The sequence below is a fragment of the Paenibacillus sp. GP183 genome, from assembly GCF_900104695.1.
Classification (GTDB): domain Bacteria; phylum Bacillota; class Bacilli; order Paenibacillales; family NBRC-103111; genus Paenibacillus_AI.
Map to the genome: position 1 here is coordinate 4,258,086 of NZ_FNSW01000001.1, position 371,915 is coordinate 4,630,000.

Below are 371,915 nucleotides of genomic sequence, written 5' to 3' on the forward strand. Positions count from 1 at the left end.
AGCGTCGAAGCATGCGATTGCAGGAATAACGAAGGCGCTTGCCAACGAATGGGCAGGCAAAGGAATTAATGTGAATGCAATAGCTCCGGGCTATATGGCTACAGATAATACGGCGGCTATACGGGCAGACGAAGAACGCAGTGCGTCTATTCTTGCTCGAATTCCCGCAGCACGATGGGGAACAACAGAGGATTTACAGGGAGCGGCCATTTATCTGGCATCGAAGGCTTCTGACTACATGAACGGCCACGTTCTTTGTGTGGACGGCGGATGGATGGCGAGATAATGGAAAACGTGCATAATCAACCAGACCAGCAAAATGTGGAAGCTAGCCAAGCCACACAGGCCAACCAAGCCGTCCAAACCAAGCAAGAGACCCAAGCTATACAACCGCAAATGCTTCAGCCTGAGCTGTTAACATTTGGTGAAACGATGGCATTGATGATGCCCGCGAGCGGTAAAGGGCTGGAGTACTCCTCTCAACTGCATCAGTTGTTTGGCGGAGCGGAAAGCAATGTTGCCATCGGTGTGGCCCGACTCGGTCGACGTGCCGGTTGGTTTGGGCTTCTTGGCCATGATCCGCTGGGGAGAAGGATCCTCAAAACAATACGCGGTGAAGGCGTCGATGTTTCGCGAGCTGCCCTGACACCTGAAGCGCCAACAGGACTCATGATGCGTGAAGTGCTAATGGGCAAAACATCGGTTTATTATTATCGCAAAAACTCGGCAGCAAGCCGAATGGCACCGAAGCATCTGGACGAAAGCTATATTGCGCAAGCGAAAATTTTGCATGTTACCGGAATAACGGCTGCGCTTAGCGAAACCTGCAGAGCGACAGTGATTGAGGCCATGCATCTGGCACGCCGCCATGGCGTGAAAGTGAGCTTTGACCCGAACCTTCGTCTCAAGCTCTGGAGCATCGAGGAAGCGCGTCCCGTGCTTTTGGCAATGGCGAAAGAAGCGGATATTTTCCTGCCGGGCCTGGATGAGCTGAAGCTTTTATATCAAACGGAGGATTGGAATGAGATCGTAGCCAAGCTCCGCAACCTGACGGCGGTTTCAATTGTTAAAGGCGGAGACGATGAAACATACGTTATAGATAAAGATAGTGTAACGGCGGTTCCTTACTTCCGCGTGGAGCATGTTGTAGATACGGTAGGGGCAGGCGATGGCTTTTGTGCCGGTTTTCTTGTTGGCTTGCTGAGAGGATACCCTTATCCGGAGGCCGTTCGCATCGGCAATCTGGTTGGCTCGATGGTCATCCAGATGGAAGGCGATTGGGAAGGAATTCCCACATGGGAGCAAGTGGAAGCGGTTCTTAATGACGTTAATCATATTGAACGTTAAATTTGTATAAAAAGGCAGATGACCTATGAAAAAAATCAAGCTAATCCAGCAAATCAGTAATGAAGGAGTCGTCGCCGTATTGCGCGGCGAGACGCCTGAGGAAGTCGTGGCCATGGCGGAGCAGGCCATCGCCGGGGGCATTAAGGTCATCGAAGTGACGATGACCGTTCCTTTTGCGCTGCGCGCAATCGAGGAGCTTGCGAAGCGCTACTCGAGCACAGCGCAGGACGCGGCGAAGTATGCGATCATCGGCGTCGGCACGGCGCTCGATCCGGAGACGGCACGCGCCGCGATTCTCAGTGGGGCCGAGTTCGTCGTCGGCCCGTCTTTGAACCCGGCAACGGTTGCGCTGTGCAACCGTTATCGAGTCCCCGTCATGCCGGGGTGCATGACGATTCAAGAGATCCAGACCGCGCTGGAGCTGGGCGTGGATATCGTAAAGCTGTTCCCGGGGAATCTGTACTCCCCGGCCATGATCAAAGCGATCAAAGGCCCGCTGCCGCAAGCGAACATTATGCCGACAGGCGGCGTATCGCTCAGCAATCTGGCCGAATGGATTCAAGCGGGAGTTGTAGCCGTAGGAATTGGCTCGGATTTGACCAGCGAGGCTGCCCGAACAGGCGATTACAGTTTGGTAGCCAAGAAAGCTGCACAGTATATAGAGGCTTATCGCGCTGCCAAAAAGTAGGAGGCGATGAATTTCTCTATGCCGAACAAAGCAAAGCTTCATTTGCAAGTAAAAACAATTAGCGAATCTGTTGCTTATTTTACCCGAAACTTGGGGTGGACGTTAGTAGAAGAGATGGATCATGCCGTTTTGATGTCCATACAGCCGGGATATTTGGTCGCATTGTCGGAATCAAACTTCAACATCCCCAGCCAGACAAAAAAATGGCTCGACACTGTTGTGCATAGTCCTAATTCCGGCGACTCTTTTTACATCGGAGTTCATTCTGTCCAACAAACATTGTCATCTTTAATCCAGCGCGGCATCCATAATTACAGGATTAAAGAGGACCCGGGCTTTATTTGTAATCTCATTGTTCCTGTGATTGATGGGTATACAGTGGTGTATTGGGAAGAGCTTTTCCTCACAAATGATGAGATTCTTCAACTGTACGCTCAAGGTCCAAGTGAATTGGAGAATGCGATAAAGGGTTTGTCTGAAGAAGATCTCGATGCGTCTTTGTCAGCGGGCAAGTGGAGCATTCGTCAGAACGTCCTTCACCTGGTCGACATGGAGCTGATTACGATGCATAAGCTCAAATTTGCCCTGTCGGAGAGCGGTCGAAGTTATATCGGGAATTCCTTTTCACAGGATGCATGGTCTGATGGACTGGATTACAAGATCAGATCGATTGGAGCCGAAGTTGAACTGTTTAAAGCGGTAAGGAATCACATCGTTCAAATGTGCAAACAGCTGCCCGATGCGATGAATCGATTTGTAGTTGTCTCAGGAAAGCATGAAACAGCAGGACGACTTATGAAAATGATGCACAGTCACGTCCGGCACCACTTAAGGACCATCACCAAAATCCGCCATATGCATGATAACGTCTGAGTTGTATCTGAAAAAAAGTTCCTGGTGCGGGAACTTTTTTTGCGCTTAGAGTTTGTATAGGATAGGAGAGTGATCGTTTGGAAGAGGACTATTGTGCAATACTTCGATAATGCAGGTCTGCTTTCATAGCTGGAAATTTCTTCGGCAATATTTTTGTTGTTGATTCCAAATAATAATTTTTTAGATAGCTGGGAGGTTTGAAGTTATGACAAATCCATCAAGCAAGAAAAGAACTGACTCTGGTTCGAGAGTCATCAAGGCATCACCGCAAACGATCTATAAGGCATTCGTGGACCCGGAGGCTCTGGTTTCGTGGCTTCCACCGAAGGGTATGAAAGGACATATCTACGAGTTCGATGCTCAAGCCGGCGGAGCCTATCGAATGTCCCTAACTTATGTCGGAAAGGACCATTCAACGCAAGGCAAAACTTCGGAGCATGCTGACGTTGTCAAAGGGAGATTCTTGGAGTTCGCTCCAAACGAGCGGATTGTACAGTTAGTAGAATTCGATTCCGAGGATCCCGTTTTCGCGGGAGAGATGATCATGACATGGACCTTAGCTGCCGTTCCGGAAGGCACCGAGGTTACCATTGTTTGTGAGAACGTACCCGAAGGAATACGGAAGGAAGATCACGATGTTGGTTTGAGGTCCACTCTGGAGAATCTGGCTGATTATACCGAATAATCTGATAATCCGAGATAGGACCCAATAAAGTTGTGATAGAATGTGATATATGAAGAGGGGAGAGATGATGTGTATGAATTCAAAAGGTTTGTTAAACGGTTCTTTGGTTATTGCTGGCGGGGGGCGCTTACATTCGGATGTGATTGAGCGGTTTATAGAATTGGCAGGCGGTACGCAAGCTTCGATCATTGTGATTCCTACGGCTCAAGAAGAGAACCTTGTAGCCAATAAAGGGAAGGATTTAATCGCTTTTGAACAAGCTGGAGCAACCAATATCACCATCCTTCACACTTACGATCGAAATTTGGCAGATACGGAGGAGTTCGCCGCCCCAATAAAATTGGCTCATGCAGTATGGTTTTCGGGTGGAAGACAATGGAGGCTTGCTGACGCCTACCTGCATACGAAAGTTCATCAGGAATTGAACGCTCTTCTTGGCCGAGGAGGTGTTATTGGCGGAACTTCTGCGGGTGCGACAATCCAAGGATCCTATATGGTAAGGGGAGATACTCAAACAAACACCATTCTAATGGGGGACCATGTGGAGGGCCTGGGTTTCTTGGAAAACGTCACGATTGATCAACATTTAATACGGCGAAACCGTCATTTTGATCTTGTTGAAGTTATCTCCGCTCAACCGGAGCTGCTGGGTATTGGAATTGACGAAGGAACGGCCATCGTGGTTCAGGGAACAAACTTTGAAGTAATAGGGAACAGTTATGTGGCCATTTATGACAACGAATATATGAATACTACAGGCGGCAAATTTTATTTTCTATCCCCTGGAGATACATTTAACTTGGACACAAGAGAAGCAAATTTATCATACAGTATGAATCAGGCATCCAACCAGGCGTCAAACTAGCGTTTTACAGTGAAATGTTGTCGTAATGGTCGATGATTTAAATGTGGGGTCCACTTGGACTTTATTCGATAAAACCACTCGCTCGTTAAAACGGCTATTTGCGTGTATAATGTCAAACAGGAACCACTATTTTACTGGAAAAGGAAGTGCTCCATCTGGACCAATACAACGCTTTATTACAGACTTTGTTACAGCAAGAAGCTGATCTCCAGTTTTCCGTTTTCACGAATGAGACCGCCTACAAAGTTGGGAACAGGATTATTGAAAAAGCGATGCGTGAGGACAAATCAATCGTCGTCGACATTCGAAGAAACGGCGAGTTGTTATTTTACAGCAGAATGGACGGCAAATCTTCTCATAACGATGAATGGGTGTCATGGAAAAATAACGTCGCCCATCATTTCGGCCATAGCTCCTATTATATGCACGTATTTCTGAAATCGACCGGTTCAACGGTAGAAGTCTCCGGCCTCAACCCGAATGATTATAAGGCAGAAGGCGGCGCTTTTCCGTTACTTTTGGAAAATGAAGGCATTGTAGGTACCATCACGGTATCGGGACTGCCGGGTGAGGAAGATCACGACATGGTTGTTTCTGTGTTAAGGGAATTACTATGGGGGTAAAGGGAAATGAATATGATTGAAGTTGTCCAAGTAAAAAGTGTCTGACATGGATAAAAATGGGAGAAAGGCTATTGAGTTTACTCAATAGCCTTTCTCCGTTCACTGTTGATCCCCGTAAGTCAATCCATCATTATGGATTTATAAAGGATCGATGCCACTTCGGATCTTTTGGCTGGTCTGTTTGGAGCAAAACTTCCGTCCTCATACCCATCCACCAAACCTTTGGTGGCAGCGGATCGCACATAGTTCACCGCCCAATTAGGAATGGCATTCTGATCGGTATATGTTAAGGAATAATTAGAGGTGACAGGAAGATGAAATCCTTTTGCCAAAATAGCGACGATCTCGGTACGAGAAATCGGCTGGTTTGGACGAAGTGAGCCATCTTCATAACCATCGATCAGACCGGCCTGCACAGCTGTCTGAACGGATTGGGTGGCCCAATTGGGAATTTGATTATTATCCTTGAAGGAGGAAAGATTGGCAGAGACAGGCTTTAAACCCAAGGCGTTCGCTGCCATATTAATAAATTCCGCACGGGTAATATTGCGATCTGGTTTAAACTCGTTATTTTCATAACCATTAATAATGTTCATTTGGTGTAACATGGTCACTGGCTCAAAAGCCCAGTCAAAACTGGGAACGTCGGCAAAAGGTGCGGCTTGCATCAACAATTCATCCTTGGCCAGGAAACGAATTGGGCTGGATTTATCGTAAGAATTCAAAAGCTTGATATCCTTTTTAATGTTTTCCGAATTTACTATGATTCCTTCGGATGGGTACTGGATATCAAGATTCTTGTTCTGATTCCAGATTTGATTCCGTATGGTCAGGTTTAAATCTGCTTGATTGGAACTGCCGCTTTGCTGCGTAGTTTCGTTCGGTAGTTTGAAATAGATGTTGGTCTCGTTTTGGGAGATTTGGTTATCTTTATCTATCCATAAATCTAGCGAAAGCTTAGCGTCAAATCCGCTTGCTTTCAAATCCGCTACATTCGAAGCTTTGATTTGCTTTGCCATATCGGATAGATTATTTTTGATCCCGGCCAAATCCACTGCTCCCTGAGCTCCTCCAAGGGTCGGAAGCAATGACGGAAGGTCTTTCAATCCTTCAAATCGGCTTAAATTATCAAGCGTATATGCGGCCATATCCATTGCTTCCTGCATGTCAAGGCTAATCCGGATGTGGGTTGTATCCAAGACGCTTCCATTGGGGAGTGTAACCTTTTCTGAACCTATTTTTTCAAGATGCTGTGCATTATAATCATATTGATTTATGAAAGCTTTCAGTATTTGTTTTATTTTCTCGCTTGCCATGCTGTCTGGAGCATTTGCGGCTTGGGAGGGAAGAGCCAAAAATTTCTTATCCACGGAAGACTTCAGATATAGCCCATTTCCTTTCATGTATAAATCAAATGAAGGAGCTGTTTGGTAAGGCCATAATTCGCTGCCAAGAATAGAAGCAGGGTTGTTTGCTGAAATGACCGTGTGTGATTCCTGTGCATTTTTTTGGAGAGTATCGATGACGATCCCCTCTTTTAAAATATCTAAAACTGGCTTGATTTTTTCATCCATTGGAACAGCCGGAAAATGACCGGATAATGAAATGTTCGTTTTGGACTCATAAGAAGACAAATCCATCGTTTTCTTAAACGATTCGGCAACAAGTAACGCGTTTGGTGAACATCCTGTGAGAACAAGAAGAACAGCCAATAGAATAAAACTTAATTTTTTCATTTTTTCCCCTTCAATCAAATATATTATCTTGTCCATACGATTTATATCATATGACCATTTTAAAATCTATTTGTAAATGTTGGGCAAAAATAATTTTTTTGCCGTTTGCACCCTGACATAATGTTGTCAGGGTGCATGGTCTAATATAAGTAGTGTAAGCAAGATAAACATCACCCACCATTCGAGGAGGAAAATCAAATGACTACTTCAAATCAAATTTCAAACGCGGTAATAGCAGAAATTCAACCGTTTCGTATCGCCGTCGCGCAAGCAGAACTGGATGATCTCCAATATCGTCTGTCCAAGACGAGGTGGCCGGATGCATTAAGGGGAGCAGGCTGGAAATACGGCGTTTCGCTGGATTATGTGAAAGAATTGGCATCCTACTGGCAGAACGAGTACGATTGGCGTAAACACGAAGCACGTCTGAACGAATTCCCTCAGTTCACTACAATAGTTGATGGTGCCCAAGTACATTTCCTGCATGTCCGCTCGCCCGAACCAGACGCATTTCCTCTGCTGCTGACTCACGCCTGGCCTAGTTCGATCGTCGAGTTCATGGAGTTAATCGGTCCGCTCAGCGATCCGCGCAATCATGGCGGCGATCCGGCTAACGCATTCCATCTCATCATCCCTTCCGTGCCAGGGTTCGGATTCTCCGGCTCAGCCCTTGAACCCGGATGGAATATTGCTCGTATTGCGAAAGCATGGGATACATTAATGAAACGTTTGGGATATGAAGAATACGGTGCACACGGCAGCGACTGCGGTGCGCTTGTGTCCCGGGAGCTGGGCATACAGAAGCCGGAGGGCCTTCGCGGCGTCCACGTACTGCAGCTATTCTCCTTTCCTTCCGGCGATCCGGCAGAGATGGCAGACCTATCTGAAGATGATCAAAAGCGCCTTCAATTCCTTGCAAACTTCCATGAACGGGCAGGCTTCAATTCGATCCAGTCGACCCGGCCACAGACGCTCTCATATGGTCTTGCGGACTCTCCTGTGGGGCAGCTCGCTTGGATTGCCGAGTTGTTTAACGGCTTCGGTGACCATGTGGATTTCATTGACCGGGATGCATTGTTGACGAACGTTACCCTGTATTGGTTGACCAATACGGCAGAATCCTCCGCCCTCCTGTATTACGAGAATGCTCATAACCACGAACAAGCACCGCAAGGACCGAATACGATCCCGACAGGTCTGGCAGTGTTCGGACATGATTTCAAATCGATGAAGCGCTTTGCACAGCGCGATAACACGAACATTGTGCAATGGTCGGAGTTTGAACGGGGTACCCATTTTGCTGCGATGGATGCGCCGGATCTTCTGGCTCCGGACATTCAAGCTTTCTTCCGCAGTTTCCGCTAAGCTAAGTAAAGAAGATCGATAAAAAGGATGGGGGGCTGTAAGCATGAATGCAGTAAAAAAGACGCGAAACAAAGGATCTGCAACCGGAGAAGAACCAGCCACAGTACTAAGTTCTCGCGTCTTGAATCGTGCACTGCTTGCAAGGCAAATGCTGCTGAGCCGTGTGAAGCTTCCGGTCTTGGAGGTCATCGAGAATCTGGTCGGTATGCAGGCGCAAGCCCCGAACGCCCCTTACTTCGGTATGTGGTCTCGGCTGGAAGGCTTTCAGCAAGAAGAACTGTCCCGGCTTGTCCGGGAAAGGAAGGTTGTGCGTATGGCTCTGATGCGTTCGACCCTCCACTTGGTCTCTGCCCGCGATGCTCTGCAGCTGCGCCCGTGGCTGCAGGCCGTCATGGACCGCAGCCTGAACGGCACCTATGGAAAGCACCTCAAGGGGGTAGACCTTGAGGCGCTTGCTGCTGCCGGCCGGGAACTGGTTGAAAGCGAGCCTCTGACTTTCAGCGAATTAGGCAAGCGTCTACGCGAACAATGGCCCGATCTTAGTTCGGAGGCTATTGCGGCTGCGATTCGGAATTTGGTACCGCTTGTGCAAGTACCGCCGCGGGGGATGTGGGGAGAAAGCGGCCAGGCTGCACATACATCGGTGGAAGCATGGCTCGGTAAGCCTCTGTGCTCCCAGCCTGAAGCGAAGAGCATTATCAGGCGTTATTTGGCCGCATTCGGTCCGGCAACTGTCAAGGACATTCAGACGTGGTCAGGACTTTCGCGCGTGAGCGAAGTCATCGAGTCACTTCGTCCACAGCTAGTTACATTCCTGGACGAACGGGGCTCGGAATTATTCGACCTTCCCGAAGCTCCGCGGCCGGATGCCGACACGCCGTCTGCGCCTCGATTCCTTGGTGAGTTCGACAATATGCTCTTATCTTATGCGGACCGCAGTCGAATCATTGATGAGACATACCGCAGTCGGGTATTCACCGCGAACGGGATCATCCGATCGACTATACTCATCGACGGCTTCGTCGCTGGAACCTGGAAGCTGAAGCGTGAACGGGGGAGAGTAACTTTGTACATAGAGCCCTTCATTAGACTCTCCAAACAAGAAATCAACGCCCTAACGGCGGAAGGAGCCCGACTGCTTCATTTTGCTGAAGCAGAGGCTCATTCCCATGACGTTATTGTTAATTCACCAGAGGGGTAAAGAAGGCTCCAGCCATTTGAGTGTAGAATATAATAAAGTCTAATTATGCACAATCGCAGGATTCTCGGTTTGGAGGACCTCCCCATGAAGCTGGATCGCTTGCTCGCAATTACGATGACACTGTTAAATCAACCGCGCGTCAGCGCTACAGAACTAGCCAAGCGCTTTGAGGTTTCTTTGCGAACTATCTATCGCGACATGGAAGCTATCAATCAAGCTGGAATTCCTATTGTTTCATTCGCTGGATCGGATGGAGGGTATGAAATCATGTCAGGCTATCGCTTGGACAAACAAGTCTTATCCCTGGAAGACTTTTCGTCGATCATCTCAGCCTTGCGCGGTGTGCGCTCCGCGACGGATCATTCCGAAATCGACGGATTATTAGAAAGAATAGGCGCCTTGATGCCTGCTCAAGCGAAAGCTGTAGATCAAGTTTATGTGGATCTCGATTTCCAACCGACACCTAATGATAAAGAACATATCGGGCCCATGCATCAGGCGATCAAAGATTTGCAATTAGTTCGATTTACTTATTTAGACAACAAAGGAATTGAAGCCGAACGCACGATGGAACCGATGAGCCTTTTCCTGAAAGGCTTTGTCTGGTATGTATACGGTTACTGCCTGACCCGAATGGATATTCGTGTGTTTCGGCTGTCCCGGATGAGTCGGCTGAAGATTTTGCCGGAAACATTTGTCCGTCGGGATTATACGCTGCAAGATGTCGAACAACAATTCATGAGCAAAGCCGATTTTATGAAAGTGAAGGCGGTTCTACAGTTTCAACCGGAAGTGAAAACCCGGGTTCGCGATGAGTTCGGTTTCGACCAAGTCATCGTGAACCCGAACGGAACCTTATCGTTGACCACGCATTTTTCATCTACGGAACGAGCGATCCAGAAAATTCTGAGCTACGGCAGTCAGGTGACGGTGACTGAACCTCCCGAATTGATAAAAGAGCTGCAACGTCACATTCTGAATATGGCTGAGCTCTATAAGCTTTGATTTTATGTCTTACCTCTGACCAGATTGGTGAAAAGCCCCTAATTTATGAATGACATGACAGGTGCTTTTAATGCCGTTTAAGAAATAATCGACACCGATGTTTTCATTCGGAGAATGATTGGCTTCGTCAAAATTGGCATAAGGGACGACGATGGATGGTAATCCCAACGTTTTGGTCCACATATAATCGGGCAAGCTTCCTCCCATACTGGGTTGAACAATCGGAATTTGCTCATGGGCTTCACCTACCGCTTTAATTACAACCTGCACAAGCTCATGTTCGGCAGATGTTCTTGACGGACTTACCGCGCCCATAAACTTCACTTCGATATCCGGAGCAACTTTCTTCACATGATTGCAAAATTTTTCAAAAATATCTTGAGGGTCCTGATCCGCCACCAACCGAATATCCATTTTGACTGTTGCTTTGGAAGGGATGATGGTTTTGGTTCCTTCTCCCGTGTAGCCGCTGTGTATCCCGCAAATATTGAATGTAGGCTCCATGGTTAGTTTGCGGTAATAGGTGCCTCCATCCATATTCAAACCCTCATAACCGATCAGCTTGGCAACTTGATCCCGATCAAAGGGCATTTCGTTCAGCAGTTGGGTATCTTTTTCTGAGATAGGCAGTATATGGTCGTAGAAGCCTTCGATCAGCACCCGGCCATGCTCATCCCTCATCGTTCGAAACAGATCCATCAGCTTCCAAACCGGGTTAGGCACAATGTTGCCTTTATTGCCGGAATGGTTATCCCAGTCTGCGCCTTTAGCTATCAGCTCCAACTTGAGCACCCCGCGAACACCCAATAAAATCAAAGGTCTGCCGCTATCATGGGATGGTCCGTCGGACGTATAGACAAGGTCGGTTTTAAGAAGCTCACTGTTTTCCTGAATGAAAGCCGGAAGATTGGCGCTGCTCTGCTCTTCCTCGCCTTCGAAAATAAATTTAATATTAATCGGAAGCTCTCCGAAAGCGTCCAGGTACGTCTTGACGGCAAGAAGCTGCGCCATCAGCTGCCCTTTGTTATCTCCCGCACCCCGTGCATATATTTTGTTGTTACGGATTGTCGGTTCAAAAGGTGGAGACAGCCACTCATCCAAAGGGTCTGGAGGCTGCACATCATAGTGCCCGTAAATGAGAACGGAAAATGCGTCCTTGTCTTTTATCATTTCGCCGTAAATGACTGGATGGCCTTTTGTTTCCATCAACCGTGTTTTAATTCCGATACCTTCCATCATTTCTCGCAATAAGTCTGCGCATTCCCGGATCCCGATATTTTGCGTGCTGATGCTTTTTTGCCGCAGAATGGTAAACAATTGTTCCAAATACTGTTCTTTTCGTTCCGCGATTAGTTCATTCACTTTGGCTAAGCTCATAAGTTACACTTCCTTATTAAGATTGGTATGAGTGGGGGTTTCAACCCTGTCCATACTAATCTTAACACGGAAGTGCATCCTCAACCATTATAAAACCTCTATAATATAGATTTACGTTTAGCTTCGTTTGAACGATGTCAAATCACGATGGCCATGGGGAACCCGCGCCGGTTTCACAGAAACTGGCGAGGCTGGTCAGAAAGTGACCCCAGCCGCGTGAACAATCTCCAAAACACTTGGCGTGACGCACTTAAGATACAGCGTTCGGAAATAAATGACTGCACCATGACCTATTCAGGGAGTTGTAGTTGACTGATAGTTAATGACTAGCTGCCTTCTTCAGTTCAGGTTGAATACCACCCTTCAACTTTAACAGCGGAACGAGAATCGCCACGGCCGCGAGGATGAATAAACCTGCGATCACGTACACCGGAACAAGCGAGAACGTGTTCTTAATCAAGCCTGAAAGCATCATCGTAACAACCATTGAACCCGTAAACAGCGGAGTCAGAATGCCGTTTACCCGGCCGATGAACGATTGCTCTGTATTTTGCAGCATCAACGTATTGATTCCGATATTTATACATGGAAAAACGAGCCCGCTGATGAACTGTAGCCCAAGCGTCACCAAGTAATCTGTAGAAATCCCCATGGCGATTACCGTCAAGCTGATAACTGCCATGCTGAACGTCAGATGCTTCGGTGATACTTTACTCGAGAAGCTCATAGCCAGCACACCGCCAATAATCATCCCTACGCCATTGATCAATGCGAACCACTGCAAATAATCCTCCGGCTTCCCAAGCCGCTCCGTAATGAGGAAGATGCCCATCGGCTGAATAAGACCAAGCCTAGCCCTACAGCAATGTATCCGCCGCCGAGTTTACGGAGTATAGAGCTGTTCTGTATATAGCGGAACCCCGCCTTAATGTCTTCCAGCACATGCAACAGTTGTCGCTCCCCTTTGTCTCGACGATCACGTGGAAGGAAGGCCAGCGAAGCAGCCGAGAACAGAAAGGCAACGCCCATAATGCCGATTGCCGTCTTGATGCCGTAGCTCTGGTAAACGAACATGCCGACGATCGGTCCGAAAATCATAAATACCGCGAACAACGTCTGATACACCGACATACCCTTTTGTACTAGATGTTCAGGCACATGCAGCTTGAACAGCTTCAAGCCCGCGGGTTGCGAGAACTGAGATAATATTGTCGACACTAGCGTCGCGAAAAATACGACTTTCCACGAACCGTACATCATTGCAAAAAGAATCGCGAGAATGGAAACCGCACTTAACAGGTCGCAGCTCACCATTGTCCTTTTCGGCCGGAAAATACGAAGATCGGCGCATACTCCGCGACGGAGATCAGCGAAACGGCGAACGCGTCGTCATTTGTCATTTTTTTGACGAAAAGTAGAATGGCGATATTTCGCACCCAAATACCGATTTGCAAAAACAACGTGGACATCAAAATCGCTTGCACGAACCGGTTGCTTAGCAGTGAAGATGCCGAAGCAGGTTGATTGTCTGTCATGAATCTCACCCTTTCTATTACTATTCCCTATAAACTTTACAAGACAATCCGCTCTTCAGAAAGGTTCGCCAGCATGAAAGATCCCTCCATCCTGAGACTGATTCCCCTTATTCCGGTTGCAAAAATACACTTTACTCATAAAACAGCAAAAAAACCATTGTGACAGTTCATCACAATGGTTTTTTGACTGTAATTGTACAACTATTCAGTAGCTACCGATTGATCGGCTTGTAGTCCAACCGGAGCTATACGCACAAAGTTGGTTTCCAGGTCGCCGAGCAATGCTTCAATCTTCGCCGCTGCTTCAGCTTGACCGGATTCTACCAGCTCAGCATGATATGCGGTTAGCAGCTCGTTCAGATCTTTCTTGCTTTGAGCCCCGATAGGCTCAATCTTAACTTTGGCGCCTTTGGCGATACGGCGTTCGATGGCTCCCTGATCGAGCCCCATCTCAGGCACCAGGCGTTGATAGATCACGCCTCCTGTCATACCTGCGCAGATCCAGGGACCTGGATCCCCGAGGACAACGGCACGGCCGTTCGTCATGTACTCAAAGGCGAAGCCTTTGAGATTAGCGCGTGCGGCCAAGCCGCCAAGCTCATCCTTAAGCGGCGTAGTGATTTCGCCGCCAAATACGACATCCGCACCGGAGAAGCGGATGCAGGCCCGGGTATCGGCGTTCCCCTGGATCAGGAACAAGCCCTTCTGCGCGCCGTAACCGAAGGATTTGCCGACGCTTCCGTTGATGTAGGCATTGTTTTTGCCAGGAGATTTCAGGATCGCAACCTTGCCGCCAAGTGACATTTTGGCCACTCCGTCTTCTGCGCCACCGTGAACGGTAATGTTAACTCCACGGGCGTTAAACGCGCCTAATCCGATACCAGGCACTGAGCCATCCAGCAGCTGCAAGGATACAGGAGGAAGCTCATCGTAGCTGCCGTCAAAACGATCTCTTACACGATGGCTCGAATAACGACTGCCGAGAATACGAGTTTCGGCGTCAACTCTGGACCAACGGCGGTCGATGGCAGCATGCATAGACAAAGTATCAGGGAAGAATTCTTGCCCTTCTGCGCCTGCTGCAATTCTGATATCCGAAGAGGCGACCCCAATTGCTTTTGCATAATCAGAAGGAACAATAAACTGCAAGGGAGCCGGACGTAAAATATCGCTTAAGTCGATTCGATCCAAATGGCTGACTTGCTGCAGCAGATCCGAGCGGCCAACCAGCTCTTGTGCGCTTTTGAATCCAAGCTCAGCAACAATCTCACAAATTTCTTCACCCATTGCGCTGAATAAACGAACCAGGCTGTCGACAGCCAGATCAAATTCGCGCGGTACAAAGCGTCGAAGACCTTTTTCCTCGGCTTCTTCCATGGAATCGATTTGGGTTGCAATCCCAACATGGCATGTATCCAGATGGCAGCCGCGGCAAGTTGTACAACCGATCGCTTGCATCGAAATACTGCCGAAACCGCAGCGGTTTGCCCCAAGCATGATCATTTTCACGACATCTGCGCCGGACTTCAAACCGCCGTCAGACCACAGCTCTACTTGGTGGCGAAGCCCAGCTTCAATCAATGCTACGTGTGCAAGCTTCGTACCAATTTCGGTGGGAAGACCAACGTGAGTCAAGGAGTGGACACGTGCAGCTCCCGTACCGCCATCAAAACCGGATAAAGTTATGATATCCGCCCCTGCTTTGGCAACACCGACGGCAATGGTCCCTATTCCAGGTACAACAGGTACTTTCACGATGATTTGCGCTTTGCGGCCGCTGGCCTCTTTGAGCTCGGAAATGATTTGCGCCAAATCCTCAATGGAATAAATATCATGATTATTCGAAGGAGAAATCAAATCTGAACCAATAGTTGCATTACGGGCAGCAGCGATCTTGGCTGTGACCTTTGATCCTGGCAGATGTCCGCCTTCGCCCGGCTTTGCGCCTTGCCCGATTTTGATCTCAAGGAAAGCTACGGCATTAGCCAGCTCCACGTTGATACCAAATCGTCCGGAAGCGACCTGCGCTCCGCGAGTTCTTTTGTATCGGCCAAGCATATCTTTAATCTCTCCGCCTTCACCGTTCATGGTTACCATGTTCAGGCGTTCGCCTGCTTCGGCATAAGCGCGGAAAGCTGTTTCGTTTTGCGAACCAAACGACATCGAGGAAATCAGCATCGGCAAATCGTGCTTGCCGACAGTAATATCTACCTCTGAAGGTTGCAGGGGACCGCGTCCTTCCGTATGGGCCTTCTCATAATTGAAATCGGCGACGTGACGGATCGAGACCGGATTTTTCTTCTCTTCCTCACGCAGCTTGTCACGATAATCGTTGTAAGGAGCCGTTCCTGCAGCTGCCTCGGTAAGAGACTTCCATATACGCTGAAAGAATCGGAAGTTGCGGGCTGCTTTTGCTTTTGGGTTCGCATAGTCAACATAACGAGCTTCCGCATCCGCCTCAAGATTGGCAAAGCCTGTTCCTGCTTTTTCGCTGCCCAAGTAATTGACGATATCCAGAACCTCGGCCACTTCCGGATGGAAGCCGATTGAGGAGAAGAAGCGTGTATATCCGCGCAGTTCATGTGTACCGATGGTGGAGATGACTTTTTCCAGACCCTTGGTCAGCGCCATATAAACTTTACGAGCCGCTGCAGGGGAGCCTTCTTTGTCTGAAGCTGTTGCAAACAGAAGGTAGGGGGAAATCACATCCGCACCCAGGCCGCAGGCAACTGCGATATCATGCAGACTGCGAATCGCAGCGGAACGAAGCACTAAAGTAACTTGACGGCGAAGGTTATCGCCAAAGCCTAATTTTTCAGCACGAAGGGCTATGTCGATTTTGGAAACAGCCAGATGCGGATCGATCCACAGTCTGTCATTTTGGTGGGCTTCCGCATCATCCAGCACCAGCAGGGAAGCTCCGCCACGAACAGCAGAAACAGCGGCTGCAGCTAAGGCATCAAGTCCTTGACGAAGTGAGGTGCCTCTGGTAAAAGTAGCCGACAAAGTAACCACATGACCTTCGCCCTCAGCCTTGAATCTCAAAAGCAGCTGCTCAAGAGAAGGTTGTGAAAGATGCTCTTCACTATCTGTTCCTTCGGATCCTTCCAATACTAATGGAGTAAGCAGCTCCAAACGAAGCTTGGCATCCACTTGTCCGTATACGGCTGGACGAGGTCCGACAATGACACGTGTTGAGAAATGCTCCATCTCACGGTCTCGGTCAATCGCAGGATTGGTGACAACAGCTACGCTTTCTTTAATAAAATCAGGCACATTCTGACGTTCTCCATTCAGCGCTGCGTGCGGACCGTCATGACCAAGGGAACGGATAGGCTCAGCGCCAGTCTCAGACATGGTTTCGATCATTTGAATGCCTTCCCGATCCCATCCGAATGCACTGTACAATGGATCTGTAACAGCTATAGTCTCATTTTTAAAGTCGGCTTCACCCAGGGAAGCTGGATTCAAGAAGCGGCGTAAGCCAACAAAATTAATGCGCCCTTTGGTACGTTCCAGCACGGTGTTTTGAACGGCATGGTAAGGAATGACTTGAACATGCTCACCGGGAGTCAGCACGACACCGATTTTCTCACCCGGAGCTATGGACTTGGGATCAGCTACCATTTCATCGACCGTAATGACGCCTTGCTCGGAAGAGAAGTAAAGCGATGATTCGCTTTCAACCATCCAAAGCGGACGAAGTCCGAGTGCGTCGACGCTGAATATACATTCATTGCCGTATCGCGACACGAGTCCTGCAGGACCCTGCGCGTAATGGCCCCATACCTGACGATAGTATACATATAAGTCCTGCAGCTCCGGACGGAACTGCTTCATTTCATTAATGATGGGAGGGAACACCATTTCCATCGCTTCAAACAAGCTAAGTCCAAAACGGTGAATAAATGTCTCGATCGTCCGGTTCATATCCTGCGAGTCACTGCCGCCGTCAACCAGCGGAACGCCGACCATATCGGCTTCGATACGCATTTTTTTAACCGTATTGATTTCACCGTTGTGACCGAGCAAGGAAAAAGGCTGTACACGAAAAAAGCTAGATAGTGTGTTAGTGGAGTAACGGTTATGTCCGATCGTAACCTGAGCCGCAAATAACGGATCGCGTGTATCGTTAAAATACTTCGGCAAAATGCTGGCAGCACCCATCACTTTATAAGCCGCAGTTACGTTGCTGAGTGAGGCTACATGTACATGGTATCTGGCCTCGATGGAAACATGCAGCTCAAAAAGATGATCTGCCGTATTCACTTCCTGCTTATCGCAAAGAGCGGCAATCTGCCAGAAGGTAGGCTCGTCATTCAGCCCGTTCAGACCGAGCACACGATTATCGACTTGGTTTTCTTGCTCCATAAGAATAGAAACCCCGAAGTTTTGGAAAAGACCGCGGATTCCCTCCTGCATCTGCCCAGCTGTAAGGTCGAGCTTGCGCGGAACAAAAATATGGGCAACCGAGAAACGCGGGTCATAAGCAAGCTTGCTGTCTAACCCTGCTTCCGTAAGCTTCTTTGCCCAAAGAGCTCTGGGAATGTCAGTTAAAATCCCGCAGCCATCGCCTTCTCCATTAATAAAGCCTGAACGATGCTCCATTTTAACAAGGGCATTTATCGTTTTCTGAATATTATCACGGGATGGATGGCCATCTTTTTCAATAATACAAATTATGCCGCAGCTATCGTGTTCGGTTTCCAGCAAATTCTGAAAACGGCCTTCATTACGCATCACATTATTCATTACCGGGTCAGTAGACTGACCGTTCACCTCCATTACAAAGTCGATTTTAAAGTATTGTCCCATATCCGAATGAAGACAAACAAGAGCAAAACCGAATTATACAAATAATATGCATAAAAATGCAAAGACGATGAATAATTGAATCATACGTCCAGCTTTACTCTCTCGGAAACGCCAACTTTCCACCTTTGATAGTTTAGGGGCAAAGCGGATAGGAAGGCGGGGAATGGAACAAAATCACCCCAAATATTTATGAAAAAAGCTGAATAAATAACAGAAAAATTAAAAAGGGTAAAAGTAACTTTAGGATAACATGAAAAGATGCCCCCTACAATAGACCATAGCTAAAAAGAATAATGTAAGCGTTGCCTAATTGCATATTGGTGAATAAAACCAATTTCTTCAAGGAATGTCAAGCATGAAAACGCGAACAAACTATCATCCCTACGAGGAGATAGTTCGTTTATGGCACTTTAAATGATAGAGAAAAGCTGAAAAGTTCAAATGTTAAAAAGTTAAAAATTAAAAAACCCTAACGGACATTGCTTTAAATGATCGGTCTACGGCATCGAGTGTTTGCGCAATGTCGTCCTCGGTGTGGGCGATGGTGAGGAACCACGCCTCGTACTTGGAAGGCGCCAGGCAGATGCCTTCCTCCAGCATGAGACGGAAGAACTGCGCGAAGCGCTCGCCGTCCGTGTCCTGGGCTTCTGCGTAATCCGTCACCGGATGGCCGCAGAAGTGGGTCGAGAAGGCACCGCCAATGCGGTTCACCGTCAGGCTGATGCCATGACGGGCCGCCGCGTCGGCGACGCCTTCGGCCAGGGCCCCGCCAAGCCGTTCCAGCTTGGCGTAAACCTCAGCCTGCTGCAGCACCTGCAGGCAGGCGATGCCGGCACTGATCGAGGCGGGATTCCCCGCCATCGTGCCGGCTTGATAAGCAGGTCCCAGCGGGGCGACCTGCTCCATCACGGCCTTGCGGCCCCCGTAGGCCCCAATCGGCAGTCCACCGCCGATGATTTTGCCCAGGGCCGTAAGGTCCGGCTCGATCGCGGCGAAGCGCGCCGCCGCGATCTGCCCAGCTGGCGCACCCGCGCCAGAGTGATCTCCCTCCGCCAGAGGGAGACCGGCATAGGTCTGTGCCGCTCCGTAATGGAAGCGGAACGCCGTAATGACCTCGTCGTAGATGACGAGGGCTCCGTGCTGATGAGCAGCCGCGCACAACTGCTCAAGGTAGCCGGTATGGGGCATGACCATGCCGAAGTTGCCGACGATGGGCTCGACCATCACAGCGGCGATCTCTTCGCCATAGCGGGTAAGCGCGGCTTTCAGTGCCAGAATGTCGTTGAACGGCACGGTAATGACCTCTTGCGCGATGCTGACCGGCACGCCGGCGCTGTCCGGCGTGCCCAGTGTCGACGGGCCGGAGCCTGCGGCGACGAGCACCAGATCCGAGTGGCCGTGGTAGCAACCGGCAAACTTAATGATCTTCGTGCGTCCCGTGAACGCGCGGGCGACGCGGATCGTCGTCATCACGGCCTCCGTGCCGGAGTTGACGAAGCGGACCTTGTCGAGCGAAGGGATCGCTCCCTTAAGCATCTTGGCGAACTCGATCTCGAGTTCGGTGGGGGTGCCGTACAATGTGCCGTTCTGTGCGGCACGGCAAATGGCTTCAGTCACGTGGGGGTGAGCGTGACCTGTAATGACAGGGCCGTATGCCGCCAAATAATCAATGAAGCGATTGCCGTCCGCATCCCAGATATAGGCGCCATTCGCTCGTTTCATAAAGACGGGAGCTCCGCCGCCAACGGCTTTAAAAGAGCGGGAGGGGCTGTTAACCCCCCCGACTATATGCCGCAAGGCTTCTTCATATAACTGTTCCGATGTCTTACGCTTCATGTGTATGTTCTTCCTTCTTGAGTTAGGGGTATAGGTCCCGATTTAATTTTTCACAGCTTTCGGAATAGCGCGAGGAGTTGGAGACGGGCTGGCTCCAGAATCGGCAATATTACCTTCCAGCAGATTCTTCACATAGAGCTGAAGCTTGTTCTTATTGGTTGTGATGACCTCAGCCCCGCGGATCGTTTTGACATCCAGCAGCTCGGTAGGAGGCATCTGGGCGCTTACAATTCCGTCGGATTTGGCCTCAAAGCCAAGCGAGACGAGCTTCAGCATGTTATTAATGCTCAAATTGGTTTCAATATAAGGATCGATCGCATTCAAAATTCTCGGCAGCTTTACGATAGAGGACGTGGTTTGCAGCTTGGACGCTACAGCTTTAAGAAAATTACGCTGGCGCTCTGTCCTTGTAAAATCGGACATGGCATCGTGACGAAACCTTACATATTGAAGTGCTGTTTTCCCATCGAGATGCTGCATGCCTTTTTTGAGATTGATATCATACAGGTGATTGTCTTCAGAATCGCTCCATTTCATATCCTTTTCAACTTCAAAATCAATACCGCCAATTGAATCAACAAGGGCCATAAAGCCCTTGAAATCGGTATAAACGTAATATTGAATCGGTATACCTAACAGATCACTGACGGTTTTCATCGCTAAATTAGGACCGCCTGTGGTGATAGCGGCATTGATTCGATCCTCACCATTATCGGGAATCTTTACATATGTATCTCTTAAAATAGAAAATAAATGTGCTTTTTTACTGACGGGATCCATGGAAGCGACCATGATGCTGTCCGAGCGGGGAAGTTCACTGGGATCAAGTCCTCGCGAATCTCCGCCGAGAAGCAGGACATTGACACGCTGCTGGCCTTCCCATTTGGGAGGGATATAGGACTTACCCACTTCACTGACAGCCTTGTTGGTTAAAACACGACCTCCGCCTTTGTCGGAAATATGAGCTGCAAAATTATAAAAAGAATAGGTATAATAGCCGCCTACACCAAGTATTAAAACCCCGAAGACAAGCAAAATCCATTTTAACTTTGTCATTGCCTGTGCTCCTTCCGGTCGGGTATCATATAGATTAACGTTTACTTCATAAGTATAATTGCAGGGAAAGCGCTATAGCAAGTTAATGGTCGAATCATGGCCCATTCTGTAGGAGGATACTATGCTTGCAATCGATGTGAAACAACTCCGCAAGGAATTCAAGGTGCAGCAAAGCCGCGGCGGCTTGAAGGGCGCTATTCAAGATTTATTTCGCCGGGAATATAAGGAAATAAGAGCCGTCAAGGACATCAGCTTTCAAATTCCCAAAGGGGAAATATGCGGTTATATCGGAGAAAATGGGGCAGGCAAGTCGACGACGATCAAAATGCTTACAGGCATTCTCGTCCCCACCTCCGGAGAAATTCACGTGAACGGCTTCGTCCCATATAAAGACAGGGAAAACTTCGTTTCCGGGATCGGCGTCGTTTTTGGACAGCGCAGCCAGCTTTGGTGGGATATCGGTGTGATTGAATCGTTTCAGCTGCTGAAAAAGGTGTACCGCGTTTCGGAAAAGGATTTTAAAGAGCGTTTGGATGAACTTGTGGAGCGGCTTCAGCTGCAAGATCTGCTTGCAAGTCCGGTACGCAAACTGAGTCTAGGTCAACGGATGCGCTGTGAGCTGGCGGCATCGCTGCTGCATAACCCGTCCATCCTGTTCCTCGACGAGCCGACGATTGGATTGGATATTATGTTAAAACGGAAATTCGCGAATTCCTCAAATCGCTTAACCGTCGCTATGAAACAACCATTTTGCTTACGACCCATGATCTTCAGGATATTGAGGCGCTATGCTCGCGGGTCATTATGCTAGACGATGGACGCATCATTTACGACGGAAGCCTGGAAGAGCTCAAAACAAAATGGGGCAAGGGCAAGGAAGTGTTCCTTCAATTTGAGCAAGCCGTCACCTTGTTCCGTCTTCAGGAGCTTACCACTGGTCTAGAGGTGGCATGGGAGTTGGAAAATGAGCTTACTGCTAAAGTTTTCATTCCGCAAAATCGGGCGAACGTTTCTGAAGTTCTAAGCCGTGTCGTCGGCGTTTTGGACATTCAGGATATCAAGATTGTAGAAACTCAAACGGATGATATCGTTCGCGAGATTTATAAATCCGGTTCAGCTGAAGCTCGGCAGTCACTGGATGATTTGGAAACGGAGGCAGCGGCCGCTCATGCTTAGCGCTTATCTGGAACTAATCCGTATGAGATTTCTTATGATGCTCGCTTATCGTGTGAATTATTACAGCGGAATTCTTATCTATGCTTTGAATATTGGCTCGTACTACTTTTTGTGGAAAGCTATTTTCGGAGCTCAAGAATCCATCGGCGGTTTGTCTTTAGCCCAAATGACAACGTATATCGTCGTCTCTTGGATGAGCAGAGCTTTTTACTTTAACAACCTGGATCGCGAGATCGCCAATGAAATTCGGGATGGGAGCGTAGCTATTCAATTCATCCGACCCTACAACTATGTGATAGTGAAGATCATGCAAGGTCTCGGGGAAGGCTTGTTCCGCTTGCTGCTCTTCATGGCACCTGGAATGGTTGTTGTGTCGCTGCTGTTTCCGGTTCAGCTCCCAATGGAGCCTTCCAGATGGCTGGTTTATCTCGTCATGCTGCTGTTTAGCTTTTTGATCAACTCTCAGATCAATATCATCACAGGCCTTTTTGCCTTCTTTCTTGAAAATAACGAGGGCCTCATGCGCATGAAACGCGTGGCAGTCGACCTTTTTTCCGGGCTGATTATCCCGATTTCTTTATTCCCGGGCTGGTCGGCCAAGGTGCTTGAGTTTCTGCCGTTTCAAGCTATTACTTTTTTGCCGGGTTCTGTATTCACCGGACAAGTAACCGGTTCTGCAGTCTATTCGGTGATGGGGATTCAAGCGGCCTGGTTTGCTGCGTTGATCATTCCAATCTACTGGCTTTGGACCAAAGCCCGGACACGATTATTCGTGCAGGGAGGGTAATGAATGTTCTATCTGTCACTAATGATCGATTACCTGAAAAACTATTTCAAAACGCGCCTCACCTACCGTTCTGATTTTTGGATAGAGGTATTTTCCGATTTAATGTTCAGCGGACTCAATCTGTTCTTTATTCTCGTTGTTTTTGAACAAACTCCGCTGCTGGGCGATTGGAATAGGGCCCAAATTTTATTCATCTATGGCTACTTTATGATTCCGTATGGCTTGTTTAATACTTTTTTTAATTTGTGGGCATTTAGCGAACGTTACATTATAAAAGGGGAAATGGACCGGATTTTAACGCGTCCGGCTTATAATCTTTGGCAGTTGATCCTGGAAAATATGGACCCGGCTTCCTTATTCAGTTCCTTGGCTGGAGCCATCGTGATGGTCTATTCTTGGTTAAGCCTCGATTTAACCTTGCATTGGTATGATCCATTCATGTTTATCCTGTTTGTGATAGGATCTATCCTGGTCTATGCCGGTTTAAATATTGCCATTACAGCCTTGTCTTTTTTCACGGACGCACCAACTGGTATTTCATCTATGCTGTTCAACATTCAGAACTACGGGCGTTATCCGGTTACAATCTATAATAAACTGCTTAGAGGTATCTTAACGTGGATTCTGCCCTTTGCTTTTGTTGGATTTTATCCATCAGCTTACTTCCTTGACCCGAAGAATTGGACGGGCTTCGCGCTATTAACACCCGTGATTGGCGTTGTATTTACAGCCATTGGCTTAACGGTCTGGAATGTCGGTGTCAAGCGTTACCGCGGCGCGGGCTCCTGAATGACACAATGAACTAAGGAGGGCAACGAATGGTTCAAACCTTATTAGGGCAAGCGGCCCCCAAATTTACATTGCCAGCTTCCAATGGGAACCAGGTTTCCCTTAAGGATTACCGCGGCAAGAAGCTGGTGATCTACTTTTACCCTACGGATATGACCCCAACCTGCACGCAGCAATCCTGCGATTTTCGGGATTTCAATGGCCAATTTGCCTCGAACGGCACCGAAGTGATTGGAATCAGCCCCGATGGACTGCAATCCCATGACAAATTTATCGCTATGTACGAGCTGCCATTCTTGCTGCTTTCCGATCCTGAACATAAAGTCGCAGAGAAGTACGGTGTATGGACGCTGAAAAAATTGTACGGCAGAGAGTATATGGGTATCGAACGTTCTACCTTTCTAATCGATGAAAAAGGCCGGATTGCCAAAGAATGGCGAAAAGTGAGGCTTAAGAATCATGTTCAACAAGTATTGAATGCCGTGAAGGAACTTGGCTGAAGAGATTGAAATCTTTGAGATTGAATTGTTGGTCTATAACTCCATATCTCCCCCATATATTCTATTAGCAGTCAAACTGATAGAACAGGCGGGGAGATCCGGTATGGATAGTTTTGGAATTGCTTCTTTGATCATGTGCTTAAGCTTTTGTCTAACTTTTATTCCGCCTCAGCAAACACTAGCTGAACTATCTCCCTCCAGTTTGACCAACTCCATTATTACCGATCCCAATCTTTCCAAACCGGAAGAAAAAACGAAACAGGAAGAGGCTTCCAAGCAAGAAGAGATATCCAAGCAAAAAGAAAGATCCAAGCAAGAAGAGATCTATCAGCTGCTACTTAAAGGGAAAATACCCCATTCCATCGTTACTAATTATCAAACACCTGAAGAACCTACCGTGTATCTGACCTTTGATGACGGTCCAAGCAAGCTGACATGGAGTGTTCTCGATATTTTAAAAGATGAAGAGGTCAAAGGGACTTTCTTTATGGTCGGCGAACAGGCGCAATCTTACCCGGATTTAGTAAAAAGAGTTGTGAGAGAAGGCCATGCCATTGGAAACCACTCTTACAATCATGTTTATAAGGAACTTTATGAGGACTATGACGGCTTTTGGAAGCAAATCAAGCAAAACGAGCAAATCCTATTTCATTTGTCAGGCTCTTATTCGCGATTGCTCCGCGCCCCTGGCGGCACTTCAACTAATTTCGATGCTTTTTATTTTTATTACCTGGAGCAGGCCGGTTATATCGTGATGGACTGGAATGTGGACTGTGGAGATTCCGCACGAAGAAATGTGCCTGCGAGTGAGATCATTCAAAACGTCAAGAAAGCGCCCCTCCGCCACGAAATGAACGTTCTCATCCATGACGGAAGCGGGCATCATTCATCCGTTCAGGCGTTGAAGGAGATTATTCGGTATTTTAAAAACAATGGATATACGTTTGCACCGCTTTCCTCAGAGGTTAAACCCATGCAATTTCCGGTGGCTGCAACCAAATGGAAACGAGATGTGAGCTTTGCCCGTTTTTTGGAATTTGACACGGATACTCGTGCTTATGCATCGGTTTTTAGCCAAACCCATATTCTATCGGAATAAGGTGCAGGCTCAATGTCTAAAATACTAGACGGCTGGAAAAACTAGAAGCAAACCTATTAAAGGAGGCTTCCCGACCATGCAGCCGTTTAGCGGATTATTTGATAAACCCGAATCTATTATGGAAAGAATGTTCCATCAAGTAGAGAAGGTTATTTTGGGCAAAAGAGAGACCATTGTACATGTTTTTGCGGCTATGCTCTGTGGGGGGCATGTATTGTTAGAGGATGTTCCCGGTGTCGGTAAAACAATGCTGGTTCGCGCAGTCGCAAGAACGCTGGGCTGTGAATGCAAGCGAATTCAATGTACGCCCGACCTTTTGCCTTCGGATATTACCGGAGTATCGATCTACAATCCTAAAACGATGGAATTTGAGTTTCGACCCGGACCCTTGTTCTCTTCTATCGTTCTAGTAGATGAATTAAATCGGACATCACCTAAAACTCAGTCCGCACTGCTGGAAGCCATGGAAGAAAAACGGGTAACAGTAGACGGGGTCAGCTACGTGCTGCCGGATCCGTTCATCCTTCTGGCCACCCAAAATCCGCTTGAATGCGAGGGAACATTTGCTTTGCCGGAAGCTCAATTGGATCGTTTCATGATGAAGCTTACCCTAGGTTATCCGAATGTGCAGCAGGAAAAGAAGATGCTGGACGGGCTTTTGGACAAGCCGCCGCTTCCACAGCTTAAGCCTGTTATTGTTCAAGACGAATTTATCGAGCTGCAAAAGGCGGCAAGTCATATCCATGTGGATGATACGCTCAAAGATTACATCGTAAGAATTACAGCTGCCACCAGACAGCACAAAGAGCTTTACTTGGGGGCAAGCCCTCGAGCCTCCTATGCACTCATGCGAGCCGCACAGGCGATAGCTTTCATTGAAGGAAGAAGCTACATGGTTCCTGACGATATCAGAGGCCTTATCCTGCCGGTGCTTTCGCATCGCTTGCTGCTGACTTCAGAGGCGAGGATAGCCGGAAAAACCGCAGCCGATATTTTGGAGGACATTCTAACCAGCCTGCCGCTTCCATTACTTCGATTCGTGTCGAGAAAGCAGGGCGGTTATGAAAACTTGGTTTAATTGGCTAATCCTGCTCGTAGGATGCGGTTTGGCAGGCTTTTTGGCCGAAAATCGCGGAGGGTTTATTTCTTACTATTTGTTTTTTTGTTCACTTACTTTTTTGCTTTATGCCGCTCTTTTGCAAGTTTTTGCATGGAGGGGGATTCAAGTTCAGCATCATCTGTCTAACACTATTTGCCTATCCGGTGAAGAGCTGCTCGTTTCGGTACAGCTCTCTTTTCACATGCTGTTTCCGCTCCTGTGGCTCGTCCTGCACGATACATGGATGCATTCGGGAAGCGGAGAAAAGCTCCATGCTCACAAGCTGATTTTTCCCTGGCTTCGCCGATCCTTCCGGATCCATTACCGGATAATCGGTCTGCAGCGCGGACAATACGTGCTCACGGGCAGTGAATTGATCACCGGGGATCCCTTTGGATTCACGATTAAAAAGAAAGCGGTGCACGCCTCACAGTCCTGCAAAGTGTACCCTAAACCGGCGGATCTGCTCCAAATCCGCCAGCCCCTCCTGTCTGAGCCGCAAGAGCTCGGCTTAGTTCGAAAATACGTCAGCGGCGACCCCCTGCGCCGCATCCACTGGAAGTCATCCGCCCGTCTGGGGCAGCTGATGACCAAAGAGACCGAGCAGACCGCATCCGCCTCGCGGATGCTCCTGCTCGACGCGGCGCCCGCCGCTCGAGCAGAGACTTCGCATTCTCTGCTCGAGCACGGCGTCGCGCTGGCGGCGGCCTTCTTCGAAGCCGCCGCCTCGGACCGGGAGAGCTGCGGCTTCGCCTGCAGCTCCACCCGGCGAATCGCGCCTGCGATTCGCCAAGATCTTACGCTCGCGTATGAGGTCCTCGCGAGCGTAGGCGGCAAGAGCGCCATGTCCTTTCCTGACCTCGTCAGGAAAGAAACCGCGCTCTTGGCGCCGGATACGTCGATGCTGTGCATCACATCGACGGTCGATTCGGCCCTGCTGCGCGCGCTGATGGAGGCGCGCGGCAGGGCGAGGCGCGTGCACGTGATATGCGTGCACGACGAAGCTGGCCTCTCGGCTGCGCAGCGAGAAGCGGCTTTGCAGCTACAGGCCTTAGGCTGCAGCTTCTCGGCTGTGCCGCAGCCGCGCAGCGTGTGGCCGGGGCCGGGGGTGATCGCGGATGCCAGCGCATAATCCGCCGCAGCACTCCGCTGCTCCCGCAGGCAGCCGCGTTTTTCGCGCGAGCGCGGGCTCCGCTCGTCTGCGCTTGAGCTCAGCCGATGCCCGTACAACGCAGGCTCGTGGTGTATCTGCTCGCGGCAGCGCTGCATCCGTCCGCGCCAGTTACCATAAAGCCGCCGCCCATACGAAGCTTGCCAATGGCGTACCTGCTTCCCCGGAGAAATTTCTTCTCAGGGACGGCGTTTTCTTGCTGCTATTGTTTTTGCTGCTGTGGGAGTGGGTGCGCCCTCTGCCGCAGCTGTCCCATGCTTCGGAATCCAGCATCGTGCCTATATTGCTAGTATTCGGCTTAAGTATCTTCCTAGACTGGCTCCAGATCTCTTATTTGCATGGGTGGCTGATCAGGTTCACTGCGCTTTTGGGCTTGATAGGTTATCTGTTTTATCCAGATATCTTCACGGAATTTACATGGCTGCAGGAGTACGCGCTTTTACTGAGTCAAGATGGGTTACATATCGTTCACGGCAATCTGGATAGTGTTAGTCAGCAAAGCCGATTGGTCCTGTTTATGATGGGGTGGATGCTGATGATAACCGTAATCGGGTTCATCTTACTGCAGAAACAGTACGCATTGTGGTTGGTGGCCGGCACCTTGCTTTATTTAATTGCGCTCCAGCTTTTTCAAAATATGGACACGGACATACCCATCTTTCGCACTGTGGGCATAGGAATTTTATTGCTGGCTTTACTAAACATCCCCAAACTCGAGAGAATATATGGGAGTAAGCCCCTGAATTCCGTCTGGCCTGGACGCTGGCTAGCCGCTAGCCTTTTTATAGCTGCAGTTATCTCAGGAATAGGGTGGATAGGCCATCAATCTCTAACTGTAAAGCAATTGAAACCCATCGATACGGCTGCGATTTTACATCAATGGGAAAGTTATCTGAGGCAGCAGCCACAGCTATTAAATAAGACAACAGCCACTCGGTCGAAATCAGGATATGGTGAGGATGACTCATCTTTGGGCGGTCGGATGACCCTGGATAACAGCCTGATTTTCACAGCACAAGTTTCAGAATTAGCGAATTGGCGCGGAGAGTCAAAAAGCTTGTACACCGGAAAAGGGTGGACTGGTACAGAACCCAATTGGAGCGCTGCTCAGCGGGATTCGGCTTATTTGAATACAGCTGCGCCTGCTTATACACAAGAGGTGACTTGGAATAGCGCTGAACCCAACAGACAAATTTTTTACAGCGGCAAGCTGGATTATGTAAATATTATGCTAACGAAAGAAGGGAAGCCAACTCCATTTGATTTTCTTCTGTGGGATAAAGACAGCGGTAAAGTGAGTCTTCCTCTGATTTCAGATCCTATTAACTATTATCGAATCACCGCTCATCCAATCCAAAAGGATCCTGTTCTATTAATGAAGGATACGGCGGCTTATCCTTTGGAAATCACTGAAGCTTATCTTCAATTGCCGCCAAACCTTCCGCCTAAAATCAAGCAGCTGGCGGAACGGATTGCCGATGGGTTGGATAGTCCCTTTGCAAAAGCAGCGGCCATTGAGAATTACTTGCGCTCGACATACACCTATAGCTTGGATAAACCAACACTTCCTGCAGCGAATGAGGATTTTGTAAATCACTTTCTGTTTGTTGATCAAACCGGCTACTGTGATCATTTCTCTACAGCAATGGTAATCATGCTGCGTTCCGCGGGAATTCCGGCAAGGTGGGTCAAAGGATTTGCACCTGGTGAAGTTATAACACCGAGCCAGTCCATCCAGTCCATCCAGACGACCCGGACGGTAGAGGTACGCGCCAAGGATGCTCACTCATGGGCTGAGGTTTATTTTCCCTCTGCGGGCTGGATACCTTTTGAGCCGACACCCGGCTTTACGGACCAAAGCTTGAAATCGTTGGATACGGTCGTGCCCGCCAAAGTTAAATTGCCCGCTATACATACAGTTTGGCAGCTGCCGAATTTTCATTCTGTTGATGATTGGGTTCTGCAACATTGGAGCTTGCTGGCCTTTACTGCCGGAGGCCTATTGATAGTGGCAATTGCTTTGTTATTCATGACCGCAAGAAGAAGGCGGCATTCCGCTATTAATGAAAGAATCCGTCAAATGGACCGGATATGGCTGAAAATCTTTCGCCACCTCGCCGCCAAACCTGCTGAGCAAACCCTCAGGGAGTACATCGCTGCCTTGAAGCTGCCTAATGGAGAGAAGAAACGTGCGCTGCTCGAATTTCTGCGGCTTTATGAAAACCTCAGCTTCAACGGGGAGGAACGTCGCCTTCTATCTCGGAATCAAATCATGGAGGCCTGGAATTCGATCAAAAAAGGCTAACCGAATGAAAAGTAAATGCTCCCCTGCCTTGACCCCATTGACGTGATATAGATATAATATTCACTATGAAATTAGGAGGTCGGATGATGAATAAACCGAATGAGTTAATCGTGGTCTTGGATTTTGGGGGGCAATACAATCAATTGATTGCGAGGAGAATTCGTGATTTAGGCGTTTACAGTGAGCTTATGCCTTTTAATACCACTATGGATAAAATTCGCAGCCTTCAGCCCAAAGGGATCATTTTCTCGGGCGGTCCAGCCAGTGTATACGGGGAGGGTGCACCGCATGTGGATCCTGCTATTTATGATCTCGGGATTCCGATACTGGGGATTTGCTACGGAATGCAGCTGATCGCTCATCAATTGAACGGCAAGGTAGAAGCCTCGAAAACGCGGGAGTATGGAAAAGCGGAGATAGATTTTGTGGAAGGCAGCGCGCTTGTGCAAGGCCTTGGTGTGAAGCAAGTCGTCTGGATGAGTCATGGGGATCATGTTTCCCAGCTTCCTGAAGGCTTTGTTCTGGATGCAAGTACAGAGTCTGCCCCCATAGCGGCTATGAGCCATCGTGGGAAAAATGTGCATGCCGTGCAGTTTCATCCTGAGGTACGTCACTCCGCACAAGGCAATGAAATGATTCATAACTTTATTTATGGCGTTTGCGGCTGCCATGGTGATTGGAGTATGGAAAGCTTTATTGAAGACACAATTAAAGATATCCGGGCGGAGGTTGGCGATAAAAAAGTGCTCTGCGCGCTTAGCGGAGGAGTAGACTCATCCGTAGTTGCCATTCTGATCCATAAAGCAATAGGCAGCCAACTGACCTGCATGTTCATCGATCATGGACTGCTGCGCAAAGGTGAAGCAGAAAGCGTTATGGACACCTTTGTCGGCAAGTTCGACATGAAGGTTGTTAAAATCGATGCCCGCGACCGCTTTATGGGTAAACTATCGGGTGTAGATGATCCTGAGCAAAAGCGTAAAATTATCGGAACTGAATTTATCCGTGTTTTTGAAGAAGAATCCGGACAATTTGATGATTTTTCATTTCTGGCTCAAGGAACGCTGTACACGGATATTGTAGAAAGCGGAACGGCTACCGCGCAAACGATCAAATCGCATCACAACGTGGGTGGTCTTCCCAAAGATATGAAGTTCAAGCTGGTTGAGCCTTTAAAAGCTTTGTTTAAAGACGAAGTGCGCAAGGTCGGAGAAGAATGTGGCCTGCCCCCAGAAATCGTTTGGAGACAGCCTTTCCCAGGGCCGGGTCTCGCGATTCGTGTTCTGGGTGAAGTGACAGAGGACAAGCTGCACATTGTTCGGGAATCCGATGCGATTCTTCGAGATGAAATTGCCAAGGCCGGACTCGATCGCGAGATCTGGCAGTACTTTACGGCGCTCCCTAATATGAAGAGTGTTGGGGTCATGGGCGATGCCCGGACTTATTCCTATACAGTTGGGATTCGCGCAGTTACTTCTATAGACGGAATGACGGCCGACTGGGCCCGTATACCTTATGATGTTCTTGAGAAGATTTCCAATCGGATTGTAAATGAAGTCGAGAATGTGAATCGTGTTGTGTATGATGTCACTTCCAAACCGCCAGCCACTATCGAATGGGAATAATCCCCATTTATAATCCGAACGAAAGAGTATAAAAATTTGTCGAATGTACGGAAAAATTATTGACAAGCAGGAATCCGATTCTTAGAATAATGATGAAGGCAAACAACATTTCTTTCGTATAATCTCAAGAATAAGGCTTGAGAGTCTCTACAAGATCACCGCAAATGATCTGGCTACGATGGGAACATTGCTTGTATCTGCTCATTTTCTATGGAGCGGTATCAGCTTGATTTCCATTAGCCGGGATCCATAGGGATTTCCGGTTTTTTATGTTTTCAAATTATTTAAAGGGGAGTTTAAGAAGATGGATCGTTTTTTTAAGTTAAAGCAGCACGGAACAACAGTAAGGATAGAAATCATGGCCGGCCTGACGACATTTATGACGATGGCCTACATTCTTGCTGTAAATCCTAATACGCTCAACGCGTTTGGACGTACGGGCATGGATTGGTATGCTGTATTTCTGGCAACAGCTTTGGCAGCAGGGATTTTTACCGTTGCGATGGGCCTATTCGTTAATTTTCCCGTAGCTCTTGCTCCGGGGATGGGTCTCAATGCATATTTTGCATCCGTCATTTTGGCTTCAGCTGCGACCGGGCAGCCGTTTACCTGGCAGATGGGTTTAACCGCTGTTTTCGTCTCAGGTTTAATATTTATCCTCTTAACGATCACCCAAATACGGCAAATGCTGGTCGATGCCGTTCCCGATGGTCTCAAGCATGCGATAACAGTAGGAATTGGGTTATTTATTGCTATTATCGGCTTGAAAAACAGCGGTCTTCTAACCGTTGGCATTGAGTCTCTGAATGTTATCCCTAAAGGTACCTTTACAGATGTTCTTTTCTTTGAGACCGTATTTCATATGGGAAGCTTGCAAAATCCGGGTGTTCAGATTGCTATCATTGGTCTTGTTCTAATCTCGGTACTTATGGTGCTCAAGGTTCGCGGAGCTATTTTATTTGGAATTCTAGGGACGACCTTGATTGCCGCTTGTATGGGAGAAGTGAATTGGGGTGCGCTTAACAACAACCAGACTCCATGGCTGCCGCATTTCGATAAGCTTCAGTTTATGTCTTTTGATTGGAATGGAATCATGCATACCGGGATTATCTCGGTCATCGCAACATTTACATTTGTTGAACTGTTCGACACTTTCGGAACCTTAGTTGGAACTGCAAACCGTGCCGGAATTAAGACAAACACCGAAGAAGGCAAGAAGCAGATTGGCAAAGCCATGTTGGTAGACGCCATTGGAGTGAGCGGTGGTGCCATGCTCGGAACCTCTACCACGACTGTTTACATTGAAAGTGCGGCAGGTGTTGCTGAAGGCGGACGTACGGGACTAACTGCTGTAACTACGGGTGTTTGTTTCTTGCTTGCTTTATTCCTTGCTCCTGTCGTTGCGCTTATTCCTGGCTCTGCAACGGCCGCCGCGTTAATCATCGTTGGTGTATTAATGATGCAATCCATTCGTGAAATTGACTTTCAGGAATTCGTTATCGGTATTCCGGCATTTATGACCATCGCCTTTATGCCATTCACTTATAACATAGCTAATGGAATATCCTTCGGGATCTTCTTCTATGTAATATTGGCCACAATCGCTAATTTGGGCGGCAAAGGAAAGTACAAGGTTCATTGGCTGATGTGGGTTTTGGCTGTCTTGATTCTTGCGCGTTACATCTTTATTGGAAGTCAAGGATAAGCATATACGGAGAGGACCCCGGCGCTGATGTGCCGGGGTCCTTTTGTTTCCATATTTTTCAATGAATATAAAACTTGCAATCTGTTTTTGAATTTGTTATATTATCTCTTGTCGCTTCTGAAGCCTATATCCAAATAGCGAACTTCATAAAAGAAGTTCTTGCAATTAGGTAGGCAGATGTGATACAATAATCAAGTCGCCTTTGAGAGGGCGATGCGATAAATGATCAAAAATTGCTCTTTGAAAACTGAACAACGAGTGAAGAAGCGATCGGCCTTAGGCTGATCAAAAACGAGGGAAATCTCAGCGATGAGATCAACTCAAAACGAGAGAAATCTCGCCAGTTTACAATTTTGAGCTGTTTAAGCTTGAGAATAAAAGCCGTTGTTACTTCGGTAATGATGCAACTTTATTGGAGAGTTTGATCCTGGCTCAGGACGAACGCTGGCGGCGTGCCTAATACATGCAAGTCGAGCGGATTTATTCCTTCGGGGATGAGTCAGCGGCGGACGGGTGAGTAACACGTAGGCAACCTGCCTGAAGGATCGGGATAACTATCGGAAACGATAGCTAAGACCGAATAATTGGCACTTTCGCATGAAGGTGCCATGAAACACGGAGCAATCTGTGGCCTTTGGATGGGCCTGCGGCGCATTAGCTAGTAGGTGAGGTAACGGCTCACCTAGGCGACGATGCGTAGCCGACCTGAGAGGGTGAACGGCCACACTGGGACTGAGACACGGCCCAGACTCCTACGGGAGGCAGCAGTAGGGAATCTTCCGCAATGGACGCAAGTCTGACGGAGCAACGCCGCGTGAGTGATGAAGGTTTTCGGATCGTAAAGCTCTGTTGCCCTAGACGAACGAGTCAGAGAGTAACTGCTCTGGCTGTGACGGTATAGGAGAAGAAAGCCCCGGCTAACTACGTGCCAGCAGCCGCGGTAATACGTAGGGGGCAAGCGTTGTCCGGAATTATTGGGCGTAAAGCGCGCGCAGGCGGTTCAGTAAGTTGGATGTTTAAAGCCGGGGCTCAACCCCGGTGCGCATCCAAAACTGGTGGACTTGAGTGTAGGAGAGGAAAGTGGAATTCCACGTGTAGCGGTGAAATGCGTAGAGATGTGGAGGAACACCAGTGGCGAAGGCGACTTTCTGGCCTATAACTGACGCTGAGGCGCGAAAGCGTGGGGAGCAAACAGGATTAGATACCCTGGTAGTCCACGCCGTAAACGATGAGTGCTAGGTGTTAGGGGTTTCGATGCCCTTGGTGCCGAAGTTAACACAGTAAGCACTCCGCCTGGGGAGTACGCTCGCAAGAGTGAAACTCAAAGGAATTGACGGGGACCCGCACAAGCAGTGGAGTATGTGGTTTAATTCGAAGCAACGCGAAGAACCTTACCAGGTCTTGACATCCCCCTGAATAGTTTAGAGATAAGCTAGGCCTTCGGGACAGGGGAGACAGGTGGTGCATGGTTGTCGTCAGCTCGTGTCGTGAGATGTTGGGTTAAGTCCCGCAACGAGCGCAACCCTTGATGTTAGTTGCCAGCGAGTAAGGTCGGGCACTCTAACGTGACTGCCGGTGACAAACCGGAGGAAGGTGGGGATGACGTCAAATCATCATGCCCCTTATGACCTGGGCTACACACGTACTACAATGGCCGGTACAACGGGAAGCGAAAGAGCGATCTGGAGCGAATCCTTAGAAGCCGGTCTCAGTTCGGATTGCAGGCTGCAACTCGCCTGCATGAAGTCGGAATTGCTAGTAATCGCGGATCAGCATGCCGCGGTGAATACGTTCCCGGGTCTTGTACACACCGCCCGTCACACCACGAGAGTTTACAACACCCGAAGTCGGTGGGGTAACCCGCAAGGGAGCCAGCCGCCGAAGGTGGGGTAGATGATTGGGGTGAAGTCGTAACAAGGTAGCCGTATCGGAAGGTGCGGCTGGATCACCTCCTTTCTATGGAGACTTGAGCGCTGCGATGCGCTCAGTCAAGAAGGCTTAGCCTTCACAAACTTCTTCTTCACTCGTTGTCAGTTTTGAGAGGGTAATGCCTTTCAACCTTTGTTCCTTGAAAACTAGATAGCGAAACGAACAAAAAGCGTGAAACTTAGAGCGTGACAACCTAACGGTTGCACGTAAATCCTTTAAGCATCATTTGTGTCACAACAAATGAATGTTTCTAGATACCCGCTGAGCAATCAGCACTGGTTAAGCTAGAAAGAGCACACGGAGGATGCCTAGGCACTAGGAGCCGAAGAAGGACGTGGCGAACGACGAAATGCCTCGGGGAGCCGTAAGCAGGCTTTGATCCGGGGATGTCCGAATGGGGGAACCCGGCTGTGGTAATGCACAGTCACCACTATCTGAATTCATAGGATAGTTGGAGGCATACCCAGGGAACTGAAACATCTAAGTACCTGGAGGAAAAGAAAACAAAAGTGATTCCGTCAGTAGCGGCGAGCGAACGCGGAGAAGCCCAAACCAGGGAGCTTGCTCCCTGGGGTTGTAGGACGTCAACATGGGGTTAGCTTGGTAGGTGAAGAGGTCTGGAAAGGCCCGGCAAAGAAGGTAAAAGCCCTGTAGCCCAAACCAAGCGAAACCCCTAGACGGATCCTGAGTACGGCGGGACACGTGAAACCCCGTCGGAATCCGGCAGGACCATCTGCCAAGGCTAAATACTCCCTAGTGACCGATAGTGAAGCAGTACCGTGAGGGAAAGGTGAAAAGCACCGCGGAAGCGGAGTGAAAAAGAACCTGAAACCGTGTGCTTACAAAAAGTCAGAGCACTTTCTATGTGTGATGGCGTGCCTTTTGTAGAATGAACCGGCGAGTTACGTTTGCATGCGAGGTTAAGTTGAAAAGACGGAGCCGCAGCGAAAGCGAGTCTGAATAGGGCGCATGAGTATGCAGGCGTAGACCCGAAACCGTGTGATCTACCCCTGTCCAGGGTGAAGGTGAGGTAACACTCACTGGAGGCCCGAACCCACGAATGTTGAAAAATTCGGGGATGAGGTGGGGGTAGCGGAGAAATTCCAATCGAACTCGGAGATAGCTGGTTCTCCCCGAAATAGCTTTAGGGCTAGCCTCGGAAAACGAGTTGTGGAGGTAAAGCACTGATTGGGTGCGGGGCCCGCCAAGGGTTACCAAGTCCAGTCAAACTCTGAATGCCACAAACTTAGATCCGGGAGTCAGACAGTGAGTGCTAAGATCCATTGTCAAGAGGGAAACAGCCCAGACCATCAGCTAAGGTCCCCAAGTACGTGTTAAGTGGGAAAGGATGTGGAGTTGCCCAGACAACCAGGATGTTGGCTTAGAAGCAGCCACCATTGAAAGAGTGCGTAATAGCTCACTGGTCGAGTGACTCTGCGCCGAAAATGTAACGGGGCTAAACACGCCACCGAAGCTATGGCTCGAACATTAATGTTCTTGGGTAGGGGAGCGTTGTATGTACGTAGAATTCTGACCGTGAGGACAGGTGGAGCGCATACAAGTGAGAATGCCGGTATAAGTAACGAAAAGATCAGTGAGAATCTGATCCGCCGAAAGCCTAAGGTTTCCTGAGGAAGGCTCGTCCGCTCAGGGTAAGTCGGGACCTAAGGCGAGGCCGAAAGGCGTAGTCGATGGACAACAGGTGGAAATTCCTGTACCACCGCAGCCGTTATGAGTGATGGAGTGACGCAGAAGGGGAAAGACGCGAGCGGATGGAAGAGCTCGTCCAAGCAGTGAGGCTGGTGTGCAGGTAAATCCGCACATCGTAAGGCTGGGCTGTGATGGGGAGGGAAAATTACAGTACCGAAGGTCATGTACTCAAGCTGCCAAGAAAAGCTTCTAGCCAGGCGAAGGTGCCCGTACCGCAAACCGACACAGGTGGGCGAGAAGAGAATTCTAAGGCGCGCGGAAGAACTCTCGTTAAGGAACTCGGCAAAATGACCCCGTAACTTCGGGAGAAGGGGTGCCTCGGTAGGGTGAATAGCCCGAGGGGGCCGCAGTGAAAAGGCCCAAGCGACTGTTTAGCAAAAACACAGGTCTGTGCGAAGCCGCAAGGCGAAGTATACGGGCTGACGCCTGCCCGGTGCTGGAAGGTTAAGAGGAGTGGTCAGCCGCAAGGTGAAGCTATGAATTGAAGCCCCAGTAAACGGCGGCCGTAACTATAACGGTCCTAAGGTAGCGAAATTCCTTGTCAGGTAAATTCTGACCCGCACGAATGGCGTAACGACTTGGGCGCTGTCTCAACGAGAGATCCGGTGAAATTTTAATACCTGTGAAGATGCAGGTTACCCGCGACAAGACGGAAAGACCCCATGGAGCTTTACTGCAGCTTGATATTGGACTTGGGTACGATCTGTACAGGATAGGTGGGAGCCGTAGATCCTCGCGCGCCAGCGTGGGAGGAGGCGCCGTTGGGATACCACCCTGATCGTACCTAGGTTCTAACCTGGTACCGTGAACCGGTATGGGGACAGTGTCAGGTGGGCAGTTTGACTGGGGCGGTCGCCTCCTAAAATGTAACGGAGGCGTTTAAAGGTTCCCTCAGAATGGTTGGAAATCATTCGCAGAGTGCAAAGGCATAAGGGAGCTTGACTGCGAGACAAACAGGTCGAGCAGGGACGAAAGTCGGACTTAGTGATCCGGTGGTACCGAATGGAAGGGCCATCGCTCAACGGATAAAAGCTACCCTGGGGATAACAGGCTTATCTCCCCCAAGAGTCCACATCGACGGGGAGGTTTGGCACCTCGATGTCGGCTCATCGCATCCTGGGGCTGAAGTAGGTCCCAAGGGTTGGGCTGTTCGCCCATTAAAGCGGTACGCGAGCTGGGTTCAGAACGTCGTGAGACAGTTCGGTCCCTATCTGTCGCGGGCGCAGGAAATTTGAGAGGAGCTGTCCTTAGTACGAGAGGACCGGGATGGACGTACCGCTGGTGTACCAGTTGTCTCGCCAGAGGCATAGCTGGGTAGCTATGTACGGAGGGGATAAGCGCTGAAAGCATCTAAGCGCGAAGCCCCCCTCAAGATGAGATTTCCCAATTCAGTAAGACCCCTTGTAGACGACGAGGTAGATAGGTTCGAGGTGGAAGTGGGGTAACCCATGCAGCTGACGAATACTAATCGGTCGAGGGCTTAACCTAAGAGCTTTCCGGAGGAAAGCTGGCTTCGGAAGCATAACTAATTTCACGCCAATGTTCGTTTCGCTGCTAGTTTTCAGGGAATAACTTTTCCTGTACACGTTTTTCCGTTTGGTGACGATGGCGGAGGGGAACCACGCGTTCCCATCTCGAACACGACCGTTAAGCCCTCCAGCGTCGATGGTACTTGAACCGCAGGGTTCTGGAAGAGTAGAACGTTGCCAAGCCCACAACAAAAAGAACTCATTTGATGAAAAATCAGATGGGTTCTTTTTTTGATGTTTATTCGAGAGAAGGGATTGTATTGGCGTATTTATTTCTTAATTCTCGAGCCGCATCCATTAACTTTTGCCCGATGTAACTCGCATTGCTTTGATAAACGGGTTCCAGGGTGCGCATCCACTCTGAGCGTTCATCGTTTGAAAGTTGATGGATTTGCATATTTCCGATCTTTTGCAAGTCCTTCCATTGCTTGAGATTTAACAAACCTGCATTCTGATTAGCCCATATAGTTGCCTCTTGCATAGATTCTTGGATAGCCCTTTTGCTGCCTTCGGGCAGAGAATCCCAGAACTCTTTATTCATCAGAACCCCATAACCGAGATAGGCGTGATTGCTTATTGTCAGATATTTTTGAACTTGATATAACTTTTTGGAGTAAATATTAGAGATTGAATTCTCGCCACCATCCACTACACCCGTTTCCATGCTCTTATAGACCTGATTAAAGGGGATAGGGACTGCAGTGGCATTAAATTGTCTGAATTGTGATTCAATAACCTTGCTCGGCAAAATGCGGAAACGTAAATCGCGAAAATCTGAGGGATGTACAAGAGGCCCCTGATTCGAGGTCATTTGTTGAAATCCGTTCTTCCAAAAGCCGAGGCCGATCATTTTTTTAGATTCAAGTGTTTGAAACAGTAACTTTCCAATCTGGCCATTAAACGCCTCATCTACCGCTTCTTCATTTGCAAGTACAAACGGTAAGTCCATCACCATCCATTCGGGGATGACCTCAGAAATATTGGAAAAGCTGGGCGCAATCATTTGAACACTGCCGCGCTGCAAGGCTTGTACTTCTTCCGATTCCGTATAAAGAGTAGAGTTTGGAAAAAGCTCAACCTTGAGATGGTCGTTCGTTTTTGCTTGAACCAAACGGGCAAACTCTCGAGCAGCCATTCCCTTTGGGGTGTTTTCAGCAACGGAAAAGCTAAATTTGATTACTGGTTCCTGCCCAAGGCCCTTTTGTTCATCATCATAAGCAGGAGGACTGCTTGAGAACTGAGAGGAAAACCCAAATCCGACTGCCGTTACCAGTCCGATCAAGACAAACAAGCAAATTCCCCAAAGTGCTCTCATCTTCATTCTCCTTCCTCATGATGAATTGCTATAAAAATGAGTGTAACATATTGTATGATGGTTAGTACAAGCCGATTGGAGGATACGCGATGCTTAAAGGAATGCGAATGAACTGGAAAATAACCATGCTCTCATTTGGCATTGTACTGTTTTCCATATGTATCGGCGGCATCATCCTGATTGGAAGGCATATTCATTTGCAAAATGAAGAGCTTGGACAAAGGCTTCAAGTAACAGCGAGTACGGTTGCGCAGCTGCCGTCTGTGATCAACGGCTTAACTGATCCCAATCATAGAGCAGACATCAATAACATTGTAGAGCGGTTGCGAATTATTCACAATGTGGATTATATTGTCGTTATGGATATGAATGGGGTTCGGTGGTCACACCCGGCTTCATCTCAGATCGGTCTGCCTTCCAAAGGAACAGATGAAGCGTCCGCCTTCGCCGAGCATACGTATATATCGAGAGCCAAAGGTGAGCAAGGTATGGCTCTTCGTGCTTTTGTTCCTATTATGAATGATCAGCATGAACAGGTTGGAGTTGCTCTAGTTGGAAAGCTGCTTCCGAGGTTAATCGGCATTATTGGGGATATGCGCGGTCAAATATACATAACTTTGCTGTTAACCTTGCTTTTTGGTGTGTGGGGGTCATGGATGCTTTCCCGTCATATAAAACAGCAAATGTTTGAGCTTGAACCTCAGGAAATTGCGCAGCTGTTAGTAGAGAGAACTGCAACTTTCAATGCGATGCACGAGGGAGTCATTGCGATTGATAGTAAGGAACAAATTACAGTATTTAATGACAAGGCCAAGCAGATGCTTCATATCGACGGGGATGTGATTGGCCGCCCGATTCAAGAGGTGCTGCCTGATACAAGGCTGGTGGAAACTTTGAAATTAAATGAACCTGTAGATAATCAAGATTTGCAAGTGGGTCAGGGGTTAATCTTAAGCAATCGGGTACCTATTCGAGTTGCGAACAAGACGGTAGGAGCCTTGGCGATTTTTCAAGATCGCACTGAGGTGACTAAAATCGCTGAGGAGCTTACAGGGGTAAAAGAATTCGTGAATGCGCTTCGTGTACAAAATCACGAATATATGAACAAGCTGCATACGATCGGTGGATTGATTCAGCTTGATCATAAGGAGAAGGCACTTGACTATCTCTTTCAAACCATGGAATCGCAAAAGGAAATCAGCAGCTTTTTGTCGCGCAGCATTATGAATGAGAATGTGGCAGGGCTGCTCCTGGGCAAAATTACCCGAGGCAAAGAGCTGGGCATAGACGTTCGGATTGATCGGCAAAGCCGTTTAAGGGAATTCCCTCAACATTTGGATCAGCATGATGTCGTGGTGCTCGTTGGTAATTTAATTGAAAATGCATTTGATGCGCTAGCCAATAAGAAGGGCGATAAAGAGATCTTCGTCAGTTTCGAACAGGATCATGAAGTGTTTTCTTTGCTTGTTGAGGATAATGGCAGCGGGATGGATGAAAGGACGAAACAGCAATTATTTGAACGCGGCTTTTCAACAAAATCGGGAGAAAGTAGAGGCATTGGTCTCTATCTGGTGTTTAGCATTGTTCAAAACAGCGGCGGCCATATTAAAGTGGATTCGGTACCTGGAGAAGGAACAAGCTTTATGCTGACCTTTCCCATGAAGGATAAAGGGGGAGAAATTTAATGAGTAAGCCGTTGATAAGAGTTGTTCTCATTGAGGATGATCTGATGGTTCAGGAGGTGAACAAGCAGTTTGTCGAAAGAGTGCCGGGCTTTAAGATTGTAGGGATTGCATCGAACGGATTGGAAGGACTCGAGAAGCTGCGGGAACTGGGGCCGGATCTGGTGTTGCTTGATATTTTTATGCCGGGTCAAAATGGGATGGAAACCTTAAAGCAAATCCGCCAGGAGCAGCTGGCAGTCGATGTGATCGTGATCACGGCCGCCAATGATATTCAAACGATTCAAACGATGCTGCAAAATGGTGCAGTCGATTATATAATGAAACCGTTTAAATTCAATCGGGTTCGGCAAGCGTTGGAGCAATATCGTTCCCTTAAAAGTAAGCTGGAGCAGGATGGCACGATAACCCAATCCGAGCTGGATCGATTGCTGCATAAGAAAAGCGAGTCGGTAGGCGATCCGCGGGAGCTGGAGAATGAACATGAATTGCCAAAGGGGCTTCAAGAGCTGACCATGAAGCAGGTACTTTCTTTTCTTGTCAATCAGTCATCATCACTATCAGCCGAGGAAGTTGCGGAAGGTGTCGGTCTTGCAAGGGTTACGGCGCGAAGATATCTCGACTATCTGGAAAAGAAAAAGCAAGTAAAGATCGATATGCAGTATGGCACTGTGGGGAGACCGATCAATCGCTATTTGTTAGTTGCTGGAAACCCAAATAAAGACCAAAAAGACCATAAGTAACAATATGGTCTAATTATTCACGCCTTTTTATGAAAGCGGTATCATAATAATATAAGTTTAATTGAAAATGAGGGATATCCAATGAAATTAATGAAAAATTTGACGTTTCAAGTGTTGTTTGCAATTGCGATAGGCATAGTGGTGGGGATTATTTTTCCGGCACAAGCAGATAATCTTAAAATTCTTGGTGATCTTTTTATTAAAATGATTAAAATGGTTATTGCTCCTATCGTATTCTTCACCATTGTTATCGGCTTTGCAAATATGGGCGATATGAAAAAAATTGGACGCATTGGCGGTAAAGCTCTGCTTTATTTTGAAATCGTCACGACTTTCGCTATGGCAATTGGAATTGCTGTGATGTATATTATTCAACCGGGGGCCGGGATGAACACATCAGCGGTCAAGGCTGCTGATGTGGCCAAATACACCAAGCAAGCAGCTGAAACCAGCCACGGATTCTTGGATTTTCTTGTAAGCATTGTTCCTGACAATGTGATGGGTGCCTTCGCGAAAGGAGAAATGCTACCAGTTCTTTTCTTCTCCGTATTGTTCGGCTTGTCTCTCGCGGCGCTTGGTGAGAAGTCCAGACCGGTTACGGATTTGTTTCAAAAACTTAATGATATCTTCTTCAGACTGGTTGCCCTGATCATGCGCTTTTCTCCGGTTGCAGCTTTTGGTGCTATGGCATATACCATCGGGAAATTTGGTGTTCACTCTTTGTTCTCACTGGGTAAAATGATGGGCTCTGTTTATATCACCATGGCTTTATTCATCTTTATTGTACTCGGCGTGATCTGTAGAATGTATGGCTTCCGCATTACAAAGCTGCTGGGTTTCATAAAAGAAGAGCTGCTGCTTGTGCTGGGTACTTCTTCTTCAGAATCCGCTCTTCCGAGAGTCATGGAGAAGCTGGAGAAATTTGGGGCGTCGAAACCGGTAGTCGGGTTGGTAGTACCTACGGGGTATTCATTTAATCTGGATGGCACTTCGATCTATCTATCCATGGCGGCGATGTTCATCGCAGAAGCATACGGTGTTCATCTAAGTGTTTTGCAGGTTTTGACTCTCTTGGGCGTTTTGATGCTCACCTCCAAAGGTGCAGCCGGTATCACAGGTTCTGGTTTCGTTACTCTGGCAGCGACATTGGCAGCAATTCCAAATAATGTGATTCCTATTGAGGGGATGGCGCTTCTGCTTGGCGTGGATCGTTTTATGTCAGAGGCGAGAGCGATTACCAATATTATCGGTAACAGCGTGGCAACGATCGTCATCGCTAAAAGTGAAAATCAGTTTAATGAGAATGCGCTAACCGCAAGCAAAGAGAATAAGGATGACAATGAGACTGTGGGCAAAGTATTTTACCAGTCCTAAATAAAAGCTGGCGCGGGTGGTAATCCGTGTCAGCTTTTTTAATTGTTTGTATTTATCTCAGGAAGGGTAATTTATAGAGGTATTTACATACTAAGGAGCGATGAGATATGGAGCTATCCGCGCAGGAAATCTGCAATTGGTTTGAATCGAATATGGACAAAACAGTGCTGATCCGAAAGGAAGAACAAACCGACTTGGATCGTATAGAGTTGGACGTTCAGGAAGTTGGCATTCTGGATCAGTCCAAATCAGAGGATGCGTACATCACGAATCAAGCCGTCGTCCTCCGCGGATTGGGAACGATTCAAAACGAGGATGGACAGAAGCAGCGTCTTCCCGGCGATTATTATGAAATCCCACTGGAAGGAAGCATCCAAGGGTCCGAGAAAGCAAATGGTCTTGAAATTTTTACCGAGCGCGCGCATTATTTGATCAATTTAAAATAATAATCAAGTTCATGTCAAAAAAAGCCGAGAGAAATCAATTCCTTGGCTTATCTTTTGCTCAATTTTCCACCAAAAAACGAACTTTATTAAACCTATGTCCTTAAAATGTTCGCTTTTTAAAATTGACATGGGACGTAAATTGCTGTTAAACTAGTAGAGTGGAAGAGCATTCCGCATCAATTAAAAATGTCGAATTGACTCGTATAACGTCAGGGATATGGCCTGAAAGTATCTACCCAAAAACCATAAATTTTTGGACTACGAGGAACGAATGAGGAGAACCATAGGATAACGATGGTCTTTTTCATTCGCTTCTTTTGCTGTCCTGCTTATGGAATCGTGATTCTATGACTGGGACATTTTTTCATTTTTCAAGGAAGAAAGTGGGTTTGTGATGACTGCGCGAGTTGGTGTTATTATGGGAAGCCAATCGGACTGGGAAACAATGAAACACGCATGCGATATCCTGGATGAGTTGGGAGTGCCGTATGAGAAGAAAGTGGTCTCGGCACACCGTACGCCGGATTTGATGTTCGACTACGCTTCATCCGCCATAGAGCGCGGGATACAAGTGATTATTGCCGGAGCTGGAGGAGCGGCGCATCTTCCTGGGATGGTAGCAGCCAAAACGGAGCTTCCGGTTATTGGCGTTCCTGTGAAGACATCCACGCTGAATGGATTGGATTCTCTGCTTTCTATTGTTCAAATGCCTGCTGGCATTCCAGTTGCAACGGTTGCGATTGGGCAGGCTGGTGCTGCCAATGCCGGACTTTTGGCCGCGCAGATTCTTGGCGCTTTCGAACCGGAGCTGCAGGCTAAGATTAGGAGTCGTCGCGAACGGATTAGCCAGACTGTGATTGCAAGCAATGAACTTCTATGACGGAAGCCGGTGCAAAGACTTTGAATTCAGATAAAGTGATTAAGCCGGGAGCAACCATTGGAATCTTAGGCGGAGGACAATTGGGCCGTATGCTGACGCTGGCTGGACGCAATATGGGATACCGCTTTGCGACGCTTGATCCAACAGAAGATTCGCCTTGCGGTCAAGTGGCTGACACCCAGATTGTGGCGAATTATGATGATGTCGAGGCTGCTCGAAAGCTGGCGGATCGTTCGGATGTCATCACCTATGAGTTTGAAAATGTAAACGCGAAGGTCACCGAATTATTGATGAAGGAAGCTTACGTGCCGCAAGGCAGCCAGCTTTTATATACAACACAGCACCGTTTTCGCGAAAAAAAAGCGATTGAAGCATCAGGAGTGCCAGTAGCTCCATATGAGGAAATTAAGAGTGTCGATCAACTGAGAGAAGCTGTACTGCGGTTTGGAGCGCCGTGTGTGCTCAAGACAGCAACCGGAGGATATGACGGGAAAGGCCAATGGGTTATCCGGTCTCTGGATGAAGTACAAGAGGCTTTTGAAACTCTCAGTCGAGCTCATACCGAGCTGGTGCTGGAGCAATTTATTCATTTTGACAAGGAATTATCCGTTATTGCGGCCAGGAGTCCTAGAGGAGAAGTAAAAGCCTTTCCTGTTGCGGAGAATATACATGTAGATAATATTTTACATCTATCGATAATTCCAGCAAGAATTCCGCAAGCTGTACAAAAAGAAGCGGAAAAGCTGGCGATTCGAATTGCATCGTCCCTTGGAGTCATCGGACTTATTGCAGTAGAAATGTTCCTGACCAAGGATGGACAGTTATTCGTCAATGAGTTGGCGCCAAGGCCGCACAATTCCGGACATTATACGATGGAAGCGTGCAGATCATCTCAGTTTGAGCAGCATATTCGCGCCATTTGCAACCTGCCGCTGGGCTCTACAGAGCTGATGTCTCCGGTGGTCATGGTGAATGTGCTCGGTGAGCATGTAGAACCCTTAATTGAGTTGATGGATCAAGGTCTGTTTGCGGAGGACGGGGAGTCGCCAGTCAGCCCCAAGCTTCACTTATACGGCAAGCATGAAGCCAAGGAAAAAAGAAAAATGGGACACATCAATCTGCTTGCTTCCCATGTGGATACAGCGTTGGATTGGGTGGACCGTGCAGGTATTTGGAAGGCAAGTAAACGCTAATTATGGAGGAACGGTAATGATCGAACGTTATAGTCGGCCGGAAATGGCTCGGATTTGGACAGAGGAAAATAAATTCAATGCTTGGCTCGAAGTGGAGATTCTCTCCTGCGAAGCATGGTCGGAACTTGGCGTTATTCCAAAGCAAGATGTACAGGTGCTGCGTGAGAATGCCAGCTTCAACATCGACCGCATATATGAGATCGAGCTTGAAACTCGCCATGACGTGATCGCTTTTACAAGAGCTGTATCGGAAACTCTAGGTCCTGAGCGTAAATGGGTACATTATGGCTTGACCTCCACAGATGTTGTGGACACAGCGTTAGGTTATTTACTTAAGCAAGCTAATGAAATTATTGAAAAAGATATCGTGAATTTTATTGCGATTCTTAAGGACAAGGCTGTTGCCTACAAGCACACTCCGATGATGGGTAGAACGCATGGAGTTCATGCCGAACCAACGACTTTTGGCTTAAAAATGGCTTTGTGGCATGAGGAAATGAAGCGCAACCTGGAACGTTTTCGTGCAGCGGCGGACGGTGTTCAATTCGGTAAAATCTCTGGGGCGGTAGGCACATATGCCAATATTGATCCTTTTGTCGAGGAGTATGTTTGCAGCAAATTGGGAACGAAGCCTGCTCCAATCTCGACACAAACCTTGCAGCGTGACCGACACGCTGATTACATGGCGACTTTGGCACTTATTGGCTCATCTTTGGATAAATTCGCGACCGAAATTCGGGCCCTGCAAAAGAGTGAGTTCCGCGAGGTGGAAGAGCCTTTCGCCAAGGGCCAAAAGGGCTCATCAGCTATGCCGCATAAACGCAATCCAATCGGTTGCGAAAGCATTTCCGGCCTTTCCCGCGTGATTCGTGGACATATGATTACCGCTTACGAGAACGTGCCGCTTTGGCATGAACGCGATATTTCCCACTCCTCGGTGGAACGGATTATTTTACCGGATGCCACAACGTTGCTGAATTATATGTTGAACCGTTTCGGCAATATTGTGAAGAATTTGACCGTGTTCCCCGAGAATATGAAGCGCAACATGCAAAGAACCTACGATGTACCGTTTTCGGGACGTGTTTTGACGAAGCTGATCGACAAGGGCTTTGCTCGGGAGCAGGCTTATGATACCGTGCAGCCAAGAGCTATGCAGGCTTGGGAAGAGCAGAGATCGTTTAGGGATATCGTTGAAAATACTGCGGTGATTACGGATGTGTTGACTGCTGAAGAGATCGCGGATTGCTTTGATCCGACCTGGCATTTGAAGCATGTGGATACCATTTTTGACAGGCTTGGATTGAAATAGAGAGGAAGTGAAGCTGTTGACTGGCACGGTATTGGATACGGCAACAAGCTTGGTGAAGGCACCGCTCCTGCATAAGGGAAAAGTGAGGGAGCTGTATGATCTCGGCGAGCACTTATTAATTGTGGTCACGGATCGGATTTCGGCTTTTGATTACATTCTGAAGCCGGGTGTTCCCGACAAAGGCTATGTATTAAATACACTCAGCAAGTTCTGGTTTGAGCAAATGGCTTTCTTCATGCCGAATCATGTGGTGCATACGGATGTTGAGCTCCTTAAGGAAGCCATTCCAGATGCGGCTGCGCGCGAGCTGCTTAAAGACCGCATCATGGTCGCCAAAAAAGCAACCCGCATTCCGGTTGAGTGCGTCGTGCGAGGCTACATTACAGGCGGCGGTTGGCGCCAATACCAGCAAACGGGGTTCGTTAATGGTAGACGATTGCCGGAGGGCTTGCGTAAAAATCAAGAGCTGGACCACCCCATCTTTACGCCGGCAGCAAAAAATGACGTCGGCCACGACGAGGACATTTCCATTGATCGCATGATGGAGATTGTAGGCGAAAAGGTTACTTTGCTGCTTCAAGAAAAGAGCATCATGCTCTACACGCTGGCTCACACGTATTGCGAACAACGCGGTATTATTTTGGCCGATACGAAGTTCGAGTTCGGCTTCATCGGCGATGAACTTATCATCATCGATGAGCTGTTCACTCCGGATTCCTCCCGCTACTGGGAGCAGGATAAATACGCACTCGACATCGACATCGATTCGATGGATAAACAACCCGTTCGAGACTACTTGTCCAATTCCGATTGGGATATGAACAGTGAACCTGACGAACTGCCTGCTTCTGTCGTGGAAGAAACGGCTCGCAGGTACAAAGAGATTGTACATCTTTTGATGGATTAGGCAATTAGAGCGAAAAGTTGCCTCCAAACTCATAAATAGTTAACGAAGTTAATGTTTAAAAATCCGAAGGAGGAACGTTTCCATATGAAAGCCACCGTCTATGTGACGATTAAGCAAAGTGTATTAGACCCTCAGGGAAATGCGGTGCAGGGAGCCCTGCATTCAATGGGCTTCGAAGAAGTCGAGAAAGTCCGTATCGGTAAATACATGGAGTTAGAGCTTAACACGGAGAATAAAGATGAAGCTGAAGCGCGCGTGAAGTCCATGTGTGAGAAGCTGCTGGCTAATACGGTCATTGAAGATTACCGCTACGAACTATCTTAAAAGGAGGGTCAGCGTCATGAAATTTGCGGTTCTCGTATTTCCGGGATCAAACTGCGATATCGATTGTTATAAAGCGGTAGAAGATACCATTGGACAGCCTGTTGATTATGTATGGCATACGGCTGATGATTTGTCGGGCTATGACTGTATCCTCGTACCGGGAGGTTTCTCGTACGGGGATTACCTGCGCTGCGGTGCTATTGCCCAGTTCACCAATGTGATGAAGGCACTCAGCCGTGCAGCCGAACAAGGCAAATACATCCTCGGCGTTTGCAACGGATTTCAAGTGCTGACCGAAGCCAGACTGCTTCCGGGTGCTCTGCTTCGCAACAAGGAGATGAAGTTCCGCTGCCATCCCGCGCTTTTGCGAGTGGAAAACAATCAGACTCCATTTACGATGGATTATCAAAAAGGCGAGCTCATCAACATCCCTATCGCGCACGGTGAAGGAAATTATTACTGTGATGAAGCAACACTCAGAGAGCTGCAAGTCAACAATCAAATCGTGTTCCGTTACGAGGCTGGCAACAATCCGAACGGTTCCATAGATGATATAGCGGGAATTAGCAATAAGGCTGGCAATATAGTGGGGATGATGCCGCATCCGGAGAGAGCGGTCAGCGACTTGCTTGGATCATCGGACGGCAAACGAATGTTTACATCGATCCTGAATGCTTGGAGGGAGAAACATGACGCAGCAGCTATCCGTTAAGGAGCCAACGGCTCAGCAAATAGCGGAACAGAAGATATATAAGCAAATGGGCGTCACTGACGAGGAGTTTGCCAAGATCTGCGGCTTCCTCGGCCGCAACCCGAACTATGTCGAGATCGGTGTGTTTAGCGTCATGTGGTCGGAGCATTGCTCCTATAAAAATTCCAAGCCCGTGCTCCGCAAGTTTCCGGTGACGGGTCCGCGTGTTTTGATGGGTCCAGGCGAAGGGGCAGGTATCGTAGATATCGGAGACAACCAAGCCGTTGTGTTTAAAATAGAAAGCCACAATCACCCTTCGGCGATTGAGCCATTCCAAGGCGCAGCGACGGGTGTGGGCGGGATCATCCGCGATATTTTTTCGATGGGCGCGCGTCCGATTGCGGTGCTGAACTCGCTGCGCTTCGGCAAGCTTCAAAACGACCGCGTGAAGTACTTGTTCGAGCACGTCGTGTCGGGCATTGCCGGCTACGGCAACTGCATCGGCATCCCGACGGTCGGCGGGGAAGTCATGTTCGACGAGAGCTACGAGGGGAACCCGCTTGTGAATGCCATGTGTGTGGGCATCATTGACCACGACAAGATCCAACGCGGAGTTGCCAAGGGTGTCGGCAACCCGGTGTTTTACGTCGGTCCGGCCACAGGCCGCGACGGCATTCACGGCGCCACCTTTGCGTCGGAAGAGCTGACGGCGGAGTCGGAAGCGAAACGGCCTGCGGTGCAGGTGGGCGATCCCTTCATGGAAAAGCTCGTGCTGGAAGCGTGCTTAGAGCTGATCAATTCCGGCATCGTGCTCGGAATTCAGGATATGGGTGCCGCTGGACTCACTTGCTCCAGCGCGGAAATGGCAAGTAAAGCGGGCAACGGCATGGAGCTTTACCTCGATGAGGTGCCGCAGCGCGAAGAAGGCATGACCGCCTATGAAATGATGCTGTCGGAGTCGCAGGAGCGCATGCTGTTCGTCGTTGAGCCCAAGCATGAGGCTCAAGCCAAGGGCATTTTCGAGCGCTGGGGGCTCCACTGCGCCAAGGTCGGCAAGGTGACCGATGACGGTCGCCTCCGCTTAATCCACCACGGCGAAACCGTGGCGGACATGCCCGTAGGGGCACTCGTTGACGAGTGCCCGGTGTACAATAAGCCGAGCGCGGAGCCGGCTTATTACGAAGAGCATGGGCGCATCGACACTACCCGTTACCCGGAGGTAACGAAGCTGACGGATGCGCTTAAGCAAGTGCTCGCCTCGCCGACGGTGGCGAGCAAAGAATGGGTATACTCCCAGTATGACTACATGGTTCGTACCGATACCGTCGTGCGCCCGGGCTCGGATGCAGCCGTCGTCATGCTTCGCGGCACGCGCAAGGCGCTCGCCATGACGACCGACTGCAACGGGCGCTACGTATACCTCGATCCGGAGGTAGGCGGCCGGATCGCGGTCAGTGAAGCGGCACGCAATGTCGTCTGCTCAGGTGCCGAGCCGCTTGCGGTGACGGACAACCTGAACTTCGGCAGTCCAGAGAAGCCGGAAATCTTCTGGCAGCTGGAGAGAGCGACCGACGGCATGGCCGAAGCCTGCCGCGAGCTGAGCACTCCGGTGATCGGCGGCAATGTCTCGCTGTACAACGAGAATGCCAAAGGAGCCATTTACCCGACACCGGTTATCGGAATGGTGGGTCTCGTGCATGATCTCGATCATATCACCACACAAGGCTTCAAAAACGAAGGCGACACCATCATCCTGCTGGGTGAGACGAAAGCGGAGCTCGGTGGCAGCGAATTTCAATATGTGATTCACGGAGTAACCGAAGGACGTCCGCCGGAACTCCAGCTTGAAGTTGAAAAACGCCTGCAGGCAACAGTGCTCAAAGCGATCCAGGAAGGCCTGGTGGCTTCAGCGCATGACTTGTCCGAAGGCGGACTTGCGGTAGCTTTAGCGGAAAGCTGCATAAGCGGTCGTGTAGGTGCTGAAGTTTCCGTTAATTCCGACATCCGCAAGGATTTCACATTGTTCAGCGAGAGCCAGTCCCGTATCGTGCTCAGCGCCTCCCCGGAAAAAGCGGATGCGCTGCAGCACTGGATAGCTTCACAAGGAGTCCCCTATCAAGTCATTGGGACCGTTACAGGAAATGAGCTTAAAATAAAAGTGAATGCAGAGCACGGCATCCAGTCTCCCATAAGCGAGCTGGAAAAGGTCTGGAAGGATGCGATTCCATGTCTGATGCAGTGAAAAACTCGCTGCCAGAAAACCCAATCAAGCTTTGGACAGGCGAGTATTACAACGAAGGCATAAGCGGCCATGGCGGCTTGTTGGATAAATTAAACGAGGAGTGCGGCGTATTCGGCGTGTTTGGACATGCAGATGCGGCTTCCGTTACGTTTTACGGGCTTCATGCTCTGCAGCATCGAGGCCAAGAGAGCGCGGGCATCTGCACAACGGACTCAAATAACTTTAACTATCATCGCGGTATGGGGCTGGCGAAGGAAGTTTTTACAAGTGAAACATTGGCCCCTCTCGTCGGCAATTCCGGAATAGGGCATGTGCGTTACTCTACGGCGGGTGAGAGCAAGCTGCAAAATGCGCAGCCGCTTGTTTTTAAATACCGCGAGGGCGATCTGGCGATTGCCACGAACGGGAACCTCGACAATGCCTTGTTGATCAAGCGCAATCTCGAGAAAATGGGCTCTATCTTTCAAACAACCAGCGACACTGAGGTTTTGGCTCACTTGATTGCACGCTCTACGCATGACGACATCGTTGATGCCGTTAAGGATGCACTGAAGCAAGTGATCGGCGGCTATGCCTTTGTCATTTTGACCAAGGAAAAAATGATTGCCGCTCTTGATCCCAACGGCTTGCGACCCTTGGTCATGGGACGATTGGGCGATGCGTATTTATTTGCTTCGGAAACCTGCGCCTTTGATGCGGTCGGAGGCACTTATCTACGCGATTTGAATCCGGGCGAGCTGATCGTTTTAGATCGTAATGGCATTCATGAGGATCGCTTCACTGAAGGCGGCAAGCGTGCTGTATGCGCGATGGAATATATTTATTTTGCCAGACCGGACAGCGATATTGATACTGTGAATATTCACGCAGCCCGTAAGCGTATGGGTAAAAAATTGGCGATGGAAGCGTTCATGGACGCGGATCTGGTTACAGGTGTTCCCGATTCAAGTATTTCCGCCGCAATCGGTTTTGCCGAACAGACAGGCATTCCTTACGAGCTCGGCTTGATCAAAAACCGCTACACCGGCAGAACCTTCATTCAACCAAGCCAAGAGCTGCGCGAGCAGGGTGTAAAAATGAAGCTCAGCGCCGTCCGTAAAGTGGTTGAGGGCAAACGCGTGATCATGATCGATGATTCGATTGTGCGCGGAACCACCAGTCTTCGTATCGTCAATTTGCTTCGCGAAGCGGGCGCAACTGAGGTGCATGTCCGCATTACTTCACCGCCTTTCATGAATCCTTGCTACTACGGGATCAATACGCCAGACCGCAAGGAGTTAATTGCCGCGCAGCATTCCGTTGAGGAAATACGCAAGGCCATCAACGCGGATTCGCTCCACTTTTTGACCAAGGAAGGGCTTGTTGAAGCCATCGGAGAAGGTGCGCATGGCACCAACAGCGGTTATTGTATGGGCTGCTTCACCAATGAATATCCAACGGAAATTGTGGATGAAAGCAAACTCGGCTGCGGCTGTGACTAATGAGATCATTTTGAAGGAGTGAAGCGAAGTGTCGGATGCGTATAAAAAAGCCGGAGTCGATATCTCGGCGGGGAATGAAGCTGTTGAGCGAATGAAAAAACACGTGAAGCGGACGTTTCGCCCTGAAGTGATGACGGATCTGGGCGGCTTTGGCAGCCTGTTTGGATTGAACAAGGATAAGTACGAGGAGCCTGTGCTCGTATCCGGAACCGACGGCGTAGGTACGAAGCTGAAGATCGCTTTTGCCATGGATAAACATGATTCGATTGGGATCGATGCTGTGGCTATGTGCGTGAACGACATTATCGTCCAAGGTGCGGAGCCGCTTTTTTTCCTGGATTACTTGGCTTGTGATAAGGTTATTCCCGAGAAAATCGAGGCTATTGTAAAAGGAATTGCCGATGGCTGCGAGCAGTCCGGCTGTGCCTTGATCGGTGGGGAAACCGCGGAAATGCCTGGTGTGTATGCGCAAGGAGAGTATGACATCGCCGGCTTTACCGTGGGTATCGTGGACAAAAAGAAAATCATAGACGGTACCTCGATTTCACCCGGCGATATCATTTTGGGTCTGGCATCCAGCGGTGTGCACAGCAACGGGTTCTCTTTGGTGCGCAAGCTTTTGCTGGAGGAAAAAGGCTACAAGCTGCAAGACCGGGTGGAAGAGTTGGGCGACTTGCTGGGCAATATCCTCCTCACACCAACGAAGCTGTATGTGAAGCCGATTCTCTCGATTTTGGAAAAAGTAAAAATCAAAGGGATGGCCCACATTACAGGCGGCGGTTTTATCGAAAATATACCTCGTGTTTTGCCTGCGGGCGTGAATGCCCATATCGAATATGGCTCTTGGCCCATTTTGCCGATTTTTGAGCTGATGCAGCGTGAAGGTAAGATCAGCAACAACGATATGTTCCGCACCTTTAATATGGGCATCGGAATGGTCCTTGTCGTCAGCGCGGATCAAGCCGACCTTACTCTACAGCTGGCCGAACAACAGGGCGAAAAAATGTACCACATTGGCGAAATAACGAATGGCGAGAGAGTAGTTACCTTTGGCGGAGCGGTGGTCTAAATGCAGCCTTATCGGATTGCTGTCTTCGCTTCGGGCAGCGGATCGAATTTTCAGGCCATTGTGGATCAGGTTCAGTGCGGGAAGCTTGATGTCAGCATCGAGCTTCTTGTCTGTGACCGTCCGCAGGCACTGGTGGTGGAGCGGGCCAAACAGGCGCAAGTGCCCGTTTTCACATTTAAGCCAAAGCAATATGAGAGTCGTGAAGCTTACGAGTCCTTAATCCTGCAAGAGCTTTTGGAACGGAAAGTCGATTTGGTCGTTATGGCTGGCTACATGCGGATTATAACAAATACATTGGTTGAACCATTTTACGGGCGCATGATCAACGTGCATCCCTCTTTGCTGCCTTCATTCCCGGGGATCAAAGCAATCTCTCAGGCTTATGAATACGGCGTCAAAGTCACTGGTGTAACTGTACATTTTGTCGATGGAGGGCTGGATTCCGGTCCTATTATTGCGCAGCATGCAATTGATGTATGGGAAGGCGAAAGCGAGGAAGCTCTCACCAATCGTATTCAGGCCGTTGAGCATCAGCTGCTGCCGACGGTTATCGGCAGTTTTCGCAGCGGCAAGGTGAAGCTGGAAGGTCGAAAGGTCATTTTTGTTAATTAGAAACCAAGGAGGAACATAAAGTGGCAATCAAAAGAGCACTGATCAGCGTGTCCGACAAAACGGGTATCGTGGAATTTGCAGGCGAGCTTGCGAAGCTGGGTGTGGAGATTATTTCGACGGGCGGGACACAAAGCCTCTTAAAGGAAAAGGGCGTACCGGTTATCGGGATTTCAGAGGTAACGGGTTTTCCGGAAATTATGGACGGCAGGGTCAAAACGCTTCATCCAGCGGTACATAGCGGACTATTGGCCGTACGCGACAACGAGGAACATCGGGAATCCATGAAGAAGCTGGGACTGGATTATATCGATCTGGTCGTCGTGAATTTGTATCCTTTTGCCCAAACAATTGCAAAACCCGATGTCTCTTACGAGGAAGCGATTGAGAATATCGATATCGGCGGACCAACCATGCTTCGCTCGGCTGCAAAGAATCACGCTTTCGTTACGGTTGTTGTCGACGCTGCCGATTATGGACAAGTGCTTGATGAGGTGCGCAGCGGTGAAGATACTACGCTTGAGACCCGTAAACGTCTCGCTGCGAAGGTTTTTCGTCACACCGGCGCCTATGATGCACTAATTGCCGATTACCTGTCGAAACAAATGGGTGAGCCCTTCCCAGAGCGTTATACCGTGACTTATGAAAAAGTGCAGGAGCTTCGTTATGGAGAAAATCCTCATCAGAAGGCAGCTTTTTACAAGAAGCCGTTAGCCGCTGCCGGTATTACCAACGCTGAACAGCTTCATGGTAAAGAACTTTCCTACAACAATATCAACGATGCCAATACAGCACTGCAAATGATTAAAGAGTTCAGTGAGCCTGCTGTGGTCGCAGTTAAGCACATGAATCCATGTGGTGTAGGGATTGGGGCCAATGTGCTGAATGCTTATCAAAAAGCCTATGCGGCGGACCCAATTTCGATCTTCGGAGGCATCATCGCTGCGAATCGCATGATTGACGCAGCGACAGCGACATTGCTGGGTGACGTGTTCTTGGAAATCGTGCTTGCGCCGGATTTTAGTCCAGAAGCGCTTCAGATTCTCTCGCAAAAGAAAAACATCCGCCTCTTGAAGATCAGCGGGTTGGATACCGCGGCGGCCGCTGAGCGCCGTGCAGAGCATGTAATTACTTCGGTTGAAGGCGGGATGCTCGTTCAGGACAGCGACGCTTATCAACTCAGTGAAGCTGATATCAAGGTCGTCACAGAGCGGAAGCCTACGGAAGATGAGCTTAAACAGCTGCTTTTTGCCTGGAAGGTCGTGAAGCATGTGAAGTCCAATGCGATTGTGCTTGCTGCCAATGACATGACAGTCGGTGTTGGAGCGGGACAGATGAATCGAGTGGGCGCAGCCAAAATTGCCATTGAGCAAGCTAGGGGTAAGGCGCAGGGCGCTGTGCTGGCTTCCGATGCGTTCTTCCCGATGGGCGACACGCTGGAGCTGGCGGCTGGTGCTGGAATTACGGCTGTCATTCAGCCAGGCGGTTCGATCAAGGATGAAGAATCCATTCGAGTGGCAAATGATAACGGTATGGCCATGATCATGACGGGTGTGCGTCATTTTAAACATTAATAGAGTGAATGATTCGTATCATTAGTAATGAGAGGGGAAAGATCCATGCGCATCCTTGTAATAGGGCGTGGCGGGAGAGAGCACGCCATCGTTTGGGCGCTCTGCAAAAGCCCGAAGGTCAGCAAGCTTTACTGCGCACCCGGTAACGGTGGGATTGCAGCTTTGGCCGAGTGCGTGCCGATTCAGGAGCTGCAGTTCGAGGAAATCAGCGTGTTCGCGAAGCAGCAGCAAATAGATCTTGTTATGGTGGCGCCGGATGACCCGCTCGCTGCCGGTTTGGTTGATTACCTCGAGGATCGGGATATCGTGGCTTTTGGACCTAGGGCCAATGCTGCGATTATTGAAGGCAGCAAGGTCTTTACGAAGGATTTGCTGAAAAAATACAAGATCCCGACAGCGGCTTACGAGAGTTTTGACGCTTATGAGCCCGCTCTTGCTTATCTTCGCAGCCAGTCGATTCCGATTGTTTTGAAAGCTGATGGTTTGGCTGCCGGCAAAGGGGTTACCGTAGCCCATTCGCTCGAGGAAGCAGAAGAAGCACTGCGTGATATCATGGTGGATCAAATATTCGGCGATTCAGGTGCAAAGGTAGTCATCGAGGAATTCCTGCAAGGGCAAGAGATGTCATTGCTCGCTTTTGTCGATGGTACTACTGTTCGCCCTATGGTTCCCTCACAGGACCATAAGCCGGTTTATGATAACGACGAAGGACCCAATACAGGCGGGATGGGCACCTACTCTCCACTTCCGCATATTCCGGAAGCTGTGGTATTGGAGGCCATTGAGACCATTGTTCGGCCGACGGCCGAAGCCATGGTTAAAGAGGGGCGACCTTTCAAAGGCGTGCTCTATGCCGGTTTGATTTTGACTCCGCAAGGAACCAAGACGATTGAGTTTAACGCTCGTTTTGGCGATCCGGAAACGCAGGTGATTTTGCCGCTGCTCAAAACGGATCTGCTCGACATTTTCCTCGCCGTGTTAAACGGAACGTTGGCGGAGCAGCCGATTGAATGGCGCGAGGAAGCCGCGGTATGCGTCATTGTGGCATCTGGAGGTTACCCTGGGTCGTATGCTAAGGGACTGCCGATCGCTGGTCTGGACCAAGTGAAGGATTCACTCGTGTTTCATGCGGGTACCGCTTTGAATGACGGTCAAATCGTAACAAACGGCGGCCGAGTGCTGGGGATTACCGGTCTGGGCAAAGATATTGTCGAAGCCCGCAATAAGGCTTATGCCGATGCGGAACGGATCAGCTTTGAAGGCAAGCATTACCGCAAAGACATCGCCATGAAGGCCCTGAGGTAAACATCATAGCTTAGACATCGTGAACAACTTCATTTTGCGTTCCAGCCTGCCTCCTAAATATTTTTTAGGAGGCTTTTTTTTGTGCCATTACGGCAAATAGCTGCGTAACACTGTCATTGAGCCCTCCAACGAGTAGTTTCCCAAATTGGCAGACAGCAAAAAGCAGTCCCCCGGCTTGGCTTCGAGGCTTCCATCCTCCCAGCCAAGGATACCTGAGCCTTCCATGATCATAAGGACTACGAAACTATCCAGCGTGGTTTGCAGCTCCCATTTGGATCCAACCAGCCCTTTTTCCACTATGAATAAGGGAGATTCTGCCAAAGTAAGCCATTTGCCAGTCTCCTCTATATTGGTTTTCATGAAGCTTGAGCCGGAGCCATTATAGGCGATGACATTCAATGAATCTTCAATATGAAGCTCACGCAGCTTTCCATCCAGTCCTGGGCGGTTATAATCGTATAATCGGTATGTCGTATCGGAGTTTTGCTGAATCTCGGCTACAAGTACTCCTGCACCGAGAGCGTGCACTGTACCGGCAGGTATGTAGAAGGAGTCGCCGGCTTCAACAGGCACTTCCTGCAGGCAATCCATGATTCGATTCTCTGCTATGGCCTCAGTAAGCATTTCTCTAGTCACGCCATAATGCATGCCATAAATGATCTTGGCTCCCGGCTTCGCGGCCATGATGTACCACATTTCCGTTTTGCCCAGCTCGCCAGATGCCAGATTCGAATAGCTGTCATCGGGATGAACTTGAACCGACAAATCATCCTCGCAGTCCAGAAGCTTAATGAGCAGCGGGAATCTGCCGGTTTTTTGCGAAAACCCTTTTGAACCAAACATCGATACTCCGTATTCTTGGCGAACCTCATCAAGCCCCCGGCCGGCTAATACTCCATTCATCACCTTGGTGGTCCCATTGGGGTGGTCTCCGATCATCCAGCCTTCACCGATGGCTCCTTCCGGAAGCGAGAAACCGAATTTTTCTAATGCCCTGCCTCCCCAGACTCTTTCTTTCATTTCCGGTTGAAATTGAAGCGGATATGGTTTCACTATGATTTCCTGCTTTCTTTTGCAATTACGTCCATATACGGAAAATTATATACTAGATCCTCATCTTTTTTCTACTGCCAGAAGATAGGGCGCATGTTTGGCGCGATTTGCGAACTGATATCGAAGTACTTGATAGTCAGCGGCAGAGAGCTGCATGGCCCACGATTCCACTGCTTGAGCCTCTTCGAAACCGCCTTTGTGGCCCGTATATAACACAATTGTCGTAATGCCTCCTTTGCGAAGCATGCGTAAAGAGGCTTCCAGCGCTGAGATGGTAGAAGCCTCTTGCGTGATTGTATCTTGCTCTGCACCCGGCAAATAACCAAGATTAAAAGCAACCGCTGCTATGGTACCTTGATCGGCTGCAGGAATGACAGCCTCCATGCTGGCGTGGGTGCATAAATGCAGCTGGACAAAAGAAGAAGCGTCCGGGATTTCATTCCTCAGACGCATCCAGGACTGATCCAGGGCTTGCTGCTGGATATCGAAGCCGTAAACTCGGCCTCGATTCCCAGTAAGCTTCGCCAGCAGTAATACATCATTCCCATTGCCTAATGTTGCATCAATGGCCTTGTCACCGAAATGAACTCTTTGTGACAGCAATTGATGCGCAAAGCTTAATACAGAAACAAAACCCATGCCGATAACCTCTCTTTATTTTAAGCCGGCCAGCCATGCAGCCAGTATTTCTATGTCAGCCGCAGCAACTTTCTTGCCTTGAGCCGGCATGTCGCCTCCGCCGTTAGTGATTTGCGCGGCAATTTGATCCTTACTTAGTCGAGAACCGATTTTAGTTAAATTCGGTCCAAATCCTCCTTCCATATTGGCGCCGTGGCATGACATGCAGTTTGCTTTAAATAATGCCTCGGCCTTCGCATTGCCTTCTGGCGCCTTAACACTTGGTGCGGGCGTTGCCGAAGGTTTTGGCGTCGCTGTAGCTGCAACCGTCGGAGCCGTGGTTGGAGCCACAGTTGGTGCAGTTGTAGGCTTGACCGTGGCTGCTGCGGAAGGCTCCTTGGATGCCGAGGGAGCGGGTGTTGGTGCAATGCTGGCAGATGGCTGAGCCGAGGGGCTGGCAGCTGAAGGTGCAGCAGTTGCTGCTGTCGAAGTAGGCGCAGGCGTTAAACTTGCTTCTGTCGCTGCGGGTTTGCTGCTGCAAGCTGAACACATTAGAAGCAGCAAGCCTGCTGCGGTAACCGTCATGACTGTTCTCACTAAATCATCTCCCAATTATATAAATCCATATATAAGGGAACGCATGAAAGAACAAATCGGTTTAGGCTTTTTTCCACTTTTTACTCTGCCAGCTGTCTCGGGCCGAAAATTCGGCGTCAAAAGCATTCAATACTTCCCATTTCTTGAGGCTCCACATCGGGCCAATCAAAAGATCTCGCGGGGCATCCCCGGTTAAACGATGTACAATCATATCTGGCGGCAAGCCTTCAAGTGTATCCACGACGAGCTTTATATACTCATCTTTTTCCAAAAACTGCAGCAGTCCGGCTTCATATTGCTTCACCATTGGCGTTTTGCGCATCAGGTGGAGCAAGTGGATCTTGATGCCTTGAACATCCATCTGTGCGACTGCACGTCCTGTTTCAAGCATCATTGCGTGAGTTTCTCCTGGTAATCCGTAAATAATATGAGCACAGGTGCGAATGTTATGTTTTCTAAGCTTTGCTACTGCGTCAAGATAGCACTGAGTGTCATGCGCTCTATTAATGAGAGCAGACGTTTCATCATGCACAGTTTGCAGTCCCATTTCGACCCACAAATAAGTGCGCTCATTCAGCTCCGCCAAGTATTCAACCACATCGTCCGGGAGGCAATCCGGTCTAGTCGCAATCGAAAGTCCGACGACACCGGGCTGTGCCAAAATGAGTTCATAGTATTCACGAAGCTCTTGGACGGGAGCATAAGTATTGGTATAAGCTTGAAAATACCCGATATATTTAGCTTCCGGCCATTTTTGATGCTGCAGATCGCGGATTTTGTTGAACTGTGTAACCAGGTCGTCGCGGCGGCTCCCGGCAAAATCACCGGATCCCCTGGCACTGCAGAACGTACAGCCGCCGGTGGCAATGCTTCCATCCCGGTTGGGACAAGTAAAGCCAGCATCTAGCATGACTTTAAAAACCTTCTCGCCGAAGACTTCGCGCATTTCATAATTCCATGTATGGAAACGTTTATCCCCCCAGGTGAGAGGGGCTCGATTCATCATTGTTTGCATAAAACAAAACTCCTTCAGTTATTGCTGACAATCTCATGTCCTAATTGTACCGAAAATCCGCCGTGAAAGCGACCCCTCACTTTCCAGCAAGTACCCCGATAAAAGAAGCCCTGCTGGTAAAACATAAGCATGCACCACCATTTTATCGAAAGGGGATTAACTATGAAGAAGCTTCGCTATATGACTCTTACTGCAGTACTTGCTTCTACTTTGTCGCTCGGTGCTTCGGCGGCATATGCAACTACAACAAGCACTACAGGGGTCACCTCGGGAGTTACAGGCGGAACGGGAACTGGGTATACGGCAACAGGCACAGGAACGTCAACTGGCATCTGCACATGTCCTCCGGGCTCAACTACCGGCACTTTGAGTTCATCGGGTATTTATGGTACTGGCGGTACATCCGGTACAGGAACGACGACTTCTTCCAGCTATACAGGAAGCAATTATGATGCGACAACTGGTACCGGAACAGGCACTGGGACTGGAACTGGCACCACAACCGGAACCGGGACAAGGTCATTGGATACCGCCCGAGGATATGGCAGCAATATGCTAAACCGGATGAGCACAACAGGCACAGGAGCTTCCGTTGCTCCGTCGCCTACCCCTAACACTATTGGAAACCGAACGAGCACTTCCGGCAATTATGATACTACTTCCTATAGAACTCAGGCAACGGACACTTCCGGCACCAAAATGGACTGGGGCTGGCTGGGACTTATTGGCTTACTCGGTCTGGCAGGCTTACGAGGTAGAAGTCGTGACGACGTTGAGGGCAGGTAAATTAATCCTTATTAAGGATCAACGTTTCCTTTGATTTTTTCCTCGGAATCGTCTATGATTTGTATTCGAATAGCATGGATGGTTGTAGGAGGATACAAATGCGTTTACGGGGAAGAAAAGGAATCAGGGAAGAAATCGAGCGACAGCAGGAGCTTATTATTTTAGATCCGAGAGAATTAAAAGGAAAATGGTCCGAAGTGTTCGGCAACGCTCAGCCTATTCACGCCGAGCTGGGAATGGGCAAAGGGCGTTTTATCAGCGAAATGAGCCTTAAACATCCGGATATCAACTTTATAGGCATCGATATGTATGATGAACTTATTCGTAAATCCAGCGAGAAAGCAAGAGCTGCCCACGGGAAAGAAAGCGAGCAGGGGGCTATTGCCAATCTCAGGCTTCTTCTATTTAATATCGAGCATATTGAGGATGCTTTTGCAGAAGGTGAGCTGGAGCGGATTTATTTAAATTTCAGCGATCCATGGCCCAAAAAAAAGCACGCACGAAGAAGGCTGACTCATCGAGGATTTGTCGAGAAGTACATCCAAATATTGAATGACAAGGGTGAAATTCATCTCAAAACGGATTCTCAAATTTTGTTCGAGTTTTCACTCAATTCGTTCGCCGATATGGGGCTTCGCATGCGGAACATTTCGCTTCATCTGCATGCCGAAGGTATTCATCCTGACTACGTGATGACCGAATATGAGACCAAATTCGCTGATAAAGGCATGAACATTCACCGCTGTGAAGTCGTCATAGGCAGCCAAGCACTGGAAGAGCATCTGGCCGCGTTAAAAAAACAGCAGTCCCTGTAGGGATTGCTGTTTTTCATCTCAATGCTAGAGTATCTAAAATGGGAATGTTGTCGAATAATATACATTATATACAATGTAATTAAGGTTATGTAAGTAATATCTCAAATACATTGTTCGCTCTCAGCCGAGCAGCCCCATAATCACGCTGGAGTAATCCACATTGTGTGAAGCGCGGTACTGGCTGCTGAATTGGGCTCTGCTTTGCTGAACGTCCAAGTAGCTTTCCGACAGCCTGCGAAACCAATGCTCAAAGGTTGCGGAGGATTCAATGGACTCACCGAACCCGCTTGCCGTGAAATATTGCAGGTTCTCTTCCTCCTGACCCGGGATCGCCTGGTAAAACAGCATCGGAATTGATTTGGCCAGCCCCTCCGAGCAGGTCATGCCGCCTGGCTTCGTAATGAGCAGGTCCGACACTTCCATGAGCTTGCCGATCTCCCGCGTGAATCCGATCAGCCGGATATTCGGATGCTGAAAGCGCGGATCGCCCGACAGCTTGGCCAAAGCCTTGGTATTGCTGCCGAGGCAAAACAAGAATTGAATGCTGTCCTTCCATTTCGCCATATTATCATAAAGAGCATCACTGTTGATCATACCCCATCCGCCGCCCATCACCATCACCGTAGGGAGGGGCTTAAGGTTAAATTCCTGGCGAATGGCTTCCCTGTCCTGAGGCTCGCGAAAGCTGGGATGAACCGGGATGCCGGTAATTTCAATTTGATGAGAAGGAATCCCGTGGCCCAATAGCTTATTTTTAACATTTTCCGTGGATACGAGGTATTTGTTGACTTCCGGGCTGATCCACGTACCATGAGCGTCGTAATCGGTTATAACGGTACATAAGGGAATCGACAACCCGGCTCGCTTCAGCCGAGAAATAACCGCGTTAGGAAAAGGATGCGTACACACGATGATATCCGGTTTAAATTTATTAATAATCTCAGCTGTCTGTGCATAAAAAATACGGTGCAGCGCCAGCTGGGTCAGCTTGTTTAATGACTTTTCATACTTGTAGCGGTAAAATCTCCCGTAAAGCTTTGGCTGGGAGGTGACTGTTTTCCGAAATGCGGTAAAAATCCAAGGAGCAAGGGTAGGATGCAAAAAAGAGCCTAACTCCAAAACCCGCGTTTGGATCCCTCCGTTTGTTTGCTTCAAAATGACAGACAATGCTTTTGCGGCTTGTGTATGGCCGGCACCAAATCCTTCGGATAATAGCAAGACCCTCTTTTTTCGCAAAACTGTCACCTATCCCCTTAAAATTTTACATGAGCAACGAATTTTTTTACAAGAGAGTGTTAAGCCCAGAGAGCTACAGTCCCTAATGCAGTCATGGTACCGATTAAGCTGCCAACCAGACAATCCGAAGGATAATGAAGACCGTTATAGATCCGGGACAGCCCTACAATGACAGCCAAAGGGATCAGACCTATCGAAAGCATCGGCATCGCCATTATGACCGGAACTGTAATCGAAAAAATGGCGGTTGTATGACCGGATGGAAACGAATGATCTGTAAGCGGATTTTTGCCGATTTTGGTTTGCGGCAGCACAAGGTAGGGACGAAGTCTGGGATACTTCTTTTTGATAAGAGCCACCGGCAGATGACTTATGGTTAAAGCGATCAGGCTTTGAAGACCAGCGATTCTGAAAACGCCATTACCGAATATGGAAAGGAGAAGTGAAATGCCTATAGTGGCAGTTGCCCCGCCTAAATGTGTGATTTTCGAAAAAAAGATATCCAGAAAAGAATGTTGAATCCTTTGATTGACCCAATAGAACATTCGAGTTTCACGATTTTGAAGCCAATGGACTACCTTCCCCATATCTTGATCCTCCTTTGGCTTGCAAGAATAAATTGGTTAAAGCCTTTACCTTTGGGGTATATCTTAATTGTATAAGACGATTGTTAAAAGAACATTAAATTTATATACAATAATTATTAAACGAATTTATTTATCTATAACCGTATGAGCAGAATTTCATGTGAAAGTTGCCAGATTTTACAGCGACGATTTTTTGCTGTATCCTGAATGGAAACTCGTCTATCCAATCGGCCTGCAGCTGCAAGTCAAATACTTCCAAAAATCCAGTGATTGGAGCCTCAGAAGTCGGGGTAAAAAGATAGTGGAAGCTGGGAAGAGGCTGTACAGGAATCGGTATTTAAAGCCAAACGGGCTGCCTAATTTTAGGAAGAAAACAAGACCTTGAACATACGGGTTCAACCTCAGGTTATGATCCGTTAATCAAGTGCATGATAATAGATGCCCCAAACATGTGGGTCGAAATGGTGAACATTTAAGGCTGAATCTCATGAAAACGATGAAAATAAGCTGAAATTGGACCGATTGAGCGTTCTGCCAAGCTGAATTCATCCGATTCCCCGTATTTTACAAGGAAATGGCGATTTTCGATCTTCATGACCTTTGACAAATCGGCGGAAAGGGAGGAAAATCAAAAACGGTTGCGCCATGAGATTAAAATATCAACTTCAGCTAGCTGTCCTACAAAAAAGATACATACAAAGAGAGACATAAAAAACTTTGGTGTACATACAAAAAGGGGGATTTTGTTCCATGCTGAACCAAATCATGATTGTCATGCAGGTATTGCTGGGTTTAATTGGTGCATATCAGTTGTTCCTAACATTCTTTGGTTGGTATCGTAAAAAAAAGAAACAGCACTTTGCGCCGCAAAAAACTTTTGCCGTGCTGGTTGCAGCCCACAATGAAGAACAGGTCGTTGGTGCGCTGATTGAGAACCTTAAAAAGTTGGACTACCCAAAAGAGCTCTATGATATCTTTGTGATTTGTGACAATTGTACGGATCTTACTGCTGACATAGCTCGTGACCACGGGGTTTTTGCTTGCGAACGCCGCAACCTGAACCTTAGAGGCAAGGGTTATGCGATCGAATGGATGTTAAAAGAGCTTTGGAAACGTGAACGCCAATATGATGCAGTCGTCATGTTTGATGCGGATAACCTGGTCGGAAGCGATTATCTGATTCACATGAATAACGACCTTTGTTCGGGTTCCCGAGTCATTCAAGCCTATTTGGATACCAAGAATCCCAGCGATTCCTGGATCACAGCATCCTATGCGATTTCTTATTACTTCAGCAATCGTTTCTGGCAGCTTCCCCGCACCAACTTGAATCTGGCCAATTTTTTGGGCGGAACCGGGATGTGCTTTGAAGTTGGACTGCTTAAGCAGATTGGCTGGGGTGCAACAAGCCTAGTTGAAGACCTGGAATTTTCCATGCGCTGCGTGAAGCTTGGCATCAAGCCCTCTTTCAATTACGAGGCACGCGTGTATGATGAAAAGCCGCTTACGTTCAAAACATCCGCCAAGCAAAGACTACGCTGGATGCAGGGGCATTTTGACGTAGCGAAGCGTTATTTCTTTCCGTTGCTTTGGCAGGGGATCAAGGAGCGCAGCTGGACCAAAATTGATGCCGCGATTTACTCGGCGAATGTATATAACTTCTTCTTCGGATCCCTTCTGAGCGTTGCGCTCTGGATCAAAGGAATTACACCGGGCTGGGCCGAAATGCCAGGTGTCAATGAGATGTTTCCAGGTGTGCTCAATTCGATAGCCATTTCCATTTATGTCTTGCTTCCGGTGTCGATGCTGATGGAAAAAGCCCCATGGAAAATATACGTCTACCTGATTGTCTATCCGATCTTTATGCTTTCCTGGTGGCCGATTACGATTTACGCATTTTTCACCCAGAACAACAAGCAATGGAGCCACACACAGCATACCCGGGTTATTCGTTTGGAGGAAGTGCAGAGCAAACAGGTCAGTTAATCTATAGTTGACTTCCAAGTATCGCGGTGATATAGTTAACAAGTATTGACTTTCATAAGTATTAAACAAGCAGAAGCGCCCGCTTCTCACCTGACTGACATTTTGTTGGCTGGTTAATGAATTGATCGGCTATAACTAGGTTGAATGAACCTTTGATCGATGAAGATGTGGGCCTTAAGCGCTCACATCTTTTTTTATTGGAAGCCAGTCGCAAGAAACCTACTTTCGGAGGTGGAAGATTATTAGTAAAGATCACATGGTTAATGATGAGATTCGCGTGAAAGAAGTGCGACTCATTGGGGTAGACGGAGAACAGCTTGGGATCAAGCTGACTCGTGAAGCTCTGCAAATGGCAATGGATGCTAATTTGGATTTAGTCAACGTGGCTCCTACGGCGAAACCGCCGGTTTGCCGCATCATGGATTATGGAAAGTACCGTTACGAGCTGCAAAAGAAGGAAAAAGAAGCGCGTAAGAATCAGAAGATCGTCGATATTAAAGAAATTCGCTTAAGCGCGACCATCGATGAGCACGATTTTCAAACGAAACTGCGCAATGCTGTTAAATTCCTGAGTGATGGCGATAAAGTAAAAGCAAGCGTACGATTCCGCGGACGTGAGATCGCACATGCCGAGAACGGCAAAAAGGTGCTGGACCGTCTGGCTGTTGAGGTAGCGGATATTTCTTCGATGGAACGCGCTCCCAAGCTTGAAGGACGCAGCATGATTATGATTTTAACGCCTAAAGTAACAACTTGAGGCAAGCTTATTAAATAGGAGGAACATTCCATGCCAAAAATGAAAACACACAGCAGCTTGAAAGATCGCTTCAAGGTTACCGGCACAGGTAAAATAATGAGATATAAAGCTCACAAGAATCATTTGTTGTCGCACAAATCGGCTCGCCAAAAGCGCGTACTTGCAGGCAACCCGGTTATGGCAACAGGCGATGTAAAGCGTCTGAAGCAGCAATTAGCTAACATCAAGTAACAGTAAAACTTATATATACTTTCGGGAGGTAGTTTACAATGGCAAGAGTCAAGGGCGGATTTGTACGCGCTCATCGTCGCAAGAAAATTATGAAGCTGGCAAAAGGTTATTTCGGTTCCAAACATAGATTATTTAAAACAGCTAAAGAACAAGTCATGAAATCCCTGATGTATGCTTACCGTGACCGCCGTAATGTGAAACGCGATTTCCGTAAATTGTGGATCGCGCGTATCAACGCAGGCGCTCGTCAAAACGGCATAAGCTACAGCAAATTTATGTACGGCCTTAAGCTGTCCGGGATCGATATCAACCGTAAGATCCTGGCTGATCTTGCAGTGAATGATTCCAAAGGTTTTTCAGATCTGGCGACAGCCGCAAAATCCAAAATCAACGCGTAAGTGTTTCTTATGCACCCCGACATCGCCGCTTTTGCATCAAAAAGGGCGATGTTTTTTTTCGTAAGTCTTGACTATTGTCCAAGGGATGCATATAATAAATTCTAAATCATATTCTATTACAGTGATTGAACAACAGATCATCGGCTGTGAAAAGGAAGAAGTTGTGGGGGCACTTATGCTCAGAGAGTGATGGGATTGCTGAAACCATCGCCTTAATCCCTTGCTTACGAGTCACCTTGGAGCTGTTTTCCTGAAATGCAATTGAAATCGCAGCAGGTACTGTGAATTCTTTGCCGGAGTAAGGGAAATCGGAATAGCACACGTTACCGTGCTGAGGGTATGCATCCTTTGGATGATACCTGCTAAGGTTATACGCTGTGAGGCGTATGACAAATTTGGGTGGTACCACGGAAGATCTAACCCCTTTCGTCCCGTTACACGTGTATACGCGTTGGGATGAGAGGGGTTTTTTGATTTTAATACAGTCTAAACCATGTAAGGACTGACTTTTCGAGAGGAGGATCACTATGAATGTCGAAACAAAGCCACAAAGATCTAAAGAAGAATTAATGGAGAAGCTGAGTCAGCCCGACCTGATTACAGGCTCGGAAATCCTGCTTCGAAGTTTGCTGCTGGAGGGAGTGGACTGCGTCTTTGGTTATCCGGGCGGGGCAGTTCTCTATATCTACGATGCCATGCACGACTTTACAGATTTCAACCACTTGCTCACTCGCCATGAACAAGGAGCCATTCACGCTGCAGACGGATATGCCCGCTCAACAGGTAAAGTAGGAGTATGTATCGCAACTTCCGGACCGGGGGCTACGAATTTGGTCACCGGCATTGCCACAGCCTATATGGATTCCGTTCCGTTGGTGGTTATCACAGGGAATGTCGCTACGAACTTTATCGGCACGGATGCATTCCAGGAGGCTGACATTACCGGCATTACCATGCCGATTACAAAGCACAGCTACCTGGTGCGGGATGTCAATGACCTGCCGCGAATTATTCACGAAGCCTTCCATATCGCTTCCACGGGCCGTAAAGGTCCTGTGCTGATTGACATACCCAAGGATGTATCCGCTCAAAAGACAGTTTATCATCCGGTGAACCAAGTAAATATTCGCGGTTATAATCCGACTGTGCATCCGAATAAGCAACAAGTGGATAAGCTCATCAAAGCGATTGAAGAAGCGGAGCGTCCCGTTATTCTGGCGGGCGGAGGAGTCGTATACTCCGGGGCTTCACAAGAAATAATCGAATTTGTCAATAAGACACGAATTCCGATAACAACCACCTTGCTCGGTCTAGGCGGTTTTCCAAGCGCACATGAGCTATGGATGGGAATGCCGGGCATGCATGGTACCTTTGCAGCGAACTTCGCGCTGCAACATGCAGATTTGATCATTTCCATCGGATCACGTTTTGATGATCGGGTGACGATGAAGCTCGACGGTTTCGCGCCCATGGCCAAGAAGATCGCGCACATCGATGTGGATCCTGCGGAAATCGGCAAAAATATTAAAACGGATATTCCTGTAGTGGGGGATATCAAGGCCGTGTTGGAATATGCCAATACGAAAGCCAAACCTGCCCAAAGCGCGGCATGGCTGGTAGAAATCGATAAGCAAAAAACGGCACATCCATTGCGTTATAAGGATTCTGAAACAGAGCTCAAGCCGCAGTACGTCATCGAAATGATCAATGAGACCACAGGCGGCGAGGCTATTGTTACGACGGATGTGGGACAGCATCAAATGTGGACGGCCCAGTATTACAAGTTCAAAAATCCGCGTTCCATGGTAACATCCGGCGGTCTCGGCACAATGGGCTTCGGTTTTCCTTCCGCGATTGGCGCACAGATGGGGAATCCGGATAAGCTGGTCGTTTCGATTAACGGTGACGGCGGCATTCAGATGTGCTCGCAGGAGCTTGCCATTTGTGCAATTAATAATATTCCTGTGAAAATTGTCATTATCAACAATCAAGTGTTGGGTATGGTAAGACAGTGGCAGGAAATTATTCATGATCAACGTTTCAGCCATATTGACTTGGCTGGAAGTCCTGATTTCGTCAAGCTTGCGGAAGCTTACGGCGTAAAAGGGCTGCGAGCCTCGAACAAGGAGGAAGCGAGGAAGGTTTGGCAGGAAGCATTGGATACGCCTGGTCCTGTCATGATCGATTTCGTTGTTCGAAGAGACGAGAATGTATTCCCAATGGTAAGAGCAGGCGATACCATCAGCGATATAATCTTGGGGGACTCCGAATGATCACCAAACATACGATTTCGATTTTAGTTAACAATCAACCTGGAGTTTTGCAGCGGGTGTCCGGCTTGTTCGGTCGAAGAGGCTTTAATATTGAAAGCATCACTGTCGGAGAGTCCGAAGAACTCGGGCTCTCCAGAATGGTTATTGTGACAACCGGAGATAACACGACTTTGGAGCAGATCTCCAAACAGCTTTATAAGCTGATTGATGTCATCAAAGTTATCGATTTGAGCTCCAATCCAATGGTAGCGAGAGAAGTTGCTTTAATCAAGGTAAATGCGGAGCCGGGCGTGCGTCCCGAGATCTTGGGAGTTGTCGAAACGTTCCGCGCAGCCGTGGTAGATATTAGTCCAAATTCTTTAATCGTGCAAGTTGTGGGCGATTCGGATAAAATAGATGCAATGGTAGAATTACTTATCCCTTATGGAATCAGAGAGCTTTCCCGCACCGGCGTTACGGCCATGATTCGCGGCTCGAGATAAGGCAGAATCAAAAAAATGGAATGAAAAGCCTGCTTGAATGGGGCTTTCAGCGATTTATCCTTTAACACGCCAATTGGTTAAATCATTGAAATGCCCATTCAACGGGTCAATAAAAAGGTCTTATCATATCAAAGGAGGATTCATTCACAATGGCAGTAACAACGTTTTACGAAAAGGATGCAGATTTAAGCGTACTTAAAGGCAAGACAATTGCGGTGATCGGTTATGGCTCCCAAGGCCATGCTCAAGCCCAGAATCTGCGTGACAGCGGATTACAGGTGATTATAGGTCTTCGTCAAGGACGTTCTTTCAAATCCGCACAAAACGATGGCTTTGAGGTTGTGTCGGTTCAAGAAGCAGCCATGCGCGCAGATGTGATTCAAATCTTGATGCCGGATGAAACTCAAGCAAGAGTATATAGAGAAGAAATCCAGCCTAATATGAAAAAAGGCGCAGCGATCATGTTCTCCCATGGGTTTAATGTTCATTTTGGACAAATTGTAGCACCCGAAGGCACGGACGTGCTTCTTGTCGCTCCCAAGTCCCCTGGACACATGGTACGCCGTACTTATGTAGAAGGCTTCGGAGTTCCTGGATTGATTGCTATTGAGCAGGATGCAACAGGCAATGCTAAAGCTATTGGTCTGGCCTATGCAAAAGGGATTGGCTGTACACGTGCGGGCGTTATCGAAACCTCATTCCGTGAAGAGACCGAAACGGATCTGTTCGGTGAGCAAGCCGTACTCTGCGGCGGAACAACCGCGCTGGTTAAAGCAGGCTTCGAGACTTTGGTTGAAGCCGGGTATGCGCCTGAAATGGCTTACTTCGAGTGCTTGCATGAGCTAAAGCTGATTGTGGATATGATGTATGAAGGCGGAATTTCTTCCATGCGCAGCTCCATCAGTAATACAGCTGAATATGGTGATTATATCACTGGACCTAAAATCATTACGGACGAAACCAAGAAAGCGATGAAGGCTGTGTTAACGGATATCCAGCAAGGTAAATTCGCCCGCGATTTCATCCTTGAAAATCAATCCAACAATGCGTTCATGTCGGCTGCCCGCCGCAATGAAGCCCAGCACCCCATTGAAGTCGTTGGTGGTCAGCTTCGTGAAATGATGCACTGGATCAAAAAATAACAAAACACATTTTCCGGATTATTAGCAGGAATCACACAGGGAGTGAATGGACCTCAGGGTTTTATTCACTCCTTGCTCTAAATAGGAGTAACCTTTTCAAATGTGTTTTAGGAGGCCCGCGATGAGAAAAATATACATCTTCGATACCACCCTCCGGGACGGAGAACAGTCGCCTGGTGTGAACCTCAACACGCAGGAGAAAGTGGAGATCGGCCTGCAGCTCGAGAAGCTCGGGGTGGACCGCATCGAGGCCGGCTTTCCCGCTGCGTCTCCGGGAGATCTGGCCGGTGTCCATGCCGTGGCCAAAGCGATCAAGAATGCAAGCGTGATCGGACTCGCTCGTTCACGGGAGCAGGATATCGATGCAGTGAGAGAAGCGCTCAAGGGAGCGCAGGATCCTTGCCTGCATGTGTTTTTGGCGACCTCGCCGATTCATCGCAAGCATAAGCTGCGGATGGAGAAGCATCAGGTGCTGGAAACAGCTGAAGCGGCTATCAAATATGCCAAAAAATACTTTGATAAGATCGAATTCTCGCCTGAAGATGCTGGACGCACCGAGCTGGATTTCCTGATCGAGGTAACGGCTATGGCCATTCGTGCGGGTGCTACAGTCGTCAACATTCCAGATACGGTAGGGTTTATGTCGCCGAGCGAATTCGGGAACATCTTTAAGACCCTGAAGCAGCAGGTGCCTGGGATTGAGAAAATCCAGCTTAGCGCGCACTGCCACGACGATCTCGGATTGGCTACCGCCAACGCGCTGGCTGCAGTGCAAAATGGTGCCGATCAGATCGAGGGTACCATCAATGGCATCGGCGAGCGCGCCGGCAACACCTCGCTCGAAGAGGTCGCGATGGCGCTGGAAACTCGCCAGGAGTTCTACCAAGCGAAGACCTCGCTGGTGCTGGGTGAGATCTACCGCACGAGTCGTTTGGTCAGCAAGCTGACCGGTATGGTCGTACCGGGGAATAAAGCGATCGTGGGCGCGAATGCGTTCGCCCACGAATCGGGCATCCATCAAGATGGGATGCTGAAGGAGAAGACGACGTACGAGATCATGTCTCCCGAGACCATTGGTCTCAAGGAAAGCAAGCTCGTACTGGGCAAGCACTCCGGCCGCCATGCGTTCCGGGAAAAGCTCATTGACCTGGGCTATATGCTCAGCGATGAACAGGTCAACGAAGCTTTTGCCAAGTTTAAGGATTTGGCGGACCGCAAAAAACAGGTCGCGGATGAAGATATCCGCGTCATCATCGAGGAGAAGCTGATCGAGACTCCTCAGATGTATGTACTGGGAGCGATTCAGGTCGCTTACGGCAATCAAACGACTCCAACAGCTACGGTCAGCATCAAAACGCAGGACGGCGCGCTGATGGAAGAGCATGCGGAAGGTAACGGATCAGTCGATGCCATCTACAATGCCATTGATTTTGTGACCAAAGAAGAGGTCGAGCTGGAGGACTACTCGATCAAATCGGTTTCGCACGGCAAGGATGCGCTCGGGGAGGTCCACGTTGTACTTCGCCAAAAAGACATTTCCGTGCAGGGCAGAGGAGTCAGCACGGACATCCTTGAAGCCAGCGCCAAGGCTTACCTCGACGCCGTAAACCGGCTTGTGGAAAGACGCAATACGGGAATCGGCAACAGAAGCAATGTAACATTAATTTGACAGGCGAGTGCTATCATTCAGAGCTTAAAAGGAGCGTTCTACTATGAACTATCAATTCTCCAAATCCTTGAACGGTTTCTCCACATCGGCCGTAAGGGAAATTCTCAAATTGACTCAGGGCAATTCGGTCATTTCCTTCGCTGGCGGCTTGCCGGCAGAACAATATTTTCCGCTCGCCGAAGTGGGTGAAGCTTTTCAAAGGGTTATGCAGCAGGGTAAATCTGCTCTCCAATACGGACTGACGGAGGGGTATACGCCTCTTCGTGAAGCGATTTGCCACCGTATGGCGAAGAAGGGCATGCATGTTACACCAAATGAGATGCTTTTGACTACAGGCTCTCAGCAGGCCATTGATTTATTGACTCGCGTCTACATTGACCCCGGCGATACCATTTTAGTAGAGAAGCCGACTTATCTGTCTGCTATTCAGGTTTTCAAAGCGAAGGAAGCTAAGCTGTATTCCGTAGAGGGTGATCAAGATGGCATGGATCTGGAAGATCTTGCGATGAAAATTCAAAAGTATAAACCGAAGATGGTTTATGTCATTCCAACTTTTTCCAATCCAACCGGCAAAGCATGGAGTCTGGAAAGACGTAAAGGATTGCTCGAGATATGCCGCAAGGCGAACGTCTTGATTCTTGAAGATGACCCGTACGGAGAAATTCAGTTTAACGCAGATGAGAAATACCCGTCGATCTTTTCCCTGGATGAGCATCCTGAAGGCAGCTGTGTGGTATATACGAGCACTTTTTCCAAAACCGTAGCTCCGGCTTTTCGTACGGGTTGGGTGATCGGCGATCCGGCGGTTATTCGCAATATGACCAGAGCCAAGCAAGCGGCGGACCTGCATTCCAGCTCATTGGACCAGCAGACGCTGTATCAGCTTTTGAAGCATTTTGATTTGGATGCGCATATTGTTTTGATCCGCCGCCAATATGAAGAGCGCATGAGATTCATGGCCAGCTTACTGCAAGAGCATAATTGGCCGGGCGCCAAATGGAACGAGCCGAAAGGCGGCATGTTCTTCTGGGTGGAGCTGCCTGAGCCCATCAAGGCAGAGGAACTGCTGAAGCTGGCAGTTCAAGAGGGAGTGGCCTTTGTACCGGGGTCATCCTTTTATGCAGAAGAACCCATGTACAACACCATGCGATTAAACTACACCCATACGGATCGGGAGACCACCATTTTGGGCATGCAAAAGCTGACTGCTGCCCTGCAGTCGAGTTTATCAAAAGCTTAGGATGGGCAGCTATAGCAGGAAATTACCCCGCTACCCTAGAGGAAGCGGGCTTACTTTTCATTGATTATAGGTTCAGCCTATTAAAGCCATAGATTTTATATCTTTGTATCTCTAGTAAAAGTGTGATACAAAAGACATAGCACATTTCGATAGGGAGTGAATGACTGTAATGGCAGAAGTAAAAAAAATCGCAGTGATCGCCGGTGACGGGATTGGTCCGGAAGTAATCGCTGAAGCGGAAAAAGTATTAAAGCGTACGGAAGAACTGTTTGGCTATAAGTTTGAAACCGAGCATGCCTTGTTTGGCGGAATTGCTATTGATAAGAAAGGCACGCCGCTGCCTGATGAGACCTTGGCTGTCTGCCAAGCCGCAGATGCTGTATTGTTAGGCGCTGTTGGCGGACCGAAATGGGATAACAACCCTAAGGAAACTCGTCCTGAGACGGGCCTGCTGGGTATCCGCAAAGCGCTTGGATTATTTTCGAATATTCGCCCTGCCGTTATTTTCGATTGCTTGAAGGAAGCTTCCACTTTGAAACCAGAGGTTCTGGATGGCACCGATTTGATCGTTGTTCGTGAGCTGACAGGCGGTATCTATTTCGGTGATAAATTCCGTCGTGAATCGCCTGACGGCTTGGAAGCCGTGGACACTTGCACTTATAATGTGAAAGAAATCGAGCGTATTGCGCGCCAAGCGTTCGAGATCGCCCGTACCCGCCGCAAGAAGCTGACTTCGGTTGACAAAGCGAATGTTCTGGAAACCTCCCGATTATGGAGAGAGACCGTCAATCGCATTTCTGCTGATTATCCGGATGTAGAATTGGATCATGTACTTGTCGACAACTGCGCCATGCAGCTGCTGCGACGTCCTTCAAGCTTCGACGTCATCGTGACGGAGAACATGTTCGGAGACATTCTGAGCGACGAAGCGGCTATGTTGACTGGCTCGATCGGTATGCTATCCTCTGCATCACTGGGAGAGGGAAGCTTCGGTTTGTATGAGCCTGTGCATGGCTCTGCCCCTGATATTGCAGGACAGGGGATCTCGAATCCGATTGCAACCATTCTGTCTGTTGCACTCATGTTCCGTTTGACCTTCGGCTATCATGATGCCGCTGACTCCATCGAGCGCGCTGTGAAGAATGTGCTTGATGCAGGTCACCGCACTGGAGATATTGCCGTTGACAAAAGTAAAGCGATCGGCACCACAGCTATGGGCGGTCTGATTCTGGCAGCGATGAGCAAGTAAGGGTTCAATTGAATGCTTGTCGGCTGCTTAGCCGACAAGCATTTTACACGTTTTTACAGCATTATAATGATTATTACCTAGTATAGGTTCTAGCCAATTTGACAATCATTTTGTCGAATGTTACGATTTTAATGGAGAAACTATAATAGAGAAAAAAATAGGAGGAATCGAATATGGCAGATCGTTTAGTTGGTAAGAAAGCCCCGTTTTTTTCAATGGAAACAGCTTTAGGCAACGGGCAGGACTTTGGACATGCATCCCTAACGGATTATGAAGGAAAATGGTTGGTGCTGTTCTTCTATCCTTTGGACTTCACATTTATTTGTCCTACAGAAATTACAGCGCTTAGCTATGCAGCCGATCAGTTCAAGGCACTCGACACTGAGATCCTTGGAGTATCCACAGACAGCAAGCATTCCCACCGCGCTTGGATCAATACACCTGTAAATGACAACGGCCTTGGTAAGCTGAATTTCCCGCTTGCTGCTGATGTGACCAAATCCGTAGCTCGTGATTATGACGTCCTAATTGAAGAAGAAGGCATTGCGCTTCGCGGACTTTTCATCATTGATCCAAAAGGCGAACTTAAATATCAAGTCGTTAACCACAACGATGTAGGACGCAGTGTTGAAGAAACACTCCGTGTGCTTCAAGCGCTTCAATCCGGCGGATTGTGCCCAATGAACTGGAAGCCGGGCGAAAAAACGCTTGTAGCGAAGTAAGCTCGAATCCATGCCAAATAAGCTCCCCTTGTCCGTTTTCAAGCGGTTTGGGGAGCTTTTGCTATGAAAGAGAGGTCAAATTGAAATGATGGATACTCCAGATGATCTGCTTTATTCTCCTGGACATCTCTGGGTGCGTATAGAAGGAAATCGCGCAACATTAGGGATTACGGATTACGCCCAAATGAGCTTGGGGATGATTCTATTCATAGAACTGCCGGAACTCAACAGCTTCATTCATGCCGACGAAATCTTTGGCAGTATTGAGCACATCGAAGAGACAGAAGATCTAATCTCTCCGCTTTCAGGCAAAATTACAGCTGTACATTCTGCTTTAGAGAAGAAACCCGCCATTCTCAATACTTCACCCTATCATCAAGGATGGATCATTGTTATCGAGATGTCCCAACCTGAGCAAGTAAAGCTGTTATGGGATGCCAGGAAATATATGGAACATTATGATATAAACAAATTTTGATGGCTTAAGAACCGGATAACTGTTTGTACTTCTTCAGGTATTTCACAACGGAAAGCACATAGGTCGCGTGCGACCAGGTTAGAGGCGCCACCGATACAGGGTCGCCATTAAATGGATCAAGCTGCTCCGGCAGGATACCACTCTCGAGTGAATGCTCAACGACCCATTCCAACGTCTTGCGCGGGGACTCGAGCTCAGCCAACGATTTGGCGTACTCGATTTCCCACTCGGCGATCCAGAGTGTACAGATGATCCAAGGATTGCCGGGAATATTATCGATGTCCGAGGAGCGCTGGAAATAATAATCATGGTGATAACGGGCGGAGCCGCCTACGTCGGTCTTGACGGTAAGGCCGGCTTTGTTGGCCAGCATCGTCTTCACGACACGTTCATCATCAGCGGGCAGGACGCCGAATTCAAAAATTCCATACACCGAGCTCTCCAGTGTCATATCCTTGACCCATTTTCCGTCCTCCATATATAGGCCGCGCACGAATCTGCCTTCATTTTCATCCCAAAGTTGATCGAGGATGCCTGCCTTGATTCTTTCTGCCGTATGCCTATAGCGGCTGCTGCGTTCTTCATCGCCGAACAGGTTGCTGAAGTTAGAGGCAGCAATCAACCCTCCATAAACTGCAGAAGCGGTAAAGGTGAAAATACCGTAACGCTCTTCCCAAAGATCATAGCTAGGTTTGGGAAGATTCAAGTCCTGATCGATGTAAGTGGACATGAAACGTGCTGCGCTGCGTACCAGTGTGCGATACAGGGATTGAACGAATTCCAGACTGCCATGCTTCTGGAAATCCTCCCACAAGGCAAAGAGCACAAGGGCCGTCTCATCCTCTTGAATGGGAAGCTGGACCTTTCCGGCATGAATGTAAGGATGCCAGCTCGAGCCGACGGTTCCGTCAGGGTTGTATTTGTGATGCAAATATCCTTCGGAGGAGAGGACATTCGCGCAAAATTTAAAGAAGGGAGTGATCATCCCTTGATAGCCTGCCATTGACATGGAATAGGCAATCAAAGCGCCGTCTCTGGGCCACATGTAGCTATAGTGGTCGCGGTTGCTTTGCATGATATCGGAGTCATTGGCGGCAATAATTGCGCCGTTGTCGTCCGTTTGTGTGCGTACAATCAGCAGACTCTGCTTGTACAAACGTATAACCTCAGGGCTTAGGTCGCAATAATCGCGTTCTACCTTGTTGGACCAACGCTGCCAATAGACCTTGACGCGATCGAGCAGCTTGCCGGGATGGCTGTCTTTTACATAGGTATCGAGCTTCTTGACTTCCTCGAGTGTTTTGCCGGCTGACATCCAGTAATACATCGTTTGGTTTGCGTCCGGCGGTACAAACAGCTTGAAGCTGATGGTGCTGTCAACGGAGCCTTGAGCAATCGCATTGCCCATCAGATGGCCGTCTTCCGCATCGCGCCATGTACCCTCCGCATTGTAAAATCTTTTGACCCCGGTCGAATACTGAAAAATGCCCTCATTGCCGGTGCTGCCATTAAACATGAAGTAGCGGTCTTTTTTATAGTGAAAAACCGTATTGGTCGCCGGATAATATGCCGCGGTATCGCCCACCTCGGTTTCATTGATCAGCAGATCCTGATTAAAGAACATGCGGACTTCCCGCACTGTGTTTTTGAGGTTTGTGATTTGAACTCTTTTGAGATAAATATCTTCGCGTTGATGGACAGCATCATTCATCAGCAGGGTAATACCCAGTCCTGGATGGGTAGCTGTCACTTCAGTAACAAGTGAGTCCTTAACATAGGAAAGGTGAACTTGCCATTCCGGGGCATTGAGCCAAGCGAACGCTCCGTCAACCCACACACCGACCCGGCAATGATAGCCGCCGATATGATTAAGCTGACCCACATAGGGATAATAAAGATCGCGCATATAAGAATGTTGATCGAGGTTTATTAGAAATTTCCCATTTCCGATAACTAAATGTCTAGGCAAAAAATCACTTCCCTCTATCGTTTGTTGAGCGTAGTCACAAATTCATGGCGATGTCGGTATCGAACACCTGCAAATAGGTTACCTAATTCTTGAAAAGGAATCAATGGTTAGAGGAAAATAAAGTGAGAATGGGCATTAGGTAACGCTTACAGAATTCAAATATTTATAAAGATTAACAATATATAACTTTAATGGCATTAATTTATTTATGCCATCAGGGTTAGATAACATTTTACGGTTGCATCAGCAATGTGTGACAAGTTAAAGTCAATTGCGACATTTGCCCTTGCGGTTTCACCGAGCTGGATTCCGTATTCAGGGGCTTGCAGTAATTCCATGATCTGAAAAGCCAAAGCCCTCGCGTCATTGGGAGGGACTATACAGCCATTCACCTCATGCTTAACGATTTCCGTTAAACCTCCGACTTCTGACACAATGACAGGGGTGCCGCTTGCCATAGCTTCCAGAAGGGAGATGCCAAATGGCTCATACAAGCTCGGAGCAACAAATAGCACTGATTGCTTCAGGAGATAATGCTTGTCTATATCAGCTAAAAATCCGAGAAATTGGACATGCTCAGCATGCGAAGAAGCTAACTCCTCCAACCATTCCTGTGCAGGTCCTATTCCTGCAATAAGGAGTTTTACCTGAGGAATTTGGGCCGCAACCAAGCCTATTGCTTCAATTAGAATATGCACACCTTTTTCATATACAAGCCTGCCCAAATAACAGACCAATAGTTCGTCTTTCAGCGGGTTGATGATTTCCAGCAAAAATGGACTGACAAGGTCGCTGTCCAGTCCGCTTTCAAGATAAGGCTCGACGCCGTTGGGAATTCGCGCTATTTGGTCAGACGGCAGGGAAAACAATTGACTGACCTCTTTGACCATGGCATGACTGCAAACTATAATTTGATCCGCTTCCAGCACCAGCTTGCCTTCCAACCTGTTAATCCGTTTCTGGAGCTCGGTTTCGAGCAGTCCTTGGTTGCGACCGAACTCAGTTGCATGTATGGTGGCTATTAGCGGAAGCTTGTAAGTTTTCTTACAAGCCCTTGCAGCATAATAAACCAGCCAGTCATGAGCATGAACGAGATCAAAATCGACTCCTTGTGCGGTAAGATTATGTATCGCATCGACGAAAGCCAAGTTCATTTGAAAAACCCAATCGATGAAATCCAGGCGTTCCAACGAGTGGAGTCCCTGAGCCCGATGAATATGAACACCTTCCATGGTTTCAAACAGCGGGGAAACCGCGGATTGGCCGGTAATGACATGAACTTGATGTCCCTTTGCAGTCAGATGTCTCGAAAGATCGCATACAGCGCGAGCCAGTCCGCCTATCATGTGCGGTGGATATTCCCATGCCAGCATGAGGATGCGAAGTTTAGCCGGAGTTTTTTCAGGAGATTCGCCTATGATCATACGCTTTTAGTCCTCTTTGCTTGGATTCTGCTGTTTCTTGGAGCGATATATAGGTGAATATACGGTATATGCGCTAAAATCAATATAATCAGGTGGAAGTAATCGTCCATTTGGAAAAATAGATGTGCTGCAGAAACCTTCTTGAGAAATTAGGTCTTCGTCCATACCCATGACAGAGGGAATTGTTATCCGATTGGACCGGATCAGCGGTAAAAAACGATCCTCTCGATTCCAAATACCCAGATCGGCCAAATACGTACGCCCAAGCTTCAAGTTCTGAATCCAACAGGAGGAAAGACCCTTCACAGATAATTGCCTCAGTTCATGAGCCTGGCCGCCATCAAAGGACAATCCCGTGATATCGTAAAGCCGCAAAAAAGGACGCAAATACTGCCAGTCCGTGCCATAATGCTCATGGATTAAATCGATCTTCGCCGGAGATAACTGCCAAACTGCAAAAAGTGCATTTGGTTCCCGGAGCTGCAGATTCAGCTTATTCTTAAGGATGTTAACGTTGGAGGAAGGATTATGGTTAATGGTCTCACCTTTTCTTCAAGACTCATTGAATCTCCTATGAATGGTTAATTAATTGTAGCATGTTTTGGGGAACCGAATCCAAAAACTTCTTGTCCCTATAAAAAAGGAATTTCCGAAGTGATTGACGAATACATTGTGATACAGCCATACCGTTAGGAGGGATTTTCCATGAGCTTTTGTTGTGGAGCCAGCATGATAGGTACGAAGGGGACTTTAAAGCATATCCGAACTCAGATTCATAATGTGCCCATCTTGTTTTGTCCGGTTTGTCACCGCATTCAAGTACATTATCTCGTGGAGAATGAATATGACATTTTAGCCGAATATGCGCATGGTGATGGCGCCAGTGAAGTGGATTTCATGGAATATGCGGAAAACAAGGATTCATTGCTGCACGAAAATTGTGTCAATCATGAAGGTGAAGACCCCATGGAAATCGTGAACAGTCAAATTGATATGGCGCTAGATCTTTTAAGCGTAGCTAAATCACTGGACGACGCCCAATGGGAGCAACAATTAAAAAAGCGCCTGCAGACCTTGGGAGCCAGACAATTCAAGCTGCAAAACAAAAAAGCCGCAAACGGCTCAAAATAAGCTCGATTCAAAAGGGTACCGGATCAGCATCCGGTATCCTTTTTTATTGAGAAGCCATTTCAAAATCCAACGGTTCATGCATTTCAATCATTTTTTTTGCAACCTGATAGCATTCATTCACATGGGCATTTCCCAAATATTTCATGGCACTAAAGCTCAAGATTCCGGCAGTTGCTGTACCCAGCAAAGGGACATATTTGACACCCAGCTTGGCCGAATAACGGATGCCCATTTTTTTCAATACGTGCATGATTAATCGATGAGTTACCGATCTTCCAATAAACCTGCTGCCGACCGAAGAGATCGCACTGTACAGGAACGTCTTTTTCTCAGTACTGAAATTCGATATTTCCTGCTCAGACAAGCCAAAGCGTTTATTAATCTTGGGAATTAATTTGGACAACATGTTGATATCGGCGAGGAAGTCGGCTCCCGGAATCGGGATTGCGGCTATTGTGCCTGAAAGAGCTGCTCTTTTGGTTACCATAGCCCTGCATTCATCGGCGACCTGATCCAATTCATTCAAGGTAGACGGCAGCATTGGCGAATCCTCCTTGTACATACGAAAGCTCTCGATTTTGGTTTGTCATTAATCCTATAATATCCTTTTGGAGGTTTGTCTAATCCGGGTAGGTGCCGGAATAAGAATAATTAACTTTTTGCTGGATTTTTGAAACTTATTCACCAATTATCGGTCAAATATAATGGATTCTGATATAATAGAGCGATGGTTTACCCCCTTAAGTACTGATCAACTAACGAAATTGTATATTGTGAGGTGGAGCAGTGTTACTCGTACTATTTAAGAAATTTCTCGGGAAGCGATCTTCGAGAGAGCTGAAAATGGATACCCCCTCTGTTCCTGAAGAGATGGTGCAGCACATTCAAGATGGTGATTTGCGGCTTCGCAATCAATTTATTGCTGATTACCAACCGTTTGTAGCCAAAGTGACAAGCCGGTTTTGTAAAAGATATATAGATCCTGCTAGAGATGATGAATTCAGCATTGCTCTTGCTGCCTTTAATGAAGCTATCAATCAATTCTCCGCTCCTATGGGCAAATCTTTTCTGGGCTTCGCTGAAACCGTAATTCGCCGCAGATTGATCGATTATTTGCGCAAGGAGCAGCGCTTTCGCGGACAAATACCTTACAGCTCGTTTGATCAGGAAGATGAAGAAAATAATATCATCAACCCGATTGAAATTCATCAGGCCATTGAGCATTTTGAAAAACAAAAAGGTCTTGAGGAAAGACGAAGTGAGATCGCCGAGTTCAGCCGCTCTTTGGCAGAGTTCGAAATTTCGTTTGTCGAGCTGACGGAGCACTCTCCCAAACACGATGATTCTAGGCAGATGTTGTTTCACATCGGGAAGCAGTTTTCCCAGGATGCTGATCTTATGAGTACCTTGCTCGTTAAAAAACAGCTACCCATCAAAGAACTGCTCGAACGTGTAGAGGTATCCAGAAAAACATTAGAGCGCAACCGCAAATTTTTGATTGCCATCGCTTTAATTTATCAAGGACCTTATCCCTATTTGCGAGATTACTTACAGATCAGGGAAGATTGACATATAGACTGAGAAAGGGAGATCGGCATGAATAAGGGAATCGTAATGGAAATTAACGAATCCAACATCATAGTGATGACGTCAAGCGGACGTTTTGATAAGCTGCCTAGAGCGGACCGATCTTGTGAGGTCGGTGAAGAAATTGTCTATGCTGATGCAGTGGCACCGCGGCGTAAGGTTCCTCCATTAGCTATAGTTTCAGGCTTGGTTGCTGCCGCTGTGCTTTGCTTAGTTCTGATTACAGGACTTCAAGCGAAAACAGCTAATGGTCAAGTTGTCGCTTACGTCTCCATTGATATAAATCCCAGCATTGAAATCGGGATCGACAGCCAAGAGATTGTACGTGATCTGCGTGGAGTAAATGCAGATGGCATCGCATTGATTGCCAATCTGACGTTTAAAGGCAAGAATCTTGAAGATGTGACGGCGGCCATTCTTGATAAAGCCGAGCAGGGCGCCCTTGCCAAAGGGGAAGGCGATATCGTGATCAGCAGCACCATCGTACAGGACAAAACAACACTGAATGATGAGGCAATCGCCGATAAACTCAGAATTCAAGTCGCTAAACATATTGAATCGGCCCATCCCACGCAAGTAAAAAATTACGAAGTAACCGCTTTTGCTGCACCCATAGAGATTAGGAATGAAGCGAAGGTAAGCGGGGTTACTGCCGGTAAATATGCCGTTTATCTAAACGCGCTGAACAATGGAACTCAAATAACGATTGATGAAATCCAAAATAAATCCATTCATCAATTGGCTAAAGGTAACGGCGGAATGAATAATCTGATTGATTCGGCAAAGCCAATTACCAAAACAGTTCTTAAAGAGCTTCTGGATGAAGAAAAGAGTGGAAAGCTCACAGAAAAGGCTCAAGTTAATGACAAAAACAACAACAATAATAAAGGCAACAATAATAATAAAAATAATGACAATAGCAGCAAGAACAATCAAGACAACAAAACCAATCAAGACAACAAAACCAATCAAAATAGTAAGCCGAACCCAACGAGCAATAAGAATTCCTCTTGGAGCGACTTCCTATTGAATCACGGCAATATTAATTCGAACAACGATACAAAGAATGGCATTACCAATAATGATAATAGTAAGAATGATAATAGTAAGAATGATAATAACAAGAATGACAATAACAAGAATAGCAACAGGATCATTGATCCTAATGGCAATACCAACAAGAGTACCGATAATAGCGGCAATACTAACAAGAATAACGACAACAATGGCAATACCAACAAGAACAATGACCCTAATAAGGATAACAACAAGAGCGATGGTAACAAAAATGGAGATAACCAGAAGGGGGGCTCCTCATCGGATAATCCGGGGGCCTCTCTTAAACCGTCACCTACAAAAACGCCTTCTCCCAAACCTAAACCAAAGGATGGGAACAACTCGAATTCGGACGGAACTAATAAAGACCAACAAGCTGATAAGAAGCAAGGGGACAGTAATCGAGGAGATAACAAAGGCAGTGGTAATTAGTCTGCTGTGTACGGCTTGATTGCAAGCAAGTGCCAAAGCGAAGGTACAAATGCCAAAGTCCAAACCAAAGTCCAAACCAAAGTCCAAACCAAAGTCCAAACCAAAGTCCAAACCAAAGTCCAAACCAAAGTCCAAACCAAAGTCCAAACCAAAGTCCAAACCAAAGTCCAAACCAAAGTCCAAACCAAAGTCCAAACCAAAGTCCAAACCAAAGTCCAAACCAAAGTCCAAACCAAAGTCCAAACCAAAGTCCAAACCAAAGTCCAAACCAAAGTCCAAACCATTAACATACATAAGACACTACTGCTGCCTTAAACAAATAAATCCTGTCGGGAGCCGGAAGGCTTCCTTTTTCTTGTTGTTGATTGTTTCCAGATGCTCGAAGATACTCAACAATTGAATAACAGATGCAAACAGTGTAAAACGTACATTGTTTAATCTTGCTAGACTCTGAGAATGAGACAACAGTGTAAAACGTACACTCAAATTTTAAGATTTACTCGTGCAGGGGCTGATTGAAAAATAACAATGTACTGGGTACACTGTTCTTAGTAATATGAGTTTCCAGACCAAATCCGTAGTGTACAAAATGCAGTGTTTGGGAACGTTGCCTGTGTGCTGCGAGTTAAATGAACAAAAGAATCTCACAAAAGCTCGCAAACACCAGTACGATTAAAGTTGAAGTTGTCGAATTGGGTTACAGCAGCTGTTCCAGTGGAACTTCTTTAAGCTCATAATATCGGACATCCCCGCCACGTGTGATTGGAGAAAGATATGCTTTTTCCACCAAAGAATGAAGCCATTTACGAGCTGTGCGATAATTGACCTTAAAATAGTTGGATACGTCCATAGGACGGATAGGCTTCCCTAATTTCCAAGCTAATCGAAGCACGTCTCTTTCTTCAGACATCACGGGAGCAGCGGGTTTGTTACGGATAAGATAAGGACCGATATCCAATTGCAGCAGCATACGGCAAACCTCGGGACGATTTTGTACATCGTCAAAGGAGAAATGAATCATTCTCCACCCCATGCCCGTCAGAAAGGTATCGCGATTCAAGGCGTAGCTAAACCCTTCCCGGTCCATATCCCTCACATGGCTCTGAAAGCCATCGCATTCAATTCCGAAACGGCCAAATGGAGGAAGGAAGGCAAAGTCGAGAAATTGCGATTTGCGGTTCCAGTCATACACCTCATATTCCGGATGCAAATGTTCCAGAGAACCGAATAGCGGCATCCATACATTTTGGAGCAGCAGCTTCTCGGCGTGATTATGCCCCCTGAGCAATCGGCCTTTTCTCTCGCCATTCCTCTTGGACAAATGGAAATCGATAAATTCTTTGTGCAGATGGTCAAAATTCAAATAGATCATTCCTCCTTAAAATAAAAAGAACGCCCTTGCGCCGGTAAAGGCGTATAGGACGTTCTTCGTCTGAGTTCATTATACAACATTTAGGCGATTGGTTGGTATATATTTAAGCTCCTCTAGTAACTGAAACAGGGTTGTATTAAAATAAAAGAAAAAAAGATATATATGGGTGAAACACACGGAAAAGGAGAAGAGGAGATAAGCATGAGATATACAATGTTAGGCAAAACTGATTTTAACGTATCCTCACTCGGTTTCGGTGCTATGAACTTGCCTGGAGTTCCCTTCGAACAAGCCCGGGATGCGCTTAATTTTGCTCTGGATCAAGGCATAAACTATATAGATACAGCTGCCGGCTATAGGAACAGTGAAGAGATCATTGGAGCTTCGATTTCCCATCGGAGAGATGAGTTTTTTCTGGCAACTAAAACAAACAAGCGCGATTATGCGGCCGCGAAGGAAGAAATTAATCGCAGCTTAGAGCGGTTACAGACGGAGCAAGTGGATTTATTGCAAATTCATTACGTGAATTATGTGCACGAATTTAAAGCGGTGATGGCTGAAGGCGGCGCTTATGAAGCTGCTTTGGAGGCGCAACGCGAGGGCAAGGTCAAATATATTGGGATCACAGGGCACCGCCCGGAGCTTTTGGCTAAATGGATCAGCAAGGGGCAATTTGATCAAGTGCTGTTTCATCTCAATTTAGCGCAGCCCTTTGCTTTGAATGAATTAATTCCCGAGGCAACGGGTCAAAATATGATGAAGATCGCCATGAAGCCTTTATCCGGCGGGTTTATCCAGCCCGTGGAAACCGCAATACGCTATCCTTACAGCCAGGATGTGCACGTCATCATTTCGGGGATGACCAGCAGGCAAGAGGTCCAGGAAAATATGGCCGCGATGGAACAAGAGGTCGGCGATGGAGAGCGCGTTGAGCTGGAGCAGCTGGCTGATGAGCTTGGCGAGCATAATTGCAGACGTTGCAATTATTGCTCCTGTCCGCTCGAGATCAGGATTCCGGATGTGATGATATCGAGTAAGATCCGTGAAAAATTTGGGCTTTTGCCTAAAGGAGAAGAATTCTATCAAATGCAAAAGGATCAGTTTCTGTCCTGCGCTGATTATGAGCCCTGTAAAGATAAGCCGCTGTGTGAGCAAAAATGCCCTTATCACCTGCCGATGAGGAAGGTTATTATGGAATCGGTATCTTATTTGACTAGATCTGTAAGCAAATGACGGGAATAAAGATGATAGCAGACTGAGCTGAGGAGAAATAAGATGTTTGAGAAAATGACCCGATTTGCGGTGAAGCCCTTCACCTCGCTTCACCACCGCGACGTCGAGGCAGACGCCATACTCGTCTGCCTCACGGAAACCGAGCTGCGCCAGGACGCCCTGCTGGGCCAGCCGCAGCTAGACCAAGCCCTTCTGCGCCTGCACGAGAAGGGCCTCTTCACGTCCGCCTCCGGGGACCTGGAGGCGCTGCCCACCCACGGGCTGCTGCCGTACGCGTACGTGCTCGTGGCGGGGCTCGGCCCCGCGACCACTCGCGATACGCTGCGCGCAGCCGCAGTGCATGCAGCGCGCAAGGCGCTCGCGCTGGGCATCGAAAGCTTGGCGCTGAAGCTGCCAAGCTCCATAAATCCGCGGTCAGCCGCACACGCGCTGACCGAAGGGCTCCTGCTCGGTACGTATCGCATCGCGACGTTCCAGCGGGATAAGCCTGAGCGAGCGGAGCTCCGTCAGGCTTGGATCTTGACCGAGGCAGCTGCGCAGGCAGCGCCTCTGGAGGAGGCCATCCGCATCGCGGAGGCATATGCGGATGGCACGAACTATGCCCGGGATCTGACGAACCTCCCGGGCAATGTCCTGGTCCCGGCTTCTCTCGCGAAGGAAGCCGAGAAGCTGGCACAGCACTACGGCTTCGCGTGCGAGGTGCTGGATGAGCACGAGATCGCCGCCCACGGGATGGGCGGTCTCCACGCGGTGGGCAAAGGCAGCGCCAACCCACCCAGAATGATCACCCTGAGGTATCAGGGGGATCCGGCTTCCGCCGATGTGCTGGGCCTCGTCGGCAAGGGCGTGACCTTTGACACCGGCGGAGTCTCGATGAAAAGGCCGGAGGGCATGGAAGAGATGATCAGCGATATGGGCGGAGCCGCAACGCTGCTTGGGGCCATGCATGTGGTGGGCCAGCTCCGGCCGAAGGTCAACCTGATCGCAGTCATCCCTTCAGCGGAGAATATGACGTCCGGCGCAGCCTTCAAGCCGGGTGATGTGATTACACTGCTCGGGGGCAGGACGGTAGAAGTACTTAATACCGATGCGGAAGGGCGTATTGTCCTTGCAGACGGAGTGACATATGCGAAACAACTGGGAGCTAACCATTTGATAGATGTAGCCACATTAACAGGCGCCATTCTCATCAGTCTGGCGGATGTCGCGACCGGAGCGTTAACGAACGATGATGCTTTCTTGAGACCGTTCCTCCAGGCCGCAGAGCAGGCGGGAGAGAAGGTTTGGCAGCTGCCCAACTACCCGGAATACCGAGCCATGTTGAAAAGCGACGTTGCCGATATCAAGAATGCGACCTCGAATCGATGGGCAGGAGCCATCACGGGGGGACTGTTCATTGGCGCATTTGCTGAGGACACCCCATGGATTCATCTGGACACCGGCGGGACAGCCTGGTTATGGAGCCAAAAAGGCATAGAGCCCAAAGGCGGAACCGGAGCTATGGTGCGCACGGTGGCCGAATATATTTGCCGGCCGTACTCCATTTGAAAAAAGTCACCTCATGGCCGACCTTGATTACAAGGAAACCGTTGAGGTGACTTTTTTGAGTATATAACTTGATTAGCACACATGTCATTTAGGTTGGTTAGCCGCTTATCCTTTTGAGTTTCACATGACTTTTATGGCTTATGCCTGCACACCATGATCCACGGATGAGCTGCTTATCGCCGAAAGCTCGAGGACTTCATTCAAATCCTCCAATTGAATGACCAAGCGATTGACTTCCTTGGTTGTATACGAGAGCTGCTTAATGCGCTGTTTAAGCTGGGGCAGCGAGATGCCTACCCAATTCTTTTTGCGCGGATGACGATTCAGATCATATTTTAAAACAGGCATGGACACGATATCGTCTTCCGGCAGGAGCGCTTCATAAGTGACCGCGTCCCCGAAGTTGAAGTAGAGCCGGTTTTTACGCCAATTTACAAACCCTGGCGCAAATGCGATGACTAACAGGGCACCTGTCGATCCTTCTGAGCTGCGAAGCTTGATCAGCCTGACCGATTGACGGGGTTTGTCTGTTCTTATATATTGGCTGGAACGGAGATCTGGAAGGAAGGGGACAATGACGATCGGAAGTATACTCGCGATATACAAATAAGCAGTTGACTCTAACATAATTGCTAGTACAATAAAGATCAAAAAGAGCAAGACGCTGATGATAAGTCCAAAGGTGCTTCTTTTCATTGTAATTCTTAATACCTCACAGACTTATAGAATAGTAGAACAGTCCTATTTTAACATAAGCAGGCAAAGGTTTGTAGTTGAAAGATTCGGTCGAGAAGCCAAGATAAGGTTAAAAAGGAGCTTGCAATATGTTTTCGTTTGACAAATTTCGCAAATCACGGAGGAAGGTATCGGAAGGCCGCCGTTCTTTAATTGCCGCTGTTATTGAAGGATTTCCCGCAGTAATTATCATGCAGCTGTTGGGAGGACCCTTTTTAACGGGTTATTTATTGGTTTTGGGGGCAAATAGCCAGCAAATTGGCTTTGTACTGGCCATTACGACACTCGTAAATGTGGCCCAGGTTTTTATGGCAGTGGTGATGCAAAAATTTAGAAACCGCAAAGCCATGCTGATCCTGTTTGGGTCCTTGCACCGGATTCTATGGAGCAGCGTAGGACTCATTCCTCTTTTATTTGAAAAAAGCGGATGGGTTACGATGTATATTGTTTTGTTTACGTTGGCCCACCTGAGCAATGCGCTTGGAAGTGTAGTCTGGACATCACTGATTAGTGATATGGTGCCTGCTGCAGTGAGAGGCCGTTATTTTGGCATACGGAATACGATTCTTGGCGCTGTCAGCAGTTTGGCCCTGTATGTTGGCGGTCAAATTTTGGAGCACCATCCCGGCATCGAGGGCTTTAACTATCTATTTCTCATTTGCGCTGTTTGTGCGGTTCTGAATGTGACAGCTTATTTCTTTTATCCGAATCTTCCGTTTGAGACCTCTACAGAATCCAATCCTCTGAGCATGGTGGGAAAGCCGTTGAAGGATAAAGAATTCCGGAAAGCTATCCTTTTTTTATCGATGTTTTTGTTCTTGCAAGGGATATCGGTACCATTTTTTTCGTATGTGATGCTCAAGCTTTTGAATATCGGCTATAACTGGATCTCGATCATCACGATTGTTCATACGATGGTCATGATGGCAAGCTACTATGTTTGGGGAAACCTCAATTCCAGGCATAGCGCCAAAAAGCTGCTGCTCTGGTCGCTTCCTTTTATCGCAGCTTCCTGCTTAGTTTGGGGTACGCTGCCGTTTCTACCGACGATACTCGTCCTGCTCATTGTGCACATCTTGCTTGGTATTGGTCTGGGCGGCTTCAATCAAATGGTGTTCACCTATACCATAGGGGACACGCCTAAAAGCGAGCGTCCTATGTATGTAGCTACCTATTCAGCGCTGACGGGTATTGCTGGTTTTTTGGGACCTGTATTGGGAGGTAAACTATACGAAATCGCTGCAGTTCTGCCCGCATGGGTGCAAACGTTTGGGATCTCAGTTGTCATTGGATTTATACTTTTGGTATTGGGAGCAGCTATGGGGCGTAAGGTTTTAGGGGAAGCCCGTGTCATTCAATAGCAATAAAGCCATTCATGTAAAGAGGAAAGGAAGATCCGTATGGGTGTTAAAAGAATCGGCTTAGTCGGCCTGGGTGACATTGCCCAAAAAGTATATTTGCCGCTGCTGTCGGCCAACGAAAATGTCCAAATCGCAGGCATGATGAGCAGATCGGCTTTAACGGTGGAGCAGATGAAAGCCAAGTACAGGATTCCTTTTGGGACCACGAAGCTCAAAGAGCTGCTGGATCTCAATTTGGACGCAGTCTTTCTCCACAGTCCAACCGAAACGCATTATGCTCTGGCAATGGAATGTCTGACTCAAGGTGTTGCAGTATATGTGGATAAACCCTTGTCCTATGATTGGAAGGAGTCTGTGGAAATGGCAGCCTTCGCAGAGCGTAAGGGAGTTTTGCTGGGGGTGGGCTTTAACCGACGTTTTGCCCCGATGTATGTGGGAGCAAAGCAATGGCTTACAGAAGCAGGAGGCTTCGATTGGTGCTCTGCGGTAAAGCATCGAACGAAGCAGCAAAACCACAGTGCTCCCAAATCTTATTACGATGATTTAATCCATATGCTGGATTTGCTGGTTTGGCTGGGTGATGAGGACTATGAAATCAGCTCTCATTCACAGCATGTGGATCACGATGGAAGACTGCTACATGCCTCAGGCAGCCTATCCTTTGGAACTTCTGTCGGAAGCTTCAGCATGGTCCGGCTGGCCGGAGTGGATCATGAGAAGCTGGAGCTTCATGGAAATGGGCGATCAGCTGAGGTGAACAACCTGGAGAAAGCTGTTTTCTATGAAAAAGGTTCCATGCCGAAGGTTTGCTCATTTGGCAGCTGGGACACCATCTTGGCACGCCGCGGGTTTGCCGGAGCGGTGGACCACTTTCTGCAGAGCCTGGATTCTCCCGATGCTTGCAGCATACGCGCCGATCTGGTTTTGCCGACGCATCAATTAGTAGAAAAGCTGATCCGTTAGCGAAAATGAGCTTATCAGCCATGCCAATCGGCATATGGCCATACTGATCGGGATGTATGCTTTGGTAAAAGTTCTGACTATCGGCGACTATAAGAAACCAATCGCATTGGAAATGATGCCTGATTTCATGCAGCAAGGTTATTTTGCTTATTTGATCCTTGTCTTGGTGCTATTACTCAGCTATGGTTGGATGGTAGTGTGGCGGCGGAGATTGGATGAACGAAGTCCTCTCAAGGAGTTCACCTATCAGGCTGTTGTCGACATTTATTTTACGACCTTATGGTATTCTTACTTTTTGTCTCCGGCACATCTGTAAAATAAAAATAAGGAGAATGAAGATGATCAGGATAAAAAGAACTACTTCAGAAAACCCTGATTTTAGCAGTCTAATAGAATTACTGGATAAAGATTTGTGGAATCGATATCCTGAAACACAACAAAATTTTATTGCTTTTAACTTAATCAAACTAGATGCAAATGTAGTTGTTGCTTATGATGATGACGATCCTGTGGGTTGTGGTTGTTTTAGAGTCACCGAAAATGAAAGGATAGTCGAAATTAAAAGAATGTATGTAAAAGCAGAAAAAAGGGGAAAGGGCATTGCCAAAGCCATACTCATGGAGCTTGAAGCATGGGCATTGGAAGAAGGGAAAATTGGTGCAGAATTGGAAACTGGGATAAATAGCCCGGAAGCCATAGCTTTATACAAGAAATTAGGATATGAACAAATTGCAAATTATGGGCCCTATGTAAATAATAAAGATAGTATTTGTATGAGGAAGGACTTATCAAAGAAATCTTCATGAAAGGAGAAAGCCTATGTGCCGAAACATCAAGACACTATATAACTTCGACCCCCCAGCTACCAACGATGAGATTCAGGCGGCCTCGCTCCAATTCGTGAGAAAGCTTACAGGCTTCAACGAGCCTTCGAAAGCGAACGAGGAGGCGTTTAATCGTGCTGTCAAGGACGTGGCCTTGGTCGCCCGGAATCTGTTGGACTCGATGGTAACCAATGCCGAACCCCGCAATCGCGATGTCGAAATCGCTCGCGCTCGCGCTAGAGCTGCGAAAAGGTTCGGAACGGGAATGAATTAAAACCCGGTTAAAGATAGCAATCCATAAGAAATCAGATCATAAGTTACATGCTAAACTAGTAATTGTGGAAGGCAAAAAAATACTAATTTAATGAGGTGTAATGTATGGGAGTGCAATCGGAGAAAATTTTTGTTAATTTACCAGTTAAGGACCTCAATAAATCTGTCGAATTTTTTACTGAAATTGGCTTTGAATTTAACGCTCAATTTACCGATGAAAATGCAACAAGTATGATTATCAGTGAGAACATCTTCGTCATGCTGTTGGTCGAAAATTTCTTTAAAACTTTCATCAAAAAAGAAATTGCCGATGCAACAAAAAGTACGGAAGTTATTGTGGCGTTATCTGCTGCAAGCAGGGAACAAGTTGATGAGATTGTAAATAAGGCGCTGGCAGCGGGCGGAAAAACTTCAAATGAACCGATGGATCAGGGGTTTATGTATCAACGGAGCTTTCAGGATATTGACGGTCATCAGTGGGAGATCATTTATATGGATCAAAGTGCATTTACTCAAGGATAGTCGAAATTGGGTAGGCAAAAAAGGGGCTTTCCACAATTAAGTGGAAGGCCCTTTTGATTTTCTATGAATTATTCAGTTATCAGCAGCTGCAGTTTAATACAGGCTTACGAGCGGCGAGCGCTTCGTCCATGCGGCTTACAACTGTGGTGTAGGGTGCATTTTTTACGAGATCCGGATTTTCTTCCGCTTCTTGGGCGACCTGGATCATCGTATCGATGAATTGATCAAGTGTTTCCTTGCTCTCGGTCTCCGTCGGCTCGATCATGATGCATTCTTCGACGTTAAGCGGGAAGTAAATGGTCGGCGGATGATAACCGAAATCGAGCAGGCGCTTGGCAATGTCAAGAGTGCGGACACCATGCTTCTTCTGGCGATTGCCGGAAAGCACGAATTCATGCTTGCAAAAACGCGGATGCGGCACATCGAAATAAGGCGTGAGCCGGGCCAGCATGTAGTTGGCATTAAGCACCGCATATTCGGAAACCTTGCGAAGGCCTTCTGGGCCTAAGGTGCGAATGTAGGTATAGGCGCGAACGAGAATGCCGAAGTTGCCATAAAAAGATTTGACACGTCCGATGGAGTGCGGAATGTTGTACTCAAAGAAGAAGCTGCCGTCTTCCTTCTTGGCTACAAGCGGAGCGGGAAGGAAGGGGATGAGCTTTTCTTTTACACCTACCGGACCAGCTCCAGGGCCTCCGCCGCCGTGAGGGGTGCTCATGGTTTTGTGCAAGTTCAGATGGACGACGTCGAAGCCCATATCTCCAGGACGAGTAATCCCCATGATAGCGTTGGCGTTAGCACCATCGTAATAGAGGAGTCCCCCTGCAGCATGCACAATCTCGGCGATTTCGACGATTTGCTCCTCAAAGAGACCGAGTGTGTTCGGATTCGTCAGCATCAGGGCGGCAGTATCCTGACCGACAGCAGCTCTCAGCTCATCGAGGTTGACGAGACCGCGTTCGTTGGATTTGATCGTCACGGTTTGAAAGCCGGCAACGGTAGCACTGGCTGGATTGGTGCCGTGAGCGGAATCAGGCACGATGACCTTCGTTCTGTGGTCGCCGCGGCTTTCGTGATAGGAGCGGATCATCATCAGTCCAGTCCATTCCCCATGGGCACCAGCAGCGGGCTGCAGCGTTACTTGATCCATCCCCGTGATGGCTTCAAGATCATTCTGCAGGTTATACAGAAGCTCCATGGCACCCTGAAGGGACTCTTCCGGTTGGTAAGGATGGATCTTGGCGAAGCCCGGGAAGCGGGCTACATCTTCGTTAATCTTGGGATTGTATTTCATCGTACAGGAGCCGAGAGGATAAAAACCGTTATCGATACCGAAATTTCTGCGTGACAACGCTGTGTAATGGCGAATGACGTCCACCTCATAAACTTCGGGCAGCTCAGCAGGATTTTTGCGTTGGAATTTCTCAGGTATAAGGTCACTAAACCCGATCTCCGGCACATCACTTTCCGGTAATGCGTAGGCGACACGGCCCGGATGGCTCATTTCAAAAATTAGCGATTTCCCGTTCTGATTGATGTCGATCATAGCAGTCCCTCCAATACGGTAGCGAAGTTGTCGATATCTTCGCGAGTTCTTTGTTCAGTGACGGCGATCAGCATATGGCCGGCAAACTCGGGGTAATCGTGGCCGAGGTCATAGCCGCCGATGATGCCCTGAGCAAGCAGCTTGCTGCCGAGCTCCGCGATGTTGGTGCCGGCCGGCAGCTTGACGGCAAATTCATTGAAGAAGCTTCCGCTGAAGGCGAGCGACAGTTTTCCGGACGCGGTGAGTCGATTCGCCGCGTAGTGGGCTTTTTGCACATTCAGCGTTGCGACGTCCTGAATGCCTTGTTTACCCATCGTCGACAGGTACACGGAAGCGCATAGCGCGAGCAAGGCTTGGTTGGAGCAAATGTTCGACGTCGCTTTCTCGCGTCGAATGTGCTGCTCCCTTGCCTGCAGCGTGAGCACGAATCCGCGCTTCCCGTCGCGGTCGACGGTTTGCCCGACGATGCGCCCCGGCATGCGGCGCATCCACTGCTCTGCGACGGCGAAGTAGCCGCACGTGGGGCCTCCCAGCGCAGCAGGGATGCCCAGCGGCTGGCAGTCGCCGACGACGATGTCGGCGCCCAGGCGGCCGGGCGCCTCGAGCAGCCCCAGCGTGAGCGGGTTCGCGCTCACGACGAGCAGTGCGCCCGTGCTGTGCGCGAGGGGCTCCACGGCTGCGAGATCTTCCATGACGCCGAAGAAGTTCGGCGACTGGACAATCACGGCAGCTGTGCTGTCGCCGAGCTTGGAAGCGAGGTCGCCTAGATCGGTGGCGCCCTCCGGCGTCAATCCGATCTCGACCACTTCGAGGTTCAGCCCGCGTGCGGTCGTGCCCAGAATCTGGCGCGCTTCGGGATGAACCGCGCGCGAGACGAGCAGACGGCTGCGCTTCGTCGCGCCGCTGGCCAAGGCGCCGGCTTCGGCCAGCGCCGTCGCGCCATCGTACATCGAGGCGTTCGCAACGGCCATGCCGGTGAGCTCACAGATGTACGATTGAAACTCGAAAATCGCCTGCAGCTCGCCTTGGCTGATTTCCGGTTGGTAGGGCGTGTACGCTGTGTAGAACTCCGAGCGTGAAATAACATGATTGATCACCACAGGCAGGTGGTGATCATAGATGCCCGCGCCGAGAAAGCAGGCATAACGGTCAAAATCGGCATTCTTTCCAGCGAGTCCCCTCATGTATCGGAGCAGGCCTTGCTCGTCCAAAGCTTTGGAAACCTGCAGCTCCCCTTGGTAGCGAACCTTGGCGGGAATGTCGCCAAAAAGTTCGTCGATCGACTTGATGCCGATCGTCTCCAGCATTTCGGCCTCATCCTTCTCTGTGATCGGTAAATAGCGATGCTTCATGTTGCCGATTGCTCCTCTCAAAGGGAGGGCTGAGCCTCCCTGTGGTGTTTAATTTGTTGGATCTTTATACGATCTTTATTTAATCTTTGTTGATCACCGTCCGCGTTTATAAAAAGGCGTAGCGACAACCTTGGCTTTTACCTGGGCTCCGCGAATCTCCACATACACTTCGGTATTCAGAGCTGTATAGGCTTTATCCAGCAATGCCAGCCCCACATTGGTTTTAAAGGAAGGAGATTGAGTGCCGGTTGTGACTTCACCGATTTGTTTGCCATCGGCATAGACAGGGTAATGGCTGCGTGGAATGCCGCGGTCAATCATTTCGATGCCGACAAGCTTTCGAGGGATGCCACTTACTTTTTGCTCGGCAAGCGCTTCGCGCCCGTTAAAATCCCCTTTGTCCAGCTTCACAAAGTAAGACAATCCGGCTTCCAGCGGTGTAATGCTTGATGAAAGCTCTTGCCCGTATAGCGGCAACCGTGCCTCAAACCGCAGCGTATCTCTCGCGCCAAGACCTGCGGGAAGCAAACCTTCCTCTTTGCCCATATCGAGCAAGACATTCCACAGCCTCACAGCATCGTCTTTGTCGATATAAAGCTCAAAGCCGTCTTCACCTGTATACCCGGTGCGTGATATCAGGGCGGTGATGCCCGATACTTTTACATTTGTGAGAAAATGAAACGACTTCAAATCAGCAATTGGAGCTTCTGTAAGCTTCCAGAGAATTTTTTCAGCATGGGGTCCTTGAAGGGCCAGCATGGAGGTATCTTCGGAAATGTTTCTGATCTGGGCGTCACCCACCACATTTTGCCGCATCCAATCGATATCTTTCTCGATATTAGATGCATTGATCACCAGCATGTATTCAGACTCAGCAAGCTTGTAGACGAGCAGGTCGTCAACAACACCGCCATTCGGATAGCACATGAGACTGTATTGGCATTGTCCCGGCTCCAGCATGGAGACGTCATTCGTAGTTAGTGTCTGCAAAAAAGCCTGAGAATCCGCTCCGGTGACCAACACTTCACCCATGTGGGAAACATCGAAAAGGCCTGCCTGCTGTCTTACAGCTTCATGCTCTTTTTGAATGCCCGCGAATTGCACGGGGAGCTCCCATCCGCCAAAATCGATCACTCTCGCTCCATGCTCGGCATACACCGGGAAGAGCGGGGTTCTTTTTAACATTGCATCATCCTCCACATTCACTTTTCATAATTGCATGCAAAAAAGAGCAAAAAATATGCATCGCAAATACATACTTTTTGCCCTGTCCTTTGTACCTGAGAGTTACCTTGCAAATGCTATCCATTCATCAAGTTTCCCCTTGGGTGTCCGAATCCGCTTAAAGCGAACCGAAGCTCTCCAGAGTTGCGTCCAATACAGGTCCTCGGTACCTGAGAGATTCACCCGTCCGGGCTTACTCCTTCGGCGCTGCTCGTCTTTCACAGTCTCTCCCTGCATTATCATTCGCTCATATTTAATTAAAGCTTTACTTTATTATTCAAAATGTTGTCGTACTTTGTCAACCTGAATTTCTTAGGATGCGCTTGACTTTCATGTTTCCGGTAGATTAAGCTAAAAGCAAAATTGGCAGGAAAAGTGAGGCGTGAGCGATGAGTGAAGTACAAGCAGAATTATTTTATACCAAAGAGCATGAATGGGTGAAAAAGCTTTCAGATACGCGGGTGCGCATAGGGATCACCGATTTTGCACAAGATCAATTGGGAGATATCGTCTTTGTCGAGCTCCCGGAAACCGGTACGGACATAACTGCGGAAGAGAGCATTGGAAGCGTTGAATCCGTGAAAACGGTATCTGATATTTTCTCGCCGGTTACCGGTAAAGTAACTGCAGTAAACAGCGCCTTGGAGGACTCGCCGGAACTAGTAAACACCAGTCCTTACGGCGATGGCTGGATGGTAGAGGTAGAGGTATCCGGCTCTGGAGCATTTGAAGGACTGCTTTCCGCGGCAGAATATGAAGAATTTGTTGGTAGCGAGCATTAGTCTGAATTGGAGGAAGCCCATGTTATCCGACAATAAAACCAAGGAATCCAATGATCGTGTGCCGCCAGGACAGACGCTGACTCAGGGTTTTCCAGTACTGCATTATGGTACTGTACCTTATTATAATGATATGAGCAAGTGGGATTTGAAGATTTTTGGACTTGTGGAGGGAGATGTTTCGATCTCCTATAAAGATTTTATGAAGCTGCCGCGCAAAGAGTTCAATAATGATATTCATTGCGTGACCACCTGGTCCAAGCTGGATAATGTATGGGAAGGAATTGCCGTATCCGAGATTATGAAATTCGTGAAGGTAAAGCCGGAAGCCCGGTATGTGATGCTGCATGCGGAAGAAGGCTGGAATACGAACCTGCCGGTCGCTGATTTTTTGCAAGAGACTTCATTTCTTGGAATTAAGCACAATGGCCAGCTTCTCACACCAGAGCATGGTGCACCGGTACGTATGGTTGTGCCTCACCTGTATTTTTGGAAAAGCGCCAAGTGGCTCCGCGGTATTGAGTTTATGGCCAAGGATAAGCCTGGCTTCTGGGAACGAAACGGCTACAACATGTATGGCGATCCCTGGAAGGAACAACGTTACGATTTTGATTGATCGATTTAACATGGAATACAAGGTTTCACATTGGCTATCAAAGGCACAGTTGAAAACAACCTGTACCTTCGATAGCCAATTTCTTTTTTAGACTCCTTAGAAGCCTCGGTTGTCTGACATTTTTATACTTGTTATGATAAGGGAAATTCTTTTCGTATCCTGAAAAATAGGGAGTGACAATGATCCATGCAATCATTCATTAACCATATGTCAGGCGTTTTTCCGTCCGTATGCTCACTTGATTGTCCTGATCAATGCGGGTTGTTGATTCATAAGGAAGACGGGAAAATCACAAAGATAGAGGGGGATCCTGAGCATCCCATCACCCAAGGGGCTATTTGTAACAAGGTTCGACATATGACAGAGCGCATTTATGACCCTAAACGCCTCCAATATCCAATGAAGCGTACCGGCAAAAAGGGAGAAAATCGATTTGAACGGATTAGCTGGGAAGAGGCTGTCAGTACCATTACTTTAAATTGGAAAGAGCTGATCGCTGCAAAAGGCTCTGAGTCCATTTTGCCTTACAGCTTTTATGGGAATATGGGGAGAATCGGCACGGAAGGAATGGATCGCAGATTTTTTCATCGATTAGGCGCAAGCCGATTGATGTACACGATTTGTGAAGCGGCGGGAACAGAAGGGTACCAATACACCATGGGCGGAAGCTACGGCATCGATCCTGAGGACACCCTGCATTCAAAGCTGATCATCATGTGGGGAATCAATGCAGTCAGTACCAATATGCATCAGGTTATGCTTGCGGAAAAGGCGAGAAAGAATGGGGCGCAAATTGTTGTTATTGACGTTCATAAGAACCAGACCGGTCGATGGGCAGATTGGTTTATACCGATAAAGCCGGGCACGGATGCGGCTCTTGCCCTAGGCATCATGCATATCTTGTTTGATGAAAAGATGGTTGATGAGGATTTTCTTCAGGATTATACCATTGGGTATGATGAGCTTCGCCAGCATGTCATTCAGTATAACCCAGCTGTCATTTCAACGATCACGGGAGTTCCGGTGGAGGATATTTACCGGCTTGCACGCATGTATGGCCAAACCTCTCCTTCCTTCATCCGAATTGGCAATGGGCCGCAGCATCATGACAATGGCGGGATGTGCATAAGGACGATTTCCTGTCTTCCGGCGCTGACGGGACAATGGCTTAAGAGAGGCGGCGGAGCGATCAAAGGAAACGGCGCATACCTGGATCATAATGCGTCAGCCCTTCAACGCCCGGATTTATTAACGAAGAGTACCCGACGGATTAACATGAATTTGATAGGCAGCGCTTTGCTTGAATTGGACCCTCCCATCCAGTCTTTATATGTGTATAATTCGAATCCGGCGCTCGTGGCCCCACATGCAAATAAAGTGAGACAAGGATTGGAACGGGAAGATTTATTTACGGTTGTACATGATCTTTTTCTGACAGAAACGGCCTTATATGCGGATATTGTTCTGCCTGCAACATCATCTTTTGAAAATACGGATTTCTATCGTTCTTACTGGCATCATTATGTGCAGATTCAGCAGCCGGTTATAGAGGCATATGAGGAAAGCAAATCCAATGTTGAAGTGTTTCGCTTGTTGGCTAAGGCAATGGGATTCGAGGAACAGGCGTTTCTGGATACAGAAGAAGACATGATACGTCAGGCTTTAGACCATCCGAGAAATCCTTCACTGACTGGAATTACTTATGAAGCTTTAGTAGAAAAGCAGTTTATGAAAGGTAATGTAAAGCATGTTTTGGAAGGTAAAATGTGGACCCCCAGCGGGAAGATTGAGCTGTATTCCAAGACTATGGAGCGCAAAGGATATCCTCCCTTACCTACTTACATACCTTTGGTCGAAGAGGGGGACCTGCCCTTTTTGTTTATCCCGGCCCCCAATCATAACTTTTTGAACTCTACTTTCTCTAATAACGACAAGCATATCCGCATGGAGAAAAAAAACAAATTGCACATGCACGAGGCGGATGCTCTAGTCCTTGGGATTAAGAGCGGAGATGGTATCAGAATATGGAACGAGCGAGGGGAATGTAAGCTGTCTGTTACAATCGGAAAAGATGTCCTGCAGGGTGTAGTTGTAAGTCAAGGACTATGGGCAGATTCCTCAGAGGGTAAAGCGTTAGTTAATGCACTTACGCCAGACCGTGTGGCGGATATGGGGGGAGGAGCAACCTTTTTCTCGGGAAGGGTGCATGTGGAAAAGTGCTGATGAAATTTCGTTCTGATGCGGCTGTTTGGCCGGAAGCTCGGAATCAATAAAAGATCACTTATCAAATGGCTTAGACTTTGATAAGTGACCTTTTGACAAGCTGATAGAAAAATGATTATTTACTTGCAGCAAAAGGCTTCTTGGAAGAATCGAAGTTGTTCATATCGACATTTTTCCAAATATTATTGACCTGTACCTGTTCAGGCTTGTCAAATACAAGAAAGGCTGTAGGCAAGTAGCGCATGCCATAACTGCTGGAAGGATGATTGACAACCTGATTATCTTTGACCAATACAGTAGAGGAACCGCCGTCCAGATTAGCTGCAGTAACCGCTCCTTTTTCCAGCAATAATTGCTGGACATCATAGAGGGTAGCACCTATGGAATACCCGGGCTGACGGCCGTCAATGACGACAAACATGATGGTGCCGTCTTCTTTTTGTGCCATGCAGGTGCGTGGAGCAATTCCCCAGCCGTCTGCTTGATTTTTGATTAAACCTTTGCCATTTACAATGAATTTGGGCTGAAAGGTGACAGCTTCCTGCACGCCCATATCTAGCAATTCGGAAGGCTTGTAGCGGCCGGCTACCATAAGGCCTTTTTTATCGATACCTACGGCATTTACAGGTTCATTCATTCCGACATCATGATAGAGCAATTTTCCGCCGGACATTACAATACCTGCAGGTTTAAAACCGTTGCCGTCCCAGTTCGGATCATCAAAAGCCCCTCCGTTCACGCCGGCGATAGCTCCTGTTCTTTTTACCATGCTTAAAATTTGTTCTCCTTGTCCCATAATGCTTGTGGTCACGACGCGAATTTGTTTGGGATCATGAACATATAGAATGTGTCCTTTATATTTGGAGGTGGAGATAGACTCTGTCTCAACTGCCGGATTGCTTTTTGTGGATAAATGGATATTGTGGTTATCTTTCACTGTACCCATTTGATCAAATCTTGCAAAATAGTCGTTAACGCGACGGTCTAATTCGGCTTGTCCTATCAAATATTTGGCATAATCGCGATGCTGGGTCGTAATCAACGTATCAGCCAGCATATAGCGCAGACTGGTTCCTGATGGTGTCAAGTAAAACCAAGCCATAGAAGCGAGAAATATCAATATGAATATTGCAGCAACAATCCGAAAAAAACGAAAGCGTCGACGCGGTTTTAGCGGTGGTCTATGGTTTGTTTCGTTGAGCACGTATGATGGATTCAAGACGTTCCCCACTTTCAGTAACATTTTCAAGCCATAACCGACTATAAAGCAAAAAGATTAAAATAAGATGAAAATTGTCAGAATTTGAAGGGGATATACAGGATTTTCCAATGGATAACGGCAAAAAAAGAGCCTTCCAAATGAATGGGAGGCTCATTTTGTATGATCTATTTTTTAATCAGCGCATATTGCAATTGAAGATCTTCTGCAGGCTCAGCCAATTGTTTCTTGCGGCGGGGGTCCTGGTAAGGCAGCAATTCCGCTGTCATCAATTGCGGATCAAAGGAGTGCAGCAGTGATGCAAGCACTTCTTTATTATGGATGGTTGGATCCAGCCATTTATCGAGTGAGTAATCATCCAGAATGACAGGCATCGACTCATGATAGTCGCTGATGAGTCGGTTTGCCCTCGTCGTAAGCAGGGTGAACGTGCGAAATTCGCTGCCTCGCGGGTTTCTCCAGACGTCATAGAGACCGGCCAGCCCGAAGATCCGCTGTTCGCGAAGAGCAAAACGAATCGTGCGCGTTTTCTTTTTTTCCGCTTTTGCCGCAAAAAAGCTGTCGCATGGAATGACACAGCGGTTTCTGACGAACATTTTCCGATAAGCTTCTTTCTCATGAATGGTTTCGCTTCGGGCATTGATGGCATCCTTCGCCCAGTGTGGGAAAATACCCCAGGTATACTGCACCAGACTTCTTTCATCGCCATCGGATACGATGACGGATCCATTCTGATTCGGTTCAACACTGGCTTGAGGTTGGTAATTAAACAGGACATGTTTAAGTTGAAATTGATCCTTCAGCTCGGCCAAATCCGTTGAAAGGGATATCTGTTTATACATAGGGATCACCTCTTTTTCCCTTCAGTATCCTCTCTATTCTTGAAAAATATTCTAAAATCCATTCAATATTTCTCATATTTGATGTAAAGTGATAAAATAAGGTTATCATTAAAGGATCGGATTAAAACTAATTGGCTCAACGTGATGCATCAAGGGGGAAATTTGGTGGAATTTTCTTGGAAACGCAATCTGATTACACTTTGGATCGGTGTTTTTTTCTGCGGGATGGCTTATACGATTTCTATTCCTTTTTTACCGATTTTTTTGCATAATGACCTCGGTATCAACAACGGATTGGAAGCATGGTCGGGGATCACATTTGGGATTACTTTTTTGGCAAGCGCGTTAATCTCTCCGTTTTGGGGTTCGCTTGCAGATAAGTATGGCCGTAAGCCGATGCTGATTCGCTCGGGATTTAGCTTGAGCGTGCTCTATTTTGTGAGTTTTTTCGTTCATGATCCTTACGTGTTTTTGTTCGTGCGCATTCTTCAAGGACTCCTGGCCGGTTATGTTCCGGCATCCATTGCATTGATAGCCACGAACACCCCGGAAAAGCAAGTGGGATATGCACTGGGTGTCATGTCTACGGCTAGTGCTGCCGGCAGCGTTATCGGCCCTTTGATCGGCGGCTTTGTGAGCCATTTGGCAGGGAACCGGGAAGCCTTTTTGGTTTCCGGCTTTGTGGTGTTGATCGCTGCGTTTATCGGCTTGTTTGGAGCCAAAGAAAAGAATTTCAATCGTGCTGCAGTTCGATCAGGCGTCCTGGATGATTTGAAATCCGCTGCGCACAATAGGCCATTCATGATTCTTCTTGTCATCACTATGTTGGTTGCGACATCCGTGATGATTTTGGAACCACTGATCACCATTTATGTGCTGCAATTGGGCGGCAGTCGAAGCAACGCTACATTGAATTCGGGGATCATATTTTCAGCAGTTGGGATTGCTACAGTTATAGCAGCGCCCCTATGGGGCAAGCTTGGACAAAAAATCCGCTACTCCAAAACGTTGTATATTGGCTTGCTGGGCGGTGGAATTGGCAGCCTTCTGCAATTAGTTACGCCTCATTTGCTGGGATTTGGGATTATGCGGTTCAGCTATGGATTATTTTTTGCTGCGGTTTATCCGGCACTCAGCGCGTTGATTGTCAAATATACCGAACCCAGCTTCAGGGGAAGAGCATTTAGCTTGAATCAATCGGCTACCCAGCTGGGCACCATGGGCGGGCCTATTATCGGTGGTTTTTTGGGCGGATGGATCGGAATTCCCCTGGTTTTTGTTATTAATGGTTTGATGTTAGTAGGGTTGGCTTTCATTTATAAACTGCGTGGACCGCAAGAGGTTGTTGTTCAACAAGAGGAGAAGCTTTCCACATAAGATTTCATGCTTTACATATTTTTTAAATATAATCCATTGATTATATAAGTACATTAATATATATTTATTAAAATAACTCTTTAGAAATGAGGTGAATAAATGGATAAGCCGCTTCGCATGTATTTCCTATGTGTTCATAATCGATGCAGAAGCCAAATGGCTGAAGCATTCGCCAAACATTATGCAGGAGATAAAGTGATCGCTGGCAGCGCGGGTGTGGAAGAAAGTGAGATTCATCCCTTAACGATTGAAGTCATGAAGGAAATAGGTATTGATATATCGGATCAACAATCGAAGCGAATTGATATGATAACTTTTATCAGTTCCCAAATCGTCATCAAGCTTTGCGAGCAAGTGAATGAAAAATGTCCTATTGTTCCTTTTGGCATAATGAATGTGCAGTGGGACAACCCTGATCCAACACCAAAGCACGGTGAGGGAAGCGTTGAAGAATTTCGGGCTGCACGGGATTTGATTCAAGAAAAAGTGCTGCAGCTGCTAAAAGAGCAAAAGGTCATAACGTAAAAGGGGAGGGTTGATATGGAACAAATCAATGAGATGGCAGAAAACTTTAAACTGCTCGGTGACAAAACGCGACTTACAATGATGGCCTTATTGAAAGAACGAGCCCTTTGCGTTTGTGACATCGTGGATTTGTTAGAAACGTCACAGCCCAACGCCAGCCAGCATTTACGTAAACTAAAATCGGCTGGACTTGTGAACGAAACACGCAAAGGACAATGGATTTATTATTCCTTAAATATTGAAGACAAGCCCTATATTCAGGCGATTTTGGGTTACATCCCCTCATTAAAAGAAAAAATTGATCAATTAAAAAACGACTGCTAATCGTATGGAGGATCAAAATGGCTATCACTGCATTTCTTATTTTTTTAGTAACCTTAACTTTTGTCATCTGGCAACCCAAAGGATTGAATATCGGTTGGTCGGCTAGCGCTGGAGCCATCCTCGCTTTAATTTTCGGTGTGGTCAAATTCTCGGATGTTGGCACCGTAACAGGTATTGTGTGGAATGCTACCTTGGCGTTTGTGGCCATTATTTTAATCTCGTTGGTGCTTGATGAAATTGGTTTTTTTGAGTGGGCGGCCTTACATATGGCGCGGCTCGCACGCGGAAACGGGTTACTGATGTTTGTGTTTATCATCCTGCTTGGATCGGCAGTGGCAGCCCTGTTTGCCAATGATGGAGCTGCTTTGATCATCACACCCATTGTACTTGCCATGGTGCGGGCGCTTAAATTTGATGACAAGATGATCCTGCCGTTTATTATGGCGAGTGGATTCATTGCCGATACGGCTTCCCTCCCTCTTGTGGTAAGTAATTTGGTGAACATCGTATCTGCCGATTATTTCAAAATCGGTTTTGCCGAATACGCAAGTCGCATGATGGTTCCGAATTTCTTTTCCATCATCGCGAGCCTCATTGTATTGTATCTGTATTTTCGTAAAAGCATCCCGAACAGCTACAATCTCACCCAGCTAAAAAGCCCGAAAGAAGCCATTAAAGATATGAGGCTGTTTAAATTATCTTGGGTCATTTTAGCTGCGCTGCTTGTCGCCTATTTCGTAAGTGAATTATTCTCCATCCCTGTATCCATTATTGCCGGGATCGCTGCCATAGCCTTTCTTTTTGCCGCGAGAAAAAGTCCCGCGATTCATACATGGAAACTGGTGAAAGGTGCTCCCTGGGCAGTGGTTATTTTCTCCATCGGCATGTATGTGGTGGTTTATGGCTTAAGAAATGCCGGGCTTACTAATGCGTTAGGCAACGTCATTCAAGCGGTTGCAGATAATGGACTATTCGCGGCAACAATCGGTATGGGCTATATCGCAGCCATCCTGTCCTCCATCATGAATAACATGCCGACAGTCATGATCGATGCACTGGCCATCAAAGGAACATCGACGCAAGGATTCATTCGTGAGGCGCTGATCTATGCCAATGTGATCGGTTCAGATTTAGGACCTAAAATTACCCCGATCGGGTCCCTGGCAACCCTGCTTTGGCTGCATGTGCTTTCCACGAAAAATGTGAAAATCAGCTGGGGCTATTATTTTAAAATCGGCATTTTGTTAACCATTTCCACTTTATTTATTACCCTCACCGGTCTTTATTTATGGCTGTATGTCATCCAAACTTGGAACATGAATGTATGGGTAGGGATTGCGACGATTGTTGTTGTGCTTGTCGTTATTGCAATGATCATCAAGAGCATGATGGCAAGCAAACAAACCAAAAGAGGACATCAAGGTGTGTAACATTTTATAATTTGATACAAAAAAAGGAGATTTTTAACCATGGAGAAAAAACCGCTCGTTTACTTTTTGTGCACCGGAAATTCCTGCAGAAGCCAAATGGCCGATGGATTTCTAAATGCAATTGGCAGTGATAAATATGAGGTAAAAAGTGCCGGGCTTGAAGCACATGGATTAAATCCGCGTGCGGTTCAAGTCATGAACGAAGCTGGTGTGGATATTAGCAAAAACACTTCGAATGTCATTGATTCGGAAATTTTAAATCGTGCTGATTATGTGATTACGCTTTGTGGGCACGCGGATGAACACTGTCCTGCGATCTCCAACAAGAACGTAACCAAATGGCATTGGGGCTTTGATGATCCTGCCAAAGCAACAGGAACGGAAGAAGAAATTATGGCTCAATTCCGCAGCGTTCGGGACTCGATTAAGAGCCGGATTGAACAGTTCGAAAAAGAAGGGAAATAATTTTTTATAACAAAAGGCCGGTCTGCATCAGCAAACTGATGCCATATATCCAGTGTGTCCATCCTAAAACCCCCTATAAATTTATCTTAAAATAATTAATTTCAATTATCAACTATTGTATGTTATAAATATATCAGGTGATCAATAATGAATGAAATACTACAGTACGTAAACGTACGTGAAGTCCTGCAGCAGCTTGTGAGACGATTCGGCTTACTTCAAAAAGATGGTGCCCAGTGCTGCGGAGTTTCTGTTGTGCAAAGCCACATTATTTACGAGCTCTTCAATCGTCCCCAAATATCACTAAATGAGCTTTCTGATGTCCTTGGTATCGACACAAGTACGTTGAGTCGGCAGGTTCACCAGCTCGTTGAGAACGGTTTGTTAAACCGTCTGCCCGATTCCAAGGATCGGAGATACGTGGTACTCTCTTTAACAGAGCAGGGGGAAGCACAATATCTAGAAATTGCGAAAACGATGGAAGACTACATTCAAGGGATTTTTAATAATGTTCCGTCAGATAAGAAGGATCAAGTGCTTGAGAGTTTACAAATATTAAGTCATGCAATGAGCCAAAGCTCTTACTGCTGCACGCCTCCTCTCTAAGAGGAGCTTATTTTTAGCATATAGTTGCAAATGTAAATTATTGATATTCGAAAGGATGATTTTCTATGAATCAAGTTAGTAACGATCAAATTCGTCAAAATGTTCGCAGTCGGTACAAAGAAATTGCCTTGCTGCCGGTAGAGACGGAATCATGCTGTGCTCCAAGTGCCGGCTGCTGCGATACGTCGGTGAATTCCGTGGATATTTCCGCCAAGCTCGGTTATTCCGATGAGGAATTGACAGCCGTTCCGGACGGAGCGAATCTTGGCCTTGGCTGCGGCAATCCCCAAGCCATAGCCGAACTCCAGTCAGGAGAAGTGGTGCTGGATCTCGGCAGCGGCGGCGGTTTCGACTGCTTCCTGGCTTCTCGTCAGGTCGGAGAAGCCGGCCGTGTGATTGGAGTGGATATGACTCCGGAAATGATCAGCCGTGCCCGGGGTAACGCAACCAAAGGCAAGTTTACAAACACGGATTTCCGGTTGGGGGAAATTGAACATTTACCGGTTGCGGATCAAACGGTGGACGTCATTATTTCCAACTGTGTGATCAATCTTTCACCGGCGAAAGAGCAAGTTTTTGACGAAGCCTTCCGGGTTCTGCGATCCGGCGGCCGCCTGGCCATCTCAGATATTGTCACAACTGCCGAGCTTCCTCCGGAAATCAAAAATGACTTGAATCTTATGTATGCAGGGTGTATCTCCGGGGCATCGTCTGTTGATGAGGTCAAAGCCATGTTAACTCAAAGCGGATTTACAGATGTGGTCGTGGAGCCGAAGGATGAGTCCAAGGCATTTATCAAAGATTGGGTACCGGGCGCTAATGTAGAAAATTACATCGTTTCAGCTGTTATCAAAGGGATCAAACCATAAAAAATGAAGTAAAGAAAAAAATGATCGTCGCAGATGCGATGGTCATTTTTTTCTTTTACACGGATTGTTTTAAATGCGGTTCACTTACACTAAATTTAACTCATGCAACAAAAAAGTCTTAACTTCTGATGGACCGATCAAGTTCAGTCTCAATTGTCCGCCTTCAATAAATGTTAGTGTAAATTGCAGAAAAGGGCAGCATTTTTGCTCGAGAGGAATCCAATCCGCAAGATTATGAAGTAAATGGCTTTCTTGCTTCAGCACGAAAGAATATCCCAATTCAAGCTCTTCAATCCGAAGAAGTGAAATAAAAATTTTTTCTCTTAGATTTTCATATTGCAGTTTTTCTTCGTTTGTAAATGACATTCTTTGACACGCGATTTCGCAGTTATGCATTGACAATCACCTCCTCACGTTATTATCATAAAAGTTAAAGTTAACTTTAAGTCAAGGAGTGATTTTTAAATATGTTATCGATTGGTCAAGTGGCAAGCGCCGCAGGGATTTCGGCATCAGCACTGCGTTTTTATGAAAGCGCGGGATTACTTCCGAAGATGAATCGTATTGGCGGTCAAAGGAGATATTCGCCCGATATTCTTAAACGTATACGCGTTATCAAGATAGCTCAGCAGGCTGGGTTTCAAGTTCAGGAAATTCATACATTGCTCGAAGGATTCGATGCAAGTGTGCCTGCTTCTGAAAGATGGAGGGAGCTTGCGAAACAAAAAAGAAAAGAACTTGAGGAAAAGGCCCGACTCATTGAGCAAATGAAACAGGTCTTGGATAGCGGGCTCAGTTGTACTTGTCTGTCCTGGGATGAATGCTTCATAAACATGGATCTGACTGATGAGGTAAAAAACTAATGGCGATATTGCTATTTATTATGGCTGGTTTAGCTGAAATCGGAGGGGGATACCTCGTTTGGCTTTGGCTTCGCGAAGCTAAACCGATCGGTTATGGAATTATCGGCAGCTTGGTTTTGATTGCCTACGGAATAATCCCAACTCTTCAACCTTTTCCGAGCTTTGGCCGAGTCTATGCTGCTTATGGCGGCGTTTTTGTTGTACTTGCCGTTCTGTGGGGATGGCTCGTTGATCGAAAAACTCCCGATTTGTATGACTGGATCGGTGCAGTCATTTGTTTGATCGGGGTATCCGTTATGCTTTGGGCGCCCCGACATTAAGAAAAAAATGTTTTGGTTTAAATTGACACACATATTAGGAAGCGTTAATATGATAATCATATTAGTGATTACTAATTCATACGGAGGTCTTTGCCATGAGTCAAGATAACTTCGAGCTTAAAGCCAAATTCATCCGTGGATTCAGTGACAAGACTCGACTGCAAATACTGGAGTGTATTAAGGATAAAGAAAAAACCGTTTCTCAAATTGTTGAAGAAGTCCAAGGGAATCAATCCAATATATCTCAGCACCTTGCTTGTTTAAAAGGATGTGGAATTATATTTGGACGTCAAGAAGGCAAATATGTGCTTTATAGTCTGAACAGTGAAAAAATTAAGGATATGTTAACTATGTTTGATGCGATTCTCCCTCTTGTACACGACGGTGTTGCCAGATGTGATACGGATCTTTACTAAACGGAGGGATTAGCTTTGTCAGGACAACAACATAAGCATATATTCAACATTGAAGGAATGGATTGCAGCTCCTGCGCCTTAACCATAGAAAATCACATGAAGAATCTCCCATCCGTTAAGAGAGTCAGCGTCAATTTTTCAACAGGAAAAATGAATGTAGATTATGATAATTCTATTGAAGAGATTATCAGAGAAGTATCCAAATCTGGTTATAAAGCTTCCTTGGTTTCAGACAGAATGCAGCGCATTGAAATAAAAAAAGACCATTCAGGAACCAACCTGATGATACTGTCAGGTGCCTTGCTGCTATTTGGTTTTCTTGGTTCCTTTGCAAATGTCTCATCAAGCTTTATTACCTTGCTTTATGCCATTTCCATATTCTTCGGTGGATACAAACCAGCCAAAAGTGCTTTTTATGCAGCTAAAAATCGCTCGCTAGATATGAATGTACTTATGACAGCAGCTGTGATTGGCGCCGTGGTCATAGGTCAATGGCTCGAAGGGGCAACCGTTGTTTGGCTGTTTGCGCTGGGGAATGTACTGCAGAGACGTTCCATTGAGACAACCCGCAACTCGATTCGAAGTCTTATTGACCTAGCGCCTCCTGATGCGTTCGTAAAGAAGGGGCAGGAGCTTGTTAAAAAAGCGGTGGATGAGGTATCGGTTGGAGAAGTTATTGTTGTTAAACCAGGTGATAAAATCCCATTAGACGGTGAAGTCATCAGTGGAGAATCCAGCGTAAATCAAGCGCCAATTACAGGAGAATCCATTCCGGTTGATAAATATGCAGGTGATGCCGTGTATGCCGGAACCATTAATGAGCAAGGTTCCTTGGAAATTAAGGTTACAAAATTAGTGAAAGACACGACTATTTCCCAAATCATTCACCTTGTCGAAGAAGCTCAGGAACAAAAAGCTCCAACAGAAGCATTTATAGACAGATTCGCCCGCATTTATACGCCAATTGTATTCATACTGGCACTGGTAGTTATGATCTTTCCTCCTTTAATGGGTTTTGGAACCTGGGGAGCCTGGTTCTATAAAGGATTAGAATTATTAGTGGTAGCATGCCCTTGTGCGCTGGTTATTTCAACTCCTGTTGCTATAGTTTCTGCAATAGGAAATGCGGCCAAAAACGGGGTTCTTATCAAAGGGGGAGCCTTTTTAGAAATAGCAGGCGGGATTACTGCGATCGCTTTTGATAAAACAGGTACTTTAACCGAAGGAAAGCCAAAAGTTGTCCAGGTTGTTCAATCGCACTCCAATGAAGCAGAATTGTTGTCTATAGCCCGAACGTTAGAAGAATACTCAACACACCCGATTGCAAAAGCAGTTGCAGGATATGCCAATGAAAAAAATGTATCTGCAAGGCAAGGCGAGAAGTTCAGAAGCATTGTCGGTAAGGGTGTTGGAGCGATTATTGGCGGTACCGAATATTTTGCTGGAAATCTTAAGTTGTTTCGAGAACTAAACACGGAGCTAGATGAATGGGAAACACCTATCGCTTCGTTGCAAAAGGATGGAAATACCATTGTCATTGTGGGGACGAAAGAAAAAGTAATCGGTGTTATTGCCGTTGCAGATGCTATTCGTGGTACCTCAGTAAAAGCTCTTAAAGGTCTAAGAGCTGCTGGGGTCCACCACATCGTGCTGCTTACGGGTGACAATGAAGGAACAGCCCAAAAAGCTGCTTATCTAACTGGGGTGAACCGATATTTTGCGGAGCTTTTGCCTGAAGATAAAGTGAAAGCCATCAAACAACTGCAAGGAGAGGGCAATCTTGTAGCTATGGTCGGTGATGGGATTAACGATGCTCCCGCTCTTGCTGCGGCCGATCTAGGTATTGCAATGGGTGGGGCTGGAACCGATATGGCGATGGAAACTGCAGACATTGTGTTAATGGCTGACAACCTGGAACAACTGCCACATTCGGTAAAATTAAGCCGACAAGCGATGCAAATCATAAAGCAAAACATTTGGTTTTCGTTAATCGTTAAGTTTGCAGCTTTAATTTTGATTTTTCCCGGATTGCTTACTCTACCGATTGCTATCTTTAGCGACACGGGAGCAGCCTTGATTGTCATTTTAAACAGTATGAGATTGTTGAAAGTTAAGGATTAAGACGAGCTTAGAAAAACTTGATATATAAATATCTGCTCACCAAAATAGAAAGAACAATCCAAATCAAAATGAATATTGTTCCAGTAACCCAGTTTTTTGGCTTCGGTTCACTCATTCTTTCCTGTGCTTTAAATCTGCTCTCATCAAGAATGGATTCAGGAATCAATTTAAGTGCGATTGTAATACCTAACGGTACAATAATTAAGTCGTCCAGATAGCCCAAAACAGGAATAAAGTCGGGGATCAAATCAATTGGGCTGAAGGCATAAGCAACAACACAACCGGTAAATATTTTAGCTAACAACGGTGATTGTGGATGCTTGTAAGCAAAATAAAGAGTATAGAGCTGCGATTTTAATTTTTTTGCCAATGATTTCAATCGTAAAAGCACGTTTTCACCTCACGATCCTTTTCCGCAAACTCCCTAAACTATACCCGCAATCCTTATGGTAAATGGTTGAATTTTCAATTTGAATGGTTGGATGGTGAATTTCATAGTGGTGTTCAACCATATGGATGGCTTCTTGCAAGATTTTAAAGCAATCCTTGGAATCGTTGATCAGCAAATGGCAGCTTAACGAATCCAATCCAGATGTAATCGTCCAAATATGAAGGTCGTGAACTTCGATAACACCATCAATCTTTTCCAAAGCCTCTTTAATTTCTTTATGATTCACGGAGGAAGGTGTGCCTTCCATCAGAATATGAACCGTGCTCGCTATAATACCCCAAGCACTTTTTAAAATAAGGACTGATACGAAAACGGATATGATGGGATCAGCCATATACCACTTGAAAATAAACATGAACAAACCGGCGATAATCGCTCCGAGTGAACCCAGTACGTCTCCAATGATGTGAGTGTACGCACTCTTTAAATTGACGTTCTTATTCACATCACCTTTTCGCATTAAGGACCAGGCACTGGCCAGGTTTGCTGCAAGACCAATTACAGCGATCAGCATCATGATCCCACTTGATACTGCTGGGGGTTCAAAGAAACGAAGATACGCCTCCCAAATAATAGTTCCGGCAATCAGGAACAAAGCAATACCGTTAAATAAAGCTGCTAGAATTTCAAAGCGGTGAAACCCATATGTCCGTTTGGCAGAAGCGGGTTTCGATGCAAACCAAAAAGCGAGTAAACTCAGAGCAAGAGCGGCTGTGTCACTTAACATATGGCCACTATCGGACAGCAGGGCAAGACTGTTAGTGAAAAGACCTCCCGCAAACTCTACTACCATAATGCCTAATGTAATGAATAGGGCGATAGTTAGTCCCTTTTTATTTCCTTCCGTAACTTCGTTATGGTGGGAATGCCCGTGGTCGTGTAAATGTCCGTTGGAATGATGATGGCTATCTTTCATATGAATCCCTCCTAATTGTGTTGGGAGTGGCTTACAGCTTGCTTTAATAATGAAATAACGTGTTGATCATCGCAGGAGTAAATAAAAGAATTTCCTTCACGCCTATTTTTCACGAGTCTCAAATTTCGCAAAAAGCCTAATTGATGCGATACTGCGGATTGAGATAAATTGAGCACTTCCGCGATGTGCCCAACCGCACATTCTTCCTCTGCAAGCAGATAAAGAATTCTGATTCGAGTAGGATCAGCTAATGTTTTAAAGATTTGGGATACATTTTCAACGATGTCCTCTGACAAATAGGAATGGTTGCAATCGTTCATCATTGATCTCCTCGTTTCTATATTATTCACTATATGAACATATGCTCATATATATTATTATAAAGAATTGCAAAACAAAAAGACAGCTGTTTCGCTGTCTCAGACTGTTGAGAAAAGCGGTTATTTTGCTTTTCGATACAAAAGATACGTGGCGAGTGTCCCTTTCTGAGTACGACTCACCTACTCGAACAACAATCGCCCTCTACTTTGCCTTCTTGGCAAGGTGGAGGGCGATCTTTTTTATGTTCTGTACGGTTGCGGTCATCAGCGCTTGTTCCTGGACGTTATCCCTGCCACGCAAACGGCAATAGCGAAGTCCGTGGAGCTCTTTTGCATCCGCGAAACTTCGCTCAATGGTTTGGTATCGCAGGCGATACAGGTATTTGCCGGACTTTGCTTAGCCGATTTAGCCGCACCCATTCCTTGCTGTCTTCCCATACGTGCCGGGTGATCACTTTCTGCTTGTTCTTGGCTCGCGTGCACGCCTCCAGCAACGGGCAATCCTTGCAATGTTTCGGGTTCGATTTGTATTCCCGATAGCCTTCGCGGTTCGTTGTAGAATACTTTAGTTCATGTTTGGCCGGACAAACATACACGTTTTTCTCAGCGTCGAACTTAAACTGCCATTTCTTCATAAGTCCTTTGACCGGTGTAAATGAACGTCCTCCGATGACGGCGAACACTTTCATCTGCTGCAGTTCTTTGCAAATGTGAGGAGTTAGGTAACCGGAGTCGACAGCCACTGCTTCAAGGGATTCGGTAAAACCAAATTTTTCGATCTGATACTTGAGCCGCTCGACATAGGGAACCGAGTCGTGTACATTTCCGGGCGTAACGTGAACGTCGGTGATGATGTTGAATTTGTGGTCGACGGTACGGTGATCCAGATAGAAGAAACCTTTCGGCTTGCCGTCACGGACCATATACCCGCTCTCAGGATCTGTGGTGCTAACCTTGATTTCCTTGGTCTCGACCACCTCCTCCCGGACTTTCAGCGACTTTTTTCCGAGGGTCCGCCGATCTTCTTCAATTGCTTTCTCCAGTTCTTCTATGTATTCCTGTGGCGAGCGCTCTACTACTTGAACGTTGTGTTTCCGTTTATTCGCGTTCGCTTTCAGGTGAGTAGAATCGGTGACGAGCACGCGGCCGGCCACCATCCGATTTTCGATTGCCAGGCGGACGACCTCGTCGAAGATGTCTTGGAATACCGTCGTATCTTTGAAGCGCTTCTTCCGGTTCCAACTGATGGTGGAATGGTCCGGCGCCTTCTTGGACAGGCCAATGCCCAGAAACCAACGGTAGCCGACATTCAGGTTGATCTCCTGTTCGAGCTGACGCTCTGACCGGATTCCGTACAAGTAACCGATAAACAGCATTTTGAAGAGCATAACTGGATCGATGGACGTCCGTCCGTGTGTTTCGCTGTAGTAAGGACGTACTTTTTCCGTGATAAATGAGAAGTCCATGTATTTAGAAATATGACGTAGGAGATGATCGTCCGGAACCAAATGCTCAATGCAAACCAGTTCGAAGTCCAATTGAGGGTCGGGCTGATGAGAATACAACATGAATAACACCGCACTTTCTGGTAAATGAGTTACCTATATTATACCATATTAACGCGGTGCTGTGTTAAATTAATTGATTAAAAGAAAGACTGTCGAGACTTTCTCGACAGTCTGAAGACAGCTGTTTCGCTGTCTATTTACTGTTTATGAAGAGTGTATTTATAGCTTTACAGATTTCTTTTTGACCATCGAAATGATCAATAATAAAAGGGGTAGCACGATACCACAAACTGGAATTATTCCAAATTCCCAAAACTTGGGGTATATACTAAGAAACGTCTCATTCGGAACCAAGATAGCCATAATAAAAATCGCCGGTGCGCCGAACCAAATGATTCTTCGCCAATCCTTCACATTGAGCCAATTAGCCGCTTCATAGCTTGTAATAAACAAATATAAGGATAATTTAGCAAACATTCCATAAATCCAAACGAAAATGACGAATAAATCGACGTTTTGGATGAAATTTAAAATATCAATGGATCTTATCAGCATAAAATAAGGAAACCTTAGATTGACTGAGAAATTCGGTCCAAAAACCAATATCACCATGATCGTGGTTATAAGAATTATAAAAGCGGTAAGTCCTACGCCTATCATGGATCTCAAAGGCGCTTTTTGAGGGTTATGCATAAATGAGACAATAGCTAATAAAAAGAATGATTCTCCGAGATAAGAAGCAGCGGGAATTGATCCTTTTAAAATATTCAACCATCCGGAATCGGCATAGACTGGCAGTAGATGATGCCATCTCACGTTGCCTATGCTTAAAATAAAACTGACAAATAAAGTTAAAAAAAGAATAGGTCCCACTATTTGACTAAACCGGCCGATTCCCGTTATACCACCGGAATAGGTCAAATAAATCATTAAACCTACGATGAGTATCATAATTATCCACACAGGTGTTCTGTCAAGGGCAACAAGATGGATAAAGTCTCCAAATGAACGCAGCACAACAGCAGATAGTGTATACCAGGCAATGAAATAGGGAAGGACAATCATTCTCCCAAACCATTTGCCCAGCAGAGCTTGGCTAAATTCGACCAATGTTTGATTGGGGTGGATAACGCTCAGATGAACAACAAGATAGGTTATGGCTAGTCCTATGACGCTCCCAATCAGTACCGAAAGCCATGCATCCTGTTTCGATATTTCGATCACTGGCATAATGCATAACCAGATTGACATAACGACTTCAACCGTTGCAACTATCCAAAAAATTTGCGATCCTGATATTTTCAATTTAAGGCATTCTCCTTGTAGACGAATTGGTTTGGCCCATATCCTTGCATTGAAGTTCTACTTTGATCGAAATAGGAACCTGAGGAAAGGTTTCGTTCCACTTTTGATTCAAGGTGGTTTTCCATTGACGAGGGTATTGCTCGTGCACTCTTTCACCAAACCCGAAGAAGTCTAACTTGTACTGATTTTGCGCTTTTTTGATCAGCTGTTGTATCGATTTCTGAGCCGTTTGACTGAGTTCATCTTGTATAATCTGCAGATCTTTTGGTTTGGATGGATCCAAGCTTGCATTATTTTCGATAATGAATCCTTGTCCAGTGAGACGTACGTCAATCTGTGGTTGGTTATCAACCATTTTCACACGGATACGTTTACCTAATGATTGCAGATTTAAGCTAACGTATCCATTCCCTTGGGTAACGAAAGAATGTACGGCAAATCCGGTTTGTCTACCCGTAATCCAATTGGCATAAGCTGTTTCTTCAACATTCAGGAATCCCACCAGCTTCAAGCCGTTGTCTTTATTAAAAATGCCCGTTCCGGCATAAACATATTTCTTTGAGGCATTTAAGCGAACCGCCGGCATTAAAGGTTGTGTTCCTTGACTCATAGCATCAGCAAAAAAATCTCGGTGATAATAGTGTTTCAATCCCAGAGTCGATATTTCACGCACGAGCGCATCAGTTACATAGGGGTCAAAAATCGTGTTTACAGAAAGGACGTCTTTTGCTAAACCGTCTTTCACAACATATTTCCTTGAGCGCATCTCCGAATCAGGATTACGAACAAATTCGTCGAGCAAATTACCTAATCCATGCTCGGCCATTCGTTGTCCGACAACGATAATCTGGCGATGCCCAAGAAACAATTTTCGCGATAGGAGTCTCTGTAAGTTTTGATTCGCATCGTAAATGTCCCTTCCAGTAGCTTTTATCACAATGGAGCTTTTTTTCTTAGGTCCACCGCCGCCGCCATCACTGCTTCCGCCGACACCTGCCGGAATCGCGATTAGTGTACTTAATTCCATCTTTCCGTCTTTGGTTAAATCCATCCCGGTCCCAAGGTCAAATGCTATATGATCCGGTTCCCTAAGGTTCCAGCAGCCGGTAATGCTGAGTACCATCAGGAGCAATATGAAACAAAGTATGCCTGCTCTCTTCATGGATGATCCGCCTCATTTGCAGGTTCAGTATATTTCGTCTGCCTTCGAGGCCAGCGAAGCAGCAAGTCCATAAGGCTGCGAGTGTTCAGCGGAGCTAACGGGGTGAGATAAGGGACTCCAAATGGACTTAGGTGAATCAGATGAATGATAATCGCAATCATCCCGATGGCAACACCAAATAAGCCCAATACCCCGGAAAGGATCAACAAAGGGAATCTTATCATCCGCAAGGGGAATCCGAATCTATACCTCGGAATGACAAATGATGAGATTCCTGCTGCCGATACGACAATGACAATTGGCGCGGAGATGATCCCGGCGCGGACAGCCGCCTCCCCAATAACCAAGGCCCCGACAATGCTTACGAGTGGACCTATTTGTTTGGGCAAGCGAATTCCCGCTTCCCGTAAACCTTCAAACATGAACTCCATTATAAAGACTTCAATCACTGTCGGAAAGGGTGCCTTCTCTCGCAGCGAGGCAATACTCATCATCAGCTTTGGAGGAACCATCTCCGGATGAAAATTGGTTAACGCAATAAAAACAGAAGGAAAAGTAACGGAAAAGACGGCAAATACATAGCGTATCCACCGATTCAGGGAAACAAACATAAATCGTTCATAATAATCGTCGGGCGCCTGTAATCCATCCCAGAATGTCATTGGAACTATAAGAGCAAATGGAGTTCCGTTGGTTAATATGGCCACTTTTCCCTCAAGCAATCCGGCGGCAACAACATCAGGGCGCTCACTGGTCAGCATTTGCGGAAAAGGAGAAAAATGAGTATCTTCAATGGCTTCTTCAATATAGCCCGATTCAAGAATTCCATCGATTTGGATTCGATCTATTCTTTTACGAACTTCTTTCAGAACGGACATCGAAACTATTCCTTCAATATAAGTAACGACTACATCTGTCTTCGTCAGTTTTCCGACTTTAAAAGTTTCCATCTTCAGCTTCGGTGTTGCAATTATCCTGCGCAGCAGCGTAGTATTCGTCCGCAGGTGCTCCGTAAAACTTTCTCTGGATCCCCGAAGTACCGCCTCATTGGTAGGCTCATCAATGGCTCGGGTCTCAAACTTGGAGACATCGGCAAGCAGGGCTGTATTTTCCCCATCGATCAATACGGCCACACTTCCCTTTAAAATGTGTTCAGATATATCTCCAAAGCTGGAAAGCTTCTTGGTTTGTAAAACGGATAAGAGCTCTTGCTCGAACATTTGGGTGACACTGTCGATTGTCCCAAGTCCTTGAGGCAGCCCATCGTACAATAATGGTTTTAGAACGTTTGTGGTAATGATATTTGTATCGATCATATCTTCAGCGTAGATCAATAACAGCTTGGTTTGGCCGTGAATCGTAACTTCACGAAATATAATGTCCGTACAATTATGAAACATATTTTTTAGTATTTGTTCATTCTCCATGATGGATTTGCCCATATTTTGACTCGGATTTTCATTGGAAGGGTTGTTATCGGAGGTAAGTTTGTTTCTCCATACATTTAATTTTCCAAACCAGCCCATGATGGTACTCCTACTTTCGTGCTGAAGATTTGTAGGTAATATACCCAAAATTATGAAAATAATACTTTTTGTTTGCACTTCAACTTCTTAGTGACACGCCCAAAAATTCATATTAAAATGAAAATAACGAACTTATGTTCTAATTTTTACTAAGGAGTGATAGAGTGCCAAATCGAACGAATGTATCACAGATACGGATTGAGCCTTGGGCAGATGCCGACCTTGATCTATTGTATCGCTTGAATGTGCCAGAGATGCTGGAACACTTGGGAGGTCCAGAGACCGAGGAGCAAATTCTCGCGCGCCACAAGCGGTATATGGAGATCGGCGGGAAGGGAACTGGCCGTATGTTCAGCATTTTCCTGCTGCCGGAGCTCGAAAAAGTAGGTAACATAGGATACTGGGAACGCGTCTGGCAGGAAGAGACCATGTATGAGATGGGTTGGGGCGTACTGCCGCCATTCCAAGGCAAGGGCATTGCTGCAGCGGCTGCTGCGGCCGCCATTGCAAGAGCCGGAGCAGAGCAGAAGATCAGGCACATTCACGCGTACCCGTCCGTTGACAACCCTGCGTCAAACGCGATTTGCCGGAAGCTCGGCTTCTTGCTTGTCGCCGAGTGCGAATTCGAATATCCGCCAGGGAGCATGATGCGATGCAACGACTGGCGCCTGGAACTCAACGCGACAACTTAAGACGGGGCTGGCAAATTAAAAACCAGTCCAAAACACGAAAATAAGTGTTAGACTGGTTTTTGTTTATTAGTTTTTATGTATAGTAAGGGGTTATCTTCTTGTCCGGATCCTTGATCAAATCTCTGCTTGCTCAGGTGTGCTGGTCCCTTTTCTCCAGTAGATCACGATGATCAACAAGCAAGGCACCAAACATAGCAGGCCTAACCAGAGATAAGCTCCATTAGCACCCAACCGATCCGCTGTATAACCGGCAAAGAGATTACCGATAGGCGTAGACCCCGCAAAAACCAAAGAATGTACACTCATCACTCTCGCGCGGTACTCATCCTTGGAATGAAATTGCAATGTGGAATTTGAATTCGTGGCAAATAAGATACTGCAAATGCCGGTTGCGATCAAAATTATCGCAGCTAGCAAGGGAGAACTCACAAGGCCATTCAAGCCAAGCATCAGGGAAACCAGTAAACTGAAGATAATGGTTGTGGATAACTTAGGGCCCATGCGGCTGCGAAATGAAACGGTTATGGCACCTATCAATGAGCCTAATCCGAGGCATGACATTAAAAACCCGTAGGTTTTTTCGCCCATGTGGAGAATATCTTTTGTGAAAACGGGGATCAGTACATTAAAGTTATATCCCAATGTACCGATGATAGTCACCAAAAGCAGGGTTTGAGCCAGCAATTTATCATTGGCAATGTAGATAATGCCATCTTTGATTTCTTTTAAAATACCGTCATTGTTTCGATTGGGTCTAACATAGGATGGGGTTTTAACTAACAGCAGTCCATAAATAACGGCCAGAAAGCTTAATCCATTCAGCAAAAAGCACCAGCCAGCCCCGAGATAGGCCATGAGCATCGCCCCGATCCCAGGACCGACAATTCTCGCCAAGTTAAATGTGGTAGAATTTAAAGCAACAGCGCTCATCAAATCCTCTTTGCCGACAATTTCAATATTAAGTGCTTGGCGGGTTGGTATATCAAATGTATTGCACAGCCCGAGCAGGAGGGCGAGTACGAGAATGTAGCCAAATTTGACCGTATCCGTGAAGACCAGAATGGTTAAAGTGAAGGCTAAAATCATTGAAATCGTCTGAGTGAGCAGAAGAATCGATTTTTTGGGAAATTTATCAATGAATACACCGGCGAACAAGGAAAAGAAGGTGATCGGCAAAAATTGGCACGCACCTACTAGACCAAGTAAAAAGGGTGACCCTGTCAAGGTCAGCACAAGCCAGGCTTGCCCAATGTTTTGCGTCCAGGTTCCGATTAAGGAAATGCATTGTCCAAACCACAAATAGCGAAAATTGGCATGAGTCAAAGCATGGAAATGCTGATCGATAAAGCCGTCTCCCGCATGTCGCAGATTCATAAGCTCTTGCCTTCTTTCATATTATGTTTGATAAAATCAGCTGCGTTGGCTCCCATTTTCTCCAGGATAACAAAAGCAACCTGCTGTTCCTCCTCCGTTAAACCGGCAGTTAGCGCTTCTCTCCAATTTCCCAATACTTGTTTCATTTCACTTTTTATCGCTAGAGCTTTATCCGTCAGAAAAACCCGGTTGGCTCTCTTGTCCTTGTTGCAGACCTTCCTTTTCACATATCCGAGCGCTTCGAGCCTCTTCAAGGCTTTGGCTGTGGTGCCCTTATCTATTTTCAAATAATGGGACAGTTCCTCTTGGGTCAGACCATCCTCATGATAAAGGGCATTCAAAAAAATATGCTGGCCCTTGCCAATCTCGGTGTGCTTCAATTGATCACCAATGTAGATTTGTCCGTAGCGGTAGAGAAGCGAAACCCATCTGGGTATGGAATTCCTTTGATCGAGCATCGACTTCACCCTCAGCCTATAATTGGTTGCATTTGCCACTATTATATAAAGGTTTAGGAACTGTTGCAATTGCAATCTTTTATTGCCCAATGATTTAGCGGTATGGCTGTTGGTTAATAATGAATAGTAGCTCTGCTTGCCAAGTATCGATAATTGGAGGGATCTACATGCAAACGATATGGAAAGGCGCCGTGAATTTCGGACTCGTGAATGTGCCGGTGAAGATGTATACGGCTACTCAGGATAACGATATTCCGATGAAAATGCTGCACAAGGACTTCAATGTTCCGATTCACTATAACCGCACCTGCCCCAAATGTGAGAAGGAAGTCAAGTGGAGCGATATCATAAAGGGCTATGAATATGAACCCGGTCATTATGTTACGTTTGATAAAAAAGAGCTGGAAGCTCTCGCATCGGAGACCTCGCGGGAAATTTGCATCCTCGACTTTGTCGATTTGCATGAGATTGACCCGATCTATTTTCAAAAAACGTATTATTTGGCTCCCGACGAGTCCGGTACGCATGCCTATAATTTGCTGGTTGAAGCCCTGAGATCCTCACAAAAAATAGGTATTGCCAATGTGACGATCCGTAACAAAAGCAGTCTTGCTGCGATTCGTGTAGTCGACGGAGTTCTGTTGATGGTGACGATGTTTTACGCGGAAGAGATTCGTCCCAAAGAGGAAATTCCCAAGCTGCCGAAGATGTCCAAAATAGATGGCCGGGAGCTTGAAATGGCAACAATGCTGATCGAGCAGCTGTCCTCAAAGTTCGAGCCTGATAAATATGAAGACGAGTATCGGGAGCGGCTGATGAGTGCCATCGAGAGCAAAGTGGAAGGCAAGGAAGTGAAATTTGCTCCCGAAGAGAAGAAAACGAATGTGATCGATCTGATGAGTGCCCTGAAGGCAAGCGTGCAACAGTCGAAGAAAGCGAATTCCGGGGATTCCAAAGGAGACTCCGCGGGTAATTCGGCAGGAAACAAAACGAAGTCTGCAAGCGCTGGCAAATCCACAAGCAGAGCGAAGTCGGCTGCCAAAGAAGCGCAGGGGAAAGCTAGTCCCAAATCAAGCGCCAAGGCGAGCTCCAAGCCGGCAGGCAAATCTCGCGCGAAAAAAACGGGGGCGTAAGGGATGAAGCCTTTTACCCCGATGTCGCCTATTCTTACTGATGAGCTTCCGCATGTGGAGGGTTGGGGCTATCAGCTGAAATGGGATGGTTATCGAACAATTGCCATGGTGGATCAGGGACAGGTGGAGCTGTATTCGAAGCGGATGCTGTTTAAGAATGCGAAATATCCTGACCTGGTCGAGGCGCTTTCCCAGCTTAAGGGAACCTTCCTCCTGGATGGGGAACTGGTTGTAATGGATGCCGAAACGAATCGCCCGAGCTTTCAGAAAATGCAGCAACGGGATAAACTGACGGACCCGCGGTTGATCACCCGAGGTGCCGAACGAGCGCCTGTCCAATACATCATCTTTGACCTATTGCAGCTGGGTCAGGAGGATTTGCGCAAGCGCCCCTTTGGGGAACGGCATGAGAGACTTAAAGCGCTGGCGGCTGATTGGGGGCCACCCTTTTTTCTGACAGACCTGTTCGAAGACGGGGAAACCCTCTGGGCGTGGGTAAATGCCAACGGCTGGGAGGGTGTAGTCAGCAAGAAGCTGTCCAGCCCTTACCGGGAAGGCAAAGAGCATCACGATTGGCTGAAAAAGAAAACGATGCTTCGACTGGAGATCGAAGCCGTTGGCATCCTGATGAAGGAAGGCCGGGTATCGAGCTTGGTCATGCGGAGGGATGGCGAATATTTAGGCAGGGTATCTTCCGGTCTGAATGATAAATGGCGACGCTGGTTGTTCGACTTGCCGGCGGATCGAGCATTTACGGATTATTTTACGTCGCTGCCGGAGGATTTAAAAGGCATGAAAGTGCGCTGGCTGAACAAGACATTCACCTGCGAAGTGAGCGGGCAGGAAATCACCGAGGGCGGTGCGGTCCGTCATCCAAAACTGCTTTCTTTGGGAGGGAACCTGTTATGAGGACTGCTGATAAAGGGGTAGTTGAAGTAGAAGGAAACGAGATTACGGTAAGCCATCCGGGCAAGCTGCTCTGGCCGGAGGCGGGAATAACCAAGCTGCTGTATTTGCAAAAGCTGATTGCGTTAGCGCCGTATCTGCTTCCGTACTGCAGGGATCGTTATTTGACCACGATTCGCTTTCCTGGCGGTATTCATGGTAAGTCCTTTTACCAGAAGAACGTCCCTAATTCGATGCCGGCATTTGTGCACACTGCCAAGAATTCTGATGTGAATTACATAAATCTGGATTCTCTGTCCACACTGATTTGGCTGGGAAATTTGGCAGCGCTGGAGTTTCATCCGTCTTTTGAATATATCGGCGGAGAAGAACCGGCAGAGTGGGTGCTCGATATCGACCCCAGCCTGGAACAAGAGCCGAGGCTGATGGAAGCTGTCGCAGCAATAGGCGAGACACTGGAAGCGATGGGGATAAGATCGGTACCGAAAACCTCCGGAGCGACCGGCGTGCAAATAATTATCCCGATTCAAAAGGGATATACGTTTGATCAGCTGCGGAAAATCGGCCATTTTGTTGGAAAATACTTGACTGAAAAGTATCCCCGATTATTTACCATCGAAAGGCTGATTAAAAATCGCGGTGATAAAATTTACATCGACTATGTGCAGCATGCGGCAGGCAAAAGCTTGTCCGCTCCCTACACACCGCGCGCCAGAGAGCATGCAACTGTATCAACGCCGCTTACGTGGGATGAAGTCAGGCGGGGCGTTGATCCTAAAGCATTTACTTTGCTGACGATTGAACAACGATTGGCTGAGCAGGGGGATCTGATCGCCAAGACAAGCAGGCAGTCGCTGAAACCGATTCTGGAGTTTATCAAATGAATTGACAATTTCATCTGTAACTATTACAATAACAGTACTAACTGCTGCATTTTATTTTAGTCCATGAAGAAAGGGTGAGCAGGATGACAGAAGTGAAGCAAACGCAAATTCAGCCAGGAGATTGGGTAAGTGGAACGACGGTACATGATGAAAGAATACGCGGCTATGTGGAGACCATAAGCAAGAACCTGGAATCTGCATTGGTTCGAGTGACACAGAGTGACAGGGAGCGAATCGTCGGCAGAGTTTCCGAAAGTTTGGTAAGCAAGCTTGAGCTGTTGAAGGTGGATGCCGGCTTGGATGAAAGAAGCTTGTATAATCTTATAGATATTGCGCTATCGGCTAGAGACAAGCAATGGTTCACAGAGCTGACATCTTCACTCGAAGCCCTTCATGCCAAGAAAGATAAGAGTGACCAACAACAAACGCAATCTTATACGACAATACCTCATCGCCGATTTTGGATGGGCTGAATAGAGAAATGAGCGCAATCCGCGTTCATTTTTTTTGTGCGTTGATAAGAAAGTATAAGTTTTCCCAAACTTATCTTGCTTCGCATCAACCTTGACAAACGCGCTCGTCATATAGGACGGCGCAACCGTTTATCCTTGTAATCCATATCGCCTCTGCTATAATACTAATTAATTATGTTAAATACGAGGTGGCGAATGAAAACTTATTTGGAACTGCTGCAGGATGTTATGGAGCACGGTGTGCAAAAAGAGGATCGGACGGGTACCGGAACCCTTTCTGTTTTCGGCAGGCAAATTCGTATCGATTTATCGAAAGGGTTCCCCCTGATGACTACGAAAAGACTGCATATCAAATCGATCGTTCATGAGCTTCTATGGTTTTTGAGTGGAAGCACCAATGTGACATATTTGCGTGAAAATGGTGTTACTATATGGGATGAGTGGGCTGATGAGGAAGGCAATCTGGGTCGCGTATATGGATCTCAGTGGAGAACCTGGCCAGCTGTGGATGGACAAGCCATCGATCAGATTTCCAATCTGATTCAGCAAATCAAATCCAATCCGAATTCCCGCAGACACCTGGTCAGCGCATGGAATGTTGCCGAGATTGAAACGATGGCCTTGCCCCCTTGTCATTATGCCTTTCAGTTTTATGTAGCTAACGGCCGATTGTCCTGTATGTTTCATATGCGCTCCATTGACACTTTTCTGGGTCTTCCCTTTAATTTGGCCTCCTATGCTTTGCTCACCCACATGGTAGCTCAGCAGTGCGGACTAGGGATTGGTGACTTGATTTGGACCGGTGGGGACGTGCATATTTACTTGAATCACCTGGAGCAAGTAAAGCTTCAATTAACAAGAGAGCCTTACCCATTACCAACACTCACCATCAAACGCCAGCCGGATTCGATATTTGATTATCAATTTGGCGATTTTGAGTTTGTTGGCTATGAGTTTCATCCGGGCATCAAGGCGCCTATTGCTATTTAATCGATTAGGAGCTGATGCGGATGAGTATTTCTTTTATATTTGCGATGGATCGCAATCGAGCTATTGGAAAAGATAATCAGCTTCCCTGGCATTTGCCTGCCGATTTGAAATTTTTTAAAAGAATTACAACTGGCCATCCAATTCTCATGGGCCGTAAAACCTATCAATCCATCGGCAAACCGCTTCCCGGAAGGCGAAATGTTGTCATTACTCAAGATCCTAATTTCACGGCAGAAGGCTGTGAGATCGTTCATAGTGCTCGGGAAGCAGCCGCTCAATTTCAACAGGAAGAGCTGTTTGTTATTGGCGGTTCGGAAATATTTCGTTTATTTTTACCCCAAGTGGATCGGATGTACATCACCCGAATCGAGCATGAATTTGCAGCTGATACTCACTTTCCGGAAGTGGACATGCAAGAGTGGACAATTGTTTCCAATGACCAAGGCATTCAGGATGAGAAGAATCCATATGAGTATTATTTTCAAATCTATGAAAAAAAGAGCAAATAATCCGCACATGCAAAAAGCCTCAACTGAAGGATTGAATCCTTCTATTGAGGCTTTTTTGTAGAGGTTTTCTTTTACTGCTATAGGGAGGGAAACCTCATTATTAGTAAGTCAATCGTGATTAAATGTCCGAGGTTTTTCATGTAAAGTATCAACAGTGATCCAAAGCTCATTAATAATGATCCCAATTTCATGAATAGTGACTTCACACTTATTGTTTCTGTTCAAGTCAATAATTCATTGGGAAATTAGTAAGCATAGACTCGTTAATTATGACCTTTAGCTCATTATTATTCAGAACAGCTTTTCCCAAGAGCATACGCTCTAAGATGCTGCCCCCCGTTTACGCATGGCCATAATCAAGGCCAAAGCGGCCAGCACCACAGCGGCAATGGAAAGGTAAAGCGCCGTATTTGAGGTTCCACTGCTTGCAGCGGCAGTATGACCCGCTGTTGCACCGTGGTTATCTGCTGCTGCTCCGGCAGGCTTGGCCTTAACTGTCGTCACGGAAGCCGGAGTTTTAGAGTCTGCTGCTCCGGTCCATTCAACCACGCTTCCGTCCTTATAGGTTTGATAAGCCTTCCAGGTAATGGCTGTGGCTGTATCCCCAACCTTGCCTTGCATGCCGAAATCACCAAACTCGGTAGCTGATAAGCCCTCACCGGTTGCTGTCCAAACCACTCCGGTTACTTTCCCGTCGGCATCCTTGGAAATTTGATAATTCCAGCCTGCTTTCGGTTCGAAGCGGGATACAGCGACCGCATCCACCGGGAATTTAACTTCCACCTTAACGGTAGGGACATCCTTCTCCGAAGGTACTCGAACCGTGAACTTCTCATAAGATCCTTGAGTGCTTTCCTGTGGATAAACAACGACGTGTGCACTCGCGATTCCCGCAAGTAACAAAGAGCAAACCAGCAATACAGCACAGTTTAACATGAATTTTTTAAACAATTAGTTTCGGCCCCTATCTGAATAAAATGATTTACAAACATTGTAGTCCTGTTTCATTCAGATTAGTATGACTCATGTGGGCTATTTTTGGGCATTAATTTTGTCTCTTTATTGTCAATCCATATTTAATGATATAGGCGGTGAGCTGTACCCTGTTTTCGAAGCCCAGTTTTTCCAAAATATTTTTCATATGATTTTTTACGGTGTGTTCCGAAATCAACAGCTTCTCGGCAATTTGCCTGTTGTTGTCTCCTTCGGCAACAAAAGCAGCAATTTGCCGTTCCCGTGAGGTCAGCATACTTGGATCAGGGTCGCCGCCGTGAAAAGCTCCTTGGCCAGGATAAAATCGTAAAAAAAGGCGATCCGCCATCTCCCGGGCAACCTCTGAATTATCATCGAGCAGGGCATGCAGATACATAAGCCATTCATCGGGATCCATATTCTTGAGCAAATATCCCTGTGCACCGAATTGAAGTGCGGTAAACAAATCCGCGACGTCATCTGAAACGGTTAAAACAACAATACGAATATGAGGATAAAGCTGCTTAATTCGGCGTGTTGCTTCAAGTCCGCTAATCGGGGCCATATGGATATCCATGATCACAAGATCAGGTTCGACTTCCCCGCAAAGAAGAATAGCTTCTTCGCCATTATAAGCTTCGCCCACGACGAAAAAGGCGTTGTCCATATCCAAGATGCTGCGTACGGCTTTGCGGGCCAAAGGATGATCATCCGCTATAAGCACTCGGTAAGTCTGCTTGTCCATCATCCGTTCCCCCTTTTTGCTTCGGCCCATAATTGAGTTCCATTGTCTCCTGGTTTGGATACGATTTCGAATGAAGCTCCCATCTCAGAGGCTCTTTTACGCATCATATCCATTCCATAGCACTTGGTTTGGACTGCTTCATGCCGCAAGCCGCAGCCATTATCGGAGATGAGCATCCGCCATCCTCCTTCTTCCGTATGAATCCTGATTTCTGCATGAGTCGCTTTGGAATGCTTGCGGATATTTGTGAAAGCTTCCTGCACAATGCCAAACAATTGAACTTCTTCAGCAGGATTGAAGATATAGTGAGCAAGGTCTAAATGCTCGATTAGCTCGATTCCGGCGATCTTTTGCCAATCGCCCAGCCATTTGTGCAGTCTCAATTCGAAATCAGCACCTTCTTCGGGAGGCGTCCGAAGATTGAAGATAGCTTGTCGGAGTGAATTGTCAATTTCCAGCACAGCGCCTTTAGCTTCCTCCAGATGACCTTGCTTTAATTTCACGTTGAGAAAAAATAACGTCTGCGCCAAATCGTCGTGGAGCTCTCTGGCCAATCGTTCACGATCCTCATACACAGCCCGTCGTGCTTTTTCCTCGGCCAGCTTCATATTATTGGTTTCAATACTCCTGAACATCCAGGAAGCAAAAAAATAAGAAAGGATCAATGTAATTACAGTGATGTACAAATTGCCGGCTTCCATCGACAAATAACCGAGCATAAAATCATGGCGAAAATACTCAAACCCGCCGATAATAAAGGGCGGGAGCACAATCGTAAGGAACTTCAGCATGCGAAGCGACATTCCGTAATCATCCTTTTTCCTAAAATACAACCATCTCTAAGTATATCAAACTTTCTTGAACATGTTCATCTGTGATACATTAGTAACAATTATGATTGGAAAAGTGAATGGCAGGAGGAAATGTTGTAGTGTGGAATGAAATGTTTGAACAAAAAAGCAAATGGATCGGCTATGTGATTGTCGTCCTTGCGCTGCATATTGCAGGCATCCTGGGTTTATACAGCGTAGTTCGCGGGGTTCCGTCATTTTTGGGGATAGGGCTGCTCGCTTATACTCTGGGACTTCGCCATGCCTTTGATGTCGATCATATCGCTGCTATTGATAATACGGTGCGCAAGCTTATTCAGCAAAAAAAGAATCCCTTGGGTGTCGGATTTTATTTTTCCTTGGGGCACTCCTCCGTTGTGTTTGTAATGACTGCCGTTACAGCGCTTTCCGTACAATGGGCACAAAGAGAGATGCCTTGGATGCAAGAGATTGGCGGGATCATCGGAGCCGCTGTATCTGGAAGCTTCCTGGTCATCATTGGCTTGATTAACCTGCTTATCCTTCTTAACCTTTCTCGGCTGTTCCGCAAATATCGCAAAGGCCTGCATGATGAGGATGAATTTGAGAAGCTGCTGAACTCGAGAGGCTTTGTTGCAAGAATGATCGGTCCGTTTTACAACTATATCAATAAAAGCTGGCATGTGTATCCTCTCGGTTTTTTGTTCGGACTTGGTTTTGATACGGCCAGCGAGGTAGCTCTGCTTGCCATCTCTGCGGGGGCCGTTCAGCAATCCATCCCAGTTGTCGGCATTCTCTCACTGCCGATATTATTCGCAGCCGGGATGAGCCTGATGGATACGGCAGACGGCATGTTTATGACCAAAGCCTATAAATGGGCATTTTCGACACCGCTCCGCAAGCTGTATTACAACTTGACCGTAACCGCTATAGCCGTTTCAGCTGCACTCATTATCGGAATGATCGAGCTGGGACAAGTACTTGCTCAAGAGATCGGGCTTGATGGCACCTTCTGGCGCTGGCTGCAGAAGATTGATTTCTCCATGATGGGGTATTTACTGGTTGGTTTATTCGTATTGGCTTGGGTAATTTCATTCGGGATTTGGAAATGGCTTAGACTCGAAGAACGTTGGCAAGCCAAGGCACAAGGATAAACTAAAAAAGCGATGCCGCAGATTTTATTTGCAGGCTATCGCTTTTTTAGTTGAGAACGTCGTAGGACTGTCTAATGTTTATGTTTGTTCGGCTATAATGAACTTACTGATCAATTCGTCTAATTCACTCGCCAGTTTGCTTAGAACTGCGGATGAATTGCGGACTTCTTCCATGGAAGCCAACGTTTCTTCCGTAGTTGCCGAGATGTTCTCGGTATTGCTTGCTGAGGCTTGCGCAATTCCCAGCAATGAGTGAGAAGTAGCAAGAATTTGCTGTGAACCTGCTGATAATTGTTCCACTGTTGCAGAAACACTAACGATTTGCTGAGAAACAATCTCGACTTCGTTTGCGATTCCTTCAAAGGCTTTCCCTGCTTGATGTGCTGCCTCAAGCCCTTGCTCGGCTTGCTGGACGCTTGAGCTAATTTGATTAACTAATTCCATCGTTTCCTGCTGAATTTCTTCCACAATCTCCGATACTTTGTAGGCGGACAATCTGGATTGCTCGGCAAGCTTCTTGACTTCACCGGCGACCACTCCAAAACCGCGGCCATGTTCGCCCGCTCTCGCCGCTTCGATCGCGGCGTTAAGGGACAATAAGTTGGTTTGTGAGGCTAAATCTGAGATAAGTTTAATGACTTCTGTGATCTCATTTGTTTTTTCACCTAACAAAGAGATACGTGCCGAGGAATCATGCACGGCAGAAGCCAAATGCTCGATGGTAGCAACCGCGTTGGAGATGACAGTTCGGCCGTTATTGGCTTTTTCATAAGCTGAACTGGAAGCACCTGCAGCATCTTCGCTCCCGCTGGCAATTTGTTGAATGCCTGAAGTCATGTCCTCCATAGCGCGGGAAGTTTCATGTATACTATGCAGCTGTTTTTGGAAGCCTTCATGAATATCTTGAACGGCAGTTGCGGCAGCTTCGCTGGCCTTGCTGGTATGCTCCGAACCAATCATCAGCTCATTGGCAGATTCAGCAACCTGCCCGGCTGATTTATGGACATCCGTGATCAGTTCTTTCAAATGGGCTACCATTTCATCAATAGAAGCAGCAAGCTGACCGATTTCACTCTTGCCTGTCATATTCAACTGCTTAACGCGCAGATCTCCCTGAGCTACTTGTTTGGCAATGTGAACGACCTTGCGAATCGGATTCACAATGTTATTCGAGATTAACAAGCCCATTGTAAGGGAAAGAAGGATACAAATAATCAAGCTGCCGAGCAAATAAGCATAGGCGGTCTGAGCTTCTTTTCTGTTATTGGCGTTGGATTCTTCCGCAAGAGCAGCATTGCGATCGGCAAGCTTACTGAGGTCATCATTGACCGTGTTAAGCATACTGCTGAATGTATGGAGAATGGATATCGCAGCTTGTACCTTGCCAGTGCTGGCATTATAAATAATCGATCCACGCTGGTCAGAGAATTTAACCATATCTTCCTGCAGCTTTTTATAATCTCCTTCAGGAATCCTATCTTTGAGCTGCTTCAAAATCGTTTGAACCTCTTGGTCAAGGCTCTCAATATTTTTGATGATTTCGGCAGATTTTGCTTTGTCGGTCTCGACCATCAGCTGAAACATGTTGGATTCAATAGTTTTATTATGAATGCGCACAACGTTCAAGTCTTTTACTGGGATCAATCTGTATGTATACATTTCGTCCATTCTCGCCGTGGATTCCTGCAAATATTTGGACCCGATCAAGCCTACAATTCCGATGAATAACGATGTAAAAACAATTAGAATCAACAGCTTTTGTCTAATCGACAAGTTGTGCATGAACTGCATGTACCAAGCTCCCCCCAAAGGTTTAAATCCTGTTAACCAACGTTCAATAAATATAGCAATATATGGGTCACAACCATCATACAACAGTAACTAATTTGCTGTAAATTAAAATTATCCATTGGCCAATAGAAATCTCTTTTCCTATAGATTCCATTTCGATATGATATTCATGGAATACATAATCGATAAAGGGGAAATCAGATGAACGTTTCACTTTGGACCCATGAAGAAATGAACACCATTGGACAAGCCAATCAAGGCTGTCCGAGCATGACTTTATATCCCGTATCCAGCGGCAAACCAGCACCCGTTGTTGTTGTATGTCCTGGAGGGGGATATAGGGAAAGAGCTTCTCACGAGGGAGAACCTATTGCCAGGTGGCTAAATGGCATTGGGATCGCGGCTGTTGTTCTGGATTACAGGGTTGCTCCATATAAGCACCCGGTTCCGCTTGGGGATGCTCAGCGAGCTATTCGTAAAGTGAGGCTTCATGCAGAGGAATGGGGCTTTGATGCGAATCGGGTAGGCATTCTCGGCTTTTCCGCAGGAGGTCATCTGGCATCTTCTGTGGGAACTCATTATGATAAGGGTAAGGAGGATTCCGATGATCCGATAGACCGACATAGCTGTCGCCCTGATTTGATGGTACTGTGCTACCCGGTTATTACATTGGGTTCCTTTACGCATTCAGGCTCATTGCTCAACCTGCTGGGGGAAAATCCGGCTCCGGCCCTATTGTACATGCTGTCGAATGAAACCCAGATTACCAAGGATACCCCGCCGACTTTTCTTTGGCATACTGCAGACGATCCGGTTGTACCGGTTGAAAACAGCTTGATGTTTGCATCTCAGCTTAGCTTGAACAAGATTCCGTTTGAGCTTCATGTATTTGAAAGCGGTGCACATGGATTGGGCCTTGCTGAAGGCAGTCCGGAAGTTAGAGCATGGTCCGAGGTCTGCGGCCGCTGGCTTAAAAAGCAAGGCTTTTGATCGATTTGAGGAGAAATGGCTGCCCCGGGTTGGTAATAAATTAGTATAACCAATCTTTCACTTGAGAAAGACCTTCCGAATATGCGTAAATTAAAGTGAGCCGGCCGGCTGATTTCTAAGGAAAGGAGTGATCGATTTGGTTGCAAACAGTGAGGTGGTCTCTGCTTAGCAGAGACCGGTCATTTACGGAGGCTGCAAAGCCTCCGCATACATTTTCCAGAGCAAGGTAGACAGACAAGAGCTTTTTCCATATAATTAACATAGAGTTACCAATAAATATCCAAAAATAATTCAAGTGAAGGGAGTGCAGGTATATGAACACAATGAATATGACAATGATTGCAGCAACCGTTGAGGTGCTCGTCTCTTAACTGAATATCATTCGTGGAATAACCGTTCTCCTGATTTGTATGAATTACATATACAAGCCGCAGGCACGATACTGTTATCGTGTTTTTTTATTCCATTTTTGAAGAATGGTATAGGGTTAAAGGGATGAGACCACTCGTGCATGTAAAAGCAGGCATTTACAGCGTTAGTGAAAATTTGAGGAGGTTCTCATCCATGAGTTACAAGAACGGGAAAGATATACTTCCCCCTAATTTATTGAAACAATTGCAAGAGTATATCCAAGGCGAAATTATCTATATCCCCAAAAACGGGCAAAAGCGTGCTGGCTGGGGAGAAAATAATGGAACACGAGTTATCATCGAGCGTAGGAACAGGGAGATTTTTCGGATGTATGAGAGCGGTATCAGCGTGATGGAGCTTATCGAAACCTTCCATCTTTCTGAAGACAGCATACGCAAAATAATTGTTAAAACGCGTGAATTGACCCTGAGTCAAGTTTAAGAACAGCAACTTTACGTTGCTGTTCTTCAGACTGTTGAGAAAAGCGGTTATTTTGCTTTTCGATACAAAAGATACGTGGCGAGTGTCCCTTTCTGAGTACGACTCACCTACTCGAACAACAATCGCCCTCTACTTTGCCTTCTTGGCAAGGTGGAGGGCGATCTTTTTTATGTTCTGTACGGTTGCGGTCATCAGCGCTTGTTCCTGGACGTTATCCCTGCCACGCAAACGGCAATAGCGAAGTCCGTGGAGCTCTTTTGCATCCGCGAAACTTCGCTCAATGGTTTGGTATCGCAGGCGATACAGGTATTTGCCGGACTTGCTTAGCCGATTTAGCCGCACCCATTCCTTGCTGTCTTCCCATACGTGCCGGGTGATCACTTTCTGCTTGTTCTTGGCTCGCGTGCACGCCTCCAGCAACGGGCAATCCTTGCAATGTTTCGGGTTCGATTTGTATTCCCGATAGCCTTCGCGGTTCGTTGTAGAATACTTTAGTTCATGTTTGGCCGGACAAACATACACGTTTTTCTCAGCGTCGAACTTAAACTGCCATTTCTTCATAAGTCCTTTGACCGGTGTAAATGAACGTCCTCCGATGACGGCGAACACTTTCATCTGCTGCAGTTCTTTGCAAATGTGAGGAGTTAGGTAACCGGAGTCGACAGCCACTGCTTCAAGGGATTCGGTAAAACCAAATTTTTCGATCTGATACTTGAGCCGCTCGACATAGGGAACCGAGTCGTGTACATTTCCGGGCGTAACGTGAACGTCGGTGATGATGTTGAATTTGTGGTCGACGGTACGGTGATCCAGATAGAAGAAACCTTCCGGCTTGCCGTCACGGACCATATACCCGCTCTCAGGATCTGTGGTGCTAACCTTGATTTCCTTGGTCTCGACCACCTCCTCCCGGACTTTCAGCGACTTTTTTCCGAGGGTCCGCCGATCTTCTTCAATTGCTTTCTCCAGTTCTTCTATGTATTCCTGTGGCGAGCGCTCTACTACTTGAACGTTGTGTTTCCGTTTATTCGCGTTCGCTTTCAGGTGAGTAGAATCGGTGACGAGCACGCGGCCGGCCACCATCCGATTTTCGATTGCCAGGCGGACGACCTCGTCGAAGATGTCTTGGAATACCGTCGTATCTTTGAAGCGCTTCTTCCGGTTCCAACTGATGGTGGAATGGTCCGGCGCCTTCTTGGACAGGCCAATGCCCAGAAACCAACGGTAGCCGACATTCAGGTTGATCTCCTGTTCGAGCTGACGCTCTGACCGGATTCCGTACAAGTAACCGATAAACAGCATTTTGAAGAGCATAACTGGATCGATGGACGGACGTCCGTGTGTTTCGCTGTAGTAAGGACGTACTTTTTCCGTGATAAATGAGAAGTCCATGTATTTTGAAATATGACGTAGGAGATGATCGTCCGGAACCAAATGCTCAATGCAAACCAGTTCGAAGTCCAATTGAGGGTCGGGCTGATGAGAATACAACATGGAAAACTGCGGATCAAACAACGGTGTAAGTACCTGTGCGATTGCTTGTTGGAGCAGTCGATCTGTCACGGTTGGACGTGAGTACAACTTCTTCGAACTGGAGAAAACCGGAAAACTCACACAATCGATCATTAACGTCTTTCGAGTGGTCAGAATGCTTGGGGATTTCCAGCAACACGGCTGTATCCTTCGCAGGTAGTACAAGCAAAAGAAACTTCTACAGAGCAAGATATTTGAAGAAAGGATCCATCATTACGTAATACACTGCGAAATGAAAGAATATTCAAAGGTGACGCAGATTCATTACAAGAAGATCGCCGAGAAATTTTTGAGCTTTTTTGATGTAGTCATTCAGGCTGCGAGCGGAGATATCTTCACAATTTTGGACGCTTTTGGACTTTATGTGTAGTAACTCGTTATGCAAAGTAAACCCCACGACCCTAGACAGAAAAGGAATTTGATCCAGATTACTTTGCATAATATTCCGAAATGTTTAGTAGGAGAAGCAGATTCTCACTATACAATTCGGAGGTAGCATCATGGAAGTACCATTTTCGGAATTAACTGCTCGTCTCGAGAAAGAGCTTTACCGTCTGCACTACAACGAGCAATCGATCAAGTATTACAGGTCGATGTGGCGACGAATCGCCGTATTTTTGGAGTCGGAAAAATCAGCTAAATTCACTGAGGAAGCCGGGCTTCATTTTCTTGACCCTGCTCGGATACAGCTACAAAACGGTAGAGCAGCAACTTTGTGCGCTGCGGTCATTTCTACGCTACCTTCACAGCAACCAGCTTCATCCGCAAGATCTGGCCGAAACCATTCCATCCATAAAGGCTAGGAAGCAGAACCGCATTCCTTCTGTATGGACACAAGACCATGTCACCAAATTGCTTGGGGCGATCGACAGAGGTAACCCGGCTGGAAAAAGGGATTACGCCATGATCCTCTTAGTTGCTCGCTTAGGTCTACGAACAATCGACCTCAAACGCTTGAAACTGGAGAATCTGAAATGGCAAGAGAATCGCATTACGCTTATGCAGTCGAAGACTTCGAGGGAGCTGAACTTGCCTCTTTTGCCAGATGTCGGCTGGGCGATCATTGACTATCTCAAAAATGGGCGTCCGAAAGTAGAATCCCCTTATGTATTCTTGCGACATCTTGCGCCGTTGGAACCTTTCGCGGATGAGGACAGATTACACCAGATCATCGTTAAATACATGAAATTGGCGAAAATCCCGATCTCCCCTCAGAAGAAGAAAGGTATGCATTCTTTGCGGCACACATTGGCAAGCAAGCTTCTCCAAGAGAATACGCCCTTATCCGTCATTTCGGACATACTGGGGCATGTCAGTTCGGATTCGACAGCTGTTTATCTTAAGGTGGACGTAGACATGCTGCGCGAATGCGCGTTGAACCCTGAGGGGGTGTTTCTTCATGTCTGAATTCTTCTTCCGCAGCCCCTTACAAGAGCACATCCAAGCAATGATCCACCAAAAACAATCGCTTGGCTACAAGTATGACATCAGTGCAAGGTCACTCTTTAAGTTTGACCAGTTCTGTGTGGCATATGGCTGCACAGAACCACATATATCCAAAGAACTGGTCCAAGCATGGATTCAGAAGCGACCGAATGAAGCCCAGGCGACCCTGCAGAACCGGATTATTGTCGTACGGCAACTGGCTATGTATATGAACCGTCTTGGCGTTCAAGCTTATCTAGTGCCGAAGAACATCATGCCAAAGGGGCCCCGATACATCCCGTACATTTTCAGTAATGAAGAGCTCGCGGCGCTTTTTAAGCAGGCTAACGCTTGTCACTACCGTCCTGAGGTTCCAGATAGACAATGGATCATGCCGTTGTTGTTCCGTTTGCTCTACGGTTGCGGTTTACGAATCTCTGAAGCACTACATCTGAAATTGCGGGATGTGGACCTAGAAAGCGGCGTACTAACCATTCTGGATGGGAAATTCAATAAGGACAGACTGGTCCCACTTTCTGCGGAACTGCTTCAACGATGCCATGCCTATATGAAACAGGTTCATCCTTTTTCAGATGTAAATGCGTATTTTTTTCCGGCTCCAAATGGACGAGCTGTCACCCACAATAATGTGTACAAGAACTTCCGAAATTTCCTCTGGAAGGCTCGAATTTCTCACGGCGGATGGGGAAAAGGACCTCGCATTCACGACTTCCGCCATACCTTTGCCGTCCATTGCCTTCGACGTTGGGTTCTGGAAGGTAAAGATCTAACAGCTTATCTACCTATTCTAAAAACATATTTAGGACACCATTCGTTTAGTGATACATCCCAATACCTGAGACTTACTGCGGAACTTTACCCGGATATTACGGCAAAAGTGGAGCAGGCTTTCGGTCACGTCATCCCCGCTATGGGAGGAGATGGCCTTGAAACCAACTGACCTTGCCAAGGCGTTATCCCAATATTTATCTGCTTACCTTCCAGGACAGCGCAACGTTAGTCCCAACACCATTTCATCCTACCGAGACACTTTTAAACTGTTCCTTACTTACTGCAAACAAGAAAAAGGTCTGACTATTGAGAGGCTCGGGCTTTCGCAGATAGATGAATCACTGGTACTCGCCTTTTTGAAGTGGCTTGAAGAGGTTAGAAACAACGGCATATCTACGCGGAACCAGCGCTTGGCATGCATTCATGCATTTTTCCGTTATGTGCAGACGGAACATCCTGTCGGTTTGCTCAACTACCAGAAAATCCTTGCCATTCCAATGAAAAAGGCGCCAAAGCCGACGGTGAACCATCTTACTCCCGATTCGTTACAACTAATACTCGCACAGCCCGATCTTTCTACATCTGGAGGGCGCCGTGATGCGACGTTGTTATCCGTCTTGTACGATACTGGGGCCAGGGTGCAAGAATTAGTTGATCTACGTGTCCGTGACGTTCGCTTAGACCCGCCTCCGGTTCTAAGCCTTACTGGTAAAGGTCGAAAAACTAGACATGTCCCACTCATGTCTAACACGGAGGCCGTACTCAGGCAGTTTATGACAGAGGCCCGCTTGCTTCAAATTGGCATGCAAGATCGGCCTCTTTTTTGTAACCGACAGCATGGGAAGATGACACGGGAAGGCGTTGCATTTATCTTGGATAAATATGTTGCCCGTGCTCGTGCTGTTTCTTCAGCCATTCCGGACAAAGTAACTCCACATGTACTGAGACATACAAAAGCAATGCATTTATTACAGGCCGGTGTTAATTTGATCTACATACGGGATCTGTTAGGGCATGTTGACATTACCACGACGGAGGTTTACGCTCGGGCGGATACAGAGTTGAAACGAAAAGCGTTGGAGCAGGCCTACCCTAACATGGTTTCAGAAGGACTGCCGCAATGGAACCAAGATGAAGATCTCATTGCGTGGCTGACCAGTCTCTAACTTGAACAGATATTATGCAAAGTAAAACTAGCTACAATCCTGATGAATATTGGGTTTGTAGCGATTTACTTTGCATAATACTTTACTTCTCATAAGGTGGTCCGTTAAGTCCGCTGTTTTCCAACATTGTGCTGGATGAACTAGACCAAGAACTAGAGAAGCGTGGACTCCGCTTCGTCCGCTATGCGGACGACTGCAACATCTACGTAAAGACCCAAAGAGCAGGCGAACGAGTGAAGGCGACTGTGACCAAATTCATTGAGAGCAAGCTCAAACTTAAGGTAAACCAAGCGAAAAGTGCGATAGACCGTCCGTGGAAACGAAAGTTTCTTGGATTTAGTTTTAGCGTGAACGAACAGCCAAAAGTAAGAATTGCCAAGCAATCCTTACAGAAAGCTAAGGCCAAAATCCGAGAGATTACCTCTCGGAAGAAGCCAATGAAGATGGAGGAGCGGATTAAAGAGCTGAACCAATACCTTATCGGATGGTGCGGCTATTTCTCGCTCGCAGATACGCCAAGTATTTTTATGGATATGGACAAGTGGATTCGAAGAAGGCTACGTATGTGTCTTTGGAAGCAATGGAAGTTACCTAAGACCAAAGTAAAAAGGCTTGTATCCTTGGGGATTCCTAAGGACAAAGCCTTTGAATGGGGAAATACCCGTAAAGGGTATTGGCGCGTTGCAGGAAGTCCGATTTTAAGCCGAGCGTTGGACAACTATTATTGGAAATCCAATGGTCTGAAGAGCTTGACGGACAGATACAACTACTTACGGAATATTTCATGAACCGCCGTATACCGAACGGTACGTACGGTGGTGTGAGAGGTCGGGGGTTAGTCACCCCCTCCTACTCGATTTGATTTGAAAGTATAAGTTTTTCTAATTTTTGCGCAATGTATCCACATATTCTTATTTCCTGCCCCCTGCCGGAATGTTATAATAATCAAAATGGAATGTGAAGCGGGAGTAGCTATGAATACATTCAATGACGATGATTTATCGCCAGTGGAATCAGATAAAGATGGACTTACGGAACTGGATATGGATGAACATAATCAGCAAGGCTTGGCAGTGATGCTGGGCAGTATGCAGTGTCGACTGCTGATTGTCGACGACGATCATGTGCTTCGTTCTTATTTGAAGCGACGCTTGCAGCTGGATGGTTGTATGGTGGACGACGCTCCCGATATAGAAACAGCCAAGCGAAGGCTCCATGAGCAGACCTATGATCTGATCATGCTTGATTTAAAGCTGTATCCGCAACCGGGATACGACCTGTTTGAATATTTAAAGGAAGACCCTACCTTGAAATGGATTCCCTTGATCGTGCTTTCGGGCAGTAAAGATTTGAACGATAAGGTTCGCTGCTTCAAACTGGGTGCCGACGATTATGTAACCAAACCTTTTCAATATGAAGAGCTTGCCGCTCGTATTTACAGTCTGTTGAAGAGAAGCCGTAACTTCGAGCAATTGGCTTTTCGAGACCCGCTTACAGGAGCTAATAACAGAAGGTATTTCGATCATCAAATCGGCTTGGAGCTTCAGCGAATTGAACGCTCCTCGGTACCCATTTCACTTGTGTTTATTGATATTGACATGTTTAAGTACATTAATGATACTTATGGCCATCATGTTGGTGATTTGGTGCTGCAAGGGCTCTCGCATATGCTGCAGATGAACATTCGCACAACGGATCTCTTGGCCCGTTTTGGAGGAGAAGAATTCATTATTGTTCTGCCAGGCAGCACGGAGGAACAGGGGGTGCGTTCGATCCAAATGATTCTGGATCAAGCGAAAAGCCAGCCTGTTGCCCAATATGATGGACAGGCCTTTTCCGTAACATTTTCCGCCGGTGTTGCCCAGTGGCAGCCTGGTATGCCAATCAAGGAGTGGCTTCGTCTCGCGGATACCGCCATGTACCAAGCCAAGCAGCAGGGCCGAAACAGAGTGCTTGGAGCGCATAATAGCAATGCCCAAAAAGGCAATAAAGATATATATATCATACCCGTACAAGATCAGAAGAAAAAGCTGCTCCTGGTAGATGACGATTTAATATTAAGATCTATTGTTGTTTCACAGCTTGAGCATTTGCCAATCGAAATTATTCAGGCTTCAGATGGTGAGGAAGCCTTCCAAATCTTAAGGGAAGTTCAGATTGATATATGCATTCTCGACAGCGTCATGCCGAAGATGAATGGACTCAGCTTGATGGCCATATTGAAATCGGATCCACAGTACTCACAGCAGGGAATGAAGATCCTTATGCTATCCGGCAAACAGAGAGAGGATGACATCGTAAGGGGCTTCAAGCTTGGAGCTGATGATTACATGACCAAACCCTTCTCATTGGTCGAGCTGGAGATGAGGGTACAAAAAATGCTGAAATAGAGAAAAGGGGTGGGCTTATGTCCATCCCTCTTTTGCTTTAAGTAAGGTTAGTTTGCTAAAATCAGATGTGAACCTAATTGGAATTATGATCCGTTGTTACATATAGGAGGTACTAATTTTATGGCTGCGAAATATTTTACTTTAGCGGAAGCGAATGAGCTGATACCTGTCGTTGATCAAATCTTGCGAGCTCTGCAGTTATTGAAACGCAAATTTGAGGTCAAGCATCTCGAGCTGAAGAAACTTAAGGAGTTCAGCTATACGACAGAAAGCGGGCTCGATAGCGACCATTTTTTCACTTTGGAGGCAGAGCTGGAATTTTTACAAATTGAAGCCAAAAATCATATACAAAGCTTTCAGATGAAAGGTATTGAGCTGAAAGATATCGATATTGGACTCGTCGATTTTCCTGCTGTGCTTGAGGATCAAGAGGTGCTTCTGTGCTGGCGGCAGGGGGAAGCCAAAATCGAGTATTACCATACCCGTTACGATGGCTTTGCCGGGCGAAAACCGATTTCAGAATAAGTGCCTCTTGAGGAGCAAACTAATGTCCATGTATAGATACAAAAAGCTGATGCCCCTGATTATCATGCTTGTTTTACTTACAGCGGCTTCAGGCCTGTTCGCTCAAACGGTTTCGGCACATGCATCCTTGATTCATGCTAATCCGCCTGCGAACAGTCATTTAAAGGAATCTCCGAGCCTGATCTCCTTTACGTTCAATGAACGCTTGGATGAGGGGCTTTTTTACATCAAGCTGTTTGACCAAAAGGGATCTGAAATCGCCAAGCAAAAAGCGGTCATGAATCCGGATCATACGGGAATCGAGCTTCAGATACCGAAGCTGCCTGATGGCATCTACGTCATCAGCTATCACGTCATCTCGGCAGACGGCCATCCCGTCGGCGGCAGTTATCCCATGACGATCGGCAACCCGCCATTGTCGGACACTTCTCCCAATCTCTCCGCTCCTTCGGTGCACAATCACGGGGATCTGTCCTCAGCCAATGCCACCATCGTTGTGCAGTATGTTTCCAGGGGCTTTTGGTATTTCTCCGTTCTTGCTTTGGCAGGCTGGATTCTTTGGCTGAGGCTCCCTGGTTCGGGCGGCGCAGCAGCAAGGCTAGCACTTTCTTCGTGGACAAGGAATTTACAGCGAGTACATTTTATTGCTCTGCTCATTTTTATTTTCACCCACATGGAAGATTTGCTCGGGCATGATGGAGCAGTAGGAGGCTCCCAGATCGCTCAGCTCTTTACCTCAACAGGCGTTGGACTAAGCTGGACAGGACTTCTCGTACTTTCGCTCGCTGGTTTTGCATTGCTGCAAAGATGGCTGTGGGCTGATGCACTATGGGTCATCGCTTTATTGGCTGTGAAAAGTGGCACCGGCCATGCCGCAGCTTTCCCTCCTCAAAGCCTAACCGTGGCGCTGGACTTTATTCATTTGGCAGCCGCTGCGCTTTGGGTAGGGGGACTCGTGCTGCTGGCGGCACTTCTCCTGCAAAAAAAGGAAGAGGGAATCGGCACCTTCCTTCAAGCCTTTTCCAAAATGGCGCTGATCTCTATTGTCGTGCTGACGCTTACCGGTTCTGCGACCATCCTGCTCTTTCTGCCCAATCTGCAATATTTGTTATATACCCTCTGGGGCCAATTATTGCTCGTGAAAATAGGGCTGGTGGTCTTGATCATCCTCACAGGCATTTTCTTGCGCAGCGCGATGAGGCATAAGCGGGAACAACAATTCCAACGCTTGTTCAAGCTTGATTTCAGCTTGATGCTGATCATTATCGGGATTGTCGGTTTTATCACATACTTGGCGCCAATTCCGGCTAATGAGCCGTTAAATTGGCATGTGATGGGAGAAACCGTCCACATGTCAGCCGACATTACCCCTAATATACAAGGCGTTAACAGCTTCACTGTAAAGGTCTGGATGCCGGAAAAAACAGGGAAGCCGAAGCAGGTACAAATGATTTTACATTATGAAAATGATAAAAAAATAGCTCCTATTGAGGTTCCGCTGGCACCCTATTCCGACCAGACCGTAGAAGAATCGTACGGATTTGTCAAGACCAGCTATAAGGCGGAAGGAGCTTATCTGCCATTTAAAGGGGCATGGTTGCTGGAAGTAAGGGTAATGGACCCTGAAGATAATGAGAAGGTATATAGAAAGGATTTTATGGTGTATTGAGCTGCTCTTGACCGACAAAACAGGGCGGATATCCGCCCTGTTCGATATGTTGTTTGCTCTATCTCAAGTTGTTTGGCATGCTTCACTCTGTCTTCACTTGGGGTTCAACGTGCACGTGAACGTAGTTGATTTTATGCTTTTTCTGCATTCTATCCTCCACTTTGTCGCTGATCTCATGGCCTTCGGCAATACTGAGCTCATCATTCACATGGATCGTGACATCAATCAATACTTGATTGCCGTGCACCCTCGCTTTAATGTCTCCGATGGATTCCACACCCTGTATTTTCTCGATGGTCGATTTGAAAACATCCAGCTTACCTTCATCAAAGCCATCCGTCAGGGCATGGGTTGAATCCCAAAATATGCCCCAAGCCGTCTTGCAAATGAGTACTCCCACCAATAATGCAGCGAGCGGGTCGAGCCATGGCAAACCCCAGCCTGCGCCAAGAATTCCAGCACATGCGCCTATGCTGACCCAAGCATCAGAGCGATTGTCTTTAGCTGCAGCCAGAATGGACGGGCTGTTTACCTCCTTGGAAAGCCTGACGTTATAGCGATACACGACCAGCATGATCGCAGCAGAAAATAGTGCTGTCCAAGCAGCAATTTGGTCTGGGACGACGATATCTTGGTGCAGAATTTTTGTTCCCGCTGCAAACAAAACTTGAATACCCACAGCGGCCATGATAAAAGCGGCTATTAACGATGCAATAGTTTCAGCGCGAAAATGTCCATAAGGATGATCGCGATCAGGCGGTTTGCGAGAAATTCGCAGACCTATCAGAACCGCAATGTTTGCCAAGATATCTGTCATATTGTTAAAACCGTCGGCGGTGAGTGCGTCGGAATGGTAGGCATAGCCGATCATAATCTTTGCCGCGGATAAAATGACATAAACGGATATACTGAGCCAGGCTCCTTTTTCCGCATGCTTTAAATTCTCGTAAACTTCCAAAGCGGAAACCCCCATCCGTTTTATGACCCTATAGGAACAGTGTAACGGATGGAGTTTGTGTGGGTCTAGAGAAACAGTTTTGTCCCTTCCCCTAAAAATGGCGGGTAGAAAACTAAGTTGGATGCGTTAAACTTTTTCTCAATCTTTCCAATCCTGCGGATGGTTAGTACTTACGAGATCTACGGAGCTGGCATTAATGGTCACCTGATCTGCATTTTTACAGCCTGGAATAACGGCAGTTACCGCAGGATGCTTGAGGCACCATGCCAGCGCCCATTTGGCCATATCCATACCTTGTGGAACCTCTTGCTGCTCGATACGCTCGACCTCTTGCAGCTTCTGCAAGGTGGCTTCACGATCATGTCTATGGCGTACATCCGTTTCGTCGAAAACAGCCCCCGGTTTGTATTTGCCGCTTAAGTACCCGCTGGCTAGAGGCACACGGGCAAGCACGCCCAGATCCTGCTCTATGCAGGTAGGAAATACACGCTCCTCAGGAGCTCGGTCAAGACGGTTGTATACCACTTGAATCGCTTGTGAGTTGACTTTAGAGGAAGCTTCCGTCTGATGAATATTATCGTTCTTGCCGATAGACGTGCCCAGATGGCGAATTTTGCCCGCCTCCACCTGCTTGTTCAATACGTTCCACATTTCATCGTTGTCGAAGGCTTCATCTGGACCTGAATGGAATTGATATAGATCGATATAGTCGGTTTTGAGCGCCAGAAGCGATGCTTCCAGCTGTTTTACTACCTCTTGCGGGGTCCATTCTTCCGTGCGCTTAAAACGCTCATGAAAGTGATGCCCGAACTTGGTGGCCAGCACCCAATCCTGACGGTTGTTTCTTTGCATATAGCTGCCAATGAAGGACTCGGAGAGGTGATCTCCATAGCATTCTGCTGTGTCAATGAGGTTGATGCCCAGGTCTTTCGCTTTATCGAGAATGGCATCCGCTTCTTTCTGTGAATAATCCAATCCCCACTCGCCCCCGAACTGCCAGGTGCCAATGCCAATGATGGATACTTTCAGTTCTGTTTTGCCTAATCTGCGGTATTTCAAAGTCATCACTCCTCAATTTTTGGGTACATCTTAATTAAACAGCTAATTCCATAGGCTTGTCAAAAGGTAAGGCAACCAGTTTTTATCTAGGATTAAGGTTCTCTGAAGTCAATTCGATTAAGATAAAAGCATGCTGGAGTACCGCGATGCAACCAAGATAAAGGAGATCAAAATAATGAAAAAAATAATGGCAATTCTTAAAGAATGGGGACCCAGTCTCCTGATTGCCTTTGTCGTGACTTTCTTGTTCAACACATATGTAGCCCAAGCAATGATAGTTCCCACTGATTCGATGGTCCCGACCATCCAAATCAATGACAGGCTTATCGTGGAAAAAGTAAAAGGTCTCAGCGATTTCAAATTCGGCGATATTGTCGTCTTCTGGCCGCCAATTGAAGGAAATACCGATCGTTATGTCAAACGGCTTATCGGGCTGCCAGGCGACACGATTGAAATCAAGGATGGCGCCTTATTCCGAAACGGGCAAAAAGTTAACGAGCCTTATGTTAAGGATAAAATGACCTATACTTTCGCGAAAGTCACCGTTCCCGAGGGACACTATTTCTTCTTGGGCGATAACCGTAATATCAGTTATGATTCCCATATGTGGAAGCAAACACCATTTGTTGCTGAAAAAGATATTATCGGTAAAGCCGTTCTGCGCTTCTTTCCATTTAACCATTTGGGAACCATGAATTAAGGGCAGCGACTTCTAGCTCCAACATCTTCAGTCTGTAGAAAAGAGTCCAATTTGAAGTTGCAATTTCGTGTTCATCGTGATATATTAATTTTTGTCGCTGTTAGAGGACGAAGGTTTTACAGCCTTTCCGGGACGTAGCTCAGCTTGGTAGAGCACCTGCTTTGGGAGCAGGGGGTCGCATGTTCAAATCGTGTCGTCCCGACCACTAAACGACAATTCTGTTCATATGCGGGTGTAGTTCAATGGTAGAACTTCAGCCTTCCAAGCTGATAGCGTGGGTTCGATTCCCATCACCCGCTTAAACAAAGAAAATCCACCTTAATGGTGGTTTTTCTTTGTTGCAAGTAAGGGAAGCGAACCCTAGGGTTCGACCGTCCGTGAAAGCATCCCGAATCATCCAAGTAGGACGAGCGTCTAAATTTACCGCTGCTTTGTTTCCATAGGAAACTGTTCAATCAGAATTTAGAGTATTCCCATCACCCGCTTAAACAAAGAAAATCCACCTCAATGGTGGTTTTTCTTTGTTGCAAGAGTTTTGAATGGTGTTAGGGATTATATAAGGAGTGATTAAAGTGGGATTTTCAGCGAATGAAGTTGCTGAATGGATGCTTAATGAAGTAAAATCGGCTGGGATTTTGTATCAAGCTGATGCGGTTAACTATATAATAAATAACTTTGGCGAAACGTTTATTTATGTTAATGAAAATGGAAATCAGGCAATTTCAAAGAATGTAAAGAAAGCATTTAAAAAACTGCATGCCGGAAAAGCGGCGTGGGATCGAGACGGTTTCTTTTGGGGTTGGACTTGATTATCATTCGTAAGAGGTTTTTTCGTATTTGATTTGAGTTGACGGACATAAGGTTCTAAAGACCTTCGAATTATGTATTGTATTATATGGAAATTCATTTAGTTTTTGTGATATAGTTTTCCTATAGCATGAATCGGTACGATAAGGGCAAAACCATTGAAAAATGGTGACGCAAAGCTATAGGGGCTAATTTGGGTAATCATACACCAAAATGCCAGCCAGCTGCCGAAAAAGCCTCCGTCCGATTCAATGTAGATTTAATAAAAGGAGGAGATTTAATGTTATGGACAAAATAAGCTTAAATTTGGAAGTACAAAAATTAATTGAAAACTTGCATCTTCCTGAAGATGATATTTTGGAAATGTTCAACTTTAAGAGTAATAACAATGATTTAACGCGAGAAGAGGCTTTTAAGTTTATCCATTTTCTTAGAAGTGAACTAGACAATCGCAGTCATTAAGAAGACTCTCGCTCCGAGCTGATCGGGGCTATTTTTATGCCTACAATCGGGGAAAGGGTCTGGAACATATCGAAAAAACTTTATTGACACGACACGTAAAGTGTCATATTCTATTTTCAGATACAAAATGTATCAGTTTGGAGAGGAGAAGCAGATAATGATCCTGCATCTGATACAAGCATTGTATGATCCACGAATTCCGCTTCCCCGAAATCCGGGTTTTTATGAGAAGACGTTAGAGGATATTGAATATTTTTCGGTATCTTCCCAAATATATTTTTTATTGAAGCAGCAAGCAAAATTGGAGCAAACACCATCTTTTTTTCAGAAGCGTTTGGAACAAAAATACAATGAGATCTTATACCCCAATATCCTGATCAAAAGTCAAACAGAACGATTGCTAAAAAAATTTGAAGATGCAGGTATATCGGTCATCCCGCTCAAAGGCATAAGCTTTGCTGAAAAGTATTTTGGTCATGTTGGGGCCAGAGGTACTTCCGATATTGACCTATTAATAAACCCGTTGGATTTGGAGAAAGCAATTAACTGTGTGAAATCAATGGGCTTTACAATTGAGCAAGAGCATATCCCTTCCCATTTTCATTGGAGCTTCAGCAAACCATTACCACATTCATCTATTCCGTTGACAGTGGAATTGCATTGGCATTTGTTGAAAGACAACACGTCCGATTTAAATATAAATGAGTTTTGGAATCAGGCGAAGCCTATAAATTCGTTCACATATGTCATGGAATTGTCAGAGTTTCATACCTTTTATATGATTTGTCTTCATGGTTGGAGGCATAATTTGGACTCTTTGAAGTATTTTATAGACATCATACAAATGATTCATAGTGTAAACAAACAATTTGATTATAACGATTTGTTTAAGCAGGCGGCTGAGCATAACACACGGAGAAGAATAACCAGGACGTTAGCGATTGTATATCATCACTTTCCACACCTCGAACAGATCAAAGAACTGCCTTATCAAAAAAGTACCCGGCTGTGGTGGGACTATAAGGCAATTAGAGATTCTAGCTACAAGCCCATTGAGGTTTATTTGAATTTTTTTTACTATGAATTTTTTGACTTCGATACATTAAAACATTGTATCACAGCTCTGTTTAGGTTCCTGTTTCCCAAAGGGAGTACAACAAGATGATATATCCGAGCCGGAGAAATCCACTTACGTTAATTTGGCGGGTGGTTTTATTCGTTTGAGCCTTAAATACATACGAATGACTTTGGAGAAGGCCGGTATTGTAAGGACGATTTCACCCCAAGCTTGCATCAAAAATGAATCGGAACGAAGCCATCTCCCGTATTTTTGCATCGATTCCATAGCACCGACGATTTGATCTGAGTTGATCGGCAGGTCGATGTCGGGATTGGAATCGCCTTTGCAAATATATTGGACGATTCCGGCTTCCAAATCTACCCGCTTGATGAAGCGATGTCCGACCAAGTTGCCCGTACGAGCTACGAACAAAAGAATGTCGCCTCTCTTCACCCTGTCCGGATCGAAGGCAACGAAGCGGCAAATCGTACCCGTCTGGAGCAGCGGAAACATGCTGAGCCCATGCGACGGAATCTCGAGGTAACCCCTATTCGCGATGATTTGCTTGAAACCCCGAATCATTTCCAAGTTAGCCTTCATATTCGACCAATCCGAGGATCTTCATCCTCTGATTTCCTCCCAAACGAATTGTTTTTTTTCATTTTAGATACATATTGTATCATATTTATTACTACTCTATTATACAAAAGGAGCTGCGTCAATGATTTTATTTAGTCCAATACATCAAACCATATAGGAGATTTATCTTTGGGGTCGCCATTGTAATTTACTGTGATTTCCTCACCCTCCCTAATGTCTGCCATAGCATAAAAGTCAATCGTTTGATTATCTATGTTAGTAAAATACCTCGCATTTGGGGTGTAGGAGTGATTAAATATCGATCCATACCCTAAAGCAATCGCTAAATCCCCATCCCAACGGAAGAAGTAATTATGGAGTACGGTTTTCTTCAGATGCTCCCGTTCGGATTTAGGCGATATAATCACAGGTGCTTCATCAAGCATTTCTCCATTCTTAATATCACGTGCAGCGTAAATCCCTCGACCATACTTGCCAGTATCTTTCATATATATGGGTCTCACAGCAGCAACTCCTTTCTCTCCTAACAATTTATAGATCTTTTAAATGATTTCGGAGATAGCTGTTCCGATCAGCGATGAAACGAAGAATAAATTCGGGTTCTTTATCAAATTTAGGGATCGAATTTCTCATATAAGGATCTAGTGTTAAATAGGGTCGCAATTGTGTATGTAGACTGGTAATTTTAGGCTCCAAAGCTGCAGCAGTAAATGAGGTTTCCAAAATTTCTTCAAGTAAAAGACGATATTGATCGCGGAAATCCTTAACATCAAGAAGGCGCGCAGTCAGTGTATTATAACCTTCAATAGGAACATAATCGTGTTCCATCATACCCCCGTGCACATCCCTTCCCCATGTGGCATCATAATCCCATGGAATGATTTCATATAATCCGGTTTCTTCATTACGATAAAGTGAATAATTGTGTATAAAACCATCATAATTCTGAGTACATATTACTCCACATAACCACAGCAAATATTTTTTTACATCCAAGTATTTTATGATTTCTCCACCAAAATCACTTCTTGGGATCGTATTAATTTTATAAATCAGCATTTCTAAATCAAGGGCATCTTTATCGTTACCGATTTTTCTCCTATATCCTGAAAGCAGGGATTTTTTAGGCTCACTCTTCGGGTTCAGCAATGAAAAATTGGCATGATAATTAGTTGCATAAAATATGGGGCCATTTGGAAGCTTTCTCTTTTGCAAAAAAAGATCATCAACAGATTCAAGCTGCAAATAAATTCCTTTAGACTTTCCGTTCAGTTCGAGTAAAACATGCTTGCAATCGGGAGAAAAGGTCCCGGTTGTTTGAAAAAAATCAAAGGATAGCTTGCTTCTCATAATAGAGGGGTCACGATACTCGGCGTTAAGATGAATTTCACGACCTTCAAAATAATCGCTGCATGTTCCAAGGTCGATTCGAAACGATTTTTTGCGGAATTTGCGTATGTGATCCCCACGATAAGAAATGCCTATTTCGTAAGGGCGTTTATCCACTTCCATTATTGAAGGAACCGGTTTCTCATCCCATATGTTCTTTTGCAGTTCTTTAAGCCTTTTGGGCTCAATAGAAACTCTGTAGGTCGGAAAAATATGATGGTTCATGACATCATTCCTTCCAATATTATTCTGCCTATTATTGTATGAGGAAATCTAAGGATTTGATAACAAATTCAATATATACCCAGTACGTCCGACATTATCTTCACATAAGCTAAAGCAACCTTAAATTTAAGGAATCTGATTTTGAAGGAGGATCTATATGGGAGATGATCAAATAAATGAGTTCATTGAGCAAGCAAAAGAATTGGGACTAGATGAGTTCTTGGTTCGAAATCCCGTTGCAATAAAAGGAACCGGCAAAGGAACCGGCAAAGGAACTGGTAACAAAGGAACTGGTAACAATGGAAATGATGAAAAAGGAAATGATGAAAAAGGAAATGATGACAAAGGAAAAAATGACAAAGGAAATAATGACAAAGGAAATGGTAACAAAGGAAATGGTAATAATGGAAATGGTAACAAAGGTTAGGGCAGAGGGTAACTAATTTGCGGATTTTGATCCAGACGCACAACTATAGGGCATGTTTGTGTAGCTGTGTGCGACATAAACATGCCCTATAATTTGTTTGCGACACAAACATACTAAATGATTTGGCTATCAAATTTATTAGCTTAGGCGTAATGTAACAGGAAAACAAGAATCTAACCTCACTTTTGCAGCAGTTCCTTCCCGGGACTGTTTTTTCCTTGTTTGGGTATAATAACCTGAAAGGTGGAAGGAGGGGCTGCAGCAATGAGTGAACAGCTAGACAGTTTGCGCGAAGAGTTAGTCGACCGAATATCGTCTACGGATGACAACCAAATCCTGCAGCTTCAAAAAGAGGACGGCACCCTGCATCTGATGTATAATGTTTCCCTTTGCGATCCGAATAAACTGTACAAGTTCATCCGTGTCCCTTTTGCCGAAAAACCGAGTCTTGCCGAGTTTGCGCAATATATTCAGGATATGGCCGAAACATTCGAAGCCTCCGATACAGGAAGCCTGCAGCAAAAGCTTTACGCGGGATATGCGTTGATATTCATGGATGATCAGATCCTGGCGTTTAAAGCAGTCAAAGATTTCGGTAACCAGCAAAGTCCGTCCACTGTGGAAGGAACGTTGTACGGCCCCCAGAATGCGTTTTCTGAAGATAATGAAACCAATGTCAGCATCATCCGCCAAAGATATCCGTCCGCCGATTTGATCATGGAGAACCTTACCGCGGGAACAACAACCCAATCAAAGGTCTCCTTGTTGTATGACTCGGCTGTAGTGAACATGACCGCGCTTGGTCATGTGAAAGAAAGAATGAAGGAATTGGATGCCGCTGTAGTCCAGGCCCCCATCCAGTTGTACTTGCTCCTGAATCGTCAAAAGTACTCCCTGTTCCCAACCATGCTCCATACCGATAGGCCGGATCGCGCCGTTCTCAATCTGTCTCAGGGGAAGATCGTGTTATTTGTTCAAGGAACCCCGTTCGCCGTGATCGGTCCTGTCGTTTTTTACGATTTCGTATCGTCCATGGACGATGGTTACATGAACTACTGGTTTTCCCGGTTTACCGTTATTTTGAGATACCTGTCCATTTTTTTCACTCTGTTTCTGCCTGCGATTTACATTGCTGCCGTATCCTTCAGTCCGGAAATATTCCGTGTGCAGCTTACTTTTTCCCTTGCTGGAAGCCGGGCTGCCGTCCCGTATCCTTCCTATGTAGAAGTCTTGATTATGTTATTCATGATAGAGGCTTTAACGGAAGCCAGTATCCGTCTGCCCCGACTTATCGGTTCAACCGCCGCAACTGTAGGAGGGTTAATTCTCGGACAAGCCGCACAGCAGGCGGGGCTGGTCAGCAGTATCTTGATTATCGTGATCTCGCTCGTCGCGATTTCCAGTTTTGTGATTCCCGTGAATCCCATTTTTAATGCTATAAGGGTAATCCGTATCCCTTTGATTCTTATGGCAACCTTGCTCGGGGTGACGGGTTTGGCTGCCGGTTTTTTTGTCCTTGTGTTCTGGCTGGCAAACGTGCGCAGCTTCGGGCAGCCCTATTTTCGCATTTTCGCTGATGAACGCTCTCCCAGCGGGATGAAGAAAGGGGGGAAAGCATCATAAACCGCTATTTTTACTATAACGTGGTGATAAGCATGTTGATGAACCTGTTCTTTTTTGCGCCCCATTACCTGATAGAAGATCGGTTCAAAGGGGCAGTTATGGCTTTGATACTAGGAGGGGCGATTGGATCTTTGCTTGCCTTTCTCTTCTCTGCAGCGATCCGCAAGTTTCCCGGGATGGGATTGCCTGAAATTTTTCGGGAGTCGCTGCCCGCGTGGATTTGGAAACCCGTGCTGTTGTATTACGTACTGTATTGGTTTAGCCTTGGGACCATGTTCACGAATAATATTGCGATCATTATCGTCCGCTTCTTTAATACGGAGATCAAACTGACTTACCTCGTAGTCTTTTTTTCTCTGATTTGTATTTGGGCCGCAACCCGCCCCACCCGTACTGTGTTGTTTGGCCAAGAGACCGCCATAGTACTGGCTCTACCAACGTTGATCTTTATATTTGTCAAAGCATATAGCAGCAAGCTGCTCGACTGGGACGCCATTCGAACCGTTGCGAATTATGTTGGTCACCCGCCGTCCCTCACAGCATTATCTTCCGCTTCAATCGTATTAATCGGCTACCTCAACTTTTGCATTTTCAATCGGAATTTCAAGCAGGAAGAGAAGTTTCGTTATCGGTGGATATTACCGATTATGGGCTATTTAACATTGGCCACTTCTTTCTTTATTCCGATCGGCCTCCACGGAACCATTGGGGTGAATAATTACACCCATGTTTGGGTTTCCACTGCGGATTCCTTGCGCATGAAGTATGGCTTCTTCGAGAGGGTTGTGTTTTTTTTCGTCATGGCGTATATACTGATTTCGTTTGTTTACGTGTCTGTGTTATGGCATGTTGGGGCCGAGCTGTTCAAAGGCTTGTTTTCTTCCAAAAAGCCGAATCTCGATCGGGTGGAAACACCGGTTTTGAGCTGGTGCCTATGCGTCGTCTTCGGTTTGTTGACGGTCGTCTACCAGATTATGGTCAAAGAAAAAATGCAGAGTGTTTTTGCAGGTTATTTTCTAAACATCCGGTGTTGGAGTGAGGTCGGGCTGGTCATCCTCTTATGCTTTGCCGCATTAAAAAAAGGAAGGAAGGGAAAGGCATGAAAAAGACTGCCATTCTTGCACTGTTGGTGCTTTTCTTGACCGGATGCGGCTTCAAGGATATCGATAAACGGTTTTTCGTTACGGCGATCGGAATCGATGATAGCGGGAATCCGGATAAACGTTACCGGGTTTCGCTCAAGTTAGCCATTCCCTCCCAAACCATAGTACCCGGTAAGTCCAAGTTCGAAATCGTTCAAGAGGACGCTAATACTCTGACGGAAGCGGTTCGCCTGATCAAATCTAAGGTGGATAAAGACCTGGAATTCGGTCATGCCAAAATATGCATATTGGGAAAATCGCTTGCTGAGCAAAGCATTGCCGAACCGCTCGACTGGCTGGTGCGGCGAGGTGACATTCAATTGATCGGGTATGTGGCTGTGGGAGAACCTACGGCGAGAGCGGTGCTGAATATCAAGCCAAAATCCGAGCAGCTGGCGGGCAATGCTCTCTTTCTCAGCTTCGACCAGGAAGGGACGGAATCGTCTTACACCATAACGGAGTATCTATTCGATTTCTATCGACGCGTCAAAGAAAAAGGCAAGGATCCTTTCCTCCCCGTCATCCAGGCGAATAAGGATTCCTATACCATTAATCGGGTGATGCTTCTGAATAAAGATCGGGGAGTGCATACCCTGTCGCCCGAGCAGACACGCATATTCATCACGTATGTCCGAACATTTACCAGACTCGAGCTTACAACGAAATCGAGTATGGCCGACTTCATGCTTTCCGTCAGAGACCTCATTTGGAAATACAATATTCAGGACGGGGAGGGAAGTCAGCCCCCGACTGTCCATTTGAAAGTGAAAATAGAGGGAACAATCGAAGAGACAAACAAAGTATTTTATAATGAAAATTGGAGGGACTACGAGCAGGAAGCGGAAAAAGACGGGGAGGAACGAATTCAAAAATTATTAGTGCTGCTTCAGCAAAAAGGGGTCGATCCCGTCGGCTTCGGTCTCCGCTTCCAGGCCACTCATCCAGCTGGGGACAAGACTTGGAGCGATTGGCAAACGTTGTATCCAAACGTCCGTTTCGATGTTAAGCTTCATGTGAAAATAGCCGGTACAGGGTCTATCAAGTAATCCCCAAGAGCTTATTTGGCTCCGGGGATTTGTTGGTTAATGAAAAAAATGTCGATATATTTAATTGAACCAGAACCACATTATGACAAACTTTTTAGCTGTATTCGTTTACTATCATTTACATATAGCTGCTTAATTACGACATTTTGGCAATAGGATGTCGAGATTATAAGATAAGAGGCGATTAAGATGAGTAATGAGAACAAGCATATACCCATTCCCGCTTCAAAAGAAGAATTTGCACTAGCCTTGGTTGAACAAATTCAAGCTATGTTATCTTACTGGGATAGAAATCAAGTATGTAAGTTTGCCAACCATGCCTATCAAGACTGGTTTGGAAAATCGAAAGATGAAATGATAGGAATAACGATGAAAAAATTGCTCGGGCCCCAGTATTCAGAGGAGCTCCCCTGCATAAAGGGAGTCCTGGAAGGACACGTACAGGTTATTGAAAGAGAGGTTCCATTCCCCCATGCAGGGATTTGGCATATCCTTACAACTTACACACCCGATATTTATGACGGTTATGTCCGCGGATTTTATGTGCACATCGCAGATATAACCTCGATGAAAATGATGGAAAGTGAGCTGCAAGCTGCAAAAGAAAAGGTTGAAGAGTATAGGGTGTTGAAAGAAAAATTGATGAAAGAGCAGGATGTCATCATCGATAAATTGCATGAAGACCGGTTAAATTTAATCGGCAAAATGGCTTCCAGCATGGCCCATGAAATCCGTAATCCGTTGACTTCAATTGCCGGATTTTTAAAACTGATTCGTCAGAATATTCTCAACCGAGGCCAGGCACAATTACTTAAATACATCGATGTGATCGATGATGAATTCGAAGCCATCAATATGCAAATAACCGGTTTCCTCAGTTTTTCCCGAAATAAAGCATTTGAAGAAAAGAAAATCGATATCTCCCTTACATCGTTAATTAATTCAACACTGTTTTTGCTCATCCCGCGATTGAACAGCGAAAATATAAATTTTACGACAAACATCATAGAAAATTGTACGATACATGTTCAAAAAATATCCATCCAACAAGTACTGTCAAATATAATCAGCAATGCCATTGATGCTCTCATTACAATAAATGAGCAAAGGGAATTGAAAATATTGTGCAATGAGGATGGCGAATATATCTATATCAGCATCATCAACAATGGTCCTAAAATACCCCAAGAGTTAAGGGAATCCCTGTTTTTGCCTTTTATGACAAACAAGGAAAATGGTACGGGTTTAGGCTTGGCCATATGCAAAGAGATCATGGAAAAGAACAACGGAAGAATTGATTTTTATTCGAATGATGAGGAAACATGCTTTAGATTATCTTTTAACAAACAACTTATTTTATTTTGACAATGTCGATGGAGAGTATTTTTGGTGAGGATCAATACTGCGGCTGTAGTCCACATAAAACGGGTAAACCAATTTTTTGTCATGGATCCTATTTTCTTGGTTAATCGCGGTATCTTTCACTTGGTTAGTGGGCTTACTTTTATGGGATTTGAGTAGTTTTAAGCTGCTTTTTATTACATCTATACAAAGTACCAGCATGATAAATATAGTGAGAAATGCCACGAACGCGATTCCGCCTGAGATCGATTCAATCATTTTTGGCCTCCTATGAATCTTTTTTCATAGTTTACCAAATCACTGTTAAAAAGGTACTCGAATCCTGTTGTCGATTACAGGTATTCCCTTGTAGGAATTATCATGGATTTTTGTTATCATCAACATAGATCCAAACTTCGACTGAAAAGGTGATCAAAATGGGGACATGCAATCTCGATCATGCTCATGAGGATGTGATTCAAAAGCTTGAAAGCCAACAAGATTTTTTACCGGAACTGATTTATCAGGACTTGAAACGGTTTCTAAAGAGCGAGCACACACAACCTACATTAAACGAGCTGTTTCACCTTTTAAAAAAATATGACCTGGCTTCTAAAGAAGAACAGGATGAAAGAAATAGGAAATTGTTACAGCTTATAGATAAAATCAAATGAAATCCTAGATAAGAAACATGGCCACAATGGTTGTCACGGTAAGCCCGATGAGCACGGGGTAGAGATTGCGCCTTGCCACCTCGAAAGGGCTAACTCCACAGATCGCCGCCGCAGGAATGAGCACCCACGGTATGATCGTGCCACCGCCGACCCAGATAGCTGCAATTTGACCGAGTGCAGTCAGGGTGGCTATTCCATGTCCGATCGCGGTCGAGAATAAATGAGCGATGGAACCGACAAGGGAGATACCCGAGAACCCGGAGCCGTCCAAGCCTGTGATGGCCCCGGTCGCAGCAAGCGTTACGGCTCCAACGGGAGCATTGACAGGAACGGTATGGGCCAAGGCAACGCCAAGGTCGTTCACTATACCGTTTGAGCCTGCAGGCAATACTTTGCCGAAAATCTCAATTAAAGCGGAATCACCGAGATAGAAGAAAGCGGCGATCGGAATAACCGGGCCGAACACCTTGAAGCCAAAATGAAAACCATCGACCAGATACTCTGTAATTTTCTCCAGTCCTTTGTTTTGGTGCGCCAGCATACTGATAATCACCAGAATGAGGATCGAAGTGCCTCCCAGCAATGCCGTAGCATCCCCGCCCTGGAGCTTAAGAAAGTACATCGCCAGCACATCGATCACATACAGGAGGGTAATGATAACAGCCATCACTTTGCGTGTAGCGGGCGTGAGACTGTAAATTTGCGTCTTGTCATCAGTCGCTCCAAGATAGCCGTCTGCCTGGGAGCCTTCGCTGAAGTTGGTCAATTTACCGGATTTTAAATCTTTGCGTATCATCCAAAATGCGATAATCGTCGTCACCGCACCCATGACGAAGACCAATGGTACACTGGCAGAGATAACACTGCTGATGGGAATGCCCGCCGCATCGGCCGTGAGCTTAGGGGCAGCTTGAATGACGAAGTCTCCGGAGAGTGCGATTCCGTGCCCGAAATTCATCGCTACGGCTACGGCAATCGGTGGAAGCCCAACTCGCATGGCAGCTGGAAGCAGTACAACACCGATCAACGCAACCGCCGGTGACGGCCAGAAAAACCACGAAATAACCATCATGACGATCCCGATCGTCCAATAAGCCCAAGAAGGGGTCCGCATCAAGCGGGTAAACGGCGAGACCATAACTTCGTTGATACCGGTATTGGTCAGCACCCGGCTCATAGCGACGATGGTCGAAATAATGAGAATCGTACTAAGGAGCTCTTTGATGGCAAAAATGAAGCTGGTAAAAATACCGCTACTGAAGAAGCAATCGAATTAGTCGCCAGGATTCCTATCAGGAAAATCCCCAAGATACACAATAAAGTGGTGTCTCTTCGCAGGATCATACAACCGATTAGCATAATGACAATTGCTAAATACAACCAATGCAGCCCGATTAACTCTATACCCATAGCACACCTCCATAAGGAGAATAAGAATCTGCTATACCATAGAGAGAGTGCCGGGATGGTTGCCTAGTTCTGGCCGTTGTTAAAATAATAATTAGGTCATTAACACATCCTATATTTGTATTAAATAAAAGGAGTGATTTTTGGAAAAATGGAAAATAAAAAGCACCGTGGAAATTATGCAGGAACTGCAAACATGAAAGCAAGAAATCAGGATATGGCTTTTGTAAACGACATATTGGAAAACGCAAAAAACACAACCCCGGTTAATATCATGAAGGATGATCTTAATGAAGGCAATGAAGAAGAACCGCTTAATCAAAATGGGGTGTAGAGTTTAGAAGGATCGATAATTGAATAAGCTTAGCCAGCGCAGAATCTGCTATACTGGTTAAGCTTATATTTGTTGCAGTGACTCTTAATTTTGGAGGTTATATGAATGTCGCGTAATTGGGAAAGAATGGTGCGTAAAAACACTAAAGCAGCCAATAAAAATCGTTTGAAACAAGGCATTCCCCTTATCACTGATCGAGATCAGCCTCAAGTGTTTAAAGGTAGAAGTACATTACTTACTCTATTATGTTTAATTGTTCTCTTATTTTTGATCGTTACCTCTCCACAAGCAGGACAAGGCAATATGTCCTTATTCACAATGGCCAGTTATTTCGTCCTGGGACTGTTTGTATATTTTGTCCGTCGTCCTTACCTTAAAGTGAACAAGGCTAGTCTTGCAAAAAGAGGGCTTGTCAAGGAATACACCTTATATGCTGAAAATATCAAGCAAATCATCGTCAAGCCTGGATACGTATTGGTTGAACAAAAGGGCAAGCAGCGATGGGTGTATTCCAAATTTTTAAACCGCTTTAAAGTGGATGATATGGCAGCAAAGCTGAAGAGTTTTTCGGAACAGAATCATTTGACCTTTTTAGATGAAAGAAGCTAGAACTAATTATTTGCCTTCCACGTTTTTGAGAATCCGCAGTAATTCCTCGCGCTGGATCGGCTTACTGATATAATCATCCATGCCGATGGCTAAATAATGGTCTTTATCGGATTTGAAAGCATTAGCAGTTACGGCCACAATTTTGGGCTGATCGGCAAAAGGCAGAAGCTTTCTTATTTGCTGAGTAGTCTGAACACCGTCCAAAATGGGCATATTCACGTCCATTAGTATGAGATCGTAGCTTTTCTTTCTCACCGCTTCCAAAACTTGATCCCCGGATTCCACCACATCTGCCCGGTAGCCGTGTTTTTGGAGGATTTTGACCAAAACGATTTGATTGATTTCATTATCCTCTGCTACCAGGATGGAGAGATTAGACTGTTTAGGGAAATTCAGCACGTTATTGATAGCCGTACCGGATAAGATCTGGTTATCGTCATGGGGCATATATTGCATCGTAAATGCAAAAGTGGCACCTGGCTTTCCGTCCTCCTCTAACCAAATTTCTCCACCCATCAACTCTACTAAGCTTTTGCTGATAGCAAGCCCTAATCCTGTTCCTCCGAAGTCGCGCGTCGTGGATGCATCCAGTTGGGAGAATGGTTTAAATAGCTGATCTCTCTTGGTTAGTTCTATGCCGATGCCGGTATCTGAAATAATAATTTTCAACTTCCGGCCCCCTGCAGGCTCAACGGCCAATCTGATGTAACCGTGATGCGTAAACTTAACTGCATTTCCCATGATATTGAGCAGAATTTGTCTTAGCCGTGTGCTATCCCCGACCAAAGTGAGCGGAACATCGGAAGAGAGCGTGTAAGACACTTCTATTTCTTTTTCGTTAATCGATGAGGAGAGGATAGCAAATACTTCTTTAATTAATTCCTGGAGATCAAAGGCTCGCTGTTCCAGCTCAACCATGCCGGATTCTATTTTGGAAAAATCAAGAATATCATTGATAATCGAGAGCAGCGCATTGGTGCTGTGTGAAAGCATGTTGACATATTCTCTCTGCTGATGTTCAAGCCGGGTTTCCTGTAATAACTGGGTCATGCCCACGATTCCATTTAACGGCGTACGAATCTCATGGCTCATAGTCGCCAAAAACAGGCTTTTCCCCCGATTCGCGCTCTCGGCAGCTTCTTTAGCTAGCAATAACTGCTGTTCAAACTCCTTGCGAAGCGAGATGTCCCTGACGAATGAAGAGAACAGAAACGTATCTCCCCATTTAATCGGAGTTACTGTCAATTCTACCGGAAATTCATGCCCGTCGCGATGCATGGCGTTGATCTCGATCCGTTGATTGAGTATCTTCGCCTGGCCAGTTGCCATAAATCGTTTAATCCCGTTGCGGTGCGCTTCCCGTACCGCTTCAGGAACAATTAAACCGGATAGCTCACGGTCTAACGCTTCTTCCTTGCTCCAACCAAAAAGTGCTTCAGCCCGCTGGTTCCATTCGATCACGAGATTGGAGGAATTAATGACAATTACGGCATCCAGCGAATAATCAGTCATCGCCTTATACCGGTTTTCTATATCGGTGAGCGGAATTCGTTCCTGGTTTTGACTGCTGATATCCTGCAGCAAGATCCAGATGCCGTTCAAGTCTCCATGTTGATCATAGAAAGCAGATGCCGCAGCGCAAATAGGGATTTCATCTTCATAAGCGTTCACAAGAAGTGTATCCGTAAATGGAATATAATCGCGATGATCCACGACAATCGAATTTAAATTATAATGAGGTAAGAGCTTCTGAATGGGTTCACCGATCAGATCATCCTCCGCATATTTGAGGAAAGTAAACATCGATTTATTGACGATTTTTATCATCTGATGTCGATCCGCGAAAATCGAAATATCACCCAGATATTTTTCGTTTTTTTCCATGTTACATCTCACTCTCATAGACTTGTATTCTTTCATTATACCATTCTAAGGTGATTTACGGATTCATTTTATGGGTAATGTCTTTAGGATATTCAAACTTTCTTGTACAAAAAGGATTTTTTCAACCGACGGTCGAATATGTCAAATAGATGGGGGGATTGTCGATGATATCATTTCGGCAGGTAAACAAATATTATGGACAGTTTCACGTCTTGCAGGACATCAATATGGAAATTGCTCAAGGCGAGGTCGTAGTTGTCATTGGGCCTTCGGGCTCGGGGAAAAGCACCCTGCTGCGGTGTATCAATCGGCTCGAGTCCATCTCGGGCGGAGAGCTGACTGTAAACGGGGCAAATGTAGGTGACAAGAAAACTAATATCAACAAGCTGCGGCAGGATATTGGCATGGTATTCCAGCATTTCAATCTGTATCCGCATAAGAGGGTCATTGACAACATCACCTTGGCACCGATTAAAGTGCTGGGGGTGTCCGAGAAGCAAGCGAAAGAAACCGCAATGCTGTACCTCGAGAAGGTCGGCATCCCGGAGAAGGCGGATGTATTTCCGTCCAATCTTTCTGGTGGACAGCAGCAGCGGGTTGCCATCGCAAGAGGGCTGGCTATGAAACCGAAGATCATGCTGTTCGATGAGCCGACCTCGGCGCTCGATCCGGAAATGATCGGCGAAGTGCTCGACGTCATGAAGACACTCGCCAAAGAAGGAATGACCATGGTTGTAGTCACGCACGAAATGGGCTTTGCCAGGGAGGTCGCGGATCGCGTCGTCTTTATGGACCAAGGCCGCATTGTCGAGGAAGCGAAGCCGGATGACTTCTTTGACAATCCGCGGGAAGAGCGGGCGAAGCTGTTCCTTAGCCGTTTGATCAATCATTAAAAAAACAATTGGAGAGGGGAAATTTTCAATGAAACAAACAAGAAAGTTCATGAGTCTTAGCTTGGTTATGATGATGGTGCTGCTGGCACTCGCAGCATGCGGCAAGAACACTGCGGGAACGAATGCCGGAGGATCCTCTGCGGCTCCAACTGCAACCCCAACTGCAACACCGGCGGCCAGTGTAGCTCCATCGGCCAGTCCATCCGGCGGAACTACTGCTTCCGGCGCCAAATTGGAAGAAATCAAGAAGCGCGGCAAGCTGGTTGCAGGTGTCAAGTTCGACACGAAATTGTTTGGTCTGAAAGATCCCATTACAAACAAAGTGGAAGGCTTCGATATTGACATTGCCAAAGCGCTGGCCAAGAAAATATTTGGCGACGAGTCCAAGCTCGAGTTGAAGGAAGTTACCTCGCAGACACGGATCCCGATGTTGAACAACGGGGATATTGATATGATTATCGCAACCATGACCATCAACGAAGAACGCAAGCAGCAAGTTGACTTCACAGACGTTTATTTCAAAGCCGGACAATCGCTGCTGGTCAAAAAAGGCAGCCCGATCAAATCTATTGCTGATGTGAAGAAAGGTACCAAGGTCTTGGGCGCCAAGGGTTCTACTTCCGTGAAAAACATCAAAGAGAAAGCACCGGAGTGCGAAGTACTGGAATTTGCTAATTATCAAGATGCTTTCACAGCATTGAAAGCCGGTCAAGGCGACGTGCTGACAACAGATAACGCCATCCTTTACGGTATGATGAAACAAGATCCTAACTATGTAGTTGTCGGTGACAACTTTACCGATGAGCCTTACGGTATCGCCATTAAGAAGGGCCAAACTGAGTTCGTTACCTACGTTAACGCCTTTTTGAAAGAGATCAAAGACAATGGGACTTACGATAAGACTTACGAGCAGTGGATCGGCGAGAAGCCCAAGAAATAAATAGATGTACGGATAGAGAGAAAGGATGTGAAAATCGGGGATGCTTAACTTTTCCGTCCTGATCAATTATTACGATTTATTTTTGAGAGGATTTTACCATACGATATTGGCCAGTGTGCTTGCCCTGATTGGAAGCTTCCTGCTGGGTACGCTCTTAGCTGTCATGCGGATAGCTCCATTCAAGCCGCTGAACTGGGTCGGAACCATTTATGTGGAATTTATCCGCAACATCCCGCTATTACTGGTTGTCTATGCGTTCTATCTCGGTCTGCCTTCGTTAGGAATAACCATGAGCGGCTTTATTTGTGGAACACTTGGCCTGATTGTGTATACAGCTTCTTACATCGCCGAGGCGATCAGGGCGGGCATCATGTCCGTACCCAAGGGGCAGATGGAAGCGGCAAGAGCATCCGGGCTAACCTATGGGCAGGCTATGCTGAATGTCATTCTTCCGCAAGCGATCAAGATTGTCGTTCCGCCGATCAGCAACCAGTTTCTCAACCTGGTGAAAAACTCATCGATTCTTAGCGTTGTGGCTGGTCTGGATTTGATGTATTTTGGAGAGAAAGTGGAAGCCGAAACATTCATCACATTCGACACCTATATCATCGTCGGATTGTTTTACTTGATCCTGACCATTCCGCTCAGTTACGCGTCGGGCCTGTTGGAACGCCGCCTGGCTAAATCGGGATAAGGAGGAGAGCCATGAATTTTACTGATGCTTATCAGCCTGCTTATCTCAAATTTTTGCTGCAAGGCTTTTTGATTACTTTGGAGGTTGCGGCCCTTTCGATCGTGCTCAGCTTCATCATTGGCTGTATCGTTGGAACGGTCCGCTACTCGAAGGTGCCGATTATCTCCAGGATCTTGGCATTTCTCGTGGAGATGATTCGCAATCTGCCGCTCTTGTTAATTATTTTCTTCACCCGATTTGCACTTCCGGAGGTAGGGATCAAGATCAGTATCTTCTGGTCGGCAGTTGCTGCCTTAACCGTATTCGAAAGTGCGATGATTGCAGAAATCGTCAGAGGCGGGCTGCGTTCCGTGGACAAAGGCCAGATCGAAGCCGCACGCTCGTCAGGTCTGAGCAGCTTTCAGACGCTGTGGCATATCGTGCTGCCTCAGGCTTTGCGGCGAATGGTGCCGCCCATCGTGAGCCAGTTCATCTCACTGGTGAAAGACACTTCACTCGCGGTCATCATCAGCTTGCCGGAGCTCATGAATCAATCCAAAATCATTGCTGCCCAGCATTTTGATTATACGATCCCAGCTTTACTTGCTGCAGCTCTGCTGTATTTCCTGACCAATTTCACATTATCGCGGATCGCCAAGCGCCTGGAGGTTCGCATAAACTAACTAGAGGAGTCTTAGACTTTGGAAAATGTAACTTGGGACATGCTGCTTCTCGTGATAACCGGGGGCTTTCTGGCAGCATTTGTAGATTCTGTCGTCGGAGGCGGAGGGATGATTTCAATCCCGGTTCTGCTCATGACGGGCATGCCTCCACATTTGGCGCTTGGAACGAATAAACTGGGGGGGACCTTATCTGCTCTAACCAGTACCTTATCATTTTTGCGTTCGGGTAAAATAGATCTGAAGCTCGTCCGGGGACTATTTCCCCTGGCGCTCGTCGGAGCCGCGGCCGGTACGCTGATTCTGCAGAAAATCCCGTCCGCTTCGCTAAAGCCGCTCGTCATCGTGCTGCTGATTGCCGTTACGATTTACACCCTTTTTCGCAAAAACTGGGGGGAAATCACCACCTATCAGAAGCTGTCCGCCAAATCGGGGGTCTATATGGCCCTTGCGGCGCTTTTCTTGGGCGGTTATGATGGCTTCTTTGGACCGGGAACCGGGTCGTTCCTGATCTTCACCTTTTTGCTGCTGGGATTTGATTTTGTCAATGCCGCAGGGAATGCTAAGGTGCTCAATTTTGCCAGCAACTTCGCAAGCCTGGTGACCTTCATTCTGCTCGGATCGGTCAATTACCAAATCGGCTTGCCGCTGGCGGCTGCGATGATTGCAGGTTCCCTTATCGGCTCGCAGGTTGCGATCCGTCAAGGTGCTCGCTATGTGAAGCCTTTGTTTATCGGCATTAGCTTGCTTTTGATTGGCAAGCAGGTATGGGATTTGCTTTAATCGCAGATATGGACCTGCGGCAGCACAAAAAAAAGAGACAAACCGCTATCTGGTTTGGCTCTTTTTCATGTCATTCACCGCAGCTTCGCCCAATCGATCTCAGGCACAAGCCCTTCCTGCGCGGCTCGACTCAGCAAAGCGGTAACTGCTGCATATCCGCTATCGCCCAAATTGGCCGTGAATTCGTTCACGTACAGCTCGATGTGCGCCTGCGCCACTTCCGGAGCCAGCTCTTGTGAGTGGCTCATCACATATTGCTTGGACAACGCCGGTTGTGCCCATGCCTGTTCAACCGAAGTGCGGATATAGCCCGCAATCGCATCCAGGTCCAAGGATCTCCGGGCGACAATCGCACCCAGCGGAATCGGCAAACCCGTATCGGCTTCCCACCAGCTGCCGAGGTCGGTCATCAGGGTCAGCCCGTATGCAGGGTAAGTGAAGCGCGCTTCGTGAATCACCAGCCCGGCATCGATCAAACCATCGCGTACCGCAGGCATGATCTCATGAAAAGGCATAACCACGATCTCGCCTACGCCACCCGGCACATTCTGGGCCGCCCACAACCGGAACAGCAGGTAGGCGGTGGATCGCTCGCTGGGCACGGCCACTCGTTTGCCCGCCAACGCTGACGGATCCTGGGAGCTGGAGGCAGCGCCGCCGCTTTGGGTCAAAACCAGCGGTCCGCAGCCCCTGCCCAATGCTCCCCCGCAAGGCAGCAACGCATATTCGGACAAGACCCATGGCAAGGCGGCATACGAGATCTTGAGCACATCAAGCCCGCTCGACGTACCGGCTGCCAGAGTATTGGTAACATCAATGTCGGCATATAAGACGTCAAGCTGCGGTGCGCCGGGAATCAGCCCGTGAACCCAGGCATGAAAAACAAAAGTGTCATTGGGACATGGGGAAAAAGCTATCTTCAGGGTCATCCTAAAACCTCCATTAATATTTTACTCGCCGCTTCCAATGCGGCCAAGGCTTCACCGATCCGCCAGGCGGCTCGGTCGCGAGGACCGACCGGGTTGGAAATCGCGCGGATTTCCAAAACCGCGATGCCGCGATGGGCGGCTGCGGTGGCCACGCCGAAGCCCTCCATCGCTTCCGCGACTGCGCCCGGCACCCGGACCGCCAGCTTCGCCGCAGTCGCGGCTGACCCTGTCACGGTCGACATGGTCAGTACAGGCCCCGTCCGGACCTGCAGCCCGGACGCTTCCATTGCTTCGGCGACCCGCCTCGCCATCGCGGCATCTGCCTCGATGCTGGCGGAGCCGAAGCCCAGCTCCTCCAGACTGCTGAAGCCTTCAGCAGTCTCTGCGCCCAGATCGGCGGCGACAATTCTGTTCGCCACCGCCAAAGTGCCGACGGCGGCTTGTCCCATGAAGCCGCCGCCGATTCCGGCGCTCACCACCAAGCCGTAGTCGGCGGTGGTCAGCGCTGCAGCTGTGCGGGCCGCTGCTGAAGCCGGTCCGACGCCTGCAAGCAGGACGTCAAACCTGTTGTCGCCTTGCAGCCCGCGCAGTACCGCTTCCTGCTCGACCGCAACAGCGGTCATGATCAGGATGCGCCCGCCCGTAAAAGTGTCTCTGTAGGGTTCGGTAATCATGGATGTGTGCTCCTTATAAGTATATAATGAAATCAACCAGCCTGGCGACATATAGGGTTTAGGGGTGTTCAATCAGTGAAGAGTGTTTTAATTACGGGTTACAAGGCGACGGAATTGGGCATTTTTTCGCTCAAGCACCCGGGTATTGAAGTTATCAAAAAAGCGATCAAAAAGCAAGTCATTGCCTTGCTGGATGAGGGTCTGGAATGGATCGTCGTCAGTGGACAGTGGGGTGTAGAGCTGTGGGCCGCAGAGGCGGTACTGGAGCTGAAGAGTACTTATGAAAGCCTTCGATTAGCTGTCATTACGCCTTTTTTGGAGCAAGACGAGAACTGGTCTGATGAAAAGAAACGCTTGTACCAAAGCGTGATTCAGCAGGCAAATTATACAAACAGCGTTACGAAAAGTAAATACTCAGGCCCTTGGCAGTTCGCCGAGAAAAATAAATTTTTACTGCGGAACACGGACGGCATCATCCTTGTGTATGACGAGGAACAAGTCGGCTCCCCAAAATATATGAAAGAGCTTGCCCGGCAGCATGCCCTATCCCGGCATTATCCGATTTATAGTATCCAAGTACTTGATCTGCAAAGTATCGCTGAAGAAGATCAGCCTGAATATTGGTGAAAGCCAGCGGCTACACCAAATTGACGATGGTTACATTATGCTGCAGGCTCAAATCGAGATTTCGCTGAAGCTGGGCTGTTGATCCATCGGATTCGCGGATGATTCGGACGATGGGACGGGTGACGAGCGAGGGCTTTACTTCGGCTATAACGCCAAGTTGGCCCGTATTGAGCAGCACGGTGGATGCAACCGGAGAGACTGCAACCTGTGAGGTAAATAATTGCAGCAAGCTTAATGAAAACTGCGAATTGCCCGCCCCATATAAGTATTCCAGAGCTTCTCCGGGTGTATAGCGCTGGCGGTGCATTCGTGTAGAGGTGAGCGCCGAGTAAACGTCAGCTATCGCAATGATTTGGGCATATTCGTGAATTTCGTCCTCTTTTAATCCGTGCGGATATCCTTTGCCGTCATAGCGCTCATGATGCTGTCTGGCGCACAGCGCGGAAAGCATGCTGATATCCTCCTGCTTGCGCAGGAACAAATATCCTTCCTCCGGATGCCTGCGGAGCTGCTCCCGCTCTTCAGCAGAAAGCGACGATTGCTTATTCCAAAGCGACTTAGGCAGCTTCACCATACCGATGTCCGCTAGCAGCGCACCGATACCGAGTTCCTCCAGCTGTTTCTCGCTATAGCCTTTGGATACGCCGACAATGATCGATAAAGCGGTGACATTGATGGCTTGATGAAACAAGTAATCATCCGTCACAAAGAGATCGGCAAGATGAATCAGCATGGGTCCTTGCTGCATGATGTCGTTTAATAATCCCCGGAATACATCTCTGAATATGGAAGAGAGCTTGGGAACAGCCGCACGTGCGTCCAATACTGGATCTTCGGTCAGCGTCACGGAATGTCGCATGGCCTGAATGGTTCGCAGCCGTGTTTCTTCATTCAGGGTTTCAAAAGGCCGGATGTCTTCAGTGAGCTTGTCCTCTATGTAAACCGTATCAATACCTTGAGCTTTTAATCTTTGGATTAAAACAGTGTTTAATTCCCTGCCTGAAACAAGGAGAGCATTTCCGTTATCCATCGTAATATCACGAGCCAGCTTATCCCCCGGATTCACCACCTGGATTGAAACCTTGCGCATAAAGCCCACTTCCATTTCTATGACTGCCTGATAAAATCAAAATACACTATCTGGAAACACTGGGCAATACATATTTACGGAAATGACAAAAAGGCCTTCAAGATGAAGACCTTTATGGCAATAGGGCAGCTTTAATGGTTTTTTAAATTAATTCTGGTATTCCTGGAGCGGGATTTGCAGGTATTTCAGGTATCCCCTGCGGCGGGACCTCCGGTGTGACCTCAGGCTTGATCTCTGGAATCACATCCGGCTTAATTTCGGGAGATGGTACCGGTTTGACCTCGGGAACGGGCTCCGGTTTAACCTCAGGCGGTTGTTTAGGCGGAATTTCGGGAGTAGGACTCGGCTTCTTTTCCGGTTCTGTCATCTTAAACACCTCCAATTCTATTTATTAACCCAATTACGGATTGTTTGAATAAAATAGCCAAATGAAACAATTCTATGCATGCAGCCGTCTATTAGGTTCTACGGAGAAATCGGGAGGTAAAGCCATGTCGTACGATAATCTGACGCTGCACACGGATAAATACCAAATTAATATGATGTATGCCCATTTTCTAAATGGTTCCCATCAGGAAAAAGCCGTGTTTGAGGGGTATTTTCGCAAGCTCCCTTTCGGAAATGGATATGCCGTGTTTGCAGGGCTTCAGCGCATTGTGGATTATATTCGCAGCTTGTCCTTCGGCGACGAAGAAATAGCCTTTTTGGAGCGGCAGGAGGAGAATTACAAGACTGAATTTCTTGATGAGCTGCGCAGCTTTCGCTTCAGCGGAGATCTATCCTGCGTACAGGAAGGAACCGTTGTATTCGCGAACGAGCCCCTCATTCGAGTGGAGGCCAGGGTTTTTGAAGCCCAATTGGTGGAGACGGCCATACTGAACTTCTTGAATTATCAGACCCTGATCGCAACAAAAGCATCGCGCATCAAGCAAATCACTCTGAACGACATCCTTCTGGAGTTTGGAACTCGACGAGCGCAGGAAGCCGATGCTGCGGTATGGGGAGCAAGAGCGGCCTACATCGCTGGCTTTGATGCGACCTCCAATTTGCGAGCAGGCATGCTGTTCGGTATTCCGACCAAAGGAACGAATGCGCACAGCTGGATTCAGGGCCATGATACGGAAGCAGAAGCGTTTCAGAAATACGCGGAGGCTCTTCCCGATCAGGTGACCCTCCTGGTAGACACCTATGACACTTTAAAAAGCGGAGTTCCGAACGCCATCCGAACAGCCAAATGGCTGGAGGGGCAAGGCAAACGCATGAATGCCATTCGTCTGGACAGCGGAGACTTGGCGTATCTGTCCAAAGGCGCGAGAAAAATGCTGGACGCTGCCGGCCTGAGCTATGTTCAAATTGTCGCATCGAACGAACTCGATGAGAACATCATTTTCAACCTCAAGGCAGAGGGTGCGAAAATTGACGTTTGGGGTGTCGGCACTCATCTGATCACCGCCGAGGATCAGCCGTCGTTAGGTGGGGTCTACAAGCTTGTGGCGCGCGAGAAAGACGGGGCTTACATCCCGGTCATTAAAATATCGGGGAACCCCGAAAAGGTATCAGCACCCGGCGTGAAAGAAGTTTATCGCATCATAAACAGAGAAACGGGAAAAGCGGAAGCTGATTACATTGCATTAAGGGAAGAGGAGGATGTGCGGCAGGGAATGCGAATCAAGCTGTTCGATCCCTTGCATCCATATATTCATAAATATATGGAGAATTATGAAGCGATGACCTTGCTGTCGCCTATTTTTAAAGGCGGCGAGCTGGTGGTTGATCTCCCTGATCTGCAGCAAATTCGGGCGCACCATCGAGCTCAGCTGACTTTTTTTTGGCCGGAGTATTTGCGCAAGCTGAACCCGGAAATGTATCCGGTGGATTTAAGCACGAAGGCATGGGAACTGCGTTTGTCGATGATTCAACAGTTTAAGATGTAATTGAAAAAGTATCCGGCAGATCACCATCCACCGGATATTTTTTATTTTTTTCACACCTGTTTCAACCCATTACTAATTGGGTATATAAACAGAGAATACTTTGTCGAAACGTCTTGCATGATTCTGTTAACGGGGGTATATCTGACTATTTTAATCTTTTGATAAATGACAGTTTTTGTATAAAGTAGTAAAATAGAAGTAGCAAATATATAGTAGAAAGGATAGAGAAAATGCCTGAAAAAGAGCAAAATAACAAAGAAATTATGAAAGACCAGCTAGATTCTGGTGAACTGTTAAATGCTTTAATGGCTCTGAAAAAAGGGAACTTTTCATACCGTATGCCTTATGATCACACCGGTATAGCAGGAAAAGTAGCGGATACCTTTAATGAGATTATGGATATGCAGGAAAGCTTGGTCACCGAGGTTCAGACCGTTGCCAAGGTTGTAGGTAAAGAAGGGCAATTGAGCCGGAGATTTGCGCACAAAAATACAGGCGGTTCTTGGGAAGCTGTCTTTGAGTCCCTGAATGGGCTCGTTATTGACTTGATTCAACCAACCAGTGAAATGGTTCGTGTTATCAACGCCGTTGCGCAGGGAGATCTGTCCCAGAAGGTAGAGCTTGAGTTTGAAGGAAGAGCCTTGACGGGGGAATTCCAGCGTTCGGCCAATAACATTAATATGATGGTGAATCAACTCAGTACTTTTGCTTCCGAGGTTACACGTGTTGCACGCGAGGTAGGTACGGACGGGAAGCTGGGCGGACAAGCTGATGTAAAAGGTGTTTCCGGCACATGGAAGGATTTAACGGACAGCGTTAACAACATGGCTTCCAACTTGACGGATCAGGTGCGTAATATCGCCGCAGTTACAACAGCCGTTGCAAAAGGGGACTTATCCAAGCAAATTACAGTTAATGCGAAAGGCGAATTCCTTGAACTGAAAAATACAATCAATACGATGGTGGATCAGCTTTCCACCTTTGCTTCCGAGGTTACAAGGGTTGCTCGGGAGGTTGGTACCGAAGGCAAGCTGGGCGGACAAGCGGATGTTAAGGACGTTTCCGGAACATGGCGCGACTTGACCGAGAGCGTTAATAACATGGCGAGCAATTTGACCGATCAGGTGCGAAACATCGCGGTCGTTACAACCGCGGTTGCGAACGGAGATTTATCGAAGAAAATTACGGCCGACGTCCAAGGGGAAATGTTTGAGCTAAAGATCACGATCAATACGATGGTGGATCAGCTTTCGACTTTCGCCTCCGAGGTTACACGGATGGCTCGAGAGGTTGGAACCGAGGGGATCCTTGGCGGACAAGCTGAGGTTACGGATGTTGCCGGTACATGGCGCGATTTGACAGAAAGCGTTAACTCGATGGCGACCAATTTGACGAATCAGGTGCGGAACATAGCCGAAGTCACGACTGCCGTTGCGAACGGGGATCTATCCAAGAAGATCACGGTAGATGTCAAAGGGGAAATGCTCCAGCTCAAGAGCACGGTCAATACGATGGTGGAGCAGCTTTCAACCTTCGCTTCAGAGGTTACGCGTGTAGCGCGCGAGGTTTCTACGGAAGGTATTCTCGGGGGACAAGCTGATGTTAAAGGCGTATCCGGTACATGGAAGGACTTGACGGACAACGTTAATCTCATGGCGGGTACATTGACGGATCAAGTGCGAAACATCGCCGAGGTTACAACCGCGGTTGCGAAGGGTGATCTATCTAAGCAGATTACGGTTAACGCCAAAGGCGAAATTCTAGAATTGAAAAATACGATCAATACGATGGTGGATCAGCTCTCCATGTTTGCCTCCGAGGTTACGCGTGTGGCGCGTGAGGTAGGAACGCTCGGTATGCTCGGCGGACAAGCTCAGGTTAAAGGCGTCGCCGGAACATGGCGGGATTTGACCGAGAGCGTTAACAATATGGCCTCCAACTTGACGGGTCAGGTGCGTAATATCGCCGTCGTGACAACAGCTGTTGCGAACGGGGATCTGTCGAAGAAGATTACGGCCGACGTTCAAGGGGAAATGTTCGAACTGAAAAATACGATCAATACGATGGTGGACCAGCTCTCCACCTTTGCGTCCGAGGTTACGCGGGTGGCGCGGGAGGTTGGTACTGAAGGAAGGCTGGGCGGACAAGCTCAGGTTAAGGGGGTCGGCGGGACGTGGAGAGACCTTACCGAAAGCGTTAATTACATGGCCAGCAATTTGACCGACCAGGTGCGTAATATCGCTGATGTTACAACCGCGGTTGCGAAGGGGGATCTGGGCAAAAAGATCACCGTTGACGTCAAGGGAGAAATGCTGCAGCTGAAAAGCACGATCAATACGATGGTGGATCAGCTCAGCAACTTCGCGTCCGAGGTAACCCGCGTAGCCCGCGAGGTAGGGACAGAAGGAAAGCTGGGCGCACAAGCAGACGTAAAAGACGTATCCGGAACATGGAAAGACTTAACGGATACGGTTAACTATATGGCCAGCAACCTGACGATTCAGATGCGTAATATCGCAGGTGTGACGACGGCGGTTGCGAACGGCGATTTGTCCAAGAAAATCACCGTCGATGTTAAAGGTGAGCTGCTCGAACTGAAGAACACCATCAATACGATGGTGGATCAACTGAACTCCTTCGCATCCGAGGTTACGAGGGTTGCCCGCGAGGTTGGTACGGACGGTAAGCTGGGCGTGCAAGCGCAGGTGCGCGGCGTCGGCGGAACCTGGAAGGATCTTACCGATAACGTTAATATCATGGCGACGAATCTGACCGATCAAGTGCGCGGCATCGCCAAGGTCGTTACGGCCGTTGCTAACGGTAACTTGAACAGGAAGCTGAACGTTGAAGCCAAAGGTGAAATCGCAGAGCTTACAGATACGATCAATAACATGATCGATACGCTGGCTACCTTCGCCGATCAGGTTACTACCGTGGCTCGCGAGGTAGGAGCGGAAGGTAAGCTGGGCGGACAAGCGAACGTTCCAGGCGCAGCCGGTACTTGGCGCGATCTGACCGATAACGTTAACTATATGGCGAGTACATTGACCACTCAGGTGCGAGCCATTACGAACGTTGCGACAGCGGTGACGAAGGGTGACCTCTCCAGAACGATTGATGTCGCCACAGCAGGCGAATTGGCAACGCTGAAGGATAACATGAATGAGATGATTCGCAACCTGAAGGAAACGACCCGCATCAATACCGAGCAGGATTGGCTGAAGACCAACCTGGCCAAATTTTCCCGATTGCTGCAGGGCCAAAGAGATCTGTATGCGGTTTGCCGCATGATTCTTTCCGAGCTGGCGCCGCTGGTTTCCATGCAGCATGGAGTTTTCTACATTAATGAGCCTCAGAACGGCGAGGCCGTACTGAAGCTGTTTGCCAGCTATGCCTATCAGCAGCGCAAGAATCTGTCTAACGAATTCAGGGAGGGGCAAGGCCTGGTGGGCCAGTGCTTAATTGAGAATTCACGAATTTTGCTCACCAATGTACCTTCTGATTATGTGGTCATTTCATCCGGTTTGGGGGAAGGAAAGCCGCTTAACATTGTGCTGCTTCCGATTATCTTTGAAGATCAGGTGCTGGCTGTACTTGAGCTCGCTTCCTTCCGTCCTTTCAGTGAAATTGATCTAGCCTTCCTGGATCAGCTGACCGAATCCATTGGGATCGTGATTAACACGATGCAGGCCAACCAGCGAACAGAGGAGCTGCTGATGCAGTCCCAATCCTTGACCGAAGAGCTGCAGAACCAGCAAATGGAGCTGCAAAACACAAACGAGGAGCTGGAGGAAAAAGCCAAGCTGCTTGTTATCCAAAAAGCCGAAGTGGAAAGCAAAAACAACGAGGTCGAGGTCGCCAAACGCTTCCTGGAGGAAAAAGCAGAACAGCTTGTGGTGACCTCCAAGTACAAATCACAGTTTTTTGCCAACATGTCGCATGAACTCAGAACACCGCTGAATTCCTTGTTATTGCTTGCGGAACAGCTGGTGGAAAATCCGGAAGAGAACCTGACCGAGATTCAAGTGAAATTCGCCAAAACGATTCAAGATTCAGGCTACGAGCTGCTTAGTTTGATCAATGATATTCTGGATTTATCCAAGATTGAATCCGGCACGACTACAGCCGAATACAGCGAAACCTCGATCAGTGAATTAACCGATGGATTAGACCGCACCTTCCGTCATATGATTGATGAGAAGAAGCTCGAATACGTCATTAAACTCGAACCGAATGTACCGGAGAAAATTGTCACCGACGGCAAGAGATTGCAGCAAATTCTCAAAAATCTGCTTTCCAATTCTTTCAAATTCACGGAAAAGGGCCGCGTCATGCTTCTTATTCGCCAAGCCACGAACGAATGGAGCAGGGATAACGAAACGTTGAATCGAGCCCAATCGGTGCTTTGCTTCTCCGTCAGCGACACGGGCATCGGAATCTCCAAGGATAAGCAGCAAATTATTTTCGAAGCCTTCCAGCAAGCGGATGGAAGCACGAACCGTGAATATGGCGGTACGGGATTAGGTCTTGCTATTTCACGTGAATTAGCCTCCATGCTGGGTGGCGAAATCACGCTCTACAGCGTAGTCGGAAAAGGCTCAACCTTTAACCTGTACCTGCCGCTGGATGGAGATTTCCTCGATCCGGAGGAGGAAGCCAAATATGTGCCGGAAGTCATTGATGTGACTCCTCCGAAACGGACCCGCAATTTTATGAATGTGGATGAGGAAATTATCGATGACAGAGATAACATCTCACCGAATGATCGTGTCTTCCTGGTTATTGAAGATGATCTTAAATTCAACGAAATTTTGCTGGATACTCTGAGGAAAAAAGAAATCAAAGTCATCATCACCAATAAAGGCTCGGATGCTTTGGAGCTTGCGCACAAATACCAGCCTGCGGCGATAACCTTGGATCTGCATCTGAAGGACACGGATGGATGGCTCGTCATTGAACATTTGAAAAATGATATTTCTGTCCGCCATATTCCAGTCTGTGTCATTACCGTGGAAGAAGATGAGATTCAACTTTTGCAAAAAGGCGTGTATGACTATATTTACAAGCCGGTAAGCAAAGAGGATCTGGAAAATGCACTGAATAAGATCAATGAATTCTCGGATAAATCTCATCATACTCTGCTTATCGCAGTGAACAACGTGGAGCGCCGGAAACAATTCGTGGAGCTGATCGACTACAAGGATATCAAAATCATAGCAGTAGATACGGGGCGCAAAGCATTGAATCAATTGAAATCAAAAGATTTTGATTGTGTGCTGGCTGACATCGATTTGCCTGATATGACGGTAACTCAATTTGTGCGGGAAATGCAAAAAAATCCAAAAAACAAATACAGGCCCATCGTCCTGAATCGCAGCAAGAAGCTGTCTGCCGAGGAAGAAAATGAGCTCGAAGAACTCATGAAAACGGCGATAATCAAAGAAGTGAAATCGAATATTCAAATATTGGATGAAACGACACTTTTCCTCCATCGGAAAGCGGAGAATCTGCCGGATGGCTCCAAGGAAACACTTGTCAAGCTTCATCAATCCGATGCGATGATCGAGACCAAGAAAGTGCTCGTCGTTGATGACGATATCCGTAATATTTTTGCATTGACGACCATTTTGGAACGTCACGGAATGAAAGTCATTGCTGCCGAGAACGGTCATGATGCGATCAAGATTTTGGAAGAGACACCGGATATCAAAATTGTATTAATGGATATTATGATGCCGGTCATGGATGGGTATGAGACAACTCGCACCATCCGGGAGAATCCGGAATTCCAGGAGCTGCCGATCATTGCGCTGACCGCCAAGGCTATGAAGGGTGATCGGGAGCAATGTCTTGAAGCAGGTGCTTCCGATTACATTACCAAGCCGGTCAATAGTGCTCAATTACTGGCGATGATCCGTGATTGGTTAGGCTCAACGGATGAAGATGCTGCAAACGCACCTCACAAGGTTGAAGGATTTTTCAAGGATTTTTAAATGAACAAATCATAAAACGAATGAAAAGGCTGTTCATCCATGAACGGCCTTTTTCAGTTGATCAGAAAGTATAAGTTTTTCTAAACTTATCTTGCTTCTCATCAACCTTGACAAACGCGCTCGTCTTTTAGGACGGCTTAGCCGTTTATCCTTGCGTTTACGGAACAGTTTCCCATTTTATCCAAATAAGGAACGGGTGCTGACAAATTACTCCTCGTGTGGTTAAGTAGTAGTATAGAAGAAAGATTCATAGAGGAGATACCATTTATGAAATTCATACATACAGCCGACTGGCATTTGGGCAAGCTTGTGCAAGGTGTTTATATGACACAGGATCAACGGTACGTATTGGAGCAGCTGCTTGAGGCTATTCAAGAGGAACGGCCGGATGCGGTAATTATCGCGGGAGATCTCTACGATCGCGCTGTGCCGCCTACGGATGCAGTGGATTTGCTGGACGATCTTTTGGAACGAATCGTGATCAATTGCAAGGTTCCCGTACTCGCCATTTCGGGAAATCATGATAGTCCGGATAGGCTTGATTTTGCTACGAAAATGATGGAAGGTCAAGGTCTTTTTCTTTCCGGCCAGCTCAAAAGAGAGCTAAAACCCGTCATCCTTAGCGACAGTCACGGCGAAGTTCATTTTCATCTCCTGCCTTATGCAGATCCTGCGCAGGTGCGATTTATACTGGGAGATGAGGAAATCCGCTCACATGATGATGCGATGAAAGCTCTGATTGTAAGAATCATTGAGCAAATGGACCCTGCCGCGCGCCATGTTTGCATCTCTCATGCTTTTGTAACGCCTCACGGGGAGAAAGAGGACAATACCAGCGACTCCGAGCGTCCGCTTGCCATGGGTGGTGCCGAGCATGTGCACGCGTCCTATTTTACCCCTTTTCACTATACTGCACTTGGACACTTGCATCAGGCTCACTTGGTTCTTCAAGAGAACATCCGTTACTCAGGCTCCCCGCTTAAGTATTCCATTTCCGAGCAGTATCATGAAAAAGGTTATTTAGTGGTAGAAATGGACGGAGCAGGACAGGTGTCAGTGGTCAAAAAGCGGCTGATGCCTCTGCGAGACATGCGCAGGATAGAAGCAACTATAGATCAAATTGAAACTCATGCCATCAATGAAGATTATGTGTTTGTGACGTTGCTGGATGAAAATCCGGTATTATTCCCAATGGAAAAGGTGCGCTCCGTTTATCCGAATGCTATGCATGTAGAACGAAAGGTGAAATGGTCCGGAGGCATGGACTTTGTGGAACAAGGCACCGAGCGGTCCAAAAAGGATCAAGTCTCGCTCTTCGCCTCCTTTTATGAGGAAGTGAAAGGGAATCCTATAAGCGAGTATAAGCGGCGACTGTTCCAAGAGGTATTTGAAGAAGTCGTGCGGACGGAGGGGGAAGCCGAATGAAACCGCTGAAGCTGACCATGACGGCTTTTGGACCTTATAAGCATCGGGAAGTGATTGATTTTACCGCGCTCGGGGATCGCAGGCTGTTTGTTATTTCCGGGAGTACAGGTGCAGGGAAAACTACGATTTTTGATGCGATTTGTTTCGCTATTTATGGATCTGCAAGCGGAGAAGACCGCTACGATGCCCGTATGCTGCGCAGTCATTTTGCCGATGAGGATACGCATACCTCGGTAGAGCTGGAATTTTCTGTGGGCCGCAAGGTATATCGTGTGCTGCGTCAAATGGCTCACCGCAAGGGCTCCAATAAAAATGAGACCGGCGACAAGATAGAATTATATGAAATTATAAACGGACAAGACGTCCCCGTCACGGATCGAAATAAGGTTAAGGAAGTTAATGAAAAATTGGAGCGCATCATCGGTCTGACAAACGATCAATTCAGCCAAATTGTCATGCTGCCGCAAGGCGAGTTTCGAAAGCTTCTGACCTCGGAGACAGAGAATAAAGAGGAGATTTTACGGCGGATTTTCCGCACGCAGCTGTATCAACAGGTGGAGGGCCGCTTTCAACAGCGGACCAAGGAATTGAAAGCAGCCCTGCAAGGCGCGCAGACGGAGCTTGAGGTGCATATCAAGCATATTTCCGCAGCATTGCCTGCTCGCGAGGACAGCGCATTAGTGAAGACAATGGCTCAAGAGCACCAAAACGTGACCCAAATCCTGGAAGGATTGGGGCTGGAAAGAGCCTATTACGAGCAGCAGCTCACACAGACCCAGCTGAAACGGACAACCCTGCAAGCTGCGCTGGGCGAGAAGCAGACACGCTTTCACGAAGCAAAAGCGGTCAACGAGCTTTTCCGCAGCCTGGATGGAAAGCGGATGGAGCGAGATGCGCTGGAGAATAAGCTGCAGGAGCATACAGAACGGGTGAGACGTCTGGAGCTGGCGGAACAAGCTCACCGGCTGCAGCCTTACGAGGATCAATGGAACGCAGCGCTCCAGGCAGAGGCTCAAAAGCGCAGGGCGCAACAGTCAAAGCTGCTCGAAGTGGCAAGTGTAACTAGCGACTGGGAGAAGGCTGAGCAAAGCTATCAGGAGGAAGCGGGTAAGGAGGAGCAGCGTAAACAGGCTGAACGGGAAGAACAGCGGCTGACCGATCTTGCACCAGCAGTAGCGACCTTGCATGCGAATCAGCAGGAGGTCTTAAAACTGCAGCGCGAGGAAGAGCAAAACGCGCACAAACTGGCCGCCCATGAACGGCAGCTGTTGGACATACGCGCTGAGCGGCAAAAGCGCAATGATCTGATCCAGACTCTGGAGCATGAAACAGCTGCATTGCCTCAGCGTAAAGAGGCACTGAGCAAGCTGCGAGAGCAGGCCAAGCTGATGAAAGAGACGCTGGAGGTGCAGCGTCTGATCGAAGCCGGACTGCAAAAAGAAGCCGAGCGTCAGCAGATGCTTGCCTCCATGCAGCAGAAGCACGACACGCTGGAGCAGCTGTGGATTGAAGGGCAGTCGAGCCTGCTCGCGGCCCATCTGCACGATGGACAGCCTTGTCCGGTATGCGGCAGCACAGCGCATCCGAACAAGGCGGAGGCCGCAGCTTCTTTGCCGAGCAAAGAGGAACTGCAGGAAGTCAAACAGCAATTGCGCCGCCACGAGCAGGACTACAACGAAGTGCGGGCGCAGCTGGCTGCAACAAAAACAGGTCTGGCAGATAAGCAGACCGCACTTGCGGATTATGGCGTGGACCTCGAGGGAATAAGCAGCCAATACGACGCTCTAGTCCGCGAAGGAACCCGCGCTAAGGAAGAAACGGATCGCATGGAGGATCAAGTCAAGCTGCTGCAGCAGTACAAACAGGAAGCTGCAGCGCTTGAAATTCATTTGGACAAGCTGACTGGCGAAAAAGAAAGCTTGAACACTCATTTTCAAGATATTCGGATTAAGCGGCACGCCAAGCAGTCCATCCTGGAAAAAGAGCTGGAACGCATTCCGGAGGAAGTCCGTACACCGGAACAGCTTGCGCAGCGTCTAAAACAGCAGCAGGCTGTCACGGAGCAGCTTACACAAGCATGGAAGCTAGCCCAGGAACAGGTACAAAGACTGCAGACCAAGCTGGTCGAGGAAAAAACCAACCTCAACCAATTATCGTTACAGCTGGACGAAGCAGTCGCCTTGTTAGAGCAAGCGGCTTCACGTTTTCGGCAGGAGCTGGCAGAGGCAGGCTTCAGTTCGGCCGAGAATTACCTGCAAATCAAACTGACAGAATCACAACGGAAAGCATTGCGTGAACAAATAGAAACGTTCACCAAGGAGCTTGCTGCACTGTCGCAGCAAATTATTGAGCTGGAACACAGTCTTACTGGCAAGCAACTTGCTGATCTGGATCTATTGACAGCTGATCTTGTCCAGACTGAAGCGGAGCTTGATCTCCAAACTTCAGCATTCCAGCAGTTCAGGAGTTGTCACCAAGACACGGAACGGCTCAGTGCAAACATCCTATCCGTATATGAGCGAATGAAGATACAAGAGGAAGAGTGGCAGCAGGTCAAGGATGTTTATGATGTGCTGAGAGGAGACAATGCGCAGAAGCTTTCTTTTGAACGCTATGTGTTGATTGAATTTCTGGAGCAGATACTTCACGCTGCCAACGAAAGGCTTCGCAGCTTGTCAAATGGGCAGTTTATTTTGCAGCGCAGCGACCGCCTGGAGAAGCACAACCGCCAAAGCGGCCTCGGGCTTGATGTGTATGACGTGTATACGGGCCTAAACCGTGATGTGAAATCAATGTCGGGCGGGGAAAAATTCAATGCTTCACTCTGCTTGGCATTAGGGATGACCGACGTCATCCAAGCCTATCAGGGCGGCATTTCCATCGAGATGATGTTCATCGACGAAGGCTTCGGTTCCTTGGATGAAGACGCCTTGAACAAAGCGATTGAAACCTTAGTTGATCTGCAAAAAGCTGGCCGCATGATCGGAGTCATCTCCCACGTGCAGGAGCTCAAAGCCGCCTTTCCGGCAACACTGGAAGTCCGCAAAACCAAGGAGGGACACAGCACGACAGCAATTCTACTAAAATAAGCTAACCTGAATTCCCCTATGCTGAGTGTTTCCTATGCCAGCTTGAACAACTGGCATAGGCTTTAAGTGTCCGTTAAATATCCCGAACCCCGAACCCCGAACCCCGAACCCCGAACCCCGAACCCCGAACCCCGAACCCCGAACATTGTATCCAAACTCCGTATCCAAATCACGTACCCCCATACCCACTTAACCCTGAACCCAATCCTGAACCTAACCCTGAACCCAACCCTGAACCCAACCCCGACACCACTTCATACATCTAAATGTACTTTTCTGAGTTATATACAATATTAGATATTTCAGTAGCTGTACTAGCGACAAACCCTTAAAGATCAAATGCTTGTCATGACAATTTTTAAGCTAAAATAAAGTTTGTATATAACTCAGAATACATAAAAAAGTACTAGAAAAAAGAACGTATGTTTGCTATAATGAAATTATAGATAAATATTGGTAAAAAGTTAATCTAACCCATTTGATTTTGATTTTTTTAATTTGATTTTGATTTTGAAATTGACATTTTTTAAATTTTCGATTGGAGTTGCAAACATGGATGGTTTTTTATTAGCGCATTTCCCGGTATCGTGCTCAACGGAAGCAGAATGTGAGGATTATTTGATTCAGCTCCGCTGGGCAGATGGTTTTCATTGCCCTCGCTGTGATCATGAGTTTTTTTATAAAATTGAAATTCGTAAAGTCTATGAATGCCGGGAATGTCGGACTCAAGTTTCTGTTACAGCAGGAACAGTTATGCATAGGTCCAAATTATCATTATTAATGTGGTTTCGAGTGATCCATTTATTGGTTAGCGATGATAAAGAAAGGACTGCCTCATCCCTTACTGATCAACTTGGAATTAACTATCGAACAGCTCGATTGATGCTTAATAAATTAAAATGGGCGCTTGATACAAAAGTGAAATTCTCTGCAAGCAGGAGGGAGAAGGAAAAGGAGAAGGAGAAGGTAAAGGAAAAGAAAAAGGAAAAGCTCGAGTTGATGCAAGAGGATATAAAGTTGTCTGAGAAAGATGGTAAACATGTGGTGGAGAAAGAAGTTACTCAGGCATCGGAGTGGGCTAAGCTCATCCATAAGCTAAATGAAACATGCACTGCTATCCAAAAGGAAAAGCAGCGCATGAATAAGATGAGTCGAGCACCGTATGCTGCGCTAGGATCAAAGGGAAATTCACCTTCTGAATTGGTAACGCATTGGATGAGAGCCTTTCTGTCGATTTCCCTTTATCCGAGCTTGATGAGGTATTGGTTAAATTAATGGAATGGGCCTTGAGTTGTTTCATTGATTGGGTTTGGTTGTCTTGAGTTCAGTTAAGTTCAGTTAAGTTAAGTTCAGTGTTAGCTCAAGTTAGCATGTTTGTTAAGGACAAATTTTTCAATAACATGTTTGACGCCTTCTTCGTTATTGGACAATGTCACATAATCCGCAATTTCTTTTAATTCCTGAATGGCGTTGCCCATGGCGACACCTAATCCGGCGACTTCGAGCATTTCGCGGTCATTCCAGGAATCTCCGATAGCAATGACTTGATCCATTGTGCACCCGAAATGATCAGCCAAGAATGATAAGGCTGCGCCTTTGTTGCCTTCCAAATGTAAAAACTCCAAGAAATGCGCTTTGGATTTGGTGATATGCAACTGACCTTTTAATACTTCCCGGAGTTCGACTGCGACGCGGTCCAAGAGTTCCGGTTCATCTATGATCAGCATTTTGGTTTGCGGCTTTTGAACGAGCTCATTGAAATTTTCAGTCACCTGGTAAGTGATGTTGGACAAACGGGCATATTCTCTGACTTTTTCATTATCTTCTTTTACATATAAGGTTTCCTCAAAATAAAGCTGAAGGTGCAAGCCATGCTTCTCGCAATACTCATAGATATAGCTTGCGGCACTGGATGGGACTGATCTTTCATAGATGACACGGCCATCGATCAGGTTTTTGATTAATGAGCCTTGATACGTGATAATGGGCACATTCAATCCGATTTTTGCTGCAATTTTTTGTGCGGATACGAAGCTTCTGCCTGTAGCAAAGGTCACCTTTACTCCCTGTGAAATCGCACTTTTTATTGCTTCAATCGTACCCGGCGAGATGTGCAGATTATCATCAAGCAAAGTATCATCCAAGTCAATTGCAATCAGTTTGTACATAGTATCCATTCTCCAATCGATTGTTTTTCTTTAATTTTCCTTGTGTGCTGGATTTGCCTGATGTTTAAGAGCTTGCGGATTTTTGATTGCTTGTCTCTAATTCCGAGGTACAGAATTTACAGCGGGTCGCTTTGATCGGAATCTCGGATAAGCAATGCGGACATTCTTTGGTGACGGGGTCCTTGGACTCAGATTCCTTCTCATTGGACTCGCTCTTTTTTCTGAACTTGGACAGTTGTCGGATGACCAGGAAAATAACAAAGGAAATGATCAAAAAGTCCAAAAAGTTGGAGATGAATTGCCCATAATTCAGCGTAGGTGCTTTAGCTTGAATCGCTGCATCTAAATTTATATACGATTCTCCATTAAGCGATATAAACAGATCATTAAATCTAACTTTTCCCAGAATCAGCCCGATAAGCGGCATGACCAAATCATTCACGATGGAAGTCACGACTTTACCAAATGCTGCTCCGATAATTACCCCAACGGCAAGGTCTACCATGTTTCCCTTAAATGCAAATTCTTTAAATTCCTTAAGCATGTGATACCTCCTTTGCAACCATTTTAGCCATTTTTATCATAACTTCCAACTTTATTATAAATCGTATTTTATCATGAATAGCAGTTGTCGTATTTTAAAAAAAATAAGATTATGATAGATTTATAATAAGGCTAAAAGGATTGAGATGGAAGGCTGTGGTGACATGAATCCTGCAGAAATCGATGAGCATTCCATTTTTGACCATGTGTACAAATTTGTTCCGATAGGCATTGCGATCGTTTCTCTCGAGGGAGCATGGTTGAAAGTGAATCCAGCTTTATGCAACATTTTGGGGTATTCCAAGGAGGAGCTTGTACAGCTTACCTTTCAAGAACTCACTCATCCAGATGATTTGGATCTAAATAATAGCACAGTCAATCAATTAATTACCGGAGAGGCGTCTTCCTATGAATTGGAAAAGCGCTATATCCAAAAAAATGGGAACGTCAAATGGGCTTCCTTGCATATTTCTTTGGTTCGAGATGAAATAGATGAAACCCCTCAGTATTTTATCACTCATATCATCGATATATCGAAAAAAAAGGCAGCTGAGCAAAAGCTGCTGGAAACGGAAAGGCTGTATCAGCTTATTTCCGAGAACGCACAGGATATCATTTCATACAGTTCGCCTGATGGGATTTTGCAATATTGCTCCCCTTCGGTCTTTGACTTATTAGGCTATATGCCGGAAGAGATCGTAGGAAATACGAAGCTGATAGATTTTTTTCATCCGGAGGATTTGCGAGCAGTTCAAGCGACGTCCTTTGTGGATAATGATGTGTTTTCCACTCGCGTGCTCCACAAAAACGGAAATTACATTTGGTTTGAAACCAGCTACAAAGTCATAAGGGATGAACAGGGTGAAGTGCTTAATATTGTTGGGATTGGCCGCGATAGAACTGAGCGCAAACAAAATGAAGATAATCTGGCTGAAGCACAGCGGATCGCCATGCTTGGCAGCTGGGAGTGGGATATCCTTAACGAAAAAATTGTATTTTCGGATCAAATGTACAGGATCTACGATATAGATCCTCGTCAAAAGCTCTCAAAACCAAAAGAAGCATTAAATCTTGTGCACCCCAGCGATCAGCGGTGTGTGATGGATGCCATCAAAAAGGCTTTTCACGATGGATCGTGTAATTTGGAATTCCGCCACTTGCAGCAGGACGGTACGGTTCAGTTTTTGAATATTCGCGGGGTCGTCCAATATAACGGGGATGGCAAACCCTCCAAAATGAATGGCACGGTTCAGGATATTACCGAAAGAAAAAATGTTGAACTTAAGCTGCAGGAAAGCATTCAACGCTATACTTCGCTAAAAGATTATAACCATGATGCTGTGATTTCTCTGGATTTGGAAGGGAACATCATAAACACGAATATGATGGCTGAGAAGCTTACTGGGTATACAGTCCAGGAGATGATTGGAACGAGCATTTCAAGAATCATTGGGGGGCTGAACATTTGCACATGATTCTTACCAAACCCCAAGAGCATGTCGACACAGAAAAAAACATTAATACTGTTTACCACAGGGACGGCCATACTGTTGAAGTTTTAACGACAATTGCTACGATTGTTATCAATAGTGAAATTACCGGTTATTATATCATCGCCAAAGATATTACAAAACAAAAAGAACTGCTGATCGCCAAAGAAGCAGCCGAAAAAACCAACATAGCCAAAAGTGAGTTTTTGGCTATGATGAGTCATGAAATCCGCACGCCCATGAATGGGGTCATTGGCATGACTGATCTCCTGATAGAATCTCCCGATCTGAACTCTGAGCAAAGAGAGTATATAGAAATCATTCGGAAAAGCGGATCTTCCCTGCTTGCCATCATAAATGGTATTTTGGACTTTTCCAAAATTGAATCAGGCAGTACGGTGCTGCAGGAGGGTCCTTTGGATATCCGGCAATGCATTGCGGAAACGTTTGATATTTTATCGTTTAAAGCCTATGAAAAGCAGTTGGATTTGATTTATTCCGTTAGCCCTGACATACCTGTTCAACTTAGGGGAGATTCCGATAGGTTAAAGCAGGTGTTACTGAATCTGATCGGAAATTCTATCAAATTCACGCAAACGGGCGGAGTCACCATTAAGGTGAACAAGCTTTCGCAAAAGGGACGCCATATCAAGCTGGAATTTATCGTAAAGGATACGGGAATTGGCGTACCCAAGGAACATATCCATCAGTTATTCGAGCCCTTCTATCAGTTGGATCATTATATGACTCGTCAATATGAAGGAACAGGTTTAGGCTTAGCCATTTGCAGAAGAATTGTTACCCTTATGGATGGAGAGATTTGGGTGGAGCATGCGGATGATGAAGGCCTGAAGGTTGTTTTTACTGCGATTTTTAAGAAAGAAGATCAAGATCAAATGCAAGGCTCGGAACAAAGAGCATGGGGGGAGGCTGATCAAACAGCTCCCATGAAGCTGAAAATCCTGGTAGCCGAGGATAATGAAATCAATCAGTTTGTGATCTCAAAGATTTTGGAGAAACAGGGGCATACGGTGCGTATTGCTGTAAATGGAAATGAAGTTATCCAAATGGCGGCTTACGAAGATTTTGATATTATTTTCATGGATGTCCATATGCCTGATATGAACGGACTGGAAGCGACGGAAAGAATCAAATCCAATTTGGCCCCCGAGAGATGCCCGATCATTATAGCCGTCACCGCCAATGCGTTGAATGGAGATCGGGAAAGGTGCCTGGAAGCCGGCATGGATGAGTACTTAAGCAAGCCGATTAAGAACGAAGCGGTATCTGAAATGATTAGAAAGTTTTTTCCAACACTTGGTCAATAATCAAAAGATGGTAGTTCACCCATTTCTTGCGGTTCCGAGCAAAAAGAAATTGAACCAGCACGATGCAGGAAAATGAAGCCATACTTGCCGCTATCCAAATCAGTGAAGAATGGAATAACTGTTGAACTACTTCATTCCATTGAACAGTGAATGGATGGTTTGGCGGCAGATTCGTTGATCCGATTGCAACAACCAGTATGGGAAGTGACAGCTTCCAGAGCAAATCCAGTAAAACCTGGATAAACGATCCTAAGTTTTCTTGGGATTTTAGAATAATCCTATTTTCTATCAGTTCTTCCGAGCTTAAGCGGCTATATGCATAATAGTCTCTTTGAAAGTCTTTGTTTCTGACCCGCTTTTTGATAGGCGGAACGTTATTATCCCAATCCTTAAAATGCTTCCACAAGGGGCGTTCGAGGGTGTGGATCATGGCAGAAGTGCGGATGAATTCATATAAACCATAAAGAACCACAGCCAAAAAAGCTATTGCCCCAATCAACCAATTTTCGCTCATTTCGGCACCTCGCATCAAGCAACGGCATCTTCTGTGATGACCGTTGTTATTGTTTCTTTTGACGATTTTTCTTGGCAGCCAATTGCCTGAACGTCTCCAGGCTTTCTTTCAAATGCTCGGCTTCTTCTTGGGTAAGCTCGTACTTCAGACCTTCAAGCGCCAGAAAATCTCTGGCCGGATCCACTGTATATGTACTCGTTGATCGGCTGCTTTTCCCTGCGATCAACCACTCTAAAGATACTTCGTATAAATCTGCTAACCGAATCAGCGTATGGGTGTCAGGTTCACGATCTCCTGATTCATATTTGGCCAGGGTGCTGTTATGGATATCCAGCAATTCGGCAATTTTGTTTTGTTTGAAATTTTTATTCTCCCGGCTGGACTTAAGCCTTTCGGAGAGAGCTTTGTTCATTTGATTCATGTTTGCAACACCTCACTACTCCAGTATAGCGTCAGTTGGCGTTTTGGAACTTTTTGTTGGCGTAATGTCAATTATAAAAAATCTCAAAATGATAAATCGTATTTCGTGTCAGCACACGAAAATCGGTGCCGTCATGATCGATAGCCTGAACCTTGGTTGTTTTGAATGGAGCCTCTTGCGTCAAAGACGACAGAATCATGGGAGACCCTACTTGTATTTCCATTAATTCCTGAAAGGTCTCACCCTGAATGCGGTCAAAATCAAAGCGTTCAGAACGATGCTTGGGCGTAATTCCATCAATTTGATAAATTTGCAGCAATTTTAATCGTCTCATGCTCCATATCTCCCTGAATCAGGTTAACTCTGTCGCTTACATCATTATCGCCTTTTTCCTGAAATTTTCCAATAGCTCTGTACAACTTGTTGTACTGCTTTATAATAATGGAGAGAAATTCAATGGAAATCTAGGAGGAATCACCCATGCCTGTTAAAAGAATTGAACACGTCGGCGTTATGGTCGCCAATCTTGAGGCTTCCATCCGGTTTTATGAAGAAGTCATTGGTTTAAAGCTGAAAGGGACTTTGCTGCATACGAATGAAGTGATCCGTTTGGCATTTCTAGGATTGGATGTTGAAGGCGAAACCGAGGTTGAATTGATTGAGGGTTACCAAGAAGGGCTGCCGCAGGAAGGGAAGGTTCATCATCTTGCTTTTGCCGTGGATGACATTGAAGCGGAATTTTCCAGAATTCAAGCTCTGGAGCTCAGCGGAATTGATCAGAACATTACAACATTGCCGAATGGAGCCCGATATTTCTTTTTTAATGGACTGGATATGGAACTCATTGAGTTTTTCCAATCGACGCGCAATTAAGCCGGAACTTGTATTTGTTCTTCATACATGGTAAAGTAAGTTTCGTTGCTCATGACGGAAATCGACTTGAGCCATGAGTCAGCTTACTGACGCGGGGTGGAGCAGCCCGGTAGCTCGTCGGGCTCATAACCCGAAGGCCGCAGGTTCAAATCCTGCCCCCGCAACCAATTTTACCAGTGTGGAGCCGTGGTGTAGAGGCCTAACATGCCTGCCTGTCACGCAGGAGACCGCGGGTTCGAATCCCGTCGGCTCCGCCATTATTTTGCATCATGAGGCATTAGCTCAGCCGGTAGAGCACCTGACTTTTAATCAGGGTGTCGTAGGTTCGAATCCTACATGCCTCACCATTTGTTTATTTAATCCATGCGCGTATGGCGGAATTGGCAGACGCACCAGACTTAGGATCTGGCGGGCAACCGTGGGGGTTCAAGTCCCTCTACGCGCATCGTTTGCGGAAGTGGCTCAGTGGTAGAGCATCGCCTTGCCAAGGCGAGGGTCGCGGGTTCGAACCCCGTCTTCCGCTTTTGTGCGCCCTTAGCTCAGCTGGATAGAGCGTTTGACTACGAATCAAAAGGCCGGGAGTTCGAATCTCTCAGGGCGCGCCACATCAATCATAGATGTTTAAAATATATAAAAATCAATTGAACAGGCAAAAGACGAAGGAAAACAAGGGTTTATCGCCCTCACTCTTTCGCCTTTTTTTTCGTTATATCGCATGTTCTCTTCATTTGTAATTTATTTACACCGTAAAAGGGGTTGATCAATCAAACCAAACTATGGTAATCTAGCACAGAGAAAAAATTGCCGAATCCACAAGCAGCAAAGGCTTGGGTACGGGGGATGCTTTATTGGGGTGAATGATCGTAATCCGCTAAGGAGAAGCGAACTAGGGAAATCCTCTTCCCGAACCCGTCAACTAACCTCGGAGGCTCATAGGAGGCAGGTTATTGAAGTCATTTGCTAAACGCATTGTTTTGTCATGCGCATTAGTTTGTGGAAGCTTAGCGGTAGCTGCAGCAGCTCCGACATATGCATCGGCTGCAAGCATCGTGAAAGTACAAATTAATGATGAACTGGTTCAGTTTCCCGACGCACAGCCATTTATCGACAGCAGCAGCAATCTCCAGGTTCCACTTCGTTTTCTATCCGAGAAGTTAGGGTATAAAGTCGATTGGAGCATGGAAGGCGATACGCAAGTTAACGTCAAGTTAACGAGCAATCAGAACTCGATTATGCTGTCGACCGGCGCCAGCCAAGTTATTGTGAATGGCGCGCCAAAGAGTTTGCAGGGCAGTGCGGCATTTGTAGAAGGCCGCGCTTTCGTACCTCTTCGTTTTATCTCCGAGACCTTTGGTTCGGAAATCAAATGGGATGCAAGCAACCAGGTAGCGATCATAAAAGCAGACGGCAAAGATCATAAGTCCGCTTATATCGCTCCACCACCGCCGCCGCCAGCACCACCAATTGTCATTCCAAGCATTACAGATCAGATTGCGCAAATTGCAAATGGTTACATCGGCGTTCCTTATGTTTGGGGTGGAACCACTCCCAAAGGCTTTGATTGTTCAGGTTTTGTTCAATATGTGTTTGCAAGCAAAGGAATTGATCTGCCAAGAACTTCTTCACAAATGTTCAGCAGAGGCACTGCCGTCAAAGAATTAAAAACAGGCGATTTGGTATTCTTCGCAAATGGCAGCATCAGTCACGTCGGTATCTATCTAGGCAATGGTAATTTCATCTCCGCAACCAACCATGGAGTTAAGGTTGAAACGCTATGGGGCGGATATTGGGGTGGAAGATACGTCGGTGCCAAACGAATTGTTTAAATTCAATCATTAGGACTCATACTTAAATAACATTCGAGGATTCCCACTTACATAACATTCGATTTCCGAGCAAACTCGCTTGGAGATCGAATGTTTTTTTCATATGAGATAAACCTCTATCGAGGTCATTCGAAGATGAGCGACCGCGTTCAAAGGTAGGTTTATTCGCCAATAAGAAAGTCTATTTCGGAGATCCGAAATAGACTTTCTTATGTGGTAAAATGGAATTACCCTTGTTACAAATTTTTGAAACATTTAAGGAATGGATAGGGATGCACGATACAGATTTTGATCCCAGCTTACTTGACCTCCCAGGGATTCAATGACAGCCCGTAACGGCAAGTAAATGTGTCCATCAATAATTATCGGAGCCTCCACTAGACCTTGCGATTTCCCGTTCACCTGAACCGCTTTCTCGCCGACACGCAGGAATAATTGCTGATTACCATGCTTCACTGTTAACGATTTCGCATTGCCATCCCATTTGAAATCGGCTCCAATTCGTTCTAAAATCCCTCGAAGCGGCACCATGGTGGTTTCCGTCTGCAGGTAGCCTCGAAACTCATTCACAAATTGTCCGTTCACCGCAATTTGAATTTGGGCTTGGGGCATGCGTTCTACGATAAACGCATTGCTGAGCAAGCGGCCAGGTGAAGTCAGCTCGACTCCATTAGAGTAAAGCGCTGAACTCGAACCTCCGTCCAGATTCATGGCATCAGTAAAGCCTAATTGCTTTAGCACCCCCGCCATATTGGAAATCGTGGCAGAACTCATAGTTCCCATCACCAAGCGACCCAATCCGTCTGTGCCGATAAAGCTGCGCCCGTTGGCATTTGTGGTGATTTTCGGATCCGTGAACCCGTCTCTTTGGGTATTGATGTCGATGATTCCATTTTTCAGAAGCAGTGGACCGGCACCGACAGCTGCATCAATTTGCGGAAGTCCCATCATCAATCCCGTATCTGAATTCAAGCTTGATGAGGAGACGGCAATGGGATCGCCAACATGAAGATGGGGGAGCAAATTCTTTGTATTATTGGAGCTGTTGCCCACCATAACGACTTGGCCGTCTATCGGAATCGCAGCTGAGTTTTGCGTAATGGTTTTAATCTTGCTTTCTTCTATGACAATCTTGGTTGTCCCGGGGAAATCAATAGAGCTGCCAAAATCCTCGGTATACCAGACAACCTGGTCGATTTGGGAGCTTCCATAGTATTTATTCACACCCCAAGGCTCAAACGTATAGGAGCTTCCACCATGCTTCACACTGACTTTCATGCCGGTTTTGATTCTTTGGACAATCCCTGTTTTGTCAGGAAGTACAGTAAAAGCCTGATTTTCACCCGAATGCATGACTTGTCCGGATTTAATCATAAGCCCGTTCGGAAATCGCTGGGAATCATCTGCTTCATAGGCATCGAAGAACGCCCCGTTAATTCCTGCTGCAGCATGGTTTCTTTGCATCATCGAGCTGAAGGATTCCACGTGTCCGATTCCAGTAACAGCTGTTACAGGCTTTACACGAAGTGTGGGATCTTTCAGATCGACAGTCACCCATGTGACTGCGTACGATTTCCCATTATATGAAACGGACTTGCTTTGATCAAAAACGGAAGATTCAGCTCTGACATTCTCCCCAAAGCTAAATGAGATTCCAATGATGCTGAAAATAAGAGCTATTTTTCCAGCTTTATTAAGGGTACCGTGCACAAGGGTGGCACTGATTTTAGATAACAAGGCAATTGAGCTTCCTTTCTCGTAGAGATTTTTCACCATTCAGAGGAAAACGCCAAATAATAAAGATACGAGTAGCTTGACACATGTTCAATCAAATATTTGACGCTAATAAGACCTATTAAGTTGCTTTTTATGCCTAATTATTCCTTTACAGTGATATTTGAAAAGGGTATGATTCGGAAGTTCCTACTTTCCTGCGGCTTTTTTGCTTTGAAATTGTTCAAATGGGACAAATATAGGTAGAGATAAAATTTTTGGCTTTAAGGGAGAGAAAGAGGGGAGCATTCATGCCTAACAGATTTAAACGATTATTAATCGGCCGCCCCATGAAAAGCGGAGAAATAGAGGATGAAAAGCTTAGTAAATTAAAAGCGCTTGCTGTGCTTTCATCGGATGCGCTTTCATCTGTGGCTTATGGTACGGAACAAATTTTGCTTGTATTGATGGCAGTGGGTTTTGCAGCCGTGTGGTATTCCATTCCGATATCCTTGGCAGTACTTGGACTTTTATTAATTCTTGTTCTATCATACCGTCAGACCATTTTTGCTTACCCTTCGGGTGGAGGCGCCTACATTGTTGCAAAAGATAATCTGGGTGTTTCGACAGGTCTGCTCGCCGGAGGTTCTCTGCTTGTAGACTACATCCTTACGGTTGCAGTTAGTTCTTCTGCAGGTACAGATGCCATTACATCAGCTTTTCCATCGTTGCATGATCATCGAGTTTTAATTGCTTTGACGATGATTTTATTTCTTACAATTATGAATTTACGCGGGATTGGTGAGTCTGCTTCTGTATTGGCTGTACCGGTATACTTGTTTGTGGTGGCCATATTCATTTTGATCGGTTCAGGGATTGTCAAGTATATGATCGGCGGCGTGAATGCTGAAGTACACGAACTGGGAACAGTCGTTTCCAATATCAGTTTGTTTCTCTTGCTAAAAGCTTTCAGCTCGGGCTGTTCTGCATTGACCGGGGTTGAGGCGGTATCGAACGCCATTCCAAATTTCAAGCAGCCGGCAGAACGCAATGCGGCCAAAACTCTGATGATGATGGGTATCATTCTCGGTGTCATGTTTATTGGCATCAGCTTGCTTGCCTATTGGTATGGTATAAAGCCGGATCTGAAACAAACGGTTGTATCCCAAATTGCAGAAACTACCTTTGGTCGCGGGATGATCTACTATATCATTCAGGGAGTCACTGCACTGATTTTGTTTTTAGCAGCCAACACCGCTTATTCTGCCTTTCCTCTGCTGGCATTTATGCTCGCCAAAGACAAGTACATGCCGCATATGTTTATGGTGCGAGGCGATCGTTTAGGCTTCTCTAACGGCATTATTTTCTTGGGTGTATTCTCAGCGTTACTCGTAATTGCTTTTCATGGAAAAACAGAAAATTTAATCCCTCTTTATGCGGTTGGGGTGTTCATTCCATTCACTTTATCACAATTAGGCATGATGGTTCGTTGGCTCAATCTTAGGCCAAAGGGTTGGTGGCTGCCCTTTACTGTAAATACAATCGGGATGCTCACGACACTGGCCATCACGCTGATTTTCATTTTTACCAAGTTCAGTCAAGTATGGATGGTATTCATATTTTTGCCGATCGTTATTTTCATTTTCTACAAAATTCGTCGGCACTATCTGAACGTAGCTGATGATCTGCGAATCAGTTTAATGGAAGATAATCCCGTGATTAAGGGGAGCACAATCGTCGTTCCGGTTGCCGGTATCACCCGAGTAGTGATGAATTCTCTGAGCTATGCCAAGTCTCTGACGGAAAATGTTATTGCCGTTTATGTCGCTTTTGACGATGAGGAAATCGACCGGATGGAGGCCAAATGGGAGGAATGGAATCCGGGGGTGCGATTAATCGTACTGCGCTCCAGCTACAGAAGTATCATACGACCCTTGATCAAGTTTATTGAAACGGTAGAATGGAAGAATTCAGAAACGGACCATATTACTGTACTCATCCCGCAATTCATTACCAAGCATTGGTGGCACTATATTCTTCACAATCAATCCAGTTTAATGCTCAGAGCTTATTTGTTCACGCAAAAGGATGTAGTCATCGCTACAGTTCCCTACCACTTCCATCGCTAATAGGACAAATGATTAACCCCGCTGTACAGTCGAAGCGCTTTTGTACCTTCGACCATCGTCAGCGGGGTTTTTTCAGCTATAGACATGACCTCCCTCCTTATGAAAAAATAGGAGAAAGTCTGAATGTAATGGACAAAGATGATTTTCAGGGTAGGGTGATGAAATTGGAGGAAGAATTAAGCGAACCGAAAGAACGCTATTGGAAAAAAATAAAAGGGGACCGGCTTTCCAGTTTTCTCCAATCCATTGCCGATGAAAAGAGGTTGACACCTTTATCTGTTGTTTTTGTTTGTATTGGAACAGACCGTTCTTCGGGGGATTCATTGGGTCCGTTAGTAGGGACAGTGCTTCAGGAAGCGGGATACCCTCATGTCATCGGCACGCTGGAATCACCTTGTGATGCAAGCAATTTATGCAAGAGACTGCTGGAGATTCCTGCGCAGTGCACGGTTATCGCAATTGATGCCTGCCTGGGTCAGCCCATGTCTGTGGGCTTGTTTCAGGTATCCAATCAGCCGCTGTTTCCGGGCAAGTCAGTGGGCAAAGTGCTTCCAATCGTCGGCGACTACACGATCGCCGCTATCGTAAATGCGGATGGTCCCAAGCGTTATTCGATTCTTCAAACGACTTCTTTAAATAAGGTTTTGAAGATGTCCAAAGAAATTACGGATGCTGTTCGAGAGGTTTTCCGACTATAAGTCAGTTTTTTCAGCAGGGAGTGAGACAAAATGAGATTTGGGGGAGCCTTGGAAAGCTACACGGCAAATGGGGGTAAACCGCCAAAAGCTAAGCTGAAGGATGTATCTCTGAAAAGAATAGTATGGCTGTTCCGTGACTATTGGGGACAGCTCGCAGTCATTATCCTGCTTGCTTTGTCAGCAGCCGTAATCGGACTTATTCCTCCGCTCGTCATGCGGGAAATTATAGATAAAGCGATACCGAAGGGAAATGCACGACAGCTTGTTGAAATGGTGCTTCTGCTGACTTTGCTGCCAGTGGCAAGCGGAGTGCTTGGTGTTTGGCAAAACCACCTCAATACCAAGGTGGCCCAAGGGGTCATGAGAGACCTGGGACAAACCCTGTTTCACAATCTTCAGCGCCAATCGATGGCTTTCTTTACAGCCTCGAGATCGGGTGAAGTCGTTCAACGGCTGACAGGGGACGTACAGGCTGTGCAAAATGTGATCACTTCTCTGGTCGTTTCCTCGATCACGCAAATCGTCATTGTGGCAACGACAATTAGCATTTTGTTTGCACTGGATTGGAAGCTGGCGATCATCTCGATGATCATTTTGCCGCTTTTTGTGCTGCCGGTGCGCCGTGTTTCGAGTGTCAGAAAGCGTCTTCGCATCGAAACGCAAAAGGTTCGGTCGGACATTTCTTCGCACCTCAGCGAAACCTTTGGTGTCTCGGGAGCGCTGCTGACGCGAATCTTCGGCAAGGAGCAGCAGCAGGAGCAAGCCTTCACCCAGATGAACCAAAAGGTAATGTACCTGGAGCTGCGCCTCAACTGGGTAGGCCGTTGGTTTGGCATGGCGGTCAGCCTGCTGGGTCCTATTGGTACAGCTGTCATTTATTTATACGGCGGCTTCTCCGTAATCCAGGGCAACATGACCATCGGAGAAATCGTGGCGTTCACGTTATACCTCGGACGCCTCTATATGCCCGTAGGCACACTGCTGAATCTGCAAGTGGAGCTCGGCACGGCGCTGGGTGTATTCCAGCGCATTTTCGAATATGCGGACATGCAGGCCGATGTCCGCGAAGCCCCGAACGCGCCGCCGATGCCGGCGATTCGCGGTCATGTGGCTTATAAGCGAGTGTCCTTCGCTTATAAGCCAGAGCAGTACGCGCTGCGGGACGTGTCCTTCGAAGCGCGGCCGGGCGAGATGGTCGCGCTCGTGGGACCGAGCGGCGCCGGCAAATCGACGCTGATCGGCATGATAGCGCGCCTCTACGACGCGACTGAGGGCAGCGTCGAGATCGACGGCGTGAACGTCCGTGACGTTCAGCTGCAGTCGCTGCGCGATCAGATCGCGTACGTGACGCAGGAATCGTTCCTGTTCCATGCGACGATTCGCGAGAACTTGCTCTTTGCGAAGGAGCACGCTTCGCAGGAGGAGATGGAGGCTGCTTGCCGCCAAGCCTACATCCATGATTTTATCGCGTCGCTGCCCGAAGGCTACGACACGAGGGTTGGCGAGCGCGGGCACCGGCTCTCGGGCGGCGAACGGCAGCGGCTTGCGATTGCCCGCGCGATCCTCAAGCGCCCGCGCATCCTCATCCTCGATGAGGCGACCTCGCACCTGGACTCGGAATCCGAGTCCTATGTGCAGGCCGCGCTAGATGAGCTGATGCAGGGGCGCACGACGCTCGTGATCGCGCATCGCCTGTCCACAGTGCTTGCCGCCGATCACATTCTGGTGATCGAAGCGGGAAGCGTCGTGGAGCGAGGCACGCACAGCGAGCTGCTCGCGCAGGACGGGCTCTATGCCCGGCTGTACCGCACGCAGTTCGCCAAGGGCGAACAAGGCGATCAAGGCGATCAAGGTGGTCACCCCTCGGTTTAGGGGTGACCGCCTTTTGGGCTTTACAGCCGCGCCATTGCGCGCCGTCATGCTGCGCCAAGCAGCTTCACCGCCTCAGCGCGCCAACAGGAATGCGCCAAAGCAGCCTCACCGCTGGCAGTGGCAACACCATGAGTGCGCATGCAGCTTCACCGCTGCTACGCGCCACCAGGAAGCGCCAAAGCAGCCTCACCGCCGCCTGTGAGCTTTTTCCAGCGGTTTATGAACTTTGTTGTGGCATTTCGCAATTTTCCACTATCAGCTTAGTACCAATAACATCCAAATGCAAAAAGTACATCTCAAAAATCCTAATTTGCTAAAAATCAGAAAATGAGATGCAAAAACTACATCTATTTCCTCAGAAACTAGTGAAACGGATGAGATTTAACTTCTTGAGATGTAAGTTCTGCATCTCATTATCCCAAAAGCAGGCAAGTCGATGATTTATGTTGTATAAAATACATCTGGTCAGCAGATTGCATCAGTCGATATAGTCCCATACCCTGCGATCAAGCTCGTAATGGAGCACCCGCCCACCTTTTCCTCGCACAATAGGATGAAGCCAACCCTTATTCAAGAGCGACTGTACGATACGCAACGCTGTCCGATGCTTCACCTCGAAATGGTCAGCAACATCCTTAGGACGTATGGGCTGAGCCAGTTGGATGCCAAGTCGAATTACTTCTTTTTCCTCAATGGTCGCTTTACCGATCGGTGATTGTCCGGTTTGATATCTGCTAAGGAGCATACGCAGTAAGTTCATGCAAAGCTCAGGACGATTGGCAACATCATCATACGCAAAGGAAACCACTCTAAACCCTAATGTCTGCAAAAACAACTCCCTGTTTAATTCTTCACAGTAGCGTTTTCGATCCATGTCTTGCACATGGGAACCATAGCCTTTGATTTCCCAGATGAACTTTATGTTTGGTGGTAAGAAGGCAAAGTCAGCAAAGTAAGAACGCCCTCTCCAGTCCATAGCTTCATATTCGGGGTGCAGATGATCAAACTGGCCATGCACAGGGAACCATACATTTTGCAAAAATAATAGTTCTGCATGTTGATGTCCTCGCTCCAAACGACCTTTACGTTCTCCTGAGCGCGCCTTTAAATGGGATTCGATAAATGCAGTATGTACAGCTTGAAAATTTGCGATTTTTAAACAACCCCTCTGCATAAAATGAGATAAACCTCTATCGAGGTCATTCGAAGATGAGCGACCGCGTTTAAAGGTAGGTTTATTCGCCAATAAGAAAGTCTATTTCGGAGATCCGAAATTTTTATATTTTCTTATGTGGTAAAAAAAACGCCCCTACTCATCGATGGATGAATAGGGACGTTCTTCGTCACTTGAAACCAGTATAACTGTTTACGATGAGATTGACTAGCAGGGTTGACCTAGTAAACTTTATTCCCCAGGCACCACGGGACCCGCACCTTCACGAGTGTCCAGCTTGCCTTCTTCTTTGAGCAAGTAGACAAAATAAAGCAGGTAAAAAGACACAATGACAAAGAAAATCCCGGCGGTAAGCGGATCTTTAGAAATTTGGGAAGGATCGGCGGGGTTCATCGCATTTGGGCTGCTGGCGCTTACTATGAACAGCAACCGGTATGCGATACGCCCGAGGAACAGCACCAGGACCGTGATCTCCACCCACAGATGGGTGCGGTAAAACCAGATATCTTCCCGCTTTTCGAAACGAGTATGGCGAATGGCGATCAATCCGAGCGCGATTCCTCCGACAAGTCCGACGGCATCAGCCACAAAAAAGATCGGATGGATAAATCCGAGTCCCAAAATAACCAGACCCAATATACCGAACATGATGGTGCGAAACATGAGCCTATTGCGACTGAGCTTTTGAAAGCCAATGGTCTTTTTCGTGCGGCGGTAAATTATAAATCCAATCAATATCGCCACAAAAATATACTGCGTCCAATTCTGCATACTCGAACCTCCATTGGAAACTGTTTAAAATTTTATATTCGAGTTTACAAATACAAGGCATACATTTGATAAAACCGATGTAAGCTTACAAGTAGATTAATATCTTGACATAAGGAGTTGATAGAAAAATGCCTATGATTTCTCATTACAATTACCGGAGCAGTGAAAACGAAATCTATTGCTGCCTGCGAAATAAAATTGTAGCACTGGATCGCAATCAAGTCGAGCAATTTTGCAGCGGTTGTAAAATGTATGAAGGAGAAGCTGACGGTAAAGGGGTTACCTGCAGCTGGGACGATTCGCGAAATGTGAGCAATCCTCATATTGTTCAGGATCCTCTGTTGGAATTCGCCAGCAATCAGACCCGGCAGGTAGGTTTGGTAGATTCTAGTTATTTATCGGTTTCATACTGAAAGATTCCGAGATTGCGCCATGCTCTTTGCATGAGCGCCTTTTTTAGTTTAAAAATGAATCCAGGGAGTAAAGAAATAAACGATATAGTGTATAATAGTCAGAGATAGCTTTTCTTACCAACATTTAGGGGGATTTTTAAGTGTCGCAAATGCCGCTCAGGCCCATGAGTATCGGAAGAATATTGGATCGCAGCTTTCAAATCTACCGCAAACATTTTGTAAAGCTGATCTTGCTGATGCTTCTTCTATTCGGTCCTTTTTATTTACTTCAGAGCCTGCTGTTATTTGATCAAAATGCTGCAACCAATTCCCTGATCGATGGGCTCCGGAATTCTTTTTCTTTTAATTCTTTCTTAAATTCAACCGTGGATTTGAACCCTTCAAGCAACCTGAAAATAGCGTCTATGCTCGTTTTTTTCTTTGTGATGCTGCCGATCTATTCTTTGGGATTGGTGCCGTTAGCCTGTGCTTCCACACTTTTCCTGGTCAGCGGAGTCCTCTTCGGGGAAGAAATACCGACACTTGGCGCATTATTAAAAAAAGCATTCCGCAGGTTTTGGCCGATGGCGCTCAGTACACTTCTGATGCTGCTTATCCTGATTGGTATTTACGTGGTATTTGTGATTGTAATCTTAATCTTTTTTGCGATTTTTGCTGTTGGCTCCGGACTTACGGGAGGTATGCTAAACGGGTTTGCACCTGGGATGGGGTCCGGCATATTTTTCGGTGTGTTGATCGTTCTTCTCATTGTTGGCTTTTTGCTTGGGTGGGCGTATTTTTTGATAAGATGGGGCTATTATCTGCCTGCAGTCGCCATGAATGAACCCGCGCCAGGTATTGGTAAGAGCTGGAATCTGACCAGACGCAGCTTTTGGCGCCTGCTTCTCATGTACTTCGTGCTTATCATCATCGTGTATGTGTTTTTATTGGTGGTCAATTTGATCATAGTCGCGTTAGCCGGAAACAGCCTATTCAGCCAGCTGCTGCAAAGCTTGATTTCTGTGCTGATCACACCGCTCTGGTTATTGCCTTATGCCGTCAGCTTTTTCGATCTCAAAGTGCGCAATGAAGGCATGGGACTCGAAGATTTACTTCAACTTACCTTGGCAGAAGACGGAAAGCTCGAGGATGCATGGGAACAGGAACCCGATAAGAAGGATGAGTAGCTTGCAGCTTCCAGAGGATAAACAAAAGCTTAAGGAGATTTTGTCAAAAGATGAATATTCCGCTTACAGACAGGACTCCCATAACTCATTATGGGACCTGCTGAGCTGGGTATGGCGAAAAATAAGAGGCCTATTCCCTGATATTACGGTGTCGAAGGGGACAGGGACATTAATTTCTTATCTCCTTCTCGCTATTGTGCTGGTGCTTATTGCTCTGGCCATTTATTGGTTCTCCAAGCAGATCGTAAGGAGAAGTCATATTCGCTCAACCTCCTATTTGCCGGAAGGAGAGATCAGCCGATCTTATGCCTATTACTGGCAGCAGGCTGCCGAATATGGCGAAGCCGGCGCCTGGAGAGAAGGAGTCCGCTCGGTTTTTTTAACTCTGCTGTTTTACCTGGAAGCCCAAAAAAGGATTCGCGTGGAGAGCTGGAAGACGAATTGGGAATATGCAGCCGAGCTGGCAGACTCTGATCCGGCTTGGGTCCAGCTATTTCATGATTCTTCCTTGCTGTTTGATCAGATTTGGTATGGAAATGCTGAAGCAACAGAGCATGTTTTTACTTTGATTTACGGCAGTGTTGCTGCTCTGCTGGAAAAGGAGGCTGAGAAGCGGCATGCGAATGCTTAATAAGCTTCATGTTGGTCTTGCCATCAGTATTTGTCTGTTTCTCTTACTTGGCTATTTGATTGTGAAGCCCAAAGCGGAGGACAAGCCGCCTTTTCTTTCTTTTTCGGCGGATCTTGATGGCGTGAAAGCCTGGAGAGAGCTGCTCGAGAGCAAAAACAGCCGGGTAAAGGAATGGAGGCTGGACTGGAGCGAGCTTCCCCGTGGAAAGAACCAGCTGCTGACTGCGGTTCAGCCTGGAACTGTAACCAAGGAAGATGTGAATCATATCCTCGAATGGGTCAGGCAGGGAAATGATTTGATCCTTTTGGATCAGCAGCCGAACGAATGGAGCTCCTATTTTCCAATCGTCCCCCTGAACGGGGCGCATGGACAAAATAGCGGGAATCCATCAGCAGCGGATGAGGCCCGACCCATCTTTCGTGAAGGCGATGCCAAAGACAAATGGACAGGTGTCGTTCAAACCGGATTCCGACTAAAGCCGTCGCCTGATCAGCATGTCCTGTTTTCCGACGGAAGCGGCGTGTTAGCCAGTCAAATGGCCATGGGCGCGGGCCATTTGACGATGGTGCTGACGCCGGAGTGGCTGACCAATGAGCGTATCCTGGCCAACTCTCATTTTGAACTGGCGTGGCCGCTGTTCGACCGCCCGTGGAGCACGGTGTGGCTCGACGAGACGCACCACGGCTACGGAACCACACGCGGTCTGCCGGCGGTTTACCCCGCTTGGATCAAGCTCGCTGCCCTGCAGCTCGGCCTCGCGCTGCTCGCCTGGCTGTGGCTGCGCGGCAAGCGCTTCGGCCCCGTCTACACGCCGCGGGCGTGGACGGTCCGCCGCGGCGACGAAACGCTGCTCGCCGTCGCCGGCTGGTACGAGCGCCTCGGCTTCAGCCGAGAGGCGCTGTCGCACCAACAGCAGTACCTGCGGCAGCTGCTGCTCGCGCGCTGGGGGCTGAGCCCCAGCGCAACTGCGAAGCAGGCCGCGGATGCGGCGCGGGTCCGCTGGCCCGAGGTGCAGGCTGCGCGGCTGGAGCGGCTGCTGGAGCCGCCGCCGGCTTTGCCGGGAGGCGTGAAGCCGTTCGTGCAGCGCACGCGCGAGATGGGCGAGATGATCGCATACCTGGAGAAGGAGTGAACACGAATGGATCGATTATTGGAAGCAATGGATCGCAAGCTGCATGGGCAAAAGCTGAACATACGCTTGTTGGTTGCGGCAATGCTGGCAGGAGGCCATGTACTGCTCGAAGGTGTGCCTGGGCTGGGTAAAACGAGAATGGCACGCACCTTGGCAGCGCTGGCAGGCGGCGAGTATAAGCGCATTCAGTTTACGCCCGATCTCATGCCCGGCGATATCACGGGAAGCGTGATTTTCAACATGAAAGAAAATGAATTTACAACGATACAAGGTCCGGTTTTCACCAATGTGCTGCTTGCGGATGAAATCAACCGCTCCGGACCGAAAACTCAAGCGGCATTGCTGGAAGCGATGGAGGAGCGCCAAGTTACTATTCAAGGGAACACCTTCCTTCTTCCGGATCCATTCTTCGTCATCGCGACGCAAAACCCGGTGGAATATGAAGGAACCTATCCGCTCCCAGAAGCACAGCTGGATCGATTTTTGTTTAAACTGGTGCTGGAGTATCCGAATGAAGAAGCGGAAAAGCTGATTCTCCGCAGCCACGTTCCGTTTCTCGAAGAGCGGGAACAGCCGCTTGCTCCCGTGATCACTCCGGAACGGATCAAAGTTTGGCAAAAGCAGCTCGCTTCGGTCGTAGTGGATGATTCACTTTTCACGTACATAGCTACACTGGTGCGCCAAACCAGGGAATCGAAACGCGTTCAGCTTGGCGCCAGTCCCCGAGCAGGCATTGCTGTGCTGATGGCAGCCAAAGCATGGGCATTTATGGAAGGGCGAGGTTATGTGACCCCCGATGATATCAAAATGGTGGCTCGTCCCGCCCTTAGACACAGGCTGCTGCTGACACCGCAAGCGGAATTGGAGGGTGCAGCCAGTGACCACATCATTGAAGAAACGCTCGGCTCCATTCCGGTTCCTCGGTAAACTGCTGCTTGAGGATTTTGTGGTACCGACACGGCGGTTCATCCTGCTTCTTCTCGTTGGTGCTGCTCTAACTCTTCTTGGGTTTGGCTTGCAGCTTGGCAGCTACATATTCTGGACCTATAATGCTTTGCTGCTGGTGTTCAGTGTGATCGATGTGCGGCTGCTTCCAAGGCGAAGAGAATGGTCTGTGCAGCGTCAATTACCCAGCCGGGTCGATGTCAATGAGAGCTTTGAGGTTAGGCTCGAGTTAAGCTTGGCCAAGCCCTATTCGGTGCAGTTGGAGATCAGTGATGATCTGCCAGTTACCTTCAGCGGCGCACCGGAGCAACGAAAGGATAAACCGAATCCGGATGTGCTTGGTGATGACTATTTGACCAACCGCTCCTTAACTGGCGGGATCATGTCGGGATTGTCCGCCGCATTCAGATATAGCACTAAAGCTTATGAAAGAGGGCTATACCGCTTTTCCTATGTGTATCTGCGATATTCGGGAGGTTTTGGTCTCTGGAAAAAGCAGCTTCGTTTCGATCAAGCGGGAGAAATAGAAGTATATCCTGATTTGTCCGGGGTGCGCGGTGTATTGGGTTCGTTCCAGGATGCGCTTATCTTGGAAGGGAATCGGCTGTATAAAAAGCAAAGAAGCGGCTCGGATTTTCATTACATCCGGGATTTTGCGCAGGGTGACGATTCGCGGCATATTAACTGGAAAGCTTCGGCTCGCACAGCCAAGCTGATGACCAACCTTTTTCAACCGGAAAAAGGCAAGATTGTGACGCTCGTGCTGGATTGTGGGCGCATGATGGGGATTGAGCTGGAAGGGCAGGTGAAGCTGGACCGAACGCTGGAAGCGGCTTTGACTATGGCTGCCGTTGCGCTCAGGCAGGGTGATCAGGTTGCGCTACTGGCCTATTCGACTCGCGTCAAGGTATATGTGCCTCCCGGCAGAGGCCTTACTCACTTGCAAGAGCTGACCCGTGCCGTTTACGATTTAAAAAGCGAGTTTGTCGAATCCAGCTACAGTACTGCGTTTAGCCACATGCTCGGATTTCAAAAGAAACGCTCTCTGATCATGCTGTTTTCGGATATGGAAAGCTTCCTGCAAAGCAAGGAATTGCTCCCCTACCTAAGCAGGCTGCGCAAAAGCAATCCTGTACTCTTGCTATCGCTCCAGGATCCTGTGCTGTATGAATGGGGCCGCGTCAACGCGGAGAACAGCCGAACCGCCTTCATTCAAAGCTTGGCGCACAAATTTGCCACGGATCGTAATCATTATGTACATAAAATGGCCGGCATGAGCATCCCAGTTCTCGATGTTCCCGCCGACCAGCTCACTCTTAGTGCTGTGAATGCTTATTTGGACCTCAAAGCCAGAGATGCTCTTTAATTAAACGAGCTTCAGCCTTGTCGAATGGGGCTCCTCTGTTTACTTGCTCCGAATACATAGTAAACGGCTAATAGCAGTAATGTAGCGCCTGCTACCAGGTACTTGGCTTCGAGTGATATCGCTGATGGGGTGATATACCCCTCGATGATGCCTGCGATCACGAACAGGGGAATGGTGCCCAGCATCAGCTGTGCCGATTCCTTGGCTGATTCGAGAAAGCGATGCTTTCTCGAATAAGGACCGGGCACAAAAATGCGGTACCCCATGTAAAGGCCTGCGCCGCCAGCGATAAATATAGCCGTCAGCTCTATGACGCCATGCGGCAGTATGTACGCCCAGAAGATGTAGCTCCTGCCGGACTGCACGAACACGGCGGCTAGTGCTCCGATCAACAAACCGTTTGTCACGAGTAAATATATAGTTCCCAGCCCGAGTGTAATGCCGCTGACAAAAGCCATGACGGCTACACGAATGTTATTGGTCATGATTGTGGTAGAAACGAGCGGGCTGTGCAGATCACCGCGAGGCTGATTCGTTTGGGCAGGATCAATGCCTGCCGCCATGCTGGGAGGGACGATCTGATACAGATTCAGCGGGTCCTTCCAAACGGCAACGTAGCCGGACACACCACCGATCAGGAAGAGGGCTAGCGCAAATACGACGAACAGCTTTCTTTTACGAATCAAAGCCGGGAAATAGTTCAAAAAGAAAGCACGAAGCTGTTGCGAGCTGCGGTTATTTTCTTGATACATCACGTTATGGGCTTTAGCGACCAGTTGGTTCAGGTAAAAGGTCATTTCATCCGCCGGTCGGTACGTTTGAAGTGTCGCCAGGTGAGAGGAGACGGATTTGTACAGCTCCGTGAAACGGTCTAAATGTTCGGCATACAGGCGGGATTTTCGTTTTTTACCCATTTGCGCAAGGAGCTGCTCGAGCTCAGTCCATTGTGATTTGTGTTCTTTGATGAAGCGAGAGATTTCCATGTAGGCCCCCTGTCTTTTTCACACATCCATCTTACCACAATTAATGTAACCCGAGGAGAACCCATGAACGAGTTTCAAGAGAAAGAACTTACGGTTATAACCCCCGAGCATGTGCAGTTGCAGTTTCAAACCGCCGGTATCGGCAGCAGAGCCATAGCGCATTTGCTGGACGGATTGATTTTGATAATCTTCAATGGATTGCTCCTTGCGTGTGCTGTTGGCATAAACAAAGTGGCTGGAGGGCATTTATTTCCCGGCTTGTCCGATTATGCCTCTGCGTTTGCGATCATCATTGTGTTGCTGCTGAATACGGGTTATTTTGTACTGACAGAGATGTATATGGGCGGGCAAACACCCGGCAAACGAATACTGGGTCTGCGCGTTCTCCAGGAAAACGGACAATCGGCGACATTTTTATCGATTATCATTCGCAATCTTTTTCGCATCCTGGACCTCCTGCCGTCCTTTTATTTTCTAGGTGTACTTGTGATGCTGTTCAGCTCCAAAGATAAGCGCATCGGCGATATGGTGGCGGGCACGATTGTTATTTTTGAGCAAAGTCGAGAGCGCCTGAAACGCAAAAAAACCATCGATAAAACGATAGTAAAATGGCAGAACCGTCTGCCTGTTCTGATACTGGAAGAAGAAGCAAGACAGCGGATTACCTCTAAGGATTGGCAGCTGCTGCACGCATGGATGGAACGTTTACCCAGTTTGCCCGGTGTAAAAAGAGAGGAGCTCAGCATCCCAATCGCCCGGCATTTTGCAGCAAAGCTGGAGTATTCATCCTCACAATTGAATGAGACATCCGCTTATTTGGTTGCTTTATATAAGGAATTGCGCAGTGATTGGGAGGTTTGAGGAAGGGAGGGAATCTTATGACAAAAAAAGCATTGATTGCTGGCGCAACTGGGCTGATCGGTAAAGAACTGGTGGCGCTGCTGCTGTCTGATCCCCATTATGAACAGGTGATAGCATTAGTCAGAAAGCCGATGCCCATACAGCATACAAAGCTTGTTCAACATTTAACTGATTTTGACCATTTGGAGGAAGTATCGGAGCTTTTTCGGGATGCGGCGGACGTATTTTGCACACTTGGAACGACGATTAAAGTGGCGAAGACCAAAGCGGCTTTTCGCAAGGTGGACTATGAATATCCAGTCAGGCTTGCTCGATTAGCCATGCAAAACGGGGCACAGCAATTCTTGATCGTAACGGCTATGGGCGCGAACCGGGACTCCGGCATTTTTTACAACCAGGTAAAAGGGCAGGTGGAAGAAGAGATTAGGGGTATAGGCTTGCCTGCCCTGCATATCTTTCGTCCTTCGCTCTTATTGGGAGATCGTGCCGAAAGCCGCTTGGGTGAACAGATTGGATCCGTCCTGGCTGGAATTCTTACTCCATTTATGGTCGGCGGACTGCGCAAATATAGGCCTATCCACGTTAAAACAGTAGCCCGGGCCATGGTTCATACAGCACGAACCCAAGTGAAGGGATATGATGTGTATTCATCCGAAGAAATAGCAAAGAGGGGTTTTTGATTCAACCTCCGTACGCGTCGCGAAAAGCCCGATTCAGCACTGCGGGTTCCACTTGCCAAAGCTCTGCTATATCCCCGCTGACATGCTCCTCCCACCAGTCGGCTTGCGCCTTGCGGTTGCTCTGCATCTCCACAATCACGGCCAAATTTAGTACCACCTGTTTGTAATACGTATCTTCCGCTTGCTTCATGAGTTCCGGGGATATCCAGGTTTTCAGCCTTTTGGCTGTGCGGTACAGCTCCTTGCTGCAGGCTCTTCGAATCGCCCGGGCATTGGGATATTGAGGGTTGTGCCTTTCATTGGTTTTATTATACATACGGTGACACCTTCCTTATATGCTATAGGTATGCAGCAAAGGAAGGGGGAGCAACAAAAATGGGATAGATAGGCGATCCCGGTTTTCTTCAGTTAACGACGATATAAGCGACCATAGGTCCATTGTGTGCGATATCAGGATGTGCTGTGCAAATGATGCGATAAATGCCTGCCTTTTGGGCGGTGAACGAGACGACAGTCTCCTTGCCTTTTTTCACTTCACCTTTCACATTCAAGCCTTCGATGATAAAGGGGTGGCTGTCCCCGTTCACTCCAAAAATGCTGAGGTTAATCTTCTCACCTTTGTGCACGACAATCGTACCTGGATCCAGGCGGTATACTTCAATTGATTTGCCATCTGCCGTCTTGGACGCAAATTCTCCGGTGACCATATGAATCGTTCTGGCCGGACCCGAATCGGCAAGAGCAGGAATCAATTGTTCTTTGCCCCAGAATAGAGCTGCAGCAACAAGTAAAATCGCAGTTCCTGTAAAGACCAGGTGTTTTTTATGAATCAGGAATACTTTGGACATCTTGTGACCTCCCCTTAAAAATGAACTTGTACACTTATATATGCACCAGCTTGTCAACTCATGATTGCAATTTGTCGCAGCGCTGGTTGACATGGTAGAATAGATTAAGTTAGTTAGGGTCAAGCTTGGATAGGGAGCTCAAGATTCGGTGAGGGAGTAGATAAAGCATGAGTGCGTTTATTCATCAAGTGTTGGATTACATAACAGGTTTAGGGTATTGGGGTATTTTCCTGGGGCTGATGCTGGAAGTTATCCCGAATGAATTACTTCTGGCCTACGCGGGATTTTTGGTTTCCAATGGCCAAATCACCTTTATTGGCGCCATGCTGTGTGCGGTATTTGGAGGAACCTTGGCGCAAATCGTGCTTTACTGGATTGGGCGTTACGGCGGAAGGCCTTTTGTTGAGAGATTCGGTAAATATTTGCTTATTTCCAAGCATCACATCGATGTTGCAGAGTCCTGGTTTAACAAATATGGTACGGGCATGATTTTTACTGCCAGATTCGTACCCGTTGTGCGTCACGCCATATCCATTCCAGCGGGAATGGCAAGAATGCCATTGTCACGGTTTACGATTTATACGGCTCTGGCCTTGGTCCCCTATTCCATTTTATATATCTGGCTCGGGATGACCTTAAAGGACAATTGGCAAAAAATCAACGAATATGCGGGTCCGTACATCAAGCCGGTGATTATGGCGGCTGTTGTACTGACTGCGCTTTATATTGCATACAAATTTTTTATGAAAAGAAGACAAATCAGAGAATAAGGAGGCTGTATCCGTATGAGCATCAATCTTGCAGAAAAGCTTCGCAAAGGATTAAAACCGCAGCAATTTATTGACAGTATGGAGAAAAATCAAGAGCAATTTTTATCCTGGTATAACGGGTTTGAGTGGGACAATGAAGACGACAAGGCGTTTTTCGAATCCCTCAACAATCGTGACGATTTGAGATGCTTGATCATAGGAGCCGACTGGTGCGGCGATGTTGTTCGCAACATTCCGGTTGTTTTCCGTGCGCTGGAGAATAGCGGTGTTCCGGTAGAAGTATTTATCATGGAGCAGCATTTGGATTTTATCGATCAATTCCTGACCTTTGGCGGCCGTTCCATTCCAGTCGTACTCTTCACCGATACCGGCGGATTCGTGCTTGGTCAGTGGGGGCCTCGTCCAGAGCATGTGCAGGCTGTCATGAAGAAGTTTAAAGCAGAGAATCCAGACCGCCAAGCACCGGATTATGATGACAATATGAAAGTGACTCGCGCGGAAATGATGCGGCAATATGGTGAAGGCAGAGGGTATCAGGCTCACATTGTAAAAGAACTGCGTGAATTAATATCTACATTCTAAGAGACTGTGAGCGAAACCATGATTAAGATAGATTCTTTAGCCTTAGGGCCTTTGGCGACGAATGCGTATCTGCTGTCGAATCCTGATACAGGGAAAGGGATCATCATAGATCCAGGCATGAATGCTCAGTCTTTGATTAAACGCATTGCCCATTTGGAGATTGAAGCGATCCTTCTGACACATGCGCATTTTGACCATATCGGCGGTGTGGAGGAGATCCGTAAGCTGAAGAAATGTCCAGTGTACCTTCATGATCTGGAAGCGGACTGGCTGACCAACCCGAAGAAAAACGGCTCGTCACACTATCCGGAGCTGGGTAGTCCCATTGTAACGGAGCCTGCCGAGTATGCGCTTGATGAAGGGCAAGTGCTGCATTTTCTTGGCGCTTCGTTTAAGGTATTTCATACTCCCGGCCATTCCCCGGGAAGTGTGAGCTTCCTCTACGAGAACCATTTGTTTGGAGGAGATGTGTTATTCAAGCTCTCTGTCGGAAGAACGGATTTGTCCGGCGGTGACGAAGGTACCCTGCTCGATTCCATTCATGGCAAGCTGTTCGAGCTTGATGATAACGTGATCGTATATCCTGGACATGGACCGCGAACGACGATTGGATACGAGCGTGAGCATAATCCGTATGTGTAACACAATAACAAGGTAAAATAAGCAAAAGCTGAAGCAGTTCTCGGAAAAATTTCCGGGCTGCTTTTTTTGTTGATAAGATGGGACGGCGTAGTCGATTATCCTTGGTCGAGCTGTTTTGGTAGAACAGCTTGTTCGCCCATGGCACTAGACCAAATTTAGGTGTTGTAGGTATTTACCGTGCTCCTGTTAGGTGCACCCCCATAGACTGATGTTGTAAGTCAAGATGCCGACCTATGTTGGCGGCCAAAATATAAGGAGGTGCTTGTCCATGGAGCATGCCCAGCCAAGCTATACCGCTCCCACTTATACTTCTCCAGCTTATACTTCTCCCGCTTACACTGCTCCTGCTTATCAGGCTCCGCAGATGCCAATGCCAATGCCGCAGCAACAGCCCGTCTATCAACAACCTCTTTCGCCCAAAGCGATGATGACGGCGCCAATGGCAATGCCTGCGCAAGTTGTTCCCAAGCCGAGTCAAACAAATATCCACCTTCACACTTCGTATCAGCAAACCACGTTCATTGTGCCGCCGCCGAGACCTAAGCCAGTGATGGTTAGTTGTTACTCTGATGTCGGGGCCGTGCTCGTCTTGTTCATTTTGCTCGTCATCATTACACGCTGCTTTCCAAAATTTTAATGATGATTTCGCAGTGAAGCTTCTCACCCTTTGATCTGCCGAGGGTGGGAATTTTTTTTATTCACAAAAGAAAGTATAAAATTTCGGATCTCCAAAATAGACTTTCATAAAAAGTTCTCCAACTTGAATTTCCAAGATAAACGCGATAAGCTAACCCTATTGAAGGAGCTGCAGGTTTAACAGCAATCCAACCATACTGAAACATAAGGGGAATACATAAATGTCGAGTAATTGTATAGTTTGCCTGGGCGAGCTGTTGATTGATTTTGTGCCGGAGGAAAATGGACAGGCGCTTGCGGATGTGGGTTCGTTTCGCAAAGCGGCGGGAGGAGCGCCCGCTAATGTGGCTGCTGCCGTGGCGAAGCTTGGAGGAACAAGCCGGTTCATCGGCAAGATCGGAAGCGACCCGTTCGGCTGCTTTTTAAAGAGGAGCTTGGAAGAGGTCGGTGTGCAAGCCGCAGTCGTGGAGTCGAGTGAAGCCAAGACAGGCCTTGCTTTTGTATCACTGCGCCGGGATGGGGAGCGGGATTTCCTCTTCTATCGCGATCCGTCGGCGGATATGCTGCTTCGCGCGGATGAAATCGAAGAGGCATGGCTCGCGGACGCCGCGATCTTTCACTTCGGCTCGGTATCGCTGATCAGCGAGCCGTGCCGCGGCGCCACGCTGGAAGCGGCGCGGCGGGCAAGAGTCTTGGGCGCACTGGTGTCGTACGACCCCAATGTGCGCCTGGCGCTTTGGCCGAGCGCGGACGCCGCTCGGCAGGAAATCCTGCAGCAGCTTCCGCTTGCGGATGTGGTCAAGGTGAGCGAGGAGGAAATCGAATTCCTCCTCGGTACCGATGCGACCACAGGGGCGCAGCAGCTGCTGGAACGCGGACCCAAAGTGGTGGTTATCACTTTGGGTCCGCAGGGCTGCCGCATCGTGACCGCGCGGCAGGATTTGTGGGTCCCCGGCAAGCCTGCGGCGGCCGTGGACACCACCGGCGCCGGCGACGGCTTCGTCGGCGGCATGCTGTTTCAGCTGGCGGCGCTGGGAGTGACGCCGGCTTCCGTCGCGGACGCGCTCGGCGATGCCGAGACCGCGAAGCGGGTGCTCGCGTTCGCGAACCGCGTGGGCGCGATCACGACGACCCGCAGGGGAGCGATTCCCGCGCTCCCGACGCTGGCGGAGGTGCAAGCGGGGGAGTGAGTTCGGGTTCAAAAATTCTACTTGTAAGAATCTTGGAAATGTGATATTTTAATAATACTTTTCCATATCGGATGCGGAAGAACCGCTCGGTTCATGCTTTATTGCATAGTCGGGCGGTTTTTATTAAAATTTGTTATTTACAATAATATCTAATTATGTTAATATTTAACTATACAAAGATTTTATTAAATCTCATTTGCGAAGAACGCAAATTAACAGGCTGATTGCCTGCTAATAGCGTTCTTTTTTGTTAAATGCGCTCTTCATTTAGGACAGCGCAGCCGTTTATCCTTGTTACTCGATGAAGGGGGTGATTGCCGTTTGAATCGCAGAAGAAGCCTGCTGATCAGCATTGCGGCAGCATTGCTGTCTGGTCTTCTGGTTTATGGAGTGTATGTTCTGCAGGTCAGGCAGGTAGCTTTACAGCAAACAGTAAACATCGTTGTACCAAAGAATTTTATTCGTGCAGGCACTCTGATTGAGGAGGGATTGGTCGAACTAAGGCCTGTTTTGAAAGGCAGTTACAGTGACAATATGGTAACGAAGCTTAGCGATGTTATCGGTCAGGAAACCTTAATGCCTCTAGGCAGTAATGAACCGCTGCTCTGCTGGAAAATCAACAAGTTCCACATGCTGCCTGGAGCCCAGCAGTCAACCTTTCAGATTCCCAAGGAGTATATTCTGTCGGTTTCCAATGGGATTCGTGCGGGTGATCAGGTGAGGATTTATGCTTCTTCTTCGGATGGCGCATCACGCAAACTGCTGGATAAGGATATTAGAGTGGCATCTGTAAAATCGTCGGCCAATATCGAAATCGATAACCCAAAGAACTCCAACTTGCTGTCCAAAGCGAATGGAGATGCCGAAAAAATGTACCTCTCCCGACTGGAGGCAAACGGAGCCATTGACCAGATCAATTTAAACCTCACCGAGGAGGAATGGTTGCTGCTTGACAGGCTCTGCAGTACCAAGAAAACCAAGCTCGTTATAGCTTTCAGCTCCGCTTCAATAACTTCGCCATAACCCATCCGCAACATCTTCACAGCCTCGCTGAACTATTTTATGAGAAAAGGAGGAAATTAATGAGAATCGGTTTGCTTTCTACGGATGAAAGATTGATAGATGAGCTTACCAACGTGATTTACAGGGAGCCGTTTGAATGGATTATTCGATCCACCCCAAGAGAAATGGAATTGGAAAGCACAGTTTCACCTTTTTCATATATGGTGCTGTCAGATCGATATCTGGATTTTGCCGGATTGACAGAATTATTGGATATTTTGAAAAAACTCTCGCCAGCCGGCAGGCTGATCGTCTTGCTTTCCAACTATCATGAAGCGGCGATTAACGAAAAGTATGTCAAAATGTGCAAAATGAAACAAGTGGATTATGTGCTTCCGGGACATGGAATTGCTACAATTGCTGACTACATTCGATCTTGGGCGGATCACACCGCCGGGCATGGGACCAATCTTTCAGCTGCAGATGGTAAAATCATCAGCTTCGTCGGCTCGACGCCGAATATAGGAACGACATTGGTTTCTTTCGGCACCGCATTTTGCATGGCACAGCTAACAAGTGCAAAAGTAGGATATCTTTGTCTTAATCTGAAAAGCTCCAAGCTTCATAAATATTTGGGCAGAGATGATCGCATTTTTACACTGGATGCTTTAAGAGCAGAGCTAAAAGCCCAAAGTCTTAATAAAGAGCGGCTGCTCCAGGTTTGCGATTCCGTGTGCGAAGCTCCTGGACTCTATGTCTTATATGGAAACATGCTCAGGGAGCAAGCCGAGTTTTTTACACCGGCGGAAATTGAACATATTCTGCGAGTGGCCAGATCTGCTTTTGATATATGCATCGTGGAAGTTAACGCTTACTGGGATAATGCGGCTACGATCTGCGGGATTGTGGAAGCCAACACACGGATTGCTGTTACTACGGGGGATATGGCTCATTTTCAGGAAGATTTGAATAAATGGATTGGGCAAGTTGGCTCCGTGTTTGGATTGCAATCGCATGGTTTTGAAATGATCGCTGTGCAGATGGATAAACAATCCAAAACGGACAGCCTGTCGATTAGAGACATACGTAAAGAAACTCAGATGCATTTGATCGGCCAGGTTTCCCGGTATGTGGATTTGACGACTGTTTTGAATCAGGGAAAGCTGGTGGAAATGCTGCAATCCGGTCATCCCATGAAGGAGGAGATTGCTGCGATTACACACAAGCTGATCCATTTGCATCATCTGGCGAGATCTGAATCCGACTCCGCCCGCAAACCGTGGTTTAAGAAGATTTTAGCAGGAACAGCAGTAAGCTAACGATTATGAGAGTGAGTGAAGGATGTGAGGAACGACAAATTTTCCGTTTTATCCTATGTTCACAAGCGAAAGGGGGAAAGACCAGGCAGTTTAAAACAGGAAGCAGCAGCAACTGCCATTTCCGACAGCGAGCAAATCGCAGAAAATTTGGTTTTCAAACAATGGATCGAGGATATTCGTGCTGAATTGGAGCTGCAAGAGGGCGGTCCGAAGAAGAAAAGCAGCTTTACAATGATACGCTGAATCGCGCTATTTTGGGCTATGAAGAAGATCGAGGCAAGCTTCTCGCGTTAGTTTATGACCTTGTAGCCAAGCGCAGGCTAAAGGAATTGCCTCCATTGACCCGCAATTACGAGTCATTACCGGAAGCCATTTTTGCGGAAATTATCGGGCTTAATGTTTTGGAGCTGGTGCTTAAAAATAAAGAGGGACTTGAAGAAATCCAGGTAGTGGGAAGGCACATTTTCGAAGTCAGGAATGGCTATGCCCAGCCTTCCGTACATCGGCTTCCTTCATTAAAAGATCTGGAGCGCATCCAGCAGAATCTTGTTCTTTTTAATAATGATTCCTTAAATCCTCGTAAAAAATGGGCTGAAGTTAATCTTCGAGACGGCTCGCGCGTAACGATGACCGGTTTCGGTTTTACGTCTGAGCCGACTCTTACCATCCGCTTTTACACAGTCAAGCGATTTGACCTCGCCAGCTTGGCTCATCCCGATTTAAACACCATTGATCCCAAAATGAAGGATTTGATGCTGTGCATCATTCGAGCTTATTTTAATATGGTGGTCATTGGGCCTACGAACTCGGGAAAGACGAATTTGCTCAAAGCTTTTATTGCGGAAATGGACGATAACGAACGCATCATTACGATAGAGTCGCGATTCGAGTTAAATCTTAAACGTGATTTTCCGCAAAAAAACATCATCGAGTATGAAGTGGATGAGGAAGACAGCAAGCATTCCGGACAGCTAGCGTTCAAGCTTGCACTTCGCCAATCTCCAAAAAGAATCTGTCAGGCCGAAATCAGGGATGAAGACGCCAATTTATATGTAAAGGCGTGCACTCGAGGGCATGAAGGAAGCATAACTTCAGTACATGTCAACCAATTGGAAGATGTTCCTGACGCCATTACAGACATGTGCATGCAAGATGGAAGGAGGATGGATTCTGCTCGCTTAACAAAAAGAATTACCCAATATGTCACGCAAATCGGCTTTGAGATGGCTGTTGTGAATACAAAAAGGAGGGTTGTCAGAATAGGGGAATACAGCTATGAGGAAGGGGAGGTTCGAGTAAAAGAATTGGCGGTTTTCGACGCTATGGAACAATGCTGGACATTTCCCGGGAAATTGTCGGAATTCGCATCTGCAAAAATTAAACATCATGACCCGTCCGGGTATATTAAGCTTCAGATGCTGGGATGGATTGTATGCTGATCTATGCCATGATTAGCTTTCTATTGCTGCTTTTTGTCCTCATTTATATCGTTATTCGGTTTTTATTAACTTCAATTATTGCCCAAAGAAAAGCGCGTTATAGACTGCAATATGTGCGTAATTCCAAATTAAGCAGCCGTTTGTCGCAATATCTTTTAAAAAGCAATATGCTCTACCAGCATCTTCAGGAAATGATGGAATCCATCGGATCAAAAAGTTCCATAGGCGGGATAATGACAATTTCTTTTTTGCTGCTTGTTTCAGGGTTTTTGTCCGGTGCTTTATATTTCCAAAGCTTTAAAGGAGTGATCATCATCACATTGATATCAACCTCACTCCCTTATTTAATGCTGCGAATGAAGCTTATCAGTTTAAGGCTGCGCACGCGGCTTGAGTTTTTGCCTGCTGTCGAAATTTTTTATCAATACTATATGCTTGGCGGAAACAAGAATGTAAAAACGGCTTTGAAAACCTGCCTGGAAGAGGATAGGATGCTTCACCCCATTAAACCTATATTCGAGCAGCTCTACCGCAATCTTATGACCCAGCGTAATTCGGAGGAAAGCCTGAGAATATTTTCGATCACGCTTGGTCATGTGTGGGCCGATTATTTTACCTCTATCTTAAAAGTTGCCTTAACTGAAGGGAATTCGGTAGCCGTCAATTTAAAAGATTTAATTACCGATATGCGCAAAGCGCAAAGGTTCGACCAAACAGAAAGAAACCGGCTTTTGGAGATTCGCATTGCTAACTTTACACCTATTGCATTTTTATCACTTTTTTTATTTATAAATTTCAAAGTGAATTATGCCAATGCCTATCATTATTATGTGCTGGACCCAGCCGGACGCAATCTGCTGCTTGATGCGCTGCTGCTTATTTTTATCTCCTTTTTAATGGGTATTTATTTATCTTTGCGAAGAATGTGAAAGGAGCAACTATGGTTATTGAATCAACTCAGATGGTCGGGATTCAGATTGCTTCCAATCTGCTTCTGCTGCTCATGGGGGCTATAGCCTTTTATTATGCGCTGCTTAGTCTGCCTGTGCGAAAAAGCAGATGGAGATCAATGAAAGTTTCCGCGCTGACCAAGGATAATAAGCTGTCACAAGCTGCGGCCAAATTGTTATGGATACGGCTGAACAGTCCAAGCCTGGAATTGAGTAAACAACTGTTGATAGGCAGCGGTATTCGAATGGATGCGATTGTTTATGAGACTATTCGAAGAATGTTAATCATTTTATTAACCGTATTAATTATTACAGGTTATTTAGCTTTTCAGCAGCCGAGCCTTACACTTTTTATCAATCCGATCTATGTGATCGCGTGCAGTTTATCTTTCTTGATCTTTATCATTTTGATCAAAAAGTATTATTGCAGCTCAAGGAACGCAGGGCTCAACGAATTGTGAAAGAGATCTACTTGATCAGTCACCAGCTGCTTTATTATTCAGGCTCCAAAATGAACCTGCATGCCAAGCTTGCTCGATGCCTTTCCCAAACACGGACTTTGCGGCCCAGTTTTCAGCTTCTGCTTAATGAATGGTATCAGGATGCGGAAGCAGCTATTCATCGTTTTAAAAACAGGCTTGGCAGTGATGAAGCCCATAGCTTTGGTGAAACGCTGAATGCAATGCGGCTGGGTGAGCATGAAGATTACTATGATCTGATCAAGCAGCGGATTACGGATTATAAGGAAAAAATAGAACTCAATCGGGAAAGCAAAAAAGAAGCCGTGTCCTATGTGCTGTTCGTACTGGCCGGGTTACCGATTTTGAACACCATTCGTGTCTTCATGTATCCATGGATCGTGGAGGGACAGCAATTATTTAACTCCATCAATGGATAAAAGGGAGCTGTAACGAAAATGAGAAATATTTTGATTACGGTAATGATGTTAATCGTTGTGGCCTTTCTGTTCACTTCCATTGTAAACAACGGAAATTCAGGGATGAGGCATAACATTCAAAACCACGGGACAACAGCCAATACCAACATCACGGCGCTAACGCCTTGAGATCTATCTTGATTACTGTGATGCTGGTCATTGTAGTTATTGTCATTTATAACAATGTGGTGGGAGGCAGCGGCGGTACTAAGCAGCAGGTCAAAGACAGCGGGGCACGGATCAATGGTACGATCCAAAGTATGGATCCATGAAGCAGATATTGGTTTTTATTCTGTTTGCGGCTATGCTTTGCTGGTTTATGTTTGCGCCCGTTTATAAGCATGTGATCATTTTAAGACAAGCTTTATTGCAAAAGGAGGTCGATTATTTGCTGGAAATCGGCGCAAGCGGGCTGCATGGTTACATCAGTCCGGCCATGGTGGCAGCTTCCAAGGTACGGCTCCAGGGCAGAGGCTTTGAACCCAGCGATTTGGCATACACGGTGACCACAACCAATGCAGTAAACGGTGAAGATCCCAGCGTCCCGGTGATGAGGGGAATTGGAATTGGTTTGCAGGTGACCTATCCGTATAATCGACTATTTGTAATCGACCAACTGGTTGGTATCTCCGTTCCGGCTGCTGCTGCCCGCATGGGAGCGGCAGGAATGAAAATGAGCGAATATGTTCATTGAGCCCGAGGGTGCGTCATCATGCATAAAATGCTGCTGTTAATTCTCATGAGCTTATTTTATATGACCTTGTACGCTCTGCAGACTGATGAAGAAGTAGCGATGCATACCTATTTTCGCGGCAAGCACGGGTTGGATGCCGATGTTCACGCCGCAGCCCAGCAAAGTGATGCGGCAAAGCTGGCACAGGGTGTTCATGCCATTGATACTGCGCAAGCGCAAAGCTCGGCGCTGCAGTTTTTGCAATCCAATCTACGCCTGGATGCCAACAATGATCCGTTACCCAGCACTTTTTTTCGCAATCGGGTAGAGGTGCTGCTCTTTAAGGTAGTTAACGATCAAGAGGTGTTTCCTTATACGTATACCCATCCCCTCTACGGGTACACGGTTACTCTCCAAAAGCCGGGTGTGATCATGTTTATTCGCCTCGATTATCCCCGGACTTATTCCGTCCTGCAGCCTATCAGCTGGACCCTCAAGGCTGCAGCGGAAATGGTATATTAAGACAAAAGCTGATCTCCAAGTGGAATTTACTTGGAGATCAGCTTTTTTGATTGGGGAAGCCCTCGCCTTCATGTGCATCCATTGCCTGATCTTTGCTTTTTTGGAGGGGAACGTTTAATGTGAATTTAAGAGATGAATATTCCACACGACTTCTTAAAATCGTTCTTTCCGGAGGTTATTATGAATATTTTTGAGCAAAGACAGCAGCAGCTTCAAACCGAATTGAGCCGGAGAGGGATTGCCGGTTTTTTGGTTAATCATTATGTTGATCTCTATTATTACTCGGGGACTATGCAGACCGGGTATTTGTTTATTCCGGCTGAGGGAGAATCCGTGTATTTCGTGCGCAGGAGTCTTTCCCGAGCAGCTGAAGAAGCATCAGCCCTTGTCGAGCCGTTTGGCTCGATGAAAACACTCAAAGAGCGCATCGCTGCGCGAAATCCGCACATGTTTGAACCAGCGGGAGCCGACCCCGCCGCGGCTCCCGTTCGCTTCGCGACCGAGCTGGACGTGCTGCCCGTCCAGCATCTCCAGCGCCTCGAGGCCGCCTTCGCCGGCATCGCCTGGGAGGATGGCTCCCTCCTCGTGAGGGAGCAGCGCATGCTGAAATCGCCGGACGAGGTCGCGGCGATCAAAAAGGCTGCGTTCGCGGTGGACGCAGCCTTGGAAGCAGCCATCCGACACGTGCGAGTCGGCATGGCCGAGTTCGAGCTGATGGCTTTCATCGAGCATCAGCTTAGAATGCAAGGGCACCAGGGGCTCACGCGCATGCGCACTTACAATTCCGAGTTGATCACCGGAATGGTGGCGGCAGGCGCTTCGGCGGCGGTGCCCACTTATTTTGACGGGCCGGCCGGGGGCACGGGACTTCACCCGTCCAGCCCGCAAAGCTCAGGCCGGGCGCTGATCCAGCACGGCGAACCGATTCTCGTCGATATCGGCTGCACGCTCGACGGCTATTTGATCGATCAGACGCGTACGCTCGTGATCGGCGATCTGGACCCGGAGCTGCAGCGCGCTTACGAGGTGGCGGAGCAGGTGCTCCGCGCAACCGAGGCCAGGCTGCAGCCGGGCACAATCAGTGAGCATCTGTATCTGCTCGCTCTGGATCAAGTGAAGGAAGCGGGGCTCAGCGACCACTTCATGGGTTACGGCGAGGACCAAGTGAAATTCCTTGGTCACGGCATCGGGCTCGAAATCGACGAGCTGCCCGTTCTCGCCAAGGGGTTCAAAACCCCGCTGGCGCCGGGCATGGTCATCGCCATCGAGCCCAAGTTTACCTTTCCGGGCCGAGGCGTCGTCGGCATCGAGAACACCTATCTCATCACCGAACAGGGTTATGAGAATCTTTCGATTTCCCGAGAAGGAATCATACGCATTTTTGAGTGAATTCCTTAATGACTTGATCTTCCCAGCCCTACTAAGTCTTAAATCTTCTCAATAACCTTATCAATCAATCCATAAGACTGCGCATCCTCAGCGGACAAGAAATAGTCGCGGTCCGTATCGCGTTCTACCTTTTCCATAGGCTGCTTGGTCGTATCGGAAATAATTTGATTCAACACACGCCTTGTCTTCAAAATATGATTTGCGCGAATACTGATATCGCTGGCTTGTCCCTGAGCTCCGCCCCATGGCTGATGGATCATCACTTCAGCGTTGGGCAAAGCAAATCTTTTGCCGGGAGCTCCGGCTGTCAGGAGAATCGCGCCCATCGAAGCGGCCATTCCTACACAAATGGTGGATACATCAGGTTTGATGAAACGCATCGTATCATAGATAGCTAGCCCCGCCGTTGTGCTTCCCCCAGGTGAATTCACATATAAACTGATGTCCTTCTCCGGATCCTCAGCCGACAAAAACAGCAGCTGAGCAATTACTGCATTCGCTATCTGATCATTAATTTCGGTTCCCACAAATACAATCCGATCTTTTAGCAGTCTGGAATAAATATCATAAGAACGCTCTCCACGAGAGCTTTGTTCTACAACCATAGGTATAAAACTCATTGAACTCATCCTCTCTTTGTAAACCTTGAAATTAACCTCTAACCAGCCAGCTTTAAGCAGCCAAACCTTGTACAGAATTACTTTCATGAATGCTTTTTCCAAACCCGGAGGAAATCATGATTAGCTTTACAGATTGTTCGGCAGGTGCCGGAAAAAGCTCCCAACGGGTGATCGTTGCTTCTGATTCGCCAGTATTCAGCAATTGTCGATAAGCATCCATATCCACAACCTTGTCAGCAGCAGCTTTTTGCGGTATGCGGCTCTGTTCCCAAACCAATATAGGATTTTCTTGGACTTCCCTTTTTGAACCTTCATCAGCCTTATTCATTTCCTCATTCATCTGCATTTCCTCCTTGTGCTGGCTTTGGATATACGGCAAGCAATACATTGTAATCTACGCTGCAGTCCTTTTTGCCATGATAACGATCCACTAATTGCTGTACGAGAGCCACATACTCCTCTACAAAAGCATTCCTTTCTTCCTGATCGGAGAGCTGAACCCGCAATTGCAGGGCTGCACTGGGTATTGTCTCGTTTTCATCGGATTGCTCCATAAGCAGTAGCGCATCCCTTTTAATTCGCTCGGAAGTGTCAATCAAATGAGCGAGTGCGCTTTGATCCTTAAGCTTTTGCATCGTCTCCGGTTTCATGCTAAGGGATTCTGCGAGAACGAAGCTCTTGGCGATAGATCTGTACAGCAGCTCAACCAAATTGCGTACTTGCCTGGAACCGACTCGTTCGACCAAACCTGCTTTTTCCAGTGCTTTCAAATGATAATTCACCCGTTGCGGCTGTTCGCCAAGCTGACGGGCCACTTCTGCGGCGGATGCCGGCTCCATCAAACGGGCGACAATTTCACCCCGTAAAGGATTGAGCAGAGCCATAGCCTGTTCCGGTGTCTCGACCACATAGCTATTTGGAAGTTCGCTCAACAAGGCCATATCACACCTTTAATAATATTATATTACGTAAAAACATTTTATTACGTGGGATTGTGTTTGTCAAATATTTTTGTTGTTGGTTGTTGTCGGCTGACAAATATGTTTTGAAGTAGACAAATATGTTTTGAAGTGCCAAACATTGTTTTGAAGTGCCAAATAAAGTTTTGAAGTACGGGTTTATACGCTAAATTTAATGGAGAAAATAAGTAGTAACCATTCAGACGTAGCAGACAATAGTTGCTTCAACATGCGCCCTTACCACATGGTATGGGCGATTATCATTTTATGGACGGTGATTCTCTTGAATAGAGGTAATGCAGTCAGAAAATATCAAGAAAATAAAAAGAAAGATGGACGTGGACAAGGGTACGGTGCCGAGTACAAGCCGTTTATACAAGCTAGTGATAATAAAACTCCTTCCGATGGTTATCTAACTCGGGATCTAGGATGGAAAACAGGAAGAATTCATCATACCTTGTCAAAGGTCGAGTACCGATATTTAATGCTTCTGAATTGGATGGATAATGTCGTGGATATAAGAGAGCAGTACCCTCTTGAAATAGAGCGGACGTTAGAAATATCAAAACAGTTGAATATACCTCATGCACATATTGATAACGTGCCAGTATATCCTACTACAGATCTATTGGATCAGACAAAGGAGTAATCGATTCTGTACGAACTGTAAAGGAAGTTAGCGATCTGAGTACAAGAACTCTTGAGTTATTTGAGATTGAAAAACACTATTTTCTTGAGCAGGGGATCGATTGGGGGATAATCATTAATTCACAATTGCCAGTGAACATGGTACGAAATATTGAATGGATGTTCGAAGGGAGATTTTTGGATAGTGACCTGGTCTGGACGGTGATTTGGTAGAGTACATTCAGCTGCCTTTCATAAAACTCTTAATAGAAGATGGCGCTTTAACTCCAATTCAGAAATTATGTTTGCAAGCGGATAATAAATTCGGTCTGGAACAGGGCTCAAGCATGTTTTTATTGAAACATCTGTTAGCCAATAAGATTATCCACACCGATATGAATAGATTCATTAGAAATTCATCACCATTGTTGATAAGTAAGGAGATGATTAGATGATATACGAAAATTCAATTATACAACTTCTTCATAGTGATAATAAACAAAATCGTTTGATTCGAGTCTGCTGGATCTCAAACGATCTTCAGAATCTTATAGTGATTGATATTACAGATTTCAAAAACGTGGACTTCCCATATTTCGTAAAAATGGAGGACCTGTTAAATGATTTTGAGGAATCGAGGGCTAAAAAAATAGATTTCGAACCGGATTTACATATAATAAATCCTTCGGAAGAGTACCTAATGAAATATGCCGATAAATTGAATATGAAGTGGAAACTGATTGAGGAATTAGTGTCTACCGAACCCGCCATATACATCCCAGAGGAGCGGTGGAAACTTCTTGAAGAGTTGACCGCAAAAACTGGTGTTCAAGCCAATGTAATTTATGATCTGCTTAAGCGTTACTGGTTTTATGGGAAGACAATAAACGGGTTACTTCCTAATTACTTTGATTGTGGAGCGAAAGGTGAGTCAAGGCATATATTCCGTTTGTGTCTCCTTTTTTGGAGAAATCAACATGGGGAAACTTATTTGATGATGTATATAAATTTCATAGTATCGATAGAATTTTCGATCAGCAAATTAAATATTGTCCTCAATGTATGTGGGATGATTATAACCAAGAAGGAAATTGCTATGTTCATCGTGAACACCAATTTGGCTTTATGAATTTTTGTGTAAAGCATAAAATTAATTTAGTAAAAGAGTGCCCTGAATGTAAGGAACTCTATGCAGATATAAAAGGACAATATCTATCTTTGTTGCCTATATGCAAAAATAATCATATTGTTCAAGTACCTGAATCGGAATGTTATGATTCGTTCTTGATGGAAATCATAGATGATTTCAAAATATTAATTAAGCATTATGGAAAACTTGATGCTGATCTATTCATGGACAAGTTAATAATTGCTCTGGGAAACAGAGGGTACATACATTATAAAGGTGCGATTGATAAAATTAGGGTAATAGAAGATCTGTTTACTTTTTTTGATGTAAGCAATCTTGAAAAAATTGGAGTTTATAAAGAAAATCTTGTTAAACATTTTAAAATAACAAAGTTATTTACTAGGGAAAATATGGTTATGGTAATCTTGAGAATTTCATACTTAGTAATGAAACTTATTCATTAGACCTTCCATTTGGTTGTGGACCCTGGCCTTGCTTAAATAAAAATAATATATGTCCATTTAGTAGTGAGTTTGTTATTAAACATTGTAACAGAGCATACAAACAAATCATCTCGGCTTCATTTTCCTGTCCACATTGCGGGTTTACCTATATTAAACGCTACTATCCTAAAGATATTGAAAATAAGAGTAGATATTTCATCGCTGATCACGGTGAGTTGTGGAGAGAAAAAGTTAATGGTTTACTTAGAGAAAATAAATCTATTCTATTTATTTCTAAGTTTGTGGGTTCCGATATGGAAACAATTAATAAATTTAGGGATAATATTAATTATCAAGATGAAAAAGGTCTTGCTGGCAGACCTGGACATGCATTAAATGACCTTAAGAAAGAGTTAGTAGATTTATTGCAAAGTCAATTAAAAGGAAAAAATAGAAAGCAGATTAAAATTTTTTTTGGATTTTCAAAATACGATAAGCTTATGAAGCATGAGAGAGTGTGGATGGAGGAAATGTTGCCACCAAGAAAAATTAACTTAATAAAAAAAATCAATTATAAAGAGCATGATGAAGAAACTTATCCACTTATTGAACAAGTGGCGAAGCAAATATATTTGGAAAATCCTCCAGTAAGAATTACAAAAACTATGATTTTGAAAAGGGTATCGTCTTTTGAATTGGCAAGATTGAATGGAAGGAATAAACATAAATTCGTCAGAATAAATCAAACTCTTGAAGTTTATTCAGAGAAAATAGATGATTTCTTAATAAGGATTTTCCCCATAGTAATCAATCGATTTGAACAAAGCGAGAAATATAAGACTTTGAATTGGGGATTAATAATTCATAAATTACATAGTGGTTACAAAGGAGCATCACCCAAAACTAAAGAATGGGTTATCGGTAAAATTGAAGAATATAATTCTTGTACTAAAAGGATGTGAAGTAGACAAATTTATTAATGAATTTTATTTACAATGACGCAGGGTTTGTTCAGCACCCTCAATAGCGATATCCACCCAATAAAGGTTGCACGGATTTGAAAATAAATGATCGCTATCTAAAGGTGTCTATTGGTGAAAAGAAAGGTGGTCTAGACCCCTTTACTGTCGGCTCCACAAGAAGGCAAGTTGAAAGGCTGCTAAGTCATAACGATCGGCAACCTTATTTTTCAAACTTCCTTTTTGTACCAATTATCCGCCTGCATTCCGCAATGGAGTAACAAGAGACTTTTTATTGCTCCTGCTTGGGAGATTTGGAGTTTAGGTAGTACTCTATGCCGTCCAGAATTCGCTCCAGTCCGAAATCGAAGTCGTTTAAGACGGTGTGATCTTCTTCGTTCTCACCTGTATAGGCACCAGACATTACAACCGGATGCAAATTCGGAAAACGTTCTGGTGTGACCAGTTGCTTCAACGCGGCACTGTAATCTAGCCCGCTGAAAGCGCCTGGACTTGCACCCGCCCGAAGGGCACTTTCAATGTCACGAACCAACATACCGCTCGCACGAGCATAACTGCTCAAAAGAAGAATAACGGACATTTTTTCATTGTTGTTCAGACGGAGTCCGTCCATAGCGCCCAGCGCCCAATCCACGACTCGGAGGTTGTTTGGGGTAATGGGGACGCCTGAAATCGGAATATCTCCGAACCAGGAATGCTCCCGGTAGACAGCCATGATTGCCGGAACAAATTTCTGCAGGCTTTCACGCCAGTGTTCCCCTTCCATCCTCTCGGGAAGAACTCTGTCGCATGCGGCCTCCTGCATGAGCAATAACAAGTCGTCCTTGCTTGGAATGTACCTGTAGAGGGACATCGTAGTAAAGCCCAGGGAAGCCGCTACCCGATTCATGGAAACGGAGGACAGCCCCTCTTTGTCAGCGATTGAAACCGCAGCATCCACGATTTGTTTAATGCTCATCTCACGCTTCGGTCCCCGCTGAGGTTGTTTGACGAGCCCCCAGCTGAGCGCCACTCCGCGCGGCAATTTTCCCTCAATTTCGCAATTCATTGTGAAGACCCTCCTGAGTGTCAATATGTCTCTTAATCGCATTCAAAATTAATCCTTGCACAATAACTGTATACATAATATACTGTGTATGCAATATACTGTTTATTATATAAGCAGAAAGGAAGTCGGAAAATATGAGTGCAGCGATTGAAATGAAAAGTCTACGCAAAGCCTTCGGAGATCATGTAGTGCTGGACAGTATCGATCTGTCGGTTCCATCAGGAGTGATTTTTGCGCTTCTGGGTCCGAACGGGGCCGGGAAGACGACGCTGATCCACATCCTTTCCACGCTGGTCACTCCGGATGAGGGAACCGTGCACGTAGCAGGACATGATATCATCACCGATAAGGAAGGGGTGAAGCGATCCATCAGCCTAACCGGCCAGTTCGCAGCCGTCGACGAGGTGTTAACCGCGGATGAGAACCTGCGCATGATGGGTAGGCTCTCTGGCCTTACAACAGCGGAAGCTCGCATAAGAGCGACCGAGTTGCTGGAGAGCTTCGATCTTACGGCAGCAGCGCACAAACGGGTAAAGACATATTCAGGAGGGATGCGTCGCCGGCTGGATCTGGCGTTAAGCCTGGTGGTTAGTCGACCGATCCTGTTTCTAGACGAACCGACAATGGGTCTAGACACCCAGAGCAGGCGGGAGCTTTGGAAGAATATCAGACAGCTTGCTGCGCAGGGCGTAACTGTTTTTCTAACCACGCAATACCTCGAGGAAGCAGATCAATTGGCGGATGTCATTGCCGTCATTGCCGGAGGCCGCGTCGTGGCGCAAGGAACCACGGATCAGCTCAAATCTCGCATCGGCGGCGAGGTAGTCGAGCTGAGGGACGAGAATGACGAAATCATCCGTGAAATACCGACAGGCGGCAGCATCGGTGAAGTCAAAATGACCATCGATGAGTTGGCCCGTACAGCGCCAGATGGATCGCGCGTGAACATTCGCAGACCGAGCATGGACGATGTATTTATCGCTTTGACCACCAAACAAATGGAGGGGTCCATCATATGATCAATTTCATCAATCCGTCCAAATCGGCAGCTATCGGAACCACCATTGCCGTCTTCATTGGACGGAGCATCCGACACAGCCTGCGCAACACAGAGGCGTTGGTAATGGCAATCGCGCTTCCGATTATGCTAATGCTGCTGTTCACCTACGTGTTTGGAGGTGCGATCGATCACAGTGGGCAATACGTTAACTACGTTGTACCGGGCATTATCCTGCTTTGCGCAGGATTCGGATCCTCAAGCACTGCGGTGGACGTGGCTGGAGACATGACAAACGGCATTATCAACCGATTTCGAACAATGCCAATACGCAGCATGAATGTTATTGTAGGGCATGTCATCGCGAGTCTTGCTCGCAACTTAGTGGCAACTGCCATCGTCATTGGCGTCGCGTTGCTAGTTGGGTTCCGCACATCAGCAGGAATTGTGGAATGGCTCGGCGCATTCGGTGTAATAACCCTGTTCATTCTCGCATTTACCTGGCTCTACGCTGCCATCGGCCTTGTCGCCGGCAGTCCATCTGCCGCGAGTGGTTACGGTTTCGCTCTACTTTTTCTCCCCTACCTCTCCAGTGCATTCGTCCCGACAGAAACCATGCCAACTTGGCTGCGAGGGATAGCTGACAATCAACCCATTACGCCTGTTATCGAAACGATCCGTCGCCTGCTCACCGGAGCCCCAATCCAAGAGGTTGCATGGTGGGCCGTTGGATGGTGCGTGTTCATTCTTCTCGGATCTTACGGTTGGGCCTGGTGGACGTTTGATCGGAAGGCAGGACGGCTGTAGCAGAATCGCTATAAGTTATCGAATGAAAAGGTACCTTCGGGTTAAGCTAACGAAAAACGCGTAGCAAAGCCCATCATACTTAACAATGGAAAATACAGTATATGGTATAATGTTTTGGTCAATATACAGTTTTATAGACAAGATATGGGGGAATCAAATGGAATGTCCATTCTGCTATCCAAAATTAGATGAAGATGAAAGTATCGTTTATAGTAACGAATATTGTTTATTTTTGCAAAAACCTCAACCAGTATTAGTAGGATCAGGTTTAATAATACCTAAGGCTCATAGGGAAACAGTGTTTGACTTAACTCCCCAAGAATGGCAAGCTACATTCGACTTATTACATCAGGTAAAGGGGTATATTGAGAAGACATATAAATCACAGGGATTTAATGTTGGTTGGAATTGTGGTCACGTTGGTGGACAAGAAATATTTCATGCTCATCTACACGTTATTCCTAGATTTGAGGATGAACCTTTAGCAGGTAAGGGTTTAAGGTATTGGTTAAAGCAACCTAATAATAAACGTATAGGAGTATAAGAGCCATTGAGCTCCCATGAAAATAAAAAGCTCAAAAATCTAAAAAAAGGCAAATTAAAGTAGACCCAGAAAAAACTTTTTTTTAAAAACTACGACAGCAAGATTGACTAGCAGGAATTTCCAATCTTTTATCGAAAGTATAAAGGTCAGAATTTATTGTAGGAGATGACCTTAATGCTTGAGAAAAATAGATTGGGTGCTGCGCCCAGAGTTTACTTCAGACCTGAGTTTAAAAAATGTCCGCACTGTGAGTCAAAATTGCGGAGAACCCATACAGCATGGGAGAAAAAGATTGTCACAACAAACGGAATCATCCATGCATGGAGTATGGCTTATGCTTGCAAAAATCTAGATTGTACACATACAGGAGTTGCGTATAAATCTGCTGAAGCTGAGATGCTTAGCATGAAGCATTCCTCATATGGATATGATGTGCTTGCTCTCGTTGGAGAACTGCGCTTTAAGCAGCATCGAACAGTTAAAGAAGTTGCTGATGCGTTGAATGAACGAGGTATTCCAACGAGTGAAAGGCATGCTCAAAATTTGTACGAACGCTATCAGACGTTGCTTTCTGCGAGTTTGGATGATCATGTAAACAAAGTACTTGCAGAGACTACCGAACAAAATGGCGGCGTCATCTTATCGATGGATGGCGTTCAGCCTGAGAAAGGGAATGAAACTCTATATGTCCTACGCGAAGTATTCAGCGGCACGGTACTCGCTGCACAAAACATGAAGAGCGGAACGGCAGAAGAGCTGAAGACGCTCATTGAACCCATCATGGAGTTGGGCTATCCAATCGTAGGTATTGTAAGTGACGGGCAAAAATCCATTCGGCTGGCATTTGAGACCTTGTTACCGGATGTGCCTTACCAATACTGTCAGTACCATTATCTGAAGGACATAGCCAAACCCATTGTCGAAGCCGATCGTAAATTAAAAATGGAACTCAAAAAAAGCATGCGCGGGATTCGGGACATCGAACGAAAAATAGAACAGGCTGAGATCCAAGCATCCGAGACGGGGAAAACGGAACAGCCAGATTCGGAAACTGCTGAAATTACCGAAGCGCAGATTGCCAAGGGATATGTGGCAGCTGTCCGAGCCTTGCTCCTAGAAGACGGAGATCCACCATTGGAGCTTCCTGGATTAATGATTTATGAACGTGCACAAGCGATTCAGGCTTCTTTACAAAGATGCTTGAGTAAAAAAAGAGCCTAGTTTGCTTCAAAATATTATCAGAATATTCAGCAAAATAGATGAAATGAATCCTGTTTATGAAGCCGTATCGCGGCTAATGAAACCGATGGATTATATCGCCATTATCCTTACCCCTGGTGAAGATAAAACTAGCGAGACGGTTGAATGGGAGCTATCAATGTTACTGAATTGGGTAAAACAAACCTACACGCTTGAGAATGACGAACTCATGGTTAACAATTTACTCAACTTTTCCAAAGGGTTTTGGAGAGGTCTATTCACTTGTTATGATCATTATTACATTCCAAGAACAAATAATGACTTGGAGCAATTCTTTCGACAGACGAAGGCTAGTCACCGTCGAATTACAGGACTTCGTAACTGGAACAGCTACATCGTACGCAATGGTGAAATGATCGTATTGGTGAACGATGCGCTTCGTCAAGAGCATGTGATTTCACGACTGCGTTCCGTTTCCTTTAGTCGTTATAAAGCACGGAAAGCACAGTGGGACCAGCGTTTAACCTGTGTCATATTACGTAAAAAGTTTAATCGCAATACCGAAGGCTACCTCAACGACTTAGAGCATAAATGGAATTTATTGAACAGTTAGTTGATTATGCTGTCGTAGTTAAAAAAGGCTGAGCCTCTGATTGATCCTTATGGAGTTGGGTGGTAATGTAGCAACTTTCTTCTAAAAAAAGGTGAGGCTGGTGCAACCAATCAAAAAGGATTAATCTCCCATAAGTGCTACCCATATTGGGTGCGACAGTCTGTGATGCACCGTGATGGTTGGAGTCAGACTAACGGTTGGGCTCTAAATGGCACCATAGCTTATAGACCTTCTTCTCCCAGCCATAGTAGAAGTATTGACAGATTTTATCCATTTTCATCCTCTGTGGTGCAGCGCTGGTCTTGCGATGCATGAATGACGGGTACGTTAGTTGATAAACGATCCATAAAAAAACGAAGGAGCTGCCGCGGCAGTTCTTTTTGACATGATCACAAAATAAATGTTTATGTACATATGCCTAAAAACGTAAAGGTCCTCTTTTATTTTTATGGATACATCCGCACAACCGCCAACTTTTTAAAAATTACTCATTTAAATCTCATCTAAATCTCATTTTCCATTAAGCTTATCTTCAGAAATTATGGTTACCCTAAAAAATGTAAGATAAAATTTGGATAACAAGGCGGAATGAGACTGTGAAATCGATTAGTAAGAAAATCGTTGTAGGCACATTAGCAGCAAGTTTGATATTTGGAGGTGGCTTGATCGTAATGCCACATAATCAGTCATTCGCGGCAGTTACAGGAACTTCTACCGCAAACACGACAATAACAACAACAGACGACCAAGAGACAGCCGATGATGCAGGACCGATAGCAGATGACCAAAATAAAGAAGCCGCGGATTTAAGTCAAGTCGATCTGCAGAAGCAAGCCAAAATTACAAAAGAGCAAAGTACCACCATTGCTACGGCACAAGTTCATGGAACCGTAAAAGATGTTCAACTGGAAGATGAAAACGGCACAGCTGTATACAATGTACAGATTCAAGACAGTAATGGTAAAATCACGGAAGTTAAGGTAGATGCTGCGACAGGGAAAATCACGAAACAAGAACAAGCAGATAATGAGCAAGAAGATCAAGATTAGGAAACGAATGACGATCAACAACAATAAAGGCTTGGGCTCCGACAATATTTAACGAAAGAAGCAAACTGTTTGTTCTATACTTTCCTTAAAGGAGTTGGCACCTTTGTTGGCACTTACAAAACGAGAAAGGAAACAAATCAACATGAAGAAGTTACTCGTAGTAGGGCTTTCCGCTTGTTTATTGCTTAGTTTCACAGGCTCTGCTTTTGCTGCTACTAAAGCTACCGTTCAAACTAAACACACCGTAACTCATGCTAAGAAAAAGGTTACAACAGCTAAGAAAACAACTAAGGCTAACTCTAAAAACTACGCTGTGAGTAAAAATAAAAAGGCAAAGGCTGTACATAAAAAAACAACAAAGACTGCAAAAACAGCGTAATGCATAAAGTTGAATATCAAATTTTGGAGTCGCGGACCAGTGTCGCGGCTTTTTATTTTACATATCGAAGACCTTACATGAAATTTGGGGAGCGGTGCATTAGAATTAACAAAAAACGTTGAATAGGATTTGTAAAAATGAGGTTACTTGTTACGCTAACGGAAACGATAGCGGGATAGCAGTTGCTTCGGCAGCCGTTTTTTATTTAAACCGGTTATTGCTAAAACAACTATGATGCCGATAAACTCGGCGTATGCTATCGCGGTTGCACATTAGCAACCATTAGCGGAACGTTCCCATCAGATGTTAGTCGTCGAACGTCATCCCCACGAAACCTCGACCCCTTATTTTTGTATAACTTTTGGATCATCGTTTACGTCTAAGATATTGAATACTAACGTTTGCATGTGAACAGAATCACTAACGGAGGAAACGATGATGAAAAGCCTATTAATCTCAATTGCATTGCTTATATTGGTATTGACCGCCTGCAAGAATTTGCTCGTCACCCCTACAAATGAAGTGTCTACAGTACCTGCGACAACGAAACCTCATGAAGAGAATACCCCAGTTGTATTCTCCTCCACTCCACCTCTTAATCAAACCCCCGCAAAACCAGATCCGACTTGAACTTCTAGCGATGGCTGAATCGGTATACGAACAGTTATTCAAAAGTTGACTTTGTTCCGCTAACGGATAACAATAGCGGAATATAACGGCTGCAGATCTGAAGATCAGCAGCCGATTGCTCAGCTAACGGGCAGTTATTTAGAACCGAATGACATTTATTAAGCAGTCCTGACACCCAACAAAACTGAGTCATGATCAAAGCTTCGGCATTATCTCGCTGAGGCTTTTTAACACATAGTCAAGGAGCCAAATGGCATAATATCAATAGTTTGACACACATAGCTGACTGACCGTTTTCATGCGTAGTTTAAAAATGTTGTTGACAAGATACCAAATGGTGTCCTATAATCAAAGAGTCACCAAATAGTGTCCTATCAGAGGATCAACAAAGAACTTAGGAGGGGGTGTTGTGAACGAGAACAACCAGTTACGGGATGTGTTTGACGCGCTTGCAGATCCAACTAGGCGCCGACTGATTCGTCTGTTAGCAGAGGCAGAGGAGATACCGCTTCATGAATTAACGGCACAGTTTCAAATGGGCCGTACAGCGGTATCCAAGCATTTGACAATCCTTAAAGAGGCCGGATTGGTACTTGACCGAAAAGTCGGCAGAGAAACGCGATTTAGGCTAAACGCCTCTCCACTCAGAGAAATTCAAGATTGGGTGGCTTTCTACAGCAAGTTCTGGAGTACGAATATGTTGCGCTTGAACCAACTATTAGAGGAGGAAGAAGAATGAGTTTAGCATTATCCTTGGATTTTCAGTACACGACATCGATCGAGAAACTTTGGTCCGCCTTAACCGATTCAAGCAAGCTTGCCAAGTGGGTGGTCAACATCCACAATGGTCAGGCGATGGATAATGATTTTGAGCCCGTCGTAGGACACCGTTTTCAGTTTCGCACTCAGCCGTCCGAATATTGGGATGGCATTATTGACGGAGAAGTGCTTATCGTGGACGCACCAAACCGGGTGTCCTATACTTGGGCCAGCGGAGGGGAGAAGCACACGGTCACCTGGACGCTGCAGGATTTAGGAGACGGAAAGGTTAACCTTCATCTCGAACAAACCGGGTTCGCCAATGCTCAAGGTCTCGAAGGCGCTAGGTATGGCTGGGGTAAATGGTGCGGCGAGCTTGAAAAGGTATTGGCCTAGTTGTAAAAGGAAGGAGAGCCATATGAATATCATTTTTTGTTATTTTACAAAGTTTTCTGCTCGTCTCCATGGCCTTTGGCGGCGGAAGCAAGCTGGCTGGTGCGAAAAATTTTGTTGAAATGTTCGAGTCGATTAAACTGCCGCAATGGTTTCGAGTTGTTACTGGGCTCGTTCAACTAGCCGGGGCAGCCGGACTTGTTATCGGATACTGGAATCCGGTAGCAGCCATATGGGCAGGCATTTGGATTGGCATCACGATGCTAGTGGCATGCCTTTTACATTTCAGAGTCAAGCATCCTATTGGAAAAGCGATACCGGCCTTTGTGATTACTTTGATTGCAGCCACTCTGGTAGCAATCAAATGAGTACACTAGGCAGAGGAGATACCGCTTCTTGAATTAACGACTCAGTTTCCAAAGGGGCCGTACAGCGGTATCCAAGCATTTGACCATCCTTTAAGAGGCAAGACTGGTACTTGACCGAAAAGTCGGCAGCACAACCTCGATGTGATTAGCCAAGCGGATTGGATTATCGATATGGGACCGGACGGAGGCAGCAGGGGCGGCCAGGTGGTGTTCGAGGGCACACCTCCGCAGATCATCCATGCGGAGCAGTCGATCACGGGAAAATACTTGATATAATTGAGGATGATCATTCCTCTCTGTCAGCGGATCGAAAAATTGAAATGGGGTGTTCCTTGATGACAAAAGGTGAAAGGAATCTTAAGATTGATCCATATTTTAGTAAGGCTAAAAAGTGGAAGGAAGAATTCGAGCTGTTGAGAAATATCGTTCTTGACTGCGAGTTGACCGAAGAGTTTAAGTGGATGCATCCTTGTTACACGTATCAGGATAAAAACATTGTTTTAATACATGGATTTAAAGAATACTGCGCGCTTCTGTTTCACAAAGGTGCCTTGTTAAAAGATCCCCATGGTATCCTAATCCAACAAACGGAGAATGTGCAGGCGGCGCGCCAGATTCGGTTCACCAATGTTCAAGAAATAGATGAGATGCAGCTTATCTTGAAAACTTATATCGATGAAGCCATTGAAGTTGAAAAAGCTGGTTTGCAAGCGAACTATAAAAAGAATACGGAATACATAATTCCTGAAGAATTACAAAATAAATTCGTTGAAATCCCTTACTTGAAAACTGCTTTTGAAGCATTGACGCCGGGACGGCAAAGAGCGTACATTCTTCATTTTTCTGCACCCAAACAATCCAAAACTCGAGAGTCAAGGGTTGAAAAATATTTGCCGCATATTCTCAACGGAAAGGGATTAGATGATTAGGATATTCGATGAGAAAATAAATGAAATCAAAGTATGTCGGGAGTCAAGAACATTGTCCCATAAATTGTCGCGTAAATCGCGGCTTTTTTTATTTATGGAATCAAGTTCTTGACATTGAGTGATGCCAAGAACTTGATCCCATTCCCGTTTTGTGACAAGAACATTATCCCATTCCCGACGGTAGTATCGATGGGGTCATTGCGCTAACGGGCAGTTAAGTTGAATCGTTTATGTTAGAATTGAGACACTAATCAAACAGGAGGAAAAGATCAATGAATATTCGAGTTTTGGATGAGCCCGATGCTAGGTTATATCAAGAATTACGATTAAGTGCCCTATCATATGTATCGTTTCAATTCCTGTTTATCGGTCAAAACAAGCATTGTCACTAATAGATTTCGTAAATAGTCAGTAAAAACAGACCCGCTATTTGAAATCAATTGAAAATGACCTAAAATATTTAGAATGCTGCGAAAACTATGAAAGGATCAACTGATAGGAAAAGAGGAAGGGATGAGTAAGAATGGACCGACCTTTAATTTCGGAACATGAAATGATTAAAGAAACGGAAATATTTTTTAAGATTTATTCTGAATTCATTGATGAGATTGACCAGATTGAGAGCGTAAGGGGAAAGCTAAACGATTTTCAGCTCATGCAAGCTGTTTCACGCGCTAAAGAAAATATGGGAATCCTGGGCTGGGAACGTCGGCAAACAGTAAATTCAATTTTTGAAAAATACATGCATATCTATCGAGTATTTGGGCGAGCAAAAGCAGATGAATGGGTAAAAGTAACGTTCGGTTACAGCATTAAGATGAGAAATGATACAGAACCTGAAGCACCTACAGAACTTCCAAAACTAGAAAACAGTCTGTCAGCAAACGAAGAAACAAGCAGCAATCACAAAAATGCAGAATCCAGTATTCAGGAGTTATCTCGTCTAATCTTAGAGAAGGAAGCCGAACTGCTACAGCTCTACCGAGAGTTTTACTTATTGCAACAAGGTTTCTGATCCGCGAATCCAATGTCTAACGGGTCATGAAATATTTCTCTTGCGATAGAGGCCAGGAGTCAAAATAAAGAATCGATGATAGAGCAAGATTTTATTTGATTTCTCTGCTAGTAGAGACTGGTCAAAGACCTTTAGTTCAATAAAGCAGCGGTAGTCTAGGACTTTATTTACCCGTTAAAGACTGCCGTTTATATTTATAACAGATCTGTCTAATACTCCGCTGATTCTTGAGCTAGCAACGGGTACGTTAGTACAACAATACCCAATTAAGACTAAACCCTCCCAATTCTAGCAAAGCTAGAGATAACTTATAATTGGGAGGGTTTTTATTATGAGATTGAGTGATTTATGGCTGCTTTATGAAGCTGATAAACGTATTTTGGGATTCAGCACGCATACAATGAAAGCATACTTTCTACAATTAAAAATGTTAATCCGTGAACTCGGTTATCTGGAGATCGAAGAAATCTCTTTAAACTTGCTAAAGGACTACCTCGCTAAGGCATCAGAACAGCTAAAACCCAGCAGTCTAGGCCATCGAATACGATTTGTACGATCCCTTTTTCGTTTTGCATTTGAAGAAGGACATATCACACGGAATCCTTCTCTTAAGCTGAGAGAGCCAAAGATGGATAAACGTATTCCGAAATTTCTGATTGAGGAGGATGTTATTCATCTTAAGATTACCTGTCAATCTCAACGTGAGCATGCTCTTTTGGAATTTCTATATTGTACGGGTTGCCGCATTGGAGAAGTACAGAAAATAAATATTGAAGACATCAACTGGGAGAACTGTTCAGCCATTGTTAACGGTAAGGGATCTAAACAACGAGAGGTTTATTTTACTACCGAGTGTAAGGTGTGGTTAAAGAGATACCTGGAGAGTCGAGAAGATGCCTGCAAGGCATTATTTGTCACCGAAACGAATCCTACTCGTCGATTGACGATACCAACGATACGTTGGTCTTTAAAGAAACTAGCAAAACGAGGGAAAATTACTGCCAATGTGTATCCTCATCGATTTCGTCACACCTATGCCTGTCAATTACTAGATAACGGTGCTCCACTAGAATTTATTCAGGGTATGCTTGGACATGAAAAGGCATCTACTACACAGATATATGCGCAGCTGCGCGGGGAGCGTAGGAGAGAATTATATCGTCGATATTTTTAAGGAAATTCATTATTACTTCTCAATAAAGGTAGGATAGTGCAATAAAGGCAGCGGCAGTCTATTACTTTATTTTCACAGTCCTTAGCTGCCGCTGTTTACTTTAATCAGTCTTAAACATATTTTTCAAAAGCTGACGATCTTCTTATTTACTCAAAAACTGCATCAATTCAACGCTTTTAGTCTAGTACTTTATTTTCACCGTACTTCTGTCGATAGTAAGGATGACGAAGAAGATCGTTGAACTATTTTCGAACGCCATTTCTTTAGTCTGACTACGTGAATATGGTGTCTCACGGATTGTGATGAATTTGAAATGAAAAGAAAAGGATTGGGAGCAACCATGAAAAAAAAGTGGGTAGTCATTGGAATCAGCTTCATTACCGTAGTCACGGGGGGAATGATTTCTGCTTTTCAAAAATCTGCGTATTCCGATGTTCTGGATTCAGCCGCTCCTAATACTTCCGCAGTCATCTTGACAAAAGATATTTATGTCTCACCATCTGGTAACGATAACAACCCCGGCACCGTCGACGCACCTTTAGCCAACATTCAAACCGCCATCGACGCCGTGCTGCCGGGAGGGACGGTCTTTCTGGAGGGTGGTGTTTATCATCAAACTGTGAAAATCCAAAAATCAGGCTCCGAATCTGAAGGCTTTATCACACTGAGAAGCGCCGAAGGAGAACATGCGATTTTGGATGGAACAGGCGTGAAGGTGGATACCGAGGGTATATGTTTTATTATAGATGCGAGCTACGTTCAGGTTCAAGATATTGAGATGCGCAACTATAGAACGGAACAAGCCGGTACAGTTCCAATCGGAATTTTTGTCAAAGGTGCAAGCCATCATATCGGAATTTCCGGAAACATCATTCATGATATGGGGACTGACTTCCAAGGCCTTAATGGCGGTGACGCACATGGAATCGCAGTATACGGAACATCGGACTCCCCGCAGCATGATATTTTCATCGATTTCAACGAGTTGTATAACCTGAAGTTGGGTTCCAGCGAGGCTCTTGCCATCAATGGCAATGTGGATGGATTTCGGGTGGTAAGCAACTCTATTCACGACAACAATAATATAGGCATCGTTATCATCGGATTTGAAGGTGTTTCACCGGATCCGGCGAATGACAGGGCTAGAAACGGCGTAATTCGCCAAAATCACGTTTACAACATCTCTTCTTATCGCAACCCGGCTTACGGCAACCAATATGCTGCTGCGGGAATTTATGTTGACGGCGGTACGAAAGTGTCTATTGAGGATAATGATATCCATGACAACGATTATGGCCTTGAACTTGCCAGCGAGCATGCCGGCGGGAAAACTTCGGAAGTGGAGGCCTTGCATAACCGAATATACCACAACCGCGCTTCGGGAATTTCGCTTGGCGGATACGACGAACACCGGGGATCGACCTTGAACTGCGTCATTCAGGAGAATGAATTAATATATAACAACGCCAACCATCTCGGCTACGGTGAGCTCAATTTAGCGTTTGATACCAGAAGCAATCAGATTATTAACAACCAGATTAAAGCCAATGAAGACGGACTGATGATCACCAACGAATTTACACAAAACGTGGGCAACACTATCGACTATAATGTTTATTCCAGTAAAGGGAATCCCCAATGGAGCTGGAAAGGTGAGAAATTCAATGATTTTGTAACCTTTATGAAGAAAACCGGCAACGATCTCCACTCTTCAATTAAACTTATTAAATAATCTGGGATTGAGCTAACGGAGAACGTTAGTTCGATAGCAGAAAAGATTGTGCTAATAGTGACTGTGTGGCTTTTATGTTAACAATATAGGTTCTTGTCCTGGCGATGGGACAAGAACCTATATTGTTTCCGGACTTGGACAAGAACTTGCTTGTTTGCCGCGCAACATGAAGGACATACTTTTTAAATGGTTTCTAAAGCTGTCAATTGAGGGATTTCCGATTCTTACGACGTAGTATTACATATAAAGAAGCCGCGAAGGACTGAAAGGGAGAAGACATGAACACAGAAGATCAAAACTTGGTAGAAGCCTTGCGGAACGAACTTCCATCAGCACTCGAACAACTGATGGACAGATATGGAAACGGTGTTTATGGCCTCGTCAGCCGAGTTATGGCGGGAGCAGGTCGAGCGGAGAGATGAAGAATATACAGCTGAGAAGTTTCTGATGTTTCTGCGGCGAATCGTGGAGGCTTACCCCAAAGGAAAAATAACAATGGTGTTGGACAATGCCCGCGCTCACCACGCGAAACTGCTTGAACCCTTTCTTAAGGAGCAGCAAGGTCGGCTTAAATTTGTTTTTCTACCTCCGTACAGCCCCAAACTTAATGTCGTGGAAGGACTATGGAAATGGTTAAAGTCGGATGTGATTAATAATGTGTTCTATCACACCGTCTCCGAAATCCGAAAAAACGTACATACCTTCATGGAACAAATCATGAAAGATCCCTTAAACCTCATTGATCGTCTTTGCATTAGGATGGAATCAGGGGATTTACTAGAAAATCAATAATTCAACTTATATAGTTCAATAATACAGCGGCAGTCTAGGACTTTATTGTCTCGTCCATGGATGCCGCTGTTTCTATTTTTGGAGTCAGTCTAATACTTATTTTATTTTACGAAGTCTGACGGATTTGTAATTCGAAAAGGCGCGTGGGATCAACCCATCCAGTTACTGCCGATAAACACCATTCTGTGACCATTATGTTCAATTCAGAAGGGATAATTAATCAGTGTTAATGAGCAAGGCAATGAATTAACATGGAAAAAGAACATTACGCTATAAGTTAGCAGCGAAAAAGCAGCCGATCATGGCTGCTTTTTCTTTTTCAAGTAAACTTACCATGGAATCGAAAATCGGTGGCGCGTACTTTTCCAATTCAACGTACCCGTCAATACGAGTGCGGCGAAATAGAGAAACAAGGAACAGACGATTGAAGTGATTACGCACCATAACTGCGGCATACCATTGCTGGCAACATAGTTATAGGTCCAGTGTCCGCATATCACCATCAGCATCATGCAGATCCCAACCTTGAAATAAGGACGAATACTCCAATAAAATCCGATCAAGCTTGAGATGGAAAAGAAGTTCAGCAGTGTTTGAATCACAATGCCGATACCAATGCCGTACGCAACGCCAATAATACCAAATTGGCTGCCGAACACGAAGATCGAGACACCCTTGAATACGGTGGCTATTACGTAATTCCACAGCGTAGCTTTCGCGCGGCCGAGCCCGAGCAGAATCGCATGAAGCGGAGCGTCGAAATAATGCAGGAAAAACATCGGCGCCAGTATTTTCAAAAGCAATCCTGCTTCCGGCGCATTATAGACAAGTGTCGTTAGTGGAGTTGCCCACTCGTACAGGATAACTGTCGCCGGCGCGCCGATCAGGAGTCCCAAGTTCATAGCCTGATTCATCCGCTCATGTATGAGCACACTGTTCTTGTTCGCTGCTGCTTCGCCAATCGCAGGAATTAGAGCGGTGGACAAGGACTGCGTGATAAAGCTTGGCATGAACAGCAGCGGAAACGCATAGCCGGCCAGCAGGCCGAATTGTTTCGTGGCTAACCCCGTGCCGATGCCGGCCAGCGCCAGGCTGGTTGTAATAAGAAGCGGTTGGAAGGTGCTGTATAAAGAATGAATGACACCGTGCCCGGTCGTCGGCAGTCCGATCTGCAGCAGCTCGCCGAGTGTGCTTCTTCCTTGTTTCAGGTGGCTTGCCCAAGTCTCGCCCGGCATCTTCGATTCACCGTATAGCTTGTAGCTTGTCACCAGGAATAGGAGGCTGATCGCTTCGCTGACAACAGAGGCAGCCATTGCTCCGGCAGCCGCATAAGCGACGCCGTAAGGCAGCAATAGGTGGACCAGCGCAAGTACACAGGCGATTTGCACCGTATGCTCCAGCACATCGGAAGCGGCAATGGTCTTCATCTGCTGCATGCCGCGGAAATATCCCTTTAATACGGCGGAGACAGCGACGATCGGCGCGATCGGCGTAATCGCCAGCATCGCGTAATAAGCGCGTTGGTCGCTTAGCAGAATGGATGCGATCCACTCAGATCCAAGTAACGATATGGTCGTGAGCGCTACGCTCAAGACGCCCGTGACAGCGAGCGAGACATGCAGGATGCGCCTCACTTTCATCCGTTCGCTGCGAGCGTGGGCCTCTGCCACCAACTTTGAAATTGCCACCGGCAATCCAAGCTCCGTAATCGTAATGACGAGCGGGACGAGCGGATGAGCCATCATCAAGATGCCGATTCCCTCTGCGCCCAGTACGCGAGCGATATACATGCCGCTGATAAAACCGAGAATACGGTTGATGAAAGCAGCGACAGACAAGACCAGCGTACCTCTCATGAACGATTGCCCGTGTTGTGACATGACTTGTGTCCTCCTGTTATCGAATACTTAAATGTATTCAAAAATTGGAAAAGCATGCGAACGAGCCGGTGTTGATGTCATTTTTGGACATGTGATGGTGCATAGCGGCGTGGCGGCTTTTTCTATTTAATCTCGGCGATAGTATTCTAATGTTTGTTCTTGGCTTGATTGTGTTGGTGGTTGAATATTTTAACAAGGAGTAGTGCCAAGTCATAGTGCCACTTGTTACGCTAACGGGAAACGAGTTGAATGAACTTCACGAGAGGGCTACCGACAGGAATGGTTCGGCAGCTATATGTGCTGACGGGCAGTAGAGCATTGTATTTTCCCAGTAAAAGGAAACTTTTGTCGGTTTGCTCAGTCTAATATAATAAAGGGGGTGGGGATTATGACACTACTCAAGGACAGTGAGGATGCTGATAAGCTCAGATTGGTACATAGTGAGATTTGGACAAAACTCCAAGACCAGGATGATTTATACGCAAAAACTTTTCTTGATAATTGTTTAAAATCATGTGAGAAAAAGCGAGTTAAATACACTATATCCGAAACGATAAAAGATTACATAAAAAGTCCAATTATATGGATCTCAATATTAATTGAAGTTTTAATTGTGCCAGTTTTCTCGCTAGCATTTATCGGGATATCATTAATTCTTGAATAGGTAAGATATTTTTGGGAACTTGGCGAGGTTTGGGCAGTAAACTCATTTTTGGGGAACATTTATTTTACGGCAACGGCATTGAACTAAACGGGTACGATAGTTCAGTCCCCAATGGGTTGCCGAGTGGCAGTCCTTCGCCACTCTTACGGGCAGAATAGCTTAATCACACTTTATTTTGCAATCAAAGAACCGCTAAACCTTGCGAACCAAAATACGGATAGTAGGTCCATGCGGCCACCTGCAATCTGACTAGACTGCCATCATCCTTGATATTAAATACCGAGACTGTGCCCTGATTACCGTTAAGGGTGTAGAAATTGCGCCCATCTTTACTCACTCCAGCGTCTATTGGCAGGCCGGCAATTGTACCTGCCGGTGTGCTGGTTATATTTCCGAGAACCGTCAGCGCTCCGCGGACATCTATACGGTAGGTGGTGATTGAACCGCTTAAGGTGTTGGTGGTGTAAGCAAATTGTTCATTCCTCGTTGTTACAACCCAGCAAGTGGTCAGCTGGCCGTTCGGTACAGAGCCGCTGATAACATTCAGAATCCCGTTTTCGCTCATTGAATAAGATGACAGCGCACTAGTAAAAGATTCCGTAACTAAAAGGAGTCCTGAAGATAGGAAATAAGAGCCGAACGGACCCATACCATTAGAATTATTAACGATCGGCCCTGTAACCGTACCGTTGTTATTCACATGGAACACACTGAGATGGTTTGAAGTAAGCTCGGATACAACGATTTTACTGCCGTCTGGAGTGAAGAGAACCTGCGCCGGCTGAGCATTGAAAGTACTGAGAGAATGGGTGGATCCGGGAATAGGAGTGAGGCGTCCGTTATCATCTATGCGAAAACCGGAGATATTGGATGCAAAACGGTTAGCGGCATTACCTACATTAGAAACATATACAAGATCACCGAACACATCTACGCTATTGGGCTGAGCACCTCCTGATGGCTTCACATCCACGAGAACAGGTGCTCCGCTGTCGGTTATGACGAAACTACTGATACTGCTGCTGCCCGCGTTAACGGCAAGCAGGAAACGTCCATCACGGGACAAAGTTAGAGAGCCTTGTGATGCAAGGGGATCGACACCATCGTTTGCTGTTGCAGTGGAGACTTCCCTTGTACCAGTCCCTCTGCCATAGGTTGGGTAGCGCCCCATAAAGGTGAGGATTCCATTCATGTCCCGCTTAAAGGCAATGACTTCATTCATTACTTCCATATTGGTCATGATGTAAACCATGCTCGTTCGAAAATAGTTGTTTGATATCGGCATTTAACGACGACCCTCCTTTGAGCAGTTGCTTCTTCGCCCCACCTGAGATAAGGCAATCGTTTAATATTATTCACCTGTATGAATTTACATGTTCGTCTTCGCCTAACAAATGAAATAGCTCCACTTACAGGTACGATACTTCTATATAAAATAAAAAACGAGGCTGCCGCGGGATATCGATCGGCAGCCTCGTTACGCTAAACGGATAACGATAGCGTAATGGTGGTTGCTTCGGCAGCCGCTTTTTATTGCGTCCGAGGGACGGATAACGATAGCTCAAAGGTCATCCTTACAAAACATTAGCTTTGGTGAGCAAGTCCATAAACCACGACGAAGGAGCTGCGCGGCAGCTCTTTTTGCTTCTTCACATCTCCGTTTTTGTATAAGTCGTAAATGTTCCACAGGGGTGTAGGTGTTTTTCGGTTATGCTAACGATCCCCGTACAATTTTTATTAACGGACCATCGTATTGGTAAATGCACTTATCCTTCAACGTTTTAAATCCATAGATTGCAGGTCGAGGAATGAGATCCTGATTGGCTAGCAAAGATTTGGATACATTAAGCTTGGTTGCAAACCCTCCCATACAACCCAATCCTTTCCGTGATAGAAATAAAAAAGGATATGGGTTTTTTAGTAATTGTTACATGGACTAATACCCATCAGTTTTTTTATGGGGCGAAGTTTTCTCAATTGGAATCATGACTTTATGGATTTTGGAAAAACTAAATAGAAAATCCACATCCTAGAAGGAAAATGCCTTGTATTGTCCACTATGGCTATATAGGCATCTTCGGTGCTTCTTGGCATTATTGGTGTGGCCGGTTCCAGATGAGCTCTTAATGGCCTTTGAGGGATACTTAATTTCGCAAGGTAAACTTCACTATTTTCCGACAGTTCCTGTCTCGGTGTTAATGCCGGATTTATTTTCAGTAAAAGGGTGGGTAACTCTGAATGATAAAAAAGACTGCATTCCTTAGTTTCTTTCTTTTTCTTATATTTTTACAGTCTGATATTTCAGGAAGCGCTAAAGTTCCACAAATTTATATTAACGGAACTAAGATTAACACAGAAGTATCCAGAAAAGGAAATGGATGTGTTTCAATACAAAATGCAGAAAAAAATCAAATCACTATTAAATTGGTCGGTGATTCGCATCCTTTATATAAAATTGTTATTGATCCCGGACACGGAGGTGTTGATGTAGGTACAGTGGGTATTAGTGGCCGATTTGAAAAGGATTTCTCCTTATCCACAGCACTTAAAGTCAAAAGGCTCATGAGCTTGGAACCTGCGGTCAAGGTCTATTTAACGAGAACTGACGATACTTTTATCCCACTTAATGATCGGATCACAATGGCCAATCAACTTTCAGCCGATCTATATCTTTCCATTCACCCCAATATGGTTAGAAACTCCATGACAAAAGGCACGGAAACCTTTTTTTATCGAGAAAGCAGTATGTTATTCGCACAAATCGTTCATAAGCATGTGCTGAAAGCTACAGGCTTTCCAGACCTTCATGTTGATTATGAAAATTTTCGGGTAATCAAGAATACGATTATGCCTGCTGCCTTGGTAGAGGTGGGTTTTTTGTCCAATGCTGCGGAGGAAAAGGCGCTTTTTATGAGTAATAATCAAGACAAAATAGCAGCAGCTATGGTGGATGGGATTAAGGAGTATTTGGGGATTTAGTAAGTTTAATCACGTTGGTTAGTTTGAGTGTCATCATATAAACTAGAATTGACAGACAAATCGTCCCCAACACATTCCACGATAAAACATACCCGATATGCTCCATGAACGAAAAAGCAGAAATCCCGCAGATTGTCATGATTAACACACCAAATGCCGCTTTCATAATGTTCCGCATATCCACATAAAATCCAATAATGCTTGAAATTGAAGAGAAATTCAGAAGGGTCAATACAAACATGCCGAAAGCGAGGCCTATTGCAACTCCATGAACGCCAAATTTAGAACCAAGCATTATAATTGCAACTACCTCAAAGAGGTTTGCGATTATAAGATTCCACATTACTGCAGAAGCCTTACCTAAACCTAATAATATCGCATATAATGGAGACTCAAAATAATACAAGAAGAAAATAGGAGCTAAAATCTTCAAAAGAGCTCCAGCATCCGGCGAATGGTAAATAACGGTTGTTAACGGAACTGCCCATACATATAAAATAACTGTGCTAGGAGCTCCCACATAAAGAGCGATCTGCATGGCCTGATCCATTCTTCGATGCATCAGCATGCCATTATGATTAGCCTTTGCTTCACTTATGGCTGGAATCAGCGCCGTGGACAGCGACCGCGTGATGAAATTTGGAAGAAATAATAAAGGGAAAGCATAGCCGAACAATAAACCATATTGTTCGGTCGCCGCTACAGTGCTGATTCCCGAGAGTACTATACTTTTGGTTACAAGCATCGGCAGAAATGCACTGTAAATCGAAAGAAAAACACCGTTGCCCATGGTCGGCAATCCAATATGTAATAATTCAAATAACGTTTGTTTTCCCAGCAATAAAGAGTCAGAGATTTTGTGCTTGATCCCGATTTTCTTGCTATACAATCTAAACATGGTGAACACACAGAGTAGTCCCGCGCCTTCACCGATAACGACACTGATCATTGCGCCCGCTGCTGCATATTCAATTCCATACGGCAATAGAAAACGAACCATAACGAAGATAAATGTGATCTGTACCAAATGCTCAATGACATCAGAAAAAGCGAGTGGTTTCATATACTGTTTTCCGCGGAAATAACCCTTCAATACCGCGGAAATGGCTATAATTGGCGCGATTGGCGTAATGGCAATCATAGAATAATATGCCCTTTGATCAGCCAAAAACACGGATGCAATCATCTTAGAACAGAAGAAAGAGATAAGGGTTAGAATAATACTAAGAGTGCCTGTAACGATAAGAGAAACGACCAGGATTCGTTTCACTTTTAATGGATTACCTTGTGCATCTGCTTCGGAGACAAGCTTGGATATGGCCACAGGCAGTCCTAATTCAGTTAATGTAATAACAAGTGGAACAAGCGGATGAGCCATCATCAGCAATCCGATACCCTCTGTGCCTAATAAACGGGATAAAATGATACCATTGACGAAACCAAGTATTCTTGTGATAAAAGCCGCTGTTGTTAGTATAACAGTACCACGTACAAAAGATTGTTTTTGCATTTCGATACATCTCCAGTAAAATTATCATTCTCTATCCACTATATTCGCAATCCATTAATACATGCGAACAAGCTAAACCAGCGGTAGTCTAGGACTTTATTTTCACGTCCAATTCTGCCGCTTGGTAGCCCTTCACTCCACTATTCCAGCTAATAGCTTGTCAATATTTAATTATTAATGGTGGATTCATGAGGTGGTATACTTAAAAAAGTGCATGGGAAAGAACCGTCCCATAAAGCACGGAAAAAAATTCCATATATTTCTATTTCTTGCTACTTACTCTAAACGGAACGCTTCCTTAGTAGTTAAGATGGCAAAAATCCAGTGGATGAGTTTATTCACACAAGCAATTATCGCTACTTTGAACAGCTTTCCTTCAGCACGTTTCTTATCATAATAAGCCCTTAATTTCTTATTTCTATTACTACGAATACCACATCGTACAGCTTGATATAGGGCAGTACGAAGTCTTCTGGAGCCATGCTTAGTGATTTTATTTGGGTAGCTACAAACTTGCCTGAAGAAAAAACACTTGGATCAACACCGGCAAAGGCCACCAGTTTCTTTGCGTGATCAAACCGATCGATTTCCCCGATCTCAGCTAAAATTGTTGCAGCAATTTTAGTGCCAATACCGGGTATCGATTGGATTAAATCATATTCAAGTAACTCTTCAGCCAGGGCCTCTATCGATTTATTAAGGTCTGCTAGATGGTCCTGGTATTGAAGAAGCAATTTGATGAGCAACTGAATGGAGATCAAATGGCTTGAAAAAGCCGTCTCCTTAAAGGGATTTCGCTTTGCTGCAGCCCCTAGGATTTGAGCTCGTTCCAAGCACCATGAGACGGATCTGCCGCGTCCAGTAAGACGCCCGATTGCAGTTGTAATCTCCAACTCGGACATTTCTAGGACCTCTTTGGACGTTGGGTGTAAAGCCAGAAATCGAAGGGAAACCTTTGAATAAAGGTCACCAAACACGCCATGATATTCAGGGAAAACTTGATCCAGAATAGCCTGAAACTGTAGTTTTGCTTGGACATACATACCCGTTAAAGATTCATGTTGGCGTGTTAGATAGCGTAAATTCATGAGATGCTGACCCCGCTTTTTGTAGGGTTCAAACTCTTCTTTATAGAACAGCGTCCCTAATAGATGGGCATCAGCGGCATCCGTCTTCAACCGTCGCAAATTGGTTTTCTTGGCGTTATGTGAGATTAAAGGATTAATGACGATGTTCAAATACTGGTGCTCATCCAGAAACTGAACAACGGGGCTATGATAATGGCCTGTTGCTTCCATAACAATGGAGGGACGTATCCCTGCAGCTGATTCCACTCCTCTCATATAATTTAGAAAAGACGCTAACCCTTCAAGATCATGATTAAACCTAAAGATCTTCCCATGAGGTACTCCACGGTCTAAAAAAGCTTGTGCATGGCTCTCTCCCTTTGATACATCCAAACCAATGACTGGATTCATGACATCACTCCTGTAGTATTTTCACCGGCAACCCCTAACCTTCTTGTCTTCCACACTATCGCATGTGATACGGGATTCATGTCCCAACCAGCCTAACCATGGTTGAACAAGTAGGGGGGATGAACTGAATAGCTCTCGGGATCCAAGTCCCACGGGCAGAAACGTTCGATCCCCGGCTACCGCTATCTTACGACCTTACAAAAAAGAGGTCGACCAGAAAGATCTGGTGACCTCATAATACGAACGGGCAGTATAGTGGAATGAGGTTACGGGATTATGAAAAAGGCGAGCCATAAATGTTGCTCACTATTTTGATTGCAACCTAACTACTTGTTCTTTCGTTTGAACAATAAACATCGTTATAAAGACTGGAGGGGCTGGATTTGAAGATATTTCTATTATTTTTCGTGATGGCTCTAGTGCTCATGGGCTCAGTTGGTTGTTCTGGTGCTCAGTCAAATGGTGCAAAACAGCCAATAGGCAAGGAATTTGAGGGAGAGCAACCGCCTAAGGCTGAGATTCAGATTGGTAACCGAATGTATGAGACAAAGCTCGGCACATATTGCTGGCAATCAAAAAATCAAGGAAGATGTGTGGATACTATTGGTCCAGTTGAACTCTTAAAAGGCGAGAATCCAGTTTCAGTACAGCCTGGTGAATTTATTAAGTTCCTTATGAATTATGAGCCGCAACCGAACAAATACCATATCGATCAAATCAATGAAGGTAAAATTACAGAAGTTGTGGTGAAAGAAAACAGTTTTCATGCACCTACACAAAAAGGGACTTATTTTTATTCATACGGAGTTTGGTGGATGGATGAACATATAGAGAACCAATCTCGTGGTGATGCTTTTTATTATTTCGTCCTAAAAGTTATCTAGATGAATTAAGCTAACGGATAACGATAGTTGAACACCGAGAGGGGGTGCCGCGGCACCCCTTCGCTATGCTAACAGGATGTAGAGTTAAGGAAATTTTATACAAATACCAAACTAAAAATATATAATAAGAGAAAAATGGAGGATAAAACATGGCACTTAATTTTGATACAACTCGTTTATTGCTTCGGTTTTTTGAGTTATCTGATGCAAGAATGGTTCAACAACTAGCTGGCAACGAAGAAGTAGCACGCACAACTCTAGCAATTCCTCATCCTTACCCAGATGGTGCAGCGGAACAATGGATTGAAAATGTTCGTCAATCCTCAGAAAAAGGGGATAGTTATGCTTTTGCGATGATAAAAAAGGAAGATGGATCATTGATTGGCAATATGAGCATGGGAGTATCTCAAAAGCATAAACGTGCTGAACTTGCTTATTGGGTTGGTCAACCATTTTGGGGGCAAGGATTTGCAACAGAAGCTGCTCGTAGGATCGTTCAATTTGGATTTGAAGATTTAGACTTAAATCGCATTTTTGCCGCTGCAATGACAAAAAATCCTGGGTCATATAAGGTAATGAGAAAAATCGGTATGAAAGAAGAAGGCACTCTCCCTCAGCATGTATTGAAGTGGGGAATCTACGAAGATTTAGTGTTTTACGGAATGGTCAAATCAGATTATTTAAAAGAAGGCTTGTTAAGCTAACGGAAACGATACCTCAAATAAGTGGTTAAGCAGGCTGTCGGCGATCGGCAGTCTGTTGCTGTTGCATTGATCGCTTTGCTATTACAAATGTTTCAGTATATGATCTGCTTCGCATTTAGGATTTTGGCCGAAACGATAACAACATGAAAATAGCAGAATGCCGTTTGGGGTGAATTCTAATGCAACAATTTGGTCGTATTAAATAACTGAAACCTTTTTCATTTTCATGAGTCATTATTGTAGAAAGGAAGGTGCCACGTATGGATCAGAAAGAGCAACTTAAATTGTGGATTCAGCAGTATTATGACCGACTAACCTATATAGCGTACACGTATTTAAAAGATCACAGCCATGCGGAGGACATTGTCCAAGATAGTTTCGTAAACGCCTATCGCTCGAATCAGCAGCTAAAAGATCCAACTCGTCCATTTCCGTGGTTGGTTCGGATTGTAATAAACGAATGTCATAACTCTATTCGGCAAAACCGACGAGAACAGCCAACAGAATTCTTACCTGAACAGAGAAGTATTAGTACAGAAGATCTTTATCTGGAGCAGAGTAGAGATCAAGAAGTGTATTCCGCAATCATGTCCCTAAATGAAAAATTTCGCACACCAGTGATCCTATTTTATTTTGAGGATATGTCAATTCGTGAAATTGCTCATGCACTTAAGCTCAGTGAAGGAGCGGTTAAGACGCGGCTTGCAAGAGGTAGAGACAAACTGAAAGGTAAATTGAGGAGGGGTGATTTAGATGAGCTTGGAGACGATTATTCGGCAAGCAAAGCCAACTTATATCCACGCTGAAAAGAATGAGGTAACATCGGTCATCTTGAACAAATTGGAGCAGCCGGAGTTAGAGCTTGCGAAGGTTACAACCTCAAGGAAATTTTCTTGGCTGAAGAAGGTTACATCAATAGTTGCCCTTGTGGGAGTCGTTCTTGTTGGATTCGGTTCTATTGCGGCTTGGGCCAGTGGCACAAATATGCTTAATGTAGCTGTAAAGTTCGTAAACAACATTAGAGGCGGCGATGCATTCGGAACTTCTTGGGGTCTACAGCATACACGAATGGATCTTTCCCATGTCCAAGACAGTATTCGCGAAAATAGATACACCGATACTTTAAGTACTTTTATTGGTACAAATCAATTTCCGCGTTTAGATGTGAGCGATGTAATTGTAAACAATATTAGTGCTTTTATGGTTGACCGTAGTAAGCAGGCGTTCTATATCTTTGCCGATGGATATTTACAAAACAGTAAGGATGAGGTTGTGCGTCTTAATTTGTACCATAATACCGGTGGTGACGTATCGATCAGTGGTCAAACGCTCACAAACAAACAGGAAACGATGAGCCTTTCTGGCATTGAAGCAACGTATATCGAGTTTACAAACGATAAGTCGACGAATAATTTTATTACGTGGAAGTCAGGTGATTGGATTTTCGTGTTATTTTCATCCAACGTTCCTAAACAGCAGTTGGTGAAGTATGCTCTGGATATTGAGAATCAAATGAAGTAATGTTCGGTTCATTTTGGGCGGCTGCTACGATGACGAGAGCACAAGTTTATTCGACGTAGTGACCTTTTCTGCTCACATGGTCGTATCGTTCCGTTAAACTAACGGATAACGATTGTTCAACAACAAAACGGCTTGGGGCAGCCGTCATTGCGAACGGGCAGAAGATTGGAAGAAGGAATAAAACGCTTTGTTATAGAAAAAGAACACAAGTGATTTTTTAATATGGGTAGAGGGGTGATTCGGATTGAAAACTATCCAAAAGATGTATGAGCATTTAAATTGGGCTAACCAACGTATTTTTAAAACACTGCAAAGTATTGAAGATGAAAACCAGGAGGTATGGCGTTTATTTTCCCATATCCTTAATGCTGAAAAAGTATGGATAACTAGATTACGTGGATTGGACAGTTCACAACTTTCCATATGGTCGGAGGTCGGTATAGAGATCTGTGCAGAACTTGTTAAACAAAATGAAGAGAGCTTCACAGCTTTTTTTACTAATTTAGCAAATACTGACCTAGATAAAATAATATCCTACACAAATAGTAAAGGAAGAGAGTTTAAAAATTCTGTACGGGATATTTTAACTCATGTAGCATTGCATGGTCAGTATCATCGAGGACAGATTAACTCACGACTTCGAGCAGTTGGTATTGAACCAGTTAATATTGACTTTATTACATTTGTGAGATAAATGTATTCGGGTTTGTTCAACTAACGAAGAAGTATGACAAGTTCTGCTATAAGCGCTTAACGGCGTGAAAAGCAGGAGATTACAATGAGTAATCTTAACTATACAACCGAGGATGGGAATGACGGAACCATGTATCCCGAAACCATCCCGCCAATACTCCTGCGCTCGTCATGACTAACAGCTCATGTGGTGTGAAGTACAGGTAGATTCGGCAGAACGAAGGCTGAAGCCATTCTAATAGAAAAGGTATGCCAACGGATATGCCGCGCGGCTGAAAAACTGGATATGGTGAGAATGTTCAAATAGACTGAACTGACGAACTTCCGAATGTACAGGTCTAAAGTTAGAGCATATGGAAACATATGTACCATCAAACGATGGGGTGAGCGGCGTAAAGTAAAAATTTTTTCTATGAAATACGCTATGCCGAACAATGGCGGCATTGGTCTCACAGGCTTAGAGGAAGCACCTAAGTCCAGAAAGAATAGCTAGGATGTAAGGGACTTGGAAAGCAAGGGACGTTGCAACAAGGGCTGTTACCCGAAACGTTTGTTATAAGGCTTACGCCGAAATACATTTATCCTTGTGAGGGCAGGGGCACGACTGATGAATCTCCTGTAATGGGAGTAGAGGAACAGCCCCAAGTCTAACTGAAAAGAAAGGTTGTTTTCCAAGCGTGAATTGCACCGGTCAGGTAAGAACGTGGGGACATCACTTCGCAAAGAATGGATGCCACAGTGCGAGCTTAACGAGAATGGGATACTTAAAACCCCATACCCTTAACCACGAGGAACTTATGATCTAGTACATTCAATTAGAGGGAACGCCGGATGCCGGGAAACTGGCACGTCCGGTGTGGAGCAGGGGAAAAGCTGGAGATAACATCAAACGCTTACCTATTGTTACCGATAGCTCCATAATCAGATTGTTCAATAGGAGGTGGAGTACATAGAATACTTGGCTATTGTGCTTGACTTGGACGGAACATTCCTCAGCTCCGGTAAAACGGTTTCCAAGCGTAATCTTGATGCGGTGTTAAAATGTGTGGCAATTGGAATGAGGGTAATCGTGGCAACCGCCAGGCCGCCCCGATCGGTGCGCGCGCTGTTACCGGACGAAATTCTGGGCGTATGCTCATTCGTCTATTATAACGGCGCACTTATTCAAGACATAAGAAGTGGCTTTGAGAAGCACATTTCTATCGATAGATTCACGATTGCCTCGATTTTAGATTACTGCTCGGCACACTTGCCGAACTGCGGAATTAGCCTTGAGGTAAGGGATCAATGGTTCGCCAATCCCGGTCCTATCGATGAAAATATTTTTTATACACGGCTCTTCCAGCCGCAGGTCCGTTCGAATGACGAATTGAAGTCGCTTGACGCCACCAAGCTACTCATCACTTACTTCGACAGCCCAGAGAAATTACGGAGAAGTTTCGGGGAACATGTCCATTTCGTGGTAACGGACCGGGGGACGCTAATCCAGATCATGAATTGCACGGTAAGCAAGGCAAGCGGTGTGGAGTTGCTGCTTCATCACTTCGGTATACCCACATCCCAGGTTGTAGTGTTCGGAGACGATTATAACGACCTCGAGCTCTTTGCAATGCCGGTCCACAAAGTGGCCATGTTTAATGCCATCGAAGAATTGAAAGAGCTGGCTGACCAGATCACGGATTCCAACGATAACGATGGTGTGGCGAAAGTGTTGGAACGGATCTCGTAATCGGGAACCTCGACATTATATTAACTTAAAAGGATACGATACCTCAATAACCAGGAGAAGGCTACCGACAATAAGGGTTAAGTCGCCTTTCTCAACTAACGGAAACGATAGTTCAATGGCATGCCTGGCATCTACAGGGGGAGTAGGTTAAGGTATTAGCGGCGAAGTCCTTGATATTCAAGGGCTTTTTTGTATTGGAAGCATAAGTTTGCCACAGTGATTTGGAAGCATAAGCTTGCCAAAGCGGCAAACTTATGGGTTAAGTGACAGGGGACGTTTTAAAACATTCATCATCAAAGGTGGCCCATCACGGCACCAAAACATTTTTACGTTGCTTTGTGTTCACAATGTCAAAAAATTCGACAACACCGGTGAGGACCTGGAGGATTTGATAAGCATTGGGACCATCGGGCTGATAAAAGCGATCGAGTCGTTCTCGCCGAACAAGGGCACCAAATTGGCTACGTTTGCAGCGCGCTGTATCGAGAATGAGATCCTGATGCACCTAAGGTCATTGAAAAAAACTCGGAAGGATGTATCGCTGCACGATCCTATTGGGACGGACAAAGAAGGAAACGAGATCACCTTGATCGATATACTTGGTACAGAAGCTGATGATGTTGTAGATAAGGTGCAGCTTAAGATTGAGAAGAGCAAAATATATAAAAATTTATGGATGATCGGGAGAAGGAAGTTGTGATGGGGCGGTTTGGCCTTGAGCACGGGGGAGAGGAACGGACGCAATATTAAAGTAAAGGAGAAGGATTATGCGCCGAATATTTGGAATTCTGACTCTATTAATTTTTATTGTTTTAACCGGCTGCATGAAAGGATCTACGGATTCATCAAAAAATTTGAAGGCATCAAGCGTACAACCAACAACCTTACCGATCGTTCAACCATCCCCTCAACCCACAGCTGCAATTGATCAGGTAAAGCAACAAATGAACATAGAATATGCGTTTAGCCAGGCACACCAGCATCCAGAAAAAATGCTGATCGACGTAATTAATTCCACCAAAGAAACATTGGATATTGCAATCTACAGCTTAACTCATCCGGATATCGTGGCTGCGATAAAAGAAGCAAAGAAAAGAGGCGTGACCGTACGGATCATCAGTGATAAGATCCAATCCACCGGCAAGACTCAAGATGAGGCCCTGAAACTTTTGGGTAGCGCGGGAATTCCAATGAAGGTAAATAAACATAATGGACTCATGCATTTGAAGGTTACCATCGCGGATAAGAAGGTGGCCACTACAGGATCATACAATTACAGCCAGGCAGCTAGCACGTCCAATGATGAGGTTTTAATGGTCATACATGATGAGGCAGCAGCAAAGGCCTTCACCGATCAATTTGAAAGAATGTGGAATGATACCAAGGGTTTTGAAACCCTACAAAAGAAAATTGCTCAATGATTGGCAAAAAGCCCTCTTTCATCACCATTGAACTCCCTCGGATAACTATTGTGCAAAAGCTGCTTTGAAGCGGCTCCTTTTTGATTATCATTGAAGTAACGGGCAGTAGAGTGAAAGAAGCGTTTGAGATAGTTCAACTGTTGGTTGAATATTATAAAAAATCAATTTAAAGGGTATTGTACCTTTCAGCTAACATCAATACAATTGGTGTTAACAAGGAGCGTGAGTAATTATGAAGGAAACATTGGCAAGAAACATAAGCAGATATCGAAAAGAAAGAGGATTAACACAAGAGGAGCTTGCACAGATACTTGGACTTTCTTTTCAAGCCGTTTCAAAATGGGAAAATGCACAGACGATGCCTGACATATCCTTACTGCCAGAGTTATCAAATGCATTGGATATAAATGTAGATAAACTACTTGGGTATGTGTCGCAGGATAAACAAATTACCATTTATGAAGAAGAATACAAGACACCTGATTATTATTGGGGGTTTCAACCCAATTCAGCATGTTATCAAGTCATACAGTTAATGCCTCCAACCAAACAGCTTACGTTATTGGATATTGGTTGCGGCGAGGGAAAAGACTCGGTTTTTTTTGCAAGAAATGGATATGACGTTACAGCATTTGATGTATCGGATGCAGGTATTGAGAAAACGAAAAGACTCGCCAATAAGATCGGTGTAAATGTTAAAGTTTTCAAAGCAGACATACTGGATTTTCGCTTAGATTCATTTTTTGACATTATATATTCAAGCGGTGTTCTTCACTACATTAAACCTGAATATCGTAAAGAGATATTTAATAATTATAAACAGTTTACCAACCCGAGCGGTTTACATATCTTTAATGTGTTTGTAGAAAAGCCCTTTATAGCACCACCTCCTGAAAAGGAACCTAATGCGTATAAGTGGTATTCAGGTGAATTACTTTCAGATTATCATGACTGGCTTATTAGAGACAGCTCAGAAGTTGTATTTGATTGTAATTCATCTGGCATTCCTCATCAACATGCAATGACTAAAATGATTGCTCAAAAGATTTCGTCATTAAACTAAACATTCCTGTATAGCTTAAGAAATGGCCTTTGTCAAAAAAGGAGCGCCTCGGTTATGATGGGTTTGTCCACAACACCATCAAAGGAGGCGCTCTTATTATGAAGTTTAAGCAAATCAACGGACAAAATCAACGGATTGAACGAATTTCCCCGACTCAGCTCGTTGTAGGCATCGACATGGCAAAGGAAATTCATGTAGCTCAAGCCACTAACTTTCGAGGCATCGTTCTTGCTAAGCGACATCTCACATTCAAAAACGCAATTGAAGGTTATGAAAAGTTACAACGTTGGATGGATGAACTACAACAGAAACACCGACTGAAGACGGTCATCATCGGTATGGAACCCACTGGACATTATTGGTGGAGCTTGGCGAATTGGCTTGCAAACAAAGGCCTTAACGTCGTCTTGGTGAACCCGGCCACCACCAAACGAAACAAGGAGAACCGCGATAACAGTCCATCCAAGAGCGATCCCAAGGACGCGCTTGTCATCGCAGACGTCGTCTGTCGAGGATACTACTACGATTACACTCGACAGGCAAACGTGTTCCAAAGGTTGCGTACGATTATGAGTGATCGGGAATTTTGGGTGACCCATAGCGTCCGGCTGCAGAATCGGATCATCCGTTGGTTGGACATTCGGTTCCCCGAATACACGTCGGTTTTCAAAGATTGGACCTGCCCACGATCCTTGGCTACGCTCAAACATTTCCCTTCTCCGCTAGAATTAGAATCTCTATCCGTATCGGAGGTCATCACCGGTTGGAGAGAGCAGCATATGCAGCGAGCGGGCGGAACAACTGGAATGGAGAAAGCGGCGCAACTCATCGCTCAAGCGAAGAAGAGTGTCGGAGACACGACAGCTATGCGCGAAGCAAAGCAAGATTTAGAGCGGTTATTGGAAGAGTATGAGCGTATCGTTGAAACACTAGAGAAGATTGAACAGGAAGTACGGGCACTTCTCGGTGAAATTCCTATGGCCCAGCAATTACGGTCGGTCAAAGGCCTTGGCCCGATCTTCATCGGGGCCATTCTCTCCGGTGCAGGCGACCTCAAACAGTATGCCCATGGACGTCAGTTATTGCGTAAAGCGGGCTTAAATCTGGCCGAAAGCATGTCTGGCAAGCGCAAGGGGCAGATCGTGCTTTCCAAACGGGGAGATGCGAAGCTACGAAAATATATGTATCTGGCTACGATCACCCTCGTGGGAACGAATCCCGTCTTTCGACAGTTGCATGAAAACAATGTCCAAGTTAAGAAAATGAAGAAACAACAGTCGATCTTTAAACTGCTTGGAAAACTGGCTCGGATCCTGATCGGCATCGTCCAAGGAGGAGAAACGTTTTCTCCCGAAAAAGCGAGTCCCTTTTTTACAGAAGCAGCGTAAGACATCTGAATGCCACGTAGATTGACTCATTCGCAGGATTTCAAACAAAGAAAGCACGGAGGACCGAGTTCGTATCCGATAAGGGCACAGACCCATCCGCTAAACGCTATCGGTCTCCACACCTTGGACATGTATGACGATGGAATGTAAGGGCCTAGACCCGTTGAGCCATGGGATGGTGAACTTCCAGGGAGATAGTGGAGGAAGCGTGCAGTAGAAAAAGGCTTTGGGGAAATGCTCCAGCCATTTCTTCTATTCCCGCATGCCCCAAAATGTAACGGCGGGCTCTCACCAGCTTACTTCCCTAACGATCACTGTATCCTAAGGTAATGAAATCCTGCGAGTGAGTGAGCATACGTGAGATAATCCCTTAAAACCGAGGGACGGAAACGATAGTGGAACGGGTCTCATCGAACTTCGAAACCCATACGTCTCGAACGCTTCGAGCTAATGTTTGGGTTGTATTATAACGGATAAACCCCGCCCGGCACATCAGGAGTGCCCTGGCGGGGTTTATCGTTTACAGTAAACAAGATAAGTGAGCTTGGGCATCTCCGAATTCTTAAAGATTAGTTGCCGACACCTTTGCCCTTCAGCACATAACGCTCTCCGGGTGCTAGTACATGAAATCTGCTCTCCGAACGGGTTATATGCGGAGACAGCTTTTCCGGATCGCCATTAAAAGGCAGTATCTCAGGCCCATAATAGGTACCGTAGTGGTGGGTGATAATATCCGCATTCTCAAGATGATTCGCTAATTTAACCGCATTCTCAATCCCGAAATGATAAGGATCATTCGATACATCGAGCAGTAAGACGTCAACCTCGCTCATCTGCATATGCTCGACCAAAAGACGCGAGTCCCCCGTATGCCATATACTTCCATCCGGGGTGCTGATAAAGAAGCCGCAGCAGTCCTCCGGTCCGTAAGGATCCTGGCTTTGCCAAGAATGATCAGCTCGTGTGAGTGTAATTTCAACATTTCCTATACGGAACGTCTCACCGATATGGAAGGCCCGAGCTTGTCTTGAAGGGACCCCCAACCGCTCTAGCTCCTGCACTACAATAGCAGGCCCCCCGTACAAGCCCCCTGTCCCGATTAAAGCCGGAGCCGTAATCGGGGCCAAGTGATCATCATCCAAATGGGAATAGAGAATAGCATCCAATCGGGGTACTTCCGCTGCCACAATCGGTAAAGGCACTAACATTCGATGTCCGAGCTCGCAAATCTCGCTGGAGCCGGCTTGCATTGTAATAACGGGATCAATCATAATCAAGGATCCGCGGGAGTTAATCAGAAATCCTGCGCCTGATAGCCACCAAATGGAGGTGTTTTCCGATGGATCAAAGTCTTTGGCCGTGATTGGCTTTGTATAAGGTGCACGGACTTGTGGAACGGAATTTTCTTTCGCCATTAAAAAATCTCAGCTCCTTTTATGAGATAAGCTTTCAGAAACACACTGGTCTTCTTCTAAGTATATGTTTCAATCTTATTCTGCATAGTGCTTCCTGACAATGATCCGCACGGCTTAACCAGGTACTCTCAGTGTCAACGGCTGTTGCTGTTAAAACCTGTCTTCGGAATCAATCCAGGTGGTGTCTTCCAAATTTGGACTTCCCGTAGAATGGAACAGCGGTAGTAGGAGTGTCAATGTGGTGATGCGTTCGTTGGTGCGAATTCGATAGTTCTTTGTTCGATAGCGGAACAAGAACTAAGGTAGTATTACATTTTTAAGCTAACGGAAACGATAGCGTAATAAAAATACTGAAGTAAGCACCGCGGCAAAAGGTTCCTATCGTTAAAATGTCGTAAGGAATACTTGGCTGGAATACTTGGCTAAAAAACATTTGGAGTTCTCGTTGATTTCCCATTTTTTAGGTGTATAATTACATAGAAAATATCCAAGCAAGGCAAAGTATTTTGAATTGGAGGCTAACAATATGCAGTATAATAACTTGTCAAAAACAAGTCTCAAAGTTTCCTCGTTGAGTCTTGGAACCATGATGTTCGGAGGGCAAACAAGCGAAGCTGACAGTCTTAAAATCATGGACTACGCATTTGAGCATGGCATCAATTTTTTTGATACTGCAAACTCATATAATCAGGGCGAAAGCGAAAAGATCGTCAGCAAGGGTCTCAAAGGCAGGCGTGATGAGATTATTCTTGCGACCAAGGTACGCAGTCAAATGGGTGAAAACCCAAATAACGCTGGACTAAGCCGCCGAAATATCCTATCTGCTGTTGATGCCAGCTTGAAGAGATTGGATACTGATTATATCGACATCTACTACATGCATGCGCCCGACTACGAAACCTCCATTGAAGAATCACTTGAAACCATGACTACTTTGGTGAAATCGGGGAAAATTCGATATATTGGTGTCAGCAACTATGCCGCATGGCAGATCGCCGATATGTTGTCTATCTGCGACAAACGCAATTATATAGCACCCATTATCACCCAGAATGTCTATAACCCTATTACCCGCGGCATAGAAGCAGAACTCGTTCCTTTTTTAAAAGCGCATGACGTGGGCATGGCCATCTACAATCCTATCGCCGGCGGGTTGCTGGCCGGTAAGCATAAGCAAGGCGGGCCTGCGGAAAATACCCGGTTTGCCAACAATGAAACATACTTTAACCGGTACTGGTCAGATGAGAACTTTGCCGCTGTCGACAAGCTTACTCACATTGCTGCGGAATGCGGACTAAGTATCCTGCAGCTTGCGATGAAGTGGTGCGCTGTGCAAGAATCCGTGACGAGTATCATTTCTGGAGTAAGCCGGTTGGATCAGATCGAGCAAAATATTGCGTCGATTGAGGGGGAACCGCTGGATGCCGAAACTCTGTTGAAGTGCGATGAAGTATGGCGTTCATTGGCAGGAACACGTTTTGGATACAACCGATAAGTAAGCCGAATTTTAATATTACTAAAAGAAATAAGGCGGGACCCGATGATCTCGCCTTATAATCATTTTTCGTTGGGCCGATTGGCCCTGACTTTCTCCTTTGGCAATATCCAGGCCGATAACTGGGTTCATTTGATGTATCACCTTCACTCGAATGTTTTAGCCGGTAGCCTCTAATCCTTCTTGCAGCGCAGAAGAGTTTTGGGATTGGTATTAAAAATATTGCTTTTGTTGGTGACGAGGAGAAAGATATTAAAGCAGCAAAAAATGCTGGAATAATATCCATCCTTATAAATAGAGAAGAACAGAAAAAATGCTATGGCGAAGATTTACAAATAAAAAGTTTAATCGAAATAACGAAGCTTTTGGAAACACAGGTTTCTTGAGTCAAACACATCGAACTGCATTCACTGATTAAACTAACCGGATACGATAGTTCCATAACAAAGATCAAGCAGGCTGCCGATGATAAACTCGGTGGCCTGCTGTGCTAACGGGCAGCATAGTTGAATAGTATTAAAGGGATTTTTTGGTTGGTTGGAGAATAATTCAATAACTTTTGATACTATGGAGGATGAATTAATGGAAGCAAAAGTTGTAATATTACCTGATTACCTGATTTTCATGTTGTGGGATGCTCGATTAAAGGAAATTTGAAAGAGTTAGAGTCTGATCTTGGCAAGAATACTTATCAATCACATCCAGAATGGGTTAGGATATTTGTTGATATCGTTGACAAGGAGGGAGATTGAAAATTGAGTACCCTTGTTAATCCTAAGGATGGTGCAACTTTAGTATGGGTTCAGCCAGGAACATTTGTCATGGGAAGCAGCAAGGAGGATGTAAAATCCTTATGGTCAAAGTACGATTGGGATGACAGTTGGTTCAATGCACAAGTTGGTGGTATAGATTGGATAGGTGAGCTGCATGCTCACGAAGTTGAATTAAATAGTTTTTGGATATACCGAGATGTAGTCACAATTGGACAATACTATAATTTTATGCAGGAATCCGGATATTCAGCCCCAACTGACCCTTTAGTACATGGACCATGGAATAGTGCATGGAAAGATGGGAAGCCGCTTCCTGGTACGGAAATGATACCAGTAAGCTCAGTTTCATGGGAAGATGCTGTCGCCTATTGTAGCTGGGCAGGTGTAAGGCTCCCAACTGAAGCGGAGTGGGAGTACGCTGCAAGAGGTTCGGAAGGGTCAATATTTCCGTGGGGAGATACATGGAAAAATAATATATGCCGGTGTGCAGATGAACTCGCAAATACAAATTTCAAATCAAACGATAATTGGAGATTATGAATAAACGGTGGAGGGAAAGGATCCGACGGTACATATCCTTCTCATTGCTGGCTGGCTAATCATGTTGCCCAAATTGAAGGGCCGACAGCAATAAAGGAATACCCTTTCGATGTAAGTTGGTGTGGTATACATGGAATGGCAGGGCAAGTTCGGGAATGGTGCAGTGATTGGTATGATCCCGACTATTATATTCAAAGTCCTCGCAAAAATCCAAGAGGTCCAAACCAACATGGAAGCCGTCCAGGGTATACTCCTTGTAGGGTGATGCGAGGAGGCGCGTGGAATGGTCCTGTTTACCAATGCCGAGGATCACAACGACTATTCTATCCTCCAGACAGTCGTGATACAACGATCACGGTTTTCGACCGGTAATGAACAACATATTAAATACACGAACGGATAATAACTGATCAAAAGCATCTGGCTTCAATGACAATGAAGATGTGTTCGCAAACGAGTACAAGAGCTTAAAATAACAAAGCGAGGCGACCGGCACACGAGCTCTGGTTGCCTCGCTGAACGGGCAGGATTGTTGAGGATAGGTAACGCTCATAATGAATATGACTTTTCTAATATATTTCTTCTTGAGTAAATTGTTTATATTCCAATTACCAACCTTATCTTAATCGACCGTTAGGAGCGTTCCTCGTTACTATTCTTTGCATTTTGAATGATGCGATTGATACTGTTAACTGCAGAAACATGCAATCCCCAATGAAAACATAATAAAACCAGCAATTCCCCTACCGTTGCGGGCTTTTCTGCCGTAGGAGATGATCGCTGCGTGCTTAATTTTTCGTCCAAACGATTGTGGAACGTTTCTTTGATGCGGGAAACTTGTTCCGCCAATTGAGCAAGGAGTGTCTGGAGCGTGGGCGGTTCCGCTATCCAGTCGGCAGGCTTCGTGCCCCTCAAAAACATCTCCATGTAACTGTCGGGCACCTTCATCTCTCGATTGGTGTCGCCGAATATTTCCTTCTCCGTAAACGTTACAATATGTCCAATATTCCAAAGAATAGAGTTGTTGAAGCCTTTGGGGATCACTCTGGCCTCGCTTTCAGAGACGTTTTTCACGTAATGCTCAAGGAAATCGCGGGCCAGATCAAGGGTCTGGAATTGAAAAGTGCTATTGGACATTTATTCGACAACCTTTCATGTACATTTTTAAAAAGCTATATCTGTTCTGTGCTTAAATTCGTCTCAGAAAGATAGCTATTCCCTATCAGCATATCCCAATAATTACATTTGCCCTTGCCGTGAATACTATTTGTACAAAATAAATACCAACACTGCTCCCAAATCTCATTAATTATTACTATAATAACTTAACAGATAGTTGAAAGTAAACTCCGCATAGTGATCTAACTAGAAAATAACTTGTAAAAAACAAGTAATAATGTTTCCTTTATTTTAACTTGAAAATGGAAGTTATTATAAGGAGGAGAAACGATGAAATACATGATCTTGACGTATGAATCTCAGGAAGATTTCGAGGCTAGGACAGACAGTAAGCGGCAAGAGCAATACTGGGCAGGCTGGAAGGACTATGGCGGTGCGATGAAAGAGGCTGGTGTCATCTCGAGCATGCATGGACTCCAACCGAGGAATATGGCGACAACTGTGCAACTTATCGATAGGGAACTTCAAGTTCAGGAAGGACCATACGCAGACACGAAAGATCAGCTCGGCGGATATTTCATTATCGATGTGCCTGACATTAATAAGGCGATCGAATGGGCAGCTCGTTGTCCAGCGGCAGCGACAGGCGCTGTCGAGGTCCGACCCGTGATGTAAAAAGGCTCAGATTCCAGTATAGAACTCTAAACGGGGGTCATTCGGGGGAAAAGAAGATATCAAGATTTTCTAAACTCAAAAGAGAAAATATCAACCAATATTTTGGCCGAACGGCTCGTCAGGCTCGAGAAATTACACATCATTACCAAATCCAATGATCCAACAAATAAAAAACAATATCTTTATTCGCCTACGCAAAAGGCACTTGATTTGTTACCAATCCTTTTTGAGTTCATGCGATGGGCCATCAAACATGAACCTGAAACGGACCTCACTATACCTTTTGTGAAAAAACTGCAGGCAGACGAAAAGGGACTAATGGAAGAAATTTTAGCTCAATTCGAAAAATCTGAGATGTCATCGTGAACGTGTAAATGGTGCAAACAGCGAATGCGCGAATTCGACTTGCAAGTGAGCTCGTTGAAGGTGTCAGACGGATAGACTGCAAACATGGCGACGTCTACGAACAAAAATGTGCCGCATTGTATGCTGCAGCTCCATCTTGTATAATTCAAGTCAATCGGCGGAAATGCACTAGTCTGACTTAAGAGAGGCAATAATGGATCGTCGAATGCAACCCAGGAAAAAATTTTATGGAGGAGGATACCCCATGGTAGTGGAAATCATTCGGTATGGCATAGCGCCAGAATCAGCTGAGCTTTTCATTAAGGCTTATAAAGAGGCTGGGACATATTTAAACCGCTCTACGCATTGTTTGTCCTACGAAGTCATAAAGGGCATTGAAGAACCTAACAATTTCATTGTCAGAATAGAATGGGACTCGTTGGAGGGACATATGCAAGGCTTTCGAACGGGACCGGATTTTCAGTATTTCTTTGCATTGGTTAAACCCTTCTTCAATGCGATCTTAGAGATGAAGCATTATAGCGTTATCGCTAACTCCTGATGACCAAGACCCGGCTTGAGGCTCTGAGCGACGGCGTCATAGCGATCGTGATGACCATTCTAATCCTTGAATTTAAAGTTCCGAAGATCGAATCAGCCGAAGGAGATTGGGTGCTCGTAAAGGATTTTATCCTCAATTTGCCTGTAGTTCTTAGCTATATTATTAGTTTTTTGGTTCTAACCGTTTGGTGGATGTCTCATCATCAATTGTTTCATGCAGTCAAACACATAGATCGCAAAACGATTTTTCTGAACGGCATTTTTCTGATGTTTATCGCTTTCGTCCCTTACCCAACGGCGCTCATGGGTGAATATCCGAGCCTTCATTTCCCTTCTATTTTGTATGGTGTAATTGGTCTGTTCAGCGGGGCGACTTATTATTGTCTGTACCACCATATTTTGAGAAAGAATGCCGATCATCCGTTTACCGCTAGTCCGGATGCGTTTGCATTTAAGAATACTTGGCTGCATTTACTCGTTTATATTATCGCAATAGGTATCGCCTTCGTCTCCCCGTATATTTCGATTGCCGTATACGCGGCAATTCCGATCTACTATTTTCTTAAGAAAAATGGATAAAAACCAAATCTGGAGAACTCTCATCTGCTCTCCCGTTCAAAACCTTGTATTTAACATTCAGAACACTCTTTAGCAGAAGAGTGTTCTTTAACTTTTCACCTGACGATGATACGCTGAACCTTTCATAAGTAATGGCGAGTGTTAATTCTAACGGAGAACGATAGTTCAACTCCAAAACGGTACCGCTGGGCAGTCATCATTACGCACTAACGGAGAACGATAGTGAAAACATCGAAAGGGGGCCGCGCGGCACCCCTTCGCTTACTAAACGGGCAGTTTAGTTGAATCAGGAAAGCTATAAAAAGTGACCTATAACAACTTGGGGTAGTCCAGCGAACCTTACACCTTCCGCAAGGTCTTAATAAATGGTATTTTGTATCGTTGAATTGTGTTCACGCATAAATTCCCTTCTTCATTGAAAAAATAAGAGGTGAGATTAAGTGACAGTATTATAAATCAGCAGCAAAACATTTCAAGCCTTGGTTGAATGGGCTCCAACAGCAAAATGCGGATTTACAGGCCTTTTGTACGCCCTTTACAATGCCACCATAAGATGATATTCTATAAACACGACGGTAACGTCATGTTTAGGGGTGACCAATGAAAGACCGCATGCGCATAGGTGATTTAACCGAACGAGCCGGGGTAACTCACCGCACTGTTCGATATTACGAGAGTATAGGACTGATACCTTCAGGTGAGCGTGAAGGCAACGGCCAGCACTACTACACAGAAGAGACGGTTGCCCGCCTCCGAAAAATTGACCAATTAAAGAAGCTTGGACTTAGTCTGGAAGAAATAAGAGACGTTATTGATCTCTATTTCATTGACCCAAGTGGTGTACAACCTAAACAGAAAGTCCTCGCTATCCTGCGGCAGCATCTCGCAGAGGCTGACCAGAAGATCGATGGGTTACAGCAATTCCGGACTGATTTACAGGCCAACATCGAACGCTTCGAGCGCTGGTTCAAGGAAAAAGAATAGCATTAATTTTTTTTGCTTCAAACATGTCGTCAACGTCATGTTTGAATATAAGTTTTTTGTAGGAGGGTTAAAAATTATGAATGAAGCTATCGGATTCATCGGACTTGGCAATTTAGGATTACCTATGGCTACCAATCTCCTTAATGCCGGATATTCTCTCACGGTGTACAACCGAACTGCGAGTAAAGCAGCATCTCTAGTTGCTCAGGGCGCACGGCTGGCGTCCCAGCCGGTTGAGGCTGTAACGGCCGGAGGAATTATCGCAACTATTTTGTGGGATGATGCATCTGTGGAAAGCATCGTCATGAGCGATGGCTTTTTAGAAAAGCTTGGTACGGGTGGTGTTCACATCTCGATGAGCACGGTATCGCCAGATACATCAAGGAAGCTTGCAGCTCTTCACGCAGAGCATGGGAGTATCCTGGTGGAAGCGCCAATCTTCGGAGTCCCACAGGCAGCGGTCGCCCGTCAACTCTCCATCCCCATGGCGGGTCCGCAGAAGGCCAAGGAATGCGTTAGACCGATTCTAGAGGCGATGGGAGGATTGAATATTTTCGACTTCGGTGAAGAAGTGGGCGCAGCAAATCAAGTTAAGCTCGTGGGAAACTTCATGATTACTTCAGCCGTGTACACAATTAGAGAAGCCCTCGCGATGGTCGAGAAGAATGGGGGCGATCCCAAAGCCGTGATTGATATGCTAACCCAAACGCTGTTTAACGCTCCTATCTATAAGAGATATGGCCAGATGGTTGTCGACAAAGTAGATCATCTCTTCACACAAAACAAGATCCCGCTGAAGGATGTGGGCATCTTTAAAAAAACATCACAACACGTGGAGTCTCCCACTCCTATGTCAAGTCTATTGTACGACCTATTGAGTAGCGAGCAAGGACAAGGCTAACATCAAAAATCCGGTGCGATGTTCATGTTAAGAATTGGTAGTATGGGATCGACCAGTTCGAAACCTAAGAAAAGACTGAACTAAACGGGGCGCTTCATCCGGCATCGGCAAGGTATATGCCGAGGAATTGGCGGCCAAAGGCAGCCATGTTATTCTGAAGACAAGCTGGAAGTACAGGCTAATGAATTAGCCGAAAAGTATGGCATTCAAGCCTAAGCCCTAGCTAGCGATTTATCCAAACCTGGCGCAGCACGCCGATTGGCTGAGCAAATTACCGCCCTCGGCCTGTTCGTTAATATTCTAATTAACAATGCAGGCTTCGGTACCTATGGACGCTTCGAGGACATCTCCAGCGATCGAGAACAAGAAGAGATTATGCTTAATATTGCCTCGCTCGTTGAATTGACTCATCAATTTTTACCTGATATGGTGCAGAAGAAAGATGGCATCATCGTGAATGTGGCTTCCTTGGCTGCTTTTCAACCGGGAGCGTATATGGCCGTTTACTGTGCTAGCAAAGCTTTTGTCCTGTCCTTCACCGAGGCGTGATCAGTGCGAGCTTGCCTTTGTAGTGAACCATAAATTCGACCTCCTAAGTACGGTGATTGATTTTAGGATAAACCTTTTTTTCTGCACCAAATGCATTTAGAATATTTATTCTATTGTAGTATAGGGGTTTAGATACTACTGCCCGGGAAACGACTGCCTGCGGCAATCCCTTTAGGCGAGATGCGTTCGATCTGCGCCAGATCATCTGCTGACAAGGAAACCTGCAGAGCACCGAGGTTCTCCTGAACGCGGTCCAGTCGTTTCGTTCCTGGAATCGGAACGATCTGTTCGCCCTGCGCCAAAAGCCATGCCAGTCCCAGCTGGGCGGCGGTGCAGCCTTTTTGCGCGGCCATCTTTTCTATCAGAGTGACGACATTTACGTTCTTGACAAAATTCTCGCCTTGGAATCTTGGGTAATAGCGCCGATAATCGTCTTCCGGCAAATCCTCAAACTTCTTGATCTGACCGGTCAGGAAGCCTCGGCCCAGCGGGCTGTAAGGTACTAAGCCGATACCGAGCTCCCTTAGAACCGGCAGCACTTCATCCTCCACTTCCCGGCTCCAAAGCGAATACTCGGTTTCTACCGCGGCAATTGGATGCACGGCATGCGCACGGCGTATAAGATCGGCCGGAGCTTCTGACAATCCGATGTAGCGTACCTTCCCTTGTTGGACTAAATCAGCCAGCGTTCCGACCGTCTCTTCGATGGGAGTATTCGGATCAGGACGGTGCTGATAATACAGGTCGATATAATCAATGTCTAGACTGAAGAGGCTGGCATCGATGGACTTCTTGATATAAGCTGGATCTCCTTTTGGACCCTGACTGTGCGTAATCCCGAATTTAGTCGCTATAATTGCCTCCCCGCGCCGGCCTTTGAGAGCCCGCCCAACGAGTTTCTCATTGCTTCCGAACCGTCCTAGCGTGTATTCACCGTAAAGATCCGCTGTATCGAACATCGTTACGCCGAGATCCAGTGCTCCCTGGATGGTGTGCACAGACTCTTCGTTGTTTGGCATCATCATCGTTCCGAGGCCAAGAGCCGACACTTCAAGCTCGCGTCCCAGCATTCTTTTTTGCATCGTATGATTCCCTCTTTTCAGTAGTTTATGATGTAGGTTGAACATGTACCTATTCTACCCGACCTGCACCGAGGCAACCACAGTACGCTTATACTAGTAAGAAAATTACCAGGCTGCAGGTGGCAAACAGCCACTTTACGGAGATTTTATACCATCTGCCGTAACCGGTGTATAGATACATACATACAGATCCTGATTGTCAGAGAGACTGGATAGGGAATTAATATCGAAAGGAACCGGCTTCGCAGTTCCAGGCAGCTGCAAGAAAACCCGACTGACTTTCTTGAGCTGAATATCATACAGTCTCCATATCGTTCCAAACTCCATGCTACTCTCGAGAAGCTGCTCCACCGTCTCCTCAAACCAAGGATCTCCCTTATACTTATCATAATAAGTTCTGAACACAGCAACCGAAGAGCGCGCAAATTCTTCCCAGTTGATCATGCGGCGACGCATCTCAGGATCCGTGAACAGTAAACGAATCAAGATGCGATCAGCACCAGGCATAGAAGTGAAGTCGGCAAGCGTCTCATTGGCTGCTTGATTCCAAGCTAGCACTTCCGACCTTTCATTGGTGATGTACGAAGGATACGACAATTGACCGATAATGTTATGCCACTGCGAATGTAGCACAGATGGTACGGAGTGAATGACAGTAGGTTCATTGGGATTCCATAGCTGGAACAAATGCACGCTCTCGTCCGGAGTCAACTGGAGCGCTTTTGCGATATTCTCGATAATCTCCTTCGAAGCCGTTACTTCCCTGCCTTGTTCCAGCCACGTATAATACGTTGTGCTAACTCCTGCCAGCATGGCGATTTCTTCCCGCCGCAGTCCCGGCGTTCTTCGCTGCCCATAAGAGTGGCTGAATCCCACTTCCTCCGGCTGAAGCCGTTCCCTGCGGGATTTCAGAAAAGCCCCCATCGTTTTTGCTTTGCTATTTTCAACGGCCATATGCCACCTGCTCTCGCAACCAAAATAACTACACCATCCATTTTACCTTAACCTTGTCTGCACTTAAACATCGTCAACAAATAACCTAAGAGTGATATGGTGAATCGTACCATCAGCCGCCGAGGCTTTTCTTTTTTAATCGCTCATAAAACACCAACTTTTGTGCACATGTGAAACTGGTCATTAAGCTAAACGGGTACGATAGTTGAGCAACATCGTGCCATTAATACATAGGTCATCATTACTGGTGGAAATGAAGGGATGACGACATGTATGATGAAATCAATATCCAGGTTTTGAAATTTGGTGATCACCTACATTATGAGTGGACAACAAAGCTTTTAGAAAAAACCGAAACTCATATTTTTGTGTTAGGTGAATACGGAAGAAAATTAAACCATCACACTAAGCAAAAAATATTTACAGTAGATAATTGGACAATTGAATTTTTTTCATTTGATTTGTGGTTTACTGTCAGCGCTGACGTAGTTGACGGGAAGATAAAGCAGTACTATTGCAATATTAACGAACCTGCGAAGATCAAGGGAAATACAGTTTCATTTGTAGATTTAGACTTAGATCTAATCCAACGAAACGGTGATTGGAAGGTTGTTGATGAAGATGAATTTGAAATCAATTCTGTTAGATTTAATTATCCAGAAGAATTAATCAGGAGAAGCAGGAAAGAGCTAAATAACTTACAAGATCGAGTAAAGAACAACAAGTTTCCTTTTGATGGCGCAATCGAACGATTTATAAAGTTTATCCCAAAGTGAAATATTTATGGTAACAGCCGAATGGCACAACGAATCCATTGTTACGCTAACGGAGAACGAGGGAGTTGAGGAGCTTGCCTTGAGGTAGCTCCTTTTTCGTTTATTGAAGTAATGGGCGGGAGTGTTAACAAAAAGTGTTAAGATGATGTGGGCAACATTTAGTTGTTTGGATTCGTTATAAAAGCAAGAAATAATTAGCAATAATGAGGAGGACAGGATGAACCGAAAATTTAAGAACCTTTCTGTATTGGTCATATTATTAATATTCGGTGTGACTGTTTGGGCGACATTACAACGTAACTGGGCAAAAAATTCAAAATTTCATCCATCCAGCATAACTATCGAAAGAATAGGTGAATTACAACAAGTAAAGCAGGAACCTCCTACCATTTTACCAAGTAGATAATCCACTATTGACACAAAAAATCTATGATACTCTTTTGGATTTAAAACCTGTACCCGATGGTGAGTATCACTGTCGGATTGATTTTGGTATATCGTATAATATGAGTTTCTATGAAAACGGGAAGAAAGTATTTTTCGCCAATGCGAACGGTGGGGGATGCAATTCATTCAGATTCAAGGAAAAAATGGTTTCAGATCAAACGATTCTTTTTGGAGACTGATGCAAGAAGCTACGGGAATGAATACACAACAACTTGGGGGATCTCCAGGATCATTTTAGCCTCTTAATCTACCCTTTAACGCACGCACAATGCCAATGACCATTTACTTCACTAACGGATAACTATAGAAAGTGAATTATAAGGGCGTTTGACTCACGATGATTGCTGAGATTAAAGCCATTCGCTCCACGGCTGACAAAGGTGCAATTGTCAATAACAGCAGCGATTGAAAATTAAAACAAGAAGCGAGGAAATCTGATGAATTTTAACATGTTAACTCTCTGCAATGGATTGCCCGTTCATTGAAAGATGTGCGGTTGAATACAATATGGTGAACATAAGTGTTAACATTATCCTGAGTTGAAAGGATGACTGAGCATTGTGATCACCGTATCAGGAATGAATTCTATAGATCCATCCCTATTTTCGGGTATGGAACGTGCCATTTTTATGCGAAAGGATCAAAGCCCGATTGTATACAGATATGAATCGCTTACACAGTTGAGATTCGAACTGAATTTAAGAATAAAAATACTTGAAGCCGCGAATGGACTCTTAAGGAGCAAAGCAGCATTTGCTTCCTTTAAGAAATCAAGATGCAACACTATATTTTGGAACCTTACAGCATATGGGGGGTTTGCTCTTAAGAGGGGTGATTTGCCCTCAACAGCGATAAGAGATATTTTCACAAACGGTGCTCTCTATGCTTTTGAGTGCTCTACAGCGATGGTCATCGTTTTGTATAAGGCAGTTCTTGATTCCATCGGCGAATATAGATTCAACCAATATTTTGCGGATCTCCTTTTGTGGTACTGGGTCCTTGATAAAGATCTTAGGTATATCACCATAAATAGCAGCAGAGAAAGCTATCCGGGAGATATTCTTTATTTTAATAATCCGGACTTCATCCCCGATACACCGGAATGGCGGGGTGAGAATGTTGTTAAATTCGACGAAAACCTTTATTACGGACATGGTATTGGCATAACCAATGCAGAAGGCATAATAGCTGTACTTAACAAAATAAGAAAACCGAATAGTACACGATCCGCTTACCTTCTAGAACAAGCCTCATACCCGGATTTCAAATATTTATTTCATATTGCGGCTGGCCGCAGCTCCGATCATTATGTTTATGAATCCGTACAGCAATTCAACAGAAACCTCATAACTGCAAAAATTGGGCTCTCTCGTCAAATCAGAGTGTTTGACATTTGTAATCACTAAAAAAAGGTAGAGTAGATTTTTTTAAGAGGACGTACTATTCAAATAGCTGTCAAGGATGTGGATCAGAGGGATTCTGGATCGTTCGCTAAGTATGATTTAGTACAGTGGTATGACAAGAAGCTTATCTCCAATTAGGAGAACAGAAAGGAACCACTATAGATTTATAAATAATTGGTTTACTCGGAGAACTGGACAAGCCTGTTAAGAATTATTGAGAACAAACCAATTTATCGGAAGAAGATTGAGAAGACTTAGTTTCTTTTTCGAGGTTAATAAGTTGTAGGACAGATGTTACCCTATAAATTACTTCAGCTACCTTTTGTTCACAAAGTCCATTTTGTTCTTGATCGTATAATGTTAGGGCATCAGTTAAGTCTTAATGTTAGCTTTCGGACGCGGGCGTCATGAATGCCGGTGTTGCCGCCGAATCCGCCCGTAGGCGGCATCACGTGAGCCGCGTCGCCGACTAGAAACGCTCGCCCTACGGTGTGTGGTCAGCTATATAGGCAGCCTTCAGGCATGGTTTAAGGACCCGAGCAAGAAACTGTCGCCAGCCGAGAAGATCGTCGATGATAACGCCGTCGTCTTGGGGCGCTCATTCCCGAATATGGGTTTTCTGATGAAAAATTTGAGAATCCGCATACGCCGTCGGGACGACCCGGCTCACTCGCGGCGCACGTGCTTGTCGAGCACCAAGGCGAGCGGGCTCTCCACAATTGATATCTGTAACGGCCAACGCGCCATAGCGGATCTTTATCATCATAATTTATGGGACTTTGCGAGGATCGGCAATCGACGATTGCTTCTCTACCTGAGATCATCCTTGGAATTAAGAAAAAAGGATTGAAATTGGTAACAGTTTCATCCAAACCTTAATTGGGTGGCTTTCATTGCTGATTGTAAGGGGTCTTAAATATCATTCGTCTGTCCTTTAAGCGGTAGAAATGATCAATCAATTATTTGGATTGGCAGCATAGTCTAACCAATAAAGTGTGAGTGACCAACCCACGATAACGTGTCGCAAATATTCATTAGAAATCGGTGTCCTATCACCGTTATTATCATCGTTATCTTCAGACATACGACTTTGATTCTGAGAATCATGCTTTTCTTTTTGAGTACCCTGTTCCCCATTCGCCACAATGTCTTCGATGCGCCAAGGCGATTGTTTGGACTTCCGGTTGAAAATAAACAAATATGCGATGTTTCGTTTCGAATCTCCTTTCTTATGAATAGCAACCTGCAATTCGAGTTCTACGGATAAGTTCTCATCCCAGCCGGAATCGTTTGTGTTGTCCGTATTCCCCGATCCTCGGTGTTTTTTGGTTCGAATGGACATCAACGATTCCATTTCCTGAATGAAAAACTCGAATTTTTCTTTTGCAATTCCTTCTGAAACTTGCCGGAGTATTTCCGAATCCTGCTGATTCATTGCTTCAACAAAGCTTTCCGCTAAAATAAGCGGGGAAGCGGAATCGAAAAACGATCTTAGATTTCCTGCAGCCTTATGCACCATCAACTGATGCGCAAGATCAGGATCATTGGATCGATGCGTAGTGCTACGAAAGAAATGGACACAAAAATGTCCTGAAAAACCATTGTCTGGAATACCATCCCCACCATGGGGCATGCCATTCATGGATGCAGCTAACCATTCATGATTCGAATGAACGAGAATCGCTTTCCGCTTCCAGCTCCAACGGCCGTTATAAATTTGTTTCATGATTTTCGTGTCTTCTTTCGTGAGTGGTTGTACATCCGCATGATCGTTTCCCGCCCGTCGTTGAACCTGAAAAGTAAGACCCGTTTCCAAATCCGTTATGGAGAAAATGCTTTTACGAGACACAATATGCTCAGCATCTTCCCATGAAATCAATTTCCCGTAATGGTTTTTTCTCAACGTATCTGCATAATTCAGCAATTTGCTCGAAACATTTCTTGGCAGTACAAGCCGTTTCAATTCAGATTCATCCCATAAATTTCCCGATTGCTCTAAACGAAAACGCTTTTCTTGATTGCCTTGCAGCATGGTTACATAAATATCGGTCATACAGGAGGCGTTGGTAACATTCTCCTTTTTAGCATTATTCAATGCTTGAGCGATTTCGGGACTGTCGATATCGAGCCTACTTTCCAACTCCGAGCTTTGACTCGAACGTACGCTTATGGTAACCATGGTTTTCTGGGAAACCTCTGCGGCAAATGCCGGGAATCGTTGTTCCGGAAGCGTAAAAATAACCACTACCGCAAGCATCGTCGCAATTCCTCGATAAAATTGTTTAAACATGTCTTACCCCCTGCCCAACATAATTGAAGTCCAAGAAAATAATACTAACTCCTGTCTTTATTATTTTCCGCAAAATGGATAGATATGTGATGAAAAGGGGGGGGACTCAGTTTGTCGACGAAACCACGCTATATCTCATTTTCTACTTCGTTTGTTTATTCATAGTAACCGGTTTTGCGAAAAAACCTCATAAGGATGAGCGAAGTTATTACGAGTCCCGTGGATATCGATTCTGGTGCAAAAATATTTTTACATACCATATGTAGTGTGAAGTTGAAGTCAAATGAAATTTTAGGGCACTGTTCATTGCTTTTCAATATTCATTACAGATGAAAAAGCAATTGAGCAAGCATTTTGAAATCGAAAAGATCACATTTGTTCCCATGAACGTACCGCCAGCATTCGTATATGTCTGTCGCAAAAAGGAGGCCCAGTAAGATGACTGAGGATCATTTCCCCAAGGTAAATTGCGGCATAAGAATAACCGATGACTGGTTGATGATCGCGCTCGTCATCTTTGCACAGTTGATGCCGTCTGCTTTCCTGAGTGTCTTCATCAGTCCACTTACCGATCGTTTTCCCAAGCAGTTGAGCATGATCTTCGCCGACCTTACTCGGGTCGTCTTGATACTAAGTATGATCTTTTTCGTCCATTCTCGTGGATGTTGCTGTTCCTCGTGCTGCTCAATGGCGTTGCCAAAACGATCTTTGAACCAGCGCGCATCGCTTCGGTACGTCGAATTGTCGGGAACCATAGCATCCCGACGGTATCGCCTTGTTCCAATACGAAAACAGCAGGTTGAAAAAACACCTGCTATTTCTGAGCCAATGGATCAATAATTTGTCGGGTTGACTGCATAAAATTCTTATAATCTATAATTAAGACTACCCTTTTTAATTTTTGCAACACAACCGATAGGTCCAATGACCTTTCACTTTGATATAGGTCTCATCGCACCTCCATGAATCATTCACAGGTTTTAGATGGGGACGAACTTTATTGGCTATTTCTAGAGAATATTCATCGACCCATCTCATAGAGGGCACTGAAAAAGTCACTTTTTTAAAAACAATAAAATAGCAGAAAAAAACGAGCCTCTAGAATCGCTTCTAAGGCTCGTTATGCATTTAGGGAGACATCTTTGAATCCCCTAATTTCTTTGTTTTTTCAAAAACAGTACTATTTCAGTGCCCTCCATAATGGTTGTGTGAGAGATTGATATGCCTCGTTCAGACATCATTTCTACCAAATCACGTTAACTTAATCGGTATAGAAGATACCACCTTACCGTTAGTAAAATGATTTCCACCCCAAAATGTTTCCATTTGAATAGATTGAGTCCTTTTTCCATTTTTATAAGTTCGATCTCCAGCCCCCCTCGGACTTTAATCAAATAACATTCAATGTAGGGGCAGTGAGCGAACGACTAAAGTCGGCTTCTACTGCTTCTTTTTGATTTACTTATTTTGAACTGAATGCTTTTGTGCGTCAGAATTAGAACTAACCAAGATCCTAAAGCAATTATACCTTCGCCGGTATTAGATTTGAGTTCCGTAAAATAATGACTTAACAACACTCCAGTCATTGTTATTGCAAGACAATCGAAAAAAATGACTGAAGCAGATTGTCCCGTGTTAAAAAACGCATACCTAATGAAAGACAGCATACAAAATATTATTTGTATAACAACCATTATAAAAAAGAGATTGGCTTTCATATCTTTAACTCCTTATCTGAAATCTTTACATCTGACTTTCTCTTGTAACACGGAGGTCAACAAAGAGAGTTCCCTTGCTGTCCATCTGCACGAATAACACATTTTCAAGCTGAACGCCGCGTTTATACAGTTCTTTCAGCAACCATTTTCGGCTCTTTCCGACTGGTTTAAGGTTTTCTTCGAGTACGTTCCCTTCCACAACGCATAGGATTGGTAATCCTCTGGATGATGATTGAATATTCATGTCGCTCCGACTAAGTGGTAGGGCTTGAGCCTTCTTTAATACAGTTATAGTCCCATCCGTCTCCAAGATCGCAGTCTCAACTTCGTCCAGGTAAAAAATATCTTTCTTACGTAGCAACATAAGCAGCTCATGAACACTTAGTCGGATTCCTTTCAAAAGGTCGTCACGCACTTGTCCGTTTTCAATGATTACCGTGTACTGGCTTTCGAGTAGCCGGCGACCACGAGATGATTTCATGGCGATAAAGTCCGACAGCAAAACAAGAAGTGAAAACGCGGAAAGGCTCAGGAGACCCAGCCATAGGGGCACATCTTTTTTGAACATAAGATTGCCACCAATTGATCCGAAGGTCGTTCCGGCAACGAAATCGAAGAACGTCATTTGGGAAATCAGCTTTTTACCGAGTATCCGTGACCAGAGTATCAGCCCGCCAAGAGCCATTACCGATCGTAACAGTGAATCCCATACATCCAAGGTGAGAACCCCCCTTCTTTGTAATTCATTCTTGCCGATTTCTGTCATTCGATACAATATGTACAGATTTTCCCATCCACACAAATCAGACCGGATGCCTCTTAAAAGAGATACCCGGTCTGATAAGGGATTAGTTGTTAAAATTATAACGATAATACACTATAATGATAAGGTCGATAAAGTGATGAAATAGTACATCTGAACAAAACACTAGATTTTATACATATGTCCAATTTTAATGTTATGCTAAAACTTAATAATCCTTCGAAAGTACGAGATGGCACACTGAATAGGAGTGATATTTATGGAGAGTTGTTGTCAAACATCTAGCAAACCTAAAACCATCTATATTTGCCCTTCTTGTGGGCAGAATGGAAAAAGCGTCCCACCAGTTACTCTTAAAGCATTGCTTAAACCTTCTGCATTGGAGATTTTCCAACCCGAATTACCATATGCTTTTTGCTCCACTCCTTCATGTGATGTTGTCTATTTTAGTGATACGCAAACCTTTAGCAAAGATACCCTCAAAGTCTCGGTTTTCCAAAAGGAGGATTCGCTGGATGTACCCGTTTGTTATTGTTTTGGCTGGACGAGAGAGCGTCTAAAGGCAGTTCAAGATAAAAAACAACCAATTGACCATATTCGAGAACAAGTTCAAGCTGATCGTTGTGGTTGTGAAGTCAACAATCCGCAAGGGTCTTGCTGTTTAGGCAATGTCACTGCATTTGTTCGTAACCTCGGCACGTAACAACACAATTGCTCTTGTGATGCGTTCTTAGCGTATGGAAAAATGCTTATTTTGAGGGCATTTCCGGCTTATCGTACGAAATCCGCGTTTTGTTGGCGGGACTGAGTCAATAACATGAATCTGTAATTGGTCCTCGTCTCTATGATGGACACCGCCGTATCCACCACTGTGATCGTGGTGTACTCCGTACCCACCGTATATACCACCATAACCTACGTATCCGTAGTAGGGATACGGATAATGATGTCCATGGTGATGCCCGTAATATGCCATTAAATAATCCCCTCCCAAATTCTCAGTTAGAATAACAGCTTATGTGTGTCAGGGCAATGGAGAAGCTTGGCTAATCGAATTGGGCCGGATAAAGTTCATGGTCAGGAAGACAAAACAATTCGTTCGTACCATACTGAGTATTTTTATAAATCACTAATTGCCATCGGGGCGACGAAAGCTGAACTCCTCTTGGTTGATGGCGTAGGACATGGGAAAACCTTACGTTCAAAAACTTGGGATTATTGGACGAACTGGATATTCAACTAACGGAAAACGATAGCACAATAAAGGTCGGCCTTTCTGTTGTAGTGGTGGGGAAGGAATTCACTAATGATAAAATATGAAGTGATCAACTCAAAATTGTCAGAAGTAAAGTTGCTAGTGTCAGGTGATAAAAAAGTCTGGAACCAATTTTGTTGATTTTACTGGGCTTGCCGCAGTACGTGATAAAGACGACAAAAAGAAAGTGTGGAACCGCTAGAATTTACCATGTAAAGAAAGTGGGAAACCGCTATTTTAACGAGTGAATAAAGTATGAAATTAAATGTTTATATTCTAAACTTAAAATTTAGAAAAGGCCATGAATGATTCGGTTCTGGTGCAAAAATATTTTTACCTACCATATGTAGTGTGAATTTGAAATCAAATCAGAATTTATGTCACTATATATTGTGGCCATAAAATTTTTTGCACCAGAACCATAAAAAAAACGATTCGTATAAGCTTACTTCTTCAAGGTGGTCAAGCTTTCGTAATCGTGAATGGCATACCCCACGAAAGAGGCGCGGCTTTGGAGAGTATCGACTACTTTCCCGAGTTCCTGCATCATTAGCGTCTGTCCTTTATCATGAAAGGTAATGGGCCCTTCGTTGCTCGGTTTCGTTTCCACAGCGACAATAATGGACTTCCCATCTTTATCCGCCTCATCCATTTCTTTCGCGACACTGCTGAGAATATCGTTCGAATTGTCATGATAAGCCATCAGGGTAGTTTGATCAAGCTCTCGAATCATCCAGTCGGACAAGGTAGTACGTCCGCCATGTCCATCCGGCACATTGATCTTCTCCAACCATACCGGTAAATCGGCTCCTACGATCAAATGAGGGGAATCTTTTTTGATCTCTTCAACGAAACCGCTCACCGTATCTGTCCATAACCCAAGCATCGTATCGGTGTTCTGGTTCCATACCGGCATAACGAACGGCTCTACGTCTAGATGGATTCCTTTGAACTGTTGATTAGCCTGGGCTTTTTTATTGTAGTTTTTAACCCAATCGAGAAGCTTGTACATATTAATCTGGTTTTCGAGCAAAATCCAATTGGGTGCTCCTCCCAATGCATGAACCTCAATGCCAAGAGTACCGGCTTTCGAAATAAAATCCCCGTATTCATTCGCAGGAATATCAGGATCAATCTGCAGAAAAATGAGGTTGATTTTGTTTTGCTGGAGAAACTGTAACACTTCGTCTTTTTTCGGCAGAAGCGAATTGGTATTCCAAAGCCAGGTGGCATTATACTTCGGTTTTCCTGCAGCCGCCGCAGTTTTGTTCAGACTGCCGGGCACAGTCTTCATCGACAAATCGAGCAATGCGGCCATTTCCTGGCGTGTCATAAGTTCCTGCGGCCGATATGACCATACATCATCGTTATGCGAAACGTCCGCACCGTACCACCCTTGGGCGATCACACTGCTAATCGCTTCCACCGCCCAGTTGTCGGATTTTTCACGGAAGTTCAGAGCAGGACCGGGGGACAGTCCGCTTTTTTTGGCATACCGCCAGACCATGGCGGAGGCTTCTTGGCGTTTAGCGGGTTTATCCGGTGAAAAGATTGCATCCGAGGTGCCGTCTATGATCCCCGCTTGATAAGCGGCGCGTATATAAGGCGCAGCCCAATGTTCTTGGATGTCCGTAAACGGTACCGGATTGCCATCATCTTTTAATTGAAAAGCAACTGCCAAAAATTTTGCAAGCTGAGCACGGGTCAACGTCTGTTCAGGGCCAAATAAACCTTGACCAATCCCGTCGACGACATCGAGTTGCTTTAAATCTTCAATATAGGGAAGGTATGAATTGGTATGCGGTATGTCTGTGAAAGCTTCTGCTAACACAGGGGGTCCCGTCAATGAAATTGTGGCAAGAGCAATAGACAAAATGAACGTAATTTTTTTCATTCAGGTTCCTCACTTGTTTTGTTTTTTATGCAACAGCACGCAACTAAAATCACTGACTTTGCAGCATTCTCAACACTGTGGCAACAAGTCCACCTCTTTATGTATTCGTATGTGACTGCAGTTTTCCGTCTTCATGAACCCCCCCTTTAAAAGAGGGCCCTTAAAGGGTTGTGGTGCAAAGCTCTAATTCATGATAACGTAATTGATAATGAAGTCAGGGATGGTGAGCGAGCGGGGTTTAAAGATATCCCATACAACGATCATGAGATGGGTCCATGAGTTTGGGCCCGAAATAGATAAACGAATCCGCAGCTATTTGAAACCCTCAAACGATTCGTGGCGAACGGACGAAACATACATCAAAGTCAAAGGTCAATGGAAGTATTTATATCGTGCAGTTGATTCTATGGGGAAAACGATTGATTTCATGTTATCTGAAAATCGTGATATGCCGGCAGCTAAGCGTTTTCTTTACAAAAGCTCTGTCCTCTTCACATCATCAATTACCTCGTGTGATCACTTTGGATAAAAACCCGGCAATCCACCAGCAATATTAATCAGACTTAATACTTCTCTGTTTCTTAAATTTAATAAATCATCATCATACCTCACTAAATGATTTTGGACCGTCCTGAAGTAAAAATTAGGACGGCCATGATGTCATTTTATTCTTCTAGCGGTTCCACACTTTTTAACTGGTTCCAGAGTTTTTTACTGGTTCCAAACTTTCTTTACTGGTTCCACACTTTTTTATCACCGAAAAGCTAGATGTGGATATTGTTGTTCAACCTATTGAAGAGATCATTGCTAACTTTCACCTTGATGTGACTCAAAAGACAACACTTTCTACAATGAAGGGTTCTTATCACTATCAAGAAGTCGGGAGTTCTTGAGGTAACATATTGGCCTCAAAAAAAGAGTTTATTCATTGAGATTCATGAAAATAGAATATCAGATTGGAATAAAAACCTGATTCTTCCGTTTTCAGAATCATTAGCTGAGCGCTTTTCTGGAGTAGTCCAGTCAAGCAATTAAATATTTAAAGACGTTTTATAAGGACAAGAACTTTCATCAATGCCGATCCTTATTAAATTCGTTATGCGATTGGTTGTCCGCACGTTTGCCACCATTTCGCACAATGAAGAAACGACTCCCACCGACATGTCCTCATAAAAAGACTAATATTCGATAGTGGCTGTTGCGGCTGGGTCATCGTTACTGATAAGAACAGTAGCAAATCTACCTTGGTCATTAGGATTCAAAATAGGTCCTGAAGTAAAAGCGTGCTAACTGAACGGCAAGTTTTAAGGCCATCCTTTGCGGGATGGCCCTTTCTGTGTAGAACATCACTAAACTAAACATTCCTGTAAGGGCTAAGAAATGGCCTTTGTCAAAAAAGGAGCACCTCGGTATGATGGGTTTGTAGACGGGTTTGTAACCCAACACCATCAAAGGAGGCGCTCTTATTATGAAGTTTAAGCAAATCAACGGACAAAATCAACGGATTGAACGAATTTCCCCGCTCAGCTTGTTGTAGGCATCGACATGGCAAAGGAAATTCATGTAGCTCAAGCCACTAACTTTCGAGGCATTGTTCTTGCCAAGCGACATCTCACGTTCAAAAACGCAATTGAAGGCTATGAAAAATTACAACGTTGGATGGATGAATTACAACAAAAGCACCGACTGAAGACCGTCATCATCGGTATGGAACCCACCGGACACTATTGGTGGAACTTGGCGAATTGGCTTGCAAATAAAGGCCTTAACGTCGTCATGGTGAACCCGGCCACCACCAAACGAAACAAGGAGAACCGCGATAACAGTCCATCCAAGAGCGATCCCAAGGACGCGCTTGTCATCGCAGACGTCGTCTGTCGAGGATACTACTACGATTACACTCGACAGGCAAACGTGTTCCAAAGGTTGCGTACGGTTATGAGTGATCGGGAATTTTGGGTGACTCATAGCGTCCGATTGCAGAATCGGATCATCCGTTGGTTGGACATTCGGTTTCCCGAATACACGTCGGTTTTCAAGGATTGGACCTGCCCACGATCCTTGGCTACGCTCAAAGAATTCCCTTCTCCGCTAGATCTAAAATCTCGATCCGTATCGGAGGTGATCACCGGTTGGAGAGAGCATATGCAGCGAGCGGGCGGTTCAACCGGAATGGAAAAAGCGGCGCAACTCATCGCTCAAGCGAAGCAGGATTTAGAACGGTTATTGGAAGAGTATGAGCGTATCGTTGAAACACTAGAGAAGATGGAACAGGAACTGTTGGCACTTCTCGGTGAAATTCCTATGGCCAAGCAACTACGGTCGGTCAAAGGCCTCGGCACGATCTTCATCGCGGCCATTCTCTCCGGTGCAGGCGACCTCAAACAGTATGCCCATGGACGTCAGTTATTGCGTAAAGCGGGCTTAAATCTGGCCGAAAGCATGTCTGGCAAGCGCAAGGGGCAGATCGTGCTTTCCAAACGGGGAGATGCGAAGCTGCGAAAATATATGTATCTGGCTACGATCACCCTCGTGGGAACGAATCCCGTCTTTCGACAGATGCATGAAAACAATGTTCAAGTCAAGAAAATGAAGAAACAACAGTCGATATTTAAACTGCTTGGAAAACTGGCTCGGATACTGATCGGCATCGTTGGGCGGGGAGAAACGTTTTCTCCCGAAAAAGCGAGTGCCGTTTTTACAGACGCTGCATAAGAAATCTGAAAGCCACGTAGATTGACTCATTCGCAGGATTTCAAACAAAGAAAGCACGGAGAACCAAGTTCGTATCCGATAAGGGCACAGACCCATCCGCTAAACGCTATCGGTCTCCACACCTTGGACAAGTATGACGATGGAATGTAAGGGCCTAGACCCGTTGAGCCATGGGATGGTGAACTTCCAGGGAAATGGTGGAGGAAGCGTGCAGTAGAAAAAAAGGCTTTGGGGAAATGCTCCAGCCATTTCTTCTATTCCCGCATGCCCAAAAATGTAACGGCGGGCTCTCACCAGCTTACTTCCCTAACGATCACTGTATCCAAAGGTGATGAAATCCTGCGAATGAGTGAGCATACGTGAGAAAACCCCTTAAAACCGAGGGACGGGTACGATAGCTTAATGAGATCTATAAATACATGTATGTAAAAAGTACTTCAAAACTTATTTGTAAATCAGCATTTTTAGCTAGAAAAACCACTTCAAAACTTTATTTGTAAATCACTTTTATAAGAAAAACCAGCAAGCCCTTGAATTTGTTGGTTTCTTGTACTTCAAAACTTATTTGTCACCCAACATTTTGTTGTTGGTTTACAAATAAGTTTTTGAAGTATCGAGTTCTCAAATATAGCAATCGATAAGAAATCATTAAAAATGTTACTTGCTATAATAATGGAAAGTTAAGATCGTCATGCAGTGCGGTAATCCAACCCGAGAAAGGAGAAATAAAAATGAGAAAAGTAATTGCAGCGTCATATGTTACACTTGATGGCTTTATAGTAGGATTAAATGAAGACATGAGTTGGGTTAGTAACAACCCCGATGAAGAAATGAAGAAAGAAGAAATCATCGATGGACAAAGTACGGTGGACACTCTTTTACTAGGGCGAGTGACTTATGAACTTTGGTCGGGTTACTGGCCAAACAAGAATGGGGATGTTAACCCCGCAGCTGAACATATAAATCATACACCCAAAATTGTTTTTTCAAAGACACTGGAAACTGCCCCTTGGGGTAAGTGGAATAATGCAAAAGTGGTTAAAGACAATATTACTGAAAAAATCCAAAATCTGAAACATCAATCTGGTAATGATATGATGATATGGGGTAGTGCCAGCATCGTACAAACTTTTACGAATCTTGGCTTAATCGATGAGTATCGACTTTTAGTTTGTCCCGTTGTTTTAGGAAGCGGAAAACCATTGTTTGAAAATATTAATGACAGGGTTAATCTCAAGCTTGTAAAGTCTAAGACGTTTAAGAATGGTGTAGTTTCGCTTTACTATCAGCCAGGGAAAAAACCATAAGGTGAAGTTATGTTCAAGTTTGTAATGTTTTCGAATTTTTAAATATTATATTTACCTCACAAGGGTTTTTTGATAATATAATCACAATATTTAAATGCGATGAAGAGAAGAGTAGATAGAGGGATTCTTTCACAGAGAGCTCCGTTAGCTGAAAAGGAGTAAAGAATTTTTTATTGAAAAAAGCCTCAGAGCAGCACACCGGAACCCCGTGAAAAGGAGGATGGTGTGACAGGAGCTCCTGTTACAGAGCTAGAGTATAAGCATTAATTGTAATGTCGTACTTGAAGAGGTTAATATGGCGACATATTAGCGAATCTGGGGTGGTACCACGAGCATACCAAATCTCGTCCCTAAGACTGAATCAAGTCTTGGGGGTGGGATTTTTTTTATTGTTGCAAAGAAGATAGAGCTCACATGCAACATATGGTACAAATCAGACTGTTTAATCATGCCATTTTGAAAGGATTTGAATATCTAATGACAGAAAAACTGAAGGTAGGGATTGTCGGAGGAACGGGAATGGTTGGACAGCGGTTTGTTCAGTTACTAGATCATCATCCGTGGTTTAAGGTAACAGCGATTGCAGCTAGTGCCAGTTCGGCGAGTAAAACTTATGAAGAATCTGTACAAGGCAGATGGAAGGTGCTTGACCCGATTCCTGAAGAAGTGAAAAACCTCGTTGTTCATGACGCTTCGAAAGTGGAAGAGGTTGCCAATCAAGTCGATTTCATTTTTTGTGCCGTTGATATGAAAAAGAAAGAAATTCAAGCATTGGAAGAGGAATACGCAAAAACGGGTACGCCTGTGATATCAAATAACTCCGCTCACCGTTGGACGCCTGACATCCCGATGGTCATTCCGGAAATTAATCCCGGGCATATTGAAGTGATTGCCGCTCAGAGAAAGAGGCTCGGAACCTCGACCGGATTTATTGCCGTAAAACCCAATTGTTCGATTCAGAGCTATGTGCCAATGCTTCATGCACTGCTGGATTTCAAACCAACAAAAGTGGTTGCATCGATGTATCAGGCGATTTCCGGAGCCGGCAAAAACTTTACCGATTGGCCCGATATGTTGGATAATGTAATCCCTTATATTGGCGGCGAGGAAGAAAAAAGCGAGCATGAGCCGCTGCGCATTTGGGGAAGCCTTGTAAATGGTGAAATTATAAAAGCCAGCGCACCATTAATTACAACACAGTGTTTTCGTGTTCCAGTAACGGATGGACATTTGGCTGCGGTATTTGCATCGTTCGAGAACAAACCTTCGAAAGAAGAAATTCTCGATCGCTGGCTGCAATTCAAAGGACGGCCTCAGGAGCTTGGCCTGCCAAGCGCACCAAAGCAATTCATAACTTATTTTGAAGAAGAGAACAGACCACAGACGAAACTTGATCGTGACATTGAGCGAGGTATGGGGGTTTCAGCAGGTAGATTGCGCGAGGATGCCATATACGATTTTAAATTTGTAGGACTATCGCATAATACATTACGTGGAGCAGCAGGTGGCTCTGTTCTGATTGCCGAACTGCTTAAAGCGGAAGGGTATATTCAGCCAAAGTAGAAGCACGCACATTGATTCGATAGACAAAACAGCTAACGGAAATGATGGTACAGGAAATGATAACTGAGGAGTTGCCTACGTGGCAGCTCTTTTGTTTATTCAAGTAAACAGGTAGAAGGGATAGTTAATAAAGGGAATAGCTAGATTGTATTGAATATAAAATTTAAGAATTCCGTTTTATGTATGGTAAAAAAGTAGAGGGTGAGAGAATTTGTTGAAAAAGGTGGTTTTTCTTATCACGGGCTTGACGGCATTATTAGGCGGTATCATTTGGCTTTGTGTAGGTTTCAAATTATCCATGCTGCCTCCAGGTAATCCCGGCTATAATTTATACCGTAATTCCCAATTATTCATGCCTTGGTTCGGATACGGCATGGCTTGCATCGGGATCGGCTTGGTCGGCTTGTATGTTTCGGCTAAGGGCGTAGTACAATTTGCACGATGGTCACTCATCGTTTCATTGATCGGTTCCTTTCTTTATTTATTTGGTACAATATCCCGTTTGTCGATGAACTTGAGCGTGCAATACGAAGCGGCACAACCGATTGGCTTTCTAATGACCATTTTCGGAATATTATTTTTTAATATAAGTTTGTTGAGATCGAAATTATTACCGTCATGGTGCAGAGTTTTACTGATATTGAGTGTCGGTTCACTGCTCATATTTAACGATCAATTTATTACCTCATGGTCGTCCGTTCCCTTCGGAATATCATGGATAGGGTTAAGTGTATATCTATTTATGAGTTTTTTCCAAGGTGCATCATGAAAGACATGAATTATTACGGTGCTTTTATTCAAGTTGCCGAAAACTGCCATGTTAGAGTGGCCGAAATCCCAGAATCTAAGGGTGACTCTAAGACAATACCGGTTTTACAGTACGAGATGATATCGAACCATCCATACAAATACACGCAAGAAGATGTGTTATTTGAAGTATTCGCTCATCGCAACAAATTAACAGAAGCGGATAGGAAAGCAGCACGTGAGGACTTTTTCTCCAAAGGGCAGCCCTGCCTCCGTTCATCGTCATTGGGCAAGCGCTATGGTTGGGGTATCCATAATGACGCACAGGGCAAAGTTGCGCTGTATGCTGTTGAGTCAGATGAATATATAAAAATCATGAACGATAAAAGTATAAAACAATTTAAGGCAATGCGTACAAATCGAGCTTAGGTGAGGAAGGCGATGTTATATGGAGAATAAATTTATATTCAGATTTATAATATATATCCTGAAATATTCATAGCGCTACACTAAGAACGCCGTCAGACCAGTAACAGCAAGGGAATGCAGGAAATTAATGCTTCACTTAAAAGGTGAAGAGAAAACATGGAAAAAGAGCCCTTACTTTGGTAGTGTTAAAGGTGACGAAACCAATCACACCAAAGGGAGACTCTTCTATGGCAAGTTTACAAGAGTACGGCATGAACTTCAACCCCCGAATGAAAGTGAATTTTGAAGGCGGCGATCTGACCTCGGACGCAGGCTTGCTATTATACAAAGAATTCGATCACAAACTCGGTCTTTCCGAAGCCGTTAAAGAGATGCTCGTCGTGCAAGACTCCGTTCACCACCGAGACCATCCCAATTCCGATGTCGTTCTTCAAAAGATGTATCAACATCTTGCAGGGTATCACACCGACGATCATGCGGATGACCTCAGCGTAGAACCATTGCTGACCGCTATGATGGGGAAAGAGCGCTTGGCCTCACAGCCAACGATTTCCCGATTTAATGACAAAGCGACTATGGATACCGCTAAGTCTTTAGAACGCATAAACGGCGTGCTTCAAGGTCGCGTCTATACGCTCGAGGCCAGAGACCAATTCGTCATGGATCTGGATTCTTCCGGCTTTGCCGCTTACGGTGAGCAACATGGAGCGAATTACAATGCCCACTATCAGCAGAACGGATTTCATCCGCTGTTTTGTTTTGATGGGCTGACGGGTGATTGTCTCGGTGCTGAACTTCGCGCCGGCAACGTCTATACCTCTCGTCAAGCCGTACGTTTCATGGGACCGATTCTCACGCGATACGAGTCGTATGCGCCGGATGCCTTGATCGTCCTGCGCGGCGACAGTGGCTTCGCCCTTCCGGGACTGTTTGAACTGACGGAAACAAAGGGCCATAAATACGCTATTCGCTTGAAATCCAACGCCCGCCTGCAATCAGCGGCACAGGCTATGGCGAATCCATTGTTAAACCCGAAAAAGTTGCATGAGCGCCAAGTCCATTACCGGGAATTTCAATATAAAGCGGACAAGTGGAGTCGAACTCGCCGTGTGGTTGTTAAGATGGAACGTCTAGCCGGTGAACTGCACTTTCAGTTCACGTTTATTGTCACGAACATGACATTGCAGCCCTGCAACGTGATCCGGTTTTACTTTCAACGTGGGCATATGGAAAACTTTATTAAGGAAGCTAAAAACGGGTTTGCTTGCGACAAGATGAGCAGTACAAATTTTGAATCGAATGCAGTTAAACTGCAATTGGCCATGTTAGCTTACAACTTCAACAACTGGTTTCGCCGCCTATGCTTACCCGAGAAACTAAAGCCAAGCCGTATGGAGACGTTACGTAACAAGTTGATTAAAATTGCGGGAAAACTGATCTATTCCGGTCGCTACTGGACATGGAAATTGTGCAGTTCTTGCATCTACCGAGAGCCCTTCATCCAAACGTTGAACAATATCCAGCGTTTGCCTAGATTCGGGTGACGGTTAAGTCATTCTAGCAAAATCTCAAAAGCTTCATTCTGACCTAACGGGAACGCATGTCTATTTCAAAGTCCATATAATGGGAATTTATTAATTCACTTCATTATTGCTTAAGCGCTCCGCCAGATTGCATCTCCAAAACCCCACTGCAAGTGATTTTCGAAGGTCTAACTCCTATATTTCCCATTTGAGTAAAGGGACTCAAGGCTCCATGAATATTTCAGGTATATTATTCCTCCTTGTGAAGAAACATTTTACGATTCCATCAAGGAGTGAGAGAAAATGAAGGACTATCACTGTTGTGCAACCTGTATACATTATGAGATACGGAGAGGTACTTCCGAGAAGTTTTTTTGTCGCCGATTAGGTTATGCTACGAGTCCAAAATATCAGTTCAAATGCTGGATCCCGAAGGACAACATTCGAATCAAGATCAAGATTGGTGAATAATTGAATGCCTCCGTATTGCATGATGCCATCACTCCCCATGAAAACGTAGTATACGTGATTTAAGGCTTTCATAAATAGCTTCCTGATAGCGAAAATATGGTAATATATAATGAGATAAATTTTAATCAACTACGGAGAAACCAGATTCAAGAATAGAGGTGCTGTTGTTGCTGCAAACGGTTTCAGGTTTAATTACTGCGCAGGAAGCGGGACGAATTTTGGAACATGAGCATGTCCTCGTTGGGTTTGTAGAAGACGGGAAGCTTACGCCGGAGCATTATAACCGTGACGAGGTGGTCACGTCCATCCTCCCTTTCTTGTTGAAATTGGAGGAAACCGGATGCGGCACCATGGTGGACTGTGCGCCGGAGTACTTAGGCAGGGACCCTTACATCCTGCGGCGGCTATCGGAGCTGTCCGGAATCCATCTGATCACGAACACCGGATTTTACAAGAAGCCGTATCTGCCTTCCTTCGTTTACGAGATTTCAGAACGAGACCTGGCCGATATATGGACACGGGAAGCGCGAGACGGCATCGGGGAGAGCGGCGTGTATCCGGGTTTTATCAAAATCGCACTTAACGACGGGACGGCAATCGACGATACGCAGCAGAAGATCCTCCTTGCCGCTATGCGAACCTCGTTGGAAACCGGCCTGCCGATTCAGTGTCATACGATAGGCCCTGACATCGCCATGCACGCCTATGAGATCATGAAACTAGCGCATTTCGACCAGGAACGATTCATTTGGGTGCACGCGCAAACATTTAAAGACATTGACGTATACGAGCGGCTTGCGGAGGCAGGCGGTTGGATTTCCGTGGACTCCATTTTGCAGGGAACTTATGAGGAGCATGTGGAGTTGCTGGGTCAACTGCTCGACTGCGGCGTCGGCGAACACCTGCTGTTATCTCAGGATACTGGTTGGTACAATGTTGGACAGCACAAAGGCGGTAGCTTGCGTCCTTATCATCACTTGTTCACTGACTTCTTCCCTGCCGCAGCGGCCGGTGGTCTCGATCCGCATTGGCTGGAGCAATGCGTTACGAGCCATGCCTTTCAAGCAATGAGCAGGCGAGCCTAACACAGATATATGTGATTCAATTCACACCTTCACTATATCAAAAAAAGTAGCACACCAAACTTAAGGAACTTGACGGCCAAATTGAAGAGGTAAAGTCAATGGGTACTTCTTCTTATTGTATTTTGCGAACATATGTTTGTTAAAGTTATTCACCCAAAGAATTGGATTTCTCATTCGTTACTGGAATTTATTAAAACAAGTTAAACCTAGTTCTGGTGTAGTCTTTAGCTTTTTCAAGTTAACAGAATGTAACCAACTTCTTGCGCAACCAATAAGGGACAACGTTCCATCCGAAAAATATAGGCATATGGTATCTCATCACTATGATGGAGGTTTTCCCATTGTCCGAAAATTCAAGAGTACCCCAGCCCCAGCACCTGGCCTGGCATGAGACCCTCGAGCTGCACGAGGTAGTAGCCACGCTAGCCCATCAGCTGATCGCGTTCAAAATGCAGCATGCGAACATACAGGACCCGACGCTTCGAAGTCTTTATACGGAGGCGATCCGCGGCCTCGAGAAAGATATGCACGATTTGCTTCCTTATTATGAAAAAGTACCGATTCCCACGATGCGCAGAGACAGCCGCGAACCGGATCACCCAACGCCCACGGGAGTGGACATGACCGCCTTCTATGCGGGAAACCTGCTTGTGTTTTTCAAAACCGCCACTCGCAACTACGCGGCCGTCATTACGGAAACAGCTACGCCGTCGTTGCATGAAATGTTCCAGAGACACTTGCTAAATGCGGTCAACATGCACTACAAGGTGTTCAATTTTATGCTGGAGAGGAACTATTACCCAGCCTACCATCTGGATCGGCTGCTAGCCGGCGATTTGAGAAACGCCAAAGCCGCCTTGTCCATGTAAAGCGCGGTCAACCTCCTCAGTCGCATCTCTGTAGTCCACTTTTCATATTCTTTCGAAATCCCTTGCTGCAGCGCGAGGGATTTCTTTTCGTGAATGTATGGCCAGAGGATAAATTTCAAAGGAGACTGCCCAATCTGTCTACAGCCAGAGAACATTACCCTCGGTTCGATAACTCCGTTGCTCTATAAAACAAATAGATGATAAATCTTGTTATGCTGTGGCAGCTCCTTTTTTTTGGTTCATTGAAGTAACGGCAAAGTATAATTATAACGATACAATACATGGCTACTTTTCTAATTATTAATGTAGTATAGTTTTACACTCATAAAAATGATTCCATAAAAAGGAAAACTCAACTGTGAATAAAAAAAACTACGACGGCACAATCAACAAACTAACACTTGATCCCATTGATTCTCCAGTTGTTGCAGAAAATTGTGGGGATTGCGATTAAACCGTCTTCGTTGAACGCTTTCGGATAGTCGTTCGCTCCATTGTGCTTTGCGCTTTGTATAGGTTTCATAGCTCACGGTTCGTAAACGGGCGACGACGTGCTTCTGACGAAGCGCATCATCAACAAGTACAATCATTTCTCCGTTACGTATGATGTAACTATTCCAATTCCGAAGACCTGTGATCCGACGATGGCAAGATTTCGTCCGCCGAAAAAATTGCTCCAGATCGTTGTTCGTTCGCGGGAGGTAATAATGGTCGTAGCAGGTAAACAACCCTTTCCAGAACCCGCGAGAGTAGCGGATCACATTGTCGACCATGGGAGCATCGGTCTCGTCGGAATACGTCTGTTTGAGCCAGTTCAGCACATGAGTCATTTCCCATTCAGCCGTTTCGCTGGTCTTGTCTACTTCCGGCTCCAACGCCGCCGCTATATGTGAAATCGGCTTTGCCCAGCGACATACGGTTTCATAAAGGACCCCAAGTTCGTCTAGTTTACTGAAAATTCTGACCATACCCTGAAGAAGATGAGGCTCTTTTTTTAGTCAAGCATCGCTGCAGCGACGCCTGTATGGCCTGGGCTCGTTCATAGATCAGCATACCGGGCAAATCAAGTGGTGGTTCGCCATCTTCCAGGAGTAAAGCGCGCACTGCAGCGGCATAACCCTTTGCCACCTGGGCCTCCTTGTACGAGGGCGCTTCTGGTGCATCGCTCAATGCAAGGGGACTCGCTTTTGCGCTTGCCTGTGCTTCCGTGATTGCTTTTTTCTCGGTTTGCTCGATTTTTCGCTCTATATCCCGCAGGCCGCGCATGCTCTTTTTCAGTTCCATTTTGAGTTTGCGATCGGCATCCACAACAGGCTTTGCGATGTCTTTCAGATAATGATATTGGCAGTACTGATACGGTACATCAGGCAAGAGCGATTCGAAAGCCTGCCGGATGGAAACCTGCCCGTCGCTGACAATCCCTACGATGGGATAACCCAGTTCAATAATCGGATCGATAAGTGTCCGTAATTCGGCGGCGGCTCCGCTCTTCATGTTCTGAGCCGCTAGAATCGTGCCGCTAAATACTTCTCGGATGACGTATAACATCTCGTTTCCTTTTTCGGGTTGGACGCCATCCATGGAAAGGATGATGCCGCCATTCTGTGCTGTGGTTTCCGCCAAGATTTGTTTGACGTAATCGTCAAGGCTTGCAGCTAGCAGTGTTTGATACCGTTCATATAAGGTTTGTGCATATCTTTCACTCGTCACTATACCGCGCTCATTTAGCGTATCCGCAATCTCCTTGCAGGTGCGATGCTGTTTGAAGCGCAGTTCGCCGACGAGACAGAGCACATCGTAACTGTATGAGGAGTGCTTCATACTCAGCGCTTCCGCTTCAGCTGATTTGTACGTGACACCAGCGTGCGGACAGTCTACGTTGGGACAGGCATAAGCCATGCTCCAAGCGTGAATGACGCCGCTGAGTGTTGAAATTTTCTTGTTCCATGCAGTGTGGGAACGCTTTAATCTGATCCCGCAATGCGGGCAGTTTTTCATTTCGGGTCTGAAGTAAATTTTCGGCGCGGCGCCGAGGCGATTTTTCGAAAGCAAAAGGGTCAACTCCTACAAAAATTGTTGTCCCTTATGTATTCGACAAAAGAAAGGAAAATCCTGTTTGTTAATTGTGCTATCGTAGAAAAAAAACCTTTAAATTCGTCTGACCTCGTCATTAGAAGCGCGGTCATCGACGACGTCGATACGTTGCGCGACGTTTTTCGCCGTGCGTCACTGGCAATCGAGGGCGACCGTGATCTCATAACCGCTCATCCCGAGTGGCTCGTGTGGGACGACGCGATGCTGCCGTTCGCGCGTGTCGCTGTTGTTGATGGGCGGGTCGTCGGCTTCGCGTCGGCACGTCTTGTCGACGACTTCCTCGAACTCGAGGATTTGTTCACTGATCCTGACTGGATGCGCCAAGGCATCGCGAGTGACCTGATCGAAGACATTGCGCGGCTCGGTGTGCGTGTGGATGTGACCGCCAACCCGCACGCGATGGGGTTTTACGAATCGGTTGGCTTCATCGCAAGCGGCGTCGCCAACACAGAGGGCGGACCGGCGCCGCGGATGCACCTCGATGTCAAGCGTGCTCGACCTTGACGATCTTGATGCGATCGAAATGGCTAGAGTAATCAGATATCAAAAGACACTTATATTATCACCCCTTCATTACCAGGCTACCGCAGATTTAACCCTCTGGTGGCGATCAAGTCGATTGGACCGAATCGGCGACTATCGTCCTGTCTGCGGTCATGCTGTTCCCGCTTTTGATCGTATTTAATAAGCTACGTCGGCAGCAGGAAAGGGGCTGACCGGCAAATGGGAAGTTAAGCGAGGTGATTACGGACGAATTTCCTGGAAACAATCGTGCAGCAAAATCGCTTGGCGGCACACCGGTAATTATGTATTTATACGTTGATAATGTTGACGATACGGTACAAAGAGCTATGAATTAAGGTGCAATATCACTTAGACCAATTCAGGAACGGGAAGGTTAGTGTGGTAATATGAGGAGATAATTGAGAGTTGGGAGGTAACCTGGAATGAAAAAACCTAAAAGAATTATGCCTGGTTCAAGAATTGCAATAATATCGCCTTCAAGTGGCCTACCTTCTTTGTTCCCAGATATCTACGAGCTCGGACTAAAAAATCTTCATGAAGTATTGGGTTTTGAAGTTGTTGAAATGCCAACAGCAAGAATGTCTCCTGATGATTTGTACAAGAATCCACAACTTCGTGCAAATGATATTAACCAATGTTTCGAGGATAATAAAATAGATGGAATAATTACTTCAATAGGCGGATATGAATCGGTCAGAATTTTACCATTTCTAAATACGGAAATGATTATCAACAATCCGAAATTTATTATGGGATTTTCAGATGCAACTACTTTTTTAACTTATTTAAACCAGTTAGGAATGGTGACATTTTATGGACCTTCAATTATGGCGGGGTTAGCTCAGATTAAGAACCTTCCTTTTGAATTTACCCAGCATTTGAAATCGATTTTATTCTCAAATCAATTCCCTTATAAATACTCTTCGTTTCAGAAATGGACAAATGCATATAAAGATTGGAACGATCTTGATACGCTGGGTGATTGTCAGGAATTTTATGAAAATGAGAATGGATGGACGTTTTTACAGGGAAACTCCGTAGAACAAGGGTATTTGTGGGGGGGATGTATCGAAGTATTAGAATTTATGAAATCGACTACCTATTGGGCTAATGAATCTTTCTGGAATGATAAAGTTTTGTTTTTCGAAACATCAGAAGAAAAACCTTCACCTAGTCAAGTTGGATATATGTTACGGAATTATGGTATGCAAGGCATATTCTCGAAGATAAAAGGGATTATTTTGGGAAGAGCGAAGGATTATTCCGAAGAAGAGAAACTAAAACTTAATGAGATAACAGTGAATGTCATAAAAGGTGAGTTTGGTGCTGATAAGGTACCAATAGTCGTTGATTTTGATTTTGGTCATACAGATCCAAAATTAATTTTACCTCTTGGAGGTAAAGTAGAATTAAATCCTTACACACATGAAATTATACTCTTAGAAAGCCCATTCACCGAGTAATTTACTAAACTAGCGGATAACGATAGTGGAGGAGCTGGCTCGTGTTAACTCCTCTTTTGGTTTGTTGAAGTAACGGGCAGGATACTATAATAATTCCGCGAATAATTAAAGTAGAATATTTTTCTTGGTCAATTTTGCGAGGAAAGAGGCTCATGCAGAACAATCAAATCGAGATCGTTACTCTTGAGCAATAACAAGCGACGACAAGTGATGATCCGATATGATGGAAGAGGAGGATATAGAATACCATGTGTTATACCGGCGCTGGAGCAACTGAAGTGCATGCTAGATTGATCATCAACAGCTACAAGAGATGGACGGGAAAATCTCTTCTGGATGAAGCAACCGAATCCGTCAAGGAATTCGATCAGCTGTTTCATGCTCCGATCGTGATACTGTCCCATGGGTTGGAGACCGATCCGATCTTGAATTTCGGTAACCAGTCAGCGCTCGAGCTATGGGAGATGGACTGGGAGACGTTCACACATACACCGTCGAGACTGACCGCAGAACCAATGGAACGCGAGGAGCGAGCTGACTTCCTGAAGGCCGTCAATGAAAAAGGCTACGTTGACAATTATACGGGAGTTCGGATTTCCAGCACCGGCCGGAGATTTTACATCATGCGGGCGACAGTATGGAATCTCACTGACGAAAACGGTACTATTCGTGGGCAGGCCGCTACTTTCCGAGAGCATCGTTTTATTTGACTTATCAGTTTTGGAAATATTCCAAAAGCCGCTAATCGCATGAAATTGGCTGATAACAGATTCCTGAGATGTTTCAACTTCAAAATAAACTTTGGAAGAATCAGTAATTAACCATTTTTTATCAAGCTGCTTGGGCGTAAGAGAGCTGCTGTTTTTAGGGACTTGCGAAGAATCAAACACCTCTTTTACAACAATATGGTTGCCTGTGTAATATTTAAATAGCCAAATCCTCCAACAATGATAACAACAATCAAAGTCACCCCCATAACAACTTATTCTTCAAGCACCCAACCTCTCTTATTCTTCTATTAATAATCGTATATTGAATTCTTTTTATTAACTTTTGATGGCAGTGAGCTCGGAGTGGTTCTAATATCAGCAGTTGATAGGTACTGATGGGCTAGCGGTACTGATAGGTTTGGTGCTTGTTAGTTTGGATGGTTTAAGAATGAAGTGAAAATTAGCAGAATCAGTAAGGCACTAGATACGATGCTTAGCAACCATATAATGTTATTCACAACTAAACGCCTTTTTTTTAAACCTTATACCAGTGAGTTTTCCGTTACATTGTATAATGTTGCGACGATAGTATGTTATTTTATTCCAATTAAAATATGACCTGTCTCCCAACAATCAGATTTATATATCGAATCAGTACTATAATAGGTATAAGAAGAGAAAACGGAAAAGAATTTGGCCAAGTACACAGGCACGAAATGTCTGGGGCTCTTAATGGAATGATGCGAGTCCGTACATTTTGTCAGGACGATGCTCATATTTTTGTTCAACCCGGTCAGATTGAGGACGAAATTAGTCGTGTTATTGAACTCATCGACCATATTTACAAAGTCTTTGGGTTTGAATACAAGATTGAGCTGTCAACTCGTCCAGAAGATTTCATGGGATCAGAAATATTATGGGATCAGGCTGAAAAGTCATTGCAAAACGTTTTGGATAATCGTGATATCATCTATCGTGTAAATGAAGGGGATGGGGCATTCTACGGTCCGAAAATTGATTTTCATATTTTAGATGCACTTAAACGCTGCTGGCAATGTGGGACTATACAACTTGATTTCCAGATGCCTGAAAAGTTCGATCTTTCTTACATTGGCGAGGACAATCAAAAACACCGGCCGGTCGTTATACACCGTGCTATTTATGGCTCGATTGATCGGTTTATGGGTATTTTAACCGAACACTACTCCGGAGCATTTCCACTTTGGCTTTCTCCAGTACAAGCTAAACTTCTACCAGTGTCCGAAAATTATCTGAACTATGCTTTTCAAGTGAAAAAATCCCTAGACGAGGCCGGAATACGTGTAGAGGTTGATATAAGAGATGAAAAGCTTGGTTACAAGATCCGCGAAGCACAACTCGAGAAAGTACCTTTCATGCTTGTGCTTGGTGAGAATGAGAAAAATTCGGGAACAGTGGCTGTTAGAAAACGAGGTGAAGGCGATCTTGGTTCAAAGAGTATCTTAGATATTATCGAACAAATCAAAGAAGGAATTCACAGTAAGGTGTAAATGAAGGAGAAGTATTGTATGACCAATCTGATTATCGATCAACAAACCTATGAAATTGAAGCGATTCTATTTGATAAAGATGGCACCTTATTGGAATTTTTAGAGCTGTGGGGTCGTTTTGCTGAGCGGATGACAATGCAAGTGATCGATCAAATTTCATCCATGGGCGGTGAATTGCTTGGATTGGATCCCTCGAAATTATTAGGTATCGAGATGGATGAAACTGGAAGGCTAACTGGTTATGATATCCAAGGGCCTTTATCCATTGGGTCCATGCCAGAGATTGAAGCGATCTTGGCTTGGCAGTTATACCGGTGTGGATTGACATGGAATGAAGCAATCACGCGAATTCGCGAGTTTCAAAAGCAAGCAAGCGTTGAAATGGAGCGAGAACGTCCGGCTGTTCCGATCCACGGTTTAATCGATTTTTTAGAGCAGTGTGAGAAATTACAGCTTCCTTTATGTGTGGTCACGGCTGATTACACCCAAGAAGCCAAGAAACATTTATCTTGGATCCATTCAGATCATTATTTTCGAGAAATTATTGGAAGTGACCAAGTGACTGTAGGCAAGCCTTACCCTGAAATGATTCATACCGCATGCCAAAGAATAGGGGTTTCACCTGCCAAGGTGGCTTTGATCGGGGATACCAACGGAGATATGCAAATGGGAAAAGCAGCGGGGGTTGCGGTGACAATTGGTATGAGCAAAAATTTGGCAGGAAGCGGAAGGCTGTATCAAGCAGACTATATGATTTCAACTTATAATCAATTAACTTTAAGTGTTACTCGATTGTCGTCCGATCCACGTGACTAGCCCTTTACCGCTCCTGACGTTAAGCCGGAAATGATTCTTCTCTGGAAAAGCAGCACCATGACGATAAGCGGTACCGTTACGATGACAGAAGCCGCGGAAAGATCGCCCCACGGCAGATCGTGTTCTCCGGGAAACATGGCGATGCCGACGGGAACCGTTCTCATGATGTCTTTGGACATGAACGAGAACGCAAACAAAAATTCATTCCATGCGGCAATAAAGACGAGGATTGCTGTTGTGAAAACGCCTGGAGCGGCTAACGGTACGATCACCCTCCAAAACGCGCCGAGTCGGGAAGTGCCGTCGATTCGCGCGGATTCCTCCAGTTCGAATGGGATTTCTTTAAAGAAACTCGCTAATACCCAGATGGTGAGCGGCAAGCCGTGCGTCGTATAGGGAAAGATCAGCCCTTGGAACGTGTTCAGCAGGTTGAATTGCCTTAACAGAATATAAAGAGGGCTAAGAATGGCTATGGACGGAAACATGGATACCGCGAGCACGAGCATCAGAATGATTCTTTTTCCCGAGAAATTCAGCCGTGCCACTGCATAAGCGCAAAGCGAACCGATGATGATGCTGTACAGTGTGGTGGCTGCCGCAATAATCAAGCTGTTCTCTAAATAAATCGTAAAAGGATGCTTGGAAAAGGTGGCGATATAACCGCCGAAATAAACGGGAGAAGGAATCCAGTCAGGCGGCATCCTATAAAGGTGGTCAGGCGATTTTAAGGAGGTGGTGATCTGCCAAAAAAACGGAAACATGACGATCAACACGAAAATCCAAACTGCAGCATAGAACAAAGTTGTTTTGGTCCGAGCAATGAGCATAGGTCTCCCCCTTAAGATCTTTTATCTATGTTGACGCCAAGAATTTTGATGTAAAAGAAGCTGATCAGCAGCACGCATAGAAACGTGATCACCGACAAAGCGGACCCTTTGCCGAAATCCAAATAACGCATCAGCGTAGTCTGTGCATACATGGACAGTGTTTCCGTAGAGTTGGCCGGACCTCCGCCGGTCATGACAAATACGACATCGAATACGCGGAATGCATCCAACGTTCTGAACAATAAAGCGACCAACACGGCCGGCTTGACTAGCGGTATCGTGATTTTCACAAGCTGTTGAAAGCGGTTTGCCCCATCCACTTTAGCCGCTTCGTACATATCCGATGGAATTACCTGCAAGCCCGCCAATATGAGTAACGCCATAAAGGGCGTTGTTTTCCATACGTCGGTGACAATGATGGACCAAAGGGCCGTTTCTTTACTGCCGAGCCAGGCAATATAGTGGTTGAGAATGCCGGCCTTTACAAAGATATCGTTAATAACTCCCAACTGGTCGTTAAACATAAATTTCCACATCAAAGCTGATACAACGGTAGGAATCGCCCACGGCACCAATACAGCCGCTCGAACGATCCCCCGCCCGCGAAAGCTGCGGTTAATTAAGATGGCAATGGCAAATCCAAGAATCAATTCCAGCAATACCGAGAAAAATGTGAAATATACCGTATTCCAAAGTGAAGCCCAAAATCTAACATCGGTGCTCAAGGTAGCATATTGCTGAAATCCGACAAACGGCTTGCCCAAAAACGGCATATTCAGCTTAAATTCGTGCAGGCTGAGCCAAACAGAGCTCAAAATCGGATACAGCGCGAATAAGCCGATGGTCAATAGCGAAGGCGCAGTCAGCGTATAAGCCAACAGTGATTCCTGCCGTTGACTGTTGAAAAACCGTTTTTTCCTCTTTAATGCGGAGTGCCCCTCCATCGTTAGTTCAGCTTGATGCTTCATTTCGCAAACCTCCTAACTGGCTTTACGTCCACAATATGGCGACGACACAAGACAATAAGGGGCCGTTCCTGGCAAGCGGGAACGCCCCCGTTGCGCGTGCTATTTTTTGTACTTCGCGAGCAAATCGGATATGCTCTTCTGCATATTTTTCACAGATTGATCAGGCGTTTGACCGCCTGTGATCGCTTTATGAACTTGTATTTGAATCACGTCGGAAATTTGCGGATAAATCGGCGATACCGGCCGCGGCTTTGCGTTAATGAACACATCGTACAAAGACTCAAAATGCGGGTTAGCTTTCAAAACGTCGGCGTTTTTAAATGCTGACTTGGCAATCGGAATACGTCCGCTGTTGACAGCCGAAAACGCCTGAGTTTCATCCGAAGCCAAATACTTCAGGAATTTCGCCGCGGCATCTTTCTTTTCCTTCGTAATATTAACATTGATCCCGAGGTTCCAGCCCCCAAGCGTCGCTGCCGGAGTTTTCCCTGACGGACCAACAGGCATCGGAACAACTCCGACCTTGCCTTTGACCTTTGAGCCGTCCTCTTGCGATTTGGCCCATGCATAAGGCCAGTTTCTCATGAAAATAGACTTGCCTTCCGTGAATACGGTGCGGGCATCTTCTTCTACGTACGTTGTGATTCCTTTCGGCACAAGATCGGATTGGGTCATATCGGTAAAGAATTTCAATGCTTCTACGTTATTCGGCGAATCGATGATCGCTTTATTGTCCGCACCAAGCACGTCTCCGCCATTCGCCCAGAAATATTCCAGGACGTTGCAAACAAGCCCCTCATACTGATTGCCCTGATAGACGAACCCGTATTCTGTGCCGCCTTTGCCTTTCAGCGATTTGGCAAGCTTGTTCAATTCGTCGAACGTTTTCGGCGGCTTCACTCCAGCTTCGTCAAGGATGTCTTTTCTGTAAAAGAGCATCCCCGCATCGGTATAAAATGGAATGCCGTACAGCTTTCCGTTCAAGGTGTTGCCTTGCACCGGACCCGGAAGCAATTTATCAAGCTCTTCTTTGGAAAAATAACTGTTCAGCGGCTCAAGCCATTCAGAAGCTCCGAATTCCGGGGGCCAAATGATATCAATGTTCATAATATCGATGCTTGTATCTTTCGAGGAAAGCTTCGTTACGTAATCGTTATGCTGAGCGTCCGATTTTTGCGGCATTTCGAGAATGTTGATTTTGATGCCGGGATTCTTCTCCATGAACGCTTTGGCCAATTTTTCATTGACTCCGGTGGCGTCTTTGCCGAACGACCATGTCAGCGAAACTTCTTTTTGCGGCTGCTGCGCCGGCTTGCCCGGATCGGCAGGTTTTGCGCTGGGAGCGGAAGCAGTCGTATCGCTTCGTGAACAAGCGACCAGTGAAGTAACCATCATAGCTGATGCGAGCACAATGAATAAAGACTTCAGTCCTTTTTTCATGGTTGACCTCCTCATACACATTTTTCATTCGGATAAAAACCTTTGCGTTTCACATAATGGCTGGATTTTCACACTTACAAGGACCATCACCTCCTTTATCGAATCCATTGAAAGCCTTTTCAAATAGGTTCGCTGTGCTTTTTCTTGACAGAATCTCTTTCGATAATGGAATGGGGCAGGTACGTTCTTAGTTCGCTAACCGTACCGGTTTTAATTAGCTGCTCCAGTTTCTTTACTGCTAGAGACCCGATATCGCGAATGGGCTGAGCGACCGTGGTGATTTTCGGTAGGCTCATATAAGAATTTCTGGTATTATCGAAGCCGATGACCGAGATATCGTCGGGCACCTTCAAACCGTGCTGATACAAACAGGAAATGACGCCTAATGCGATTTCATCACTTGCAGCGAAAATGGCTGAAATGCCGGAAGTCTGCCGCAGCAGCAATTCCGTCGCTTCGAAAGCATGATCATACCGAGAAGAGCTGAATTGTATGTTGCGAAGCGGGTCAACTTGCAGTCCGTAAGTCCGGACTGCTTTCATAAACCCTTCATATCGTGGGAGTCCCGCGATCGGGTTCGTCAGCTTGAAGCTGATCATGCCAAGCATTTCATGTCCTGCTTCAATAAGATATTTGGCGGCATCGTAACCCGCTTGCTCGTCGTTTACCTTAACCGAAGGCAAATCGTACTCCAAGCTGTGTGTCGAGGCCAAGACTACAGGTATTCGGAGGCCTTGAATTATGCCGTAGTAGTCAGGTTCTATCGGTAGGCTGGTAAATACAATCCCGTCGACTTGTTTTTCTTTCAGCATCTTTAAATTTTCAATCAAACGCCTTTTGTCGTTGTCCGTATTGCAGATAATTAAATTTCTGCCTCCAACGATAGCTTCATCCTCAAGGCCCCGAATTAATTCGGCATAGTAGCTGTTTGAAATATCAGGCACAAGGACTCCGAACGTTTGCGTTCGCTTGTAAATCAATCCTCTTGCCAGAGCATTGGGCTGAAACTCCAAATCTGAAATCGCTTTCAATACATTGTTTCGCGTGTCTTCAGCTACAAGATCAGGTTTATTAAACACTCTTGAAACTGTGGAAATGGACACGTTTGCCGCTTTCGCCACATCCCTAATGGTTGGCTTCATGCGTTTATCATCCTTTAATGAAAACCTTTTCATAAAAGATTATATCCAAATTTCTGGGATCGAGCAATACCAATTTTTAATAATTCCGAATATTCATTCATTGCAAATAAAAAAGGAACCAGTGATAGAATTGAATTCTACCTCTGTTCCTTTTTTGTCCAACGATCGAAATTGAATTTGATGTTCTAGCCACTGTTTTATGGCACCGGGATAGGCGTCGGTGTATTAGCTGGTAAAATAGTCGTTGAAGTGAGATCGGTGTGCAAGCAGGGAATGGCTTGTGCATGTGAGGATTTTGTCGCAAAACAATGAAAATAGCCTGCTTGTATTTGTGAATTTTCGCGGTTTAATTTTCATGGAAGTTCAACAAAACGAGCCGACCACAGTTGCAGCCGGCTCATCTATGTTATTGCATTATTAATCCCCGATTGTTGAATTATGGCGCGGGAGTGCTTGTCGCAGGAGCGCTTGCCACAGGCGCCGTGGTGGTCGGAGCCGGTATCAGCAAATTAGAATAATGATCATCGGTTTTGGCTTTGGCAATCCAAGCCGGAGCCATTGTTTGAACTTGGCTGTCAATATAATTGGTTTTGACTTTGTCCTTAACCGAGTCGAAAGTTGGCACAACAGCTGGTTTTATATCCGTCACCAGGATGATATGGAAGCCATTCGGGGATTGCACAACCCCGCTCATTTCACCTTTCTTCAAAGCAAATGCCGCCGTCTCGAATTGTGGATTCATGACCCCTTTTCCGAAGTAACCGAGATCACCGCCCTTAGCTTTGGAACCTGGATCCGTTGATTTTTGACTGGCAAGTGTCGCAAAATCCGCACCTTTTTTCAGTTCTGCCAGCACTGCATCAGCCTCCGCTTGCGTAGCCAATAGGATGTGGGAAGCTTTGACCTGTTCCGGAGTTCCGTAACTGGCTTTGTTAGTTTCAAAATATTTCTGCAATACTGCGTCCGTCACCGGAATTTGCGGCTCGAGAATTTTCCGAAGCTCCAGGTTCGTTTTGATATTTTCTTTTAAGCTGTCAATCGTCATGTTGCTTTGAGCCAATGCTTGATTCAGTTGGTCATCGGTAGTAATGTTGTTTTTGATTTTAAGATTTTGCAATTCTGTATTAATGTCGGCATCGGTGACATTCACTTTTGCTTTAGTCGCTTCCAACGCGATTAGCTTGAGCGTCATATAATTGTCTAGAATTTGCCCCGGCTGTGTTCCTAATTTTTTCACCATTTCATCATATAAATTGGCTTTGGTAATTTTTTCTCCGTTTAAAGTGCCGACAGTTTCAGACATGCTATTGCTCTTTTGACCGGTGACGAGCACGATAACCAGAGCAACAATAGCAATCGCGGCTACCGCCTTCCATGGCCAGCTTTTATTCATGGTTCGCGCAGGCTGCACGGCTTCATCTTCAACAACAGCCGGTGCTACCGCTATCGATTCGCCGACTGCAGGATCAGCTGGTGTAGAATCGTCCACAACTGTAGTGGCTGTATTCTCTTCTATAGGCTTGTTCACTTTCAATCCTTCTTTATCTTGCGGATTCTTTTCGAAATCACTCATATGCTATAATCCTCCTAGTGTTTTGGCAACGCATTTCTCCACTATACCAATTAAACGGGAATTAAACCTTAATATAACCTAAAAAAATTTAATCATGCGAAATAAGCGAGCATGCGGTAACGGGCAGGATAATGTAACAGCAATAGCCAATGTGTATAGTATAGAGTAATCGGAACATCCCATAAACCGTGGAGCAATTTTGACTTTAAAACACTGGAAGAAAGGGGGTGCCGACAATGGAGTCAGATCAATCAAATAATCTTGAACGAATTATTAAAGAACTGGGTGTTGAACAGATCGTTGAATTATTGACTGATCAAATATCAGGTTCCGATTTATACACGCTCTTACTCCAGGTTTTTCGAGAAAAGACCAAGAGGTTAGTTCCCAGCGAATTACTTAAAAGATACCAGGAAAACCGTTTTGTGCATCCTGCTTCAGTTGATCCTATCCAATTAAAGCAATTGGAACTAGATATTTTGAAAATAGCAAGCAACCATTTCGCTACACCAGTTCAGTTATCTCCCGTGGCTCCTTTAGGATCTTGTTCTGTTGTAGCGACAGTCGATCAAAATAAAGTTCTTTCTGCAATCAGAGGAACTGAAGTAGTGTCAGACGCGACCAACCTTCTAGCTTTGCATATTAGCGATTTGTTAAAGTCACGCAAAAAGAGCAACAGGTTGAACTATATCCGCTTATGCACAACCCATAGACATGTTAGAACTCAATATTTCAGTAACGATCCTGGAATGCTTCCGCATTTTCATCTATTCTGTATGGTCACTTCTGGTACAGATACAGGTTCTTATCATTTTGAAAAGCAAACATTTTGGGAGCACATTAGAGTATACCAAGATATATTCCAATCATTGTTCCAATCAGATATTGAGGTTATCCTGAGCGGCCGTGGTGGTTATAAAGATTCCGAGGGGTTGCTGCGGAGAGTCGCACAGCATGGGGAACGGTTTTCGATTAATGTATCAATAAAGGAGCCTAATTTAGAAAATCAGTATTATAAAGGTTTACAATTTACTGTCATCACTAAAATAAACGGAGAAGAACATAATATTGGTGATGGTGGATTCGTCGATTGGTCTCAACAATTACTGGAAAGTAGGAAAGAACGGTTGATTATTAGTGCGATAGGCTTAGATAGGCTGCTTTCGTAGCTTATTGCAGTACAGGGGATCAATCATATTTACTCTTTGTCACTGGAACCCAAAGCTCAAATTTATTACTCTCATTCAGTTTTCGAAAGAAATGAGCATTTTCATCAAGTTCATACCCATACATAGGAAACCACTCTGTAAATAAATGATGCCATAAACCTCTCCTTAAAATTTTTGGAAAACAAAGATGATAGGATGCAAACCCTTAAGACTAAGAGGGTAAGTATCAATTAAAGCTAAATTCATAGATTCAGCTTCCTGTTTGATTTCATCCCAATTTTCCGATAGAACTACAGCTATACCTTGTTGGACAAGTACCCTAGTTATTTCGTATAGTATTTGGCGATTCATTTCATTAGTTTTTTCACCAAATGATATTTGTCTTCCAAAAGGAAGATTAGTTACAATTTTGTTAATGGAAGCATCAGAAAAATTCATTTGGCGAGCATCCCATCGTATTACCTCTGCGAAGCTGCCATTGAGATTTGCTTGAGCTATATGAATTGCGACGTTGTCTATATCACCACCACCGACACGTAAAGGGGTACGTTAATCGTTCTTCAAGGATTGTGCCTGATCCACAGCTGAAGCAATCGGTCCCTTTCCAGATACATTACAGAATGTATGGGGTCGCATTTATTCTGAATGGTTTCCATCCTCAATGTATGAACAAATAGAAGGTCCAGAAATACTGTGGAATAGGGATAGTGACATATCTTCACCAACTTTCAAAAGTGAAATTTGGATACCCATTACTAAAAGGTGAGTGTTTGAATTTTATATATAATTAAGCTTATGGGATAAGAAATCAATAATTGAACCATGAGTCTGCCGTTGAGATGAGTGGGACTTCTCAACTGAGTTAAAAAGGAACATGAAGCAAATATAACAAAGCCCCTGCCAGCGAGTGCCAGCAAGGGCGGGTGCAAGAAACTACTGTGTTAACCCATCATCGGTTGCCATCGGTTGAATTTCGTTCGTGCTGCCCTTTTTGTTTTCTTCATTTGTAGGATTTTGTTGCTCAAGTTGTTCAAGTTGTTTTTCTACATTTTGTTCATGTATCATACCGATCTGATTGTCTTTCTTCATCTTTGTTCATTACCTCCTTCGCCAGATAATTAACCATGATTATATTGTGGAAATTATTTAAAATTTATGCAAAGTACAATTACGCATAAAGCAGTAGTTAACAGCTCCAAGAGAGAAAGGGCATGGCATCGCAAGCCCAGTAACACATATATGAAACGCGACTTTAGTAACATTCATTTCGTTTAGAATATGGGCCGGCTGATGAGCCTTGGGGCGTTAGGAGATTCTATGTTCGCGATCCGTTTGATAAGCTTATCAACATTCTCTCTCATGTCATTCGGAATGACTAAACTAATCTATTTATTGCATGTTATAGAACATAGCATACTTCCCATTTTTTTCTAAAAGCATGGCATGAGTACCTTCTTCTGCAATCCCTTGTTCCGAAAGCACTATAATCCTTTCCGCATTTTTGATAGTGGACAGCCTGTGTGCTATTACAAAGGTAGTGCGGTTTTTAGCCAACTTTTCAAAACTTTCCTGCACCATCCTTTCGCTCTCATTGTCTAGGGCGGATGTGGCTTCATCAAATATAAGGATAGAAGGGTTTTTCAAAAATACACGTGCAATACTTATGCGTTGTTTCTGACCACCAGAAAGCTTTACACCGCGTTGCCCGATATAGGCATTGTAGCCGTCCGGCAGCCCCATTATAAATTCATGAGCATTTGCATTTTTAGCGGCGTTTATAATTTCCTCCTCTAAAGCCCCAGGTTTTCCATATAATATGTTCTCTTTAATTGTACCCGAAAACAAATACACATCTTGTTGTACGATCCCAATATTGTCACGCAATGACTTTAGCTTTATGGTTTTTATATCCATACCGTCAATTTTAATTGTACCATCGCTGGTTTCATAAAAACGCGGGATCAAACTGCAAAGCGTCGTTTTTCCAACTCCAGATGAACCAACAAGTGCTACATAATCACCGGGATTTGCCGTAATGTTTATATGGCTAAACACGTAATTAGACTCACTATTATACTGAAAGCCTACGTTTACAAATTCCACCTTGCCTTTTACATTGCTTAACACCGAAGCATCTTTTGCATCTGTAATGTCTGGCTGAGCTGCCAAAGTTTCCATAAATCGTTCAAATCCAGCCACTCCATTTTGAAGATTCTGGGTAAAGTTCACTATCCTTTTCACTGGGTCAATCAGAGTGTTTATGTATAATAAAAAGGTAATAAGCTCTGTTAAAAGCAACTGTTTATAACTTATAAGAATGGCGCCCACGATAATAACCAAAATATTAATAAATGAAATGAACCCGGTCAAGCCATTGAAGAACAAGGCCTCAACCCTATAATCGTTCTTCCTGCTCCCCAAAAAACGACTATTACTGCTTTTGAATTTATCCATTTCGATTTCTTCATTAGCAAATGATTGTACGACTCTAATCCCGGAAAGGCTGTCCTCGATTTGAGAGTTGATGTCAGCTATACGTTCCTTATTCTTTTTAAGAGCGTTTTTCAGCTTTATGCTATAGTGATATGCAAAAATAAGCATTAAAGGTAACATCAAAAAAATAGTTAAAGTGAGTTTCCAATTAATACTTACCAAAATAAAGAAAGACCCTATTATTCTCACCAAAGAAATAACCGTATCTTCCGGTCCATGGTGTGCAAGCTCCGATATATCGAATAAGTCTGTTGTTGTACGCGACATCAGCTGCCCTGTTGTAGTATTGTCGTGATACTGAAACGACAGCTTTTGAAAATGCTGAAACAAATCATTTCGCATGTCGGACTCCATTTTCGCCCCCATCACATGCCCAAAATAATCCGTATAGAAGTTGCTGATATACTCCACTACCATCAAAAACAAGAAGATCCCAACCATTTTTATAACTAAATCTGTATTGATTCCAGCATCACTTATTGCGTTTTTGATAATTTGATTGACAAGCATGGGATATGCAAGTACGGTCATCGAAGCCAGTGAGGCAAAGAACAAATCAGCAATCAGCGCCTTTTTATAAGGTTTGTAGTAAGTTAAAAACTTTTTAAACTTATCCAAGAAATCATGCCTCCCTCCAGTCGCTTTATATTCATGGTAGCTTCCCAATACCAAGCAGACCATCTAAAAATTCGTTATAATCAATTTTTATCATTTTTGAATCATGGCTAAGGAAACCTTAAGGCACTTTGGATTGTCTATTAAGCACGAGGGGAGGAAAGTCGTGGATGAGGAATATCTAAAAACCGTCTCGCTGATCGATTCACCCGAGATAGAGACGTTGGTTCGTAAATATTGGCATGATATTTGGCAATATGCATTTTTTTTGACACGTAAAGAGCACATGGCTGATGACATCGCCCAAGACACGTTTATCCGAGCATTTCGTTCGATCAATTCCTTCCGAGGGCAAAGCACGGTTAAAACCTGGTTGTTAAAAATCACCCGTAATATTGCTTACAATTACAAAAAGTCAGCTTTTCTTAAAAAAGTTTCTCTTATCGGGTTTCTACAGGAGACAAGTTCCATGCCCTCAGCTGAATCCGAATATTTCACAATGGCTTTTTCGGACGAATAATGGAATTCAGTGCTTAAACTGCCTCAAAGCAGCCGCGAGATATTAATTTTAAGCGCACAATACGGACTGCAGCAACCCGAACTGGCTGAATTACTTGGTATTCCCGAAGGGACGGTCAAATCACGACTGCACAGGGCGAGGAAGAGATTGATAAAAAGAATGAGGGAGGAGGAAGAACATGCTGAAAGAGACCCCAAATGACATACTGGATATTGATGAGAAATTAAAGAAAAGTCCGTTCAATGAGAAACGGATTCCTTCCAATGAACGCATTAGCATGATACAAAATAACGTTAAGCGGGCAAAAAGAAGAAGCAAAAAATCATTTTTGACTGCTGCGGGAGTAGGATTGGTTTGTTTTATTATACTTTTAACGTTATCTTATCTGAACGAAATGCCTGGCGGGTTTGCAGACCAGCGGATGTCGCAAGCTATTGGATTGGAAGGCTCGAATAAAATTCCACTCGGTCGGACACCAGAGGAAGCAATTCAAAAATTGCGGAATTATACATCTATGCAGATCATTCACAAAGAACCTGTGGATGGCGGTACTCTTCTTTTCATTAAACGAGCGTACCAGAAGGATGGTACCGACTTAGAGATTGATTATTTACGCAAAACGTGGCTTGGATGGAAATGGACCTGGGGAGGTATGTTTGGATTTGGCGGCAATATAGAGGGTGTTAGATCCGTACTGAGTTATATGTTCATGCCGAAGCTTTCGGGCATTAATACTCCCTTCCCTGTCATCTATGGAGATGTTCTAGATCCCACAGTAAACAGGATTATCATCATTGAAAACGGCGCTAATCCAATGATATACTCTGCCAATCTCGCCAAATCCCAAACAGGTCATACCATATGGTTCGCTTATTTGCCAACTTCCCTTACCGTTCCTTATGAGATCCGAGCTCTTAATGTAATCGGGGATATCGTTGTAAGTAAAACAATTACTGAGCCGAATGATAGCGGTCTGATTCAACTCCCAATCAAATGAAAATGAACTTTAAAAACTACTTTTAAGCTTGAATCATAGGATTAATGTATGGCAATAGAATAGGTGCTTAATTGATTCAAAGTATATCAGATTGGTTATATATATATGTTAAAGAGAAGATTGGGGGAGGTAATGGGGAGAATGCAGAATTTGAATGTAGATGACCACCCATCGTTATTTGAGCATGTATATATGAATGCTCCAATTGGAATAGCCATGCTATCGATGGAACGAAAGTTGATAAGTGTTAATCCTACGATGTGCAGGATATTTGGATATACAGAAGATGAAATGTTGACACATAACATTACTGACTTTATATACTCTGAAGATGTAAGCATTGACGAGCATTTATTAAAAGAATTGTTGGATGGTATTACTTCTTCTTTCGAAGTAGAAAAAAGATACCTTAATAAGAATAGAGATATTATTTGGGGATCATTACATGTTTCCCTAGTACGTGATGAAATGGACAGAAGACCTTTGTACTTCATTTCTCAAGTTATTGACATTACTAAGAGTAAATTTGATGAACAAAAGTTGCAGGAAAGTGTGGAGCGATATACCTCGTTAAAAAGATATAATCACGATGCCATAATCTCGTTTGGTTTGGACGGCCATATAATAAATGGCAATCCTATTGCGGAGCGCTTAACCGGATATACCATTAAAGAACTCATTGGATCGAAAATTTCCATATTAATCGGCATAACAAACCTTACTAAAGTACTTTCAGTTTCAGAAGATTACACGGCTATTGAACAAAATATAAATTATATCATATGCAAAGATGGTGACACAGTTGAAGTATTATCTACACTAGCGCCGATTATCATTCATGAAAAAATTGTAGGTTTTTACCTCATTGCGAAAGATATATCCGAACAAAAGAAGCTGATTATTGAGAAAGAAGCCGCGGAAAGGACGAATAAAGCAAAGAGTGAGTTTTTAGCCATGATGAGTCATGAAATCCGTACACCGATGAATGGGGTCATCGGAATGACAGACTTGCTCTTGGAAACGGATTTGGATTCTGAGCAAAATGAATATGTGCATATTATTAAAAATAGTGGTGCTACGCTTCTTACGATTATTAACGACATTCTGGATTTTTCCAAAATTGAATCAGGTAAGGCCGAGATATTTGAAGAACAAATTAACATAAGAGCTGTTCTATCAGAAACGCTAAATGTCATCATGCCAAAAGCACTTGAAAAAAATTTAGAAGTGACTACCACCGTATCTCCTAACGTTCCCAACATTGCTCTTGGAGATGTAACGAAGTTAAAACAAGTGATGCTGAATTTGCTTAGCAATGCCATTAAGTTTACTCCTCATGGAGCGATTTCGATCTTTGTGGAAAGTGTTTTCCAAGAAAAGGATGAGGTATGTCTTCAATTTACAGTAAAAGATACAGGTATAGGGGTGCCTAGAGGCAAAGTTGCCCACCTTTTTGAACCCTTTTATCAGGCGGAACATTTTATGACACGCATTGCCGAAGGAACAGGATTAGGATTAGCTATCTGTAAAAAGCTTGTTCAGCTTATGGGCGGTGAAATTTGGTATGAACCATTTACAGAACAATCGGGATCTATTTTTAATTTTACAGTTAATTTTAAGATCCTGAACTATTTAGAATCCATGACCTATGATATGTCAAATCTATTTGAGAACTCAGCCGAAAATTTTCTTAAAATTCTTATTGCGGAAGATAATGAAATTAATCAAATTCTAATAAGAAGAATGGTCGAGAAGCTTGGTTACAATTCAACCGTTGTCCGAGATGGAAAAGCAGCAGTAGAAGCTATTAAAAGATATGAATATGATCTTATCTTTATGGATATTCAAATGCCTTTGATGGATGGGATAGAAGCCACTAAAATGATCAAAACAACTGTACCCTTAAAGAAAAATCCTTATATTGTTGCGGTAACGGCACATGCTATAAAAGGTGATCGTGAAAAATATTTGGCCATGGGAATGGATGATTATATAAGCAAGCCGATAAGTTTGGTTGCTGTATCGGATATAATCGATAAAACCCTTAAACTTAAAACCACACCCTGACAGGTGTGTTTTTTTGATTGGAGGCAAGATATAATCGTTATACATATTATGGGAGGTGGTTGAGTTGAGAAATTTTATTGGATTTATGTTGTTAGTACTCATTCTTGCAGGTTGCTCAAATGAAGCAACTACAATTTCAAAGGGATGGAGCGTAACTCCTACTATTGACTTGAAAATTAATAATGAAAAGGGCGAAGAATTATCTGATAAATGGATTGGAGAAACGGGACGATTAGCGATTAGCAACAATCCATTTATTGAAGGAAAAGCACAAAAGTATATGTGGTTATTATGGGGAAATCAAAATGATCTTGTCGGGAAGAGCTTTAAAGTTATTGCAACAAGCGAAAAAGGTGAGGAAAAAACTGTTCTATCAGATAGGACACTAGGAGGATCGAATTGGGGAGCACAAGCATCTCTCCCCTCAATGATTACTTTACCGACGTTGGGCTTATGGAAACTTGACGCTTTTGTCGAAAACAAGCTACATGGAACTATAATTGTTAAAGTGGGACTATAGATTAGTAGCAGCTTACTGGAGGTGGTTCAATGAATAATAATCACGAAACCCAATCTGATAAAGAACCAATTGTAAACAATGGTCAAGTTGTAGTAAATGAATTGATGCAGGAAATTCAAATCATCGAGGCTGGCGGACCGCCAAGAAGAGTCGAATGGAATTCAATGCCAAAGCCTGTAAGGTATTTTGGATATTTTTATATTGGCTGCATAATTCTTATGGGCATTTTTGTTATAATCGCTGCTTGTAATAAGTCATAATAAACAGGAGAATCTCAATGAAAAACCGTAGTTATTCAAAAGACTAGTGGAGAATATAATGGAGCTCTCACGGATTTACAAATGCACGACCACAAGCATCGATTAGAGAAACCATTCAATAATGTGTATAATAAGGTGTCCAGCTTAAAATCGCGCAATGGAGATGAGAATTTGATGGGAATGGTCATCAGTCACGGAAATCCGAAACAGCCTCATTATGCATTTACTTTTGATGATGGTCCCACATTTTTGAAAATGGAAGATTGGCTGGAAGCGCTGGAGCAGCATCAGGCGGTGGGAACCTTCTTCTTTACAGGCGAATGGTTAGACCGTTTTCCTCAGCAAGAAAGAATTCTTTTATCCCGAGGTCATGAACTAGCTCCTCATACGTATCATCATCGGAGAATGGCCGAGGTTTCCAGGGAAGTTTTTTTTGAAGAATTAAAGCTCACTGAATTGGCCTATCAGGAGGCGACCGGACTGGCTTGTCCAACCTTTATGAGGTTCCCTTACCGTTCTTATAAGGAAGAAAACATAGCATGGCTGGCTGAATGGGGGTACATTGATATAGAGGGTGAGGATTCTGGGGATTGGGCAGGGACAAGCTCTGAAGAAATCGTCGAGAAACTCCTGCCCTCTCTCGCAAACGGAGTTATTTTGGTCCATCATTGTAACGATATTGCAAAGGGTACTCCTGATGCCGTTAGGAAATTGGCTCAAATAGCCAATAGCAGAGGATTAATACCTGTAACCATATCCCAACATTTGAAGTCTATGGATATTTCGCCGCGCTATCGCCGGTGGACAATTAGCATCGATATACCTGCTTTCAAACTGCCATTTTCAACCAAGGATTGGGTACCTGTCGTACAGGCTGAAGATCTGAAGCAGCTTGCTTTTGAATCGTTTAATTGGGGCATTCGGCACATTAACATGGGTTATGAGGGTGAAGATCAATGGCTGCAAATGTTATCTGAAACCTTGATTTCAGGAAGGCCTTCAGAATCCCAAGCGTTTTGTTACGCTCGTCGTTTTGCCGACCAATATTGGGCTTACGTTCTCGTAGAGGTACAAGAGGATACACTTGTCTTGAAGGATTTTGCAACGAAGGAATTCCATGCAGATGCGCTGGTATATGTAATCAATTGGTGTATTAAAATTGCATTGGAATTAGGCTGCAAACGCCTCTTGGCAAGTCGGGATATACGTCGCTTGAATACATTATGCGATCAACTGGGCTTGTCTTCTGAATTGCTGGCAGAATTGATTTGATCAATCCCAAAAACGTTAACGTCAATAAAACGTTAGCGTTTTTTTTCTATTAATCCGATAAATGGAGAGCTTTTTTATTTTCGATAGAAGCAGGAATACTTTTAAGTTTAAAAATAACTGCGATGCATAATAGAAGAAAACCGTTGATCAAAAAGACAATCGGAATGGATAGCAAATTGGCCAGAACGCCGCCAAGGATCGGGCCGATTAACAAACCCAACTGGTTAGCTGTTTGATTCAAGCTAAAGGCGCGCCCTCGAAACTCGGGCTCCGTCATTTGCACGATTAAAGCGTTGAGAGCCGGAAATACAGCGGCAAAAAACAGCCCGTAAACAAAGCGCAGCACACCAAATCCAATTAAATTATTGAACATGATTTGAAGTATATTTCCGATTCCCCCTCCCAGAAGGCCATAGAATAGAACTTTATTGTAGCCAATCCTCGCGCCTATTTTCCCCCAAAGTGGTGCCCCGAGCAAAGTAGCGATTCCTACTATTGAAAAGATGATTCCAGAATTCATCGATGCAGAGCTTTTGCTGGAACCCAATTTAAGTACGTAAACGGTCAACAGAGGCTCAACGATCATGATGGATAAGGACGTTGTGAACACTATCAGGAGAATAAACATCAGCCTGGGATTGGATAGAGCTTCTTTTAAATCTTTTGCAACACTTTGTCGCTTCTCTGCTTTTTTGCGAAAATTAGGCTCTTTCACCCATAAAAGCGCTATGAAAAAAGCGACAAAGACGAGAATGGCTGAAAGGAAGAAAGTGTTGCGGGTTCCTACCCATTGACTAATAAAACCTCCGACTAGTGGGCCTATGATTAAAGCTGTTGCGTTTGAAGTGGATATCAATCCAAGGGCGTAACCCACATCCTTTTCCGGAGTGTTGGTAGCCACAATAGAGATAGCGGAAGGAATATAGCCTGCAAGCAGTCCTTCTATGATGCGGACACCGGTGAGCTGAAATGGAGTTTGTACAAAAAAATAGGCCAGGTAAGCCAAGGTAAGACAAATTCCCGCGCGCAGCATCATGGGCTTGCGTCCATATTTGTCTGCGAGGGATCCCCAAAACGGTGCTATCAGGGAGCTGAAAAGGAAAGTAATCGCAAAAATAAAGCCCGTCCATGTTTCCAAATGGCTTTTGATCCCTAATTGATCTTGCAAAAAAATAGAGAGGAAAGGAATAGAGACGGAGTATGCCATGCTAACCAGAAAACACCCAAGCCATAGGACGATAAGATTTCGTTTCCAGGAAAAATTCAATAGGTGCACACTTCCAATCGAAAGCATTTTTTACTTATCATAACACCAAAAAGGGGTCCACAATGATAACTGAATATAATCGAGATGAACATTATTAGTTATCAGCAGGAAGCAAATACTGGGTTTTGTAGTATTTCGGATATTATCATATTTCCGTAGGATATCGACTCTTAACCTTAGCGTTTATAATTATTGCTAACTGAATCAAGGAGGAAGAGAAATGAAGATTTCAAGGCATCCAGAGAACCCCATTGTAGTGCCTGGAAAATATGATTGGCGAAAAGTAACCGTATTCAATCCCGCGGTTATTATAGAAAATGATAAATTTTATATGATTGAACGAACGGCTGAATCTTTAACTCCTTGTAAAAACTTCTTAGGGCTGCTGGAAAGCGATGATGGTGTTCACTTTCGCCATGTGGTTGAAGAACCTATCGTGACTCCGGATATGCTCGGGTTTCCTTACGGCAGCATTCAGGATCCGCGTATTGTAAAGATCGACGATACATTTTACTTGAATTATGCTTTGCGTCCATGTGCGATGAACTACTATCCGACCGGGGCCGGAGTACCGGACCGTTCCGTTCCGTCTTATCCTGACGGCTGGGGGGAGAAACCGGAGCATTGGCTCACTCGCTCTGGAATTTTAACCTCCAAAGACCTGATTCACTGGGATTATTTGTGCGATACGACTCAGCTTGATATTAACGATAGAGACAACATCTTGTTTCCTGAGAAAATAAACGGGAAATACGCACTTCTCCGCAGGCCGGAGGAATATGTCGGTGAAGCCTACGGCACGGAAAAAGCAGCGATGTGGATTACGTATTCTGAAGATTTGATCCATTGGGAACAACCGAAGCTGCTTGCCAAAGCTGAAAACGAGGATTGGGAATTCAAGAAAATTGGAGGCTCCACTCCGCCAGTCAGAACGGATAAAGGCTGGCTTACTTTATATCATGGTGTTGATAAGGATACGGTATATCGTGTTGGCGCTTTGCTGCTCGATCTTGAAAACCCTGAGAAAATTATTGCAAGAACCCGTAACTTTATCATGGAGCCGGAAGCCTATTACGAAAAATTCGGTTTTCAAATTCCGAATGTCATTTTTCCAACGGGAAATGTGGTGAAAGACGGACTGTTGTATATTTATTATGGTGTCACAGATACGGCTATAGCTCTAGCCACAGTGCCACTGGATGAATTGGTAACTTACATGCTTATGGAGAATACTAGCAATGTTAAATTATGATTCGTTATACAATCCTTACCCTGCCGGGCGGATGGTTACCTATGCAAGAAAAGGAATGGTTGCGACTACCCAGCCTCTTGCCGCGCAGGCGGGATTGGACATGATCAAAAGAGGCGGGAATGCGATTGATGCGGCCATCGCTGCAGCTGCTTGTTTGACTGTCGTTGAGCCGAATTCAAACAGTATTGGAGGAGATTCCTTTGCTCTTGTATGGGCAGAGGGAAAACTGCATGGTTTAAACTCCAGCGGGCCTTCCCCAGCTTCCATTTCACTTGATAAAGTCAAGGCTGCCGGGCATAGTGCAATGCCAGCCTACGGTTTGCTGCCGGTAACCGTTCCGGGAACGCCGGCAGCTTGGGCGGCTTTATCAGAGCGATTCGGCCGCCTTTCCTTAACGGAAGTTCTTCGACCGGCTATTGAATACGCTGACAATGGTTTTCCGGTATCGCCAACCATCAGCAAATACTGGGAGCATGGCTATAACAACATCGGTGCGTTAAAAAGTGAATTGTATGATCCATGGATGAAAACCTTTGCTCTACAAGGCCGCGCTCCCTTCGCAGGAGAAATTTGGCGATCTTCGGATCATGCCCGTACACTGCAATCCATTGCGGAAACCGGTGCTGAATCGTTTTATCGCGGGGAATTGGCGGAACGAATTGACGCGTTTTTCAAAAAACACGAAGGCTTCCTGACCAAAGAGGACTTGGCGGCATATAAGCCGGAGTGGGTAGACCCAATTCATGTAAATTACAGAGGATACGATGTTTGGGAAATACCACCGAACGGTCAGGGCTTGGTTGCTCTTATCGCGTTGAATATTCTAAAAGGAATGGATTTCGACGCCAAAGATACAGTGGCTACTTACCATAAACAGATTGAGGCCGTAAAGCTCGCCTATGTTGACGGATTAAAATATATTACAGATCCCAGAAAAATGAAGGTCTCTGTAGATGAATTGCTTTCGGAAGATTACGCCCGTGAAAGAAGGGGATTAATCGGCATGAAAGCATTGCTGCCTTTAGCAGGTGAACCGTTCAAAGGGGGCACTGTATATTTGGCAGCGGCTGACGGGGAAGGAAACATGGTATCGTTCATTCAAAGCCATTCCGGCGACTTTGGATCCGGTATCGTTATTCCCGATACAGGGATTTGCATGCAAAACAGGGGAGCAAGCTTCTCCCTGGACCCTGAGCATCATAACGTCCTCGAGCCACGTAAGAAAACATACCATACCATCATTCCGGGATTTATTACCAAGGATGGATTGCCTATTGGTCCCTTTGGCGTGATGTGCGGCTCTATTCAACCTCAAGCCCATGTGCAGGTTGTTATGAATGCAATCGATTTTCATCTGAACCCGCAAGCTACCCTTGACGCACCCAGATGGCGCTGGTTGAAAGAAAAAACGATAGAAGTGGAGCCTCAGTTTCCAGACCATATTGCGCAAGCTCTGGCGAGAAAGGGACATGTTGTGCAGCGGGCGCTGGATTCCGGCATGTTCGGTCGAGGGCAGATTATTTGGAGAGATGCCGCAAGCGGAGTATTGGCAGGCGGAACGGAATCCAGAGCGGATGGAGAAGTGGCGGCCTGGTGAGTAAGCATTGTGTGTAAATGCTGTTATCTAGCGTGATTACCTATATTTGGAACATTAAAAATTTGGATATTATCATAATTCATAGGATAGTGCTGAAAGTTTCCCTCATTATATAATAACTTTGTAAAGTTTATGTCACTAAAAATAACATGAGAAGAAGAGGGGATTGTATGATTAAAGGTATATATCAAAAATCACTGTTTGTTGCCGCCTCCACAGCATTGGTCACATTAACAGCATGTGGAAACGCCGGAACGACAACACCATCAAGCCAACCGCAAGCAACCGCAAAGGATACACCAGTTACACTGACAATGGAGTACAACTGGTCCACTCCCAATGTGGACAATCAGATTTATAAAGCACGGATTCAGAAGTTCATGGAGCTCAATCCGAATATCAAGATTGAGGCGCAGGATATCCCTTCGGCTCAATACCGGACCAAGCTGCGTACCGAAGCAGCCGGCAACAGTATGCCTGATATGTTCGTCCTCTACCCCAGAACTGAGATGACTCCTTATATCCAAGCCGACGTCCTTATGCCACTCGATGAAATTATGAATACATGGAAGGGTATAATCCCTCCAGAGGCTTTAGCAGGATATAACGTAAACGGCAAGCAGTATGCCATTCCGGCGAAAATGACTTTTGTCGATATCATTTACTACCACAAAGATATGCTGAGTAAAGTCGGATATAATGAGTTTCCGAAAACCTATACAGATTTTCTTGATTTGGTGAAGAAGTTAAATGGAACAGGTGTCACACCGTTAGCGATTGGAAACAAGAACAGATGGCCGATGCAGTCCACCTTTTTATCGCCGGTCGTAGATCGTATAGCCGGAACCGACTTCCTGGATAAGGTAAGCAAGGGCCAAGCCAAATTTACAGACCCTGATTTTGTCAAATCATTGGGCATTATAGATGAGTTGACCAAGGCAAATGCCTTCAACGCCGATATGAATACGATGGATGAAGTTCAGGTGCAGGATTACTTCATGCAAAATAAAGCAACGATGGTGATGACAAGCTCGACCATTGACGCCAAATTCAGAGTCAACAACACGACAAACGCAGACAGTATAGGTATAGCTCTCTTCCCTGCCATTAATGGAGGAAAAGGTGATCCAAGTAAAAGCGCGGGAGTTGTCCAATACGGAATTGGACTGAGCAAATCATTGAGCGGAGCGAAGAAGGCTGCAGCGCTCAAATTCCTGCAATACTTCTATGCTCCTGAGCTGTATCAAAACTTGATGAGCAAAGGAATCGTCGTTCCGGCGAAAGTAGACATGCCGGCAGATACAAGTAAGTATTTGAAAGAAATGATGGCTTTGACTGCAAAAGGAGATGCTTATGTGTTTGATAGCATCATACCGGTAAATGTCGTAGACATCGTTCAGAATGGGATACAAGCTATTACTATTAAACAAACTACACCGGATCAGCTTGCCAAGGATATGCAGGCCGCTATGGATAATATTAAAAAGTAAAGCTTACCATTGCCGTAGGCGGGGATCCTATCTCCGTCTTCGGCAATACTTTCATTACATTCACAGATAAGGAGGCTCATTATGCAAGTAGCCAGGCGTGTGGGAATAACCATATTTATCGGAATGCTGCCTGCCTTGATTATTTATATCGGTCTAGCTTTAATCCCGATTGCAATGTCCTTTTATTATTCCTTCTACGATTGGAACGGACTATCTGCAATGACCTTCACAGGCTTGGACAACTACATTTCCATATTCAAAGACAGAGTATTCTGGGGTGGAGTAAAAAACAACTTATTTATGATGGCTACCGGAATTTTAGGTCAGCTACCTTTAGGATTGTTTTTCGCACTGCTGTTAAACCGATCATTGAAGGGGATTAAATTTTACCGATCCACGTTGTTTCTTCCGGTTATCATCTCGGCGGTTATCGTTTCCCTGATTTGGAGCATGGTTTATGGGACAGAATCCGGCTTGATCAATAATATTTTAAAAAACGTCGGTCTCGGCACCTGGAAACAAAACTGGCTTGGCAGCAAGCCCTGGGGAATGATATCGGTAAGCATCACCTATCTCTGGCAAAATTACGGCTTTTATATGGTTATTTTTCTGGCCGGATTGCAAAATATTCCCGAAGAAGTGAAAGAAGCGGCAGTAATGGATGGAGCCAGCAGCTGGAAGCGATTTTGGTTAGTAACTCTTCCCATGCTTAAGGAAACCATTTGGGTGACGCTAATTTTCTCAATCAGCAATAGTTTTAAGATATTTGATTTGATCTATGTCATGACAGCCGGAGGTCCGGCGCATAATACCGAGGTCATGACCATTTATATGTACACGAATGCCTTCAATAACATGAGTTTTGGTCTAGGGAGCGCAGTTTCCATCCTGATTCTGTTATTCAGCCTGATTGTCATTTATGCAGCGAAATTATTAACCGCAGCAAGAAATTAAACTGGAACAGCAGGGAAGGAGGAACTATGCAAACATCACGTGGAAAAAAAGCACTCATTCATATATTGTTAACCGTACTTTGTGTCATAAATATTCTTCCTATCCTGTGGATGGTTATCAGTTCCTTTAAAACCGAGCAGGATTTTTCCACAAATCCCTTAGGGCTTCCCAAGCATTGGAATCTAAGCAACTATGCCGAGGCGTGGAAGGTTGCCCACCTTGGTACTTATTTCTGGAACAGTGTAATCGTAACAGCAGGTGCCATTGTTTTAACGGTTTTACTAGGTGCGTTGACATCCTTCTTTTTATCGAGATTCGAATTCAGACTTCGCGGCTGGTTATATGGGTTATTTATAGTGGGAATGACGATCCCGATTCATGCGACGCTGGTACCGATTTTTATTTTAATGAAGAAAATCGGGCTTATGAATTCCCATATGGCATTGGTGCTTCCGTACACGGCATTTCACCTGTCGATGACGATCTTTATTCTGGTTGGCTTCATGAAGGAGTTTCCGAAAGACATTGAAGAGTCTGCAGTTATGGACGGCGGCGGTATTTTCAGAATTTTCTTCTCGATTATACTTCCGATGACAAGACCTGCCCTCGCAACAGTCATCATCATCAATTTCATTAATAACTGGAATGAATTCCTATTTGCGCTTGTTCTGATCAATAAAGCGGCCTTGAAGACGCTGCCTTTGGGGTTAGCTAATTTTGCCGGTACGGAGACAACCTTTCAAACTCTGCAAATGGCGGCCTTGACCATGGCCCTTATTCCGTTGGTCGTTTTTTTTCTGGCCATGGAGAAACAGCTTGTGCAAGGGATGACGAGCGGCGCTGTAAAAGGATAGCCTTTCTGGTAAATTAAGTGTTTGGGTAGCATCTGTTTCTAACTTTCCTTTATAATCAAGGAAGAGGGAGAAAGGATGAATATGAAAACAAGCAGATTCAAATTTTTGAATTTCAACTTAAGAAAAAAATCGATAGCCATCTTCGTCCTGCTGGTCACTCTTCCTTCACTCCTGATCGGGTTTGTAGTTTTAAACCGTTATGACTCCATACTTAGACAGCAGTTCATCGATTCCATGGAAAAAAACCTAAATACGATCGAGTTGAACTTGAGTGAAAAGATCAAGGCTGTCAATGATTTGTCGGATTATATGATTTACCAGGAAAATTTCCGTAGTTTTATGGAAACTAAAGCTTCCTTGACCAATTTGGAGCTTATTAATAAAAATAAAACGGCCATCGAAGGGTTTGTATCGTTCCAAATCATGTCGAAGAGCTATATCAACTCTATTTCATTGCAAGGCGTAGGCGGCAATCAGCTTCAAATGGGGGAGCCTGTCAAGGGTTTAGAGACGCCATGGAGTGACTCAGCGCATGTGAAACGAGGGGGAATTGTCTGGACCGATTCTTATCCGCTTGAGAGTGGTTGGACCGGCAGCAAACGCGTGGTTTCTATGTTCCGTGTTATTAATTCCTTCGATAGACCTTCAATTCCGGTTGGAGAGGTCACCGTGCGTTTGAACGAATCAGAAATAACGAATGTGATGATGAAAGCAGTTCCCAAGGATCAAGGCTCGATATTTATTGTCCGTTCCGAGGGCAGCGTCCTTCTGCACCAAAATGAGAATTTGGTAGGTCATCCGTATCCGAATAACATTTTTTTGCAAAAAATGGCCTCACCATCGAACAAAGTATTTGCTTTGCGGGAGAATGGAACCTCTTACGTCGTTTTCAATCAGTACATGCCATCGACAGGGTGGCATATCATTGCGATGATCAAGGACGAGACTATTGTAGCAAAAACACAAGCTGTTAAATCGTCGCTGCAGATTTTGCTGCTGCTTATTCTGGTTTTCGGATTGTTCGCTTTAACAGGCTTTGAATTTGCGATTATTCGCCCAATCCTTGAAATGAAGAAAGAGACGCAGCGGCTCAAGCAAGGAGACTTCTCCGCGCATGTTGAAGTTCGCACCCGTGATGAAATTGGTGAGCTTGGCCGGCAATTCAACATGATGGTCATGACGATCAAGGAGCTGATCGATAAAGAATATAAATTGGAGATTCGGCAGAAAGAATCTGAACTGAGAATATTGCAGAGTCAGATGGACCCGCATTTCCTTTATAACACGCTCGACATGATAAGGTGGAAGGCAAGACTGGAAAGGGCGTCGGAAACAAGTCAATTGATCGAGAAGCTATCCCGCTTTTTCCGCATGAGTCTGAGCAGCGGGAAACGATTCACGACATTGACGGAGGAATTGAATTTTGTACGTGCTTACCTGGAAATCCAACAGAAGCGCATGGGAAGCAAGCTTCAATTCGCTTTATATATGGAGGCATCGCTTGAGGAAGCTGTGCTGCTGAAAAACATGATTCAACCGCTTGTTGAAAATAGCATCAAGCACGGATTCAGGCAGAAGGCCGGAAAGGTTGAAGTGCGCTGCTACTTGGATAACCATGATCTGGTCATAGACGTAATCGATTCAGGGATCGGATTTAAGCAGGAAAAAATTCAAATCATTCGTCAGTCGCTTCTGCAAAAGACTAAGGATGCAAGTGTTACTGATCATGCCATCTGTAACATTCATGAGCGGATATTGCTTGTTTATGGCAGCAGCTACGGAGTTGAACTCCCAATGGAACAGATCGAAGCGGGAGCATGTGTACGGTTAAGATTACCTCTTTGGATGAACGAAAAGGAGGAGGAAGCATGAGCATTAAGGTGCTAATCGTAGATGATGAACCAATTATTTGTCAAGGGCTGAGGCAGACGATTCCTTGGGATACGATCGGTGTAGAAGTGGTTGGGGAAGCCTATGACGGCGCGGAAGCTCTGCAATTCGTCACCCGTCAGCATGTCGACCTGGTTCTTACGGATATTCATATGGATGGAATGGATGGACTCGCATTGGCTAAAGGGCTGAAGGAGCTGCTGCCGCAGATTCGCGTCATCATCCTAAGCGGTTATGATGATTTTGAATATGCGCGCCGAGCTCTTCGTCTTGGAATTGAAGATTATTTGCTTAAGCCGGTTAATATCGAGGAGCTTATGGCGATGGTCCAAAGTATCGGTAAAGAATTGACGCATGATGCAGAGCTGGAGAAAAAATTTGAACGAGAACAATGGTCCAATTGGCTGGTTCAGCTCGTTCAAGGCAGCGGGGTCGTTCAGAAAGATGCGGACATTCCGCCGCCATTCATTATAGATGGAATTCATTCTTTCAGGTTTATTGCCAGCCAGCTTGAGGATTATTATGCTTTGGTCGAAAGCTCCACAGATGAAAAGCGACAGTCGATACGGAAAATGTGGGAGATGACGGTAAATACGGCTTTGAAGGCTGATCATGAAGAGGTCATCTCCTTCTTCTATCATCCGAATTTGCTGATATCGCTGTGTATGGGTTCCGATCCATTGAGCCAATCTGATTTGACTGCTGCTTTATTGAAGGCGCAGAGCATGATATCGTCAGCTCCACGCCTGATTTTCGGCGTTTCGCAACCTTTTTCCGAAATTGCTGAAATTTATCCGCGCAGTATGGAAGCAGTATCCGTTTTGCAGCTTGGAGCGATTCCAGATTCCAGTTCCATTTTGTTCCATCATGAAGAGCTGACATCCAGAAGGAGTCATTTGCAGATTGCTCCGATCGAGCAGGAAAAGCAATTGATCCATATTCTTTTTGATGGCAGCTACGATGATTTAGAAGAAATGATCGGGAAGATCATGCAGGAATTTCGTGAAAGGGGCTATCTGTTGAAGGGGATATTGCAGGCTTTCAAGGAGCTGAGTATTGTGCTTCTACGCAAACTGCATATGAACGGAATTGATCTGTCCGAACATATCGATTTGTTCAACACGAAGGAAATTGATCTGTTCGTGCATAATTCCTACCGGGCGATGGAATCGTTGCTTCGCTTGGAGCTTAGATCCTTGTATTCGATTACGAATTCTTCTCTTGCAGGAAAAAATCATTGGATTACGGAAAGAGTCAAAAAGTTTATCGATACCCATTACCATACGGATTTGAAAGCTTCCGAGATTGCAGCCTGGCTCAAAATAACACCTAATTATTTCAGTTTTGTCTTTAAGCAAAACTTCGGCAAAGGATTTGCGGAATATTTGAATGAATTGCGAATCGAGCGTGCTAAAGCAAGCCTTGCCGGAACCGATGAGCGCGTATTTGAGATCGCCGAAAAAGTCGGATACAAGGAGTATAAATACTTCTGCTCCATCTTCAAATCGTTCACGGGGATTACACCTACTCAATATCGAAATCTTGCGAAAACGAATGTAACAATCTAGTCTAGGTTTAAGTACCTTTGTCAAATCAATCAAATGGAGGACAAAAAATGAAGAAGATCAAAGTTGGAGTTATTGGTGCAGGATCCATTTCAAGCGCGCATATGGATGCATATGCAAACAACAAAGAAGTTGAGCTTTATGCGATTTGCGATTTGAATCGGGAAAGGGCTGATGAAAAAGCCGTCAAATACGGAATTCCACACGTGTATTCGGATGTCAGGGAATTTTTGGCGAATCCCGACATTGAAGCTGTGAGCATCTGCACCTGGAACAATACGCATGCCGAATTCAGTATCGCCGCTTTGGCAGCCGGCAAGCATGTGCTCTGTGAAAAACCGCTTTGTCAAACGGTTGAACAAGCCCTGGAAGTCCAATCTGCCGTTCAAAGCAGCGGCAAAGTATTTCAGGTTGGATTTGTCCGCCGTTACGGAAATACGGCCAAGATGCTGCGCAGCTTCATTGATGCAGGGGATCTTGGCGAGATTTATTATGCCAAAGCAAGCTATTTGCGCCGTCTTGGCAATCCCGGCGGTTGGTTTTCGGATAAGAGCCGATCCGGCGGCGGACCGCTTATCGATCTCGGCGTTCACGTTATCGATTTATGCTGGTATTTGATGGGTAAGCCAAAGGTTAAATCGGTGTCCGGCAATACATATAACAAGCTCGGCAACCGGTCGAACGTGCAGCATTTATCCTTTTATAAAGCTGCTGATTATGATGCTGACAAAAATGATGTAGAGGACTTGGCCAACGCGCTTATTCGGTTTGAGAATGGAGCTTCCATTCTTGTGGATGTCAGTTTTACGTTGCACGCCATTAAGAATGAAGGCAGCATCAACATTTACGGCACTAAGGGTGGGGCGCAAGTGGAACCGGCACTGCAAATCGCAACCGAAAAACACGATATGATGCTCAATCTGTTACCGCAAGTCGATACGCTTTCCTTCGACTTTGTCGAAGGCTTCCAGAATGAGATCAATCATTTTGTCAACTGCTGTTTGGGTAAGGCGGAGACACTAAGTCCTGTGGAGGACGGCGTGGAAATCATGAAGATCTTATGCGCCATCTACGAGTCGGCAGCAACCGGAAAAGAAATCAGGTTTAATGAAAATTAGGATTTGCTCAAGGGGAGTAGCATCATGAAACCTGCATTTAAAACGAGCTTGAGTGTATGGAGCTGCCATAAATATTTTTTCGATAAAGTGTGGACAAATGCAGATTTCATTCATTTTGCAGGTCAACAGACGCTGGTTGACGGAGTTGAGCTTCTGCATAAATTTTGGAACCCTGTCATCGACATTCCGCAAATTGAAAAAGCGCTGCAGCAGGAGGGGCTCGAGGTGGCATGTGTGGGGGCCAGCAATAATTTTGCTCTGCCTAACACGGCCGACCGTGATACTCAACTGCAGCAAGTTATAGACTCCATAAATATTGCCGATTTATATGGTGCAAAAGTTGTCCGTGTTTTTTCCGGCAGCTTGCAGGAGGGTGTTTCCTTTGAGCAAGGGCAGCGCTGGATTATCGAAGGACTGAAAGCTGCAGCCGAGTATGCTGGAAAAAAAGACATCACGCTGTGCTTGGAGAACCATGGTTTATTCGCAGGCAAAGCAGGTCAGGTGCAAAAGATCATCAGGGAAGTAAACTCTCCGGCGCTTCGCAGCACGTTTGATACGGGAAATTTTATACTGGTCGACGAAAATCCGAACGACGCATTGGAACAGTTAAATACGATGATTGCCCACGTGCACTGCAAAGATTTCATCAAGGTGGAGGAAATCTTCCAAGGAGAGACTTATGTTTCTTTATCCGGAGTCCGGTATGCCGGCACAGTAATTGGTGAAGGCAGTGTACCCCTGGACTCCCTTTTGGCCCGCCTACATGAGTTAGGTTACGATGGATGGTTAACTGTAGAATTTGAAGGGAATGAAGAACAGAAGTCGGGCTCGATCCGATCAGTCGCCAATTTAACCAGCATGCTGGAGAAGCTTTGATCTCTCTTGGATCATTCATAGGAATTGAAAAAAGGCTTGCCATCCGTTAAACAACGGGGCAAGCCTTTTGCAAAATTCCTTTTAGTCGCGAATTTCAGCGATAATTTCGATTTCAACCGGCGTATGAAAGGGCAGGTCACTCGTGCCGATAGCCGATCGGGCATGCTTGCCATTCTCGCCGAAAACAGAAACAAGCAGGTCGGATGCGCCGTTCATCACGTAAGGCTGATCGGCGAAGCCGGGAGCGCTGTTGACGAAGCCGAGAATTTTAACGATCTTTACCACCCTGTCTAAATCGCCGAGATAGCCTTTCATCACGGCCAAACAGTTGATGATGGTTTGACGTGCAGCTTCTTGGCCTTGTTCAATCGTAAGCTCGTTTCCAAGCTTGCCTTCATACATCAAGGTTCCATTAATGCGGCAATCTTGTCCCGATAAGTAAATCAGGTTTCCTGTACGATTGCAGGGAATGTAAGTGAAACGAGGCTCCGGTGAAGGAGGAAGTGTGATACCTAGCTCATTTAAACGTTGTTCGATTAGTGCCATTGCTCGGCACCTCCATATTCATGTATTTGGTTGATTAATGCTGGCATTGGTGCTGGGCCCGAATGAGGCCGCCTTCCCGAGCATGAGTATGCTGTCCGTGCAGAAGTGTGGGCTTGCCCTTCACGAACACGTGTGAAATGCCTTCGGGATATTGTCTTGGCTGTTCAAAGGTAGCGAGATCTTGAATCGTGTCCGGATCAAAGACGGCCAAATCGGCTGCATATCCGGGTACGATTAGACCGCGTTTGCCCAGCTTGAATCTTTGTACCGGGAACGAGGTAATTTTGCGGACGGCTTGCTCCAAAGACAGCAGACGATCCTCCCTTACATATTTGGCAAATACGCGGGGGAATGTTCCGTAGAGCCTCGGGTGAGGCTTCCCGGTTTCGCAGGTTAAACTGTCAGATGCGATCAAAGATTTCTCATAACCGATGACTTGCTTAACATCCTCATCGGACATATGAAAATAGACGATGGTGATGCGGCCTTCTTCTTCATTCAGCAGGTCCAGCACACAATCTACAGGATGCTGACCTCTGGCCTCACTGATCTCGGCTATATGCTTTCCTTCCAGGCTCCGGTTAGCCTCGGTGTGAACGGTTGAGATGAAGACGCTCTGCCATCCTGTGGAGCTGACGAGATTGTCCCAATCCGGCTGCTCTCGGCTCAGTTCTTCACGAATCCGGGGACGGAGACTCTTGTCACCCGTCACTTCAAGCAAGCTGTCTATTCCTCCTTCCAGCATCCATGGGGGGAGAACGGTTGTTAAGCTTGTCGAACCGGCATTGTAAGGATATACGTCGCAAGTCACATCCATGCCGCGAGCTCTTGCATCCTCAACCAATTCCAGAGCTTCGAGCACCTTGCCCCAATTGCTCTTGCCTGCTGCCTTCAAATGGCTGATATGGAGGGAGACGCCAGCTTTCTCCGCAATCCAGATCACCTCTTTGATGGAGGGCAGCAGGTTGTTGCCTTCTCCGCGGATGTGCGTTGAGAAAAGTCCGTTATACTTGGGCAGTACCGAACAGAGCTCAGCAATTTCCTCTTTTGTCGTGTAACTGCCCGGAGCGTAAAGAAGTCCGATGGAGAAGCCGATTGCGCCTGCTTTAAGGCCTTCCTCCAGCATTTGCTTCATAAGCTGCAATTCGGCTGAGGTGGCTGGCCGCTTAGCAAATCCCATAACGGCAATACGCAAGGCGCCATGTGCCACATAAGTGGCGATATGCTCAGAGATCTGAGAAGCGGCAACGGTTTCCATATACTGCCCAACGGTTTCCCAGGGCCAATCCCATGAAGTTTTGCCAATCACAGGCTGGATGTAGCTTTTCAACAGCTCAGCATTGCTTTTTACGAAAGGTGCAGGGGCTAAGCCGCAGTTGCCGACAACCTCTGTGGTCACTCCTTGCTGGATTTTAATTTCACTGAAGGGATGATCCAGGATCATTAAATCGGAATGACAATGCCCATCGATAAAGCCAGGGGAAATGACCTGACGGTGTACATCAATAACTTTCCCTGCCTCCTGCTCGGAAAGGCTGCCGACAGCAACAATTTGCCCGTCTTTGACACCAACATCGCCAAGGAACCAAGGGTTTCCTGTGCCGTCAACAATACGTCCGTTGGTAAGAATGAGATCAAGCATACTTTATAAACCTCCCAGAGAGATGAATGCTATTCGTGATGTTAGTCGACCTGCTACTCCAACATTCCGCGGCCAAGTACAGGAACAGACTCAAACCGGTCGCCGCTTCGCAGGATGATGCGATTATGCAAATTTACGGTACTGCAAATATGATTGGGAATAATATGCAGGCGGTCGCCGATGCGTGGGTTTGCCGCTTGTGCTGAAGGTCCTAATCGCAGCATGCCATGCTCCTCGGTTAGACGTTCCAGTAATGCGTCCGGCAGCTCGATCACATGCCCGAAGCCCTTCAGCTGCAGCGGCTCAGTACCCGGCTGGACATCGGTGGCAAAGGTTTTGCTGCCCCCGTCGATAATGGCAAGATCAGGGGAAGGACGGCTCACAACTGTAACTTCCATGGTTCCTGCACAATCATCCAAACTGCATAGCCCATAACGGGCTTGCATTCGATCCTTGTACACATAAGTACCCGGCCTGACTTCCGTGATGCCTTCCACTGCAGCTACCGCAACTGCAGTAGGTGAAGAACCGACGCTGACATCCGTTATCGGAATGCCTGCCGCACGAATTTGCTCAGCGAGCTTAACCATTAGCTTGCCTTCCTCTTCGCCTGCAGCGCGGATATCAAGAGTCGGTTTGCCGGACAAAATCGGTCCGCGGAACGTAAAGATGCCGGTCAGACGCAGATGTTTCAGACTGTTGATTTTGACGGCCAGCTCAAGCGCTTCCTCATAGAGTACACCGGTTCTGCGCAGCCCTGTATCGATTTCCAATCGAACCTGCAGTACATGATCATGCTTAGCTGCTGTTGCCTCGACACGCAAGGCGCCCTCTAAGCTGTCGACACCGATGATCAGCTCAATGCGTTCGCTCAATCGGATCGCGCGCTCAATTTTACTGGGAGTAACAAGTGGGTAAGCGATAAATATATTGGTGATCCCATGCTGCGCCATAACTTCGGCTTCCGATACTTTCGCTACGGTGATGCCGACCGCCCCTTCTTGCAGCTGAAGGTGTGCAATGTACGGCAGCTTATGCGTTTTGGCATGGGGACGCAGGTTAACCTTATGATGGCTAATGACCTCTGCCATGGATTTGATGTTGTGCTTGACTTTTTCGGTATCAATGATTAAACAGGGGGTTTCCAAATCAGCTTGTTCCATCACTTTTGGATCGTTGTCCGGCATTATACGGTTTCACTCCTATTCACGTTATTTTTCGAATTTTCAAGGTAGCTGTAAAGCGTATATTTGGAGATATTGAGGTAGCTGCTTATCCGCTCTCCGCCCTTTTTGATCAGGAAAGCGCCCTTGCTGTCCAACATTTGAATCATCCTGGTCTTGTCTTCCTTAGTCATGACGGCAACCGGCTTGCCTACCTTCTCTTGCGCTTCTTGAATCATGGCCGTGAGCAAATCATTTACGTTGCTGACGAAAGATTCTTGAATTTGGGTTTGTAAGCCCGCGGCAGTCAACGATTTTAGTGTTTTTTCAGCCATCATCAGCTCAGTGATATCGAAATTAATACACAGCGAGCCAATCGTGCTGCCCTCGCTATTTTTCATATACCAGGAACTGGAGCGCAGGATACGCCCTTCTTTTGTTTGGGTAATATAATTGAATTTATTGCCGTTAACTTCATTGCCGCGCAATATTTCAAGCCCGAGATTGGTTCCCGGATCGCCGATTTTTCTTCCGGTTATGTGACCATTCTCGATGGCTCTGATCGTACTGTCATAGGAGCCTGTTAAATCATGCAGCACAACCTCACAGTTACTTCCGAATTGGGAGGCAAGTCCCTTGACCAATTCGTTCAAGAATTCGAACTCATCGCTTATGTTTTCCATAGTTCCTCTACCTCCCTTTATGTTAAAAGTTTATCACAAAAAAAATGTTTTTCAAACAAAAAGTTTGTTTGAATTTCTGGTTAAAAGGTGCTATTATGGGTTTGTTTTAAGGCAATTTGAATCCGATTCATAGTATTTTAACCGAACTTTCATTATTATTTAGAGAGGTTGTGAATTCGATGAAACTTGGCATCAGCAGCTATTGCTTGTCACCCAGCTTAAAGTCACAGCAAATCGATATATTTGAAGGCTTGGAATGGATCAAAGAGCAAGGAGCCGAGCACGTAGAAATTGTCCCGATCGGCATTGACCTGGAAGGGAATTTTCCATTAGCCGATGCTATAGCTGCCAAAGCCAATGAAATCCAAATCGAGGTTTCCAACTATTCATTTTCCGGCGATGTGCTTAAAGAAACTCAAGAGGAATACAAACAAGAGATTGAGCGTATCAAAAAGCAAGTGGAGCTCGCTGCTCGACTGGGTGCCAAAAGGGTACGTCACGACATTGTCCAATGGGGATTCGAGACGGAGCAAATCGGACAGTTCGAAGCGGATTTTCCCAAGCTTGTCGAAGCATGCGGTACCATTTCAGAATACGCGGCCCAATACGGGATAACAACGATGATTGAAAATCACGGCTTTTATATAACCCCGAGCGACAGGCTGCTGCGAATTGCTAAAGCGGTCAACAGACCTAATTTCAAACTTTTGCTCGATATCGGCAATTTTCTTTGTGTGGATGAGGATCCGGTATCTGCTGTCAAGAAATGCTTGCCGTTTGCCGAAGTCATACACTTTAAAGACTTTTTCATCCGTCAACCTTACCAATTTCCAGGAGAAGGATGGCTTCAGACCTTGAGCGGCAAATACATCCGTGGAACGATTTTCGGTCATGGCGATGTGGAGACGCGGCATATTGTCCGCACTATTAGGGAATTTGGGTATAACGGTTATATCTCCCTCGAATTTGAGGGTATGGAATCGGATAAAATCGGTACGAGATACAGCTTTGACAATGCCCGCCGTTTTTGGAATGAAGCATAGATGGACTAAACTGATTGTATCGTGGAGGAAAATGGAATGAAATTAACCAATAAAATAGGCGTTATCGTTGACAGCTTTGGACTTGGCGTCCGTGAAGGACTATTGAAAGCCAAAGATGTAGGTGCTGATGGTGTGCAGATTTATGCGGTCAGCGGTGAGCTGGATCCTGACATTATAACGCAAGCTGGTCGTAAGGAGCTGAAAGCTTTCATTGCTTCGCTGGGTCTTGAAATTTCGGCTCTTTGCGGGGACTTGGGCGGACACGGCTTTCAGGATAAACATGCCAATGCGGCTAAGGTGGAGAAATCGAAACGAATTCTAGACCTTGCTTTGGATTTGGGCACGAATATCGTCACGACTCATATCGGGATCGTCCCGGAGGATACACAAGGTGAGGTGTTCCACAGCCTGCAGAAGGCTTGTGAAGAGCTTGGACAATATGCCCATGACAACAAAGCTTATTTTGCAATCGAAACCGGACCCGAACGCGCCTCTCATTTGAAAAGCTTTCTGGACACACTCAGCACAAAAGGCGTCTCGGTTAATTTTGACCCGGCCAATATGGTTATGGTAACAGGAGATGACCCGGTGCAGGGTGTTCATATTTTAAAAGACTACATCGTGCATACACATGTAAAAGACGGAATGCGTATTCGTGAAGTAGACCCTCGCGAGGTATATGGCGCTCTTGGCTTTGAGCCGATGGATCACGGCAAGATTGCCCAGATGGTTACTTCCGGAGAAATTTTTAAGGAATTGCCGCTCGGAGCGGGAAAAGTACCTTTTGATGCTTATTTTGCAGCGCTGCAGGACATTAGCTACAATGGATATTTGACGATTGAACGTGAAGTGGGAACCCAACCGGAAGTTGATATTCGCATGGCGGTAGAATTTATTAAAAAATACAAGTAACTTGGCAAATTGGGATTTTGATCACGAGGAGGTTGCATATGGCAGAGATACGTCAAGTACAAGGACATGAGATGAACGAAGCTATTCAACTTGCAGATGCTGTATTTCGGGATGCAGAACAAAGTTCAATGGCAGAAGCCTTCCCGCTCGTTTTTTCTCAAAGCCTGGGACAATCTTTCGGAGCTTTTGAACAGGGGAAGTTGGTTGCCTTTATTGGTATCGTTCCGACATTTATGCAAGTAGGGCTATCCAGATTGCCGATTTATTCCTTAGGTGCTGTTTGTACACATCCTGATTATCGGGGAAAAGGCTACGCCGGAGAGATACTAAGTGCCATTCAGCAATTTGCAAGCAAGACACCAGCCTCTCTAATTTTCATATCAGGAGATAGATCCCTATACATTCGTTCACACTGCTATCATTTTGGATCTGTGAAACGATATGTATTAAATTCAAACAGCGCACAGGCCATAACAGACAGACAAGCGCTCAGCGGTTATACAGTAAGGCAATTGGAATCCAGGGATTGGTTCTCTTTAAATGAAGTATTCGCTTCCAGAAAAATCCGCTATGAGCAAAGTATATCTGAATTAGCTTCGATGATTCATGCCCATGCTTACGCCAGCTGTGTGAAGTTGGAGCATAGAGTGCTTGTAGCGGAAAAAGACAATCGCATTCAAGCGTGCGTCGTGGTTAGCGTGCCTAATCAATTTACCTATAAACGTGCTCCGTTTACTGTAGAGACAGCAGGGGATGCTGCATTGGTTAGCGCACTGCTGGCCCATGCTTTTGATGCATATCTGCTTCCTCTTCTGGATATCGTTGTTCCATGGCAGGACAGTCAATTTCATCATGAGCTGGAAGTCGTTAATCACCAAGATGAGAAAAACAGCGGAACCGTGTACGTAGTTAATCCGGAAACCTTAATTGAACAGCTTCGCCCTTTTTTAAATGAAAAAAATAAAGCATCCAGTCAAGCCTTCCGTATCCAGAATCTTGATGGCGGTCACTGCCAAATCACGATGAATCATTCATCATTCGAGCTTGAGCCCCAAGAGCTGGTCTCTCTGTTGTTTGATGTTCAGCCGGAATATAAGGCCGAGCCTTCGATAAAGGATGCTCTAAAGATGTTATTCCCAATCCCGCTTCCTTACGTTTCAGGACTCAATTACGTGTAAGGGTTAATGAGCATAAACTCACAAATAATAAACCAAGCCTCATTATTTTACATTTTAATCTTAATGTAACTTGCCATAGTGATCGAAAACTCAGTATTAGTGAACCAAACTTTCCCAATAAGGACATTTTGTTCACTGCAGCACGCTAGACAAGAAAAATTGGACAAATAATGACTTTGGAGTCATTAATCCTAAGTTTAGCCTCATAAAATGAAAACGGTAAGGGTAAGATCCTCTGCCGTCAGAGCCAATGGGCTCCCAGGCTGTCGAGAAGGTCTCGACGTAACACAAAAAGAAACCCGTCGACGCGGGTTTCTCGATAATCTGACCGGCAAACCATTGAGTTTGCTGGTTTTTTGCATGTCAAATTTATTTTGATTTGAACATAATCAATTGCTCCAGCAGCTTGCTCACAGCCATTGTCGTCGTTAGTTCTTTGCGATGAATGATGTAGAAGGAGCGGCTAAGCTTTCTGTCTTTCAGTCTGCGTATGAGTATGTCCCCTAAAGCTTGTTCTTTTCTAACAATCCAATAAGAGACGATTGCCATTCCCAAACCAGAAGAGACAGCTTCTTTCACGGCCTGGCTGCTGCTAAACTCATAGGATCGCTTCACTTGAATCCTGTAGTCATGGATCAGACCGTCTGTGAAAGCGCGCGTACCGGATCCCTTTTCCCTGAAAATCCAGATGTGATCCTGAAGATGATCTTGCGAGAGCGTCTCGTGCATGGCTAAGGGATGGTTAGAAGGCAAGATAATGACCATTTCGTCATCCATCAGTTTTTCTGTCCTGAGATCAGAGAATTGGATCTCCTCACTTACCAGCCCTATTTCAAAGTCATGCTTGCGAACCCCTTGTAAAATATCACTCGTATTGGCGATTGTCGCTTTAATGTCAACCAATGGGAATTGTAACGCATACTCCGATAAAATTTTCGGCAATATCGACTCCCCGATCGAATAGCTCGCCCCGATGCGCACTGCCCCCGACACCACATTGTGCAGTCGTCCAATATCGATCTTCGCTTCTTCGTAGGTTTGTAGTATCTGTTTGGCTTTAATGTATAAAAGTTGTCCGGCTTCCGTGGCCTTGACATATTTCGACGTGCGTTCGATCAATTTCGTACCCATATCGTTCTCCAAGTTGCGGATTTGCTGGCTAACGGTAGGCTGTGTCACATATAACTGTTCTGCAGCTCTTGAGAAACTTTCCAGTTCCATCACGCACACAAAAATTTTCAGAGCCTCGATCATGGCTTGTCCCCCATGTTTTTATAGATTTGTTGTTGGATTACAAACTCTTAACAAAGGATTTTCGAATGATGAGGATTATATTTTCCTATTGTACCACTACCAAGTGCCGGGGTTATACTCTTACTCGTAAGGACGCTGTTTAAAGCAACCAGAACGTTGGAGGAATTGTTTGCATGACATCAGTGCTTATATTTAACGGAATTATTGTTACACCTAATGAGGCGTTTCCAGGAGCAATTTGGATCGATAACAGAACGATTGTCGGAATAAGCCGAAACGCGGAGTCCCCGCTGAACGATTTCCCCCAAGCGGAGCATGCGGAGAAAGTGAACGCACAGGGCTGTTTTGTGCTTCCGGGCTTGATCGATTTACATGGAGATGCGTTCGAAAAAGCGATTCAGCCGCGTAAAAGTGTGATGATTCAGGTCCCGCTCGCACTTCGTTCCCTGCAGTCATATCTATTGTCTGCAGGCATTACAACAATGTTTCATTCGATTTCATTTACAGGGGAGCCAGGAATTCGTTCGAACGATTCCGGATACTCGATTGCCGAGGAAATCGTTCGTTTGCGGGAAAGCTCGGATGCTCTACTGAGGCACCGCATTCATGTCCGTTATGAGTTGGTGAACAGCCAAGGAGTCACGGGAATCACCCGCATGATCGATAATGGATGGGTTGACTTGTTTTCTGTCATGGATCATACGCCGCAATACGGCAAATATAAGACGCTGGATGAATACAGATACTATGTAGAAAAGACATATCAATTGACCGGAGAGGCTCGAGAGGTATTCATCGAAGAGCAGCGGGCCAAACGCGAAGCTATTGATTTCGAAGCGACCAAGCAATTGATGGAGCACGCGATCAGGCGCGGAATCACACTCTGCTCCCATGACGACGATACACCGCTCAAATTAGATGAAATGAAGGCAAATGGAGCTACCGTCAGCGAGTTTCCTCTCAATGAGCAAACGGCAGCCTACGCGATACAAAGCGGGATGTTTGCCGTTGTGGGAGGACCGAATGTGCTGCGCGGAATTTCGCATGAGAACAACTTGTCGGCACGCCATGCGCTGAAGGAAGGGTTAGCGAATATCATCTGTTCCGACTACTATCCGTACTCCATGCTTGCTGCCGTATTTTCACTTGTCGATGAAGGTTTGAATTTACCGCAGTCTGTGGCCTATGCCAGTCTCTATCCGGCACGCGCCATCGGCTCTGAGGACAAGCTCGGCTCTCTGGAGACGGGCAAGCAGGCCGACCTGCTCCTGGTTCGTAAATCGGCGGTGACAGAGCTGCCGCAAGTTGTTCGCGCGATGGTCGAGGGAAAATGGCAGCTTATCCACAGCTGTTAAATATAGATACATAAACTTACTGAGGAGGAAATTGTTAAGGAAATTTATTGATGATTCCAAGATTTACACAATCTCCAAAGTGAGCTTACATTACCAATATAAATCTACGTTAATCTAGTATTGTCTAAGAAAAATAGATACATAATCAGAAGGAGAGATCGTATGTTAAAGAAATTAGCAGCAGGATCAATCGTTTCCGCATTAATGATCACTTTATTAGCAGCATGCGCACAATCGAACACAGCACAAAATGGTTCGTCTGCCAGCCCATCCAGTGCAGCTACAACTGCTGCTACAGCTACAGCTACACCAGCCCCGTCGGCAAAGGTAGATACACTGGTTATCGCTTATCTTCCGAACGAAGCTAAAGAAGAGCTGGCTCAAGCGCGTCAAGGCTTGGCAAAGGATCTTGGAGCGGCTCTCCACGTAACAGTTAAAGAGTTTCTTGGCAGCGACTATAACGCAGTTATCGAAGCTATGAGAACAGGTAAAGCGGATATTGCCAATTTCGGACCTCTTTCCTACTCGCAAGCTCAAGAACGTTCAAAAGCAGAGCCTATGGTGGTGCCGGCAGCTGACGGCAAAACAGAGAATGCTACTTACAATTCTTACATTATTACTCAAGCAAAGAACGACAAAATCAATTCCATCGCCGACCTGAAAGGCAAGACCTTCGCTTTCGTAGACCCGAATTCCACTTCCGGAAATCTGGTTCCTTCTTTTGAGATTCTCAAGGCTATAAATGACAACAATCTTACATTCGATGACCTGCATACTAACGGAAAGTTTTTTAAATCCGTCTCATTCTCCGGAGCGCATCAAAATGGTCTGCAAGCTGTAGCCAAAGGAGATATCGAAGCTGCTCCGGTTGCCTCCGATACTTTTGACCGCGAAATCGCAGCAGGCAGAGTTGATAAAAACGCAGTAAAAATTATTTTTAAATCGCCTCCGATTCCTCAAGGGCCGTTAGCTATTCGCGGCGATCTGCCTGCAGACTTGAAAAAGCAGGTAAAAGATTTTCTAGTGAAATACGATAACGACAAATTTTTCACGGATTTTGTAGGCCAGAAAGCGGGACAGAAGATTCGTTATGTTCCTGTAGAGGATAAGTTGTACACTGATATATTGGCTTTGAGAAAGAAATTCAATCTGTAATCAGCAAGTCAAAATAAAATGCACAATCATTCCAAAGGGCAAAGGGGACAAAACCTTTGCCCTTTTAAGGAGGAAAAAGAAATTGAATGCGCATTTAATCATTGACCATGTTACCAAATCGTACGGGGCGGGTTCACTGGCTGTGGATGACATAAGCTTTGAAGTGAAGCAAGGGGAATTCGTCGTCATTATCGGGTCTTCCGGCGCAGGCAAGTCAACCCTCCTTAGATGCCTGAATCGCATGGTCGAGCCGACCGATGGGAGTGTCATTTTCGAGGGACATGACATCACTCATTTCAAAGGGAAACAAATCAGGGAAGCTAGAAGACGAATCGGCATGATTTTTCAACATTTTAACCTTGCATCCCGCCTAACCGTCATGCAGAACGTCATGCATGGCAGACTTGGCTACATGTCCACGCTGGAGAGCGTTCTAAACCAGTATAAGGAAGAGGACAAACAGAAAGCCGTCGCCTATTTGGAAAAAGTAGGACTTCTGGAACATATGTATAAGAGGGCCAGCGAGCTGTCGGGAGGTCAGAAGCAAAGGGTCGGAATCGTTCGGGCGCTTATGCAGGAGCCTTCTCTGCTGCTTTGCGACGAGCCGATCGCATCGCTTGATCCGAACAGCTCCAAAGTCATCATGGATTTGATTCGCGATTTGACACGGGAACAGAATATTTCCTGTATCGTCAACCTCCACCAAGTCCATGTGGCCAAACAATATGCAACAAGGATTATAGGCATTCGCAAAGGGAAGCTCGTGTTTGACGGCCCGCCCTCAAAGCTCGGGGACAATACGATTGAAGAAATTTATAATACTTCAATCGATAAGCTGATGATGAGCGAGGAGGTGCAGGCTGTTGTCTGAAAAGCCCAAACGCCTGCATCTGATCGACAGACGAGAGAAAAGAAATTATTTGATAGCATTCTTCATTATGGCCGTATTTTTTATTGCGGCTACTGTCTATACCCAGTACAATCCATTTATCATTTTTACTGAGCAGGGTGTTTTTTGGAAATTTATCACGCAGGATTTTTTGCCGCCGAATGTTGTGAAAGCGAAAGGGTTATGGGAATCATTGCTGCAAACTGTCGAAATGGCGCTATCAGCCACATTCATCGCTGCCATCTTCGCTTTTGTGTTCGCTTTTTTCGGCTCTATGCTCACTTCGCCGTACTCGTGGCTGGCGAGAATCATACGCGCGATCGGTTCCTTCACGAGAAACATACCGGCGCTCGTATGGGCGTTAATCCTTGTCATGGCTTTTGGAATCGGCACTTCCGTAGGCTTGATCGCGCTTATCGTAGAAACCTTCGGTTTTCTGCTCAGGGCATATATTGAAACGATTGATGAGGTCGGAGGGGACGTTCTGGAGGCATTAAACGCTTCAGGCGCCAATTTCTTTCAAAGGATAACCCAAGGAGTGATTCCGGCCGCGATCCCAGGCTATATTTCCTGGTTTCTTTATGGTATTGAGCTGAACATCAGGGCTTCAACGATAGTCGGGATGGTTGGCGGCGGCGGTGTTGGCCTAGTTCTGATACAAAATATCAAGTCGTTCAATTATCATGTTGCCTGCGCGATTATTCTTACGATCGCAGTGCTTATTATTTTGATTGATATATTAACCAACTGGCTGAGAAGGAAGGTTCTTGTATGATGCAAAACCGATCCGGAAAAATCAGAATCAACAACCCTGCTTTCAATCGTTCGATTCATGTATTCCTATGGATTGCAGCTATCCTTTCAATCGTATCCATAATAAGTCTTCAGATCGATTGGATCAAGCTTGCTTCCCGTGTCGGCAAGCTGGCCAGCGTGTTTACGGATTTGTCCAAACTCAATTTTGCCAATATCGAATTAGTTCTTTTTGGCTTTGCCGATTCGGTTACGGTAACCATTCTTGCAACTGTATACAGCTTGCTCCTGGGTTTGGTTATGGCTGCCTTTATGGCCAAAAATATTACACTGAGCAAGAAACTAGCCGCTGCAATGTCCGCTTTTTTTTCATTTCTAAGAGCTGTTCCTACTCCGGTCTGGGTACTGCTTGCGCTGGTGTCCCTGGGGTTTGGCCCTGCTCCTGGCGTTGTAGGTCTTTCCGTACATGCAACTTCATTTTTTGCACGCGCATTTGCGCAGTCTTTCGAAGAAGTTCCGCAGGAAATTATCGAGGCGCTGCAGGCTGCCGGGGCAAACCGCATCCAAATCTTTTTCAGCGCGGTTTTGCCGGCGTCCATTACTGCTTTGATCGCTTGGGGAGCCTTGCGGTTTGAACATAATTTCTCGGAATCCGCGATACTCGGTATGGTCGGCGCCGGGGGAATCGGTTATTTAATCGCCGCAAGTATATCCGGTTACAACTTTGGTCGGGCTGGACTTGCGATTTTATTGGTGTTCCTTTTTGCCTACACGCTTGAACTTACATTTGTTGCTATAAAGCGCAGAATGAAAATCTGATCATTCTGCATGAACAAGGAGGGGAAGTTAGAATGAAGCGATCTCGCAGGACTAAAGTTCTTGTAGAAGGAAATCGCTCGCTGCTGGAGCGGCTGACCTCGGAAATCGAAGCGTCGTCGAATGTTCGAACCGTGCGCTCTCCCGAAACGAGTCTGGTGATGGGCAAGGCCCGTGACTCGGTTTCCGGACAGCCTTTTTTTATCGGGGAAATATTAGTGACGGAATGTACGGTAGAGTTGGACGGAACGACCGGCTTCGGAATTTGCTTGGGCGAAGAGCCGGAAAAGGCATACTGCCTGGCTGTCGTGGATGCAGCATTTCAAGCGGGTCATCCCGAAATTCCGGTTTGGACCGAGCTGCTGCACGAAGAGGAAGAGCAGTTAGAGCTGCGTGAAAAGCAAGAGCTGGAGCGCATTCTGCAAACGAAAGTACACTTTGAGACGGCGGAGGAATATTATGCCAAACGCAGCTGAGACAGGGTTCGATAGCGTTCACGATACACAGCAGGTGTACCGCCGATTGCTGGATACACTCAGCAGGCCTGGTACAACGGCTTCCATTGCGGCAGCTGCGGAAAAGCTTATATTTTCGGAACCCTTGCATAATTCCATCGCGGCTGCAGCGCTCACACTGCTCGATAACGAGGTCACGTTCCATATGGCCTTGCCAGGTGCGGAGGCGTTGGAGAACTGGATTCGACAATCGACCTTCTCTCGTTCGGTGAATCCGGGAGAGGCGGATTATATATTTGCATCGGGAAGCGAAACACAGTCTTGGGCGTCGAAGCTTAAGATCGGGCTTCCGGAATTTCCCGAAACCGGAGCTACTGTGCTATTGACTGTAGACAATTGTATGGCTTCCGAGGAGGAAAGCACCGTTTATCTTCTTCAAGGACCTGGAATTCGCGGGGAAGCGATGATTCGCATCGGCGGGCTTGACCCGGCATGGATGCACATTCGTGAATTGCTGAACGAAGAATTTCCGAGAGGCATTGATATATGGCTGCTCGATAAGAACGGGAACCTAATCGGAATTCCGCGCACGACACGGATCAAGGAGGCGAACTGACATGGCATATGTATCCGTTATGGGCGGGCAAGAAGCGATCACTCAGGCGAATCGGCTGACCCAATTTTTCCGGCTTCGGAACAGCGACGCGGAGCTCACGATCGACGGTATCGAGCATCGGCTTCGCCTGCTTTCTGATCGCGTGATGAGCGAGGGGGGGCTTTATGCCCAAGAATATGCGGCGCTCTCCATTTTCCAATCGGAAGGCGACCCGTTTGAGGCAGCTTTTTTGCTGCGCGCTTACCGTTCCACCTTGGCCCGCAATCAATACACATTGACGATGGAGCCCGGCCGGATGCGGATCATTCGGCGCATTTCCTCCTCCTTCCGTGATATTCCCGGAGGTCAAATCCTCGGTCCTACCTATGATTATACGCATCGGCTGCTCGATTTTTCACTGCGCGGCGAGACAGCTCAGGAGATTGAAGCGTTTGTCAGCGAGTATTTGGCTGAGCAGGCTGACGCTGAGCAGCAGGCTGAAGAGCTCACTTTTGCCAAAGTGGCGGATTTGCTCCGCTCTCAGGGTTTAGTTGCAAGGATGCATACGGTTCAGGAAGAAGAACCTTATGATCTTACGAGGGAAAAGCTGACTTTCCCCTCCTCCCGTTCCGCCCGCCTGCAAGCGCTCGCCCGTGGAGAAACCGGGGCGATGACGGCGCTCGCTTACGGCAGTATGCGCGGTTATGGTGCCGTGCATCCGACGATCGGTGAATTGCGGGTCGGTTATGTGCCGGCTTATGTCCCCTATCCCTTTGCCGCCGAGGACGAGCAAACGGAAGAGGATGCGGTATATATCGGTGAAATTATGATGACGGAAGTGGAGAGCATCAACTCGTTTCAACAGGATCCAGCCAGTGGTCAAGTCCAGTTTCAGTTGGGCTACGGACTTTGCTTTGGCCAAAATGAAGTGAAGGCGATCTCCATGTCGATTTTGGAACATAGCCTCGAAAATGGCGGAGATCTTCCTACGCAGGATGAGGAATTTGTTCTGTCACACATCGACAGCGTTGAATCGAGCGGTTTCGTCAGCCATTTGAAGCTGCCTCATTACGTCACGTTCCAATCGGAGCTCGACCGGATTCGCGATGTGAAAGTGAATAAAGAACAGCAGCCCGAACAGAAAACGATCGAGCAAAAGGAGGAAACGCATGAACAGCACGAAAGTCCGACCTCCGTTTGAAATCAAGCCGTACAATTTTGCTTTTCTCGATGAAGGGTCGAAAAGAGAGATTCGCCGCAAGTCGCTGAAGGCCGTGGCGATTCCCGGCTATCAGGTGCCCTTTGCTTCACGGGAGCTTCCAATCGGACGAGGCTGGGGCACCGGGGGCTTGCAGCTGACCTTATCCTTGGTCGGACTGGACGATTGTTTGAAGGTGATCGACCAGGGCAGTGACGACAGTGTCAATGCAGTCAGCATCCGCAAGCTGGCCGAGAAAACATGCGGGATCAAGACGACGACGGATACGGTGGAAGCGAGTGTCATTCAATCCAGGCACCGGATTCCGGAGGAGCGCCTGCGCAGCGATCAAATCCTCGTGCTTCAGGTGCCGCAGCCCGAACCGCTGCGTAAAGTGGAAAAGATGGAAACGGCAACGCGAAGAATGCATGCGGAAAAAGATTACAGCTCCATCTGGCTGTCGCTTTATGAAAATATCGTGAAATGGGGAGGAATCACACACGGCGCCGATTATCCGGCAATGGTCGAAGACCGCTACATTATGGCGCCCAGTCCTATTCCCCGTTGGGATATGCCCAAGCTGAACGATGCCGATCATTTGACGCTTCTTGGGGCCGGCAGGGAGAAAAAAATATATGCCGTTCCTCCCTATACCCGAGTCATACCACTTCAATTCGACGATTATCCATTTGAGATAGAGCGGTTTGAAGGTAAAGCCTGCTCCCGCTGCGGAAGCCGGGATACGTTCCTCGATGAAGTAACGGGGGATCAAGGCGAATTGACATATCAATGCTCGGATACCGCCTATTGCGAGAAACAAATGCTCCAGAGCAATGGGCCGTCATTCTGAAAGGGAGACAGCGATGAGTAAGATTTTGAAAATTGGCGGAGGGCGTATCGTCACGCCGCATGGCATCAAGGATAATCATACGTTGATTCTTGAAGACGGAAAGATTGCCGCAATCTTACGCTCGGAGGCTTCGGGAGTACCCGATATGGATGTAGAGGGCCGATGGATACTTCCAGGCATCATCGATACCCACAGCGATGCGATCGAAAACGAAGTGCAGCCAAGGCCTACAAGCCAGTTTCCATTTGATCAGTCATTATATGAGCTGGAGCGCAAGCTGGTCTCACAAGGGATCACGACCATTTATCACTGCTTGGGCATGCTGGATGACAGATCCAAAACTTTGATACGACAGAACGATTATGTCCTCTCGTCTATTCGTGCCTTAAAAGAGTTCGCCCTGCAGCGCCGATTGATCCGGCACCGTATTCATCTTCGTTTTGAAATTACCAATTTGACTGCTGTGGAAGCGATTCGAGAATTGCTCGTACAAGGAGAAATCGATCAAATTTCCTTTATGGACCATACGCCGGGACAAGGTCAATGGCGCAGCATCGAGGCGCATAAAGCGTTGATTATGGGCCGTCAAGGGATCAGCGATGAAGAAGCCGAAGAGATGCTTAATGCAAGGCGGAACCTGCCCCGAGCGAGCGGCGAGGTGCTCTCCGAATTGGCAGGGCTGGCCAAGATCAAACGGATTCCTCTTGCTTCTCATGACGACGACTCCGTGGAGAAACTGGATTTGGTCGAAGCTTGGGAAGCATCAATCGCAGAATTCCCGATTAAGCTGGACGTTGCAGTAGAAGCGCGCAAAAGAGGGCTGTTCGTTGCCATGGGGGCGCCAAACGTGCTGCTTGGGCGCTCGCACAGCGACAATTTATCTGCGATGGAAGCCATCCGTGCCGGTGTCGTCGATATTTTGTGCTCCGATTATTATCCTCCATCTTTGTTGCAAGCCGTGTTTCGATTGAAGCACGAAGGTATACCTGTTCACCAAGCCGTCAACATGGTCTCCTTGAATCCGGCGCTGGCCCTTGATATCGCCACCAATACGGGATCCTTGGAGGCTGGCAAAGAGGCCATTTGCTCATCGTTGCGGAGGACGGCGGCCGCCCTGTCATTGAGAAGGTGTTCGTCGGAGGCGCGCTTGTTTGTCAAATGTCTTATCCGCTTGCCGTTTCTGAAGAGAAAGCTTTGAATATATGAAACTCGGCGTCGAGAGGGGAATGAGCGATGTCATTCAAACATATTCATCATGAGCATCAGGAGCATCAGCTGTCGGAGGAGCCGACTATCCACGAAACAGCAAATCTTCGGGATTGCTGGGTCGGGGCTTGGACCTCGATCGGTCCAGGTACCCGTATGAACGAAGTGCGCTTCGGCGATTACAGCTATTGTATGGATCAAGTCATTATCCACTATGCGGAGATCGGGAAATTTTGTTCGATTGCCTCCCATACGGCTATAAACCCGGGGGATCATCCCACTTGGCGGGTAACCCAGCATCATGCCACGTACCGTAAAGCGTCTTATCGTTTCGACGATCAGGACGATGCGGAATTTTTTGAATGGCGGCGTGAGGACAAGGTCGTCATCGGTCATGACGTCTGGATCGGCCACGGGGCTTCGATTATGGCGGGCGTGACGATTGGCACCGGGGCGGTCATCGCGGCCGGAGCGGTAGTGACTAAGGATGTACCCCCGTATTCGATCGTCGGAGGCGTTCCTGCTCGGTTCATTAAAGAACGATTCCCAAAGGATACCGCCGAAGCTTTGATGCGGACGGCATGGTGGGATTGGCCGCGCGAAATCCTGGAGGAGCGTTTTGCCGATTTGAACGATGTTCCTCTGTTTCTGCAGAAATACGGTAGCCTGAGCCAGTCAATTTCAAAACACGAATGATGCAGAAGGAGGCCTTTGCAGTGACCCCTGACAGATTATATAAACAACTGGAAAACTCCGTCGCGAGCATTGATACGGCGGCATCAGAGCCGGAACCAATGCTCATGGTGAAGAATCTGAATAAAATATACGGTCCATCCTGCGACGATTGTTTGTCGCTTACCGGACCTGAATTCGACCGCAATATTTGTCCGCGCTGCGGCTCTATCATCGCTTGCGGAGACGTCAGTTTCGACGTGCATCCGGGTGAAATCCTCGGGATCGTTGGTGAGAGCGGATCGGGCAAAAGCACGTTGGTCAAAACGTTGTATTTCGATGAAGCCCCGACCTTCGGCGAAATGCATGTTTCCCGTTTTCCGGGCGGAACTACGAATCTGTTTGAGCTGAGCGCGCAAAAAAAACGCTGGATCCGCCATCATCTGATGGGTATGGTGTATCAGCACCCGCATCTCGGGCTGCGGTTGGATTTTTCCAGCGGCGGCAATATTGCCGAGAAGCTGCTAATGGCCGACGTCTTTCATGTCGGGCAAATTCGCGAAAGAGCGAGCGAGCTGCTGCAGCGAACCGAAATACCGGTTTTGCGCATGGACGAACCGCCGCGCCGATTCAGCGGAGGGATGCAGCAGCGGGTTCAAATTTCTAAGGCGATTGCCAACAATCCGCCGCTGCTGCTGCTTGACGAAATTACAACTGGTCTGGACGTATCGGTGCAGGCTAGCGTTTTGGATATGGTGCGGCAGCTCCAGCGCGAGATGGGCATTACCATGGTCGTGGTCTCTCACGACTTCGGCGTCATCCGCATGCTGACCGCACGTACGATTGTGATGAAGAACGGGAGAATCGTCGAAGCGGGTCTGACCGACCAAATCCTGGAGGATCCCCAACACCCATATACACAGCTGCTCGTCAATTCGATGCTGTAAGGAGGTACGGACATGCTTTTGGAAGTTCGCAATTTACAAAAAACGTTCCTGCTCTATCAGCAGGTTGCAAAAAACATCGTCGGGTGCCGCGATGTAAACTTGACCTTGCATGACGGAGAATTCATCGGCATTACAGGCAAGAGCGGCGTGGGCAAGTCGACGATTTTAAAATGCTTATATCGCACCTATCTTTCTACGGGCGGTCAAATTCTGTTCCGTTCCGGCCAGTTCGGCACGATCGATTTGGCTCAAGCGAGTGAGCAGCAGATTATTGAAATCCGCAAAAAAGAAATCGGCTATGTGTCCCAATTCTTGTCGGTGCTGCCGCGAGTGACCGCCTTCGGCGTCGTCAAGGAAGCCTTCCTAGAAACCGGCGTCGGTGAAGAAGCGGCGGCTGCGGAGTCGGAGACGTCACTCTCCTTTTTCGAACTCCCCCAAACGCTGTGGGATGCTTATCCCGGCACATTCAGCGGTGGGGAGAAGCTGCGCCTGAACTTGGCCAGAGCGATGGTGAAGCGCCCGAAGCTGCTGCTTCTTGACGAGCCGACAGCATCGCTGGATAATCGTTCGAAAGAAGCGGTAAAAGAGATGATTTTGCGGCTGAAGCAAGGCGGCACGAGCATGGTCGGAATTTTCCATGACCTTGATTTCATGCAGCAGGTAATCGATAAGCATTACGCGATGGAAAACGGTGTAATGATGGAAAGGACAATATCATGAAGCATCACGCCATTGTGATTACGGGTTGCCAGTTGGTGCTGCCGGATCGAACGACGGAAGGCGCCGTTTGGATTGAGGACGGACGTATCGTACGTGTGGAAACGGGTGCTTCGGGTTATAGTGCAGTAAATTCGGCAAGAGACAGCTCAGCCGTCGTGCTGCATGCGGAAGGCTCGTATTTGCTGCCCGGCTTGATCGATATGCACAGCGATGCGATTGAGAAAGAAATTCAGCCAAGGCCAAACACCCATTTCCCACTTCCCATGTCCCATTTTGAGCTGGAGAAGAAGCTGGCGGGCTGCGGCATCACAACGATGTATCACGCTATCTCACTATCGGACGGCATTGGTGTCAGAAACAACGAAACCGTAAGGGAGATCGCCCAAGCAATCTCAACATACCGCAAGAAAACAGCGCTGATCCGCCACCGCATCCATCTTCGTTACGAATTGACGAATCTGGAAGGCCTTTCCCAAGTCGAGGAAATGTTGGAGGGGGATCTTATCGATTTGCTTTCGTACATGGATCATACTCCGGGTCAAGGGCAGTTCTCGGCGCCGGGCAGCTATGTAAATTTCATGAAAAAAACGTACGGCGGCGATGAATCAGAAATTCAAGAGCTCGTCGAAATGATTAGTGAAAACCAAAAACGTCTTGATTGGAAGGCATTGAAAAGCTTGGCCTCCCGAGCATCGGAAAAAGGCATTCGACTGGCATCCCACGACGACGATACTCCGGATAAAGTCGATCAGGTTATCCATTTAGGAGCCGACATCAGCGAATTTCCGGTCAATTTGGAAACGGCCTTCTATGCGAAGTCGCAGGGGATGCATGTTTGCGTCGGTGCACCGAACGTCGTTCGCGGCAGCTCCCATAGCAACAACATGCGTGCTATAGACGCCATTCTGGCTGGAGCGGCCGATATGCTTTGCTCCGATTATGTGCCGTCGACGATGCTGGCCGCTATTTTTCAATTGGCTGAACAGCATATGCCGCTGCACGAAGCGGTACGGCTCGCGACGCTTAACCCTGCTGAGGCGCTGGGACTGGATGGCGAATTGGGCTCCGTTGAAGCAGGAAAGCACGCGGACCTGATACTTGTCGAGCTGCAAGAAGGCTATCCGCTAATTCGAGCCACGATCGTTGACGGAATAATCGTCTATCAAACTGATTATCGCCATGGCGCGGGCATAGGGGAGGTCGTAAAGCATGCGAATTCGTGAAGCGCGGAAACAGGATTTACCCGAGATCTTAAGATTGCTCAGCGTTCTGGATGCGGAAGCGGAGATGAGTATTTCCGATGCGGAGGACATCTTTGAACGCATGGCAGCTTATCCGCATTATCGTTGCTATCTGGCGGTTGAAGACGACAAGACTGTCGGTACCTTTTGCATGATCATATGCGATAACCTCGGTCACGCCGGCCAGAAATTTGCTATTGTGGAGAATGTCGTCGTCGACCCTTCCAGCCAGGGTCAAGGCATCGGTAAGATCCTCATGGAGGCAGCAATGGAAGAGGCGGTACGGCAAGGATGCTATAAACTCATGCTGTCGAGCAACGAAAAAAGAACAGATGCCCATCGCTTTTACGACAATCTTGGATTTTCCAGACATGGCATCAGTTTTAAGGTTGAGATTAATTGACAGCGAGAATACGGATACGTCAGATATTGAAAATCGTTTGAAGGAGGATAAAGAATGATCGACCTTCACTGTCATACCAAAATCTCGGATAATTCGTTCACGATCCGGGAGGTCATCACGATGGCCAAAAACGAAGGGGTAACTCATTTGGCTATTACGGATCATGACACTACAATAGGCTTGGAAGAAGCTGCGCAAACGGGTCAAGATCTTGGAGTGGAAATTATTCCGGGTATTGAGATCTCCGCTTATGATTTCCAACGGAATACCAGGGCTCATATTCTTGGATATTACATAACACCTGGACATGCAGCCCTTTCACAGCTTTGCGATCCGATGATCAAAAAGCGGCACGAGGCTTCCCAAGAAATGGTGCAGCTTATCAAAGAAGCCGGCTACGATATAACGTGGGAGCAAGTGGAGCGTTATGCGGAAGGCGGAACCGGTGTTTACAAACAGCATATCATGCACGCCCTTCTGGATAAGGGCTACACGCAGACGATTTACGGTGATTTGTACAAAAAGCTTTTCTCACGCGGAGAACAAGGAGGGGAGAAGGGCATTGCTTATATCTCTCTGGAGTATGTGGATGCATTCGACGCTATCGATGCGATTCGTCAGGCGGGAGGCGTTCCCGTGATCGCTCATCCCAAGCAATTTAACAATTTTGCCGCTATTCCCGAATGGAAAGTTGCGGGACTTCAAGGAATCGAAGTGCGGCATCCTTTACATGATGAAAATACGGAACAACTAGCTCAACAAATCGCCAAAAATTTCAACTTGCTGAAGACAGGCGGTTCAGATTTTCATGGATTTTACAGTGAAACGGATCAATGTCCTCTCGGCAGCAAGAATATTGGAATGGACAATTTGCAGGCATTGCAACAACGGATATCCTAATAAATTCAAAGCATTTCTATGCAAGACTTAATTTGTAAATACTTCTCAAGATAAACCAGCAAACCTTTGAGGATGCTGGTTTCTTGCATTTCAATTTTTTTCTCACCCAAAACTTATTCTCACCCAACACACTGACTTTGTTTTATAATACGGATATAAAGATCCAAAAAAGGAGATGAACAGATTGTCAATGCAACTGCAGGGAACACAAACAGCAGCAAAAACGACCAACTTTAAGCATTCCATTACCATGATCATGGGAATGTGGCTCATCGCAGGCGTGTTTATCGACGGCTTTGCCCACAACCATGGTGCAGTCGAAAGCTTTTTTACGCCTTGGCATGCTATTTTGTATTCAGGCTATCTCGCTTGCGCAGTATGGATTTTGATTTTAATTCTCCAAAATAAAACTGCCGGAAATCACGCGACCTGGATAGAGGCTGTACCAGATGGTTACAAGCTTGGGGCAGCAGGAGTTATTATTTTTTTCATCGGCGGCATAGGCGATATGATTTGGCACAGTGTACTTGGCATCGAGAAGGATATCGAGGCTCTTTTGAGCCCGACACATCTAATTCTTCTGTCTGGTGGATTGTTGATCCTTACAAGCCCATACAGGGCATTGAGCAAATCGGAGAAAGACGAAGCACCAACATTTTCAAGACTATTGCCCGCGTTGACCTCGGTGGCTCTAACCTTTGCCGTTATGGCCTTTTTTCTCATGTATGCCTGGTCATTCCGAAACCAACTGCCCGGTGCTCATCAAGAAGATTCAGTTGGTCGGTCCATAGTTGATTTTCTGATCACGACCATGCTGCTGGTTGTACCCATCATGGTTATTTTAAGACGATGGAAGCTCCCATTCGGAACAGTGACGTACTTCTTCATTTTCGAATCCGTATTGATGGGTGTTTTGGATGGTTTCAGCCATTTCAGTTCCAATATCATATTATTGATAAGCGGTATTGCCGGTGATTTGCTGTTTCGAATGATTAAAGACAAGAATGCAGGCGACTGGCTGTACCGAGGTGTATTCTTCTTGCTCCCGATTTTCATTTGGGGCTTGTATTTTTTGGATTTGCAGATTTCTAATAAGCTTAGCTGGAGTCCTGAACTATGGGGAGGGGCCATATTCCTTAGCGCGCTTTGCTCCTTGGGGTTGAGTATCCTTGCATCTCCGATTACGCACGACAATGGTGTAAAGAAAGTCTAATTCTTGCACCATCCCCCATCCATGTAACTGATTTGTAACCGCCTCATAGTTTACTGAAGTTAGGTAACGGCAGCAGGATGGGGGAAATAGCTTGGAGTGCGTCATAGATTGGTTTGAGCGAAGATGCCAGCTTCAGCCCGAACTCATTGCAGTAGTCAGTGGGGAAACCGGAGAAAGATGGACTTACGGGGATATGGAGCGGCGTTTTCTGCGTCTGGCGGCATATTTACAAAGCGAAGGTGTCGGAAAAGGGGATCGTGTCGCTCTTTTATCGCCCAATGATATTTGTTATTTTGATTTGTTATTTGCCTGCGCCAAGCTGGGAGCTATTTTTGTTCCTTTAAATTGGCGTTTGGCCATTTCCGAGCTGGAATACATTTTACAAAACTGCCGGCCGAAGGTCGTTGTGGTTCATCCGCAGTTGGCGGAATTTCAAGAAAATGCGGCTGCAGCATACGGATTGACTGAAGCTCTGAACAGCCCGTATAAGCTAATGAGCATAAGCGATTTGGAATCTCATCATAAAGTTGCGGCTCCTGAAGATTGTCCTGATCTGCATATTGACGACCCGCTGGCCATCATATATACGGGTGGGACGACCGGGAAACCGAAAGGGGTTGTGTTGTCGCACCGTTCGATTTTTTGGAATGCGATCAACACGGTTGTCAGCTGGGATTTGACTTCCCGAGATATTACACCGACGTACATGCCTATGTTTCACACCGGTGGATTAAATGCGCTTTCCTTACCCGTCCTTCAAGCCGGAGGAACGGTTATTGTCTGCAAAACGTTTCGAGCCGAAGACTTTGTGCGGATCGTCAATCGCGAGCGCTGCACCCTTGTGCTGCTAGTGCCGACGATGTACCATATGCTGACGCAGTCCGACGCATTTGCTGAGGCGACTTTTCCAACTATGCATACGTTCCTGTCGGGAGGAGCGCCATGTCCTCATACGATCTACGATGCGTTTGCCTCGAAAGGGCTCGCTTTTAAGGAAGGCTACGGCATGACGGAAGCCGGACCTAACAATTTCTATATTCATCCGTCACATGCGGCGAAACGTGTAGGGTCAGTCGGCAAGTCGATGATGCTGAATGACATTAAGATTTCAAATGCGCAAGGTGAGACAGCAGCCGATGAAGAAGTTGGTGAAATCATGCTGCGTGGCGGACATTTGTTTCACTCCTACTGGAATTTGCCGCAGGCGACCGAGGAGGCTTTTACAGACGGTTGGTTTCATACCGGCGATTTGGGCCGAAGGGATCAGGACGGCTATTATTACATCATGGGCCGAAAAAAAGACATGATCATCACCGGCGGTGAAAACGTTTACCCTTTAGAAGTAGAGCATCTGCTTCAGCAGCATTCAGACGTGGTAGAAGCAGCTGTGGTTGGCATTCCGGATGAGAAATGGGGCGAACTCGTTACTGCCGTACTCGTACTGAAGGAGGGCTGCAGCTTGGATGAAGAAAGCATGAAGCAGTATTGCAAAGCTTCTATCGGCAAATACAAGGTTCCGAAGCGCTTTGTCGCAGTTGGTGAGCTTCCGAAAACGGCGGTAGGCAAAATCGATAAAAATCGTATCATCAGCGAGATCAGGTAATATGGTAAGATGGAGGAGAAACAGACTCAAACGGGAGCGTGCAGATGAAGAACGTTAAATTCATCCTGAAAACAAAGCTAACGCCGCCGCAAATGAAAAAACAGGTTTTACACAGAGCCGGATTAATCAAAAAATTAAAGCGGATGAACCAATATAAAATGACACTGGTCCACTCGGGGCCGGGCTACGGAAAAAGTACAGCCCTGGCTTCTTTTTTGCTTGCCGAATCAGCGACCTACAGCTGGTATTCAACAAGCGCTCACGACGATGACCTGCTTCCTTTTCTTCATTATCTCATTCACGCGCTTCGTTCTGTCTACCCATCCTTCGGCTCGGAGCTGCAAGAGCAATTGGCCGACAGCGAGCCTTATACGCGAAGCAAGGACATCATGGAGCTTTGCGAGGCTTTTATTAACGAGCTCATGCTTTTGCCCGAGGACAGCGTGCTCGTCATCGATGATTACCACTTCGTGGAGTCGTCGGTTGGAATCGATACCTTCATGAGTTATTTGCTTCAGCATTTGCCGGACGGCTTTCACCTTGTTCTGTCCAGTCGCTCGCGCCCCCATTGGGATTATTTAACTACCTTGAAAGTCAAAGGGGATCTTCTTGAGATCGGGGAAAAGGACCTTGCCTTTTCGGAAGAGGAAATCGAGGTGCTGTTCACAGACTGCTACGAGTATCCGCTCCAGCCTGAAGAAGCAGCGCAAATTTACCGGGTAACCGAAGGTTGGGCGATCGCCGTCCAGCTGATTTGGCAGCGATTATTGCTGGCGGGGGGCAGCGTCGCTTCCGTATTGACCGATCATGCGGATACGATGGGAGAGCTGTTCCGATTCTTGACGATGGAAGTGCTTTTGAAGCAGCCGCAGCATGTTCAGGGCTTTTTAGAGCAAACCTGTATTCTTGAAGATATGAGCTCCGAGATTTGCGACCATTTGCGGTCGAGTCAAGATTCCCAATATATATTGGAGTGGCTAAGCGCTCAAAGCTTGTTCATTGTTCCATTAGGAGAGGGTCATTATCGGTACCATGCTCTGTTTCGAGATTTTTTGCTAGGCCAATTGAATCGAAAAACTGAGGCTTTCGTAGATTTAAACCGAAAAGCTGCCCATTACTATAGGGGAAAAGGCTTGGAATTACAGGCTCTCTCCCATTTTGAAGCGATCGAGGATTGGCCTTCTTACACAGAGCTGCTGCAGGACTACGGCGGTACCATGCTGGAGAAAGGGCAGCTCGAAAGCCTTTTGGAAAAAATCGGGCGCGTGCCTGAACAGGGTAAAGACAAACGTTATTTACTTTGGATTTATGAAGGGGATATTTATCGGTACCGTTCGGCTTACGATCGGGCTGTCGAATGCTATATAAGAGGCGAAAAGCTTGCCGACGCCGTCGGTGATTTACTTAGCCGCAGCTTGGGTCTTGAAGGTCAGGCAAGAATTTATCTGGACACGATTCAGCCGGGAAAAGCGGAAGATCTGCTGTCTCAAGCCATCGAATTGTTAGAGCGTGTAGAGTCGTGCGGGAAGGAGCATTTTATCCGGCAGTACAGCTTGATGGCGGAAAACCTGATTAATTTGGGACGTGCTGCGGATGCCGAGGTTTGGTATGAGCGCTGTCGCAGTCTGCGTCACGATTTTCATGAGGATCTGCTCGAGGCCAGATTGCATCTTCGGACCGGAAGGCTGAAGCAATCCAAAAAAATGATTGAGTTCAGCAGGCACCGCCAAACATGGCCCGGCGAGAATCCATTACCGCGCTCGCACAGGGAAGCGGATATCTTGCTTTCGCTTATTGAGGCTATGCTCGGTGAGCCTGAGGAAGCCAAGCGGTTGGCGCAGCAGGGCATGATGCAGGGGATCCAGTTGAAGGCCCCTTTTGTGGAGGCGTGCGGCTGGATGCGGCTCGGGCATGCGGCACAGCTGCTTCCGAAATATGACTTCTCGGTTGCGTTAACCTGCTATCAAACGTCTTTGGACATTATGGAGCGGCTCAACGTTTCAAGAGGACGTGCAGAACCGTTAATGGGCCTCGGGCTCCTCTATGCCCGTGAAGGATCATATGATACAGCGGACAGGTTTAGCATGGAAGCCTTGGCGGAAACCGAGAAAGTGAAGGATGAGTGGCTTTCTACACTGATCCGCTTAGGTATAGGGATTACGGCCTTTTATGATGGCCGCTGCGGAGAAGCGGAAACACTTTTTGCCGAGTGCCGCGAGCGGTTTATGCATTGCGGAGACAGCTACGGCGTAACCGTGACACTTCTGTGGCAGGCGCTGCTTGCTTATCAGGAGGAGCCTGGCGTTGAGTTCCTGATTCACATGGAGCGTTTCCTGAAGCAGGCGCAGACCGGACAATACGACTTTCTGATTCAAAAAAGAACATTGTTCGGCCCACGGAATATCCAGCAGCTGGCTCCACTCTTGATTGAAGCTCAGAAGCAGGATATTCAAGCCCATTATGTGAACATCTTGCTCACCAAGCTGGGTATGGAACATTTAACCTATCACCCTGGCTATACGCTGCGCATTGAAACACTGGGAAGCTTTAAAGTTTGGCTTGGGGATCAAGCTATTGTTGAGAAAAATTGGCAGCGCGGGAAAGCGAAGGAGCTTTTTCAGCTGCTTGTCAACAAAAGGCAGCAGCTCGTGCCGAAGGACGAAATTATCTCGCTGCTGTTCGGCGAGTTGAGTGAAAATGCGGCTAATCGCGATTTTAAGGTTGCGCTAAACGCCTTAAATACGACCCTTGAGCCGCAGAGGCGGGCTCGCTCAACGCCATTTTTCATTCAGCGTCATGGCAGCGCTTACGGATTGAACCTTGCTTCCGGGCTGGAGCTTGATGCGGTAGAGTTTGAATTATGGATCCGCGCCGGGCTGGAGGAACAGGATGCTGCCCAGGCGATCCATGCTTTGGAAAAAGGTCTTGCCCTCTACAAAGGGGATTATATGCCGGATCGACGCTATCAGGACTGGAGCATTGAGGAACGGGAGAGGCTGCAGGTGCTTTATTTGCGAGGCAGTGAAAAGCTGGCAAAATTATACCAGGAAGAACAAAGATATGAAGCGTCCATTCATTGGTGCGAGCAAATTCTCGAAAAAGATTGCTGCTGGGAGGAGGCCTACCGTCTCTTGATGCTCAGCCACAGTACATTGAACAATCGGAATCAGGCCATCAAGTGGTACAAAAAATGCTGCCGTGTGCTTGAACGCGAGCTCGGCGTCAAACCGATGGCGGCGACAACGCGTATGTACGAATCGCTGCTTGCTTCGAATGCAACTCATTTGTAACCCCTTCTCCTTATGATGAGATTATCTTGAAATATTAAGGGGGATTTAGTCGATGTCTTACAAAAAACGGATTCGCGGAGGAAGCCTTGCGCTTCTCTCAGCACTTTTTCTATTTACTACAGCTTGCGGTACCAGCAGCAACAGCGGTGGCAGCAGTGCTTCTCCAAGCGGCAACAGCAGCAGTCCGGCAACGACCGTAAATGCAAGCGCTTCACCAAAAAAAGACCCGATCAAGGTCGGTGTTCTTGCTTCCATGACCGGAGCCCTTGAAAGCTATGGCAAACAAACGACGAGAGGCTTCGAATTAGGTCTTGATTATGCAACCAAAGGAACGAAAGAAGTGAACGGTCGTCCGATTCAATTCATCATTGAGGACACCGAAACGAAATCCGACGTAGCCGTTCAGAAAGCGACGAAGCTGCTGGAGAAAGACAAGGTGGACTTCCTGGTCGGTTCTTCCAGCTCCGCCGACACGCTGGCTGTCTTGCCGCTGGCTTTGGAATACAAAAAACCGATTATCGTCGAACCCGCAGCGGCTGACAGCATTACCGGCGCCAGCTGGAATAAATACGTTTTTCGTACAGCTCGTAATTCCTCGCAGGATGCGGTTGCGGGGGCAGCAGCCATCGCCAAGCAGGGTACGAAAATCGCCACTTTTGCTCCGGACAGCGCCTTCGGACGCGACGGCGTCAAAGCTTTTAAAGCCGCTGCCGAGAAGCTGGGTGCCAAATTCGTCGCCGAAGAGTATGCAGACGCGAAAGCAACTGATTTCACCGCCAATATCCAAAAGATCATCCAGGCTAAGCCGGATTACTTGTTTGTCGTATGGGCGGGTGCGAACTCACCTTGGAAGCAGCTTCAGGATATGAAGGTGCAGCAAGGGGGAATCAAGATTTCCACGGGAGCTCCGGATATCGCAGCGCTGAAAACAATGAACGATCTCGTTGGAATGGAAGGCTTTACTGTTTATTACAACACACTCCCACAAAATGATGCCAACAAGTGGTTGGTTGATGAACACAAGAAGCGTTTTAACGGCGAAGTGCCGGATCTGTTTACACCGGGCGGTATGTCAGCGGCGATTGCCATTGTCGAAGCCATCAAGAAGACGAATGGGGAAACCAATGCGGATAAGCTCATAACCGCTATGGAAGGCATGACATTTGATACGCCAAAAGGAAAAATGAAATTCCGTGCGGAAGATCACCAGGCGCTGCAGTCCTTGTTTGCCATTAAGCTGGAGAAGAAGGACGGCTTCGATTATCCTGTACCCGTACTCATCCGCGAATTGACCATGGATGAGACAGCACCGCCGATCGTGAACAAAAAATAAATCAGCAAGGTGATCTTATGGAACCTATTCTGGAAACTCGTGAGTTGACGATCGCCTTCGACGGCCATGTGGCAGTGAACAGTATCAGCTTGAAGGTCCCGCCTCGTCATTTTCTGTCCATCATCGGACCGAATGGCGCCGGAAAGACGACTTTATTCAATCTGCTAAGCGGGGAACTACAGCCGACTCATGGAAGCATCTTGTTCAAGGGGGCAGACATCACACGTCTGTCTCCTCCTCTTCGAACGAGAAAGGGGATGGGGCGATCATTTCAAATCACCAATGTATTTCCCAATCTGACTGTGCTCGAAAATGTGCGTTTGGCTGTACAATCCTGCGCGGGTGTGCGGTTCAATTTTTTCTCATCACTGTCCCGGTTCAAGCAATTCGAGGAGGAAGCCTATCACCTTCTGCAGACCGTACTGCTGGATGGCAAGCACAATTCACTTGCTCAGCATCTGGCCCACGGTGAGAAACGGAAGCTGGAAATCGCCATGCTGCTTGCGCTGAAATCGGAGCTCTTGCTGCTTGACGAGCCGACAGCCGGCATTTCCATCGAGGAGGTTCCGACAATCCTTGACGTGCTGCGCCGCATTAAGGAGCAGGGGGATAAAACGATTCTCCTGATCGAACATAAGATGGACATGGTGCTTGACTTATCAGACAGCATCACCGTATTGTTCAACGGGAAGTTTCTGGCGAATGGTTCTCCACAGGACATCATGAACAATGAATTGGTACAGTCGGCTTACTTGGGAGGGCATTATGATGACGCTTCTTAAGGTAGAGCAAATTGAAACCTATATCCAGCAGTATCACATTCTTCAAGGAGTTTCCTTCGAGGTGCAAAAAGGTGAAATTACGGTGCTTTTTGGCCGGAATGGAGCCGGCAAAACGACGACACTGCGATCGATTCTGGGACTGAATCCGATTTCCAAAGGCCGCATTACTTTTCGCGGAGAAAGCATCGGCGCTCTTCCCACCTATGAAATCTCCCGCAAAGGCATCGGTTATGTGCCTGAGGATCAAGGCGTTTTCAAGGATTTAACGGTGGAGGAAAACATGCGGATTTCTATTCTCAAGAGAGATGATGACGCCCTCGAGAAACAGGAATGGATCCTCAATCTATTCCCCGATCTCAAGACACTTTGGCATCGGAAGTCCGGCCTGTTAAGCGGAGGTCAGAAGCAGATGCTGGCTTTGGCAAGAGCGTATGTCGGGGATAATGAACTGCTGTTGGTCGATGAGCCCAGCAAGGGGCTGGCGCCTATCGTCGTGGAGAAGGTCATGCAGGCCATCAAGCAGATGAAGGAAAAAACAACCGTGCTGCTTGTCGAGCAAAATTTTTTCATGGCCAGCACGATTGGCGACCGGTTTTATATCGTGGATGAGGGAAGAATTGTACACCACGGCGAAATGAAGGAACTCAAAGAAGACCAGGACGCGCGTAAGAAATACTTGGGGATAGCGTAAAGGCGGTTGGAAGCATGGATGTGATCATCAGTTTATTCGTCAATGGGCTGGCCACCGGTATGCTGATCTTTTTACTGGCGGCTGGTCTCTCATTAATATTCGGTTTGATGGACGTACTGAATTTTGGCCATGGCGGATTGTTTGCTTGGGGCGCTTATATGGGCGTTTGGGTTTATATGCGTACCGGGAGCTTTATTCTGGCTATTATCGGAGCCGTCCTGGCAGGTGTTGCGATAGGGTGGATCATGGAGCGGTGGATCATTCGGCCCGTCTATGGGAACCATCTGCAGCAAATATTGGTGACATTGGGCGTTATGCTCGTCCTCACCGAAATGCTCAAGGTTGTCTGGGGACCCAGCCAGCTGAGCGCGGTTGTACCTCCTTATCTGGATGGCAGTTGGCAGCTTGGCGGAGTCATATTGATCAAATATCGACTATTTATCATCATCGTCGGACTTCTGCTGTTTGTTGGATTGCAGCTGATGCTGAACCGAACCAAGCTTGGACTCGTTGTTCGAGCGGGTGTAATGAATAAAGATATGGTGCAGGCGCTCGGCTACAACATTAAACGGATTTTTTCACTCGTCTTTATGCTCGGTGCAGGGATGGCAGCACTAGGGGGCGTTCTGCTTGCTCCATACTCCGGAGTCATTTTCGCTGAAATGGGCATGCAGTTTGCGATTTTGGCGTTTATCGTCGTTGTCATCGGGGGAATGGGTTCGGTACAAGGTTCAGCGGTCGCTTCCGTTCTGGTTGGACTTTCGGGGGCTTTCATGTCTTATTATGCGCCAGATTTGTCTTTAGCGGTCAACATGCTGCTGATGGTGTTAGTGCTTCTGGTCAAACCTTCTGGATTATATGGATTGAAGAGGTGAAGGCATGCTGCAAAAAGTTTCACGTTATCCATTAGGCCTGTCGCCTGTCATCATTGTGATGCTGCTCGCGGCATTCCCGCTCATGAATGATTCACGCAGTATATTGATTCTCTTGACCAAAATATTTATCTTTGCCGTGTTCGCAATGAGCTATGATCTCCTGCTTGGCTATACCGGCATAGTTTCGTTCGGGCATGCCATGTTTTTCGGCATAGGCGCCTATTCGGTTGGCATCGTGATGAACCAGTTCGGCGATTCAATAGGCCATCTTCTGCTCGCATTGCTGATCGGCGTGCTATTGGCGGCGGCTGTCAGTTATGTAGTTGGCATTTTGTCCTTGCGGCTGCAAAGTCATTTTTATGCGATGCTAACGCTGGCCTTTGCCGGGCTCTTTACAGTATTAGCCGATAAATGGCGTTCTGTCACCAAAGGGGAGGACGGCTTTCCGTTTCCCGTCCCTGAGCTTATTCGGGACCGTATGTTCTTCTATTATGCTGCACTCGTATTTATGGTGGTGCTGTTCTTGCTGCTTCGCCGGTTTACACGCTCTCCCTTGGGGAAAGTACTGCAGGCCATTCGTGAAAATGAGCAGCGAACCGCTTCCCTTGGTTATCAGGTCGTGCATTACAAAGTGATTGCCAGTGTTGTGGCAGGTGTAGTTGCGGCTTTAAGCGGTGCCATGTACGGCATGACACTGCGATTTGTCAACACATCTGTTTTTTCCATGGACATGACGCTGAATGCATTGCTGATGACCATTATCGGCGGCATTGGTACGCTTTACGGTGGTGTCATTGGGGCGACGCTCATTGAACTGGCGCACGAGCTATTGACGAGTTTATCCAAGGTTCATCCGATTTTCGAGCGTTGGATCATCTTTTTCGGTTTACTGTACATTTTGGTCGTAATGGTGTTCCCTAAGGGCATCGCAGGAACGATTAAGCTATGGGCGCAGCGAAAAAAACCGCCATCGGCAAGAAAGCGAGATGATGTGTCATGGTAGAGCCGCAGGCAGTATCTTCCTTTGTTCTGCGATTTAGCCCGATCGAAGCGGCTGAAACGGAAAGTCAATGGCGTATACGCGTCACCCATGTTCAGGGAGAGGACGAGATTATCGTACATTCGCTCCCCGCAGCGATGAATTTTATAGAAGAGATCTTAAAAAGAGGGTAAAACACATGCACATTCCTGATGAATCCATCGGCATCCTAAGTACTGCGATCTATTTGCCCGAAACCTTTATGAGCAGTGCAGACATTAGCAAAGCATCAGGTATACCGCAAGACGTGATTGAGCGGAAAATGGGGATCACCCGCAAGCCTGTTCCAGGTCCTGATGATCACAGCTGCGAGATGGGGATTCGGGCGGCACGGGAAGCTCTTAGCAAAGCAAAGCTCGATCCGCTTGAAATTGATCTGATCATTTATATTGGCGAGGAGCATAAAGAATACCCTGTATGGACCGCTGCCCTAAAGCTTCAGCAGGAAATCGGTGCACTGAACGCATGGGGATTCGACGCTGCCCTGCGCTGCGGTACGACCATCATGGCGCTAAAAGTGGCAAAAAGCATGATGCTGGCAGACCCCGCGATCCGCACCGTGCTGCTGGCCGGCGGTTACCGCAATGTGGATTTAATCGATTACAGCAATCCGCGCACCCGGTTCATGTTCAATCTGGCAGCCGGCGGCGGGGCTCTATTGCTGCAAAAAGGCCATACCGAAAACCTGCTGCTGGAAAGCCACCTCATCACGGACGGCTCCTTCTCGGAGGATGTCATCTTGTGTGCAGGAGGCACCAAGAATCCGCTGACGGCCGAAGCGCTGGAGCAGCGTTTGAACTTCTTTGATGTGCCGGACCCGGAAGGGATGAAGCAGCGGCTTGAAGCCAAATCGATGGAAAACTTCCTGAAATCGATCCGGGAGTCCGTCGCTAAAAGCGGCTACACCGTGGAAGATATTCGATATTTGGCCATTTTGCATATGAAAAAATCTGCGCACGATTATGTGCTCGGCGAGCTTGGACTCAGCCAGGAACAGTCGATCTATCTGCACGAATACGGCCACATTGGCCAAATTGATCAAATATTAAGTCTTGAGCTTGCTGCCCGGCAGGGGAAAATCCAAGCAGGCGACCTTGTTGTCCTTGTCAGTGCCGGCATCGGCTATGCCTGGGGCGCCACCACATTGAAATGGGGATGAGAATATGGCGGAAATCACATTAAAATCGGTTATGCTTCCAAACGGAGAAACGATGGGTTACAGAGAGCGTGCAGGCGGTGACGAGGTTGTGCTGCTCGTGCACGGCAATATGAATTCCTCCAAGCATTGGGATGTTGTCATTGAAAATCTGGATTCTCGCTTCAAGGTAATTGCCGTGGATTTGCGGGGGTTCGGCATTTCCACCTACCATCAACCCATTGCGGATTTGACAGACTATACCCGCGATTTGAAGCTGTTTACCGAAGCGCTCGACCTGACCTCGATTTATCTGGTTGGCTGGTCAACGGGTGGGGGAGTCGTGATGCAGTATGCCGCCGACTATCCGGAGCAAGTCAAGAAGCTGATCCTGCTGGCTTCGATGTCGACACGCGGCTACCCTTTTTACAAAGACAACGAACAGGGAGTTCCCGATCTGGAACAAAGGATTACAACAAGAGCGGAGATCGGTCAGCTCCCAAGAACGCAGATGATTTCCAAGGCTGGGGAGGACAGAGATAAAGCGTTTATGAAAATGCTGTTCGATGCAGCCGTATATAATGGTAAGAAGCCTGATCCCGAGAGATATGAGGCCTACTTGGATGATATTTTAACGCAGCGTAATTTGGCGGATATTTATCACGGCCTTAATGTATTTAACATTAGCGATATCGACAATCCAGTGTCCAAAGGAACTGGGGCGGCTAGGCGTATTCAAGCGCCGACCTTGGTCATTCGGGGCAATATTGATTTGGTCATTCCGGAAAATATGGTGCAGGAAATTCTCGAAGACATTGGTGAGCGAGCTGAAGCCGTCTCTATGGACAATTGCGGGCACTCACCCTTAATCGACGATTTGCCGCAATTGCTTCGGCATATGACGAATTTTATGGAGGAATCGAATCCAAAATGAGACTTCAAGGGAAAGTTGCATTGATCACCGGAGGAGGCAACGGCATCGGCCGGGAAACGGCTGCGTTATTCATCAAAGAAGGCGCCAAGGTGTGCGTCGCTGACTATGATGAAACGGCCGGTCAAGCGGCTGTGGATGAGCTGAACGCAACAGCAGGGGACCGGGCCATATTCGTCAAGGTAGACGTATCGAGCGCCGAGAGTGTGGAGCGGATGATTGCTGTTGTTTTGGAACACTGGGGAACGCCGGACATTTTGATCAACAATGCCGGAATCACCCAGGACAGCATGCTGACCAAAATGTCGATTGAGCAGTGGCAGCGAGTCATTGATGTCAATCTGAACGGGGTATTCTACTGTACCCGCTATCTCGCACCGCATATGGTTCAAAGAGGCAAAGGGAAGATCATCAATACTTCGTCGATTGTCGGCGTGCATGGAAATATCGGTCAAACTAATTATGCGGCAACCAAAGCCGGGGTCATTGGCATGACCAAAACATGGGCCAAGGAGCTTGGACATAAAGGCATCCATGTAAATGCAGTGGCTCCTGGATATATAGAAACGAGCATGGTAGCGAATGTTCCTGAAAAGGTGCTGCAGCAAATGCTGGACAAAGTCCCGCTGCATCGATTGGGCCGACCTTCAGATATCGCTCAAGCCTATTTGTATTTGGCCTCGGACGAATCCGACTATGTGAACGGTACGGTGCTGGAGGTTAACGGAGGCCTTGTCATTTAATAAAGCATCATCCAAATATATCCCTCTCAATTTTTATGGACACCACTCTCTTTTTCTAGTACCATACTGATTAGAAGCTAGGTTTAATCAGACAGGAGGGAGTCCATGCTTCGACTCGGACAGAAAGTAGTTATTGTTGCTGATAGTTTTGAACAAAATCTCCCCATTGGGGAATATGGATATGTGATCGCTTATGACCGAAATGCGGATAACGTATTCGATTATGTTGTTCGCGTTCCCAGAGCAAGCAAGCAATTCTATGTTCCTTCTGAAGATATAGAGCTGGAAGAAGTTTTGCTGAGGCAGGAAGCCGATCGAATTGAAAGAGAAGCTTTGATTGATTTTGCTCTGGCCACCAATAATGAAGAGCTGTTCAACAAAGTTATGAATGGCGATGAGCCGGAAGCGGCTGTAGAGAAGAGCAAGGATGAGGTTCAATCCCATGAAGACTTCGTCAAACAAATCAATTTAAAGGCTTGGATCTAACAAGCTTTATCTATTTTAAAGCCGCCAAATGGTCTGCCCCGTCACTCGCTGGGGAGATCCCTTGGCGGCTTTTACTGTTGATAAGTTCAAGACTTATTTGGCTTGGTTCAACGTTCAATTGAAATCCAATTGAGTTCCAAAAATACTTAAGATATAATGAAATGCATGATTAGAGCTATAGAGAGGTGTGGAATGATGAGCATTACCATCAAGGATGTCGAGCATGTGGCCAAGCTGGCCCGTCTGGATCTGAAGGATAATGAAAAACAGCAGTTCACCGAACAGCTGAATGCGATTCTCAAATATGCGGAACAGTTGCAGCAGTTGAATACCGACAATATACCGCCAACAAGTCACGCTATGCCGCTGGTTAATGTCATGCGCAAGGATGAAGCCAAATCCTCACTCCCGCTTGAGAAGGTTATGCTTAATGCGCCCGATGAAGAAGATGGTCAATTCAAGGTTCCTGCGGTATTGGAATAGATGTAACTATATAGTTGGGAGGGTTTATCTTTGTCTCTGTTTGATTTCAGATTACAAGAGATTCACAACAAGCTTCATGCCAAGGAGTTGACCGTAACTGACCTTGTGGATGCAGCCTATACAAGAATTAATGAAGTAGATTCCAAGGTGCAAGCCTTTCTAACTCTTAATGAAGAAAATGCTAAAAAGAGCGCTAAGGAATTGGACGAGCAGATTAATACAAACCCGACTAGAGGTTTTTTATTCGGCTTGCCGATTGGACTCAAAGATAATATCGTCACTGAAGGATTAACCACAACTTGTGCAAGCCAATTCTTGTCCAACTATCATCCCATCTATGATGCTACTGTGGTGCAAAAGCTGAAAGAGGCTCAGACGGTAACGATTGGCAAGCTCAATATGGATGAATTCGCCATGGGGGGATCGAATGAAAACTCGTCCTTTCATCTTACTTATAATCCTTGGAATTTGGAACACGTTCCCGGCGGTTCAAGCGGCGGCTCGGCTGCTGCAGTAGCTTCCGGCGAAGTTTATTTCTCCCTTGGCTCCGATACAGGCGGTTCGATCCGCCAACCAGCCGCTTATTGCGGAATTGTCGGCCTGAAACCAACGTATGGCCTGGTATCTCGCTTTGGACTGGTTGCTTTTGCTTCCTCGCTTGATCAGATTGGTCCGCTTACCAAAAATGTAGAAGATTCGGCGTATTTGCTTCAAGCTATAACAGGTCATGATCCCAAGGACTCCACCTCCGCAAAGGTGGACATTCCTGATTATATCAGTTCCTTAACCGGAGATGTGAGAGGTCTTCGCATCGCAGTGCCGAAGGAATATTTGGGCAAAGGAATCGATCCGGCCGTCAAAGAAAGAGTGCTCGAGGCCTTAAAGGTGCTTGAGGGATTGGGCGCAATCTGGGAAGAGGTATCGATGCCTCATTCCGATTACGCGGTTGCCACTTATTATTTGCTCTCATCTTCAGAAGCTTCCTCCAATTTGGCCCGCTTTGACGGGGTTCGCTATGGCGTCCGTTCCGAGCAAGCAAACAATTTGCTCGATGTATATCAAATGTCCCGCAGTGAAGGCTTTGGGCCTGAAGTGAAGCGTCGCATCATGCTGGGCACCTATGCTTTAAGCTCCGGTTATTACGATGCTTACTATTTAAAAGCACAAAAAGTCAGGACATTAATCAAGCAGGATTTTGACAACGTATTTGAAAAGTATGACGTCGTTATCGGACCTACAGCTCCGACCACCGCCTTTAAGATTGGCGAGCAAACGGACGATCCGTTAACGATGTATCTGAACGATATTCTAACCATTCCCGTGAGCTTGGCAGGAATTCCGGCCATCAGCGTGCCTTGCGGCTTTGTGAACGGTCTGCCGGTAGGCTTGCAGATTATCGGCAAGGCACTGGACGAGTCAACGGTTCTGCGCGTAGCGCACGCTTTTGAACAGCATTCCGAGCATCATAAAGCGCGTCCGCAGCTTTAAACGTGAATGAACTTTACAAACTGAACGTTCTATCCAATGAAGGAGGCTTTCATTTTGACTGCAACAACTGATACCCAATTTGAAACCGTAATTGGTTTGGAAGTGCACGTAGAGCTGCATACCGCATCCAAAATCTTTTGCGGCTGCTCGACATCCTTCGGCGCGCCTCCTAACTCGCATACTTGTCCGGTATGTCTCGGACACCCGGGCGTGCTGCCTGTGCTTAACCGCCAGGCTGTGGAGTATGCAATGAAAGCGTCTATGGCGCTCAATTGCGTCATTGCGACTGACAGTAAATTTGATCGCAAAAACTACTTTTATCCGGATTCGCCGAAAGCTTATCAGATTTCGCAATATGACAAACCCATCGGAGAGCATGGCTGGATTGATATTGAAGTAGGCGGCGAAACCAAGCGAATCGGGATTACCCGCGTTCATCTTGAAGAGGATGCAGGCAAGCTGACTCACGTGGATGGCGGCTATGCATCTCTGGTCGATTTTAACCGCGTAGGTACGCCTCTCATAGAAATCGTATCCGAGCCGGACCTGCGTTCCCCTGAGGAAGCGCGGGCATATTTGGAGAAAATCAAAGCGATCATGCAGTATTGCGACGTATCCGATGTGAAAATGGAAGAAGGCTCGCTGCGCTGCGATGCCAATGTCAGCCTGCGTCCCTACGGCCAAGAGCAGTTTGGCACCAAGGCGGAGCTGAAGAACATGAATTCTTTCCGCGGCGTGCAAAGAGGCCTTGAATATGAAGAGCTTCGTCAAGCTGAAGTGCTCCGCAGCGGTGGCAGCATCATTCAGGAGACCCGCCGCTGGGATGAGGGTCAGGGTAAGACTCTGGCCATGAGAGGCAAGGAGCAAGCGCACGATTATCGCTATTTTCCGGATCCGGACCTCGTGAGCCTGTTTATCGATCAAGCCTGGAAGGACCAGGTTCGGGCAACCATTCCGGAACTCCCGGATGCCCGAAAAGCCCGCTATACCAAGGAATATGCGTTGCCGGATTATGATGCGCAGGTGATTACTTCATCCAAGAAGCTGGCCGATTTATTTGAAGAAAGCCTGACCTACACATCCGATTCCAAATCGGTTTCCAATTGGATCATGGGCGATCTGCTCGCTTACCTGAACGCCAATAACTTGGAATTGACGGATGTACGCCTTACAGGCAAAGGTCTCGGCGGCATGATAGGCCTCATTGAAAAAGGCACGATCTCCAGCAAAATCGCCAAGACGGTTTTTAAAGAGCTGCTGGAAACGGGTAAGGACCCGCAAACGATTGTGGAAGAGCAGGGGCTAGTGCAAATTAGCGATGAAGGTGCTATTCAAGCCATTGTTGAACAAATCGTTCAAGCCAATCCGCAGTCCGTAGCGGATTTCAAAGCAGGCAAGGAAAAAGCGGTAGGCTTCCTCGTCGGCCAAATCATGAAGGAAACCAAAGGAAAAGCTAACCCGGGTCTGGTCAATAAGCTGATCCTGGAGAGCTTGAACAAGCAGTAATATATGGCTCCAATGGTGAACCGGTAACATAAAGAAAGTGGTGACCCCTTGAAGCGGGACACCACTTTATTTCATTTTGAAGGGAGATCGGGGAAATGGTAATCAAACGGCTCTCTATGAAGAGTAATGAAGAGGTTTTGGAGCTGCTGACCATGCAGCTTGCGTCTTACCAGGTGGAAGCCGACTTAATCGGCTTTGATGGGATACCGCCTCTGAAGGACGGAATTCAATCTCTGAAGGAAGCTAAGGAAACCTTCATAGGCTGTTATATGGAAGCAGAAGGAAAAGAAGAACTGACAGGAGCTATTTCTTTTACCCGAAATGGGAGTGTCGTTGAAATTTGCCGAATGATTGTTGACCCGAAGCATTTTCGCAAAGGCATTGCCAGCAGTCTGCTTCGCCATCTTATGGCCGAGCAACGCCGCAAGGGAGTCTCCCGGTTTATTGTATCGACGGGAACCGCAAATTTCCCTGCTGTAAGCTTGTATAAGAGCTTTGGATTTCACGAACGCAGAGTAATCACCATAGCGCCTAATATTACATTGACCACTTTTGAATGTTCAGAGGAAAACTACAATCCTGAGCCATAAGCTTCAAAGTCAATTTCCTTGTTGTTGATTTGCCGCCGTCGGACGCTGCTTATTCTCTCCAATTTCACTTCTGCTTCAAGAAGAAAGCTTTCTTTTCGCGAACTTGTACTTGTATAATGAACTTGTGCGCTTCTTATGGCAATGCCTCTTTCATGTTCGATCCAACCAGCCTGTTGATCCGACATTTTGGCTTTGAATTCCTCTAAGGTTATAATCCCAATTGCAAGTGCGTCTGCTTTTGTCATGATTTCAATAACTACACTATGCACTCCTGTGAATGTACTGGCAACTGCAATTCTATCCTCTTGAGACAATGTGGTAAAAGGGTGCATCAATTGAAAGTATACGAAGGTCTCGCCAACTTCACCGAAGCCCAAATGTTCTTCAAACAGCCACTGACCAAGAGGCAAACAACCAACTAAACTTTGTATCCCGCCATCAGGCACCACGTAAAGAGCACACACAACATTGGAATGGAGCAAAATCTCCGAGTAACGATTGGGATGCCGAACGTCCCCTTCAACATAACCCTTTCCAGGATGGAAGAAGAACATTTGATTAGCTCCATAACCGGCCACAGCGTCTAATGGCCAAGAAATATCCCACCGATACTGCTCATTGAGATATTCCTCCATGTATTCATACATGCCTCCCAGCGCATACTGTTCGGATAAATAGGTATATATATGAAGACTTTCAGTAGGAATTCCATTTAAATATGAAGCTGGAACACTTTTTTTAACTTCTCTGGCTGCACTGTGGTTAACGGCCAATGTATAAACGGAATCGGTGACTTGATAAGTAAATAGCCCTGAGCCTTCCAATCGGGAAATCGAAACGGGTGCTGCAAAATCTCCAAACTGAATATAATCATGCAGATTATAGTTGTCCCTCGGGACATCATGGGGCAGAACTCGGGAGTGCGGACCCGCCCAGGCACCTTTCAGATAAAAGAGAGCCCTTTCTCTCCACAGATATTCCAGCATCTCTGCAGTGATCAGCTTTATGTCTTCACGCTTGGTTGTTTCCCACACGCAGGTAAAGGCTTGAATCCAATGCCAAAGCCATGGCAAGCTTCCGTATTCTTTCATCCCATATTGCCGAATATGCCGAAGTAAAGTAACGGCTTGTTCCTTACCTTCCTGCAAAAGGACTTCGTCCTGGAATCTTTCTGCGATCAGGATTTTAAGTGAAGTCAGCTTAGCTTCATGATGGCTAAAATTCTCTAAACCTTGGTCATATAATTTACTCTGATAAATATGCTTTAAAGACTCCCCCATTTCATGAGTTAGAGGTTCAGGCATTACCTCTTTATTTTTATTATATAAAAAGGCAATCAAGCAGCCCATAAGCTCCACTGGCAGCGTACTTGGCTTGGAATCTGCAGGATCAGGCTCGACAAATAAGGGCCAATGTCCGTAGGTGGAACTGCTCGGATCTCGATCCTGAAGCCTGAGCACTTGCAAAAATAGTTCACATGCCAGGTCTCGCCCTTCTTTATCTCCAATAAATTCGGTTAATCCTTTGCTGTTCACAGCCTCATACAGGTGCGCTGCATAATAAAAGTTATCCCGCAAATCTTGATGAAACCACAATCCACTTTCCGCAATGGGCAGTGTTTTGGCTTTTTTTGCCGCTAAAGCGATAATTTCATGGCTTCGAGTCCTATTCGATGACACAACAAATACCCCCTTAGCAAAATAATCTCCTCATAATCTTCAACAAATGACCACGTTTTCCTCTAATGGTTGATTGACAAACCCGAAGATGCAAACGTAAAATAAATAGATGAAGCACTAACATTTTCAGTCAGGTGGTGAGAATCTTGGCATTACATTTGGAACAGGCTTTGGAAAAGCTGAAAATGACGGGTATACGGATGACTCCGCAAAGGCATGCAATCCTATCTTTTTTGCTGGATTCGATAACCCATCCAACGGCCGATGATATATACAGATCCTTGGAATCCAAGTTTCCGAATATGAGCGTAGCAACCGTTTATAATAATCTCAAGGTTTTTATAGAGGTCGGACTGGTTCGAGAGCTCACGTATGGCGACAGCTCCAGCCGATTTGATGCGGATATGACCGATCATTATCATGCGATTTGCGAGGTATGCGGCAGGATTTCCGATTTTGAGTATCCCCCGCTGACGAAAGTCGAAGCTACTGCGGCTGCGCAGACGGGTTACCAAGTGCGAGGACATCGGCTTGAGGTTAATGGGACTTGTCCGGATTGTATAGGAATTACAAAGCATTAGTAGGACCTCAGCATCTTCATTAGCTTATATTTTATAGTATAATGAACGTGTTCCATCTTCTTAGGGAAGAATTGCGGGCACGTTTTTCTTTTTACCAAAGGAGTGACATCGTTGGTTGACGGCAATGCTAACCATCCTAATAAACGTCTCAATCCAGCCCTGAGACTATTCCTTATTTTCCTCGGTTTATTTTTATTTGTCGGAGGTTTTGCTGCCGTTATTTTTTGGAAAGATTTCGTACCCAACAAAGAGCATGTCGACCCGGATTTTCGCAAGCTGTCCAAGCCTGTTTTTTATAAAGGAAGCTTTTTTCCGGAAAGCGCGATTGGAGAGAAAGAGGGTCTTAAGCTTCCGCTTTCATTGGTTCAAGAGTGGCTCGATCCGTCAATCCTTTACGAACAATCCAGCGATTCCGTGATTATCACGACGAAAGACAAGGTTCTGAGGTTCAAGACGAGCCAGCTGTCTGCATTCATGAATGAAAAACCATATACACTTCAATTTCCTGTCGAGAAAAAAGACGACATTGTCTATGTTCCAATAGAACCGTTACGCCAACTATATCAATTTGAACTGCGAGTCTCCGATCAAACAGGCGCTGTCATTTTGGTCAAGAAAGGTGATCATTTACAGTGGGGTCGAATGGCCAAAGAGAAAGAGGCAGCTCTGCGATCGGGTGCATCGATCCGCTATCCGATTGTATCGCAGCTGGTGTCTGGGGAAAAGCTGATGATCTGGGGAGAAGATGCAGGTTGGTATAAAGTTCAGCAGTCCAGCGGCTATATTGGATATGTATCCAAGGCTGATGTGGTGCTTGATCATGAGGAATCTATCCCCGAGCAGGTTACTCCGGAGCCTTTCATCCCTTGGAAGCCGATGGGCGGCAAAATCAACCTGACCTGGGAGCAGGTTTCAACCAAAAACCCGGACACGGCCAAAATACCCGCCATGCCTAGTTTAAATGTAATCAGTCCTACTTGGTTTTCCTTGGCGGACGGTGATGGCAATTTAACGAATCTCGCCGATCCCGTTTATATGAAATGGACGCAGGAGCGAGGTTATCAGGTATGGGCTTTATTCAGCAATGGCTTTGAGCCTAAACGAACAACAGCAGCTCTTTCCACCTATGACCGCAGGATGAAAATGACCAAGCAGCTGATCGGTTTTGCCCAAATGTATAAGCTTAAAGGAATCAATATTGATTTTGAAAATGTGGCGACCAGCGACAAGGAGAATCTTGTGCAATTTGTCAGGGAAATGACGCCTCTTTTGCATGAACAGGGACTTGTAGTGTCTATCGATGTAACTCCCAAATCCAATAGCGAAATGTGGTCGCTCTTTTACGATAGACCCGCGCTTGCTCAGACTGTTGATTATATGATGCTGATGGCATATGACGAGCATTGGGCTACGAGTCCGGATTCAGGCTCAGTCGGATCACTGCCATGGGTGGAAAAGTCAATTACCCGGTTGTTGGACGAGGATCATATTCCACCTTCTAAGCTTGTCCTGAGCATCCCATTTTATACGCGCCTCTGGACCGAAGAGTTGAAGGATGGCAAGACCGTAGTAACTTCCAAAGCTCTTGGGATGGAATCCGCCCAAACGATTATCAAGGACAAGAAATTGACGCCTGTGCTTAATGCCGAAACTGGGCAAAATTATGTGGAATATAAAGAAGGTACGAAGTTGATGAGAATATGGCTGGAGGACGAGACCTCGGTCCAAGCCCGCATGGAGCTAGTCAAGAAATATGATCTGGCAGGTGTGGCTTCCTGGAGAAGAGGCTTTGAAACGACAAGCATTTGGAATGCTATTTCGAATTCATTGCAAAAAAGGCCATAGTAATATGAAAGCAAAAGAAGCTGCCCGCGCGGGCAGCTTCTTTTGCTTTTTGAATCCGATTAGAGTCTATCTAATGCAGCTTGTGTCCCTGTTTAACCTCATGTAGAGCCTCAGGCTGAACATGATCTTCCATGCGTTCCACGCCCGTTTCCAGCTCGGGATCGAGGGTCAGCATGGTCTTGCAAAACATACATCGGTCCGTTTTCCCAAGAATTTTCGTGCGACGTCCGCATTCGGGACAATCGATGACCGTTGCCGTGGTGGACAGCATGCCTGCCCAAAAATATATGCCCATGCTCACCAGCATTCCCAGCATACCAATGATCATAAAAACAACAGCAATAATCCTTCCCGCGGTGCCCCAATTGAACACAATTCCGGCCAGACCTATAATCATGAGCAGCATTCCGCCCATTGTCATCAGCAGTCCCCACAGACGAAACTCATTGACCTTGCTTGATTTTAAACGCAAAAGGTTTACTTCCTTTCTTTGGCTGGATTTTAAGTTTTGTATTAAAAATCACAAAATGTGCAGGAAACCATGCAGCTTTGTAGAAATAAATAGATATCCTAATAAAACGGGGGCACTTGCTACCATGGACATCAATAAAGACCAAATCACCTTCAAGTTCAAAGATGATCCTATGATTATCAGTGTGACAGTCGTCCATAACCCCAAGCAGCTTCCGGCCCTGACCGATGGGTTTGATATCTTGCTTCTTATTATCACAAGGGACCCAAACCTTATCAATCATATAACTAATTATATAAAAGACGGTGTGCGTATACAAGAAAGATGGGTGAGTCCGTCCGCTTTGGAGGAATGGATTCGTAACGGCGACAATCGCAACCTCATTCATTGGCTTTTAAAAGGGGAGATTCTTCTGGACCAGAATACTTATT

General features: G+C 46.1%; 352 protein-coding genes, 8 tRNA genes, 3 rRNA genes, 18 pseudogenes, 5 riboswitches and 2 other annotated features (2 of these 388 cut by a window edge). Of the genes and pseudogenes, 281 read left to right on the plus strand and 100 right to left on the minus strand.

Annotated features, from left to right (window positions below):
• From kduD to BLV33_RS21030, 7 genes are all read left to right on the plus strand, one after another.
• A protein-coding gene (kduD, locus tag BLV33_RS21000) for a 2-dehydro-3-deoxy-D-gluconate 5-dehydrogenase KduD (RefSeq protein ID WP_090799109.1) crosses the window boundary here: on the plus strand, nt 1-286 show its final stretch. It extends 470 nt beyond the left edge of the window; only the last 286 of its 756 coding nucleotides appear in the window; the start codon falls outside the window, past its left edge; the stop codon is at nt 284-286.
• 110 nt (nt 287-396) lie between these two features.
• Complete coding sequence (locus BLV33_RS21005) at nt 397-1,347, plus strand: sugar kinase (protein ID WP_090799110.1); 951 nt, start codon at nt 397-399, stop codon at nt 1,345-1,347.
• A 25-nt stretch (nt 1,348-1,372) separates the two neighbouring features.
• A complete protein-coding gene (locus BLV33_RS21010) occupies nt 1,373-2,035 on the plus strand; it encodes a bifunctional 2-keto-4-hydroxyglutarate aldolase/2-keto-3-deoxy-6-phosphogluconate aldolase (protein WP_090796344.1) in 663 nt (220 codons plus the stop codon).
• A gap of 18 nt (nt 2,036-2,053) precedes the next feature.
• The gene (locus tag BLV33_RS21015; protein WP_171909234.1) at nt 2,054-2,908 is read left to right on the plus strand and encodes a DinB family protein; all 855 of its coding nucleotides are present in this window, start codon (nt 2,054-2,056) and stop codon (nt 2,906-2,908) included.
• Nucleotides 2,909-3,113: 205 nt separating this feature from the next.
• Nucleotides 3,114-3,593, plus strand: coding sequence for an SRPBCC family protein (locus BLV33_RS21020; RefSeq protein WP_090796349.1), 480 nt, complete (start codon nt 3,114-3,116; stop codon nt 3,591-3,593).
• Between the two features lie 73 nt (nt 3,594-3,666).
• Nucleotides 3,667-4,458 (plus strand): cyanophycinase, encoded by a 792-nt coding sequence (locus BLV33_RS21025; protein WP_216234804.1) that lies wholly within the window; start codon nt 3,667-3,669, stop codon nt 4,456-4,458.
• Nucleotides 4,459-4,604: 146 nt separating this feature from the next.
• Nucleotides 4,605-5,081 carry a heme-degrading domain-containing protein gene (locus BLV33_RS21030; RefSeq protein WP_216234805.1) on the plus strand — a complete coding sequence of 159 codons (477 nt, stop codon included), beginning with the start codon at nt 4,605-4,607 and terminating at the stop codon, nt 5,079-5,081.
• A 119-nt stretch (nt 5,082-5,200) separates the two neighbouring features.
• Here the strand turns inward: BLV33_RS21030 and BLV33_RS21035 are convergent, their stop codons facing one another.
• The gene (locus BLV33_RS21035) at nt 5,201-6,655 is read right to left on the minus strand and encodes an S-layer homology domain-containing protein (RefSeq protein ID WP_171909235.1); all 1,455 of its coding nucleotides are present in this window, start codon (nt 6,653-6,655) and stop codon (nt 5,201-5,203) included.
• 360 nt (nt 6,656-7,015) lie between these two features.
• Between BLV33_RS21035 and BLV33_RS21040 the strand changes: the two genes are divergently transcribed.
• From BLV33_RS21040 to BLV33_RS21050, 3 genes are all read left to right on the plus strand, one after another.
• On the plus strand, nt 7,016-8,182 hold the full coding sequence (locus BLV33_RS21040; RefSeq protein WP_090796360.1) for an epoxide hydrolase family protein: 1,167 nt from the start codon (nt 7,016-7,018) through the stop codon (nt 8,180-8,182).
• 43 nt (nt 8,183-8,225) lie between these two features.
• On the plus strand, nt 8,226-9,383 hold the full coding sequence (locus tag BLV33_RS21045; RefSeq protein WP_090796363.1) for a winged helix DNA-binding domain-containing protein: 1,158 nt from the start codon (nt 8,226-8,228) through the stop codon (nt 9,381-9,383).
• 84 nt (nt 9,384-9,467) lie between these two features.
• A complete protein-coding gene (locus BLV33_RS21050) occupies nt 9,468-10,388 on the plus strand; it encodes a helix-turn-helix transcriptional regulator (RefSeq protein ID WP_090796367.1) in 921 nt (306 codons plus the stop codon).
• 9 nt (nt 10,389-10,397) lie between these two features.
• Here BLV33_RS21050 and BLV33_RS21055 read toward each other — a convergent pair whose 3' ends face one another.
• From BLV33_RS21055 to BLV33_RS21075, 5 genes and pseudogenes are all read right to left on the minus strand, one after another.
• A complete protein-coding gene (locus BLV33_RS21055; RefSeq protein WP_090796372.1) occupies nt 10,398-11,765 on the minus strand; it encodes a M20/M25/M40 family metallo-hydrolase in 1,368 nt (455 codons plus the stop codon).
• Nucleotides 11,766-12,084: 319 nt separating this feature from the next.
• A pseudogene (locus BLV33_RS21060) lies at nt 12,085-13,300 on the minus strand (MFS transporter).
• Between the two features lie 201 nt (nt 13,301-13,501).
• Nucleotides 13,502-18,040: a glutamate synthase-related protein gene (locus BLV33_RS21065; RefSeq protein WP_090799114.1), complete on the minus strand. Its 4,539-nt coding sequence runs from the start codon at nt 18,038-18,040 to the stop codon at nt 13,502-13,504.
• A gap of 534 nt (nt 18,041-18,574) precedes the next feature.
• Nucleotides 18,575-19,951, minus strand: coding sequence for a glutamate-1-semialdehyde 2,1-aminomutase (locus BLV33_RS21070; protein WP_090796376.1), 1,377 nt, complete (start codon nt 19,949-19,951; stop codon nt 18,575-18,577).
• Nucleotides 19,952-19,993: 42 nt separating this feature from the next.
• Nucleotides 19,994-21,007, minus strand: a complete 1,014-nt coding sequence (locus BLV33_RS21075; RefSeq protein WP_090796378.1) for an LCP family protein — start codon at nt 21,005-21,007, stop codon at nt 19,994-19,996.
• Between the two features lie 121 nt (nt 21,008-21,128).
• Between BLV33_RS21075 and BLV33_RS21080 the strand changes: the two are divergent.
• From BLV33_RS21080 to rrf, 13 genes and pseudogenes are all read left to right on the plus strand, one after another.
• Nucleotides 21,129-22,183, plus strand: a pseudogene (locus BLV33_RS21080) (ABC transporter ATP-binding protein).
• Nucleotides 22,176-22,970, plus strand: a complete 795-nt coding sequence (locus tag BLV33_RS21085; protein ID WP_090796381.1) for an ABC transporter permease — start codon at nt 22,176-22,178, stop codon at nt 22,968-22,970. Before BLV33_RS21080 ends, BLV33_RS21085 begins: the two are co-directional and overlap by 8 nt.
• Nucleotides 22,971-22,973: 3 nt before the next feature.
• A complete protein-coding gene (locus tag BLV33_RS21090; protein WP_090796385.1) occupies nt 22,974-23,759 on the plus strand; it encodes an ABC transporter permease in 786 nt (261 codons plus the stop codon).
• A gap of 29 nt (nt 23,760-23,788) precedes the next feature.
• Entirely contained in the window at nt 23,789-24,259 is a 471-nt protein-coding gene (gene bcp / locus BLV33_RS21095) for a thioredoxin-dependent thiol peroxidase (RefSeq protein ID WP_090796388.1), read from the plus strand.
• A 103-nt stretch (nt 24,260-24,362) separates the two neighbouring features.
• Nucleotides 24,363-25,358 carry a polysaccharide deacetylase family protein gene (locus tag BLV33_RS21100; protein ID WP_090796391.1) on the plus strand — a complete coding sequence of 332 codons (996 nt, stop codon included), beginning with the start codon at nt 24,363-24,365 and terminating at the stop codon, nt 25,356-25,358.
• A 76-nt stretch (nt 25,359-25,434) separates the two neighbouring features.
• Nucleotides 25,435-26,436 (plus strand): AAA family ATPase, encoded by a 1,002-nt coding sequence (locus BLV33_RS21105; protein ID WP_090796395.1) that lies wholly within the window; start codon nt 25,435-25,437, stop codon nt 26,434-26,436.
• Entirely contained in the window at nt 26,420-27,589 is a 1,170-nt protein-coding gene (locus tag BLV33_RS21110; RefSeq protein WP_090796398.1) for a DUF58 domain-containing protein, read from the plus strand. The genes BLV33_RS21105 and BLV33_RS21110 overlap by 17 nt, the downstream gene beginning before the upstream one ends.
• Complete coding sequence (locus tag BLV33_RS21115; RefSeq protein WP_090796402.1) at nt 27,576-29,933, plus strand: transglutaminase-like domain-containing protein; 2,358 nt, start codon at nt 27,576-27,578, stop codon at nt 29,931-29,933. Before BLV33_RS21110 ends, BLV33_RS21115 begins: the two co-directional genes overlap by 14 nt.
• Nucleotides 29,934-30,019: 86 nt before the next feature.
• Nucleotides 30,020-31,558 (plus strand): glutamine-hydrolyzing GMP synthase, encoded by a 1,539-nt coding sequence (guaA, locus tag BLV33_RS21120; protein ID WP_090796406.1) that lies wholly within the window; start codon nt 30,020-30,022, stop codon nt 31,556-31,558.
• A gap of 94 nt (nt 31,559-31,652) precedes the next feature.
• Nucleotides 31,653-31,754, plus strand: a riboswitch (purine riboswitch).
• A gap of 108 nt (nt 31,755-31,862) precedes the next feature.
• A complete protein-coding gene (locus BLV33_RS21125; RefSeq protein ID WP_090796409.1) occupies nt 31,863-33,263 on the plus strand; it encodes an NCS2 family permease in 1,401 nt (466 codons plus the stop codon).
• Between the two features lie 409 nt (nt 33,264-33,672).
• A 16S ribosomal RNA gene (locus BLV33_RS21130) occupies nt 33,673-35,219 on the plus strand.
• Between the two features lie 250 nt (nt 35,220-35,469).
• Nucleotides 35,470-38,390 (plus strand): 23S ribosomal RNA (locus BLV33_RS21135).
• Between the two features lie 107 nt (nt 38,391-38,497).
• Nucleotides 38,498-38,614, plus strand: a 5S ribosomal RNA gene (rrf, locus tag BLV33_RS21140).
• The 16S, 23S and 5S rRNA genes sit together here, the layout of an rRNA operon.
• Nucleotides 38,615-38,669: 55 nt before the next feature.
• Here rrf and BLV33_RS21145 read toward each other — a convergent pair.
• Nucleotides 38,670-39,722, minus strand: a complete 1,053-nt coding sequence (locus BLV33_RS21145; protein ID WP_253187125.1) for a DctP family TRAP transporter solute-binding subunit — start codon at nt 39,720-39,722, stop codon at nt 38,670-38,672.
• Between the two features lie 113 nt (nt 39,723-39,835).
• Between BLV33_RS21145 and BLV33_RS21150 the strand changes: the two genes are divergently transcribed.
• From BLV33_RS21150 to purD, 16 genes are all read left to right on the plus strand, one after another.
• Nucleotides 39,836-41,431, plus strand: a complete 1,596-nt coding sequence (locus BLV33_RS21150; RefSeq protein WP_090796415.1) for an ATP-binding protein — start codon at nt 39,836-39,838, stop codon at nt 41,429-41,431.
• A complete protein-coding gene (locus BLV33_RS21155; protein WP_090796418.1) occupies nt 41,431-42,171 on the plus strand; it encodes a response regulator in 741 nt (246 codons plus the stop codon). Before BLV33_RS21150 ends, BLV33_RS21155 begins: the two co-directional genes overlap by 1 nt.
• A gap of 81 nt (nt 42,172-42,252) precedes the next feature.
• Nucleotides 42,253-43,545 (plus strand): C4-dicarboxylate transporter DctA, encoded by a 1,293-nt coding sequence (gene dctA / locus BLV33_RS21160; RefSeq protein WP_090796422.1) that lies wholly within the window; start codon nt 42,253-42,255, stop codon nt 43,543-43,545.
• Nucleotides 43,546-43,652: 107 nt separating this feature from the next.
• Nucleotides 43,653-43,991 carry a protein YmzB gene (locus BLV33_RS21165; protein WP_090796425.1) on the plus strand — a complete coding sequence of 113 codons (339 nt, stop codon included), beginning with the start codon at nt 43,653-43,655 and terminating at the stop codon, nt 43,989-43,991.
• A 179-nt stretch (nt 43,992-44,170) separates the two neighbouring features.
• Nucleotides 44,171-44,272: riboswitch (purine riboswitch) on the plus strand.
• Nucleotides 44,273-44,385: 113 nt separating this feature from the next.
• On the plus strand, nt 44,386-44,871 hold the full coding sequence (gene purE, locus BLV33_RS21170; protein WP_090796429.1) for a 5-(carboxyamino)imidazole ribonucleotide mutase: 486 nt from the start codon (nt 44,386-44,388) through the stop codon (nt 44,869-44,871).
• On the plus strand, nt 44,868-46,064 hold the full coding sequence (gene purK / locus BLV33_RS21175; protein WP_090796432.1) for a 5-(carboxyamino)imidazole ribonucleotide synthase: 1,197 nt from the start codon (nt 44,868-44,870) through the stop codon (nt 46,062-46,064). The genes purE and purK overlap by 4 nt, the downstream gene beginning before the upstream one ends.
• Before the next feature lie 16 nt (nt 46,065-46,080).
• On the plus strand, nt 46,081-47,376 hold the full coding sequence (gene purB / locus BLV33_RS21180; protein ID WP_090796438.1) for an adenylosuccinate lyase: 1,296 nt from the start codon (nt 46,081-46,083) through the stop codon (nt 47,374-47,376).
• Between the two features lie 16 nt (nt 47,377-47,392).
• Nucleotides 47,393-48,283: a phosphoribosylaminoimidazolesuccinocarboxamide synthase gene (locus tag BLV33_RS21185; RefSeq protein ID WP_090796442.1), complete on the plus strand. Its 891-nt coding sequence runs from the start codon at nt 47,393-47,395 to the stop codon at nt 48,281-48,283.
• Between the two features lie 84 nt (nt 48,284-48,367).
• Entirely contained in the window at nt 48,368-48,607 is a 240-nt protein-coding gene (gene purS, locus BLV33_RS21190) for a phosphoribosylformylglycinamidine synthase subunit PurS (protein WP_090796445.1), read from the plus strand.
• A gap of 16 nt (nt 48,608-48,623) precedes the next feature.
• On the plus strand, nt 48,624-49,319 hold the full coding sequence (purQ, locus tag BLV33_RS21195) for a phosphoribosylformylglycinamidine synthase subunit PurQ (protein ID WP_090796449.1): 696 nt from the start codon (nt 48,624-48,626) through the stop codon (nt 49,317-49,319).
• Nucleotides 49,297-51,540: a phosphoribosylformylglycinamidine synthase subunit PurL gene (gene purL / locus BLV33_RS21200; RefSeq protein ID WP_090796452.1), complete on the plus strand. Its 2,244-nt coding sequence runs from the start codon at nt 49,297-49,299 to the stop codon at nt 51,538-51,540. Before purQ ends, purL begins: the two co-directional genes overlap by 23 nt.
• A complete protein-coding gene (purF, locus tag BLV33_RS21205; protein ID WP_090796456.1) occupies nt 51,525-53,021 on the plus strand; it encodes an amidophosphoribosyltransferase in 1,497 nt (498 codons plus the stop codon). Before purL ends, purF begins: the two co-directional genes overlap by 16 nt.
• Nucleotides 53,022-53,049: 28 nt before the next feature.
• Complete coding sequence (gene purM, locus BLV33_RS21210) at nt 53,050-54,090, plus strand: phosphoribosylformylglycinamidine cyclo-ligase (RefSeq protein ID WP_090796460.1); 1,041 nt, start codon at nt 53,050-53,052, stop codon at nt 54,088-54,090.
• A complete protein-coding gene (gene purN / locus BLV33_RS21215; RefSeq protein ID WP_090796464.1) occupies nt 54,091-54,702 on the plus strand; it encodes a phosphoribosylglycinamide formyltransferase in 612 nt (203 codons plus the stop codon).
• A gap of 20 nt (nt 54,703-54,722) precedes the next feature.
• Nucleotides 54,723-56,273, plus strand: a complete 1,551-nt coding sequence (gene purH / locus BLV33_RS21220) for a bifunctional phosphoribosylaminoimidazolecarboxamide formyltransferase/IMP cyclohydrolase (protein WP_090796467.1) — start codon at nt 54,723-54,725, stop codon at nt 56,271-56,273.
• A gap of 45 nt (nt 56,274-56,318) precedes the next feature.
• The gene (gene purD, locus BLV33_RS21225; protein WP_090796470.1) at nt 56,319-57,578 is read left to right on the plus strand and encodes a phosphoribosylamine--glycine ligase; all 1,260 of its coding nucleotides are present in this window, start codon (nt 56,319-56,321) and stop codon (nt 57,576-57,578) included.
• 87 nt (nt 57,579-57,665) lie between these two features.
• Here purD and BLV33_RS21230 read toward each other — a convergent pair whose 3' ends face one another.
• The 4 genes from BLV33_RS21230 to BLV33_RS21245 all read right to left on the minus strand — a co-directional run bounded on the left by BLV33_RS21230 (nt 57,666) and on the right by BLV33_RS21245 (nt 60,861).
• The gene (locus tag BLV33_RS21230; RefSeq protein WP_090796474.1) at nt 57,666-58,631 is read right to left on the minus strand and encodes a type I phosphomannose isomerase catalytic subunit; all 966 of its coding nucleotides are present in this window, start codon (nt 58,629-58,631) and stop codon (nt 57,666-57,668) included.
• Between the two features lie 60 nt (nt 58,632-58,691).
• On the minus strand, nt 58,692-59,270 hold the full coding sequence (locus BLV33_RS21235; protein ID WP_090796478.1) for a tRNA 5-(aminomethyl)-2-thiouridylate-methyltransferase MnmM: 579 nt from the start codon (nt 59,268-59,270) through the stop codon (nt 58,692-58,694).
• 15 nt (nt 59,271-59,285) lie between these two features.
• Nucleotides 59,286-59,846: a c-type cytochrome gene (locus tag BLV33_RS21240; protein ID WP_090796482.1), complete on the minus strand. Its 561-nt coding sequence runs from the start codon at nt 59,844-59,846 to the stop codon at nt 59,286-59,288.
• Nucleotides 59,847-59,907: 61 nt separating this feature from the next.
• Nucleotides 59,908-60,861 carry a tRNA modification radical SAM protein MnmL/YtqA gene (locus BLV33_RS21245; protein WP_090796486.1) on the minus strand — a complete coding sequence of 318 codons (954 nt, stop codon included), beginning with the start codon at nt 60,859-60,861 and terminating at the stop codon, nt 59,908-59,910.
• Nucleotides 60,862-61,023: 162 nt separating this feature from the next.
• On the opposite strand from BLV33_RS21245, the gene BLV33_RS29460 reads away from it, so the two are divergent.
• On the plus strand, nt 61,024-61,647 hold the full coding sequence (locus BLV33_RS29460) for a WGxxGxxG family protein (protein WP_253187126.1): 624 nt from the start codon (nt 61,024-61,026) through the stop codon (nt 61,645-61,647).
• Nucleotides 61,648-61,745: 98 nt separating this feature from the next.
• Nucleotides 61,746-62,462: a tRNA (guanosine(46)-N7)-methyltransferase TrmB gene (trmB, locus tag BLV33_RS21255; protein WP_090796488.1), complete on the plus strand. Its 717-nt coding sequence runs from the start codon at nt 61,746-61,748 to the stop codon at nt 62,460-62,462.
• 120 nt (nt 62,463-62,582) lie between these two features.
• Here the strand turns inward: trmB and BLV33_RS21260 are convergent, their stop codons facing one another.
• Nucleotides 62,583-63,698, minus strand: a complete 1,116-nt coding sequence (locus BLV33_RS21260; protein ID WP_090796490.1) for an MGDG synthase family glycosyltransferase — start codon at nt 63,696-63,698, stop codon at nt 62,583-62,585.
• Nucleotides 63,699-63,757: 59 nt separating this feature from the next.
• Nucleotides 63,758-64,285 (minus strand): phosphatase PAP2 family protein, encoded by a 528-nt coding sequence (locus tag BLV33_RS21265; protein WP_090796494.1) that lies wholly within the window; start codon nt 64,283-64,285, stop codon nt 63,758-63,760.
• A gap of 750 nt (nt 64,286-65,035) precedes the next feature.
• Between BLV33_RS21265 and BLV33_RS21275 the strand changes: the two genes are divergently transcribed.
• The 12 genes from BLV33_RS21275 (at nt 65,036) to gcvH (BLV33_RS21330) (ending at nt 76,912) form a co-directional block, all read left to right on the plus strand.
• Complete coding sequence (locus BLV33_RS21275) at nt 65,036-66,271, plus strand: glycosyltransferase family 2 protein (RefSeq protein WP_090796500.1); 1,236 nt, start codon at nt 65,036-65,038, stop codon at nt 66,269-66,271.
• A 61-nt stretch (nt 66,272-66,332) separates the two neighbouring features.
• Nucleotides 66,333-66,473, plus strand: a sequence feature (ribosomal protein L20 leader region).
• 54 nt (nt 66,474-66,527) lie between these two features.
• Nucleotides 66,528-67,028 carry a translation initiation factor IF-3 gene (gene infC, locus BLV33_RS21280; protein ID WP_139305790.1) on the plus strand — a complete coding sequence of 167 codons (501 nt, stop codon included), beginning with the start codon at nt 66,528-66,530 and terminating at the stop codon, nt 67,026-67,028.
• A gap of 30 nt (nt 67,029-67,058) precedes the next feature.
• On the plus strand, nt 67,059-67,259 hold the full coding sequence (rpmI, locus tag BLV33_RS21285; protein ID WP_090796504.1) for a 50S ribosomal protein L35: 201 nt from the start codon (nt 67,059-67,061) through the stop codon (nt 67,257-67,259).
• A gap of 38 nt (nt 67,260-67,297) precedes the next feature.
• Nucleotides 67,298-67,657: a 50S ribosomal protein L20 gene (gene rplT / locus BLV33_RS21290; protein WP_090796507.1), complete on the plus strand. Its 360-nt coding sequence runs from the start codon at nt 67,298-67,300 to the stop codon at nt 67,655-67,657.
• Between the two features lie 527 nt (nt 67,658-68,184).
• On the plus strand, nt 68,185-69,930 hold the full coding sequence (gene ilvB, locus BLV33_RS21295; RefSeq protein ID WP_090796511.1) for a biosynthetic-type acetolactate synthase large subunit: 1,746 nt from the start codon (nt 68,185-68,187) through the stop codon (nt 69,928-69,930).
• Nucleotides 69,927-70,412 (plus strand): acetolactate synthase small subunit, encoded by a 486-nt coding sequence (gene ilvN, locus BLV33_RS21300; protein WP_090796514.1) that lies wholly within the window; start codon nt 69,927-69,929, stop codon nt 70,410-70,412. The genes ilvB and ilvN overlap by 4 nt, the downstream gene beginning before the upstream one ends.
• A gap of 149 nt (nt 70,413-70,561) precedes the next feature.
• Nucleotides 70,562-71,554, plus strand: a complete 993-nt coding sequence (ilvC, locus tag BLV33_RS21305; RefSeq protein ID WP_090796518.1) for a ketol-acid reductoisomerase — start codon at nt 70,562-70,564, stop codon at nt 71,552-71,554.
• A gap of 121 nt (nt 71,555-71,675) precedes the next feature.
• Complete coding sequence (locus tag BLV33_RS21310) at nt 71,676-73,223, plus strand: 2-isopropylmalate synthase (protein WP_090796521.1); 1,548 nt, start codon at nt 71,676-71,678, stop codon at nt 73,221-73,223.
• A gap of 43 nt (nt 73,224-73,266) precedes the next feature.
• A complete protein-coding gene (locus BLV33_RS21315; RefSeq protein ID WP_090796525.1) occupies nt 73,267-74,463 on the plus strand; it encodes an aminotransferase-like domain-containing protein in 1,197 nt (398 codons plus the stop codon).
• A gap of 169 nt (nt 74,464-74,632) precedes the next feature.
• Entirely contained in the window at nt 74,633-75,712 is a 1,080-nt protein-coding gene (leuB, locus tag BLV33_RS21320; RefSeq protein ID WP_090796527.1) for a 3-isopropylmalate dehydrogenase, read from the plus strand.
• Nucleotides 75,713-75,885: 173 nt separating this feature from the next.
• Complete coding sequence (locus BLV33_RS21325; RefSeq protein WP_090796530.1) at nt 75,886-76,434, plus strand: peroxiredoxin; 549 nt, start codon at nt 75,886-75,888, stop codon at nt 76,432-76,434.
• Nucleotides 76,435-76,519: 85 nt separating this feature from the next.
• Complete coding sequence (gcvH, locus tag BLV33_RS21330; protein ID WP_253187127.1) at nt 76,520-76,912, plus strand: glycine cleavage system protein H; 393 nt, start codon at nt 76,520-76,522, stop codon at nt 76,910-76,912.
• Nucleotides 76,913-76,916: 4 nt separating this feature from the next.
• Here the strand turns inward: gcvH (BLV33_RS21330) and BLV33_RS21335 are convergent, their stop codons facing one another.
• From BLV33_RS21335 to BLV33_RS21345, 3 genes are all read right to left on the minus strand, one after another.
• Entirely contained in the window at nt 76,917-78,881 is a 1,965-nt protein-coding gene (locus BLV33_RS21335) for a glycoside hydrolase family 15 protein (RefSeq protein WP_090796534.1), read from the minus strand.
• Between the two features lie 206 nt (nt 78,882-79,087).
• Nucleotides 79,088-80,305, minus strand: a complete 1,218-nt coding sequence (locus BLV33_RS21340) for a glycosyltransferase family 4 protein (protein WP_090796538.1) — start codon at nt 80,303-80,305, stop codon at nt 79,088-79,090.
• 6 nt (nt 80,306-80,311) lie between these two features.
• Nucleotides 80,312-80,842 (minus strand): DUF4912 domain-containing protein, encoded by a 531-nt coding sequence (locus BLV33_RS21345; RefSeq protein WP_090796542.1) that lies wholly within the window; start codon nt 80,840-80,842, stop codon nt 80,312-80,314.
• A gap of 168 nt (nt 80,843-81,010) precedes the next feature.
• Here BLV33_RS21345 and BLV33_RS21350 point away from each other — a divergent pair, with 168 nt between their 5' ends.
• Nucleotides 81,011-81,436 carry a hypothetical protein gene (locus BLV33_RS21350; protein ID WP_090796546.1) on the plus strand — a complete coding sequence of 142 codons (426 nt, stop codon included), beginning with the start codon at nt 81,011-81,013 and terminating at the stop codon, nt 81,434-81,436.
• Nucleotides 81,437-81,479: 43 nt separating this feature from the next.
• Here the strand turns inward: BLV33_RS21350 and BLV33_RS21355 are convergent, their stop codons facing one another.
• Entirely contained in the window at nt 81,480-81,977 is a 498-nt protein-coding gene (locus BLV33_RS21355; protein ID WP_090796550.1) for a hypothetical protein, read from the minus strand.
• A 302-nt stretch (nt 81,978-82,279) separates the two neighbouring features.
• Between BLV33_RS21355 and sigI the strand changes: the two genes are divergently transcribed.
• The 3 genes from sigI to BLV33_RS21370 are packed head-to-tail and all read left to right on the plus strand — an operon-like array spanning nt 82,280 to nt 84,826.
• Complete coding sequence (gene sigI, locus BLV33_RS21360; RefSeq protein ID WP_366414830.1) at nt 82,280-83,005, plus strand: RNA polymerase sigma factor SigI; 726 nt, start codon at nt 82,280-82,282, stop codon at nt 83,003-83,005.
• A 27-nt stretch (nt 83,006-83,032) separates the two neighbouring features.
• Nucleotides 83,033-84,511: an anti-sigma factor domain-containing protein gene (locus BLV33_RS21365; RefSeq protein WP_090796557.1), complete on the plus strand. Its 1,479-nt coding sequence runs from the start codon at nt 83,033-83,035 to the stop codon at nt 84,509-84,511.
• 6 nt (nt 84,512-84,517) lie between these two features.
• Entirely contained in the window at nt 84,518-84,826 is a 309-nt protein-coding gene (locus BLV33_RS21370; RefSeq protein WP_090796560.1) for a hypothetical protein, read from the plus strand.
• A gap of 382 nt (nt 84,827-85,208) precedes the next feature.
• Here BLV33_RS21370 and BLV33_RS21375 read toward each other — a convergent pair whose 3' ends face one another.
• Entirely contained in the window at nt 85,209-85,883 is a 675-nt protein-coding gene (locus BLV33_RS21375) for a PDDEXK family nuclease (protein ID WP_171909236.1), read from the minus strand.
• Nucleotides 85,884-86,084: 201 nt separating this feature from the next.
• Here BLV33_RS21375 and BLV33_RS21380 point away from each other — a divergent pair, with 201 nt between their 5' ends.
• On the plus strand, nt 86,085-87,116 hold the full coding sequence (locus tag BLV33_RS21380; RefSeq protein ID WP_090796567.1) for an aldo/keto reductase: 1,032 nt from the start codon (nt 86,085-86,087) through the stop codon (nt 87,114-87,116).
• A gap of 54 nt (nt 87,117-87,170) precedes the next feature.
• The gene (locus tag BLV33_RS21385) at nt 87,171-88,664 is read left to right on the plus strand and encodes a leucyl aminopeptidase (RefSeq protein ID WP_253187258.1); all 1,494 of its coding nucleotides are present in this window, start codon (nt 87,171-87,173) and stop codon (nt 88,662-88,664) included.
• Between the two features lie 138 nt (nt 88,665-88,802).
• Here BLV33_RS21385 and BLV33_RS21390 read toward each other — a convergent pair whose 3' ends face one another.
• Nucleotides 88,803-89,360: a hypothetical protein gene (locus tag BLV33_RS21390; RefSeq protein ID WP_090796573.1), complete on the minus strand. Its 558-nt coding sequence runs from the start codon at nt 89,358-89,360 to the stop codon at nt 88,803-88,805.
• A 128-nt stretch (nt 89,361-89,488) separates the two neighbouring features.
• On the opposite strand from BLV33_RS21390, the gene BLV33_RS21395 reads away from it, so the two are divergent.
• The 6 genes from BLV33_RS21395 (at nt 89,489) to BLV33_RS21420 (ending at nt 93,342) form a co-directional block, all read left to right on the plus strand.
• On the plus strand, nt 89,489-90,760 hold the full coding sequence (locus BLV33_RS21395) for an MFS transporter (RefSeq protein ID WP_090796577.1): 1,272 nt from the start codon (nt 89,489-89,491) through the stop codon (nt 90,758-90,760).
• 39 nt (nt 90,761-90,799) lie between these two features.
• Complete coding sequence (locus tag BLV33_RS21400; protein WP_090796581.1) at nt 90,800-91,723, plus strand: Gfo/Idh/MocA family protein; 924 nt, start codon at nt 90,800-90,802, stop codon at nt 91,721-91,723.
• A gap of 61 nt (nt 91,724-91,784) precedes the next feature.
• Complete coding sequence (locus tag BLV33_RS21405; protein ID WP_139305791.1) at nt 91,785-92,039, plus strand: hypothetical protein; 255 nt, start codon at nt 91,785-91,787, stop codon at nt 92,037-92,039.
• A 22-nt stretch (nt 92,040-92,061) separates the two neighbouring features.
• Nucleotides 92,062-92,529: a GNAT family N-acetyltransferase gene (locus tag BLV33_RS21410; protein ID WP_216234807.1), complete on the plus strand. Its 468-nt coding sequence runs from the start codon at nt 92,062-92,064 to the stop codon at nt 92,527-92,529.
• Nucleotides 92,530-92,542: 13 nt separating this feature from the next.
• A complete protein-coding gene (locus BLV33_RS21415) occupies nt 92,543-92,821 on the plus strand; it encodes a DUF2277 domain-containing protein (protein WP_090796588.1) in 279 nt (92 codons plus the stop codon).
• A 104-nt stretch (nt 92,822-92,925) separates the two neighbouring features.
• Nucleotides 92,926-93,342 carry a VOC family protein gene (locus BLV33_RS21420; protein ID WP_090796591.1) on the plus strand — a complete coding sequence of 139 codons (417 nt, stop codon included), beginning with the start codon at nt 92,926-92,928 and terminating at the stop codon, nt 93,340-93,342.
• 79 nt (nt 93,343-93,421) lie between these two features.
• On the opposite strand, the gene gcvPB is transcribed toward BLV33_RS21420, so the two are convergent.
• The 3 genes from gcvPB to gcvT all read right to left on the minus strand — a co-directional run bounded on the left by gcvPB (nt 93,422) and on the right by gcvT (nt 97,425).
• Nucleotides 93,422-94,888, minus strand: coding sequence for an aminomethyl-transferring glycine dehydrogenase subunit GcvPB (gcvPB, locus tag BLV33_RS21425; protein WP_090796595.1), 1,467 nt, complete (start codon nt 94,886-94,888; stop codon nt 93,422-93,424).
• Nucleotides 94,885-96,240, minus strand: a complete 1,356-nt coding sequence (gene gcvPA / locus BLV33_RS21430) for an aminomethyl-transferring glycine dehydrogenase subunit GcvPA (RefSeq protein ID WP_090799121.1) — start codon at nt 96,238-96,240, stop codon at nt 94,885-94,887. Before gcvPA ends, gcvPB begins: the two co-directional genes overlap by 4 nt.
• Nucleotides 96,241-96,333: 93 nt before the next feature.
• A complete protein-coding gene (gene gcvT / locus BLV33_RS21435) occupies nt 96,334-97,425 on the minus strand; it encodes a glycine cleavage system aminomethyltransferase GcvT (RefSeq protein WP_090796598.1) in 1,092 nt (363 codons plus the stop codon).
• 186 nt (nt 97,426-97,611) lie between these two features.
• Nucleotides 97,612-97,707, minus strand: a riboswitch (glycine riboswitch).
• Between the two features lie 146 nt (nt 97,708-97,853).
• Here gcvT and gcvH (BLV33_RS21440) point away from each other — a divergent pair.
• The 3 genes from gcvH (BLV33_RS21440) to BLV33_RS21450 all read left to right on the plus strand — a co-directional run bounded on the left by gcvH (BLV33_RS21440) (nt 97,854) and on the right by BLV33_RS21450 (nt 101,082).
• Entirely contained in the window at nt 97,854-98,246 is a 393-nt protein-coding gene (gene gcvH, locus BLV33_RS21440; protein WP_090796601.1) for a glycine cleavage system protein GcvH, read from the plus strand.
• A gap of 19 nt (nt 98,247-98,265) precedes the next feature.
• Nucleotides 98,266-98,859 carry a sulfite oxidase-like oxidoreductase gene (locus tag BLV33_RS21445; protein ID WP_090796605.1) on the plus strand — a complete coding sequence of 198 codons (594 nt, stop codon included), beginning with the start codon at nt 98,266-98,268 and terminating at the stop codon, nt 98,857-98,859.
• A 186-nt stretch (nt 98,860-99,045) separates the two neighbouring features.
• The gene (locus tag BLV33_RS21450; RefSeq protein ID WP_090796608.1) at nt 99,046-101,082 is read left to right on the plus strand and encodes a molybdopterin-dependent oxidoreductase; all 2,037 of its coding nucleotides are present in this window, start codon (nt 99,046-99,048) and stop codon (nt 101,080-101,082) included.
• 115 nt (nt 101,083-101,197) lie between these two features.
• Here the strand turns inward: BLV33_RS21450 and BLV33_RS21455 are convergent, their stop codons facing one another.
• Together BLV33_RS21455 and BLV33_RS21460 are read right to left on the minus strand one after the other, a co-directional pair.
• Nucleotides 101,198-102,301, minus strand: coding sequence for a phosphodiester glycosidase family protein (locus BLV33_RS21455; RefSeq protein WP_253187128.1), 1,104 nt, complete (start codon nt 102,299-102,301; stop codon nt 101,198-101,200).
• Between the two features lie 167 nt (nt 102,302-102,468).
• The gene (locus BLV33_RS21460; RefSeq protein WP_090796614.1) at nt 102,469-103,143 is read right to left on the minus strand and encodes an SOS response-associated peptidase; all 675 of its coding nucleotides are present in this window, start codon (nt 103,141-103,143) and stop codon (nt 102,469-102,471) included.
• 165 nt (nt 103,144-103,308) lie between these two features.
• On the opposite strand from BLV33_RS21460, the gene BLV33_RS21465 reads away from it, so the two are divergent.
• The 7 genes from BLV33_RS21465 (at nt 103,309) to BLV33_RS21495 (ending at nt 108,739) form a co-directional block, all read left to right on the plus strand.
• Entirely contained in the window at nt 103,309-104,520 is a 1,212-nt protein-coding gene (locus BLV33_RS21465; RefSeq protein ID WP_090796616.1) for an MFS transporter, read from the plus strand.
• Between the two features lie 99 nt (nt 104,521-104,619).
• Nucleotides 104,620-105,045 (plus strand): arsenate reductase ArsC, encoded by a 426-nt coding sequence (locus tag BLV33_RS21470; protein WP_090796619.1) that lies wholly within the window; start codon nt 104,620-104,622, stop codon nt 105,043-105,045.
• Nucleotides 105,046-105,060: 15 nt separating this feature from the next.
• Nucleotides 105,061-105,369: an ArsR/SmtB family transcription factor gene (locus BLV33_RS21475; RefSeq protein ID WP_090796622.1), complete on the plus strand. Its 309-nt coding sequence runs from the start codon at nt 105,061-105,063 to the stop codon at nt 105,367-105,369.
• 17 nt (nt 105,370-105,386) lie between these two features.
• Nucleotides 105,387-106,799 (plus strand): arsenic transporter, encoded by a 1,413-nt coding sequence (locus tag BLV33_RS21480; protein ID WP_090796624.1) that lies wholly within the window; start codon nt 105,387-105,389, stop codon nt 106,797-106,799.
• Between the two features lie 39 nt (nt 106,800-106,838).
• Nucleotides 106,839-107,264 (plus strand): arsenate reductase (thioredoxin), encoded by a 426-nt coding sequence (arsC, locus tag BLV33_RS21485; protein ID WP_090796627.1) that lies wholly within the window; start codon nt 106,839-106,841, stop codon nt 107,262-107,264.
• A 147-nt stretch (nt 107,265-107,411) separates the two neighbouring features.
• On the plus strand, nt 107,412-107,870 hold the full coding sequence (locus BLV33_RS21490; protein ID WP_090796630.1) for a MarR family winged helix-turn-helix transcriptional regulator: 459 nt from the start codon (nt 107,412-107,414) through the stop codon (nt 107,868-107,870).
• Between the two features lie 65 nt (nt 107,871-107,935).
• The gene (locus tag BLV33_RS21495) at nt 107,936-108,739 is read left to right on the plus strand and encodes an arsenite methyltransferase (protein WP_090796633.1); all 804 of its coding nucleotides are present in this window, start codon (nt 107,936-107,938) and stop codon (nt 108,737-108,739) included.
• Between the two features lie 84 nt (nt 108,740-108,823).
• On the opposite strand, the gene BLV33_RS21500 is transcribed toward BLV33_RS21495, so the two are convergent.
• The gene (locus BLV33_RS21500; RefSeq protein WP_090796635.1) at nt 108,824-109,135 is read right to left on the minus strand and encodes a hypothetical protein; all 312 of its coding nucleotides are present in this window, start codon (nt 109,133-109,135) and stop codon (nt 108,824-108,826) included.
• Nucleotides 109,136-109,206: 71 nt separating this feature from the next.
• Here BLV33_RS21500 and BLV33_RS21505 point away from each other — a divergent pair, with 71 nt between their 5' ends.
• From BLV33_RS21505 to BLV33_RS21520, 4 genes are all read left to right on the plus strand, one after another.
• Nucleotides 109,207-109,602, plus strand: coding sequence for a MerR family transcriptional regulator (locus tag BLV33_RS21505; RefSeq protein WP_090796638.1), 396 nt, complete (start codon nt 109,207-109,209; stop codon nt 109,600-109,602).
• The gene (locus BLV33_RS21510) at nt 109,602-109,922 is read left to right on the plus strand and encodes a YnfA family protein (protein ID WP_090796640.1); all 321 of its coding nucleotides are present in this window, start codon (nt 109,602-109,604) and stop codon (nt 109,920-109,922) included. Before BLV33_RS21505 ends, BLV33_RS21510 begins: the two co-directional genes overlap by 1 nt.
• 95 nt (nt 109,923-110,017) lie before the next feature.
• The gene (locus BLV33_RS21515; RefSeq protein ID WP_090796644.1) at nt 110,018-110,338 is read left to right on the plus strand and encodes an ArsR/SmtB family transcription factor; all 321 of its coding nucleotides are present in this window, start codon (nt 110,018-110,020) and stop codon (nt 110,336-110,338) included.
• 15 nt (nt 110,339-110,353) lie between these two features.
• Entirely contained in the window at nt 110,354-112,459 is a 2,106-nt protein-coding gene (locus BLV33_RS21520) for a heavy metal translocating P-type ATPase (protein ID WP_290439060.1), read from the plus strand.
• A 7-nt stretch (nt 112,460-112,466) separates the two neighbouring features.
• On the opposite strand, the gene BLV33_RS21525 is transcribed toward BLV33_RS21520, so the two are convergent.
• The 7 genes from BLV33_RS21525 to BLV33_RS21555 form a co-directional block, all read right to left on the minus strand.
• The gene (locus tag BLV33_RS21525) at nt 112,467-112,850 is read right to left on the minus strand and encodes a YkvA family protein (protein WP_090796648.1); all 384 of its coding nucleotides are present in this window, start codon (nt 112,848-112,850) and stop codon (nt 112,467-112,469) included.
• A gap of 4 nt (nt 112,851-112,854) precedes the next feature.
• A complete protein-coding gene (locus tag BLV33_RS21530) occupies nt 112,855-113,826 on the minus strand; it encodes a cation diffusion facilitator family transporter (protein ID WP_090796651.1) in 972 nt (323 codons plus the stop codon).
• 11 nt (nt 113,827-113,837) lie between these two features.
• Entirely contained in the window at nt 113,838-114,146 is a 309-nt protein-coding gene (locus BLV33_RS21535; RefSeq protein WP_090796655.1) for an ArsR/SmtB family transcription factor, read from the minus strand.
• Between the two features lie 202 nt (nt 114,147-114,348).
• A protein-coding gene (locus BLV33_RS21540; RefSeq protein ID WP_090796657.1) for an IS1182 family transposase occupies nt 114,349-115,714 on the minus strand; the annotation gives its coding sequence in 2 pieces (ribosomal slippage) (nt 114,349-114,540 and nt 114,542-115,714; 1,365 coding nt in all).
• 159 nt (nt 115,715-115,873) lie between these two features.
• A complete protein-coding gene (locus tag BLV33_RS21545) occupies nt 115,874-116,959 on the minus strand; it encodes a GerAB/ArcD/ProY family transporter (protein ID WP_171909237.1) in 1,086 nt (361 codons plus the stop codon).
• A gap of 1 nt (nt 116,960) precedes the next feature.
• Nucleotides 116,961-118,121 (minus strand): Ger(x)C family spore germination protein, encoded by a 1,161-nt coding sequence (locus BLV33_RS21550; protein ID WP_090796665.1) that lies wholly within the window; start codon nt 118,119-118,121, stop codon nt 116,961-116,963.
• Nucleotides 118,118-119,647 carry a spore germination protein gene (locus BLV33_RS21555; RefSeq protein WP_090796668.1) on the minus strand — a complete coding sequence of 510 codons (1,530 nt, stop codon included), beginning with the start codon at nt 119,645-119,647 and terminating at the stop codon, nt 118,118-118,120. The genes BLV33_RS21550 and BLV33_RS21555 overlap by 4 nt, the downstream gene beginning before the upstream one ends.
• 164 nt (nt 119,648-119,811) lie before the next feature.
• Here BLV33_RS21555 and BLV33_RS21560 point away from each other — a divergent pair, with 164 nt between their 5' ends.
• Nucleotides 119,812-120,339, plus strand: a complete 528-nt coding sequence (locus tag BLV33_RS21560; RefSeq protein ID WP_090796672.1) for a GNAT family N-acetyltransferase — start codon at nt 119,812-119,814, stop codon at nt 120,337-120,339.
• Nucleotides 120,340-120,453: 114 nt separating this feature from the next.
• Here BLV33_RS21560 and BLV33_RS21565 read toward each other — a convergent pair whose 3' ends face one another.
• On the minus strand, nt 120,454-121,713 hold the full coding sequence (locus BLV33_RS21565) for an MFS transporter (RefSeq protein ID WP_090796676.1): 1,260 nt from the start codon (nt 121,711-121,713) through the stop codon (nt 120,454-120,456).
• Nucleotides 121,710-122,171, minus strand: a complete 462-nt coding sequence (locus BLV33_RS21570; RefSeq protein ID WP_090796680.1) for a MarR family winged helix-turn-helix transcriptional regulator — start codon at nt 122,169-122,171, stop codon at nt 121,710-121,712. The genes BLV33_RS21565 and BLV33_RS21570 overlap by 4 nt, the downstream gene beginning before the upstream one ends.
• Nucleotides 122,172-122,338: 167 nt before the next feature.
• On the opposite strand from BLV33_RS21570, the gene BLV33_RS21575 reads away from it, so the two are divergent.
• From BLV33_RS21575 to BLV33_RS21600, 6 genes are all read left to right on the plus strand, one after another.
• Nucleotides 122,339-123,304: a non-homologous end joining protein Ku gene (locus BLV33_RS21575; RefSeq protein ID WP_090796684.1), complete on the plus strand. Its 966-nt coding sequence runs from the start codon at nt 122,339-122,341 to the stop codon at nt 123,302-123,304.
• Nucleotides 123,305-123,307: 3 nt separating this feature from the next.
• Complete coding sequence (locus tag BLV33_RS21580) at nt 123,308-124,213, plus strand: ATP-dependent DNA ligase (RefSeq protein ID WP_090796687.1); 906 nt, start codon at nt 123,308-123,310, stop codon at nt 124,211-124,213.
• Nucleotides 124,210-125,094 carry a non-homologous end-joining DNA ligase gene (gene ligD / locus BLV33_RS21585; protein ID WP_090796690.1) on the plus strand — a complete coding sequence of 295 codons (885 nt, stop codon included), beginning with the start codon at nt 124,210-124,212 and terminating at the stop codon, nt 125,092-125,094. Before BLV33_RS21580 ends, ligD begins: the two co-directional genes overlap by 4 nt.
• Nucleotides 125,095-125,177: 83 nt before the next feature.
• Nucleotides 125,178-125,567 (plus strand): IDEAL domain-containing protein, encoded by a 390-nt coding sequence (locus BLV33_RS21590; RefSeq protein ID WP_090796693.1) that lies wholly within the window; start codon nt 125,178-125,180, stop codon nt 125,565-125,567.
• A gap of 195 nt (nt 125,568-125,762) precedes the next feature.
• Entirely contained in the window at nt 125,763-126,557 is a 795-nt protein-coding gene (thyA, locus tag BLV33_RS21595) for a thymidylate synthase (RefSeq protein ID WP_090796697.1), read from the plus strand.
• Between the two features lie 20 nt (nt 126,558-126,577).
• A complete protein-coding gene (locus BLV33_RS21600; RefSeq protein ID WP_090796701.1) occupies nt 126,578-127,066 on the plus strand; it encodes a dihydrofolate reductase in 489 nt (162 codons plus the stop codon).
• A 321-nt stretch (nt 127,067-127,387) separates the two neighbouring features.
• On the opposite strand, the gene BLV33_RS21605 is transcribed toward BLV33_RS21600, so the two are convergent.
• The 3 genes from BLV33_RS21605 to BLV33_RS21615 form a co-directional block, all read right to left on the minus strand.
• Nucleotides 127,388-128,002, minus strand: a complete 615-nt coding sequence (locus BLV33_RS21605) for a YcnI family copper-binding membrane protein (protein ID WP_090799125.1) — start codon at nt 128,000-128,002, stop codon at nt 127,388-127,390.
• Between the two features lie 109 nt (nt 128,003-128,111).
• On the minus strand, nt 128,112-128,783 hold the full coding sequence (locus tag BLV33_RS21610; protein WP_090796705.1) for a response regulator: 672 nt from the start codon (nt 128,781-128,783) through the stop codon (nt 128,112-128,114).
• On the minus strand, nt 128,783-129,586 hold the full coding sequence (locus BLV33_RS21615) for a sensor histidine kinase (protein WP_090796708.1): 804 nt from the start codon (nt 129,584-129,586) through the stop codon (nt 128,783-128,785). Before BLV33_RS21615 ends, BLV33_RS21610 begins: the two co-directional genes overlap by 1 nt.
• Before the next feature lie 140 nt (nt 129,587-129,726).
• Between BLV33_RS21615 and BLV33_RS21620 the strand changes: the two genes are divergently transcribed.
• Nucleotides 129,727-130,746, plus strand: a complete 1,020-nt coding sequence (locus tag BLV33_RS21620) for a HoxN/HupN/NixA family nickel/cobalt transporter (RefSeq protein ID WP_090799127.1) — start codon at nt 129,727-129,729, stop codon at nt 130,744-130,746.
• Between the two features lie 78 nt (nt 130,747-130,824).
• Here the strand turns inward: BLV33_RS21620 and BLV33_RS21625 are convergent, their stop codons facing one another.
• On the minus strand, nt 130,825-132,537 hold the full coding sequence (locus BLV33_RS21625; protein WP_090796711.1) for a methyl-accepting chemotaxis protein: 1,713 nt from the start codon (nt 132,535-132,537) through the stop codon (nt 130,825-130,827).
• A gap of 270 nt (nt 132,538-132,807) precedes the next feature.
• Here BLV33_RS21625 and BLV33_RS21630 point away from each other — a divergent pair, with 270 nt between their 5' ends.
• The gene (locus tag BLV33_RS21630) at nt 132,808-133,527 is read left to right on the plus strand and encodes an alpha/beta hydrolase (protein ID WP_253187259.1); all 720 of its coding nucleotides are present in this window, start codon (nt 132,808-132,810) and stop codon (nt 133,525-133,527) included.
• A gap of 564 nt (nt 133,528-134,091) precedes the next feature.
• Nucleotides 134,092-134,379 carry a CD3324 family protein gene (locus tag BLV33_RS21635; RefSeq protein ID WP_090796719.1) on the plus strand — a complete coding sequence of 96 codons (288 nt, stop codon included), beginning with the start codon at nt 134,092-134,094 and terminating at the stop codon, nt 134,377-134,379.
• Between the two features lie 129 nt (nt 134,380-134,508).
• Here the strand turns inward: BLV33_RS21635 and BLV33_RS21640 are convergent, their stop codons facing one another.
• Nucleotides 134,509-135,873, minus strand: a complete 1,365-nt coding sequence (locus tag BLV33_RS21640) for an IS1182 family transposase (protein WP_090799128.1) — start codon at nt 135,871-135,873, stop codon at nt 134,509-134,511.
• A 539-nt stretch (nt 135,874-136,412) separates the two neighbouring features.
• Here BLV33_RS21640 and BLV33_RS30210 point away from each other — a divergent pair.
• The 8 genes and pseudogenes from BLV33_RS30210 to BLV33_RS21675 all read left to right on the plus strand — a co-directional run bounded on the left by BLV33_RS30210 (nt 136,413) and on the right by BLV33_RS21675 (nt 143,879).
• The gene (locus tag BLV33_RS30210; protein ID WP_253187274.1) at nt 136,413-136,715 is read left to right on the plus strand and encodes a hypothetical protein; all 303 of its coding nucleotides are present in this window, start codon (nt 136,413-136,415) and stop codon (nt 136,713-136,715) included.
• A 13-nt stretch (nt 136,716-136,728) separates the two neighbouring features.
• Nucleotides 136,729-137,319, plus strand: a complete 591-nt coding sequence (locus tag BLV33_RS21645; RefSeq protein ID WP_290439082.1) for a site-specific integrase — start codon at nt 136,729-136,731, stop codon at nt 137,317-137,319.
• Complete coding sequence (locus BLV33_RS21650; protein ID WP_090796725.1) at nt 137,312-138,298, plus strand: tyrosine-type recombinase/integrase; 987 nt, start codon at nt 137,312-137,314, stop codon at nt 138,296-138,298. Before BLV33_RS21645 ends, BLV33_RS21650 begins: the two co-directional genes overlap by 8 nt.
• Nucleotides 138,279-139,295, plus strand: coding sequence for a site-specific integrase (locus BLV33_RS21655; protein ID WP_366414831.1), 1,017 nt, complete (start codon nt 138,279-138,281; stop codon nt 139,293-139,295). The genes BLV33_RS21650 and BLV33_RS21655 overlap by 20 nt, the downstream gene beginning before the upstream one ends.
• A 95-nt stretch (nt 139,296-139,390) precedes the next feature.
• Nucleotides 139,391-140,083: pseudogene (locus BLV33_RS21660) on the plus strand (group II intron maturase-specific domain-containing protein); the annotation flags it as partial.
• 186 nt (nt 140,084-140,269) lie between these two features.
• The gene (locus BLV33_RS21665; protein WP_171909239.1) at nt 140,270-141,685 is read left to right on the plus strand and encodes a GGDEF domain-containing response regulator; all 1,416 of its coding nucleotides are present in this window, start codon (nt 140,270-140,272) and stop codon (nt 141,683-141,685) included.
• Nucleotides 141,686-141,805: 120 nt separating this feature from the next.
• Nucleotides 141,806-142,210, plus strand: a complete 405-nt coding sequence (locus tag BLV33_RS21670) for a DUF2203 domain-containing protein (RefSeq protein ID WP_090796740.1) — start codon at nt 141,806-141,808, stop codon at nt 142,208-142,210.
• A gap of 22 nt (nt 142,211-142,232) precedes the next feature.
• Nucleotides 142,233-143,879, plus strand: a complete 1,647-nt coding sequence (locus BLV33_RS21675; protein ID WP_171909240.1) for a copper resistance CopC/CopD family protein — start codon at nt 142,233-142,235, stop codon at nt 143,877-143,879.
• A gap of 82 nt (nt 143,880-143,961) precedes the next feature.
• Here BLV33_RS21675 and BLV33_RS21680 read toward each other — a convergent pair whose 3' ends face one another.
• Complete coding sequence (locus BLV33_RS21680; RefSeq protein WP_090796746.1) at nt 143,962-144,837, minus strand: cation diffusion facilitator family transporter; 876 nt, start codon at nt 144,835-144,837, stop codon at nt 143,962-143,964.
• Nucleotides 144,838-144,975: 138 nt separating this feature from the next.
• Nucleotides 144,976-145,896, minus strand: coding sequence for an aldo/keto reductase (locus BLV33_RS21685; RefSeq protein ID WP_090796749.1), 921 nt, complete (start codon nt 145,894-145,896; stop codon nt 144,976-144,978).
• A gap of 175 nt (nt 145,897-146,071) precedes the next feature.
• On the opposite strand from BLV33_RS21685, the gene lepB reads away from it, so the two are divergent.
• The 6 genes from lepB (at nt 146,072) to BLV33_RS21710 (ending at nt 149,030) form a co-directional block, all read left to right on the plus strand.
• Nucleotides 146,072-146,596, plus strand: a complete 525-nt coding sequence (lepB, locus tag BLV33_RS21690) for a signal peptidase I (protein WP_090796753.1) — start codon at nt 146,072-146,074, stop codon at nt 146,594-146,596.
• Nucleotides 146,597-146,724: 128 nt separating this feature from the next.
• A tRNA-Pro gene (locus tag BLV33_RS21695) sits at nt 146,725-146,801 on the plus strand.
• A gap of 23 nt (nt 146,802-146,824) precedes the next feature.
• Nucleotides 146,825-146,895, plus strand: a tRNA-Gly gene (locus BLV33_RS21700).
• A 273-nt stretch (nt 146,896-147,168) separates the two neighbouring features.
• Entirely contained in the window at nt 147,169-147,405 is a 237-nt protein-coding gene (locus BLV33_RS21705; RefSeq protein WP_171909241.1) for a DUF6953 family protein, read from the plus strand.
• Nucleotides 147,406-147,541: 136 nt separating this feature from the next.
• Nucleotides 147,542-147,635, plus strand: a riboswitch (cyclic di-GMP riboswitch).
• Nucleotides 147,636-147,688: 53 nt separating this feature from the next.
• Nucleotides 147,689-147,865, plus strand: a complete 177-nt coding sequence (locus BLV33_RS29465) for a hypothetical protein (RefSeq protein ID WP_171909242.1) — start codon at nt 147,689-147,691, stop codon at nt 147,863-147,865.
• A gap of 157 nt (nt 147,866-148,022) precedes the next feature.
• Complete coding sequence (locus tag BLV33_RS21710) at nt 148,023-149,030, plus strand: nucleotidyltransferase domain-containing protein (RefSeq protein ID WP_090796756.1); 1,008 nt, start codon at nt 148,023-148,025, stop codon at nt 149,028-149,030.
• Nucleotides 149,031-149,054: 24 nt separating this feature from the next.
• Here BLV33_RS21710 and BLV33_RS21715 read toward each other — a convergent pair whose 3' ends face one another.
• The 3 genes from BLV33_RS21715 to BLV33_RS21725 all read right to left on the minus strand — a co-directional run bounded on the left by BLV33_RS21715 (nt 149,055) and on the right by BLV33_RS21725 (nt 151,139).
• Entirely contained in the window at nt 149,055-149,525 is a 471-nt protein-coding gene (locus tag BLV33_RS21715; protein ID WP_090796759.1) for a S24/S26 family peptidase, read from the minus strand.
• Nucleotides 149,526-149,656: 131 nt separating this feature from the next.
• Entirely contained in the window at nt 149,657-150,028 is a 372-nt protein-coding gene (locus BLV33_RS21720; RefSeq protein ID WP_253187129.1) for an SET domain-containing protein, read from the minus strand.
• A 28-nt stretch (nt 150,029-150,056) separates the two neighbouring features.
• Complete coding sequence (locus tag BLV33_RS21725; RefSeq protein WP_090796763.1) at nt 150,057-151,139, minus strand: CotH kinase family protein; 1,083 nt, start codon at nt 151,137-151,139, stop codon at nt 150,057-150,059.
• Nucleotides 151,140-151,296: 157 nt separating this feature from the next.
• On the opposite strand from BLV33_RS21725, the gene BLV33_RS21730 reads away from it, so the two are divergent.
• The 5 genes from BLV33_RS21730 to BLV33_RS21750 all read left to right on the plus strand — a co-directional run bounded on the left by BLV33_RS21730 (nt 151,297) and on the right by BLV33_RS21750 (nt 156,742).
• Entirely contained in the window at nt 151,297-151,566 is a 270-nt protein-coding gene (locus BLV33_RS21730; RefSeq protein ID WP_090796765.1) for a hypothetical protein, read from the plus strand.
• 264 nt (nt 151,567-151,830) lie between these two features.
• Entirely contained in the window at nt 151,831-153,189 is a 1,359-nt protein-coding gene (locus BLV33_RS21735; protein WP_090796768.1) for a spore germination protein, read from the plus strand.
• A gap of 32 nt (nt 153,190-153,221) precedes the next feature.
• On the plus strand, nt 153,222-154,292 hold the full coding sequence (locus tag BLV33_RS21740) for a GerAB/ArcD/ProY family transporter (RefSeq protein WP_139305793.1): 1,071 nt from the start codon (nt 153,222-153,224) through the stop codon (nt 154,290-154,292).
• Nucleotides 154,289-155,377 (plus strand): Ger(x)C family spore germination protein, encoded by a 1,089-nt coding sequence (locus tag BLV33_RS21745; protein ID WP_171909243.1) that lies wholly within the window; start codon nt 154,289-154,291, stop codon nt 155,375-155,377. The genes BLV33_RS21740 and BLV33_RS21745 overlap by 4 nt, the downstream gene beginning before the upstream one ends.
• Before the next feature lie 189 nt (nt 155,378-155,566).
• Nucleotides 155,567-156,742, plus strand: coding sequence for a two-component system sensor histidine kinase NtrB (locus BLV33_RS21750; protein WP_090796777.1), 1,176 nt, complete (start codon nt 155,567-155,569; stop codon nt 156,740-156,742).
• On the opposite strand, the gene BLV33_RS21755 is transcribed toward BLV33_RS21750, so the two are convergent.
• On the minus strand, nt 156,734-156,997 hold the full coding sequence (locus BLV33_RS21755) for a hypothetical protein (protein WP_090796781.1): 264 nt from the start codon (nt 156,995-156,997) through the stop codon (nt 156,734-156,736). The genes BLV33_RS21750 and BLV33_RS21755 overlap by 9 nt on opposite strands.
• A 158-nt stretch (nt 156,998-157,155) precedes the next feature.
• Between BLV33_RS21755 and BLV33_RS21760 the strand changes: the two genes are divergently transcribed.
• Nucleotides 157,156-157,392, plus strand: coding sequence for a group-specific protein (locus tag BLV33_RS21760; RefSeq protein ID WP_090796784.1), 237 nt, complete (start codon nt 157,156-157,158; stop codon nt 157,390-157,392).
• Between the two features lie 4 nt (nt 157,393-157,396).
• Here the strand turns inward: BLV33_RS21760 and BLV33_RS21765 are convergent.
• A pseudogene (locus tag BLV33_RS21765) lies at nt 157,397-158,802 on the minus strand (hypothetical protein).
• A 148-nt stretch (nt 158,803-158,950) separates the two neighbouring features.
• On the opposite strand from BLV33_RS21765, the gene BLV33_RS21770 reads away from it, so the two are divergent.
• Both BLV33_RS21770 and BLV33_RS21775 read left to right on the plus strand, forming a co-directional pair.
• Nucleotides 158,951-159,133: a hypothetical protein gene (locus BLV33_RS21770; protein WP_090796788.1), complete on the plus strand. Its 183-nt coding sequence runs from the start codon at nt 158,951-158,953 to the stop codon at nt 159,131-159,133.
• 105 nt (nt 159,134-159,238) lie between these two features.
• Nucleotides 159,239-159,742: a hypothetical protein gene (locus BLV33_RS21775; RefSeq protein ID WP_090796791.1), complete on the plus strand. Its 504-nt coding sequence runs from the start codon at nt 159,239-159,241 to the stop codon at nt 159,740-159,742.
• A 6-nt stretch (nt 159,743-159,748) separates the two neighbouring features.
• On the opposite strand, the gene BLV33_RS21780 is transcribed toward BLV33_RS21775, so the two are convergent.
• Complete coding sequence (locus tag BLV33_RS21780) at nt 159,749-161,626, minus strand: PAS domain-containing hybrid sensor histidine kinase/response regulator (RefSeq protein WP_171909244.1); 1,878 nt, start codon at nt 161,624-161,626, stop codon at nt 159,749-159,751.
• Between the two features lie 164 nt (nt 161,627-161,790).
• Between BLV33_RS21780 and BLV33_RS21785 the strand changes: the two genes are divergently transcribed.
• Genes BLV33_RS21785 through BLV33_RS21805 form a run of 5 tightly spaced genes read left to right on the plus strand, consistent with a single transcriptional unit; the run spans nt 161,791 to nt 165,595 of the window.
• Complete coding sequence (locus tag BLV33_RS21785) at nt 161,791-162,519, plus strand: amino acid ABC transporter ATP-binding protein (RefSeq protein WP_090796797.1); 729 nt, start codon at nt 161,791-161,793, stop codon at nt 162,517-162,519.
• A gap of 28 nt (nt 162,520-162,547) precedes the next feature.
• Nucleotides 162,548-163,459 carry a glutamate ABC transporter substrate-binding protein gene (locus BLV33_RS21790; RefSeq protein ID WP_253187130.1) on the plus strand — a complete coding sequence of 304 codons (912 nt, stop codon included), beginning with the start codon at nt 162,548-162,550 and terminating at the stop codon, nt 163,457-163,459.
• A 40-nt stretch (nt 163,460-163,499) separates the two neighbouring features.
• A complete protein-coding gene (locus BLV33_RS21795) occupies nt 163,500-164,153 on the plus strand; it encodes an amino acid ABC transporter permease (protein ID WP_090796800.1) in 654 nt (217 codons plus the stop codon).
• An 11-nt stretch (nt 164,154-164,164) separates the two neighbouring features.
• On the plus strand, nt 164,165-164,815 hold the full coding sequence (locus BLV33_RS21800; RefSeq protein ID WP_090796804.1) for an amino acid ABC transporter permease: 651 nt from the start codon (nt 164,165-164,167) through the stop codon (nt 164,813-164,815).
• Nucleotides 164,816-164,833: 18 nt separating this feature from the next.
• Nucleotides 164,834-165,595 (plus strand): sulfite exporter TauE/SafE family protein, encoded by a 762-nt coding sequence (locus tag BLV33_RS21805; RefSeq protein WP_090796806.1) that lies wholly within the window; start codon nt 164,834-164,836, stop codon nt 165,593-165,595.
• 74 nt (nt 165,596-165,669) lie between these two features.
• Here BLV33_RS21805 and BLV33_RS21810 read toward each other — a convergent pair whose 3' ends face one another.
• Nucleotides 165,670-166,518 carry a 1,4-dihydroxy-6-naphtoate synthase gene (locus BLV33_RS21810; protein ID WP_090799135.1) on the minus strand — a complete coding sequence of 283 codons (849 nt, stop codon included), beginning with the start codon at nt 166,516-166,518 and terminating at the stop codon, nt 165,670-165,672.
• Between the two features lie 2 nt (nt 166,519-166,520).
• A complete protein-coding gene (locus BLV33_RS21815) occupies nt 166,521-167,198 on the minus strand; it encodes a futalosine hydrolase (protein WP_090796810.1) in 678 nt (225 codons plus the stop codon).
• Nucleotides 167,199-167,273: 75 nt separating this feature from the next.
• Between BLV33_RS21815 and BLV33_RS21820 the strand changes: the two genes are divergently transcribed.
• Nucleotides 167,274-167,825, plus strand: coding sequence for an SLOG family protein (locus BLV33_RS21820; protein WP_090796814.1), 552 nt, complete (start codon nt 167,274-167,276; stop codon nt 167,823-167,825).
• A 10-nt stretch (nt 167,826-167,835) separates the two neighbouring features.
• On the opposite strand, the gene BLV33_RS21825 is transcribed toward BLV33_RS21820, so the two are convergent.
• Both BLV33_RS21825 and BLV33_RS29470 read right to left on the minus strand, forming a co-directional pair.
• A complete protein-coding gene (locus BLV33_RS21825; RefSeq protein ID WP_171909245.1) occupies nt 167,836-168,915 on the minus strand; it encodes an HD-GYP domain-containing protein in 1,080 nt (359 codons plus the stop codon).
• Nucleotides 168,916-169,057: 142 nt separating this feature from the next.
• Nucleotides 169,058-169,282, minus strand: a complete 225-nt coding sequence (locus BLV33_RS29470; protein ID WP_171909246.1) for a hypothetical protein — start codon at nt 169,280-169,282, stop codon at nt 169,058-169,060.
• A 124-nt stretch (nt 169,283-169,406) separates the two neighbouring features.
• On the opposite strand from BLV33_RS29470, the gene BLV33_RS21835 reads away from it, so the two are divergent.
• The 5 genes from BLV33_RS21835 to BLV33_RS21855 all read left to right on the plus strand — a co-directional run bounded on the left by BLV33_RS21835 (nt 169,407) and on the right by BLV33_RS21855 (nt 182,631).
• The gene (locus BLV33_RS21835) at nt 169,407-170,849 is read left to right on the plus strand and encodes a nicotinate phosphoribosyltransferase (RefSeq protein WP_090796824.1); all 1,443 of its coding nucleotides are present in this window, start codon (nt 169,407-169,409) and stop codon (nt 170,847-170,849) included.
• Between the two features lie 230 nt (nt 170,850-171,079).
• Nucleotides 171,080-176,842 carry a HAMP domain-containing protein gene (locus tag BLV33_RS21840; RefSeq protein WP_090796827.1) on the plus strand — a complete coding sequence of 1,921 codons (5,763 nt, stop codon included), beginning with the start codon at nt 171,080-171,082 and terminating at the stop codon, nt 176,840-176,842.
• A 267-nt stretch (nt 176,843-177,109) separates the two neighbouring features.
• The gene (locus BLV33_RS21845; RefSeq protein ID WP_090796830.1) at nt 177,110-178,267 is read left to right on the plus strand and encodes an exonuclease SbcCD subunit D; all 1,158 of its coding nucleotides are present in this window, start codon (nt 177,110-177,112) and stop codon (nt 178,265-178,267) included.
• Complete coding sequence (locus tag BLV33_RS21850) at nt 178,264-181,356, plus strand: AAA family ATPase (protein WP_090796834.1); 3,093 nt, start codon at nt 178,264-178,266, stop codon at nt 181,354-181,356. The genes BLV33_RS21845 and BLV33_RS21850 overlap by 4 nt, the downstream gene beginning before the upstream one ends.
• A gap of 552 nt (nt 181,357-181,908) precedes the next feature.
• Nucleotides 181,909-182,631 (plus strand): transposase, encoded by a 723-nt coding sequence (locus tag BLV33_RS21855; protein WP_090796838.1) that lies wholly within the window; start codon nt 181,909-181,911, stop codon nt 182,629-182,631.
• An 80-nt stretch (nt 182,632-182,711) separates the two neighbouring features.
• Here the strand turns inward: BLV33_RS21855 and BLV33_RS21860 are convergent, their stop codons facing one another.
• Both BLV33_RS21860 and mscL read right to left on the minus strand, forming a co-directional pair.
• Nucleotides 182,712-183,524: a Cof-type HAD-IIB family hydrolase gene (locus tag BLV33_RS21860; RefSeq protein ID WP_090796841.1), complete on the minus strand. Its 813-nt coding sequence runs from the start codon at nt 183,522-183,524 to the stop codon at nt 182,712-182,714.
• 64 nt (nt 183,525-183,588) lie between these two features.
• On the minus strand, nt 183,589-184,068 hold the full coding sequence (gene mscL / locus BLV33_RS21865) for a large conductance mechanosensitive channel protein MscL (RefSeq protein ID WP_090796845.1): 480 nt from the start codon (nt 184,066-184,068) through the stop codon (nt 183,589-183,591).
• A gap of 163 nt (nt 184,069-184,231) precedes the next feature.
• Between mscL and BLV33_RS21870 the strand changes: the two genes are divergently transcribed.
• Nucleotides 184,232-185,542, plus strand: coding sequence for a PAS domain S-box protein (locus BLV33_RS21870; protein ID WP_171909247.1), 1,311 nt, complete (start codon nt 184,232-184,234; stop codon nt 185,540-185,542).
• The gene (locus tag BLV33_RS21875; protein WP_090796854.1) at nt 185,539-186,885 is read left to right on the plus strand and encodes an ATP-binding protein; all 1,347 of its coding nucleotides are present in this window, start codon (nt 185,539-185,541) and stop codon (nt 186,883-186,885) included. Before BLV33_RS21870 ends, BLV33_RS21875 begins: the two co-directional genes overlap by 4 nt.
• Here the strand turns inward: BLV33_RS21875 and BLV33_RS21880 are convergent.
• The 3 genes from BLV33_RS21880 to BLV33_RS21890 form a co-directional block, all read right to left on the minus strand.
• Nucleotides 186,854-187,399: a hypothetical protein gene (locus BLV33_RS21880; RefSeq protein WP_139305795.1), complete on the minus strand. Its 546-nt coding sequence runs from the start codon at nt 187,397-187,399 to the stop codon at nt 186,854-186,856. The two genes, BLV33_RS21875 and BLV33_RS21880, sit on opposite strands and share 32 nt — an antisense overlap.
• A gap of 46 nt (nt 187,400-187,445) precedes the next feature.
• Nucleotides 187,446-187,820 carry a helix-turn-helix domain-containing protein gene (locus BLV33_RS21885; protein WP_090796861.1) on the minus strand — a complete coding sequence of 125 codons (375 nt, stop codon included), beginning with the start codon at nt 187,818-187,820 and terminating at the stop codon, nt 187,446-187,448.
• Nucleotides 187,821-187,887: 67 nt separating this feature from the next.
• Nucleotides 187,888-188,154: a hypothetical protein gene (locus tag BLV33_RS21890; RefSeq protein WP_090796863.1), complete on the minus strand. Its 267-nt coding sequence runs from the start codon at nt 188,152-188,154 to the stop codon at nt 187,888-187,890.
• A gap of 146 nt (nt 188,155-188,300) precedes the next feature.
• Between BLV33_RS21890 and BLV33_RS21895 the strand changes: the two genes are divergently transcribed.
• The 8 genes from BLV33_RS21895 (at nt 188,301) to BLV33_RS21930 (ending at nt 190,519) form a co-directional block, all read left to right on the plus strand.
• Nucleotides 188,301-188,693: a VOC family protein gene (locus BLV33_RS21895; protein ID WP_090796866.1), complete on the plus strand. Its 393-nt coding sequence runs from the start codon at nt 188,301-188,303 to the stop codon at nt 188,691-188,693.
• Between the two features lie 90 nt (nt 188,694-188,783).
• A tRNA-Met gene (locus tag BLV33_RS21900) sits at nt 188,784-188,860 on the plus strand.
• A gap of 13 nt (nt 188,861-188,873) precedes the next feature.
• Nucleotides 188,874-188,950: transfer RNA gene (locus BLV33_RS21905), tRNA-Asp, on the plus strand.
• A 14-nt stretch (nt 188,951-188,964) separates the two neighbouring features.
• A tRNA-Lys gene (locus tag BLV33_RS21910) sits at nt 188,965-189,040 on the plus strand.
• Between the two features lie 18 nt (nt 189,041-189,058).
• Nucleotides 189,059-189,138 (plus strand) — tRNA-Leu (locus BLV33_RS21915).
• 6 nt (nt 189,139-189,144) lie between these two features.
• Nucleotides 189,145-189,216, plus strand: a tRNA-Gly gene (locus BLV33_RS21920).
• Nucleotides 189,217-189,221: 5 nt separating this feature from the next.
• Nucleotides 189,222-189,298 (plus strand) — tRNA-Arg (locus tag BLV33_RS21925).
• Between the two features lie 187 nt (nt 189,299-189,485).
• A riboswitch (cyclic di-AMP (ydaO/yuaA leader) is annotated at nt 189,486-189,639 on the plus strand.
• Between the two features lies 1 nt (nt 189,640).
• Complete coding sequence (locus tag BLV33_RS21930; protein ID WP_253187131.1) at nt 189,641-190,519, plus strand: C40 family peptidase; 879 nt, start codon at nt 189,641-189,643, stop codon at nt 190,517-190,519.
• A gap of 255 nt (nt 190,520-190,774) precedes the next feature.
• On the opposite strand, the gene BLV33_RS21935 is transcribed toward BLV33_RS21930, so the two are convergent.
• Nucleotides 190,775-192,256: a phosphodiester glycosidase family protein gene (locus tag BLV33_RS21935; protein WP_171909248.1), complete on the minus strand. Its 1,482-nt coding sequence runs from the start codon at nt 192,254-192,256 to the stop codon at nt 190,775-190,777.
• Nucleotides 192,257-192,543: 287 nt separating this feature from the next.
• On the opposite strand from BLV33_RS21935, the gene BLV33_RS21940 reads away from it, so the two are divergent.
• The 3 genes from BLV33_RS21940 (at nt 192,544) to BLV33_RS21950 (ending at nt 196,931) form a co-directional block, all read left to right on the plus strand.
• On the plus strand, nt 192,544-194,361 hold the full coding sequence (locus BLV33_RS21940) for an APC family permease (protein WP_090796874.1): 1,818 nt from the start codon (nt 192,544-192,546) through the stop codon (nt 194,359-194,361).
• Nucleotides 194,362-194,489: 128 nt separating this feature from the next.
• Nucleotides 194,490-195,059: a spore protease YyaC gene (gene yyaC / locus BLV33_RS21945; protein WP_090796877.1), complete on the plus strand. Its 570-nt coding sequence runs from the start codon at nt 194,490-194,492 to the stop codon at nt 195,057-195,059.
• A gap of 30 nt (nt 195,060-195,089) precedes the next feature.
• The gene (locus tag BLV33_RS21950; protein ID WP_090796881.1) at nt 195,090-196,931 is read left to right on the plus strand and encodes an ABC transporter ATP-binding protein; all 1,842 of its coding nucleotides are present in this window, start codon (nt 195,090-195,092) and stop codon (nt 196,929-196,931) included.
• Nucleotides 196,932-197,409: 478 nt separating this feature from the next.
• Here the strand turns inward: BLV33_RS21950 and BLV33_RS21955 are convergent, their stop codons facing one another.
• A complete protein-coding gene (locus BLV33_RS21955; protein ID WP_253187132.1) occupies nt 197,410-198,006 on the minus strand; it encodes a hypothetical protein in 597 nt (198 codons plus the stop codon).
• 330 nt (nt 198,007-198,336) lie between these two features.
• Nucleotides 198,337-198,876, minus strand: a complete 540-nt coding sequence (locus BLV33_RS21960) for a CcdC protein domain-containing protein (protein ID WP_090796887.1) — start codon at nt 198,874-198,876, stop codon at nt 198,337-198,339.
• Nucleotides 198,877-199,004: 128 nt separating this feature from the next.
• On the opposite strand from BLV33_RS21960, the gene BLV33_RS21965 reads away from it, so the two are divergent.
• From BLV33_RS21965 to BLV33_RS21990, 6 genes are all read left to right on the plus strand, one after another.
• Nucleotides 199,005-199,289 (plus strand): hypothetical protein, encoded by a 285-nt coding sequence (locus tag BLV33_RS21965; RefSeq protein ID WP_090796891.1) that lies wholly within the window; start codon nt 199,005-199,007, stop codon nt 199,287-199,289.
• Between the two features lie 140 nt (nt 199,290-199,429).
• Entirely contained in the window at nt 199,430-200,455 is a 1,026-nt protein-coding gene (locus BLV33_RS29475) for a hypothetical protein (protein WP_090796895.1), read from the plus strand.
• 1 nt (nt 200,456) lies between these two features.
• On the plus strand, nt 200,457-201,086 hold the full coding sequence (locus BLV33_RS21975) for a DUF4129 domain-containing protein (protein WP_090796898.1): 630 nt from the start codon (nt 200,457-200,459) through the stop codon (nt 201,084-201,086).
• The gene (locus BLV33_RS21980) at nt 201,073-202,218 is read left to right on the plus strand and encodes a DUF4350 domain-containing protein (protein WP_090796901.1); all 1,146 of its coding nucleotides are present in this window, start codon (nt 201,073-201,075) and stop codon (nt 202,216-202,218) included. Before BLV33_RS21975 ends, BLV33_RS21980 begins: the two co-directional genes overlap by 14 nt.
• A 6-nt stretch (nt 202,219-202,224) precedes the next feature.
• Complete coding sequence (locus BLV33_RS21985) at nt 202,225-203,145, plus strand: AAA family ATPase (RefSeq protein ID WP_090796905.1); 921 nt, start codon at nt 202,225-202,227, stop codon at nt 203,143-203,145.
• A complete protein-coding gene (locus BLV33_RS21990; protein WP_090796908.1) occupies nt 203,096-204,529 on the plus strand; it encodes a DUF58 domain-containing protein in 1,434 nt (477 codons plus the stop codon). The genes BLV33_RS21985 and BLV33_RS21990 overlap by 50 nt, the downstream gene beginning before the upstream one ends.
• 11 nt (nt 204,530-204,540) lie before the next feature.
• Here BLV33_RS21990 and BLV33_RS21995 read toward each other — a convergent pair whose 3' ends face one another.
• Complete coding sequence (locus BLV33_RS21995) at nt 204,541-205,512, minus strand: stage II sporulation protein M (RefSeq protein ID WP_090796911.1); 972 nt, start codon at nt 205,510-205,512, stop codon at nt 204,541-204,543.
• Between the two features lie 63 nt (nt 205,513-205,575).
• Between BLV33_RS21995 and BLV33_RS22000 the strand changes: the two genes are divergently transcribed.
• Both BLV33_RS22000 and BLV33_RS22005 read left to right on the plus strand, forming a co-directional pair.
• Nucleotides 205,576-206,373 carry an RDD family protein gene (locus tag BLV33_RS22000; protein WP_090796915.1) on the plus strand — a complete coding sequence of 266 codons (798 nt, stop codon included), beginning with the start codon at nt 205,576-205,578 and terminating at the stop codon, nt 206,371-206,373.
• A 17-nt stretch (nt 206,374-206,390) separates the two neighbouring features.
• Entirely contained in the window at nt 206,391-207,053 is a 663-nt protein-coding gene (locus BLV33_RS22005) for an oxidoreductase (protein ID WP_090796919.1), read from the plus strand.
• Nucleotide 207,054: 1 nt separating this feature from the next.
• Here the strand turns inward: BLV33_RS22005 and BLV33_RS22010 are convergent, their stop codons facing one another.
• Together BLV33_RS22010 and BLV33_RS22015 are read right to left on the minus strand one after the other, a co-directional pair.
• Nucleotides 207,055-207,369 carry a dehydrogenase gene (locus tag BLV33_RS22010; protein WP_090796921.1) on the minus strand — a complete coding sequence of 105 codons (315 nt, stop codon included), beginning with the start codon at nt 207,367-207,369 and terminating at the stop codon, nt 207,055-207,057.
• An 88-nt stretch (nt 207,370-207,457) separates the two neighbouring features.
• Entirely contained in the window at nt 207,458-207,901 is a 444-nt protein-coding gene (locus tag BLV33_RS22015; protein WP_090796925.1) for a cupredoxin domain-containing protein, read from the minus strand.
• A gap of 167 nt (nt 207,902-208,068) precedes the next feature.
• On the opposite strand from BLV33_RS22015, the gene BLV33_RS22020 reads away from it, so the two are divergent.
• The 17 genes from BLV33_RS22020 (at nt 208,069) to BLV33_RS22085 (ending at nt 219,952) form a co-directional block, all read left to right on the plus strand.
• Nucleotides 208,069-208,671, plus strand: coding sequence for an undecaprenyl phosphate transporter UptA (locus BLV33_RS22020; protein WP_090796929.1), 603 nt, complete (start codon nt 208,069-208,071; stop codon nt 208,669-208,671).
• Nucleotides 208,672-208,686: 15 nt separating this feature from the next.
• Entirely contained in the window at nt 208,687-209,253 is a 567-nt protein-coding gene (locus tag BLV33_RS22025; protein ID WP_090796932.1) for a thioredoxin family protein, read from the plus strand.
• Between the two features lie 18 nt (nt 209,254-209,271).
• Nucleotides 209,272-209,895 carry an MBL fold metallo-hydrolase gene (locus BLV33_RS22030; RefSeq protein WP_090796936.1) on the plus strand — a complete coding sequence of 208 codons (624 nt, stop codon included), beginning with the start codon at nt 209,272-209,274 and terminating at the stop codon, nt 209,893-209,895.
• A gap of 268 nt (nt 209,896-210,163) precedes the next feature.
• Nucleotides 210,164-210,532, plus strand: coding sequence for a hypothetical protein (locus BLV33_RS22035; RefSeq protein WP_090796939.1), 369 nt, complete (start codon nt 210,164-210,166; stop codon nt 210,530-210,532).
• Nucleotides 210,533-210,752: 220 nt separating this feature from the next.
• A complete protein-coding gene (locus BLV33_RS22040; RefSeq protein ID WP_090796943.1) occupies nt 210,753-211,721 on the plus strand; it encodes a PfkB family carbohydrate kinase in 969 nt (322 codons plus the stop codon).
• Nucleotides 211,722-212,042: 321 nt separating this feature from the next.
• Nucleotides 212,043-212,744, plus strand: coding sequence for a CpaB family protein (locus BLV33_RS22045; protein ID WP_090796947.1), 702 nt, complete (start codon nt 212,043-212,045; stop codon nt 212,742-212,744).
• Between the two features lie 59 nt (nt 212,745-212,803).
• Entirely contained in the window at nt 212,804-214,042 is a 1,239-nt protein-coding gene (locus BLV33_RS22050; protein WP_090796951.1) for a CpaE/TadZ family protein, read from the plus strand.
• Nucleotides 214,043-214,066: 24 nt separating this feature from the next.
• Nucleotides 214,067-214,285, plus strand: coding sequence for a hypothetical protein (locus BLV33_RS28930; protein ID WP_139305797.1), 219 nt, complete (start codon nt 214,067-214,069; stop codon nt 214,283-214,285).
• Between the two features lie 11 nt (nt 214,286-214,296).
• Nucleotides 214,297-215,481: an ATPase, T2SS/T4P/T4SS family gene (locus BLV33_RS22055; protein ID WP_253187133.1), complete on the plus strand. Its 1,185-nt coding sequence runs from the start codon at nt 214,297-214,299 to the stop codon at nt 215,479-215,481.
• Nucleotides 215,475-216,410 carry a hypothetical protein gene (locus BLV33_RS22060; protein ID WP_090796953.1) on the plus strand — a complete coding sequence of 312 codons (936 nt, stop codon included), beginning with the start codon at nt 215,475-215,477 and terminating at the stop codon, nt 216,408-216,410. The genes BLV33_RS22055 and BLV33_RS22060 overlap by 7 nt, the downstream gene beginning before the upstream one ends.
• A gap of 11 nt (nt 216,411-216,421) precedes the next feature.
• Nucleotides 216,422-216,892, plus strand: a complete 471-nt coding sequence (locus BLV33_RS22065; RefSeq protein ID WP_090796957.1) for a hypothetical protein — start codon at nt 216,422-216,424, stop codon at nt 216,890-216,892.
• Entirely contained in the window at nt 216,889-217,329 is a 441-nt protein-coding gene (locus BLV33_RS22070; protein ID WP_139305799.1) for a hypothetical protein, read from the plus strand. The genes BLV33_RS22065 and BLV33_RS22070 overlap by 4 nt, the downstream gene beginning before the upstream one ends.
• Nucleotides 217,330-217,347: 18 nt before the next feature.
• Nucleotides 217,348-217,497 carry a hypothetical protein gene (locus BLV33_RS29480; RefSeq protein WP_171909249.1) on the plus strand — a complete coding sequence of 50 codons (150 nt, stop codon included), beginning with the start codon at nt 217,348-217,350 and terminating at the stop codon, nt 217,495-217,497.
• On the plus strand, nt 217,494-217,640 hold the full coding sequence (locus BLV33_RS29485) for a hypothetical protein (protein ID WP_171909250.1): 147 nt from the start codon (nt 217,494-217,496) through the stop codon (nt 217,638-217,640). Before BLV33_RS29480 ends, BLV33_RS29485 begins: the two co-directional genes overlap by 4 nt.
• Nucleotides 217,637-218,062: a hypothetical protein gene (locus tag BLV33_RS22075; RefSeq protein ID WP_090796965.1), complete on the plus strand. Its 426-nt coding sequence runs from the start codon at nt 217,637-217,639 to the stop codon at nt 218,060-218,062. Before BLV33_RS29485 ends, BLV33_RS22075 begins: the two co-directional genes overlap by 4 nt.
• An 18-nt stretch (nt 218,063-218,080) precedes the next feature.
• A complete protein-coding gene (locus BLV33_RS22080; protein ID WP_090796969.1) occupies nt 218,081-218,563 on the plus strand; it encodes a hypothetical protein in 483 nt (160 codons plus the stop codon).
• A 180-nt stretch (nt 218,564-218,743) separates the two neighbouring features.
• A complete protein-coding gene (locus BLV33_RS22085) occupies nt 218,744-219,952 on the plus strand; it encodes a M24 family metallopeptidase (protein ID WP_090796972.1) in 1,209 nt (402 codons plus the stop codon).
• A gap of 38 nt (nt 219,953-219,990) precedes the next feature.
• Here the strand turns inward: BLV33_RS22085 and clpP are convergent, their stop codons facing one another.
• The 3 genes from clpP to BLV33_RS22100 are packed head-to-tail and all read right to left on the minus strand — an operon-like array spanning nt 219,991 to nt 221,456.
• Nucleotides 219,991-220,572 (minus strand): ATP-dependent Clp endopeptidase proteolytic subunit ClpP, encoded by a 582-nt coding sequence (clpP, locus tag BLV33_RS22090; RefSeq protein ID WP_090799139.1) that lies wholly within the window; start codon nt 220,570-220,572, stop codon nt 219,991-219,993.
• Between the two features lie 52 nt (nt 220,573-220,624).
• A complete protein-coding gene (locus tag BLV33_RS22095; RefSeq protein ID WP_090796975.1) occupies nt 220,625-220,912 on the minus strand; it encodes a hypothetical protein in 288 nt (95 codons plus the stop codon).
• A complete protein-coding gene (locus tag BLV33_RS22100; protein WP_366414859.1) occupies nt 220,905-221,456 on the minus strand; it encodes an ArsR/SmtB family transcription factor in 552 nt (183 codons plus the stop codon). Before BLV33_RS22100 ends, BLV33_RS22095 begins: the two co-directional genes overlap by 8 nt.
• Before the next feature lie 319 nt (nt 221,457-221,775).
• Between BLV33_RS22100 and BLV33_RS30215 the strand changes: the two genes are divergently transcribed.
• From BLV33_RS30215 to BLV33_RS22120, 5 genes are all read left to right on the plus strand, one after another.
• Entirely contained in the window at nt 221,776-222,180 is a 405-nt protein-coding gene (locus BLV33_RS30215) for a PDDEXK family nuclease (RefSeq protein ID WP_253187135.1), read from the plus strand.
• A gap of 283 nt (nt 222,181-222,463) precedes the next feature.
• Nucleotides 222,464-222,613, plus strand: a complete 150-nt coding sequence (locus BLV33_RS30220) for a TnsA endonuclease C-terminal domain-containing protein (RefSeq protein WP_253187261.1) — start codon at nt 222,464-222,466, stop codon at nt 222,611-222,613.
• Nucleotides 222,610-223,287, plus strand: a complete 678-nt coding sequence (locus BLV33_RS22110; RefSeq protein WP_090796982.1) for a hypothetical protein — start codon at nt 222,610-222,612, stop codon at nt 223,285-223,287. The genes BLV33_RS30220 and BLV33_RS22110 overlap by 4 nt, the downstream gene beginning before the upstream one ends.
• Nucleotides 223,221-223,751, plus strand: coding sequence for a hypothetical protein (locus tag BLV33_RS30875; protein ID WP_366414860.1), 531 nt, complete (start codon nt 223,221-223,223; stop codon nt 223,749-223,751). Before BLV33_RS22110 ends, BLV33_RS30875 begins: the two co-directional genes overlap by 67 nt.
• A complete protein-coding gene (locus BLV33_RS22120) occupies nt 223,724-224,692 on the plus strand; it encodes a TnsD family Tn7-like transposition protein (protein ID WP_090796989.1) in 969 nt (322 codons plus the stop codon). The genes BLV33_RS30875 and BLV33_RS22120 overlap by 28 nt, the downstream gene beginning before the upstream one ends.
• A gap of 289 nt (nt 224,693-224,981) precedes the next feature.
• Here the strand turns inward: BLV33_RS22120 and BLV33_RS22125 are convergent, their stop codons facing one another.
• Nucleotides 224,982-225,758, minus strand: a complete 777-nt coding sequence (locus BLV33_RS22125; protein WP_090796993.1) for a TetR/AcrR family transcriptional regulator — start codon at nt 225,756-225,758, stop codon at nt 224,982-224,984.
• A 134-nt stretch (nt 225,759-225,892) separates the two neighbouring features.
• Between BLV33_RS22125 and BLV33_RS22130 the strand changes: the two genes are divergently transcribed.
• The 16 genes from BLV33_RS22130 (at nt 225,893) to BLV33_RS22200 (ending at nt 239,139) form a co-directional block, all read left to right on the plus strand.
• Nucleotides 225,893-226,777, plus strand: a complete 885-nt coding sequence (locus tag BLV33_RS22130) for an ATP-binding cassette domain-containing protein (RefSeq protein WP_090796997.1) — start codon at nt 225,893-225,895, stop codon at nt 226,775-226,777.
• Nucleotides 226,774-227,562: an ABC transporter permease gene (locus tag BLV33_RS22135; RefSeq protein ID WP_090797001.1), complete on the plus strand. Its 789-nt coding sequence runs from the start codon at nt 226,774-226,776 to the stop codon at nt 227,560-227,562. The genes BLV33_RS22130 and BLV33_RS22135 overlap by 4 nt, the downstream gene beginning before the upstream one ends.
• 157 nt (nt 227,563-227,719) lie before the next feature.
• Nucleotides 227,720-228,106, plus strand: coding sequence for an HIT family protein (locus BLV33_RS22140; RefSeq protein ID WP_090797005.1), 387 nt, complete (start codon nt 227,720-227,722; stop codon nt 228,104-228,106).
• A gap of 174 nt (nt 228,107-228,280) precedes the next feature.
• Nucleotides 228,281-229,327: an ogr/Delta-like zinc finger family protein gene (locus tag BLV33_RS22145; protein WP_253186956.1), complete on the plus strand. Its 1,047-nt coding sequence runs from the start codon at nt 228,281-228,283 to the stop codon at nt 229,325-229,327.
• A 1-nt stretch (nt 229,328) separates the two neighbouring features.
• Nucleotides 229,329-229,919, plus strand: a complete 591-nt coding sequence (locus BLV33_RS22150; protein WP_090788281.1) for a hypothetical protein — start codon at nt 229,329-229,331, stop codon at nt 229,917-229,919.
• A 671-nt stretch (nt 229,920-230,590) separates the two neighbouring features.
• A complete protein-coding gene (locus BLV33_RS22155) occupies nt 230,591-230,968 on the plus strand; it encodes a PepSY domain-containing protein (RefSeq protein ID WP_139305801.1) in 378 nt (125 codons plus the stop codon).
• Nucleotides 230,969-231,074: 106 nt separating this feature from the next.
• A complete protein-coding gene (locus BLV33_RS22160) occupies nt 231,075-231,347 on the plus strand; it encodes a hypothetical protein (protein WP_139305802.1) in 273 nt (90 codons plus the stop codon).
• A 1,039-nt stretch (nt 231,348-232,386) separates the two neighbouring features.
• Nucleotides 232,387-232,716: an ArsR/SmtB family transcription factor gene (locus tag BLV33_RS22165; protein ID WP_090797016.1), complete on the plus strand. Its 330-nt coding sequence runs from the start codon at nt 232,387-232,389 to the stop codon at nt 232,714-232,716.
• Nucleotides 232,713-233,132, plus strand: a complete 420-nt coding sequence (locus BLV33_RS22170) for an SRPBCC family protein (protein WP_090797025.1) — start codon at nt 232,713-232,715, stop codon at nt 233,130-233,132. The genes BLV33_RS22165 and BLV33_RS22170 overlap by 4 nt, the downstream gene beginning before the upstream one ends.
• Nucleotides 233,133-233,173: 41 nt before the next feature.
• Nucleotides 233,174-233,497, plus strand: a complete 324-nt coding sequence (locus BLV33_RS22175; protein ID WP_290439083.1) for a DoxX family protein — start codon at nt 233,174-233,176, stop codon at nt 233,495-233,497.
• A 141-nt stretch (nt 233,498-233,638) separates the two neighbouring features.
• Nucleotides 233,639-233,773 (plus strand): hypothetical protein, encoded by a 135-nt coding sequence (locus tag BLV33_RS30500; protein ID WP_268795798.1) that lies wholly within the window; start codon nt 233,639-233,641, stop codon nt 233,771-233,773.
• Nucleotides 233,774-233,832: 59 nt separating this feature from the next.
• Nucleotides 233,833-234,426, plus strand: a complete 594-nt coding sequence (locus BLV33_RS22180; protein WP_090797033.1) for a YdeI/OmpD-associated family protein — start codon at nt 233,833-233,835, stop codon at nt 234,424-234,426.
• Nucleotides 234,427-234,949: 523 nt separating this feature from the next.
• A complete protein-coding gene (locus BLV33_RS22185) occupies nt 234,950-235,441 on the plus strand; it encodes a hypothetical protein (RefSeq protein ID WP_090797036.1) in 492 nt (163 codons plus the stop codon).
• A 331-nt stretch (nt 235,442-235,772) separates the two neighbouring features.
• Nucleotides 235,773-236,615, plus strand: a complete 843-nt coding sequence (locus BLV33_RS22190; RefSeq protein WP_090797039.1) for a tyrosine-type recombinase/integrase — start codon at nt 235,773-235,775, stop codon at nt 236,613-236,615.
• Between the two features lie 340 nt (nt 236,616-236,955).
• Nucleotides 236,956-238,347 carry a right-handed parallel beta-helix repeat-containing protein gene (locus BLV33_RS22195; protein ID WP_253187136.1) on the plus strand — a complete coding sequence of 464 codons (1,392 nt, stop codon included), beginning with the start codon at nt 236,956-236,958 and terminating at the stop codon, nt 238,345-238,347.
• Nucleotides 238,348-238,713: 366 nt separating this feature from the next.
• Nucleotides 238,714-239,139: an IS630 family transposase gene (locus BLV33_RS22200; protein WP_290439084.1), complete on the plus strand. Its 426-nt coding sequence runs from the start codon at nt 238,714-238,716 to the stop codon at nt 239,137-239,139.
• A gap of 329 nt (nt 239,140-239,468) precedes the next feature.
• On the opposite strand, the gene spoVB (BLV33_RS22205) is transcribed toward BLV33_RS22200, so the two are convergent.
• Nucleotides 239,469-241,019 carry a stage V sporulation protein B gene (gene spoVB, locus BLV33_RS22205; protein ID WP_090797042.1) on the minus strand — a complete coding sequence of 517 codons (1,551 nt, stop codon included), beginning with the start codon at nt 241,017-241,019 and terminating at the stop codon, nt 239,469-239,471.
• A gap of 388 nt (nt 241,020-241,407) precedes the next feature.
• On the opposite strand from spoVB (BLV33_RS22205), the gene BLV33_RS22210 reads away from it, so the two are divergent.
• A complete protein-coding gene (locus tag BLV33_RS22210; protein WP_090797046.1) occupies nt 241,408-241,683 on the plus strand; it encodes a hypothetical protein in 276 nt (91 codons plus the stop codon).
• A gap of 181 nt (nt 241,684-241,864) precedes the next feature.
• On the opposite strand, the gene BLV33_RS22215 is transcribed toward BLV33_RS22210, so the two are convergent.
• The gene (locus tag BLV33_RS22215; protein ID WP_090797051.1) at nt 241,865-242,968 is read right to left on the minus strand and encodes a lactonase family protein; all 1,104 of its coding nucleotides are present in this window, start codon (nt 242,966-242,968) and stop codon (nt 241,865-241,867) included.
• A gap of 124 nt (nt 242,969-243,092) precedes the next feature.
• The gene (locus tag BLV33_RS29490) at nt 243,093-243,248 is read right to left on the minus strand and encodes a hypothetical protein (protein ID WP_171909251.1); all 156 of its coding nucleotides are present in this window, start codon (nt 243,246-243,248) and stop codon (nt 243,093-243,095) included.
• A gap of 673 nt (nt 243,249-243,921) precedes the next feature.
• Here BLV33_RS29490 and BLV33_RS22220 point away from each other — a divergent pair.
• The gene (locus BLV33_RS22220; RefSeq protein WP_090797053.1) at nt 243,922-244,662 is read left to right on the plus strand and encodes an N-acetylmuramoyl-L-alanine amidase family protein; all 741 of its coding nucleotides are present in this window, start codon (nt 243,922-243,924) and stop codon (nt 244,660-244,662) included.
• On the opposite strand, the gene spoVB (BLV33_RS22225) is transcribed toward BLV33_RS22220, so the two are convergent.
• A complete protein-coding gene (gene spoVB / locus BLV33_RS22225; protein ID WP_090797057.1) occupies nt 244,640-246,172 on the minus strand; it encodes a stage V sporulation protein B in 1,533 nt (510 codons plus the stop codon). The two genes, BLV33_RS22220 and spoVB (BLV33_RS22225), sit on opposite strands and share 23 nt — an antisense overlap.
• A 276-nt stretch (nt 246,173-246,448) precedes the next feature.
• Nucleotides 246,449-247,650: pseudogene (locus BLV33_RS22230) on the minus strand (IS110 family transposase).
• Between the two features lie 383 nt (nt 247,651-248,033).
• On the opposite strand from BLV33_RS22230, the gene BLV33_RS22235 reads away from it, so the two are divergent.
• The 10 genes and pseudogenes from BLV33_RS22235 (at nt 248,034) to BLV33_RS22280 (ending at nt 257,053) form a co-directional block, all read left to right on the plus strand.
• Nucleotides 248,034-248,534: a hypothetical protein gene (locus BLV33_RS22235; RefSeq protein WP_253187137.1), complete on the plus strand. Its 501-nt coding sequence runs from the start codon at nt 248,034-248,036 to the stop codon at nt 248,532-248,534.
• A gap of 149 nt (nt 248,535-248,683) precedes the next feature.
• The gene (locus tag BLV33_RS22240) at nt 248,684-249,238 is read left to right on the plus strand and encodes a GNAT family N-acetyltransferase (protein ID WP_090797061.1); all 555 of its coding nucleotides are present in this window, start codon (nt 248,684-248,686) and stop codon (nt 249,236-249,238) included.
• A gap of 260 nt (nt 249,239-249,498) precedes the next feature.
• Nucleotides 249,499-250,044 carry an RNA polymerase sigma factor gene (locus tag BLV33_RS22245; protein WP_090797065.1) on the plus strand — a complete coding sequence of 182 codons (546 nt, stop codon included), beginning with the start codon at nt 249,499-249,501 and terminating at the stop codon, nt 250,042-250,044.
• Entirely contained in the window at nt 249,992-250,759 is a 768-nt protein-coding gene (locus tag BLV33_RS22250; RefSeq protein WP_090797069.1) for a hypothetical protein, read from the plus strand. The genes BLV33_RS22245 and BLV33_RS22250 overlap by 53 nt, the downstream gene beginning before the upstream one ends.
• A 244-nt stretch (nt 250,760-251,003) precedes the next feature.
• Nucleotides 251,004-251,453 (plus strand): DinB family protein, encoded by a 450-nt coding sequence (locus BLV33_RS22255; protein WP_090797072.1) that lies wholly within the window; start codon nt 251,004-251,006, stop codon nt 251,451-251,453.
• A 966-nt stretch (nt 251,454-252,419) separates the two neighbouring features.
• A complete protein-coding gene (locus tag BLV33_RS22260; protein ID WP_253187262.1) occupies nt 252,420-253,181 on the plus strand; it encodes a Cof-type HAD-IIB family hydrolase in 762 nt (253 codons plus the stop codon).
• Nucleotides 253,182-253,530: 349 nt separating this feature from the next.
• Nucleotides 253,531-253,925, plus strand: a pseudogene (locus tag BLV33_RS22265) (sigma-70 family RNA polymerase sigma factor); the annotation flags it as partial.
• A 23-nt stretch (nt 253,926-253,948) separates the two neighbouring features.
• A complete protein-coding gene (locus BLV33_RS22270) occupies nt 253,949-254,602 on the plus strand; it encodes a phospholipase D-like domain-containing protein (protein WP_090797081.1) in 654 nt (217 codons plus the stop codon).
• Between the two features lie 232 nt (nt 254,603-254,834).
• Nucleotides 254,835-255,665, plus strand: coding sequence for a methyltransferase domain-containing protein (locus tag BLV33_RS22275; RefSeq protein WP_090797085.1), 831 nt, complete (start codon nt 254,835-254,837; stop codon nt 255,663-255,665).
• 98 nt (nt 255,666-255,763) lie between these two features.
• Nucleotides 255,764-257,053, plus strand: coding sequence for an IS110 family RNA-guided transposase (locus BLV33_RS22280; protein WP_090797088.1), 1,290 nt, complete (start codon nt 255,764-255,766; stop codon nt 257,051-257,053).
• Nucleotides 257,054-257,622: 569 nt separating this feature from the next.
• Here BLV33_RS22280 and BLV33_RS22285 read toward each other — a convergent pair.
• Nucleotides 257,623-258,468 carry an MBL fold metallo-hydrolase gene (locus BLV33_RS22285; protein WP_090797092.1) on the minus strand — a complete coding sequence of 282 codons (846 nt, stop codon included), beginning with the start codon at nt 258,466-258,468 and terminating at the stop codon, nt 257,623-257,625.
• Between the two features lie 526 nt (nt 258,469-258,994).
• Here BLV33_RS22285 and BLV33_RS22290 point away from each other — a divergent pair.
• The 3 genes and pseudogenes from BLV33_RS22290 (at nt 258,995) to BLV33_RS30225 (ending at nt 261,648) form a co-directional block, all read left to right on the plus strand.
• Nucleotides 258,995-259,963: an aldo/keto reductase gene (locus BLV33_RS22290; protein ID WP_090797096.1), complete on the plus strand. Its 969-nt coding sequence runs from the start codon at nt 258,995-258,997 to the stop codon at nt 259,961-259,963.
• 176 nt (nt 259,964-260,139) lie between these two features.
• Complete coding sequence (locus tag BLV33_RS30880) at nt 260,140-260,349, plus strand: HAD family hydrolase (protein WP_090799145.1); 210 nt, start codon at nt 260,140-260,142, stop codon at nt 260,347-260,349.
• A gap of 369 nt (nt 260,350-260,718) precedes the next feature.
• Nucleotides 260,719-261,648, plus strand: a pseudogene (locus BLV33_RS30225) (formylglycine-generating enzyme family protein).
• Between the two features lie 261 nt (nt 261,649-261,909).
• Here BLV33_RS30225 and BLV33_RS22310 read toward each other — a convergent pair.
• Nucleotides 261,910-262,413, minus strand: a complete 504-nt coding sequence (locus BLV33_RS22310; RefSeq protein ID WP_090797104.1) for a DinB family protein — start codon at nt 262,411-262,413, stop codon at nt 261,910-261,912.
• A gap of 312 nt (nt 262,414-262,725) precedes the next feature.
• Here BLV33_RS22310 and BLV33_RS22315 point away from each other — a divergent pair, with 312 nt between their 5' ends.
• The 7 genes from BLV33_RS22315 (at nt 262,726) to BLV33_RS22345 (ending at nt 266,989) form a co-directional block, all read left to right on the plus strand.
• Nucleotides 262,726-263,070 (plus strand): YciI family protein, encoded by a 345-nt coding sequence (locus BLV33_RS22315; protein WP_090797107.1) that lies wholly within the window; start codon nt 262,726-262,728, stop codon nt 263,068-263,070.
• A 39-nt stretch (nt 263,071-263,109) separates the two neighbouring features.
• Complete coding sequence (locus tag BLV33_RS30885; RefSeq protein ID WP_090797111.1) at nt 263,110-263,436, plus strand: winged helix-turn-helix transcriptional regulator; 327 nt, start codon at nt 263,110-263,112, stop codon at nt 263,434-263,436.
• A gap of 244 nt (nt 263,437-263,680) precedes the next feature.
• Nucleotides 263,681-263,977, plus strand: coding sequence for an antibiotic biosynthesis monooxygenase family protein (locus BLV33_RS22325; protein ID WP_090797115.1), 297 nt, complete (start codon nt 263,681-263,683; stop codon nt 263,975-263,977).
• Nucleotides 263,977-264,555 carry a TMEM175 family protein gene (locus tag BLV33_RS22330; RefSeq protein WP_090797118.1) on the plus strand — a complete coding sequence of 193 codons (579 nt, stop codon included), beginning with the start codon at nt 263,977-263,979 and terminating at the stop codon, nt 264,553-264,555. The genes BLV33_RS22325 and BLV33_RS22330 overlap by 1 nt, the downstream gene beginning before the upstream one ends.
• A 600-nt stretch (nt 264,556-265,155) precedes the next feature.
• On the plus strand, nt 265,156-265,539 hold the full coding sequence (locus BLV33_RS22335) for a MerR family transcriptional regulator (RefSeq protein ID WP_090797122.1): 384 nt from the start codon (nt 265,156-265,158) through the stop codon (nt 265,537-265,539).
• Nucleotides 265,540-265,615: 76 nt separating this feature from the next.
• Nucleotides 265,616-266,440, plus strand: coding sequence for an NAD(P)-dependent oxidoreductase (locus BLV33_RS22340; RefSeq protein ID WP_090797125.1), 825 nt, complete (start codon nt 265,616-265,618; stop codon nt 266,438-266,440).
• Nucleotides 266,441-266,698: 258 nt separating this feature from the next.
• Nucleotides 266,699-266,989, plus strand: coding sequence for an SDR family NAD(P)-dependent oxidoreductase (locus BLV33_RS22345; protein ID WP_253187138.1), 291 nt, complete (start codon nt 266,699-266,701; stop codon nt 266,987-266,989).
• Nucleotides 266,990-267,117: 128 nt separating this feature from the next.
• On the opposite strand, the gene BLV33_RS22350 is transcribed toward BLV33_RS22345, so the two are convergent.
• Entirely contained in the window at nt 267,118-268,071 is a 954-nt protein-coding gene (locus tag BLV33_RS22350; protein WP_090797128.1) for an aldo/keto reductase, read from the minus strand.
• Between the two features lie 135 nt (nt 268,072-268,206).
• Nucleotides 268,207-269,025 (minus strand): helix-turn-helix transcriptional regulator, encoded by an 819-nt coding sequence (locus tag BLV33_RS22355; protein WP_090797131.1) that lies wholly within the window; start codon nt 269,023-269,025, stop codon nt 268,207-268,209.
• 269 nt (nt 269,026-269,294) lie between these two features.
• On the opposite strand from BLV33_RS22355, the gene BLV33_RS22360 reads away from it, so the two are divergent.
• The 3 genes from BLV33_RS22360 (at nt 269,295) to BLV33_RS22370 (ending at nt 271,654) form a co-directional block, all read left to right on the plus strand.
• Nucleotides 269,295-269,801 (plus strand): DUF402 domain-containing protein, encoded by a 507-nt coding sequence (locus BLV33_RS22360; RefSeq protein WP_090797135.1) that lies wholly within the window; start codon nt 269,295-269,297, stop codon nt 269,799-269,801.
• A 217-nt stretch (nt 269,802-270,018) separates the two neighbouring features.
• Entirely contained in the window at nt 270,019-270,207 is a 189-nt protein-coding gene (locus tag BLV33_RS22365) for a hypothetical protein (protein WP_090797139.1), read from the plus strand.
• A 619-nt stretch (nt 270,208-270,826) separates the two neighbouring features.
• Nucleotides 270,827-271,654, plus strand: coding sequence for a protein-glutamine gamma-glutamyltransferase (locus tag BLV33_RS22370; protein WP_366414861.1), 828 nt, complete (start codon nt 270,827-270,829; stop codon nt 271,652-271,654).
• 398 nt (nt 271,655-272,052) lie between these two features.
• Here BLV33_RS22370 and BLV33_RS28940 read toward each other — a convergent pair.
• Both BLV33_RS28940 and BLV33_RS22380 read right to left on the minus strand, forming a co-directional pair.
• A pseudogene (locus BLV33_RS28940) lies at nt 272,053-272,133 on the minus strand (FAD-dependent monooxygenase); the annotation flags it as partial.
• Nucleotides 272,134-272,606: 473 nt separating this feature from the next.
• Nucleotides 272,607-273,941 (minus strand): hypothetical protein, encoded by a 1,335-nt coding sequence (locus BLV33_RS22380; protein WP_090797146.1) that lies wholly within the window; start codon nt 273,939-273,941, stop codon nt 272,607-272,609.
• A gap of 299 nt (nt 273,942-274,240) precedes the next feature.
• Here BLV33_RS22380 and BLV33_RS30230 point away from each other — a divergent pair.
• Both BLV33_RS30230 and BLV33_RS28945 read left to right on the plus strand, forming a co-directional pair.
• Nucleotides 274,241-274,378, plus strand: a pseudogene (locus BLV33_RS30230) (phospholipid methyltransferase); the annotation flags it as partial.
• Nucleotide 274,379: 1 nt separating this feature from the next.
• A complete protein-coding gene (locus BLV33_RS28945) occupies nt 274,380-274,781 on the plus strand; it encodes an MFS transporter (protein WP_139305804.1) in 402 nt (133 codons plus the stop codon).
• A gap of 75 nt (nt 274,782-274,856) precedes the next feature.
• Here BLV33_RS28945 and BLV33_RS30235 read toward each other — a convergent pair.
• From BLV33_RS30235 to BLV33_RS22405, 3 genes and pseudogenes are all read right to left on the minus strand, one after another.
• A pseudogene (locus tag BLV33_RS30235) lies at nt 274,857-274,979 on the minus strand (IS6 family transposase); the annotation flags it as partial.
• Nucleotides 274,980-275,137: 158 nt separating this feature from the next.
• Nucleotides 275,138-275,293: pseudogene (locus BLV33_RS22395) on the minus strand (IS6 family transposase); the annotation flags it as partial.
• Between the two features lie 391 nt (nt 275,294-275,684).
• The gene (locus BLV33_RS22405; RefSeq protein ID WP_171909253.1) at nt 275,685-276,377 is read right to left on the minus strand and encodes a DUF421 domain-containing protein; all 693 of its coding nucleotides are present in this window, start codon (nt 276,375-276,377) and stop codon (nt 275,685-275,687) included.
• 304 nt (nt 276,378-276,681) lie between these two features.
• On the opposite strand from BLV33_RS22405, the gene BLV33_RS22410 reads away from it, so the two are divergent.
• Nucleotides 276,682-277,125: a putative iron-sulfur cluster-binding metallochaperone gene (locus tag BLV33_RS22410; RefSeq protein ID WP_090797159.1), complete on the plus strand. Its 444-nt coding sequence runs from the start codon at nt 276,682-276,684 to the stop codon at nt 277,123-277,125.
• A 27-nt stretch (nt 277,126-277,152) separates the two neighbouring features.
• On the opposite strand, the gene BLV33_RS28950 is transcribed toward BLV33_RS22410, so the two are convergent.
• Entirely contained in the window at nt 277,153-277,398 is a 246-nt protein-coding gene (locus BLV33_RS28950; protein WP_139305806.1) for a hypothetical protein, read from the minus strand.
• Between the two features lie 66 nt (nt 277,399-277,464).
• Here BLV33_RS28950 and BLV33_RS22415 point away from each other — a divergent pair, with 66 nt between their 5' ends.
• Nucleotides 277,465-277,665, plus strand: a complete 201-nt coding sequence (locus BLV33_RS22415) for a hypothetical protein (protein WP_090797162.1) — start codon at nt 277,465-277,467, stop codon at nt 277,663-277,665.
• 457 nt (nt 277,666-278,122) lie between these two features.
• On the opposite strand, the gene BLV33_RS22420 is transcribed toward BLV33_RS22415, so the two are convergent.
• A complete protein-coding gene (locus tag BLV33_RS22420; RefSeq protein ID WP_090797166.1) occupies nt 278,123-279,571 on the minus strand; it encodes an S-layer homology domain-containing protein in 1,449 nt (482 codons plus the stop codon).
• A gap of 220 nt (nt 279,572-279,791) precedes the next feature.
• Here BLV33_RS22420 and BLV33_RS22425 point away from each other — a divergent pair.
• The 9 genes and pseudogenes from BLV33_RS22425 to BLV33_RS22465 form a co-directional block, all read left to right on the plus strand.
• A pseudogene (locus tag BLV33_RS22425) lies at nt 279,792-280,107 on the plus strand (IS6 family transposase); the annotation flags it as partial.
• A gap of 932 nt (nt 280,108-281,039) precedes the next feature.
• Nucleotides 281,040-282,286 (plus strand): annotated as a pseudogene (locus tag BLV33_RS22430) (IS110 family transposase).
• A 731-nt stretch (nt 282,287-283,017) separates the two neighbouring features.
• Nucleotides 283,018-283,593, plus strand: coding sequence for a dihydrofolate reductase family protein (locus BLV33_RS22435; RefSeq protein ID WP_090797170.1), 576 nt, complete (start codon nt 283,018-283,020; stop codon nt 283,591-283,593).
• Nucleotides 283,594-283,683: 90 nt separating this feature from the next.
• Nucleotides 283,684-283,948: a binding site (T-box leader), on the plus strand.
• Nucleotides 283,949-284,070: 122 nt separating this feature from the next.
• Nucleotides 284,071-285,156, plus strand: coding sequence for an aspartate-semialdehyde dehydrogenase (gene asd, locus BLV33_RS22440; protein WP_090799152.1), 1,086 nt, complete (start codon nt 284,071-284,073; stop codon nt 285,154-285,156).
• A gap of 214 nt (nt 285,157-285,370) precedes the next feature.
• Nucleotides 285,371-285,925 (plus strand): hypothetical protein, encoded by a 555-nt coding sequence (locus tag BLV33_RS22445; RefSeq protein ID WP_139305807.1) that lies wholly within the window; start codon nt 285,371-285,373, stop codon nt 285,923-285,925.
• Nucleotides 285,922-286,332 carry a DUF6157 family protein gene (locus tag BLV33_RS22450; RefSeq protein ID WP_090797177.1) on the plus strand — a complete coding sequence of 137 codons (411 nt, stop codon included), beginning with the start codon at nt 285,922-285,924 and terminating at the stop codon, nt 286,330-286,332. The genes BLV33_RS22445 and BLV33_RS22450 overlap by 4 nt, the downstream gene beginning before the upstream one ends.
• Nucleotides 286,333-286,559: 227 nt before the next feature.
• A complete protein-coding gene (locus BLV33_RS22455; protein WP_090792618.1) occupies nt 286,560-287,876 on the plus strand; it encodes an IS1380 family transposase in 1,317 nt (438 codons plus the stop codon).
• A gap of 617 nt (nt 287,877-288,493) precedes the next feature.
• Complete coding sequence (locus BLV33_RS22460) at nt 288,494-289,411, plus strand: phosphotriesterase family protein (RefSeq protein WP_171909254.1); 918 nt, start codon at nt 288,494-288,496, stop codon at nt 289,409-289,411.
• A gap of 341 nt (nt 289,412-289,752) precedes the next feature.
• Nucleotides 289,753-290,280 carry a spore coat protein gene (locus tag BLV33_RS22465; protein ID WP_253187139.1) on the plus strand — a complete coding sequence of 176 codons (528 nt, stop codon included), beginning with the start codon at nt 289,753-289,755 and terminating at the stop codon, nt 290,278-290,280.
• A 386-nt stretch (nt 290,281-290,666) separates the two neighbouring features.
• On the opposite strand, the gene BLV33_RS22470 is transcribed toward BLV33_RS22465, so the two are convergent.
• Nucleotides 290,667-291,248 carry a hypothetical protein gene (locus BLV33_RS22470; RefSeq protein WP_090786861.1) on the minus strand — a complete coding sequence of 194 codons (582 nt, stop codon included), beginning with the start codon at nt 291,246-291,248 and terminating at the stop codon, nt 290,667-290,669.
• Nucleotides 291,229-292,332, minus strand: a complete 1,104-nt coding sequence (locus BLV33_RS22475) for an ogr/Delta-like zinc finger family protein (RefSeq protein ID WP_253187108.1) — start codon at nt 292,330-292,332, stop codon at nt 291,229-291,231. Before BLV33_RS22475 ends, BLV33_RS22470 begins: the two co-directional genes overlap by 20 nt.
• Nucleotides 292,333-292,365: 33 nt before the next feature.
• Here BLV33_RS22475 and BLV33_RS22480 point away from each other — a divergent pair, with 33 nt between their 5' ends.
• The 5 genes and pseudogenes from BLV33_RS22480 (at nt 292,366) to BLV33_RS22500 (ending at nt 297,417) form a co-directional block, all read left to right on the plus strand.
• Nucleotides 292,366-292,878 carry a GNAT family N-acetyltransferase gene (locus BLV33_RS22480; RefSeq protein WP_253187140.1) on the plus strand — a complete coding sequence of 171 codons (513 nt, stop codon included), beginning with the start codon at nt 292,366-292,368 and terminating at the stop codon, nt 292,876-292,878.
• 443 nt (nt 292,879-293,321) lie between these two features.
• Complete coding sequence (locus tag BLV33_RS22485) at nt 293,322-294,362, plus strand: S66 family peptidase (protein ID WP_090797183.1); 1,041 nt, start codon at nt 293,322-293,324, stop codon at nt 294,360-294,362.
• Nucleotides 294,363-294,610: 248 nt separating this feature from the next.
• Complete coding sequence (locus tag BLV33_RS22490) at nt 294,611-295,072, plus strand: MEKHLA domain-containing protein (RefSeq protein WP_090797186.1); 462 nt, start codon at nt 294,611-294,613, stop codon at nt 295,070-295,072.
• Between the two features lie 689 nt (nt 295,073-295,761).
• A pseudogene (thrS, locus tag BLV33_RS22495) lies at nt 295,762-296,601 on the plus strand (threonine--tRNA ligase); the annotation flags it as partial.
• A gap of 18 nt (nt 296,602-296,619) precedes the next feature.
• Nucleotides 296,620-297,417, plus strand: coding sequence for an HAD family hydrolase (locus BLV33_RS22500; protein WP_171909255.1), 798 nt, complete (start codon nt 296,620-296,622; stop codon nt 297,415-297,417).
• Here the strand turns inward: BLV33_RS22500 and BLV33_RS22505 are convergent.
• The 5 genes from BLV33_RS22505 to BLV33_RS22525 all read right to left on the minus strand — a co-directional run bounded on the left by BLV33_RS22505 (nt 297,414) and on the right by BLV33_RS22525 (nt 303,367).
• A complete protein-coding gene (locus BLV33_RS22505) occupies nt 297,414-298,244 on the minus strand; it encodes a carbohydrate ABC transporter permease (protein WP_090797194.1) in 831 nt (276 codons plus the stop codon). The two genes, BLV33_RS22500 and BLV33_RS22505, sit on opposite strands and share 4 nt — an antisense overlap.
• Before the next feature lie 11 nt (nt 298,245-298,255).
• Complete coding sequence (locus tag BLV33_RS22510) at nt 298,256-299,212, minus strand: carbohydrate ABC transporter permease (RefSeq protein WP_216234808.1); 957 nt, start codon at nt 299,210-299,212, stop codon at nt 298,256-298,258.
• Nucleotides 299,213-299,311: 99 nt separating this feature from the next.
• Nucleotides 299,312-300,652, minus strand: a complete 1,341-nt coding sequence (locus tag BLV33_RS22515) for an ABC transporter substrate-binding protein (RefSeq protein ID WP_090797197.1) — start codon at nt 300,650-300,652, stop codon at nt 299,312-299,314.
• Nucleotides 300,653-300,771: 119 nt separating this feature from the next.
• Nucleotides 300,772-301,794, minus strand: a complete 1,023-nt coding sequence (locus tag BLV33_RS22520) for a substrate-binding domain-containing protein (RefSeq protein WP_090797200.1) — start codon at nt 301,792-301,794, stop codon at nt 300,772-300,774.
• Between the two features lie 436 nt (nt 301,795-302,230).
• The gene (locus BLV33_RS22525) at nt 302,231-303,367 is read right to left on the minus strand and encodes a peptidylprolyl isomerase (protein WP_090797203.1); all 1,137 of its coding nucleotides are present in this window, start codon (nt 303,365-303,367) and stop codon (nt 302,231-302,233) included.
• A 236-nt stretch (nt 303,368-303,603) separates the two neighbouring features.
• Here BLV33_RS22525 and BLV33_RS22530 point away from each other — a divergent pair, with 236 nt between their 5' ends.
• Nucleotides 303,604-304,536 (plus strand): hypothetical protein, encoded by a 933-nt coding sequence (locus BLV33_RS22530; RefSeq protein ID WP_090797206.1) that lies wholly within the window; start codon nt 303,604-303,606, stop codon nt 304,534-304,536.
• A gap of 165 nt (nt 304,537-304,701) precedes the next feature.
• Here the strand turns inward: BLV33_RS22530 and BLV33_RS22535 are convergent.
• A pseudogene (locus tag BLV33_RS22535) lies at nt 304,702-305,058 on the minus strand (hypothetical protein); the annotation flags it as partial.
• Between the two features lie 64 nt (nt 305,059-305,122).
• On the opposite strand from BLV33_RS22535, the pseudogene BLV33_RS22540 reads away from it, so the two are divergent.
• Nucleotides 305,123-305,302 (plus strand): annotated as a pseudogene (locus tag BLV33_RS22540) (GyrI-like domain-containing protein); the annotation flags it as partial.
• 167 nt (nt 305,303-305,469) lie between these two features.
• On the opposite strand, the gene BLV33_RS29495 reads toward BLV33_RS22540, so the two are convergent.
• The gene (locus BLV33_RS29495) at nt 305,470-305,625 is read right to left on the minus strand and encodes a hypothetical protein (RefSeq protein ID WP_171909256.1); all 156 of its coding nucleotides are present in this window, start codon (nt 305,623-305,625) and stop codon (nt 305,470-305,472) included.
• Between the two features lie 176 nt (nt 305,626-305,801).
• On the opposite strand from BLV33_RS29495, the pseudogene BLV33_RS30240 reads away from it, so the two are divergent.
• Nucleotides 305,802-305,915, plus strand: a pseudogene (locus tag BLV33_RS30240) (glyoxalase); the annotation flags it as partial.
• 10 nt (nt 305,916-305,925) lie between these two features.
• Here BLV33_RS30240 and BLV33_RS22550 read toward each other — a convergent pair.
• Complete coding sequence (locus tag BLV33_RS22550; protein ID WP_090797211.1) at nt 305,926-307,647, minus strand: ABC transporter ATP-binding protein; 1,722 nt, start codon at nt 307,645-307,647, stop codon at nt 305,926-305,928.
• A gap of 163 nt (nt 307,648-307,810) precedes the next feature.
• Between BLV33_RS22550 and BLV33_RS22555 the strand changes: the two are divergent.
• From BLV33_RS22555 to BLV33_RS22580, 6 genes and pseudogenes are all read left to right on the plus strand, one after another.
• Nucleotides 307,811-308,365: pseudogene (locus BLV33_RS22555) on the plus strand (sigma-70 family RNA polymerase sigma factor).
• Nucleotides 308,343-309,161 (plus strand): hypothetical protein, encoded by an 819-nt coding sequence (locus BLV33_RS22560; RefSeq protein WP_090797213.1) that lies wholly within the window; start codon nt 308,343-308,345, stop codon nt 309,159-309,161. Before BLV33_RS22555 ends, BLV33_RS22560 begins: the two are co-directional and overlap by 23 nt.
• 141 nt (nt 309,162-309,302) lie before the next feature.
• Nucleotides 309,303-311,228 carry a PAS domain S-box protein gene (locus BLV33_RS22565; RefSeq protein WP_090797216.1) on the plus strand — a complete coding sequence of 642 codons (1,926 nt, stop codon included), beginning with the start codon at nt 309,303-309,305 and terminating at the stop codon, nt 311,226-311,228.
• A 64-nt stretch (nt 311,229-311,292) separates the two neighbouring features.
• Nucleotides 311,293-311,748 carry a hypothetical protein gene (locus BLV33_RS22570; RefSeq protein ID WP_090797218.1) on the plus strand — a complete coding sequence of 152 codons (456 nt, stop codon included), beginning with the start codon at nt 311,293-311,295 and terminating at the stop codon, nt 311,746-311,748.
• 29 nt (nt 311,749-311,777) lie between these two features.
• Nucleotides 311,778-312,008: a hypothetical protein gene (locus tag BLV33_RS22575; protein ID WP_090797221.1), complete on the plus strand. Its 231-nt coding sequence runs from the start codon at nt 311,778-311,780 to the stop codon at nt 312,006-312,008.
• A gap of 174 nt (nt 312,009-312,182) precedes the next feature.
• Nucleotides 312,183-313,280, plus strand: coding sequence for a polysaccharide deacetylase family protein (locus tag BLV33_RS22580; RefSeq protein WP_090797224.1), 1,098 nt, complete (start codon nt 312,183-312,185; stop codon nt 313,278-313,280).
• A gap of 49 nt (nt 313,281-313,329) precedes the next feature.
• Here BLV33_RS22580 and BLV33_RS22585 read toward each other — a convergent pair whose 3' ends face one another.
• On the minus strand, nt 313,330-314,574 hold the full coding sequence (locus BLV33_RS22585; RefSeq protein ID WP_090797226.1) for an MFS transporter: 1,245 nt from the start codon (nt 314,572-314,574) through the stop codon (nt 313,330-313,332).
• Nucleotides 314,575-314,767: 193 nt separating this feature from the next.
• Here BLV33_RS22585 and BLV33_RS22590 point away from each other — a divergent pair, with 193 nt between their 5' ends.
• The 9 genes from BLV33_RS22590 (at nt 314,768) to BLV33_RS22640 (ending at nt 326,143) form a co-directional block, all read left to right on the plus strand.
• Nucleotides 314,768-315,799, plus strand: coding sequence for a glycoside hydrolase family 130 protein (locus tag BLV33_RS22590; RefSeq protein ID WP_090797230.1), 1,032 nt, complete (start codon nt 314,768-314,770; stop codon nt 315,797-315,799).
• The gene (locus tag BLV33_RS22595; RefSeq protein ID WP_090797232.1) at nt 315,786-317,396 is read left to right on the plus strand and encodes a gamma-glutamyltransferase family protein; all 1,611 of its coding nucleotides are present in this window, start codon (nt 315,786-315,788) and stop codon (nt 317,394-317,396) included. The genes BLV33_RS22590 and BLV33_RS22595 overlap by 14 nt, the downstream gene beginning before the upstream one ends.
• Before the next feature lie 170 nt (nt 317,397-317,566).
• A complete protein-coding gene (locus BLV33_RS22600) occupies nt 317,567-318,886 on the plus strand; it encodes an ABC transporter substrate-binding protein (RefSeq protein ID WP_253187142.1) in 1,320 nt (439 codons plus the stop codon).
• A gap of 81 nt (nt 318,887-318,967) precedes the next feature.
• The gene (locus BLV33_RS22605; protein ID WP_090797239.1) at nt 318,968-319,840 is read left to right on the plus strand and encodes a carbohydrate ABC transporter permease; all 873 of its coding nucleotides are present in this window, start codon (nt 318,968-318,970) and stop codon (nt 319,838-319,840) included.
• Between the two features lie 26 nt (nt 319,841-319,866).
• Nucleotides 319,867-320,694 carry a carbohydrate ABC transporter permease gene (locus BLV33_RS22610; protein ID WP_090797243.1) on the plus strand — a complete coding sequence of 276 codons (828 nt, stop codon included), beginning with the start codon at nt 319,867-319,869 and terminating at the stop codon, nt 320,692-320,694.
• Between the two features lie 81 nt (nt 320,695-320,775).
• Nucleotides 320,776-322,566: a cache domain-containing sensor histidine kinase gene (locus BLV33_RS22615; RefSeq protein WP_171909258.1), complete on the plus strand. Its 1,791-nt coding sequence runs from the start codon at nt 320,776-320,778 to the stop codon at nt 322,564-322,566.
• A complete protein-coding gene (locus BLV33_RS28955; RefSeq protein WP_171909259.1) occupies nt 322,563-324,152 on the plus strand; it encodes a response regulator transcription factor in 1,590 nt (529 codons plus the stop codon). Before BLV33_RS22615 ends, BLV33_RS28955 begins: the two co-directional genes overlap by 4 nt.
• A 47-nt stretch (nt 324,153-324,199) precedes the next feature.
• Nucleotides 324,200-325,267 (plus strand): Gfo/Idh/MocA family protein, encoded by a 1,068-nt coding sequence (locus BLV33_RS22635; protein ID WP_090797255.1) that lies wholly within the window; start codon nt 324,200-324,202, stop codon nt 325,265-325,267.
• A gap of 24 nt (nt 325,268-325,291) precedes the next feature.
• Nucleotides 325,292-326,143 (plus strand): sugar phosphate isomerase/epimerase family protein, encoded by an 852-nt coding sequence (locus BLV33_RS22640; RefSeq protein WP_090797258.1) that lies wholly within the window; start codon nt 325,292-325,294, stop codon nt 326,141-326,143.
• A gap of 81 nt (nt 326,144-326,224) precedes the next feature.
• On the opposite strand, the gene BLV33_RS22645 is transcribed toward BLV33_RS22640, so the two are convergent.
• From BLV33_RS22645 to BLV33_RS22660, 4 genes are read right to left on the minus strand one after another with little or no spacing between them, the layout of a single operon-like run.
• Nucleotides 326,225-326,689: a RidA family protein gene (locus tag BLV33_RS22645; protein ID WP_090797261.1), complete on the minus strand. Its 465-nt coding sequence runs from the start codon at nt 326,687-326,689 to the stop codon at nt 326,225-326,227.
• A gap of 34 nt (nt 326,690-326,723) precedes the next feature.
• Nucleotides 326,724-328,331 (minus strand): N-acyl-D-amino-acid deacylase family protein, encoded by a 1,608-nt coding sequence (locus BLV33_RS22650; RefSeq protein WP_090797265.1) that lies wholly within the window; start codon nt 328,329-328,331, stop codon nt 326,724-326,726.
• Nucleotides 328,332-328,384: 53 nt separating this feature from the next.
• On the minus strand, nt 328,385-329,518 hold the full coding sequence (locus BLV33_RS22655) for an alanine racemase (RefSeq protein WP_090797269.1): 1,134 nt from the start codon (nt 329,516-329,518) through the stop codon (nt 328,385-328,387).
• The gene (locus BLV33_RS22660; protein ID WP_090797273.1) at nt 329,518-330,177 is read right to left on the minus strand and encodes a helix-turn-helix transcriptional regulator; all 660 of its coding nucleotides are present in this window, start codon (nt 330,175-330,177) and stop codon (nt 329,518-329,520) included. Before BLV33_RS22660 ends, BLV33_RS22655 begins: the two co-directional genes overlap by 1 nt.
• A 179-nt stretch (nt 330,178-330,356) precedes the next feature.
• Between BLV33_RS22660 and BLV33_RS22665 the strand changes: the two genes are divergently transcribed.
• Genes BLV33_RS22665 through BLV33_RS22675 form a run of 3 tightly spaced genes read left to right on the plus strand, consistent with a single transcriptional unit; the run spans nt 330,357 to nt 333,310 of the window.
• A complete protein-coding gene (locus tag BLV33_RS22665) occupies nt 330,357-331,220 on the plus strand; it encodes a sugar phosphate isomerase/epimerase family protein (RefSeq protein ID WP_090797276.1) in 864 nt (287 codons plus the stop codon).
• 36 nt (nt 331,221-331,256) lie between these two features.
• Nucleotides 331,257-332,132 (plus strand): sugar phosphate isomerase/epimerase family protein, encoded by an 876-nt coding sequence (locus BLV33_RS22670; RefSeq protein WP_090797281.1) that lies wholly within the window; start codon nt 331,257-331,259, stop codon nt 332,130-332,132.
• Nucleotides 332,133-332,170: 38 nt separating this feature from the next.
• On the plus strand, nt 332,171-333,310 hold the full coding sequence (locus tag BLV33_RS22675; RefSeq protein WP_090797287.1) for a GNAT family N-acetyltransferase: 1,140 nt from the start codon (nt 332,171-332,173) through the stop codon (nt 333,308-333,310).
• A 369-nt stretch (nt 333,311-333,679) separates the two neighbouring features.
• Here BLV33_RS22675 and BLV33_RS22680 read toward each other — a convergent pair whose 3' ends face one another.
• Nucleotides 333,680-334,564 carry a LysR family transcriptional regulator gene (locus tag BLV33_RS22680; RefSeq protein WP_090797291.1) on the minus strand — a complete coding sequence of 295 codons (885 nt, stop codon included), beginning with the start codon at nt 334,562-334,564 and terminating at the stop codon, nt 333,680-333,682.
• 173 nt (nt 334,565-334,737) lie between these two features.
• Between BLV33_RS22680 and BLV33_RS22685 the strand changes: the two genes are divergently transcribed.
• From BLV33_RS22685 to BLV33_RS22840, 33 genes are all read left to right on the plus strand, one after another.
• On the plus strand, nt 334,738-335,919 hold the full coding sequence (locus BLV33_RS22685; protein ID WP_090797295.1) for an alpha-D-ribose 1-methylphosphonate 5-triphosphate diphosphatase: 1,182 nt from the start codon (nt 334,738-334,740) through the stop codon (nt 335,917-335,919).
• 162 nt (nt 335,920-336,081) lie between these two features.
• Entirely contained in the window at nt 336,082-337,074 is a 993-nt protein-coding gene (locus tag BLV33_RS22690; protein WP_090797301.1) for a phosphate/phosphite/phosphonate ABC transporter substrate-binding protein, read from the plus strand.
• Between the two features lie 82 nt (nt 337,075-337,156).
• Nucleotides 337,157-337,945, plus strand: coding sequence for a phosphonate ABC transporter ATP-binding protein (gene phnC, locus BLV33_RS22695; protein ID WP_090797305.1), 789 nt, complete (start codon nt 337,157-337,159; stop codon nt 337,943-337,945).
• Nucleotides 337,938-338,738 (plus strand): phosphonate ABC transporter, permease protein PhnE, encoded by an 801-nt coding sequence (gene phnE, locus BLV33_RS22700; protein WP_216234809.1) that lies wholly within the window; start codon nt 337,938-337,940, stop codon nt 338,736-338,738. Before phnC ends, phnE begins: the two co-directional genes overlap by 8 nt.
• Nucleotides 338,735-339,535 carry a PhnE/PtxC family ABC transporter permease gene (locus BLV33_RS22705; RefSeq protein WP_216234810.1) on the plus strand — a complete coding sequence of 267 codons (801 nt, stop codon included), beginning with the start codon at nt 338,735-338,737 and terminating at the stop codon, nt 339,533-339,535. The genes phnE and BLV33_RS22705 overlap by 4 nt, the downstream gene beginning before the upstream one ends.
• A 32-nt stretch (nt 339,536-339,567) precedes the next feature.
• Nucleotides 339,568-340,008 carry a phosphonate C-P lyase system protein PhnG gene (gene phnG, locus BLV33_RS22710; RefSeq protein WP_090797313.1) on the plus strand — a complete coding sequence of 147 codons (441 nt, stop codon included), beginning with the start codon at nt 339,568-339,570 and terminating at the stop codon, nt 340,006-340,008.
• Nucleotides 339,992-340,603, plus strand: coding sequence for a phosphonate C-P lyase system protein PhnH (gene phnH, locus BLV33_RS22715; protein WP_090797316.1), 612 nt, complete (start codon nt 339,992-339,994; stop codon nt 340,601-340,603). Before phnG ends, phnH begins: the two co-directional genes overlap by 17 nt.
• 1 nt (nt 340,604) lies before the next feature.
• The gene (locus tag BLV33_RS22720) at nt 340,605-341,783 is read left to right on the plus strand and encodes a carbon-phosphorus lyase complex subunit PhnI (protein WP_090797319.1); all 1,179 of its coding nucleotides are present in this window, start codon (nt 340,605-340,607) and stop codon (nt 341,781-341,783) included.
• Nucleotides 341,752-342,630, plus strand: a complete 879-nt coding sequence (locus BLV33_RS22725; RefSeq protein ID WP_090797323.1) for an alpha-D-ribose 1-methylphosphonate 5-phosphate C-P-lyase PhnJ — start codon at nt 341,752-341,754, stop codon at nt 342,628-342,630. The genes BLV33_RS22720 and BLV33_RS22725 overlap by 32 nt, the downstream gene beginning before the upstream one ends.
• A gap of 13 nt (nt 342,631-342,643) precedes the next feature.
• Nucleotides 342,644-343,828 carry an alpha-D-ribose 1-methylphosphonate 5-triphosphate diphosphatase gene (locus BLV33_RS22730; protein WP_171909260.1) on the plus strand — a complete coding sequence of 395 codons (1,185 nt, stop codon included), beginning with the start codon at nt 342,644-342,646 and terminating at the stop codon, nt 343,826-343,828.
• A 35-nt stretch (nt 343,829-343,863) separates the two neighbouring features.
• A complete protein-coding gene (locus BLV33_RS22735; RefSeq protein ID WP_090797328.1) occupies nt 343,864-344,532 on the plus strand; it encodes a DapH/DapD/GlmU-related protein in 669 nt (222 codons plus the stop codon).
• A gap of 98 nt (nt 344,533-344,630) precedes the next feature.
• Complete coding sequence (locus BLV33_RS22740) at nt 344,631-345,455, plus strand: ATP-binding cassette domain-containing protein (protein ID WP_253187265.1); 825 nt, start codon at nt 344,631-344,633, stop codon at nt 345,453-345,455.
• 12 nt (nt 345,456-345,467) lie between these two features.
• Nucleotides 345,468-346,175: a phosphonate C-P lyase system protein PhnL gene (locus BLV33_RS22745; protein ID WP_090797337.1), complete on the plus strand. Its 708-nt coding sequence runs from the start codon at nt 345,468-345,470 to the stop codon at nt 346,173-346,175.
• Entirely contained in the window at nt 346,172-347,398 is a 1,227-nt protein-coding gene (gene phnM, locus BLV33_RS22750) for a phosphonate metabolism protein PhnM (protein WP_090797340.1), read from the plus strand. Before BLV33_RS22745 ends, phnM begins: the two co-directional genes overlap by 4 nt.
• Complete coding sequence (locus tag BLV33_RS22755) at nt 347,385-347,819, plus strand: GNAT family N-acetyltransferase (protein ID WP_090797344.1); 435 nt, start codon at nt 347,385-347,387, stop codon at nt 347,817-347,819. The genes phnM and BLV33_RS22755 overlap by 14 nt, the downstream gene beginning before the upstream one ends.
• 54 nt (nt 347,820-347,873) lie before the next feature.
• Nucleotides 347,874-348,719: a PHP domain-containing protein gene (locus tag BLV33_RS22760; RefSeq protein ID WP_090797346.1), complete on the plus strand. Its 846-nt coding sequence runs from the start codon at nt 347,874-347,876 to the stop codon at nt 348,717-348,719.
• A 184-nt stretch (nt 348,720-348,903) separates the two neighbouring features.
• Nucleotides 348,904-349,932, plus strand: a complete 1,029-nt coding sequence (locus tag BLV33_RS22765; RefSeq protein WP_090797350.1) for a hypothetical protein — start codon at nt 348,904-348,906, stop codon at nt 349,930-349,932.
• Nucleotides 349,933-350,023: 91 nt separating this feature from the next.
• Nucleotides 350,024-351,535: an acyl-CoA synthetase gene (locus BLV33_RS22770; RefSeq protein WP_090797353.1), complete on the plus strand. Its 1,512-nt coding sequence runs from the start codon at nt 350,024-350,026 to the stop codon at nt 351,533-351,535.
• 44 nt (nt 351,536-351,579) lie between these two features.
• Nucleotides 351,580-354,825: an AfsR/SARP family transcriptional regulator gene (locus tag BLV33_RS22775; RefSeq protein WP_090797357.1), complete on the plus strand. Its 3,246-nt coding sequence runs from the start codon at nt 351,580-351,582 to the stop codon at nt 354,823-354,825.
• A gap of 52 nt (nt 354,826-354,877) precedes the next feature.
• Nucleotides 354,878-356,158, plus strand: a complete 1,281-nt coding sequence (locus BLV33_RS22780) for a substrate-binding domain-containing protein (RefSeq protein ID WP_090797360.1) — start codon at nt 354,878-354,880, stop codon at nt 356,156-356,158.
• A gap of 17 nt (nt 356,159-356,175) precedes the next feature.
• Nucleotides 356,176-356,940, plus strand: a complete 765-nt coding sequence (locus BLV33_RS22785) for an ABC transporter ATP-binding protein (RefSeq protein WP_090797364.1) — start codon at nt 356,176-356,178, stop codon at nt 356,938-356,940.
• On the plus strand, nt 356,927-357,631 hold the full coding sequence (locus BLV33_RS22790) for an ABC transporter ATP-binding protein (protein ID WP_090797368.1): 705 nt from the start codon (nt 356,927-356,929) through the stop codon (nt 357,629-357,631). The genes BLV33_RS22785 and BLV33_RS22790 overlap by 14 nt, the downstream gene beginning before the upstream one ends.
• 14 nt (nt 357,632-357,645) lie before the next feature.
• Entirely contained in the window at nt 357,646-358,506 is an 861-nt protein-coding gene (locus BLV33_RS22795) for a branched-chain amino acid ABC transporter permease (protein WP_090797371.1), read from the plus strand.
• Between the two features lie 4 nt (nt 358,507-358,510).
• Complete coding sequence (locus tag BLV33_RS22800) at nt 358,511-359,509, plus strand: branched-chain amino acid ABC transporter permease (protein WP_090797374.1); 999 nt, start codon at nt 358,511-358,513, stop codon at nt 359,507-359,509.
• Entirely contained in the window at nt 359,503-359,679 is a 177-nt protein-coding gene (locus BLV33_RS29500) for a hypothetical protein (protein ID WP_171909261.1), read from the plus strand. Before BLV33_RS22800 ends, BLV33_RS29500 begins: the two co-directional genes overlap by 7 nt.
• Before the next feature lie 5 nt (nt 359,680-359,684).
• A complete protein-coding gene (locus BLV33_RS22805) occupies nt 359,685-360,704 on the plus strand; it encodes a 3-oxoacyl-ACP synthase (RefSeq protein WP_090797378.1) in 1,020 nt (339 codons plus the stop codon).
• Nucleotides 360,705-360,708: 4 nt separating this feature from the next.
• Complete coding sequence (locus BLV33_RS22810; protein WP_090797382.1) at nt 360,709-361,614, plus strand: intracellular short-chain-length polyhydroxyalkanoate depolymerase; 906 nt, start codon at nt 360,709-360,711, stop codon at nt 361,612-361,614.
• The gene (fabG, locus tag BLV33_RS22815) at nt 361,611-362,354 is read left to right on the plus strand and encodes a 3-oxoacyl-ACP reductase FabG (protein ID WP_090797385.1); all 744 of its coding nucleotides are present in this window, start codon (nt 361,611-361,613) and stop codon (nt 362,352-362,354) included. The genes BLV33_RS22810 and fabG overlap by 4 nt, the downstream gene beginning before the upstream one ends.
• A 105-nt stretch (nt 362,355-362,459) precedes the next feature.
• Entirely contained in the window at nt 362,460-362,840 is a 381-nt protein-coding gene (locus BLV33_RS22820; protein WP_090797389.1) for an ATPase, read from the plus strand.
• Nucleotides 362,841-363,035: 195 nt separating this feature from the next.
• Nucleotides 363,036-363,323, plus strand: coding sequence for an Asp-tRNA(Asn)/Glu-tRNA(Gln) amidotransferase subunit GatC (gene gatC, locus BLV33_RS22825; RefSeq protein ID WP_090797393.1), 288 nt, complete (start codon nt 363,036-363,038; stop codon nt 363,321-363,323).
• A 30-nt stretch (nt 363,324-363,353) separates the two neighbouring features.
• Complete coding sequence (gene gatA / locus BLV33_RS22830; protein ID WP_090797396.1) at nt 363,354-364,811, plus strand: Asp-tRNA(Asn)/Glu-tRNA(Gln) amidotransferase subunit GatA; 1,458 nt, start codon at nt 363,354-363,356, stop codon at nt 364,809-364,811.
• Between the two features lie 54 nt (nt 364,812-364,865).
• Entirely contained in the window at nt 364,866-366,317 is a 1,452-nt protein-coding gene (gene gatB, locus BLV33_RS22835; protein ID WP_253187143.1) for an Asp-tRNA(Asn)/Glu-tRNA(Gln) amidotransferase subunit GatB, read from the plus strand.
• 95 nt (nt 366,318-366,412) lie between these two features.
• Complete coding sequence (locus BLV33_RS22840) at nt 366,413-366,907, plus strand: GNAT family N-acetyltransferase (protein WP_090797404.1); 495 nt, start codon at nt 366,413-366,415, stop codon at nt 366,905-366,907.
• On the opposite strand, the gene BLV33_RS22845 is transcribed toward BLV33_RS22840, so the two are convergent.
• Entirely contained in the window at nt 366,889-368,586 is a 1,698-nt protein-coding gene (locus tag BLV33_RS22845) for a hypothetical protein (protein WP_090797408.1), read from the minus strand. The genes BLV33_RS22840 and BLV33_RS22845 overlap by 19 nt on opposite strands.
• Nucleotides 368,587-368,732: 146 nt before the next feature.
• On the opposite strand from BLV33_RS22845, the gene perR reads away from it, so the two are divergent.
• Nucleotides 368,733-369,167 carry a peroxide-responsive transcriptional repressor PerR gene (perR, locus tag BLV33_RS22850; protein ID WP_090797412.1) on the plus strand — a complete coding sequence of 145 codons (435 nt, stop codon included), beginning with the start codon at nt 368,733-368,735 and terminating at the stop codon, nt 369,165-369,167.
• 111 nt (nt 369,168-369,278) lie between these two features.
• Nucleotides 369,279-371,012 (plus strand): glycosyl hydrolase family 18 protein, encoded by a 1,734-nt coding sequence (locus tag BLV33_RS22855; RefSeq protein ID WP_090797417.1) that lies wholly within the window; start codon nt 369,279-369,281, stop codon nt 371,010-371,012.
• 70 nt (nt 371,013-371,082) lie between these two features.
• Here the strand turns inward: BLV33_RS22855 and BLV33_RS22860 are convergent, their stop codons facing one another.
• Nucleotides 371,083-371,484, minus strand: a complete 402-nt coding sequence (locus BLV33_RS22860; protein WP_090797421.1) for a DUF2614 family zinc ribbon-containing protein — start codon at nt 371,482-371,484, stop codon at nt 371,083-371,085.
• Between the two features lie 124 nt (nt 371,485-371,608).
• On the opposite strand from BLV33_RS22860, the gene BLV33_RS22865 reads away from it, so the two are divergent.
• Nucleotides 371,609-371,915 carry the beginning of a nucleotidyltransferase-like protein gene (locus BLV33_RS22865; RefSeq protein WP_090797424.1) on the plus strand. The gene runs 563 nt beyond the window's last position, so the window shows 307 of its 870 coding nt (coding positions 1-307); it begins with the start codon at nt 371,609-371,611; the stop codon falls past the right edge of the window.

Bases quoted from the DNA above. Each gene is read 5' to 3' on its own strand.
- BLV33_RS21005 (WP_090799110.1), top strand. From the start codon at position 397: ATGCTTCAGCCTGAGCTGTTAACATTTGGTGAAACGATGGCATTGATG.
- BLV33_RS21010 (WP_090796344.1), top strand. From the start codon at position 1,373: ATGAAAAAAATCAAGCTAATCCAGCAAATCAGTAATGAAGGAGTCGTC.
- BLV33_RS21015 (WP_171909234.1), top strand. From the start codon at position 2,054: ATGCCGAACAAAGCAAAGCTTCATTTGCAAGTAAAAACAATTAGCGAA.
- BLV33_RS21020 (WP_090796349.1), top strand. From the start codon at position 3,114: ATGACAAATCCATCAAGCAAGAAAAGAACTGACTCTGGTTCGAGAGTC.
- BLV33_RS21025 (WP_216234804.1), top strand. From the start codon at position 3,667: ATGAATTCAAAAGGTTTGTTAAACGGTTCTTTGGTTATTGCTGGCGGG.
- BLV33_RS21035 (WP_171909235.1), bottom strand. From the start codon at position 6,655: ATGGATGAAAAAATCAAGCCAGTTTTAGATATTTTAAAAGAGGGGATC.
- BLV33_RS21040 (WP_090796360.1), top strand. From the start codon at position 7,016: ATGACTACTTCAAATCAAATTTCAAACGCGGTAATAGCAGAAATTCAA.
- BLV33_RS21045 (WP_090796363.1), top strand. From the start codon at position 8,226: ATGAATGCAGTAAAAAAGACGCGAAACAAAGGATCTGCAACCGGAGAA.
- BLV33_RS21050 (WP_090796367.1), top strand. From the start codon at position 9,468: ATGAAGCTGGATCGCTTGCTCGCAATTACGATGACACTGTTAAATCAA.
- BLV33_RS21055 (WP_090796372.1), bottom strand. From the start codon at position 11,765: ATGAGCTTAGCCAAAGTGAATGAACTAATCGCGGAACGAAAAGAACAG.
- BLV33_RS21065 (WP_090799114.1), bottom strand. From the start codon at position 18,040: ATGCGTAATGAAGGCCGTTTTCAGAATTTGCTGGAAACCGAACACGAT.
- BLV33_RS21070 (WP_090796376.1), bottom strand. From the start codon at position 19,951: ATGAAGCGTAAGACATCGGAACAGTTATATGAAGAAGCCTTGCGGCAT.
- BLV33_RS21075 (WP_090796378.1), bottom strand. From the start codon at position 21,007: ATGACAAAGTTAAAATGGATTTTGCTTGTCTTCGGGGTTTTAATACTT.
- BLV33_RS21085 (WP_090796381.1), top strand. From the start codon at position 22,176: ATGCTTAGCGCTTATCTGGAACTAATCCGTATGAGATTTCTTATGATG.
- BLV33_RS21090 (WP_090796385.1), top strand. From the start codon at position 22,974: ATGTTCTATCTGTCACTAATGATCGATTACCTGAAAAACTATTTCAAA.
- bcp (WP_090796388.1), top strand. From the start codon at position 23,789: ATGGTTCAAACCTTATTAGGGCAAGCGGCCCCCAAATTTACATTGCCA.
- BLV33_RS21100 (WP_090796391.1), top strand. From the start codon at position 24,363: ATGGATAGTTTTGGAATTGCTTCTTTGATCATGTGCTTAAGCTTTTGT.
- BLV33_RS21105 (WP_090796395.1), top strand. From the start codon at position 25,435: ATGCAGCCGTTTAGCGGATTATTTGATAAACCCGAATCTATTATGGAA.
- BLV33_RS21110 (WP_090796398.1), top strand. From the start codon at position 26,420: ATGAAAACTTGGTTTAATTGGCTAATCCTGCTCGTAGGATGCGGTTTG.
- BLV33_RS21115 (WP_090796402.1), top strand. From the start codon at position 27,576: ATGCCAGCGCATAATCCGCCGCAGCACTCCGCTGCTCCCGCAGGCAGC.
- guaA (WP_090796406.1), top strand. From the start codon at position 30,020: ATGAATAAACCGAATGAGTTAATCGTGGTCTTGGATTTTGGGGGGCAA.
- BLV33_RS21125 (WP_090796409.1), top strand. From the start codon at position 31,863: ATGGATCGTTTTTTTAAGTTAAAGCAGCACGGAACAACAGTAAGGATA.
- BLV33_RS21150 (WP_090796415.1), top strand. From the start codon at position 39,836: ATGCTTAAAGGAATGCGAATGAACTGGAAAATAACCATGCTCTCATTT.
- BLV33_RS21155 (WP_090796418.1), top strand. From the start codon at position 41,431: ATGAGTAAGCCGTTGATAAGAGTTGTTCTCATTGAGGATGATCTGATG.
- dctA (WP_090796422.1), top strand. From the start codon at position 42,253: ATGAAATTAATGAAAAATTTGACGTTTCAAGTGTTGTTTGCAATTGCG.
- BLV33_RS21165 (WP_090796425.1), top strand. From the start codon at position 43,653: ATGGAGCTATCCGCGCAGGAAATCTGCAATTGGTTTGAATCGAATATG.
- purE (WP_090796429.1), top strand. From the start codon at position 44,386: ATGACTGCGCGAGTTGGTGTTATTATGGGAAGCCAATCGGACTGGGAA.
- purK (WP_090796432.1), top strand. From the start codon at position 44,868: ATGACGGAAGCCGGTGCAAAGACTTTGAATTCAGATAAAGTGATTAAG.
- purB (WP_090796438.1), top strand. From the start codon at position 46,081: ATGATCGAACGTTATAGTCGGCCGGAAATGGCTCGGATTTGGACAGAG.
- purS (WP_090796445.1), top strand. From the start codon at position 48,368: ATGAAAGCCACCGTCTATGTGACGATTAAGCAAAGTGTATTAGACCCT.
- purQ (WP_090796449.1), top strand. From the start codon at position 48,624: ATGAAATTTGCGGTTCTCGTATTTCCGGGATCAAACTGCGATATCGAT.
- purL (WP_090796452.1), top strand. From the start codon at position 49,297: ATGACGCAGCAGCTATCCGTTAAGGAGCCAACGGCTCAGCAAATAGCG.
- purF (WP_090796456.1), top strand. From the start codon at position 51,525: ATGTCTGATGCAGTGAAAAACTCGCTGCCAGAAAACCCAATCAAGCTT.
- purN (WP_090796464.1), top strand. From the start codon at position 54,091: ATGCAGCCTTATCGGATTGCTGTCTTCGCTTCGGGCAGCGGATCGAAT.
- purD (WP_090796470.1), top strand. From the start codon at position 56,319: ATGCGCATCCTTGTAATAGGGCGTGGCGGGAGAGAGCACGCCATCGTT.
- BLV33_RS21235 (WP_090796478.1), bottom strand. From the start codon at position 59,270: ATGGGTTTTGTTTCTGTATTAAGCTTTGCGCATCAATTGCTGTCACAA.
- BLV33_RS21245 (WP_090796486.1), bottom strand. From the start codon at position 60,861: ATGCAAACAATGATGAATCGAGCCCCTCTCACCTGGGGGGATAAACGT.
- BLV33_RS29460 (WP_253187126.1), top strand. From the start codon at position 61,024: ATGAAGAAGCTTCGCTATATGACTCTTACTGCAGTACTTGCTTCTACT.
- trmB (WP_090796488.1), top strand. From the start codon at position 61,746: ATGCGTTTACGGGGAAGAAAAGGAATCAGGGAAGAAATCGAGCGACAG.
- BLV33_RS21265 (WP_090796494.1), bottom strand. From the start codon at position 64,285: ATGGGGAAGGTAGTCCATTGGCTTCAAAATCGTGAAACTCGAATGTTC.
- BLV33_RS21275 (WP_090796500.1), top strand. From the start codon at position 65,036: ATGCTGAACCAAATCATGATTGTCATGCAGGTATTGCTGGGTTTAATT.
- infC (WP_139305790.1), top strand. From the start codon at position 66,528: ATGGTTAATGATGAGATTCGCGTGAAAGAAGTGCGACTCATTGGGGTA.
- rpmI (WP_090796504.1), top strand. From the start codon at position 67,059: ATGCCAAAAATGAAAACACACAGCAGCTTGAAAGATCGCTTCAAGGTT.
- rplT (WP_090796507.1), top strand. From the start codon at position 67,298: ATGGCAAGAGTCAAGGGCGGATTTGTACGCGCTCATCGTCGCAAGAAA.
- ilvB (WP_090796511.1), top strand. From the start codon at position 68,185: ATGAATGTCGAAACAAAGCCACAAAGATCTAAAGAAGAATTAATGGAG.
- ilvN (WP_090796514.1), top strand. From the start codon at position 69,927: ATGATCACCAAACATACGATTTCGATTTTAGTTAACAATCAACCTGGA.
- ilvC (WP_090796518.1), top strand. From the start codon at position 70,562: ATGGCAGTAACAACGTTTTACGAAAAGGATGCAGATTTAAGCGTACTT.
- BLV33_RS21310 (WP_090796521.1), top strand. From the start codon at position 71,676: ATGAGAAAAATATACATCTTCGATACCACCCTCCGGGACGGAGAACAG.
- BLV33_RS21315 (WP_090796525.1), top strand. From the start codon at position 73,267: ATGAACTATCAATTCTCCAAATCCTTGAACGGTTTCTCCACATCGGCC.
- leuB (WP_090796527.1), top strand. From the start codon at position 74,633: ATGGCAGAAGTAAAAAAAATCGCAGTGATCGCCGGTGACGGGATTGGT.
- BLV33_RS21325 (WP_090796530.1), top strand. From the start codon at position 75,886: ATGGCAGATCGTTTAGTTGGTAAGAAAGCCCCGTTTTTTTCAATGGAA.
- gcvH (WP_253187127.1), top strand. From the start codon at position 76,520: ATGATGGATACTCCAGATGATCTGCTTTATTCTCCTGGACATCTCTGG.
- BLV33_RS21340 (WP_090796538.1), bottom strand. From the start codon at position 80,305: ATGATCATAGGCGAATCTCCTGAAAAAACTCCGGCTAAACTTCGCATC.
- BLV33_RS21350 (WP_090796546.1), top strand. From the start codon at position 81,011: ATGAGCTTTTGTTGTGGAGCCAGCATGATAGGTACGAAGGGGACTTTA.
- BLV33_RS21355 (WP_090796550.1), bottom strand. From the start codon at position 81,977: ATGCTGCCGTCTACCTTGAATGAATTGGATCAGGTCGCCGATGAATGC.
- sigI (WP_366414830.1), top strand. From the start codon at position 82,280: ATGGATACCCCCTCTGTTCCTGAAGAGATGGTGCAGCACATTCAAGAT.
- BLV33_RS21365 (WP_090796557.1), top strand. From the start codon at position 83,033: ATGAATAAGGGAATCGTAATGGAAATTAACGAATCCAACATCATAGTG.
- BLV33_RS21375 (WP_171909236.1), bottom strand. From the start codon at position 85,883: ATGATCTATTTGAATTTTGACCATCTGCACAAAGAATTTATCGATTTC.
- BLV33_RS21380 (WP_090796567.1), top strand. From the start codon at position 86,085: ATGAGATATACAATGTTAGGCAAAACTGATTTTAACGTATCCTCACTC.
- BLV33_RS21385 (WP_253187258.1), top strand. From the start codon at position 87,171: ATGACCCGATTTGCGGTGAAGCCCTTCACCTCGCTTCACCACCGCGAC.
- BLV33_RS21390 (WP_090796573.1), bottom strand. From the start codon at position 89,360: ATGAAAAGAAGCACCTTTGGACTTATCATCAGCGTCTTGCTCTTTTTG.
- BLV33_RS21395 (WP_090796577.1), top strand. From the start codon at position 89,489: ATGTTTTCGTTTGACAAATTTCGCAAATCACGGAGGAAGGTATCGGAA.
- BLV33_RS21400 (WP_090796581.1), top strand. From the start codon at position 90,800: ATGGGTGTTAAAAGAATCGGCTTAGTCGGCCTGGGTGACATTGCCCAA.
- BLV33_RS21410 (WP_216234807.1), top strand. From the start codon at position 92,062: ATGATCAGGATAAAAAGAACTACTTCAGAAAACCCTGATTTTAGCAGT.
- BLV33_RS21415 (WP_090796588.1), top strand. From the start codon at position 92,543: ATGTGCCGAAACATCAAGACACTATATAACTTCGACCCCCCAGCTACC.
- BLV33_RS21420 (WP_090796591.1), top strand. From the start codon at position 92,926: ATGGGAGTGCAATCGGAGAAAATTTTTGTTAATTTACCAGTTAAGGAC.
- gcvPB (WP_090796595.1), bottom strand. From the start codon at position 94,888: ATGATCGACATCAATCAGAACGGGAAATCGCTAATTTTTGAAATGAGC.
- gcvPA (WP_090799121.1), bottom strand. From the start codon at position 96,240: ATGAAGCATCGCTATTTACCGATCACAGAGAAGGATGAGGCCGAAATG.
- gcvT (WP_090796598.1), bottom strand. From the start codon at position 97,425: ATGTTAAAAAGAACCCCGCTCTTCCCGGTGTATGCCGAGCATGGAGCG.
- gcvH (WP_090796601.1), top strand. From the start codon at position 97,854: ATGAGTGAAGTACAAGCAGAATTATTTTATACCAAAGAGCATGAATGG.
- BLV33_RS21445 (WP_090796605.1), top strand. From the start codon at position 98,266: ATGTTATCCGACAATAAAACCAAGGAATCCAATGATCGTGTGCCGCCA.
- BLV33_RS21450 (WP_090796608.1), top strand. From the start codon at position 99,046: ATGCAATCATTCATTAACCATATGTCAGGCGTTTTTCCGTCCGTATGC.
- BLV33_RS21460 (WP_090796614.1), bottom strand. From the start codon at position 103,143: ATGTATAAACAGATATCCCTTTCAACGGATTTGGCCGAGCTGAAGGAT.
- BLV33_RS21470 (WP_090796619.1), top strand. From the start codon at position 104,620: ATGGATAAGCCGCTTCGCATGTATTTCCTATGTGTTCATAATCGATGC.
- BLV33_RS21475 (WP_090796622.1), top strand. From the start codon at position 105,061: ATGGAACAAATCAATGAGATGGCAGAAAACTTTAAACTGCTCGGTGAC.
- BLV33_RS21480 (WP_090796624.1), top strand. From the start codon at position 105,387: ATGGCTATCACTGCATTTCTTATTTTTTTAGTAACCTTAACTTTTGTC.
- arsC (WP_090796627.1), top strand. From the start codon at position 106,839: ATGGAGAAAAAACCGCTCGTTTACTTTTTGTGCACCGGAAATTCCTGC.
- BLV33_RS21490 (WP_090796630.1), top strand. From the start codon at position 107,412: ATGAATGAAATACTACAGTACGTAAACGTACGTGAAGTCCTGCAGCAG.
- BLV33_RS21495 (WP_090796633.1), top strand. From the start codon at position 107,936: ATGAATCAAGTTAGTAACGATCAAATTCGTCAAAATGTTCGCAGTCGG.
- BLV33_RS21500 (WP_090796635.1), bottom strand. From the start codon at position 109,135: ATGCATAACTGCGAAATCGCGTGTCAAAGAATGTCATTTACAAACGAA.
- BLV33_RS21505 (WP_090796638.1), top strand. From the start codon at position 109,207: ATGTTATCGATTGGTCAAGTGGCAAGCGCCGCAGGGATTTCGGCATCA.
- BLV33_RS21510 (WP_090796640.1), top strand. From the start codon at position 109,602: ATGGCGATATTGCTATTTATTATGGCTGGTTTAGCTGAAATCGGAGGG.
- BLV33_RS21515 (WP_090796644.1), top strand. From the start codon at position 110,018: ATGAGTCAAGATAACTTCGAGCTTAAAGCCAAATTCATCCGTGGATTC.
- BLV33_RS21530 (WP_090796651.1), bottom strand. From the start codon at position 113,826: ATGAAAGATAGCCATCATCATTCCAACGGACATTTACACGACCACGGG.
- BLV33_RS21535 (WP_090796655.1), bottom strand. From the start codon at position 114,146: ATGAACGATTGCAACCATTCCTATTTGTCAGAGGACATCGTTGAAAAT.
- BLV33_RS21550 (WP_090796665.1), bottom strand. From the start codon at position 118,121: ATGAAGAGAGCAGGCATACTTTGTTTCATATTGCTCCTGATGGTACTC.
- BLV33_RS21555 (WP_090796668.1), bottom strand. From the start codon at position 119,647: ATGGGCTGGTTTGGAAAATTAAATGTATGGAGAAACAAACTTACCTCC.
- BLV33_RS21565 (WP_090796676.1), bottom strand. From the start codon at position 121,713: ATGAATCTGCGACATGCGGGAGACGGCTTTATCGATCAGCATTTCCAT.
- BLV33_RS21570 (WP_090796680.1), bottom strand. From the start codon at position 122,171: ATGCTCGATCAAAGGAATTCCATACCCAGATGGGTTTCGCTTCTCTAC.
- BLV33_RS21575 (WP_090796684.1), top strand. From the start codon at position 122,339: ATGCAAACGATATGGAAAGGCGCCGTGAATTTCGGACTCGTGAATGTG.
- BLV33_RS21580 (WP_090796687.1), top strand. From the start codon at position 123,308: ATGAAGCCTTTTACCCCGATGTCGCCTATTCTTACTGATGAGCTTCCG.
- ligD (WP_090796690.1), top strand. From the start codon at position 124,210: ATGAGGACTGCTGATAAAGGGGTAGTTGAAGTAGAAGGAAACGAGATT.
- BLV33_RS21590 (WP_090796693.1), top strand. From the start codon at position 125,178: ATGACAGAAGTGAAGCAAACGCAAATTCAGCCAGGAGATTGGGTAAGT.
- thyA (WP_090796697.1), top strand. From the start codon at position 125,763: ATGAAAACTTATTTGGAACTGCTGCAGGATGTTATGGAGCACGGTGTG.
- BLV33_RS21600 (WP_090796701.1), top strand. From the start codon at position 126,578: ATGAGTATTTCTTTTATATTTGCGATGGATCGCAATCGAGCTATTGGA.
- BLV33_RS21605 (WP_090799125.1), bottom strand. From the start codon at position 128,002: ATGTTAAACTGTGCTGTATTGCTGGTTTGCTCTTTGTTACTTGCGGGA.
- BLV33_RS21610 (WP_090796705.1), bottom strand. From the start codon at position 128,783: ATGGACAAGCAGACTTACCGAGTGCTTATAGCGGATGATCATCCTTTG.
- BLV33_RS21615 (WP_090796708.1), bottom strand. From the start codon at position 129,586: ATGTCGCTTCGCATGCTGAAGTTCCTTACGATTGTGCTCCCGCCCTTT.
- BLV33_RS21620 (WP_090799127.1), top strand. From the start codon at position 129,727: ATGTTTGAACAAAAAAGCAAATGGATCGGCTATGTGATTGTCGTCCTT.
- BLV33_RS21625 (WP_090796711.1), bottom strand. From the start codon at position 132,537: ATGCAGTTCATGCACAACTTGTCGATTAGACAAAAGCTGTTGATTCTA.
- BLV33_RS21630 (WP_253187259.1), top strand. From the start codon at position 132,808: ATGACTTTATATCCCGTATCCAGCGGCAAACCAGCACCCGTTGTTGTT.
- BLV33_RS21635 (WP_090796719.1), top strand. From the start codon at position 134,092: ATGAGTTACAAGAACGGGAAAGATATACTTCCCCCTAATTTATTGAAA.
- BLV33_RS21640 (WP_090799128.1), bottom strand. From the start codon at position 135,873: ATGTTGTATTCTCATCAGCCCGACCCTCAATTGGACTTCGAACTGGTT.
- BLV33_RS30210 (WP_253187274.1), top strand. From the start codon at position 136,413: ATGGAAGTACCATTTTCGGAATTAACTGCTCGTCTCGAGAAAGAGCTT.
- BLV33_RS21650 (WP_090796725.1), top strand. From the start codon at position 137,312: ATGTCTGAATTCTTCTTCCGCAGCCCCTTACAAGAGCACATCCAAGCA.
- BLV33_RS21655 (WP_366414831.1), top strand. From the start codon at position 138,279: ATGGCCTTGAAACCAACTGACCTTGCCAAGGCGTTATCCCAATATTTA.
- BLV33_RS21665 (WP_171909239.1), top strand. From the start codon at position 140,270: ATGAATACATTCAATGACGATGATTTATCGCCAGTGGAATCAGATAAA.
- BLV33_RS21670 (WP_090796740.1), top strand. From the start codon at position 141,806: ATGGCTGCGAAATATTTTACTTTAGCGGAAGCGAATGAGCTGATACCT.
- BLV33_RS21675 (WP_171909240.1), top strand. From the start codon at position 142,233: ATGTCCATGTATAGATACAAAAAGCTGATGCCCCTGATTATCATGCTT.
- lepB (WP_090796753.1), top strand. From the start codon at position 146,072: ATGAAAAAAATAATGGCAATTCTTAAAGAATGGGGACCCAGTCTCCTG.
- BLV33_RS29465 (WP_171909242.1), top strand. From the start codon at position 147,689: ATGGACAAAATAAGCTTAAATTTGGAAGTACAAAAATTAATTGAAAAC.
- BLV33_RS21710 (WP_090796756.1), top strand. From the start codon at position 148,023: ATGATCCTGCATCTGATACAAGCATTGTATGATCCACGAATTCCGCTT.
- BLV33_RS21715 (WP_090796759.1), bottom strand. From the start codon at position 149,525: ATGAAGGCTAACTTGGAAATGATTCGGGGTTTCAAGCAAATCATCGCG.
- BLV33_RS21725 (WP_090796763.1), bottom strand. From the start codon at position 151,139: ATGAACCATCATATTTTTCCGACCTACAGAGTTTCTATTGAGCCCAAA.
- BLV33_RS21730 (WP_090796765.1), top strand. From the start codon at position 151,297: ATGGGAGATGATCAAATAAATGAGTTCATTGAGCAAGCAAAAGAATTG.
- BLV33_RS21735 (WP_090796768.1), top strand. From the start codon at position 151,831: ATGAGTGAACAGCTAGACAGTTTGCGCGAAGAGTTAGTCGACCGAATA.
- BLV33_RS21740 (WP_139305793.1), top strand. From the start codon at position 153,222: ATGTTGATGAACCTGTTCTTTTTTGCGCCCCATTACCTGATAGAAGAT.
- BLV33_RS21745 (WP_171909243.1), top strand. From the start codon at position 154,289: ATGAAAAAGACTGCCATTCTTGCACTGTTGGTGCTTTTCTTGACCGGA.
- BLV33_RS21750 (WP_090796777.1), top strand. From the start codon at position 155,567: ATGAGTAATGAGAACAAGCATATACCCATTCCCGCTTCAAAAGAAGAA.
- BLV33_RS21755 (WP_090796781.1), bottom strand. From the start codon at position 156,997: ATGATTGAATCGATCTCAGGCGGAATCGCGTTCGTGGCATTTCTCACT.
- BLV33_RS21760 (WP_090796784.1), top strand. From the start codon at position 157,156: ATGGGGACATGCAATCTCGATCATGCTCATGAGGATGTGATTCAAAAG.
- BLV33_RS21770 (WP_090796788.1), top strand. From the start codon at position 158,951: ATGGAAAATAAAAAGCACCGTGGAAATTATGCAGGAACTGCAAACATG.
- BLV33_RS21775 (WP_090796791.1), top strand. From the start codon at position 159,239: ATGTCGCGTAATTGGGAAAGAATGGTGCGTAAAAACACTAAAGCAGCC.
- BLV33_RS21780 (WP_171909244.1), bottom strand. From the start codon at position 161,626: ATGGAAAAAAACGAAAAATATCTGGGTGATATTTCGATTTTCGCGGAT.
- BLV33_RS21785 (WP_090796797.1), top strand. From the start codon at position 161,791: ATGATATCATTTCGGCAGGTAAACAAATATTATGGACAGTTTCACGTC.
- BLV33_RS21790 (WP_253187130.1), top strand. From the start codon at position 162,548: ATGAAACAAACAAGAAAGTTCATGAGTCTTAGCTTGGTTATGATGATG.
- BLV33_RS21795 (WP_090796800.1), top strand. From the start codon at position 163,500: ATGCTTAACTTTTCCGTCCTGATCAATTATTACGATTTATTTTTGAGA.
- BLV33_RS21800 (WP_090796804.1), top strand. From the start codon at position 164,165: ATGAATTTTACTGATGCTTATCAGCCTGCTTATCTCAAATTTTTGCTG.
- BLV33_RS21815 (WP_090796810.1), bottom strand. From the start codon at position 167,198: ATGATTACCGAACCCTACAGAGACACTTTTACGGGCGGGCGCATCCTG.
- BLV33_RS21825 (WP_171909245.1), bottom strand. From the start codon at position 168,915: ATGCGCAAGGTTTCAATCCAGGTGGTGAATCCGGGGGATAAGCTGGCT.
- BLV33_RS29470 (WP_171909246.1), bottom strand. From the start codon at position 169,282: ATGACAGAACCGGAAAAGAAGCCGAGTCCTACTCCCGAAATTCCGCCT.
- BLV33_RS21835 (WP_090796824.1), top strand. From the start codon at position 169,407: ATGTCGTACGATAATCTGACGCTGCACACGGATAAATACCAAATTAAT.
- BLV33_RS21840 (WP_090796827.1), top strand. From the start codon at position 171,080: ATGCCTGAAAAAGAGCAAAATAACAAAGAAATTATGAAAGACCAGCTA.
- BLV33_RS21845 (WP_090796830.1), top strand. From the start codon at position 177,110: ATGAAATTCATACATACAGCCGACTGGCATTTGGGCAAGCTTGTGCAA.
- BLV33_RS21850 (WP_090796834.1), top strand. From the start codon at position 178,264: ATGAAACCGCTGAAGCTGACCATGACGGCTTTTGGACCTTATAAGCAT.
- BLV33_RS21855 (WP_090796838.1), top strand. From the start codon at position 181,909: ATGGATGGTTTTTTATTAGCGCATTTCCCGGTATCGTGCTCAACGGAA.
- BLV33_RS21860 (WP_090796841.1), bottom strand. From the start codon at position 183,524: ATGTACAAACTGATTGCAATTGACTTGGATGATACTTTGCTTGATGAT.
- mscL (WP_090796845.1), bottom strand. From the start codon at position 184,068: ATGCTTAAGGAATTTAAAGAATTTGCATTTAAGGGAAACATGGTAGAC.
- BLV33_RS21870 (WP_171909247.1), top strand. From the start codon at position 184,232: ATGAATCCTGCAGAAATCGATGAGCATTCCATTTTTGACCATGTGTAC.
- BLV33_RS21875 (WP_090796854.1), top strand. From the start codon at position 185,539: ATGATTCTTACCAAACCCCAAGAGCATGTCGACACAGAAAAAAACATT.
- BLV33_RS21880 (WP_139305795.1), bottom strand. From the start codon at position 187,399: ATGAGCGAAAATTGGTTGATTGGGGCAATAGCTTTTTTGGCTGTGGTT.
- BLV33_RS21885 (WP_090796861.1), bottom strand. From the start codon at position 187,820: ATGAATCAAATGAACAAAGCTCTCTCCGAAAGGCTTAAGTCCAGCCGG.
- BLV33_RS21890 (WP_090796863.1), bottom strand. From the start codon at position 188,154: ATGAGACGATTAAAATTGCTGCAAATTTATCAAATTGATGGAATTACG.
- BLV33_RS21895 (WP_090796866.1), top strand. From the start codon at position 188,301: ATGCCTGTTAAAAGAATTGAACACGTCGGCGTTATGGTCGCCAATCTT.
- BLV33_RS21940 (WP_090796874.1), top strand. From the start codon at position 192,544: ATGCCTAACAGATTTAAACGATTATTAATCGGCCGCCCCATGAAAAGC.
- yyaC (WP_090796877.1), top strand. From the start codon at position 194,490: ATGGACAAAGATGATTTTCAGGGTAGGGTGATGAAATTGGAGGAAGAA.
- BLV33_RS21950 (WP_090796881.1), top strand. From the start codon at position 195,090: ATGAGATTTGGGGGAGCCTTGGAAAGCTACACGGCAAATGGGGGTAAA.
- BLV33_RS21960 (WP_090796887.1), bottom strand. From the start codon at position 198,876: ATGCAGAATTGGACGCAGTATATTTTTGTGGCGATATTGATTGGATTT.
- BLV33_RS21965 (WP_090796891.1), top strand. From the start codon at position 199,005: ATGCCTATGATTTCTCATTACAATTACCGGAGCAGTGAAAACGAAATC.
- BLV33_RS21980 (WP_090796901.1), top strand. From the start codon at position 201,073: ATGCGAATGCTTAATAAGCTTCATGTTGGTCTTGCCATCAGTATTTGT.
- BLV33_RS21985 (WP_090796905.1), top strand. From the start codon at position 202,225: ATGGATCGATTATTGGAAGCAATGGATCGCAAGCTGCATGGGCAAAAG.
- BLV33_RS21995 (WP_090796911.1), bottom strand. From the start codon at position 205,512: ATGGAAATCTCTCGCTTCATCAAAGAACACAAATCACAATGGACTGAG.
- BLV33_RS22000 (WP_090796915.1), top strand. From the start codon at position 205,576: ATGAACGAGTTTCAAGAGAAAGAACTTACGGTTATAACCCCCGAGCAT.
- BLV33_RS22005 (WP_090796919.1), top strand. From the start codon at position 206,391: ATGACAAAAAAAGCATTGATTGCTGGCGCAACTGGGCTGATCGGTAAA.
- BLV33_RS22010 (WP_090796921.1), bottom strand. From the start codon at position 207,369: ATGTATAATAAAACCAATGAAAGGCACAACCCTCAATATCCCAATGCC.
- BLV33_RS22015 (WP_090796925.1), bottom strand. From the start codon at position 207,901: ATGTCCAAAGTATTCCTGATTCATAAAAAACACCTGGTCTTTACAGGA.
- BLV33_RS22020 (WP_090796929.1), top strand. From the start codon at position 208,069: ATGAGTGCGTTTATTCATCAAGTGTTGGATTACATAACAGGTTTAGGG.
- BLV33_RS22025 (WP_090796932.1), top strand. From the start codon at position 208,687: ATGAGCATCAATCTTGCAGAAAAGCTTCGCAAAGGATTAAAACCGCAG.
- BLV33_RS22030 (WP_090796936.1), top strand. From the start codon at position 209,272: ATGATTAAGATAGATTCTTTAGCCTTAGGGCCTTTGGCGACGAATGCG.
- BLV33_RS22035 (WP_090796939.1), top strand. From the start codon at position 210,164: ATGGAGCATGCCCAGCCAAGCTATACCGCTCCCACTTATACTTCTCCA.
- BLV33_RS22040 (WP_090796943.1), top strand. From the start codon at position 210,753: ATGTCGAGTAATTGTATAGTTTGCCTGGGCGAGCTGTTGATTGATTTT.
- BLV33_RS22050 (WP_090796951.1), top strand. From the start codon at position 212,804: ATGAGAATCGGTTTGCTTTCTACGGATGAAAGATTGATAGATGAGCTT.
- BLV33_RS22060 (WP_090796953.1), top strand. From the start codon at position 215,475: ATGCTGATCTATGCCATGATTAGCTTTCTATTGCTGCTTTTTGTCCTC.
- BLV33_RS22065 (WP_090796957.1), top strand. From the start codon at position 216,422: ATGGTTATTGAATCAACTCAGATGGTCGGGATTCAGATTGCTTCCAAT.
- BLV33_RS29480 (WP_171909249.1), top strand. From the start codon at position 217,348: ATGAGAAATATTTTGATTACGGTAATGATGTTAATCGTTGTGGCCTTT.
- BLV33_RS22075 (WP_090796965.1), top strand. From the start codon at position 217,637: ATGAAGCAGATATTGGTTTTTATTCTGTTTGCGGCTATGCTTTGCTGG.
- BLV33_RS22080 (WP_090796969.1), top strand. From the start codon at position 218,081: ATGCATAAAATGCTGCTGTTAATTCTCATGAGCTTATTTTATATGACC.
- BLV33_RS22085 (WP_090796972.1), top strand. From the start codon at position 218,744: ATGAATATTTTTGAGCAAAGACAGCAGCAGCTTCAAACCGAATTGAGC.
- clpP (WP_090799139.1), bottom strand. From the start codon at position 220,572: ATGAGTTTTATACCTATGGTTGTAGAACAAAGCTCTCGTGGAGAGCGT.
- BLV33_RS22095 (WP_090796975.1), bottom strand. From the start codon at position 220,912: ATGAATGAGGAAATGAATAAGGCTGATGAAGGTTCAAAAAGGGAAGTC.
- BLV33_RS22100 (WP_366414859.1), bottom strand. From the start codon at position 221,456: ATGGCTCTGCTCAATCCTTTACGGGGTGAAATTGTCGCCCGTTTGATG.
- BLV33_RS30215 (WP_253187135.1), top strand. From the start codon at position 221,776: ATGGTATGGGCGATTATCATTTTATGGACGGTGATTCTCTTGAATAGA.
- BLV33_RS22110 (WP_090796982.1), top strand. From the start codon at position 222,610: ATGATATACGAAAATTCAATTATACAACTTCTTCATAGTGATAATAAA.
- BLV33_RS30875 (WP_366414860.1), top strand. From the start codon at position 223,221: ATGTGGGATGATTATAACCAAGAAGGAAATTGCTATGTTCATCGTGAA.
- BLV33_RS22125 (WP_090796993.1), bottom strand. From the start codon at position 225,758: ATGAATTGCGAAATTGAGGGAAAATTGCCGCGCGGAGTGGCGCTCAGC.
- BLV33_RS22130 (WP_090796997.1), top strand. From the start codon at position 225,893: ATGAGTGCAGCGATTGAAATGAAAAGTCTACGCAAAGCCTTCGGAGAT.
- BLV33_RS22135 (WP_090797001.1), top strand. From the start codon at position 226,774: ATGATCAATTTCATCAATCCGTCCAAATCGGCAGCTATCGGAACCACC.
- BLV33_RS22140 (WP_090797005.1), top strand. From the start codon at position 227,720: ATGGAATGTCCATTCTGCTATCCAAAATTAGATGAAGATGAAAGTATC.
- BLV33_RS22145 (WP_253186956.1), top strand. From the start codon at position 228,281: ATGCTTGAGAAAAATAGATTGGGTGCTGCGCCCAGAGTTTACTTCAGA.
- BLV33_RS22155 (WP_139305801.1), top strand. From the start codon at position 230,591: ATGCCACATAATCAGTCATTCGCGGCAGTTACAGGAACTTCTACCGCA.
- BLV33_RS22170 (WP_090797025.1), top strand. From the start codon at position 232,713: ATGAGTTTAGCATTATCCTTGGATTTTCAGTACACGACATCGATCGAG.
- BLV33_RS22180 (WP_090797033.1), top strand. From the start codon at position 233,833: ATGACAAAAGGTGAAAGGAATCTTAAGATTGATCCATATTTTAGTAAG.
- BLV33_RS22185 (WP_090797036.1), top strand. From the start codon at position 234,950: ATGGACCGACCTTTAATTTCGGAACATGAAATGATTAAAGAAACGGAA.
- BLV33_RS22190 (WP_090797039.1), top strand. From the start codon at position 235,773: ATGAGATTGAGTGATTTATGGCTGCTTTATGAAGCTGATAAACGTATT.
- BLV33_RS22195 (WP_253187136.1), top strand. From the start codon at position 236,956: ATGAAAAAAAAGTGGGTAGTCATTGGAATCAGCTTCATTACCGTAGTC.
- spoVB (WP_090797042.1), bottom strand. From the start codon at position 241,019: ATGTCACAACACGGGCAATCGTTCATGAGAGGTACGCTGGTCTTGTCT.
- BLV33_RS22210 (WP_090797046.1), top strand. From the start codon at position 241,408: ATGACACTACTCAAGGACAGTGAGGATGCTGATAAGCTCAGATTGGTA.
- BLV33_RS22215 (WP_090797051.1), bottom strand. From the start codon at position 242,968: ATGCCGATATCAAACAACTATTTTCGAACGAGCATGGTTTACATCATG.
- BLV33_RS22220 (WP_090797053.1), top strand. From the start codon at position 243,922: ATGATAAAAAAGACTGCATTCCTTAGTTTCTTTCTTTTTCTTATATTT.
- spoVB (WP_090797057.1), bottom strand. From the start codon at position 246,172: ATGCAAAAACAATCTTTTGTACGTGGTACTGTTATACTAACAACAGCG.
- BLV33_RS22240 (WP_090797061.1), top strand. From the start codon at position 248,684: ATGGCACTTAATTTTGATACAACTCGTTTATTGCTTCGGTTTTTTGAG.
- BLV33_RS22245 (WP_090797065.1), top strand. From the start codon at position 249,499: ATGGATCAGAAAGAGCAACTTAAATTGTGGATTCAGCAGTATTATGAC.
- BLV33_RS22250 (WP_090797069.1), top strand. From the start codon at position 249,992: ATGAGCTTGGAGACGATTATTCGGCAAGCAAAGCCAACTTATATCCAC.
- BLV33_RS22270 (WP_090797081.1), top strand. From the start codon at position 253,949: ATGCGCCGAATATTTGGAATTCTGACTCTATTAATTTTTATTGTTTTA.
- BLV33_RS22275 (WP_090797085.1), top strand. From the start codon at position 254,835: ATGAAGGAAACATTGGCAAGAAACATAAGCAGATATCGAAAAGAAAGA.
- BLV33_RS22280 (WP_090797088.1), top strand. From the start codon at position 255,764: ATGAAGTTTAAGCAAATCAACGGACAAAATCAACGGATTGAACGAATT.
- BLV33_RS22285 (WP_090797092.1), bottom strand. From the start codon at position 258,468: ATGGCGAAAGAAAATTCCGTTCCACAAGTCCGTGCACCTTATACAAAG.
- BLV33_RS22290 (WP_090797096.1), top strand. From the start codon at position 258,995: ATGCAGTATAATAACTTGTCAAAAACAAGTCTCAAAGTTTCCTCGTTG.
- BLV33_RS22310 (WP_090797104.1), bottom strand. From the start codon at position 262,413: ATGTCCAATAGCACTTTTCAATTCCAGACCCTTGATCTGGCCCGCGAT.
- BLV33_RS22315 (WP_090797107.1), top strand. From the start codon at position 262,726: ATGAAATACATGATCTTGACGTATGAATCTCAGGAAGATTTCGAGGCT.
- BLV33_RS22325 (WP_090797115.1), top strand. From the start codon at position 263,681: ATGGTAGTGGAAATCATTCGGTATGGCATAGCGCCAGAATCAGCTGAG.
- BLV33_RS22330 (WP_090797118.1), top strand. From the start codon at position 263,977: ATGACCAAGACCCGGCTTGAGGCTCTGAGCGACGGCGTCATAGCGATC.
- BLV33_RS22335 (WP_090797122.1), top strand. From the start codon at position 265,156: ATGAAAGACCGCATGCGCATAGGTGATTTAACCGAACGAGCCGGGGTA.
- BLV33_RS22340 (WP_090797125.1), top strand. From the start codon at position 265,616: ATGAATGAAGCTATCGGATTCATCGGACTTGGCAATTTAGGATTACCT.
- BLV33_RS22350 (WP_090797128.1), bottom strand. From the start codon at position 268,071: ATGCAAAAAAGAATGCTGGGACGCGAGCTTGAAGTGTCGGCTCTTGGC.
- BLV33_RS22355 (WP_090797131.1), bottom strand. From the start codon at position 269,025: ATGGCCGTTGAAAATAGCAAAGCAAAAACGATGGGGGCTTTTCTGAAA.
- BLV33_RS22360 (WP_090797135.1), top strand. From the start codon at position 269,295: ATGTATGATGAAATCAATATCCAGGTTTTGAAATTTGGTGATCACCTA.
- BLV33_RS22365 (WP_090797139.1), top strand. From the start codon at position 270,019: ATGAACCGAAAATTTAAGAACCTTTCTGTATTGGTCATATTATTAATA.
- BLV33_RS22370 (WP_366414861.1), top strand. From the start codon at position 270,827: ATGAATTCTATAGATCCATCCCTATTTTCGGGTATGGAACGTGCCATT.
- BLV33_RS22380 (WP_090797146.1), bottom strand. From the start codon at position 273,941: ATGTTTAAACAATTTTATCGAGGAATTGCGACGATGCTTGCGGTAGTG.
- BLV33_RS28945 (WP_139305804.1), top strand. From the start codon at position 274,380: ATGACTGAGGATCATTTCCCCAAGGTAAATTGCGGCATAAGAATAACC.
- BLV33_RS22410 (WP_090797159.1), top strand. From the start codon at position 276,682: ATGGAGAGTTGTTGTCAAACATCTAGCAAACCTAAAACCATCTATATT.
- BLV33_RS28950 (WP_139305806.1), bottom strand. From the start codon at position 277,398: ATGGCATATTACGGGCATCACCATGGACATCATTATCCGTATCCCTAC.
- BLV33_RS22420 (WP_090797166.1), bottom strand. From the start codon at position 279,571: ATGAAAAAAATTACGTTCATTTTGTCTATTGCTCTTGCCACAATTTCA.
- BLV33_RS22435 (WP_090797170.1), top strand. From the start codon at position 283,018: ATGAGAAAAGTAATTGCAGCGTCATATGTTACACTTGATGGCTTTATA.
- asd (WP_090799152.1), top strand. From the start codon at position 284,071: ATGACAGAAAAACTGAAGGTAGGGATTGTCGGAGGAACGGGAATGGTT.
- BLV33_RS22450 (WP_090797177.1), top strand. From the start codon at position 285,922: ATGAAAGACATGAATTATTACGGTGCTTTTATTCAAGTTGCCGAAAAC.
- BLV33_RS22455 (WP_090792618.1), top strand. From the start codon at position 286,560: ATGGCAAGTTTACAAGAGTACGGCATGAACTTCAACCCCCGAATGAAA.
- BLV33_RS22470 (WP_090786861.1), bottom strand. From the start codon at position 291,248: ATGGTCAGAATTTTCAGTAAACTAGACGAACTTGGGGTCCTTTATGAA.
- BLV33_RS22480 (WP_253187140.1), top strand. From the start codon at position 292,366: ATGTATTCGACAAAAGAAAGGAAAATCCTGTTTGTTAATTGTGCTATC.
- BLV33_RS22485 (WP_090797183.1), top strand. From the start codon at position 293,322: ATGAAAAAACCTAAAAGAATTATGCCTGGTTCAAGAATTGCAATAATA.
- BLV33_RS22490 (WP_090797186.1), top strand. From the start codon at position 294,611: ATGTGTTATACCGGCGCTGGAGCAACTGAAGTGCATGCTAGATTGATC.
- BLV33_RS22500 (WP_171909255.1), top strand. From the start codon at position 296,620: ATGACCAATCTGATTATCGATCAACAAACCTATGAAATTGAAGCGATT.
- BLV33_RS22505 (WP_090797194.1), bottom strand. From the start codon at position 298,244: ATGCTCATTGCTCGGACCAAAACAACTTTGTTCTATGCTGCAGTTTGG.
- BLV33_RS22510 (WP_216234808.1), bottom strand. From the start codon at position 299,212: ATGAAGCATCAAGCTGAACTAACGATGGAGGGGCACTCCGCATTAAAG.
- BLV33_RS22515 (WP_090797197.1), bottom strand. From the start codon at position 300,652: ATGAAAAAAGGACTGAAGTCTTTATTCATTGTGCTCGCATCAGCTATG.
- BLV33_RS22520 (WP_090797200.1), bottom strand. From the start codon at position 301,794: ATGAAGCCAACCATTAGGGATGTGGCGAAAGCGGCAAACGTGTCCATT.
- BLV33_RS22525 (WP_090797203.1), bottom strand. From the start codon at position 303,367: ATGAGTGATTTCGAAAAGAATCCGCAAGATAAAGAAGGATTGAAAGTG.
- BLV33_RS22530 (WP_090797206.1), top strand. From the start codon at position 303,604: ATGGAGTCAGATCAATCAAATAATCTTGAACGAATTATTAAAGAACTG.
- BLV33_RS29495 (WP_171909256.1), bottom strand. From the start codon at position 305,625: ATGAAGAAAGACAATCAGATCGGTATGATACATGAACAAAATGTAGAA.
- BLV33_RS22560 (WP_090797213.1), top strand. From the start codon at position 308,343: ATGCTGAAAGAGACCCCAAATGACATACTGGATATTGATGAGAAATTA.
- BLV33_RS22565 (WP_090797216.1), top strand. From the start codon at position 309,303: ATGCAGAATTTGAATGTAGATGACCACCCATCGTTATTTGAGCATGTA.
- BLV33_RS22575 (WP_090797221.1), top strand. From the start codon at position 311,778: ATGAATAATAATCACGAAACCCAATCTGATAAAGAACCAATTGTAAAC.
- BLV33_RS22580 (WP_090797224.1), top strand. From the start codon at position 312,183: ATGGGAATGGTCATCAGTCACGGAAATCCGAAACAGCCTCATTATGCA.
- BLV33_RS22585 (WP_090797226.1), bottom strand. From the start codon at position 314,574: ATGCTTTCGATTGGAAGTGTGCACCTATTGAATTTTTCCTGGAAACGA.
- BLV33_RS22590 (WP_090797230.1), top strand. From the start codon at position 314,768: ATGAAGATTTCAAGGCATCCAGAGAACCCCATTGTAGTGCCTGGAAAA.
- BLV33_RS22595 (WP_090797232.1), top strand. From the start codon at position 315,786: ATGTTAAATTATGATTCGTTATACAATCCTTACCCTGCCGGGCGGATG.
- BLV33_RS22600 (WP_253187142.1), top strand. From the start codon at position 317,567: ATGATTAAAGGTATATATCAAAAATCACTGTTTGTTGCCGCCTCCACA.
- BLV33_RS22605 (WP_090797239.1), top strand. From the start codon at position 318,968: ATGCAAGTAGCCAGGCGTGTGGGAATAACCATATTTATCGGAATGCTG.
- BLV33_RS22610 (WP_090797243.1), top strand. From the start codon at position 319,867: ATGCAAACATCACGTGGAAAAAAAGCACTCATTCATATATTGTTAACC.
- BLV33_RS22615 (WP_171909258.1), top strand. From the start codon at position 320,776: ATGAAAACAAGCAGATTCAAATTTTTGAATTTCAACTTAAGAAAAAAA.
- BLV33_RS28955 (WP_171909259.1), top strand. From the start codon at position 322,563: ATGAGCATTAAGGTGCTAATCGTAGATGATGAACCAATTATTTGTCAA.
- BLV33_RS22635 (WP_090797255.1), top strand. From the start codon at position 324,200: ATGAAGAAGATCAAAGTTGGAGTTATTGGTGCAGGATCCATTTCAAGC.
- BLV33_RS22640 (WP_090797258.1), top strand. From the start codon at position 325,292: ATGAAACCTGCATTTAAAACGAGCTTGAGTGTATGGAGCTGCCATAAA.
- BLV33_RS22645 (WP_090797261.1), bottom strand. From the start codon at position 326,689: ATGGCACTAATCGAACAACGTTTAAATGAGCTAGGTATCACACTTCCT.
- BLV33_RS22650 (WP_090797265.1), bottom strand. From the start codon at position 328,331: ATGCTTGATCTCATTCTTACCAACGGACGTATTGTTGACGGCACAGGA.
- BLV33_RS22655 (WP_090797269.1), bottom strand. From the start codon at position 329,518: ATGCCGGACAACGATCCAAAAGTGATGGAACAAGCTGATTTGGAAACC.
- BLV33_RS22660 (WP_090797273.1), bottom strand. From the start codon at position 330,177: ATGGAAAACATAAGCGATGAGTTCGAATTCTTGAACGAATTGGTCAAG.
- BLV33_RS22665 (WP_090797276.1), top strand. From the start codon at position 330,357: ATGAAACTTGGCATCAGCAGCTATTGCTTGTCACCCAGCTTAAAGTCA.
- BLV33_RS22670 (WP_090797281.1), top strand. From the start codon at position 331,257: ATGAAATTAACCAATAAAATAGGCGTTATCGTTGACAGCTTTGGACTT.
- BLV33_RS22675 (WP_090797287.1), top strand. From the start codon at position 332,171: ATGGCAGAGATACGTCAAGTACAAGGACATGAGATGAACGAAGCTATT.
- BLV33_RS22680 (WP_090797291.1), bottom strand. From the start codon at position 334,564: ATGATCGAGGCTCTGAAAATTTTTGTGTGCGTGATGGAACTGGAAAGT.
- BLV33_RS22685 (WP_090797295.1), top strand. From the start codon at position 334,738: ATGACATCAGTGCTTATATTTAACGGAATTATTGTTACACCTAATGAG.
- BLV33_RS22690 (WP_090797301.1), top strand. From the start codon at position 336,082: ATGTTAAAGAAATTAGCAGCAGGATCAATCGTTTCCGCATTAATGATC.
- BLV33_RS22705 (WP_216234810.1), top strand. From the start codon at position 338,735: ATGATGCAAAACCGATCCGGAAAAATCAGAATCAACAACCCTGCTTTC.
- phnG (WP_090797313.1), top strand. From the start codon at position 339,568: ATGAAGCGATCTCGCAGGACTAAAGTTCTTGTAGAAGGAAATCGCTCG.
- phnH (WP_090797316.1), top strand. From the start codon at position 339,992: ATGCCAAACGCAGCTGAGACAGGGTTCGATAGCGTTCACGATACACAG.
- BLV33_RS22720 (WP_090797319.1), top strand. From the start codon at position 340,605: ATGGCATATGTATCCGTTATGGGCGGGCAAGAAGCGATCACTCAGGCG.
- BLV33_RS22725 (WP_090797323.1), top strand. From the start codon at position 341,752: ATGAACAGCACGAAAGTCCGACCTCCGTTTGAAATCAAGCCGTACAAT.
- BLV33_RS22730 (WP_171909260.1), top strand. From the start codon at position 342,644: ATGAGTAAGATTTTGAAAATTGGCGGAGGGCGTATCGTCACGCCGCAT.
- BLV33_RS22735 (WP_090797328.1), top strand. From the start codon at position 343,864: ATGTCATTCAAACATATTCATCATGAGCATCAGGAGCATCAGCTGTCG.
- BLV33_RS22740 (WP_253187265.1), top strand. From the start codon at position 344,631: ATGCTCATGGTGAAGAATCTGAATAAAATATACGGTCCATCCTGCGAC.
- BLV33_RS22745 (WP_090797337.1), top strand. From the start codon at position 345,468: ATGCTTTTGGAAGTTCGCAATTTACAAAAAACGTTCCTGCTCTATCAG.
- phnM (WP_090797340.1), top strand. From the start codon at position 346,172: ATGAAGCATCACGCCATTGTGATTACGGGTTGCCAGTTGGTGCTGCCG.
- BLV33_RS22755 (WP_090797344.1), top strand. From the start codon at position 347,385: ATGCGAATTCGTGAAGCGCGGAAACAGGATTTACCCGAGATCTTAAGA.
- BLV33_RS22760 (WP_090797346.1), top strand. From the start codon at position 347,874: ATGATCGACCTTCACTGTCATACCAAAATCTCGGATAATTCGTTCACG.
- BLV33_RS22775 (WP_090797357.1), top strand. From the start codon at position 351,580: ATGAAGAACGTTAAATTCATCCTGAAAACAAAGCTAACGCCGCCGCAA.
- BLV33_RS22780 (WP_090797360.1), top strand. From the start codon at position 354,878: ATGTCTTACAAAAAACGGATTCGCGGAGGAAGCCTTGCGCTTCTCTCA.
- BLV33_RS22785 (WP_090797364.1), top strand. From the start codon at position 356,176: ATGGAACCTATTCTGGAAACTCGTGAGTTGACGATCGCCTTCGACGGC.
- BLV33_RS22790 (WP_090797368.1), top strand. From the start codon at position 356,927: ATGACGCTTCTTAAGGTAGAGCAAATTGAAACCTATATCCAGCAGTAT.
- BLV33_RS22795 (WP_090797371.1), top strand. From the start codon at position 357,646: ATGGATGTGATCATCAGTTTATTCGTCAATGGGCTGGCCACCGGTATG.
- BLV33_RS22800 (WP_090797374.1), top strand. From the start codon at position 358,511: ATGCTGCAAAAAGTTTCACGTTATCCATTAGGCCTGTCGCCTGTCATC.
- BLV33_RS29500 (WP_171909261.1), top strand. From the start codon at position 359,503: ATGGTAGAGCCGCAGGCAGTATCTTCCTTTGTTCTGCGATTTAGCCCG.
- BLV33_RS22805 (WP_090797378.1), top strand. From the start codon at position 359,685: ATGCACATTCCTGATGAATCCATCGGCATCCTAAGTACTGCGATCTAT.
- BLV33_RS22810 (WP_090797382.1), top strand. From the start codon at position 360,709: ATGGCGGAAATCACATTAAAATCGGTTATGCTTCCAAACGGAGAAACG.
- fabG (WP_090797385.1), top strand. From the start codon at position 361,611: ATGAGACTTCAAGGGAAAGTTGCATTGATCACCGGAGGAGGCAACGGC.
- BLV33_RS22820 (WP_090797389.1), top strand. From the start codon at position 362,460: ATGCTTCGACTCGGACAGAAAGTAGTTATTGTTGCTGATAGTTTTGAA.
- gatC (WP_090797393.1), top strand. From the start codon at position 363,036: ATGAGCATTACCATCAAGGATGTCGAGCATGTGGCCAAGCTGGCCCGT.
- BLV33_RS22840 (WP_090797404.1), top strand. From the start codon at position 366,413: ATGGTAATCAAACGGCTCTCTATGAAGAGTAATGAAGAGGTTTTGGAG.